Below are 328,638 nucleotides of genomic sequence, written 5' to 3'. Positions count from 1 at the left end.
TAAGCCGAAGTTGTGATAAGACTGCCCGGCTTTTGCATTAGTGACAATCTTACCCGGTTTTGTTCTTCCTTGAGCGTAAAGCTCATTTTGTTCCGCAAAAGTTCGCAAGCCATCTGTAATCAAAATATCCAAACCAGCTTTTTCTGCTTCAGTTAATGCCTTTTCTGCTGCAGATTTTACTTGTGGTTGCAATTCTGAAATTCGTTTTTGGTTGGTGCTTGCATAAGTCATGGCCATTAGAATCAACTCCTTTACTTCTGTTCTTTTTCAGTTTTGGTTGACTCTTCTTTCAGAACTTCAATTGCTTTTTGAAGTTTTGGCGGGATCGGTAATCCGGCACGACCAGCATTTTTAATAATGCTGATCAATTCGTTTACAACAAACCACATCAAAGTTGAATCCCGGATGACTTCGCCAGTGTTTAATAGTAAATCAGCTATGTGGGCAGTAGAAATCAAACAGAAAACCCCAATTTTCTTTGCAAGACCAACAGTTCCTTTGATTGAGGAAATTCTGCCCTTTTTTCCGGCGGCCATCATCCCGGTAATAACATCTAAAAACCACAAAGCTATAAAAATCACAAATAGATCATGCCAAGAACCAAAGATAAAAATAAGAACACCACCCAAAACAGAAGTTATGAGTTTAAGAACATATTCCATCGACACAACCCCTTCCACAGAATTAATCCCAGAAGTATTTGTACACGGTTAATTGCTCTGTCATATCGTACCTTTTGAGTGGTTCCACTGGATCACCCACTTCAGTGGGAATCGTATTGGGGATGTTGTCAGGAATAATAATAAAAGGGGTAACAATACCCCCTACACTATTCACCCGATAATCTGAAAAGATGTGAACCCCGTTTTCTCGAAATTCCACTTCCACCCTGTCATTCAACAAAGAATAAGATTCAATTACATCTCCATTGTGAAAAATCAGTTTTTTCATAGTAATTTCCCCTTCCTACCATGTGATTTCTAAAGTTGCAGTGGGTTCCATTACACAATAGTAATTTTGCGATGTGTTTGAGGTATAAATTGCAATTCCCTTAGCACTTCCATCCCGTAATGCACGTGCATAGGAAATTGGCAGTTCAACCCATTTTCCTTCTCCAATGTTGAAGTTGGCCAAATTCCCTGCACTGTTTGATAATGTTGGCATTTCGCCTTGTACTCCCGTTAAGTTATGGGTCCAGAAATACAAGGGAACTGGTTTATAATAACCACCTTTAGATTTTCGTTTCAGATAGATTCGAATGGATTTAGGATTTGTTCCAGCCAATGTTTGCCGGATATCACTGGAATTGAAAAACCACAAACCTCTATGTGTCCCTGCTGGTGACCATGAACCACCATTTCCTTGCTTTGGATCATCGGCATTCCAGCCATACACCGTATCCCAAGACTTGGTCAATGTCGCATTCCACGTTTTCTTTCCGGGTACTGAAGTTTCTGGAGCAGAACCTCCACTATCCAATGACCAAGATCCTTGAATAATTCCTCCGTTAATTGGTGCAGTATGTCTTTCTGGATTCGCTCCGGCAGGTTGTGTTCCGTATCCTGCAATAATTGTTGTATCCGATGCCTTCATACCAATCGGACCATTACCGGAACAATTCACAACCTTAATCATTGCACCAAAAACACCATAAATCAGAGAATCAGTTGCACCATAACAGCTAACATTTATCAGTTGAATATTTGCTCCTTCAGATGCTGCACAGAAGAGGGCTTTTTGAGATGCCTGGAGCGTCATGTTTTCAACAGTTACCCAGTTTGATACTAACGCTCTAATGCAGGCATAGGGTCCACTATCTTCAGGATGAGTTTCACCTGTATGAATGACCGTTCCATTTCTTAACCTGATCCTTTGTGTGCAGGAAGCAACCCGAATGAACCCATTTAACGTTGAACCGCCCAAATCAATTTGGACTATCCCGCTTCCACTCTTACCTGTCAGTTCAATGACTTCATTGAGTGTTGAATTTTCAGCAACATCAATTGAAATGTAGCCCTCATTGATTTCAGGAATCTGAGAAATCGCATGTTGCAATGACTGAAAAGCTGTGGACCAGGATTTCCCGTCATTATTGTCTGATCCGTTTACAGGATCTACAAAATATTCAACACGATCAAAATTCTTGGTTACGACATTGTTTCCAGAAATTTTTCCAACAAACAGTTCATCAAATCCACGTGTTTCAGCATCCAATTGACACACAATTTCATTTTGATCATCTAATAGTAGCATCCGACCATTTTTCCCAATACCGTCTACAACCCCTCCGAGGTATAAAGAACCTCCACGAACCCGGTCCGCCAACATGGTTCCGGCCACAATTTTGTCTGCATATGCACCGTCTCCGGTTATGAAGGTGCCTTCTGAGAAGTCCCACCCTGCTGCAGTTGCAGGATCATTTGCAGGATTTCTTTTGTTGGATAGTGCAATAATCCCATTGTTCAGTAAAATTGCCCTAGATGGATTATTGTCAGGTCTTTTGTCTAAAAGCAAAATACCATCATCAGTATGTCTTACAGTTCCTGATCCCCCAATAATTTCATTCCTGAGGGTATCAATATAACCCTCAAGCCAAGAGGTAGGAATAGTTCTATCTTGCTGACGTTTTTCCGTATCATAGTTCCGCTCAGCATCTTTGAAAGCATTTTGCACGTTCCCCATAACAATTTTTGTATTCTCCGGATTTAACAAATCACGTTCAAGCTCAACAATTCGTGCATCCAATCTAAGTTCAGGTTTGAATGTTTTATCTATACAAGTTACCGTATCCCCTAACCTCACGGCCTCGTGTTCATGCCCTTTCACAGATTCCAAATCAATTACTTCAAGTTCGTAACTGATCACAGGAAATTTCATCACTTTCAACGTTTCCCATGTTTTTTGAAGTAGAACTTCAGGATCTTCTTCATCTTCAAATTCAACAATTCTAGTCCTGTGGACTAAGCCATTTGGAGAAGGTCTGCCAAATTGCTGGAGGGCTTCTTCATCGCCCACCCAATCTTGACCTAAAGGTTTATCCACCGGATCACCTTTATCAACAGATCACTCTACTTCCCGGAAGTCAAGTTTACGGCCATATCCTGTCCCTTCCTCGTTTTCAACACCCTTTCCCCGACCAACCAAAGCTGTTGCCAAGTTGGAAGTATCAACCCTTCTTTTTACAGTTTTTATATCCTTGCCATAAACAAACCGTTTTCCTCTGTTGGTTCCTCTTTTCTGGACCAGGTCAACATATCGTGCAATAATTTTGTTTCCCACAAACTCAGTCCTGAACTGTAATTCTCCCCCAAACAGTTCAGCCAGTTCATGAATGCATTCAAGTGCAGTTTTGTTATAAAAAACACGGGTGCTTATTCCTGGTACATTAACATTCCCGACACTCCATCTTGTGTCTTGAAGTATTTGATTTAACATATACTCAGCATCACGATTTTCCGGTCTGATGTCTCTAATAACATAATCATTTAATTCCAAGCTCGAAGAATCACAAACAACCCGTTTAAAAAGACCATCTGAATGTTCATCCTCAATCTCCCGGATAACAAATTCATTCCAATTTCCATCCGGATCTTTATACAAGACAATGTTTTCCTCAATCAAATACTCTGCTTTGTCATGGTCAGAAGGAATCACAAATTCAAGATAGTTTTCACCATTAATGATTTCTCTGTGAATTGCTTCTAATAAAACAGAAGCAGTTCCCCGGTTTTGGAGAACTGCCTTAACCTTCTCATCTTTATCTAAAATCCACAGTTTCAAATTCTCCATATCACAACCACCTTTCTGTGAAAGCAACATCCACAGTTGCAACCCCTGCCGGATCAATTCCTATCACGTCACCATTTTCTACGGAAAAGAAATCCGAATCTAAATCAATGCTTTCCATGATGGAAGCACCATTTAAGCGGACCACTTGATTTTCACAGTCAACAACAAGCACATCATTGGGTTGGAAATTGTGGATCACTTGTATATATTCGTCACCGTCAGTGATTCGGAAATTATCAACACTTGCTGCAAATGTGATGGTGAACACAGGGTATGCTTCGGCGGTTCCTTGATAGACAATGTTGGAATCCCCTATAGCTGATAAAGTGTTATCAAACGGGTAAACATTGGCTGTTAAACTTGGTCCAGAAGGATCTGTAGAATTAGCACGTGCAGCAAAATAACTTGCATCCTTAAATTCATTAGATACAACCAAATCATCAATTAGACTACTCCATTGATTGTTTCCTTCCTTGTCACAGCCAATATATAAATAAACGGTGCCAATCAAATCTACAGATTCCACAGATACTGATTCGACCAATGAACCGTCTAAATATAACCAGAAAGTTGTAGCGTCCCATGTCAGCCCCAAATGATGCCATCCTATTTCAGGTGCTTCAGTTTCAGCTAATTTCTGACCATCATACCAAAATTCATATATGTTTTCGTTTCTAAATATCTGAGTCCGATAAGTGCCATCAGTATCAAGCAAATAACGAACCGAGCTTTTACCATCCTCATAAACGTAAAGGTCTACTGCTCCGTCTGTCTCTCCATCTGACGGATCTATCAAATCTTGGACATGAATTTTCAGGCTTTCACCTTCCCTTGTCCCAGTGGTATGCCATCCTGTTGCATAAGATTTTTGTTCTAACTGCCACCTAGAAACATTGTCAGGAGTTACTCGGATTGCGGAAGTTGCTGGACGGATTTTATAGCCTTGCTGTTGTATATACCATATCAATGTTGGTTCAAGAATTGGTGTTTGACCAGTGTCTGAAGTGGACAAGGTATACCGCAAATACAGGGATTTTCCTGACAAATCAGTTCCTGCAGGAATTAATTGGCCACCATTTTCAACTGTGGTCCAATTTGTTTGATCCAAACTTGATTCAAAGACAACGCTTGTTTCAAGAGGTCTTTCAACCTCCACCCATTCTAGAATTGAATTTTCAGCAATTCCGATTGAATCTACTGGGTATTCAGGAAGTTCAATGGTCAACTCCTGGTCCTTATAAATGCTTTCGCATTCTGCCCATAAGTCTTGCCTTTCAGGTGGGTTGATGAGTGCCCTGTATATTTTTGTTTTAAAATCAGGTCTTTTATAAAGAATATCCATCAATAAACATTCTGGGTGAACAGTGGTTCCCATGTATACCATGGCCGTCTTTTTCCCTGAAGTATCTCCTAAATATTCAACCTTACCAGCAAACCAGTTTTTCAACTTTTCCCTTTGTTCGGGTGTTCCTGCATTAGAATCTTCATCCTCCAGGTCATCACAAATGATCAAATCGGGACGGTGCCCGTTCCAGTTTGCCCCACGAATTGCCTGACCTGTTGAATATGCTTCAACCAAGGTTAACAAATTCGGAGTATCACCTGTATCTTCCCGAGCAATAAAGCTTGTGGAATTGTCTTGTTTGTTCTTCTGCTCTTTCGGATGTAAAAGTGGACCAAAATCGTTTCTTAACTTTTCATTATATTTAAGTTGTGTTTTTAACCAATCAAGGTTTTTCGTTGATACGTTTGGAGTTTCAGAAATTGCAATAATGTACTTTCTGTTTCTGAAAACTACTTCACGACAAGGAAAAGACTTTGAAAGGTATGTTGACTTTGCATGGCCACGTGGTGCAGCCACACAAATTTTTGCATTCTTTTCCACCAAGGAAACATGGTTCATGATATCGCAGATTTCCAAGTGAAAGTCTGCAAATTCATCTGGTGATTTTAAGTCAAACCCGTCAAGGTTTCCAGCTTTGTTGTCGGGGTTTCCAGCTTCGCTAAAATATTCCCAAGTGAAATAGGCCAAATCCACTTCTGACCTATGTACCCTCTTTAATCTTCTCACTTCTTTAGCAACTTGCGACATTTCAATTGCCTTTTCCGGATCAATGTCAACAAGTTGTTCAAGCTTAGTAATATTGTAATCAGATTTAACCTTTTCAATATACTTTTCGTAAGTTTCGATGATTTCTGCACGTTCTTCACGTTTGACAAATCGTTTTTCATCTGCAAGCCAAGCCAAAGCTTTCCACCCCCTATTCTAAAGACAAAATAAAAACCGCATTTTAAATCATGCGGTCTAACCTGTAATTAACAAAATCTTTATCCTGTATCAGGTTTTCAATATCCCTTTCAACCTCTTTTAATTGCAATTCTTTTACTATTTGCTCCATTATTAAATCAAAATATTTATACTCCTTACTTAGATATGAATCTACGCTTATTATTTTACCTAGTGGTTTTGACTTTGAATTATCATATTTCCCAATTCGGAAATTACTCCATTTTGCTGCAAGATACTCGTCTAATAAATCCTTTAATTTCCTAGACACAAAGGGATTATCATAATATTTCCATAAACCATCAATTCTTTCATGCATTTTCTCTACATAATCATGAAAACTATCAAATTCTTCATCCTTTTCAGAAGGATCTACAGTAAGATAATAAGACTTTTTATAGTCTTTATAATATATTATTGGATCGAATTCTAAGTTTGATAATTCTTTCATAATTTGTGGGTAAATTTCCATTCTCTTTTCAAGGATTTTGTCCCTGATTGTTGCCCGTGCTTGGAACTTCATAGCATCATAATTCATTTTCTGAATTTCCACAGTCATTTTCTGAGTCTTTGTGTTGAAATAAATTGTCACGGAAATCATCATGACGGAAGTAATTACGCTAGCTACCAAATTTACAATCGCAGCATTAACTTCAGGACTCCATTTTTGAATTTGGGAAGTTGTGTATAGGAAAATACCTGTAAACCACATAAAAAGAAGCAACACGATAAAAGAAAGAAGTATTATAATTTGCTTTTTCCATTTTTTACATCGTCTCCTAAGAACCCTTTTTAGTAAAACCCAATCCAATTAAACAACCTCCTAGCAGAATCTTTTATATTATTCGATCCTGCCAGAAAGTTTTTGTCAAGTTACAATTTATCCTCTCTCCTTTTTATGATTATTTACCCTTTTTCAATTCTTCATTTTCTCTTTTCAACGACTCAATTTCCCTTCTCAACATTTTGTTCTTCTCTTTCTCGAGTTCAAGCTTTTCTTTATCATTCATTATTTATTCCTCCTAATATCTGAGTATCGGGAATTATTGCATAAGTTTATCGTATATGAAATTAAAAATCTGACGGATAGCCTCCCCAGGCGTAAATGTCGGATCATGAGGATTTACTCGCACAGTTGACCAACCCAGAACCTTTTCCATGTGTTCATTTCTTCTTCTCTCATAATCAGCGTCTCGGTCTTTGTGATCGTCTTCGTCAACTTCAACCCCTAGATTTAATTCAGGAAAAAATAGATCCACCTTGCAAGTTTTATCCTCAAACTCAAAGCTAGTTTGATCACTAATTTTAAACTTATCCCCAAATGCTTTCATAATTTCACCAAGAACAGTTGCTTCTGGAACTTCTTTTACAACATCCATATTGACAAATTGTGCGATCAAACTTGCTTCTGGTTTTCGAGAACGCTCAATTACGATTTTTAAACCCTCGCTATTTACAAAAATAATACGATTGAACTTCTTAAAATGATATCCTTCCCGCAATCTATAAGTTATAGCGTTTGTGCTTTTTAAACCCAATTTATCTTTAATATCTTTAGCACAAATATATGCAGTTTCGCCTTCATATCTAACTTCTGCATTAGGTTCAAGTTGTTTTAATACTTCAATAAGATCTTTTGGTTTGAGTTTATCAAGTTGTTCTTTATAAATAGCAATTCCATACTTACGGATTGACGGCAAAACTTCATGCTTTACCCATCTTTTAAAGTCATATAGCTCCTTTTTTTCTACTTCTCAAAACAAGGTCATACAACCCGGCTTCAGATATAACCAAGACTTTCTGTTTTCCTCCAAGGGTCTTAATATTATTAAGGCTCTTTTCATCATCGTCTAAAGACTTAAAAGTAGCAGATCTATTCTTTTTAGTGACTCCCATTAAATCAGCAACTGTGCTTCCTATAAACCAAAATTCATCATTTTCATCAACCATTGCAGGAAGTTTTAAACCTTTAAATTCAAAATCAACTTCAGAAACAACCTCAACTTCAGTTCCATTATGTTTTTTAATCGTGTTATCTTTCATGCTGCATCATCTCCTAGTTTGAAAGCTGCAAAATAGAAAAGACCGCAAGTTCATCACCTACGGTCTACTTTTACTAGCTCTGCTCAACTCTGCTAAGCTCAAACTAGGATAAATTTGAAACTTACACATCCTTGTAGAAAAGAAAAAGCTGACACTCAAAATTGAGCATCAGCTTTGTTTTGTCCTAGTTGATTGTTTAAAAAGGGTTTCCCCTACGGCAAGGATTCGCATGCAATTCCGTCATGGTCTCTGTCAAGACCATCTACATTATTGGATGGACTCCCGCCCTTAGCTTCAAAATATCGCTGAGCTTCTGCTTGGCTTGAAAAATCGCTGCAGTCTTTGTCCCCACCACTATAAACTGGTGTCACTTTTGGTTTTGTTTCTTGGTTTTGTTCTTCCTTTTTAGCTGCCTGGACCACAGATTCATCAAAACCATTGGATGTCACATAACCGTCTATGGACCAGATCCCCACCTTTTTATTTTTGGCTTCTTCTTGAATTGATTCAAATTTTTCTTGGTATTTTGTATTCGGTGGGTATACTGCAACCCTTGCCAATCCCTCACTCAGCAATTTTTCCTGAAGGGATTCTCCATTCACATACACATAAGCCAAAACCCTGTTGTATTTGTCCCTTTGTTCTGCATCATATTCCAGTTCAACTGTGGTCCCGTGTGTAAGCAACTCACCTGTAAAGTTGCTTGCTTCCTCTCCAAAAGGTTGTTTTGGCTTATTTGGGTGTTTAGTTTCTGGAGTATCCACGAGGATCAAGCGTACTGTCTCCTCTTTGTCCCCAATTTTGGCCTTGAATGTGTCTCCATCAACAACTTCGATAACTTGTGCTTTGATCCGGCTTGTTGCCTGGTCAGTTTTTTGCTGTGCTTCTTGGGCTGTTGGTTTTTGTGGTTGTGTTGCTTCCGTGGTGGAATCACCAAAAAAGCTTGAAAGCATGGCTATGCCAAGAATAACAGCACCAAAGCTAACACCAGCAATTCCAGTCCCAATTAGCCGAACCGCCCAAGGCTTCAAATCAATTTCTTTCTTGACTTTCAATTGCTGCAAAATCTCCTTGTAAGTCTCAGGTTTGACTATTAATGCTAAACCGACTAGACAAAAAATTGCTCCTCCAACGGTGAGAACAATGGACAGAAGAATCATAATAATCGCCAGAAGAACAATGGCACCAATAAATGTGCCCAAGCCTCCAACACTTTTCTTTCCGGCCATAAAGCAAACCCTCCATCAACCAATTATTTAGTAATATTTGGAACATTGATTAATTCGGAGGGTTCGGCAATTTTTATGGCCACTTTTCGAAATTTTTTCTTTAATCAGTTTTACTCATTTTTATTTTTAAGAAGGTCTTTCCTTCTCACTATATACGCATTATATAGCGGAAATGGGGTGTTTTTGAAAAAATCATCTTGCAATTCGGTAGATTATAGCTTTAAATTTCAATTGGATCAGTTAATTCACATTTGGAAGGTGACCTTACTTGAATAACTATGTCCTGCCCGTGATTACAGCAATCCTTTTGCTGGGACTTTTTTATGTATATAGAAAATTTGGATACTCCATTGTTTCATTTTTCGCATTCACTATTGTAGTTTTGGGGATCTTCATTAGTTTTACTCTGTATGATTCTGTAAGCGAATTTTGGGATGACTTGCGTCCGGAACTGATCGGCTTAACCTTTGATATTGGCTTGATTTATATACTCTTGGAGTTTTTTAGGCGAAAGGATGAACAAAAAGAAAAAGAAAGAAAAGAAAGATCGGCAATATCAGGCCATCTTCATACTCAGTTAGAGCAATTTATTAAATTTATCTCCATCAGATTTTACTATTGTGTAACTGGAAGAACTACCTCATCAGTATCTGATGAGGATTTGGTAGAAATCTTTACAGATATTGATTTTTATTTCAATGAGAATAAATTCAGTTCATTCATTACAAAAGTATCAGTAGATGATCTTCATTTGTATAAAGTTGAATCTATTAGTGATGTTAGAATTGATCTTGATGCATATGCAGTAACTGTTTCAACATTTGATTTATTATTTAGGATTCCAGTACAAAAACAAATCGAAAAATTTATTATTATGTACCAACGAATAATACCAGATACATTATATACATTACTGATTAATTTAAATAAAGAACTATCAGTCAGTATGTATTTTGAAGAATGGTTGGTAGAAAATAAAGAGGAAAGCATTTCTCTGCTAAAAAAGAGGTTAAAACGAATTGCAGCAATAATTATAGGACTCCGTGAGTATTTAAATAAAATAAAAATGGAAAGTTTATTTTCAAAAGAAGAGAAACTCAGAAGGAGTATTGAAAGTAAACGGGTGAAAATTTGGTTACGCTATTTGAAAATATCGAAAACTCTTCGTGGTCGTATCCGAAGGTTAAGAAAACGAAAGCATATCACCAAAGACAACGACACACCAACAAACGCATGATTAAGCATGTCACGGTTCTTCCTTGTCTTGAGATCGCATTTCCCAAAAGTTATTTTTGGTATGTAGATTTATTTTCTACAAGCCGCAAGAAAAATAACCCCTAGCTTGGGGGTTCAGCTTATCTTGCTTTAAGTTTTGATCGTAATCATTATTATATTGGGGGACTAATTACGCCTGAACACTTAGGGGTTATTATAGGAAAAACCGTGGGAATATTTATGGTGATCCTAATTATTCGTATGTTTTTCAAAAGCGAAAAGCTACTAAGGAGAAGGTTTGAAGTTGTATGTTTATTTTTCGGATTAGGTATCTTATATAGCTTTGGTACATATCAAAGTTTAAATGATTTTTTAGATGACATGCATTCTGAGTTAATCGGTATGTGTCTAGAAGTGGGTTTAATATACTTTTTTATTGATGCTAGTTTAGAAAATGAAAGAAAAAGAGAAGAGAGAGAAAAGGAAAAAAGGCTTTATCAGTTCATTTTAAAGGACCCCTTGGATTCACTCTTAAAAAAACTTGAATCAAGATATATAAGTCTTTTTGATACATCATTAATGAGTTTTTCAGAAATGAGGTTATCTGAAGAGTTTTTCGAAAAACCTAAAGAAATCAGATGGAATTTATTTAGATCTGACCAACGTAAGAGCAACTCATATGAATATGAGTACAAAGATTATTTTCAAAACTATGCCGAAAAAGAAATCAGAAATTTTTTAAATTCCTATCAGAACATACTTCCTCAACATTTAGTACTTGACCTTTTGTACTCAGAAAGGGTAATAAAGGAAACTTGGATCGCCTTAGGCTCTAAAGAAACATTGGCACTCCACATAAACCTAATTGGGTTAATCATTTTTAGGATAAAAGAATACACGGAGTATCTAGACAAAGAATGGCAAAAAGGAATGAATGAGTTAATACACAGAAGAAGGCAGATGATTACTAGGCAGAAGAGATGGAAACAAAGATACGGGAAAATAAAGCAATTTTTCACAAGATCACAAAACAAAGATAAAGACAACGGAATTTCTACAGACGCTTAATCTTACTCCCTCCTTTTTGGAGTCACATTTTCCAAAAGTTATTTTTGGTATGTAGATTTATTTTCCGCAAGCCGCTGACCACAACTACCCCCGCCTGGGGGGTTTTTGTGTTTTGTTTTCGGAAAATTTTTTCTAGTATTGATGTTTATGTATAGATTGTAGAACTTGTAGAATTTCTATATAATATAATTTGTAAGGTTTGCTGAACCTTGAAAACCAAATATCTAAAGGAGGATCTTTGCATGAAGTACTTTTCTAACGTGCAATCTCTGGATGACTTGAAACAGCAGTTCAAGAAACTTGCAAAGAAATATCATCCTGATGTTCAAGGCGGATCAAACGAAATAATGAAACAAGTTAACGCCGAATATGAATACCTAAAGAAACTCCTACACGAACAAGTAGGGAAAAGGAAACTAAAGCGGAGCAAATGCAGGACGTTGCATTACGTGCCATGCTGGAGCACTTGGCAAGATACCCGCAGGATGTAGAAATTGAACTTTGTGGGGTTTGGATTTGGGTTTCAGGGAATACCTACCCAGTTAAAGAGGATTTGAAAGAGAAAGGCTTTAAGTGGTCCCGTCCAAAGAAAAAATGGTACTGGTGCCCTTATGAACTCGGAAAGAAACAACGGATTAATACGCCAATGGACCAGATTAGAAAGAAATATGGCTCATTCGCCGTGAAACGAAATGAGCCACTTCTGCTTGAAAACGAGTAAATTATACGCCTATGGGAAGGGAAATCTAAATCCCTTCCCTTTTATTTTGCCTTTTTTGGGTCAAGTATGCAAGCATTAAAAGTCATTTATAAGGTTACAAAATCCGTGTTTTGTAACCTTGCATATTCAATGCTAACAAAACCCGCACAGAATCAAGGGTTTTAAGGTTTGATGTCCGCAATTTTTATTACATTAAATTGCGATCTGGCATTTCCCTGGACCATTTCACAGTCAAAATTGCTGGTCCCGAAAATTTTCAGGGTGACCGTCCATTTCCAGGTTGCACGAAGTGTTTTTGAGCTAATTGTAACACCAATTATACTAAAAACCTGCCCAAAATTTCCACCTGGTTTTTAAACGAAAATTCGCACAAAAACAAGCACAATCCAGGCAATTCCTTCCCCGAAATTCTCCTATGTTACTTTTATAAATTTTTTAGCTCTTCCCTGATCGTTGCGAGGTCAATTTGATTGTTTACTTGTACGTTCGGCTCATCAGCATCCGTTAAGTTGTTAACTTGGAAGATCAATTTTGCGGCCGCTGCATTTCTGTCTTCAACTGCCGCAGCTACCATGGCATCCAGTACATCCTTCATGTGGTTTTTGCAGTGGTTTCTCAGTACATGCTTAAATTCGCTCTCAAAAAGCGGATCTTTCATCCATCTATGAATGGTCATTCTGCTAACTCCAATTTCTTCCGCAATTTCTTTTTGGGTTCGTTTTTTCATCAGCAATTCCATTGCTTTAAAATGTCTCTCGTCTAATTTTTTCATACGATAACCTCCTTTTTCTTTAGTCAATCTCCCGGCACGCCACTTACACAGTGAACGAATATACCACTGTGTCAAGTTCGTGCAGGTGGCCGCCACCTCTTTGCTGGCGAAACTTCGACTTATATATTTTTTGAATTGAAGATTTTCACAGCAGAAAAGTTGAATGAATGAAGAATTTTTATTTTAACTCTTTTCTCTCTGTGATTGATTTCTTGTAAAAAGACTTGTTAAATAAACCTTGATTATTTATATTTTTCTTTTTATATTATTTTTCTTTTTCTAGTTATTTATTTATTTAAAATGTTGTCTGTGTAACTGTGGGTTGAACTGTGAAATGAACTGTGCTTTAACAAAATAAAGAAATCCCACAGCCAAAAATGGCCATGGGAAAGGGTTTGATGATTTCAGAATATCAGCTTTGGAAGTCGTGAAAGACTTCAGTGTATCGGCTTTGGAAATCATCAAAAAGTCTTTTACTCAATTGCTTCTGAACAATTGGGACGATTAAAAGGGGAAAATCCCCTTCATATATTACGCCAAATATAGCGGAAATGTTTCCACTTAATCATTTTTTTATGCAATCAACCTCAACAATTCTTCTCTCTTAATTTTCCTATCACTGCCTGCCGGATAATTTTCCAATAGGTATTGTTTTAAACGATCTGCCCATTCTTCTTGGTAGCCGTTTACTTTTACGATTTTTTCCATAAAGATCTCGATGGATTGATCACTTTCGCTTTCAAGCAATTGTGGGAAATAATCTTTCTCTAATTGATAGGCTTTCCATATAGCATAACAGATGCCATCAAATATGCAGAAGAATAGAGATAGTAATGCAGGATTATCAACCACTCCCGGATAGTGCTCAATGAAAACCAGTGCTTCATCTTCATCAGCAAACACGTCATAAATGTCCACAGCACTATATTTTCTATTTTTAACCCAATCCCAGCACATATCCACCACTCTTTTGATCCGATCATACCAATCGTAGTTTTTCGTTTGATCTGAAAGTTTTTCTGTCAAAGTTAATACAAAAGCAACTTTGGCATCTTCATTTATATTTTTGTACCACTTCATAATTAAAGCCCCCCATATCACTCATATTTATATTGTTTACCATCTTTTACTATGAAGAAATGTCTTTTAGTAACTTTTCTTCCCCCTCGAGAAATCTGGCCAGTAGACGAACTTCCAAATCAAGAGTCCTTCGGTAATTAATTTTGTATTGAAAAAGAGGGTGGGTCACAGTATCATGCATTCGCCGCTCATATGCGGCAAAAAATCTTTTTTTCGGTTGTTGTTTGAGCTGACAGTTTTTTAGAACTCCAATAAAAGTCATTGCTTGTTGGAACATTTCTTTATCCCATTTTCGTACAACTTGGGTCTGTCGCTTTGGGTTCCACTGAATATCTTCGCGGGTATCCGTGTATAAATGAAGAATTGGTTGTAACCTGTAGGTTTCCAAAGTATTTAAGATGTCCAACCAAGGATCAGATTGCTTCTTTCTTTGTCCTTTTGATACTCTTCCTCCCATCGTGGGTCTCCTTGCATTTTCAGTTTCATCCATCGAGGTTTTCTCCCTGCTTTGGATATTCCTTTTCCTGATACAGTGTTGGGATCCACAAGACGCCCCAACCAGGTACTTGCTGATTGAGATGCATTTCCGGTTATAATACATTCATACATTTTTCGAAGTGCAGACAAAATGTCTTCGGGTTCTCCGACTTCACCCGTCCGACTTTGTCGCTGGCGGATGTGGTCCATCAGCTGTCGCTGAATCTCTTCTTTACTCTGACTTCCCACTGCTTCCTGACGTATCAGCAACAGAAAATTCATGTAATAGGCTACACCTTGATTAAACAGCTCATGTGTTTTCCAAATCCCTCGGCGCAACATTTTTGGTGTTGTAAAATAAACTCAAAAATTAAAACCCTTTCTTTAAACTCGATAGGGATTCAAAACGTCTCAGAAGGAAAAATAGAAGCTCACTAACATACGCCTAAGAGATTCTATTTTGCCATTCATTATTCGCTTTTCATTTTCACTTGGACATCATGCACAACGTCCATGATGCTAGCATTTATGCTAGCACTAACGCTAACCACATTAGTGTTAGCAAATTTTGAAAAACAACAAGATTTCATCTTATGAATTGCTGAATCGTCAATGGAATCATTATCTTTTACGTCCGTTCTGATTCATTATAGATATTACCATTAAAATAATACTGACAATGACTGCTAGTTGCTCCCAGGTCACCAAATTTGCATTCATTTAAATTCCTCCTTTCAAAAAAGACGCCCATTATGGCGTCTTTTTTGAATTAGTAATGATTTCACAAGCAATATGGAAGAACAGGAAATGATTTTTTCTCTCCTTAACTCTTTTCACTAAAACATAATGGGAAGCCACAGTTCTAAATTAGACATTTGGGATGAAATTTTTTTGCAAATCTCCAAATCTCCCCCCTTCATAAGTAATATACCTATCAGGGGGTCATTTTTAGGGTCAAAGTATTAATTTTTTTGTTTTTGCGCACAAAAAAAGCTGCCTGAATAAGGCAGCTTTTTTTCTTTTAAGGACGTTCCAAAACATTGACGAGAATACGGTGGATAACCTCGTGGTCGCGCGGATCGTGCAGGCGATAGTTCTTACCTGGCAGTGTGTACCACTCCTCGGCGCCGACGTATGTAATAGACATTTTAAGAGTTCCGGCGTCATCGCATGTAGTTCGTAACATGAGGTCGCCACTAATCACACCGACTTCGTTTGTCATCACACCATGAGTTGCAGTAAATGTTGATGTTATTTCTTGCATCCGAGTAACTCCTTTCTCGGGTTGCAAATTAATAAGAGCAAGTATTGAGCATGCTTTGTAGTGCAGTCTTTTCCGACGATTGCAAAGTCAAACCCCATTTATATTTCACTCGGATCCACCACTTAGCGTACGCACAATGTGCGCCAGCCCTTGATGGCTTCCACGTTGATGGGTCCTGGTCTCCCTTGCTTCGGTTGCTACTGGCAGACACTGCGATGAGTTGGGGGTTGTCAAGATCATTTGCAAATGCTTGGCGCTTTTCTTGGGTCCATGCATTGGCACCGCTTCGCCATGCTTCTGCGAGGGGAACTACATGATCGATGTCGATCTCGGATGGTGAATAGGCGGTAACCCCATCGTAGTAGGAATACCATTTTCCGGAGGTTACAGGGCATTCACCCTCATAATAGTCAGCATCGCGCTTTAAAACAACTTGTCTAGTGTTACAACCGTCTCCTTGATTGATCCAATGTGGGAACTTGTCCCTCGAGTACCCTGTCATCGATCCTTCGGGAGCAACGGTCAGTGCGTTAAGTTCAGCTTGAGCCTCTGCCAGCGATGGAGTATCAGGAAGCGCCGAGGCTGTTGGCATATCAAAGGTAACACCAGATAGCGCCAGGATTATGGCAAGCCAAACTGTCAAAATAGATTTCATAGAACTCCTCCTTAGTTATTATTTCCAACACAATTATATCCGAACATTCATAATAAAACGATCTTTATACAATACCATGATTAATTTATTTTCTATCAGAAGCTTTTTCAATAAAATAAGCCATCCTTTCTCTTTATAGGGCAGCTTATTTCTTATGAGTGTAGTTTATGATTTTATCAATAGATTGTGTTCTTTTCTTCTTTATATCATTATAAGTAAAACGCATAACCTTCCATCCTTTGCGCTTCATAAAAGCATTACAGCGGCGGTCGAACAGACAGACATTAACTTTAGTTTTAATCTTTTATTCCTCTTTTTCCCTTTAATAGAATAGTAGCCACTTTCCACGGATATTTCCCAATCCAAACAAATGGATTGACGAAAGGAGCGAATGTTTTTCTCCCCAAAAATCCAATCACCAAAAAAAGCACAAGAAACACCCAATAATAAACCAGAATCAGTAACCCAAAACACAAAAACAATAACATATATCCAATGAGAATTAGTCTCCATGCCCACCGGTCAATGACCGGATTTCTTTGTACTTCCAGACCAATCCAAATCAAAAAAATTTGGTACAGTTTATATGTTAGCAAAAATATCAATATAGAATTTGAAATTATCATAATCCACTCAATAATTTTTGCTCCACTTTCAATCATTTTCCCTCTCCTTTCTTGTAACATGATGTGTAACATCGAAGTGAAATGATGTTACACATCGTAGCCGAAAACCCATATAACTTCGATATTTTCTCTTAGCAAAAATCCGGGAAAGGAAATCCATGTTACATGTTACAGTTAGACAAAATACACTAGTTTTTTTCCGTTTCTTTGTTCTTGAAGTTTCAACTCTTTTTTTATACGCTGGAATGTCATTCGGGAAATATTAAGTTCCTCGCAAATTTCCTTTGTTGTTAAACCGGGTGTCTCACGCAACAATACCAATACTTTATCCTTTGTAGTCACGTTTTCTCTTTTGGATTTTGCCTCTTTTCTGGCATACAGAGGCAAGAGAACTTCCCTTGCTTTTTTTATAATTGATGTTTTCGTCATACCGAATTGATTCTCCAGATCAGGGACAGAGAACGATGACAACCGCATTAAAGCTGGTTCAAGTAGCTTCGCGCGGAATACATACTCCTTTTTATTGCAAGTAATCCGCATGATCCCTTGGTATTTCTCCAAGTTGTGAAAATCCTCAACAGTGAACGGATCCAGTTCTACTTCAAAATCCTGAAACACTTCATCGCTTCCCTTTAACAGAACCATATCCATTCCTGTTTTGAATGACCTCAGAATATCACTCTTGCGTTGGCCAGCTTTCGCGAATGATGACCAATCGTGAAATGAGAAAATGAACTTGGTCCGATACTTCCGCGGTTTCTTAGTCATTTGTAGGAATATGTTTTGAACCGGTTTGTTTTTGATGATCAGATCAATTTCATCTACGATCACCGCACATTCCTTGCGGCATGAATTCGGGATCATCTCACGGGCCATCATCATACGCCAAATCTTGATAATATAGTGGGTAAAAGCAAAATCTTGGAAAGTCTCTTTAGAGTTTGGAATGTGGATTAGTACTAGATACGGTTCATTCATCCATTCCCAAAAGTCGATGTTTTCATCTTTTGTCTGACTGAGCGAGTAGAAAAGGCGCTTGTATGATCTCAATTGTGCAATTCGGTTTTCGATGGTTTCTAGCACTCGGCTGTTTTCTTTTTCGCTCTCTTCGTCAATCTGATTCATCGCAATCTCCAACTCAAAATCAGTCTCACTGAGTCTTTCCATGAGTTCGTCCCGATACTCTCCATCCTTCAGAATCCTCATGGCGTCAAGCAAGTTTCCTTCACCGACACGATATGATGCTTGAAGAGCGCTTTTGAAAAATCTTTCAATAGATACCGTTTGAGTGTCATCTTTGAGAAACTTCCGCAATAGCTCGGTTTCAATCTCGGCCACCTCAGCAGCAATGGATTCGTCATCCTGGTACAGTTTCATGAGATCGTGCCAATCAATAGGAACAACACGCTCCACATTGGCATGGTTCAGGATGACCACCCGGTCCCTGATCCACTCTGGCACGCAAGCCAGAATTTCCGGTAACATCACGCCATCTGCGACATCAAACAAGAAGACAGATCGGGCAATTTGTTCCCACTCTTTTCGGTTCTTTGCACGAACCCCGAAAAACTCCAAGGCCATGTTGATGAACAAAGTGCTCTTTCCGGCTCCTTGTTTTCCCACCACCATCATCGGAGTGGAAAGACTGTCTTTCGATTCTTCATTTTCCTCCCGGACCAAGGAGAGGATTTTTCCAGACCTGTGACGAGCAAATGCGATATGCTTCGGGGAATCCGTCACCATTTTCCCGGCGATCCGACCGCGCTTCGGTTGCTCTTTCTTTTCCTCTTTTTTCTCATCTAGTGGTTCTGTTTTAAACCATTCCTCGATCTTCTTCCGTTCTTTTGGTTCAAACAAAGCATCTAATACCTCCGGTAAAACGTCCGTTTTCAATATCTCCCCAGCTTTTTTCAACCAAGTAGGAATTTTTTGAGTTCGGGACGAATGAAACCGGGATGAGTGGTTTTTCATCAGGATCACTCCTTTCAGTAGAAAGGACTAGCCTGCCTCGCTAGTCCTCTATTTCATCAACATCTTCTGTGTTCGGTTTGGTGGTTAGCGCTTGGTTTTCCACTCTTTCTCTCTTCCTAAACCAAAAAGTGAAAGCTCCGAGCACCGCCACGAAAATAGTGAAGATTAAATACCAAATCATTTTTTCGACGCCTTCACTTCTTTTTCCCACTGTTCAGCCTCTTCCTCATGACCATAGCTTCCAACCGATATAAAGAAGCCAGACACAATGATAAAGGCTAAAAGCATTGAAGCAATTTTTTTCAACATCCTGGATATATTCCAATTGGTCCGAAAACCGATAAGTATGACTAGCGGTGCGAAGATTACTGAAAAAACCGTCACTGCAAACTGACCGCTCAAAAACATCAGTCCTTGGATTAATTCCATCACATATCTCCTTTCGCAGCCTCTGCAAGTTTGCCCCCGACCATATCGATCACCAATAAAACGCTGTCCCACAACGAGGACATCAATTGGGCTGCAACCATGATGATCAGGCATGAAGAGATGATCCACAATGCGAGAATACGAACAAAATATTGGGTAAAGACTTTAACAGGCTTTTTTCCTTTAAAGCCAATCTGCCAGATAGCTATAAATGTTAGGATGACAATCGCAACAGCAGCAAACAGCATGAACAGATCAGCGAAGCTCGAGATAAACGCAATCGTCCCCTTGAGATCAGGTGCTCCCATTCTCTTCTCTCCCTCTTATTTCTTGAATAACTTCCGTCTAATGAAATCATAAACAACACTTGCCACTACTACGACAGGCGCGACATATATCGTTAAAAAAAGTAGCAAAGCGAATGTATAAAGTACCTTATCCATTGTAAAAAGCCTCGCTCCTGTTGTTTTTCGTCATAGAAAGTTTTCCGAATCCAGCCTTGCTCATCGTAATCAAATTTGTAAGTGAGCTGGTCGTCATCACAGAAACACTCACTAATCACTCTCCCATTTTCATCGGTTGTGCACGATCGGGCTAACTGGCCATTCTTATAGATAAATGACACGACTTCGGTTTCTTTTTCTTGATTTTCTAGTCCAATGCTGTTATTTCCGAGTCGACAACGGTCCTCGAATAAATAGATACAATCACCTTGCTTTTCCGGGATATTCTCCGAGAAAAAATATCCAATTTTCGGGTGAGATTCTGGGTTTGCCCAAGCTCTGGGAAAAAATAAGCCTTTAATGAATTCACGTCCTTTTTCTGGTTTTTTCTCAAACTCCATCTGTCACCGCGCTTCAACTGGACCAGATACATGGGGATCAGATCTCCTAAAAGTTTTTTCAGTTTTAAACTAGATCACTCCTTTGTTTTTTGGGGGGAGTCGACAAATCCGACCCCCCATTCATACTTTTCTGAATTAGCAGAAGAAAAAATATCGTAACTGAATCCGGAAAAAATCACTTTTCCTGGCTCAATTTCTGCATGAATCAAATGCGACAGCGGAAAATAAATTGTTTTCTCCCCAGTTTCAATCTTCACAATTTTCACTGCCTTTGAAGGCAATAATTTGTTCATCCCTTCCCACCTCCGATTGGCGTTTTGCTCAATACTAAAAGTTCAGTATCCAGCTTTTACGAAGGTCACGACTCAATAAATTGATGTTTGCTCAAGTTCTTGATTTAAGAATATTCGATACTTACTCAAATGTCAATAATTTAAATTGCTATTTGATCAACTTTATATTAAGATGTACTCGGAGATGGAAACAGGAAGGAGGGAAATGCATGGCTTTTGCGAACAGGCTCAAGGAGCTTAGAAAAAGAAAAAAAGTGACCCAAGCAGAATTAGCGAGTCACCTTGGTATTGATAACACCACAGTATCGAAATGGGAAAAGGGAATTTATGAACCAAGCATTGAGAACATTAAAAAAATCGCTGAATTCTTTGGGGTATCCACCGACTCGCTTCTTGGTCGGTTTGAGTCGTCACGCAGAGGATTTGGAAGAGATCACAGCAAAGCAACAAAAAAATACATTGATCTCCGGCAATTAGATGCAATGCCGGAAGAATTGAGTGGGGAGTTGCAACCACCCGTGCTGTTATACCACGTTTTGCAACTACGAGACGGGACCCCTGTCTCGATCTCAAAATCGTATATCCCCCACTCCTTTCCGCTTGAGGAATTAGCAAGCATTCTGAAAGAAGTAAAGCAGAATCCCACCTTGAGTTTATATAAAACTCTGGAATCCTTTGGAAGAAAGCCGATTTCCTGTGAAGAAACAATTGTCATTGATTACCCTTCAGAAAAAGAACGTGAACTTTTAGAAATGCCTGAAGGCGTTCCTGTTGCGAGAATCACCCGGAAAACATTTGATGCTTCCAGCAAGCTCGTTGAATACTGCCAACTCACTAGTCGGACGGATCTTTATAAGTTTGTATATAAATTTACTTTGTAGATATTGGGGGTCTAAATATGAGACATGAACAAACCAAACAGGAAGCCTTGGAATATTACAAAAAAACCGGTTTTCCTTTGGTAACACTCAAAACGGCGATGACTTTAGATGGGAAAATCGCCACTGCTGACGGCGACAGTAAATGGGTAACCAATGAACTTTCGAGAAAAGACGTTCATTACATGCGTCATTGGAATGACGGAATCATGGTCGGGATCGGAACTGTTTTAAAAGACCGCCCGAGACTGACAACGCGTTTACCCGAAGGTGGAGGCAAAAATCCAACCCGTATTGTTGCTGACAGCCATTTACGTATTCCCCTGGATACTCCACTAGTGACGACCACAGAAGAAGCGCCAACCTGGGTATTTTGTACTGATGCCGCAGATGAAGAGAAAGAAAAACAACTTGTGGATCGTGGAGTAAAAGTTATACGTACCGGTAGCGGCCCGCAAGTTGATTTGGTAAAAGCCATGAAATACTTAGCTGAAAACGGAATTTTATCAGTTTTACTTGAGGGGGGCGGTGGACTCAACTGGTCAATGGTTGAAGCCAAACTTGTTGGGAAAGTGGTATCCTTCATTGCTCCCAAATTGCTCGGTGGGAAAGAGAGTATTACTCCTATTTCAGGAAAAGGATTTGAACGAATGGCTTTGGCGGTAGAACTTGAAAATGTGACTGTTGAGCGTTTCGGTGAAGACATTTGCATAACCGGTTATCCTCTGTACAAATAAGAAAAGGCCTGTGATGGGCCTTTTTTCATTTGAACAAATTCAATTGTTGAACATGATCAAACATCTGACGGAATTTCCCTTTTGACAACACTTCACCAAGCAGTCGTATTCCTTTCACCTGGACAACTTGGTTAAACGACACCTGCACATTCCGGGCCGTGATATTTTCGATCTTAGCTTCTGCTTGCTCATATGCGGTCCCTAGGCGACCAAACCATATCTCTTCTTTTTTATCTCTTCATCTTTTTTCATCCCCCCACTCACCTTATTCGACTATAAAAGAAAAAATCTCTCCATTACGGAAGGCTAATCATACAATTCGTTTTCGATAATGAATCGTTCAACATACTTCAAATATGCGTCATCCACCTTAGTGATATCTAATCACTGAGGGTATCCTGTTTAAAACTTTGATGGCTTCTTATCTGGTTATAGAAGGGGAACAAGTTAATCAAGACACAATACATAATCAATGCTTTATTGTAGAAGCGAATAGCTCACCAGAGGCAAAGCAATTATTTATTCGAAAAGTCGGTATTCATGATCAGTCATTTTTGGAGGATGACTATGACCGGTCAGTAAATATGGGTTTAGGTGAACATTTTTGGTATGATCCTTTTAGTGGGCGAGGTGTGCCTAAGCCTCGTTATGAAAGAGATAAAGTGGTTGAATTGTTTAAAAAAAGAGTACGGGAGTTTTTTGAAGATCATCATGAATGGGCTGAAACATATCATGTAAATCCCCCTCCGCCTGAATAAGGCAGCTTTTTTTGTTCCTTCTAAGGACGTTCATTAACGAGGATCTGGTGATGACTTCATGGTCACGTGGATCGTGAATGTGGCATTCCCCGGGGAGTGTTTGAATGTTTGGGTGAGAGATGGCGTTGCTCTCTTTTCTTTTTCACACTTAATAAACAAATATGTTTAAAAAATATAATTAAAGGGGTATAAGACTGGGTGTGTAAATATGTTATCGATTGAGTAACCTCATTTTTCTGATTTTTATTACCTTCGGCTATGCCGGATATTGAGGGAGGGGACAAAATGATTCAAGGATTATATGAAGCCCATTTGCCTGTCAGTGATTTAGATCGTTCAATTGAGTTTTATGAAAACTTAGGTCTTGAATTGGCTCACCGGAGTGAAAATTTAGCTTTTTTTTGGATTCAAAAAGGCAAGAGTTGGTTAGGGTTATGGCAATGTGAACAAGTTCATACGCCTTATCATGTTTCTTTACGTCATATTGCCTTTTATGTAGAGGATATTAAAAAAGCAAAAGAATGGTTACAGTCGATTGGGGTTGAAGTGAGTCCTTTCTTTGGATTTTCACCCGACAGACAACCTCTTGTATTGTCAAACGTTCCTCACGCACATGCAGCTATCTATTTTAAAGATCCTGATGGAAACCTTTTAGAACTAATTTCTCCGCTTCAAATCGATACTGCAGATGAATTCCCCAATATGGAACTGGAAAAATGGCAGAAAATAAACAAAGGGGAAAGTTCGAGATAAGTCCCAAAGCGGCCATACAGATAGCCCAACAATACCATGGCTTGGGGCTTATGGCGGGTCGTGGGTTCGCGAAGATTTGAAAGACTTTGGAGCATGTAGGAAAAAGGAGAATAAATAAAAAAGGCCCACACGGGCCTTTTCTTATTCAAACAAAATCCATTGTTGAACACGATCAAACATCCTTTGGAATTGGCCCTTGGCCATTATCTTTCCAAAAAGCTCTATCTCATCAATCCTGACAACACGATTTCGCACACTCCGGTCCGTGATACTTTTTCAATCATCGCTTCTACTCCCTCATCCAGAATCCATGGGCGCCCCTCTCCTCCCACCACCTTAAAAACTCTTTCCACATATAATATTGGAGTTTACTGGCGGATATATTTCTGGATAACGTTTTTCGCTTCATGATAAGTCACACTTTCCCCGCAGCGCTTTTCGGATCATCGAGGTATATATGTTGATTTTCTTGTTGTAACCCACACATGTTTCTTTTGTTAATGTTCATATCCCAGAAGTAAGCACCCATTCACATGGGTCCTGTTGATCATGTTGAGATTCCCACCCGCAGTCCGGTGTCACTTTGCAGTCGATATCAATTGATATAATTGCCTTCCTAGTTTACGATGACGGGCAGCGATCGAAATGGACCTTTCCCTGCCGAAATCCGTTACAGGCAGAGCAAACAGCTGGAGATGGCCAATATTTTTCGCCATCAATTCGGGAATAATCGTGATTCCCATTCCTGCCGCTACTGCTCCAAGGATAAAGTCGCCAAAGGTCACTTCACTGATAATGTTTGGCTTGCGACCCAGCAATTCCATTTGTTCGATAATATGCTTCCTTGTATCACAAGGGGCTTGATGAACGATGAGGGGTTCATCGCAAAGTTCCGAAAGATGCACCGTTTTTCGCTCACGGAAACGATGATGCAAAGGAAACACCGCATAATAAGACTCCATAAACAATTCGCAACTCCACAAAGAATCCCCCACATAGGATGTATCCACAAAGACTGCATCCAGCCTTCCTTCCTGCAAGGATTGTATCAGCTCCCAAAAGGTGTTTTGAATCATCAAGGTCATGGACCGGCCTGAAAACCGGTTTCCCCTGATCCTCGGCGGCAAATAATAGATCGCGAGACTGGGCAGACTCCCAATGGCCACAGGCGTGGTTTGACAAAATCGTCTTAACTCTTGACGAACCGCATTCAGCTCATCAAGTACGGGCACAATCCGATTATAAAAACGTTCCCCGGCTTCCGTCAGTTCAATGCCGGCAGACGTTCTGTGAAATAAAACAACATCCAGATCTTGTTCCAGATGACGTCCGGCTCGATTGTTGCATGAGTACCCAATCTGCAGAAAGAAAAAAGCGTTTTGTTTGTTTGCAATACAAACTTGTTTGAATTTAATCAAATAATTTATTCATGATATTCTGTCCGACGGCAATCGATTCGTCCATCGTGTTCGTCTGTGATGCCTTCTCTGCAATCCATGCGGTACTTCGTTCTTCCTTCTCCAATGCTTTTCTCACACTTTCACCCCGACCCACAAGGCGCGATTTAAAGCTAAATGCAAACATGTGGTGGTGAATCCGGACTCCCGCAGCCAATGAAGATGCTCTTCCAATCCTGCCGGGTGATCATGTTTGTGTTGGAATTTATTAAGAAATTCCTCCCCCGTTGTTCCGTCGGGATGATCCGTTTTCCGTTCAAGCCAGTCCCACATGTCCGCGCAGACGGGATGTAAAGCCTCATCCGGCAATTGGATGCGGTCCATGATCAGGAACAGGCCCCCTGGCTCAAGATGTTGATGGACGAAGCGGTACACTGCCTTTTGTTTGTCATGCGGCGGGTGGTGAAGCGTCTGAACGATTATGACTGCTTGCACCATTGGAACGGCAAGTGTATCGGTGTCGCCGATATCATGCTGAATCAATTGGCAACGCGCCGGATCCAACCATGTCCGGGCCAAGTCCAGCATCGCTTTGGAAGCATCGACTCCGATAACCGTGATATCCGCCCTTCGGGCCAACAATTTCTCCTCGATCTGCCCCGAACCGATCCCCAGATCCAGAAGGGTTGCGTTTGAAAAAAGTTTTTGCTCAAGCAGAAAAATGAGCAGGTCCTTCTGTTCCTTCCGGGTCGGGTTTCCTGCCAAAGCGGTTTGATCCCAGTGAAGCGCAAACTCCGGATTATGCCAATCGTCTTTCACCAAATCCGTTCCCTCTCTTTCCCGTGAGATAAATACGAGGCAGTTTCGCTCTTTTTCCTGGATCCAAAAAGGGTACTTTTTTCATTCAGGTTTTTTCATACATGATAAGATACAATCAGTATAACGATTTTTATGATTGCTAATCATTTGTTTTATTTGCAAATTTATGATTCACACCGGACAAAAAAAGCAAAGGGGATGAACAGATGAAGCCATTTGCCGGAAAAGTGGCCATGGTGACCGGCGGGGGTTCCGGAATCGGAAGAGCAACTTCCCTGGCTTTTGCCAAAAAAGGCGCAAAAGTCGTGGTCGTCGGGCGCACGAAAGAGAACATTGAGGAAACACAAGAAATGATCAGGGGTTTGGGCGGAGAATCCCTTGCGGTTCAAGCCGACGTTTCGCAAGACAAGCAAGTCCGGAAAATGATCCAAACAACCATGGACCGCTTCGGACGCTTGGATTTCGCATGCAATGCGGCGGGCACCGGGGGGAAATTGGCCCCTCTGGCCGACATCACGGAAGAAGATTTTGATCTCACCATGGCAATTAACCTGAAGGGGATCTGGCTTTGTATGAAACATCAGATTTGCCAGATGTTAAAACAAGGATCCGGCACCATTGTAAACATCTCTTCCATTAACGGCTTGGATGGCCATCCAAACGCATCCGTTTATTCGGCAAGCAAAAGCGGAGTGATCAGTTTAACCAAATCTGCCGCCTTGGAATATGCCCAATCCAACATCCGGATCAACGCCATCTGCCCGGGGGCCATTCGCACCCCGATGCTGGAACAGGTCTTCAAGCAAACAGGATTCACCCCAAGCCAATATGAATCCAAAATCCCCCTCCACCGGATCGGTGACCCGGATGACATCGCCCGATCCGTAACTTGGTTGTGCTCCGACGAAGCCGGCTATGTAACTGGACATATCCTGATCGTCGACGGAGGAGTCTCTGCCGGTTAATCTTTTTTCCAAAAAACAAACCGGCTTCCCTGTGCCGATGGACAGCCGGTTTGTTGGTTTTCTCCTTATAAAAGATTAGAAGAAATTGTGATAAAAAACCTGTTCATTGCTTTATTTTCATATCAACATGGTTGGAGATAAGGTTTTCCCGTGAGCGATTCCGGTCCCTTGGTCTCCACTTTGAGTGATTTGGGTATTTTCATATTGTTTGCATCGCAAACTGGTTTTAATTGATATGAAACGATTGCTTATGAACCGTAGAGTTGTTTACACCCCGATGATATGATAACCCGCATCGACATGGAGCACTTCCCCGGTAATCCCTCTGGACAAGGGGCTTAAGAAAAATAATGTGGCGTCCCCGACTTCGCTTTGATCCACGTTTCTTCTCAGCGGCGCTTTTTCGGCAATGATTCCCATCAGGTCGTTGAAACCGGAAACGCCTTTTGCGGAAAGGGTCCGGATCGGCCCGGAGGAAACGGCATTCACCCGGATGTTATATTTCCCCAGATCCTCTGCCAAATACCTTACGCTGGCTTCCAATGCCGCTTTGGCTACGCCCATCACGTTATAGTTTTTCACGACCCGCTCGGCCCCGAGATAGGACTGCGTCACAATGCTCCCACCGTCACGCATGAGTTTTTTTGCTTCCCGGGCCACTGCAACCAGTGAATATGCGCTCATCTCTTGCGCCATCAGGTACCCGTCACGGGAAGTTTCCACATACTCCCCGCACAACTCATCCTTGTCGGCAAATGCAATCGAGTGAACCAAGCCGTGGATTGTCCCGACTTTTTGTTTGATCTCGGAAAAGGCGTTTTCAATACTGGCATCGTCGGAAACATCACACGGAACAATGAGCAAAGGATCGATTCCAGCCTCTGACAACAGAGAAGTCAGCTTTTGATAAGAACGTTCTTTCCGGTATGTAAAGATCAAATTGGCCCCCGCGGCTTGCAGGGATTTGGTCACCCCCCACGCCAAACTCCTTTGGTTCGCCACCCCCATGATGACAACATTCTTGCCGGTCATTAAATGATTCATGATCATATCCTCCTTAGAAAATCTTTACATCTTTGTATAGTATAATCGATTTCGCTTCCGGTTCAATGACATGGTCCGGAAAATCCGACCGCGTTGAAGTAAACAGACGCTCTTTTAATACCGCGGCTGATACAACCTTTCCTGACGTTTTTTCAGAAATTTGAAAATTATTCTATACAATCCATTCGATAAAGATTATAATTATAAGTTTGTTTTGAATTTCCAGCATGATTCAACGGGAGGCGTTTGGATTGAAACGACTGTTTGCGATTGCCATGGTGGCGGTGATGGGCTTTTTGGGAGTGCCGGCAGTATCGCATGCGGCAGACGTTGGAACGCAAGCTTGTGAAATCTACAATGCCTGGCTTACGGACGCTGATTGCACCACAAACCGGTCAACCGTCCGCACTATCAGTAATGCGGAATTAAGAGTGGGCTACTACAACGGACAACAATATGGTTGGGGAAGGCTCACGACTTCCAGCTCCGGCTATACCCTTTTCTTTGATGTCAGCTTTGATGGCGGACAAACCATTGGCACGTATGATTATATCACCTCCGGAACATCCACCATTTCCACTTGGGCATATCCGGCATCCAGCGATCCGAACCGCCGCTTCCGCGTTTGTATCTCCGGTGGTGGTACGTATCAATGCAGCTCCTGGTGGTAAACGATTCTTTAGAAAATCAACCTCTGGTTTTCACAACCAGAGGTTTTTTAATTTCAAACCCATCATTTTAAAATCGCTCAAAGCGGCCGGTCATGTTTCTATTAAAATATTCGGTTTCAACCGGTGGTTTGTAATACAAACAAGTTTTAAATAACTGAAATGCATTCCTTCGCACATCCACATCAAATCATCATGCCGATATCAAAAAGTCGGGCCTGCCGGAACCAAAAAGTACCCGGAAAGCCAGCCGCACTTCCTTCCTCAGCCGGGAACTGTGCTTTAATGGCAAGGAGCATTGGTAAATGGACGGGGTGCAATGACTTTTTCAATCGGATCTCTCTTTTGTCATGTGAGCCTCTTCATTCCTCTGTTTTTTCCTCCGCTTTTTGCACCGGGCCATTCCAATTCATGAGCCCGCCCCGCAGCAGGTACACATTCCGGCACCCGAGCTTCCGTAATTCACGCACGGCAATCGCACTGCGGGAACCGCTGCGGCAGTAGATATACACTCCCCCGCCGTTTTCTTGTTGATCTGCCTCTTTTTTGAGACGTTCCAGCTGGCGCAACGGAACATGGACTGCTCCGGGGATGTGTCCGGACTCATATTCCCGTTTTTCGCGGACATCAATGATTAATATGTTTTGGTTATTTTCCATGACCTTCTTCAAATCATCCGGACTGATGGACGGAACCTTCGGACTCAGGAAAAGATAAAGAATTCCGCCCAATAACACGATCACGACCATGAAAACACCAAGCATCCCCCGATCCCCCTTTCCCGACACTGCCTGTCCAGCAGCCATTTTCCGGCTGATTGCCAGCCCTGTATTTATATAACCCGATAAAAAAAATACAAACCAGCCAAGGTTTGTATTTTACGGATGAAGTGTTGATTGGCCTCCATTGTGATCTTGTAAATAAAACCACTTGTACTCAAAATATTTCTGGTTTTGTTTGCGGATTTTGATTTGATCCCGCACTTCTTCTTTGCTCAACGGTTTTTTGGCCAGTTGGTGAACATACGTATCGGCAGCGATGATCAAAGAATACCCTGCCATTCGCACTCGCCGGCAATAATCCATCTCCGCATGGATGCCGTCTCCAAACCGTTCATCCAGCCATCCGATTTCATCCACCAGCCTTCGCGGAAACAACACACAAAATCCCGACAACACTTCGGTCTCTTTCCACCTTGCGGGATTGCTGTGGTTAAATTGGTTGGAAAACCGGTGAATTTTGGAGATGGTTTTAAAGGGAATGCTTAATTTTTGCTTGGCATTTCCGCGGTTGGTGACCGGTCCGGCCATCCCCGCCCGATCCCGTGCTTTGAAAACAGCAAGCAACTGTGCCAACCAGCGGTGTGAAGGAACGGCATAAGGGCTCAGCCAGAGAATATACTCTCCCCTCGCCCTCTTCATTCCCAAGTTGAGTGAAGCGGCCCGCCCCAAACCGGGTGGATGCCGAATGACCGTTAACCGGGAGCGTTGCAGGAATGTTTCCGGGATCTTCCCCGGGGCATGATCCACGATGATCACTTCATATTCTCCGTGCGTATACGCCAAAATCCCTTCCAGACAAACCCGCATGCATTTCCAATCGTTTTGGTGGGGAATGATCAAGCTGACTTCAGGTTTCATCCTTTCTTCAGCACCTTTTCAACCATGAGAGGTCCGTTTTGCTGAAAGCGGATCAGCAAATCCCGGTGATGCAACAGCCTCAACAAATACCTGCGCAACTCCGGAAACATTCCTTTTTGGCTCAATAAGAAGCCGGTCAATGCATGATTCACCCACTCCCCGTGATCCCCCCGGTCATCCGTGATCACCGCCTTTTGATTCACCAAACACCGGACATGAAGCGGGGCCATCGACTGGGACACCGGGCTCAATGTCACCACGATATCCCCCGCCAGCCAAAGATGTTTCCGGTCTGCTTCTTCCGGAGGAACCACCCGGATCCGTTGATCAAGGTCCTCCCTTTGCTGCCCGGCCCAAATCACTTCAAGATCATCCGACTGCTTGAGCACTTTCAAAACCATCAGTGCCAATCCTTTGCGATAACGCGGGGCCACCAACCGGTCATCGATCCACAAGCAAACTTTGTTTTTCCGCCTCAAGTCTTTTGGGGCCTCTTCCCCGGCCCCGGAGCCTTTTAACGGTTCAACCGGCAGCGGATGAACCAGCTCCACGTCCACTTCCCGTTGCCGGAAAAAATAATAAAAACAAAGCGACGGAACCCGGACGCGGAAAGAACGGAGAAATGTTCCCTCTTCCGCTTGGGGCAAATGATCATAATACAAAACGATGTTTTTCGGATTCCGGCCTTCCTCCAGCAACTGCTTTAACACCGCCGCCGGGGGATTCACCAATTCCACCTTCGTCTGCTCCGGCTCCCGGCTGATCAAGGACCTTGCTTCCTGACTGTCGGCCACCGGAATGCCTTGTCTGGCCGGAAATTGCGCCATGTATGCGGAAGGAATCGAAGAGGGAAACCGGATCAACAAGGAATTCTTTTTTTCTTCCATCGCGATCGACCTTTTCTCTTTCATGGAATTCCGTACCATTATATTCATCGGTTTCCCGTCTGCGCATAAAAAAACATCAACCCCTGACAGGTTGATGAAAGACAAGTTGTCCCTATTGCTCCGACAGCCACTTGGCCAGCTGTTTTTGGTCTTCTTCATTGATAAAGCCTTGCGAAGGCATGTTTCCTTTTCCCTTTTGAATAATGGTCAAGATTTCGGCTTCGGAATATTTTTTTCCCGCTTCTTTGAGTGCCGGGCCGTACCCTCCTTGCAATTGTTCACCGTGACAATTCGCGCAGTGCTGCATATACACTTTCTCCGGCCCTTCCGTCACTTGTCCGCTTTGATTGGGTTCATTCCCGTTTGATCCGCAGGCGGCCAGCAAGACGGCGCTTCCCGCGATCAAACCCGCAATCCACATCTTCTTCATGTTTCACACCTTCACACCTGATTTTTGGAAAGTCTGAGTTGCCGCTCCTTTTCAATTTGCATCAAATCCTCCTGGTCTTTTTTCCGCTCGCTTTTAAACCAGCGGGCCAAAACGGCACCGATGGCCGCCATAAAGGAAATCTCCTGGATGATTTTCATGATGACCCCGCCCAATTGCTGGTCGATCAGCGGAGCAAACAGCGGCACCATTTGGGAGGTCTCTTGGAATCTTTCAAATAAAACCGTATCCGTGAAAATGATCAGTGCACAAGCCGGAGTGATCAAGACCGTCCCCCCGAGAATCAACGCAATTTTTATTAAATGCCTGTCTCTTAATGTATCCATTTCCGGCACCGGCGATACAATCGACCACCACATGAAAAGGGACGCAACCATCAGGAGCGTGTGCGAGATCACGTGTAACGCCTCGCTGTTCATGATCGCATCAAAAACGGCTGGCACATGGTACAACGACAACAAACCGTTAAAAAGGAACACCGTCAACAACGGACGGGACAAAAACGAAAACACCGCTTTCAACAGCTTGATGCGGAAAACGGCACGATATAAATAAACCGGAATCCCGATCAGCAAAAGAGGCGAAACCACAAAAAACATCAAAGCCATTTGCAGCATATGCATGGTGAACAACTCATGCGTCAAAAGGGCCAGCGGGCTTCCCACGGCAAAATAATAAACAATCAAGCCGGTCAAAAACACCGCTTTCTTGGATCCTTTCACCGCAGTCGCATCTTTGAACCGATGCCGCAAGGGACCGGTGATCAACAAATAAACCACCGCAATCAGGATGAAAAGCAGATTCAATTGATAGTTCCAATTGCTGGGATACGAAAAGATTTGGAATAAAATTTGCGACGCAGACACCAAATCCCTCCATTCTGTACAAGAGCCTGTTTCCGTATTTTATCTTACCATGAAATCCCTTATGGATAATCTTCACAAAAGTGAAAGGGATGTGACACACATTGTCATCATACCACATAAAATGGTATCACTCGAATCCGACCAAACGCAAAACCCCTGACAAACGGCGTGGAAGACGATACATATCCTTTGAAACCATATTGAATTTATATATGTGATTATATATACTTTATATAGTATAATTGATTTTCTTTAAATTAAATTTTGCCCTAAGCCAACAAATTTGTCTCAATAGAAAAAAGAGCGGGTGTGAAAAAATGAATCATCATACTCTTTTTGATACAAAGCCGGGGGATCGTTTCCGCATTCGGGAAATCCGTGTGGAAGGCGTCCTCCGGCGCAGACTTCTGGATCTCGGCTTCATTCCGGGGGCGTTGGTCGAAGTGCTGTATCAAAGCCCTTTGGGCGATCCGGTCGCCTATCGGGTGAGCCAATCCACCATCGCACTCCGAAAAGAAGAGAGCCAAAAAATATGGGGTGAAAAATTGGGGGATGAAACCAATGAGTGAATACCGGATTGCACTGGCCGGAAATCCAAACACAGGAAAAAGCACTCTTTTTAATGCCCTGACCGGACTCAACCAACATACCGGAAATTGGCCGGGAAAAACCGTGTCACTTGCTGAAGGAACCTTTCACTATAAAGGCAACGATTATCGCTTGATCGATTTGCCCGGAACATATTCCCTGTTCTCAAACTCCGCCGATGAAGAAGTGGCCCGCGATTATATCATTTTCGAACAACCGGATGTGACCATAGTCGTCGTGGACGCCACTTCATTGGAGCGGAACATGAACTTGGCATTGCAAGTTTTAGAGATGACCGAACGGGTCATTTTGTGCATCAACCTGATCGACGAGGCTTCCAAGCACGGCATCGTGATCGATGATCAAAAAATCGCGTCCAAACTGGGCATTCCGGTGGTCAAAATGTCCGCCCGCAACGGTGAAGGCATCACCCGGTTGCTTGACACCTTGCACAAGATGGTAAGCGGACAAATCATCACCCGGCCTTACCGGATTGAGTACAGCGAGAAAATTGAAAACCATATCCAACGCATCGAACCGAAAATCAAAGAAATATTCGGCGACTCCCTCCCCGCCCGCTGGCTCGCTTTGCGCTTGTTGGAGGGCGATGAGTCTTTGCTTCGGGTGTTAAAGCAAAAATTTGCCCGAAAGCAGCCACCTGCCCGCGTCACCCGTGCTCACGGCTAAACAGAAGGAGGAAAGGATCATGGCAAATTCATCCGCATTTCCTCTGGGCGAATTGGATCATTTGATGGAACAAAGCAAATCCTTACGAAGCGAAAATATCCGCGACGAGATTGTCAGCCGGATTTATCAAAACTCACATCAACTGTGCGAGGAAAGCGTTCGCTACACCCGGTCACACCGGATCCCCCCCTCCCACGCCAAGCTGGACCGGATTTTGACTTCCCGGACCTGGGGATTTCCGATCATGCTGGCCATCCTGGGCTTGATTATTTATATGACCATCTGGGGAGCCAATCTTCCCTCCCAGGTCCTGGCCCGTCTGTTCGGCGCCGGGGAACCGGTTCTTTCCCTAGTCCTTCAGGCTTTGGGTTCCCCCGTTTGGCTTCATGATCTTTTGGTGTTCGGGCTTTATCGGGGAACCACTTGGGTGGTGAGCGTCATGTTGCCGCCGATGGCCATTTTCTTTCCTGTGTTTGCACTGTTGGAGAACTTCGGATTTCTGCCCAGAGTAGCTTTCAATATGGACCGGGTCTTCCAAAAATCCGGCGGCCACGGCAAGCAAGCCCTCACCATGGCCATGGGGTTTGGATGCAATGCAGCGGCCATCGTTTCCACCCGGATCATTGAATCCCCGAGGGAACGTTTGCTGGCCATTTTGACCAACAATTTTGTTCCCTGCAATGGCCGGTGGCCCCTTCTGATCCTTTTGGCATCACTGTTCATGGCGGCCGGTTTCAGCTCCGGCATCGGCACCATGGTCACCGCCGCCGTGGTGATGGGACTGGTATTGTTCGGCATCGTCGTCACGCTATTTGTGTCATGGGCCTTGTCCAAAACCGCACTTCGCGGGGTTCCCACACATTACACGTTGGAACTCCCGCCGTTCAGGCGGCCGAAATTTTGGAACACCATTTACCGGGCCACCATGGATAAATCCTTGTTTGTGTTAAAACGTGCCGTCATCATCGCCGCACCGGCCAGCTTGATCACCTGGATCCTGGCCAATATCGATATGGGTTCGGCCAGCATTCTGGAACATGCCGCCCGCTTTTTGGACCCGTTTGCACATGCGCTGGGACTGGATGGTTTCATTTTGCTCGCCTTTATCCTCGGATTGCCGGCAAATGAAGTGGTTCTTCCCATCCTGCTCATGGGTTATTTGGCAACCGGCTCCATGGTGGAAGTTGATCAGTTGACCGATCTGAAACAAATCCTGCTCGACCACGGATGGACATGGTTGACGGCACTCAATATGATGCTTTTTTCCCTGCTTCATTATCCGTGCGGGACCACTTTGTTCACCATTTATAAAGAAACCAAAAGCGTCAAATGGTCTCTCCTGGCCGCACTCATTCCCACCGCCATCGCGGTTGCCGTCACCTTCACCATCACCCAAATCGTCCGCCTGTTTATATAAAAAACACCGGCCGTAAAGCCGGTGTTTTTTTATCCGTTCCTTATGCGTATTTAATGATCATGCTTTCAAAAACATCCGCAATGTCTTCGGCGTCATCGGTTGTTTTTTCCAGCCGCTCATAGATATCCTTCATTTTGATCAGCAAGACCACATCTTTCGGATCAAAAAACAATTCGCTCAGACTGTCCCGCAACAATTGATCCGCTTCACTTTCCAAGGAATTGACTTCAATGGTCGCCTTATGAAGCGCTTCGAACCGGCGGTCGTTTAATGAGGTGAATGCTTCCTGCAAAATTTTGGCCGTTTGCACCAAAATATCCGCAAACCGGATCAGCTGCGGTGTCGTCTTCTCGATATACAACGAACGTTCGGCACAAGCCTCAATGCCATCCAAAATGTCATCCAATTTGGCCACCAATTGGAAAATATCTTCCCGGTCCATCGGCGGGAAGTATTCTTTGTTCAATTGGGAAATCAAAAGCTGGACAAATTCATCCCCTTTGGACTCGAGGCGTTTGATTCTCTCTCCATATTGCTCCCGTTGTTCAAGGTTTTCCACATTTTCGCGAAACAGCTCAGCCGCCTCCACGATCAAGGATGTAATATCCATCAACGTTTTGGAATACAAACTCGTCTTTTGTTTTTTAAACACTGATAGTCCCCCAGTTGTCAGAAAAAATCTTCTCTTCTATCCCCTACTAGTATACACTTTTTTTGACCGATTAGACAGAAAAAGGATCACCGATGGTTTTTGTTGTCGTTTTCATATATGATAGATTATATTGAAAACTTTACTTTTCGAAAGGACCGATTATGAACTTCCAAACGTTTACCCTGTTAAAACTGGCCGCAACCGGCGAAAGAAAAATTCATCCGGTTTTGGCCCCGGTCATCGCCTTTTCTTTCCTTTTTTTCGGTGGGCTCGGGATCTTCTTTCTCATTTTGTTTCCGCCCCCTGTTTCCCCGCTGATGCAAAGTGTTTGGTTTCATTTGGAACTGATCGTTTCCTTCAGCGGAACCGCACTGTTCACTTTCGCCTGGGTCCGGTTGGTGGAGAAACGGCCGGTCTCCAGCATCGGCTTTACGAAAGAGAGGGCTTTTAAAAAGTACATAACCGGGTGGATGTGGGGTTTTTTGCTCATTTCCGCCCCTGTGTTCCTCCTTTGGATCACCGGCTCTCTGACCTTTGAGATCACGAAAATCCATCTCCCCGCGCTTCTCATTTTACTGCTTTCCATGATCACCTTCATCATCCAGGGCGCAACGGAAGAAATCGTGGTCCGCGGTTGGTTGTTCCCTGTCATGGCCATGCGCGCACCATTCTGGATTGCGGTGGGCACCTCCTTTCTGTTCTTTGCCGCCATGCATTTGTTAAATGACGGGATCAACGTGATTTCTTTCTTGAACATCAGTCTGTTCGGCTTGTTTGCCGTCGGTCACGTTTTAAACGAAGGAAGCCTGTGGGGAATTTGCGCCATTCACTCTGTTTGGAACTGGGCACAAGGCTCGGTTTTCGGATTGGCTGTGAGCGGACAAAGCCTGTCCTTCCCGCTTCTTCACGCGACGACACACGGCCCCGAATGGTTCCACGGCGGCCCTTTCGGGATCGAAGGAAGCATTCTCACCTCAGTGATCCTGGGAGCTGCTTCATGGGTGGTGTGGCGGAAAGTTTTTATCCGGCTGAGACAGCAGAACATATCAAACCTTTGATTTTAAAGAAGCTGTCCGTTCGTCTGGCAGCTTCTTTAAACATCAATCGCCCTCCGCATGAAACTTTGCCGGACACAACCGGTGGTTTGCTGCAAATCTTGATTTTTGATACACTTAAAGTGCTTGATATAACTAGTGTTTACGCAAGGGGTTTGATTGTATCCATTGTGGAATTGAAACCCACGTCCCCTTTTAGGAACGGGAACGAACGAATCTGTTTAATTGCATCCATTGTGGAACCTCTTAACTAAAAAAGAGCCGCAAACGGCTCCTTTTTTAATGTCCATTTGCTTTACTCATTGTTGCACCTTAAGAGAAACTGACCCATCTCAGAGACTAAAGATCGGACGGTATGTTAAATTCAAAACCACGTTCAGGATTCTTTGCTACGGTTGCCAAAAATTCCCCGGTGCTTTCCAGACTGGCGGTCAAATCTCTTCCCCCTCTCATCTCCCTGATCAATTCATGACAATGCCCCTGCACAGAAAATCAACAAACGGAAAACGGACAATCCTCGCATTTCCGGATCAAGCGATGATTTAGATCACTTTGTTCCAATTTATCCCTATCAGGTTAACGAGAATATTTTTATTCAAGGAACTTTTTAGAATGAATATCGAAAAAGTATGATTAAATCAAATGGATCTTATTTGTGAGGGTGAGGAAATGAATAGCTAAACAACGTTTGGATTTTTGTCTGCAACCGGCAGGAGAAATGTCCCAAGCGTTTCAGTCTTTGGGTGTTCAAACGTTCCAAAAAGCCGCCTGTTATTTGCAGGCGTTGCCTTACGGGCGAAATGCCAACCGGGCAGATGCGCGATCGGTCTTGCGCGAGGGGAAAGGGACCTGTAGTATGAAGCACGCGCTGTTGGCCATCTTGGCGGAGGAAAACAACATGCCCGTCCGGTTGATGATCGGCATTTATTTGATGAATGAGGACAACACCCCCGGTGTCGGCAAGGTGTTGGAACGTTACGGCCTTAAGGAGCTCCCGGAAGCAAATTGTTATTTGCGGTTTGAGGGACAGTATTTGGATTTCACGCGTCTGACCGGTCAAACAAATGGGACCCCCCTATCATTTTTGGTTGAAAAAGAGATTACACCCGAAGGAATCGGGGAGGAAAAAACCGGTTTCATCAAGATTATTTGAAACACTGGGTGACATCCCCGAGTGTACCCATTAAGGACTGGAGAAAAGTGTGGGAAATACGGGAAGCATGCATTGCTGCATTGACACAATCGGAATAAACCTCCACCTGATAATCAGCCTTAACCCACCTGAAAAATTTCAAACCGTTATTAACTCAATTCCGGCTGGTTTTCCTGCAACAGCTCCCCTGCCGGCCACAAAGGATCATCGTCCAACCAGTCACCAACTCAAAATGGAAATAGGTTTCACCACAGACTCGAATTAACCGGGTAAGACGATCATATGATGGTTGGGAGACAAGGATCTGTGCTTAAGAGGGGGGGAGGCGCTTGCAGATACGCGAAATTTGCCCGGAGGATCATGAGGCTTACCTTCGGCTGTTGAACCAATTGAATGAGGAAAGTCCGTACCTTTTGTTTCCTTGCGGCGATGCGGACCCGGGCAAGATCAGCGACGGCAACCGGCACGTTTTCGTAGCGGAAACGGACGGAAAGTTGACGGGCCATGTTGCCATCCGGCGTGGAGATGATCCGCACAACCGGCATACCGCGCGTCCGGAGACAGGGGTTTTGAAAAAGTACCAAAACCAACGGGTGGGCACCCGGTTGCTGGAAAAAGCCATTCAGTGGGCCCGGGAACAAGATATTAAGCGGTTGGAAATCTCCATCCTGCGTCCCAATCTGAAAGCCGTCTACTTTTATAAAAAAATGGGGTTCCAAATCGAGGGGATGCGAAAAAAATCCTTGTTTATCCAGGACCGGTATGCGGATGAATATTACATGGCCCGGTTGTTGTTCAGCGATGAAACCAAAATGACTTGAGCACCCTCCATGCACTCAAGCCATTTTGGTCTTCACCGTTATTGTTTGTTAAAGCCTTTTTTCTCCACAAATTCTTTCATGTACATTCTTCGCGGGTGGGAGAGCATTTGCGCCATTTGTCCCGTCCAAGTGTCCTCCCGTTTTCCTCCGGTGCGCTCGATATAGTAGGATTGGACCGTTTCGTTGTATTCTTTCAGTTGTTCTTTCAAGCGCTGTTCATCCTGCTCATATTCTTCTTCATGATAAACGTGTTCCAAGGGCAAACGGGGTTTTTTCGATGATTCGTGCAAAGGATAACCAATCGTCATGCCAAAAAGCGGCAAAACCCGCCGGGGGGTGTTGAGCAGCTTCGTCACCTCTTCCAGGTTGTTGCGAAGCCCTCCGATGTAACAAATGCCCAAGCCCATCGACTCCGCGGCGATGGCTGCGTTTTGGGCCGCCAGTGCCGCATCGACCACGGCCACCATGAATTTTTCGGTGCTTTCCAGACTGATGGTCAAATCGGCCTCTTCCATCTCCGCGATTAAATCATGCCGGTGCAAATCCGCGCAGAAAATCAGCAAATGGCCGTTTTTCTCCACATAAGGTTGGTTTCCCGCCAACTCCGCCAGCTTTTTCTTTTTGGCCGGATCTTTAACGCCAATGATCGTGTATGCTTGGATATAACTGGACGTCGAAGCAGATTGGGCCGCTTCCACAATGGTCCGGATTTGTTCTTCCGTCAAAGGACGGTCTTCATATCGACGAATGGAGCGATGGTTCATTATCGTTTTGATCACTTCGTTCATCTGTACCCCTCCAAAAACTGCATCGCTAAAAAAAGGTTCATTCCCATATTATCATTTTATATCAACCGGCCGGATGCCATCCTTTGATTGAAAAAAGATTTCGTCTGGGGCACGGATCGCTTTTGTGGTTTTATTTTGTTTGCAAAGCAAACTTGTTTATATATTAAATCTGTATGCAATTCACAAGTCCTTTTTCTTTCAAATGCCTCTTTCTCCTGTTATAGTTATATTTAGATCGAGAATAAAGGAGGTGAACACCGGTCCGGAATTGACGGAAACGGTGTCAACATGAGTGTTCACATTGGAGCCAAACAAGGAGAGATTGCCGAAAAAATCCTTTTGCCCGGCGATCCCCTTCGTGCCAAATATATTGCGGAAACGTTCCTGGAAGATGTCACCTGTTACAACGAGGTTCGCGGCATGCTCGGCTTTACCGGTACATACAAAGGAACCCGCGTCTCGGTACAAGGAACCGGCATGGGGGTGCCTTCCATTTCCATTTATGTCAATGAGCTGATCCGGGAATACGGCGTCAAGCAATTGATCCGCGTCGGAACCTGCGGCGGAATACAAAAAGACATCCGGGTCCGTGATGTGATTATCGCCATGACATCCTGCACGGATTCCAACATGAACCGGCAAACTTTCCCTGGTTTTGATTTCGCCCCGTGCGCCGATTTTGAATTGCTCAAAAAAGCGTATGACACCGGGGTGGAAAGAGGGTTATCCGTTCGCGTCGGAAATATTTTGACGTCCGATGTCTTCTACCGGGACAACATGGATATGGTGAAAAAACTGGGAGAACACGGCGTTCTGGCCGTCGAGATGGAAACCACCGCCCTTTACACCCTGGCTGCCAAACACCAGGCGCAAGCCCTCTCGATTTTAACGGTCAGCGACCACATCTTCACCGGAGAGGAAACCACCGCCGAAGAACGGCAAACCACTTTTAACGACATGATCATCATGGCGTTGGAAACCGTGAGCAAAGAATAATATTTTCTGAAAAAACCGGACGCATTTGTCCGGTTTTTTCGTGGAAATCATTGACAAACACATGAGACGGACTCCAAGGGGTCATACAGCGCTCATCCCCCTTTTTCGACTCATTGGATGGATGTGAAAATAAACCACCCTTAAAACCAAAATAAGAAGGCCGTTTTTTCAGGCGATGTTTTGTTGTACCGAGTTTACAAAAGACCCCCTCCCATGCCCTGCGTAAATGAAAAAACGCCAAAACCATAGATAAATCAAGGGTTTTCGCGTTTTTTGCTTCTGATTTATACCGTTACAAAACCAAACTTTTGTAACCTTGGGTGTCCGGCAAGGGATTTATCGCCCTTTAAGCCCCTTTTTTTCATTCTGCACTTCAGGATCATGCCCTTTCCCTCTCCCGCTCCCCGATCCCTTCTTCACGGTTTCAGCGGGCATCAGTTTTTATCTTCAAGCCCGGTTTCCCTTATAATGAAAGTGGAATATTCCCTGTTCAGAAAGGAACGGATTCAACCATGCGCAGCGAATTGGGGATTTTACTGGAAAAACTCCGCGGCAAAAGAACATTGCGTGATGTTTCGAAAAAAACCGGACTTTCCCACACCTACATCCGGGATCTGGAACTTGGCATCCGCCGCGCCACAGGCAAACCGATCAAACCTTCGGCCCATGTCTTGAAAAAATTGGCCGATGCATACCAATACCCCTTTGAAGATTTGATGCGGGCCGGCGGGTATGAAGACTTGTTGCAGAAAAACACAAACGGGGACAGCAACCCATGCGACATCTGGCAAATCTTGTCCTCCGAAAACGAAACTGCTCTCTGGAAAGGGCGGGTTTTGGACGAAAATCAAAAAAAGGAGATCATTTCCGTTGTGGAATATGTCCTCTCCAGATCGGTTTAAAAACAACAAACACCCCTGGCAACAAATCACCAGGGGTGTGTTTGATTTATAAAATGGAGGTTTCCAACCCGAATGCGCGACGGTAAATCCAGCGGTAAGCATCCAGATCCAAATCACGCGGGTTGCCGAAGGTTTGCGGGTCTTCCAGTGCCGCTTCGGCATATCGGTCGATTTGTCCGGGATCTGCCCCTTGTTCTTGAAGAGACGGGATGTTTAAATCACGGACAAGCCGCTCCACTTCTTTCACCGCGGCCTTTGCCGCCTCCCCGGTGCTCATGCCCCGGGTATCAACGCCCATCGCTTGGGCGATCCGGGCAAATTTCTGCGGAGCTCCCATCCAGTTATATTCCATTACGCCCGGAAGGATGGCCGAAACACATTGTCCATGCATGACCGGCACCATTCCCCCCAATGTTTGGGCCATCGCATGAGCCGCTCCCGCTGAATCACTCCCGTACGAAAGGCCTGCCAACATCGCCGCTTGCGCCATATGATAACGCGCCTCGATGTCGTGCCCGTTGGCATATGCCCGGCGAATGTATTTGGCCACATACTCAATGGCCATCAATGCCACTGCATCAGTCAACGGTTGTGATTGATTCATGGTGTAACACTCGATCGCATGGGACAATGCATCAATCCCGGTGGCCGCCGTAATCGTTTTGGGCATCGTCAGGTGCAGTTCCGGATCAATCACCGCAAGGTGCGCGGGGATCAAAGGTCCTCCCACATTAAATTTAATTTGCCGTTCGGGGTCTTTGATCACGGCCCATTGCGTGACCTCACTTCCGGTGCCGGCCGTGGTCGGGATGGTCACCAGCGGCGGGATCCGTTTTTCCAGTGGCTTGCCCCGTTCGGAAGCTTCAAACCGGATCACCGGTTCTCCGTGAACGGCTTCCACTCCGATCGCCTTGGCAGTATCCATGGAACTTCCGCCGCCCACCGCAACCAATCCGTCACACTTTTGCTCCTGAAACGTTTTCGCTCCCAATGCGATTAAACAGGTGTCCGGTTCCCCCGCGATTTCATGAAACACATGAACATCAATGCCGGCTTGTTTGAACTGTTCGGCAACCGGTTGGATCAGTCCGCTCCGGTAAAGCTCTTGGTCAGTGACAATCATCGCTTTCCGGATGCCCAACGCCTTCGCTTCCTCTCCCACATGCTTTAAGACGCCGATGCCCGAAATCACTTTGGTGGGCATGACAAACTCTTTCTTCTCCAACATTTGTTCTGTTCGCATCATGGTGCTTCCCTCCTGTCTTTTTTATCCGAACCAACGCATGGGGGCAGGTTGCAAATTTTTGTAAATATGCTTTTGTTCCGTATATTCTTCCAATCCCGTTTTCCCCAGTTCTCTTCCGATTCCCGACTGTTTATATCCGCCCCAGGGCGCTTGCGGGAAATACGGATGAAAATCATTGATCCAAACCGTTCCCATCCTTAACGCCCGGCTCACTCTTTCCGCCCGGTTCATATCGCCGGTCCACACCGCCCCGGCCAACCCGTAACGGGTGTCATTGGCCAAAGCCACCGCCTCTTCTTCTGTACGGAAAGTTTCCACCGTCAAAACCGGGCCGAAAACTTCGTCCTGTACAATACGCATGGAACTTGTGCAATGGTCAAACACCGTCGGTTCCACAAAAAAGCCGCCGGCCAGTTCCTTTGATACCGGCCGTTTTCCGCCTGTTAATAAAACGGCTCCTTCCTTTTGCCCGATCCCGATATATTTCTCCACTTTGGCCCGGTGTTCGGCTGAAATGAGCGGTCCCATTTGTGTATTTGGATCCAACCCGTTGCCCAACCGGATTTGCTTGGCTCTTTTCACCAGTTCCCCGACAAAGGCATCATGCCACGTTTCTTCGATCAGCAGCCGGGCCCCGGCCGAGCACACCTGTCCGGCATGGAAAAAGACCGCGTTCAGCGCATAATCCACCGCCGCCTCAAAGTCGCTGTCGGCAAAAACGATGTTCGGGTTTTTTCCTCCCAATTCCAAAGTGATTTTCTTCATATTGCTTGCGGCAGCTTGCATGATGGCTCTGCCGGTTTCGATTCCGCCGGTAAACGAAATCAGGTCCACGTCCGGCGATTCGGACAGTTCGGCCCCCACGGTTTCCCCCGGGCCGGTCACGATGTTTACCACACCTTCAGGAATGCCCGCCTTTTCGATCAATTCCGCCAACTTCAACGTGGTCAGCGGCGTCAGTTCACTCGGTTTCAACACCATCGTGCAACCGGCAGCCAAAGCCGGAGCCAGCTTCCAAGCCGCCTGCAGCAACGGATAATTCCAAGGGGTGATCATTCCGCAAACACCGACCGGTTCACGAACCACTTTGCTTTCGGCATGCTTGGCCGGAGGAAACAGCATTTCTCCCCCGTCCTTATCCGCCAGCCCCGCGTAATACCGGAACACGTTGGCGATATCGTCCATATCTGCCTCACTTTCCGTCAGTGTCTTTCCGGTATTCAACGTTTCCAACCGGGCCAGTTCCTGTTTGTTCCTTTGTATCTCCTCCGCCAGCCGGAACAACTTCTCTCCCCGTTCAGCAGCCGGCGTGTCCGGCCAGCTTCCTTTATCAAACGCCTGACGGGCGGCTTGGATGGCTCTTTTCGCATCTTCGCGCCCGCCTTCCGGCACTTCTCCGATCACTTCCTGGTTAAACGGATTGAAAATGGACCGCACTTCCCCCGTGACAGCTTCAATCCACTTTCCGCCGATGAACATGCGCTTGAACATTTCCCCTCCCCCTTTAACCATCAATTTCCTTTTGTGCAGTTTTTTCTGTACAAACTGTATATAAATTACGTTAACATGAATTTTTTTCTTCCGCAACCTCCCCTTCGGTTTGACAAAATCCTCCCTTATGTTTAAGATGTGGGCACCTGCTTCGGATGATTGGATTAAACAAAAGGACACGCAAGCGATTGGAGGAATGTGCGATGGATCAATTGGAAGAAGCAAGACGCGATTACATCGAATCATTGGCTGAAACGATGCGGATGTACGGACTCAGTCCCTCCATGGGCCGGCTGTTCGGCATCATGTTTTTCCATCAGGAACCGATGACACTGGATGAAATGCGCCAGCGCACCGGCATGAGCAAAACAAGCATGAGTACGGGGGTACGGGAATTATCCCGTTTAAAACTGGTGCAAAAAAAATGGATCAAAGGCGTCCGGAAAGATTTGTACCAGGCCGAACAAGACCAGTTCCGGTCTTTTATCGAGTTTTTCGTCCACCTGTGGGAAACAGAAATTGAGCTGAATGAGAAAGCGCTTCGTGCCAGTGAAGAAAAGCTGACAAAACTGCTTCATGATTCCGGGGTCAAAAATGAAGAGAAAAAACAAGTGGAACAAGACCTTGAAAAACTGGCCAATGCCAAACGGTATTATGCCTGGCTCCGCCAGTTGGCAAACACCTTTAAAAGCGGAGAAATCTTCGACTTTGTCCCCGTTCCCGGTGAATCGCCCCGAAAATGAAATGGTTCCAATCTTCCAAGGAACCATGCCGCAAAAAATGATTGAATGATCTGATTTTTTATTCCTCTCCCCTTCCCTGATTTGTTTCAGTAAGATAAAATTTAATATAGATAAGTATTAAAAATCCAAAGAAGGGGGAGAGACGATGTCTGCCTTCCGATTTATTTTCAGAATATTCATGATTTCGGTGTTGACACTGGCTCCTTGTCTCTTCGGGGTCTCATCCGCCCATGCCCAAACGGATGAAGACATCCTGAAAGAAGCCGCTTTGTCACCTCCCGGCGCCAATCTTCCCGATTGCAAGCCGAGCGAGGAACATCCTTATCCGGTCATCCTGGTGCCGGGCACTTTTGAAAGCATGGCATTTAACTGGAGCAAACTGTCACCCCTTTTGGCGAAGAAAGGTTATTGCGTATATGCTTTAAACTACGGCATCACCCATCTCGACTTCAGTACCGGACCGATTGAAAAATCTGCCGAAGAATTGAAAGCGTTTGTCGATCAGGTGTTGGAGCAAACCGGCGCGGAGAAAGTTTCCATTGTCGGGCACAGCCAGGGAGGCATGATGCCGCGCTACTATATCAAATACCTGGGCGGGGCGGAAAAAGTGGAAGACCTGATCGGACTGGCTCCATCCAACCACGGAACCATCGGGGTTCTCGGCATTGAACCCATTATGATTCTTCCGGGTCTTTTGGGATGCACGGCATGCGATCAGCAAAAAACCGGCTCTGACTTCCTGAATGATTTAAACGCCGGCGATGAAACCCCGGGAGATGTTTCATACACCGTGATCAGCACCAAATACGATGAAATTGTCGTTCCCTACACCTCCGCCTTTTTGGATGGACCCGAAGACCAAGTGTCCAATATTACGATTCAGGATCAAGTGCCGGCTGATCTGGCGGCTCACCTCGGTATCGCCTTTGATTCCCATGCATATGAATTCGTTTATGATGCCTTGGAGCATGACGGCCCCGCCAACTTTGCACGGGCTGAACAAAAGTGGTTACAAAAAAACGGAAACTGACTTGTTTTCGCACTGAAAAACCGCCTTGCTCCAAGGCGGTTTCCTTTTTATTTCAACCGGATTCGGCATTCTCCCCATGGTTCGTTTTCCCAATACAGCCTGAAATGATCGTTGTCCTCCACTTTTCCCACACCGGCCGGCGTACCGGTAAAAATAATGTCTCCTTCGCCCAGCCCAAAGTGTTCCGCGCAGAAATCCACCAGTTGTTGCGGGGAAAATACCATGTCATCGATGCTTCCCCTTTGCACTCTTTCTTGATTTTTAAACAACGAAAACGATTTCGATGCGCATGCTGCAAGCCCCGGGAACGGTTTCAAATCCGTTAACACCGCTGCATTAGGAAACCCTTTCGCCGGAAGCCAGGGATGTCCTTTTTTCTTTAACCCACTCTGTACATCCCGCAAGGTAAAATCGATGCCGAGCCCCATGTGACTCACCACTTCATCCACGGGTGTCCCTGACGCAACCGGGCGGGAAATCCTTAAAACCCACTCCGCTTCATAATGCACTTCCCCTTTGGTTCCCGGAAGCGAAAGAACCCTTCCGTCCGCTTTGGCCAGTGAATGGGTCGGCTTTAAAAAAACCAACGGGGCCTCCGGCACTTCATTGCCCAACTCTTTCGCGTGCAACCGGTAGTTTCTGCCGATGCAATAAATATTTCGGATGGTATACATAAACAATCCTCCCCAGTAAGGAATCCTCGAAATTTAACATACCATTTTTTCCGGTCCCGCGGTTCAATTTTCTGAATCTCCTTCTGAAAGTCCCGGCGCCAAGATGTATATTTTTCCAAATCCTTCGGGAAACTAGGTCTTGTATTAAAGGAGGGGTTTAGCACAATGATTCACTTCGCATTGTTTGGAGATTATGAAAGAACACCGGATTTAAAACGCTTTGCCGAAGGCATCCAACAAGAGATGGAAGAACACGGTTTTAAACGGGTATCCACCGAGTTTCCGCAACTTCAATTGGTGCTGAATTTCGTGGATCCAAACCGTCCGAAACCTTTTCGCCGCAAAGGAAACGGAACGTTTGTCGTGTCCATCACCGAGGTTGATGAGCCCGTATCCGATACCCTGAAAACCGGTTATCCGATCTTGATCCGTTCCCTGGGAAACCTGATGATTTTCATTGATCGTTCCCGTCCCGTTTCGTCCACGCATTTCATCACGCTGGAACAGGGATGTTACGCCGTCTCCCGTCCGGAAGACGATGACCGCTATTTCCAAGAAGTTTTCGAGCGCTTGCGTCCCTTGGCCACTTCCCGTCTGGTCATCAACAATATTTTTCACCCCGATCTCCCCGAAGACCTGTGGGAGGGGGATGAAACCAGCGAAAGCATCTCCCGGGCGGGCAAAAAACTGGATGAAATGAACCTGCTTCCCGCGCCGTTTCCGATCCAGGAATTGTTGCCTCCCAGAGAATTCCGCCATATCAAGCGTTTATACGGCATCGGCGGGCTCAGTTACGGCAACCTGAGTGCCCGTCGGGATAAAAATGAATTCTGGATGAGCGCCAGCGGTGTCAACAAAGGAAACCTGAGACGGATCGGAAAGGATATTTTGCTGGTGAAAGGGTATGATGAAGACCAGTCGGCCATGGAATTGAGCGTTCCTTCCAATATCAAGCCCAACCGCGTTTCGGTGGATGCCATCGAGCATTGGATGATTTACAACGAGCACCCTGAAGTCGGAGCCATTGTGCATATCCACGCTTGGATGGAAGGAGTCCCTTCCACGGAAATCAATTATCCATGCGGAACCGTACAACTGGCCGAAGCGGTTGCCGGCCTGATCCGCGAAGCCGAAGATCCATCCCGGGCCGTGATCGGGTTGAAAAACCACGGCCTGACCATTACCGGAAGAGACCTTGACGATATTTTTGAACGGATTGAAGGCAAAATCATTCCGCAGGTTCCGATGAGTTAAAAGGATGAAATGGAATGAGCAACCCTGTTGTTCTGGTAACCGGCGCAACCAGCGGGATCGGAGAAGCCATTGCCCGAAAGTTGCCGGATCAGGGATATGTCCCGGTTCTGCTCGGAAGGAGAGCCTCCCGTTTAAAAGAAATCCATCGCGAACTCAACCGGGGATCTTATTATCCCTGTGACATCACCAACGAAGCGGAAGTCAAACCGGTCGTGGAGGAAATCATCCAAACTTACGGCCGGGTTGACGTGTTGATCAATAATGCCGGCTATGGGTGTTTTGGCGGGTTTTTGGATGTTTCGCCGGAGGACTACCGGGGGATGATGGAGACCAATTATTTGGGCGCCGTCCGTATGGTCCGCCACGTCCTGCCGCACATGCTGCGTGCCGGGCACGGACGGATCATCAACATCGCTTCCCTGGCCGGATTGACCGGCATCCCAAACCTCGCCGGATATTGTGCAAGCAAATTTGCCTTGATCGGCTTTTCGGAAGCTCTGAATTTGGAGTACGCACCGGTGATCCGGGTGGGAGTTCTTTGCCCGGGACCCGTCATGACGCCTTTTTTCAGGGGAGAAAATCCCCGCCGCCATTTCCCTCCCCTGATCGCCGGCCAAATGTTAAAGGCCGAGGAAGTCGCCCGTTATGCCTTGAAAATGATCAAGCATCCCAAAACTGTGGTGATTCCCAAAAAGTTGAAATGGGCGCTTCAATTGCGTAAATGGTTTCCCTCCCTTTATTTTTGGGCCACCCGGCGAATTTACCGGCAACTGGACCCAAACCCGCACAAAAGTCCATCTCATTCCGTATCTGAAATTTAAGGGGGAGTGTCACCATGTATTTTTTCGTGGTCAATCAATTATCCGGCAATGGGCGGGGAAAAACGGTCTGGTCTTATATCCATCGCAGATTAAAAGAACTGGGCGTGGAATATGAGGCATTCTTCACGCAAGAAGCGGGAGATGCCACCCGGATTGTCAATGACATCAAACAACATCACCCGGTCAAAGCCGTGGTCGCCGTCGGCGGGGACGGCACCGTGAACGAAGTGGGAAGCGGGCTCATCGGCACCGATATTCCCATGGGGTATATCCCGGCCGGAACCGGAAATGATTTTGCCTTGGGGCATCAGATTCCCCTGGATCCGGAATTTGCATTAAAACGAATTTTGCGGCACCAAACCTACCAGGTGGACACCGCCAAAATGAACAACCGTTGCCTGATCAGCTTCGGCGGTGCGGGATTTGATGCCAAAGTGGCCAATGCGGTCCGAATGAAAAGATGGGAAAAGCAGTGGTTCGGGCGCTTGACTTACGGCTTGGAAGCCTTGAAAGTCTTCCGTTCGTACACTCCGCAGCCCGTCACCCTGACCGTGGATGGCGTTCGCTATGATTACGAACATGTCTGGCTGATTGCGGTGTCCAACATTCCGAACTTTGCCGGCGGAATCAAAATATGCCCCCAGGCAGAAAAAAACGACGGCCTGCTGGATCTCTGTTGCATTCAAAACCTCAGCTCCTTTGAGTTTCTCCGCCTGTTCCCGACGGCTTATTCCGGCAAGCACACCCGGCACAAATCCGTGATTTTCCACCGCGGCAAAGAATTCACCATCACGCCGCAAGGTTCTTGTCTGGCCCATGTGGATGGCGAAATCCTGGATGAAACCCCCATCACGGTCAAAGTGGTGCCAAAGTCTTTAACCGTTCTTTAAAATGCCGGAAAACACCAAAAGCCGATTTATCAACAAAACCGGCTTTTGTTTGAAAAGGATGCTATTCTCCGCGGTAATTCGGCTTTCTTTTTTCGCCAAAAGCTTGAATGCCTTCCAGGAAGTCTTTGGTTTTCCCCGCTTGTTCCTGAACCACGGCTTCATACTCTAGCGCTTCTTCAATCGTCGTTTCCATCCCGCGGTAAATCGCTTTTTTCGTTAATCCGATGGCCACCGTGGGCCCTTGTGCCAACTGCTTGGCCAGTGCCATCGCCTCATCCAGCAGTTTGTCTTCCTCCGCCAATTGGTTGGCCAGCCCGATCCGGACGGCTTCTTCCGCTTCCACATCCCGTCCGGTCATCGCGATCTCCAATGCCCTTCCCAGCCCGACCAACCGGGGCAAAAAGTAGCTGGAACCGCTGTCGGGAGCCAATCCGATCCTGACAAAAGCTTCGACAAAACGGGTGCGAGGGGTGATCACACGCAGGTCGCAAGCCAGCGCCAAACTGCAACCGGCCCCGGCCGCCACGCCATTTACCGCGGCAATAATGGGTTTTTTCAGATCCATGATAGCTTGAATCAAAGGGTTATAACGGGAGCGCACACTCTCGCCCAATGAAATTTCATCCCCCTTGGTGACAATGGCCGACCGGTCATTCAAATCTTGTCCCGAGCAAAACGCTTTTCCTTCCCCGGTCAAAACCACGGCCCGGACTTTCGGATCTTCGTTTACCTTTCGCAAAGTTGCTGTCAATTCTTCGGCCAATTGGCGGTTGATGGCATTATACACTTGGGGACGGTTCAGCCGGATCAGGCCGACGCCGTCTTGTATGGTCAGGACAACGGTTTTTTCTTCCATTTGAACCCCTCCAAACGGCTGCGTTATTATTTTTTTGTTAATAGAATCTATTTCAATCATAATATAAAAAATGAAAATTCGCCAAATTAATTCATAAAAAACAGCCCATCTTTCCGATGGACTGAACAACTTACGACAAAGCTTTGACCCGCTGCAACCGGAGGGCATTCAGCACCACGGAGACGGAACTGAAAGCCATGGCCGCTCCTGCCAGCCAGGGAGCCAGGAATCCGGCCGCGGCGACGGGAATTCCCAAGCTGTTGTACGCCAAAGCCCAGAACAGATTTTGTTTGATATTGGCCATGGTTTTCCGGCTCATCCACAGCGCATCGGCCACCTGCTCGAGATTCCCGCGCATCAAGGTGACATCTGCGGTTTCCATCGCGACATCGGTTCCGGTTCCCATCGCAATGCCCAGATCGGCCGCCGCGAGAGCCGGCGCATCGTTGATGCCGTCCCCGACCATCGCCACTTTTTCCCCTTGTCTCTGCCACTGATAAACCACTTCCGCTTTTCCTTCCGGCAACACTTCGGCCGAAACATCTTCAATGCCGACCTGTTTGGCAATGGCACGGGCCGTCCGTTCATTATCGCCTGTGATCATCCTCACTTTCAGCCCCATTTGTTTCAACTTTTCGATCGCTGCGCGGGAAGTTTCTTTCACCGTATCGGCAACGGCCAAAATCCCGGCGCATTTTTGGTCTATTGCGATGATCACGGCTGTTTTCCCTTGTTTTTCGAGCCGGACCAATTCCTCCTCAATCAAATTCGTTTCAATTCCGTTTTGTGCCATCAACCGGCGGGTTCCCAGCAAAACTTCCCGTCCGTCCAGCACGGCTTTGACCCCGTGGCCGGGTATTGCTTCAAAGGAGTCGGGATCTTGCAATGTCACTCCTTCTTTCACAATCCCGTTCACAATGGCCTGCGCCAACGGATGCTCGGAATGTTTTTCCGCCGATCCGGCCCGGCGCAAAACGTTTTTTCTCTCTTCCGGATGAAAGATGATGATATCGGTCAATTCAGGTTTCCCGTGGGTGATCGTTCCGGTTTTATCAAACAAAACCATCGTGATTTGCTGCGCCTTTTCCAAATGTTCGCCGCCTTTAAACAAAATGCCCCATTCCGCAGCCCGGCCGGAACCGGCCATAATCGAAACGGGCGTGGCCAGCCCCAAGGCACAAGGACAGGCAATCACCAACACAGCCATCGCTTTCTCCAAGGCGCCCTGAAATTGACCAGGCTCCAAACCGAAAAACCAAAGCAAAAACGTAAGCACGCTGATCCCCAACACAACGGGAACAAAAATCCCCGAAATCCGGTCTGCAATCCGTTGGATCGGCGCCTTGGAGCCTTGCGCTTCCTGAACCACCCGTATAATCTGTGCCAGCGCCGTCTCTTCCCCGACTTTTGTCGCCTTAAAGAGGAGCCGGCCTTGCCGGTTGATGGTGGCGCCGATCACCGGGTCGCCCGCCTGTTTTTCCACCGGGATGCTTTCACCGGTCAACATGGATTCATCGACGGACGAACGTCCCTTGACCACCTCTCCGTCCACCGGGATCTGCTCGCCCGGCTTCACAAGAATCAGATCCCCCGGCTTGACTTCTTCCACCGGGACGGCTACCTCCTTGCCGTCTTTCAAGACCAATGCTTTTTTGGCTTTCAACCGCATCAACTTGGATATGGCATCCGAGGCTTTTCCTTTGGCCCGGGATTCCAGCAATTTGCCAAGCAAAATGAGTGTGATTAAAACGGCGCTGGTTTCAAAGTACAATCCCTGCTCATGAATGCGGGAAGCCGGTTGAGTCAACATCACATACAAACTGTAAAAATAGGCCGCCGAGGTGCCGAGTGCCACCAGCACATCCATATTGGCGCTGCGGTTGCGCAACGCCTTCCATGCTCCGCGGTAAAACGGAGCCCCGATCACAAATTGCACCGGTGTGGCCAAAATCCATTGGACCCAAGGGTTCATGAGAACAGACGGAACCGGGATCCAATGAAAGAAAGAAAAATGGGCGGCCATGGTCCACAGAAGCGGGATGGAAAATGCCAACGCCGCATAAAACCGGACTCTTTTTTTCTTCCATTCTTCCTCTTTCCGCTTCCCTGACTCCGCACTTTTCGGCTTTGCCCCGAATCCCAACCGTTCCACCCGTTGCACCACGTCGGATACGGCCAAGGTCCCCGGGTAATAAGCGACCCGCGCCGATTCAGTTGCCAGGTTGACGGAAGCATTGGCAACTTCCGGGATCCGGTTCAACACTTTTTCAATCCGGCTGGCACAGGCGGCACAGGTCATCCCGGTAATCTCCATATCCACTTCTTCTTTGGGAACGCGGTAGCCGAGATCTTGAATGATCTTCTCCATCTCCGGCAACCGGACTTGCTTCGGGTCATAAACGATATGGGCTTCTTCCATGCCCAAGTGAACATGGACCGAATCGACACCGTTTAACTTTGAAAGACGTTTTTCGATCCGGTTGGCACAGGCCGCACAAGACATCCCTTCCACCGGCAACCGAATCGAGCTGAGTTCACTGGACAACGAAAACGCCTCCTGCTGTGATGCAATTTATGAAAGGACATCAAACCCTTGATCTTCAATGGTTTGCTTGATTTTGTCCAAATCAGCCGTCTGTTCATCAAAATCCACATCGACCATTCCTTTGGACAAATTAACTTTGGCTGCAACCCCGATTCGTTTTAATGCTTCCTCGACCGATTTGACGCAATGCTCACAGGACATTCCGGCAACCCGAATTTGTTCCTTCATTTTATCTGTTCCTCCTGCTGTTACAAAGTTTTTTACATCTTCTTACATCTTTATTATAGGATACCCCCCCACCGTATGCAACCGGTGGCTCCATTTTCCTTCCATTTTGTCAAATCATATTCCTTTCAAGGAACCTTCCCTTTGACAAATTTTTAAACTCCCGGGAAGCAACAAGCAGCCCGGATTTCCCATCCAGGCTGCTTTCACATCAATATTTGTTGATCTTGAAATTTTGGCGCAGAAGCTTCCAGTTCTCCGGGAAATCCTCACCCAAAACCCAATAACTGACACCCCGGAGACCGTATTCTTTGATCAGATTATGCTTCGCCTGCATGCTTTGTTCATTTTCATACCAAATCACATGCTTTTTCCCTTGTTCATCCCGGTAGTAAAAGTAAGGAGCTTCATCCCGGTTGTTATACTCCACCTTCAACCCTCGTTTTTTGGCAAACGTTTCGGCTTCATGCGGAGCAATCCGTTTCGCCGGAGGGCCTCCTTTTTTATAGGGAAGCGTCCAGTCATAACCGTAGAGCGGCGCTCCCATCACAATTTTTTCCGGGGGAATTTTTTGGACGGCATAATCCACCACTTTCCGAACTTGGGGAAGTGGAGCCACAGCCATCGGAGGTCCGCCGGTCCATCCCCACTCATACGTCATTAAAATGACAAAGTCGGCAATCTTCCCATGAAACGCATAATCATGTGCCCCGTGCCAAGCTCCGGCCTGTTCGCCGCTGCTTTTGGGAGCCAAGGCAGTCGACACCACATATCCGTGTTTTTTCATCCGGGGCACAAAGGTTTCCAAAAACCCGTGGTACAGCTCACGATCTTTTTCGTAGATGTGTTCAAAATCAATGTTGATCGCCTTGTACCCTTTTTCCTTCATCACTTGTTCGACTTGATTCATCAGCCGGTTGAGGGATTGCCGGTTTGTAAAAATTTGATGAGCCAAATCGGGTTGGAAATTTCCATCTGCAAAATTGGTCAGCACCAGCATCGGAACGGCCTTGTTTTGAATGGCCTGAAGCGGTTTTTCATCCTTCAGGGGGATCAAACTCCCATCCGGCCGGACCTGGTAACTGAAAAAGGCAACATATGTTAAATCGCGGACCGCTTCCAATGCATCCTCCACCGCTCGATCCGGGGAAGTGGCTTCCAAAAAGCCGATGCTTTCGATGCGTTTGGTTTTTCCTTTCAGATTCAGCTCATTTTCTCCTCTTTCATCCGGCAAGACCCTTCCCCGGCTTGAAATGGGCTCATTCCCGGGTTGACCGTTCCGGTCCACCACTTGCCGGGGAGTGGCATCATGCTCCGGACTTCCTTGGTTTTTGGCACATCCCGTCAACGCAATCAGTACGGAAAACATCACAATTAAAAATTTTTTCATCTGAATCACCCTGTCTATAATATCCCTCTGATTTCTTTTCTCATGCATCCTTCCGCCTTTATAAAAACTTTCTCCGACATGATGTCATTGTCATCTTTGAATGAACATCCCGATGCACCGGCGCGCCGGTGAAACGGATTTCCGGCTACGGAGTTCGCCAAAAAACATTAAAGAAAAAACATCTCAAAAATAAATTTAAAAACCTCAAACATTATCCCGGGCAAAGAACCGGTTTTTTAAAAAAATTTGGTTAAAATCGGTTGTATAATAGTGACGAAAGCGATAGAATTTTGAATGAAGATTTCTGATTCGAGAAGGGAGATGGACCGTGAATTCACAATGGAAAGCAAAAATCCAATCCATTGCGGATAAAGAAGAAAAGATTTTGCAAAAATTATTAAATTATGCTCCTCAACCTCATCTGACCGAAGTGATGGACAACTGCTCTCTTTGTTACAAAAAAACACACCGTTTACATATACGCATCGTTGAAGATCCCGAGGGGCTTTTTGAAGACGGGGTCAAAGTTTGCAAAAAATGTGCTGAAAAGTGCGGATTATCGGAATTGCTCAATGAAAAATCCGCATCCTATCACGGTCTGACTGAAGCCATTTTGCGAATTCGCGGAGAAATCGGTTTAAAAAATTTATCGGATTAGCAGGATTTTAAACACACATCGCAAATAAAGTAATAGAAAATGATCAAGCGAGGTGAAATCATGCGATTCCACAAACTTTGTTGTGGCGAGCCCCCGGCTGTGTAAATACATAATTTATAATTGTCAGAATTATTGTGAAAAGGTTGCCATCTGTTAAAAATAGTTGGTAACCTTTTTATTTTTAACCAAAATCAATCTTTCCGATGCAAAACCCTTTGTCTTTCACAGAAATTTTCATCATTATTTCGTATGTTAAATATTACTTATATTAAATAACCGGTTGGGATTATAATGTTGTTGTGTGCCACAACAAAGGAGGAACATCATGAACTCAAAAAAAAAGCAACTTTCAACTTGTCGTCGCATCTTTACTGCTGGCGATCTTCATGTCGGCCATGGACAATACCATTGTCGCGACAGCCATGGGGACGATCGTCGGGGAATTGGGGGGATTGGACCAATTCGTTTGGGTCACCTCCGCTTACATGGTCACATATATGGCCGGAATGCCCATCTTCGGAAAACTGTCGGACATGTACGGGCGAAAACGTTTTTTTATCTTCGGTCTGGCAGTCTTCATGATCGGTTCAGCACTTTGCGGAACCGCACAAACCATTGTCCAGCTGAGCATTTACCGGGCCATCCAGGGAATCGGCGGCGGCGCCTTGATGCCCATTGCCTTTACCATTGTTTTTGACATCTTCCCGCCGGAACAAAGAGGGAAAATGACCGGATTGCTCGGGGCGGTTTTTGGTTCATCCAGTGTCGCCGGCCCCCTGCTCGGTGCTTATATTACCGATTACATCAGCTGACATTGGATTTTTTATGTCAATTTACCCATCGGAATCATTTCCCTTGTTCTGATTCTCACAGCTTACAAAGAGTCGGATAACCATGAAAAACAATCCATTGACTGGTGGGGAGCCGTCACCCTGGTCACTGCCGTGGTCAGCCTCATGTTTGCCCTCGAACTGGGAGGTAAAGAGTATGCTTGGAACTCCCTTCCCATCATCAGTTTATTTGTCATCTTTGCGGTCTTTTTTCTTGTGTTCTTGTACGTTGAAACCAAAGCAAAAGAACCGATTATTTCCTTCTGGATGTTTAAACGCCGGTTATTTGCCGCCAGCCAAATCGCCGTTTTCTTATATGGCGCCACTTTTGTCGTGTTGACCGTATATATCCCGATCTTTGTGCAAGCGGTGTACGGCGGGTCCGCCACCAATGCGGGACTGATCCTGACCCCGATGATGCTCGGGTCGGTTGTCGGAAGCGCGATCGGCGGTATCTTCCAAACCAAGACCAGTTATCGTAATCTGATGATCCTCTCGATCATTGCTTATGCCGCCGGAATGACCTTGCTCAGCACCATGACGCCCGAAACGGCACGGTGGCTGGTCACCATCTACATGGTCATCGCCGGATTTGGAGTCGGATTTTCTTTTTCACTGCTGCCCATCGCATCCGTGCACAACATGGATGCCAAACACCGCGGTTCGGCAAACTCAACCAACTCCTTCTTCCGCTCTCTCGGCATGACCATCGGGATCACCTTATTCGGCTCCCTGCAAAACCGCTTTTTTACGGATCAATTGGATTTTGGCGGGATGCAGAGAGGACACGGGCCATCTTTTGACCTCAACGACCCGCAAGGACTCTTTGAGCCCGGTGCCCGTGCCGCGATCCCCGATTTCATTCTGGATAAAATCGTGGACGCCATGTCTTCATCGATCACCCATATCTTTGCCCTGGCTTTGATCCCGATCGCGCTGGCAGCCATAGCCATTCTGTTCATGGGTGACACCCGGGTGAAGCTTAGCAAAAAGCCTGTCGTCTCAACCCATGAATAACCCGTTTCAAAAAGCAGTGCCATGAAAAGGCGCTGCTTTTTTTGTCCTCAAAATAAGCGGCAAAAATGACCGGTTTCTTTTTATGGGCTTTCATCCAAGCCGGTTTATTGCCTTCTGAATAGGATAGTCACACATGGATCCATGAGATCGTCTCGCCATGGGAGGATATATACATGAAAGCAATCCAATTAAACAAACTGGCCCAAATCATGGGCGGAAGATTGACTGCAGGTTCCCCGTCAAAAATCGTCCAGTCCCTCAATTTTGGAAATCCAAAACAATTGAAACCGCACCAAGTGTACTTTTACACCCGCAAAATCCGGTGGCACGAAAAGCAACTGCCGGCCATTCAACGGATCCGCCCGCTCGCCGTCGTGCTTCCCGCACACCTCTCTGCCCGGGGAATCCCGCCGGGCACTTCGATCATCCGGGTGCAAGATGCTTATCAGGCTTTTTTTAAAGCCGGTCTTTGGAACTGGAAACAATGCCCGGCCAGAGTGATCGGCATCACGGGAAGTGCGGGCAAAACGACCACAACCGAAATGGTGGCTTCCATTTTGAAATATCGTGCGCCGATGGTGAAAACCCATCGCAACTTGAACACGTTTTCTTTTTTGCCAACGTATCTGACCCGGTTGACCGGCAAAGAAAAATTGCTCCTCTTGGAAATGGGAATGAAATCGCTCAATAACATCCGCAAACAATGCCAAATCGTCCGGCCCGAGATCGGTGCCGTCACCAATGTCGGAGAAGCGCATGCGGGCAGCTTGGGTGGACTTCATCTCATCGTAAAAGCCAAACAGGAACTGGTGGATGGTGTCCGCAAAAACGGAACCTTGATCTTAAATGCGGACGACCCGCGGTCAAGAAAACTGAAAACCAACCGCTTCCAGGGAAAAATCCTTACCTTCGGCATCCGCAATCCGGCCCACATCCGGGGAAAAAACATCCGTTATACCCGAAACGGGATGGCCTTTGACACCGTGCTTCAGGGACGTTCGTTCCCCGTCCGGATCCCTGTCTTCGGCACACACAATGTTTATAACGCCCTGACCGCCATCGGGGTTGCCTGGGCTTATGGAACCACGATTCCGGAAATTCAAAAAGGGCTCGCCACCTTTAAAGCGCCGAAAATGCGCTTGGAATTCATCCGTACAAAATCCGGGCGCATCCTGATCAATGATGCTTGGAACGCCAATCCAACAGCTCTCAGAGCCGGATTGGACGTCCTGAAAAATGTCAGCGGATCCCGCCCCAAGATTGCCGTTTTGGGCGATATGCTGGAGCTCGGGGAATATTCACATCAAGCTCACCGGCAATCAGGGAAATATGCGGCCCGCTTGGGATTGACCCAACTCATCACTTTGGGGAAACGCGGAAAAATCATCGCACGGTCCGCTGTCGCCAATGGAATGAGCCCCCAAAGGGTTCTGGCTTGTGATGATTTCCGGCAAGCATTGCACCACTTGGCAAGAACCCCGAAAAATGCAGTCATCTATTTCAAAGCCTCCCGTTCCCTGCATTTCGAAAAGCTCGTCAGGCAATTAAAAAGGCTGTAACGGAAAAAAGCCGCCCTTTCCTTACGTAAGGGCAGCTTTTTTTTCGAATGCTTTTCCAATGACATATCCCAGCAAGCTTCCGATCACTGCCGGCACCAGCCAACCGATTCCCTGGTCATAAAGCGGCAATACCTCAAGCCATGAAAAATCAAACCCGAAGATACCGGTAAGCGTATCCAAAACACTGATCAGAAAGGCGCCTGATATTCCTCCGGCATACACCGCACGATAACCATGAAAGGATGAGTGCAGGAAAGACAATAAGATCAAGACAATCACCGCCGGATAAATCATGCTGAGAACCGGCACGGAAAATGCAATCAGCTGGGTTAATCCGACATTGGCAACAAAGGCACTGAATACGGTTACAATCAACAACCATTTTTTATAGGAAAGTTTCGGGAAAACCCGGTTTAAAAATTGCGCACAGGATGTCGAAAGCCCGACCGAAGTCGTCAAACAAGCAAGCAAAACAACGATCCCCAAAAGAACGGAACCGTATGAGCCAAAAAGTTCAAAAGCAATCGCCGTTAAAATTTCACCGCCGTTGTCCATCATCCCCAACTGCTGGCTGGTGGCTCCCATATAAGCCAGTGAAAAATACACAAAAGCCAGACAAGTAACCGCTATCAAACCGGCTTTCAGTGTTGTGGCGGCCACTTTTTTCCGGTCACGGATTCCGTCATCGCGAATGGCTGCCACCACCATTCCCCCAAACACCAATGCACTCAGCGCATCCAACGTCAAATAGCCGTCAAGAAATCCCTGGAAAAATGGAAATTGCGCATAGGCATCCGTCGGGGTTCCCAAATCTCCGACCGGATGAAACAAGCTTCGGAGAAAGAGCACGACAATCAACGTCAACAAGACCGGGGTCAGGATCTTTCCGACACGGTCAATCACTTTGGAAGGGTTCAAACTGATCAACAATGTAATCAGAAAATAAATAATTGTGAAAACAGGCAAAGCCCATACCGCTTCCCGGATGGCATCCGGCAGGAAAGACAAGCCCATTTCAAAAGAAACCGTTCCGGTCCGGGGAATTCCAAAGAAAGGACCAATGGACAAATAAACAATCAAACTTAAAATCAGACCAAATACCGGATGGATGCGGCTTCCGATTTCTTGCAAACCGCCGTCAGACAAACCGACTGCAATCACAGCCAACAACGGAAGGCCGATTCCGGTGACCGCAAAACCAAGCATCGCCGTGAAGAACTGGTCTCCGGCCCCTTGCCCCAACAGCGGCGGAAAAATTAAATTTCCGGCGCCAAAAAATAATGAAAACAACATCAAACCGATTGTGAGTAATTTGGTGTTCTTAAGCATTGAAGATGTCTCCTTTTTGTTCTGTTGCAACCATTGCCGCATTTTGAAATGCACAGGCGAACTTTTTTTCTTCTGTGCATTTTCAGTATATTTATTATTTACAGACTATAATTTAACAGTACAATGCATTATAAAAACTTTTATTCCCCGCTGTCAACAAACCACTTTATGGAAAAACATGGAATCATGCCATTTTCGTTAAAACGCTTACAAAACACAGCTGGACAAAAGCCGGTTTTCCCGGCCTTTGTTTTATAAGGACATTTTATAAATCTCATAAACATCTTCTTTGGTTAATTTTTTCATCCGTCCCAATGAACCGTGAGCCACTGCCTTTTCTGCCATCAGTTCCAGTTTGGAATCATCGATTCCGTAATCAGCCAAACGGCTGGGAGCGCCGATGGAACTCCAGAATTCCCGCAAGCGGTCAATTCCTTCTTCCGCGATTTCACGGTCCGATTTTCCTTGCGGATCCACACCGAACACACGAATCGCCAATTGCTTCATTTTGGCTTCGGTCACATCCAGATTGTACCGGATCCAGTTGGGAAATAAAATCGCCAAACCTCCGCCATGCGGGATATCATAAACGGCGGAAACGGCATGCTCGATTCCATGCGTACCCCAATCGCCTCGCATTCCCTGGTTAATCACTCCGTTTAAAGCCATCATTCCACAAAACATGATCGTTTCTCTGGCTTCATAATTTTCCAGGTCCTCAAGCAGCTTGGGTGCCGTCTCGATAACCGTCGACAGCAATCCTTCCACCATTCGCTCGTTGTAAGGAACATTGGGGGCTGGACTGAAATAATGTTCCAGCGCATGGGACATCATGTCCACAATTCCGTAAACGGTTTGATCTTTGGGAACGGTAAAGGTGTGAACCGGATCGAGGATCGAAAACTTCGGAAAGACCAACGGATGGCCCCAGCCGATTTTTTCTTTGGTTTCCCAATTGGTGATCACCGAACCGCTGTTCATTTCCGAACCGGTTGCCGACAAGGTCAAAACCGTTCCAAACGGCAAAGCATCTTTGGGAACGGCTTTTTTAATAATGATGTCCCACACATCCCCGTCATATTTGGCTCCTGCAGAAATGGCTTTGGTGGCGTCAATCACACTGCCGCCGCCGGCCGCCAATAAAAAGTCCACCTTTTCTTTCTTGCATATTTCCACGCCTTTATGTACCGTGGACAAGCGCGGATTGGGTTCAACCCCGGACAATTCCAGAACTTCTGCCCCGATTTCTTGCAAATATTTCATGATCTGATCATAGATCCCATTTCTTTTAATGCTTCCGCCTCCGTAAACCAGCAATACTTTTTTGCCGTAACGGGGGATTTGTTCTTTGATTGCTGCCAAAGTGCCTTTGCCAAAAAACACTTGGGTTGGGTTATAAAATGTAAATTGTTCCAATGGTTTGCACCTCTTTTTTTATAAATAGGCCTGTAAAAATAATAATAGAAACCCAACAGAAAATGCAATGATTCTCATGACAGTGATAAAAAACGGGACTGGATGTCCTTGGTGATCTCCTTCAGATCGCGGGCGGTGTTCAGGTACATTTGTTTCTCATCCGGATCTTGGGCCAATTGCCCCGACTTTTTCAACTCGGCCTCACACGTTTCCAATGCCTGTATGAGGTTTGCACGCCAGTGGGGCCGTGAACGGGAAGAAGAACGGTCCTGATAAAGGTCCGTCCACAAATTCCCGGACGAATCCACCTGGGCCAAAAACACATCTTCCAGTTTTAACCCTTGTTTTTCCAGTTCTTTCAACAACCATTTTTCGTTTTTCCCAATGCGCGACAATACTTCCTTTTCGATCTGTCCGCCAATGATGACCATTTCAGGCTCCCGTTCACGGTTCACAGGGAGATGAAGCATGCTGGCCGTTAGCGGCTGATGTTCTTTTTTCAGCATCACATTGACCGATCCGTCCGGCTCCATGATGGCAAACTCTACTTCCGACAAGTTGAAAATATTTTTCGCCCGCAATTTGCTCATCAATTCGATCGCAGTCATCCGCTCTTTCTTTAAATTTTCTTCCAGCACCTTTCCATGCTTGATCAACACCGTTTCTGTCCCGATAATCCACTTTCTCATTTTTTTGCTTTTGATCTCCAGATATTCGATGACAAATGCCATGATCACCCACACCAGAAGGGATAGCGCCCCCAAATACCATGAAGTCGGTTCCGATTCCAAAGGGATATATGCCGCAATACTTCCCAAAGTGATTCCCGTGATGTATTCAAACAGGGAAAGTTGGGAAACTTGCTTTTTTCCGATCAATCTTGTGAGAACCAAAAGGATCACAACCGTAAAAGCGGTTTTGAGCACAACCAAATACCAGCTCATTGGAAATCTTCCTCCGCAAATTCTTGATTGTCCTGTTTAGTATCCGAAAGGAAGATGCAATCTATACAGAAGAAAAAATACAGCCCGGAGCGGGCTGTATTTTTAGCGCGATCATTCAAATCCGCCGGCCATTTCATCGCGAAAACCAAACCAATAGGTAAACAAAAACCCTGCCGCATAAGACAAGACCAATCCGCTTAAATACAACAGGATTTGGCCGGGCAGCACCAAAAAGGTGAGAGGAAGACCGGAAACCCCGATGGCAATGGTGGCCACTTTAAACACAGCTTGAAAAGCCCCGCCCACGCCTGCTCCCAGACACGCCGTCAAAAAAGGCCTTCCCAAAGGCAAGGTCACCCCGAAAATCAGCGGTTCCCCGATGCCGAGCAAACCGGCCGGAAGCGCCCCGCCAATTGCCCTTTTCAACCGTTTCTTCTTTGTTTTCACATAGATGGCAAAGGCCGCCCCGACTTGCCCCGCGCCTCCCATGGCCAGAATGGGGAGCAACGGGTCATTGCCGATGGATTGGATCAATTCCAGATGAACCGGGGTCAAACCTTGGTGCAAACCGGTCACCACCAGCGGGAGGAAGGTGGCTCCCAGCACAAATCCGGCAATCACTCCGCCGGTATCCAGGATAGCCAGCAATCCTTTGGTAATCCCGTCGGAAATCAAACCGCCAATCGGCATAAAGACCACATAGGTGATGATTCCGGTAATCAGCAAGGCCATTGTCGGCGTAACAATGATATCCAGCGCTTGCGGGACGATGCGGCGAATCCGTTGTTCCAAAAAAGCAATAAAAATGGCGGCAAACATGACACCGATCAGACCGCCGCGTCCCGGCACCAATTCTTCCCCGAACAAGGTGATGTTCGCAATTTCGGGGTTGATCACCAAAATGCCGGCCAACGCTCCCAAAGCCGGGGAACCTCCGAACTCTTTGGCCGCATTTAAACCGACCAAAATCCCGAGGAATGAAAACAATCCGGATCCCATCACGGTCAAGACGGTTGCGATCATGGAAGTTTCCGCAATCCAACCGGCCTGCATCACACTTTTCGTAATCCCCGTGATGAGCCCCGAAGCCACCAGAGCCGGAATCAAGGGGATGAAAATGTTGGCGATTCTTCTTAAAAACAGTTTAAACGGGGTTTTGTTTTTCTCCTTGATTTCTTCCCTCTTTTGCTTTGCTTGTTCGTTTAAATCCCACTCGCCCGCATTTTTCATTAATATTTTGAATTCCTCGTATACCTTTGCCACTTTTCCGGGCCCCAAAATAATTTGCAGCGTTTCTTCCTCCACCACACCGATGACGCCTTCGATTTCCTTCAATGCCTCTTTATTGACAAGGCTTTCATTTTTGGGTTTGACGCGAAGCCGCGTCATGCAGTGGGTGTAAGAAGCGATATTGGAGGCTCCCCCCAAATGCTGCAAAATCTTTTGCGCCAGCACGCTGTTGTCTTTTCCCATCCCAATTCTCCTTCCTGCCGGTTAAATTTCTTTCAGCCGCCGGGTGGCTTTCCGGGTTTTATCCAACAAGCGGACGGTTTGGTCATACTCTTTTCCGGCCATCGCCAAAAACAAGGTATCAATCACATGAAGCTGCGCAATCCGGGAAGAAGTCGCCCCGCTGCGAAAAACGGCTTCCCCGGAAGAAGCGATATGCAAGCGGATTTCCGATAGATCAGCCACCGTGGACGAACCATATTTGGTCAGGCTGATGGTTTTGAGTCCATACTCTTTGGCCAAGCGCAAAATCCTCACAACTTCCGGGGTCTCCCCCGAATATGAAATGGCAAACACCACATCCCCGGGTTTGGCGTTGGCAATTTGGGTGGCAACCAGGTGCAAGTCAGAAAAAGCAGTCACCCCTTTGTTGATTCGCAGCCACTTTTGTCTGGCATCCAAAGCGATGATGTGGGAAGCCCCCACTCCGAAAAAGTGGACTTGGTTGGCTTTTAATAAAGCATCCACCGCCCTTTCCAACTCTTTCAAGTCCAGAACCTCGGCCGTGTCGCGCAAGCTTTGCACACTGTTGAGGGTCATTTTTTGCAATATCAACCCGGCCGGCTCTTCGGGCCGGATATCCCGGTAGCCGCTTTCCTCCGGCTTGGCCAGATCACCGGCGATTCGCATTTTTAAATCTTGAAACCCGTTTAATTGCAGGGACTTGCATAAACGGACCACCGTTGCCCCACTGGTGCCCGTCCGTTTCCCCAACCCGGCCGCAGTCTCGTGAACCGCTTCCTGTGGATGAGCCAAAATATATTCAGCGATTTTCCGCTCGGCCGCCGACAATTGATCCAACATCAAGCGCAAACGATGAAGTCCTCCTGCAGACAACTTCCTTCCCTCCCGTTAACGGGACCGGATCCCGAGCGTAATAGCTTCGCGGACGTGCCCGTTGGACTTTTCGAGCAATCCTTTGGCTTCTTCATAGCCGGTTTCAGACAAATGCATCACAATGGCCGTTTTCACTTCATTCCGGGCACGCCGGAGCAAGTCTTCCGCTTCCCGTCCGGACAAGCCGGTAATGGTGCGGATGATGTTGATGGCCCGTTTCTGCAATTTGTAATTGCTGATTTTGACATCCACCATCAAATTTTCATACACTTTCCCCATGCGAATCATCGCGGTGGTGGAAATCATGTTTAAAATCATTTTGTGGGCGGTTCCTGCTTTCATCCGGGTCGAACCCGTCAACACTTCGGGTCCCACAATAACTTCAATGGCATGACCGGCCACCTGGCTGATGCGTGCATCGCGATTGCTGGAAAGGGCCACCGTGTGGGCTCCGATGCTTCGCGCATACCGAAGTGCTCCGATCACATACGGGGTTCTTCCGCTGGCGGCGATGCCGATGACTGTGTCCTTTTCCGTCAAGCCAATCGTCTTTAAATCTTCTTCCCCCAGTTTTTCGTTATCTTCCGCCCCTTCAACGGCTTTCACAAACGCTTTTTCGCCCCCCGCCATCAAACCGACAACCTGTTCCGGAGGCGTGCTGAAGGTGGGCGGGCACTCAACGGCATCGAGGACACCCAGCCGTCCGCTGGTTCCGGCTCCCATGTAAATCAGCCGCCCTCCGCGGGAAAAAGAATCGCAAACATACTCCACCGCCACCTCAATATCCGGAAGCACCTCCTTGACGGCTTGAGCCACTTTTTGATCTTCCGCATTGATCAGTCTTAAAATCTCTATTGTATCCATCTTGTCAATCTGTTTGCTTCGTTCATTTCGGGACTCGGTCGTCAGACGACTCAGCTCTTCTTCCATGTAATACCCTCCAATCTTGAATGCGCTTTCATTATATCCGATATGAAATATTATTTCAATATAAATTAATTACATATAAAATTCCATTTCGCATGCAGGTAAAAAAAGAACGGAAGAACGTTCTTCCGCTACTCTTGATTCACCCAGTTGTAAAAAGAAAACCCATTTTCACTCAGAACCGGCTTTTCCTTCACATTGGTCTGATATAAACTTCCTTTTTGCCTGAATTTGCGCGAATACTCGGCCGCCTCTTCCGCCGTGCGCACATTGTTTTTATGCCATTCCAGCAAAATCCGGTCAATATAACGAAAATTCACTTTCCCGCAAAACACGGCTTCGCGGAGAGCGGCTTCGATGATCTCCTCTGAATAGCCGTCTTCATCAATCCATTGGGACAACATCTGGCATTCCATCGGGGACAGGGCCCGGCCGAATTCCAGTTCAAACATGCGGAATATTTGTTGATAACTTTCGCTGTCCGATTCGGTTTTTTTCTGTTTATGATCCAGATACGATGAGACCAATTGCTGAAACAGCGGGGTCAACTCGTAACTTTCACTCCGGATCCCGTGTTCGTGACCTTCTTCAATCCGGATAAATCCGCCGTGCAACAAACGCTGAATCAAGTCCACGATTTGATGTTGGCTGAGGCTCATGCGCTCTTCCAATTCCGCCACAGTCGGGAACGTCTTGTTTTCTTTTTCCTGATAAATATAAAGATGAATCAGCAACATGGCTTCGGTTTCCGTCAGTCCGAGCCGTTTATACTCCGTAAACAAAAGAACGGGCAAAGACACGAATCCTTGTTTCAGGAGATGAACCATTGCCGCTTGCACCGTTTCCTTCCGGTCCATGCTCTTTCACACCTCTCTTATCCTCCACTATACCATGATCCGGTTTTCCGAGACAGACTTGAAAAATGGATAAAAGCACCGGCAAAAAAACCGATGCTTTATCCTTTTCTATTATGGATATAACCGATTGAGCATCCGCGGGAACGGGATGGTTTCCCGGACGTGATCCAATCCGCAAATCCAGGCCACCGTCCTTTCCAATCCCAATCCGAATCCGGAATGGGGGACGCTTCCGTATTTTCTCAAATCCATATACCACTGATAAGCTTCTTTCGGCAAGTTATGTTCTTCATATCGTTGACGCATCAGTTCCGGATCATCAATCCGCTGGCTTCCGCCAATGATTTCCCCGTAGCCTTCGGGAGCGATCAAATCCGCACACAAAACCACTTCCGGTCGGTTCGGATCCGGCTTCATATAGAAAGCCTTGATCTCTGTCGGATAGTGGGTGATAAAGACCGGTTTCTCAAAGCTTTCGGCAATTTTCGTTTCATGGGGCGCCCCGAAGTCTTCCCCCCACTCAAAATCGGAAAATCCTTCTTTGTGAAGAAGTTCCACGGCTTCATCATAAGTGATGCGCGGGAACGGAGCAGTCACTTTTTCCAGGCGGCTGATATCCCGTCCCAATGTTTTTAATTCCGCTTCGCAGTTGTCCAATACATGCCGGACAACATGGGCCACCATATTCTCTTGGATTTTCAGGCTTTCTTCATGTTCCACAAAAGCCATTTCCGGCTCGATCATCCAAAATTCAATCAGATGACGTCTGGTTTTGGATTTTTCCGCACGGAACGTCGGACCGAATGAATAAACTTTTCGCAACGTCATCGCGGCGGCTTCCATGTACAACTGGCCGCTTTGCGTCAAATAGGCGTCCTCATCGAAATACTTGGTGTGAAACAGGTTGGTGGTCCCTTCACAAGAAGACGGCGTCAAAACCGGCGGATCCACCAATGTGAAGCCTTCGTCATTCAAGTATTGTTGCAAGGCTTTGATAATTTCAGCCCGAATGGTCAAAATGGCACGTTGCCGGGGGGAACGGATCCATAAATGGCGGTGGTCCAACAAAAAGTCCACCCCGTGTTCCTTTTTCGCAATCGGGTATTCTTCCGCCACCTGAATCACTTCGAGGTTGGTCACATCCAACTCAAAACCGCCGGGTGCCCGTTCATCTTCCCGCACGGTTCCCCATATGTACAATGAGCTTTCTTGTGTCAATTGTTTGGCGGCGTCCCAAATTTCCGGAGCCACTTGACTTTTAACCAGCACCCCCTGAATGAAGCCGGTTCCGTCCCGAAGCTGCAAAAATTGGATTTTTCCGCTCGAACGTTTATTGTAAAGCCATCCGCCCAGTTTAACTTCTTTTCCCACATGGCTGGCTATTTCTTTAATTGTCGTTAACACCTGTGTACCCTCCATCCGATAAGAATCACATTGAATTTTATTATACATCCGCTTATTTTAAGGAGTCAATGTAAGAGAATGCAACCTCTGCTTGCCACACAAACAACCTGTGCCGCATCCATCCCGTTGGCCGTTCACCGCCTGCAAGAAACTAAACCGTGCGGTATTGTTCAAGAGCTTTTGCCAATCTTTCTTTCAGAAGCTTTTTTAATGCAAGCGGCTTCTTGACCAAAGCATGCTCGCCGTATGCCAGAAAATAGTCTGCGAAAAAAGGAAGATCGTCTTTGGCAATTCTCCCCGTAATCAAACCCGAACCGTCTTCCCGTTTTTCCAGCGACAGACCGGGCCACGGAACCGGTTGAAATTTTTCTGTCCCGTTTCGGGTGAGCTCCACAACCATTTCCATCATTTCCCGATTCCGGTTCATCAGCGAAAAACGATTTTTCAAACCGACCTCCGATAAATCGACCGGCTTCGTGTTTTCGTCAACTTCCGCCGACAGGCTCCGGAGTTACAAAAAACACAAGCCGGAAGGTGATCGATATGGGTAAAGTGTACAAACAGTTCACACCCGAAACAGTCAATGAATGGGCAGAAAAATATTTAGAGGAAGCTAGGTTTTACGTTTATCGAGGAGCAAATTCAAAAAACTTTGTTGAACACTTAATTTCCAAGTACTGGTACGACTTAAGGGATGAATCAATTTTTATTGAAACCGTTTGGCAAGCAATTAAAGACACAATCTTAGATTACGATTCAAGTCAAGAAGCGTCCTTTTCCACTCTTCTTCACAGAAATATACGAAATGCTATCTATAAGGCATTTCGAAATAAAACAAAAATCGGAGAACATCAGATTCCGATAAGTTGCATGGGAACGCTAGACGAGGATGGAAATTACATTGAGTTAGATATTGAAGACGTTGAAAACAACTATTCGATTGAAGCTGATAATGAGCTACAAGAAAGTGTAGACCACTTGTTGGGGGAACTGAACAAAGACAAACGAGCGAATACCGAAAAACAAAAATTCATCATCAATTTCATCATCCAAGACCAGATCAAGGGATATATACAGACAGAAAAACACGCTTTTGAAAAACAAAAACCTGGAGCTAAAAGACAACCCAGAATTGGTTATAATGCGAAACTCCCTCGGCGGTTGTTGGCGAAGGAGTTAACAGAAAAATTCGGTGGTAGTCTGAGAGCAAATGAAGACTACATAGACCGCTTTAGAGAAAGAGCAAAAAAAGCCCTTGGGAATCGCTTGAACACGACTTATCCCAAGAGCACAAAAGAATTAGCCAAAAGAAATAAAGAAAAATTCTTCAATAAACAAGTATACCAGAAAAATAAAGAATATGAAGAGTACCTCGAAAAATTTAAAGTTGGTTTGGTTGGAAAACGTTATGTAATATAGAATATCCAATCTTTTGTGCATTTACTGCTGTGGGGTTGCTACTCAAAAAGCAACTCCACCCCATGAGATAAAAAAAATTTTCAAGATACCCTGTAAATGAAAAATCGCATGAACATATAAATAGTGAGGAGGTTTTTTCAATGAAAAATAGATTTGAAATCTGGTCCGCTGGTCATGGCCGTTACTTCTGTTATGTGGAAGATCACAAGATGAAGAACAAAATTGAGAAAAACAACAAGTGCAACTTGACCGCCTACTACATGACCAAAAGCGGAAAAGTGTTTGGGTGGCAATTTCTGATCCCAGATGTTGAAACCCGTGACTTTATACAACAAATTAAATGATACTTATAAATTGATTAAATTGATTAAATTGGAGCGATTAAACATGAACCGACAACCTGGACTAACGATCGAATGTGCCATTTGCGGAAAAACAGAAAGAGTCGATGAAAACACATCTATTGACGGGATTGCACCTGATTGGTTTATTTTCAACGAAATGATTTGTGACTACGTCTGTTCGGTAGAATGTGACATTATTGCTGACAAGCAATTTGATTATGGAGATGGTTTCCACATTGAAGAAATTATATATGAGGAGGTTATTTAACATTGGCACGTCAAAAATTGCCTCACTCAAAGAATTGGCGAGAACGGAAAATTGAAGACTGGAACGCAACCACTTTTCATGAATACTTAAAACATAAGCATCAAGAACGTTTTAATACTCCCTATCGTGCGGGAAATATTCGAGGCCAAAATACACAGATCAAAAATTACTACGAACAGTACGGGAAAGAAGAAACAAAAGAATTTATCGATTTGTGTTTCAAGCACTATAAAGACTATCACGGATACAACAGTTTGAACTTTTTCTATATGATTGGCAAGATGTATTACCTAATGGGTAAAGCTCAAAAGATTGTCGAACACAAACGGAAAGTGGAGCAATATAAACGTCGTCAACAAGTTAAAGAAATTGTAGAGGATAAACAAAAAGATAAAGTCGCTGATATTTTGAAATATTGGGGGATTGAACAATGACAAATGAAAAGAACTGCATCCTACGGGGAACCTGCAAAAAGGCAGGATCTCCCCAATGCAAGAAAACGTGCCCGTTGTATGTTGCGATGCATGGTATAAATGGCCTTGCTGGAAGAGTTCAAACAGCAAACATCCCTAAAGAGTATCGGTGGATGACCATTGATCACAACCCTGTCAGAGAAAGTCAAAAAACTGTTTTCGATTTGGTTGATAAATGGTCCAGGCACTTCTTCCCCATGATTTTCAAGGAAAATGCAGAGAGAATCAAACCGCTTTATCTATATTCTGATGAAGTTGGTACTGGTAAAACGGCCACTGCTGCATCCATTGCAAATTCTTTCTTGGTTTATACTTTCGTGGAATCTCTGAAACGAGGAAAACAACCACCGGAACGTCCGGTTTACTTCCTGGACTTCAACGAATGGCAACGGTCTTTTGCAGAATTTAACCATCCAAAGGTACCAAAAGACATTTCAGATAAAACTTCCGTTTTATAATCAACGAAACATTGCAAAGAGCGTTACCTTGTTGATTATTGATGATATCGGAATTGAAGAGCCTAGCAAACCGTTTCATGGAATTGCACATGATCTGATTAATCATCGATTGGTGAATTGGCTCCCTACAGTCTTTACATCAAACGTAAAGATGGAGGATCTTTTGTTGAAATACGATAAGCGAATGTATGACCGAATCCGGGACCATAACACACAAATTGAATTTATAGGCACCTCTCACCGTGGGTTGCGACAAGACTTTATCTACTGAAAGGGTGATTTTGGTGAACCCAAAATTTAAACCCGGAGATATCGTTAAAAGAACTGGTTATGAAGATGACATTTATATGGTTGAGCTTTGTTTTGATCATAACTTGCGTCTTTACAGAATCAGGTCTTTAAAAACCCATTTGTGGGCAATGTGCAATGAAGATGAATTGCAGGAATTAAAACCCAAATTTAAACCTGGGGATTTAGTAAAAGTTGTAAATTATGAGGGTGTTTATAAAGTTATCGAATCTGAAGAATTCGATCTAGGTTTACAAGATTATATGTATTGGCTGATGAATACAAAAACGAAAAAGTTTGTATATGGTGCAGAAGAAGATATGTCTTATTTCTTCCCCCGAAAACCTAAACCGAGTCGCCACAATAAAAAAGAATATTACAAGTACCTCAGAGAAGAAACAATGAAAAGGATTGATGAGAAGCTGGACCTCTACAACGATTACGGAGATCAGCGATTCCTTGATAAAGCAAAACGACTTGGCAGGTTTTTACTCAAAATTCCCGATTAAGGAGGAATTTTTAATGGCCATTGCTACGATGAAATTTTTCTCAAAAATGCTGGATACCAAATTTATTGATGCTTTTACACAGTACGGAATCACTACGGAGAAACTTAATAAGTCCGAACGTGAAATTTTCGAATATATTAATGAGTATGTCGCCAAAAATGGCGACACTCCTTCCCCAGAAGAAGTTGCAATTCAATTTGAACAATTTGTTTACACACCCACAAACTCGTCATTTGACGTCCTTGCTGAAGAAATTAATGAAAGACATGCGAAAAACGAAATCATCCGATTGATCCAGGGGAAGCTTAATGAAGATGATGATTTTGAGAAAAAAGATAATCTAAGCATTTTGATCAACCAGAAATCAGGACTAGAACTTATCGAAATCCTCCAAGACGAACTTGAGAAGATCAAGATGGAAACCATAATGCAAAAGAAAATTGGACTGTCACTTACAGAAGATTATGAATGGTTTTTTGACGAATATGAGCGAAGACAAAAAGGAGAATCTTTTAAGGTTTGGAAATCGAAATTCCCTACTCTAAACAACATCTTAGGTGGTGGGTACAGTTCAGGGAACTTATACACGTATTACGGCCGTTCCGGACGTGGAAAATCAATCATTATGCTGGAAGAAGCACTTGAGGCCCTTGTGAATGGTGCAACGGTTCTTTACTGGGGATTAGAGATGATTGCCTTTGAGCTTTTCTGTCGTGCCTACTCTTCTTTATCTGCACGGCAAGGTTTATTCCGTGGAAAATTGACAGAAGCTCAACTTGAACGCATTTTTGGAAACAGTGAAGAAATTATTAATCAAATTAAAGAATTGGGGATTGATTTTGAAGCAGGTTTTCCGCAAAAAGAGATTATGATGACAAGGTTGCCTGAAGATTTGAGAAAACTGTTGTGGGACTTTGCATCTTCACTAAACAAAATGGTTGACGGAAAATTAATTTTTAAAACAGTTGACATGAAAACCTTTAGGGACAAAAGCATTAAAGCCCTTCACGCTGAAATCATTCGAACCAAAGCTGATTTTGTTGTGGTAGATCCAGTTTATTTGATGCACAGGGAATACAATAGTAGCCGGACTTCTGGTGGGGATTTGGCAAAAACAGTTGTTGCTTTACGTGAACTTTCCGGATTAACTCAAACTACAATTTTAACTGCAACCCAAGCAGAAGAAGTTGATGTAGAAGAAGATGAAAATGGAATTCGTGAATTAAAGCCACCCAAACGGAAAGATGTTAAAAAATCAAGTTAAATCCGGGATGGTAGTTCCTATGTGATCAGTATGGATACTATTGATGGCCGTGGAATCCTGGTCCCCCGAAAAGCAAGAGGTGGCGGCGAAGATCAACGGATTGAAATAGTCTTTTTGCCAAACTACGGGATCATCCGTGAACTACCATCCATCGAGGAAATGAAAGAGTTTATTAAAGACAACCCTGTGTTTTAAAAGGAGTGTAACAATGGCACAAGTATACTTAAATGGTCAACTTATAGAAGTTGACATTCGAGAAGAACTTGAAGAATTCGAATGGAGAAATGCAACCTGGACCGCAAATAAATTGATCGCTTGTAGCCCTTTCAGAGACGACAACCGTCCGTCATTCTATTGCTTTCTAGAAGACGATCTAAGAACGGACGCAAAAGCAGGTTTCTGGGGTGATAGTGGTGGTTCTGGAGAATATGAAAAAGGCGGGTTTATTACCCTCCTTTCTTTTTTAAGAGAAGAAACCCCTGAAGATACTGCTGAATATTTGCTTGACAAATATGGTTCTTCTGATTCATCAAAGTTCCAATTTAAAAAATTGAGGCTGAACCAAGACACCATTAAAAAGGCCACACTCCCCCACTCTCTTATAAAAAATCTTGAACCCCATGATTACTTAGTTAATCGTGGAATCCCAAAAAACATTCAAAGAGCCTTGAAGGTTGGATACGACAAACAGAACAAAGCCATTGCATTTCCTTGGCTCCTTCCGGATGGTCAACTAGCAAATATCAAATACCGGAAAACAACCAGTAAACGCTTCTTTTACACAAAAGGCGGATGGAGTATTTCAAAGTTGTTATTTGGTATTCAGATATTTCACCAAAAAGATTACCTAGACATGGCCGTGATCACGGAAGCGGAAATTGATGCCTTATCTTGTATTGTAGCCGGGTTTCCTAGTCTAGCTGTCGGGGGATCTAAGTGGTCCGATAATAAAAAGGATCTGATTCTAGGCACAAATATTAAACGTGTGATCATTGCATCCGACAATGATGATGCCGGAAGAAACTTGAAACAGAAAATTACAGAAAGTCTTAATGGTCATGTACAAATTCTTCATGTGGCTTTTCCTGCTGATTGTAAGGACTGCAATGATGTTCTTGTGAAGTATGGAAAAGGTGGATTGAAACAAATGATTGAACAAGCAAAGGTGATCCGGTCCAGGTTTAACCTAAAACTGAAATGAGGGTGATTTTTATGAAGGATTTAATGTTGATTATCTCCCCCACTATTTGAGTGAGGGGGTTCTTTTTTTATTTACTGACACAAATTCAAACCCATCAACGAATATAAGGAAAGGAGGTATTAACAATGAAAAAACTTTATCAACAATGCCCAAATTGTGGCCAGCATAAACTGGAGAAACACGGCAAAAAGTGGGCACTTCTTATGTTCGGCGGGATAGGCGGTATTGCTTCATTGATCACCTTAGGAATTGGATTTGTTATTTTGATTCCAGTGCTGATTCTGATACTAATTTTTAAAAAGGAAAACTATAGATGCAGGAATTGCCAAGTGGTCATCCCAGAAAAAGAATATCTTGAACTTTCAAATTAAAAAGCCTTCCCTAAATCTTAGGAAGGCCTTTCTTGTGCTCGTCTTCTTTTTGTTGGCAACTTTGTTTTCAAACTCAAGTTGAGTCTTGGATTGTATTTGTGTATATCCTCAAAGATTTCAATTATCTTCTTGGGTTTGATCCCGTTTTTCGTTAATGAATATGTTAGTGCTAAAACAATTTCCTCCCTTTCCTTTTTTAACATTATATAACCTCCCTTAATAATGTTTTTTCACTGTTCGTCCCCGTAAACTTGATTTTTCCATTCTCAAATTGAACTTTTCCCTTCTCGAAAAACAGAATTATCTGTTTTCCTTCTTGTGTTTTCAACAAAACAATTGGATTTTCTACATTCCTCATGATGATATCCCCTTTCTATTATCAATTCTAACCACGCATTTAATTTTTCACAATATTTATATTTTTACTACAATAAGCCCTATTTACCATAATATTGGATTCAGATGTTAAAAATAAGCACATTTATGATGGATAAATTATTTAATGGGATGGTATACCACGAAAACCCTGCTATCACCAAACTTTTTAGAGTGACTTTTTAGAAAATTTGTTATATAATTCTTCTTGGGTGATAATGGTGAGTAGCCTGGAAACAATTGAGAGAAAGAAGATAGGGGACTATTTGAAGCGAGAAAGAAAAAGAAAAGGAATTAAAAGTTCCTTATTAGTGGAAGACGGTTTGTCACAGTCAACAATTTCAAATATTGAACGTGGAGTGCTTTCTGTCGATATCGGCCGCATTATTCGTTTATGCGAAAAGCTGGATATCGATGTTGATCAAATGGTCCAGGATCTTCAAGAAATAGACCAGAATAAAGAAACCGTTTTGGAACAATTACAAGGCATTGAAAGTTTGTTAGCCCATAACCTTTCAACGGAAAAATGCTTACAGATGCTTAATGAAATCCAGCATAAATACTCAATGAACACTCCCTACATCTTTTACTTACGGGGAAAATGTTATATCCGTACCAAACAATGGGACAAAGCAAAGCTTGCCCTTAGGCAATCCATTGAAATCTGCGAATCCAACCAAGACAATATAAAGTCTAATTCATTGTATGAGCTAAGCCGGGTTTGTTATTACACCAAAGAATTTGATCTAGCCCTGGAATATGTTGATCAAGGCCTATTTCACTTCAATGATGCAGGGGATCGGAAATATATCAGGTACAACCTTTACATCATGAAAGTATATATCCTGGAAGCCCAAGAAAAGTATGGTGAAGCCTTAAGTGCAATCATCAAGCTGTGGGAATTTATGCATGAAATTGATGATATGCGACTTGTATTGACTATGTATGAAAAACGTGCACTATTTTTGATCAAGCTAGGCATGTATGAGGATGCAATTGAATTTCTTTTGGAGGGAATCGAAAAGGCAAGGAGAAATGAGTTTCTGGACCGCTCCTGTGAGCTTTGGACAATCTTGGCAAATGCTCATTTACAAATGGGTAAATTGTCCAATGCGAAAGCTGATATAGAAATTGCAATAGAAATGATTGAAAACTGCAATGAAAAAGTTAAAGCCTACGCACACCTTACCTATGGAAAAGTCTTAAAAGAAGAAGGCCAACCGGAGCAGGCAATTGAGCAATTTAAAATTGCAAATAAATTTGCCAGATCCCACAAAATGCTGGACCACATCATTGATTCATACATCTTACTAGGGGATTGCTTTAGGGAAACTGGAAAGCTTAAAAAAGCAATGAAAGAATACAAAAATGCTGAAAGTGTCCTAACAAAAACGGGAAATAAAAATAAAGAACTAGATGTTGCATGGAGAATCTGTAAATGTCTTGAAGGGGAAGACAACAAAGAATCACTTCACGAACATTATAAAAATATTGTACAATTGATTATGGACTTGAAAGGAGTGGTTTAAATGGTTGCAACCAAGATCTTTGTTAAGTCTACAGTAAGTGATCCACCTGAAAGCTGATATGTATTAGAAGATCCTTACCAAGAAAAGGTAAGGATCTTTATTTTTATTAAGCAAAAATTTCAAGGAAAAGTTTTTGGAAATAATCATTTAATTCCTGCGGAACATCAATACCAAAGGATTGCAAGATATACAAAACAAAAAGTACAACAATAGCCCACAATTTTTTATCCTTCAAATATTCCTTCCAATTCATTAATAGTCCACCCTTTCAATAACGATTTTTTCAGCTTTATTGTCTTTGATGGCGTTTTGCACTGCTTCAATGACGTATTTGTCATATGCGGAGGTTACGACAATTTCCCCGTCAACTGCCACTTCATAAGCAGGTTCCCGAGGTTTTTCCTCCGGAAACAATGCATACCAAGTCGTGAAATCAACAATCCCCGTTGCAGGAAGCCCTTGCCCAATCGATACAGCGTTACCGTCTGCATCATGCCGTTCTTGCCAAGTACGAACAGACTGGGCTGTGGCCACCCCGTAGTAACCATCAGCATTTATTTTCAATCTATTCTGAATCTTTTTCACGGCATCCCCTTTAGAACCAATTTCAAAAGGAGCGCGATAATCTTCTACATATTCAATCTTCGGAAGCTCGCCAAAAAGTACTTTCCAAGTCTTTTCACCCACAATTCCATCTGCTGTTAATCCTTTTCCAATCGATACGGCATTACCATTTTCATCGTGCCGTTCTTGCCACATTTTCACACTTTCTTCCGTTGTGGCTCCAAAATACCCGTCAACCTTAACTTTAAGTCTTTCTTGAAGCTTGGACACAAGTTTAAGAAAACCGTCTTTATGACCTTTCTTCAAAGGTAATTCGTCCATCTCAACATACGTTGTGGCTGTTCCTGTGCTGGTGCTTGTGGGTTTCCATCCGTTAGGCCATTTTGCACGGCATTGGGCAAGGGACAACCCACCTGTCATTTCAAAGTGTGGGTAATCTTTAAAACTCGTCCAATCTCCACCCCATTCAAATCCTTGTTTTTTACAAATGTTAACAAACTGTTTCCACTTATTGTTTACATCCCAACAAGCCTTGCCATTCTCGATTAAGCAGAAGTCAAATGCTAAGCCGAAGTTGTGATAAGACTGCCCGGCTTTTGCATTAGTGACAATCTTACCCGGTTTTGTTCTTCCTTGAGCGTAAAGCTCATTTTGTTCCGCAAATGTCCTTAAACCTTGCGTAACAAGGATGTCAAGACCAGCTTTTTCTGCTTCTGCTAGTGCCTTTTGTGCCGCATCTCTCACATGAGGTTGAAGCTCCGCAAGTCTTTTTTGGTTTGTGTTGTGGTAGGTCATTGCCATATGCATCATCCCCTTTTCTTCTCTTTTAATAAATCAATGGCTTCTTTTAATTTTGGAGGGACTGGAACCCCTGCCCTCATAGCATTTTCAATGATGCTAATCATTTCGTTAACTACAAACCACATGAGGGTTGAGTTTCTGATTACATCTCCAGTATCCAAAACCATATCGGCAATATGGGAAGTTGCAATCAGCGAGAATATCAAAACCTTTTTTGCAATCCCAATTAAACCCCTAACTGAGGAAATTTTCCCGTTTTTCCCTGCGGCAACTAGCCCCGTGATTACATCGAAAAACCACAGGGCAATAAACACGCCAAACAATTCATGCCAAGTTCCAAAGATATAAACTAGAACCCCACCAGATACAGAAACTACTGCCTTGAAGAATGTTTCCATATTCACCACTTCCCTACTCATACACAATTTCCAAAGTTGCAGAACGACTCATAAGCAAATAGTTTTGTTGGGAACCGCTGGAATCGTAAATTGCAATTCCTCTCGCCGTTCCGTTCTTCAATGCCTCGCCGAAGGATTTCGGAAGTTCCACCCATTTACTTTCGCCAGGACTAAAGCTTGCCAAGTTCCCCGCACTGTTTGATAATGCCGGACTTCCCCCAGATGCTGACGTGTTATTGTGGGTATAGAAGTATAGTGGTCTACTGCTGTAGTAACCGCCTTTCGATTGGCGAGTGAGGTATATGCGGATACTCTTAATCGTTTTCCCAGATAAATCATTCCTAATATTCTGATAATCAAAGAACCATAAACCACGATAGTTACCAATTTGGGGTGCCCAGCTACCGGGGTCACCTTGGTAGACGCTGTCTGTTCTCCACCCGTAGGTTGGTTCATAAGAACCACAACCAGTAGTATTCCACGTACCCTTTCCGGGCTGTGTGCCAGTACTCGGCTTCTGACCTGCTGATGTTTGGTTCCACGTTCCAGTAATCTGACCACCGCCAGGTGTTGAGTGAGAACCTAGCGGCTCTGTTCCATAGCCGGAAATCAAACCACTTCCTGAAGCCCGGAAGTTTACATCACAGCCAGAACCTGCATTATCCACGGCATGGATTGTGCCACCTAATGAAGCAAATATTTGTGCTGAGGTTGCGTCATACACTTGGCAATTGATTACCTCCATGTTTGCACCTTCCGCTTGAATACAGAAAGATGCTTTCCCCTCTGCCTTAAGCGTCATGTCCTGAAGGACTACCCAGTTTGACGCATAGCAGCGGATACAAGCCACTACGAAGCTGTCTTGTGGGTGCTGAATTCCGTCATGAACAATAGTTCCACCGATTAGCTTAATCCTGTGATTACACGAGCCAATCCTGAAATGCCCATTTAGAACGGAACCGTTGAAACGGAATTCAATAATTCCCGAGCCGAATTTTCCGGTCAACTCAACAACTTCATTAAATTCACTTCCTTCTTTCATCTCTACAACGATATAAGCATTGTTGGCTTCTGGCAGGCTGTCAGTTAGTTTTTTCAAGGTAGCAAAAGGAGCGGATTCTGTGCCGTCATTTTCGTCTGAGCCATTATCAGGGTCGATGTAATAAGTTAGATTCGTATAGTTTTTTGTGACCACGTTGTTTCCTTTGATATGACCTACAAATAGCTCATCAAACCCTTGCGTGCGGGAATCCATTTGACAAACTATCTCATTTTCATCATTTAGCAAGTAAAACCTACCGTCTTGTCCAATGCCGTTAACGACTCCACCCAAATACAACTGACCACCTCGCACACGGTCAGCAAGCATTGTTCCAGCAACTACCTTGTCAGCAAAAGCACCATCGCCAGTAATGAAAGTGCCCCCACTCCAGTCCCAACCACCAACCGTAGACGGGTCGCCACCGGGTAATCTTTCATTTGATACAGCAACTATTCCATTTCCGATGAAGATAGCCTTTGTCGGGTTTTGGTCTGGCGGTTTATCAAGGTTAAGCATTCCGCCTTCTGTCAGCCGGACGGTTCCGGCTCCCGCTAGTATCTCATTCCGCACTGCGTCAATATAACCGTCAAGCCAAGAGGTTGGAACAGGTTTATCTTTAACCCGTTCTTCTAAGTCAATTTGACGCTCAACATGTTGGAAGGGATTTTGAACATTTCCGATTTGAACTTTAGTACTTTCCGGATTGATTAAGTCCCTTTCGATTTCAAGCACTCTTGCTTTCAGTCTCAATTCCGGGTTGAACTTGCGGTCAATCACTACAACCTCATCACCAAGCCTAACGGCTTCGTGCCGATGACCTTCCACAGTTTCAAGGTCAATCACATCAAGTTCATAGGATACAATTGGTTGGCTAAGTTGTTGATATGCTTCCCACGTTCTCTCAAGCAATTTAACCGGGTCTTCCTCGTCTTCAAATTCAATGACACGTTCTCTATGAATTAACCCACCTTGACCGTCTGGTCTTCCGTAGCGTTTTAATGCCTCTTCTGTTCCTATCCAATCCTGTCCTAACGGTTTATCAACGGGGTCTCCATTGGCAACCGACCACTCAACCTCCGTGAAATCTAGCTTTCTGCCGTATCCTGTGCCCTCTTCGTTCTCCTCACCTTTTCCTCTGCCGATAAGGGCAGTACAGAGGTTGGACGTGTCAACGGTTCTTTTGATATTGGTTACGTCTTTACCATAAACAAACCGCTTGCCTCTGAACTGCCCACGTTGGCTAAACAAATCCACAAATCTTCCGGTTATTTTGCTTCCGGTGAATTCTGTCCGAAAACGCAACTCTCCACCGAACAGTTCAACAACTTCATATATACATTGAAGAGTTGATTTGTTATAGAAGACATGGGTGGAAGTTTCATTTCCATCAACATGCCCAACACTCCACCGTGTTTTCTGCAGAATCTGATTTAACATATATTCTGCGTCCTGGTCTTGAGGTCGAATATCACGGATAATATAGTCATTTAATTCGGTATAGGCGTGCTCACAATACGCATGCCGGACAAAGTCTTCCCCATGTTCGTCCTCTATTTCTTTAATGACAAACTCCTGCCAGACACCGTCGATATCCTGATACAAGACAATGTTCTCTTCCACTACAAATTGAGCTTTTGGATGATTGGCAGGCACAGAGAACTCTAAAACGTTTTCCCCGTTAACCTGTTCCCTGTGCACTGCGTCTAAGATGGTGGGATTGCTTCCGTTTTGGAGAATGGTCTCTATCTTTTCGTCTCTGTTTAAAATCCAAAGTTTCATAATCACACCCACCTTTCCGTAAACTCTAAGTCAACACTAGCCGCTCCGTCAGGGTCAAATAAGATTTGGTCTCCGTTTTTGATTGCGAAGAAGTCAGAGTCAATCGACAGGTCTTCCATAATTAGGAGCGTATTTAGTTTGACCGATTCATTAGCACAATCAATTTCCAACTTGTCTCCCGGTTGGAATTCATGATTGATAAGGATGAACTCCGAGCCGTTGGATATTTTGAAATAAGGGGTGGCTCTAGAAAATTGAACATTGAATCTAGGATACGCCGGATACGTCCCCAGATACTCAAGAATGTCATTACTACCTGCGGCAAGGTTGCCATCAAAGTGATAAACGTTGTTATCCTCTGTGGGAGTTGCAGGCTGATTTGAATTAAATAGCTCCTCCACTTCCACAGCTTCTAGTGCCCTCGTGAAAATAACAACATCGTCTATAAGGTTATTCCAGTGATTGCTGTTTTCTCGGCTGACACCAAGCCACAGATATGTCATGCCATTGAAATTTAACGGGTAAACCGTCCTGTCTGCTTCGCCTTGGAATTCCCCATTCAAATAGAGGTAAATGTTGCTTGTGTCCCAAACCACTGCCAAATGATTCCACCCGGAACCTTTTGGAACTGAAATTGCTTCCTTGCCGCCAATCTCAAGCACGTATGAAGTTGTTTCCTCGTCCTTAAATAGATGGAATCTTGATTCCGTTCCAGTTGTGTCAAAAGCCGTAGCTTGAAGTTGTCTTTTCATTCCATCCTCGTATACCCACATTGAAATAGTTCCCGCTTCGTTTAGCTCTTCCGTCAGATGGTCAATCCATACCTTTAGTTCTTCAGGATTTCGATTGCCCGTATTATGCCAACTGGTGGGATAGCTTCGCTTCTCCAGTTGCCACCGGGACGCACCATTAGGAATAAGCCTTATAATATCAGTTGCCGGAGTAATTTTATTTGGTTCCTGTTGTCGGATATACCAAGTCATCGTGTCGCCAATAGTTGGCGTTTCGTTGGTGTCCTCTGTCACCAGCGTATACCTGATAGTTAAGTTCGAGTCGGATAAGTCAACATCTTCAACAAATGCCTGATTATGATTCATTTTTGACCACGTAGTTCCGTCAAGGCTATATTCAAAAATAACGGATGTTGCCTCTGCACCGTGGTTTTGCGGTAAGATGGCAGTTGAAGTAATCGCCTTGCCGATGTTGCTAACATCTACGCTAGGTAGCGTAATAGTTTTACTCGGAACATATCCTGAATAAAACTCGTAAGAAAGTCTGTCAGCGGATGGCGTCAAGCTAACCCTGCTTGTTGTCAAAGTGACTCTATACTGAAACCTTCCATTAGACAAATCTGTTGCTTGGCTAATTCCCTGAATGACATTTCCCGATACAGGCATATATTCAGACCACGTATTACCTCCGTCAGTAGAAATGCGAGTCTCTACCAAAACGGAAGTACCTTCTGGGATAAATGCTGTTAATTCCGAAATAGCTCGGGATGCCTTCCCAACTTGGCTAATATTAATAGGAACGGATTCCCGGTACCCACTCGTGACATATCCGCTGTGAATTTGGATTTGCAAGGATTTTAGGTCGGGGCTGTCAGCACCATGGATGCTGAACAGTTCCACCATGACTTGTATTTTTGTCTGGTTTTCTTCCAAGTCTTCCCCTTCCAGAATATTGACTATTTCTGCGTCTACAACTTCAACCCATTCCCCAACTTCGCCATTATCGTCACGTCTGACATGGAACTTGACATCGTGAAAATACTCAGGTAAAGGGTCAAAATCCGTCCACGTTGGAGTTAAATAAGCATTCGCGACCAGCTTTGCGTCAGAAATGTCAAACCATGGAGACTCCCAATAGCCGTAATAAACATTTCCTGCAGGTGGTGCTCCCCGGTCTTCTTGATGATAAATAACCCAATCAAGCGCTAAGGAACTCCCTGTCGGAGCTACTCCAGAAAAGAAGAACAAGATTAAAGCGGTTGAGTAGTTGGTCATCGTATAAGTTGTGTGCAAATCCCCGTCAACATATAGCTCCGCAATACTCCCTGCTGATGCCCCTGCCGGAATCCGGATACGTGCCATCCGCCATTCCCCATTAGTATCAGGGAGGGTCAGGTTAGCGAGTATGGAACCATTTGATACATAGACGGATATTCCATTGTTGGCATTTTGTGTTTTAAATCGAAATTCCATCGTAAAACCATTAGTGAAACTCAAACTAACATTTTTCCTCATTCCCCCAGATTGAGACTGCCCTCCAGTCTTAACTATCTCCACATATTCCGGGTATTGGTTGATTTGAGTATTAGAAGCGTTATGGTTCGTCCAGTCCACGTGATTATACATATCCGACCAATATTCCCAATCTAGAATATTGGTTAGCTCAAGATTTTCCCCAGCATCAGCCCTTGTGTTGTGGTGGGTTCCGGAGTTCCAGTCCGTAGTTGTTTGGAAAATCTTTTCGACGTCAACGCCCGATTTCGTTAACTCGAGAAAGTCATTGTCTACTTCTTCAACCCCGACCAGTGTTCCTGATTCCCAACCACGGTCAACAGCCCCTTGATAATCCGTTCCCTCCTTTTCGAGCGAAAGGACAGGCAATTCTTCGGTCTTTTTGTGTTCGATGCCTGCTGAACCGTTGACCGTTGTCAAGTAATAGTCCGCACCTTTTACCACTGCTAACTCCTCAACTTGAGGATTAGAGGCGGTTTCCAGCAGGTTTTCAGTTCCCTCTTCGACGAGGATTGCTTGGTCAAACTTACCGGGCTTATAAATTGGATAGTTTTCAGTTACTACCGTGCCATCTTCCCGATACCTTATACCTGCTCGAGAAAAAATAGCACTAGGAGAATCCACACGCTGAACCTTAGTTTCTCCATGTGCGAAGGGGTCGGGAGCAATAAATTTAATGGTTGTCCAACCATATTCAAGCATTTCATCTAAGTCAAGACTGTCGACACAAATTGCTTTATAATACAAGCCCTTTTCCACGCAAACCTCTAACTTTTCTAGATGCTCACTCCTCAACCAAGTGTTAATCCTCCGCACTCTCTGCCATAAATCTTGTCTACTTTCTCCCTGTAGAAACACATCAAATTCGATTTCGTAAATATCAGTTTCTACACCATAGAAATAAGCACCATGATTGCCTCGCACTTTCTGAAGGACGGCAGAAGACGGAGCGGTCATGCCCCGCCTTACTTCTAGTACCTTATCGAAGTAGTCTAATGCGTGTTGTCCCTTAAATTTAAACATTCAACCACCTACCTTATCTTAGGCGTCCTTTTGACCGCAACTGTCTTTGTTGGAGTTTATAAAGCTCGTTTGCAATTTGTTTTATGTCTGAGTCTTTTCTGACGTTGAAGGTATTTCCGGTAATGACTACGCCACCAACACCACCCATAGAGGATGAACCAACCCCAAAAGACACGCCAGAAACTGACGGTGCAATTGTGGGATTAGCCGTAAACTGACTTAGCGAAGCCAATTCCGAAGCCGCAAAACTTACTGTTTGTGCTAATTTCGGAATGCTGTTTTGAATGCCGGACGCAAACATGTTCATAAAGTTAGGAGCCCACTTATCGGAATCTGAAGCCGGCCCCTTCTCCGTCGGGCTGTGGAACCCGAGATATGAAGCAATTGTCCTTGCAACATTTTTCACTGTGGAAACGACACTGTTAATCTTGCTCTTTATCCCGGATGCAAACATGTTCATGAAGTTGCTTCCCCAACTATATGCCTTGGATGCCAGCCCAGACAAAGTACTGCTGATACTGGAAACGGTACTGCTAATTATGCTTTTAACACTATTCCATACACTGCTTGTTACGCTTTTAATATTATTCCAAGCACTCGTTACGGTGCTTTTAACTGCATTTGTAACTGAAGTTACAACGCTTTTTATGCTGTTCCATACGGAAGTTGCAGTTGTTTTAAGACTGTTCCAAAGCGGGGTGATAAATGATTTAATTGAGTTCCAGATTGCAGTTGTTTGACTTTTGGCTCGGTTCCACGCATTAACGATGAAATTAACTAAATCTTCAAAATAATAGTTGTGGTTGTACATCCATTTGAACGCACCAACTACAATATTTTTAATCCCATTCCAGACGGTAGACGCTACACCTGTTAACCAGTTCCAAGCGTTAGATATCCATTTCGTCACGCTGTCCCAATTTTGCCAAAGCCAAATACCTGCCGCAACGATTCCGGCAATGACCGCAATAATGATGCCAGAAGTCCCGGTCATTACCCCTGCAATAAGCGTAAATGCTGTGCGGACTACATTACCAATATTTAAAATGACAGGTGTTAGACGTACAAGCCAGCCCCAAAAGGTGGAAGCAAACCCTACAACTTTTGAGAAGCCGGAACCGAGCATGTTTAAGACCTGAGGCAACCTTGTTAGGTTCGAAAGAATTACCCCTATGGTCTTTAGTAGGTTACCGAAGAGGGAGGTTAGCGGTCCCAATGCAATAGTTACAGCACCTAAACCTATGGCTATCTTTTGCGTAGCCGGGTCTAGCTCACCAAACTTCCTAACCATCTCCGCCAAACGCTCTAAAAATGGAATCAATGCGGGTAGGATGTGCTCACTAATAGCAATCCCTAGCCCTTCAAGTGCCGACATAAATTCACGAAAGGCTCCCTTTGTGTTATTCGCCATTGTTTGCGCCATTTTCTGGGCTGAGCCGTCGGCATTCTCTAACATTGAGGTAAAATCTTGCAGACCAGAGGTACCCTCCTGCAACAAAACAGCCATTGCAGGACCTGCCTCAACACCAACCAATTCCATGGCATCAGAGGCTTTAACCCCTGCATTTGCGAGCACTTCGATAATTTCCGCTAATGATTTAGTTTTAGGGTTAACGTCTTCGGCAGTCAGACCATATTTTCTAAGGGTTTTTTCGGTACTCCCTGTTACGTTTGACAATTGGCTAAGAATACCCCGCAATGCCGTACCTGCCCGTTCCCCTTGGATACCAGCATTAGACATTAACGAGATTGCCGCCGCCGCTTCCTCTACACTAATTCCAAATGAGTTAGCAATAGGTCCTGCATAACCCATCGCATACCCCATTTGTTCAACTGAGGTATTAGCCGAGGATGCGGCTTTTGCAAGTACGTCTGCCATATGCCCCGCCTCTTCAGACTTCATGCCGAACGCAGACATAATGTTTGACGTAATGTCTGCGGCTCTGCCAAGGTCTAATGCCCCGGCAGTTGCAAGGTTCAATACTGCGGGCATGGCATCGATGATTTCGTTGGTCTTAAACCCTGCCATACCGAGGTATAGCATACCTTGAGCCGCCTCTGAAGCTGAGAATTTAGTAGTTTCCCCTAGTTGCTTAGCAACTTCCTTTAACTTTTCGAAGTCCTTTCCTGTTGCACCAGTAACAGCGGCAACTTTTGACATGCTTTCCTCAAAGTTAGCCCCCGCCAAGATTGCCGCCGCTCCTAGCCCTGCAAGTGGTGCTGAGATGTGCGTGGTCATTTTCTCCCCAATATTGCTGACAGTGTTTCCAATCTTCTGGAACTTACCGCCAAAGTTAGAGAGACTACCAGCACATTGGCTAATTGATGCTTCAATACGTTTTAGACTTGCATCTAGTCCCGACGTATCAGCCGTAAATTTTGCAACAACTTCTGCAATTGCCATTAACCGCTCACCTCCTTCCTGTTTATAAATCCAAATTGTTGTTTTAGCTCGTCCAAGCTCTTTTTCTTTTTGTCTGTTTTGTGGGACTTATGGTTCTTTGATAATTTTGCTGGCTTCTTCAAGAACTTAGAGTTCATGATGTCCACCGCTAGGTTTTCAAGAAACTCAAAATACCTTTCTTCATCTTCCACTTTTCCTTTCAGCATGAGATGAAATTCATACGGGGACAGTCCCCAGAACTCATCCGGAAGAAGCCCCAGCTTACCAAATGCAACCTTTTGCAATTGTTCCCAATCAACCTCTTCTATTACTTCCCCGAGCCACCCTTATCGGCGTTTTTAGTCACGGACATTTCCAGCGCCTTCATGACAGCATCTCCAACGTCTTCTAAAGACGGGGCTTCATCAAGTAATCGTCCAGCTTCTTCCAAGGTCAGGTCAGGATTTTCATGGAGAAGCCCTGCCCAAACCAAAGCACGTAAATCCTTCATTCGAAAGTTGTTTCTAACCTCCAAAAGCGAACGTCCTAATGCATCTTCTAGCTCGCAAAAGGCACTGAACGTATATCTCAACTTTCGTTGTTTATCCAATTTTACAGTAACTGTTCGTTTCGCCATCTTCACCACTCCTTGCTAGGTTAATCACTTACTCGCCGGCTCCGGTTCCACTTCCGCCTCCACTACCTCCAGAACCTCCACGAACAATCGAATAAGACCCTCTTCCAGTTAGCGTAAGAGAATACGATACGCCATCTTCTTGCGCAAATTCCAGCGGAAATTCAGACACAATTACTTCCCCTTGATACGTCAAACCAGACGGAAATTTAAAAGCAACTGACAATGTTTGACGGTTTTCAAACGCTTGTTCCAAAGCTAAAAGTGCTTCGTCATCTTCCACCATGAATCCTGAGCACTCAATTGACCAGCTTTTGCGTCCCGGTAGATAATCACCAAATTCTCCATCAGTCTTACTGGAGACATCGACTTCTTCAGCGCCACGGTTGAAGGTAGCATCTCCTTGACCACCCAAAACCTTTTGTTCTGTCCCCGTATCTACGTACAGCAATACATCAATACCAGCGACTTTATTAGATGCCATTTAACATCACTCCCCATCAGTGATTAGACTGCAATTTATTGAATATTGCGTTCTTTGGTTTTCGTCTTTTCCTATATACAAAGGCTGGTTGGCAATGCACAGGATTACAAAAGCATCACCAACGAAAAACCTAGACTTAGTGCGCAATGCTTTATAAATTTTCCACGCTTTTTCCTCAGCTTGTGCGGCACTCTCATTCCTCAGGAGGATTTGGACATTTAGGCGGTTAACATGAGGTTCAGTTGTGCCCGGCGTAATCCTCACCATAGCACAATTATTTTCAGATTGAGCGTAAAACTCATTGCTATATGTCCGAATATTAAAACTATTTTCAACAAACTTCCTCAACTCCTCAATCCTCATTAAACCACCTCCCCTAATCAAGTGCCTTTAAATTCCGTGCCAATCGCTCTTTAACATGTTTTTGATAAGCGCTCCGTTCCCCCATAAGTGGACGTTCAAGAAACTTAGCACCAACTGGATACCGTCTTCCAGACATTCCAATCCCTCCAGGCTTTCTCCGTGAGCCTTCCCCCAAGTTATAACTACCTTCATGCATTTTCAGTGCATAGTTGAATCCTCGATTATACGCACGGTAAGAAACTTCCACGCTTCCTTGTGTAGGGGAAGTGTCAACTTTTTTGTTCCAACTAGACTCAAGATAGCCTGTCTCATGCGGAGCCGCTCCAGAAGATGCCCGAACCAAGTCATCTCCCACATCGTGGAGTGACATGTTTAATGCGTATTGAATAGACTTTGAAGCACTTTTCAATTTAGAAACATTTGTGGCGACTCTCGTTCTCATCCTCATCGCAAACTCACCTTTCTAAGAATCACCTTTCCACCGTAATCCTTGATGGCTTTTATTGACAAAGACTCACCTGAAATAGTTAAGCCACTGGAATCCGTAAACTCAATTTTGTCTCCATATCGGATTACTTCTTTTGGCGAAACGTATAGTGTGTATCGTGACGATACCTCTTCTCCGTTTTGGTTTAGAACAATCCGGGTTTGCTCTGAAATCCTCCCCCTCACTTCCCTAGACTCTCCCCAGATTGGCTCACCCCATCCGTCAATTCCTTCAAGTTTGGTTATTTTGATTTTGTCTTTCATAGGTATCCAAGCCATTTAAATCACCGTCCACAAGTCATAAGGATTATATCCTGTTTCGTACTCGATTTTCTGGACGGCTCTAGGAGAGATTCTAGGCGGAGCCTTTGCCATTGAAACTGAAACACCATCGACAGATACGCTGGTAACTCCCAACTCTGCCTTTTGAATTGCGTCGTCCATGCAGAGAATCCATAAAGCCTGTTCATAGATGGCTTCTACTGGAATTTCAAAGTCAATATCACCCAAAAATTCGGATAAATCTTTTTCCGCTTGGTTCAATGCTTTTATCCGCATGGTTTCGTCAGCTTCGTCCCATGCTTCCGTATGCAGAACAAACGTGTCAAAATATTGCTCGGCATCAGTGAGGTTTGGCATTCCTAATCACCTCACTTTTCACCTTTCTTTTTAGTTGCCTTCTTTGTTGTCTTTGCCTCTTTTTTCGGTTCGGCTTTAGCTTCTTGTGCTGGAGTGTCTTCTAAGATACGAACTCGTGGATTTTTCTTGAGGGCTTCAATGACTTCTTTGTCTTCTGTTTGGGCAAACCCTGAGGTGAATTCAATTTTCTTTGTTCCTACCCAAACGGTTAGGAATTGGTTATCGCTCTGAAACTTAGCCATATTCCCACCTCCTAGATGTCACGGTAAATGATTGAAACTGCTACGGCTCTGTCTTCAGTAAGTGTTCCGTCTGTGTTGTTATGGTAGTTAAGTGCAAGTCGTCCGGTTGCGTAAAAGGGGAAATTCTCTTGCCCCCAGACTTTCCCAATCTGATAAAAACTTTCAAAGTGTTGTGCCTCAACTTTTCCGTATTTCTCGGAACCGCTCCCCTGTGCTACAAGGATATTTAAGTTAGGAATGTGCTTCGGAACAGCGAAACCCGAGTAATTGTTATGCGCCGGCTCACAATCTAAATAAATCAAAGTATCTCCTTGCGTTGCTCCCGGCAGGTCTGGGGCAAACAGATGAACTGCAGTAATCTCAATGTCTTTAGTTCCAAGGTCAATATAAACCTTTTTGCTTTCACCGGGTTCAATGGGTCCAGGAATGAATGCATACCTATAATGAACTCCCATAAATACCTGCCTCCTTTTGTCAAATCAGAGAAGAGGACATCCAACTGGATGCCCTTTTCAATTACTTCAAGTTAATGAGCTTAGCGTGAGCTTTTTCTTGCTCAAATTGCAATACATACTCACCAATGATTTGACCTTTAATAAAGTCTCCTTGTTTACCCAAATATTCATGCGTAAAGCTACGAGAACCAAGGGGACGAACAGAAATACGGTTCAGGTCAACAATCATAATCTCATTCGATTTCAAGTTGTCGTTTAAAATAATCGGGAACTCACCGAAGTCAGAAATGAAGGTATCAACTACACGTCCTTCAACTCGGTCATTGACTCCGTGACGTACCAGTTGTTCCCCGATAGAAGCGATAGCACGCTTTTGTGCGGCAGGCGTCATGATGACGTGGTTAGAGACAGTTTTGAATCCTCCAGCGGCATAGATTTTTTGCAAAGCGTCATTCAGCATGTTTACACTGACACCCTGACCGCTGGCATCTTCAATGTTCGATACAATGAAGTTACGAATACCCCGCATATAACGTTTCATTCCGTTGTTAACACCAGGCCCAGCAATCAAAGCTTTCTCAAGTTGCAAAGCCAACTCAGATTGTTTGTGCAACCGTTGTCGCTCATATTCGTCATCAATGCCGTATTGGGCAACTTCCATTGCACTACCAGAAATTTCGATGGTCTCGTCAAAAATTTGGGTATAGTTTTCAACCAGTTTGCGTTGTTTTACCCGTGCTTCCCGTGCTTCTGCACCTTCCTCAGACTCGTTATAGAGAACTTCCACAACAGCATTGGCAGTGTGGGCAGTGGCGGTGCTTCCCAGATAGCCGCGAGTAACGTTTACGGTGTTTCCGTTAACACCAGTAACCAACATATACTCATCATCAACTTGGATTACATGGCGAGGACGGAAAATAGAACCATCAACCACTTCTAATCCAGTTGCATCCTCTGCCGCGTCAGAAACCAATTTAGTTTCATATGCAAACATCTCGTCCTCTACCCACTCATGACGAGTGTTATAAACGGGCTCGCCAAATCCTACCAAGGACAAAAGTGGGATTTGGTGCGGACTAAGCAAAAGCATCTCATCAACAACGGACTCCTTTTTACCTACAATCAATTGAGAATTTTGTTGTGCCATAAAAACCAACTCCTTGTTAATTTAGTTAATTTAGTCAGAATGGTTATTTATTTATTTAACTCACGCTTAAGCTGTGAGTATCTGATAATGTCTTCCTGACGTCCGGTTCGCTTAGCTCTATCATGAGCTTCTTTTAAAAGTTGCTCTTTCGTCTTTTCCGCCTTACCGGACGGGTTAGTAGGTGCACCTAAAACTTTAGGTTGCTGTTTTTTCTGAACCACCAAGAAAGGGTTTTGCTCTACAAGGTTTTTGACTAAATCGTCGATGCCATCAACATCTCCATTTTCGTCAATGTTAAGCTGAAAAAGCTCATCTTTGACCAATTTCAAAGCGGCATCAACATATTCCACGTCGTACTCCTTGGCTTTTTCCTTGAACTTAGACTGAATCTTTTCAGTACGATATTTGGCTTTAAATTTTTCGAATTCCTCAGACAAAGCGTCATACTCTTCTGCTTTCTTTTTCAGCTCGTCATTGCCATTCATCACTTCCTCAAGCTGTTTATTTAGCTCTTGGATTTTTGCTTCATATTTATTTTTAACTTGGTTTACCCTGTCCCCAATGATTGAATTTAATTGAGACTGAGTAAACATGGGTTTTTCGTGTTGTTCCCCCTGTTGGGTTTGTTTCACTTCTTGTTGTTTGTTTTCTTGTTCCATAGTACATTCCTCCTTAACCTTGCTTTGCGGCGCAAGTAGCCGAATTCCGCAGCAGCTTTTAACGACCTCACTGCGTGTTGGTCAAGGAATTAGTTAATAACTTGCTCATCTTGAATAACCAACAACCTTGTAATAGGTTGGTCTTGGGTTCCATCACTCTCATTGTAATACCAGATTCCAAAGAAAACTTCCCCACCAAAGTGGAGACTTTTCATTTGCATGTTCATTGCAGCCAAATCGGAGGGATAGACATAGTTGACTTTATCCAAAGATGGACGAATAATTGTCCCGCACTTGATTTCAATTGCTTCATCCGGAGGAACAGCAATTTGAACCAAGTCAAGATGCGAATTTTTTGGGTCCTTTCCATAATAAAGAACCAAACCGTGCTGTCCCGTTGTAGCTCCAGTAATTGGCTTGATGTAAACGTGAAGTCCCTCAACTGTCGAAACAAACCCTTCAGGTGCCGGAATTTGCAAATCCAATCCGGTTTCAGCGGCAACAGTTCCCGTATAGGTGTGGTCCAACCACCTCATTGACTTATTAAAAGCACTGGCAGAACGATAGTTAGAGTCCACTGGCAACGGCTTATTTGCCATGACATCACCTCCTTAATCAAATGTCATAGGTGTTTTGTTCAAGTCCTGAAGTTGTCGAGGAAGTGTTGAAGGGTCTCTAAACGGATGAATACTATGCTGACAGCCCGGATGGAATATACCAGACATTCTCGCCTCGGCTAATGTTGGATAATTTCCGGGTGCTCTCTCTGTTAGCTTAACTATCCTGCCTTCCCAACGCCTACAAGGAGCATGTTTGCTCCCGTGGGCGGAGATAGTCGCATACATAGCATCACGGGAAAGCGCTTCGTTAGTTGCACCTTCCAAATGTGCCTGCATTAATTTTGTTCTCGTTACCATGCGGACATAAGCTTCAATTGACCAAATCCTATTTGCACGGTCACGAATCGCAAAGTTAGCGGATTTTTCAGCCTGCCGCCTTAGAACTTTGCTAATGTCTTTAATTTGCTTACTTCCTTTTTCCCCTTCAATTGCACCCTGCCGCAATTGTTCCCCGACAATCTGACGAATGAACTTCTTTACCTGAAGCTCTGTGTTATGGGTCATTTGCAACAAATCTTCCATAGTGTCAGCTACCATCGCCTCAATGAATTGGCGGTTAAGTCTGTTTGTGGAAACTAACTCCATTGCCTTTTTTAGCGTGGGTGCTTCGCCGAGAGTAATAATTGTCCCCGCCGCTCCTTCTTGATAAGCTTTTGGAATGTTCTTTTCAATCCAAGCCTCAGCGGATGCATCAAGCTCTCTCAATATTTCGGTGATTTCTCGTAGCAACCTTTGACGTTCCACCGACTTCATATCTAGCGGAGCACGTAAGAGTAAATCCCGTATTCGTTCCGCCGCTCTTTTATACTCTGCAACCAAGACTTCAACCTCATAGTTATATTCCTGTTTAGGAACTGGCTGAGGATTCCAAGTCATTATTCATCCCCGCCTTCAACTTCTTCAAGCGGAACGGAAGGCATTGCTTGAGGAATTAGTCTTGCTTCGTCTTCTTGGATGGCTTCTATTATCGTTTCCGCCACCTTGTCCTCCACTTCATCAAGGCGTTTAATAGCGGACTTGACGTCAAGCGTCGGTTTATCTCCGGTTCGAAGTGCCATGATTTCAGCTTCTTCTTTTTTGTTTTTCGGTAATCCGTCTTTCCAGTGAATAATTGGTTCCTCGGGCTCAATCCCAAGCTCAGGTTGGTTAAGTGCCTTTAATTCAAGTGCTGTTTTAATCGCATTCTTAAACGCATAGTCCACATGAACTCTGATTCGTTTAACTTTGGACAGGATGGGCATAAACCTTGATTGGATAGCCACCCCGTCAGTGTGAGAAGTACCTGTTCCTCCGGAGTTTTCCGTAATGGTAGTACCAAACAACCATTGCGGTGTCTCTGCCATCTGATACAAGATGTTAATCAGATAATCAAGCTCTTTAAATTGCCCCTCTAACCGGGAGTCAAATTGCATATAACCGGGCTGGGGTTGGTCGTTTTCTAGTGGAATATATCTGCCAGCCCAGCTTACAGTCCCATTTTCTCCGGTTAACCGTGGGCCATATGCTGGAGGGTCACCGTGCTTCCACAGGATATAATCAATCTGAACTAGGCGGTCATTGATGGCTTGTATAATCGATTCCGCCTTTTCGATAAAAGAAATTCCTTCCCACGTATCGTCAACCGATTTATACGGAACGTGCCAAACCGGAATATAATTTAATCCGGTTGGTATAATGTCTTGTTCCATTCCCGTAGGAACCCTTTCTTGAATCCGATACATCATAATTGGGACACTGTCTATGTTTTGGACATCTAAGGGAGTCATCCTAAACCTCGAATACGTTATAAAACCCGGCACGTGCCGTTCGACAAACAGGTAAGGAACTTCTTCCTTGCCCTCTAAAACCCATTCAACAAAGGCAATATTGATTGCCTTGAACCTATTCCTATCCCGTGACGATTCTTCAGGAAAAACAAACTCAGCAGGCACGCTTTCAATGATTGGTTCCAACTCAGCCCCTAGAAACTCTTCAGCCGAAACCCCTTCCGGTAAAAGTTCCTTTGGGACTTCTGAAAAATCATCCCGATACCCGTAACGAACCTTAATCCAAGAGTCACCCCTATATCCTCCGGAGATGACAAGTTCATGCCCTAGTTTGTTGAGGCGGTTTCTTTTGACAATCTCATTTAAAGCCTGCTTGGTTGGCGTTTCGTCCGGTTGACTAATGTCGTAAATAGGAGGTTCACCAAACATAAGGTCTGCGGGCTTGGTCAATAGAATATCCTGCAAGTTACAAGCGATATAAAGAGTTCGCAAATAAGACTCATGTTTCGTCCCTTTCAAAGCCTCGCTTGCCCGCTCAAACATTTCTTCTTGATTTCCCTGGAAGAAAAGCTTTCCTCGCTTATATTTGGCAAGTCTCCGTAAAACCCGTTCATCCTCAGACGGATAAATACCGCCTTCTTTAAATTCATGGGTTAATGTGGGAATTTCAAATTTAGATTCATCATCAACAAAAAGCATCCGCCTCACCTCCTCACATCCAGAATGGTTTGTCTTCAATCACAACAGGAACGCTCTGTCTTACTGCCGTAATTGCCATCTCCAAGCTGTCCGGCGCATCATCATGAGAATTTGTTCCGTACAACTCGAATTGTTCTAAAAGTCGATGATGTCTTGTGTTAAATTGGATTTTTCCTGATTGAATATCAGGCAACAAAGCCTCAATCCGAAGCTCCTTCCTTGCCTTCTGCTTAACCTCTTTTACTCGGGTATGTGCAGGATATCCAACAGCCTGCAACTTTTGTTTCAAGTGGAAAGAAAAGAATTCTTGTGCGTGTTGGGCTTCAACAGCGATAACGTCCGGTTGCCATTTAAGCACTCTTTCAACAATCACGTCTAAGAACTTATCCGGGTGAATCCTCTCCACATAAGAGTCAACAACATAGATAACACCTGTTTCTTTATTTCGAGCGACAACCGAGATTGCCGAAAAGTCCCCTCGCTCTTTCCCCATTGCAAAGTCAATACCAAATCCGATGTGATACTGACTATGCTTAAACGTCTTCCCGGGGTCTTTATTGTCCCAATAGGTGAAGCTCTTGAGGTTGAATATCATCGAATCTTCGTCTATAGGATTGTTTTGGTACTCTGTGTTAAATGCCTTTGTTCCTAAATCCCATTTAATCTGATACAGCGTCCATAAATCCTTTGACTCTGGCCAAAGAAGAATTGCTCCTTTATCCATTTCTTCTTTGTGCTTTTTGTAAAATTCCTTAGCGTCATTTAAACGGTTCGGGTTTTCGTGGTCTTGGTAAATCTTTCTGCAGTGTTCCCACAAATCCAACCTTTCCGGCTCTTTAATAATTGACCTATATACTTTCGGTTCAAAATCACCTCGACGATAAAGCAAATCCATCAAAAGGCAGTCATGGTGAACGGTTGTACCCATCAAAACAATAGCAGTTCGTTTTCCTTTAGGGTCTCCAAGAGGGAGCACAACCGAGTTAAACCAATCCTTTAACTTTTCCCGCTGTTCCTGTGTTCCGGCATTTTCCTTAAGGTCTTCCAAGTCGTCACATACGATTAAATCCGGACGAGAACCGTTCCAGTTCTTACCCCGCAAAGCCTTACCAGTGGAAGACGCTTCAACGAGAGTTAAAAGTTTCTGTTCTCCGTCCTTGCCCTCGTGCCAAGCAATGAATGATTCACTATTATCTCGGGGGTTTTCTTGCTTCTTTGGATTCAGAAGCGGCCCAAAGTCTTCCCTAAGTTTTTTATTGTGCTTTAGTTGAAGTGAAATCCACTCAATATTTTTCATCGCAATGTCTGGGGTGATGGATATTGCAATGATGAATTTTCTTTTTCTAAAGCAAACCTCCCGAATCGGGAAAGCTTTTGAAAGGTACGTTGATTTAGCATGACCACGAGGAGCGGCACGAACAATCTTAGCATTTTTCCTTTTGTTGCTTACCTCGTCCATGTCGTGACATATTTCTTTATGAAAATCTGCCGCATCTTCAGGGCATTCTAGGTCAAACCCTTCCCAGTTACCGGGGTTTCCCGGGTTTCCTTTCTCGGAAAAGTACTCCCAAGAGAAATATAATAGGTCAACCTCTGCCCTATGTACTCGCTTCAACCTTGCAAGTTCGTCCATCATTTTCGCCACTTCTTCCAGTTCTTCAGGCGTGGCATTGTCGATGTCAACCAATTCAAGGTATTCTTCCAGAGTATTAATCATTTCTTGTCGCTCTTCCCGGTCTACCCAACGCTTTTCAGATTTAATCCATGCCATATACCAGCACCTCCCTTTTTCAGAATATTTAGACATTCTTTTCCTTAACTAACTCTTTTCACTAAAGCATAAGGGGATTGTTTATAAGCTGATTAGACATCCAGTAGAGAAAAATAAAAAATCTCCCAAACCGGGAGATTCTTTCACTGTTCTTTTAGTTCAATCCTAACCTCACCATTATCCAGCAAATCAAATCCGCCAGTTCCTACAAAAACATAATCCTCCTTACTACCTGCCACGTCAAAGACATATTTAAATTCCTTTTTCCCCTTTGGATTAATTTTGTCAAATAAAGAGGAATTGGAACTTGCATTTGCTTGGTCTAAGTACATGAACGCAGAACTGTCTAGTTCATATTTATTTCCCTCTTTATCCTCAAGCCATGTCATCCCCTCAGAAACTGACCGTCCTTCATTGTCTAGATTCTCAATCGTAACATCTATGATTAAGTATTTACCAGAACCTGGCTTTTTGCTCCCCAAAGCATTGCTGAGTACGTCTTTTTCTTGCACTTTAGTAATCGTGTATGCCAACTTACCAGCGGTTGCCTTCTCTCCAATTTTAGCAACTTTGTCCTCCTTCTTCACTTCTGCATTTTGTTGGGTTGAGTTGTTAGCATTCCCTGACGTTGCCTCTGGGCTATCCCCATCCCCAAAGATGGCACCCAGAATAAAGAGTCCCACGACAATCACTAAGAAAGTTCTGAACTTGCGTAATTTGCCCGTTTCCGGGTTGACAAAAAACTTCTTCACAACGCTAACCCCCTTTATTGCACACAAAAAGAACGGGGAGAATGTTCTCCCCTTTCATAGAACCGTTTAGGAGAATGATTGGTGGTTAGATGCGTCACAAAATAAAGAACCTGTTAACCTCAACAACACGACTTACCAACAAAAACCCAACTTCGCCTAACCTCAACGACTAACCAAACCAAGCCAAACCTAAAGCCTGAACAACCACAAAAACAATCAATACAGCGCCGGAAACCAGAACTAAGAGGAAGACTTGATAAAATCTTCTAAATCTTCTGCACTAACACGCCATAAGCGGTTTACCTTAAAGCCTCTGAGCCTGCCTGCTCTTAACCACTTTTTGACGGTCACCTCGGACACTTGAAGAAGTTCAGCGACTTCTTTCGGTGTCAACAATTTATTTAGCTCTTTCATCCCTCCCTACACCCTTTCGCACGGAAGCCATCTTGATAATACCTAGTATTCATACTGGCTGTCAAATATAACCATTTGTACATATCCATATCTCCTTGTACCTCTACATATCTTTTGCTACCTTTACGACATAAAAAAATTTTTGAACTATTTGTGAATCCAAAAATATCAGCAATAAAGTTAACTTTAACAGCGAAAGCTAACGGGTTTATTATCGTCGAGGTCCATTATATAGCAACTGAATTCATTCTTGTCAACAAAGTCTACGGAAAAATTTTAGTTGAAATTTTCAGTTCATTGTGCTTTAAGTTTTAATTGGAACAATTTTTCAGATTGGAGGAATAAAAATGCTGTTGGATTATTTAAACGTGCCTGATGCTTGGTGGCGTCTTTATGCGTATATAGCTGTGTTAGGACTAGGTTTTGTAATAGTGATTCTTCTGCGGAAAGATATTAAGGACTTAACGACCACTGAATTCACGGGTTCTATATACATTTTTGGATTCTTTTTGGCGTTTACTTTGTTTTCAAATTTCAAGGAATTTATTACTGAAATGCGTTCTGAAATTGTAGGAATGTGTATTGACATCGGCTTAGTGTATCTTATTATCGAACACACTTTAAGTAATGACCGAAAGCGGGAAGAGAGGGAGAAGGAAAAATCAGCATATAAACATTACCTTAGAGAAAATTTAAGTTATCTTTTGCCTGAGCTAGACAGAAGATATATGAGTCTCTTCAAGGATTCAACAACTAAGGATATTTCTGATTATTTTGTTGAAAATTTTGATGAACAAAATATCAAGTGGGAATTATTCGCCGGAAATTCAGGCACCCGAAGCTACAACTACCTGTTTAGGGAGTTCGCAAGCAAAGAAGTTGAAAAACTTATACTCATTTATAATCGAGTCATGCCCAATGACTTACTACATCATCTACTAAGCCTTGAAACTCAAAGACAAGGACAACAACATCCCAACAAATGCCTAACTTGCTTGCCACACTCCTTTGCGGTTGGGGTACATTTTCCAAAACTTATTTTTGATACGCGGATTTATTTTCAGCCAGCCCCAGCCCCCACTAACCCCCGCCTTGGGGGGATAGCGTTTTGTCTTGGCTTGTCTTTGCGTTTGTCTTGCGTTTCGGTTTTGCCTTTGTCTTGCCTTTGCCTTAATCGCAACAAGACAATAAAAAAAGACAGGTTTTATTACCTGCCTTAACAATTCGCTTCTTCTCTTTTCATCTTCCTAACTGCCCGATAAATAGTCGATTCGCTAATATTAGTGATTTGACTAATCTCTCTGATTGTCAACTTATTGTTATCTCGGTTCTTGTATAGTTCCAGTGCGTGTTGTAATCCTGCATGTTCGTTTGTATACTTCTTCGGTCTGCCTTTGTAAACTCCCCGTTTCTTAGCCTGTTCGATACCCTCCCGCTGTCTTTCTTTCATTAGGTCTACCTCGAATTCTGCCACGCTTGCCAGTATATTAAACATCAGCTTTCCATTCGGTGTTGACGTGTCCAACTCCCCGCCAACCATGTTAAGTATAACAAGACCAACGCCTTTCTCTCGCAACTCCTCCATGACATTTAAAGCATCCCTTAAACTTCTTGCGAACCTATCCAGCTTGCACACCACAATTTTATCTCCTGCCTGAACCGTGCTAAGTAACTTCCGGAATTCCTTCCGGTTGTCAACACTTAAGCCGGACACCTTCTCATGAAAAATCTTCTCGCAACCATACTTTTTAAGTTGTTCCACTTGTTGTTTGAGCTTTTGGTCTCTGGTTGATACCCGTGCATATCCGTAAATCACAATTTTGCCCTCCCATTTTTGACAGATGTATATGACAGTCTTTCAACCCTCATTTTACCTACTGTCAAAATTACTGTCAAGTGGGTAGGACCAAATGACAGTTTAGAGACATAGACAGTTACGACAGCCACACGAAAGAGGCATAAAAAAAGACTCCTTAAACGGAGTCGTGTTAGTTAGTTTTGCTGTGTTGTCTATCTGCCTCACAAAGCCCGTCAAGCATCTTCTGTTTTGCCCCTTCCATCTCCTCAACAATCGCCTTACCTAGCTCTCGGTAATCTTGAATGCAGGTAGTCCGGTCAAATCTAAGCTTTGTAGTATTCCACAGTTTCCGCAACCACAAGGTATAATGAAACATCTTCACAACTGCTCCCGGCACGTATTCTCCCTTGTTCAACTTCTTTTCAACCATGCGCTCTGTAAAAGTCCGGTGCTGAACTCTCTCGTCAACGTCCTTGAACCACGCCTTTTCCATCTCCGACATCACATGTTCATCTTTCACGAGGTAGATTTGGCATTCCGCATTCGTGCATTGGAAGGCGATACAGTTAATATCTTCAGTAACTCTAACCTCGTCAACGCTGACACGACTACCACACAAGGGGCATTTAACCATAAGTATCAAATCCTTTCAGTTGATTTATCCAATGCCTGAGGCGACGAGTAGAAAGAAGCCCCGCCTTAAGAGACGGGGACTTTTGCCATACGTAAAAGCGTATCGATTAACCTGTCTTGCAGAGATAACTCAGTAGATTTCCAATAGCGTTTGAGCGTTTGATACGTGTCTTCTGGCATACTCTCGCGGAAGAATTCTAGTGCAGATTCAATAAAGATATCCTCTTTCTCCAGCATCTCGTCCAGCAAAACGTCTGCATAGTTGTCATAGCTATGTTCGAAAGAATAGTCATAGTAAGCACGAACGGCGCGGATATAATCCCGACCAAGACGGCGAACTTCTTGGATATTTAGATTTTTCAAGGTTCATTCCTCCTGTGAACTTGTTGTTTACATTTACTATTATAGTTAACATAGCCATTATAGTCAACATATAAATCAAAGACGAAATTGTCCGAAAAATTTTTGAAGGGGTCGCGTATTTTCCGGGGTCACCAGATATTTTTGATGATAAATTTCACACGTGAGAAACGTTTGGAAACGATGGCTCAAAAATACTTACTATTATACGCACCAAAAATTAACCCAGTTTCACACAGAGAAAAAGGGGGACGGTTTTAGCCAACCAATCCCCCAACAAATCCCCTTATTTATCTTTCTTTTGCTTTGCTTGCCTGAATTGCCGCAAACTCTCTTTAATCGCATCATAGTCAACACCACCGTTATTTACATTCACGTTAACTTCTGGCTTCTTACCGATTAACTCATGAGCTTCAAAAATCAACTTAGCGGCGGCGGCTGATTTGTCTTCCACTGCCGCATCCACCATTGCATTCAATACCTCGGTTAGTCGATTCTTACTACTATTGACAATCATCTTATTCAAAGTATTACTGAACAAATCCCAATTCATCCAGTTATACAACTGACGCCGGGAAATGCCCACCTCATCAGCAATCTCTTGCATCGTATACTCACCAGCAACCAACATCTCAATTGCTTTATAATGTCTTTCGTCCAAAAATTTCGGTCTATTTCCTGCCATAAACATCATCCTCCTTGACTGTTTAAATTTTTGCTTCAGAGATACCCCTGGGAGCGAATTAAAAGGGTCTCTGAGCGTTCAAAATTGCTCCCAAGTATAATAGGTCTCGAAAACAAATTTAACAAAACCAACTCATCCAACTTAGTCACAACAAACCAACCTATTCCACGCATCACCTCCTTTCATGCACGACTAAAAGCCCGGTTGAGCTTGCGCCGGGGTTGTGTGCGTGCGGGCGGCGGGCGTGCCAGCCCTCCGACTTATATTTCATTTAAATGAGATAGAAGCACGACAAGAGAAATAAGCACCAAATCCTAAACCTAACTTTCTACTACCTTATCCGTGCTATTTCTTTTAAAAGGTTTTTCTATCTAAAAATATTTCCGTGGCAAAGCCACGGGTACCCTTGAGCGTTAGCGAAAAGGGTACGTAAATGTAAGTCTTTATGTGTAAGTCTTTATGTGTAAGTCTTGTTAACGGTTGAAAATCAACCGTAGCAAAGTTGAAATTCAACCGTAGCAAAGTTGAAAATCAACCGTAGCAAAAACTGACCACCAAAAACCGCTTATTCTTGCTTGCTTTCCTGCCGCTTTTTGTCCTGGTATTCCTTTAACCGTTGCTTATCCTTCCTCTCCTTATCCTCGGCGTCTTTCAAAACCTTAGAAAACTCCTCCACTGCCTCTGGGAACTTCTCCACAAATTCCCTCAACTCTAAAGGCTTGTGCGGAATATATTGGTTGTTTCCCGTGCTTCGGTTCTTCTTAACCGTGACAAGACCATACTGTTTCAGTGCCTTAATTGCCTTCTTTCTGCGGTGGTCTTTCATATTCAAATCAACCCGAATCTGCCACGTATCCGGAAATGCATAACCGTAATCCTCGTTATATTTATCGATGAGATACAAATAAAGACTTAAGGCGTCATTGTCAAACTTAGGCAGGTATTGGTAAGCGTTTAATAGCCGCTTATCCAGCTTTACAAATGTGGTATTACCAGTCTTGTCTTTCTGCTCGAACCGCTCAATGAATTCCTCCTTACCTCTTTCCATAAGCTCTCACCTCTCATGATTTGTTGCATCTATCAAAGCCTCCTTATCACTGAAATTTAGACCAAATCTTCAATAACTCATCGTGCAGGATGTAAAGGACGAAAAAGTAGTTGGGTTCGTACTTTTTGGCAATGTCCGTATCCATGAACTTATATGATAATTCCTTTGCCAACTTGAAAACCTTCAAAGTCCCCAAGTAAGGCAAGCGCTTGGTATTCACAATGTTTTCAAGGTAGATAGAGATGACGGGTCGAAAATCCATTCCGTTCCACACGGTGGTATTGAGTTTAATAATTTCCTTCGTTATGTGGCAGAAGTAACCAATTGTTACCCCGCTATTGTCACGAGTTACCCCTAAGTTGTGGACACCTTGGCAGTTCGGGCAAAACAGTCTTTCTGTTTGTTGACGTTTTTTCTCCATACACATCACTCTCCTAAATGTGTTATATAACAGAATAGTCAGACAACTAACCAAAGTCTATAAATATGCTTCTTAATGCAATAAGCAAAGCAGGAACAAGCAATCTAAGGCTCCCTCCCGCTCTGCTGATTACATTAAGAAAGAAGCCCCAGCCTTTTTAGGCTGAAGCTCCTACCCAATCAGAATCCGTCCTTTTCTACGAATCTCTTCAAGGAACGCCATTGAAGATAACGAATATCCAGCTCGACATCACTGGCGTCAACCCCGTCCATGGTCTCGATGTTTTCAATTCTCCACTTCGCCCAATTTACGAGCCGTTCCCGAAAAGAACCAAGCTCTTTCACATAGCTTAAGTTATCCTTTTCCCCACTCTCCAATACTTCCACCAATTCCTGCAAACGCTGTTTACATTTCTCACGCCATTCAGGGAAAAACTCCCGCTCTAATCTCTCCCGCTCAAGTCGTTCAAGGATTTCTTGTGCCTCCTTCTTGCGTTTCCCCTTTGCGTATGCGACAACCTCCCTATAGTACCCAATATCATCGCCGTCATAATAACCCAATGCTCGCTCAATATCGGTCATCAACAACATGTCCTTGTCATTAAGCCACTCATGAACCATTAGACATTGCTTTTTACTCAACCACCCCTTCGTCTCGAACTGCTCAATAAGTTCCGGTATCACACGGAGCTTAAACCGATTCCGAATCCGTCGCAAATCCTTCTTCTTCAAAACCTGCACCAAAATCCAACACCGCTCACGCCATGCTCTTTTCCGCTCTGCATCCCTCTTCCGTTCTTCCTCTGACCGCTTCGCCAACAATTTCTCAATTTCCGGCACTGCGTATTTCTTAAAGCACTCAGGTCCGTAATCCTTACCACCAAATTCAAGTCCTGCTCTGACGATACGTCCGCATCCAGCGCATTTCGGCATGAATATCATCTCCTTATGTAGTTTTTATAGTCAACTTCGTCAAAACATCCTAAAGCAAATCCGTCATTGTGCACTCCATCGGGCTGTTCCGTTGTTTACGTCTTCATTATAGTTAAATAAGTCATTAAAGTCAACATTAAATTTCAGATAGCCAAGGAAAAATTGCCCTGGCTAATTGTTTGAATAGACCATTAATTGGCATCACTCAAACTTTGTCTATTAAGACATTCGCCTCTCCCCTTGTGTTATTTAACATTAATTCCTACCGCATTAAATTTCTTTTTAATGTTGCTTCTGATTTTGCGAGCGTTCCACTCCGATACTCCTAACAACTCCATAATATCGGGTCTTGAAATTAACTCTCCTCGCTTCTCTACCTCCTGCAAAATTTTCTCCTCCTCAGGAGAATCAGGTTGAATCTTTTTCACTCCCTCCCGGATTTCATCAGGAGAAGCTCCTCCTACATTTCTCCTCCCGGAACCTCCTCCTTTGCGATTTGCTCCTGAAGGTTTCGAGGAGGTTTTGTGCTCCTCTCCTGATTTTCTCTCCTCGGTTTTCTCCTGCTCCTCGCTCTCCTGTACTCTATCCTCAGTGGTTGCAGTAACTATGTTGCTTCCCGTCGTTGCCTTACCTTGCTCTCCCGGAGATTTGGTTACTGAAGCGGTAGCGCCAGTATGTTTACCAACAGGAGTAACAATTGAGGAGTGTCCACCTACACCTACTCCTCCTGCTACTTTCAGGAGCGACTCCCCCTCCTCTTTGACATCCTCCTGTTCCTCTTTCTCCTCTAAAAACTCCTGTGCCCGAACCTCTCCTAATGCATCCTCCTCTACTCCTCTCACACTCTCCTCCCTCGTTACTCCTCCTTCTCCTCCGCTTACGTCTCCTCTTTGCTCCTCACCTTCTCCTCTTTCTTCTCCTCCTAAGCTATTGGAATTGGAGGATGATTTTCTAATTCGATTGCCCGAAATGATAGCGGCACTGACAACCAGTTCCGCAACAAACCCAATTACAAAAATTAGCACACCAATTGCTATTGCCTCGCCTCCGTTAGGAAACCCAGACGAGACGTTGGAGTAACCAATAACGAGTGCGCTAATTACAGACGCAATCCGAATTGGAATAGGAACTTTTCTGCCAGTCAAAGCACAGATGATAATGTTCATGTTGGACAAGAAGAATAGCGTTTCACAACCGACAGCACCTAGATGTGCATATGTGCCTGTGTACCCACCTCTTGCGAAAAAATCCGCCGTGTGGCTATACGACAGAATCAGCATGAGGACAAACACAAACCCACCAAGCAAGATATTCATTAGCATTAAAAATACTCTCACTTTTCTATAACCTCCAGCTTAAATTTTCTCTCCTAAATCGTCATTATCTATCAGGTCCCCTTTATAGCTAATAATGCTAACAAAGTCAATAGGCGTAGGTTTATCCCCTACGCCAAATTTGAGAATGGAATTAAATGTGCAACTTTCTTATAAATTACTTCCGTCGAGTAAGGAACATATCTCAAGCCCCGCTCTCCAATCACAAGAGTATTTAGCACTTTTTGCAAATTATCCTCAGTCCAAATTTCCGACTCTTCCCTATTCAACAAAAAAAAAGCTCATGGAAAACAAGCCATGTAGCCCGCGCATCATTCAAGGCACGGTGAGGAGCTTTATTATTAATTTCGTAGCGTTTGCATAAAGCCTTTAAACTCGTGCTTACGTTTGGATTTACCATGTATGCCATTGACTTGGTGTCAATAAAGTCATTTTCTAACTCGTGGTAACGAGCAATGAAACTTAAGTCAAATGGTAAGTGATGTCCTAAAATAATGGAGTTGCCTACAAAGTCAACTAATTCTTTTACCGCCTCTTCCTCTGACTTTCCACCTTCCAAATCTTCACGCCTGATTCCCGTCAGCATTGAAATGTTAGCCGGCAAATCACCCTCATTTAGTTTTACGAGTGTATGATATTCGCCTAAAACCTCATAGCTGTTCGGGTCAAACTTAACTGCTCCGATTTCGATAATTTGGTCTTTAACCGGGTTAAGCCCTGTAGTCTCCAAATCCAACACAACAAAGGGTTTCTTAATCATTAAACATCACTCCTTTCGACTTTTTCAGCAAGAAGCTTTCCAAGGAGGTCAAACAAAATCTCTGTATCGACTAAAATTTCATATGGAACATTACCTAGGTCGTTAATTAGTGCTTGCACTTCCTGTTCGGACAACTCAAAAGTGAAGATTTTTCTGCTTGTAATTTTCACAATAATCATCTCCTTTAAATGTTTATCTTGACATTCAAATCGAAAATAGTTAATATAGTCGCTGACGTCGATTTAGAAAATTTAATTAGGAGGAAATCTTATGCCAATTGAAGTTTATTCCGATGATGATATTAGAAAAACGTCAGACATTATCGTAACACTCGATTCTTCCCGCCGTTTGTACTTGAGCAAACAGGCTCAGGAGTTCTTCGGAATCAAAGATACTGTCGCACCTTTCAAGGTTTATCTTGGTTATGACAGTGTTAACCATCGGATTTGTTTTGCTAAGCCTGAAATTGTTAAGATTCCCGGCAAGAATCCGATAACCTTTGGGAAGTTCCGCTTCATCAGTGCACGGAAATTCATTGACCGATTCAAAATCGATATTTCTAACGCTCCCATCCATTATGAATATGTCGGGAAAGATGGCGATTGGTATTGCTTCCAAGAAAGAGGCTTTGCCGCTCCTGACTTGGAAAACATTAAAGGGTAAGAAGACATCCGAGTTGTTGGATGTCTTTTTTACTATACTTAAGTCAAGGAAGTCTCCAAGGGTTTAATTTGTTTGCGTAAGAATTAATAAGCATCATTACTTGCACAACTAACGCTTCATAATCTCCGTTATTGTCGATGAGTTGGTCATATGGTATATCGTCCACCGCCAACTCGGTCTCGTGACGTAAATCCTCAGGTTGGAAGTTGTCGCCTCTAGCTTTTAGCCGTTCCAGTCTCACGTCATCGTCCGCATGCACTTTGACGATGACGAATCCTTTTCGCTTACAAAACTCATACTCATTCATCTGTCGAAGGTCTGTAATAACCACTTTTTCTCCCGCTTGTTCCAGCTTCTTATCAAGGTGCTTAATCCAAACCTCCTCATCAAATTTGCGGCATAATTGACCGAGTTCTTGAAGTCTCCGGCGATTTTTGACCTTGCTCTCTCCGAAAATCTGACGGTCAAACTCCTTCAGTGCATCTGCAAACGCTAGTCTTTCAAATCCGCAATTTTCTACCAGCAAATCAGCTATGCTATCTTTTCCAGCACCAGCTTTTCCGGTTAGTGCGATTCTCATTTCCATGCAGTCTCCTCCTTTAATTCTTTTCATCTAACGTAGTGGGCGAGTGAGTACCCTAAGTGGACATTCACGAAAAAAATTTTTTCTAAGAACAAAAAAGGCACGTACCGAATGTGGTACATGCCTTGTTCCTACTTTGTTTTTAGCTTGTCAAAAATCATTCTGAAACAACCGCTTTTGATAGTCAGAAGGTTTATTGGTCTTTTCCAGTTTGAAAATATCATAACCCTTGTAGTGCATTTCTTCGCAAATCTCCCAGTCAAGGGCTTCCAACACTTTGTCCGGTAGTTCATCTAAGGCGAGATAAACTTTTTCTGCTGTTTCCTCATCCATCCCATGCTCACATAAGAACCATTGAAGGCGTTTTAATCGCAGGCACATAATTATTTACCTCCTTTCAATTTTTCAAAAAACGGTTCTAACCAATTTTCAACTTTCGTTACTTCCTCCCGTAATTGTTCAGCAAGCTGCTTAATTTCCCATTGAGCATGTGTGTTTTCGTTCCTTTTGCTGTAAAAGTCCAAAAGCGCTCTTAAATTAGCGGTCATAACCAAGTTACAGGTAACGCCATTACTCAGTACATAGCGGGCATCTTCTGCAGGGATGCTCAATTTGCGCAGATTATCATAAGCTCTTTGCATTTCTTCAGTGAAGTTACTATAGATAGATAACGCCTCTGGGTTGTCTTCAATCGTATGTGGAATAACATACCCAGCACCGCCAGAACGGTCATTCGAACCAAATTTTGTGAACCGTTGAGACTGGACAGAATAACTAAAGCCAATTCTATGTCGTGTAAGTTGAGCTAGCAGGGAACGGCTTACACCCTCGATAGCAAATGTAAAGGAAAGATGTTCCATCGTGCTAAGATGTCCGGAGTTTATGATATGTCGGATAAGTCTGTCCGCTTCCGTTCCGCCTTTCCCGTCGGTTGCCTGCCTCTCAAAGTACTTTTCATACTCGGAATTCAAAATGTCACTAGGCAGTAAGTGGCTGTAACAAGTCCGGATGGCGGTGAGTGCTACCGCTTGACCGTCTGTCATTTTTTCACTCAAGTATCCCTCAGCTGTTGTATCATTTAATTTACCCATAAAGTCCATAGCTAGCTGGGTGTGGGCAATTAATTTAACGTTCATATCCATCACCCTTTCCTTTCTTCTTTCTCCTTGCCTCAAGGTCATACAAATAGCGATGCTTACCCTTTGTTTTGGTATAGGTAGCATCGCCACGTTCTAAGGCTTCCCGCAACCGTTGAGCAAATGGTTTTAATTTACCTTTGTATTTCGTTCTAATCGCTTTATCGTGGTATCTTTTGCCTTCAAAAAGAATAGCTCGTCCCGTGCTTGTTTTTCCTAAGTACTCGAAATTTGTCGCCTGATATATAACCCCTTCGTGCCCATAATCCATATCCGCATAACTAATGACCTTTTTTACCTCCGTGTTATTCAACAGCCACCTCAAACATTGACCTATAAAGTAACTTTCCGTATTCTTCGGCGTGTCATCAATACAGCATAGACGTCGTAATTCTAACAAATCCTCTTCACGACTCACGTACTTTTTCCACACGTTAGCCATAGCAACGCCACCGAAGATGGCGGCTCCGATTATTTCTCCGTCGTACAGCAATTTGAAACAGTATCGACTACGCACTCCGTTAATGCCGCCTGAATAGTGCCATTTTGCGATGAAATCCCTAATCTCATTAACATCACACAACTCAACCGACATATCTTTAATTCTCACCTACTGCCGCCTCCTCGTTGACAGAGTCAACTTCGTCAACAGAGACATCAATATTTAAAACTTGACAATCTTTTTTCAGCACCTCCCACGGAACGGGAATTCCATAACTGAAATATCCCTTGTTTCTAACTGGTCGCTGTTTGTATTCAAAAACCCAGAACGGTATTTTATTTCGCAAATATTGTGGTTTCAGGATTAAGGCTTGTTTATAGCTCGGGACATAATAAAATACGTAATCAGCATGAGTTTTCATTGCCCAACCCAATGCCCCGGATTTTGAACTACTAATGGTTTCAACAAAAACATTTCCAGTTCGCGCGGTTAATGCGTCTGTTTTGTACTCAACCTTAATCTCTTTTCCATCTTTTTTGAGTATTCGGTCAATGCCTCGGCGTTGTTCTTTCATTGATACTTTCTCAATTTCGTAACCTTTCTTTGCAAAATACTTGTCCAATGTTTCCTCTCCCAACTCTCCAACCTTCAATTGTGCTTGGAATCCGTAAGTTTTTTGTGTCATAATACCTCTCCCTTTCTCTCTGATTTTTTGCAATAAAAAAGAACCCGCAGTAATGCAGGCTCTTTTGTTCAAATTCTCTTGTCGTCGTGTTTACTTTCCTGTACTGCCGAAGCCGCCGCCTCGGTCAAAACCTTCGTCGAAATCGTCAACTTCTTCAAAAATAGCAAAAGTAACTGGCGCTAAAACACCTTGAGCGATACGCTCGTCAGGACGAATTGTATAGGGACGGTCTCCTAAGTTGATAAGGATAATCCCAATTTCCTGCTTATACCCGTAGTCAATTGTTCCGGGAGTGTTAAGTACAGTGATTCCGTGCTTCAAAGCCAATCCGGAACGGGGACGGATTTGAACTTCATAACCATACGGAATATCTAGTGCGATTCCGGTACCTATAAGTTTTCTTTCTCCGGGATAAATCGTAACGGCTGTAGGTAAATTTGCCTTCAAATCAAATCCCGCATCCCCAATATGTGCGTAAGAAGGTAAACTAGCTGTCGGATGCATTTTCCTAACTAAAAGAACCTTATTCATAGTCCATCACCCCAAATTGATATTGATATAAAAACTCCTCAACTAACGCCAAGTCCTCAATGAAAGCATAGTTGTCAGTTGATGAGGCTTCATAGCTAACCCAGTTTGAAAACTCATCAACTGTTGAAGTATCGCCAAATCTATAAATGTACTCATAAACAACGTCTCTAACTACAAACGCTTTATATCTAAACCTTCTAGAGGTATATATTTCTTCAACTTCGTCAATCCATCCCAAAAAGTCACGAACAGTACTCATCTTTCCACTACCTCCTCATCCCTGCTATGGCGGAAAATCTTTTCACTTCTTGTTAAGTTGATTTGACCGCCATAAACCATATCTAAGTATTCTTCTTCGTCAATTTCACCCATTACATAACGTTCGTATGCCTCGTTAATACCCATTGCAATCTCTCCTTATCTTTCTAGATTTTCTGTCTTTGGGGAGCCTCTTCTATCCCCTATTCACCTAACGTAGTGGGCAAAAGAAGTGCTAGATTGGACATTGGGATTGAAAAAATATAAAAAATCTCCCCACCGAACTTGGCAGGGAGAGGTATGTTGTATTATCTAATTGGACACGCACCGCCTTCACAGCCTTCATTACCCAAATCAAAATCGTCCCCGTTTTCATATTTTTGTAATAGTTCGGGGTCAAATGGCTTCATCTTAGACTTAAGTTCTTGATATTGCTTCTTGTCTACTGTCTCATACGGTGCTAATTCGTAAACGTGGTTATCCAATTTCAAGAACGACACAGCCACCATGTCGTCCCAAAACTCCCAAACGTTTTTAACCACATCTTCCCATTCGCCATCTTTAATTGAGATAGTATTGCTACTATTGTGTTCAGTATAGTTTTCTTGGAATCTATAATAGGTTTCCAATTGCTCAATAGCAGTTACGTCATATTTAGTCCGGCTTACAGGTGATTTGACAGGGAAGTCAATTACCTTAGTTGTCACCGGAACATAACGACCATTTACAAACTCTCCTTGCCCAACTTCGTTATGAGTAGCCCAGCCAAGCTCTTCAACAGTTTTTAAGAGTGGGTCATGGGCGTTAATTCTAATGCGTCGGATATAGTACGGAGCGTGCGTGTGGTGTAATCCACTACTTACTCCGCCGCACAGTTGCGACAACGTTCCCTCAGGTTTAACAGTTGTTACAAGCAATGGACGGTTAAGTCCGAGTGAATCTGCATACTCGTCGGCTGACTTTCTTGCAACTTCTTTTAATTTTCTCAGCAATTCTGCCTCTTTCTTAGAATCATAACCTAAAGCTTCCATAGCATCTTTCCAACCAGTTAAACTACAACCCAGCAAACGGTCACGCTTTTGGATTTCATCCCATTTATGAAGTTCCAATGTGACGTTGGTCATGCGGTAACTTGCCCTTGCGGATAAACGCTGAGCCTCCAAAAGACCTTTCATATCTAAGTTTCCACCCTTTACAAATGCCATCACATTTACCGTGGTTAGATTACACAAGCCACGAGAATCCAGTAAGATTTCAAAGCAAGGATTAACTCCGTTGAAATTCGGGCGTCTTTTTTGAGCCGCCTCAGCATTTAAGAAGCAAGGCTCCCCTTCTTCCTTTAAGACATCAAATTGCCATTTTATTTTCTCCCAACTCGGCTTTGAAGTGTAATAAATACTGTTATTAGACAGGAATCTATGATATTTATCCGGGTACAGATGAATATCTTTCTTTGCTAAAATCGTTTCTTCATCATCGGCATCTAGCAGTGCATTTTCTGCCGTTCTTCTTACTCCTCCAACTACAACATTTTCCCCGATGATATTACAGATATCTAAAATATGAATCGGACGAAGCTTTCCGTTAACTGGTTTAGGGGCAAATCGGTCTGTTGTCAAGACGTCATGAATCTTCTCAAACATGTTTTTCAGGGATTCATGCCCCGAGGCAGTACCACCGAACGTCTCCAACCTCTCACCTTTCGGTCTAACGTCGTCAAAATCAATTAACACGCTTTGTACATTTCTATATTTTTTGTCCCAGAACAGACGCAGATAGAAAGATAGAGACTGCACCCATCCCTCTTTTGAGTCGCCAACCTTGATAATTGCTTTATCCCCTTCAAATGCCAAAGACGTGTGTTCAGCCCGTTTATGTTTTGGTGTTGGGTTGTATGGTTTGAATTCTGTCGGTAAATGTGTACGCACACGGGGCAGTTTATCAACGTCACTTTTCAAGATTCTAAAACCTGTCCCGGTACCAAGCATCAACAAATAAAATATATCGTCAATAGCTTCAAAATCGTCAACAACAACAAAAGAACAATTAAAATTTGCCATTGGGAACTTCTTGGCGGCCTCCGTTCCACCAATCCACAAAGTTCTCCCGCTCAGAAATTGACGAAGGTTAAAGATATTGTCAAATAACTTCTCAGCTTCTTCCTTCGTGACTCCATCAACAAGAGAACAATTATATTCAACTGCTCTTGCAACTGTTTCTTTCCAAGTTTCCCGTCTTTTTAACTCAGGAATCCATCTTGAATATGTGCGGTAATAAACAAACTTTCCTAATTCGTTCATATGCTTAGGGAAATCAGGATATTTTGCTAAGAAATCTTTAGTCAGTAATTGTTTGCTCATACAATCAACCCCTTACAGTAATTCATTTTGAATTAAATAAGCCAATGCCACAGCACAGGCATCAGATTCATCATCAGTTTGAAATTTATAATCAGACGGAAGGCTTAGCCATTTCTTAACTGATTCTTGAACATCTTCCTTTGAAGCCTTTCCGTCACCAGTACATAGCTTTTTAACTGTTGTTGGCGGAATTTCTTCCATTTCCCCCAGAGTGAACAGCACAGCCCCAACTGTCCGCTCTAATATCTTCGTTGTCCGATTATGGCGGACGAAGCTGTTTTCTCTTACTTTTACATCGACATCATAGTCATATGTTAGGCTTTCTAAATGCGAGACAATTCTACGCATCTTCTGTATTTGGGAGTGCTTATTGTTGGCTTTAATGCTTCCGCACTCCAATAACTTAACTTTCTTATCCTTCACTTCCAGCACGGCAAAGCCAGGGCTAGAAAGTGATATATCCAACCCTAAAACCGTTAGCTTTCCCATGGCAACCCACCTCCCTTAACCTCGTCGATGTGCTTTAGAATATCCCGCAAGGTTTCGAGTTTGGTTTTCAAGCCCCTAGAAACCTTAGAAGATTTACTTAGTCCAAACATCGTTTCCTCGTACATATCCCTAATCTCTTCAACTTCGTCATCAGTGAGAGAGATAATGCAAGCATGCTTATAGTTGTTGAATACCCACTTATCAATGTCGAGCTTAGGAGGGTTGCCCTCTTTAACCGCTTTGACTATCGCACTAAAACGGTCAAGAAGTTGCTCTCTGTCTTCCTCAGTCACTCGCACATAAAAAGCCCGAATATCCGGGTACTTGTCGTACTCTTCGTGACTCATAAGCCAATCCTTCTTAGACAGGTTTCCATATAAAATAATAAACTCATCAATACCGTAAAGAAGTGAATAGCCAACAAGCTGAAGTACGTGGCTTTCAGACGGGCTTTTCATCGAAAAATGCGATGTTCTTGAGTAAGAAGTTTGTTTAGACTTGATTTCAAGCCCGACAATACTTCCATCTTTATATTTCAAGATTCCGTCAGGCATTCCCATCAGATTAACTTCCACGCCGTTCCAAACAATTGTCTTAGAACGCTTTACGAAGTCCTCCCATGCCGGGTATTTTTTAACTTCCTCCCCTAACTGTAATTCCACATAATGCGGCACAAATGGGGGATTTTCTCCAGTAGCTTGTTTGTAGTGCTTATGAATATACAAAAGTTCTTTCTGCACCATTTCACCAAACAGCGTCCCCATCCGTTGCCATCTGCCCCGATATGGGAGGTTTTCTGTCGTGTCTCGCTTCATGCCTTTTAGCTTGCAATATAACTCCCTAGGACAAGAGTTAGCGGATGATGGCGTAAAGTATTTCTTTTTGAAATCTGTATCAGTCGGATATAAAGCAATTTCAGCTTTTGCTTGAAAATAATAAGCTTCCAAGTTGGAATCAGTTTTAATAGGTAGTGAAAACCACGTGTCGAGCATCGAAATAAAGTCACTTACCAACTGGTTTCCTCTTTCCTCAAATTTTTGTTCCTGCAACTCTTTTTTCAGTTCTTCCGAAGTCTTTAGAAACATGTATACCTCCCCTTTCTAACTCTTTTCATCTAACGTATAGGGGACTGTAGGGTATGAAAGTAGACATGCAAAAATAAAAACCGGAGGTATTTTTACCCCCGGCTGAACCATTCTTCTGGCGAAACCTCTTCCATCCACTCGGTCATGATTACGGTGTCAGACTTGAGTGGGACGGAAAGTTTAACCGTTTTTGTCATAATATCGTTAACTAATTTAATATTTTCAGGTGTCACGTCTTCCTCGGGCATTGAAATAATCAGCTCATCATGAATTGAAGCATTCATTTTCCATCCTTTTTCAAGACAAACTTTATACATCCTAGCCCCGTTTTGCTTCAGTATATCACTACCCGTTCCCTGAATAACCGCATTGAATGCTTCCCGTTCATTTTTAGCCGCAAGTGCCCGTGGCTTCCTTAACTCCCGTATTTGTTCCTGAATTTTCTTAAACTGCTCTTGTTGAAGAGGTGTCGGTCTTTCGATTGAGAGAAGTTTCTTTCGTTTCTGGTAAAGCTCCCGTAACTTCGGCTCATTTTGTCTGATTTGTCTTTGGTAATATTGGTATTTCGGGAAACGACGTTTTCTTCCGTAAAGTGTTTCCGTGAACCCATTCTTTCTCATAAAATCAATAGTGTCCTTAACCATGGTGGAGAAAGACGGGAAAGATTCTTCAAAGTTCTTGAAGAAGTCTTCCGCCACTTGCTCGGAAACATTCATTGTTTTAGCAAACGCCTTAGGTGTTTGTTGGTAAGAAACGGCAAGTACGCCTTGTTTCATCAGCTTCCTTGGTTGGAATGAGTTTGTAGGGTCGTAAGCCTTGTCGACACAATATTTCTCATCAAGATTAAATGTCCGCATTGCCATTGTCGTGTAAAGGTCTACACCTTCCACGAAGATGCTTCTTAAAGAATTGTCACCATACCGAGTATACATAATATGGCTTTGGATTCTAGGTTCAATCTGGGACAAATCCGCGCCCACAAACACCCAGCCTTTCGGCGGGACGAAGCAACGGCGAACTTTTTCACCGTTGCCCTTTGACGGAATATTTTGGAGATTGGTTCCGCGTTGTTTCATGCGGTTATCTTTAACCAAGAAACGGACAACGTCAAGGTAGTTATTATCGTTAACATTAATCATGATAAAACTCCCCTCTTTCCTTTTTTAACAACTCAACAAGCCTAAGCATTTTCCGCTCACAATCAGTACTACAAAAGTACTCAATATACATTGACTCGCCTTGTCTTACGTAAATATTAAAAGTACCATCGTCGTAATCTTTTTCCACCATTACGGCATGTTTAAGGTCTATATCTTTCAGCTCATTGTCCACTAGACACACCACCTACAATTTTTTAATATCGTCAAGAACAGCAACATCCCGTGCACGATAGGCATACGACGAATACCTACCTGTTGCGGTTCCGCATGAATCAAACCTAGCTCTCAACTTGCCGTCCGGGTCAAGGGCTTTTGGAATTTTCTTCACGTAAGTTCCAAGAAGTTTTTCAAGTTCCGAAACCTTTCGCAAAGGCTCAAGCTCCGGGTAATCCTCGAAATAAGCCTCCAAAACGTCTTTGGAAACTGCTTTTTCTTTTCCCGGTTTATATTTAGACGTGATGTCCACAATATTCAAGTGTTCATAGATTAGATATTGGATGTGCCGATTGTTTGTTAAGACAAACTCGTGGAAGTAAAAAGGACAGTTTTGTGGTTTGATTTCTCCGACTTGCAACAACTCTTGCTTTGCCTTCTGTAATGTTTGTTGTGCTGTTTTGTACTTCTTCAAATTGGTTTTCCCTTGCTCCTCGCACTCCTTAATAATTTGCTTCTGTTTCTCAATCCGTTCCTTGAGCTTTTTCACCTTTGCTTTTTGCTTCTTCATCCAATCTTGAATCTTATCGCCTTGGATACGCATGTTCATTTTATAAAGCCAGGAATCATCAATATTAAAGGAATCAATTAAATCTTTCTTTGCTTGTTCCAACTCGGCTTCAAACTTTTCTTCAAGTTGTTTCATTTTATTCAAGTCAATCTCAAAACCAGTCTGGAACAGGAAAGCGTCAGTTTCCGGTAACTTACTGTCAACCGTGGAATAACATTTCCACAGGTTGTCAGTTTTCTGCATCATTTTTACCTGCCACTCGGTAAGTTTCCAACCATAAAGAACGTCTTTTATTGCGTAGACTCCCACAAGCTCAATGTTAAACGGAGCAGGGGACGAGCTAGAGAACAAATCTTCGAATGTAAAGACACTTCCTTCAATTCCAAGGAACTTTCCATACTTCTGAACGAGTGGTTTCAATCCATAACTCTCTTCATGCTCATTCAAAATGTACATCGCATCGTGCGTATCAAAAACCGCTCCCCGGATGGTATATCCATCATTCTTTGTGATATTCAAGTCAAACCGGGCAGAACCCATATGAAAGGATTTTCCCTCCGTCTCAGCTTCCATATATGGCTTTAAAGCTTCGATTACCTTTGAGCGGGTTAATTGCTTGGCGTCTTTCCGGTGTTGAAGCTCAGCCGGGATTTTCATACCGTTTACTTCATTAACTCCGTCGATATGGCCATAAGGAAGATAATAACCCTCATCCAATAGCGGAAGCCAACACGAAACGCCAATTGTTAGGTCAATAAAACTATCAACCCCGGTTGACTCATAGTCCCATGCAATTAGACTTTTCACGCCCAAGTCGTCCCATTTGCCTGCCCATTTTTTACGTTGCAAGGTACACTCAGTACGAAGTCTTTTTAGGAATTTCGGAAGTTGGCTATCATCCGTCAGAATATAAAAATTTTTCGGTTTAGTTTCGATAACTTGACGTGCCCTTTGAATCCGCATCTTCTCCTCTCTTCTTTCTTCAATTCCCCGTCCAACCCGGAGAATTTGGGACTTTGTCAGTTTGCCTTCTAACTTGAGGCTTCCAGCTTCCAACTCCTCCTCAACTAACCGGAACAATTCTTCCTCTTTCTGGTTCAACTTAACCGAGTCTCGCAAATACTTAAGTTGTTCAAGAGATGGCATATTTGCTGTTTCAACATCTTTCCGCACCTTCTCCACTCTCTCTTTCATTCCTTGGTTCAGCTTTTCGGGATGGAATTTCAATTTAATTTCCATTCAACAAAACCTCCTTATCCCTATTCACCTAACGTAGTGGGTAGAAATGGGCTGGTAATAGACATTCGCGAAAAAAACTTTTTTCAATACGAAAAAAGGGATAGCTAATCAGCTATCCCATTAGTCGATAATAGTTTCATCCTCGTTCAAAAGCCTAGCAAGAAGATAATACAGCTCATCTATTGCCGGGCATTCAGTATATTCATTAGAGTATTCACTAAAGTATTCATGAAGTTCGTCATACAGCTTATTCGCAAACCGTTTATTGAATTCTAATTGATAAACGACTTCATGCTTTACCTCTGCATGAATGTTACCCATCCCCAACGCTTCCCTCAAGAGTTTGAATTAATAGGGTTAAACTCTATTTTTACACTCGGAACCTCGGTTGCATACGATTCCAATTCGATAGATTGCCAATGACGAATCCAATCGCCATTTAAATACACAAGTTCCAATAGGTGGTTTCCGTTGTCTTTCCGGTCAAACGAAATATACATGAAATTAGGCTTCTTGCTAAACTTGACCTCACAGGAACCATCTAAATTAACCTTCATAAATTCAACATTCGATGGTAAATTCATGTAACCACTCCCTCAGAAAATTTATTCAGACTTCGGAACTTCATCCGCCGCAGGCACTGCAATATATCTAGTTAACCACAAACCAGCTTCATCAAGTTTCGTCATAATTAAAGATTTTTCACGACTCGGTTCCAAAGTTTCGTTTACTACCTTTTGTAAGGAAAGGATTTCTTTCAGAATCTCCATCTTGTTCATACGCAATTCCCCTTTCGCTTATTGATGGCTTTGAGCCTGAAAAAAGGAGTTGCGTTTTTGCAACTCCATTTGCCAAACGTTTACGTGCCCACCTTAATCCGTCCTTTATAGGTTTGTAAATGCTGGTTACTCAGACTACCTCCTTCAATTTACCGTGGCGGAACTATTCGACTCCCTCCACGCTTCGTATTACTCCATGGAAAAGTGATAATCAGTAACGGTTCGAATTCCCCATTTAATACCTTCGTCGCTGTAATCAATCGTAAATTTCCCCGAAGAGTTGAAATCATAGACGTAATCAAGATGTAGAGTGAGAATCCATCCGTTTTCCAGCGTAAAGTCAATGTCTATATACCCGTAGGTATATTCAGTTGGACAACGAACACATCAAGCAGCAACACGCAAAGCATAGCCCGGTAAATAAGTACCTATAAAAGCGCCCTACCGTTTGGTAGGGTTTAATTTTACCAGCGTTAAAGGCGGTTTATCTTTCGACCTAAACTGTTTAACGTATGCCCAAGCCCTTGCTTCGGTTGTATAAATACGTATATTAACGTTATTCCACGATTCGCCCCGGTAATACTCGCCGTTTTCGTCAACGAATGCATATAACGGTTTTAATTCCGGCTCTACAGCTTCTACCATTGAAGCGCTATTGCTCGCTAAAAACTCCGCTATTTCCTTTAGTTTTTCTTCCGATGATTTCTGCAGCTCTTCCGAACTTAAAGAACAAACATACTGTTTATATTCTTCTTGCCGTTTTTTCAGCCTTTCCCTTGCCTGTTTTAGTCCTTTTTTTGTGGGGCGGTAAACGCTGTTTGTCTCACTCATTTTTAACGTCCCCTTTCTTTAATTTCCGGGTTATTGACCGGTCGGCGTGTCCGGCATCTCTGGTAACAGGCACTAATTAGATGTCGCATATCTCATCACACCCAACCGTACAGTCAGGCGCTACACATGCGACATCATGTTTTGCCTGCGCGTAGGGAACCTTTCCTACCTCAATAACCCGGTTATGTTTGGGGAGGGCATCGGGCATAGGGCACGCCACGGTTTCTTACTCCCTATGCCCTTATCGGGACGTGCCCACCTTTCGGCAGTATCTTTACAAACCGTGGAAAGTAGCCTACTTGGTTTTCCCCGTCGCCCAGAGTTAATGACGACTACGCATCCTAATAATCGACCAAAACGGTCGATGTTACAGATACGTAGGCGTAGCGCATAATGCGCTGAGCAAAACAGGAATAGGTTTTAAATGTGAAGTTCCTGTTTTGCTCGGCGCACTAAGCAATTTGAATATGGAGTGTAACCCCACCATTACACCCCGTAGCCACCCTGTTTTGAGCCGTTCTCTGGACAGTGGCTTCCCCGACACGTCCCGGCTATCCCGGAACCCTAGAAGTTTATAAAAAAGAGGATTTAGAAACTCACCTACGGCTAGTGGGTTGGTAATTCCCACATCTCCTAGCTCTGGGTGACGGCTACCTGTTCCGTCCTTAGCCGTTGGTGAACCGTCCAAACCTAAATATTCATATCAGATTTAGAAAGGCAAATCATCGTCACTAAGTTCAACGGATTTATTATCTTTACTGTCTTCAATAGATTCATCATTATCAAGAGGTTTTTCACCAATTCGTGTAACATCAAATCCAATTTTCATTAAGTCTTGAATTTGCTGTTCTCGTGATTTAGTGAAGAACACCTTTTCGAATAGTTCGTGATTAAACTTAGTTCCTTTTGCTTGTTCAAAGTTATTACGTTCGGTATCATTCAAACCCTTATCCAAATTGATAATCGGCTGTAATGTTACTGTCGTGCTGGTTCCAGTACCTTTTTTAGAGAGGACGAATGGAATATTTTCCAAATCTTCCTCATAATCAAGAATGGAATTTGCAATTGCCTCTCCCTGTGTCCGAGACAGGTCTACAACAATTTGATTTCCTGTAGACAAGTCTACGAAGCCAAACATCATACGTTTCTTAGCACGCAAGCCATTGGCGAGGCGTCGCATGGCTTCGGCTTCATCCTCTTTACCTTGAGCTTTAAGATTCTCGGAATCCTCATACATAAGCGGAATTGCTTTATCAAAAAGGTCTTCTTGACCAGAATATTTTAAGCACGGCATGGAGTAAACTCCGAAATTCGAACTTAAATAATAGTCTCCATGTTGCAAATACTCACCGAAATCCAAACCAAGAACGGCAACCTTAATTGAGTCGCCGGATTTTAAATACTTCAAAATTTCTTTGCGGTCTGTTTTTTGTTCTTCTTGAAGAACTTCTTTACCTTGTCTAACAAAAATGCTCATTAAACATCACCTTTTCCTTTTTGTCTTATTTTGCTGGGGTACTCTTCTATCCCCTATTCACCTAAACATATTGGGTGAATACTAGCCCGTAGTAGACATACCCGAAAAAATTTTTTATGCCCAGAAGAACGTCCCGACTCGTCCGCCACCGTCGCTTTCTTGACAGGACCAAGAACTGCAACGAATACTTCCGTCGACTTCACACCAACCATTTAAATCTGGGTATTCTCCGTTGGTCGACGTGTCTTCATTCACTTCTCCGGTAGTACCACACACAGCACAACGAACAGTTTTAGAAGACCCTCCGAATCCGAACATAAGCACCACTCCTAATAGATTAAGATTTTGATTTTGTTGGGATTCTTTTTCTTGGCTTTCTTCGGTAGTGTACCAAATTCAGCTTTATAAGCATTTTCGAGTTCTGGGTTAGCTGGAAGCACCCATCCCTCGTAATAAGCGCATTGTTCAGGATTGTCCAAAAAATACTTACAAACCTCGTGGAAACAACATTTGTTCCTCCCAATGCAGTTTGCGCAATTGTCTGTTATGTCTTTTCTAACCCTTGCCAATACTGATTTTTTGATGGTTTTTCTACTCATCGTTTTAGCCTCCTCTTACCCCTATTTCACCTAACTATAGTGGGCTGAGGAGGCACGGAATTAGACACTGAAAATAAATAAAATAAATTTTTTTGCCCCTTGACTTTTTGAATCCGCTGAGTAAAATATATATAATTTATTTATATAATAATATATTATAATAATTTATAAAAATATATAATATATAAAACTAGAATTACTTCGTAATTCTAGTTTTTCGTCTAGGTTAAGTTATAACTTAACCTAGACGATAATAAAAAAATAAATAATATCTAAAAACATAAATAAAAAAGCTCACGGCAAAATGTTTCCGTGAGCTAAATTTATTTTATCTGCTTAATAAAGTGTCATGAAATTGTACTAATTTACCCATAATCTTACAGGAGGTAACCACAAAAACAACTCATGAAAAGCATTATCATTCCACTTTATTTTCTGTGGATTTTTATTGTTGTTTTTCATTAGTTTCTACATCTTCATTTCCATCCTCTTTTGCTTTATCTTTTTTCTCTTCTCCGTGATTATTTATATCCTCGTTTTTCTTTTCTTCTGTGTCATCTCCCTTATCTAGGAATCCCCCAAATAAGAAATTAAATGTGCTTTGGATTTTATAGGTCAGAGATGCTAACCAACCCTCTTGGCTCCCCGGCGCTTTAATTGGAGGTTGCGGTTTATCTTTAATAGGACTGTCTTCAGGCTCTTTATATTGTTCTATGTTGTTTTGTCTATTATTATTTTCTTGTTCAATTTCATCCTTTTTGATTTTCTCGTCACTGTTATTTGAGCCTTTTTCTTTCTCTTTTTCTGTATCGTCCGCAACTTGTTTAGAACTATTGTTCGTTAAATTCTCCTCGTCTTTCGAATTATTATTTAGGTGCTCCTCAGCAACCATTGTTTGCGCTTGCTCTTCAGTGGATTCTATAATCTTTGTCGGTGAAGGCTTCGTAGTTTCCTTTTCAGCTTCAGTAATGAATATGCTTTTAATTTCAATCGGTTCTATGTCAATAGAAGCGGCAAACGATGCCTTCCCGTTTTTTAATGGCGTGATAGTTCCTAACATCTTTTTCTCACTAGGTGTTTCTAACCAAACCTGTAACACTGAATCTGGTGATTTTTTCTGCAAATCCTCAATACTTAAAATAACTCGGTTCGGTGTGATATAAGCTTCTCCATATGCACCCGAAACCGATGATGTTAACTTCAATTTCTTGACAGGAGTCCCAAAAGCTTTCTCGAGTTCGCTAATGCTTGCGTATTGTGATTGATTTTCTATCGTTGCTCTGGCATTTGCTAATTCATTTTTAAGTTGCTTATTCTGCGATAAAACAATTAAAGTTGAACTAAGGAACAAAATACATGCGGCAATTGCTGAGGCTAAATAAATTTTATACTTGTCCAGCTTTGGTTTATTTTGCCCCTCCTGCTTCTCTTCATTTTCTGCCTCTGAACGTGCATTATCCAAAATCTTCTCCCGCAGTGAAGCGGGAGGCTCTTCTATGTCAATCCCCAATTCGAGGCTCAACGCTAACTCCTCAAACCCGTATTCTTTTTTACTTTGCATGCCCTTGAACCTCCCATTTTTGCATCTGCCTCCTCAGCCTATTAATTCCCAGCTTTACTCTGCTTTTCACCGTGCCCAAAGGAATGTTTAATAACTCAGCAATTTCCTTTTGAGTATGACCTTGTATGTACATCAATTCAATTACTTTTCTCTGGTCTGGCGGCAATTTTTTTATTTCTTCTTTAAGCTGGTTTGTCATAACTGCCACATCTAAGTCTACTTCAGATTCCCTTATTTCGGCAAGCTTATCTATATCTACTTTAGTAAATTTGCTAGATTTCCTCATATAGTCAATTGTTGTGTTTTTGGTGATAGTAAGAAGCCAGGTCGAAAGCTTTTTACTCTGGTCGAACAGATGCGCTTTTTTCCATATTTTCATAAAAACGTCTTGCGTAATCTCTTCAGCGCTGTATCTATCACCATTTAGGAGTTTCAGGGCATACGAGAAAACCAACCTCCCGAATACCCTATACAACTCATCCAAAGCATTTAAGTTTTTCTCTTGAATTTCCTTTATTAGTCTATTTTCATCTTTATAGGACATACCTATTCCCTCGTTTTCCTATATTAGAAGTAGAAAACCATTTCTCAGTATAACTAATATACAAATCGATTTAAACACATCCGAAAAACATGAAAAAATACTAATCCAAAATAAATACTTCTACGTAGTAATAAATAGATACGGAAAGACACAATAAAAAATAAAAAAGTTGTAATCCATATCAAAAACTCGTGCGTAGTCTTTTATAGAAACAAGCAATTCACCTGATGAGAAAAAAATTTAAAAAAGTAGTAATCCAAACAGAACGTATATTCGTATTCTAAGATGAAGACAGTGAGAAATCAAGAAATTCAACATTTATACAAAGGGGTTAGGAGAAACCATGCAACAAAATAAAGTGTTCACCTGTTCCGAGGAATTCGGAAAAGAAGACGCAACCTCCTTAATCGCCGAAACATTCGCTATATTCTTAAATCAAAAATATGGAAAAGAAGTCGTGCAAGTGAAGAAGGAGAATAAGTGACAAGTGAATCCCTCAACTAAATTGACCACTCTCGGCTTTGTTCATAAAATAGGTCCGATGTTAACTATAGGACCGATATTAACTAAGGAGTGGTTAAGTTGAAGAACAAATGTGCCATTTACGCAAGGGTTTCAACAGACAGACAAGCAGAATCAGTGACACACCAAGTTTCATTGCTTCGTGAATACGCAAAAGTTCGTGGGTTGGGCGAGGTTCCGGATGATTGTATTTATGAAGACACCGGATTCTCGGCATATAGCCTTGATATATGGGCAAGACCAGCCATGAAGCGATTACTACAAGATGCTGAGAGAGGTAAGTTTAATGTCGTCTTGTTCAAGGGGATATCACGACTTGCGAGAAATACACAGGAAGCTTTGGAAACGCTAGAACGGCTTAAGTATAAAGGTCTACGTGTTATTTCATATGAGGAAAATTATGATTCGTCTAGACAGGACAGCAGTTTTGCATTCACTATCCACTCTGCGGTTGCGGAGTATGAAGCGGAGAAAATAGCTATCCGGGTACTTCTCGGAAAGAAGGAAGCCGCAAAGACGGGTAAGTGGAATGGGCGTCCTCCATTTGGGTATAAGGTTAACGAAGACGCACGCCTCCAAGTTTTCGAGGAGGAAGCAAAATATGTCAGGAAAATGTTTCATTGGTATGTTAACGAAGGAATGGGGATGGCAAAGATTGCCCAAAGGTTAAACGAGTTGGGTATTCGAACAAAATTCGGAAGTATATGGCGTAAAAACAGCGTTAAACAGGTTCTCACCAATGAGACTTACTTAGGAAGAGTAGTTTATAACAAGCGGCGGCAAACAAGAATAAAGGATTATACTGACTCGGAAAGAGGCAGAAAAAGAATTGTCTATACGGACAAGGAAGAAAAAGAATGGATTGTCTGTGAAAATGCCCATGAGCCGATTGTGGAGAAGGAAATATTTCAAGAAGCACAAAGACTCATGAAATCAAGGCATGGTACAAGTTGGGTGAAGCCCGGCGGAAAGCCAGGGCAATATCCCCTATCTGGGATTCTGTTCTGTGGAGAATGCGGAGGAATTTTTTACCACCACAGAAGGCAATACACCCGAGTATCTAAAAAATCAGTAGCTCGGTATTATGTGTGCTGTAATACTCCCCAATTTAAAGACCAGCCTTATGTTACCTGCTCTGCCCCTTCCATACGTGCCGAGCGAATAGAGGAATACGTGGTTACACTATTACGTAGACGCTTAAAACAAGCACTGAAGAAAGGAGACATTTTTAGCCATCTGTCTACAAATGGTATGAAAAAGGATGATTTGAAGCAAAAGATAAGGGAAGTTGACCAGAAAATCAACAAGATTAATGAAAAGACAGCGGAGTTGTACTTTGAAAAAGAAAGTATGATGCCTGAGCAGTACAATTACTTACTTAAACGGTTAAAGGGTGAGTTGGAAAAATTAGTGATTGAGCGGGGGGAATTAGAAAGGGAAAAGCTCCTTGTGGAAGGGCATGAGTCGCAAAAGAAACTGCTCATGAAGGATATAGAGGAGTTCATGGAACTAGACATTAACAACCTAGGCAGATTACGTGTCATCCTCTCAAAATTCATCGAAAGGATTGATTATAAAGACGGTCATTTGAGAATTAAGTACAAGTTCTCACGCTGACAAGTACCCGTTCTTTCCCGCGGGTACTCCTGGATAAAATTCAGAATATTAGAACTTTTATTCTTATGTCTAATTTAAGACCCTTCCGCCACCTATAAGTTGGGCGAAAGGGTATAAAAGGGAGGTTATATTAAGTGGGAAGTCCACATAATGTTCACAGTCGACATCGTTAACTTAGTTGACTAAGGTATTTTTTATATGCTATAATCCGCTTAACACATCGAAAATTTCTATGTTGACTATATTGACTAAGCGGATTTATATAGCCCAAAAATTTCCGCTGATTTTTTATCGGAAAGTACTTGACAAATTACAAAAAACGCTTTAAAACCCGCTTTTCATTTTTTCAGAGTGCCTCTAGTGGACAGTTAAGGTATACTTCGTCCCGGCCATAATCCCCGTCCGCAAATGGGGGTACTTTTTCTTTCGGAAGGACGGGTGATTCAGTTCGGTAATAAACATGGTAGGCACACCGTGCAGGCCTGTACACTTTTCCTTTTCCACGATCTCCAGCACTTTTCCGGCATCAAAGGTGATCAAGGGAACCAAGGCCGCCCCGACACTGAAACCGGCAAGGGTGCCCAAGACGCACCCGAAGCAATGAAAAAAAGGCACCGGAATACAAAGGCGGTCTTTCTCCGTCAATTTCATGCACTCTGCGATATTGCGCCCGTTGTTGATGATATTGTGGTGAGACAGCATCACGCCTTTCGGAAATCCGGTGGTGCCGGACGTGTACTGCATGTTGATCACATCATCCGGATGCAAAGATGCCTGCCGGGCTTTGACTTCCTCTTCCCGGACCTCCCGCCCCATTTCAACAAGGTCCTTCCAGCAAAACATCCCGGGAGCCGGTTTGTCATCGAGCAGTATGACATTTTTTAATTTAGGCAATCTTTTGGATTTTAAACGGCCGGGCGGGCAATCTTTTAACTCCGGGCATATTTCATAAAGCATATCAACATAGGATATGCCTTTTACTTCCCTTTCCAAAATCAGCGTCTCCGTGTCCGATTGCTTCAGCAGATATTCCAGTTCGCGCACGCGGTAATTGGTGTTGACCGTAATCAAAACCACCCCAGTCATGCCGGTGGCAAATTGGGAAATCAACCATTCCGGTTGGTTTAAAGCCCAGATGGCCAGGTGGTGTCCTTTGCCCAGCCCCAGCTTGATCAATCCTTTGGCGGCTTCCATCACCTTTTCCTGAAAGTCCTCATAAGTCCAGCGAATGCCTTTTTCCGGATAAATCACCGCTTCTTTTTTCCCGTGCAGCTTCACTTGTTCGTCCAGCAAATCCCCCAGCGTGTAATGAACCAGTTCCGCCAAGATATGACCTCCCTTTTCAACAGCCGATTTCACGTGCAATGATATTGCGCTGAATCTCCGAGGTTCCTTCCCCGATCTCGGTCAATTTGGCATCGCGGAAATACCGCTCCACTTTATAATCGTGCATATATCCCCAGCCGCCGTGAATTTGCACCGCTTGATTGGCGACTTCCATGGCCACTTCCGAAGCAAACAATTTGCAGATGGAAGCTTCCTTGGTAAACCGTTTTCCCTGATCCTTCAACCAGGCAGCTTTATATACATAAGTCCGGGCCAATTCAATTTTCATGTGCATATCCGCCAATTTATGTTGAATCGCCTGAAACTTGGACAGGGATTGGCCAAATTGTTTCCGTTCTTTCGCATACTTCAAAGCCAATTCATAGGCCCCTTGCGCGATACCGACCGCCATGGCCCCGATTCCGATGCGGCCCCCGTCCAAAGTGATCAAAAACTGTTTAAACCCCTGTCCCCTTTCCCCCAGAATGTTTTCTTCCGGAACATGCACATCCTCCAAAACCAATTCGGTGGTATTGGAACTGTGTAACCCCAACTTCTCATAATGATCAAGCACTTGAAACCCGGGAGCATCCGTCGGAACGATAAACGCAGTGATTTCTTTGCGGTCCCCGGATTGACCGGTCACGGCGGTCAAGGCCAGATACTTTGCATAACTGGCATTGGTGATGAAACATTTGCTGCCGCTGATGACCCACTCGTCCCCTTTTTTGACGGCGCGGGTTTTGGTTCCTCCGGCATCGGAACCGGCATTGGGTTCAGTGAGTCCAAAAGCTCCCAGGGTCTTTCCTTCACACAACGGAACCAGATATTTCTCTTTTTGCTCTTTGGTTCCAAAGAGATAGAGCGGAGCACATCCCAATGAGATGTGAGCAGAATAAGTGATTCCGGTGGAAGCACAAACCCGGCTCAATTCCTCCACAGCAATGGCAAAGCTGATCGTGTCCGCACCCGCTCCCCCGTATTCTTCCGGAAAAGGCAACCCCATTAATTTAAGATTGGACATTTTCTGAAAAATATCCTTGGGAAAGCGCTTGCTTCGATCCCTTTCATCCGCTCCCGGCGCCACTTCTCCTTCGGCAAAGTCACGCATCAAAGATCGGATCATTTGTTGCTCGGATGTCAATTCGTAGTTCATGTTTCCCCACTCCTTCGGTCCGAATGACAGCGTTTTCATTTTTATTATAAATTTTTTTATTCTATTTATTCAATCATTTTCGGTTATTCGCCCCAAACCGGCCCAAAATTGTCCGAAACTTATTTGCAATGAGGGTTGAAAAGGGATAAAATTGAATCAACAAAAAAGAAACGCACCCGGTTGGGTGCGTCAAACCATCAAATTTATTCGAGGAAATCTTTTAAACGTTTGCTGCGGCTTGGATGACGCAATTTGCGAAGAGCTTTGGCTTCAATCTGGCGAATCCGTTCCCGAGTCACGCCAAAGACTTTCCCGACTTCTTCCAACGTGCGGGTGCGTCCATCATCCAATCCAAAACGTAAACGCAAAACATTTTCTTCCCGTTCCGACAAGGTATCCAACACATCTTTCAACTGTTCTTTCAACAACTCATAAGCCGCGGCATCCGCTGGTGCTTGTGCATCGTCATCCGGAATGAAATCGCCCAGATGGGAATCATCTTCTTCTCCGATCGGCGTTTCCAATGAAACCGGCTCTTGGGCAATTTTCATGATTTCCCGTACTTTTTCAGGGCTCAACCCCATTTCTTCGGCAATTTCTTCCGGTGTCGGCTCCCGGCCGAGTTCTTGCAACAATTGACGGGACACGCGAATCAATTTATTAATGGTTTCCACCATATGAACCGGGATCCGGATGGTGCGGGCCTGATCGGCAATGGCGCGGGTGATGGCTTGCCGGATCCACCAGGTTGCGTACGTGCTGAATTTAAATCCTTTACGGAAATCAAATTTTTCAACGGCTTTGATCAGCCCCATGTTTCCTTCCTGAATCAAGTCCAAAAACAACATTCCCCGTCCGACATACCGCTTGGCGATACTCACCACCAGGCGCAAGTTAGCTTCAGCCAGCCGCTGTTTGGCTTCCTCATCCCCCTGTTCAATCCGTTTCGCCAATTCGACTTCTTCTTCCGCAGTCAGCAAAGGAACACGGCCAATCTCTTTTAGGTACATCCGGACAGGGTCATTGATTTTGACTCCCGGCGGAACATTTAAATCATCATCCACAAACTCTTCGTCATCAACCTCGGTTTCATCAAAATCAGCGTCGTCTTCTTCATTGACCACTTCGATTCCCTGATCGTGCAGGTGTTCAAAAAACTCATCCATTTGTTGGGAACTTTGGTCGAAAGGAGACATTTTTTCCATGATCGTTTTATAAGATAAAACACCCTGCTTTTTGCCTTTTTCCACCAATTGTTCTTTGGCTTGATCCAAAGTTAGTTCCATTTCATTTTGTTTGTTCGCCAAGTTCCTTTCCTCCTCCTTTCTGATGAACTCGTTTCCTAAATCCGCATATGCAACTGATTACGCAACTGCGTAACTTCCTTTAACAACTTTGCGGCTTTGACGGGTTCATCAGCACGCGATAGTTGTTCAATCTGTCTCTCCTTTTCTTCAATCTGTTTCAGGAGAGGAACATCTCGTATATGGTGAACACAATCCCTCAATTCCTTTTCCGAAATCTCATCGGGCAACTCCATGAAAGCAAGTTTTGCCGCCACTGATTCCAGTTCGGGATCGGTCAAGGTACGGATAAAGGCCCCGGGATCTTCCGGACTGTCCCGGTCATAGTAAGAATAAAGATAAGCTGCCAAGACGGCATAAATTTCTGTATTGAAATCAGCTCCCAAATGGGTTTTTACCCATTCCGTCACTGATCTGCTTCTCATCATATGGGCAATCAGGTACATCTCCGATTTCTCGGCAATCGACCGGGGTTGGGCACCTCCGATCAAATGTTTGCCAATCTCCTGATACCCATTATTCCACTTGGAGCCATCTTTATCCCTTTTGCTTTTCTGCTTTATCCGCTTTGCTTTCCGCAGTTCATCTTTCAGGGCATCCAATGAAAGATGAAACTCTCCGGCCAACCGGCGAAGATAGTGATCCTGTTCAATGGCTTGAGGCAACCCGGCAATGACACCGACCGCTTCGGCCAAATATTTCATGCGTTCGTCTTCATCCTGCAAATCATATTTTTTCTTTAGGATTTCCAATTTAAATGCCGTTAATGGCATGGCCGCCGCCAAAATCTCTTCTTTAAACGCCGTTTTCCCGAACCGCCGGATGTATTCGTCCGGATCCAATCCCACGGGCATTTGCGCGACTTTGACCGTGCATCCTTCATTTTTTAACAGCTCGATTCCTCTGAAAGCCGCATTCTGACCGGCTTCATCGGAATCGTAACTCAAAATGACATGATCTGAATTTCTCTTCAGGATTCGTGCTTGGGTTTCGCTCAGAGCCGTTCCCAACGTCGCAACACCATTTAGAACCCCTGCCTGCCAGGCAGAGATCACATCCATGTATCCTTCAAACAGAACGGCTTTGGAATGTTTACGTATGTGAGAACGTGCACGATGAAGATTATATAAATGATTCCGTTTATGAAATAAGATTGTATCAGGACTGTTTAAATATTTCGGTTGTCCGTCTCCCAATGCCCGCCCGCCAAAGCCGATCACTTTTCCCTGGGCGTCATGAATCGGAAACATCAGGCGATGTCGAAAACGGTCATAATATTTTTTAGTGTATCCTTGTTCACGCGATGTGATTAATCCAACTTTTTCGAGGATCTCTTCGGAAAACCCTCTTTTTTTAAGGAATGACAGCAGAAATTGAAAAGATGAAGGTGCATAACCAAGTTGAAACTCTTTGACAGCCTCCGGCTGAATTTCCCGTTGCTTGAGATATTCTCTGGCAATGCGGCCATACTTTGTGGAAAGAAGCACATAATGATACAACTTTGCAGCCAGATCGAGAGCTTTTCTCATTTGCCGGCGCATTTGTTCCTCTTCATCGGAAAGATCTTCCGCCACCGGCTTGGGAACCGGAATACCGGCTTGTTCAGCCAAATGCGTCACGGCTTCGACAAACGTGTATTGCTCCAGCTCCATGACAAATTTGATCACATCTCCGCCTTTGCCGCAACCGAAACAATAAAAAATCTGTTTATCAGGCGCGACTGAAAAGGAAGGAGTTTTCTCTGAATGAAAAGGGCACAATCCAAAATAATTCTTACCGCTTTTTTTCAGGGAAACGGTCTGTTCAATCACATCGACAATATCATACTCTTTTCTGACTTGGTCAATGACTTCATCAGGAATCCTTCCTTTCATATCCATCACTGCTTTCTAAAGAATTCCTAATAAAAGGTATGGATGGATTGATTCCCCTGCACGAATGTTAACTATTCGCCAACATTCGGCAAACTCCTCCTTCAATCCTCTTTTTATAAAATGGCAATATCTGCAAATAGTGCTGTGACCTTTCCCTATCCCCTTATTCTACATTAAAAATCGCTTCTCCTTCTACGTGCCTTCTTTTAAAAATCAGGAGGATAAAAAACCAGGGGAATGAATTCATCATCATATCATTGCATTTTATTATAATTTTGTAAAGAAATCTTTTTAAAGAAAAAATACCCAACGTGTGGGTATTTTTTTTAAATAAATTTATTCTAGTACTACTTTCATATTCTTGCAAGCTTATTTCTCCAAAAGAACGGCTTGTGCGGCGGCAAGCCTGGCCAACGGAACCCGGAAGACTGAACAGCTGACATAATTCATCCCGACTTCATGGCAAAACCGGATGGATTCTTTTTCTCCGCCGTGCTCCCCGCAAATGCCGGTCTTTAAGGCAGGTTTTGTTTTTCTTCCTTTTTCCGTCCCGATGCGAACCAGCTGCCCGACACCTTCTATGTCAAGGCGAATGAACGGGTTATCCGGCAGGATTTTCTGATCCACATAGGTATGCAAGAATTTGCCTTCCGCATCGTCCCGGCTGTAACCAAACGTCGTCTGGGTCAAATCATTGGTTCCGAACGAGAAGAAATCGGCTTCTTCCGCAATTTGGTCTGCCGTCAAGGCAGCTCTCGGAATCTCGATCATGGTCCCCACCTGATATGAAACGCTTACATTTTCATCCGCCATGACTTCTTCCGCCACTTGTTCAACCAAGGCACGCATCCGCTTCAATTCCTCCACATGCCCCACCAGCGGGATCATGATTTCCGGCTGTACCCGGATGCCTTCTTTGACGGATTCCACTGCCGCTTGGAAGATCGCTTCCGCCTGCATGCGGTAAATTTCAGGATGAATGATCCCCAGTCGGCATCCCCGGTGCCCAAGCATCGGGTTAAACTCATGGAGGGAACGCACTTTTTTCAGCAAATGTTCTTTTTGGCGATACGCTTCGGTGCCTTCCTGTCCGGCCACTTGCATTTTGGTGATTTCCACCAACAAGTCCTCCATATTCGGCAGGAACTCATGCAGCGGAGGGTCCAGCAACCGGATGTTGACCGGTAATCCGTCCATCGCCCGGAAAATTCCTTTGAAGTCTTCTTTCTGCATGGGCAAAAGTTCATCGAGGGCCTGTTGTCTTTCTTCCTGGTCATCGGCCAGAATCATCCGTTGCACGATCGGAATCCGTTTGGGATCCATAAACATATGCTCCGTGCGGCACAATCCGATTCCTTCCGCCCCCAGTTCCCGTGCTTTTTCCGCATCTTCCGGATTATCGGCATTGGTGCGCACCTTCAGCCTTCTGATTTCATCCGCCCATTTCAGCAATTCCCGGAACTCGGGAGTCAATTCGGGATCCTTCATCGGAACTTCGCCGATAAACACTTGCCCGGTTCCTCCGTCGATGGACAAAACATCCCCTTCCCGGAGGGTCACATCCTCCACGGTCACCGTTTTTTGACGCAGATCGATTTTCAACTGTTCACATCCGCATACGCAGGCTTTTCCCATTCCCCTGGCGACCACGGCAGCATGGCTTGTCATCCCGCCGCGGCTTGTTAAAATCCCTTGTGCCGCCAAAACACCGTGAATATCTTCCGGCGTCGTTTCCGGCCGGACCAACAACACCCGTTTGCCCTCTTTGGCCCAGGCTTCCGCCGTGTCCGCGTCAAAAACAATTTGTCCGGAAGCCGCTCCGGGTGATGCGGGCAATCCTTTGGCCCATGCAGTCAACTTGGCATTGTGGTCGATCCGGCGGTGTAACATCTGTTCCAATTGTTCCGGTTCGACCCGCATCAGGGCCTCTTCGCGCGAGATGATTCCTTCCCCGGCCATCTGAACGGCAATTTTCACCGCGGCTTGCGAGGTTCTTTTGCCGGATCTCGTTTGCAGAATGTATAATTTTCTATTTTCAATCGTAAACTCAATATCCTGCATATCCCGGTAAGCGCTTTCCAATTGGTTGCAGATGCGGACCAACTGCTCATAAACATCCGGCATCTCTTTTTCCAGATCAGCGATCGGTTTGGGAGTGCGAATGCCGGCCACCACATCTTCCCCTTGCGCGTTAAACAAAAACTCTCCGTATAACTCTTTCTCCCCGCTGGAAGGGTTTCGGGTGAAGCAAACCCCCGTCCCTGATTCATTCCCCGTGTTCCCGAAGACCATGGTTTGCACATTGACGGCCGTTCCCAAATCATCCGGAATTCCGTTCATTTTCCGGTAAATTTTGGCCCGGTTGTTATTCCATGAAGAAAACACGGCCACAATGGCTTGTTTCAATTGCTCCATCGGCTCCTGGGGGAAAGGATGTTTGGTTTCCTTCCAAATCAATTCTTTAAACGCGCGAATCACTTCCTGCCAATCCTCTGCATCCAATCCGGTATCCAGTTCAACCCCTTTTTTCTCTTTCACCTTTTGGATGACTTGTTCAAATTTGTAATGATCCACGCCCAACACGACATCCCCGAACATTTGGATAAACCGGCGGTAACAATCATAGGCAAAGCGGGGATTGCCGGTTTGTTCGGCCAGGCCGGCTGCCGTTTGGTCATTGAGCCCCAGATTCAAAATCGTATCCATCATGCCCGGCATGGAAAATTTGGCGCCAGAACGGACCGAGACCAGCAACGGGCGCTTGGGGTGGCCCAATTTTTTGCCGGTTTCTTGTTCCAGACCGGCTATCGCTTCTTTCACCTGTTCCATTAATTCTTCTTTTAACCCTTCCCCGCTTTTCAAAAAGTCATTGCACGCTTCGGTGGTAATGGTAAATCCAGGCGGAACGGGCAGACCGACTCGGGTCATGTCGGCCAGATTCGCCCCTTTTCCCCCCAACAAATCTTTCATGTCCCTGTTTCCTTCGTGAAACCGATAGACCTGTTTCAAACCCACGGCTATTGTCCTCCTTTTTGAATGATGTCCAGAATGAGATTTGCTGTTTCTTCCACGGCTTTGTTGGATACGTTAATCACCGGGCATCCCAGGCGGCGAATCACCCGTTCTGCATAATCCAGCTCCTCCAGGATCCGCTCCATGCTCGCATAGTTGGCACCGGAAGCCAGCCCCAATGCTTTCAGCCTTTCCGTCCGGATGTGATTCAATTGTTCCGGATCAATGGTCAGGCCGATAATGCGATGTGAGGGAACTTGCAGCAGTTCTTCCGGCGGTTCCACTTCCGGAACGAGCGGGACGTTGGCCACTTTAAAGCGCTTGTGGGCCAAATACATGGACAGCGGTGTTTTCGAGGTCCGGGAAACCCCCACCAAAATGACATCGGCTTTCAACAGGCCCCGCGGATCTTTGCCGTCATCATATTTCACGGCAAATTCGATCGCTTCCACTTTGCGGAAATAATCTTCGTCCAACTGATGGATCAGCCCCGGCTTGTATTTGGGTTCATGCTGAAACAGCTCAGACATGCCTTGAATCATCGGCCCCATGATATCCACATAAGGGACTTTTTTGCGTCCGGCCTCTTCAATCAGGAGCTTTTGCAATTCCGGAACCACCAAAGTAAAAGCAATCAGCGCATTTTCCTCTTTGGCGGCTTGTACCGTCTCCATGACGGTATCCGCATCGTTCACATAAGGGATGCGGCGGATTTCGATTTCTCCCCCGTTAAACTGGCTGGAAGCAGCTTTGACCACCAGTTCTGCTGTCTCTCCCACGGAATCGGAAACGACATATACGACTCGTTGTTTTTCTGACATATAAGGTCATACTCCCTCCCTTAATTTCTTCAAGGTTGTCCAAGCTCAACGAAAACTTTGACCAGCGTCGTCTTGCTGATCCGGCCGATCACTTCCAGTTGCTGTTCATCCCCGTCGATCGGGCGAACCACCGGCAAAGAATCCACTTCATGGCGCATCATCTGTTTCGCCGCATAGTAAAGGGTATCTTCCGGCTTGCAAGTGACGATATTCGGCATCCGGGTCATCACGACCCCGATGGGCATCGATTGCAAATCTTGCTTTCCCATCGCCGCCTGCAATAAGTCTTTCCGTGACACAACACCGACCAGATTGCCTTCTTTTTTTATTACGTAGAGCGAACCGACATCTTCCAAAAACATGGTACAAATCCCGTCATAAACCGATGTGTGTTCCTGTACGACCACCGGGCGGGATTTGTAATCTTTCACCTGCAAATGGCGGATATGTTCCCCCATCAGTTGGTTCGCGGTCTTTCCCGAGTAAAAATAGCCGACACGCGGTCTGGCTTCAAGAAAACCGGCCATGGTCAAGATGGCCAGATCGGGCCGCAATGTGGCTCTGGTTAAGTGAAGTTTGTCGGCGATATGTTCTCCTGTAATCGGACCCTCTTCCTTGACAATCTCCAGGATTTTCTCTTGACGCTTTGTGAGCTCGATTTTTTCACACCTCCCGTGAAAGCCTTGCTTTTATTAATTGTGACATACTTTTGATCAAAAACCCATGTTTAGTATATAACATTTTTCATTCTTTTTACCAGTGTAATTTTTATTGCTTTTTGAGTTAACATAAGAGTAGATTTGAAACCCGATGATGGAGGACACACCATGTTATTCAACCATCCGATTGCAGTCAGTTGTTCGTGTGATTATTCTTGTTTTCATCATGCCAAAGCCCGTGATGTACGGTACATTGAAGTTCAACTTCCTGAAAAACCCTTTGACCCCGGCCAATTCCGGGACATGATCAGCACCGGCGGACTCCGGCCCGTCGCTTTTCGGATGCCGCCTTCCGCAGGGCTTGGAACGGGGGAATTCAACCCCGGAGACTGGGAAAAATGGCTCCATCTTTTGCATCAATCCACTGATGAAGAAGGACGCCGCCTTATCTGCAGCGGCCGGAAAGTTCCGCTCGGCATCATCTTTGAATACTTGGATCGTCACCCCGCCGACTTTTCCGCACTGCAAGATTTCAAAGATCAATATGTGAAAACCATCGCATCCCAACTGGAAGAGATTCAAAAACTCTGCCGTCCCCTTGAGTTTGAACTGTATTTGGAAAATGCCCCGATGGGGGGAGAACATTACTTTGAACCGGGACGCGCCGATTTATACCCGGCTCTGCGAACCCCCCGCCATTTGCTGGAAATCGCCGAAAACACGGGTGTGCGCCTTTGTTTTGACACCGCCAACGCCTGCATCACGTCCAATGTGCTCACCTACATGCACCGGTCCCGGAGTATGTTTGCAGGGGCAACCGAGCAAGAAATCACCCATGCAACCAACAATTGGGTGGATTTTTATCAACAGATCCAACACCATGTGGGATTGGTCCGCCTTTCTTATGCTCACAGCTGGGGGGACACCAAAACCACGCATCACATCCCGTTCCCTCCGTCTGCTTACGGGGAATTGATTGAATTTGCCGAGCGGATCCGGGAGGAAACCCCGGTCATTCTTCTGGGGGAACATTTGGAGGAAATGATCCAAACCCTCCATCAATTGAAAAAAAGCTGAGCAAAAAAAGAAACAGCTTTGAAGCTGTTTCTTTTTTAAGCGAAAACGATCTGGTTAAAATCAGCAAACCGGTGAATCAACCGGGTGATGTCACTCAGCAAGGCGAGACGGTTTCTTTTGATTTCCTCTTCTTCCACCATCACCATCACCCGGTCAAAGAAGTGGTGAATATCCGGTGCCATTTGCGCCAGGGCTTCATACATGGCACGGAAATCTTGTTGTTTTTCCGCTTTCTGATAACCGGCTTTCACTTCTTCCAACCGGCGGTAAAGCGTTTTTTCGGCATCTTCCCGGAAAAGGGACGGATCCGGCGTGGAATCCCCGGCATTTTTTGCCAATCGCGCAACACGCGTAAACCCTTCGACTTCTTCTTTAAACGCTTCCCGTCCGACTTGCCCCATCAATACCCGGGCTTTTTCCACGACATGCACGGGCCGGGAAAGATCGGAGGCCAATACCGCATCGATCACGTCATACCGGATTTCTTTCTCCTGCAATACCGTACGCAGGCGGAGCGCAAAGAATTCATGCAGCTCTTTTTCCAGTTCACCGGGACGCTTTTGGAGCAAACCGGCTTCTTCCAGCTGCGCCAAGGAAAGTTGCCACAATTGTTTTAAAGAAAGCGCGTGGTAATCTTCGGCCAACAAAATCTGGATGATCCCCTGCGCTTTTCTGCGCAAGCCGTAGGGGTCTTGGGATCCCGTCGGCTGAATTCCGATTCCAAAACTGGACACAATCGCATCCATTTTGTCAGCAAGCGAGAGCAATCCGGCAATTCTCCGGCCCGGGAGGGCATCTCCGGAAAAACGGGGCAAATGGTGCTCATACACGGTTTCGGCCACTTCCGTTTCCTCTCCGGCATTCAGCGCGTAAGTGCGCCCCATGATGCCTTCCAGTTCGGGAAATTCCCCGACCATCTGAGTCACGGCATCAAACTTGCAAATTTGTGCCGCCCGTTTTAATTGAGACCGCTCTTTTTCCGAGAGGCTGATCCTGTCTGCCAGTTGTGCGGCAAGGGCTCCGAGCCGGCGCACCCGGTCCCCTAGGCTTCCCAATTCATCCTGATACACAATCTGATCCAATTTTTGCACGGCGTCGTCCAACGCAAGTTTTAAATCTTCTTCATAGAAGAAGCGGGCATCCGACAAACGGGCACGAAGAACCTTCTCATTTCCTCTGGCCACCGTTTCCAAATACTGGTCGTTCCCGTTGCGGACGGTCACAAAATAAGGCAATAATTGTCCGTTTTTATCTTCCACCGGAAAATAACGTTGATGTTCCCGCATGGTGGTGACCAACACTTCACGCGGCAGAATCAAAAACTCTTCATCGAATTGCCCGTACAACACCGTCGGGTATTCCACCAGATGGGTAATCTCCTTCAACAAGCCTTCTTCTGTCGGAATCACCCAGCCCTTTTCTTCCTCCAACCTTTTCAACTGGTTCAAGATGGCATTTCTTCTCGCCTCCACGTCGGCCAAAACAAATTGCTGATTCAGCACTTCTTCATAAGCACCCGCTTCCGGAATCACCGCTTCGCTTCCCAAAAAGCGATGCCCCCGGGTTTGATTGCCTGCCGTCAATCCTGCCCACCGGACGGGAATGATTTCGTCCCCCAACAGACAAACCAGCCAGCGCACCGGACGAATAAACCGCACCCGCGAATTCCAGCGCATGGTCTTTGGAAAATGGAATTGATTCATTAAAGACGGAATCCCTTCCAGCAGCAACTCGGCCGTCCGTTTTCCGGGTTGGTGGATTTTGGCAAAGACGTAGTTTTCCCCTTTTACTTCTTTGAGAACGAGTTGATCAGGATTCACCCCTTGTTTTTTGGCAAATCCCTGAGCCGCTTTGCTCCAGGTGCCGTCCTCCAGCTTGGCGATTTTTTCCGCAGGCCCTCTCACTTCTTTATACACGTCTTCCTGCCGCTCTGAAACGCCTGTGACACAAACGGCCAACCGGCGCGGGGTGGCATAGGTTTTGCAATGGTTGTATTGAACCCGGTTTTCTTTCAGCCAGCCGCTCAACTTGTCTTTCAGCCGGGCCGCCGCATCATCCACAAACCGGGCCGGAATTTCCTCGCAACCGATTTCCAGCAGCAAATCCTTGCTCATTTGCTTCTTCCCCCTTCTTGTTTTAATAAGGGATAACCCAATTTCTCCCTTTGCTCGACGAAAGCTTTGGCAATTTTCCGGGCCAGATTTCGCACCCGTCCGATATAACCGGTCCGCTCCGTCACACTGATCGCTCCCCGGGCTTCCAGCAGATTGAAGACATGCGAGCATTTCAGCGCATAGTCATATGCCGGGAAAACCAATTGGTCCTCCAAGGCCCTCATCGCTTCTTTCTCAAAGTCATCAAACTGGCGGAAGAGCCACTCTTTATCGGAGACTTCAAAGGTATATTTGGAATGCTCATATTCCGGCTGGCCAAACACATCGCCGTACTTTACGCCATCCACCCATTCAAGGTCAAAGACATTTTCCTTTTCCTGAATGTAAGAGGCCAAACGTTCCAATCCGTAAGTCAATTCCACGGAAACCGGATCCACATCCAGACTGCCCACTTGTTGGAAATATGTAAATTGGGTCACTTCCATCCCGTCCAGCCATACTTCCCATCCCAGTCCGGCCGCGCCGAACGTCGGGTTTTCCCAGTTATCTTCCACAAAACGGATGTCATGCTTGGACGGGTCAATCTCCAACGCTTCCAAGCTTTTCAAATAAATTTCCTGGATGTTGTCCGGTGCCGGCTTTAACAGCACTTGAAATTGATGGTGCTGGTAAAGGCGGTTGGGATTTTCCCCGTAACGGCCATCCGCCGGACGCCTAGAAGGTTCCACATACGCCACGTTCCACGGTTCCGGACCCAACGCCCTTAAAAAAGTCATCGGATTTAATGTTCCGGCCCCTTTTTCCGTGTCGTAGGGCTGGGCGAGGATACAACCATGCGAAGCCCAGTAATCTTGCAATCGTTTGATCATCTCCTGCATGTTCACAGCTTTCCACCTCCGTCAAATTTCCACCTAAAAAACCTCTCATCCCTGACAAAACCCGTGGTTTTCTCATAGGGACGAGAGGTTTTCCCGCGGTTCCACCCTATTTGACCCGGACTTGGTCCAGGCCCGCTTTTTTATCATACAGCGCTTAAGAACTGCCTTCACCAATTGCCCGGACCGGGCTCCCACCATCCCCGGCTCGCTGCTTACACAGACAGATTTGGCTACTCCTTTTCTCTCATCGCGCCGATCTTCAAATTTTAATAATGGTATAGCAAAAATCCTTTCAAATGTCAATATCCATAAAAAAATCCGGAAAACTCACGTCCAGATTTTTTTGAACTGCTCCAGCAGTTGCAAGGATTTCAGCCGGACTGGCAAATACTCTTCAACAAATCCCCGGATCATTTTTTCCAACTGCTCTTTGGTCTCCGGTTTCACATCGATTTTACCGAGCCGGTGCGGATCGACTTGTTGCAGGATCCGCAAGATCCGGATGCTTGCCACCGATACCAAAATCCCGTTTTGGTCCTGATCCTGACAACGTTCGCATAACCAGCCGCCCTGACGGATACTGAAACGGACAGGGTGCCGGCCGGAACCACAAGAAACACACCGGTCTGTCACCGGAGTGTAACCCGCCGTTTTCAACACGCTGAGTTCCAAAATAAAGGTTAAGATATCAGGATCCTTTTTTTGTTCCAAATGCTCCAACAAGGAAGTCAACAAATCGTACAAAAAAGGATCCGCTTCTTTTTCTTCCGTCGTTTTGTCGATCAACTCCAGCCAGTAGGCGCCATATGCCGTCAACAACAGATCGGAACGCAACAAGTGATGAGAAGAAATGAGATCAGCTTGCGACAGCGTCGCGATGTTCCCGTTTCCAAAACTGACAAAATGAGCCCGGGTGAACGGCTCGGTCACGGCTCCAAAACGGCTTTTGGTTTTCTTGGAGCCTCTGGCCATAAATGAAACTTTCCCCTGGTTTTTCGTATAAACGGTTAAAATTTGATGGCTCTCTCCGTAATCGCGAGCTTTCAGGACAATTCCCTCATATTTGTTTAACACCGGTTAACCGCCCTTTCCCGTGTCAGCCGCTTTCCTCCTCATCCCGCTCTTTTTGCGCTTTTTCTTCTTTCTCTTTTATGTTTTCGAGGCTTTTGAGCAAGAGATATGCATCAATACTGCCAGTCACTTCAAAGCAACTCCATAAGAAATTGCGCAACCAGCATCACCCTTTCCGTTGATTACAACTTTAGGATGACCTTTTGAGCGGGAGAGTATAAGAAGGAAAATTTGTCATTTTTTCAGATCTCTTCTTCCGTGTAACCCAGTTGACGCAACATGATGTCTTCGTTGGTCCAGTCTTTTTTCACTTTGACCCACAAATCAAGGAAAATTTTCACACCCAGCAAACGCTCGATTTCAACCCGGGCACGCGTGCCGACTTCTTTCAGCAAGGCTCCTTTTTTGCCGATCAGGATGCCTTTTTGCGAAGGCCGCTCGGCATAAATCGTGGCCAACACATCCACGATGTCCTTCCCGGGTCTCCGCTTCATTTCCTCGACGACGACCGCCACCGAATGCGGAATTTCTTCCCGGGTCAGTTCGAGGACTTTTTCCCGGATTAATTCACTGACGATAAACCGTTCCGGATGATCGGTCACCTGGTCGGACGGATAGTATTTCGGCCCTTCCGGCAGATATTGAAAAATCTGTTGAATCAGCGTTCCCGTATTATTTCCGTTCAGCGCCGAAATCGGCACCACTTCCGCAAACGAAAAATCTTTGCGGTATTCGTCAATGAGTGGCAACAAATCATCCGGATGCACTTGGTCGATTTTATTGACCACCAAAAAAACCGGCGTTTTGACATCCTTTAAATGGTTCATGATAAATTCGTCCCCGGGGCCTTTTCCGGCGGACGCATCCACCAGAAACAGGATCAAATCCACTTCTTCCAAGGCATTGTGCGATGCCCTGACCAGCATTTCCCCCAATTTGGATTGCGGTTTGTGAATCCCCGGTGTATCCAGGAAAACAATTTGTCCGTTTTCTTCGGTGTAAACCCCCCGGATCTTGTTGCGGGTGGTTTGCGGTTTGTCGGACATAATGGCGATCTTCTGCCCGATCACATGATTCATCAATGTCGATTTTCCCACATTCGGGCGCCCGATCAAGGCTACAAATCCTGAACGAAATTCACTTCCCAAGACAAATTCCCCTTTCAAAAATTGCTTGGCCCTTCTTGTAAAAGAATGGTTGCCAAGCAATGGTCTTTTTCTTTCTCTATTTTCACCGGAAACAGCCGGTTCTTACAAGAACTGCGCGCCAATCAGCGCCACCAGAATCCCCAGCAAGACGCCAAAGAGCACCGGTACCCGCGAAGAACGGAAACGGAGGCGGGTGCCGATCAACATGGCAAAAAGCACAAGGACCAATAAGGTGATCAGAAAGTGACCGATGACACCAATCAGTAATACTGAAACACAACCGGCAATGGATGCGACCATACTGGGCTCCCAATTTCCGCGATCCACACGTTGCAGCCAGCCTTTGATAAAAAGCGTGAGGAAAAAGTCAAATACAATGATGACCGCAAGACTGATATTGGCCGGGATCGTCTTATGGTTGATGGCCAAGGTGAACAAAGCATCCAGATGCGGATAAAAAACACTGATTCCGATGATCACGGCAAATCCGGCGGTAAGAAGCACCGCACCGGCTGCGACATCTTTGGCCACTTTGGCAAGCGGATGATATTCACCGGTGATCATATCGACAACGGCTTCAATGGCCGTATTGATCAATTCAGCAAACAGGACGAGGACGATTGCGACAAACAAGACCAGCACTTCCACTTTGTTCATCGGAAGCGTGAGGCTCAACAAAAGAACCCCCAATGCCACCAAAAAATGAAACCGCATGTTCCGTTGCGTCACAATCGTGTATTTTAATCCTTCCAAAGCGTAGACAAAACTGCGTAACAGTTTGGTCACTTTCATGAAAGACATCCTCCCTTTTACCGGTGCAACCCTGCTTGCTGTAAGATCTCCTCCTGTCTTTGGAACATTTCTTTTTCTTCTTCCGCCGTTTCATGATCATATCCCAACAAATGTAAAAAGCCGTGTACGGCCAGAAAGCCCAGTTCCCGCTCAATGGAATGGCCGTATTCTTCCGCCTGTTCCTTTGCTTTGGGGTAAGAAATCACAATATCCCCGAGCGGCACGGTTTCTTCTTCTTCCGTGATCACCCAATCCTCTTCCGGTTCCCACAGGGGAAACGACAAGACATCGGTGGGACGGTCCACTTGGCGGTACTCCTTGTTCAATGCATGGATCTGTTCATTGTCCACCACCGTGACCGCCACATCCGCCGGAGGCAGGTTTTCTGCCCGGGCGGCGGCCCGGAGCGCTTTGAATATCACCGAAAGCGACTCTTGTTCGGCTTCGTTTAAAGGAAGTTCCACTTGCAAATCAATGACTAAACTCATTCTTTCTTGACTCCTTTGGCATTTCCTGTTTCATCCGGATATTCGATGCGCGAATGAAAGATTCCCTGCAAGGTTTCGCAAACCGATTTTTCAATCAGGTCAAGCTCCCTCAGGGTCAGGTCACATTCATTGAACTGTCCGTCTTCCAACCGGTCCCGGATGATCTTTTTGACCATGTTTTCAATGCGGGACGGAGTCGGTTTGGACAGCGACCGGACAGCGGCTTCCACACAATCGCAGATTCCGACAATCGCGGCCTCTTTAAATTGGGCCTTGGGCCCGGGGTAGCGGTAATCTTCTTCACGCACATTTTCCATTTGTTCTTTGGCTTTATAATAAAAATACTTGATCAAGGTGGTTCCGTGATGTTGGGCGGCGATATCCTGAATCGGTTTGGGGATCTTGTGGGACTTTAATAACTCCACCCCGTCTTTGGCATGGGAAATAATAATGCTTTTGCTTAAATTGGGCGATATTTTGTCATGGGGATTTTCCCTGGACAATTGATTTTCGATAAAAAATTGCGGACGCTTGGTTTTGCCCACATCATGATAATAAGCCCCCACCCTCGCCAGCAATCCGTTGGCGCCGATTGCTTCGGCCGCCGCTTCCGACAGGTTTCCGACCATCACCGAATGATGGTAAGTCCCCGGACTTTGAATCAGCAACTTTCGCAGCAACGGATGATTGGGATTGCCGAGTTCAATGAGACGCATCGGGGACAAAATGCCAAAAAGCGTTTCCAAATAAGGGAGAAAACCCATGGTCAAAACAGCCGAAAAGATCCCGCCCAACATGGCAAAACCGATCGACTGCAACAATTCATTCAAGGTTCCCTCCACCGGCATCATAAACCAGATGGCCGCCACCGGTATCACGGAAGCCAGCGAAGAAATCAGCCCTGCTTTCAAAATGGCGCTTCTTTTTCGCACATCGCCCAGCGCAAACGCCGCCGTCATCCCGCTCACCAGCGAAACCAGACCGTATCGGAAATCAAACAGCAAATGATTATCCCCGTTAAACAACACACTGCAGAAGATCGACAAAAAGACCGTGCAGATCAAAGACAAGCGTATGTTGAGCAGCAAAGTGATCAACATGGATCCCAATCCGACCGGAACCAGATACCCGATTTTGCTCCATTCGAGATTTTGTCCGTAAGACACCACTTTCATCCCGATCAGCGTGAGCAGCAAAATGCAAAACAGCAACAACAAGTTCCGGTTATTGTGGTGATTATCCGGATCAAAACGGTAAATGTAATAATACAAAAGACCCATGATGGTAAAGACAAACAAAAGGATTCCCAGATGTGTCTGCAATTGGGTGTCTTTTTTCAGCAGGCCCAATTCTTGCAATTTTCGATACTGGTCATCCGTCACCACTTCTCCGTATGCGACGATGATTTGTCCTTTATTGATGGGAATCGGCTTGATCGCTTCCTGCACTGCCTGCTTTTGCTGTTCGGTCTGATTCTTGTCATAAAATTCATTGACAACCAGGCTTTTTTTCGCCAGTTCACTCACCAGGGCCTGCTCGTCATTGTTCAGGGTGTTGACGCTGAGATACAAGGTTTGATCCACTTTTTCCTGCATTTTTTTCAGTTCGTCTTCCCGGACCCCGTCTTGTAAGATTTCAGACACAATCTGGCGGGTGGTCAAACGAATCACTTGCAGTCGGTCCAGCGAAACATTCAGCAGTTTTTGGTAAAACCCGTCCGAAAACTCCAAGGAAAAAGTGGCTTCAAAATCATTTTTTAATTTCTCCCGCTTTTCATCCGCATCCGCCGGATTTTCCAAAATTTCTTTGGCCATCACAAAGATGGAATCAATCTTTCCGATTTGCTGCATGGTAATGTGATCATCTTTGATGTACACCGGCTCCACGGATGCAGCCGCTTTTTTCCTTGCCTGATTGGTCGCATATTCATCCACTTTGGTAACAGGGGACACCACCGTTGCCGGACTGGGCTTCCCGAGGGTGATATCATATTGGTCCGGCAACACATGATGGATTAACAATAAATAGAACGCGATCCCGAAGATCGCGTACATCAGAATCTTTACACGCCAGCTTGTTTTCCAATCCTTTAAATGAAACCAATGGCTCACACCAGAGGTCGGTTCTTTGCTCTTCATTGGAACCGGCTCCTTATCTGTTCTCCTCTTCTTTTGAATCGGCTTCATAAGCATCAATGATTTTCTGTACCAAGGTATTGCGGACAACATCAGCTTGTCCCAAATAAACAAAGCTGATTTCCGGAATCGATTTCAAAATCCGTTCGGCTTCTTTCAAACCGGACTTTTTGCCTCTCGGCAAATCAATTTGCGTCACATCTCCCGTGACCACCATTTTGGAACCAAACCCCAAACGGGTCAAAAACATTTTCATCTGTTCAGGGGTCGTGTTTTGCGCTTCATCCAAAATCACAAACGAATCCTCCAAGGTTCGGCCCCTCATGTAAGCCAACGGGGCGACTTCAATCAACCCCCGCTCCATCATTTTATTCATTTGCTCGGTGCCCAGCATCGTATACAAGCTGTCATAAAGCGGACGCAAATAAGGATCCACTTTTTCCTGCAGATCCCCGGGCAAAAATCCCAGATTTTCTCCCGCTTCGACAGCCGGGCGGGTTAAAACGATCCGTTTCACCCGATGGGCTTTCAGTGCCGACACGGCCATCACCACAGCCAAGAACGTTTTACCGGTTCCGGCCGGGCCCACACCAAAGACAATGTCCGATTTTTGAATGGCCGTCACGTAATGGCGCTGTCCCAACGTTTTGACCCGGATGGCTTTTCCTTTTTGGGTCACGCCGATTTCTTCCTGGTACAACTCCAGCAATTCATCGGCCAACCCCTGCTCCGCCAGACGGTGGGCATACACCACATCCCTTTCGGTCACTTGCATCCCGCGGCGAATGAGGGTGAGCAGCACCCGGAACAATTCCTCCAAAATTTCAACATCCCCGGGCTGCCCTTGGATCAACACCTCTCCTCCGCGCGAAATAATCCGGGCATTGGTGTTTCTTTCAATCTGTTTCAAATAAGCATCATGGGGCCCAAAAAGACTCAAGGCTTCTGCCCCGCTGCGCAAATGAATTTTTACGGTTTTGTTCTCTTCACGTGGATTTTGCAATGGCTCATTCTCCTTGCAGAATCGGTTGGATTTTAGCGATATTTTCAATCACATCAAAGTGTACTTTCAAATAAACTTTACCATTCTCTTGGCGCTTCTGCAAAACTTTTTGCCCCAAAATCCGCCCGTCCGGCCCGATTTTTTTAAGTAAATCCTCCTTGGCGTGAACCAGCCCTTCCTGAACGGCTTCATCAACGGACAACCGTTCTTTCATCCATTCCATTTCCAGCTCTTCTTGTTCCACCCAGCCCACGGGAAGTTCCCACCGGCCCAACTTCAGGAAGTGAAAATGATCCATCACCTCAGTGGATGAATACGGCGGTTTCCTGTGAAAAGGATTTTTCACCACATGGGAAAACAGATAAGGATAAACATGTTTTTCGCGGTGTCCCGTATATACTTTTCTTTTTCGTTCCAGCGGGATCTCGACGCTGGACTCATACCAGACCTCTCCCCATACTTTTCCCTTTGCACCCACTATTTTTTTCGATTTTGAATTATTTAAATCCCCGTAGATTCCCGATACCAAAATTTGGCCTTCTTTGACGACATCGTTCACCTCGACCAACGGATTGCCCCGTTCCACTTTCAGATCGTAAATCAGGGCGTTTTTGGTGGCGACCAAATGCACGGGGCCGGCATCGCGGTTTGGTTCGCCGGCCGGATCCTTCTCTTTTTTTTCCACCACGGTCACCACCACCCGTGTCCCTTCAATGCGGACACCGACCCAGGAAGCCTGCGGCAATTGGGACAGCAAACGGTATTGGACTTCTTCCCGGTCCGGCAAACGCATCTTCCATTGGCCGGGATACACGCCCTCTTTTTTTAATAAAGCTTGTACGTGTTGCACGGGGATTTTCTCCGTTCCTTCCACTTTCACATTCCAGACCAGCGAGGTGAAGAAAAGAATCAAGACAAAAAACAAAACAGCACCCGCAACGAAGAACTTCCTCCTTTTCAATCGCTTTAAGAAAAAAGGAAGCCCTTCTTTTTTCACAATCCTCACCCGGCTGCCCGATTTACGCGCAAACCGGTAGAAAGCGAGAAACTCCGACAGTGGCACTTCTAACCGGAGGCGGTGCCCGTCCAGCCATTCGATGTTTTCCAGTTCCATCCCTTGCTGAACCGCCTGGTTGATTAAAGAAGTCAAATGTTCCCCTTCGCAAATACATTCGATTTTTCCTTTGAAATTGGATGGTAAGATGTTGGATGACACGCCGGGTCCTCCTCTTATTCCTGAAATTGAAAGCCCATAATTTTTCCTTCAACCCATACCACTTCAGGCTGAATGGCTTTGATTTTTAATTGCTTTCCTTCGATCTTCAAGATCCCGGTTTTGGTCTTCAGCAGCAATTGATCGGCATTAAATTTCTCAATCTCCTGATAATTTTCCACTTGCATGGTCATCGAGCCGATGATCTCAATCCGCGGAGCATCACTGGTCACATGAACCGGTAAATCCAACCAATCCGAAGCCCATTTGCGCATGGTTTTTCAGCCTTCCTCTCCACCCGCTCCATCTTTTGTACCATCCTTATGCTTCGATGTTCTCCGTTATGTTTCGATCCCTCCCACCAAAAAAGCATGGGAACCTTGTATCACCCATGCTTGTCAACCCGTTTATTTATTCAATTGTTTTTGCGCTTGTGAAATGAGCCGTTTTGTGATCTCACCGCCGACGGAACCATTGGCACGGGCCGCCGTGTCAGAACCCAACTTCACTCCGAATTCCGAAGCAATTTCTTCTTTGAATTGGTTTAACACCTGCCGGGCACCCGGAACCAGCAACCGGTTGGAACGATTGGCCACCTTCTTCACCTCCTTTGTTTTTTTAGTATGAGTGGACGGATTGAATCCATGACAGAGATTTATTTCCTCGGTTGGGATAAAAAAGAAAAGCCCGTTCCCCGCAAGGAACGGACTTCTTGATTGAAATGCACCTTAAAAACGGCGATACCGGAACCAAGAAAAGGGTTTTAAGGCCCGGGGCGCTCCCAAAATTTCACTCATCAGGAATCCTTGACGGAGCTCGGAACGGGTCAGCCAAAGCGACGACTCCGGGGCATCTTTCCGCTCCTTTCTCTGATTCCCTTCCATCTTCTCCTTCACTTCTTCAAAGATCATTCTTTATCTCCACCATTTTCCTTGAGATCATCTCCGCGCAGGGAACGGCGCATTTTGGTGTCGGCTTCAATATTTTGCAACATGTAATAATCCATAAAGCCCATTTTTCCGGAACGCAACGCTTCGGCCAAAGCCAACGGAACCTGGGACTCCGCTTCGATCACTTTGGCTTTCATCTCTTGAACGCGGGCTTTCATCTCCTGTTCCGCGGCCACCGCCATAGCCCGACGTTCTTCGGCTTTCGCCTGGGCAATCTTCTTGTCGGCTTCGGCTTGGTCAATTTGCAAAGCAGCGCCGATGTTCTTTCCGATATCAACATCCGCAATGTCAATGGACAAGATTTCAAACGCTGTCCCCGCATCCAAACCTTTGCTTAAAACGGTGTTGGAGATCATGTCGGGATTTTCCAAAACTTCTTTGTGGTTTTCTGCCGATCCGTTGGTGGTGACAATCCCTTCCCCCACGCGGGCAATGATGGTTTCTTCACCGGCGCCTCCGACCAGACGGTCGATGTTGGCACGCACCGTCACCCGCGCAATCACCTTGACTTCGATTCCGTCTTTACAAACCGCAGAAACTTCCGGGGTTTCAATCACTTTGGGGTTGACGCTCATCTGCACGGCTTCCAGCACGTCCCGTCCGGCCAAATCAATGGCAGCCGCCCGTTCAAACACCAGGTCGATATTGGCACGTTGCGCCGCAATCAAAGCATCCACCACACGATCCACATTTCCGCCTGCCAAATAATGCGTTTCCAATTGGGAAATATCCACATTCAATCCGGCTTTACGTGCCTTGATTAACGGATTGACAATGCGGGCGGGAATAATCCGGCGCAACCGCATTCCGATCAGGGTCGTCAAACCAATGTAAACCCCCGAGGCCATGGCCGTGATCCACAGCATGACCGGAACAAAGGAAAAAAACAGGGAAATCGCAATGATAATCAATATAACCGAAAACAACGAACCATAATCCATACCCATTCTCCTTTTTGTTGTTAATGGTCAGAATCCAAATCCTTCACACGCTTCACAACCACACGCATTCCTTCAACATGAATAACTTTTACTTCTTCTCCGCTTGGTATAATTTCTCCTTCACTGACAACATCTTCCTTCCGGTCGCCAAACTTGGCAAAACCGGACGGGCGCAACGGAGTCAAAGTGATTCCGACTTGCCCGAGCAATTCGTTCCGGTCTTTTGAAGACGTATACCCTTCCTCATTGGATTGGGACGACCGGAGCACCACACGGTTCCATTTCACTTCCCATCCCAAAAAACGGATCAGGATCCACACGATCACCGCCGTGAGCAGGACCGCTCCGGCCACAATCCAAATGGCCTCGCTCAAAATGGGAACGGCATTGAAAATGGAAACCGCCACCAAAATCAATCCAATCATTCCAACAATCCCCAGTGTCGGCAAAAAAATTTCCAACAAGATCAAAATGATTCCGGCGATAAAAAGCAAAGGTTCGCTTGCACCGGCCGTTCCGGCATGAATATAAGTCCCGAAAAAAACGGCAAAACTCGCCAAACCGATCAATGCGCCAAGTCCGACTCCCGGGGAAAACAACTCCACCAGCAAACCCACAAGCCCGATGGTGAGGATGATCATCATCACCGCGGGATTCATCAAAAATTCCGATAGTTCCATCCCGGCTCGCCCTCCCATTCCGGTACAAAAAACAGCGTGTTTGGATAAACACGCTGCAATCATTACTGAAGTGCTTCTTGCACCAGGCGATTGACCAATCTTCCTTCTGCCCGTCCCTTCACTTTGGGCATGATCGCACTCATCACTTTGCCCATGTCCGCTTTGGAACCGGCCCCCACTTCTTCAATGACTTGTTGCACCAAGGCTTTCAATTCCTCTTCGGACATTTGTTCCGGCAGATAAGCAGAAAGGATGTCAATCTCCGCTTGCTCTTTCTCTGCCAAATCGTCGCGTCCGGCGGCTTTGTATTCAGCCAGTGAATCTTTGCGTTGTTTCACTTCACGCATGATGACACTGATGATTTCATCATCGTTTAACGGACGCTTTTTATCGATTTCTTCTTTTTTTATCGCTGATTTTAACATGCGAATGGTGGATAATTTTTGTTTATCCTTATTTTTCAGTGCCATTTTCATTTCTTGATCCAACTGATTCGTCAAACTCAAAAAATGCCACCTCACTAACGGCGCTTTCTGCGTGCCGCTTCCGACTTCTTTTTGCGTTTTACACTCGGCTTTTCATAGCGCTCGCGTCTTCTGTATTCGGCCAAAATCCCGTCTTTGGCGCAAGAACGCTTGAAACGACGCAAAGCGGCATCGAGTGATTCGTTTTTGCGAACGCGAGTTTCAACCATGCTATTCCCTCCCTCCACGGGTCAGCTAGACCGCTTTGGGCCGGCAGCCTAACAAAGGAAAAAGACCCACACATTTCAAGCAAAAAAACAAGAGAGCGGCCTTCCCCCAGAGGAGGGTCAGCACAACAACACCTGCTCAAAAAATCAACCAACGATGCCCAAAATAAGGTTCCCAAGACAGTTGCCCGAGAACCACCGTTGGAGACACAAATAATCATTTTATATTATATCTTAAAAGAATGGTTCCTGTCAAAATCAACCCGGAGGCCAGGTCAGAGTCCGTCCGCCCAATAAATGGAAATGAATGTGATAGACGGTTTGTCCGCCTTCTTTTCCGACATTGTTTACGATCCGAAATCCTTTTTCATCCAAATGATACTCTTTGGCGATTTTTTGAATCGCCGCCATCACTTTCCCCGCCAACATCTGGTCTTCTTCCTCCAAATCCATGATCGTCGGAATATGTTTTTTCGGAATGACCAGAATATGCGTCGGAGCGGCCGGGGAAATGTCATGAAACGCGTAAACATATTCATCTTCGTACACTTTTTTGGAAGGCAATTTCCCTTCCACGATTTGGCAAAAAATGCAATCTGCCATACAAGTTCCCTCCCTACTTTTTCAGGGCAATCTATGTATTCACCCATTTTTCCCGTTTGGCATACACTATATCAGCCTGAAAGGAAAAAAGGGGTGAAAACCATGACACAACGCAATCATTCATCGGCATCCCAACTGCGGAAACTGATCCGGAAAATCGTCCGGGAAGAAATGAGCCAATTCTTTGCGGAGTCAAAAAAAGAAAACCATTCCGCTTCCCTTCCGGAACAAAGCGAAGACGGGCCGACCATCAAACCGCCGCGCATGGCGGAAGATCCCCATACGGGCACTTGGGCCATTTTCGGGACACCGGAACTGGCACCGGTCCAAACCCAATCGGAACATCCCCGTGCTTTGCCCGGCTTTCCGGAATTGTACCGCCCGGACTTCACCGGTTTTGACGCGCCCCCGTTCATCCCGAAACATCCCCGGGAAAAGCCGGGAGACCCGTCCGTTAAAACGGCACCGGAAGAAAGAAAAGCATAATGCACCAGCCCTGTTGCAGGGCTTTTATTTATTTTATCGGTCATTCCCTCCGGATGTCCACATATAAATCAAATCAAGGAGGGAAACAAGCTGATGCCGATTCAATTGTTGGTTCCGTTCGGGTTTGGTCTTTTTATTTTTTTATGGGGACTTTCCAAAATGCGGACAGGCTTGGAAAACCTGGCCCGTGACCGCTTGCAGTCCGTGTTGCTGCAATTTACGAAAACACCGGTGCGCAGTTTTTGGACCGGAACAGTCACCACCGCCTTTTTGCAGTCCAGCAGTGCCGTGACGGTATTGACCATCGGTTTCGTCAATGCCGGCATGCTCACATTTTCCCAATCGTTGGGAATCATCCTGGGAAGCAACGTGGGAACCACCATCACCACCCAAATCCTGGCCTTGAAAATCGAAGATTTTGCCATCTTTCTTTTGGTTATCGGCGGCGGCCTCACTTTGCTTTCCAATCCGTTCCTCAAAAACACCGGCTCGGTCTGTCTCGGGTTCGGAGCCATCTTTTGGGGAATCGAATGGATGCAAAGCATCACGGAATCCCTGAAGGAACAAGGATGGGTTTCCTGGCTCATCCATCACGGCGGAACCCCCGTTGTTTCGGGGCTTGCCGCAGGCATTCTGATCACGGCGCTGATTCACAGCAGCAGCGCCTGCATCGCCATGGCCATGGGATTTTATGCCGCCCAGGTGATTCCGCTTCCTTTTGCCATCGCCGTTGTGTTCGGAAGCAACATCGGCACTTGCGTCACGGCACTCATGGCGTCCATCCGCACCATCCCTGCCGCCAAACAAGTCGCCCTTTCCCATCTGATCTTAAATGTGGCAGGCGCCATCTTGTTCACCCCGTTGATACCCGTCATCGCCCGGCTGGCACCATATTTGTCCGGCGATCCGGCAACGCAAATCGCCCACATCCAGACCTTATTCAATCTCATTTGTTCCATTGCGGTGCTTCCGTTTTGCGACCCATTCGCCCGCTTCATCACCTGGCTCGTTCCGGAAAAAGCAAGCCTTTAGCCCGCATTGGTCAGGATTTTAACGGCCTGATCCATGACCTCCTGATTATTCGAATAGCCGTGATGCACTTGTTTTGACAACGCTTCTTCCAGCGTGAGCCATGTGACATCATCAATCTCTTCCAACTGGGGGGTTTCCGTCCCTTCCAACGCTTTCACTAAATAATAGTGCACCGCCTTGTCCGTTTCCCCGTGCTGCGGATGTTCATATGTATACTGCACGGTCACCAGGGGACGCAGAATTTCCCCTTTGATCCCCGTTTCCTCTTCGATTTCCCTCAAGGCCGTTTCCTCAACGGTTTCGCCCGGCTCTTGTTTTCCTTTCGGCAACGTCCAATGGTGAAAACGGTCTTTAATCATCAAAATCTCGTATCTTCCGTGTTTTTCCCGAAACACAACACCGCCTGCAGAAATCTCTTTCAATTTCCATCCTCCTTTTGAAAAAAGGTAAGAAAAAAGGTTGTCAACCCCGACCGGTTAACAACCTTTTTCCATCCTGACCTCAACCAACCCGGGCCGGACGGGGCACTTCATCCACCACACGCACGAAAGTGCCGTAACAATACTCCGGATCCACACGATCAATTTTCACCCGGCAAACTTTTCCGACCCATTCCGGATCAGCCGGGAAAGCCACTTGCAGGTAGTTATCCGAATAACCCATATAAAGCCCGCTGTCCGGGTCCTCTTTAAACGGTTGTTCCGGAATCACTTCCACCACTTCGCCCACAAAACGGCGGGCATACTCCACCGTCAACCGTTTGGACAGTTCAATAAGCTTGCGAACCCGTTCGTGTTTCACTTCTTCCGGCACTTGGTCCGGCATGCGGGCGGCAGGGGTTCCGGTTCGTTTGGAGTAAGGGAAGACATGCAGCTGATACAATTTCAAGTCTTCAATAAAGCGATATCCGCGCTCAAATTGTTCTTCCGTTTCTCCCGGGAAACCGACAATCACATCGGTGGTGATCGCCACATCCGGCATGGCTTCATGCAACTTCATGATTTTTTCCCTGTATTCTTCTGTCGTGTATTTGCGGCGCATCCGTTTTAACACGGCGTCATCTCCCGCCTGCAACGGAATATGCAGATGGCGGCACATTTTTTCGGATGCGTTCAACACCTCGATCACCCGGTCATCGATTTGACTGGCTTCAATGGAACTGATCCGGATTCTTTTCAATCCTTCAATTTGATCCAGATCCCACAACAAATCAGCCAGCTTGTAATCTTCAAAGTCATCCCCGTAACCGCCTGTGTGAATTCCGGTCAGGACAATCTCTTTATAACCGGCATCCACCAACTGGCGTGCCTGTTTCAGGACGTTTTCAGGCTGACGGCTGCGGGACAACCCTTTTGCCCAGGGAATAATGCAGAACGTGCAGAAGTTGTTGCATCCTTCCTGGATTTTGAGATATGCCCGGGTTTGATCCGAGAACGAGGGTACATCCAATTCTTCAAATTTGCGTTGTTTCATAATGTTACCCACAGCGTTGATCGGTTCACGTTCCCGCATGTATTGTTCCACATAATCAATCAGCTTTTCGCGCCCTTGTGTCCCGACCACGACATCCACCCCGGGAATCGCGGCCACTTCGGCGGGAGAGGTTTGGGCATAACATCCGGTCACCGCGATGACCGCGTCGGGATTGCGCCGGATCGCCCGGCGGATCATTTGCCGGCTTTTCCGGTCTCCCGTATTGGTGACGGTACAGGTGTTGATCACATAAACATCGGCTTCCTCTTCAAAGTCCACCCGCTTGTAATCCGCTTTTTTAAACATTTGCCAGATGGCTTCGGTTTCATATGCATTCACTTTACAACCCAACGTGTGAAAAGCCACGGTTTTCATTGTGTTTCACCTCCCAATTCGTGTCTTGCAAACAACATGCAAGAAAGAGCAACCAGCGGTGCTGTCTCGGCTCTCAGAATCCGGTTTCCCAATGTGACCGGCACGGCTCCCCTGGCTTTGGCCTCATCGATTTCGGCTTCGGTAAACCCGCCTTCCGGTCCGGTCACCAGCATGATGTCATTCGCTTGCGAGCCGGCCATCGCTTGACCGATGGGGACTCCCCCTTTTTCATACGCGATGAGGACAAGAGGAACCCTTTCCATCTCAGCGAGAAATTCTTTCCATGACAAAACGGGCAAGACGGCCGGCACTTTACCGCGATGCGACTGTTCGGCCGCTTCTTTTGCAATCCGTTGCCAACGCTCCCGCTTCTTTCTTTCCTTTTTATCATCTATATGGATCAACGAACGTTCAGAACAAAAGGGCTGAAAGGAAACAGCACCGATTTCGGTCCCCTTTTGTATGATCCATTCCAGTTTATTGCTTCTCACCAAAGAAGGAGCCAAGGTAATCCTGGTTTTCGGTTCTCCTTTCGAAGGCCGCTTGTCCACCACTTCGCAAAGGACTTCGTTGCGGTTGATTTCCGAAATGGAGCAAAGATAATCCATTCCGTCTTCTTTGCAGACGATGATTTGATCATCGGGCTGAAACCGCATCACGTTGCGAATATGGTGCACTTCTTCCCCTTTCAACCGAACGAATGAACCTTGAAATGCGTCTTCAGATACAAAATATCTTTGCATTTGACACTCCTGCCATTTTACCATTTTTTTGCGACAATGGCTACCCAGCCATCCATATGAATCTTTTCCAGTACTTGAAGCCCGCACGAAACCAGGGACTGCTGCACTGCATCCGCTTTTTCCTCAATGATCCCCGAGCCGATAAAAATACCGCCGGGCACCAGGACACGCGGCAAATCAGGAACCATCGGCAAAATCAATTCCGCCAACAGATTGCCGACGACAACATCCGCCGTTTGGGACACCCCTTTTAACAAATCGCCTTTTTCCACCCGGATCACGCTTTCGACCGGATTGAAGCCAATGTTTTCTTTTGCCTTTTCCACGGCCAGGGGATCATAATCCAACGCCAATACTTCCTTCGCTCCGAGCATGGCGGATACAATGCTTAAAATGCCGCTTCCGCAGCCCACATCAATCACCTTGGCATCGCGCGGCAAATATTTTTCCAAACACTGAATACACAGCTTGGTGGTCGGATGCGTCCCGGTTCCAAAAGCCATTCCGGGATCCAGCATGACAATTTTTTCATCCGGGCTTTCCGGCTCATATTCTTCCCACACCGGCTTGATGGTGATCGTATCGGTCACCCGGACCGGTTTGTAATAGGTTTTCCATTCGTTTTCCCAAGACTGTTCATTCACGCTTCGGATTTCGACCGATCCCTGACCGGGGGACAAGCCGAATTGCTTCAACGATTCCAGTTTCTCCTTGACTTTTTTCACCAGGGCTTCCGGATCGACCGATTGCAAATCAGACAAATAAGCTTTAATGACCACGCCTTCTTCCGGATAATCCTCCGGAGTCAATTCGATGATTTCCCCGTAACGTTTTTCAAAATCCTGATTTAAGACGTTCGAATCTTCGATGGCAACCCCGTCGGCCCCCATCACCTGCAAAAATTCACTGATGGCTTCTGCCGATTCGTGGCTTGTACGGACACTCACTTCCAGCCAATCCATCCACTCATTGCTCCCTTCACATCAAAGAAAAAACGGGCGAAATTGCCCGTTTCTCTCTCTACTCGCCTCGAAATGCCTGTTTCATCTTATCGAAAAAGTTTGTGCTTTGTTCCTGTTTGATATATTCGCCGCATAAATGGCTGAAATGACGCAAAGCTTCTTTTTGTTCCTCTGTCAATTTGGTTGGTGTAACCACACGGACTTTTACGCGCAAATCCCCTTCTCCGTATCCGCGTAAACGGGGAACACCTTTTCCGCGAAGGCGAAACTCGGTTCCGGTCTGTGTGCCGGCAGGGACTTTCAGTTTGGCACGGCCGTTTAAGGTGGGAACGATCACTTCATCTCCCAGTGCAGCCTGTCCAAAGGTGATCGGCAGTTCACAGACCAAATCGTCGCCTTCTCTTTTGAAGAATTCATGCGGTTTGATATAAACGGTAATGTATAAGTCCCCTGCCGGTCCGCCGTTTTGGCCGGGTTCTCCTTCCCCGCTCACGCGCAGTTGCGCACCTTCGTGAATCCCGGCAGGAATTTTGACGTTGATTTTCTTTTTCCGTTTCACTTGGCCGGTTCCGGAACATCCGCTGCATTTTTCACGGATGATTTTACCCGATCCGTTACATACCTGACAAATCCGCCGGTTCACAATGCGACCGAAAGGCGTATTTTGTACCACTTCGGATTGCCCGGTTCCTTGACAGGTGGAACAGGTCTCCGGTTGGGTTCCGGGTTTGGCCCCTGAACCATGACATTTTTCACACGTTTCGGTCCGCGGAATCGCCACTTCCACATTTTTCCCAAAAACCGCATCTTTAAACTCCACTGTCAAACGGTATTCCAAGTCAGCCCCTTTGCGGGGAGCATGCGGATTGGTGCTGCGGCGGCCGCCGCCGAAAAACATGTCAAAAATGTCTCCAAAACCAAAATCGGCTTCAAAACCGCCGGCGCCCCCGAATCCCTGGTTGGGATCGGCATGTCCAAAGCGGTCATATTGCGCCTTTTTCTGCGGATCGCTCAAGACTTCATAAGCTTCTTTAATCTCTTTAAATTTCTGCTCCGCATCTTTCTCTTTGTTTACATCCGGGTGGTATTTACGCGCCAATTTCCGATAGGCTTTCCGTATTTCACTTTCCGAGGCGTCACGACTCACGCCAAGCACCTCATAATAATCGCGCTTGCTCACCGGGTCACCTCCCCTTCATTGATGAAACGATTTGGTTTTGACCTTTCACAAAAAAAGGGAAAGTCAACTCAAGGCAGAGCCCCGACGCTGACTTTCCAGTCGAGGAGAACTCTTCCTGCTCCTCCTTACTTCTCATCCTCTTTCACTTCTTCGTATTCGGCATCCACGACATTGTCATCTTTTTTCTGACCGGAGTTGTCACTGCCCCCTTGGCTTTGTTGGGCACTTTGTTGTTGCATTTGTTCGTACAGTTTGATGGAAAGTTGTTGCACGGCTTGTTCCAGTTCTTCAATGCCTTTTTTGATGGCTTCGTCGTCATCTTTTTCCAAGGCTTTTTTCAACTCATCTTTGGCTTTTTCCGCTTTGTCTTTATCTCCGGCGTCCACTTTGTCGCCAAGATCTTTCAAGGTTTTGTCCGTGGTGAAAATCAGCTGGTCGGCTTTGTTTCGAAGCTCCACTTTTTCTTTTCGTTTTTTATCTTCTTCTGCATGCAATTCGGCATCTTTCACCATCCGTTCAATCTCTTCGTCGGACAATCCGCTGGAAGATTGAATGGTGATGGCTTGACTTTTTCCGGTTGCTTTATCTTTCGCCGATACATTGACAATCCCGTTTGCATCAATTTTGAAGGTGACTTCGATTTGCGGGATGCCGCGAGGTGCCGGCGGAATGTCGGTCAATTGGAAACGTCCCAATGTTTTGTTGTCCGCTGCCATTTCCCGTTCCCCTTGCAGAACGTGAATGTCCACCGTGGTTTGGTTGTCGGCAGCCGTGGAGAAGATTTGAGATTTCTCCGTCGGGATGGTCGTATTCCGTTCAATCAATTTGGTGAAGACGCCACCGAGGGTTTCGATTCCAAGGGAGAGCGGGGTGACATCCAGAAGAACCACGTCTTTCACATCTCCGGACAAGACACCGCCTTGAATGGCTGCACCCATGGCCACCACTTCATCCGGATTGACCCCTTTGCTGGGTTCTTTTCCGATCAATTTTTTAATGGCTTCCTGAACGGCCGGAATCCGTGTCGATCCTCCAACCAAAAGAACGCGGTCAATGTCTTCCGGTTTCAGGCCGGCATCATCCAGGGCCCGGCGGGTCGGAACCATCGTTCTTTCAATCAAATCCGAGCTCAGCTCTTCAAATTTCGCTCTGGTCAAGGTGACTTCCAGATGTTTCGGTCCGGTTTCATCAGCGGTCAAAAACGGCAGGGAAATCGTCGTGGTCAACACACCGGACAAGTCTTTTTTCGCTTTTTCCGCTTCATTTTTAAGACGTTGCATCACTTGGGTGGAATTGGGGTCTTTCCGCAAATCAATTCCGTTTTCTTTTTGGAACTCTTCGATCAGATAATCAATGATCACCTGGTCGAAGTCGTCCCCACCCAATTGGTTGTCTCCGCTGGTGGCCAAAACTTCAAAAACCCCGTCGCCCAGTTCCAGGATGGAAACGTCAAAGGTTCCCCCACCGAGGTCAAACACCAACACTTTTTGGTCGTCGGTGTTGTCCAAACCGTAAGCGAGTGCGGCGGCTGTCGGCTCGTTAATGATCCGAAGCACTTCAAGCCCGGCAATTTTTCCTGCGTCTTTGGTAGCCTGACGTTGACTGTCATTAAAATAAGCCGGCACGGTAATGACCGCTTGCGTGACTTCTTCCCCCAGGTAGCTTTCAGCGTCTTGTTTCAGCTTTTGCAGGATCATCGCCGAGATTTCTTGCGGGGTATATTTTTTTCCGTCAATATCCACTTTATAGTCCGTTCCCATGTGCCGTTTGATCGAAACGATGGTTTTGTCCGGGTTGGTGATCGCTTGCCGTTTTGCAGCTTCCCCAATCAAACGTTCCCCGGATTTCGAAAAGCCGACAACCGAAGGAGTGGTGCGCCCTCCTTCCGCATTTGCAATGACCACCGCTTCTTTTCCATCCATAAACGCAACACAGGAGTTGGTTGTACCCAAATCAATTCCAATCACTTTACCCATAAACTGCTACCTCCCACTTCAGTGACAAATATGAAGATAGATCTCATCTATTTACTGACTTTCACGATTGAAGGACGAATGACGCGGTCCAAGTAGCGGTACCCCGGTTGCAATTCCTCAACCACCATTCCGGATTCCACATCATCCGCTTCAACCTGCATCACCGCATTGTGTTCATGAGGATTGAATGGTTTCCCTTCGGTTTCAATTAAAGTGAGTCCTGCTTGGGACAACACATTTAAAAATTGCCGGTACACCATTTCTATGCCTTCTTGAAGCGCCTGGACATCCTGATTGGAATCGGCGGCATCAAGCGCCCTCTCGAAATTGTCAAGGACCGGCAGTAAGTTTTCCAAAAAAGGAACCACACTGTATTTCAACGCTTCCTCTTTTTCCTTGCGGGCACGCCGGCGGTAGTTTTCGTAATCGGCCAACGCCCGCAAGTACAATTCTTTGTTTTCTTCTGCTTGTTTTTTCCAATGATCTGCAGATTGTCTGGCATCTTCCAACTCAGCCTGCAACTTCTCTAGCAATTTGTCGCCGTCTTGTTCTTCTTCGGAAACCGCCTCTTCCTTTGGTGGTTCCTTTTGGATATGTAATTCTTTTTCTTCCCGGTTGGGCTCCTGCTCTAAACGGGCTTCTTCCGGTTGATGCTGGAGCTCATCTTTTTCTTGATCCATCTTAAAAATCCTCCTAAGTTTTTGAAACGGGGTCTTCTTTCATTTTCACAATGGCATGAATTCGCAAGATGGCGATCGCAACCTCACCGGCTGTTTTCAGCGCATGTGCTTTCACCAGCAACGGATCGACCACACCCATTTCAATCATATCGACGATCGTGCCACGATCGCAATCCACACCCAAGGAGTCGGATTGGCGTTTGGCTTGAAAAACTTTGACAGACTCGATCTTTTCCAACGGATTAAAGCCTGCATTGGCCACTACTTGTTTCATCGGCTTTTGGAGTGCTTCCGCCACGGCAGACACGCCGAACCGTTCCGTTCCCTGGATGGTTTCCCGGTAAAGTTCCACATGGCGGGCAATAAACAACTCAACGGCGCCGCCTCCCGGCACAAAACCGCCCCGGATGGCAGCCTGCACCGCCGATGCCGCATCTTTGGCAATGCGTTCCTGCTCTTTAATCACATCTTCCGTGGTCGCCCCGACCACAATGGTGGCATACGGCTTGCCTTGCCCGCCGGTCACGCTCACACATTGAAGCTCGTTGTCACCGGCAACCTCTTTGCACACACCCAAAAACGGCTTCATGCCGTCCGGCAAGCTGCGGCGCAAAGCGCTCCGCTTCACAATCCTCGCCCGGGTGTGCTCCGCAACTTTTCTCAGATCATCCTCTGCCACGTTTTCCACCACGACGATCCCTGCATCCGCAAAAACACTCTCTGCATACGGATCAACGGAACCTCCTGCCACAATCAGCCCCACATTTAAATGAATGATGTGTTCCAACATCACATAAAACTCTTCTTTTAATCTTTCTTGTTTGTTGTTCTGATCATCCGACGCGAAATCTTCCAAGTCCTGATCCGGTTCCAAGGAATCCGCCAAAACGAGCACAAGCGTCTCTCCTTTTTTCCGCTGCACCTCACTGTCCGTATGAGGCTGCTTGAGAAGGACCCCCGGAACCACCCGTGTCTCGCTGCGGGGATGGGCCATGACACAGGATGAAAACTTAAATCCTTTATCCAACAACTTTTCCCGTCCCAAGATATGCGCGGCTTCGGTCACCGCCATCGTGATGTCTTCATCCTCGCGGCAAGCGGTGAATGCAATCCGCTGCAGCCACTCATCATCTAATTCGTAGATGGGACGTGCTTTTTCCTGCATTTTGTGCAATGCAAACCGGATTCCTTTTTGTATCCCGTCAATGACTTTGGTTACAGGAACCCCGTGCGCCACTTGTTTAACCCCTTCATCCACCAGCGCGGAGGCCAGCAACGTGGCGGTTGTCGTTCCATCCCCCATCTCCTCCTGCTGCGCTTTGGCAACGTTGACAATCATTTTCGCAGCCGGATGCTCCGTCTTCATCAGTTCGAGGATGGTGACGCCGTCATTGGTGACCACCACTTCGTTTTTGGAGTTGACCAGCATCGTATCCAGCCCTTTGGGCCCCAAGGTGGAGGATACGGCTGAAGCCACCTCTTTCACGGCTTTGGCATTACTCTCCAATGCCGAGATCCGCGCATCCGGATTACGGACCAAAGACTCTTTTCCGGGCAACGGGTATTCCCCCTTTCTATACACAGGGACGGGGGATTCGGATCCCCCTCCCTCTCAAAACCATGATAATCCATTAATCGCCATTTTCAAAAAACGAATCCAAACGTCTTGAGAAATCTTTTGCCAACAACTGAATGATTCCGATCACCCGCCCGTAATCCATCCGGGTCGGGCCCAACACGCCGATGGTGCCAACAGGTTCCCCATTAATCATATACGATGCGGAAATGATACTACAATCCCTCACGGCTTCCAAATGGTTTTCATATCCGATGCGGACCTGCACCCCTTCGGAAGAAGTTTGGAGAAGGGATATGATCTCATCGTCATTTTCAAGGAAGTCGAGCAGGGATTTCATTTTATCCACATCACGGAATTCTGGTTGTTCCAAAATCTTCGTCGTCCCGCTGGTATACAAGCGTTCGTCCGGCTGGGCCTGCAGAATTTGATCCAGCAAGTCAGTCAGTTTTTCAAAATGGTCCACATGCCTTTGCAATTCGTCGGCCAGCTCTTTGACGACAATCTGTTTCAATTTGGAAATGGGAGAACCGGTCAAACGGAAGCGGAGGAAATTCGTCAACCGCTCAATCTCCGACAATGATACCCCTTCAGGTACGGTGATGTGCTGTTGGTAGACATGACCCGTATCCGTAACCAATATGGAAACTGCAGTCCGGTCGTTCAGAGGAACGATTTGCAGATGTTTCAATTTGCTTTCCGAAATTTTTGGCCCCAAGATAAAGGTCATATAATTGGTCAGTTGTGACAAAATTGAATTTGTATGTTTGATTGCTTGCTCGACATGATCCATCCGTGTGACATAATAATCATGCAAAGCCATTAAATCCTTCTTAGACCACATATACGGCTTCAACAAATGATCGACATAAAAACGATACCCTTTTTGTGAAGGTACTCTTCCGGCAGATGTGTGCGGTTGTTCCAAAAATCCCATTTCTTCCAGATCAGCCATGACGTTGCGAACCGTTGCGGCACTAAAATGAATTCCTTCTTTCTTGGAAACCGTGCGTGAACCAACCGGTTCAGCAGATAAGATGTAATCATCAATGACTGCCCAAAGGATCATCTTCTGCCGCTCGCTTAACATCTGCCTCCCCTCCTTGTTAGCACTCCTGAAGGACGAGTGCTAAAAATACTATTTTTAAATTACCAAACGGCTGAAATGATGTCAACGGATGCCTCTATAATTCCACGCCGTTGAGAAATGAGGCGAACACCTCATTTCCAAACAAAAGACCTTTTTCCGTCAAGGAGATCCAATCTCCCTCCATTTTGATGAATTTTTGACTTTCCAAATTCCTCAAGACCGTGCCAAACACTTCTTCCGGCCGGCAACCGTACCGGCGGGCAAAACGGGAACGTTCCACCCCTTTTAACAGGCGGAGGCCCAGAATCATGAAGTTTTCCATATCTTCTTCCCGGTGGACCTGATACGATTCTTTCACCGGCAAATCCCCCTGCCGGATTTGGTCGATATAGGCCCGGACCCCCGTCACGTTCGCATAGCGGGTGGAACCGACATAGCCGTGCGCCCCGGTCCCCAAACCATAGTATTCTTCATTCAGCCAATACGTGGTATTGTGCCTGCTCTCCCTTCCGGGCTTGGCAAAGTTGCTCACTTCATATTGGATATACCCCTTTTCCTGCATAAACGAACGGATCAATTGGTACATCTCAAACTCTTCGTCTTCTGTCGGAAGCGGCAACTCCTTCCGCTGGTGCAAGTGATAAAACACCGTGCCCTCTTCGATTTTCAGGCTGTAACAGGAAAAATGCCCCGGATCGAGAGACATGGCTTCATTTAATGTATGTTTCAGATCATCGACGGTTTGCGTCGGGAGACCGAACATCAGATCCAGTGAGATGTTGTCAAAACCGGCCTTGCGGGCAGCGTCGACACTTTCCCGGATTTCCCCGGCGCTGTGAATGCGCCCGATTCTCTTTAACAGATCCGGCCGGAAGGTTTGCGCCCCAAAACTGATCCGGTTCACGCCTCCTTCGCGCATGACGGAAAGCAGTTCGGGACTGGTGGTGCCGGGATTGGCTTCAACGGTGAATTCCAGCCGGCCGGACCAATCCGGAAAATGAACTCGCAAATCCCGAAGGAGCTTTTCCATTTGCTTCGGAGTCAACACGGTCGGGGTGCCGCCTCCGATAAAAATGGTTTCAATTTCTTGCGGTTTGGTTGCTGTTGTCACCATCTCCATTTCCCGCTTCAACGCATCCAAATAATCATCCACCGGCTGCCCGCCCACGACATAAGCCGTAAAGTCACAGTAATAACATTTATTTGTACAAAAAGGAATATGAACATAAACCGATTTGGGCGGCAAAACCCCCACCTCCTTGATAAAAGCCGCAAGCGTTTTACCCGCCTGCGGCTTTTCCTCTTTATTTCTGTTCGTCAATCTTCAGCACGGCCATGAAGGCTTCTTGGGGAACCTCCACGCTTCCCACGGATTTCATTCTTTTCTTTCCTTCTTTTTGCTTTTCAAGCAGCTTTCTTTTGCGGCTGACGTCACCGCCGTAACACTTGGCCAATACATTTTTGCGTACGGCACGGATGGTTTCCCTTGCGATCACCTTGTTGCCGATGGCCGCCTGCACGGGCACTTCAAACATTTGCCGCGGAATCAGGCTTTTCAGCTTTTCCACCAACGCCCGGCCGCGCTGATAGGCACGATCCCGGTGAACGATAAACGACAAGGCATCCACAATCTCTCCATTGAGGAGAATGTCCAGTTTCACCAGATTCGATTCCTTGTAACCGACCAATTCATAATCAAAGGAGGCATACCCTTTGGTGTTGGATTTCAACTGGTCGAAAAAGTCATATACAATCTCGGCCAAAGGCAACTCATAAACCAGGTTGACCCGGTTTTGATCCAGGTAATCCATATTGACGTATTGTCCCCTTTTATTTTGGCATATCTCCATCACCGCACCGACATAGTCGTTGGGAACCATGATGCTGGCTTTCACATACGGCTCTTCCACCCGGTCGATCTCCTGCACTGGCGGCATCAAGGTCGGATTTTCAATTTCCAACATCGTGCCGTCAGTTTTGTGAATCCGGTATACCACACTGGGAGCGGTGGTGATCAATTCAATTCCAAATTCCCGTTCAATCCGTTCCTGGACAATCTCCATGTGCAAAAGCCCCAAAAAACCGCAACGGAAGCCAAAGCCGAGCGCTTGTGACGTCTCGGGCTCAAAAGACAAGGAAGCATCATTCAATTCCAGCTTTTCAAGGGCTTCGCGCAAATTGTCGTAGTCGGACGAATCCACCGGATACAACCCGCAAAAGACCATCGGATTGATGCGCCGGTAACCGGCCAACGGCTCTGCAGCCGGGCGGTCCCGGTCGGTGATCGTGTCCCCCACCCGGGTGTCGCGCACGTTTTTGATGTTGGCACAGACAAATCCCACTTCACCGGCCTTCAACTCATTGGTGATCACGGGGCGCGGTGCGAAAACGCCGACTTCGGTCACTTCAAACGTTTTGCCCGAGGCCATCATCCGGATGCCCATGCCCTTTTTGATCGATCCCTCAAAAACACGGGTATAAATAATGACGCCTTTATAGGAATCATAAACCGAATCAAAAATGAGCGCCCGAAGCGGAGCGGATTCATCCCCTTCCGGCGGGGGAACCTTTTCCACAATCTGCTCCAGAATCTCTTCAATCCCGATGCCGGCTTTCGCCGATGCCAATACCGCATCACTGGCATCCAACCCAATCACGTCTTCAATTTCCTGCTTCACGCGCTCCGGGTCCGCACTGGGTAGATCGATTTTATTGATAACGGGAATGATTTCAAGATCGTTTTCCAAAGCCAAATAAACGTTGGCCAGCGTCTGCGCTTCCACCCCCTGGGAAGCATCCACCACCAGCAACGCTCCTTCACATGCCTGCAAAGAACGGGAAACTTCATAGGAAAAGTCCACATGTCCCGGCGTATCAATCAGGTTCAACACATACTCTTTCCCATCCCTGGCTTTGTAGGGGATACGCACGGTCTGCAACTTGATGGTGATTCCCCGTTCTCTTTCCAAATCCATCTGATCCAGGAATTGATCTTGCATTTCCCTTTCGGACAAAGCACCCGTTTTCTCCAAAATCCGATCTGCCAACGTCGATTTCCCATGGTCAATGTGGGCGATGATTGAAAAATTTCGTATCTGTTTCTGATTCTTGTTTTCCATTCCCGTTCTTTTCCCTCCTGCAAAATGCAAGACTGCATTCCTAAATTATATCAGCAGACACAGGAGGATTCAACGACATAAAAAAAGCACAAGGACCGCGGTCCCCATGCATCTGCCGGGATGGGAGACGGAAAAAGCTATGATCTTGTCCAGGCAAACAACCGGTCGGCCAATTCGCGCAACAGTTCGCGGATCATCGTGCCGACCTGATTTCCGGTCTCCGCAAGATAATTGGTCCCTTCCCTCATTTCCCGCCCGGTGCTTTTTTCCGGATTTTTTGCACCGGCTTTCGCCGACGCTTCTTCGGACCCGATGGTTTGGCCGAAGACGGAGATTTCGATTTTCCCTTCCTGCGGAGTGATTTGAATGGCCCGTGGCGCCCCTTCAATCCCTTGCATTTTTTGCATATTCCGTTCCGCAACGTCCATCCCGATGAAAATGCCGAAAACCAACATGGACAAAAGCCCGATGATCTGCACCCAAACCCGCATGTTTCTCCACCTCAAACTGATTTAAGATCCTTCTTGCTGCATCACCGGCGTGGCATCATGAATCCGCTGCGCCAGCACTTCCGCCAACACTTCGACCGACCGGTATGCTTCTTCGAAGGTGTTATCCACCCCTCCCACTTCCACAAGCATGCTGTTGGGGGATAAAGACTGGTTATATTCACCGTTGTTCCCATTTGTCCGTTCTTTAATAATCACCGCCCGGGACAAACCGGGATATTGTTTGTTGATTTCTTTGTGCAACTCGCGGGCCAGCTTCAGATTTCTCTCAAAATGCTTGCTCGATTTTCCCACGACAAAAGCGAACCGGGCGTAACTTTTCCCGTTATATGTTTTGGTGGTTTTGTCCCTTCGTTGCGCATCCCTGTGTAAATCGATCAAATAGGTGATCCCTTCGTGCTGCCCCATCACGGATTGCACCATTTTCCTCGATTGCTTGTACGCTCCCGAATCCCAGGTGTATTTCCGTTCAGCCGTGACCGCCCCGATGCCCATCTTCTCGAGCACTTGGGCCAGATGTTGAGAGACGAGCGTGATGTTTTTTTCGATATGCGATGCTTTCTGCGGATTTTTTTCTCCCAACTCCGGCAAGTAAGACTCCCAAAAATGCGTTGAGTAAATCAAAACTTTTTTCTCTTTGATTCCGCTTTGGGTTGTGCTGGTGCGGTCCTGATCCGGTTTTTCCATCGCCTTGATAATCTCTTTTTCCAATTCGGGAGGAGGCGCCGATTCAATGGGAATCGATGTGTAATCGACATCAGCACTTGCCACGTCAATTTCGCTGTCAAAAAGTGCGTACATCGGCAACTCCCGGCCCAGAAAGGTACGGGGATCTTGTAAATTCATGCTGGTCAACAGTTCAAATGTCATGCGGGATACAATCCCGTCCAATCCGGCCGAACCGATTTCTTCCTGAAAATACGGGATGTTCTCCCCCATCACCATGGCCAGGGTTTTGGCCGATATGTGGGAAGCCACCCGGCTGAAATCCGAACCCTGCATACTGTTTTCGGCCTGAACCATGACCCAGGCTCCCACAAACGAAAACAACACCGCGATGGCCAAAAATAAAAAAACCAAGACTCTTCTGGTTCGCGGACGTGCCAAATTTAACGTCATAAACCTTCGATACCGATGATTCATCCGGTTCACCCTTTGCCAGCTTGTCTCTCATCCCTAAGCTATGAAAAAACCGGCAAAAGTAGAACCTATGAGACTTAAAAAATACAGGAGAAGGGTTGATAGAAATCCAAACCGGCTTCTCAAAAACTCTCTCAAAGCATAAAAAACAGAAGCCTGTCCGCTCACAAGCTTCCGTTTTTGTTCCCGTCCGCCGTCTTCAACTGATGTGCGAAGCCACATTATCCATCGTCACCGCATCATGCAAGGCACAATTGACGCCGTTGGCAATCATTTTGGCCACATTGGCAATAAATGAATCCACTTCTTTGGGAGTCACGATCAGGTTCTGTCCCAACGGGGAAAGAACTTCATGAATGAGCTGACGTTTTTCCTGTTCATCCAGACGGCCGAACATTCCCAACACTTCCCGCGCGGTGCCGGAAGGAAGCTGATAGTTTCTCAAATCCTTCACCGTCGGGCGGTTGTAAGGATCCAGCGGATTGTTTCTTTCGCCATGAATTTCCCTTCCCAGATGGGAGGTGACAAAATCAATCGTGTCATAGGCAATGGTCACCGCATCCACCACAGTGGGAACCCCGATGGCAATTACGGGAACCCCCAACGTTTCCCGGGTTAACGCTTTTCGGTTGTTTCCGACCCCGGATCCCGGATTGATGCCGGTATCCGCCACCTGAATGGTCGTGTTCACACGGGTCAGGGCACGCGAAGCCAGCGAATCAAAAGCAATGACAAAATCCGGTTTGGCCTTGTCCACCACTCCCCGGACAATGTCGCTCGTCTCCAGTCCGGTCAGTCCCAACACGCCCGGGGACAACGCGCTGACCGACCGGTATCCTTCCTGGACGGATTCCGGTTCCAGCTCAAACAGATGACGGGTAATCATGGTGTGCTTCACCACCAAAGGCCCCAATGCATCGGCCGTGACATTCCAGTTGCCCAGCCCGACGATCAGGCAAGAATCTTTTTTTCCGATCCCGGCTTCCTCCAAAAACCGGGCGAACTGCTCAGCAAAATGGCCCGCCACTTTCTGGCTGAAGACGGAATCTCTCGATCTGAGTTCCGGAGCTTCAATGGTTAAATAAGTCCCCGGCACTTTTCCCATCTCTTCCGCGCCCCGGTCATTTTCAATCCAAATCCAACTGGTGGTGATCCCGTCCTCCGTCTTTTCCTCGATCCGGACCCCCGGAATGGAACCGTCCCCGCTCCTGTTCCTTTTGGTTGCCAATTCATGCGATTCACGCGCCAAATCGGTCCGGATGTTATACCGGCTCAAATCCACTTGATGACCTTGTGATGGATCCTGATTCATGTTTCTTTTCTCCTTCCATTCACTTCCTCCTGTTTTTAGTTTGCTTGATGTCATTGGATTTATTCTTGGGGGATTGTTGCTTTTTGCCCTTTCCCATGCTAGAATATTGCATGTTGCATTTTAGGGATGCGGAATCCTTGTACGGGAGGTGAATTCATTGGCAAACATCAAATCGGCAATCAAACGTGCGAAAACCAACGAAGAGCGCCGCAAACGCAATGCTTCCCAAAAATCGGCAATGCGTACGGCTGTGAAAAAGTTTTTGACCGCTGTGGAAAATCAGGACAAAGAACAAGCACAAGTTCTTTTCGGTCAAGCAACCCGCAGCCTGGACAAAGCTGTCACCAAGGGTTTAATCCATAAAAACGCAGCTGCCCGCAAAAAATCCCGTCTTGCCAAAAAGTTGAACGCTTTGGCCTGATGCACGGTTCCATAAAAACGACCCCTTTGACCGGGTCGCTTTTTTATACAAAAAAGATGCCGCCGGTAATTTTCCGGGGCATCTTTTTTCATGTCACAAGATTCCCATGGCATCTTTCATTTTGCGCAGGGTGTCCTCGGCCACGACTTGGGCTTTTTCTTTTCCTTCAGCCAATACCTTGTCCACATAATCGGTATGCCGGATTTCCCGGTACCGCTCTTGAATCGGCGCAAGATGATCGACCGTCACCTCGATCAAATCCTTTTTAAATGCACCATACCCCACCCCTTCGTACTGTTTCTCCAGTTCCGGGATGGACTTTCCGGAGAGCAGGCTGTAGATCGACAGCAAATTGCTGATCCCCGGTTTGTTTTCCACGTCAAAACGGACTTGGTTGTCCGAATCGGTCACTGCACGTTTCAATTTTTTCTCAATGGTTTTTGGATCGTCCAGCATCGCAATGTAATTCATTGCGCTTTCCGCGCTTTTGCTCATTTTTTTCTTTGGTTGATCCAACCCCATGATGCGGGCCCCCACTTTTCCGATCAGCGGTTCGGGAATGGTGAACACTTCCGCATAATCCCGGTTGAATCGTTGTGCCAAATCCCTGGTCAGTTCCAAATGCTGCTTTTGGTCTTCCCCGACCGGCACCTTGTCAGCCTGGTACAGCAAAATATCCGCCGCCATCAACACCGGATACGTGTATAATCCGACCAGTGCCGATTCCGATCCTTTGCCTTTTTCTTTAAACTGAATCATCCGGTCCAATTCCCCGACACGGGCGACACATTGAAGCAGCCAGCTTGCTTCCGCATGGGCTTTCACTTGTGACTGGGCAAACAGGGTCACTTTTTCGGGATCCAGCCCGACCGCCAGATACAAAGCGGCGACATCTTTGGTTCTTTCCAAAACCTCCTTGGGATCTTTCGGAATGGTGAGCGCATGCAGGTTCACAACGCAAAAGTAGCATTCCGCTTCATTTTGCAACCCGACAAACTGCCTGATGGCCCCGAGATAATTTCCCAAATGCAACATCCCCGTCGGTTGCACTCCGGACAATACTCGCGTCATCCAAAATCACTCCTTTGCATCCAAAAAATATTCATATAAAAAAACCCGCCCCCAAAAGGGACGGGTTTTTGCCCGCGATACCACCCTTGTTCACCTGAAAAACCAAGGTGCACTCAACAGATAACGGTCTCCCCGTTTTTCCCTACTGAGGGCGCATGCCCCGTTCGGGAAAAAAGCTCCAAAGTCCATTCACACAGGTCCCTGATTGGCTTGCACCACCCGCCAACTCTCTGAACAGTTCCCCTGTGCTACTCCTCTTTTTCAACGCTTTTTGTCCATATCCATTTGTACCTGACGATTGAAAAATATTTTCCTAGAACGATCTGGAAAAGTCAAGTATATATTATTTACAAGCTTCTTAAATTGTGCTAGTTTTTTTATCATACAAGGAGGGACGGCATGATGCATTCTATCCCCGTGAATGTCAAAGTCATTGCACCCATTTTTGCTTTCATCATGGCACTGACCGTGATTTTCGTGCGAATCAAAGCGGCTGACAAACCGACCAACGCCAAAAAAATACTCATTCCGCCGCTTGGAATGAGCACAGGTTTTTTGATGTTCCTGTACCCGCCTGTGCATATCCCCTGGTCTTGGGCCATCGCGTCTTTTTTGGTCGGGGCTCTTTTTTTGTCCATTCCGTTGATTCAAACGTCCAAATTTGAAATCATCGACGGACAGGTTTACCTGAAACGTTCCCGGGCGTTCATTTACATTCTGTTGATCTTGTTTGTCATCCGCATGTCCCTGCACACATACATCGAACATTTCATCAGCTATTACCAAACGGCCAGTTTGTTTTTCATTCTGGCATTCGGCATGTTGTTGCCTTGGCGGATCGCCATGTATATCCGATATAAAAAACTTTTGTCCACAGAAAAAGATGCATCCGGAAAACCTATGCCCCAAAAATCTCCCTGATCGCGGGAGATTTTTTTGTTTTATTCGATTGAAATTTTCGAATATCTAAAAAAACTATCCACTTGTGACTAAACTTGCTACAATATTACAAGTAGATCGATATTTCTTTTTAAAAATTGTAAACGATCTCAAGGGAGTGTGTCTTGTGTCTAAAAAAGTGATTGTAGCGGGTGGAGGTTTGGCCGGTTTAAGTGCAGCAGCCCGACTCGCTTACAATGGATATGACGTGACATTGTTGGAAAAAGCACCGAAACTGGGCGGGCGCGCCATCACCATTCCGTTGAAGGGATTCAACTTTAACTTTGGCGCCCATGCCATTTATGCCCGGGACAAATCCGTTTTGCGTCGTTATGAAAGCGAAATCGGATTGGAAGTGGACTGGAAAGACTTTTCCCCATCCAAGGCTTATTACGATCTGGGGTCTTATACAACCTTAATGCCTGCCACATTGGAAGGGCTTTACCGCACCAAAATTTTGGATTCGCAAAACAAATGGCGTTTCGCTTATGAAGTGTTCAAAACCATGGCTTCCATCGAAAAAGGGGAAGAAGGCATCCCCATCGGGCAATATTTGGAGAAAGAACCTCCCAAGGTCAGGGATTTGCTGTTGACCATCGCATCATCCAACTTCTTTACCAATGAGCCCGAAAAAATTCCTTCCCCGCTGTTTTTCCAATATTACAAACGCTTATTCTCCACCCAACGTGCCGTCAGTTACATCGGGGGAGGCTGGCAGGCGATTGTGGAATCCTTTAGCAAAATCATTGAAGATCACGGGGGAAAAATCATCACCAAAGAAAAAGTCAGCGGCATCGAACTGGATGGCAACCGAATTTCCAAAATCATCGGGAAAGAAACCACTTACACAGCCGATGAGTACATTTTGTGCATTCCGCCGAAAGAGTTGCACCAGCTTTTTGCCGACACCCCGTATGAATCGACATTCGAAATTTACCGCAACTACTCGTCCACCCAAGTGGTCGTCTATGATGTGGGCTTGAAAGAACGGATCCCGAGTCCGTATACCTATGTATATCAAAAAGAAAAGAAAGTGTTTATCACAGACATTTCCTACTATGATACAACCTGCATCCCGGAAGGCGGACAGTTGATGCAAGCCATCGCCTATCTCAATGACGAAGAAGCGGCCGCGAACAAGGCCAATGAGAAAGTGGCGGACATTGAATCTGTTTACGATAAACACTTCCCCGGCTGGCGGGATCAGCTCGTCGCCAAACGAATTTCGAAAAAAGCGGTTGTTCAGGAAATTAAATGTATTCATGACCAAAAACTTTTGCCGGTGAAACTGTACAGTTTGGATAATGTGTATTTCGCCGGAGACTGGTGCCAGGGCGAAGGGCAACTCTCCGAACTTTCCTTCTCTTCGGCCTATGAAGTCACCAACCGGATCATGAATAAAACCACCGCGTCATAAACAAAAAGGCCGGCGCCTTCATCGCCGGCCTTTTTCACCCGGTTCAAGAAATGAGCAGGATAAAAACGGACCCCAACAAGGTCATGCCCAATACAACACAAGCAAAAATAACGGTAAACAAACTCCGCTCTGCCGCATGAACACGGATTTGTTCCTCTGACAACCGGTCAAAGCGGCGGGCATGGGCAAACAAACTCAAATTCCCGATCAGAAACACTCCCACAATGAAGACCGCGATATACCAAACCGGGATCCCTTCCAAAAAGTACAAATCCTGGCGAAACCAAGCCTGCCCCAAGAAAAATACCCCCAGCACAACAGCCAAAATCACCGATGACAGGTGATATTTCTTCCAAGTCTCACCCAGTTTTTCTTTCTCGTACCGGATCAATTCTTTCATCCCCGGAAAAAGAAGCAACGTCGGGTGAAAAGTTTTCAGCCAAAAGCTGCTGATGGCAACAAGGAAACACAAAACGCCCAAAAGCGTGTAGATCACAAGCGATGACAGTTGTGCCAGCGCCAGCAAAGCCAGGATCCCCAGATAGACGAGAATGAGCACATTGGTATAAATCCGCTGCTTTTTGCGCAGTTCATTCCGTTTTGCCGGATCCATTTTGATCAACTCCTTCCACAGCTACCCCTTCTCTTTAGTATCTTAGCACTGCTGTGTTGATGAAGGAAACAGGACCGGCACATCTTCTTCAAGCAATGGAGTGATGAATGGAGAACAACAACCGTTCCACCGCCAGTTCCTTATCCGCTTTTCCGGATTTGATCTCCTGGTCGGTGGTGATGGCGGAAATCAAAAATTGCCGCAGTTGGCTCTCTGTAAATTTGGCGCCGTTTTTCAAAGCCAGTTTTACCGGATACGGATGGACTTTCAGGAAACCTGCCATCTCTTTTTCGGGCATCCCTTTCTTCACCAGTGTTTTGACTTGCAACATCAGCCGGATTTGCCGGATCATCAGCGCCAGAATCCGGATCGGCTCTTCTTTTTGAAACAGCAAATCCTGCCAAACCATGAGCGCCTGATCGATTTTCCGCTCGGCCATCTTTTCCGTCAGTTTAAAAATGTTATGCTCCAATGTCCGCGGGACAAGCTCTGACACCGTTTGCCGCGTCACCGTTCCTCCCCTTCCCGCATAAGTGACCAGCTTCATACATTCTTGATTCAACAATTGCAAGTTCTCTCCGACCAAAAAGACCAACTCTTTCAAGGCGGAAGGATCAATGGCGACTTGATGTGCTGCAAAACGCCCTTTTACCCAATCCGTCAATTCCTTCCCTTTCAGAGGGGGAAACGAAAGGGTAAAGGCTTTTTTCTGCAAGGCCTTTACCACTTTTTTTCGCTTGTCCAATTGCTCGGAATAAACCGTCAGCACAAGAATACTGGATGGAAGGGGATCTTCCAGGTATTTCAACAGGGCATCCGCATCATGCTGGATCCCTGCAGCCTTTTTTTCGCTTGTGAGGAAATGCGCATGATGCCCGACGATAAACCGCCGGTCTCCGAAAAAAGGAAGGGTTTCCGCTTCCTGGACCACCGTTTGCACCGGCGTTTCCTCCAGATCAAAAATGATGCTGTTGCCAAACGGATCATCGGCAGGCATCCAATTTGTTTTCATCCACCGAACCGTTTCCTCGATCAAAAAAGACTCGGCTCCGTAAAGCAAATATACCGGATGCGGCCCTTTTCTTTTCAATTCTTCCAAACGGGAATGATCCACTTGTTCCACCTCTCGCCCTAATGATGAACTTCTTCCTTTTTCACCACATCAATGGTGATCGATTGAGGAGCTTTTTGATCTTGCAGAATGGTCACTTTCAAGGTTTGATCGGTCAACCACTCGATTTTTTGCAAACGCACATCCATCGGCGCAAAAGAACGCTCATATTGAACGGTTCCGTCCGCTTTGGTGACAACCAGCGTTCCTTGTCTCCATTTTGCCTGATAGGTTTCATCCGGCGACCAAACTTGCGCACCGGAATCTTCGGCCGGTGCCGGACCGTCCGTTTTTTCCATCAGGACATTCACTTCTTCCTTCGGAGTGGAATCTCCCATGAGTGTTCCGTTTTCTTTCTCCGCCGGTTGGAAATTCATCCATGCATACATACCGATAAAACCGATCGCCACCGCTGCCGCCATCGCCTTTGCCGCCAACGGCCATCCAAACCGGTGACGGACGGAAGATTCTCTCTCCGGACGCTCCTCTTGATCGATTCGAGCCAAGACATCGCCCACAATATCGCGGGGTGGATCCACTTTGGGAAGAAGGGACAGCTGACGTGAAACCTCCATCAGCTTCTCAGCGTTCTCGCGATCTTTCACTGACTCTGCCAGATGTTTGTTTAACATCTTTTTTTCTGCTTCTGACAAATCAGCGTCCAGATCACGTTGCACCCATTCGATTATTTTTTCATCCGCCACAGGTAATCCCCTCCTTCCTGATATTCGGACAACCACTTTTGCAATTGTTTCCGTCCCCGGAACAAATGAGATTTCACCGTATTTAACGGCAGATTCATGGCTTCTGAAATTTCCTTGTAATTATAGTCCTGGACATACCGTAAAATAATCGCTGTTTGCTGGGGCATCGGAAGACGCCGGATCGCTTGCTTTAAATCGGAGATGATGGCGCCCTTTTCGATCTCTTTGCCTGCATGGTAATCTTCCTGAACAAAATCCTCCTCCATGAACACCACCTTCTTCCGTTTGCGAAACATATCCATACACACATTGGTGACAATGCGTTGCGCCCACGTGTAAATCATGGCATCCCCTTTATACGAAGGCAAATACCGATACACTTTCAGCAATGCTTCCTGGGTTGCATCCAGCGCATCCTGTTCATTCCCCATGATGTAGTAAGCGGTGCGATAGAGCGGCGTTTCCAACTGTCGCAAAATTTCAACCAGTGCTTTTCGCTCCCCTGCCTGTGCCCGCTGAATCAATTCCGAGTCAAGCAAAAAAATAACCCCCCATATTTATTGACCTATTTTCCTACATGTTAGTTGCAAACAGGAGATCTATGTATACAAAAGTAGTATAAAGAAAAAACGGATTCATTTTAAATGGAATATCTTCCGGGGTTCATTCCTTGACGGCACTTACGGTCATCCCCTTCTTCCCGATCTCAAAGATCACGGCTCCTTGTTGGTCGGTCCGCCAAATGGAAATGCCCCTTTTCTTCAATCGTGAAATCACTTCCGGGGCAGGATGCCCGTAGGTGTTGTAACGTCCGGCCGAAATCACCGCATGCTTGGGCTTGAGCACGTCCAGCCAGGTTTCATGGGTGGAAGCCCCACTGCCGTGATGGGCGACTTTTAAAATGTCCACCGCCGGCCAACGCCAGCGTCGAAGCAACCGTTTTTCCGTCTCCGTTCCGATGTCTCCGGGAAACAAAACATGGATGCCGTGAACGGAAAACAAACAGACCACCGAATCCTCGTTGGTGGCTTCCCCTTTGCCTCCGGTCCGGACCGGGTCCGGATGCAAAAACGTCAACCCCGTTCCCTTTTCGATTTCCCAAGTGCGGCCCGCGGCGGCCACATAGACCGGAACTTTTTGTCTGTAAAGTTCCGCCATGAGTTGCCGTTCCTCCTCATTGGCAGGCAAACGGGCATTGCGCACCACTTTTTGCACCGGAAACCGCCGGATCACATCCATTAATCCATTGATATGATCCTGATCTCCGTGCGTCAGGATCAACCAATCGATTTTCCGGATGCCTTGTGATTTTAAGTAAGGCACAATCACATCCTCGCCAACCCGAAACGGATGCTTTCGCCTTCGCCATGCTTCATGATGATCGTAACGCACATGGCCGCCTCCATCCACCAAAACGGTTTGGCCGCTTGCCGTCTCAATGACCGTGGCATCCCCTTGGCCCACATCCAGAAAAGCCAGGCGTGCCAAAACGTCTTCTTTTCCCGGTTCCGCCCACAAGAGCAGGCCGAGTGCCGCCGCGCTTGCCGCAAGAAAAACCGTTTTTCCGCGCCGGAGCCATGACCAAAGCGCCATCGCCGAAAAGAGGTAGTAAAGGAGGATCCACCACTTTGGAGGAGATGGAAATGCCGGACAAAATGCCTTCCATGTGCTCAGCCACTCCATCCCTCCCTGCATCATCCGGATCCCCGTTTCCATCACACCGGCCGCCCCCATGCCCCCGGTCTCCCAGATCCAGCTCAATCCCAAAAGAAGCAAAGAAACCGGAAGCACGACAAAACTGACGACGGGAGCAAACAGCAGATTGGCGGGCAAAGACAAAAAAGAGTATTCATGAAAGTGATAAATTACCAATGGAAAGGACAACCATTCCGCGATCAGATTGCCTGCGACCGGATAACGTAGCGGTGAGGGGAGCCATGTAAGCAGTCCGGACACTGGTTCCGTCCAGACAATCAATCCGGCGGTCAGCAAAAAACTGAGCTGAAATCCGGCTTCAAACAATTGATAGGGATTCCACACCAACAAAAGACAAAAAGCACTCCCCAAAAAGGACAAACTGTCCCCCGGCTTTCGAAAAATCAAGGCAATCATCGTCAACCCCGCCATGACCGCCGCACGGACCACCGGGGCCCCAAGACCGGTGAGAACCGCATAAACCGGCAGTAATCCGATGACAATCCATGCCGCCTTTTCTCTGGTCAGGCCGATCCATTTTAAAATATAATATACGATCCCGGTCAGAACCGTAACATGCAATCCGGAAATCGACAACAGATGAATCAAGCCCAACCGGGTGTATTGCCGTTCCCATTCCGGATCCACTTCCAACCGTTCCCCCAGCAGCAAGCCGCGCAAATAACCGGACACCGGCTCGTCATACATTTTTTCCAATTGACCGGCCAACTTCTTCCGCCAGGCATCCACCCATCCCACCGGATGCGGCGGGGCTTCTTTGACCATCACCAAAGAATGCAAACCCTTTCCTTTTCCCGTCCAATGAATCTTTTGCCGGTATAAATATGCCCGGTAGTCCATTTCCCCCGGGTTGGAACGTGGAGATGGTTTTTCCATCCGGATTGGAAGCCGGATCCGGGAATAACGGCGCAATTGTCCGGCCTTTTCCGCTTCTTCTTCTGTTTGCAGAGAAAGGAAAACCCGGATTTTTTCCCGGTTTCCGTTGATCACCCGATCCTTTTGTTGCAAGCGGGCCAGTTTCAGGTCAAAGCGGAGCACATCCCCGTCCACGACAGGCGAAGAAACGATGGTTCCGGCAGCAGTCATTTTTTCCCCTTCCACCGTTGCCGGAATTTGGCTCCGGTTTTGCCCGTCCACCCAGGAAAAATGCGCAGCAGCCAAAAACAGCGCCGACAAAAAAATCCAAACCGGCCGCCCTTCCCGAAAGAGGTAATCATAGCAGACGCCCGAAAGCAAGAAAGAAACGGCCATTCCGAGGAACAAAGCCGCATGGTTCCCTATCCGGTCCGCCAACAAAATCCCGGCTCCCCAGGCAATTCCTGCAACCACAAAAGGACGCCGCAATGCCCATCTTCCTTCCTTTCTTCCGTTTCCATTCATTTCGACATTTTCCGACGATTCCCTTTTGGCCGGTTCTTCCACCAAAAAACGCACGGATTCACCGTGCGTCCCCCACTGTTTCCTTCCAAATTTGTTCAAACTCTTCTTGGGTGATTTCCTTCGGAAAAAAGATTTCATACGGGTCTTGCGCGATCTCCTCCAGCGGCGGAACCGGCAACTTTCCCAATCCGGTCGGACCTGCCTCGATATCATCATAAGCATATCCGATGCTTCCGTCCCGGAACACTTCCACTTTCCGCACTTCGTACCGGTTTTCGTCCAGTTCGGAACAGATTCTCACGGGCAGGTCGTCATGGTCATGCACATGATCCACCATGATGTAAATTTTCCGGCTCAAGTTGGATCTTCCGCCTCCTTCAGCAAAAAACGTGCGGATTTCCCGCACGTTTCCTTTGCAAGATTATACTTTCGGCAGTGTAATGCCGGATTGGAACTGATATTTTCCTTTTTTCGTCCGGTAGGAAACTTCGCAGTCCTCATCACTTTCCAAGAAAAGAATCTGGCAAAGCCCCTCATTGGAGTAAATTTTGGCCGGCAGCGGCGTGGTGTTGGAAATCTCCAAGGTCACATATCCTTCCCATCCCGGTTCGAGCGGGGTCACATTGGTGATGATCCCGCAACGGGCATAAGTCGATTTTCCCACGCAAATCGCGAGCACGTTTTCCGGAATGCGGAAATATTCCACGGACCGGGCCAAGGCAAATGAATTGGGCGGAATAATGCAAACATCCCCTTTATAATCCAGAAAAGAATCTGAATCGATTGCTTTGGGATCAATCACCGGGTTTAAAGCGTTGTGAAAAATTTTATATTCATCAGCGACCCGGAGGTCATACCCGTAACTGCTCAATCCGTAACTGACCGCTTCTCCTTTCCCGACATTCCGGTCAATAAATGGTTCAATCATTTTGTATTGCTCTGCCATTTTCCGAATCCATTTGTCAGATTTGATCGCCATCGTTTTACGTACCCCTTCTAACATCAATTTTCCTTTCTCATTTTACATGATGATGGCTGAAAGAAAAACGCCTCCCGAAAAAGACGAATTATTTTCCAGAAAAAGAAACAACCTTTTCTTCTTGAAGGGCAGCGGCCAAATCGCCAATCAGGTCCTCCACATTTTCCAATCCGACCGAAAGCCGCAACAAACCGTCGGTGATACCGCGCTTTTGCCTTGCTTCCGGCGGCATGGAAGCATGGGACATCGCCGCGGGATAGGACAAAATGCTTTCAACCGCTCCGAGGCTGACGGCAACCACCGGCAACCTGACCCGTTTCAACACTTGCCGGGCTTTTTCTTTACTGCCCACATCAAAAGAGAGAACCGCTCCGTGCCCGGTCGCCTGCCGGCATTGCAAATCATGCCATTCATTGGACGGGAGGCCGGGATAATAAACTTGTTCCACCAACGGATGCTGACTCAGCCACAACGCGATTTTTTCCGCGCTTTGCGTGGATTGTTCCAACCGCACTTTCAATGTTTTCAAACCCCTTAACACCAACCAGGAATCATGGACGCCCAAGACGGCGCCAAACGCATTTTGCAACAGTTCCAGTCGTTGTGCCGTCTCTTTGTCTTTGGCCACCACCAGCCCGGCCAGCACATCACTGTGTCCGCTGATAAATTTCGTCGCACTGTGAATGACGATATCGGCTCCCAACTTCAGCGGCTGTTGGTAATAAGGCGTTAAAAAGGTGTTGTCCACAATGGTCAAACATCGGTGTTTTTTTGCCAACCGGATAATTTCTTTTAAATCGCTCACCTTGAGCAGGGGATTGGACGGGGTTTCCACATAGATCGCTTTGGTTTGGGGCCGGATGGCTTGTTCGATGTCCCCGATCCGGGTGGTATCGACAAACGTCGTTTCAATGCCCAGCCGCCGGAAAACTTGTGTCAGGACCCGAAACGTTCCCCCGTAAACATCCCGGGAAACAATCAGATGATCCCCGCGCGAAAAAAGCAACAGCACCGTGGAGATGGCAGCCATTCCGGAGGAAAAGGCAAATCCCCGCTCCCCACCTTCCAGGTTGGCAATGGTGTCCTCCAGCGCTTTTCTTGTGGGATTTCCCGAACGGGTGTAATCAAATTCTCCGGGCCGGTCTACATCTTGGTGAAAGGTGGATGACTGATAAAGAGGGATCCCCACTGCCCCGGTGACAGGGTCGACTTCATTTCCATTATGCAGCAGTTGCGTTTCAAAGTTCATCATCTATCTCCTCTCTTTTTTCGTCTTTATGGCGGCTTGTCGGAAAGCTTGATCCAAATCATCCATCAAATCGTCAACATGTTCGATCCCCACCGACAAACGAAGCAGCCGGTCGGTCACGCCTGCCTTCTTCCGCATCTCTTCGGGAATATCGGCATGCGTTTGGGTGACCGGATAAGTCATCAGGCTTTCCACTCCTCCCAAACTCTCCGCAAAAGTAATAATCTTCAAATGATTAAGGATAAAGGGGATTTGGTCCGGGTCTTTCACATGGAATGAAATCATGCCCCCGTATCCCTCCGCCTGTTCATCCAAGATCTTTCGCCCGGCCGGATCCAAGGACGGATGAAAAACCTCGTCCACCTGGGGATGTGCGGCCAAAAATCCGGCCAGCTTTTGCGCATTTTCCTGGTGCTTTTGCATACGAAGCGCCAATGTTTTCATTCCCCGCATCAACAGCCAGGCATCCAAAGGACCCAACACTGCCCCGATGGAATTGTGGACAAACCGCAGGCGCTCGGTCCATTCTTCTCCTTTGGCCACAATCAATCCGGCCAGCACATCATTATGCCCGCCCAAGTATTTCGTGGCACTGTGAATCACAATGTCGGCTCCCAGCGTCAGCGGCTTTTGGAAAAAAGGAGTCATAAACGTATTGTCCACAATGACACACAAATTTCTTTGCCGGGCCCACCGGCACAACAACCGGATATCAACCACCTGCATGAGCGGATTGGTGGGGGATTCGATAAAAAGGCCTTTGGTGTTCGGCTGAAGTGCTCCTTCGATTTCTTCCGGATTGCGCAAATCCACATAAGAAAACGTCAATCCGTATTGTGACAAAACTTGTTCAAACAACCGGTACGTTCCGCCGTACAAATCCAGCGACACAATGAAATGGTCGCCTTTTTCAAACAATCCCATCACGGTGTGAATCGCAGCCATACCGGAACTACAGGCATAACCTTCATCTCCTTCTTCCAATTCGGCGATGCTGGCTTCCACCACCTCACGGGTGGGATTGGCGGTTCTCGAATAATCATAGCCAGTACTTTTTCCGGAGATATGCTCGTAAGTGGTCGAAAAATAGACCGGAAAACTGACAGCGCCGGTGGTCTTTTCTTTTTTGTTGCCGATCTGCGCCAACCTGGTTTCCAATCTCATGGCTGCCCCTCCCTTGATGTTAACAATCATGAAAAAAGCCTCTTCCCATAAGAGAAGAGGCTTTTATGCTGAACACAATCGCACGCAAATTCAAGCTTCTTCTCTTATCTTTCAGAAACCGGGGTTTCTGCAGGAATTGGCACCATCCGGTGCATCGGTTGCACCGAGGTTGCCGGGCTTCATCGGGCCAGTCCCTCCGCCACTCTGGATAAGAGAATCGTTCCTGATCCATATAATGTTGTTGCCGTAAGTTATATGATCATTATACCGATTGGCAAAATAAAAAGTCAAGGAGCTACAAAGTGATCTGATCGCGGAACTGCTCCAGCGTTTTTTCCCCGATTCCAGGGACGTTGGAGATTTCTTCAATGCTTTGAAAGGGCCCGTTTTCCTCACGATAGCTCACAATCGCTTGCGCTTTTTTGGCTCCCACACCGTTTAATTGTTGCAATTCTTCAGCCGTCGCCGAATTGATGTTAATTTTCCCACCCGTTCCGTCTGCGGGCGGATTCATCCATGCCGTTCCTTGCAGCGTTTCCCCCTTTTTGGGAATGTAAACCACTTTTCCGTCGGTCAAGCGTCCGGCCAGGTTGACTTGATCCAAATCGCATCGGATCGGGCACCGCCTGCTTTCAATATGGCGTCATGCACTCTGGACTCCGGATCCAGACGGTAAATGCCCGGCTTTTTGACGGCTCCTTTCACATCGATCATGATCCATGGATTTTTTTCTCCAGCCGTGTCTGGCGAATCGGATGCGTCCGCTTCCGCAGGCTGATAAGGAGTGAGCGGAGCCGCTGATTCTTTGGGGGTTTCATCCTGTTTCCAGATCCAAACCAGGCAAACGATCAGCGCCAATGCCAAACCGCCCGACACGATCATCCATTTCTTTTCCCGGGAAGTAAAATCCCACTCCCATTGCACCATCGGCCTACCCCTTTCCGTTTTCGCCAAGGACATGTTTTTACAAATTATTCCATAATCCCGCAAAAAAACCTTCTTCCAAAGCAAAGAAAAAACGGCCCGCCAAAACCGGCAGACCGTTTTTATGTTTGCAACTATTTCACCACAATATTCACCAGTTTTCCGGGCACCACGATCACTTTGCGCACTGTTTTTCCTTCCGTCCAATGTTTGATCCGTTCATTGTCGAGCGCTTGTTTTTCAATCTCTTCCCGGGAAGCCTGGGTCGGCACCACGATTTTATCCCGCACTTTCCCGTTGATCTGAACAGCCAATTCCACTTCATCCAAGACCAGCGCCGATTCATCATAAGACGGCCACGCTGTCTGATGGACACTTCCTTCTTTCCCCATCACGGACCATAATTCTTCCGACATATGGGGCACAAACGGAGCGAGCAAGACCACGAGCGTCTCCAACGCTTCTTTGTACAAAGCAGGATCCGTTTCACCCGCATGTTGGTACAATCCGTTGACCAGCTCCATAATCGCGCTCACCGCGGTATTGAAGTGGTTTCTTTCCCCGATCTCAATGGTCACTTTCTTGATGGTTTGATGCAAAAGACGGCGCAGCTCTTTGGTTTTGCCATCCGCTTTCGCACCAGACGGGACCGGTTGCTTGAACAGCTCTTCGTTCTGTACGACCAGACGCCATACCCGGTTCAAGAAACGGTGAACTCCTTCCACACCGGATTCACTCCAATCCAGATCACGGTCAGGGGGAGCCGCAAACAGGATGAAGAGGCGGGCGGTATCCGCACCGTATTTCTCCACAATTTCCAAAGGACTGACCACATTTCCTTTGGATTTGGACATTTTAAACCCGTCTTTCAACACCATTCCTTGCGTCAACAAACTTTCAAACGGCTCATCGACCGAAACCATGCCGGCATCATAAAACACTTTGGTAAAGAACCGGGAATAAAGCAGATGCAACACCGCATGCTCGATGCCGCCGATATATTCATCGACCGGCATAAAGCGGTCCGCTTTTTCTTTTGCAAACGGGATCTCTTCATTATGCGGATCGGCATACCGCAAGAAATACCACGAAGAATCCACAAAGGTGTCCATCGTGTCCGTCTCTCGGCGGGCCGGTTTTCCGCATTTCGGGCAAGTGGTGTGCACAAAACTTTCCGAAGTGGCAAGCGGATTGCTTTTCCCATCAAAAACCACATCTTCCGGCAACAGAACCGGCAATTGATCCTTGGGAACCGGCACGATATGGCAATCATCGCAGTAAACCACCGGGATGGGCGTTCCCCAATAGCGTTGCCGCGAGATCAACCAATCCCGCAACCGGTAATTCACCGTCCATTTTCCTTGTCCCCGCTCTTCCAGGAACTTCGCAATCGCATGGATCGCTTCCCGGTTTTTCATGCCGTCAAATTCGCCCGAGGAAAACAACACGCCGTCTCCGGTGTATGCTTCACGCAACGGTTCGCTGAGTTCCTCATTCTCCGGACGGATGACCGGTTTCACCGGCAATTGGTATTTGGACGCAAATGCGAAATCCCGTTCATCATGAGCCGGTACCCCCATGACGGCACCCGTTCCGTAATCCATCAACACATAGTTGCCCACCCAGATCGGGATGGCCTCTCCCGTCAACGGATGTTGCGCATACGCTCCCGTCGGATGGCCCACTTTTTCGGCATCGTTGCTGGTCCGTTCAATCTCGGATTGTTTTTGGGTTTGGTTGATAAACTCAAGAATCTTGGCTTCGTTTTCTTTTCCTTTGATCAACCGGGGAACCAGCGGATGCTCCGGTGCCAACACCAAGTAACTGACCCCGTACAACGTATCCGGCCGGGTGGTGAAGACCGTGATTTTTTCATCGGACAACTCCGGCACCGTAAACGTGACATGCGCTCCCTCACTGCGTCCGATCCAGTTTCGTTGCATGGCTTTGACCCGTTCCGGCCATTTCGGCAAACGGTCCAGTCCCTCGAGCAAACGGTCTGCATAATCGGTAATCTTGAAAAACCATTGCTCCAGCTCTTTTTTGGTCACTTCCGAATCACAGCGCCAGCATTTGCCGTCTTCCACTTGTTCATTGGCCAATACCGTGCCGCAGGACGGGCACCAGTTGACCATCGCTTTTTTCCGGTAAGCCAGTCCACGTTCATAGAAAAGCAAAAACAACCATTGGTTGAACTTGTAATAATCCGGTAAACAAGTTCCCACATAACGATCCCAATCGTAGGAAGCACCCAAAAGCGATTGTTCGCGGCGAATGCGTTCCATGTTGTTCAGTGTCCATTCCCGCGGATTCACGCCACGCTGGATCGCTGCGTTTTCGGCCGGCAGTCCGAAGGCATCCGCCCCCATCGGGTGCAACACGTTGTAGCCGTTCATTCGCCGGAACCGGGCCACCACATCGCCGATCGAATAAACCCGCGTGTGTCCCATGTGCAACCCTTCCCCCGAAGGATAAGGGAACTGTTCCAGCACATAATATTTCGGTTTGTTTGCACTCTCATCCGTTTGATAAAGATTGGTTTTTCTCCAATGTTCTTGCCATTTGGCTTCAATTTCCCTTGGAGAGTACTCCTTCATGCCTGTATACCTCCATCAATCTGATTTCAAGCGATCGTGTCATTAAAAAAACCTCCCACCCCCAGCATCTTCGGCTAGGGACGAGAGGTTGTTTCCAAATTCCCGCGGTACCACCCTAATTAGTGTTTCAAAAAACACTCCCTCATGGATCCGGTAACGGGGATGAACCGCCAAAAAGTACTGACGTGACCGCGTTCCTCTTTGGAGCAATGAGGCGAGTTCATTTGCTTCCCGGATTGACTCGCACCATCCGTCAACTCTCTGAGCCGGGAGTGGGCAAATTACTACTCCTCATCATCGCTGTCGCATTCAAAAGTTGTTTCTTAAGATTATATGAAAACAAACAGACCCGTGTCAACATTTTTCTCCAATTTCAACGTGGACACACCGCCCGTTTTTCATTCAAACCCAATCTATTGGACATGGACCTGCCTGGCATCGCCCCACAAGCGCTCCAAGCCGTAAAATTCACGATCATCTTTGTGGAAAACATGGACAACCACATCACCGAGATCCATCAGAACCCAACGGGCTTCCTGATAACCTTCCATCCCTTTGAGTTCCACGTTGTTTTCCAATAATTTGTCTTTGATTGCGGTGGCGATCGCTTGAACTTGTGTTTGCGAATTCCCGTGGCAGATCACAAAGTAATCTGCAAAGACGGATAATCCGCGAATATCCAAGACCGTGACATCTTGTGCTTTTTTCTCCTCGGCAGCGGTGGCTGCTAACTGAGCGATTTCCACGACTTTCAAACAGATTCCTCCCTTGAATCCTTTTGGGCAACCTGATCCAGCATATGATTGCGTGCATCAAGTGTAAGCGGATAAACCTTCAGGCCTTTTTCGATCAAAAAGACAATGGTGTTGTCCAGCGATTGAAGCACGGCCAGATCCAGGCTTTTTTCCGCAATCCTCCGGACTTCCTCCACCCCGGGAAATTTCCGGCCCGGCTCAATGTAATCGGCCAGAAAAATGATCTTTTCCATTTTCGACATATCGGGGCGGCCGGAAGTATGGTACCGGATCGCATTCAAGACCGTTTCATCCTCAATCCCGAACCGTTTCCGGGCCACGGCCGCGCCAACGGGGCCATGCCACAATTCTTTGTTGTACAGGAGCAAGTCCTGCCGCTCGTTTTCTTTTAAAATCCACTCGGTCAGTACTTCCCCGGGCCAAAACTTGCAAAAATCATGCAAAATGGCGGCTGCTTCCGTCTTGTGCGGATCCACTCCTTCCCGCCCGGCCAGTTGAACGGCCGTTTCTGCAACACGAAGGGTATGCTCCCACCTTTTTTGAGGCAACTCTTTCTTTGTAGCTTGCTTTAAATACTCAAGATCCATACAACCCTTGCTCCTTTATATATTTGTATACGGAATCGGGGACAAGATAACGAACCGACCGGTTCAGCATGAGGCGTTTGCGTATGATGCTTGAGGAAATATTGGTTTCCACGGCGTCCGGAATCCACATCAATCGTTCTTCGATAAATTCCGGCAACGCATCGTGATCAACCCCGGGGCGTCCAAGACCGATCACATGAACATTTTGTATAATTTCCTTTATTTTATACCATTTTGGTAAATTTTTCACCATGTCCGCCCCCACAAGCAGAAAAAACTCCACATGCGGATTTTGTTTTTTCAGCTCCATGATCGTGTCCACTGTATAGGAAGGGCCGGAGCGCAGCAACTCGATCGGATTGACTTTAAATTGCGGATGCCCCTCGACCGCAAGCTCCACCATTTTTTTCCGCTCCTCGGCCGGGGTGAGCGGTTTCCCTTGCTTGTGCGGGGGCTCGCCCGCAGGAATAAACCAAATTTCATGGAGGGATGCCGCTTCCCGTGCTTGTTCGGCGAGCAACAAGTGCCCGAAATGGACGGGATCAAAAGTGCCTCCAAAAATCCCTACCTTCATTCGCATCATTCATCCTTTAATCTTCTTTTAAGGAATCGGCCAAAACTTGCTTCATCAAGGATACGGGTGCGGGGACGCCTGTCCATTTTTCAAAGGCGATCGCCGCCTGATAAACCAGCATCCCCAATCCTTCATGCACCTTGGCTCCCTGTTGTTTGGCCCCTTTTAACAGCGCGGTCTCCCGCGGATGATAAATCAAATCGCTCACGTATTGACCCTCGTGAAGCCATTCTGTCGGCACCGGTGTTGCATCCCGGTCAGGATGCATGCCCACCGATGTGGTATTGATCACCAAATCGGCTTTTTCAATCACATCTTTTCCCTCTTTTAAGGAAACAGCCCGGGTTTGGGTAAACGAAGCCAAATGGTTCGCCAAAGCTTCCGCTTTTTCCACCGTCCGGTTGGCGACCGAAATTTCGGGAACACCTGCGGTTGCCAAAGCATATCCGACCGCCCGGGCGGCCCCGCCGGCTCCCAAAATCACGGCTTTCAGTTTGGAAAAAGGCAAGTCCCACTCTTCTTTCAGTGACCTTAAATAACCGGGCCCGTCGGTATTATATCCCACCCATTTTCCTTCTTCACACACAACGGTGTTGACCGCGCCGATCGCCAGGGCCGATTCATCGATCTCATCCAAATGTTCCATGATCGCCACTTTGTGAGGGATGGTCACATTCCATCCTTTCACCCCGAGGGCCCGGAATCCATTCACTGCTTCCTTCAACCGTTCCGGCGCCACTTGAAAAGCCAGGTATACATAAGGCAATCCATGGCTCTTTAAGGCCCGGTTCATCATATCCGGCGACTTGGAGTGGCCGACCGGATCCCCGATCAAAGCCAGAAGTCCTGTTTGACTGTCCACTTGGGCTCCCCCTCTGTTTTCTTTATTTATATTATGGACGGACGGGTGCTCACTCCGGTCCCCTCCGGAGCATAAACTTCAACCCACGCCGCATTCTTGCCACAGGCCACCCATCCCAATCCGGGGATGACAATGTCCGTCTTCTCCTCTCCTTTCAAATGGATCACGTGCTTTTTAAGCGGCGGCAAATTGTCCGGATGTTTGGGAGGGGACAGCAATTTTCCGTGATGTTTGTCCCACACTTCATCCGCTTTTTTCAATTTCGTGCGGTGAATGTATAACTGATTGGATAAATAACAAACAAACGACTGTCTGTTTCCCCGGACAAAGTCAAAGCGGACCAATCCGCCGAAAAACAACGTTTGTTGATCATTCAACTGATACACCCGCGGCTTGATCGTTTTGTGGGGAATCACCGATTTCAACTCCCCGGGCTCCACCCATTCGCTCACCCGGTCCTTCCGGACAATCCCCGGGGTGTCGACCAAAAATTTCCCGTCTTCCAACGGGATCCGGATGGCGTCCAGAGTCGTTCCCGGATAAGGAGAGGTAGTGATAATTTCTTTTTCCGTGAGCTTGGCTTTTTTCAAAATTTGATTGATCAGGGTCGATTTTCCCACGTTGGTCGTTCCGATCATGTAGACATCCCGATGGTTTCTGTAAAATTCAATCGCTTCCATCACCTGACGGATGCCAACCCCGGCTTCCGCACTGATCAACACCACATCCACCGGCCGGATCCCCAACTCTTTCGCCGACTGAAAAATCCATTCCCTGAGCCGTTCCCGTTTCACGCTGGGCGGGAATAAATCCACTTTATTGGCTGCAATCAAAACCGGAAGATTTCCGATTCGGCGGGCCAATCCCGGAATCCAACTTCCGGCGAAATCAAACAGATCCACCACCCATACAACAAAGCCTTCACTGCGGGCAATTTCGTCAAGGCGATGAAGATACGCATCCGGATCTTGCTCCACTTTGGCCATTTCCCCGTAATGGCGAATCCGGAAGCAACGTTTGCACAAAACCACTTCCCGCTCCAATGCTTGTTCGGGGATGTATCCCGGCTGATTTGGATCTTCGGTTTGCAGGGCAATTCCGCATCCTTCACAATGTTTCGTTTCTGAATCCAACCATCTGACTCCTTTCTTGTCCGTTTCTGTTCAACTTTTATGAATATCCCAGGGAATCAACCCCTTTTTTTCCAACAAACGAAAGACAAACCGTTCCACCCTCCGGTTGATTCGCGTGAAAAACCCGTCGACTTCGGAAACCGGCACCACCAGGATGGTAAAAAAACCCATCCGGTTTCCGCCCAAAACATCCGTCAACAACTGATCCCCGATCACAACCGTTTCCTGTTTGGAAACCCCCAACTCTTTGAGCGCGCGGCGAAACGCGGAAGAAAACGGCTTTTTGGCCGCATGAATATAAGGGATCCCGAGCGGATCCGCAAATTGGGAAACACGGGTTTTGGTATTATTGGATACGATCATCACTTTTAATCCCATTTGTTGCACTTCTTTCAACCACTCCACCAACTCCGGGGTGGCATCGGGGCGTGTCGATTCCACCAAGGTGTTATCCAAATCCACAATGACTGCCTTGATGTTTCGTTTTTTCAGTGCGGCAAAATCAATCTCATAGATCGATTGAACATACAAATCAGGTATCATTTGTTTCAACAAAGGCTACACCGTCCATTCGAAGCTTATCGGCAAATAATATATCACAGGCACAAAACGGTTTTCAAAAACCCCTCACCGGTTTAAATCGGCTTCTTGCTCTTTCCCGCTTTTCTCCTGCTCCTCCAAAACGGCCAGGAACAAATCGGCATCGGATAAATATTGAAACCACGCAATCACTTCATCCGCTTCTTGATCGATCACATTATAACCTTTATCCTCCAAAAGTTCACCGACCCGTTCAATCACATATCTGGAACGCATACCGATCCTCCTAATTTTTTGCGATTTTCCATTTCGATTTTACTTCGAGTCCCAGGCACATTCAACCAAATCATCGGAAAAATCCCTGGTACACCGCCCTTACTAATGTTATAATTTTATTTGTATAACAAATCTTTTTACAAAAATACATTTCATGAGGTTCAGGCGATGAATTATTCATACTCCTTCAAATTTTTGTGGTTGGGACAATCTTTAGCCAATTTGGCGGATTCGTTTTACATGCTGGCCATTGTCACCCTGATTTACGGAAAGACGGGATCTGCCGCGATATCTGCTTTCATCCCGGTCATTCGCATCATCGCCAAGTTTATCAGTGGCATCATCTCGCCTCTGTTGCTGGAACGTTATCGTCTTCTACCTTTGCTGATCACTGCCCAAGGGAGCCAGACCCTTTTAATGGGACTGTTGATCCTGAGCATCGATTGGTGGAAGGACTCCGCTTCGTTGACGCTCGTCATTTGGCTGTTTATCATTCTTCTTGCTTTTTTTGACGGATGGACCAACCCGGCAAGAAATTCCCTGGTTCCGCGCCTTGTCACAAAAGAGCAATTGGTGAAAGCCAACGGACTTTTATCCACTTCGGACCAAACCGTCCTGCTTGTCGGCTGGGGAGCCGGGGGGATGTTGATTGAATTGCTGGGGGCCCATCAGGTGCTTTGGCTGACTGCCGTTTGTTTTCTCATTTCCACCCTTTCTTTGTTCTTCATTCATGATCCCCATCGCAAAGAAAGGATTTCGGTCGAAAAAACATCGCACCGGAAAGCAATGAAAGAGGGTTGGCAACTGTTATTCCGTCATCCGGTTCTGAAAAGGCTTGCAGCGATCGATTTTCTCGATTACACTGCTTCATCGGTGTGGATCGGCGCCATCACCCTGACCTTCGTCGACAAAGTGTTGCATGAACAGCATACCTGGTGGGGATTTATCAACAGCAGTTACTTTTTGGGCACGATGATCGGCGGAATGCTGGTGATTCGTTACAGCCAATCCATCGAAAAAAGATTATACAAAATTTTAATATTTTCAGGTTTTGCATCTATCTTGTTCAAACTCATTTTCGGTTTTGTCACGTTCCCGGTCATTTCGCTCATCACCATCTTTTTGCTCGGTTTTCCCTATCAGGCAAAAGGCGTGGCCAAAAAGACGCTGTATCAACTCCACACCACGCTGGACACCATGCCGAAAGTATTTTCGGCGCAGTATGCGTTATGTTGTGTCGCATACGGCACTTCCTGCTTTTTGATGGGCTGGGTTGCCGACCACTTTTCCGTGCAATGGGTTTATGTCATCGCCGCAGTCGCCAGCACCGTTGCCGCCGTTGTCTCTTATCCGCTGAAAAAGTTCGAGGCACGAACCATTCCGGTCCGTTCCCAATCGATGACCTGAGAAAAAAGGAGCGGGATTTTCCCCGCTCCTTTTTATTCTCAAACCCTTTCAATTTTTTCCATCTGACAGGGTGCATCCGTCACCGTCCCCGAATCTGTCATTCATTTTCTGCATTTTTTTCAGATGTGTTGTTTCTGTTCTTTGTTTTTTTTTAAGTAATACCACAAAATAAAGGCTGCAGCCATCACCAGGATAATGGTGATCATCACTCCGACTTTTCGGGTCATGGCAAGAAAACGTTCAACCGTTTCCAAACTCCCGTAATTTCCGATAAACAACAAAAGCGTATTCCACGGAAACACACCCAGATAACTCAAAAGCCCGAACCGCCAGACGGAAATGTCGCTGATGCCAGATATATAAGAGATATAATTCCCAAATCCGGTGGGACGTGACAAGGTAATGCTCCATTCTCCGTACTTTTGGAACCAATCCTGGGCTTTTTTCACTTTTTTCTCATCAAATTTCTTCTGGGTTAAATTTCCCAAATATTTCCCGATATAATAAGGAATCAAACTGAACACGACGTAAACGAGACTGTTCAGCGCACTGATCGCCACCAATTGCCACGTACTCACATCCATCAAATACCCGTAAATCAAAACAAAAGTCGCCCCGGGAAACGGAAGTGATGAAGCTTCAATCGCCGTTGCTGCAAAAAGCCCCCATACGCCGCATTTCTCCAAAAAGTCCAATGCCGTTTGCAGCATATCTCCACTCCTCATTGACTATATGTTTCAAAGCCAGCCGCTCTGATTTTTTCTCGACATAAAAAACCGAACCATATCAGCAATTTGATTTTATTATAACATACTATAAATGGAAAAAATAAATATGAGGATGACATAAAGCCGGCTTATCTAATGCTTGACGATCTCCGCTTCCACTTCCAACCGCACATTCCCCCGAAGCGCATTGGAAATCATGCAATTCTTCTCAGCCAACTCCACCGCCCGCTCGATTTTTTTCAGCTCTTCATCCGTCGTTCCTTCTTCCAGAATCAATTTCGGGCGATGAATGATCGCTTCAAAGGTGAATTTTTTATCCACATGGACAATGCCTTCGGTTTCCAGCGACAATTTACGAACCGGCATGTTCCCTCTTTCAATCATCGCCGCCAACGTGATGAGATAACAAGTGGCCGCCGCCCCGATCAACATTTCATCCGGATTGGTACCGACACCGGGGCCGTCCATTTCTTTTGGAATGGAAATGGTCTGTTTCAAGTTTCCAGCTTCAATCGTTCCTTGTCCGTTTCGGCCTCCATCCCAGCTTGCCTTTAAATAAAAATGATGTCGTGCCATTTTTCATCACCTGTCTTCTTTATATGAAATCATCTGCCTCAATGGTTCGTTACTTCAGCCTTCCACCTTCATTTGTTAATAAATCCATTTTAACAAGAATCGGAACCAATACCAGTGAACAACCCATGAAAGTCTCACACGATGATGAGGTCTTTGGGGAAGGAAGTCAACAATTCCGCGCCATCTTTGGCAATATAAACATCGTCTTCAATCCGGACCCCGCCGACTCCGGGAACATAAACCCCCGGTTCAACGGTAAACACCATGCCTTCTTTCAGCGGATGGTCATTGTTTCCGTGAAGGGAAGGATATTCATGAACACTGATTCCGAGCCCGTGCCCCAACCGGTGCGTGAAATAAGCCCCATAGCCGGCATCGGAAATCTTTTTCCGGGCGATTTGATCCAGATCGCCCATGCGCACACCGGGCCGTGCTGCATCAATGGCCGCTTGTTGCGCTTCCAGGACAAGCCGGTAAATTTCCCGTTGTTTGGAACCGGCCGATCCAAACGCCACCGTCCGGGTGATGTCCGAACAATATCCGTTCCAGACAACCCCCAGGTCAAACAATACCAAATCCCCTTTTTTCAGGCGGTTCATCCCCGGATTTCCATGCGGCAATGCGGTTTTTTCGCCAAATAACACCATGGTGGGAAAGGACATGGCGGCGACGCCTTTTTGCTTCATGGCCAGTTCAATTTGTGCCACGATGTCCATTTCCGTGCAACCTTCTTTTAAGTGCTCAATCCCGGCTTGCACCGCTTCATCCGCCAAGCGGGCCGCTTCCTTCAAAATCTGCCGCTCCCGCTCATCTTTGACCAAACGCAATTGGTTCAGTGTTTCATCCAAGGAGCAAAACCGGACTTCTTCCGCCAGGGTTTGAAGTTTTTGGGACCTTGCGTAAGAAACCACGTGTTCTTCGATCGCGATGTTCAGACGCTTTTTCAAAGAGCGGCGATTCCACTCCTCACGGATCAATGCCCACGGGTCCTCCGCATCGTCATAGCCGATCACGTGACCGGTCCAACCGGCCTCTCTCGCGGCTTGTTCTTCCATTTTCGGACAAACCAAAAACGATTCCGCTTCTTGAAACACAAATAACCCCAACAATCGTTCATGGGGGTGGCACATAAAGTTGGTGAAATAATATACATTCTCCGACGAATGGACAAAAGCCGCATCGATTTCTCCGGCTTTCAGCCAGTCCGTCAACCGGTCAAGTCGTTGTTGTTGGATCATGTTTTCTCCCTCTTTTTTAATCAAATCATACCACAACCTAACCTTTTCCAACAAATCAACCGTTCAGGGGCCGCCCTGTCATTTGTCAAAAAATTAATGGTTTCGATTGAAAAAATAAGGGAATATATAATATTTATAAAATATTATGATTCATCTTGCTGAGAAGGAGGAGACCTGCCATGAATCAGAACGGATACTTGTGTGAGCATTGCGGCAAAGAGGAAGCCAAATATGAGGCACGTTTTGTTATGGAGGGAAAAAACATTTTGCTTTGCGAACATTGCCTGAAACACTTTGATTCATCCCATTGCCCGCCGGTGTTTCACACCGAAGCCGGTTGGGAGTGGAAAACGCAAAAAAGGGCTTAATCCCCGCGGAATGAAAAAGGGTCTTTCCGGGGAAAAAAGCCCTTTTTCCATGGACTTTTTTAAAAAATCCCCAACCGGCCGATCCGGTAAGCCGCTTCTTGCAGACGTTCTTCCGGTGTCAACAATCCGACCCGGACATACCGGTCTCCTTGCCGCCCAAAGCCTACGCCCGGAGCGACGGCCACATGCGCTTTTTCGATCAAGAGATCGGAAAACGTCTCCGAATCATATCCTTCAGGAACCGGAAACCAGCAAAAGAAGGAACCTTGCGGCGCTTCCACCTTCCAGCCGATTTCCCTCAAATGACGGATAAAGAGGTTCCGCCTCCGTTCATACATCCCGACCAACTCACGCACACAATCCTGCGGCCCCAAAAGCGCTTTGGCCGCCGCTTGTTGAATGCCGCCAAACAGGCTGCAATAAAAATGGTCCTGGATCAGGTTGACGGACCGGATCACTTCTTCATGCCCGACGGCAAAAGCGATTCTCCAGCCGGCCATGTTGTAAGTTTTGCTCATGGTGTAAATTTCGACGCCAACGTCTTTGGCCCCCGGCGTTTGCAAAAAACTGCGTGGTTTCTGCCCGTCAAATCCGATGGCAGAATATGCAAAATCATGAACCACCAAAACATGATGCCGCTTGGCAAAACGCACGGTTTCCTCAAAAAACGCCGCATGGGCCAAAGCGCCCGTCGGATTATTGGGATAATTGAGAAACATCAACTTTGCCCGGTCTGCGCTTTCGGGATCAATCTGTCCGTAATCCGGCAAAAACCCGTTTTCTTTCAAAAGGGGCATCATGTACATCCGGCCGCCGGCCATGGCAATCCCCGACCAATAATCCGGATACCCCGGATCAGGGACCAATGCCACATCCCCCGGATTTAGATAACACTGCGAAATTTCCACCAATCCGGTTTTTCCCCCGAACAACACCGCCACTTCTTTTTCCGGATCCAGCCGGACCCCGTACTCGCGATCATAAAATTGGCTGACGGCTTCTTTTAAAAAAGAAAAACCGTGAAACGGCGGGTATTTATGGTACTTGGGATTTGAAGCCGCTTCTTGCAGTTCCTTGACGATATGTGGAGGTGTGGGTTGATCCGGGCTTCCCTGTCCCAGGTTGATCACATCATGGCCTGCTTCCACCGCCCTCCCCACTTTTCGGACCAGTTTGGCAAAAAATTGTTCCGGCAATCGTTTTAAGGCATCAGCTTGTTCAAATCTCTCCATCCTGACCACATCCCGTCTATTCAAATATTCTTGAAAATATATTGAATTATGTTATATGTTAAAAGAAAATCTGTCAAAGGATCTGGAGGAAAACCATGCAAAAAACCGTTGCCTTGATTCAAATGGACATAGCCTACGGACAGCCCGAAGCCAACCGGAAAAAAGTGGAGGAAAAAATCGCACAGGCGATGGAACAACAACCGGATTTGATCATGCTTCCGGAACTTTGGGACACGGGATACGATTTGACACGGTTGGATGAAATCGCGGATGACCACGGTCAAACCAATAAATCCTTTTTGCAGGGTCTCGCCCGAAAACATCAGGTGTCCGTCATCGGCGGCTCCGTTTCCAACCGGGAAGAAACCGGTACGTACAATACATTGTATGCCTTCGACCCTTCCGGCAAGCAGACGGTGGAATACAAAAAAGTGCATTTATTCCGTCTGATGGAAGAAGAAAAATATCTGAAAGCCGGCAATCAGGAAGGCGTCTTCCAATGGGACGGCTTGCTGTGTGCGGCAGCCATTTGCTACGATATCCGCTTTCCGGAATGGATCCGGAAAATGATGCTCCGTGGCGCCCATGTGTTGTTTGTGCCCGCCGAATGGCCCGAACCACGGCTTTCTCACTGGCGTCACCTCTTAATCAGCCGCGCGGTTGAAAACCAATGTTATGTCGTCGCTTGCAACCGGGCGGGAAAAGATCCAAAAAATACTTTCGCGGGCCATTCCATGGTGGTGGATCCGTGGGGAGAAGTGATTGCCGAAGCCGGAGAAAACGAAGAAATTCTTTTTGCTGACTTGGATTTGTCCCTGGTGCAAAAAGTCCGTTCCACCATCCCTGTCTTCACGGACCGCCGGCCGGAACTCTATGAATAATCCCCGCCGCCCCGTGAGTCTCTTTTTCCAAAAAAGGGACTCATTTCATGAAATCCGCAAAAAGCGCCGGGTGTTTTCCCGCACTTGCCCGGCCACTTTCTCCAACGGCAATCCTTTCAACCGGGCCAGTTCTTCCAAAACCGCCCAAACCATCTGGGGTTCGGTTCGCTTGCCCGCAAACGGCTTTTCGAAAGGCCAGGGACCGTCGGTTTCGGCCATGATCCGCTCCAACGGATAGCTCCGGGCCACTTGACGCGTTTTTTCGTTGTAAAGGAGATCCGGCGTAAAAGATACATAATATCCGGACTTTTCCATCCGTTTTAATGTCTTTGGATCTGTTTTCAGCCAATGAAAATGAACACGGCGGATGGAAGTTTCCTCCAGCAAGTCACAGATCAGCGGCACATCTTCATGCACCCCGTGCAAAATCACCGGCTTGTCCCACTCATCCGCCCATTTCAACAGTGTTTGCAAGATGTGGAGATACGCCTGTTTGTCAAACGGTTTTCCTTCTTTTTTCCGCTCACGCTCCAGATAATAAGGAAGCCCCGCTTCACCGATGGCATCGATCTCCCCGCGGTGGGCATTGAGAAAGGAAAACCACCGGTCGCGGTCAAAACAAGGCGGCTGTTCCGGATGAAATCCGCATGCGGCAAAAACCTTGCCCGGAAATTTTCTCTTCAGTTGCAATGTACGCCGGCTGGACGGAAGATCCATCGACACCGCGATCATCCCTTCCAACCGGTCGTCGGATAAAAATTGCTTGATTTCCGAATCCTTGTATTTCTCCAAATGAATATGCGCATCCCAATACACTTTTGATTCCTCCGTTTTTTCCCTGGCCCAAACGGCACTTCAACGCGGAAAAAACAGGCGGATCCGTTTTCAGATCCGCCTGTTGGCCAACGTTTTTCCTCCGCCCGCGGCGGCCGGATTAAAAATTAAAATTGTCCGGGTCCGGACCAAACCGGTGATTTTTGTTCAATGCGTCCAGCTTGTCCATATCTTCCTGACTCAACTCAAAGTCAAACACATCTGCATTTTCCCGGATCCGGTGCTCCTTGACCGATTTGGGAATGGTCACGACCCCGTGCTGCAAATCCCAGCGCAATACGATTTGGGCCGGGGTTTTTCCGTATTTTTCCGACAACTCCTTGATCACATCCACCCGGACCACTTCCCCTTGCATCAGAGGACTCCATGCTTCCAATTGGATGTTTTCCTCATTGCAATAGGCAAGCAGTTCTTTCTGGGTCAAATAGGGATGAAACTCCACTTGGTTCACCACGGGTTTGACTTTGGCATCCGCCAATAAATCTTTCAAGTGATGCACTTGGAAATTGCTGACCCCGATCGCTTTGACCAATCCGTCTTCGTAAAGTTTCTCCAACGCTTTCCAGGTTTCTTTATATTTGCCTTTCACCGGCCAATGGATCAAATAAAGATCAATATATTCCAACCCCAGTTTCTTGCGGCTTTCTTCAAAAGCTTGAAGGGTCGAATCATAACCTTGGTCATCATTCCAAACTTTGGTGGTGATAAACAGGTCTTCTCTCGAAACCCCGGATTCTTTGATGGCTTTTCCGACGCCTTCCTCATTTTTATAAACCGCTGCCGTGTCAATCAAGCGATAACCGGTTTGAATTGCCGCTTTGACTGCGTTTTGGACTTCTTCACCGTCTTTGGCTTTCCAAACCCCCAGTCCCAACCGGGGCATTTCCACACCGTTTGCCAGCTTGACCGTGTCTGAAAGCTTTTTGGGGTTTGCCATAATATCCCTCCATCTTTTTTTCGATGCCTTCTCATTTTAGTCAATGAAATATGAACATGCAAACGATCATATGAACGTTTAAAGCGAAAAAAAGACCCACCAGCCGGTGAGTCATCCCTCTTTTTTACAAATGCATCGTATTGTAAAGCATGATCCAAACGGAACCTGCCACCACAACCACCGCAATGAAAACGGCAAACCACATGTTGATAACCTGAAAGAATTTCACTCTTCCTTCGGTGAGATGCATGAAGAAAAGGAGCTGAATCACGAATTGCACGAAGGCCAGAGCAAAAATCACCGTGATTTTGACAGACTCGGAAAACGGCGCCTTGAGCGTCACACCGAGTGCGGCAAAGGTCAAAAGGAGTGACAACAGGAAACCGATGATATGCTGTTTGGGCGAAAGATCATGTTGTTTCATTGTCACATCACTCCCATCAAATAAACCGCCGTAAAGATAAAAATCCACACAACATCAAGGAAATGCCAATAAAGACCGGTGATAAACGCTTTTCTCGTCGTCATGGGCGTAAAACCGCGGCGGGAAATCTGAAGCATGACCGCCAACACCCATACAATCCCCAAGGATACATGCAAACCGTGCGTCCCGAGCAAAGTGAAAAAGGCAGACAAAAAGGCACTGGTTCCGATGGTTGCCCCTTCATTTACATACGCGATAAACTCATGAATCTCCATGTAGAGAAAGCCGAGCCCCAGCAAAAGCGTGACCGTCATCCATGCCATAAATCCCTTCTGCTGATCCTTTCGCATTTCCAACATGGCAAGCCCGCACGTAAAACTGCTTGTCAAAAGAAGGAGCGTTTCCATCATAAATTCTTTGACCTCAAAAAGCTCATGCGAGGACGGGCCGCCCGCCGTCTGATGATGATAAACCATGTACGCGGCAAACAACGTGGCAAACAAAACAATTTCCGCCCCCAGGAAGATCCAGAAGCCGAAAATTTTCATCCGGCCTTCCTCCGTTGAATATTCCAAAGGCATCTTCATTCCCTCCTTCTTCCTTTGATCAACCGGCTCTTAAATCTTTCTCAATTTCTTCTACTTGGATATAATGATCGGCATCATAATCGTTGAACGTGCGCCACAGCATCGATCCGAAGATTCCCAACAAGCCGATGACCACCAAGAGATACCATCCAAAGACAAAACCGAACCCGGCGACAAACATGAACGCCCCGAAGATGACCGGCATTCCGGTATTATTCGGCATATGAATCGGTTGAAGCGGCTCGTCGCTGTCTTTGCGGTTTTCTTTTTTCCGGTACCAGAAGTCATCCTGTTTTTTCACCACGGGAATGCGGGCAAAGTTGTAATGCGGAGCCGGTGACGGAATGGACCATTCCAACGTGCGTCCGTTCCACGGATCCCCGGTCGTGTCCCGCTCGCCGTAACGCGCACTGTAGTAAATGTTGTAAGCCAGGATGAGAAAACCGATTCCCATCACGAAAGCGCCCACGGTGCTGATGAAGTTGCCTGCTGTCCAACCCGCTTCAGCCGGATACGTGTAAATGCGCCGCGGCATCGCTTGGAAGCCCAGGATATATTGCGGGAAAAAGCAAAGATGGAAACCGATGAAGAAGGTCCAAAACGACCATTTCCCAAGCCGTTCATCCAACAGATGCCCGAACATCTTCGGCCACCAGTAAGTGAGCCCCGCCATGCATCCGAAGACCGTTCCGCCGATTAATGCATAGTGGAAGTGACTGATCAAAAAGTACGTGTTGTGAAACTGGTAATCCGCCGCTGCCGCCGCCAGCATCACACCGGTGATCCCGGCGATCAGGAAGGTGGGAATAAATCCGGTTGCCCACAACATCGGCGTGGTGAATTCAATCCGTCCTTTGTGCATGGTAAACAGCCAGTTAAAGATTTTCACACCGGTTGGAATGGCAATCAGCATGGTGGTGACAGAAAAGACCGAGTTGATCCAAGGGCCTGAACCCATGGTGAAAAAGTGGTGAACCCACACGAGAAAACTCAAGCCCGTGATCAAAATCATCGACCATACCATGGCGCCATATCCGAACAGCCGTTTTCTGGCAAAGGTCGTGATCACATCCGAGAAGATCCCGAATGCCGGCAAAATCACCAGATACACTTCGGGGTGCCCCCAAATCCAGAACAGGTTGGCCCACATCATCGGCATTCCGCCGCCGTCAATGGTGAAGAAGTGCGTGCCGAACAGCCTGTCCATGCTGAGCATCGCCAAAGCGACGGTCAAAACGGGAAACGCAAAGACAATGATGACGGATGCAATCATCGTCGACCAGGTAAACATCGGCATCTTCATCAGTTTCATTCCCGGTGCGCGCATCTTGATGATCGTGACGATGAAGTTGATCCCGGTCATCAAGGTGCCGATCCCGGAAATTTGAAGTCCCCACAGATAGTAGTTGATTCCGGGGCCTGCGCTTAAATCATTGCCTGCCAGCGGAGTGTAGTTGGTCCATCCGGCATCCGGAGACCCCCCGATGACAAAGGACAGGTTAAAGAGCATGGCTCCGGCAAAAAACAGCCAGAAGCTGACCGCATTCAACACGGGAAACGCAACGTCTCGTGCACCGATCTGAAGCGGAACGATGATATTCATCAAACCGATCAGAAACGGCATGGCCATAAAGATGATCATGATGGTTCCGTGCGTCGTAAAAATCTCGTTATAATGTTGGGCATTGAGAAAATTCATATCGGGCAGGGCCAGTTGGGTCCGCATCAACAGCGCGTCCACCCCGCCCCGGAAAAACATCAACAACGCACAGATCAAATACATAATTCCGATTCTTTTATGATCCACCGTGGTTAACCATTCTTCCCACAGCCAACGCCACTTTTTAAAGTAGGTCAGCACAAACAAAATTCCCAATGTGACAAGAACAATGGATATCTCCGCGATGACAATCATCGGCTCATTGGTAATCAAAAACGGGTCCGGTATCTTAAACTTGAACAGATCCACTTCGTTGGCCCTCCTTTGCTCTAATGGTGGCTTCCATGGCTTCCGTGATGATCAGTGCTTACGGAGCCCTGATGATCCGATCCATGGGCATTCGTTTTTTCTTTTTCTTCCGGGAAAGAAGAGTAGGTTTTCTCCTCCACCAGTCCCGGTTCGAGCAACTGCTGATACTCCGTCTCCGTCATGGCCGGTGCGGATTTTTTCACGCTTTGCACCCATTGATCAAAGTCCGAAGCCTGAACGGATTCCACATCAAAGGTCATATGCGTAAAGCCTTCACCGGAAAAATTGGCGCTTCTCCCCTGATACTTGCCCGGCCGGTCCGCTTCCAGCCACAAAACCATTTCCATATCCGGCATCGTGTACTCTTGTCCGCCCAATTCAGGGATCCAGAAAGAGTTCATGGGCCCGACCGCATTCAATTGAAATTTGACCGGCACCCCGGCTGGAATCTTCAAATGGTTGACAGTGGCAATCCCTTGTTCCGGATATTTGAAAATCCATTTCCAGTCGGCCGATGTCACCTCGATCACCATCGGTTCCTTGTGAGGACTCGGGGAAGTTTCCAGATCAAACGTGGTCTTCACCGTGGGTATTGCCAGCAAGGCGACAATTACCACCGGGATCAAGGTCCAGACCACTTCAAGCTTGCGGCTCCCCTCAATATCCGGCGGCTCATAGCCTTCGTTTTCCGGCTTTGCTCTGTATTTCACAATCATGTACACAAATAAGATGGAAACCGCGACGAAAATAACCATCATCAAAATCACAGACCACAAAATCAAATCATACTGCTTCTGTGCCACGGGACCTTGCGGATTCAAAATGCCTGTTTTCATTGAACAGCCCGTCAACAGAAACAGGAACAATCCCGTCAGCGGCATCCATCGCAGCAGGCGCTTTTTGTTCATTGCTGATACCCCATCCTTCCTTACGTAGTTGAAAAATCATCGCCTGAATATCAATAGAAAGAATATATTTGCAAAAATGGATAAAAATAGTAAACTATCATAATAATTGCTTACGGTTTTTACTAGAGACATTGTATAGAAAAAAATGTGCAATTGATCACATGAAATATGACATTTCCGTAAAACTTTTTAAAAATACCAGGAAAATAATGGTTATCGCATAAATTTTTCGTTTTTCGATCCGGTTTTGCCGGTTGGCGTTTATATTTCTATAAAAATTGCTTATCTTCATTCTCCTTTTCTTTTTCCATGCCGACCGCTACAATAGGGATAAATTGACGGAAGGAGCTGACACGAGCAAATGGACAAGAAAAAGCCGCTGCTTCAAATCTTCCTTCTGCTCTTCCTGACCGTCCTGACCGTTTATGCCATCTGGTCTTTCAGGGATTCCCCCTCAAAATCCCGAGCCCCGCAAAACATGACCGTCGAAGAATATATTGCGTCCCACGCGCTTCCCAAACAATCCCAAGCGCCGGACTTTGAGCTGCCCGGAATTGCTCAAGAGACGGTCCGGTTTTCCAAGGACTCCGGCAAACCCGCGATCATCAACTTTTGGGCGACCTGGTGCGAAAACTGCAAACGCGAGATGCCCTTGTTGGAGAAGGTTTACCAAACCAAACGGGATCAAGTCCAAATCATCATGGTTCACACCACGCATCTGGACCGGAAAGAAGCAGCGCAACAATACATCAAACAGTATGGCTACACCTTTCCGGCAGGGCTGGATACGGATGGTCGGGTTTCCGATCTTTATCGCGTGTCGGCATTGCCTCAAACGTTTTTCATCGACAAAAACGGGCGCATCATCCACCACCAAATCGGCGAACTCACCCAAGCCGTGTTGGATCAACAACTTTCCAGATTGACCGGATCATAAAACACAATAAGCGGGATCTCCGTGGCCGGAAGACCCCGCTTCCATTCGGTCTCAAAACCGAAATATACAAACAAAGAGATAAAAAATTAAGATTAGTAAATATTTTTATCTAATTCCCATAATTCATTGCATCAAACACCTTCTATTTCATATACTTGTACTAGATACCTGTGAATCATCGTTCACCAAACGCCCCCGACGGATCAGCGGGTTTGTATTCAGAAGATCGGAGGAAGATCAAGGTGAAACGTAATATTGTTTTGAAGTTGGATAACAACGCCAAACAGATTTTGTTGCATGCTTTAAAGAAACATAAGACTTTGCGAAAGGTGGAGTTGAAACGAAACCCGGACAACAGCTGTCCTTCCCTTTATTTCGATGAAGCGAAGATTTTGGAAGATTTGGCAAATCAAGTGATTGAACAGTGGAATCAAGCATTGCCCAGCATCCCTTCCACCCCTCGCAAATGACCGGTTTAAGGCGACGTGTTGCCGCATGACACCGCCCGGTTCAAAACATAAGCCCCTCCGTTTCGGTCCGGCAAAGGGAATCGGTTCAGGATTCCCTTCGCCTTTCCCTTTATCATTTTCCCGTAATCAGATAATGGTAGGGAAGACGCTTCATCAGTTTGGCCATCCCCAAAGAAAGAAGCGTCACGACAAACAGCATGATGAAAAACTCCGTCCAGGAGGCGGCGGGGAACAGCTTGGAACTGATTTGGCTCCATAAGTTTAACAACATCGGATGAATCAAATACAGGCCAAACGAATATTTCCCCAACGTATACAGCCAGGAAAACTTCCACTTGCAAAACATCTGATACAACAGCATCAGCGTGCAAATCGAATAAGCAAAAACGGAATAATTAAAGAAGCCGGTGTGTTTGCGGACGAATCCCTCGATCATCATCGCAACGGCCGACGCCAGATAAAAGAGGACCGTCGCCGGAAAAGGGATTTTTTTGACATATTGGAAAAGCCGGTCGGCATGTCTTCCAATCCAGCCACCCAGACAAAAATAAAATAACCATACCGGAAAGTAATACATGGCATTTTGGTAATAGGACTCCAGCCACGGCAACTTGTCCACCACTTCCCACCAAGTCATGCTCCCGGCAATCACGTTCACAAGCAGTGAGAAGGCAACCACCGTAATGCCTCCAAACTTGCGGAATGCCCAGATCAAAACGGGAAGCAACACATAAAATTGAACCATGACCACCAGGAAATACAAGTGATAATAAGCGCCTCCCGTAAAAATCGCTTCAATGCTTTTGATTCCCGGACCGGGTGCGGTCTCCGGATGAACCATTTTTCCGTAAATCAGATAGATGACCGACCAGATCAGATAGGGAATCAGGATATACATGGTACGCTTTTTAAAGAAACTTTTGACCGGAAACGGTTCATTGTCATAGTACCGGTAGAACAAAAACAAGCCGGAGATCATAAAGAAAACCGGAACGCAGAACCTGCCCAACTGATTGATGACAAAAAACACGCCCCCGTCTGTCAATTGATGAAATGAACGCATGCTAAAAGCGGTTACATGAATCAAAATCACGGCCAAAATGGCAACGCCTTTCATGTAATCCGCTTCTTCAATTCTTTTTTTCATCCCGATCCTCCTCTTGCTACATTTCCCCAATCCTTGAGACACAGCATTTTCTCTGTATAAACAAAAAATGATCCCTAAAAGGGACCATTTTATTTTCATTTCCAGCATAACATATTTTCCTTCATCGATTAACAGACAGAAAAATTTGTCCATAAGTTTTTAATATTCACCCAAAATCTTTTCCATCCCTGAAAATCTTTTTCTCAATCATTAACCTTTGACGAACAGAAATATTTCCTTTAAAATTTCTAAATGTAATATTCGATGTTTTTTTATATAATTGTTTCAAAATTTTAACGAAAGGCCTTTTTTGTTTCCTGCTGGATTCTTATTTTTTCCAAAGTATTTCACTTAATCAATCAACCAGACAGGCGATCAGGCAACATACAAGGAGGGATCACCACATGGAAGCAGCAGTGAAAATCGAAGAAACCGTTCGGGAACCAGCATCTGCAAAAAAACATCCTCCCGGACTCAAATTGCTTTTTTTCACGGAGATGTGGGAACGATTCAGTTACTATGGATTGCGGAGTTTGTTGATTTTGTATTTAACCGCCAGTCTGGTTAGCGGCGGTTTGGGATTTGATCCGGCAACCGCATCGATGATTTACGGCTTTTACACCGGCGCTTGTTATTTCACACCGCTTGCCGGTGGCTGGCTGACCGACCATTTCATCGGAAAACGCCTGGCCATCACCATCGGTGGTATCACCATGGCGCTCGGCAACCTGGTCCTATTTATCAATCAGAGTCAGGCGGCGCTGTATATCGGACTGGCGCTGATCATCCTGGGGAACGGTTTCTTTAAACCCAATATCTCCACCCTCTTGGGCGAACTTTACAGCGAACAAGACAAACGACGCGATGCAGCGTTTACGATCTTTTACATGGGCATCAACCTGGGTGCCTTGTTTGCCCCGCTCATTTGCGGTTTTTTGGCCGAGGATTTCTTTAAAACCACCGTCAACGGAGTGGTGCAATACGGCTTTAAATACGCCTTTCTCGCCGCTGCCATCGGAATGATTGCGGGACAATTGGCCTTTAACCTTTTGGGAAAACGCTATTTGGGAAACATCGGGATGAAACCGGCCGGCAAGAAAACGGCCGCCAATCCCAAAGCCAACGAACCATTGACCAAAAAGGAAAAACAACGGACGCTGGCCATCGTCCTCATCACTTGTTTTGTCGTCTTTTTCTGGGCCGGTTTTGAACAAGCGGGAAGCTCCATGACGCTTTACACCCGGGACTTTATCGACCGGACCCTCTTCGGATGGGAAATTCCCATCTCCTGGTTCCAATCGGTCAACCCGTTGTTTATCATTCTGCTGGCCCCCTTGGTTTCCATGATGTGGACCAAACTGGCCAACTCCAAACGGGGAGATTTGCCCGTTCCCATCAAAATGGGGCTGGGAATGGTTCTTTTGGGCACAGGCTTTTTGATTTTGATGGCCGCTGTGCTTCAAACCGGCAGTGATGCGGAACACATCACGGTCAAAGCCAACCTGTTGTTTATTGTGTTCACTTATTTGTTCCATACCTTGGGAGAACTTTTCTTGTCTCCGATCGGGCTTTCCCTGGTCAGCCGCATTGCGCCGGTCAAACTGGCTTCCCTTCTCATGGGAGTCTGGCTGGCCAGCACCGGGGTGGCCAATATCTTGGGCGGCCAAATCGCCGCACTGACCACATCGCTCGGCTTTTTGGAGATTTTTGCCGTCATCGGAGGACTGGCCATCTTCTTCGGCCTCTTGTTGATTTCCATCAACCGCATTCTAGTGCGGATGATGGACTGACCGGAAAAAAAGAGGGAACCCAAGTTCCCTCCTTTTTTTATCCGCCTTTTAAAATCATGACCGTTAATATCGAACCGGCAATCACCAACAGAACCGGGGCGCGAAAAGCCGCCAACAGGGCAGCGACCAGTCCGCCGATCAGGCCGGTGGAAGGATTTCCGGCATCCACACTTAAGATCCCGGGAAAAATCAAAGCTCCCAGCGCGGCATAAGGAATAAAGCCCAACCAGTCATTCACCCGTTTGGGAAAAGAAAAGCGCCCGATGATGAAAACCGGCAACCATCTCGGAATCAAAGTCACCACAGCCATGCCAAGGATGATCAAAAATTCATTCAACTTTCTCCCCCCGTTTCAGCACCAAACCGGCCAAGCTTCCCAATACGGTTGCCAGCACGATGGACCAACCGCTGCTGAAAAACCGGCTGAACAGGTAACAAAGAATCATGGAAAGAACACTGATCAATCCGGTTCTCCAGTTCTTCCGCACGGATGGCACCAACAACCCGATGAACATGGCATATAAAGCAATGGACATGCTTTCCCCGATGACCGGAGGAATAAAATCCCCGAGGAGCGCGCCCAACAGGGTGCCAAAAATCCACGATCCGTAGGCGGTAAGCATCAAGCCCGCCAAAAACCCGGGACCGGCTTTTTCTTTATGAAAAGAGGCCAAACTGAACGTTTCATCCGTGATCCAAGAAGACAAAACCCATTTCCATTGATTCGAAACGGAATTCAATCCGTTCATCAGTGACAAACTCATGATAAAATGCCTGAAATTTAAAATAAAAGTTGCCAAAATGATCTCCATTGCCCCCACACCGCCTGCCAACATCGACACGGCCATAAATTGGCTGGCTCCGGCATAAACCATGACACTCATCAGCACCGTGTGATAAAGAGACAGATCCGATTGGGTGGAAATCAGACCGAAAGCAACCGCCACCGGGAGATAACCGATGACGATGGGAACGGACTTGAAGACTCCCTCCGCAAAATCCCGTTTGATCCCCCGCCATGCTACATGCCTCTGATGATTGATCATCTGCTTGTCCAATCCTTTCAATCTGTTTCCATGAAAGTTTTATTATTAGTATATTATAAGATGATATCGAAAAACAGAATTCCATTTGGATCCACACAGGACCATGCCCCAGCCGGTCTGTTGAGCCGCCGGATCCAAATCATTTTTTCATCATGTGATGAATCTCACAAACCCATCAGCTTTTTCATGATAGAATAAAATGTTCACCATCACTGCAAAGAAAGGAGAAGCATTCTTGAACCGGATCATGTTGTTTCTTCATCTCCTGGGAGCCGTCGGCATGGGCTTCTATTTATTGCTGCCCTTCTTTTTGCGCAAGACGTGGTTGCAAAGCCGGGGGGTTCTGCAAGTTTATTACTGGATGAACTTCACCGTCCAATGGATTTTGGTGGCTCAATTCATCACGGGACTCATCATGTATCTTCAAGGGAATTATCCGGTATTGTGGATCATCCTTGTGGCCGTTGTGTTTACCGGTGTGGGCGCATTTGGCGGGATGTTTGGATATTATTGCCGGAAAGTTCCCCCGTCCTTTGAAGAGGACCAAACCGGTTGGCTGAAAAAAGTGCGCATGCATGCCATCCTAACCTCTCTTTGCATGTATCTGATCATCGTGTTGATGAAATTCCCATATGGTTGGTAACAAAACAGCCTCCTTGGCCCCGGGCTTGCACCCGGAACACAAAGGAGGCTTTTTTCACCGGCCGGATCTGCCGGCTTCTTCCGGCATCACCGGGCGGTCCAAGTGATATAAACGGCGGTAACGCGGCAAACAGGCAAGCAATTCTTCATGCGGACCGATCATTTCAATCCTTCCGTTTTCAATAAAGACCACTTCATCCATTTTTTCCACTCCCGTCAAATGGTGCGTGATCCAGATCAGGGTTTTTCCGGCGGCAACCTGAAAAATCGTCGCCAGCAAATCCCGTTCCGTCCGGGGATCCAGTCCCACCGTCGGCTCATCCAAAATCATCACGGGCGTGTTTTGCAACAAAATCCGGGCCAATGCAATCCGTTGCCGTTCCCCGCCTGAAAACCGCTCTCCCGTTTCCAGCATCGGGGTGTCATACCCCAAAGGCAGGGATTCGATCAGTGCATCCAGCCGGACTTGCCGGGCCACCTGGCGGACTTCTTCGTCCGTCGCATCCGGTTTGCCCAGCCGGATATTATTGGCCACGGTGGTGTCAAACAAATGCGGCCGCTGGTTTAAAACGGAAATCACTTTTGAAATCTCCCCGCCGAACCGGACGGCCTCCACCCCATTGATGGTCACTTGTCCACGGTCGGGGGCCAACACGCCTTGGATCAGTTTGATGAGGGTCGACTTCCCGGCTCCGCTCCGTCCGATTAACGCCACTTTTTTCCCGTGGGGAATATCCAGGGAAATGTTGTCCACGCTCCATTCATCAGCGCCTTCATACCGATGGCTCACCTTTTTCAACCGGATATCCGCTTTTTGTTTCGCCTTTTGCAACTGTTCTTCCGCAACACCCGGTTCGGTTGATGGAACGACTCCGGATCTTTCAAAACGGTGAATCCGCTTCAGCGAATGGCGGTATTGCGGAATTTTTTCCACGGCTTCGGACACCGGAAGAAACACATCCATCAACGGAAAGACAATCAATGTAAACGCGGCAATCATGGGGGCGGCCAGTTGGCCGTTTTGTGTTTGTCCGCCGGCCCAAGAAACCATGAAAATCACCAGAATTCCGAGCATGCATTGTCCGGCCAGCGTTCTCCACCGCTTCCAGCGCTTTAACCTTCTCTCCTCACCGGCCAACCGGGCTTCATCCGCCTCATGCGATGCGATCAATTCCGCCGTACGCCCGCTGATCACCCAGTCCGAAAGCCCCATGACCGCATCCGTCCACTTCCGGTACAAACGGTTCCGGCTTTTTCGCATGCGTCGCTGCCTCACCTGTGTCATCCAAAGCGAGACAAGCGGCAAAAGAACCACCAGGAAAAACAGATACAAAGCCATCCAAAGGGCAAACGAAAGGTCGAACGTTCCCAAGGCCGCAACGGCCAACCCGTAAATCACCACCGCGGTCACCGTCGGGAAAATCGTCCTCACATACACATCCTGCAATTGTTCGATGTCGTCGGCAAGCGTGCCCAACATATCCCCCGTCCGGTAACGGGAGCGAAGGAAGAGTGCCTGCGGTTCCAAGATCCGGTACAAACGGACACGCATCTTGGCCAATATGCGCAACACCATCTCATGGCTGATCAACCGCTCCGCATAATGGAGCACCGCCCGCCCGATCCCAAACGTCCGGACCAAGACGATCGACACATAAACCATGAGAATGTTTTCCGGACGAAGCGCCGATTTGGAAATCAAAAAACCGGAAGTAAACATCAGGGCCGCCGCACAACCGGCCGTCAAAATCCCCAATCCAATGACCAGCAAAAACCGCAGGCGGTGAGACCGGAGATAAACGAAAATCCATTGTTCCTTTTTCATGCCAATCCTTCCTTTTGCGCTTGAAACAGCTGATAATACAAGCCTTTTTGCGCCAGCAGCTCCTCATGGGTTCCGGTTTCAACCACTTTCCCCTTGTCCAGCACCAACACCACATCCATGTGCGGCATCCAGTGCAACCGGTGCGTGGCCAGGAAGACGAGTTTGTTTTCAAACAAACGAAGCATCGTTTCTTTCAGTTCATACTCGGTCTCCACGTCCAAATGCGCCGTCGGTTCATCCAACAGCACCACGGGGCGGTCGCATAAAAAAGCCCGGGCCAGCGCCACCCGCTGTTCCTGGCCGCCGCTTAACGATCTGCCGCCGTTTCCGACGATTTGATCCAATCCGCCGGGCAATGTTTGAATCAGTTTGGTGAGGCCGGCGGACGCCGCTGCTTTTTCCACTTCTTCCCGGATGGCATCCGGCTTGTAAAAACGGATGTTTTCTTCCAAAGTGGCACTGAACAAATACGGATGTTGCGGGATGTACGTCGTTTGCCCGCGCCAACTTTCTTCCATCAAGGACGAAAGCTTTATCCCGTTGATGCAAACCGAACCGGATTCCGGCCGCTTAAAGCCGGCCAGCACATCAATCAATGTCGATTTGCCGGCTCCGCTCTCCCCGACGATCCCCACCTTTTTCAACCCCCGGATCGCAAACGACACCTTTTTTAAAGAAGCCGTTCCTTTTTCTTCATGGCGAACCACAAGCGAAGTAAGCGACAAGGTGCTTTCCCCGTCCCAGGCAAACGAAGCAGGGAGCATGGCGGTGACGGGTTCTTCTTTTTGCCCGATGATCCGGAAAATCGCTTCTCCCGCTTCTTTCCCGTCCAATGTGGCGTGGTAATCCGCTCCCACCATCCGGACCGGCAAGAAATACTCCGGCGCCAAAATCAGAATGGCAAGTGCCGTTGCCAACGGCATGTGTCCTTTGATCAGTTGCAGCCCCAGATGCACTGCCACCGAGGCCACGGAAAGCATGGTGAAAAACTCCAGCGCAAACGAGGACAAGAAAGCAACGCGCAGGGTGCGCATGGTGGCTTCCCGGTACTGGTTGCTCACCCTTTCCATCGTGTGGCCGTGCGCCCGGCTCCGCCCGAGGAATTTCAATGTTTCCAGCCCGCGCAGCGAATCGACAAAATGATTGGATAAAACCCGAAACGAGGCCAGCTGTTTTTGTGTATGCTTTTGCGCCGCCAAACCGACCAGAATCAAAAACACGATTAAGACGGGCAGGGTCACGGTCAAAATCAGACCGGAGGTCACATCCAGCGTGTACACATAAACCAGCAGGAGGGCCGGAGTCACGGCAACGGAAATCATACGGGGGAAAAACAGTTCCAAATACGTGCGAAATTGCGTGACGCCTTCCAACACCAGCGTCACCAGGTTCCCCGTCCCTTCCCGTTTGGCAAAGCGCGGTCCGTTTTGCACCAGCTTTTTCAGGAGTTGTTTTCGCACCCCGGCACCCGTCCGCTCCGCAAAGCGGGAGGCTTCTTGATCCGTCAGAAACTGCATCCCGTGGCGCAGAAGGAAAAACAACAAAAACAGTCCCATGGCACCGGCGTGTTCAACCGGCGGCTCCCCGGCAAACAACGACGAAATCACACCGGAAAGCCACTTCGCCGCCAGGATGATCGCGACACTTTGAATGACGGTCATGATGAAAAGCTTCAAGAGGAAGCCCTTCACCCCTTGAAGCTTCAACCAACTGCGGTTCATCAATATTCCAAGTGCTCCTTTTCAGACAATCTTTTGCGGAAAATGTAGTAGTTCCAAATTTGGTACCCCAACACAAAAGGCAACAGCGTCAAAGCCACGATCGTCATCACTTTCAGCGAATACGGCCCCGAAGCCGCGTTATAAACCGTCAGGTTATAAGCTTGGTCGATGGAACTGATCATCACACGGGGGAACATGCCCGTAAAGACCGAGGCAATCGCGAGGGTGATCACCGTGCCCATCATGCCGAAAGCCCAGCCGTCTTTTTTCTTTGAAATCATCGCTCCGGACACCAGGAAAGCCACCGTTCCCAACAGGAACGTCACGGTCAAAATGTTCCCGCGCACGTTAAACAAATCGGTTTTCAGGAAAGTCAAGGCCCCAAACGCCACCAGCAGCACGGCCAGCGGAACCAACAGGCGTTTGGCCAATTTCCTTGCCCGTTCCCGTAAATCCCCCGTCGTCTTCAGCGTGGCAAACAGGAGCCCGTGCACGAGGCATAAAACAGTAACCGTCACGCCGCCGGTCACGGTGTACAAGTTTACCATGTCAAACAGCCCGGCATTCAATTCCATTTGACGGTCCACGGGCAACCCCTGGATCAAACCGGCAAACAAAACCCCGAGCAAAAACGGCGGCAACAAACTCCCCCAAAAAATCACTTCATCCCAAGTCTTTTTCCACTTTTCGCTGCTTACTTTTCCGCGGAACTCAAAGGAAACGCCCCGTCCGATCAAAGCCAGAAGCACAATCACCAGCGGCAAATAATAACCGCTGAAGAGCGTGGCATACCAGTGCGGAAATGCGGCAAACATCGCACCGCCGGCAGTCAGGAGCCACACCTCATTCGCATCCCAGAACGGGCCGATGGCGTTGATCAAAACCCGGCGTTCTCCGTCCGTCCGGGCCAGAAACTTCGTCGACATCCCGATCCCAAAGTCAAATCCCTCCAAAAAGAAGAACCCGACAAAGAGCACGGCCACCAACACAAACCACAATTCATTGAGATACAGCATGGCGTTGTCCCCCCATTTCAAACGGGTCTTCCGACCGGACATCCTCTTCTACGGCTGCATACGGTCCTTTTTTAATGACCCGGACAAACAAGTAAGCCATCACCATCGCCAAGATCGTGTAAATCGCCGTGAAAGCGGTGAGCGAAAACAGCACTTCCCCTGCCGTCACGCCCGGCGAAACACTGTCTGCGGTGGTCATGTGCCCGAAAACCGTCCACGGCTGGCGGCCGATCTCGGTCATGATCCATCCCGAAGCATTGGCGATATGCGGAAGCGAAATGGCAAAGACCATGATACGGTAAAACCACGGTTTCACATCCGGCATTTTTTTGCGCAAAACCAAGTAAGTTCCGTACATTCCCAACAGGATCATCGCCACGCCGGCCCCCACCATGATCCGGAAGCTCCAGAACGTGGTTCTCACCGGCGGAATATAATCTCCCTCTCCATACGTCTGCTCATATTTTTGCTGCAGTTCCTTTATGCCCTCCACCGAGCCGGAGAACTTGCTGTAAGTCAAATAGCTGAGCAGATACGGAATTTTAAATTCATATTTATTCTCCATCGTTTCCGGATTGATGACGGCAAAAACCGTCCACGGCGCAGGATCTTCACTGGTCTCCCACAACCCTTCACTGGCCGCCATTTTCATGGGCTGGGTATGCATCAGGTACTGCGCTTGCTGATGTCCGAATATTGCCACCAGGAAAGATGAGATGAGTGCAACGACAATTCCGATGTGAAAAGATTTTTTAAAGAATGGGACATCTTGTTTTTTAAGCAGTTTGTAAGCACTGACCCCGGTCACCAAAAACGCCCCGGTTGCCAACGCCCCGAGCACCGTGTGCGGGAACTCCACCCACAATTGCCCGTTTGTGATCAGGGCGAGAAAATCGTTCATTTCAGCGCGGCCTTGATTGATGGTAAACCCGACCGGATGTTGCATGAACGAGTTGGCCGCCAAAATCCAAAACGCCGACAGCGTCGTCCCGATAAACACCAGCCAGATGCAAGCCAAATGCAACTTCTTGGACAGCCGGTCCCAACCAAAAATCCAAAGCCCGATAAACGTCGACTCCATAAAGAAAGCCAACAACGCTTCAATGGCAAGTGGCGCACCAAACACATCCCCGACAAACCGGGAGTAATCCGACCAGTTCATCCCAAACTGAAACTCCTGGATGATCCCGGTCACCACACCGACGGCAAAATTGATCAAAAACAGCTTTCCCCAAAACTTTGCCATTTTTTTGTACTCTTCTTTGCCTTTGACAACGTACATCGTCTCCATCACGGCAATCAAAAACACCAAACCGATGGACAATGGCACAAAGATAAAGTGATAAATCGTCGTCACGGCAAATTGAATTCGTGACAAAGTGAGCAAATCCATTTGCTTCTCTCCACCTTTCCCGCCAATTTGCCAATCACGTTGGCTTTAATCCTTCTCACCTTTATTATGGCATGAAGCGCTGCCAATTTTTGCGGGCGAGTATGGCTTTTTTGTGAAAAAAATCACATAATCACCCAAAGAATAAATCCAGTTTTACAGCCCGGAATTCAAGTGAATATCCTGATTTGAAATCATACATCCCCCATAATCCTTTTCCGGATGAAAACGCACGAGAATGATCATTCATTAACAAAATGAAATATCAGGAAAGCGAAGGAACAACATAGAAAAAACCTTCTCATCACCGGAGAAGGTGGAAACCGTTTCTCTGCTTCATATTCCGGTCATAGGTTCTCATGGACATCACGTTTATCGGTGTCCACCACGTAAACGATCGGCAGCAAATCTCGAGTTTTGAATCCCTTACAGGAAATATTTCTTAGTTACGTATACAAAACAGTCCGTATGCACAAGTATACTTATTTTCAATCTTTACAATGGGGAAACACACAAAAGAGATATAATGTTTTTGATATTTAATCTCTTTCTCGTCTCAAAACATTGCTATTTTTTTACTCAGGAAATTAGCTATCTGGACTAAGTCATGGTAAAATAGACCAGAACTTATTTCTTTATTGTTTTCTTTTATTATGATTTCGCCTGAAGGAATTTTAATATATAATTCTCTGCTTTGTTCAACTGAGCTTTTTCCTTTTCAATAAACAATTCCTCGGCTCTTGCAGCAGCAACTGACTGTTTGGCCTCAACAATACTATTTTTCGCTTCTTGCTTCTCCTTTTCGGAAGTAGAACAATCCACTCCTGTGTGATCTTCTTCTCTATTTTCACTCAGATTGTTTTTCAGCAATGACTTCAATGGTCTCTGTTTTGCCAACATTTTTTCGATTTTTGCTTTTGTACCGGGGTGATTCGTTGTACCAATAGTGATAGAAAGTAGATTTTCTTCCCTCAAGTCAAAAGGATCCTCATTTACATGAATAACAGCCGTATTACGATCATCTCCCGCAATAACACGATGCATCATACAGAGGGGGGAGTCGCTTGTTTTTCCTGATTTTGTATTTATAATACAAAATTTGCCGCCAGGCCGATGGACCCTCCATCTCCCTGGAAAAGCGTCAACTTTTTCAAAATTGTGAGTATCAATGTACACGAACTTTTTTTCGTCGTGATAATAGCAAACAATTTCAGTCAGTCCACACTCTAAATGACGATACTCATTTTCCATTTTTTTACTCCTCCTTTATCTATGTTTATACACCATCCTGATTTGGAAATCCTTCAAAACAATGGAGATTTTACTTTACAAATATTCAGACTGACAGATGCATAATCCAACCACATTGTAGATACAATGTGTATACAAGACATCCCGGAGGTGATAAAATGAAAGAGAAGGAATATCAAGGAGGAATCCTGAGGATGACGACACAAGTCCGGAAATGGGGAAACAGCCTGGCCATTCGGATCCCCAGTCATATTGCCGAGATGTTGTCCATCAAGCAAGGCTCCGAATTGGAAATGAAAGTGGAAAACCAAGAGATCAAGTTGGTTCCAAAGAAGAAAAAACCCACATTGGATGAACTTCTGGCCAAAGTCACGCCGGAAAACCGCCATGAAGAAATTCAGCTTGGAACCGAAGGGAATGAGCTCATTTAATGGCCGTACCGGATCGTGGGGATCTTGTTTATGTCAGCTTCCATCCGCAAGCCGGGCATGAACAGGCCGGAAGACGCCCCGCCATTGTCTTATCCCCCCAATCATTCAACGCCGTGACCAAATTCGCTGTGGTCTGCCCCATTACCAGCAAAGAAAAAGGCTACCCGTTTGAAGTGAAATTGCCCGACGGTCTGCCCATTCAAGGCGTCATTCTGGCGGACCAAGTCAAAAGCCTGGATTGGCGGGCACGGCAATTTATGATCAAAGGCCGGGCACCCGAAAACGTGGTTGCCGATTGCATTGAATTAATCCATACGTTTTTGTCATAACCGGTAAGAAAAGCCTGTTCTTTTTCTCTCAAGCCAATTTAACAAATGAAATTATCGCGAGACGATCTCAAGGATGGTCTCTTATTTTTTGGCTAAAAAACCGGTTGAAATGCTCCCCCGGGTTGTTTACAACTGCACCTCTGTTTCAAGCAGGAAAAGAACATGACGGATCGAATATTCTCTCCGATATAACAACATTTCATTTTAAATATAGAAGGAGATGACGCTGATGAAAAAGAATTTTGGTTGGAATGTCAAAGCAAAACCGCTGCCCAAACAGAATTATTTCACCCGATCGGATTTAAACCCGCGGGGATGGGTGAATGCCAAAAAGGACGAAAATTTGACCGGCTGGACTAATCATGAGAACTGGAATGGGTCTCCTTGGTTAAAGGAACGGTAATTCTTTGATATGGTAATAGAGGGAAGAATATTTATACATATGAGGTGATCTTTGATATGCCCTCTGTAACCAGTATGAGGAATGCGATGTTATGGGAGAATGAGACATGGCAACGGAAACACACAAAGGAAATCGCCGCGCTCCGGGAACGGGACCCTTCCCGCTTTACCAAAATCAAGGGCGAATTTTACTGTTTCGGTTGCTGGAAGCGCTACATCCAAGAGCACGCAACGCCGCCTTCGCGCTCAGAGCTTCCCAAAGTGAGCCATTATCACTTTAAAAAAAGCAAAGAACATCATTTCCGGCTCCGCCCCAATCAAAAACACATCCCCGGATGCGTTTTCCGGGACGCCGGCTATCTTCGCGAAGTGGCCCAAAGGCACGGATTAACCGTTCTCCATGATCAAGTGATTTGTCTGCCGGACTTGGAAAAAAGCCTGCATTTGGACACACCGGCCCGTTCCCCGGAATCCAAACCGGCTGCCGGCAAAACTGATAGACGGTCTTTTCTGTTTCAAGAACTGTTTGACGGGATGCAGGACGATTGGGTTCACCAACGGGTTCAAGCGGACGGAAAAACCACCGATTTGGGGCAAATCTTGTACTCTCATGAATCGGCACACCAGGCAACCGGCCAATCCGCCATCATCACCGGTGTGGTGCAAAACCTCTCGTTGAACCGGCACCACGGCGTGGAACTGACTTTGGGTCCTGAAGGGAATTTCAAGGTCACGGTTTCCCCGGGGCACCTGTATGACCGGGATTTCCTCTCCCCGCTTTTGGGAAGAAAAATTGCGATCTACGGCAAGGTAACCCAAACAGAAGCTCAGCCTCCCGGAATGGAACTGATCTCCATGGAGAAGCAATTGGTTTTTTTGGATCTGGACGAAAAACCTTTTCCCGCGTTTGATCTTCCGAAGATCAAAGATCAACGCTTGCACGACACCATCCATCAGGTGCTGTCCCGTTACCACGCCCAACCGCTGGCACCAGAGGATTTCCCTTTCCGGTTTCAAACCGGACTGATTCAGCAACGCGAAGAACAACGGGAGCAACTGGAAGAAAAATATGATCGACTGAAGCAGCAAGCCGAAGACTTGCAACAACAACAAACCGATTTATTGCAACAACAATCTGAATATGAGGAACAGAAAGAGAAATATGCACAAGAGAAAAGCACCAAAGAAGCGGTTGAAAACCAGCTGAAAAAAGAAATCCGGCAACTCAGCGGATTTTTCAAACGCCTGTTTCGTTCCGGCAAACTGAAACAAAAGCAACAGGAACTCATCGCCGTCCAAACGGAACTCCAATACTTGACGCGCCAAATTTACGAAACCCGATCCAAAATCCAGAAGCTGGCCGATGAACAAAAAAAGATCCATCGGGAAATGGAAACGCTGAAGGCGGAGATGGAAAAAATCCAATCGGAAATGGAATCCGTGAAAAGCTCGCTGGGTCTGTTGCGTCAACATGATGAACTCGTCCGCTCTTGGCAAAAGGTCGCAAATCATGCTGAGCACTCATATCTCTTTTCATCCCATACCCGTGGCTTTCATCTTTGCCTGAACATCTCGCGGGACCCGGACAATGCCCGTTTTGTTCATGTGCAATCCTGCCTTCAGCCTTATGAAAGCGAAGGAACCGAAAAACGGTTGATGCAACCCTTCGCAAAACAAGAAATCCATCTCGAACCGGATCTTCTCAAACCATATGGAAAACTGTTCAATCAATTGAAAGCATGGATTGCCAGCCAAACCGAAAACCTTGAGGGGGAAATGGCCACCACCCCCGTATAACCCAAAAAAGCCGGGCTTTGTACAGCCTGGCTTTTTTCTGTGCGTGACCAATCAGCGCGTCTGTTTCAATTTTCAGTAAATGATTGGTATGATGGAAGCAAAAATATCTTCATTCCGGAAACGGAGGTTTTTATGATAGGTAGAAAAGATTATTACCATGCACCGGATGCACCAAAGCCCAATTCGATCGTTCCGGCGGCTTCCGCCGTTGTCTTGAATTACGATGGAAAGATCTTGCTGCACAAGCGAAAAGACAACGCCTTGTGGTCCCTCCCGGTAGGAGCCATGGAACTGGGGGAATCCATTGAAGAAACCATTATTCGCGAAGTCAAAGAGGAAACCGGATTGGATATCAAGGTGGAAAAATTGATCGGGATTTATACAGATCCGGGCCATCGCATCGCTTATGATGACGGCGAGGTCCGGCAACAGTTTTCCATTTGCTTTGAATGCAAAGTTACCGGCGGAGAATTGTCCGTAAGTGAAGAATCTCATCAAGTCGGCTTTTTCGGTGTTGAAGAAATTGAACAACTGGATATGCACCCTGCGCAAAGAGTCCGGATCAACGATCATCTTAAGCAACAGGACAGGGCATTCATTCGATAAATTGAACCCCGGCCGACATCTGCCAGGGTTTTTTAATTTCCATCCTCTTCATGAGGTGTCCTCTATTCTTTTGAGGAAACTCCAAACAGCTCTTGCTTTTCTTCCAACGGTTTCAGGAGCGTTTGCCCCAACCCCCAAGCAGTTTTGTAACCAAATCCCATGAGAGCACCGTATGCCATCAACTGCCAAATCCAATGTTGTTCTTCTTTTTCCAATGCCTTCATACTCATGGCCATTTTACCTTTGAATCCAACGAGGTTAAATTTCCCGAAAGATACCCGCTGCGTCAAGACGGACAAATACTCGACCCGGATTTTCCGGATTAACGATTCCAGTTCTCCCCACTCCGTTTCTTTCCCGGTACAAAGTTGATATGCCTTGGCAGCACTCGAAAAAAGGCGCTTCAGTTCCGGAAGCGGATAATAATTTCCCCGTTGATAAAAGGTTGTCGGAGTCAAAAAGTGCAAGGTGAAACCGGGTGAAAACGTTTCTGAAATCCGGGCGGGAGAAAAAGTTTGGCAACGATGTCCTACAATTACCCCCTTCCAGTCGATCAGATCCATTTCCGCCCCGGCCCGCAGCTGGCGCTGAAGACAGGAAACAACATTGGGATCCGGGGTATTGACCCACACCTCCCCTTTTTGCGGCATCAATCTTGTCGAAAAAGCCTGCCGCTCCTTCCGGTCATGCAAATGCTGTGACAATGCGGGCGATTCCTGCTGAATCGATCGCAGGATAAATGCATGAAACCGCTTGGACAAAACCCCGACGCCATCGCCTTCGTAAGATGTATTTACTTTGAAGCGCAACCGGTACATGTCGTCCTCCTTATTTTTTTGTCTGTGTGTCTGAGTCTCTTTACCGTAACGGGCCGCTGCTTAAGCGCCTTCAATTTGGACAATTCCGTTTAAAAAGGCTATTCTCTTTTCCTTTTCCCTCCCGATACAAGCACCATTTTGTTTAAGGTATACAGCATGGGCGATGGTGCTTATGATCTTGGTATCACTCCAATGACAAAAGATGAACTGCAACTTGTCAAGACCAATATGCATGAATGGGTCAATCATACGGCGGAAGACAGGGATGGTGGTTGGAGATGGAAGATTTGTATGAAGGATGATATTTCATCATGGATATGAAAGAAGCAATGAAAGCCTATTTTGCAAGACGCAAGGCGGCATATGATCAGGGGGCAGCCTTTTTATTCAAAACGCCCCGTCTGGCGGAAGTTGGCCTTTTGATTTATGAAGGTTAAGAAGAGGGCTGTATTTCTTGGAAGCCGGTGTTGCCCCGGATCGAATTGAGCGGTTTTGCATATATACAAAAAGGTTACAAAGAAAATCACCCTCAATTGGAACACATCCCGTTGGGAATGGAAGAACACGGCCGGATCGTGGTGGTGAACAAACAACACGGAACCGTCCGATGGGAAGACTTCGAGCGTAAATCATTTTCGTTTTTAGCTGTTGATATCCCTTCGCTCATTTCCCAGTTGAATCTGCGAGAATAAAAGACTCGTTTCATTCAGGCCTGAGGAATGGCTCAGGCTTTTTTATTGGCATTTTCCCCATTTAATCTTTACAGATTTTATTCATGCTTTATATAATTCTATAGAAACAGAATTTTTCATACAGAGGGGACTAATTTTTTATCATCCTAAAAAACTTTGAGAGCAAAGGCTCTCTCAGCAATCCGCAAGGTGGTTCGTTGATTAAAAATTAAATGCGAGTGGTATAATGCCAAGTTTCATACCTTTGATGACCGTGCGACACGAAATCTTGGTGGAAGGGGGTCCCCTTTGCGATAAAGGAGAGGTTTTCGTTGAAAAAGTATGTATTCACATCGATTTTGTTGTTTCTGTTCAGCATCGTTGCAGGATTTCTTTTGGGAACCAACTTATGGTTCATCAAAGATCACATCCCCAAGGCTGAAGCTGCCATCGTTGTTTCTCTTTTGAACATTTGCGTCACCCTGCTTGCTTTGGTGGCCATGCTTGTCCGGATACAACCCGGAAACCAAAAGGCCGAGCCGGTTTCCGCCGGAAAGCACAGATCTTCTGTACAAGATCAAATCCTGGAAAAGCGGATGAGATTGTATCAGGAACTGATCATGAAAATAAAAAAGTACCAAAAATACTATTTTGATCTTCTCTCCACTCCCCAATACAGTGAAGAGAAATTTAACGAAAAGAAAAGTTTCCAGAAATATGATGAGCTGCACAAATGGTTGAAGCAATTCCATGACCAAAACAAATTGTTTCTCAGCAAAGACATGAGCGACCTGATTTATTATTATCTCATCGCAGCCAATCTCGACCCGGAGGATGACCATCACTTGTATTCGGCCCATGCGGTTTATCATCAAGTGGTTCAATTTACGGCCCATCCCCGTACGGTCAAAAAAATACATAAAGCACATCCATCCTGGTCGCCGGATTATATCAAGAGCATCGGGCGGGATCCCTTGACATTTGGCCTTCTCATCAAGGAGCTGCCGGATAAATGGGTCCAAAAACGATTCAAATCGGACCTCGGCCAAAAACAAAACCGAATCGCCCTGTCCATTCTGCATTTCATCGGGCATTTAACCGAATCGGACGGGTACAAACTGCAGTCGGATCTGGCATATTTCAAACGGCTGAATCAACTCAGCTTTCATTTGACCCAATTGATCAGCAACGAATTAAATCTGGAATCCCTTGAGGAAGAGATCAACATTTTTTCAAAAACCAACCCCATGGTGCCATCCTAGCGAACAGTTCATTGGATCCGAATGGCGGGAAACCATCCGGATCCATAAAAGTATGAACATTTCCATTTAGTTACTAAAGCCCCTTTCTTTTTTTATTTTTTCAGTTTATACTTTTCTTATCATTTCGCTTGATACAATCAAGTTGTAACAAAAGGACTCCGTGAAACGACAGTTTCCGTTTTTTCTCTTTCTTTACATAATTACACGGATTGAATCCTGAAAGACACCGGTTTCACGAGTCCCCACATGATCGTTCAAGCTTGGGAGTGAAAATGCATGAGTCAAAATGAAAACCAGAATCCATCCAGCGAACAAAACGCGCAAGTAATTGACCTGAGCAAAAAGCGGGAGCAACTCGGCGCCGACGAAGGAATCAAATGGTTGCGCCGGGCGGCTCACTCCGGAGACATTTGGTCGATGACCGAGTTGGCTTATCTTATGTTGACCGGCACAAAAGTGGCGCAAGATTTGGAAGAGGGCGAAAAATGGCTGAGAAAAGCAGCGGATGCCGGCGACCGGTGGGCCATGATGGAATTGGGTTACCGTTTGTTGGTTGGTGAAGGGCTGGCCAAAGATGCCGAAGAAGGAGAAAGGTGGCTGCGAAAGTCAGCGGAAGCCAACTATCCGGTGGCCATGAGAATCTTGGGTTACCGTTTGCTTGAAGGAGACGGATTGGAGAAAAACCCCGAGGAAGGGGAAATGTGGCTGAGAAGAGCCGCAGAAGCCGGAGAATCCGTGGCCATGAGGGTTTTGGGTTACCGTTTGTTGAATGGACAAGGTCTGGAGCAAAATATCGAAGAAGGAGAAATCTGGCTGCAAAAAGCGGCGGAAGCCGGAGAAGTCATCGCCATGCGTGAATGGGGAAACTATTTGATTCACGGCCTCTCCAACCCACCGAAAAATTAAGGGTTTGAACAGCCGGCAGATCTTTCCCGAAACCAACGGGCAAGATCTGCTTTTTCTTCTTCCATCGTTTTATCTTGATTCCACCTTCCGGTCATTGCGGTAAAACTCATGAAACAGCTTGATCAACGCCCTTTTTTCAATCCGGGATACATAAGAACGGGAAATCCCCAGCTCCTTTGCAATCTCCCGCTGTGTCTTTTCTTTTTCACCCCCCAGCCCGAATCTCGCCCGGATCACCTCTTGTTCCCGGTGATCGAGTATATGAATGTGCTGATAAATATTGCGCCGTTCAATCTGCATCTCCACTTGTTTGACCACATCATCCGCTCTCGTTCCGAGAATATCAATCAAGGTGATTTCATTTCCCTCTTTGTCCGTTCCAATGGGGTCATGCAAGGAAACATCTTTCCGGGACTTTTTTAATGAACGCAAATACATCAGAATTTCATTTTCCACACACCGTGCCGCATAAGTCGCCAATTTTGTCCCTTTTCCCATCTGATACGATTCAATCGCTTTAATCAAACCAATCGTTCCGATCGAAATCAAATCTTCATTGTCTTCTCCCGTATTTTCAAACTTTTTCACAATATGTGCAACCAGACGCAGGTTATGCTCAATCAGCTTATTGCGCGCTTTGGTGTCTCCCCGGGCCATCGCTTTTAATGCTTTTTCCTCTTCTTCCGATGAAAGCGGATGGGGAAAGGCATTATTTTTAATATACGAGACAAACGCAATGATCTCTTTCACCATGAAAGCCATCACCGTCAACATACCGGGCAATCTGTGACACCTCCATCCCACTGGTCAAAAGCCCATTCATCATCACCATATGCCCGACCGGGGCCGGGGGTGAATCTCATTTTTCAATTCATCCTTTTTATTTATATGCGGCATGGGCTTGGTTAAGCCGGATAGGGAAAAAACAAAAAAACCAGGGACAACAATCCCCTGGTTTTTCAAACCGCCGGATTGAAGCGGTCTCACGGCCCGTCGCTCCTTTTGATTCCTGCCAACTGCCACACCGGGTCAATTAAGCTTTTTTTATCATATTCCAAGTATTGGCGGGCATACATCCGCACGGGATCCCCGGAGTGGAAACGTTCATAAAGCTCTTGTCTGGAACCCAACGGACTGCCGATCAAGTCCCAGGCCAATTTGAACAGCCGGATCCGGCTGTCGGCATCAATGTTCGCCCCGCGATAATATTTGCGGATCAACCGGGCCGGACCCTCCTCGATTCGTTCCGCTTTGGAAGACAACTGCATCAATCCCCCGGCACCAATTTGCTGCAAAATTTCAATGGCCCGCGGATAATATCCCGCTCCCAAGTTCCTGGCGGTTTCAACCGGTGTCCAATCGGGAAGCCATGTTCCAAACGCATCCGGACGGGCCCTTGCTTCTGAAGCCTCCAAAAGGGCTTTGACCGTTTCGATTTGAATCACCAATTCCCCCAATTTCTCCTGCACATGCAGATACCGGTCGGCTCCGATCGCATCCGCTGTCGCAAAAGCAACTCCGGTCACAAATTCAAGCTTCACCAGCAAGCGGATGACGGTGGTGTGATGCGCCAGGCTGTTTGCCGTCTCATCCGTCCGCAATTTCCAAACCGCTTCCGGATGGTCGTGCAATAAAACGCGTTCCCACGGAACAAACGCATCGTCAAACAATAAAACGGCATCCATCTCGTCATACCGGGAACTGAGCGGGTGATCGGTGATTTGCCCGGACGAAAACGATTCCCGGCACACCATGTGAAGCCCCGGCGTGTTGGCCGGGACAATCATCACATGCGCATGTTCCAAATCCCCGTCATGAATACGGTGAAAAGGATAAACCAAGAAATCGTGAGCATAGGGAGCAGCGGTGGCAATCATCTTGGCCCCTCTCAAAATCACCCCGTCCCGCGTCTTTTTGACAATGCGCAACACGTTATCCCGATCGGTTTGCGCAGACGGCCCCTTGGAACGGTCTATCTGCGGGTCCAACAGGGCGGTCGTGACAAACCGGTGATGATCCCTGGCTTCTTCATAATATTTTTCGATTTTCTCCGCAAACCGCGGATCAAACGCCTGATACCTTTTCCGGGCCGCGTACCAGCCGGTGACCAGCGAACGGGCGTACTCCGAAAGCCGGCTCATCACTCCGTGCGTCATCCGGCCCCAAATTTCAAAAGCGCGGGTGCGCCGCTTCAGATCTTCCGCGCTTGAGGGTAACAAATAAGCATAATGTACATAAGCCCCGGTTTTGGGGCTTCGGAATCCGACGTGTTCCTGAATCTTGGGGTCATCGAGTGTGTCAAACAGGCGCTTCAATGTGTTGAGTGTGCCTTGAAAAGCCGGGTGGCCGGCGATCTTGTCCACCCGCTCCCCATCCAACCAAACCGCCCGTCCGTCCTGTAAGCTCTTGATAAACTGTTCGCCCAATCCGGTCATTCGTCTTCTCCTCCCCCATCCAAAAAGCTTGCGTGCAAAGGACGTCCGGCAAATTGAAATGATGGCAACCGGTTGTTTTCAAACAGACAGAGCACTGCCGGAGTTTTTTTGACATGAAAGACGTTTCGGGAGGTTTTCCATCTCCCGAAACGCCGGATATTCCGCCGACAAGAAAAAACAAAAGGCACTTTTCCCACAGCGGATGCCGCGAACAAAACACCTTCAGTGGTCTGATCAATTCACGGCTTATTCTCCTCCCTCATACCACAACTCCAAGGGCAAACCGAGCAGGGATTTTCCAATCCATTCGCGGGCAATATGATTGGACGGGCCCATGACAATGCCGGCGCGGGCATCCCGGAACAACCGCTCAATCACTCCTTTTTTATACCCGTAACCCCCGCTCACATTCATCGCCGCCTGGGTGGCTCTGCTTGCCACTTCCGCCGCATGGACTTTAAACTCCACCAGCGGGATCAAAAGCTCTGCTTGCGACCGGCCTTCCGCCTGAAGCGCATCCAGCTCGCGGGCCAAATGATTTTGCCAATGTTTGAGGCTTTCAAGCAAGATTTTCACATTCGCCAATTCCTGCCGGATCACCTGATAATCAGCCAGCCGCTTGTTAAAATCCCGATGGATGGTGCCTTTGGCATACCGGACGGTTTCTTCGAGTGCCGCTTCCGCCACCCCGACCCAAGCCGATCCCAAACCGATCAGGTAGACAGGCGACACACCGTTTTCAACGATTTCTTTTCCTTGTCCTTCTTCCCCCAAGCGGTCCCGGGCATGCATTCTTACGTTTTCATACCGAATGGGACCGCTGTGGTTTCCCCTGACTCCCAATGCATCCCAATGCCCCGCTTGAATCCCCGGATTTTTCCCGTCGATGATGAAAAAACTGATGTCCGTCGGTTTGCGGGCGCCGGGGGACCTGGTTTGAAAAACATAAAAATCGGCTTGTCCGGCACTGGTCGTAAACGATTTTTTCCGCATTCAAAATATATTCGTCGCCATCCCTTTCAGCCTCGCTCAAATTGAACCACCAATGGCCGCCGGTGGCTTTTTCGCTAGTGGAATAAGTTCCGATCAACCCGTGTTGAACCGGTTTGAGCCAACGACGCTTTTGATCGTCATTTCCATACAGGTGAATCGTTTGCGCAGCGCCCACATGCATCACGTAAACCAGTGCGGTGGAAGCGCACCCTTTGGCAATTTCCGCGGCGGCGATGGAAAAGGCCACATGGTTCAGGCCCAATCCGCCCCATTTTTCAGGGATGAGCACCCCGTTCCACCCGTGTTTGGCCAACGCTTGCAAATTCTCCCTCGGAAACACGCCTTCCCGGTCAATTTGTTCCGCCCGCGGTTTCACCACGGTTTCCACAATCTCCCGCACTTCCTCCCGGTATCTTTTTTCATCGGCCGCCTTGCCCATGTTTCACTCTCCCCCTTTAGGTGATCAGTCTGTCACCGGTTGTTCCAACAGCCGTTCTTTTTCGCGCACCAGCGGAATCACTTTTTCACCGAATAACGCCAAATCTTCCTCATAATGCAAAAATCCGGTCAAGATCAGGTTCACCCCGGCTTTTTTCAACGCAATGATCCGGTCGGCCACCTGCTCGGGCGTTCCGATCAATCCCGTCTTAAACCCGTCATTATACTGAACCAGATCCTCAAAACCGGAATTTGCCCACATCCCCTCTCTTTCGGGAGACGCTTTGCCGGCGAAACGGACCTGATCCCGGAACCCTTCCACCACTTTCGGATCGGCATGGGCCACGATCTCACGCAGCACTTGCTTTGCTTCTTCTTCGGTATCCCGGACGATGACAAACCCGTTCACGCCGAATTGAACCTTCCTCCCTTCCAAGGCGGCTAATTCCTTCACTTCATCAATCTGTTTCCGGATCCCCTCCAGGGTGTTCCCGTTCATGAAATACCAATCGGAAACCCGCGCCGCCATTTGCTTGGCCGCTTTGGAATTCCCCCCTTGAAAAACGGGCGGCAAAGTGGCGGGCTTGGGTTTGAGCGGCGCTTGCCAAATGCGGTAAAAAGCTCCCGTGAAGGTGGTTTCTTCCTGCGTCCACATGCTTCGGAGCACCCTGATGAACTCTTCGGACCGGCGATACCGCTCATCATGGTCCAGCCAGGGTTGCCCGTATTTGTGGAATTCATCTTTAAACCATCCGCTGACAATGTTCACCGCGGCCCGCCCGTTGCTGATCTGATCCAGGGTTGCGATCATCTTCGCCACCACGCCCGGGTGCCACAAGCCCGGCAGAATGGCCGTAATGAGCCGGATCTTTTGGGTGACGGCCGCCAATGCCGCCGCCAACGTGATCGCTTCCAATTGATTCTCCGCACCATAGCTGCCCACAAAACGGGTTTGCAGCAACGCATATTCAAATCCGGCCTGCTCGGCAATGCGGGCGTACCGGGCATTGGCTTCAAAAGACCAATCCGTTTTTTGCCGGATGTCGGAAATCACCAAGCCGCCGCTTACATTGGGAACCCAGTAGCAAACTTTAATGCCATCGCTTCTTCACCTCATCTCAACAAATTGGAACGAATCGCGAAGATATTGATGGAGTGTGGCCATCAGCATGCCCTTTCCGAATTTGACCCGGTCCTTCTCCCGGCATTTTCCGGATTGATAAACCTCGTCCAAAAACGAGACGATGGTTTTCCGGCGGGTCGCGATATCTTTCAAACCAAACCGGTACAGCGCATCATCAATCGTATTGTAAATGCCCCGGTTGATGCCGTATTGCCGGCGGCACCAGGCGGCAAACCGGTAATCCGGTTGATGCACGAGTGGCGGGCCGACGGGCACCGAGGGAGTTTTGGCAGATGGTAATTTCAATTTCCCGCGGCCCTCCTGTTCACTCCGGGCAAAAGGCGGTTTTTCTTGCCTGAATGCCACAAGACCTCTTCGATCAATTCCCGGAGTGCATCATTTAACCGCTGTTTCACTTCCTCTTCCAACACCAATTGCCCTCGTCTGTCTCGTTGCACCTGGGAGTCGATGACGTAAACGCCGCCCAAAATGTGCCTCGCTCCCAATACGGACAACACCGGTTTCAAAGCATAATCGATGGCCAATAAATGGTTGATGGTCCCACCGATAAAAACGAGAAGAATGATTTTTCCATGAAGCCCTTTTTGCGGCAACAAATCAAGATAGGTCTTGAGAATGCCGGTATAGGAAGCTTTATAAACCGGACTGGCGATGAGGACGGCATCCGCGTTTTCCACTTGGCGGTTGGCCTCTTGAATGGCTGGATGTTCAAAATCGGCCGTAATGAGCGCCTCCGCCGGCAGATCCGAAACGTGGATCCCCCCGACGTTCAACCCTCTTTCCTGCAAAAGGGGCCGGGCATGTTCAAGAATCCCGTTCAGCCTTGACGTTCTTGACGGACTTCCGGAGAGAATCAACACATCAGGCATAAAGCATCTCCTCTCTGTGGCATGGAATAAAAAAGGACACCCCGCCTGCGAGTACCCTCGCAAGCAAAGGTGCCTTCAGTTGACTGATCGGCAATGGAAACCCTGATATACACTCACAATTCCGATTTGATTACTCAAATTTAATATAGCACACCCTTCGGCGAAAGTAAAGAGAATATGAATCACATTTCCGCTTGGACCCGGACAAAAGAAAACCGCCTCCCCCTGAGGCGGTTCATCCGGTTCCACCGCTTTCCGGTCTTATCCGGTTGAGCGGCTTTTCCAATGCTTCTATTGGACCAGTTTCAAAGGAACAGAAATTTTCTTTTCCACCTTTTCTCCTTTCAATATTTTCGAAGCCGCCACCACCGCTTCTTTTCCGATCAATTCTGGCTGTTGGGCGATGGTGGCACCGAGTCTTCCGTCTTGGACCGCTTTGATGGCATCTTCATTACCGTCAAAACCGACCACCAAAATGTCCCTTCCCGAACTGTTGATGGCTTCAATGGCTCCCAGCGCCATTTCGTCATTTTGGGCGAACACGGCATCAATCTCTTTATGGCCCTGCAGCAGGTTTTCCATGACGTTTAATCCCTGGGTGCGGTCGAAGTTGGCCGTTTGCCGGGCAATCACATTCAAATTTTGGTCTGCGACGGAACGGAACCCTTGTCCCCGTTCACGCGCTGCCGATGCTCCCGGTGTCCCTTGCAATTCGACGACTTTAGCATCTTTTCCCAGCTGATCAATGATAAATTCCGCCGCCATTTTTCCTCCTTCGATATTGTCAGAGGCAATAAAGGACGCCACCTCTCCCTGATCGGCCGTCCGGTCCAGCGTGATGACCGGAATGCCAATGTGGTTGGCACTTTGCACGGCCGTCGACACAGCGGAAGAATCAGTCGGGTTGATCAAGAGAATATCCACGCCTTGTTGAATCAAATCCTCAATGTCATTGATTTGTTTGGCGGTGTCATCTTGTGCATCGACGGTGATCACTTCCATGTTTTTGCTTTTCGCTTCCTTTAAGACGCCCTCTTTCAAAGAGACAAAAAACGGGTTGTCCAATGTGGAAACGCTCAAACCGATTTTCACGTCGGCCAGATCTTTCTTTTTGGCAGGTTTGGCCCATTCCGGCGGTTCCAAGGAACAAGCCGATAAAACGAAAATGACAGAACACATCAACAGAAGATGAACCAGCTTCTTCATCACCGACACCCTCCTCATGATTTTTTCCGGTCAATCAAAACGGCAATCAAAATGACAATTCCTTTGACCACTTGTTGGTAGAAGGAAGAAACCCCCAGCAAATTGAGGCCGTTGTTCAAAGTCCCGATGATGAGGGCCCCCACCAACGTCCCGAAAATTCTTCCTTTCCCGCCGGCCAGACTGGTTCCGCCCAAAACCACCGCGGCAATGGCATCCATTTCGTAAGCCGTGCCGGCCGTCGGCTGAGCGGAATTCAAGCGGGAAGTCAGGATGGCTCCGGATATCGCCGCCATCATTCCGGCCAAGCTGTAAATCAAGCATTTCACCCGGTCCACTTTAATGCCGGAAACAAACGCCGCCGTTTCGTTCCCGCCGATGGCATATGTTTTTCTTCCAAATGACGTTTTGTGAAGGATAAACCACAGGATGATAAACGTGATCAGCATGGTGACGGCCGGAACCGGGATGCCGAAGAAATAGCCGCGGCCGAACAATTGAAAACTGTAGTGATCCCCCAAACCGGTAATCGGATTTCCGTTGGTGTAAACCAAGGTCAATCCCCGGTAAATGGTCATGGTGGCCAGCGTGGCAATAAAAGGCGCCACTTTTCCTTTGGTGATCAAAAGTCCGTTGACTGCTCCCATCAAAGCCCCGAGAAGCGCAGTGATGCATATGGACAGGATCGGGTCCAAACCGGATACGATCATGCCCGCCATCAACGCACTGGACAAAGCCAGGATGGAACCGACCGATAAATCAATACCGCCGGTTAAAATGACAAACGTCATACCAAAAGCAATGAGTGCATTAATCGAAATTTGTCTGAGCAAATTCAATAAGTTCAGCGGTTCGATAAATGACGGGTTTAAAACGGCAACCACCGCAAACAACAAAACAAACGCCAAAAAAGGACCCAATTTTTGCATGATGCCGGCACTTTTTTTACCGATCTGTTCCATGTTGATCCCCCCCTGTTGCCAAGACCATGATTTTTTCCTGCGTGGCTTCTTCGCGTCTTAGTTCCCCGGCCAGTTTGCCCTCGTGAATGACCAGAATCCGGTCGCTCATTCCCAAAACTTCCGGCAACTCGGAAGAGATCATCACAATGGCCATCCCTCTGTCCGTAAGTTCATTCATGAGGTGGTAAATCTCTTTTTTCGCCCCGACATCAATTCCGCGCGTCGGTTCATCCAGGATGAGCACTTTCGGAGCCGTCCCGATCCATTTGGCAAGAACCACTTTCTGCTGATTTCCCCCGGACAGGTTTCCGGTAAGTTCATCCACCGACGTGGTTTTCACTTTCAGGCGCTCCACCATCATTTGCACAAACATCTCTTCGTCTTTGGTTTTCATCCATCCATGGGGTGCAAAGCTTTTCAGATTGGCCAGGCTCATGTTTTCCCTGATCGAAAAATCCAGCAGCAACCCCTCATCCTTGCGGTTTTCCGTAATAAAACCGATGCCTTGGGAAACGGCATCACCGGGATGCTTGATGCGGACCTGTTGGCCGTCGATCCAAATTTCGCCTTCATCATACAAGTCGATCCCGAAAATCGCCCTCATGATCTCCGTCCTTCCCGATCCCATCAGACCGGCAATCCCCAAGATTTCACCGGAACGCACCGAAAAGCTGATGTCCCTGAACACATCCGGTCGCGTGAGATTTCGCACTTCCAGGACGACTTTCCCTGGTCTGGCCTTTCTTTCCGGAAACCATTCATCCAACTCCCGGCCCACCATTTTTTTCACGACTTCTTGCGGGTCGGTCTCTTGCACCGGCTTGGTGTCGATCGTTTTCCCGTCCCTCATCACCGTGATCCGGTCGCAGATGGTGAAAATCTCTTCCATGCGGTGAGAAATATACACAATGGAAACCCCGTCTTCTTTCAACGACCGCATCACCTGAAACAAGGACTCGATTTCCCGGTCCGTCAATGCCGATGTCGGCTCATCCATGATGATAACTTCGGCATCGGTCAGCAAAGCTTTGGCAATTTCAATCATTTGTTGCTCCCCGACCGAACATGTTCCGGCCTCCCGGTGAAAAGGAAGCGAGATTCCCAAACGGTCAAACACCTTTTTTGCCAGCGCTTTCATTTCTTCTGTTTTCAAAATCCCCAGCTTGTTGGTGATTTCTCTGCCGATGAATAAATTTTCCAAAACGGTCATGTCCGGCCAGATATTTAGTTCCTGATGAATAAAAGCAATCCCGTCATCTTCGGCTTCCTTGGGATTTTGGTACTGTTTTTCAACGCCGTTGATCAGGATGCGACCTTGGTCTTGCTTGTGAAGCCCCGTTAAAACATTCATCAGGGTCGATTTGCCGGCTCCGTTTTCCCCCATCAAGGCATGTACTTCTCCCGGAAGGAGGGTGAAACGGACTCCTTCCAGGACTTTGTTGGCGCCAAAGGATTTATAGATATCGAGCATTTCAATTTGCATCATGCATCCCCCCTTTTTTCAGAAAAAGACCCCTGCCTGCAAAATGCAATTGGAATAAGGCGTGGCTTCCCCTGTCCGGATGACGGCTTTGGCCTGCCTTGTCATCTGCTTGAATTCTTCATGTGGAACATAACTGATTTGATCCGGAAATTCCCGGGCCAAAAACGCATGTTGCTTTGCATTTCCGGCCACGATTTCTTCTGCGGCGATCACTTTCTCCACCACCATGTCCTCGTGAACCGCTTTCACGACGGCTTCAAATGACGGATTACCCACCGTGACGGCCAGATCAATTTTGGGAACGCCGGCGGGCACCGGCAGTCCCGCATCGGCAATCACAATTTGATCTGTATGCCCCAAATCGGACAAAACCTTGGAAATGGCGCTGTTGATGATTCCGTTTTTTTTCATCCTTCCCGACTCCTTTTCACTTCTTCTGCCGTCGGCATCCCGCCCTGAGCACCAAATTTCGTCACAGACAAAGCGGCGGCATGGTTGGCGAATTCAAGCGCTTCATAAACGGATTTTCCATTGGCAATTTGAACGGCGAATGCGGCGTTAAAGGTATCCCCGGCACCGGTTGTATCCACCACCGGCACGCTGATTCCCGGAACCAGCCATTCTCTCTCTCCGTCAAAAAAGCGGGCCCCTTCTTTGCCTTCCGTGATGATCAATTTGTTCGGATATCTTTTTAACACTTTGGAACGGTCTTCCCCGTCAAACAAGAGCTTGAATTCATGTTCATTGGGGGTGATGAACGAAGCCCTCTCAATCAATTCCCGGCTGATGGGCCGTGCCGGTGCGGGATTGAGCAGCAGCGGAACCCCCAGCTTGTCGCAAAGCTCCGCCGCAAATTCCACCGTCTCCATCGGAATTTCCAACTGAACCAGCACGATGTCCGCTTCACGAATCGCCGCTTCGGCTTTTTTCACATATTCCGGTGTGGTATGGTCATTGGCCCCTTTGACAACGACAATGCTGTTATCCCCTTCCGCCAAAGTGATATGTGCCGTCCCCGACCGGGTATGTGTAACCGGTTCCATATATTTCGTATTGACCCCGTTGGCTTTCAAATTCTCCAGGATGATCTCGCCGAAGTTGTCGTCCCCGACCCGCCCGATCATGGTCACATCGGCTCCGAGCCTTGCCGCGGCCACCGCCTGGTTGGCTCCCTTTCCGCCGGGAACGGTTTCAAATGAATTCCCCAATACCGTTTCGCCGGCCTGCGGACGCTTGTCCGCACTCACCACCAAGTCAATGGATGAACTGCCGATCACTGCAATTTTTGCCACGTTCCATCCCCTGCCTTTCTGGTTGTCTCTCTTTCCACAAAAGATACAGGCAAAATGATTTGCTTTTTCCGGATATCCGTTTGGCGGATTCTCTCCAACAACAATCGGGCCGCTTCCTTTCCCATTTCATAAGCGGGCTGTTGAATGGTGGATAAAGCGGGAAACAGAAACTTGCTCATCGGAATGTCATCAAAACCGATGATTTGTATCTCCTCCGGAATCTTCCTGCCCCGGAGCAACGCCTCCCGCAAAACAGCCGAGGCCACAATGTCATTGACGGCGATCACCCCGTCAGTGTCCGGATACAATTCAAACAGTTTCCCGGCGGTTTCCAAAGCCCCGTCAAAAGAAAAGGAAGTGTTTAACACCTGAAACTGCACTTGGGATTTCCCGAGCACTTCCAGCGCCGCAAAAAACCTTTCATACGCCGTCCGCACGTGTTTCGGGCCCCGAAGCAGCGTGATATTGCGGCTGCCCCTGTCCAGCAGGATTTGCGCGGCCAGCCGCCCTCCTTCCTTTTGATCCGAACATACAAACGGAAAGTCATGATGAATCCGGTCCAGCAAGACAACGGGAATGTTTAATTTTTCCCATTGTGAAATTTCTTCACTGCTGGTGCTGATCACGCCCAGTACGTTATGTTGGGTGAACGTTTCAATATATCGGACTTCCTTTTCTGCGTCCTCATCGCTGTTTCCGATAATCAAGCGGTATCCGTTTTGTTGCAGAACATCTTCAACCCCCCGGGCAATTTCCGGAAAAAAGGGGTTGGTGATATCCGGGATGATCAGCCCGATCAGCTTCGACTTTTGGAAATAAAGAGAACGGGCCACTTCATTCGGCAAATAATTCAATTTCGAAATGGCGGCTTCCACCAATTTTCTGGTCTCCTCCTGAACATACCCGTTCCGGTTGATCACCCGGGAAACGGTCGCTACCGACACCCCCGCTTCTTTCGCCACATCTTTGATCGTCGCCATTTCTCCCACCATTTTTCATTTAATGTGTAACCGTTTACATCATTATGTCACAAAAATGTTTAATTCACAAGATGAATGTTTTTCTGTTCAACTTAAAAAACAAACCAAAAAGCCGGCTTTTTTCGTCAGCCGGCCGTTATCGCCAAAATTTTCCATTTGCAATCCAAAAAAGAACCCGGTAAAATGAATTTTACCCTCATGCGCATTATATTTAAAATAAAAAAATACTACATATTAATTATAAAACATAAACCCATCCCTTGTCAATCTTTTTTTGAAAGGAGCGGAAGCATGGAAAATTCCAAACGGGTTTGGCAGGAGGAGCAAGAACGTGTCGACCGGGTGATCGATGAAATCGACGGACGCCTTTCTTCGCTTGAACAGCAAGCAAGCGAAGTCAAATCAGACATTGTGGATATACGCAAATACTTTTGGGATGATGTGCGGATCAATTTTGCCGACGAGGTCGAAACCACCGAAACCGTGGTCAGCATCAAGCAACAAGCCGAAGTTTTGGCGGAACGGGAGCGCCGCCACCGAACCGCGCAAAAACAAGTGCAGGTCTTAAAGAAAATGAAATCCTCCCCCTACTTCGGGCGGATTGATTTTACCGAACACGGGGAAGAAAAAGAGTCGATCTATCTGGGAATCGCCTCGCTGGTCGATGAGCAAAAGAATGAGTTTCTCATTTATGACTGGCGCGCCCCCGTCTGCAGCCTGTACTATGATTACCCGCCGGGTCCGGCCCGGTATGAGACGCCGGGCGGAACGGTCGAAGGAGTCATCGGTCTGAAACGCCAATTCCTGATAAAAAACGGAATCATTGAAAGCTTGTTTGACACCGGGATCACCATTGGCGATCAACTGTTGCAGGAAGTGCTCGGAAAAAGATCCGACTCCCAAATGAAAAACATCGTGGCCACCATTCAACGGGAACAAAACCGCATCATCCGCAATGAAAAAAGCCGGTTGGTCATCGTCCAGGGGGCGGCCGGAAGCGGAAAAACGTCGGCCGCTTTGCAACGGGTCGCCTATCTCCTTTACCGGTACCGGAATTCATTGAAAGCCGAAAATATCCTATTGTTTTCCCCCAATCCGATGTTTAACCGTTATGTCTCCACGGTTCTTCCGGAACTCGGGGAGGAAAACATGCAACAAACCACTTTTCAGGAGCTGTTGGAACATCAATTAAAAAATCTCTTGAAAGTGGAAGATCCGTTTTCACAAATCGAATATACCTTGACGGCCCATCAGGAAGACGGGTATGAGGCAAGGATTGCCGGCATCCGCTACAAAGCCTCCCGGGCATACATCCGGTTTCTGGACCGTTATCTGTCTTATCTCGGACAACATGGGGCGTTAATCTTCCGGGACATTCCGTTCCGGGGCGGCACGCTCATTCCGGCCGGGGAAATCAAAGCCCATTTTGCTTCCCTGGATTCGTCCATTCCGCTCACCCACCGGATCTCCCTGGTCAAAGACCGGCTGATGGCAGAATTGAAGAAACGGGCCCGGGAAGAAGTCAAAAAAGACTGGGTGGATGAAGAAATCCAGTGGATGAATCCGGCCGATTACATCCGCGCAGACCAAGCACTGCAAAAAGACAAACATTTCACTTCCGATACCTTTGACGATCTTGAAAGGGAACGGCATTGGCTGGCCAAAAAAGTGGTCCAAAAACACATCAAACCAGCTGTCCGTATGGTCAAAAAACTCCGGTTTCTGGACATTCCGGCCATCTACCGGCAACTGTTTGCCGATCCAAACCTGGCCCCAGATGCCCTCGGAGTCACGGACCTGCCGGAAACCTGGCCAGACATCTGCCGGCAAACGGTTGCCAAACTGGAGAAAAAGGAGCTTTTTTACGAAGACGCCACTCCCTTGCTCTATTTGAAAACCCGGCTCGAAGGATTGGAAACCAACCGGTCCATCCGCCATGTTTTTATTGATGAAGCGCAGGATTACTCGCCTTTTCAGTTTTTCTTTCTCAAGCGCTTGTTTCCGCGCAGCAAGATGACGATCCTCGGCGATTTCAACCAGGCTGTCTTTTCTCACACCCCGGTTCATCACAATATGGCCGAGTTGTCCTCGCTGTACGGAAAAGAGCAAACCGAATTGGTTGAATTGAAACGAAGTTACCGGTCCACCTTTCCGATCATCGAATTCACCCGCCACCTGGCGGAAAACAAAGAGGCCATCGAACCCTTTGAACGCCCGGGACTCAAACCGACCGTGACCGAAGTGCAAAACCGGAAGGAACTTCACAGCCGGATTCTCCGCCGCATCGAAATGTTGCAAAAAGACGGGCATGAAACGATTGTCGTCATATGCAAAACGGCCGCGGAAAGCCAAAAGGTTTTTGAGGCATTAAACAAAGCAACTGCCGGACCGGTGCAACGGATCACGAAAGAATCCGTCGAATTTCGCCCGGGCATCCTGGTCATTCCGGTTTATCTCGCCAAAGGCATTGAATTTGATGCCGTGATTCTTTATGACGCTTCCGGGAATCAATATCACCGGGAAAACGAGCGGAAATTATTGTACACCGCCTGCACCCGTGCCATGCATGCTTTGCACCTTTACTGCCTCGGCCAAATGAGTCCGTTTATTAAAGCAGCCCCCCGGAACACCTATATTTTGGAACATCAGTAAACAAAAAAGAGCGGGAACATACCGCTCTTTTTTTATTGCAGCATTTCTCTCAACCGGTGAATGTGATCGGGGCTTCCGCTGATAATGAGGCGGTCCCCGACTTCCAGCACGGTGTCCCCGTGAGGAAAGATGGCTTCATTTCCCCGCAGGATGCGGATAATCAACGTATCCCCCCAAAAAGTCAGGTCCCGGACCCGGGCCAAATGGTAACGGTGGTTCAACAGTTTCACTTCCATCAAATTTCCGTTATCATGATTCACCAGTTTAAACAAGCCCGGATGTTCAATCAAAATCTTGGTCAATGTTTGATTGGCAAAGAAGGTGGAGATAAGCTGGATTCCCAGATTGTTTAACGACTGCTGCAACTCTTTGCTTTCCACCCGGGCAATGATCCGTTCAACGCCTTGTTTCTTCGCCGCTTTGGCCAAATCCACGTTCCTTTCGTCATGTGGCGTGAACAAAACCATGATGTCGCATGAAAATCCGTTTTCCTTTTGCAGGTATTCCTCTTCGACCACCGGCAATTGAATGATCGGAAACGGACGCTGTTCTTCTTCCAGATTCGATTTATCCGCTCCATAAACCTTGACTTCATACCCGTCCCGGTGCAGATCCTGCGCCAGGGTCAACGTCGCGGCATTGATCCCCACCAGGGATACGGACGGGCGTTCCACCTCATCGGTGACATCCGGCAACAATTGTTGGAATATAATCGGCGGAATGATCACGGTGATGGACGCGGCCAAAATCAACGCCGTGTTCATGGTGTTGTTGATGATTCCGAGATCCATCCCGACCGCCGCGGCGGCAATGACCAAACTGATGGTGGATGTCAACAAAATCCCCGAACTGACGGACTCGCGCCAGGAAAACCACTTGCGGAAAATCAACACCAAAAGTCCTTTGGATAAGATAAAGGCAAGCAAAATGAGCGGAAACATGATCAAAGCGCGGGTATCTTGCACCAGCGAAACCAGGTCCAGCTTGGCACCCACCATCACAAAGAAAATCGGGATTAAAAAGCCAAACCCGAATGCATTCAATTGACTGACAAACTCTTCCCGCGGCCCCAACAGCGACACAATAACGCCCGCCAAAAAGGCTCCCAAAATATTTTCCGCCCCGACCGTTTCCGATAACGCGACAAAAAACATAATCAAGGCAAAGACGCCGCGTGTACCGATGGAAATCGTCTCTTTGGAGATGGATTCGGTCAGCCGGATGGGCTTTAATGCCTGGATAATGCGGTACACCGCAAAGAAAATCACAAAAAACAACAATAACAGCAGCACGCTGAAAAATCCTTTTTCCGACTTCAGTGCCGCATAAACCGCCAACAAAATCATGGTGATAAAGTCCGCAAACACCGCTGTCACCAGGATCGATTGTCCGAGCGGTTTTTTATTGATCCCTTTATCCTTCACCACCGGCAAGGTGACACTCAAAGAGATGGTGGAAATGATCAAAGTGATAAAGTAAGGATCTTTGATCAAGCCCGCAACATTAAAGATCCAACTGATCACAAAAGACAAAAGAAGAATGCTTATAAAACTGACCAGCCCGATCATGAGCGGATTTTCCCGGTTCTCTTTCTGTCCGCTTGTTTTCCCCGTGTTTAAAATCATATTAAAGTCAATTTCCAGTCCGCTTAAAAACATTAAAAAGATAATGCCAAGCGTGGATAACATTTCCAGCCAGGTGTCCTCAACCACCCATCCCAAGCCGCTTTTTCCCAGGATCAAACCCACCATGATTTCTGCGACTACGGCCGGAATTGCGTTCCATTTCAAGCGGTGCAATAAGATCGGAATCAAAAATGCGACGATGACCACAACCATGACTGAAATCAATGAATGATCCACTTCCATATTTTGTCCCCCCATCCATCACGGGTTTCAATTTCTAACTATAGACCCTGCCGGAACCTGAGAAGTTGCAAAGCACTTTCTTGCCCATCATAATGGTCTTTGAGATCCGTGACAAGTGCCGGTCCGTATAATTTTTATTTTGTTTCCGGCCGGCGAAGGTGAACCGATGTCCAATGCCATCTTTTTCATGATGATTGCAATTGCTTTCACAAACGTACTATAGTAGGTAAAGAATGAGTACGGAGCACCAAAGGAGAGAAAAAGGATGAATCAAACGTCGAACAAAACAGCGGACAATAGGAACCAAGGGGCCCTGATCGTCTCCTGCCCCGAAAAACAAGGAATCATTGCTGCAATTACGCATTTCCTTTATGAAAACGGAGCCAATATCTTGCACTCCGATCAATTTTCAACCAATCCGGAAAGCGGACAATTTTTTATGCGGGTCCAGTTTCAGATGGACAACCTGACCGGACGGCTCGCTGAACTCCGGCAACAATTTTTCTTGATTGCAGAGCCGTTTCGGATGGAATGGAAAATCACGCATCCGTCCGAAAGAAAAAGACTGGCGGTCTTCGTCTCGAAAGAAGACCACTGTCTGCGGGAACTGTTGTGGCGTTGGAGCATCAAAGAATTGAATGCCGATATTGTCATGGTGGTTTCCAATCACCCGGACATGGAACATCTGGTTACACCGCACAACATTCCTTATTATCATGTCCCGGTGACCAAAGAAAACCGTGAAGAAGCCGCAGACATCCATCTGGAACTGCTTGAAAAACACCAAGTGGATACTCTTATCCTTGCTCGTTATATGCAAATTATCCCTGGTAAAATCATCGACCGTTATCCGAATCAGATCATCAACATCCATCACTCGTTTTTGCCCGCTTTTATCGGGGGAAAACCGTATCACCAAGCGTTCAACCGCGGAGTGAAGCTCATCGGGGCCACCGCGCACTATGTCACGGAAGATTTGGATGAAGGCCCCATTATCGAACAAGATGTCAGCCGTGTCAATCACCGCCATCATGTCGCCGATTTAAAACGGATCGGCCGCGATCTGGAGCGGATCGTTCTGGCAAAGGCCGTCCAATGGCACATCAATGACCAGATTATCGTTCACAATCACAAAACCATTGTGTTTGAATAAAAAATCCCCTTGCCGGGGATTTTTTGCTTTATGCCCACAACTTCGGCAACTCTTCCACACTGACCACCACTCCCATGGCGGTCATGATCACGGCAACCAGGACACCAAACACCGTCAGCCAAAGCGGATGTCTGTATTCACCGACAATCTCCTTCCGGCGGGCGGCAAGCAGGATGATCGCCAGGGAAAGCGGCAGGATAAAACCGTTCAACGTCCCCACCAAAATCAATGTTTTCACCGGTTTTCCCACCACCACAAAAACCGCTGTGGACAACAAGATGAAACAAACGGTCCACCACCGGTGATGACGGTCGATCTTTTCATGCCAAGTGCGAATAAAGGAGACGGAAGTATACGCCGCTCCCACCACCGACGTAATGGCTGCCGCCCACATGACCAACCCGAACAATTGATAGCCCGTCTTTCCCGCGGCCAGCTGAAACACCGAAGCCGCCGGATTGCTTTCGCTCAAAGTCCCCCCCGCGGATACCACGCCCAATGTCGCCAAAAACAAGACCAAACGCATGACCGATGTGATAATGATTCCGGAAACCGAACTCCGGTTGGTTTCCGGCAATGCCTCCATTCCTTTCAATCCGGCATCCAAAAGGCGGTGCCCTCCCGCAAAGGTAATATATCCGCCAACCGATCCGCCGACCACGGTCACAATGGCCATAAAAAATGCATTCCACTTCCCGACGGGCACATCGGGGACCAACGAGCGCACCACGGCTTCACCCAGGGGAGGATGCGAATCCACCGCCACCCAGATGGTCAGCCCGATCATCACAAATCCCAACAGCACGGCAAACCGGTCCATCACTTTCCCGGCTTCTTTGGACAAAAAAATCATCACGGCAATCAATCCGCTGATGACCGCTCCCCATACCGCATCGACACCAAACAACACTTCAAACCCCAATCCGGCACCAGCCACATTGCCAATGTTAAAAGCCAATCCTCCCGACACCACCAAAAACGACAAAACATGACCGAGCCCCGGCCAGACTGCATGGGCAATATCCTGCGCCCGCCTCTTCGATACAACAATAAGCCGCCAAATATTTAATTGGGCTCCGATGTCAAGCAGAACGGACGCCAAGATCACAAAACCGAAACTGGCGCCAAATTACGGAAGTTTGTGTCAAAAATCCGGGCCCGACAGCGGAAGTGGCCATTAAAAATGCGGCTCCCATCAAAGATAACCAAACTTTTTTTCTGCACCGTACCAACCGCCTTTAATTGGAATGAATAAAAAAAGATTCCGTTTTTTAACAAGATATTTTCAATTCATTCTGTTTCTTTTTCATCCTAACATATTTCCGTTGTTATCAACCACACGCCTCCTGTTTTAAAAAACCACTTCTGAAAGATCATTCAGAAGTGGTTTTCATGTCAAGCCGTGCTGCTCACGCCGATTCCGGCCCTTTCGCGGTTCCCGTTCTTCTTCTTTTGGGCACTTCCTTGCGGAATGCCTTCAACAAGGAACCCGCCACGCCAATCAGGATAAAAGCAAATGGAAAAGCGGCAATAATCGATGCCATTTGCAATCCTTCCAATCCGCCGGAGTAAAGCAGGATCAAAGCCGAAGCGGAAATGATGAGTCCCCAAATCCATTTGATGGTGTTGGAAGGGTTTAAACTCCCGTCCGTTGTCTGCATTCCCAGCACAAACGTTGCCGAGTCGGCAGAAGTAATGAAAAACGTACTGATCAAAATCACGGCAAGTACAATCATGATTCCGCTCAACGGCAAATGGGAAAGCATCGAGAACAGAGCCACTTCGGTTCCTTGCTCGCTCATCTGTTCAAACAGCGGAATACCGTCCGACATTTCCATGTGAAGTCCGGTTCCCCCGAAAACGCTGAACCAAAATGCCCCGAAAAGGGTGGGCACCAAGAGAACACCGATCACAAATTCCCGCACTGTGCGCCCTTTTGAAATGCGGGCAATAAACGTTCCGACAAACGGAGCCCAAGCAATCCACCATGCCCAGTAAAAGATCGTCCAACTTTGAATCCATTCATTGGCCTGCGGATTAAACGGTCCCAAATAAAAACTCATCCGGGGCAACTCCTGGATATAGGCTCCCAGCGTGGAAGTGAACAAGTTCATGATAAACTTGGTCGGTCCCGTGAACAAAACAAAAAACATCAACAATACCGCAATCAGAATATTGATATTGCTCAAGTACTTAATCCCTTTATTCAATCCGGTGGTGGCCGAGAGAATAAACAAGCCGGTCACAATCACAATGGCAATGAATTGGGTGAGGATGTTATTTTCTAGCGGCGTCACAAAAGAAAGCCCCCCGCCGATCTGAATGGCCCCCAATCCCAAGGAAGTGGCCACACCGAACACCGTGGCATAAACGGAAATGATATCGATCGTTTTCCCGATCGGTCCCTTCACTTTCTCTTTCAACAGCGGATAAAAGGTGTGACTGATCAATCCCGGAGCATCTTTGCGAAAGTTTGCATAGGCAAGTGCCAATCCCAAAAGGGCATAAATTCCCCATGGATGCAATCCCCAATGGAAGAAGGAATAACGCATCGCATCATTGGCGGCGGTACCGGAACCCGGTTGCGCAAAGATCGGCTGATACAGATGGGACAAAGGCTCGGCTGTTCCCCAAAAGACCAGCCCGATCCCCATTCCGGCACTGAATAACATGGCAAACCATGAAAGGGTGCCGAATTCGGGACGATCGGTATCTTTTCCGAGGCGAATGTTTCCATAGCGGCTGAAAATGAGGAATAAACAAAAGATCAAAAAGGCCGTGGTGGAAAACAAATAGAACCAACCAAACTTATCCTGCAAAAAAGTCTGGATCCAGTTCATGACCGACTGAATATGTTTCGGGGCGACAACCCCCCACAAAATAAAAGCAAAAGAAATCATGACTGAAATAATGAAGACGTTAGTAAATTTTTTCATGCTTCAATCCTTCCTATTTACAGACTGGTAAAGATGCTCCGTTTCATAATTTAGATATATTCCCCGGTTTTTCTGTTTTTAAACCGCGTTTTTTCAAAGAGAATAAAAAAAGGATTGAGGAATCTGTTTCCCCAATCCTCTCAAGATCAGTATTCTCCCAAATCAATCAAATCATTCATTTCCTGATATTGGTTTTGCATGCGCTTTTTGATATTCACTTCCCAATGCTGGGACAAAAAGCGGGCAGCTTCGTCCAAATCACTGAAAACCTTGCGCTCTCCCTGATAAATCACCATCCAACCTTCGTCCAAACCTTTGAACACTCTTTCCACTTCAATCTTATGTTCATCCTTCGACGTCGAAAAATAAGTCGATTCCCCGACTTTCAAGTTTTTTAAAATGTTTTTCACTTCTTGTTCCTTCATCATCTTTCTCCCTTTAGCATATGCACCAATCATCTTCATTCATGTACATCATAACATGCTGCGGCATCCAATATAAAAGCGCCATCTGAAGAGTATGAAAATCAGAGGCGCTGATTTACTGAATCCATTTAACGAGAAAATGGATATTGATTGGGAGCTACAAAGGTATTGGGACCATGGTATTGATTGGGAGAAGCGTACTGGCCCTGCGGCGGCTGATATTGGTTCCCGCCCGGAGGCATCGGCAATGCCTTTTGATGGGACTGCTGTTGATCTTGGGAATTCTCCTCCAAATCCTCCATCCCAAACTCTTCCAAAACGCGGCGCACCAATTTTAACTCGTCATTGACCATTTCATCCTGATCTTTTGATTTGAGCAAAAGATTTTGATATTGCAAGAGAGCTTCTTCAATTAAATCAAGTTCGGCCTTTGATAAATTAACGGTGATTTTCATGATTTCTACTCCTTTATTTAAAACCTACAATACTACTAATATCATAATCGGATAGGAATCACAAAACAACCAGAAGAACATCTTGTGAAACCAATAACTTTCACATCACCCGCGGAAATAATTATTCTTTTTTCCGCATTTTTATGGATTCCTTCCCTCTTTTGCCCGCTTTTTTTCCAATTCAGCCAAATTGTTCATCACTTTTTCAAAGATTTTTACCGCCCTTTGATCACCGGCATCGTCCACCGAACGCAACAACACGGCCACCGCATAACGCGGTTTTTCCACGGGGCCGAAACCGATCATCCATTTGTTGTACCTGTCTTTGTCCACCCCGATCTGAGCCGTTCCCGTCTTGCCCGCCAGGGACCAGGTTGCATTTTTAAGCGATGAAGCCGTGCCGTCTGTGACGACTTGGCGCATCAGCGTTTTGACGGATGCGGCGGTTTCCGGCTTGAGCGGCTTGGCCCCTTCGATGGTCTGCTCCTGAAAGCGAAATAACGTGCGCCCTTCTGCATCTTTGATTTCCTTGACCAGACGCGGTTCCATGGTTTTTCCCTGATGGAAAACCGAAGTGATCATATTGGTTGCCTGAACCGGAGTCATCCGGACATCGCGCTGCCCGATCCCGGTTTGCACCAAAACCCCTCCATCTTTTTTATTCGTGGAATCTGCAAAAATCAGTCCCGATTGCTCTTCTTCCAACTGCGCAAACGACGGGTCGTGAAACACTTTACCGTTCCAGATTACTTTTTGCCCAAGTCCCAGACGCTTCGCATATTCCTCCAGTTTTTCAGGGCCGAGCGTTTTGGCCACGGTGCTAAACACAATGTTGCAGGAGTGGGCATAAGCTTCGGCAAACGTAATTTTGCCGTGCCCTTTGGGATCATTGTCCCGCAAATGGTAAGCATCCAATTTTCCTTTGCAATGGAAGGTGGTGTCCGGGCGGACCAACCCCTGATCCAACGCCGCCACCGCGACCACGGTCTTAAAGATCGATCCGGGCGTTGCCTCCATCACAGCCCGGTTTTCCCAATGATTTTCCCCTTCCTTTTCCGAATTTCCTTTCGGCCGGCTGGCCATCGCCAGGATATCCCCGGAAGAGATCTCCTGAATCACCACCGAACCGTCCTCCACGCTTTCCTCTTGCAACAGGTTTTCCGCCATTTGCTGAATCTCTTTGTCCAATGTGGTGACAAGGGTTTTGGGCCGGTCCTCGGATCCGCGTTGAATATCTTTTCGTTTCATTTGCACCCCGTTTAACGGTTTTCCCGTCCGTGCCTTGGTATAAATTAAAAGATGCTCTTCTTCTCCGTGCAAAAATGGTTCAAAAGCTTGTTCAAGCCCGGAGATGCCAATGAATGATTCGGGATGCCAATTTCCGTTTTTGGCTTGCTCCTGATACCGGTTTTTCAAAAGGAGCGGACTGCGGGCAATCTGTCCGATCACTTGTTCCGCCACTTGATTTAAGGTCATGCGCTGGTCCGATTGCACCACCATCACCCCCGGGATGTTCATCGCTTCGATCCTCTTCCGTTCCAAGGGGGACAGGGTGATTTCTTCCCCGCGAATGCCGGACAAGATCACGGGAGACTTCAGATGCAACAACTGGCGCCGGAATGCCTCATACGGATAATGGATCCATTCGGAAATCTGTTTGAATTGCTCCTTCCGCAACTCCAGCTGTTCTTCACTTTGCGGAAAAACCAGCAAATGCCAATCGTTTCCTCCGACCAACGTTTCTTGATGTCGATCCAAAATGTCCCCGCGGCCGCTTTGAATTACAATTTCACTGTTTTGCCGCGTTTGGGCCATGGTGACCAAATCCACTTGTTTATTTACAATCTCAAAAGACCGTGCCGAGGCGATCTGAATCATGTACAACCGGACCAAAATCACGGCAAACATGGACAAAAACAACAAACTGACTGTGATGCTTCGCCAATTTCGTTTCATCATGACACCCCACTTCTTTCTTCAGCTTCGACAGGTTGAAAGCGGGGTATACTTCTTATATCAAAGCAACTTTTCATACAAAAAAAGAAAATAAACCATGATTCATTTCAAGCAAATCACTTCTGTTCAGCATTCCTTTTCAGAAACTTCGTTTTTGGCCCGAAAAAAAAGCTCTTGCATTGTTGCAAGAGCTTTCTCCGGTTAATTTTTCTGTTCCCTTTGCGCTTGATTGGCGTTACTCATTTTGATGTATTGATTATGCTGCTCATACGTCTCGGCAAAGTAATGTTCGCCGCTTCCGTCTCCCTTGGTGACATAATACTGGTAGGAATGCCGTTCGGGTTCCAAAGCGGCACGCAACGCTTCTTCCCCCGGATTGGCAATCGGCCCCGGCGGCAAACCTTTGACTTGATATGTATTATACGGGTGCTTTTTGTATTTTAACTGGTGAAAAGGAATATTCTTCCACTCTTCCTTCAACTGCGTCACATACAAAAAAGTGGCGTCAATTCTCAGTTTCTGATTATCGGTGCTGTGCAGCCGGTTATAAATCACACCGGATATGCGCGGATATTCCTGCTTTGCCTTTCCTTCCCTTTCCACCAGCGACGCAATCGTCACCAGCTTATCCAACGTCATGCCTTTTTCCGGTTCGTTTTGATTGAGCCGGTCACGAATTTTCAGTTTTTCGACACGCTGTGCAAACTGGCCCAGCATGATGTTGATGATTTCCTCTTCCGAAGCCGTTTTTGGAAAGTCATAGGTGCTGGGGAACAAATATCCCTCCAATTTAAACGGTCGGTCGGGATTTTGGGGAATATTCACTTCAAAATTATATTTTGGTTTTTTACTATTCAATAAAGCTAGAAACTTTTCTTTGTCAAAATCCTCTTTTTCCTTTTCCAGGCGATTGGCGATTTTGATGGCATCCCATCCCTCGGGAATGGTCACCGTCACGACATTTTCTTCGCCTTTAGAAAATTTTTCTAATATTTGATCAATGTCCTCATCAGGCTCAATCAGGTAATTCCCGGCTTGCAGATTGGTCTTTTGCTTGAGAAAGACATAGAGACCAAAACAATAGGACCGGCGAATGATTTGCTTCTCCTCCAAAATCTTGCCGACTTGCTTCAATGATGTATTTTTAGGGATTTCCACCGCCACTGGTTCGGTTCGTTCCGGTGAGCCCAAAGTGAAATCCATAAAGAAGTAACCTAGAATCCCCCAACCGGCCAGCAGCGCAATGGTAAAGAAGATGCGCCAAAACCATTTCATGAGACGTGGACTCCTTTTTCTGATTAAATCTCTTCTTTATTACTAGAAACCCTTCTCTATGTTAGCACAGTTTATCAAAAAGAAAACGGGGTTATCCCCCCGTTTTTACTGAAAGTCATGAAAATATAACATTTCGTCAACGGCATCGGCAATATTTTCCCACTCTTGTTCATCCTCAATTTCTTCGATGCGCCCTTGATTGACATGGAACAAGTGCAGATCATCCGGATGATCGCCGTCTTTTTGCAACAAAGCATAGTGCTGTCCGTTCACTTCGACTTCATGGACAATCCGGTATGGGGTGCCGGCCGGTTCGACACCGGAAACCATGTGATCCGGATATTGCTGACGCAAGATATTCACTTCTCTTGCTCCGTGGACCGACAAGTTGTTATTGTTCATTTTCCTCACTTTCCTCTTCCCATTCACTCACCAGTGTGTTAAACACTTCTTCCACCATATCCCATTCTTCTTCATTTTCTTCTTCAATCATTTCCAGATTCAAATTGCCGTCCTCTTCGGTGTAGCGAAAAGCCATCACTTCCTGATAAGGCTCTTGTTCCTCCGGCTCCCCGCCTTGCTCCCCGTCGACCGGCGTGACAAACATATAGCTTTTGCCTGTTTCATCATGATCAAACGTATATAAGATCTCAAACTTTTCCTCTTTCCCGTCTTCCGTCGGAATGATCAAGTATTCCGGTTCATGTTGATGTGCCATTATGATTGCCTCCTCTTTGCATCCAGATATCCTTGCAAAATCCATGTCGCAGCCAATTGGTCAACCACCTTTTTCCGTTTGCGGCGGGAAAGATCGGCATCAATCAAGGTGCGCTCTGCCGCTGCTGTTGACAAGCGTTCATCCCACAAATGCACAGGATATCCATATCGCTTTTTTAATTCTTCAGCCAGTTGCCGGCTCAACTCCCCGCGGGGACCGACAGTCCCGTTCATGTTGCGGGGGAAGCCGACAACCAGCTCTTTTATTTGATATTGTTCCACAAGTTGGTCCAATTCTTGCAACCAGTTACTGTTTTTGCGGTCAATGACTTTGACGCCTTGAGCGGTCAGCCCCAATGCATCGCTGACCGCCACACCGATTCTCCGGTCTCCGGCGTCCAGTCCCAGAATCCGGGGAAAATCATCTATGTGCTTTGAAGAGAATTCATCCAAATCCATTTTCCGATACCTTTCTTATTGATTCTTCCTTTCCACACCCAGATAGTGTTTGACGAGTTCTTCGATAATTTCATCCCGTTCCATTTTCCGGATCATGGCACGGGCATTTTTATGGCGCGGAATATAAGCCGGATCTCCTGAAATAAGATAGCCCACAATTTGGTTGATCGGATTGTAACCTTTTTCCTTCAAGGCCTCATAAACGTGGAACAACAAATCCTTAGGGTCGATCTCATTTCCACCTTTGAAATTAAACTTCATCGTTTCATCCATGGATGATCTCACACCCCTCTCTTAGGAAGATCCGCACTTTACTCCTTCGCCTTTTGCACCGGATTATCCTTTGTTTTTAACAGGACATTTCAGGACAGTTGCCGGCGGATCCACTCACTGACTCCGGCCAATGCAGCCGGCAATTGTTCCGGTTTCTTGCCGCCGGCTTGCGCCATGTCCGGACGGCCGCCACCGCCTCCGCCGCATTGAACAGCCACTTCTTTCACCAATTTTCCGGCATGCAACCCTTCCTTCACATATTTTGGGGAGACCGAGGCCACGATGGACACTTTTCCGTTGGAAGCCGCGCCCAGCACGATAACGCCTTCTTCCAGATGCTTGCGCAAATCGTCCATCAACGAGCGCAACGGTTCCATGCCGCCGGCTTGCACTTGGGTGGCGAGCACCGGCACTCCGGACACATCCTGCACCTGATTCAGCAATTTGGCAGCCTGAGCCTGATTTAACTTGGCCGTGAGGGATTCGTTCTCCCTTTCCAGCTCTTTCTGGCGGTTTTGCAATTGTTCAATCCGTTCCGGAACATCTTGCGCTTTACTTTTCAATTGCCGGGCAGCCTGGTTGAGCCATCCGATCTGCTCTTCCACAAATGCATAAGCATGGCGCCCGGTCACCGCCTCAATCCGGCGGGTTCCGGAACCGATCCCGCTTTCCCCGGTAATTTTAAAAAGGCCGATTTCACCTGTGAATTTCACATGGGTTCCGCCGCAAAGCTCCAAGCTGTAGTCGTCAATTTTAACGACCCGCACGATGCTGCCGTATTTTTCGCCAAACAAAGCCATGGCTCCCATCGCTTTGGCCTCATCCAGCGGCTTGATCATGATTTCCACCTTATTATTAGCCCAAATCTGTTCGTTTACACGCCGTTCCACTTCTTTGATTTCCTCTTCAGACATCGCGCCGATGTGCGTGAAATCGAAGCGGAGGCGATCCGGTGCAACCAAAGATCCGGCTTGGTTCACATGTTCGCCCAAGACGTCTTTTAAGGCTTGGTGCAACAAGTGGGTGGCCGTATGGTTTTTCACCGTGTCCTGGCGCAAATCGCGATGAATGGCGGCTTTGACCGCTTCTCCTTCGCTGATCGTCCCTTTTTCAACTTGAACGGCGTGGACATGCTCACCACGCGGTCCTTTTTGCACATCCAGCACGGTCAGTTCCGCCTTCCCGGACAAAATGACGCCCCGGTCGGCGACCTGCCCGCCGCTTTCCGCATAAAACGGGGTTTCTTTCAGGATCAAAAACCCTTTTTGCCCTTCCGTCAATTCGCGAACCCGTTCTTCTTCATGAATCAACACGGAAACGGTGGTCTCGCATTCGGTTTTTTCGTAACCAACAAACTCCGTTTCCACTTGCAATTCCGAAAGAACACCGCCTTGCACCTGCATGCTGTCCGCATCTTCCCTCGCCGAACGGGCCCGTTCCCGCTGTTTCTTCATTTCTTCGTCAAACCCTTGACGGTCGACGGAAACCCCTTGCTCGCGGGCAATCTCTTCAGTCAAATCAAAAGGAAAACCATAGGTGTCATACAACTTGAATGCTTCTTGTCCGGAGATTTCTTGTTTTCCTTCAGTTTTTGCTTTATCCAAGACCTTTTCAAGAATATGCAAGCCTTCGGTCAATGTTTCCAGGAATTTTTCTTCCTCACTCCGGATAACCCGTTGAATGAAATCTTGTTTTTGCAGCGGTTCCGGATAGTAATCTTTCATGATCTCCGCCACAATCGGGGTCAATTCATAAAGGAACGGCCGTTTGATCCCCAGCTTCCGCCCGTAACGGACGGCCCGGCGCAACAAGCGGCGCAAAACATAGCCGCGGCCCTCATTGGAAGGAAGCGCTCCGTCCCCCACGGCAAAAACAATGGTCCGCACATGATCGGCAATCACTTTCAACGCGACATCGGTTTCCTCTTTTTCCCCGTAGGCCACTCCCGCTTTCTCACAGGTTGCCTGGATGATCGGCTGGAACAAATCCGTGTCATAGTTGGTCGGAACATCCTGCATCACGGAAGCCATCCGTTCCAACCCCATGCCGGTATCAATGTTCTTTTTGGGCAGGGGCGTGTAAGTCCCGTCCGGATTGTGGTTGTATTGGGAAAACACGAGGTTCCAGATTTCCAGATACCGTTCGTTTTCGCCGCCGGGGTAACACTCCGGGTCCGAGGGATCACAAAGATGTTCCCCGCGGTCATAGAAAATCTCGGTATTGGGGCCGCTCGGTCCTTCGCCGATATCCCAGAAATTCTCTTCCAGGCGGATGATCCGCTCATCGGGCAAGCCGACTTTCTCTTTCCACAACCGGTACGCTTCCTCATCTTCCGGGTGTATGGTGACGGATAATTTTTCCGGATCCAGCCCCATCCATTTGGGATCGGTCAGGAATTCCCAAGCCCACCCGATCGCTTCTTCTTTAAAGTAATCCCCGACCGAGAAGTTCCCCAACATCTCAAAAAACGTATGATGGCGGGCCGTATATCCGACATTTTCAATGTCATTGGTGCGGATCGCTTTTTGCGAATTCACGATCCGCGGATTTTCCGGTTTCACCCGGCCGTCAAAATACTTTTTCAACGTGGCCACCCCGCTGTTGATCCACAACAAAGAAGGATCATCCACAGGGACAAGCGAAGCACTGGGTTCGATTTTGTGCCCTTTTTCCGCAAAGAATTCAAGATATTTCCGGCGAATTTCACTTGCTTTCATCATCACTTACCTCCTTTTTCCAATAAAAAACCTCCCCGTCCACGCTCAGGGACGAGAAGGCTGTTCTCGCGGTACCACCCTTATTACCGTCAAATCCCGGCCCTTTGGAAGCCGGGTATGTAACACGGTCACCTCATTCAAGGATAACGGCAGATTCTGCCGGCAGGGATTAGCTGCATTCCGGAACTGGCCGTGGATCGATCGGTTCCGGAAAAGCCTCTCAGCCCGCGGGCTTTTCTCTCTGGCGGGGATTCAATCCACTCGGTTCCTTCATCATGTTTCACATATTCGGATGCTCTTTGGTTTTTTTATTATACAATCTGTTTGGCCTGGTTTCAAACCCTTCGTTCAATAAAATGTTGCAAGATATGCTCCGCCGTCACTTTTGCCATCGCAAAAACGGGAACAGCCAAAAGCAATCCCAAAATCCCCCCGATTTCCCCTCCGACCAACAAGGCCAGGATGATAAAGAGTGGATGCATGTGCAGGCTTCGCCCGACAATCTGGGGAGAAATTACATTCCCTTCCAGCATCTGGACAAGGAGATTGACGATCACAACGCCGACGGCCGTTTTGGGAGAAACGGTCAATGCCACAAACAATGACGGAATGAGGCCAAAGATGGGCCCCAGATACGGAATGACATTAAAGACGGCAACCAAAGCCGCCATCAAAAGCGCATAAGGCAACCCCACAATGAGATAACCGATATATGCCAGCACCCCGACAACCACGCAAACCAGAAACTGCCCGCGGATGTAATTGCCCAGCGCTTCGTCCACATCCCGCAACAAACGGAGAATCGGCTTGCGCTGTTTTTTGGGCAACAAAGTGAGCAATGTCCGCTCAATGGATTGAATGTCCTTTAGCATGTAAAAAGCCAAAAACGGAATGATCAAAACGAGAAACAGCTGGTTGATGGTACTGCCGATCCCGCTCATCATGTTGCCCACATAACCGGTCATCTTGTGCTCCAATTTTGACAAAGCCTGCTCGATGCCTTCTTTGACCCCAAACGGCAACAACTCTTTGCTGTGATCGTTGTATTCTTTGATCATGAGCTGGATCCGCCCGTTCCATTCCGGAAGATGTTCAGCCAACTCTTTGAATTGTTGCTGCAAAAGCGGAATGGTGTTCATCGCCAAAATAACGAGGCACAGGATAAACAAACTGTATATGAATAACACCGCCAGACTGCGCGGCAGAAACTTCTGGCTCAACAGATTGACCACCGGATTCAATAAATAGGAAATGATCATGGCAATGAAAAAAGGGCCGAAAACCGCCTTTAAAAATTGAAAAACCCCCGATATCCACGGTCCGAGTTGCATGAGAAAATACAAGATGCCGAGCAGAACAAGGACAAAAAGAGCACGATACAAATATTGCGGCATTTTCCATTGCTCCACGGACGGCACCTCCCGAAACACATCTTACTTATAAGATACGAAATCCTGTCTCATTTTATGAGAAGCAAAAAATCCCCGGGTTTGAAGAAGCCCGGGGATTTTCGCGGGGTTTGGTTATCTTGCGATTTGGAAGCGACGAAGCCCTTTCATCAGCCCTTCCATCATGATTTTGCGCAGCCATCTGTTTTTTTGCATGGCACGCATCATGGACTGCAAATAGTACTGTATCCTGCTTCTTTGCCGCATTTGCATCATCCGTCTGAAGCTGAATAAAATCAATCCGCCTGCGATAAGGGTGTAGAGTGTCCGGCGCATGATGAAGCTCCCTCCTTGTGGGTGAGGTCAGTCCAAATACGAAAGGTGAGAGCTTTCCTCCAAAAACAGGTCATTGAGGGAAGTCAGGGTTCCGTCTTCTTCCACTTGATACACCGAAGTGATTTGATCTTCTTCCGTGGTGATTTCCACAAAGCAGTGCCAGCAATACAGCTGATTGGTTCCCACTTTTCCCAGGTCGTGAGAATTACAATTCGGACAACGAAGCATACTGATTTCCTTCCTTCTAAGACTTGGCATCTTTGACTTCGATTTGGTCGGCGGGAGCAATCAGCACGTCTTCTCCCCAAATCAGCGGTTTATTTGTTTTCAACCACTTTCTGCCGTCCCGAATGTCATTCAAGATGCCGTCAGAGAGTTCGTACCCTATCAGCGTTCCCATTTCTTCCAGAAAATAGACATTTTCCACCGAACCCATTTCATATCCGCTGCTGGTTAAAATGGTGCGTCCTTTTAATTTCTTGTCCCCCGAACAAATGCTCATCCAATTCTTGTTTTTCAAGTTGGCGGAAAATGGATGCTCGTTGTCCACGACGACGGCATCTTTTCCGATGGAGACGATATGGTCCGTCGGAATAAACTTGCGCCTTTTGAACAAGCCGCCGTCTTCCGTCAAAATACCCCTGAACTGCTGCTGATCATCAAACAGAAGATCACAGACGGTTCCCAACTTCTTGCCTGTTTCAAGATGGATGATGGAAAGCCCGATCACTTCCTGGGATTTGCGCAAGGATATCAGCCTCCCCCGCTACCCTTAGTATTGGCGGATCACCGGTGGAAATGCGGGGGACTTGTTACCAGTCTTCCTCGATCAAGTCCTGAAGCCGGCTGTTTCGCTCCTCGCCCCGTTGGTTTTTCAACCCCTCGACCAAGGCTTCCCTTTCCCCGCACATGATCAGATACGATTTGCTCCGGGTAATCCCCGTGTAAATTAAATTCCGCTCCAGCATCCGGCGAAAAGCAAATAATACCGGAAACACCACAATGGGAAATTCGGATCCTTGCGCCTTATGGACGGAACAGGCATAGGCCAGGGAAATTTGACCCAATTGCGTCTTTTTATAAGGGACTTCCAGCCGGTCGTACCGCACCCACAACACCGGCTGATCCCCGGAGGCCTTTTCGTCAATGGCAGTGATAATGCCCATGTCTCCGTTATAAACCGGATGTTCCGTGTGATTGACCAGTTGCAACACTTTGTCGCCCAACCGGAAAACCGTGTCTCCCCAAGCAATTTCCTTTTTTTGCTCGCCCGGGGGATTTAAAACGGCTTGAATCTCTTCGTTGATGCGGTTCACCCCGACGGGGCCTTTGTAAATCGGGGCCAGCACCTGAATGTCAAACAACGTGTACCCTTTTTTGACGGCATTGACGACCGTTTGCACAATGACAGACAACACTTGTTCTTTTTTGCACGAAAAAAAACGGCGGTCGGGCCGGGGCAACAACAAATCATCCGGAACTTCACCGTTTTTCACGGCATGCGCCAGCTCAATGATCGAAGAACCTTCCTGTTGCCGGAAAATTTCCGTCAACTCGGCACGGGGAATCTCTTTCACCTGCAAGAGATGGTGCAAAACCTGTCCGGGTCCCACGGAAGGAAGCTGGTCCTGATCCCCGACCAAAATCACCTGCATTCCCTTCGGAATGGCCCGAAAAAGCGAATTGGCCAGCCAGATGTCAAGCATCGAAACCTCATCCACAATCAGCAAACTTCCTTCAATCGGATGATCAGCATGATGCTCAAAAAATTCTCCTTTCCATCCCAACAACCGGTGAATGGTCATGGCCGGAAGCCCCGTGGTTTCAGACATCCGCTTGGCGGCCCGTCCGGTGGGCGCAACCAGCCGGATGGGAAACGGCTTTTCCGTTCCTTTGTAATCATCGGGATTAATGGAAATTTCGTTCAGGCGGGAGAACAGCTGACAAATCCCCTGAATCACGGTGGTCTTCCCCGTTCCCGGCCCGCCGGTCAAGATCATCAAGGAAGACGACATCGCCATGATCAAGGCATCTCTCTGCTTCTCCGCATAACTGACTGACAACTCTTCTTCAATCTCCCCGATTTTTCCGTAAATGTCCGCCACCGAGTATTCCGGCTCAAACGGCTCCTCCAGCAATTGCTTGACGCGCATGGCCAGCCCGTATTCCGCATAATACAACGAAGGCAAATAATAGCGACCGTCTTCAACAATCAACCGGTCATCATCCAACAGGTGCTCAACATAAAGCGTCCGCTTCTCTTCCGGAAACCAGCGGACCGCCTCTTCCCCCAACAAATCATTGACTGCTTCGTTCAACTGTTCCCAAGTGACGTAAACATGTCCCCGGGACAAGGAAGCTTCCTTGATCACATACAGCAACGCGGCTTGAAAACGCTCCGGCGCATCTTCGCTGAGCCCTTGTGCTTTGGCAATTTCATCGGCCCGCCGGAACCCGATTCCGTCAATTTCTTCAATCATCCGGTAGGGATTTTCTTTCAGAATGGAAATGGTCTCATGTTTATAAGTTTGTACGATCCGCAGGGCCAGGGCCGGGCCGATTCCGAATTGGTACAAATAAACCAACGCCTGCTCCAGTCCCTGATGTTCATGAAGCTGCTCCGCAATTTTCCGGGCTTTTGCGGCCGAAATCCCTTTGATTTCCTCCAAGCAACGGGGATCGTTTGCAATTTTGTCAAGTGCCTCCGTCCCCAAAAAATCAACGATTTTTTCTGCCGTCTTTTGCCCCACGCCGGTGAACAGCCCGCTGGAAAGATAACGGATGATGGCGTCTCTGGAGCGCGGAATCTCTTTTTGCACGCGATGGGCATGCCATTGCCGGCCAAACTTGGGATGGTTTCTCCACTCTCCGTAGCAACAGTAGACTTCTTCCTGATACGGGCGCAACATGTTGCCGACCACGGTGATCTCCTCTTCCTCCACTTCTTCGGAGGCATCCGTCACCTTCAAGATAAACACGCCATATCCGGTTTCCTCGTTATAAAAAATTTCCTGTTTGAACACGCCTTTGACATAGCTTTCTTGAAACAGCTCCAACTGTGTATTCATGACACTCACCCTGATTCATGCCTTAAAGAAAAGGACCTCAAACAAATATCTGAGGTCGCTTTTACGAATTATCCCGTAAAATCTTCTTTCATTTCATCCATCACGTATTCCATCGCACATTCGGGGGAGCAAAATTCCGCTTGCTCCTGCTCCGCATCCCAATCGATGCGGGACGGGTCAAACGGATTATATTCGTGTTCGCAACAACGGCAGCGCTTGGTTTGCACCACTTGATCCAGTCCCTGTTCCAAGCGTTTTAAATGTTTTTTTTCCAACTTTAATATTTTGGCAATAAACTCCATAATTTGTTGTTTATTCTCAAAATACAACGGATCTTCTTTGGCATACGTGGTCGGATTCCACCATACCCACCGGCCGTCGGAAAGGTGGGCGACGTAAAAGTCATCCACCACCCGCTCCGAAGCTTGTTCCAAACGTTGATAGGAAGGAAAACCCAACTCGGCGGCCAAATTATCCATCAATGCACGGTCAATGTCGGCAAGCATGGTTTTCCAGTCAATGTTGTCCAATTCCTTTTCCCAATCTTCCATTTGATCAAGGGCATGCAAATTCAATGGTCTCCCTCCCTTTCTTTTTCCATTTGTTTCGATTTCCACCCTTGTTCATTCCTGCTATTGCCGGTTTTCACACCGAAGTCAACCGCTTTACAACCGACGCCGTGATTTGCGCCGCCTGTCTCACTTCTTCTTCGGTATTTTCCCAGCCAAAACTGAAACGGATGGCCGATTTTGTCACGTCATCCGGTAAATTCATCGCTTTTAAGACATGCGACACTTCCAGCGTTCCGGACGTACATGCCGAACCGCTCGCACATGCGATGCCTTCCAAATCAAAATTCATCAGTAACGTTTCAGAATCCGTACCGGGAAAACTGACATTACAAATATGGGGAAGGCTCTGGTCGGTATCGCCGTTGATCACGTGACGCGTCCCGTGTTTTTCCAGCTCTTTCAAAAAGAGTTTCCGCAACCCGTCCATTTTCGCCCGGTGTTCTGCGCGTTTTTGGCTGGCGATTTCCGCTGCTTTTCCAAATCCGACGATTCCCAAAACGTTTTCCGTTCCGGCACGGCGCCTTCTCTCCTGGGCACCTCCAAAAAAGCGGGGAATCAGCGGAACCTCCGGTGCGATATAAAGGGCCCCCGCCCCTTTGGGACCATTGATCTTATGGCTGGAGATGGTGACCAAATCCACGGGCAATGTTTTTACATCAATTTCTTCCACCCCGAATGCCTGTACCGCATCTGTATGAAAAAAAATCCCCCGTTCCCGGGCCCATTCGCCGATTTCCCGGACAGGCTGAAGGGTGCCCACTTCATTGTTTCCATACATGATGGAAACAAGTGCCGTCTCCGGCCGGGCCGCCTCTTTCAAAGCCTCCAAGTCCACAAGCCCTTTGGAATTGACCGGGAGATAAGTGACTTCAAACCCGTTCCGTTCCAAATAATGGCATGTATCCAAAACTGCATGGTGTTCAATCTGGGATGTGATCAAATGATTTCTGCCTTTTTTGCGTTCCGCCTCCATGACCCCGAACAAGGCCAGGTTATCGGCTTCGGTTCCGCCGCTGGTAAAGACAATCCTGCTGCTGTCGGCATTCAGGCTTTGAGCGATTTGGTCACGTGCCCGATCCAGCGCGCTTCTCACTTCCCGGCCGTATTGATGGATACTGGAGGGGTTTCCAAACGCATGATCCAAAAAAGGCAACATGGCTTCTTTCACTTTCGGATGTATCGGCGTTGTCGCTGCATGGTCTAAATAAATGGGCATTGATTTTCACCTTACCTGCTGAACTCTTAAAAAATCTATAATAAAAAGATACGCCTTTTCGCTTCGTTTTAAAAGTTTCTTCAGATATAAAACATATAACCGTCATGATTTCCGTCATCGGAATCATTGATCAATGAGGCCAGTGTGGTGCTGTCCAACTCTTTGACAATGGCATCCCGGACACGTTTCCACAAGTTCCGTCTGGCGGGATCATCTTCTTCGGTGTATTCCACCAGGTTGATGGGGCCTTCCAAAACCCGGATGATGTCCCCGGCAGTGATTTCTTCAGGATCTTTTGCCAGTTTATATCCGCCGTAAGCTCCGCGTACACTCCGCACCAGTCCGGCATTCCGCAGCGGGGCGATCAGCTGTTCCAGATAATGTTCCGACAACCCGTGGCGTTCGGCCACGCTCTTTAAAGGAACCGGCCCTTGTCCAAACCGTTTGGCCAGATCCATCATAATGGTTAAACCATATCGACCCTTGGTTGAAATTTTCAAGATTGCCACTCCTTTAACTTACTTAATCAAACATTTGATGGTTTTCATATGCCGTTTCAAAAATTTCCGATGCCCGTGTGCCGATCGCAAGGCATATGGACCGACAGTTCATTGTCAGTGTATCATAGCTTCATTCTCTTTTAGCAATCTTTTTTCCTGTACTTTTTGTTACATTCCGCTTGGAAAAGTTCTGTATCCCTTTACTTTTCCTGAATTTATCATAAAAATAAAACGTAGATGATTGATCTGAGAAAGGCGGAACCCTATGGACTTGTTTGAATACGGATACCAACAAACCAAAAAGGAAAGTGAACCGCTTGCAGCCCGGATGCGTCCCCGTCACATCGATGAAGTGATCGGACAACAACATATCATCGGACCGGGAAAACTGCTCCGGAGGATGATCGAAGCCGATCGACTTTCTTCCATAATTCTTTACGGGCCGCCCGGCACGGGGAAAACAACCCTGGCGCATGTAATCGCCAACCACACACAAGCTTACTTTGAACAACTGAATGCAGTGACCGCCGGTGTCAAAGATATACGCCAAGTCATCTCTGAAGCCAAAGAACGGTTAACCATGCACGGCCGCCGTTCCGTCCTCTTCATAGACGAAATCCACCGCTTCAACCGCTCCCAGCAGGATGCCCTGCTCCCGCACGTGGAGAACGGAACCATCATCCTGATCGGCGCAACGACCGAAAACCCGTCATTTGAAGTGAATGCCGCGCTGCTTTCCCGTTCCCGCATGTTTATGTTGGAACCACTGAAGGATTCTGAAATCCGGCAAATTCTGCTGCAAGCTTTACAGGACCCGGAGCGGGGATACGGCAAGGAAAACATCCGGTTGGATGAAGAGGCGCTTCAGCATTTCGTCCGCGTGGCCGGCGGGGACAGCCGCAACGCTTTAAACGCGTTGGAACTCGCGGTTATGACCACTCCCCCTGACCAAGACGGCGTCCGCCACATCACGCTGGATATTGCCGAAGAATCGATCCAGAAAAAAGTGGTGCGTTACGACAAAAGCGGCGACAACCATTATGATACCATTTCCGCCTTTATTAAAAGCATGCGCGGTTCGGATCCGGATGCCGCGCTTTATTACCTGGCAAAAATGTTAAAGGCCGGGGAGGATCCCCGTTTCATCGCCCGCCGGATTTTGATCCATGCAGCCGAAGATGTCGGAATGGCCGATCCGCGCGCACTGTTGATCGCTTCAGCCGCTGCGCACGCGGTGGACTTGGTGGGCCTGCCTGAAGCGCAAATCCCCATGGCGCAAGCGGTGATTTACATCGCCACCGCCCCGAAAAGCAATGCCGTGGTGAGAGGAATTCAAGAAGCCATGCAAGCCGTTGAAAACGAAAAAGACGGATCCGTTCCCCCGCATTTGCGCGATGCACACTTTCACGGCGCCAAAGAACAAGGCAGAGGAAAAGGATATTTGTATCCGCACGACTATCCCCGCGGTTATGTGCGGCAAGATTATTTACCGGCAGAACATCGCGGAAAAACCTTTTACCATCCGACAACTCACGGTTATGAGAAAAAATTGCAACTGTTTATGAACTGGATGAAGGAAACGCCCGGGGAATCCAAAAAATAAAAATCAGGTACGGCTTTCGTACCTGATTCTATCTTTCCCCGTCAGTTTTCTTTCTTTTTAAATATTTTTTCTTCCCGGTCTTTTCGTTTCAGGGCAGCGATCCCGGCCAATGCCAAAGCAAGGGGCACAAAAAAGTTAATTCCGCCATCATCGGTCAAAATTTCAACCAAGGCATAAATCACCGCGATCACGAGCATCATGATCCCAAAATGTTTGATCTTCATTCTCCGGCTCCTTTTTTCCAGATATTGTTCATTGTTATGTAAAGATTCCAAGTCATCTAATTCATACAAAATGATTGAATTTCTGTCAAGATGATGATTTCAAATTCTTACAAAAGTGATTCCTTCATGGAAAAAATCACTATTGTTCCACCTGTTTCCAAGGATTTCTCTCATCTCCGAATAACCCGGTTTCCGGCGGGATTCCTTGATTCTCCCTTTCCGCCACATAAACCCGGTCTTCATAACGGACATAATCTCCCGGTTGATAAACACGATCAGCTTGCCAAGGTTCAACGGATCTTTCTTCTTCTTTGGGGTCCGGACTCGTAGTTTCCGGTTCATCTTTGTCGACCGGATTCACCTTTGGCTTCTGAACCGATTCGGGGGTTTTTTCCACTTCCCGGTTTTTTTCCTCATGCATGTCAGCCTCAAAAGTTTTCACATCGGAAACTTCTTGCGATGCTTGAGCCACGGGCTCCGGTGCGTGGAACGTCCGGGTAATCTCGGGAATTTCAGGAACATGCCGCACCACGACCCTTTCTGCAGACAACCCGTGGACAGCCTCTCTTTGTTCTTCATTATCCATCAAACGTCCGGCACCCATTCCCACAGCCAGCAAAATCACACACGTCCACACCAGCTTGTTGGGAATGCGTTGTTTTTTTCTGGAGGAAGGAAGCGGCGGCAAGGTTGATCCTGACACCTTCCGTGTAACCACTCTGATTTTCAATGATAAATCCTCCTTATGTAGAGAATTGAGATCATAAATATGAAAACTTCGACGTTATTTAAATGACCCCTTCGCTTTACCAACGATTTACTGAAACAAACAAGAGTATCATTTATCTATTTGGTCATATTACCTAATGTTGACTCAGAAAGGAGGAAGAAATTATGAATCAATTTCAACATCAACAGGAAAATCAAACCATGAACCCTTCGGTTCCCCCTTCACTGAACCATGGCGCTCATGAAATGATGGATGTGCATGAACTTTTATCTTTTGGTATCAACACATTGAACCAATATACCATGTTGGAACAGCAATGCACTTGCCAGGAACTCCGCGATATCATCCGGCGGCAACATGAATTCATGACACAAGAATATAATACATTGCTTGAATGTTTCTCCACTGGAACCCCGCCTCAACAACCCACCGGCAAGTATGAAATGAAGCAAGGAAACAACGTGATTTACGGCATGGAAGCCGGTACGCCGAAGAAACCGATCCAATCCGCCAATGAATGGAACAACGAACACATTTCCCAACAAATGATGGGACTGATGAAAACTTCTGCCGCCGAGAAAGCAAGAGCCGCTTGCGAAATCACCAACCCCGTGGTACGCCGCGTCGTTCAAGACAGCGTGGCCAACTGCCTGGAGATGGCGTATGAAATCTTCCTGTATCAAAACAAAAAAGGATACTATCAGGTGCCTCAGCTCCCGTCGGACGTCATGCAACAAATGATCCAATCTTACCAACCGGCCAATGACATAATGGCCTCTTCCCCGCAGGCACCGGTGCAATAAACGGGAGACCGCTCCTTTCCAAGGGGCGGTTTGTATTTTTTAGAAAAAACAAAAGCCGCAAAGCATCGGCGGGGTGCTTTACGGTTGATCAGTGTCCTTTTTCTGTTTGGAACGTTCCATTTCTTCAACCAATGAATACACTTGTCGCCAGTTGGTAATCCGTTTTAAAGGCACCGGAAAGTCGCGATTGTAGACGGCATCGACGATCACCGTGGGCACCTGGCTTTTCACCAGCTTTTCCAAATGATCGGGAGCATCTTCGAAAAACAGCTCCACTCCCAGTTCCTTGGCAACTTTTCCTTTATCTTGCGAATTCATGATCAGATTTTTTCCGTTATAAGGAAAGCCGTGTTCTTTCAGCCACTTCCTGGTAACGCTTTCAATATTTTTCAGATCGGGCCGCGCGGTAATAAAATAAATCTGGTGTCCTTGGTCAGCCAGATCATTTAACACTTCCACAGCATGATTTAACGGGACACCCAGCTGGTAAATTTCTTCTTCCAGCGAACGCCACAGTTTTTGCCCTTCTTTCGGTGTCAAACCATACGCTTTATCCAAATAGAAGTCTTGCACATCTTCCACTTTGACTTGTTGATTCAATTTCCGGTTGTAAATTTCCACAGCGGCACGGTGAGTATCTTTGATGGTATTGTCGATATCCACACCAATAATCATGTTTTTCGCCTTCCTCTGTCATTCCACACATAATAAAAAAGAGTCCCGTTATGCCGTGCTCCGTTAGTTTTGAACCTGCTCTCTCGCAGGTGGGTGTCCTGCATCCATGTTCGAAGGTCCACTCACTTTTCGTGGCTTCCCCTAGCATGGATGACGCAGACTCCCTTTTCATGGGTGTTGGCTCAAAACATCCCGGCGGACACGTACATCGCAGGACTCGTTTCGTTGCTTCTATATTACCAAAAATTTAAAGGTGCATCAAGCCAGAACGTCTTCAGCCTTCTTCTTTGGCTTGATTTGGATGTGCAGTTCATCCAACTGGCTTTCTTCGACCGGAGAAGGCGCTTCGGTCAACAAGCAACTGGCTTGCGCGGTTTTCGGGAAGGCGATGCATTCCCTGAGATTGCTCCGTTTGGCCAGCAACATGACAATCCGGTCAAACCCGAAGGCGATTCCTCCGTGCGGCGGAGCCCCGTACTCAAAAGCTCTCAGCAAAAAGCCGAATTTTTCTTGGCTTTCTTCTTCGGTGATGCCCAACGCTTTAAACATTTTTTCCTGAATTTCCCGTTGGTAAATCCGTTGGCTTCCCCCGCCGATTTCATAACCGTTTAACACCATGTCATAAGCTTTGGCCCGAACTTTGCCCGGGTCGGTTTCCAACAGATCGATGTCTTCTTCCACCGGCATCGTGAACGGATGATGCATCGCATAATAGCGTCTGTCTTCCTCCGAATACTCAAGCAGCGGGAAATCGACAACCCAGGCGAACCGGTAAACATCCGGGTCAATCAAGCCCAGCTCCTGCCCCAGCAGCAACCGCAATTGCCCCAGCACATGAGCCACCACAGCAGGCTGGTCCGCAACAAAGAACAACAAATCTCCCGTTTCGGCACCGGTGATTTCCTGAATCCGGGAAATCTCTTCCTCTGTTAAAAACTTGGCCACCGATCCTTTCACACCGGACTCTTTCAAGGCCAGCCACGCCAATCCTTTCGCCCCCAGCTCCTGTGCCTTGGCACTCCAACCGTCGATTTCTTTCCGGCTCCAGCCGGCACACCCTTTGGCACAAATCGCTTTGACTTGCCCGCCGTTTTGGATGGTTTTGGCAAAGACTTGGAAAGAAGTGTTTTTCAAGGCTTCCGACAGATCGTTCAGCTCCATGCCGAAACGCAAATCCGGTTTATCCGATCCGTAGCGTTCCATGGCTTCCTGATAAGTCAGACGCGGGAAAGGGGTTTCCACCTTGACCCCGATAGTCTCCTGGAACAATTCGGCCATCATTTGCTCCATCATCGACTGCAGTTCTTCGGCCGGCAAGAAAGAAGCTTCAATGTCGATCTGGGTAAATTCCGGTTGCCGGTCGGCACGCAAGTCCTCATCCCGGAAACAACGGGCAAATTGGAAATACCGGTCCATGCCCGCCACCATGAACAACTGTTTAAACAATTGAGGCGATTGGGGAAGGGCATAAAATTCCCCTTCGTGCAGACGGCTCGGCACCAAATAATCACGTGCTCCTTCCGGTGTGCTTCGAGTGAGCATCGGGGTCTCCAATTCCATAAAGTGGTTCCGGTCCAAAAAGCGGCGGACCACTTGCATGGCTTTGTGGCGGATTTGCATGGTGGTCTGCATGCCCGGACGGCGGAGATCCAGATAACGGTATTTTAAGCGGATGGCTTCATCCACTTCTTCATCATCGGTAATCATGAAAGGCGGGGTTTTGGCGGCATTAAACACGTGCACCTCTTTTGCGAGCAACTCGATTTCCCCGGTTTCCATGTTGGGGTTGACATTTTCCGGATCGCGTTCAACCACTTCCCCGCGCACCGCCAAGACATACTCGCTCCGGATTTGATCGGCAACCGCCGCCGCTTCTGCGGAAATTTCCGGATTAAACACCACCTGCACCAGCCCGGTGCGATCACGCAAGTCGATAAAAATGAGACCGCCCAGGTCCCGGCGCTTTTGCACCCATCCATTTAACACAATCGTTTTTCCGGCCAGTTCTTTGGTGCATTCGGAAACATAATGGGTACGATAAACCTGTTCCACGCTTATCTCCTCCTGATGTTTGCTTTGATATATGGAATCAACTGTTCAAGCTCAATCGTTTCCTGTTCTCCGGAGCCCAAATGTTTGACGTTGATTTTTCCTTGCTCCAGCTCGTCTTCACCCAAGATGGCGGCAAAGCGGGCATGGCTCCGGTCCGCTGCTTTGAATTGCGCCTTCATTTTCCGGCCCAAATAATCCTGATCGGCGGCAATCCCGGCTTCCCTCAATGCCTTCAGCCATTTCACACCGGCTGTTTTTGCTTTCTCCCCGATGGTGATCAAATAACAATCGATGCCTTTTTGGACGGGAATTTCCACCTTCTGCTCCTCCAAAGCCAACAGCACCCGTTCCAGCCCGATGCCAAAACCAAAACCGGGCATTTCCGGCCCGCCGAATTCTTCCACCAGGCCGTTATAGCGGCCGCCTCCGCCGATGGTCCCTGCTTGGGCCCCCGCAACATCCACCATGAACTCAAAAGCGGTGTGGGTGTAATAATCCAGTCCCCGCACCAGGCGGTCATTGATCACATACGGGATTTCCAAAGCATCCAGATACGACTTGACTTGCTCAAAATGCTGCCGGGCCGGCTCACTCAGATCGTCCAAAATCGACGGCGCCTCCATCGCAATCTCTTTGGTCTTCGGATCTTTGCTGTCCAGAATGCGCAGAGGGTTTTTGTACAAACGTTCCCTGGCTTCTTTTGACAAGGAATCTTTGACCGGTTCAAAATAATCGATCAGGCGCTTCCGGTAACGTTCCCGCGTTTCCTGATCGCCCACGCTGTTGATTTCAACCCGGACATCTTCTAATCCCAACGCTTGATAAAAATGCATCCCGAGTGCAATCACTTCCGCGTCCAACGCCGGATCCGCGCTTCCGAACACTTCCACCCCGAACTGGTGAAACTGGCGTCTTCTTCCGGCCTGGGGATTTTCATACCGGAACATCGGCCCGATATAATACCATTTCGTCGGTTGCGGATCGGCAAACACTTTTTTCTCCACAAAAGACCGGACCACTCCGGCCGTTCCTTCCGGACGAAGCGTTAACGCTCGCTCGCCGCGGTCATGAAAACTGTACATTTCTTTTTCAACGATATCGGTCGCTTCCCCCACCCCGCGTTGATAAATCTCCGTATGTTCAAACAAAGGGGTGCGGATTTCGCGAAAACCGTACAGGCGGCAAATCTTGCGCGCCGTCTCTTCCATCCATTGCCATTTCTCCACTTCGCCCGGCAGAAGATCGTCCGTTCCGCGCGGAACAAAGTATTTCGGCGATGCTTGATATTTCATGAACGCATTCCCTCCTAAACACCCGTCTTCCGTATTCACAAATTAAAAAATCTCCCGCCACTGACTTATTGTCAGGGACGAGAGATTGGTTTAACGATTCCCGTGGTGCCACCCTAATTGGAAACAATGAGTTTCCCGCTTTCACACTCGTTATCGCCGAGTTACGTCTAAGTCTACTGGCCAACATTGGCGTTCGGTTAGATACTCCGGGTGTCTTTCACTGCCCCGTCACAAAGGAAATCTTCCAGCCTCAGGATTCCCCTCTCTGGTTGCTCGCCAGACAGCTACTTTTCCCATCATCGTGCGAATATCCATTTCAAGTTGATTTATCTAAAGATTTTAATGAGGGAGATAGCTTTTGTCAAGAAAAAGATCAATCTTTTTTCTTTTGCACTGTGTGATGAATTCATGAATCATGGTATGGTAATGATGGACAGGAGGGATCATCATGAAAGTGTTCGTCATCCTGGGAAGCATCAACATGGCTCTTGCGGTGGCCATCGGGGCTTTTGGCGCTCACGGACTAGCCCCCAGGGTAACGGATAAAATGCTTCAAACCTGGGAAACAGGCGCTCATTATCATATCATTCATGCCCTTGCATTGATTGCCGTCGGCCTGTTGATGAGTAAAGCAGGCCAAGCTTCATCGCTCATGAGCATCGGCGGTTGGCTCTTGTTTGCCGGCATCGTCATCTTTTCCGGAAGTTTGTATACGCTGGTCTTGACCAATGTAAGCAAATTCGGCATGATTACACCGATTGGCGGTGTCTGCTTCATTATCGGCTGGATCCTGGTTGCCATTGCCACCGCCAAAATGGCCATCGAATAAGGACACGTTTCCAAAAAAAATCCCTGCCACTTACGACAGTGACAGGGATTTTTTGTTCAGCCCCGCAACAGCTTTTCCATATGCGAGACCACATTATCCACATGGAAACCATACTCTTTCATCACCCGGGACCCCGGAGCCGATGCCCCGAAACGATCGATGCCGATCACCGCGCCGTTGTCGCCGACATAAGCATCCCATCCCATCGGATGAGCGGCTTCCACCGCAAGGCGTGCCTTGATGTTGGAAGGCAACACCGATTCACGGTAATCCTCAGGCTGTGCGTCAAACAACTCCCGGCATGGCATGCTGACAACCCGGACATGGATTCCTTTTTCAGCCAGTTTTTGTTGTGCCTCAACCGCCAGGCTCACTTCAGAACCGGTGGCCAGGATAATGCCATCCGGTTTTCCCCCTTGGGCTTCGGACAGAACATAAGCCCCTCTTTCAATGACAGTGCGGTCTTTGCCCACCGTTCCTTCCAGAACCGGCAATCCTTGCCGCGTCAAAACAAGCGCAACGGGATGTTCTTTTTGGCTCAATGCATAAGCCCAGGCGGCAACGGTTTCATTCGCATCCGCCGGACGGATTACCTTGAGTCCCGGAATCAAACGCAAAGACGGAACATGTTCCACCGGTTCGTGTGTCGGCCCGTCTTCCCCGACTGCAATGCTGTCATGCGTAAAGACATAAACAACAGGCAGTTTGGACAAAGCGGCAAGTCGGATAGACGGACGCAAATAATCGGAAAAGACCAGGAAGGTTCCGCCATACGCACGAACCCCGCCGTGGAGCAGCATTCCATTTAACGCCGCACCCATGGCATGTTCGCGCACACCAAACCAAATGTTTCTTCCCGAGTAATCTTCGGCATGGAACACGCCCTCTTCTTTCATCATGGTATTATTGGACGAAGCCAAGTCAGCTGATCCGCCGATCAATTCCGGAACCGCTTTGGCCAGGGCCTGCAACGTTTGACCGGAGGCGGCCCGGGTGGCAAGCGGCTTGTCTTCAGTGGTGAATTTCGGCAATTGTTGTTCCCAATCGGCCGGCAGTTCCCCTCTCATCACCCGGTGGAACTCCCGCGCCAGTTCCGGGTGTTTGACTTCATACTGTTTCAACAAGTCTTGCCATGCCGCTTCCGATTCACTCAGTTTGGAAGCGAGATCATCAAAGTATTGCCGCACTTCCGCCGGAACCGTAAACGGTTCTTCATAAGGCCAGCCATATTCTTTTTTCACCGCTTCCACTTCATCTTTGCCGAGCGGTTTTCCGTGGACTTCGGAAGTACCGGCACGGTTGGGGCTTCCATACCCGATGATCGTGCGCACTTCAATCAAAGTCGGACGGTCGGTCACTTTTTGTGCTTCTTCAATCGCTTTGCCGATGGCATCCAGATCATTTCCGTCTTCCACCAGGAGATAATGCCAGCCATAAGATTCATAGCGTTTTTTCACACTTTCAGTAAAGGCGTGGGCCAATTCTCCATCCAGGGAAATATCGTTGGAGTCATACAGGGCGATCAACTTGCCCAAACGCAAGTGTCCGGCCAGCGATGCGGCTTCTGCCGAAACCCCTTCCATCAAATCGCCGTCACTGCACAACACATAGGTGTAATGGTCCACGACATTCAAACCGTCACGGTTGAAACGCGCGGCCAAATGGGCTTCCGCCATCGCCATCCCGACCGCAGTGGAAATCCCTTGCCCGAGCGGACCTGTGGTCGCTTCCACACCGGGGGTGTAATTGGCTTCCGGATGGCCGGGCGTTAAGCTTCCCCACTGACGGAAGTTTTTCAGATCATCGATGGAAAGCGGATATCCGAACAAATGCAGGAGACTGTACAGCAAGGCACTGCCGTGACCGGCAGACAACACAAACCGGTCGCGGTTGAACCATTTCGGGTTTTTCGGATTGTGTTTCATATATTTTGCCCAGAGTTCGTAGGCCATCGGGGCCGCTCCCATCGGCAATCCCGGATGTCCTGAATTTGCTTCTTCAATCTGATCAATCGACAACATACGAATGGTGTTTACAGCTAATTGATCCACGTTGGACACTATGTATCCTCCTTTTTTATCTGACTGATTACTCAGCGGGTATTATAACATATCTGTCTCTTTTAGGATGCTTCTTTGCTCTCCAAAATAAAAGTGACCGGCCCGTCATTGGTGAAAGAAACTTCCATCATCGCGCCAAATATGCCGGTTTCGACCGGAACACCGTAACTTCTCAAAATTTCATTAAAACGCCGGTACAACGGTTCCGCCACTTCCGGTTTGGCCGAACGCATGAAATTGGGGCGCCGGCCCTTCCGGCAGTCCCCGTACAATGTAAACTGGGAAACCGAAAGTATGGCACCCTTCACATCCAGCAACGAATGATTCATTTTCCCGCTTTCGTCCTCAAAAATCCGGAGATGAACCGCCTTGTCGGCCAAGTAGCGCAAATCCTCTTCCGTGTCCCCTTCTTTAAAACCGACAAGGAGAAGGAGCCCGTGATCAATGGCTCCCGTCACTTCCCCATCCACGGTCACACGGGCATTTTTCACCCGCTGCAAAACCACCTTCATGCCTGACACCGTCCTTTGCTATCATTGAATAATCCGACGAACGCTGTAAATGTCGCGAACTCCCTTGACCCGTTCCACCACGGATTTCAAGTGATTGATGTTTTGAATTCCCACCCGGATGTGGATGGAAGCGATGCCGCGCCGGTCCCCTTTGGCACTGACGGCCGACAAACTGGTCTGGGTGTCGCTGATGACCTGGAGCACTTCATTCAACAAGCCTTGCCGGTCAAATCCGGAAACCTCGATATCGACCTGATAATGCTGGGAAGTTTGGCTGTCCCACTCCACTTCGATTCTCCGCTCTTTCGGGACATTATTCAAATTGGGGCAATCCGCCCGGTGAACCGTGACCCCGCGCCCTTGTGTCACATATCCGGCAATATCGTCCCCGGGAACGGGATTGCAACACCGGGACAAGCGGATGAGCAGATTGTCGACGCCTTTGACCCGGACTCCCTGATCCGCTTTGTGGTTTCGGTGGCGCATCGTTTTCACGTCCGGCAGGACGACCGGTTGTTCTTCCTCTTTGAGACCGTCTGTTAACCGGTTGACAACCTGTGCAGTGGTAATCCCCCCGTATCCGACGGCCGCAAACAAATCATCCGGATCCTGAAAGTTAAATTTCCGGGTCACTTCTTGAATGCGTTCATTGGTCAATACTTCGCTCACTTTAAAGTCATGTTTTTTCAAAAGCGCTTCCACCATTTCGCGGCCTTTGACAATGCTTTCTTCCCGTCTTTGCTTTTTGAACCAGCTGCGAATTTTATTCCGTGCATTGGAGGATTTGACAATTTTGAGCCAATCCTGGCTGGGGCCGTAACTGTGCTTGGAAGTAAGGATCTCGACAATGTCTCCCGTGTGAAGCTGATAATCCAGGGGGACAATCTTTCCATTCACCTTTGCCCCGATGCACATATTGCCGATATCCGTATGAATCCGGTAGGCAAAATCGAGCGGGACGGAGCCTTGTGGCAACTCAATCACATCCCCTTTGGGGGTAAACACAAAAACCGAATCCGAGAACCAATCCACCTTCAGGCTTTCCACAAACTCCAGCGCATCTTTCGTTTCTTGCTGAAGCTCCATCATTTCACGGAACCATTTGAGCTTTTCTTCAAATTTGCTGTTTTCAATGGTGCTTCCTTCTTTATATGCCCAATGGGCCGCAATCCCGTATTCAGCCGTCCGATGCATTTTCATGGTGCGGATTTGCACCTCGATCGGCTCTCCTTTGGGACCAATCACCGTCGTGTGCAACGATTGATACATATTGGCTTTCGGCATGGCAATGTAATCTTTGAAACGGCCGGGCATCGGTTTCCAGATCGTATGAATGATTCCCAACACCGTGTAACAATCCCGAACCGTGTTGACGATGACCCTGACCGCCATCAAATCATAGATCTCATTAAATTCTTTGTTTTGCGTCACCATCTTGCGATAAATGCTGTAAATATGCTTCGGGCGCCCGGAAATATCCAGCACCGGGACATCCGAACCTTCCAGGCGTTCGGACAACGTCGAAATGATTTCATCCAGATATTGTTCGCGTTCCGCCCTTTTTTTCTTCATCAGATGAACGATCCGGTAATATTGTTGCGGGTTCAGATAACGGAGGGCGGTGTCCTCCAATTCCCATTTGATCTTGGAAATTCCGAGCCGGTGAGCAAGCGGGGCGTAAATTTCCAGCGTTTCCCTGGACTTTTCCCTTTGTTTCTTTTCGGGCATGTATTTTAACGTTCTCATGTTATGGAGACGGTCTGCCAACTTGATCAGAATCACGCGAATGTCTTTGGCCATGGCCACAAACATCTTCCGGTGGTTTTCCGCTTGGTGCTCCTGATTCGACTTGAATTTCATGCGTTTGCGCAACTTGGTCAAACCATCCACCAGTTTTCCGACAGCAGGCCCGAATTTTTCTTCCACTTCTTCCAAGGTGACACTGGTGTCTTCCACCACATCATGCAGCAGGGCGGCGATCAGTGTCGTTAAATCCATCTTCAGCTCCGCCAAGATGATGGCAACTTCCACCGGATGATGAATATAAGGCTCACCGGATTTCCGGGTTTGTCCCTCATGCGCTTTGGCGGCAAATTCGTAAGCCGCCTTCAGGCACATCACATCTTCTTTCGATAAATACGACTCAGCAATATCGATTAATGCATCGATCGGCATACCTCTCACATCCGTACCAAAAATAAGTTTTCCTTTTATTATCACTCAATGGCTTGTGAAAGTAAAGGGAAATGCAGATATAGGAAATAAACCGATCGGTGATCCCAATCGGTTTATTTATGCCGGCGGATCCGGAACATCCCGGACCGGCCCCATCCTCCAGTTTGTCTGCGGATATATAAACTGATGACGGTCAAAATGACGGCAGCGACCGTAATCATCCCGTACCGCAAATATTCTTCTGTCACGTACATCATGACGGGCGCGATGACCACGGTGCCATAGATGGTGCACTCCACGCTCACAATCAACATACGCCACACTTTATACAGATAACCACGCAGATCCAACCGGGTCGGTGAAAATAACTCACGAAACAACAAAACAACCAGACCAATCATCCAAATCACTACTGCAATCAACAATATGATCGAAAATCCCGTGATAAATGATGAGAATCCTTCCTGAAATGATTCCACGCGCGTCCTCTCTCCTTAATAAAAAAATTCACACATAATCTTTTAACAATAATAATGCAATCTCCTGTTTCCTGCAATTCCATCGGTTGAAATCAGGATCCCCGAATAAAATCCGTTGAAAATGACAGGTTAAGATTATCTGTTACCATATGGAGGTGAGCAAATGAAAGAAGAACAAATGAAACAAGACAAAATGAAAAAGCCAAAAGCCCGGCGAGATCAGGAACAAACCGAATTTGCATCCGAGTTTTTTGAGGATGAATCCACCCGGAAGGTCATGAGTGCCATTCAGGAAGCGTACAGCCAAGCCGGACCGGAGGAAGCCGAACACACCAAGTAACCGGGTCCGCTCAGAAAGCCCCATGCATTTTCATGGGGCTTTTTTAGATTTTATTTTTATTTGCACTCCCATTCAAAATCGAATAAACTTTTCTTATGAAACCAATCGGCAAATTTATTCCATTTTTTCCTATATGTATCTTGTTTAATCGCACGGATTGCTTCACTGGAAATATATTCGATGAAATTTTTTGTCAATTTTTACTCTTCCCCCCTACGAACGGAGGATGTTTTATGCTAAGAAGTACCAAAAGCACTCTCTATGAACGCTTGGGCGGAGAGCAGGCCATTACAGCAGTGATTGCGGAATTTTTTAACCGGATGATGCAGGATGACCGGGTCAACCATCATTTTATCGGCGTCAACATCGAAGAATTGCGGCAGAAACAAATCACCAACTTCATGAGCTATGCCATCAGCGGGACCCCGCTCTATGACAAAGCAACATTAAGAGAAGCCCATACCGGTTTGAACATCACCTCGGAAGAATACGAAATCGCCATCAAACATTTAAACAGTTCGTTGAGAAAATACAATGTGGGTCTGGGTGATATCGCCAAAATCGAAGCATTCCTGCGCAGTGTAAAGCCACATATCATTAATAAATAACAGGGAAGCGGCATGACCGCTTCCCTGTTATTTATGTTATGCATCCTTTTATTCAATTTCAATGATTTTAAACTGAATGGTTCCGGACGGAGTGGAAACGTTGACGATTTCGCCCACTTTTTTGCCGATTAATTCTTTCCCGATCGGGGATTCATTGGAAATTTTGAACGAAGCGGGGTCGGATTCGGCGCTTCCCACGATCGTATAAGTCTCGCGTTCCCCGTCCGGCTGTTCTTCAATCGTCACTTTGCTTCCCACGTTCACCACGTTTTTATCCTGATTGGCCGCATCGATGATTTTTGCGTTGCGGATCATGTTCTCAAGCGTAATGATACGGGACTCCACAAAAGCTTGCTCTTCTTTGGCTGCGTCATATTCAGAGTTTTCGCTCAGGTCCCCTTGGGCAATGGCTTCTTTTAACCGTTGGGCGACTTGTTGGCGCTTTTCCGTTCGTAAGTATTCCAGCTCTTCTTTTACCTTCTCGAGTCCTTCTTCTGTCAAATAAACTTCTTTATTTTGCGACATACTAACTCATCCTCCTTTAATGCAACACAAGCTCTTCTCGTTGCTTGTGCTCCCGGCGATCCGCCGCCAGTCTGCTGATCCCATTCTCTTTTCACAAGCATTTTATGAAGTTTCAATCCCGTCAAACGGTGGTTGTAAGCGATTTCACCTCGTAATTCAACGCTGAACAACATTGGCCTGAAACCAACCATCAAACCTCGAAATTAAACTGAGGAATATATTAACACATTTTATTTCTTCCTCCAAGTAAAGAACCAAACTTTTTTCTTTCAGCCACCACCTTGTCAAAATTACCCGTAAAGCTTTTCCCAGGCGCGGGTGTTGACAACATGCGGCGGACGCTCTCCTTTCAAGAAGCAGATCAAGTTTTCCACGGCCAAGCGGGCCATCGCTTCCCTCGTTTCAACGGTGGCACTTCCCATATGGGGAGCCAGCACCACGTTTTCCATTTCTTTGAGCTCTGCCGGAACTTCCGGTTCCCTTTCATAAACATCCAGTGCCGCTCCGGCAATTTCTTGATTTCGCAAAGCCTCGGCCAATGACAGTTCATCCACCAACGGGCCCCGTGCGGTATTAATGAGACACGCACTTTTCTTCATTTTTTTCAGCGCCTGTCGCCCGATCAAGTGATGCGTTTCCGGGGTGTAAGGGGCGTGCAGCGAAACAAAATCAGCTTCTTCCAACAGCTCGTTCAATGAACTCCACCGGACCCCCAGCTTTTGCTCTTCTTCAGAAGACAAGCGTGTGCGGGAGTGATAGATCACATTCATATGAAAAGCCCGCGCCCGGTATGCCACGGCTTGGCCGATTCTCCCCATTCCGATGATTCCCAGGTTTTTTCCGGTCACCTCCGTCCCCAATAAAAACCCGGGTTCCCATCCTTTCCATTCCCCGCGCCGGACCAACCGGTCTCCTTCCGACACCCGGCGGGCCACATCAAGCAACAGGGCCCACGTCAAATCCGCGGTTGCATCGGTCAACACACCCGGCGTGTTCGTAACGATGATCCCGGACGATGTCGCTCTTTCCACATCAATATTGTTGTATCCAACCCCATAGTTGCTGATGATCTTTAACCGGTGGCAAGCATCCATCACCTCTGAATTGATTTCATCGGACACCGTACATAAAAGGGCATCTTTATCCTTGGCAAATTGCATGATTTCCGACTGAGTCAATTGCCGGTTCAACGGGTTCAGTTCCACTTCCATATGCTCTTTTAATTTGGATATATAATGTTGGCTGATCAAACTTGTGACAAAAACACGGTGACCCAATGATCTTCCTCCTGTTCATCATGCAAAGGTACCATAACTGCATTTTTGATCTCTATAATATTCGACCAATAATCCTTCTTTCCCTGCTAATCTTTCCAAGAATCCCCGAAATATTTTCCTTTTTCTTCCATACATCCCGCCCCTCCCCGCGAGCAACAATGATATAATAATAACAGAATACTCTGAATCAATACAGGGGGAATCCAATGAAAGAAATCCTGACCATGGATGCAACGACCCTGTCCAGGGAATTAAAAAAGGGGACCTGGGATGTGGAAGAGGTTTTGCGAACTTATTATCACCACATCCAAAAAATCAATCCGCATTTGAATGCCGTTGTCGAAACACGGTGGGATGATGCATTGAAAGAAGCCCGGGAAATCAAGGATCAAGGTTTGAAAGGGCGTTTGGCCGGTGTCCCGGTCAGCTTGAAAGAATCTTTTTTCGTCGAAGGAACCGTCACCTCGGGAGGCCTTCCCCACCATGCTTCCGCTCCCCGGCCGTGCGATGCCGAAGTTGTCCGGCGTTTGAAAAAAGAAGGAGCCATTATCCTTGCCAAAACCAACACACCTTCACTCTGCTTCTGCCAGGAAACCGATAATCTTCTTTACGGCCGCACCAATAACCCGTGGAATTTATCCAGGACAAGCGGGGGATCCAGCGGAGGGGAAGGTGCACTGATTGCCGCGGGCGGAGCTGCGGTCGGCATCGGGGCCGACATCGGGGGATCCATCCGGTTTCCGGCCCATTTCAATGGAGTGATCGGTTTCAAGTCCGGTATGAATCAAGTGCCGGATGAAGGATTGTTTCCAAAGCTGGCTCATCCCTTGCAGCAAAATATGCTGGGCATCGGCGCCCTTTCCAAATCCGTCGCCGATGCCCAATTGATCCATGAAATTATCGCCGGAAAACCGTCTCCCGTCCAAAATCTCTCCGAGTACACCCTGTCGGTGCCTGATCTTTGGTTTTTCACCCCTGTCAACACTTCAACCAGGCAACTGTATAACCAAATCCATTCCTTTTTGAAACAAGATTTCCCCATCGACCGGACCCTCCCGCCTCACTTTTCGGACTCCACACAAACGTGGTTTTGGATCATGACTTTTGACGGCGCCCGATCCTTTCTCCAGCAGACCGAGTTTGACCATATCGGACAAGTGTTTTGGGATTGGCTCAAATCCAAAACCGGCCTCAAGCCCCGTTACCACCACTATTTGACCTGGGCTCTTTTGGCCGCTGAATTTCTCAAACCCTCCCCCCGGGAATGGAAAGACTTGCTCATCCGGTGGAAAAAAACGAAAATGGAAGTGTATGATTTTCTAAAACAACGCATCTTGGTTTTGCCTGTTTATCACAGCCCGGCCCTGAAACATGGTGAACTTTACCGCCAACTCTTTTCCATCCGGAAAACGATTTTTAAATACCTGCAGTTTATCACGTATGCCAACACATACGGACTGTGTTCCCTCACCATACCCATCGGGGAAAACGAAGAACATCTGCCGGTTGCTTTTCAGCTGGTGACCATCCCTGGACAGGAAGATGCTTTGTTCCGGCTGGGTACAGAGCTGGAAACCCGTTTTCGAGGCTATCGTCGGGCCACACATTATGATTCTTAAAGCAGCAAAGGAAGTGTTTCCATATGAAACCCATTCAGACGGGACTGATCGGATTTGGTTTTTCCGGGTCCACTTTTCATGCACCGGTCATTCAGGCTGTTCCGGCCCTGAAATTGACCAAAGTCCTTTCTTCCAAACCCGAAGTGGTCAAACAATCACTCCCGGAAGCAGAAATCACCAAAACATTGGAGGAGATGCTCAACGACCCCGAATTGGAACTGGTCATCATTACATCCCCCAATGAAACCCATTATCCGTATGCGAAAGAAGCGCTGTCGGCCGGCAAACATGTGGTGGTGGAAAAACCGTTTGTCATTCGCACCGAAGAAGCCGATGAACTGATTCAACTCGCCCGCAAGCATAACCGCATCTTGAGTGTCTATCAAAACCGCCGTTTTGACAGCGACTTTTTGACCGTCCAAACATGCCTGAATCAAGAATTGATCGGAACGATTCACACGTATCATGCCCATTTTCACCGGTTCCGCCCACAAGTCAAAGACCGGTGGCGCGAACGGGATCTTCCCGGTTCCGGATTGCTCTATGACTTGGGTTCCCATTTGGTCGATCAGGCTTTGGTCTTATTCGGATTACCGCAATTCGTGTCTGCGGAGTTGTTCAAACAACGCCCGCAGGCGCAAACCACGGACGCCTTTCATCTGGTTCTCGGCTATGAATCCGGTTTGAGGGTCCGGCTGGAAGCCGGCTGTCTGGTGAAATCGCCGGGTCCCCGTTACGAAATACACGGAAGTCAGGGAACCTTGATCAAATACGGGATGGATCCGCAAGAAGAGCAACTGAAAAACGGCCTGACCCCCCATGCACCCGAATGGGGCAAAGAAAGTCCGGAACACTATTTAAAAGCGGTTTACGAAAAGGACGGATTGGAAATTTCGGCGACCATTCCTTCTCTTGCCGGCTGCTATGAAATGTATTACCAAAAGCTGGCGGAAGCCATTCGCACCGGCTCCCGTCCGCCCGTGACCGCAGAAGAAGCCCGCGAAGTCATCCGCATCATCGAAGCAGCCATCCAAAGCGACCGGGAAGGCCGGCGGATTGATTTGTAAATCCGTGGCAGACAAAAAAACCGCAGAAGCAGGGAACCCGCTTCCCCGCTTCCGCGGTTTTTATCTTGTCAATCTCCGGATCCACTTCAAACCGCTTTTCACATAAGGATACCTTAAAGCCATGTCAAACCGCGTGGTTTGTTTGATCATTCCCTTCTGGTGGGAGAAACAATCAAAACTGTATTTCCCGTGATACCTTCCGATCCCGCTCGGGCCCACTCCCCCGAAGGGCAAATGCGGGGTTCCGACATGCATCAGCGTGTCATTGACGCATCCCCCGCCGAAAGGCAAGGAAGCAATCACTTTTTCCTGAACGTTTTTGTTTTCTGCAAACACATAGAGTGCAAGCGGTTTCGGTTTCTGCCGGATGGTTTGGATCACTTCATCCAGCTTGCAATAGGTCAACACCGGCAAGACTGGGCCGAAAATTTCTTCCTGCATGACGGGATCTTCCCAAGAAACGGGATCCAAGATGGTCGGTTCAATCTTAAGCGACTTTGGATCGCTTTTGCCGCCAACGACAATACGGTCCGGTGCCAAAAAGGACTGCAACCGTTGAAAATGCTTTGCAGACACAATCCGTGTATAATCCGGATTTTCCAGCGGATTCTCCCCGTAAAAACACTTGATTTCCTCTTTCATTTGATTCAACAGGGCCTCTTTGAGCTCTTCCGGAACATACACATAGTCCGGCGCCACGCAAGTTTGCCCGGCATTGGTAAACTTGCCCCAGACAATCCGGCGGGCAGTCAACTCCACATTACAGTCGGGACTGACAATCACCGGGCTTTTGCCGCCCAGCTCCAAGGTCACCGGAGTCAATGATTTGGCTGCACTCTCCATGACGGACCGGCCGACGGGCACACTCCCTGTGAAGAAAATATGGTCAAAAGGCTCCCGGATCAATGCCCGGGCTGTTTCCGCCTCCCCTTCAACCACAGCCACATATTCCGGATCAAAAATTCCTTCAATCATTTGCTTTAATACTTTGGATGTATGCGGGGTATATTCCGACGGTTTGATCACGGCACAATTCCCGGCCGCAATGGCGCCGGTCAACGGGCACAAAATCAATTGGACCGGATAATTCCACGGGCCAATAATCAAATTGACGCCGTAGGGTTCCGGATAAACATAGCTCCGGGCGCCGAATAAAACCAGCGGGGTTTTGACCCTGCGCGGTTTTGCCCACTTTCGCAAATTCTTTTTCATCCATTTGATTTCTTCTTTGATCACCATGATTTCCATCACATAGGCTTCATACTCCGACTTGTTTAAATCCCTTTTTAAAGCTGTCAGGATGTCCGGCTCATACCTTTTCACCGCATCCAACAATTTTTGTAAGTTACTCAACCGAAACGAAAGCTCCCTGGTTTTCCCGCTGTAAAAAAAGGCTTTTTGCCTCCGGACCAATCCGGACAAATCCATCCGTTTCCCCCTCCTTTTTTTAAGGTTACACGGAAATGCCAAACCGTTCCTTGCATGCCTTTCGCAATTGCTCCTGATATTCCCGGCTCAACCTTCCGGCTCCCCGCATGATTTCTTTCAAGTATGACGGATGCGGGCAAACCTCTTTGCTTTCTTTCTTCACCACCGTGTAAGTCATCGCCATCTTCTTTTTCCCCTGATGGCAGACATTCACTTGGATCCGCTTATATCGCCCGTGGCTCACCCCTTCCCGTTCATCCAGATCCTTAAGCACCTCCGGGTTCAACTGATACAGGATCCCTTCCACTTTTTCACCCGGCGACCAAAGAAGATCCGCAACCCCTCCCATCCGGTTCGGGCTGTACAAGGTAAAAGCCAACCGGAAATCCGGCAACACGGCTCTGCCCATGAGTTTATACCCGTTTTCGCCCACCGTCCGTTTGAAACTCAACTCATCCATGCACGAACCGTAAGCAAAGTAAAGGATCAATCCGGTCCCCCCTCCCTTGCTTTCTTTTATTGTATCAAACCAAAAATAATTAATATATTCTGAAATATTAAATTCATTGAGGATGCCCTGCCTTTCACATCCTCCAAGCATGGTTTTCCACACGTTTTTGTACCGGAATCTTTCGCATCGCCCACCAAGCAAAAATCTGGACAAAGCTGATGACCAAAACAAACCACCGGATCGACGAAAGGGACGTTGAAGATTGAACCCATCCCGCAAACAACAACACACCGGCCATGCGTCCCAGATTTAATGCCATTTCCCTGGAAACGACATATTCCACCTTGTACTTTGCCGTTTCTCCGGATTGGCCGATCACATCAAAGACAACGGCAGTCATCGGGGACAGGTATAAAGGATAAAACAGGGAAACGCCCACCCCGAGAATCCAGATCGTCCATTCATTGGGTTGAAAAACAAACGGCACCGCAGCCAATCCCATCATCCAGGCGCCGACCAGCATGTAACGGTTTCGCAAATCCGGCCGCAGATAACGACTGACAATAAAGAAGGAAAGACAGGACATCGCGGAGGAAACCGTGTAAAAACTTCCCAAGGCCAATTCACTTTTCACAATGACAAAAAAGAGCAAACCCAGCAAAAAAGCAAAAACCCCTTCGCGAAAACCCTGGCCGGTCATGGCCAAATTCACCCAAAACCAATCCGTTTCCCGATCCCGTGCCAATGCCAAAACCGACCGCAACGCATAGTTTCCCCGGGCTTTCCGGGAACGGAAAAAAAAAGCTGACCAAAACGGCGCATAAAAAGATGATCAACGAAATGCCAAAAATCAGCCGGTATCCCTTCAGTTCCCCCATTTTGCTGATCAAAAGCCCGGATACAAACGGGGCCACAATTCCTCCCGCGGATGTGCAGAATCCGTGAAGGCCGTTAAAAATATCCCGGTTCTCTTTTTCCGTGATCTCAAAATACATCACATGGTAAGCCAGCCAATAAAAACCGGAACCCAGCCCCATGATGACACCGAGTGCGGAAAACCAGTCAACCGACCGGGCGCCCAACCACCATACACCGAGATAAAAAAGGGCCAACACCGCAACCCCCAACCGGATCGCCATCACCCGGTCCCGTTTTTTGATCAGCCATCCTCCAAGCGCAAACGTGACCGCGGTCATAAAGTACTGAATGAGATTAAACATGCTGATGAGAACCCAATCTTCTTCCATTTTAAAAAGGTATACATTCACAAACGTGCTGGACAGAGAAGTGGCCATAAAAAAAAGGCTGCTGGTCAACAAAAGAAGCCAGGCTTCCCGGTCCATCCGGTCCATGTTTGCAAAGAGTCGCATCATCCATCACCAGTATTAGCTTATCCAGGCCCGGATTTTTTACCACAAAACAAAAAAGGACAGACTTTTTCGCCTGTCCCGAAATCATTAAAACCCACTCTTGTTTCGTGCCGTGAATTGTTTGATTTGGATCATCACCATGGCCATGACAAATCCCGCAAGCAAAGCCAAAATATGCGCAAACAAAAATGCATGGCCCAAAGCCAGGCTCAAAACAATCAACAAGATCATGGCCCTTCCGAATAAGGGATGAATGATGCCGCGCAAAAGCAGATATAAGTAAACCCCCATCAAACCAAAAACCGCTTCCGTCGCGCCTGTATAAATTCCCTGGAAATCCATCCAACAAATGCCCCAGTTTCCGATCATGCCGGTCACCAAAAAGAGAAGCAAAAAAACACTTTTTCCAAACAGCCATTCCAACTGCGGGGCCAACAAATAAATAGAAAAAGCCACCAACAGCCATTGGAAAAGGTTCACATGCAAAAACAAAGAAAAAAGCAACCGCCAAAATTCCCCTTCTTCCACACGCCATTGCACAACGGCTCCAAACTGAATCCATTGCATCGGGTGATGCTGATGACCCGATATCAAAAAAAAGAAAAACACGATGGCTTGAATGATTAAAACGCTTGTCACCACCGGAAACATACGCGGAAACTGATGCAAGGGGATGATGACGCGTCTATGGTTCAATGGCCTCCCCTCCGTTTTTTAAAATCCGTGCCACGGCTTGTCCCATTTGGACTTTTGCTCCCGGGACACAATAATTCATCCAGTCGATTTGATTGGGCTCAAATAACAGGATGATGGTGGATCCGAATTCAAACCAACCCAATTCCTCACCTTTTTTAAAGGAAAAGGCCGGATCGTACGTCTGGAACAATTCCTTTTTCGCCTTCTGATTGGTGGCAATGTTCCGGTCATAGGAAACCTTGATGCTTCCCACGTTGGTTGCCCCGACTTTGACCATCGCCACTTTTCCGCAATCCATGGAATCAATGTAAGAAATCAGACGCTCATTCACAACAAAAATGCCTTTCATACAGTTTACCACCATCGGATTCACCGGATACAATTCGCCGGGCAAATGCGTACAAGCATGAATTTTTCCGTCCAACGGCATATGAAAGCGATGATAATCGCTCGGACTCAGATAAATGGTCATAAAACGACCGCCCAGAAAAGACTCGACGTATTTTTTCTGATGCCCCAGCAACTCCTCCAAAGAATAGGTAATTCCTTTGGCCTGAAACAACTTTCCTTCTTTAATCTCACCCACCTGCGAAATCGTGCCATCCACCGGACTGATGATCAAATGATCTTCCCGGGCAACCGGCCGCATGTCCGGCCGCAATTCCCGGATAAAAAAAGCAAGCAGATTTTCAAATTCATGCACCGGTTTTTTTACAGGGGTGAGATCGACTCGAAAATACCGGATGTAGATGGGAATCAACCGGCGGCTCCACGACTGCCGGGCAAGCTTTCCCATCCACCGGGATATGGTTCTTTTCGGAAGATATTTCAAAACCCATTGTAAATATCTCTGTTTCATTTGCGCCTCCTATGGGTCATTCGATTTCAAAAGAAAAACAGGAAAAAAACGGTAAACATAATTGCTCCATAAGGGGACACCATAGTTAACGGGAGGTGAACGAAATGATGAACAACAAAAACTTTGGACCGCAAGAATCCAAAACCAATGCACAACAAGTTCGTCAGCAAAATCAGCAATCCGCTCAACGTCAAACCGGTAAATACGGTACCGAGTTTGCTTCTCAAGCTGGTGCAGCTCAACAACAGCAACAACAAGCTCGCCAAGGGCAACAAGCTGGTAAATTCGGAACGGAGTTTGCTTCCGAAACCAATGCACAACAAGTTCGTCAACAAAACCAGCAATCTCAAGCTAAAAAAGGCCAACAACAACAACAACAATAATTGGCCTCATCAGAAGATGAAATCCCATCTACCGGCGATGTAGATGGGATTTTCTTTTTTCAAAAACGGAATTGCACTCCGCCGGCTTCATGATCACTTTGCCATAAACTGCTCATAATAGGAAGTGATCAACCGTTCCGCAATCGGACCGGCAGCCACCGCACCATACCCGCCTTCCGGGACAACGACAGCCACCGCAATTTCCGGATCGTCAGCCGGGGCAAAGGCAATAAACACGGAATTTTCCACACGGCCTCTGCCGGGAATGTCTTGTTCGGACGTACCCGTTTTTGCCGCAACGTCAAAGGGCAAATGGCCAAACAAACCGCTGGCGGTTCCGCCGGACTTGGTCACTTTCACCATGCCGTTGACCACGGTTTGCCAATGTTCCGGCTTGATGTCCGTTTGGTTTAACACTTCCGGTTTGATTTCTTTGGTTTCACGCGTATGGGGATTGACCACTTTTTCCACCAGTTGCGGCTTCATTCGTTTCCCCTTGTTCGCCAGCGTCGCCGCATATTGGGCCAACTGCATCGTGGTGTACCGTTGGGCTTGGCCAAAGGAAGAAAGAGCCATTGCGCCCAAACCCGAGAATTTCTCGGCGGTGACGAGATAATCTTCCGAACCGTCCTGTTCTCCTTTTAAAGGAACCCCCGTTTTCACACCCAAGCCAAAACGGTGCGTGAGTTCACGGAATTCCCGGACCGCCTCCGACTTTTCTTTCCAATACCAGCGGGTCCCGAGCCAGGCCATAAACGTGTTGGAAGACTTTTGCAGTGCCTTTTCCGGAGTTAACGTTCCGTAATTGTGCCCGCCGGAATTCCGCACCGGAGGTGTCGCTTTCGCATAATAATATTTTCCCGGATCGGACCAGTGTGTATTCGGCGAAATCAAACCTTTCTCCAAGCCCATCCAAACCATGAGCGGCTTAAAAGTGGATCCGGACGGCAAAACGGACAACGGATGTTTTTGCATCTCTTTTTCCGGGTCCGCCGCACCCCTTGCATCATAAGGAGCTTCGGTGATGGTTCCGTTTCTCATCACATAACTCAGATTTTGATAATCTTTTTGGGATACTTTTTGATTCCAAATCCCCGGATCATAGTCCGGATAACTGACCATCGCCCGGATTTTTCCCGTTTTGACTTCCATGGCGACGGCATAGGCATTTTTGGCATACGGTGCCCGGTCTTTTCCGGAAGTGGTGCGCAAGTGCCTTAAATGTTGTTCGATGAATGTTTCCGCATCCAGCTGCATTTTTTCATCCAGGGTCAAATACAAGTGATTTCCCGATTTCGGATGGACTTCTTTCAACACTTCAACCAGTTTTCCCCTGGAGTTCACCCGGACCAACCGGTAACCGTTTTTTCCCCGGAGCTCATCCTGATAGGTGTATTCCAATCCGTCGATTCCAACTTGCTCCCAGTCCAGGTAACCGCCTTGGTCCTTTTTTTCCGCCGCATCTTTATACCTGGAAAGCGAGGATTTTGCTCCGGCAAACGGACGGACATAGCCGATGGTCTGAACGGCAAATGTATCCGTCCGGTATTTGCGAAGCGGCTGGGAAAAAATATTCACGCCGGGAAAAAGATCAGGGTTTTCAGAGATTTTGACAATTTCCTTCTCACTCAATTGGTCTTTGATGCTCTTCGGGTAATAGGGGGGCTGTTTGCGCATCACGGTGTTTCCTTTTTCGTCCAATCCGACATCCATGGCATCAAGGACTTCACTCACGGTCATCCCCAATGTGTTTGCCAGATTCTTTGCCGTCTGCAATTTTTGTTCTTTGCTGATATCCGGTTCAATATACATCGCGGCAAACAGCGATTGATTCCCGACAAGCTCCGTGCCGTTCCGGTCAAAAATTAGCCCCCTTGAGGCAACAATCGGGATTTTTTTGAAGTTGTTTTCTTCGGCCAACAGTTGATATTTTTCTCCCGAGCCCAGCTGGATCCAACCCAATCGCAATATCACAGCGACAAAGAGCAGAACAACAATGAACCACAGGATATGCAAACGCTGGGTAACCAGCCCTGCGCCCCCTGTTTTTTGCTTTGACTTCTTCATCGCCTTGATCAATCCTTTTTCAATATGGTGCTGTCGCTTTTGACCACGATAATAAGTTTAACATAAAATCACCGGAACCGAGCTTTCATTTCCAACCTTTCTTTGAATGGAACCCCCGGGCTAATAACGGTAGATCTTGTGATAAAACCGGAGAACCTCATAGGCATTCAACACGCCGATCTCCTTCAGATGATCGTGCTTTTCCGCCGATTGCGTGAGAATGTAACGGACTTGCTCCGGATTGAGATACGGATTGAGATGCAACAAAAGCGAAATGGTTCCGGTCACATGGGGAACCGCCATGGAAGTTCCGCACATCTCCCGCTTGGAATGATTCAACCAGGCCGACAGGATCCGGTCTCCCGGGGCGGCAATGTCCACTCCTTTGCTGTAATTGCTGAACACTGACAATTCCCCGTTTTTCGAAATCGATGTCACCGCGATGGTTTCCGGATAGCGGGCCGGAAAATCAATCCGGGAAGACATCCCTTGATTCCCTGCCGCCGCAACCATCAAAATCCCTTTCCGGTGAGCAATCTGGATGGCATGGCGAAGGGATTCGCTGACTTTGTCCATGCCAAAGCTCATGTTGATGACATGCATTTTATTTTCGATACACCAGTTGATCGCGCTCAATAAGTCGGAAAGGTTGGCGCTTCCTTTGCGGTTAAACGCCTTCACCCCGTAAATATGCGTCTCCGGGGCAACCCCCACAATCCCGGCCTCTGCCGTCCGCCCGGCAATAATCCCTGCGACATGCGTGCCATGGCCGTTATAATCCTTCGGGGTATGGTAAGGAGAGAGAATATTGATCCCGCCCCGGTAATTGTCACGGATCGCCGGATGGTCATCTGCAATCCCCGTGTCGATCACGGCTACCCGGACCCCTCTCCCTTTACTCCATTTCCAAGCCTTGTGCGCCTTGATTCTTTCAATTCCCCAAGGCAGGTTTTCCTGCTTGACAGGAGTGTTCAATGTTCCGATATAAGGTTCGGTGATCGTTATCCGGATATCGCTTTCCCAGTACTCGATTCCTTCCAGTTTATGCGAGCGGAAAGGCCGTGTGTATTCCCCGATGATCATCCCCAAATGGGACAAGTAACGAATCGGCCGGACCCCTGAATATCTCATTTCCTTCAAACAACGGTCCAAAGAATGGCCGCTGCGCAAGTAAAAAATTTTCCGGATGCCTTGCGGCGGCCGTGCATTCCACTTCTCTGCCGAAGAAGGGAGCAGACCATTGGTGTATTCCATGATTTTCACTCCCCGGTTTCACTGATTCACAATCTTGTGAATATATTTCCATCGAATCCTTCTCCTGAAAGGCGGTGCGTACGACGATGGAAAAAAAGCCGGAAGATTCTCTTGACTATTGGAAAGAAATCCAAAACTGGTCCGGCTTGTTGTCCAAACGGATCAAACAATTCGATGACATCGTGAAAGCTATGCAATCGGTCAACTTGGCGGTGACGGATAAAGAAGTTTTAAAAGAACTCATCTCTGCCCTCGCAAAGTTGAACCAAGTCCAAACCAAACCCCAAAAAGAAAAAGTCGTTTCCAAACAATCCGCTGAAAGCAGCGGCTCTGATGAATTTCTGGTTCAGCTCATGAACACCCCGGCCATCAACAACGTGTTTAAAGAGGTCTTCAAAAACAAGCGAAAATGGTGAACGATGGCTTTTTCCGGTTGATTTAGTTGTATGAAACAACCGTTTTAAAGTCACACGTTATATACCTAAAAAACGAAAAAAGGGCAGAAGTCTAAAGACTTCTGCCCTTTATCCCGTGATTTCATTCACAACCGCATGGTTTGCGATTGATGTCATAAACCGAACATCCAAACATTTCAAAATCGATGTCCCGTCCCAACTCCCATACCTGTTGCCAAAACTCCGCCACACAAGCCAGCGGTTCGGAGACGCCTTCCTCATCCGCAAAGAAATACGTGGTTTCATCCCCCGTCTCTTCATCCATGAACGTGATATATAAAACCCGGTAATGAACGGGACCCGCTTGTTCATCCACAATATCAAAGCTGGCTTCGTGGCTCAAATACAACTCTTCCAGCTTCCGGTTCTCTTCCTCGTGCTTCGGTTCATCCAACCACCGGAAATAAAACGTGCACCGGTTCCCTTCCTCATCATAATCAAAACGTTCCAAGCGGCCGTAAACCCTGACTTCTTTTGCTTCAAGATCGATTTTCCCGAAAAGCGTTTTTTCCTGCTGATCGAGCATTTTATCCAAAAGCCGCTTCCAATCGGAAATTACCATTTCCCTGACGGATTCCTGGAAGTTGATATTGCAACCATGCGCAAATACCTTCATTTCATGGACTCCTTTTCCATTCAAGTCCCATTCATTATACCGAAAGCGCTTCGATCCTTTCAAGACGATGCCTGTTTTCTTTGCTTTTCCAAATTCCGAAGTTCGACCCGGCGGATTTTTCCGCTGGCTGTTTTGGGCAGGTGGCCGACAAATTCAATTTCCCGCGGATATTTGTAAGGAGCCGTTATCTTTTTGACATGATCCTGCAACTTTTGGATCAGCTCTTCGGACGGGGAAAATCCTTCTTTCAAAACCACAAACGCTTTGACGATTGATCCCCTCACCTCATGCGGGCTGGCCACCACCGCACATTCCTTCACGGCCGGGTGCTTGACCAGAGCATCCTCCACCTCAAAGGGGCCAATGGTGTATCCGGAACTGATAATGATATCATCCGCCCGGCCTTCAAACCAGAAATATCCGTCTTCATCTTTTCTCGCCCGGTCCCCGGTAAGATACCAATCACCAATAAATGCTTGCAGGGTTCTTTCCGGATCCTGATAATACCCTTTAAACAAAGCCGGTGAGGAACGATGAACCGCAATATGCCCCACTTCCCCTGCCGGGACTTCTTTTCCTTCGTCGTTGATGATGGCCACCTTGTTGCCGGGAGTCGGTTTGCCCATGGAACCTTGTTTGGTTTCCATATCTTTTAAAGTGGCCACCAACAGTGTGTTTTCGGTCTGGCCGTAACCGTCCCGCACCCGGATCCCGAAATGGTTTTGGAAAACCTGAATCACTTCCCGGTTTAAGGGTTCCCCGGCGCTGACCGCGCTTCTCAAGTGCAACCGGTAATCCTTTAAGTTATCCAGTTTCGCCATCATGCGATACTCGGTGGGGGTACAGCAAAGCACATTGATTTTTTCATCCTGCAGAAGCTTTAGATATGTTTTGGCATCAAACGTCCCGTGATATACAAACGCCGTCGCACCGGCCCCCAAAGTGGATACAAACGGGCTCCAGATCCATTTGGCCCATCCCGGGCTGGCAGTGGCCCAGACCACATCATCCGGCTGAATATCCAGCCAGGCTTCGGTCGCCGTCTTTTGATGGGCAATCGCCCAACTGTGATGGTGGATCACGCCTTTGGGATTGCCGGTGGTTCCCGATGTGTAAGACAAAAAGGCCATATCCTCTTCGGTGGTTTCCGGGAGCTCCGTTAAAGCGCTTCCATTCAAGGATAAAAGCGGTTTCCAGCCATCCCGTTCCTCTCCGTGAATCAGCCGGCTGTGCAACAGATGAGATTGTTTTTCCGCCTCTTCCACCCGTTCCACAAGCGAAGCATGGGCAATCACCGCTTTCGCCCCGGAATGGCGTAGCCGATAGGCAATGTCGCTGGCCCTTAACATTTCCGATCCCGGGATCACCACCAATCCGGCTTTTAAGCACGCTATGTATGAAAGATAAGCCTCAGGGATTCGCGGCAATAAAATCATGACCCGGTCTCCCTTGCCCAGTCCGAGTTCCACCATCCCTTTGGCCAAACGATCCGATTTTTCCTTTAATTCAGAATAAGAAAGCGAACATCTTTTTCCCTCTGCGTTGACCCAGCGGATCGCTTCCTTGCCGCTTGGGGCGTGGCGGTCAATATCTTGTGTCAAATTGTAAAGTTTCGCCATCCAAATCCCTCCCAATCTCATGATTGCAACTATTGTTTATAAAATAAACTCTTTTCGGTAAAAAGTAAAGAATTTGCATAAATTATGAACAATGAAAAATCCCTGACGGATGCATTGTCTTTCCATTGAAAGTGGCGGCTTCTACAGCCGCCACCCAATCACCATGCTATTTCATTGTCCTTGAATCAGAAGTTGCTTCCTCCAAGCTGTTGTTGAGCCATGGAAACCAGACGTTTCGTGATTTCTCCCCCGACAGAACCGTTTGCACGGGAAGTGGTGTCAGCTCCCAGCTGAACGCCAAACTCTTGAGCAATCTCATATTTCATTTGATCGATTGCTTGAGCAGCACCAGCCACTAACAATTGATTAGAACTGCGAGTGCGATCTTGTTGTGCCATGTGTTTTCACCTCCTTGGCTTTGTTGTCTATAGCTTGTGTCGGATCAAACCAGCCAATGCATAGGAAAATTTGGTATTCAAACCGTTTTTCGGCATCCTCGGTTTTCCGTATCATCACAGTTTTTTTGTAACCGGAAAATATGTTTTTCATTCTAAAATGCTTTTTTTATACATATCGTTATTATGCCTCCCATCTTATTTTTCACAGGAAGGGTGATTGGAGTGAAAGACTGCCGCGACCGCAATACGCCTGACCCGTTCCGTTATCAACAGCGGATTTGGTATCCGTACATCAGCCCTTTGGATCCCTGCCCTCCGCAAAGAGTCAAAACTTACGTCGTTGCACCCAACCAATTCCTTGGTTTTCAACCGCCCGGCCTCCCCCAATATCCGCCGCACAAAGCCCTGCGCCGCGGAACCCTGTGGCCTATTTTATACAGCCCTTATCCTCCGAAAAAAACGCCAAGGGAGGAAAGATAATGGATACGTATCCGGATCACGCCAAACGCTTCCAAATGCTCAAGCAGTTACAGGAAGTGGATTTTGTGTTGACGGAATTGAACCTTTATTTGGATACCCATCCGGATGATCTGTCCGCCATTGACCAATACAACTGGTACGCCAAAGAACGCGACAAACTCCGCCGCCGATATGAAAAACAGTTCGGTCCCCTGATGCATTTCGGACACAGTTTTAACCGGTATCCCGACGGATGGAATGAAGGTCCCTGGCCTTGGGAAATATAAAGGGGGAAAGATTCGGTGTGGATTTATGAAAAGAAATTGCAATACCCGGTCCGGGTCAGCCAATGCAACCCGAGACTGGCCAAATTTCTGATTGAACAATACGGGGGCGCTGACGGGGAACTGGCCGCGGCCCTGCGCTACTTAAACCAGCGCTACACGTTGCCGGACAAGGTCAAAGCCCTTTTGACGGATATCGGCACGGAAGAATTCGCCCACTTGGAAATGATCGCCACCATGGTGTACAAATTGACCAAAGATGCAACGCCGGAACAGCTGAAAGAAGCGGGACTGGGCGCCCATTTTGCAGATCATGACAAAGCCCTGTTTTACCATAACGCCGCCGGTGTTCCATTTACGGCCACCTATATCCAGGCCAAAGGAGATCCCATTGCCGATCTGTATGAAGACATCGCCGCCGAAGAAAAAGCACGGGCCACATACCAATGGTTGATAGACATGTCCGATGATCCGGACATCAATGATGCGTTGAAATTCTTGCGTGAACGGGAAGTGGTGCATGCACAGCGTTTCCGTGAAGCGGTGGAAATCCTGAAAGAGTATCAGGGGCAGAAGAAGTATTTTTAAACGAGCGACGTCATCCCGTCTCAGATAAAAAAGCCGCCACCATTTCAAGGGGCGGTTTTTGTGTATTGGCGCAAGGGACAGCCTCAGCCCCGATGGAAATAATCTACAAATCATTTGAGTTCATTGTTTTTAAAATATTTTATATATTCTATAATAAAAACAACTTCTTGTTTCACATTGTTAAATCCGGCCAATAGGACTGTCGCCTTGCGCCGGTTTGGTGATTGATCCATGAGATCCGTACGGAACATTACATTTTTACGGGAGGTTGTCTCCATTGAAAAACAAATTCAACATTCCATGGTTGTCCATATGGTTAAACCCCGGGGACACGGTCCAGCGGATTTTAAACAACAAGAAAATACCCGTTATGCTGATATTGCTGACCGGCCTTTCCATGAATCTGGACAATTCTTATTTCAACTCCACAGGGGATACCTTGAGCTTGTCCGCCATCTTGCTGATTGCAATCATCTTTAGTCCGGTGACCGGTTACCTGTTTGTCTGGATTTCCACCTATTTGTTTTCCATTACCGGACAATGGTTGGGGGCACAGGATCAACCAAAGAAATCAAACCCGTCGTCGCATGGTCAGGGATCTTTTTTGCCGCTTCGCTGATCATCCGATTTTTGGAAATCCTGATCCTGGGAAACGAAATTTTTCAAACCGTTCAACCCACCGTGGAAAACAGTACATTTTTATCAATCTTATTTATTTTCCTCCATCTGCTTGATCTGGCCATCTTGATCTGGTGGGCCGTCTTTATGGCCGTTGCATTGGGAGAAATCCACTCTTTTTCCAAACTCAGGGGATTTTTCGCCATGCTCATTTCCCTGCTGTTGGTTGTATTGGTTAACCTTTTGATTGCCATAATTCTTATGATTTTTTAAACAGGGTGATCATCATGATCAAAAGATTCTGCATGACCTTGTTCAGGCTTGTTGTTTGTTTCGCTGTTCTTTTCATGTCGGCGGGAACATGCTATGCCGATCCATCGGGAGGTTTTGAGGTTCCCGAAGTGAATGAGGACTTTACCAAAGTCAAACCGAATCAAGGTGCGCAACAGAAAAAAGACGAAAACACCTGGCTGGGCGATTTTCTTATCTGGATCGGTGCCGCCAAGGATAAAAAAGACTTGGAGAAATTAAGCAAGCAGGCAAATGACGAATTTTTGGACGGCTTCTTCAAAAAATCAGTCGAAAGTTTGTTGGGATATGATCTATACACAGGCGATCCATTGCAAGGCGAAAGGAAAAAAGAGGCAGACCGGGCGTTAAGCAGCGTTGTCGACTGTATTCCGGTCATCTCCAACATCAAAAATTTGAAGGACCTCTTTACCGGAAAAGATTCCATCTCCGGGGACAAACTGAGCCCGGTCGATAAAGTGATCTCAGCCATCGGCATTGCTTCCGGCCCCGGCAAAAAAGCAGGGGTGATCCTGAAAGGAATATTTAATGGCGGAAAGAAATTATTAAAGAAATTTGGTGTCTATATTGATGATCTGGCTGAACGATTCGGATTCGGTCCCAAACTGCAGCCTGCCGGCGGACCCCCGGACATTCCCCGGAGACCTGAGGTGAATCGGATTGAAGGCACAAACGGGGGTGGAAAAAATCAGAAAAATCATCCTGTCAAAAGAACCCAAGAGGAATATGACGATTTAGCAAGAGACCCTTCTCATGGCGGACAAATTACAGAACAGGGGATTAAAGAAAGAGAAATAGGTTTAGCGCTTGAAAGTCAAGGAAAGCTGGGAAAAATCATTCGTGATCCACAGGCTGACGGGGGCGCAGAATTTATTGATACCACCACAGGTATAAAATGGGACATAAAAAGTTTTGTTTCCTATCCAAATGGTCACACTTCTCCAAGAAAGGGCGCTTTTACTGTTGAAAAAGCAATGAAAAAGATTAATGCGGAGTTTCGCAGAGGTCATAATGTAATTATTGATAAAAGAGATTTAATTCCTCAACATGTCAAAGAGTTAGAAGATGCAATTAAAAAGAATGGGGTTGAGGACCGAATCATATGGTATCCATAGAAAGAGGTTTTCAAAATGCAAGAAAAAATATTGAATTGTCTGGAAGCCCATAAAATATGGATTAAAACGATTGGCAAAAAAGGCGAAAAATTAAAATTGGACGCAATCGATTTTCGTGAAATGAATTTAATGGAATATCCCTTGGATCAATCTTTTTTAACAGATTGTGTATTTGATGGAATGAACTTAAAAAGTAAAGATTGGTTTGCATCACATCTGTGTTCCTCCACATTTCAATATACCAATTTGGCCCATGCTGATTTTACGAAAGCAAATTTATCTTATGTGAATTTCTCTCATGCTAATGCCAAAAATGCAAGGTTTGTTAAATGTGAGTGCTTTGAAACCATCTTTTACAAAACAGACCTGACCCATGCCAAGTTAGTGAACAGTCTTTTTGTGGAGGCTGACTTTCGTGAGGCTACTTTGAAACATGTGGATGTAAGTGTCTCCGTTTTTGAAGATGTTTTGATTAAAGGGGCAAAATTAACAGACATCAGAGGTATTGATAATGCATATATAAAAAGCATTAATATCGGTACACCTGAAAATCCAATAATGCTTGAAGGCGATAAAGCCAAAGAATGGCTCATGAACCACGTGGTTTAATCAATCATAAGATCACGTGATTACGGCTCTTCCCGGAGGAGAGTTGGATGAATGATAAAAAACCCTCAGCATGATCCGGAAAAATTAAAAAACAATCTTTAATTGCCAATGAAGCACTTGCCTGCAAATACACAGGGCAAGTGCTTCTGATGATGATTTATACAAGACCCGATGGATCCCCGGTAAGCTTATTCCTTATCCCCCGAATAAACCGCATGGTTTTTGCCAAATATAAAAACCTCTTTTTCTTTGGTAAAACCGATTTTTTCCGCCACCCGGATGGAAGGAATATTTTTCGGATCGATGAGACAGATCAATTTATTGAAATGCAATTGATGAAAGCCATATGCTTTGCATGCTTTGGCCGCTTCCGTGGCAAATCCCCTGGACCAATACTTTTTATGGATATGATACCCGATTTCAATTTCCGTGCGGCCGTCCACGGTCTGGCGAACCAGTCCGCAATCACCAATGAGTTCATCTGTTTCTTTCAGGCACACCCCCCACAGTCCGAACCCGTCTTTCCGGTATCGTTCTTGATTTTTTTGGATTCATTGCCCGGTTTGTTCCCGGGTGAAAGGCGCCGGGTAAAACCGCATGGTCTCTTCATCGGAGAAGATGGCATGAAGACGGTCCAGATCCTCCTGTTTCAATTCCCTCAAGTACAATCTTTCTGTTTCCAGAATCATCCTTCATCCTCTCTTTGAAAGAAAGAATCTTATCAAAGTTCTTCCCTTTTTACGGCATGAAGAAAATGGATCGTTTCGCAGGCAGACAAATGATCATTCCGATTGCGAAAATACCGCTCCTGAATATCGACCGGCGATAAATGTTCAACGATCCGCAAGCCCGGTTTCTCCAACATGTTCTCCATTTCCGGCAATGAAAAGCAAGATTTCATCGGCTCTCCGGCAGCCGCGGCCATTTTCACCATGTTCTCCACCCGGTTGCAGAACCCTTTTTCTTCAAAAAGTCGTTCATCGGCAAAATCGAAAACAATGGAACTTCCCGCCGGAACGTTCGCAAACAAATGCCGGAGCAAATCGGCCAACTCCTCTTTGCTTAAATAATAAGAAACGCCCAGCAAACTGAAAAAGGTTTTTTGATCGCCAAAGCCTTTTTCATACAGTTTTTCGTAAGAAAACGGCTTTGTAAAATCACAAGCAATGAAATGAAGATGATCCGGTATTTCCAAACCCGCCTCCTGCAATCTTTGCAATTTAAACGTTTGGGTGAAAGGGTGATCCAATTCGAAGATTTCCAATCTGTTTTTCAGTTCCGGATACCGCTGGGCAAACGTGTCCATGCCTGCACCGAGAATGACATATTGCCTGACCCCTGATTCGATTTCCTTTTGCAATACCGCTTCGCAATAGGCCGACCGTGCCAAAGGCGTTGGCGATAACTGAACTTGGGTGATCCATTTCAATATTTCATCCGGATTGTCCCGATGTTGCTCGGCCATTTCCGGGTTGAAAAACGAAATTCCTTGAACCATATGGGTTTTAATGGCATCATATTCTTCTTGTGTCATCAATTGTTTGGCGAGAAAATCGTCGAAAATCTTTGGTGTATCAAATTGGCTGTGATAAGCCCTGCCAAATGCGGAAATCAGCGCGGTTAAACTGGATTCCCCTTTTTTCACGTCCATACACCCCTTTAAAAAAAATGGGATCCCCCCACGTCCGGGAATCCCATTATATATAATATAGAATTAATTTTAAATTATAGCATAAATTAATTTTTTGTCAAGAGGTTTACTGCTTTCTTTTTCAATGTTCATCCGATTCCCTCTCTAAAATGAATCAAATCATCTTCACCAGCTCAAAAAGTTTATCTTCTTTTTTGCATGATCATTCTTCCTTATAAAGAGGCGTTCCTGTGAGAATTTTGGACAGGAACTGTATAAATCGAATGCATTTATCAAGAGATCGTCTGACACGACAATTCAAATCATTCCGTAAATTTCATAGAATAAAGTTAAGGTTTTATTTAGGTTGTTGAAAATCCACCTTCAAATCGCATTCCGTGCAAAAGAAACGATCCCGGATGGATTTTACAACATGATCAGGGAGGGATTCACATGCCTTGGTATCAAACCCGGTTAACCGAATTATTGCAAATCTCCAGCCCCATTATCCAGGCAGGAATGGCCGGCGGGATCACAAGTCCCCGGCTCGTTGCGGCGGTATCCAATGCCGGCGGTCTGGGATCACTGGGAGCGGGCTATATGTCTCCCGAAGACATCCGCCAAGCCATCCGGGAAATCCGGAAGCAAACAGACCGTCCGTTTGCCGTCAACTTGATGGTTCCCGCGCCTTATGAAACCAATGCGGAACAAGAACGCCTGATGAAAAATCATCTCAAGCGGTTTGAAGAAGCCGCCGGTGCCTCCGGCCAAGAAACCACAAGCCATGCCGCCATTTCCTTTGAAGAACAAATTCACGTCATTCTGGAAGAAAAGGTCCCTGTCGCATGCTTCACTTTTGGAATTCCGTCCCCCGCCGTCATCCAGGAGATGCATGCCCGTCACACGGTGGTCATCGGGACAGCCACTTCGGTGCGGGAAGCTGTCGAAGTGGAAAAGAGCGGGATGGATGCCGTCGTGGCCCAAGGAAGTGAAGCGGGAGGCCACCGGGGAACCTTTCTCTCCGCCGAATTTCCATATGTCGGAACGATGGCCCTGATCCCTCAAGTGGTGGATCATGTCCGGATTCCGGTCGTTGCCGCCGGCGGGATCATGGACGGTCGCGGGGTTCTGGCCAGCCTGGCTCTGGGGGCGGACGGGGTTCAAATGGGCTCGGCCTTTTTACCCACCTTGGAAAGCAGCGCCCATGACAAACACAAAGAAGCCGCCCTGCAAAGCACCGATGAAAGCACCGTCATGACAACCGTCTTTTCCGGAAAGCCGGCACGGGCCATCCAAAACGAATTTATCCGGGAAATGAAGAACTATCCCCATCCCCTTCCCCCATACCCCGTCCAAAATGCCTTGACCAAGTACCTGCGCCAAGCAGCCTCCAAAAAAGGAAACACGGATTACATGGCGTTGTGGGCCGGCCAAGCCGCTGCCCTCAGCCGTTGTGAACCGGCGGAGGAACTGATAAAAAGAATCATGAGCCAAGTTAATCAATGTTTGTCACAACTGGCCGGCGAGCATTAAGCCCATAACCGGGACAACTAATCGAGTAGGAGGGGGTGACTAACCCCCGTCCTCTCACACCACCGTACGTACCGTTCGGTATACGGCGGTTCACTCAAGTCTGACGACACAGGAAATATCGATCACCCATACTCTTCAGTCCCTGACTCTGCCAATAGGCAGAGTCAAGTGTTTTCTGAAGGATGGGACTACCGGCAATTCGCCAGTATTTCTTGCGCGTGTTTCCCCATTCAAAGGCTTTCCCCTTCGGTACCCCCAGTGAGACCAGTTTCCTGACTCGGGTTTTCGGAGTCTTCCATTGTTTCCACAGACACATGCGCAGTCTTCTTCTCAGCCACTCGTCCAGTCGGCGAAAAGGGGTGGGAGTTTCTGCGAGGGCAAAGTAATTGCACCACCCCACAGTGATTTTATTGATCTCTTCGATCCTACTCTCCATGGGGATGGGCTTGGAGCGGGAGGTCAGTTCCTTCAGTTTCTGTTTGACTTGTTTCAAGCTTTCTTTGGCAACACGAATTTTCGGTTTGCGTCCCCATGTAAAGCTGAAGCCAAGAAACTTTCGTTTCCACGGTCGGTCGACTGCGCTTTTCTCCATGTTTATTTTCAGACGGAGTTTGTCCTCAATGAAACGGGAAATTGAGGCCATGACCCGTTCTCCGGCCCGTCTGGATTTCACATAGATGTTGCAGTCGTCCGCGTAGCGGACGAATCGGTGTCCTCTTCGCTCCAACTCTTTGTCCAGTTCGTCCAGGACAATATTTGCAAGCAACGGGCTCAAAGGGCCGCCTTGCGGTACCCCTTGTTCGTTGGCTACCTTCACTCCGCTGCTCATCACACCGGATTCGAGGTATCGACGAATCAATTTGAGGAGTGTTTTGTCCTGAATTCTTTTCGCAAGAGTTCCCATCAGCCGGTCGTGGTTGACCCGGTCGAAAAACTTTTCCAAATCGATGTCTACCACCCAACGATATCCTGCTTCCATGTATGAACGAGCTTTCTTGACTGCATCGTGCCCGCGTCGACCCGGTCTGAATCCATAGCTGAATTCAGAAAAAGTCGGGTCAAAGAGTGGGGTGAGAATTTGGGCGATCGCTTGCTGGATGAAACGGTCCAGTACGGTAGGAATGCCAAGTAACCGAACTCCCCCGGTAGGTTTCGGGATTTCGACCCTTCGGACAGGAGACGGTACATAGCTTCCATCTTCGATGGAAGCGCGGATGGAAGCCCAGTGGGTCATGAGATAAGCCCTGAGGGATTCTACAGTCATCCCATCCACTCCATGACTCCCTTTATTCTTTTCCACTCGTCTGAGCGCTTTTCGAAGATTTTCTCGTGACAGGATTCGCTCCATCAGCATCTCGACATTCCCCGCCTTCGTGAACATGTCGGTCCATTTGTGCCATCCCTTGCTCCACCCTCCCGGAGACCCCCACGGGATTCACCGTTTCCTCCTCCGGGCAGCTCCGTTTTGGATTGGCTGCTTCATTGCAAGGGAATGAACGCCTGGTGACGTGTTCTCCTCAAGTGTTCGGTCCTTCCCCGTTCAGGCGTCCCCTACTTGGGTACTATGACCTCTGCTGACTTCTGGCTGTTCAGCTCTTCCTTCCGAAAGAGGTTACCATGAGGGCATGGCGTACCAGCCAGACCTCCCCGGGTAAGCGCACATCCTTCTCCTCCATCCACCCGCCTCATTTACCCTGCACCGCCTTCGGCAGCAAGGATTTTGTCTTGTCATGCAGACTCATCCAACGGTGCCTGGCCTCGTATGAGGTTCGTGTTCCTCGGGCCGGAGGTTTGCCGCCGGCTTCCTTCGGATTCCGTCTCACGGCGGACACCCCTGCCTTAGGCTAACTGCTACTGCTGCCTTCGCAGTTCGGGACTTGAACCCTATAGCATATACGCATGCCGGGCGCACATGAAAAGAGCTGAATCCGCAAGGGTTCAGCTCTTCTGCAGACACCATCCAAATTCAGTGTTTAAAAATAAAAGCAAGGAAAGAATTCGAAGTAATGGCTAAATGGACATGGAAATAAACTTGGTTTCCAGGAAGCTTTCCATCGCATAGCGACCTCCTTCACGGCCCAAGCCGCTTTCCTTCAACCCGCCGAAAGGTGCCTGGGTCTGGGTCGGGGTGCCGTCATTGACACCGATGATGCCATATTCCAAGGACTCTGCCACCCGGAAGCAGCGGCTGTTGTCCTTCGTATAGCAGTAGGCGGCCAATCCGTAGCGGGTGTCGTTTGCCATCTCCAACACGGCCTCTTCCTCTTTAAAGGGAATAATCGGCACGACGGGACCAAATGTTTCTTCATAAGTAATTTTCATATCCGGGGTGACATGGGTGATGACAGTCGGTTCCAGGAAAAATCCTTTGCTGTATTCCCCTTCTGTCAGCCTGTTTCCGCCAAAGATCACGCGGCCTCCTTTTTCTTTGGCATCACGGATGTGTTCCATCACCCCGTTTAATGCTTCTTCATCCACCAGCGGTCCGATCTCCACGCCTTTTTGGCGCCCGTCACCCACCTTGGTTTTTTTCAACCGTGCGACCAGTTTTTCCGTAAACGCATCAACCACGGACTCATGGACATACAAACGGTTGGTGCTAATGCACATTTGCCCGGAATTGCGGAATTTGCTTTCAAAGAAACCGGCCACCGCCGCATCGAGATCGGCGTCTTCAAACACAATGAAGGGAGCGTGTCCGCCAAGCTCCATGCTGATCCGTTTCACCTGCTTGGCCGCACCTTCCATCAAATGCTTGCCGACGGCGGTCGAACCGGTGAAGGTGATCTTCGCCACTTTCCGGTTTTGCAACACTTCGTCGCCAAACTTTTCCGCCTTGGCCAGCACCAGATTGACCACGCCTTTGGGGAACCCAGCTTCTTCCATCAGTTCAAACAGCCGCACCGCGCTCAACGGGCTTTCCATCGCGGGTTTTAATACGACGGTACACCCGGCGGCAAGTGCCGGGGCAATTTTTCTCGCCACCATGTTGACCGGGAAGTTCCAAGGGGTGATGGCAGCCACGACACCCACCGGCTGTTTGATGGCCATCAGCCGCTTGTTGCCGTCATAAGACGGAATGGTTTCCCCGTAAATCCGCTTGGCTTCCTCGGCATACCACAAGAAATTGTCCGCACTGCCCACAGCCTCAAATTTGGCTTCCCCGAAAGGTTTTCCCATCTCCGCCGACATCAGTTCCGCAAGCTCATTCCGGTGTTTCATCACCAGCCCGTATAATTTGGTGAGATATTTGGATCTTTGCCGACCGGGCAACCGGGACCATTCTTTGAACGCTTCATGCGCCGCATCGATGGCTTTTTTCGCATCCCGTTCATCCCCGTAACTGACCACCCCCACACATTCTCCCGTGGCCGGATTGAATACTTCCAGTGTTTCTCCGCTTTCTGCTTCCACCCATTCTCCCCGGATATACATTTTTTTGATCTCACTCATGGATTGGCCACCCTTTCTCCATTTGGATTTAAATCATTTTCAGCGCTTCAAATGGATTTTTGCAGTTTTTGCAATATAAAATGCTCCGGCATGCGGCCGGCCCGAACAGGTTCTCCAAAGCAGTGAATGAAGAACCGCAATACGGACATGTCACTTCCCAGGTTTTCTTTTTCTCATCCTTGCGTGGCGGCGGCATGATGCCCATTTTCTTGAGCTTTTCCCTTCCCTCATCACTGATGCGGTCGGAAGACCAGGCCGGTTCGAGCAAAAAGTTCACCCGGATCTCACGGACCCCTTCCACCGCGCCCAGTTTCTGTTCAATCGCTTTTTTCATGATGTCCAAAGCGGGGCAACCGGCAAAAGTGGGCAAAACATCCACGGACACCACATCATCCTCGACACGCACTTGATGGATCATGCCCATTTCCACCATGCTGACCGCCGGGATTTCCGGATCCTTCACTTCTTGCAGCAGCTCCCAAAACATCTCTTCCCTTTCTGCCACCTTGACCCTCTCCTTTACCAACGAGCTGTGGGATCCAGCCGGTAAACTTCTGACAAGGTGGCCAGAGCCGCGGCGAGATCCGGTGTATGTTCCCCGGCCCGCCCGTTCCATCCAGTCGCTTTCATCCCGCCGGCCGGAGGCAAACCATAGTCCTCAAAATCTTTGTTCACTTGCTCCAACCACCGCTTTGTCAATGACTCTTCGTCTTCAATCAATCCGTATAGGACCATGGCGGAAGCTTCAGGCCCCAACTGAAACAATCCGCCCGCATCCTCCCACGCCCTTTCCGTCGCCTTTTTCAGACGGGACCGGGCTTCCTCCGTACTGTTGGCCAATTGTTTCATCCACACCCGCCAATGAAGCAGATGGTAATGGTGTTCCGTCAGGATTTTACGCGCCGACTGTTGCAGTGGCAGGTAGGAAGACCGGGCCAAAGATTCAAACCGGATTTGTTTGAACACACTATAAAAATACGAGCGCACAATGGCATAAGCCCAATCATAGCGGGGTTCTTCCAGATAAAGTCCGGGACCGTTCACCCGCTCCACCAGGACGGCATTGCGGAATTCTTCCGGCTTGCGGAGTTGTGCCAGATCATCGGCTTTTCCGGCCCCCAATGCTTCCAACATTTCATAAAAGAGCACGGCATGTCCCATCATGTCTTGTGAAATGGAGGAAAAAGCGACATCTTCTTCAATATGGGGGGCCAGCCCCAGCCATTCCGATCCCCGGAAAGCCAAAATGAAATCATCATCGGCAATCTGGAAAAGCAAGGCCTTCAAAGCCGATAAATATTCCGGATTCTGCTTGGCTTGCTCTGCCGATTCGACACGGAGATTGCTCACACACGGACCCTCCTTTTACTTTCCTGAAGCATTTTTCTTCTCGAACCGCTCTTTATGCCGGCGCCATTTCGATTGCAAATCGCCGTACCCTTTTGTTTCCCGGTAGCTCTTGTTGTCCAGCTTTTCCAAGTACCGGCGCTGTTCCGGAGGCAGGACCCAGATATCGTCCCGTTTGACCACCCACAAATTGACGCACGGTTCACGCCGGAGAAAGTTTTCGCGCGCCATGGACATGGCCACCTCGTGATTCGGGGCCAACAAACTGAACTGGTGGACGAAATGGGCAGTCGGGCTCTTTTGGCTGAAGACTTCAAACACGAAAAAGTCTTTCTTTTCCTTGTCCCCGCTGGTCATACGCTTCCCCCCCAGACCGCGTTTCGTTGCTTGGCGAGCAGGGCATCACGCACCCATTTTCCTTCTTCATAAGAAATTTTTCTCAATCTCAGCCGCTCTTTGGATCGGGGCCCGTTTCCTTTGATGATCCGTTTGAATTCATTCCAGTCCGGCTGCCGGTAATGCCAACGGCCTTCTTTTTCGTCGTAACGAATGGTCTCATCCGGCAAGGTCAACCCGAGATGGAAAATCCGCGGAACATATTTGTGGAAAAACTCCTGCCTCAACTCTTCGTTGGTTTTGGAACGGATTTTATACCGGAGGTTCAGGCGTTGGTTACTGGAAATTCCCCCGTCTTCCGGCGGCCCGAAGAACATGAGCAATGCCGGCCACCAGCGGTTGACCGCCTCCTGCAACATCCGGCGCTGCCGGGGGGTTCCTTCTGCCAGGCTCAATACAATACTTTCGCCGTGTTGCATGTGAAATTTTTCTTCGGCACAAATCCGTTGCAGCGCCCGGGCATAAGGCGCATACGAGGTGCTCAGGGACATCGTTTGCGTGATGATCGCCGCCCCGTCCACCAACCATCCGATCACGCCGGCATCAGCCCAGGTCGGTGCCTCCATGTGGAATACATTATGAAATTTTAATTTTCCGACAAATAAGTCGTTCATCAGGTCTTCCCGGGTTTTTCCAATCGGGGCCAGCAAATCTTCCGCCACCCTCAGCAACAATTGTCCGTGCCCCATCTCATCCTGAACTTTGGCCATGATCGCCAGCTTGCGCCGTAACGTGGGTGCTTTGGGAACCCATTCTTTCTCCGGCAACGCCCCCATGACTTCGCTGATCCCGTGCATTGCGATCAGTTTGATCAACTGCCGGCGGTAATCATCCGGCATCCAGTCATCCGCTTCAATTTTTTCGCCGCGCTCAATCCGGGCCAGAAATTCTCGCCGTTTTTCGTCATCGGGATGCCCATTGCCATATTCCTGATCTCCCAACAGTTTCCGGTCATCGATATGCATCCACATCACAACCTTTTTATATAACGTTTGTTTAACGATATGTTATCATATTGTAATATGTTTTTCAATGCATAAAATTCATTAATATATTTATAATCAGAATAAATAAACACAAAAAAAGAAGGGAAATCTCCCCTCTTCGTTTGGCCGTCTCCACTCTTCGATTCTACTCCGGCGCACTTTTGAAAACGCTCAGGAAAAACCGGACTGCACCGGGATGCAACAGCTCATAATAATGGCGGAACAACCGGTCCGCCTCCCGCCCTGTCCAAAAATCGGGCAACAATTCTTCCGGCAGGCTCGGATCAATAAACAAAAATTTGCGATATTCGTGCACCAGTTTGGTTTTCTCCACAAAGCATTCCGCATCCGATATGTCTTCCTCGTTTTTCACTTGCTCTTTCAATCTTTCATATTGCGGCTGATAACGGCTGATAAACTCTTCGTAGGCTTTGTTGATTTCATCCAGATTCCAGCATTTTTCCACCAACTGCTTGTCCGTGCTGACACCGAGATGTTCGGACCGGAAGACTTCAATATATTCGCTGGCGTCATAAGATTCGGCAATTTCTTTGACCCGGTCCGCCAAGTCATTCGGACTGATCCACACGCTGTTGGCCAACATGCCGAAGCCCATCCATGACAATTCTTTTCGCAATTGATCCCGTTTGGCCCTCTGCTTTTCCGGAATGTTGTAATGAATGATGCACCATTTTCCGTCCCACCGGCCCGGGGATTGCTTATAAATCCGGGCACTGGCTTCGTTCATCCGCTTCTTTCCGCGGGGCGTCAAAGAGTAGTAGGAGCGGTTGCCGACTTTGCGCGCTTTCAGCCAGCCCTGGCTGGCAATCCGGGATATGGCGACGCGCACGGCTTGTTCGGACATGCCGAATTGGCCCAATAACCGGGTCAGACTGCCCACCCAGATTTCCCCGCCAAAATGGCGGACATATTCGCCATATATCGTAAAAATCATCGATTGAGGCTTCAATCTCTTTCAACTCCATTCAACCGTTGCCTGTTTTTCTCCATCGCGAACCTATTCGCCTATTATAACAAAAAAATATTTCAAATGTTGAACGGAGTTTGTCAACTTTCTACTGTGACTTGTCGCCGGGCTCTTGATCACAACCTTTCAATGATCGTGGCAATGCCCTGTCCGACCCCGATGCACATCGTCGCCAGACCGTAGCGCGCACTCCTCCGCTCCATTTCATACAGCAAGGTGGTCAGAATGCGTGCCCCGCTGCATCCCAAGGGGTGGCCGATGGCAATGGCTCCCCCGTTGACATTCACCCGGGCGGGATCCATCCCCAACTCGCGGATGCAGGCCAGGGATTGGGCGGCAAACGCTTCATTCAATTCGATCAAATCAATCTCATCGATGGTAAGTCCGGCCTGTTTCAACGCTTTTTTCGTAGCCGGGACCGGCCCGGTTCCCATGACGGACGGATCCACACCGGCCACAGCCGAAGCCACCACCCGGGCCCGCGGTTTCAAGCCGAGCTTCACGACCGTTCCCATTTCCATCAACAACAAGGCGGCGGCCCCATCATTGATGCCGGAAGAATTGCCGGCCGTGACCGTCCCGCCTTGGCGGAAAACCGGCTTCAACCGGGACAACTGTTCCAAGGTCGTGTCCGGACGGGGATGCTCATCCTCGGCAAAAAGGGTGACCTGCCCTTTATGCCCGGGGATTTCCACCGGGACAATCTCGCTTTTGAACTTGCCTTCCTCCCGGGCTTTGGCGTACTTTTGCTGGCTTTCCAACGCAAACCGGTCCTGTTCCTCCCGGCTGATGCGGTATTGTTCCGCCACATTTTCCGCGGTTTCCCCCATACTGTACGGATAATACATTTTGGCAAGCTTTTCGTTGACAAACCGCCAACCGAGCGTGGTGTCATACAGCTTTTGCTCTCCGCGCGCAAAGCCTTTTTCCGGTTTTGGCATCACGTACGGAGCCCGTGTCATGCTTTCCGTTCCGCCGGCAATATAAACTTTTCCGCGCCCCGCTTCAATGGCATTGGCACACTGATTCACCGCTTCCAGCCCCGAACCGCACAAACGGTTGACTGTCACACCCGGCACCGTCACCGGAAGGCCCGCCAGCAACAAGGACATTCTCGCCACATTCCGGTTGTCTTCACCGGCTTGATTGGCACACCCCAAGATCACGTCGTCAATCCGTTCCAAAGGGATGTCGTTTCGTTCTGTCAGATGGCGGATCACCACCGCTCCCAAGTCATCGGGACGGACCTCTTTCAATGCACCGCCGTATCTTCCGATGGCAGTCCGTACGGCATCCACGATCACCGGAATTCTCATTGTTCGTCCCTCCTCGTCGATGGCCGGGCCGCTTCTCCGGAATAGGTATAAAACCCTTCGCCGCTTCGGACGCCAAGCATCCCGGCCAACACCATTTTCCGAAGCAAGGGAGCCGGCCGGTATCGCTCTTCCGCCAAATCCCGATGCAGTCCGCGGATCACCGCGTAAACCTCGTCCAAGCCGATTTGGTCGGCCCATTCCAGCGGACCGTATGGATAATTCGTCCCTTTTTTCATGGCAATATCGATGTCCCGGGGGGTTGCGGTCCCCTCCATCACTGCAAAAACGGCTTCATTGATGATGAGTGACAAAACCCTCGGAAAGACCAGCCCGGTCTCATCTTGCACCACAGCCGTATTTTTGCCCAACGACTGAAAAAACGCCTCCGCCCGTTTCAAAGTTTCCAAGGATGTCCTGAGTCCGGGGGCCAGCTCCAGCAATTTCCGTTCCGACAACGGCCGGAAGGTGCCAAAACCGCAGACTCTTTCCGGATGCCGGGTCCACGATGCCACTTCGGTGGCCGACACTCCCAATGAAGTCGTGAGAATGGGAACATCCGGCGGAAGCTCGCGGTCCAGTTTTTGGATCACGGCTTTTTTCAATTCCAGATCAACATTGGAAACTTCCACGGCCAACCCGATCTTCTGTGCATCGTTTTCAACGGCCTTTTCCGTCACCACTTCATAATCTTTGCTTGCAAAAAGTTCCTTCAATTCAGGCAACAGCACACTCTCTCCCGTCAGCAATACGGTGTTATTTGTCGTACTCATAATATCCCTCACCTGACTTCCGGCCGATGGTTCCCGCCTGAACCATCTTTTGTTGAATGCGGCTCGGCTGAAACCGGCGCTCATGGAAAAAACCGGAGTAAACCGATTCGGTCACCGCAAAATTCACATCGATGCCGATCAGATCCTGGAGTTCAAACGGCCCCATTTTAAATCCGCCGGCTTCAGTGAGAATTCGGTCGATTTGCTCAACCCCGGCCACCCGGTCTTCCAAAATGCGCAGCGCTTCATTGTAATAAGGCCGGGCCACGCGATTGACGATAAATCCCGGTGTATCATTGGCGTACACCGGCACTTTCCCCAGACTTTGCGCAAATTCATAAACAAACTTTGCCTGCTTTTCGCCGGATTGCTTTCCCCGGACCACTTCCACCAGCGGCATGACGGGAGCCGGGTTGAAAAAGTGCATCCCCAGAATCCGCTCCGGGCTCCTCAGGCCGCCGGCAATTTCGGTAATGGAAAGCGAAGAAGTATTGGTCAAAAGCAAGGCATCGGGCCGGCAAATTTCACTTAACGACCGGAAAATCGATTTTTTCAGGTCCATCCGTTCCAAGACCGCTTCGATCACCATGTCCGAGTCCGCCAACTTCTTCAGGTCTTCCACAAATTGGACGGACCGGAAAACCGACACTTTTTCCTCTTCGCTGATTCGCCCTTTTTTGACGTCTCTCGATAAAACTGATTGAAAATAAGCTTTGGCTTTTTCCAGCATCGCCGGATCCACATCCATCAACAAGACCCGGTGCCCTTTTTTGGCGCAAACCAGGGCAATTCCCGATCCCATCGTGCCGGCCCCGACGACGCCAATCTGATATCCGGCCACAAACTCCCCTCCTTCTCCGGTTTTGTTTCCCTTTCATCCCGATCCCGCCGGAGCCTCAGCCTGCAGTTGCGCTGTTCCGGTTGTCCACCACCCGGATCGCTTTCCCCTCACTGCGCGGGATGGTGTGCGGTTTGCAAATCTTCAGCTGGATGGAAACCCCCAGCGTGCTTTTCATGGCATGACCGATCTCTTTGGACAGCTTCTCCATTTCCGGGCTGTTTTCCAAATCCCCGGCCTGCTTCATAAATTCCGGGGTGACTTCGCAGTGCACTTCAATCCGGTCCAACGCCCCTTCCCGTTCCACCACCGCCTGATAATGGGGAGCCAGCTGCGGGAAGCTCAAAAGCACCGATTCGATCTCGGTCGGAAAAACATTGACACCGCGGATGATCAGCATGTCATCCACACGCCCTTTGATCCGCGACATCCGGAGGGTTGTGCGTCCGCATTTGCATTTTTCCGGATGAAGGGATGCAATGTCGCCCGTCCGGTAGCGGATCACCGGAAACGCTTCTTTGGTCAACGACGTGAAGACCAGTTCCCCTTCAGCTCCCCAAGGAAGAACTTCCCCGGTATCCGGGTCAATCACCTCCGCCAGGAAATGGTCTTCCGCAATGTGGAGCCCGTCCTGTGCTTCGTGGCATTCAATCGCCACGCCCGGCCCCATCACTTCACTCAATCCGTAAATGTCCACTGCTTTGATGCGGAGCTTTTCTTCCAACTGCCGGCGCATTTCTTCCGACCAGGGCTCCGCCCCGAAAATGCCGTATTCCAAGCTGGTTTCCCGGGGATCCATCCCCCGCCTTTCCATTTCTTCCACGAGGTTCAGAATATAAGAAGGCGTTCCGGAAATGCCGCGGGGTTTGAAATCCTCAATCAGCGTAACCTGACGGGGCGTGTTCCCTCCGGAAACCGGAACGGCTGTCATACCGAGGCATTCCATTCCGTAGTGCAAGCCGAGACCTCCGGTGAATAATCCATATCCGTATGCATTATGAAAAATGTCTCCCGGACGGCCGCCGGCACAGCAAATCGCCCTGGCGACAATTTCTGCCCAGTTTTCAATGTCCTTTCTCGTATAACCAACCACCGTCGGCTTTCCTTTGGTTCCGGAAGAACCGTGAATGCGAATCACTTGGCTGAGATCCACCGCAAAAAGTTTAAACGGGTAATTTTCACGCAAGTCTGTCTTTTTCATGAACGGCAAGCGCCGGATGTCTTCCAGGCAACGGATATCTTCCGGTTTCACCCCGGCACGGTCGAAATTTTCCCGGTGGAAAGGAACGTTTTCATAACAACGCTTTACCGTTTCTTTCAGACGGGCCAGCTGAAGGTTTTGCATGTCCTCCCGTGATGCGGTTTCCATCGCTTGATTGAATATCACCAGAATGTCCCTCCCTTTCGGCCAAGCCGACGGTTACTCTCCCCGAAACACCGGCTTCCTTTTTTCACGAAATGCTTCCAACGCTTCCACCCGATCCCGGGTGGGGATCAACACCTCATACGCTTTGGACTCCAGGTCCAATCCGCTTTGCAGATCCAACCCGGCTCCCCGGTCGATGGCGTATTTTGCCTGATACACCGCCAACGGGGCATTGGAAAGAATTTCACCGGCCAAGGAACGGCACATCTCAAACAGATGATCGTGGTTTTCGGCAACCCCGTTTAATATGCCATAATCCTTTGCATCATTGGCCGTAATTTTCCGGGCGGTCAAGATCAGTTCCTTGGCCCTGGCAAGGCCGGTCAACCGCGTCAGCCGCTGTGTTCCGCCGGCCCCCGGAATGATTCCCAGACTGACCTCGGTAAGTCCCATCCCGGCTTCCTGTACGGCAAACCGGAAATCACAGGCCAAGGCCAACTCAAACCCACCGCCAAAAGCATGTCCGTTGATGGCGGCAATGGTGGGTTGCGGAAGCCTCTCCAGTGCCGAAAACACCTCCCGGATTTTTTTTACATTGCGGCGGACTTGCTGTTCATTCAGGGTTCTCCGCTCTTTCAAATCCGCTCCGGCGCAAAAAGCTTTTCCTTCTCCTGTCACGATGACGACCCGGGTTTCTTTAAAATCCTGTTCCAGTTCACCAATCACTTCCCCAAGCCGCACCAAAGTGGAGTAATTCAAGGCATTCATCCGGTCCGGACGGTTCAGCCGGATGATACCCAAATAGCCTTCTTTCTCCAGCAATACTGTTTCTTTTCCCATCATGCATGCTCCTTGAGTGAAATTTTTCATTCATGTTTGGGCTGGATGCGGGCATACGTGCCAACCGCCACCGCCACCAGCTTTCCGTCACCGGTCTTGACCCGGGCTTCCATCACGATGATCTTTGATCCCCTTTTGATCACCTTGGCCTCGGCAATCAAACGGTCTCCCCTGGCCGGTGCAAGGTAATTGATTTTGCTTTCCACCGTGACGCATTGTTGCAAACCGTTGACAGGCGGAGCCGCCCCGTGTCCCATGGCAACATCGGCCAACGTGGCCGTCACGCCGCCATGCACCACGCCCTCCATGCTGTTGTAAAATTCCGGGCGGATTGTTAAGGATGCCGTGCAACCTTCTTCATCCAACCGCTCGATCTCAATCCCCAAGGTATGGTTGAAACGATTGATCACCGCTTCGTTTGTGGAATGCTCACTGACCTTTTTCATCTCAAACCACCTGTCCCAATCCTATCGGTAGCGCTTTCAAGGAACGATATACGAACCGATCTGAATACTGTGAATTCATGATGGAAGACGCCAACCGCATGCACACACGGTTGACATCATGCCAGACCTTACACCACCTCGGCAAAATGCATTTGCACCAGTTTGCCGGCAAACGACATCAAATCTTTGCCTGCTGCTTTTCCTTCCGGGGATGCCAGGGCCGCATGCAATGCCTCTTTGTTTTCAAAATACATTTCGGCCATCAAATACAGGTCACTCTCCCCGGCCGGCGAACCGTAAATTTTATTCACTTCCAGTTTGATCAGCCCCGGCATCTTTTCAGCCAAAGGAGCATGGACATTGTAATAATGCTCGTCAAATTTCTCCTTGTCTTCCGGCTGGCGGTAAATCGCAATTAATTTCACCATTTTGAATTTTCCCTCTCCTCGTGTTGGGTTATCGTTATATAACATAAAATCATATAACGTTACGAAAACGTTTCCTTCAAATTAAGTATAAACTTTCGATCTTTTTTCAGTCAATTAGTTTTTTCTGTCATTTTAGAATATTCATTTCAATCATCTTTTGAAATCCCATGGATCGTTTTAACTATTTCGTTGAAAAACAGCCAAATATTTTTTGCTGAAGATCCCCAGCGGAATAAATTCATTCTTCTCTTTCAGCTGAGCGACCACTTTGTGCAGCGTTTCATCCGGCTCCTGTTTCAAATGGTAACGGCCAAACTTATTTTTTCTTGTTCGCCTGGTTTCTCCTTTGCTAGAGTGAAAGGAGAATCATTAAAGGAGCGATTTGATGCGAATTCGGTTTACGTTTGATATCCCGGTGGAAACATCTCTTCCCTACCATTATCCATATGCCCTGATGAGTTATTTTTACCACGCTGTCCGGATGGCGGATCCGGATCTCGCAGAGTGGTTGCATCAGGAAGGCATCCCCTATGAAGGCCGGAAATACAAGCCGTTCGTATTTTCCCCCCTCGCTTTTGAACATTGCCGGAAATTCCCAGGGCAAATGCGGGTACAGGGAAAAGCGACATGGAAAGTGGATTCGATTCATCCTCCCTTGTTGCAAGCGCTCTGTCAAGGCATCCAAGCACTTAACCAATTAAAACTGTTTTCACACCGGTTTCCTTTGCACTCGATTCATTTTGAGGAACGGCCCCGTTTCGAATCTGTCATGAATTATCGCTGTTTGGGGCCGGTGGTCGTTCCCGTACGCAAAGACGGGAAGTTGGTCTTTTGCCATCCGCTGGAAAGCGATTTTTATGACCAAATCCGAAATTCCCTCCATCGTTGGACCAAATTGAAATGGGGAGCGGATGACTCCAACCCGGATCCCATTCGCATCCGTTTGCTGAATCCCGGGCGCTTTCGCCTTGAACAAGCTGCCACTTTGATCGACATCAAAGGAAAAAAGATCAAAGGATACCAAATGCCTTTGCAAATCCATGCATCCCCCCGCATTCAGGAAGTGGCAATGGAAGCGGGAATCGGAAGTTATTCCAATCAAGGCTTCGGCATGTTGGAACCCCTGTCCTGATCGTAAGCGGGATTTTCAACAGGCCATAACCATTGGAAGTTTTGGCCCCGAGCCCGAGCCACTGCAACCCCTGTATGAGCCGGTTTTTTTATTGGGTTAATGGGTAGTAATCTTCATAAAGGACATTGAAGATATAGGTGGTGAAAGGGTGATTCCATTTTCTGTCGGCCGGTCAGTTTCATACATAAGTAATATGGAGCCTTGCTTCTTTAAAATGAAAAATAAAAAACCAGGGGCGTTTTCCCCTGGTTTCTTTCTCTGATTTTAACTTGCTTTTGCTTCTTGCTGATGGCTGACCGGCACGGCTTTTAAGCGCGGAAAGCGGAACAGGATGGACAACACGGCGCAAACGGCGATCAAAGCCGGATAATAGGAATAAGCCAAGATGCTGACCGGCGAGATGGAAGCAATTCCTGCAGCAAGCAGCATTTGCGGCCCGTACGGGATCAGCCCCTGCACGCTGCAGGAAAAGATGTCCAACAAGCTGGCCGATTTGCGCCCGTCAATTCCATATCGATCCGAAATCTCTTTGGCAAGCGGTCCGGTCATGATGATGGAAATGGTGTTGTTGGCCACGCACAGGTTGGTCAAACTCACCAGACCGGCAATGCCGAACTGCGCCCCTGTTTTCGTCCGCACTTTGCTCGTCAACAGGTTCAACAAAAATTGAATGCCCCCGTAATGCCGGATCAATTCCACCATTCCGCCGATCAACAGCACAAGGATCGACAAGGATTGCATGCCGGTGATCCCTACTTCGGCTTGTTTCACCAAGGAAAGCAAGGTGTAGCTGCCCTCAAACAACCCGATGGCTCCCGCAAAAACAATGCCCAAGATCAGGACAATCAATACATGAACCCCGAGCAACGCCGTAATCAACACGGCGATGTAAGGCAATGTCTGGAGAATGGAATAATCTTGGCCGCCGGCCACGCCGCCGGCCACGCTGCCTTGTCCACCCTCCGTGAAAAAGAAGAGGATCACTGCCGTCAAGACGGCGGCGGGCAACACAATCAAAAAGTTGGCTTTAAATTTGTCTTTCATCTTGATCATTTGGGTGCTGACCGCTGCAATCGTGGTGTCGGAGATAAAGGACAAGTTGTCCCCGAACATGGCTCCCCCGATCACCACCGCCATGGACAAGGCCGGTGCAATGTCGGCCTGCTGGCTGATTCCGACCCCGATCGGTGCCAGTGCCACGATCGTTCCCATCGATGTTCCCATCGCCAACGAAATGAAGCAGGCGATCACGAACAGTCCGACCATCAACCAATTGGCCGGCAAAAGGTTCAAGGCCAGGTTGACCGTGGAATCAACGGCCCCCATGCCTTTGGCCACTGCCGAAAAGGCGCCGGACAACAAAAAGATCATGATCATCATGAGGATATCCGGATGTCCGGCTCCACGAAAATAGTGTTGCAACTTCGAGGCCAAAGACTCCTTGCGGTGCATGCACAAAGCCAATACCGATGCGATCATCACGGCGATGATGGCCGGCATTTTGGTGAAATCACCGGTATAAGCCCCCACACCGATAAACAAAATCAGAAACACGGCAAAAGGCAATAAAGCCCATGGATTTTCTCTGTTTTTCAATCGTCTCTCCCCTTTATCAAAAGAAAAGACCTCTTCGATCAATACGAAGAGGTCTTCTGTCTCCATGTTATTGAAAACCTCTTCTTATCTTCCAAGCTTCAAAACGCTTGCTGGAATTGGCACAGTACTCCGAAGAGCCCGTTGCCGAGGTTTCATCGGGCCAGTCCCTCCACCTCTCTGGATAAGAAGAATCGGGTGTTTGATTTCGATGTCATGAATGATCTTTTGACATCATAATACGCAATCATTGGTTTGTCAATTGATTTGATGCTTAAAATATATGGAAAACAGCCGGCGGGATTCCGCCGGCTGTTTTCTGCCATTTATCATTTAATTGAGCCCTAACTGTGACTTCAGTTCGCTCTGTTGTTTTTTCAATTGTTTCCACTCTTCGTAAAGATCGTATTGTGCCAAAAATTCATGTCTTTCTTTTGCAAGTAAGTATTCTTGTTGAACGGAATAGAGACGCTCTTCCAGTGCTTTTAACTGTTCGATCATACGAAGCACCTCAATTCTTTTCATTTGGTTTGACGAGAGTCAACAAATTATTACCCGCTTTTCCACAGATTAAACCAAAAATTTTGTCTAAATCGTCATTGGGTTTGTCTGATTGAAAGAAAAAAAGGAAACATCCCGGCAAAAAGCTGACAAAAAACAGAGGACAAGGTCAAAAACCGATGTTGACCTGCGTCGAATTTTTGATAGAATGAAAACCTGACCCATCACAGATTGATAAACCGAAGGGAGTAAACGGGTATGTCCATGCAACCACAATATATGCCGTCTTTTCTGGAAGAATTCCGCTCCATGAAGCTCGAGATGATGATTCGTGACCTGCACAAATTGAGCCCTGAAGAATTGATCTATATCAAAAAAGAGATCGATGAAATCCTTCATTCCGTCAAAGAGTAGGATGGATTGCAATGAGCCAGTCAACAGAAAAGCTGTTGATCGAAACCTACAAGCACATTAACGAATCGCGCAATTTAATCGAGCAACTCATTAATCAACTCGGGCAAGAACAGCCGTTTATCCACCATCTGCCCGACGACATTCAACATCTTATTCGCGTTGCTTTGGAATTATCACCCGATCAGCGGAAAACCTTGCGTTTGTTTCTCGAATCTTTAAAACAAGAATGACCCCAGCTATTACTTTGAAAAAGTAATTACTGGGGTCATTTTTTGGAATTGTCTGTTCAAGCATGTCGATCCGGATAAAGTAGTTGGAAGATCCTACGGGACAAAACCGATGAACGAAAATACCGGTACATTTTGGCCGCATCGACCGCGGAAAACAATCCGGTTCCGGGGACCACCCATTCTTCATCGCGAAAGCGGATATAATCATGTTCCTTCAGCTTTTCCAACACGTCACGGCACCGTCCGGCACTTCCCAAATAGTTTTCAAATATATTGATAAACCGTTTGATATGTACCGCGTCCGACTGGTGTTCTTCTCTTAAATCCGGATCCAGCTTCGGGTAAATCAACAGCCCCCAAAAAATCACCAATGCGGCACGTTCAGTTTCATTCCAATGGCGATGGGGGAGTTCCTGGTCGCTTAAATCCCGGTGGGTTTTGATTCTATGACGTGAAAATAAAAGAGAACTGATTTCTTGAATCGACATCAGTGTCATCACTCCGCCCCTTTCATCGTTCATATCAACCTATTCTTTTTCTCTCTTAATAAGGGTTATGGGCAAATTTCCCATTTTTCATACCTCCGTCGCCAAGAAATTGATTTTAATATATAATTTCAGATGGATTCCCTTAAATTTTCTGATCTGTGAACGAGAAAACAAGCCCGGTTCCTTGTTAAATATTAATAATTAACCTTGCTTGTAAAATGGGCAGTGGAAAAGATTACGGCTTTTCTGTTATATTTATAAGTAAAGATTTTAAGGAAAATTATCTTCGGAAGGAGTTTGCACCGAATGTTTTTTGAAACAAAAAAAGGGAAATATACCGAAGAAGAAAACGAATTGATTATAAAAACAATGAATGAAGGTTTAAAAGAAGGTAAAAAAGAACGGGAAATTCTAAAAGAACTGTCTGAACAATTAAAACGCGGATATTCCGGAGTGATGTCCCACGTCAGGAAGCTGAGGTCGGAATATCCAGATCGTTTCCACTCTTTAGAAAATTCTCCGGACGGCGGGAACCGCTTGAACAGCTGGGAAAAAGAAGAGGAAGAATTGGTCATTGACACCGTCAATCAATATTTGGAAGAAGGAAAGTCCCTCTCTGCCGCAATCAGCGAACTGGAAAAAAAACTTTCCCGCACCCAGGGAGCCATCTACCAACGGATTTATACCTTGAGACGAAAACATCCCGAAAAATTCAAACACCTTCCCGTGCAACGACCCCGGCGCCGCCGGCAATTGCATGATTGGCCGTTTCATCCGTCACTACAACAGGTGAACCAGTCCTTTCCCGTCCCATCCAAGGATCTTTCCGGAACCAATCGACAATTGACAACCGCGTTTCATCAAATGCATACATATCAACAATCTTTACTCACTCCTTCCGATGACAGGACGGATCATGCATCATCCATGACACCAGAAGAAGAGTTGGTTTTAAAAGCTTTTGAGAAAAAATACGGGCGCCCCAACAATGAAGCGAAATCCAAATTGCTTTCCCTCATGCGTACATACGGGACCACCCGGGTTTCGGTGGCCATGTTCACCTTGACGGAAGACAAGGCTTTTCCCAGCCATATTATCGAGTTTTTGGAAAAACACCTGATCAATCACAAGTTCTTGTAAACAGAAAAAGCACGAACCCGCACCGGTCCGTGCTTTTACTTATACCTGGCCTTTCAATTTCACCGGAATGCTTGCGTTGATGATGGTTGTGCGTTCTTTGGATTGTGGAACCACCACCACTTGCCCGACCACATCGTAACCAAAATCATCGCATAACTCGATCAGCCGTGCGCGAAATTCTTTGAGCTTTTGTTCGTTGATGTCCGATCGTTGATAGCTGAGCACCAATGACAACCTGTCATCTGCCGTCATGGCCGTTGGTTCATCCTTATCCCGATTAAACATGTTCAAAAAAGCCATCCTTGTCACCTCAAATTTCATTAAGCGATATGGAACAACCTCTTGATCCTGGTGATAATCGTGGAAGACTCCAATTCCAAAAACGGCACTTCTTCTCCGATCAACCGGCGGGCAATGTTGGCAAACGCTTTCCCGGCCAACGATTTGTGGTCCAAAATGACCGGTTCTCCGGTGTTGGAAGAACGGATGATGCGTTTGTCCTCCGGAACAATGCCCAAAAGATTGATGGCGAGATGGCTTTGTACCCGTTCCACGCTCAACATGTCCCCGTCTCTGACCATTCCGGGTTGCACCCGGTTCACGATCAAGTCGATTTGCCGGATGTTTGCCGACTCCAACAAACCGATGACCCGGTCCGAATCCCTGACGGACGGAATTTCCGGATTGACAACAAGAATGGCCCGGTCCGCGGATGCGATCGCGTTGCGGAATCCTCCTTCAATCCCTGCCGGCGAGTCGATCAAAATATAGTCAAATTCGTTCCGCAGCTCATCCACAATCGCTTGGACCTGTTCAGGTGAAACTTCTTCCTTGTACCTGGTTTGCGCCGCGGGCAAAAGTGCGAGCTGATTGTACTCTTTATGGCGAACCAGGGACTGGCGCAATTTGCTTACCCCTTCAATCACATCGACCAGATCATAGACGATCCGGTTTTCCAAACCCAGCATCAAGTCCAGCTTGCGCAATCCGATATCGGTATCCACCAGGCAAACTTTATAACCCAACTGAGCCAAACCCAACCCCAGTGAAGCAACGGTCGTCGACTTGCCGACGCCTCCTTTGCCGCTTGTCACTGTAATCGCCACAGACCTGTGGTTCATCATTGATTCCCCTTTCTCGCCCTCATATGTACTCCGCTTCAACTTTTCTCTCCACTTATCCTTTTTATCCATCAAAATTATCGAACCGATTCGATCCTTTTTTTGTCGAAGAAAGTCTGTCAATGCCACCGGATCTACAATATTCTCCATTTATTGTAGCAAAAGTGCAAGAATAAAAAAAGTAAGAAATCAGCTTATTGCCAAAAAATGTCTCCGCTGATTTCCTACTTTTGGAACCAGTTGGCTACTTCAGCTCTTTTCCCCGTTCAAACCGTTCGAGCTCCTTTGATAAAAACCGCCAAACAAACAAGACGGCCGCCATGTCATCCATATAACCCACCACCGGCAACCAGTCAAAAATCACATCTGTCGGCAGGATGAAATAAAGAAGGGCCGCTCCCACCAACCCTTTTTTCTTTATGCTGACGCCGGGATCACGAAAATAGTGGTACATGACCTTCAATTTGTGAATCAATGCCTGGATTCCGCCGACGCTTTCCACCTTGCGGTTGAACTGGTCGATGATTTTTTTTTCTCCCTCTTTGGTCAGTGCTTCTTTTTTTAACACCTGAAGCATGGCGATGATTTTATTTTTTTGCTTCATGGACGCTCCTCTCCTCAATTGAAGCGTTTTTGGCAATGGGGACAGCGTGAATCATCGGGGGCAATTTGACGGGCACAATAAGGGCAGATGTAAATCACGGAAGACACCAAAGCTTCCCGCGTCCCCCCCTCTGACTCGTCCGATGCCAAATCCAAAGGAACCCGTTCGGCTTCCTTGCGGGAAACAATCTCCTTGTTCTTTAACTCTTCCAGCTCTTTGGTCAACGCTTCAAGCCGTTTTTGCTGATCCCGGATCGATTCCAAAGAAAGGACAATGCTGTCCGACAATTCGAGATTCCCGTTTTCCTCCCAGTGGCGGTAAACTTGCCACCCCAGTTTGCTGACCTCGTTTTCGATATCTTCTTTTTTCCCTTTTATCCGAAGTGTTAAGCGACTCATCTCCAACATTTTCTGAGATTTTTGGCCGGCCGTCTCCACACTTTTCTCCAGTTTTTCCTTCAAATCCTGAAAAAAGTTCAACAGAATCTCTCCTCACCAATAATCATCATTGCTTTATCTATTGTATGGAAGAGAGGCGGAAAGAAACAAGCCAAAACCTCCAAATTCGTTTTTTTGTCAGGCCGATTTGGCCGCCTTGCGGGAATGGGGATCCCGGAATTTCTTGCGCATCACCGCATGGAACCAAAAAGCATTCAGGATCAAAATGAGTCCGGTCACCGGAAAAACGCCACGGATGCCAAACCATCCCGACATGGCGCCGTAGCAGATGGGACCGAGCAGATTGCCGATGCTATTGGCACTGGTGTAAAACCCGTATGCGGTGCTTTCTTTTCCCGGGGGCGAAAAACGGCGGATCAATGTGTTCAACGAAGGCAACAATCCTCCGACGCAAAGCCCCAATAAGAAACGGAGAATCAACAGCTGCCAAATGTTGGTGACCGCCATATGCGGGATAAAGAGCAGTCCGGAAGCGATCAAAGCCATAAAAAGAACCCGGTCCGATCCGTAACGGTCGGCGGTTCTACCCAATACCGGGGAAGACAGCATGTTGGATATGCCTGTCATCGCCGTCACCAGTCCGGCAAAAAAAGCGACGTGCCCGTGCGCTCCCAATTCATCCACAAACAAAGACATCAGCGGTGTCGGGCCGACATTGGCAAATTGCAACAACAAGCCGACTCCGAAAAGAAGCAGCAACGTGCGCTGATTCAGCACAAAAAGACCGTCCTTCAAAACCGATTGTTTCGGCTGGACGGAGGGGTCCGGTTTTTTCTCTTCCTTGACCGCAAACAACACTACCAACGACGCGGTCAGCAACATGGCGGATGTGATAATGAAGTTATTCCGGTATCCAACCAATTCGGCCAAAACCCCGCCCATAAAGGGTCCGATGATGGATCCGGCGGTGGCCCCGGCCTGCAACATCCCCAACACATAACCGCTTTTTTCTTTCGGGGAGTTGGTCGCCATCAATGAAATCGAAGCCGGAATAAACCCGGAAACCACCCCGTTTAAAAGGCGCAGGAAAAACAGCTGCCAATGGGATGTGGCCAGACTCATGAGAAAAATGGACACCGACATGCCAAACCCGGAACGCAAGATCATCATTTTTCTGCCGTACCGGTCGGCCAGATTCCCCCAGATCGGCTGGACAATGATCTGGGACAAAAAGTTGATCCCAAAAATCAAGCCGGCCCATAATTGGACTTGCTTGGGATCCGTCATGCCCAGTTCTTTCAAATAAAGCGGAAGAAACGGCATGATCATGGTCATCGATCCTAAAACCAAAAACTGCGACACCATCAAAATATACATGTTTCGCTTCCAGACCGGCATCTTTTCTTACTCCTTCCGACATGGTAAATTTCGATATGCGAAATAACAGACAACAAAAAAACTGTCACTGGATGTGACAGAAATGAAAGTATGGACATCATGATTTATGAAAGTCAAGGCAAATGTTCCTTCTTTGCGACCTTTCAACGCGTTTTACAAACGGTAATTGCTCAATGCGGTGGATGACCTGATCCGCAGATTTTTCATCAATGTAAAGGTAAACGTACTTTAATCGTTTGGAAATGTAATGTATGTTTCCCATGCGACCCAACGAACGGGCTGACTTCAGATCATTGACCCAAACAGCCAAACCTAATCTTTCCGCAATATTCATGCTTGGTAACTCCTTTTCTTCGGAACGTGTCCGGAGGGCGCCAATGTTTGGATAAAAAAACAGCCTAATATCATGTTAACACTCTGTTAACAATTATTCAATGCGGGAAATGTACCAAATATAAACAAGGCAGAGAAAAGCCCCGAGGCACTTTCCCTGCCGGCTCGATCTATTTCAACAAGGGATAAAATCAAGAGGAAGAGTGACTTGCGCATCCGCCGCAACCTTTGGCCCCGATCGGGAAAACCGGATCATTGCCCGGCACCTTCACGGATTCGGACACGGCATGGGCGATGGTCCGGGAGACTTCATGCAACAGCCGGTCCAGCTGTTCCTCAGCCACCAAATAAGAATGGATGGTCGGGTGTTTCCGTAATTTCTCCTGCCACTGCACCGCCTTTTCCTTGGCCTCGTGATAATTGGGATGGAAAATGCCAAACCGCTGGGCTTCTTCAAACTGATCCTTCACCTTGTGGAATTCCCGGATCATTTTTTGCGCTTCCTGATCTTCACTCAGCTGCTGTTTGGTCCGCAGGTACTCTTCAACTTCCGGCGATTCGTTGATTTTATCCGCCAATTGATACGCTTCAAGCAGTATGGTCGCCATGTCCAGTGTTTCCATGAACACCCCTCCTCCTTTTTATTGTAATGGATTTTCCACCAATACAGAAGGAGTGGGCAACAACTGGAAAGCCTTCACTTCCCCCAAATGAATGTTTTTGCGCTCGGTTCCGACCAGTGCCTCCATCATCCATTTGCCGTTTTCATAACGCAAATGTTCCGGATACACTTCCATTTTTCGTCCCTGATACTCCATGAAAATCGGCAATCCGTGAGAAATGCTTTGCCGGACCATTTCCCTGGCCATGTTGATTCCATAGGGTCTGAGCCCGGAAAACCAGGCCTTGGGCAAAGGAACGGTCTCCGGTTCCGGAAATTCAACCCGGCAATCCCGGATGCCCTCAAAGTCGGATTCCAGGTTCCCGGCTTGACCCGTCCATTCTTTTTTTTCCATGATGACTTCCCGGTTCTGCCGTTTCAGCCAGGCCCCGACTCTTCCCGGCATTTCTTTGATAAAATACTCGGACTCGTTCAGTTTCCTGACTTCCCAGCCAGCCTCTTCCAAGCGTGCCGGCCACTCATTGGTCCCGTCATCGCTTTCAATTTTCAGGCACGTCCATGTTGACAGTGTGACGGCACCGGTTCTTTTTTTGAGATCCAGCAACCTTTCCTTTACGGGAGACGGAACTTCCCCCGCCCATGCTTCCAGTGTTTGCAGGATCTTGTCCACCGTCCGTCCGTATCGGAGCCCCCGGGCCAATGACCTTTCGTTGATTTCGTAAACAAGCATGTGATCCCCGCCCATAAAATCCGCCCACAGGGAAAGTTCATGCCGCTTTTCCCACGAAAAATGAAACGGAACATAAATTTCCGGTGCGGGATCGACATAGACCGGTATTTCGCCCGGATCCACCCATTCCCTGGGGGGATAAGGCATCCACCGGAAACAAGTTTCTCCTTTTTCCGTCCTGCCCGACTCCAACCAGCCCATGCACGCCATCGGAGTGATAAACCCCTCTTCCACCCGTTTGATGAGATGATACGGCAATTTCAGCGGCACCTCCGTTTGCAGACGGACCCAGACTTCTTCCAATCCCCACCACATTCCGGCCGGCAATTGTTCCAAAATCAAGCAGAGTCCGTCCAACTCCGGGTAGTCTTTCAACAGGACATGGCGAACGGCTTCATACAATTGGGCGACGCTTTTCGGCCAAGGGGTGGAAAGCCAGCTTTTCCACCTTTTTTGATGGACGGCAACATATTTGTTGGTCTCCGTGACCAACCCGAGCAAACGGGCGGTTTCCAGCAGAAAAACGGCCCAGCCGGGCCAAGATCCATGAACGTCCTCCAAATCCAACTCGACATCCATTTTTTTCAGGTCTTTTTGGGAGAGATGGCCGGTCCGGTTCAACAGCCACGGCTCATGGCTTAAAGATGACAAAAAGTGAAAAAAAGCCTGGCTTGCTTTCAATGGATGGGATTGGGCGGGATCGACGCGGTCTTCATCCAACGGGCGAAGGGACTGTGCGACGGGAATGGACCGGGCCCAGGCCACCCGGATCTCCCAAGGCACGTAATACATCCGCTCCATATGCCGGTTCCGCAGGCAGTAAACCCACCCCCGCCCGCAAGCCGCATCCAGCAGACGCTGATATTCCACTTTGGAAAGCGGAAGTTTTTTCTCCTGATGCAGGGCTTGTTTCTTTATTTTTCCTCCCTTTAAAAAGACCGACCAAAACCACCGCTGCACCTTTCGGTCCATCTTTTCAAGGCAATCCTGATAATAAGCGGGATCGGTCAGTTTCCGCTCCATCGTTTCCATTGACGCCTTTTCGTTCAGAGCCAAGGCGTCTGCAATCTGTTTTCGTTTTTCGCCGGGTAATGAAGTCAAACAATACCGGAGCTCTTTCACCCGCATCGTTACGTTCCTCCCCACTTCACGACGAAATATTGATACCCTTTTTCCCGCAAAAAAGTTTGGCGTCGCCATGCATATTCCTGGTCCACGGTGTCTTGGGTGACCAGCTGATAAAAATAAGCTTTTTGGCCGTTTGCTTTCGGCCGCAAAATCCGCCCCAAACGTTGGACCTCTTCCTGACGGGAACCAAACGTTCCGGACACTTGAACGGCCACTTTCGCATCCGGCAGGTCGATCGCCATATTCGCCACCTTGGAAACAAATAATACAGAGACTTCCTTTTCCCGAAACTTCCTGTACCATTCTTCCCGTTCCGGTTGCGGGGTGAAACCGGTGATGAGCGGGGCGTCAAAACGCTCTGCCAAAGCTTTCAGCTGATCCACATACTGGCCGATCACCAAAATTTGCTCGCCCCGATGCTTTTTTAAGATCTCTTGCAAGGCCTCCTGCTTCAGCGGATTTTCCGCGGCCAGCCGGTACCGGTGGCGCTTTTCGGCGGCTTGGTAAACCTCTTTCAGGGAATCGGAAAGCGGAACCCGCACTTCATGGCAAACCGCTTCCGAGATCCATCCCCCTTTCTCCATCTCTTTCCACCGGGTGGCATAAATCACCGGCCCGATGAGCGAAAACACATCCTTTTCGCGACCGTCTTCCCGGATCAATGCCGCTGTCAACCCGAGCCTCCTTTTGGCTTGCAAGTCGGCGGTGACCCGGAAAACCGGCGCCGGCAACAAATGCACTTCATCATAAATGATCAGTCCCCAATCTCTTTTCGAAAAAAGGTTCATGTGCAGAAACGCCCCCGTTTTCCCGTCCTTTTTGGTCAGCATTTGGTACGTGGTGACCGTGACCGGGGCAATGTTTTTCTCCAAAGATGTATACTCTCCAATCCATTCTTCCGGCAAGTCGGTTTTCGCTTTCAATTCGCGGATCCATTGCCGGCAGGAGGTGACATTCGGGGTCAGAATCAACGTCTCTTTTTGAACCTTTTCCATAATGCCAAGGGCCGTCACGGTTTTTCCCGAGCCGCACGGCAACAGGATCACACCGCTGGTCCGCCAGCTTTGCTCCGGATGGCAAAAAGCCTCCACCGCTTGTTGCTGGTATTGACGCAGTCCGGTTTTCAAGCGCAGGGAAAGCGGCGCCCCTTCGGAAGGGCCGATGCCATCCAAAGGCGGATAGCCCCAATCGACACATTTCTTTTTCAACCATCCCCGATATTCCATCGGAATCACAAGGGTATTTTTGCCCTTTTGAAGAATACATTTCATAATCTCCGGCAACCGTTTGATGCGTCGGATGATCTCTTCTTCCGGGCACACCAAAAGAAACGTCCCGTCGCTATCTTTCTCAAACCGGATCAAACCGAAACGTTTCATTTCCGTTTTTATTTTTTTCACCAGTCCGGAAGAAAGAGGAAATTTGGCATGTTGCCGAATCCACGTCACGAGGCGGTCCGGGTCGGAGCCGTCGGCGGCGGCTTGCCACAGGGAGCATTCATCCCACCGGTAGGTGTACAAATCATCCGTTTCTTTGACACACCGGGCAAACCGGTCCAGTGTTTGAATCACATCCTGAATCCCCGGAGCCCGTTTTTCTGCGAGAATGATCCCATTGTCCCTGACAATCAGTGGTTTGAAAGCCAACCCTTTTCACCTCCTGTCCCCCAATCGGTGACCGGGAAAGAGAATGTTGAAACTCCCGGTCATAAAAAAACGTCTATCCCATAAAAACAATTGTGGGGTGAAAAACCATTGCGCACTTTCCAAGCCATTGTCTCCATTTTCATTGTTTGTTTGTTGGCCGGCTGCTCAACCTTCGGTCAAGAATCTGACACGGGAGGAACGGTCATGGAAGAACTTCCTTTTCAAGTCGTCTCTTTGGAACAGGTGCCGTCACAACTTCAAAACCAAGCTCAAGAATCGTTGCAATCCCCCGGGGAATCCATCCGGCTGCTTTCAGCCGACTCCAAAAAATATGTCATTTTAAGTTTGGGAGAAAAGCCGACCGCAGGCTATAAAATTGACGTGAAAAAAGTGGAGCAAAAGGGAAACAAACTGGTGGTTCATGCGCAAAAACACGAACCGTCCAAAGATTCTTTCCAAGCACAGGTCATCACTTATCCTGCCATTATTATTGTCACAGAACCCAAAAATCATGTGGAAAACGCCGAGGTTCATTGGCTTTAAACCAAAACGGAGCCTGTCAAATCATTTTGACAAGCTCCGTTTTTTCTTAGTGTTTCGGCTCTATGACCCGTTCCGGACTCCGGTCTGGAGCGTGCGGTTCTTCTCTCCTTTCGGGTTCCGGATCCCGGGGCGTCATGATTTCCGGTTGACGGGGTTGAGCAATTTCCGGTTCGCGAATCACATCCGGTATTCTCATGATTTCCATTCCCTCCTTCTGTCCGTAGTGTGTCCGTCCCGGTTTGTTTTCAATGATCTTGTTTTTTCCAAAAAAAATTCCCTTTGCATGAAACAAAGGGAAAACCCGGGCGGGTCACTTTTCTTCTTTCTCGTTTTTTTCCTGATTCTGATAAGCGCGGAACCAAGGGGATTCCGGAGATTCGGGCGATTCCCAGGCCCGGGGGTTGTTCCGGCGCGGCCTTTGCCACTGCCACTGATATCCTTGGTCATCTGGTGGAAACATAGGATATGACATCCCGGATTGAGGAGGCGGACCATAAGCTCCCCCATACGGAGGGTTGGAAGGGTATGAGTAACCCGGCATGTATCCGCCGTAACGGCCTCCTCCGCATCCGCAACCGGTGCCCGGAGGATAACCCGGGAACGGGTAATACGGACTGCCATAACCATGTCTGAACGGGGGGTAAAACATTGGGTACATATTGAACTTCCTCCTTTTTGGTCACGTCAGTTTCAATTTATGTAAATCCAAGCTTGGCTTATGACAAGGGGAAATCCATCATGGATCATCAACCAATCGGACAAAAAGATTTCAAGCAGCTGTTGACTTATTTGCAAAACATGGATCAACCGGGTTTTCGGGCCCTGATCCAAAAATTGCATTCGTATGACCTGGCCCGCCTGTTTTTCCAATTGAGCAATATTTACCGGAGGCGCCTGCTCACCCTGCTCCGGCCGGAAGAAATCGCTCTTCTCATGGAAGAACTGGATCTTCAGGAACAAAAGGAAGTCCTTGCCGCATTGGGACAAAAAAAAGCCGCGCAAGTGCTCGACCACATGCCCAACGACGATGTCGCCGATCTGCTCGGCGAACTGGAATGGTCCCAATCCACTTTGCTTTTAAAAGAGATGAAAACAGTGGAAGCCGATCAGGTTCGGGCATTGCTCCATTATCCGGAAGACACGGCCGGGGGATTGATGACCAATGCCTACGTCCAAATCTCCTCCCACTATACGGTGGAAAAAACGTTGCAGTATTTGCGGGAAATCGCCCCTGCTGCCGAAACGATTTATTATTTGTATGTGACCGATGTCCGGCACCGGTTGATCGGCGTTCTTTCCTTGCGGGACCTTTTGATCCGCGAACCGCATGAAAAAATCGGCCGGATCATGAATGAACGGGTCATTTCGGTTCCGGTTGACATGGATCAGGAAGAAGTGGCGCGGATCCTGAGCCGCTACGATTTTCTTGCCCTGCCCGTGGTCGATCATAACAAAAAGCTGGTGGGCATTGTCACCGTGGATGATATCATCGATGTCCTGATCGAAGAAGCCCAGGAAGATTTGGAACAACTGTCGGCCGTCCAACCGACGGACTTGGTGGATCCCTTTGATTCCGCCCGCAAACGGATTCCCTGGCTCATCATCTTACTCGGCATCGGCATCTTCACCGCCAATCTTATCGGCTTGTTTGAAAGCACCATTGAAGTCCTTCCCGTTTTGACGCTCTTTATGCCGATGGTCGCCGGGATGACCGGAAATGCAGCGACGCAATCGCTGGCTTTGACCATCCGGGCCCTGTCCAAGGACCAACCCGCCCCGGATCACTTCCGAAAATTCATCAGGCAGGAAGGGATTGCCGGAGTGCTCATCGGCTTGGTATGCAGCGTTTTCATCATCCTGGCAATCGGCATTTGGAAAAGCTTTCAGCTCGGATTGGTCGTCGGGCTGTCCCTTTTCTTCACCCTGATCCTGGGAACCATGGTCGGCACCTTCGTCCCCCTGATTTTGGAGAAATTCGGCATAGACCCGACAACCGCTTCCGGCCCTTTGATCACCACCTTAAACGATGTTTTTTCCCTGATGATTTATTTCGGGTTTGCCACCCTTTTTCTGCAATACCTCATGTGAGCTCACAACGCCCGGACCAAACCCCTTCCGGTCCAAGGATCCGGACCTGCCGGCGGCAAATCAATGGCCCGTTGGAAAACCATTTTTTTTAGCTCATTGGCATCCATCCGCGGATAAGCCGCCCGGTAAATGGCCAAAACCCCGCTGACATGGGCGGCGGCCATGGATGTGCCGCTTAAGATTGCAAACCGTCGGAACGAGTAGGTGCTCAGAATTTGGGAACCCGGTGCGGCCAAATCGACCTTTCCCGTCGCGGAGTAAGGCTCGCGCCCGTTATTCCGGTTCAATGCCGCCACCGAAATCACGGGGTCCAACCGCGCCGGGACCGAAACAGTGTCTCCCGTCCCCGCCGGCGTTCCGGTGTTACCGGCTGCAGCCACCACCAGAATCCCGCGTTTGACCGCCGCCTGAAGAACATAATCCAACAGAGGCGTGGTCAGTTTTCCCCCACTGATACTGATGTTTAAAATATGCATCCGGTTGGCAATCGCCCATTCCACACCGCGAATCAAATTGGAAATTGTCCCTTTGCCGGATGCATTGAGCACTTTGATGGCATAAAGCGAAACCTTCGGAGCCACTCCCACCACACCGTAGTGATTGTTCAACGCACCGATGATGCCGGCAATGTGTGTCCCGTGACCGTTTTCATCCATCGGCGGGAGTGAAGGAGACAAAATGTTGACGCCCCCTTTCACATTGGAAGCCAGATCGGGATGATGAAAATCAATCCCCGTGTCAATGACACCGACCCGGACGCCCGCTCCGCTGTTCAGACGGCGTTTTCCGATCACGCGGGCGATATTCCATGTCAATACCTGATGATTCATCAACTTGTGCTCGGGATAAGGCACGGCCGATGCCTTGATCACTTTGTTGACTTTATAATACGGGAGGGTTAATAACTGGTCTTTGGCAATGCTGATCAATTCCGGACTATTGGCAATTTTTCGCACCTGGTCGGGATGTTTGAAAGATACAATCACTGCCGGCGTGTATTTTCCAACGAACCGGATGTTTCCTCCCGCGGCTTTGATTTTTTTCAGATGGGCGGGGGAGCGGAGCAACAAATGATAGTTGGCACTCATAAAAAAATCACCCCTTTGATTCTAGTTATGAATCGGGGGGTGATTTGGTATAGACGGGATGCATAGCGTTATAGTTTATTTTCCTTCTTCCCGGTCTTTGGTTCCGGGAGGAAACCGGCCTGCTTTTTTCGCTGCTTGTTTTAAGATAAACTCGATCTGTGCATTCACACTGCGAAACTCATCCGCTGCCCATTTTTCCAAAGCCGAATAAAGTGCCTGGTCGATCCGGAGAAGGAAACGTTTTTTTTCTTTGCTCATGAGTACAGGGTGCCTGTATTGATCACAGGCTGGGATTCACTCTCCGAAACCAGCGCCACCATCAGATTATTGGCCATTGCCGCTTTTCTTTCTTCATCCAATTGAACCACACCCTGTTTTTCCAAATGGGACAGCGTCATTTCCACCATACTCATGGCCCCTTCAACAATTTGCTTGCGTGCGGCAATGACTGCCTGCGCTTGCTGACGGCGCAACATGGACTGGGCAATTTCCGGGGCATATGCCAAATGGCTGATCCGTGCTTCCAATACTTCCACCCCGGCAATCGCCAAACGTTTCCCCAATTCCTCACGCAAATTCTCCGTCACATCGTCGGTGGCCGTACGCAAAGAGATTTCTGCATCGTCTTGACGGTCATACGGATAACGGCTGGCTATGGCCCGGATGGCCGTTTCACTTTGCACCGCAACAAATGAATCGAAATCTTCCACGTCCAACAATGCTTTGGCTGAATCGACGACCCGCCAGACAATCACCGCTCCGATCAGAATCGGATTGCCGTCGGCATCATTTACTTTTAACTTATCGCTTTGAAAATTCCGGACGCGCAAAGAGATCTTTTTCTTGGCAGCAAACGGATTGAGCCAGAAAAACCCATCTTCCCGGACACTGCCGACATATTTCCCAAAAAACAGCAAAACGCGTGCTTCGTTCGGCTGAATAAGGGTGTACCCCGGCAAAGTGACGAAAAACAAGATCAACAAAACAATGCCAATCAAATGACCTGCCAAAACCAATCCTGCTCCGGCAACCAGCAAAATCAAGTGAACCAAAAGCATCAAAAAGCCATTCACTTTCCAAGTCAGAACTTCCCGTGATTGATTCATACCTTCACCTCGAAATCGATTTGTTATCTATATGATATCATTATGATAATAGAAAAACCACCCCTTTTTTAAGAGATGGTTTTGCTCATTTCCCCCGGATTCTGAAGGGAATCTTGCTTGGCCGACTGGATGAACAACCGGGCCAATTCATCATAACCCATTTGGTTGGGATGCACTTCATCGGCAAAATACTCTTTGCGGTTTAAAAACGACGGATACGGATCCACCATATTCACCCGGAACCGCTTGCACAAACCCGAATACGCCCGGTTCAACATCTGGACAAAGATCTTCGCCTGTTCGATCCCCAGCTCATATGCCGGCAACGGAATGTAAAATCCCAGCAGATAAACGGTCAGGCGGGGATTTTGCCGTCGGATCACCGAAAGGATTTGCCGGACATTGCTTTGTACCATGCGGGAAGATTTCAGGATTTCCCCGACGGTCAGCTTTCCTTTTTCAAACAGCTCGATGAAATCGCATCCGCCCGTGGTCACGGTCAAGTGGGTCAAGCGCGGGAGGAGCCGTTGGAAAGCCGAATGTTGCACCAGCTGCAACAACTCGGTGGAAGTCATTCCCGAAATCCCCCAATTCCGGAAGTGACAGTGATCGGAATGCCTTAAATAACGGAACAGCTGGACCACGAAATGTTGTTGGGGACTGTTTGCCCCGATTCCTTCCGTCAATGAATCCCCGATGGCCAAATAAGAAACCGCGGCTGGTGGCTCATTATGCATCAAGACCCTCCCTTCTCATTTCGCCTTTCAAATGAAACGGCATGGGCAATGCAAGGAATCGCTTCGCCCTGCTGATAAGAAACCGGACTGAGCAAGGCACCGGTTGCCACCACCAGGATCCGGTCATACTCTCCTTCTTCCATCGCTTTCAATAAATGACCGTAGGTCACCACTGCACTGCTGGCACACCCGCTGCCCCCGGCGAAGGTTTGTTGATCCTGGGTGTAGATCATCAAACCGCAGTCTTTGAATTTGGATCCCATGTTGTAACCTTCATTTTCCAACAGCTCCCTGGCAATGGGCAATCCCACGCTGGCCAAGTCCCCGGTGACGATCAAATCATAATCATCTGCTGTCCGGCCTGTATCCTGAAAATGGGTTTGAATCGTTTTGGCCGCGGCGGGTGCCATGGCTGATCCCATGTCAAACGGATTTTTCACCCCCAAATCCGTCACCTTGCCAATGGTCGCATAGCGAATTCCGATGGTTCCCGTCCCTTTTCCGACAACACAAGCTCCGGCGCCGGTGACCGTCCATTGAGCCGTATCCGGTTTTTGCCCTCCGTATTCCGTCGGATAACGGTATTGCCTTTCGGCCGTGCAGTTATGGCTGCTGACACCGGCCACGGCATAATCGGCATATCCCCCG

351 protein-coding genes, 1 other RNA gene, 6 pseudogenes, 2 riboswitches and 2 other annotated features (1 of these 362 only partly in view) are annotated in these 328,638 nt (G+C 47.0%); of the genes and pseudogenes, 87 read left to right on the top strand and 271 right to left on the bottom strand.

All coding sequences use genetic code 11. From position 1 onward, the window contains the following. The 9 genes and pseudogenes from I8U21_RS15120 to I8U21_RS02360 all read right to left on the bottom strand — a co-directional run. Positions 1 to 237 (bottom strand): M15 family metallopeptidase (locus I8U21_RS15120; protein WP_198053182.1); only part of this gene is annotated, 237 nt, incomplete at its 3' end. A 14-nt stretch (positions 238 to 251) separates the two neighbouring features. Beyond that, positions 252 to 662, bottom strand: a complete 411-nt coding sequence (locus I8U21_RS02400) for a phage holin family protein (RefSeq protein WP_198053181.1) — start codon at positions 660 to 662, stop codon at positions 252 to 254. Between the two features lie 22 nt (positions 663 to 684). Further along, positions 685 to 951 carry a hypothetical protein gene (locus I8U21_RS02395; RefSeq protein ID WP_198053180.1) on the bottom strand — a complete coding sequence of 89 codons (267 nt, stop codon included), beginning with the start codon at positions 949 to 951 and terminating at the stop codon, positions 685 to 687. A 15-nt stretch (positions 952 to 966) separates the two neighbouring features. Continuing rightward, positions 967 to 3,789: pseudogene (locus tag I8U21_RS02390) on the bottom strand (phage tail spike protein). 1 nt (position 3,790) lies between these two features. Beyond that, entirely contained in the window at positions 3,791 to 6,037 is a 2,247-nt protein-coding gene (locus I8U21_RS02380) for a phage distal tail protein (protein WP_198053177.1), read from the bottom strand. A 43-nt stretch (positions 6,038 to 6,080) separates the two neighbouring features. Further along, positions 6,081 to 6,887: a hypothetical protein gene (locus tag I8U21_RS02375; protein WP_198053176.1), complete on the bottom strand. Its 807-nt coding sequence runs from the start codon at positions 6,885 to 6,887 to the stop codon at positions 6,081 to 6,083. Between the two features lie 232 nt (positions 6,888 to 7,119). Beyond that, on the bottom strand, positions 7,120 to 7,776 hold the full coding sequence (locus tag I8U21_RS02370; protein WP_198053175.1) for a hypothetical protein: 657 nt from the start codon (positions 7,774 to 7,776) through the stop codon (positions 7,120 to 7,122). A 28-nt stretch (positions 7,777 to 7,804) separates the two neighbouring features. Further along, a complete protein-coding gene (locus tag I8U21_RS02365) occupies positions 7,805 to 8,119 on the bottom strand; it encodes a BRO-N domain-containing protein (protein ID WP_198053174.1) in 315 nt (104 codons plus the stop codon). 212 nt (positions 8,120 to 8,331) lie between these two features. Further along, on the bottom strand, positions 8,332 to 9,348 hold the full coding sequence (locus I8U21_RS02360) for a thermonuclease family protein (protein ID WP_198053173.1): 1,017 nt from the start codon (positions 9,346 to 9,348) through the stop codon (positions 8,332 to 8,334). Between the two features lie 268 nt (positions 9,349 to 9,616). Here I8U21_RS02360 and I8U21_RS02355 point away from each other — a divergent pair, with 268 nt between their 5' ends. The 4 genes from I8U21_RS02355 (at position 9,617) to I8U21_RS02345 (ending at position 12,352) form a co-directional block, all read left to right on the top strand. Continuing rightward, positions 9,617 to 10,585, top strand: coding sequence for a hypothetical protein (locus tag I8U21_RS02355; RefSeq protein WP_198053172.1), 969 nt, complete (start codon positions 9,617 to 9,619; stop codon positions 10,583 to 10,585). 221 nt (positions 10,586 to 10,806) lie between these two features. Further along, positions 10,807 to 11,631 (top strand): hypothetical protein, encoded by an 825-nt coding sequence (locus I8U21_RS02350; RefSeq protein WP_198053171.1) that lies wholly within the window; start codon positions 10,807 to 10,809, stop codon positions 11,629 to 11,631. A 242-nt stretch (positions 11,632 to 11,873) separates the two neighbouring features. Beyond that, positions 11,874 to 12,122 carry a J domain-containing protein gene (locus tag I8U21_RS15235; RefSeq protein WP_370527002.1) on the top strand — a complete coding sequence of 83 codons (249 nt, stop codon included), beginning with the start codon at positions 11,874 to 11,876 and terminating at the stop codon, positions 12,120 to 12,122. Next, a complete protein-coding gene (locus I8U21_RS02345; RefSeq protein WP_198053170.1) occupies positions 12,062 to 12,352 on the top strand; it encodes a hypothetical protein in 291 nt (96 codons plus the stop codon). The genes I8U21_RS15235 and I8U21_RS02345 overlap by 61 nt, the downstream gene beginning before the upstream one ends. 424 nt (positions 12,353 to 12,776) lie before the next feature. On the opposite strand, the gene I8U21_RS02340 is transcribed toward I8U21_RS02345, so the two are convergent. From I8U21_RS02340 to I8U21_RS02290, 11 genes and pseudogenes are all read right to left on the bottom strand, one after another. Then, entirely contained in the window at positions 12,777 to 13,124 is a 348-nt protein-coding gene (locus I8U21_RS02340; RefSeq protein ID WP_198053169.1) for a phBC6A51 family helix-turn-helix protein, read from the bottom strand. A 573-nt stretch (positions 13,125 to 13,697) separates the two neighbouring features. After that, positions 13,698 to 14,204 (bottom strand): Imm6 family immunity protein, encoded by a 507-nt coding sequence (locus I8U21_RS02335; RefSeq protein WP_181732902.1) that lies wholly within the window; start codon positions 14,202 to 14,204, stop codon positions 13,698 to 13,700. A gap of 49 nt (positions 14,205 to 14,253) precedes the next feature. Continuing rightward, positions 14,254 to 14,891 (bottom strand): annotated as a pseudogene (locus I8U21_RS02330) (hypothetical protein). An 811-nt stretch (positions 14,892 to 15,702) separates the two neighbouring features. Continuing rightward, positions 15,703 to 15,945, bottom strand: a complete 243-nt coding sequence (locus I8U21_RS02325; protein WP_181732900.1) for a hypothetical protein — start codon at positions 15,943 to 15,945, stop codon at positions 15,703 to 15,705. 28 nt (positions 15,946 to 15,973) lie between these two features. Continuing rightward, positions 15,974 to 16,600: an HNH endonuclease family protein gene (locus tag I8U21_RS02320; RefSeq protein WP_181732899.1), complete on the bottom strand. Its 627-nt coding sequence runs from the start codon at positions 16,598 to 16,600 to the stop codon at positions 15,974 to 15,976. A 296-nt stretch (positions 16,601 to 16,896) separates the two neighbouring features. Further along, complete coding sequence (locus I8U21_RS02315) at positions 16,897 to 17,262, bottom strand: hypothetical protein (RefSeq protein WP_181732898.1); 366 nt, start codon at positions 17,260 to 17,262, stop codon at positions 16,897 to 16,899. A 138-nt stretch (positions 17,263 to 17,400) separates the two neighbouring features. Then, a complete protein-coding gene (locus tag I8U21_RS02310; RefSeq protein WP_198053167.1) occupies positions 17,401 to 19,197 on the bottom strand; it encodes a helix-turn-helix domain-containing protein in 1,797 nt (598 codons plus the stop codon). A 177-nt stretch (positions 19,198 to 19,374) separates the two neighbouring features. After that, on the bottom strand, positions 19,375 to 19,626 hold the full coding sequence (locus I8U21_RS02305; RefSeq protein WP_181732896.1) for a hypothetical protein: 252 nt from the start codon (positions 19,624 to 19,626) through the stop codon (positions 19,375 to 19,377). After that, positions 19,626 to 19,934: a hypothetical protein gene (locus I8U21_RS02300; protein ID WP_181732895.1), complete on the bottom strand. Its 309-nt coding sequence runs from the start codon at positions 19,932 to 19,934 to the stop codon at positions 19,626 to 19,628. Before I8U21_RS02300 ends, I8U21_RS02305 begins: the two co-directional genes overlap by 1 nt. Positions 19,935 to 20,026: 92 nt before the next feature. Further along, the gene (locus tag I8U21_RS02295; RefSeq protein ID WP_181732894.1) at positions 20,027 to 20,470 is read right to left on the bottom strand and encodes a hypothetical protein; all 444 of its coding nucleotides are present in this window, start codon (positions 20,468 to 20,470) and stop codon (positions 20,027 to 20,029) included. Between the two features lie 74 nt (positions 20,471 to 20,544). Next, complete coding sequence (locus I8U21_RS02290) at positions 20,545 to 20,763, bottom strand: hypothetical protein (protein WP_198053166.1); 219 nt, start codon at positions 20,761 to 20,763, stop codon at positions 20,545 to 20,547. 209 nt (positions 20,764 to 20,972) lie between these two features. Between I8U21_RS02290 and I8U21_RS02285 the strand changes: the two genes are divergently transcribed. The 4 genes from I8U21_RS02285 (at position 20,973) to I8U21_RS02270 (ending at position 23,889) form a co-directional block, all read left to right on the top strand. Next, entirely contained in the window at positions 20,973 to 21,644 is a 672-nt protein-coding gene (locus I8U21_RS02285) for a helix-turn-helix domain-containing protein (RefSeq protein ID WP_181732892.1), read from the top strand. A gap of 17 nt (positions 21,645 to 21,661) precedes the next feature. Next, a complete protein-coding gene (ribD, locus tag I8U21_RS02280; RefSeq protein WP_181732891.1) occupies positions 21,662 to 22,378 on the top strand; it encodes a bifunctional diaminohydroxyphosphoribosylaminopyrimidine deaminase/5-amino-6-(5-phosphoribosylamino)uracil reductase RibD in 717 nt (238 codons plus the stop codon). Positions 22,379 to 22,791: 413 nt separating this feature from the next. Further along, entirely contained in the window at positions 22,792 to 23,136 is a 345-nt protein-coding gene (locus tag I8U21_RS02275; protein ID WP_181732889.1) for a hypothetical protein, read from the top strand. Between the two features lie 285 nt (positions 23,137 to 23,421). Next, complete coding sequence (locus tag I8U21_RS02270) at positions 23,422 to 23,889, top strand: VOC family protein (protein WP_181732888.1); 468 nt, start codon at positions 23,422 to 23,424, stop codon at positions 23,887 to 23,889. A 578-nt stretch (positions 23,890 to 24,467) separates the two neighbouring features. Here I8U21_RS02270 and I8U21_RS02265 read toward each other — a convergent pair. From I8U21_RS02265 to I8U21_RS02260, 3 genes are read right to left on the bottom strand one after another with little or no spacing between them, the layout of a single operon-like run. Further along, positions 24,468 to 25,307 (bottom strand): LysR family transcriptional regulator, encoded by an 840-nt coding sequence (locus tag I8U21_RS02265; protein ID WP_232337435.1) that lies wholly within the window; start codon positions 25,305 to 25,307, stop codon positions 24,468 to 24,470. Beyond that, positions 25,300 to 25,425 (bottom strand): hypothetical protein, encoded by a 126-nt coding sequence (locus I8U21_RS15115; RefSeq protein WP_255516909.1) that lies wholly within the window; start codon positions 25,423 to 25,425, stop codon positions 25,300 to 25,302. Before I8U21_RS15115 ends, I8U21_RS02265 begins: the two co-directional genes overlap by 8 nt. Continuing rightward, entirely contained in the window at positions 25,422 to 26,105 is a 684-nt protein-coding gene (locus I8U21_RS02260; protein ID WP_370527008.1) for a class I SAM-dependent methyltransferase, read from the bottom strand. Before I8U21_RS02260 ends, I8U21_RS15115 begins: the two co-directional genes overlap by 4 nt. A 206-nt stretch (positions 26,106 to 26,311) precedes the next feature. On the opposite strand from I8U21_RS02260, the gene I8U21_RS02255 reads away from it, so the two are divergent. Beyond that, positions 26,312 to 27,070: a glucose 1-dehydrogenase gene (locus tag I8U21_RS02255; protein WP_181732886.1), complete on the top strand. Its 759-nt coding sequence runs from the start codon at positions 26,312 to 26,314 to the stop codon at positions 27,068 to 27,070. Between the two features lie 267 nt (positions 27,071 to 27,337). Here I8U21_RS02255 and fabI read toward each other — a convergent pair whose 3' ends face one another. Next, positions 27,338 to 28,114 (bottom strand): enoyl-ACP reductase FabI, encoded by a 777-nt coding sequence (gene fabI / locus I8U21_RS02250; RefSeq protein WP_181732885.1) that lies wholly within the window; start codon positions 28,112 to 28,114, stop codon positions 27,338 to 27,340. A 251-nt stretch (positions 28,115 to 28,365) separates the two neighbouring features. Between fabI and I8U21_RS02245 the strand changes: the two genes are divergently transcribed. After that, a complete protein-coding gene (locus I8U21_RS02245) occupies positions 28,366 to 28,785 on the top strand; it encodes a hypothetical protein (protein ID WP_181732884.1) in 420 nt (139 codons plus the stop codon). Positions 28,786 to 28,967: 182 nt separating this feature from the next. Here the strand turns inward: I8U21_RS02245 and I8U21_RS02240 are convergent, their stop codons facing one another. From I8U21_RS02240 to I8U21_RS02215, 6 genes are all read right to left on the bottom strand, one after another. Then, a complete protein-coding gene (locus I8U21_RS02240) occupies positions 28,968 to 29,114 on the bottom strand; it encodes a hypothetical protein (protein ID WP_181732883.1) in 147 nt (48 codons plus the stop codon). Positions 29,115 to 29,144: 30 nt separating this feature from the next. Next, positions 29,145 to 29,546: a rhodanese-like domain-containing protein gene (locus I8U21_RS02235; RefSeq protein WP_198053164.1), complete on the bottom strand. Its 402-nt coding sequence runs from the start codon at positions 29,544 to 29,546 to the stop codon at positions 29,145 to 29,147. 114 nt (positions 29,547 to 29,660) lie between these two features. Then, positions 29,661 to 30,422, bottom strand: a complete 762-nt coding sequence (locus I8U21_RS02230) for a glycosyltransferase family 2 protein (protein ID WP_181732881.1) — start codon at positions 30,420 to 30,422, stop codon at positions 29,661 to 29,663. Beyond that, positions 30,419 to 31,357, bottom strand: a complete 939-nt coding sequence (locus I8U21_RS02225; protein ID WP_181732880.1) for a hypothetical protein — start codon at positions 31,355 to 31,357, stop codon at positions 30,419 to 30,421. The genes I8U21_RS02230 and I8U21_RS02225 overlap by 4 nt, the downstream gene beginning before the upstream one ends. Positions 31,358 to 31,421: 64 nt before the next feature. Then, the gene (locus tag I8U21_RS02220) at positions 31,422 to 31,739 is read right to left on the bottom strand and encodes a c-type cytochrome (protein ID WP_181732879.1); all 318 of its coding nucleotides are present in this window, start codon (positions 31,737 to 31,739) and stop codon (positions 31,422 to 31,424) included. Between the two features lie 11 nt (positions 31,740 to 31,750). Next, complete coding sequence (locus I8U21_RS02215) at positions 31,751 to 32,623, bottom strand: cytochrome c oxidase assembly protein (protein WP_181732878.1); 873 nt, start codon at positions 32,621 to 32,623, stop codon at positions 31,751 to 31,753. Between the two features lie 317 nt (positions 32,624 to 32,940). On the opposite strand from I8U21_RS02215, the gene I8U21_RS02210 reads away from it, so the two are divergent. Genes I8U21_RS02210 through I8U21_RS02200 form a run of 3 tightly spaced genes read left to right on the top strand, consistent with a single transcriptional unit; the run spans position 32,941 to position 35,315 of the window. Then, on the top strand, positions 32,941 to 33,192 hold the full coding sequence (locus tag I8U21_RS02210) for a FeoA family protein (RefSeq protein WP_037996031.1): 252 nt from the start codon (positions 32,941 to 32,943) through the stop codon (positions 33,190 to 33,192). Continuing rightward, the gene (locus tag I8U21_RS02205; protein ID WP_181732877.1) at positions 33,185 to 33,898 is read left to right on the top strand and encodes a FeoB small GTPase domain-containing protein; all 714 of its coding nucleotides are present in this window, start codon (positions 33,185 to 33,187) and stop codon (positions 33,896 to 33,898) included. Before I8U21_RS02210 ends, I8U21_RS02205 begins: the two co-directional genes overlap by 8 nt. Positions 33,899 to 33,917: 19 nt before the next feature. Then, positions 33,918 to 35,315, top strand: coding sequence for a nucleoside recognition domain-containing protein (locus I8U21_RS02200; protein ID WP_232337433.1), 1,398 nt, complete (start codon positions 33,918 to 33,920; stop codon positions 35,313 to 35,315). A 40-nt stretch (positions 35,316 to 35,355) separates the two neighbouring features. Here the strand turns inward: I8U21_RS02200 and I8U21_RS02195 are convergent, their stop codons facing one another. Continuing rightward, positions 35,356 to 35,967 (bottom strand): DUF47 domain-containing protein, encoded by a 612-nt coding sequence (locus I8U21_RS02195; RefSeq protein WP_037996035.1) that lies wholly within the window; start codon positions 35,965 to 35,967, stop codon positions 35,356 to 35,358. Positions 35,968 to 36,128: 161 nt separating this feature from the next. Between I8U21_RS02195 and I8U21_RS02190 the strand changes: the two genes are divergently transcribed. The 4 genes from I8U21_RS02190 (at position 36,129) to I8U21_RS02175 (ending at position 38,996) form a co-directional block, all read left to right on the top strand. Continuing rightward, positions 36,129 to 37,025, top strand: a complete 897-nt coding sequence (locus I8U21_RS02190; protein WP_049720151.1) for a CPBP family intramembrane glutamic endopeptidase — start codon at positions 36,129 to 36,131, stop codon at positions 37,023 to 37,025. Next, positions 36,965 to 37,276: a hypothetical protein gene (locus I8U21_RS02185; protein WP_198053200.1), complete on the top strand. Its 312-nt coding sequence runs from the start codon at positions 36,965 to 36,967 to the stop codon at positions 37,274 to 37,276. Before I8U21_RS02190 ends, I8U21_RS02185 begins: the two co-directional genes overlap by 61 nt. 464 nt (positions 37,277 to 37,740) lie before the next feature. Further along, the gene (locus I8U21_RS02180; protein ID WP_049720152.1) at positions 37,741 to 38,175 is read left to right on the top strand and encodes a transglutaminase domain-containing protein; all 435 of its coding nucleotides are present in this window, start codon (positions 37,741 to 37,743) and stop codon (positions 38,173 to 38,175) included. 329 nt (positions 38,176 to 38,504) lie between these two features. Further along, the gene (locus tag I8U21_RS02175; protein WP_037996039.1) at positions 38,505 to 38,996 is read left to right on the top strand and encodes a GNAT family N-acetyltransferase; all 492 of its coding nucleotides are present in this window, start codon (positions 38,505 to 38,507) and stop codon (positions 38,994 to 38,996) included. Positions 38,997 to 39,034: 38 nt separating this feature from the next. Here I8U21_RS02175 and nfsA read toward each other — a convergent pair whose 3' ends face one another. Continuing rightward, positions 39,035 to 39,784, bottom strand: coding sequence for an oxygen-insensitive NADPH nitroreductase (gene nfsA / locus I8U21_RS02170; RefSeq protein ID WP_181732875.1), 750 nt, complete (start codon positions 39,782 to 39,784; stop codon positions 39,035 to 39,037). A gap of 288 nt (positions 39,785 to 40,072) precedes the next feature. On the opposite strand from nfsA, the gene deoD reads away from it, so the two are divergent. Together deoD and I8U21_RS02160 are read left to right on the top strand one after the other, a co-directional pair. Further along, positions 40,073 to 40,780 (top strand): purine-nucleoside phosphorylase, encoded by a 708-nt coding sequence (gene deoD / locus I8U21_RS02165; RefSeq protein ID WP_037996043.1) that lies wholly within the window; start codon positions 40,073 to 40,075, stop codon positions 40,778 to 40,780. A 512-nt stretch (positions 40,781 to 41,292) separates the two neighbouring features. After that, positions 41,293 to 41,682, top strand: coding sequence for a helix-turn-helix domain-containing protein (locus I8U21_RS02160; protein ID WP_181732874.1), 390 nt, complete (start codon positions 41,293 to 41,295; stop codon positions 41,680 to 41,682). A 46-nt stretch (positions 41,683 to 41,728) separates the two neighbouring features. On the opposite strand, the gene I8U21_RS02155 is transcribed toward I8U21_RS02160, so the two are convergent. Beyond that, complete coding sequence (locus tag I8U21_RS02155) at positions 41,729 to 42,925, bottom strand: choline dehydrogenase (RefSeq protein WP_198053197.1); 1,197 nt, start codon at positions 42,923 to 42,925, stop codon at positions 41,729 to 41,731. Positions 42,926 to 42,949: 24 nt separating this feature from the next. Then, complete coding sequence (gene betB, locus I8U21_RS02150; RefSeq protein ID WP_181732873.1) at positions 42,950 to 44,419, bottom strand: betaine-aldehyde dehydrogenase; 1,470 nt, start codon at positions 44,417 to 44,419, stop codon at positions 42,950 to 42,952. A gap of 203 nt (positions 44,420 to 44,622) precedes the next feature. On the opposite strand from betB, the gene cudC reads away from it, so the two are divergent. Then, a complete protein-coding gene (gene cudC / locus I8U21_RS02145) occupies positions 44,623 to 45,162 on the top strand; it encodes a choline uptake/conversion transcriptional regulator CudC (RefSeq protein ID WP_181732872.1) in 540 nt (179 codons plus the stop codon). Positions 45,163 to 45,307: 145 nt separating this feature from the next. Further along, positions 45,308 to 46,192, top strand: a complete 885-nt coding sequence (locus tag I8U21_RS02140; RefSeq protein WP_304650711.1) for an alpha/beta fold hydrolase — start codon at positions 45,308 to 45,310, stop codon at positions 46,190 to 46,192. 47 nt (positions 46,193 to 46,239) lie between these two features. Here I8U21_RS02140 and I8U21_RS02135 read toward each other — a convergent pair whose 3' ends face one another. After that, entirely contained in the window at positions 46,240 to 46,866 is a 627-nt protein-coding gene (locus I8U21_RS02135; protein ID WP_181732870.1) for a fumarylacetoacetate hydrolase family protein, read from the bottom strand. A gap of 165 nt (positions 46,867 to 47,031) precedes the next feature. Here I8U21_RS02135 and I8U21_RS02130 point away from each other — a divergent pair, with 165 nt between their 5' ends. The 3 genes from I8U21_RS02130 to I8U21_RS02120 are packed head-to-tail and all read left to right on the top strand — an operon-like array spanning position 47,032 to position 49,831. Then, complete coding sequence (locus tag I8U21_RS02130; protein ID WP_181732869.1) at positions 47,032 to 48,120, top strand: class II aldolase/adducin family protein; 1,089 nt, start codon at positions 47,032 to 47,034, stop codon at positions 48,118 to 48,120. A gap of 14 nt (positions 48,121 to 48,134) precedes the next feature. Then, the gene (locus I8U21_RS02125) at positions 48,135 to 48,941 is read left to right on the top strand and encodes an SDR family NAD(P)-dependent oxidoreductase (protein ID WP_181732868.1); all 807 of its coding nucleotides are present in this window, start codon (positions 48,135 to 48,137) and stop codon (positions 48,939 to 48,941) included. 14 nt (positions 48,942 to 48,955) lie between these two features. Continuing rightward, on the top strand, positions 48,956 to 49,831 hold the full coding sequence (locus I8U21_RS02120) for a diacylglycerol/lipid kinase family protein (RefSeq protein WP_181732867.1): 876 nt from the start codon (positions 48,956 to 48,958) through the stop codon (positions 49,829 to 49,831). 61 nt (positions 49,832 to 49,892) lie between these two features. Here I8U21_RS02120 and I8U21_RS02115 read toward each other — a convergent pair whose 3' ends face one another. The 4 genes from I8U21_RS02115 to I8U21_RS02100 all read right to left on the bottom strand — a co-directional run bounded on the left by I8U21_RS02115 (position 49,893) and on the right by I8U21_RS02100 (position 54,847). Continuing rightward, positions 49,893 to 50,687 carry an enoyl-CoA hydratase/isomerase family protein gene (locus I8U21_RS02115; protein ID WP_181732866.1) on the bottom strand — a complete coding sequence of 265 codons (795 nt, stop codon included), beginning with the start codon at positions 50,685 to 50,687 and terminating at the stop codon, positions 49,893 to 49,895. A gap of 130 nt (positions 50,688 to 50,817) precedes the next feature. Then, positions 50,818 to 53,232, bottom strand: coding sequence for a heavy metal translocating P-type ATPase (locus I8U21_RS02110; protein WP_255516908.1), 2,415 nt, complete (start codon positions 53,230 to 53,232; stop codon positions 50,818 to 50,820). A gap of 27 nt (positions 53,233 to 53,259) precedes the next feature. Beyond that, positions 53,260 to 53,460 (bottom strand): copper ion binding protein, encoded by a 201-nt coding sequence (locus I8U21_RS02105; protein WP_181732865.1) that lies wholly within the window; start codon positions 53,458 to 53,460, stop codon positions 53,260 to 53,262. 208 nt (positions 53,461 to 53,668) lie between these two features. After that, positions 53,669 to 54,847, bottom strand: coding sequence for a glycosyl hydrolase family 18 protein (locus tag I8U21_RS02100; RefSeq protein WP_198053163.1), 1,179 nt, complete (start codon positions 54,845 to 54,847; stop codon positions 53,669 to 53,671). A 328-nt stretch (positions 54,848 to 55,175) separates the two neighbouring features. On the opposite strand from I8U21_RS02100, the gene I8U21_RS02095 reads away from it, so the two are divergent. The 3 genes and pseudogenes from I8U21_RS02095 to I8U21_RS02085 all read left to right on the top strand — a co-directional run bounded on the left by I8U21_RS02095 (position 55,176) and on the right by I8U21_RS02085 (position 58,911). Beyond that, the gene (locus tag I8U21_RS02095; RefSeq protein WP_181732863.1) at positions 55,176 to 55,505 is read left to right on the top strand and encodes a hypothetical protein; all 330 of its coding nucleotides are present in this window, start codon (positions 55,176 to 55,178) and stop codon (positions 55,503 to 55,505) included. A gap of 386 nt (positions 55,506 to 55,891) precedes the next feature. Further along, positions 55,892 to 57,352: pseudogene (locus I8U21_RS02090) on the top strand (MDR family MFS transporter). A 173-nt stretch (positions 57,353 to 57,525) separates the two neighbouring features. Continuing rightward, the gene (locus I8U21_RS02085; RefSeq protein WP_198053162.1) at positions 57,526 to 58,911 is read left to right on the top strand and encodes a UDP-N-acetylmuramoyl-tripeptide--D-alanyl-D-alanine ligase; all 1,386 of its coding nucleotides are present in this window, start codon (positions 57,526 to 57,528) and stop codon (positions 58,909 to 58,911) included. Positions 58,912 to 58,932: 21 nt separating this feature from the next. Here the strand turns inward: I8U21_RS02085 and brnQ are convergent, their stop codons facing one another. The 9 genes from brnQ to I8U21_RS02040 all read right to left on the bottom strand — a co-directional run bounded on the left by brnQ (position 58,933) and on the right by I8U21_RS02040 (position 68,582). After that, the gene (brnQ, locus tag I8U21_RS02080; protein ID WP_181732861.1) at positions 58,933 to 60,240 is read right to left on the bottom strand and encodes a branched-chain amino acid transport system II carrier protein; all 1,308 of its coding nucleotides are present in this window, start codon (positions 60,238 to 60,240) and stop codon (positions 58,933 to 58,935) included. A 252-nt stretch (positions 60,241 to 60,492) separates the two neighbouring features. Then, positions 60,493 to 61,656 carry an iron-containing alcohol dehydrogenase gene (locus I8U21_RS02075; RefSeq protein ID WP_181732860.1) on the bottom strand — a complete coding sequence of 388 codons (1,164 nt, stop codon included), beginning with the start codon at positions 61,654 to 61,656 and terminating at the stop codon, positions 60,493 to 60,495. A gap of 74 nt (positions 61,657 to 61,730) precedes the next feature. Continuing rightward, positions 61,731 to 62,600: a DUF421 domain-containing protein gene (locus I8U21_RS02070; RefSeq protein ID WP_198053161.1), complete on the bottom strand. Its 870-nt coding sequence runs from the start codon at positions 62,598 to 62,600 to the stop codon at positions 61,731 to 61,733. 111 nt (positions 62,601 to 62,711) lie between these two features. After that, positions 62,712 to 64,073: a PTS transporter subunit EIIC gene (locus tag I8U21_RS02065; RefSeq protein WP_198053160.1), complete on the bottom strand. Its 1,362-nt coding sequence runs from the start codon at positions 64,071 to 64,073 to the stop codon at positions 62,712 to 62,714. 21 nt (positions 64,074 to 64,094) lie between these two features. Beyond that, entirely contained in the window at positions 64,095 to 64,946 is an 852-nt protein-coding gene (locus I8U21_RS02060; protein ID WP_198053159.1) for a MurR/RpiR family transcriptional regulator, read from the bottom strand. Between the two features lie 15 nt (positions 64,947 to 64,961). Then, positions 64,962 to 65,876, bottom strand: coding sequence for an N-acetylmuramic acid 6-phosphate etherase (murQ, locus tag I8U21_RS02055; RefSeq protein WP_198053158.1), 915 nt, complete (start codon positions 65,874 to 65,876; stop codon positions 64,962 to 64,964). 128 nt (positions 65,877 to 66,004) lie between these two features. Further along, positions 66,005 to 66,730: a DnaD domain-containing protein gene (locus I8U21_RS02050; protein ID WP_198053157.1), complete on the bottom strand. Its 726-nt coding sequence runs from the start codon at positions 66,728 to 66,730 to the stop codon at positions 66,005 to 66,007. A 111-nt stretch (positions 66,731 to 66,841) separates the two neighbouring features. Beyond that, on the bottom strand, positions 66,842 to 68,149 hold the full coding sequence (gene asnS, locus I8U21_RS02045; protein ID WP_198053156.1) for an asparagine--tRNA ligase: 1,308 nt from the start codon (positions 68,147 to 68,149) through the stop codon (positions 66,842 to 66,844). 136 nt (positions 68,150 to 68,285) lie between these two features. After that, complete coding sequence (locus I8U21_RS02040; protein ID WP_198053155.1) at positions 68,286 to 68,582, bottom strand: WCX domain-containing protein; 297 nt, start codon at positions 68,580 to 68,582, stop codon at positions 68,286 to 68,288. A gap of 95 nt (positions 68,583 to 68,677) precedes the next feature. Here I8U21_RS02040 and I8U21_RS02035 point away from each other — a divergent pair, with 95 nt between their 5' ends. From I8U21_RS02035 to I8U21_RS01990, 10 genes are all read left to right on the top strand, one after another. Continuing rightward, positions 68,678 to 69,553: a hypothetical protein gene (locus tag I8U21_RS02035; RefSeq protein ID WP_198053154.1), complete on the top strand. Its 876-nt coding sequence runs from the start codon at positions 68,678 to 68,680 to the stop codon at positions 69,551 to 69,553. Positions 69,554 to 69,693: 140 nt separating this feature from the next. Further along, positions 69,694 to 69,897, top strand: coding sequence for a hypothetical protein (locus I8U21_RS02030; protein ID WP_198053153.1), 204 nt, complete (start codon positions 69,694 to 69,696; stop codon positions 69,895 to 69,897). Between the two features lie 43 nt (positions 69,898 to 69,940). Further along, positions 69,941 to 70,165, top strand: coding sequence for a hypothetical protein (locus I8U21_RS02025; RefSeq protein WP_198053152.1), 225 nt, complete (start codon positions 69,941 to 69,943; stop codon positions 70,163 to 70,165). A gap of 2 nt (positions 70,166 to 70,167) precedes the next feature. Continuing rightward, complete coding sequence (locus I8U21_RS02020; RefSeq protein WP_198053151.1) at positions 70,168 to 70,599, top strand: hypothetical protein; 432 nt, start codon at positions 70,168 to 70,170, stop codon at positions 70,597 to 70,599. Then, positions 70,596 to 71,096, top strand: a complete 501-nt coding sequence (locus I8U21_RS02015; protein ID WP_198053150.1) for a hypothetical protein — start codon at positions 70,596 to 70,598, stop codon at positions 71,094 to 71,096. The genes I8U21_RS02020 and I8U21_RS02015 overlap by 4 nt, the downstream gene beginning before the upstream one ends. Positions 71,097 to 71,380: 284 nt before the next feature. Further along, the gene (locus I8U21_RS02010) at positions 71,381 to 71,893 is read left to right on the top strand and encodes a hypothetical protein (protein ID WP_198053149.1); all 513 of its coding nucleotides are present in this window, start codon (positions 71,381 to 71,383) and stop codon (positions 71,891 to 71,893) included. A 13-nt stretch (positions 71,894 to 71,906) separates the two neighbouring features. Next, a complete protein-coding gene (locus tag I8U21_RS02005; RefSeq protein ID WP_198053148.1) occupies positions 71,907 to 73,157 on the top strand; it encodes an AAA family ATPase in 1,251 nt (416 codons plus the stop codon). A gap of 21 nt (positions 73,158 to 73,178) precedes the next feature. Beyond that, on the top strand, positions 73,179 to 73,352 hold the full coding sequence (locus tag I8U21_RS02000) for a hypothetical protein (RefSeq protein WP_198053147.1): 174 nt from the start codon (positions 73,179 to 73,181) through the stop codon (positions 73,350 to 73,352). 13 nt (positions 73,353 to 73,365) lie between these two features. Continuing rightward, the gene (locus tag I8U21_RS01995; RefSeq protein ID WP_198053146.1) at positions 73,366 to 74,358 is read left to right on the top strand and encodes a toprim domain-containing protein; all 993 of its coding nucleotides are present in this window, start codon (positions 73,366 to 73,368) and stop codon (positions 74,356 to 74,358) included. 125 nt (positions 74,359 to 74,483) lie between these two features. After that, positions 74,484 to 74,729, top strand: a complete 246-nt coding sequence (locus I8U21_RS01990) for a hypothetical protein (RefSeq protein ID WP_198053145.1) — start codon at positions 74,484 to 74,486, stop codon at positions 74,727 to 74,729. A gap of 17 nt (positions 74,730 to 74,746) precedes the next feature. Here I8U21_RS01990 and I8U21_RS01985 read toward each other — a convergent pair whose 3' ends face one another. After that, on the bottom strand, positions 74,747 to 74,932 hold the full coding sequence (locus tag I8U21_RS01985; RefSeq protein ID WP_198053144.1) for a hypothetical protein: 186 nt from the start codon (positions 74,930 to 74,932) through the stop codon (positions 74,747 to 74,749). A gap of 393 nt (positions 74,933 to 75,325) precedes the next feature. On the opposite strand from I8U21_RS01985, the gene I8U21_RS01980 reads away from it, so the two are divergent. Next, a complete protein-coding gene (locus I8U21_RS01980) occupies positions 75,326 to 76,633 on the top strand; it encodes a helix-turn-helix domain-containing protein (RefSeq protein ID WP_198053143.1) in 1,308 nt (435 codons plus the stop codon). A 106-nt stretch (positions 76,634 to 76,739) separates the two neighbouring features. Here I8U21_RS01980 and I8U21_RS01975 read toward each other — a convergent pair whose 3' ends face one another. The 23 genes from I8U21_RS01975 to I8U21_RS01870 form a co-directional block, all read right to left on the bottom strand. Further along, a complete protein-coding gene (locus tag I8U21_RS01975) occupies positions 76,740 to 76,886 on the bottom strand; it encodes a hypothetical protein (protein ID WP_198053142.1) in 147 nt (48 codons plus the stop codon). Continuing rightward, positions 76,886 to 77,998: a M15 family metallopeptidase gene (locus I8U21_RS15110; protein WP_255516907.1), complete on the bottom strand. Its 1,113-nt coding sequence runs from the start codon at positions 77,996 to 77,998 to the stop codon at positions 76,886 to 76,888. Before I8U21_RS15110 ends, I8U21_RS01975 begins: the two co-directional genes overlap by 1 nt. A 5-nt stretch (positions 77,999 to 78,003) precedes the next feature. Next, positions 78,004 to 78,417: a phage holin family protein gene (locus tag I8U21_RS01965; RefSeq protein WP_181729151.1), complete on the bottom strand. Its 414-nt coding sequence runs from the start codon at positions 78,415 to 78,417 to the stop codon at positions 78,004 to 78,006. Further along, positions 78,410 to 81,217: a phage tail protein gene (locus tag I8U21_RS01960; RefSeq protein ID WP_198053140.1), complete on the bottom strand. Its 2,808-nt coding sequence runs from the start codon at positions 81,215 to 81,217 to the stop codon at positions 78,410 to 78,412. The genes I8U21_RS01965 and I8U21_RS01960 overlap by 8 nt, the downstream gene beginning before the upstream one ends. Positions 81,218 to 81,219: 2 nt before the next feature. Next, complete coding sequence (locus tag I8U21_RS01955) at positions 81,220 to 84,483, bottom strand: distal tail protein Dit (protein ID WP_198053139.1); 3,264 nt, start codon at positions 84,481 to 84,483, stop codon at positions 81,220 to 81,222. A 13-nt stretch (positions 84,484 to 84,496) separates the two neighbouring features. Further along, positions 84,497 to 86,887, bottom strand: a complete 2,391-nt coding sequence (locus I8U21_RS01950) for a phage tail tape measure protein (protein ID WP_198053138.1) — start codon at positions 86,885 to 86,887, stop codon at positions 84,497 to 84,499. Continuing rightward, positions 86,887 to 87,171: a phage tail assembly chaperone gene (locus I8U21_RS01945; protein ID WP_198053137.1), complete on the bottom strand. Its 285-nt coding sequence runs from the start codon at positions 87,169 to 87,171 to the stop codon at positions 86,887 to 86,889. The genes I8U21_RS01950 and I8U21_RS01945 overlap by 1 nt, the downstream gene beginning before the upstream one ends. Positions 87,172 to 87,194: 23 nt before the next feature. Then, positions 87,195 to 87,503, bottom strand: a complete 309-nt coding sequence (locus I8U21_RS01940; RefSeq protein ID WP_198053136.1) for a hypothetical protein — start codon at positions 87,501 to 87,503, stop codon at positions 87,195 to 87,197. Positions 87,504 to 87,531: 28 nt separating this feature from the next. Further along, positions 87,532 to 87,984 carry a phage tail tube protein gene (locus I8U21_RS01935; RefSeq protein WP_198053135.1) on the bottom strand — a complete coding sequence of 151 codons (453 nt, stop codon included), beginning with the start codon at positions 87,982 to 87,984 and terminating at the stop codon, positions 87,532 to 87,534. 6 nt (positions 87,985 to 87,990) lie between these two features. Next, the gene (locus I8U21_RS01930; RefSeq protein ID WP_181729158.1) at positions 87,991 to 88,347 is read right to left on the bottom strand and encodes a minor capsid protein; all 357 of its coding nucleotides are present in this window, start codon (positions 88,345 to 88,347) and stop codon (positions 87,991 to 87,993) included. 13 nt (positions 88,348 to 88,360) lie between these two features. Continuing rightward, positions 88,361 to 88,795 (bottom strand): hypothetical protein, encoded by a 435-nt coding sequence (locus I8U21_RS01925; RefSeq protein WP_198053134.1) that lies wholly within the window; start codon positions 88,793 to 88,795, stop codon positions 88,361 to 88,363. Further along, a complete protein-coding gene (locus I8U21_RS14890) occupies positions 88,792 to 89,112 on the bottom strand; it encodes a hypothetical protein (protein ID WP_232337432.1) in 321 nt (106 codons plus the stop codon). The genes I8U21_RS01925 and I8U21_RS14890 overlap by 4 nt, the downstream gene beginning before the upstream one ends. Next, positions 89,113 to 89,472, bottom strand: a complete 360-nt coding sequence (locus I8U21_RS01920; RefSeq protein WP_198053133.1) for a hypothetical protein — start codon at positions 89,470 to 89,472, stop codon at positions 89,113 to 89,115. A gap of 11 nt (positions 89,473 to 89,483) precedes the next feature. Then, positions 89,484 to 89,714 carry a hypothetical protein gene (locus I8U21_RS01915; RefSeq protein WP_198053132.1) on the bottom strand — a complete coding sequence of 77 codons (231 nt, stop codon included), beginning with the start codon at positions 89,712 to 89,714 and terminating at the stop codon, positions 89,484 to 89,486. An 11-nt stretch (positions 89,715 to 89,725) separates the two neighbouring features. Then, positions 89,726 to 90,169, bottom strand: coding sequence for a hypothetical protein (locus I8U21_RS01910; protein ID WP_198053131.1), 444 nt, complete (start codon positions 90,167 to 90,169; stop codon positions 89,726 to 89,728). Between the two features lie 61 nt (positions 90,170 to 90,230). Next, positions 90,231 to 91,316 (bottom strand): SU10 major capsid protein, encoded by a 1,086-nt coding sequence (locus I8U21_RS01905; protein WP_198053130.1) that lies wholly within the window; start codon positions 91,314 to 91,316, stop codon positions 90,231 to 90,233. 47 nt (positions 91,317 to 91,363) lie between these two features. Beyond that, on the bottom strand, positions 91,364 to 91,975 hold the full coding sequence (locus tag I8U21_RS01900; protein ID WP_198053129.1) for a phage scaffolding protein: 612 nt from the start codon (positions 91,973 to 91,975) through the stop codon (positions 91,364 to 91,366). Positions 91,976 to 92,064: 89 nt separating this feature from the next. Further along, positions 92,065 to 92,574: a hypothetical protein gene (locus I8U21_RS01895; RefSeq protein WP_198053128.1), complete on the bottom strand. Its 510-nt coding sequence runs from the start codon at positions 92,572 to 92,574 to the stop codon at positions 92,065 to 92,067. A gap of 12 nt (positions 92,575 to 92,586) precedes the next feature. Then, positions 92,587 to 93,471, bottom strand: a complete 885-nt coding sequence (locus I8U21_RS01890; protein ID WP_198053127.1) for a phage minor capsid protein — start codon at positions 93,469 to 93,471, stop codon at positions 92,587 to 92,589. Further along, positions 93,471 to 95,060: a phage portal protein gene (locus I8U21_RS01885; protein ID WP_232337431.1), complete on the bottom strand. Its 1,590-nt coding sequence runs from the start codon at positions 95,058 to 95,060 to the stop codon at positions 93,471 to 93,473. The genes I8U21_RS01890 and I8U21_RS01885 overlap by 1 nt, the downstream gene beginning before the upstream one ends. A 13-nt stretch (positions 95,061 to 95,073) precedes the next feature. Continuing rightward, entirely contained in the window at positions 95,074 to 96,831 is a 1,758-nt protein-coding gene (terL, locus tag I8U21_RS01880; protein WP_232337430.1) for a phage terminase large subunit, read from the bottom strand. A gap of 143 nt (positions 96,832 to 96,974) precedes the next feature. Beyond that, positions 96,975 to 97,583 (bottom strand): DUF4352 domain-containing protein, encoded by a 609-nt coding sequence (locus tag I8U21_RS15105; RefSeq protein ID WP_198053126.1) that lies wholly within the window; start codon positions 97,581 to 97,583, stop codon positions 96,975 to 96,977. A gap of 240 nt (positions 97,584 to 97,823) precedes the next feature. Further along, positions 97,824 to 97,997, bottom strand: a complete 174-nt coding sequence (locus I8U21_RS01870; RefSeq protein ID WP_198053125.1) for a helix-turn-helix domain-containing protein — start codon at positions 97,995 to 97,997, stop codon at positions 97,824 to 97,826. 347 nt (positions 97,998 to 98,344) lie between these two features. On the opposite strand from I8U21_RS01870, the gene I8U21_RS01865 reads away from it, so the two are divergent. Then, entirely contained in the window at positions 98,345 to 99,217 is an 873-nt protein-coding gene (locus tag I8U21_RS01865) for a hypothetical protein (protein WP_198053124.1), read from the top strand. Here I8U21_RS01865 and I8U21_RS15230 read toward each other — a convergent pair. From I8U21_RS15230 to I8U21_RS01815, 10 genes are all read right to left on the bottom strand, one after another. After that, positions 99,214 to 99,813: a recombinase family protein gene (locus I8U21_RS15230; protein WP_198053123.1), complete on the bottom strand. Its 600-nt coding sequence runs from the start codon at positions 99,811 to 99,813 to the stop codon at positions 99,214 to 99,216. The two genes, I8U21_RS01865 and I8U21_RS15230, sit on opposite strands and share 4 nt — an antisense overlap. A gap of 172 nt (positions 99,814 to 99,985) precedes the next feature. Then, positions 99,986 to 100,297, bottom strand: coding sequence for a hypothetical protein (locus I8U21_RS01855; protein ID WP_198053122.1), 312 nt, complete (start codon positions 100,295 to 100,297; stop codon positions 99,986 to 99,988). A 197-nt stretch (positions 100,298 to 100,494) separates the two neighbouring features. Then, positions 100,495 to 100,791 (bottom strand): hypothetical protein, encoded by a 297-nt coding sequence (locus tag I8U21_RS01850; protein WP_198053121.1) that lies wholly within the window; start codon positions 100,789 to 100,791, stop codon positions 100,495 to 100,497. Positions 100,792 to 101,074: 283 nt separating this feature from the next. Continuing rightward, a complete protein-coding gene (locus I8U21_RS01845; RefSeq protein ID WP_181729173.1) occupies positions 101,075 to 101,473 on the bottom strand; it encodes a phBC6A51 family helix-turn-helix protein in 399 nt (132 codons plus the stop codon). Positions 101,474 to 102,038: 565 nt separating this feature from the next. Beyond that, positions 102,039 to 102,521, bottom strand: coding sequence for a hypothetical protein (locus tag I8U21_RS01840; protein WP_198053120.1), 483 nt, complete (start codon positions 102,519 to 102,521; stop codon positions 102,039 to 102,041). 46 nt (positions 102,522 to 102,567) lie between these two features. After that, the gene (locus I8U21_RS01835) at positions 102,568 to 102,942 is read right to left on the bottom strand and encodes a hypothetical protein (protein ID WP_198053119.1); all 375 of its coding nucleotides are present in this window, start codon (positions 102,940 to 102,942) and stop codon (positions 102,568 to 102,570) included. A gap of 179 nt (positions 102,943 to 103,121) precedes the next feature. Continuing rightward, positions 103,122 to 103,874 (bottom strand): hypothetical protein, encoded by a 753-nt coding sequence (locus I8U21_RS01830; RefSeq protein ID WP_198053118.1) that lies wholly within the window; start codon positions 103,872 to 103,874, stop codon positions 103,122 to 103,124. A gap of 245 nt (positions 103,875 to 104,119) precedes the next feature. Then, positions 104,120 to 105,211 (bottom strand): hypothetical protein, encoded by a 1,092-nt coding sequence (locus I8U21_RS01825; RefSeq protein ID WP_198053117.1) that lies wholly within the window; start codon positions 105,209 to 105,211, stop codon positions 104,120 to 104,122. A 262-nt stretch (positions 105,212 to 105,473) separates the two neighbouring features. Beyond that, entirely contained in the window at positions 105,474 to 105,968 is a 495-nt protein-coding gene (locus I8U21_RS01820) for a 3'-5' exonuclease (RefSeq protein ID WP_198053116.1), read from the bottom strand. Further along, a complete protein-coding gene (locus I8U21_RS01815) occupies positions 105,968 to 106,138 on the bottom strand; it encodes a hypothetical protein (RefSeq protein ID WP_181729181.1) in 171 nt (56 codons plus the stop codon). The genes I8U21_RS01820 and I8U21_RS01815 overlap by 1 nt, the downstream gene beginning before the upstream one ends. Before the next feature lie 100 nt (positions 106,139 to 106,238). On the opposite strand from I8U21_RS01815, the gene I8U21_RS01810 reads away from it, so the two are divergent. Further along, positions 106,239 to 106,631 carry a hypothetical protein gene (locus I8U21_RS01810; protein ID WP_181729182.1) on the top strand — a complete coding sequence of 131 codons (393 nt, stop codon included), beginning with the start codon at positions 106,239 to 106,241 and terminating at the stop codon, positions 106,629 to 106,631. 43 nt (positions 106,632 to 106,674) lie between these two features. Here the strand turns inward: I8U21_RS01810 and I8U21_RS01805 are convergent, their stop codons facing one another. From I8U21_RS01805 to I8U21_RS01705, 21 genes are all read right to left on the bottom strand, one after another. Continuing rightward, positions 106,675 to 107,217, bottom strand: a complete 543-nt coding sequence (locus tag I8U21_RS01805) for an AAA family ATPase (protein ID WP_198053115.1) — start codon at positions 107,215 to 107,217, stop codon at positions 106,675 to 106,677. Between the two features lie 147 nt (positions 107,218 to 107,364). Continuing rightward, positions 107,365 to 107,595, bottom strand: a complete 231-nt coding sequence (locus tag I8U21_RS01800) for a hypothetical protein (protein WP_198053114.1) — start codon at positions 107,593 to 107,595, stop codon at positions 107,365 to 107,367. 2 nt (positions 107,596 to 107,597) lie between these two features. Beyond that, on the bottom strand, positions 107,598 to 108,350 hold the full coding sequence (gene thyX, locus I8U21_RS01795) for an FAD-dependent thymidylate synthase (RefSeq protein WP_198053113.1): 753 nt from the start codon (positions 108,348 to 108,350) through the stop codon (positions 107,598 to 107,600). Continuing rightward, complete coding sequence (locus tag I8U21_RS01790; protein ID WP_198053112.1) at positions 108,340 to 108,960, bottom strand: Mom family adenine methylcarbamoylation protein; 621 nt, start codon at positions 108,958 to 108,960, stop codon at positions 108,340 to 108,342. The genes thyX and I8U21_RS01790 overlap by 11 nt, the downstream gene beginning before the upstream one ends. After that, the gene (locus tag I8U21_RS01785; protein ID WP_198053111.1) at positions 108,950 to 109,477 is read right to left on the bottom strand and encodes a hypothetical protein; all 528 of its coding nucleotides are present in this window, start codon (positions 109,475 to 109,477) and stop codon (positions 108,950 to 108,952) included. The genes I8U21_RS01790 and I8U21_RS01785 overlap by 11 nt, the downstream gene beginning before the upstream one ends. Before the next feature lie 90 nt (positions 109,478 to 109,567). Then, positions 109,568 to 110,008 carry a dUTP diphosphatase gene (dut, locus tag I8U21_RS01780; protein ID WP_198053110.1) on the bottom strand — a complete coding sequence of 147 codons (441 nt, stop codon included), beginning with the start codon at positions 110,006 to 110,008 and terminating at the stop codon, positions 109,568 to 109,570. Beyond that, the gene (locus I8U21_RS01775; protein ID WP_198053109.1) at positions 110,001 to 110,267 is read right to left on the bottom strand and encodes a hypothetical protein; all 267 of its coding nucleotides are present in this window, start codon (positions 110,265 to 110,267) and stop codon (positions 110,001 to 110,003) included. The genes dut and I8U21_RS01775 overlap by 8 nt, the downstream gene beginning before the upstream one ends. Further along, positions 110,264 to 110,413: a hypothetical protein gene (locus I8U21_RS01770; RefSeq protein ID WP_198053108.1), complete on the bottom strand. Its 150-nt coding sequence runs from the start codon at positions 110,411 to 110,413 to the stop codon at positions 110,264 to 110,266. The genes I8U21_RS01775 and I8U21_RS01770 overlap by 4 nt, the downstream gene beginning before the upstream one ends. A 161-nt stretch (positions 110,414 to 110,574) precedes the next feature. Next, positions 110,575 to 112,626: a ribonucleoside-triphosphate reductase, adenosylcobalamin-dependent gene (gene nrdJ, locus I8U21_RS01765; protein WP_198053107.1), complete on the bottom strand. Its 2,052-nt coding sequence runs from the start codon at positions 112,624 to 112,626 to the stop codon at positions 110,575 to 110,577. A 12-nt stretch (positions 112,627 to 112,638) separates the two neighbouring features. Next, the gene (locus I8U21_RS01760) at positions 112,639 to 113,115 is read right to left on the bottom strand and encodes a crossover junction endodeoxyribonuclease RuvC (RefSeq protein WP_198053106.1); all 477 of its coding nucleotides are present in this window, start codon (positions 113,113 to 113,115) and stop codon (positions 112,639 to 112,641) included. Next, positions 113,103 to 114,200 carry a hypothetical protein gene (locus I8U21_RS01755; RefSeq protein WP_198053105.1) on the bottom strand — a complete coding sequence of 366 codons (1,098 nt, stop codon included), beginning with the start codon at positions 114,198 to 114,200 and terminating at the stop codon, positions 113,103 to 113,105. Before I8U21_RS01755 ends, I8U21_RS01760 begins: the two co-directional genes overlap by 13 nt. A 92-nt stretch (positions 114,201 to 114,292) precedes the next feature. Further along, complete coding sequence (locus tag I8U21_RS01750) at positions 114,293 to 115,339, bottom strand: DNA polymerase (RefSeq protein WP_198053104.1); 1,047 nt, start codon at positions 115,337 to 115,339, stop codon at positions 114,293 to 114,295. Continuing rightward, positions 115,332 to 115,532: a hypothetical protein gene (locus tag I8U21_RS01745; protein WP_198053103.1), complete on the bottom strand. Its 201-nt coding sequence runs from the start codon at positions 115,530 to 115,532 to the stop codon at positions 115,332 to 115,334. The genes I8U21_RS01750 and I8U21_RS01745 overlap by 8 nt, the downstream gene beginning before the upstream one ends. Positions 115,533 to 115,544: 12 nt before the next feature. Further along, entirely contained in the window at positions 115,545 to 117,323 is a 1,779-nt protein-coding gene (locus I8U21_RS01740; RefSeq protein ID WP_232337429.1) for a DNA polymerase, read from the bottom strand. A 120-nt stretch (positions 117,324 to 117,443) separates the two neighbouring features. After that, a complete protein-coding gene (locus I8U21_RS01735) occupies positions 117,444 to 117,644 on the bottom strand; it encodes a hypothetical protein (protein WP_198053102.1) in 201 nt (66 codons plus the stop codon). Positions 117,645 to 117,928: 284 nt separating this feature from the next. Beyond that, positions 117,929 to 118,102, bottom strand: a complete 174-nt coding sequence (locus tag I8U21_RS01730) for an Acb2/Tad1 domain-containing protein (RefSeq protein WP_198053101.1) — start codon at positions 118,100 to 118,102, stop codon at positions 117,929 to 117,931. A 441-nt stretch (positions 118,103 to 118,543) separates the two neighbouring features. Beyond that, entirely contained in the window at positions 118,544 to 118,933 is a 390-nt protein-coding gene (locus I8U21_RS01725; protein WP_198053100.1) for a hypothetical protein, read from the bottom strand. 709 nt (positions 118,934 to 119,642) lie between these two features. Further along, complete coding sequence (locus I8U21_RS01720; protein WP_198053099.1) at positions 119,643 to 120,410, bottom strand: hypothetical protein; 768 nt, start codon at positions 120,408 to 120,410, stop codon at positions 119,643 to 119,645. A 329-nt stretch (positions 120,411 to 120,739) separates the two neighbouring features. After that, a complete protein-coding gene (locus I8U21_RS01715) occupies positions 120,740 to 121,009 on the bottom strand; it encodes a hypothetical protein (RefSeq protein WP_198053098.1) in 270 nt (89 codons plus the stop codon). A gap of 445 nt (positions 121,010 to 121,454) precedes the next feature. Continuing rightward, complete coding sequence (locus tag I8U21_RS01710) at positions 121,455 to 122,570, bottom strand: anti-sigma factor (RefSeq protein ID WP_198053097.1); 1,116 nt, start codon at positions 122,568 to 122,570, stop codon at positions 121,455 to 121,457. Continuing rightward, positions 122,560 to 123,114 (bottom strand): RNA polymerase sigma factor, encoded by a 555-nt coding sequence (locus I8U21_RS01705; protein WP_198053096.1) that lies wholly within the window; start codon positions 123,112 to 123,114, stop codon positions 122,560 to 122,562. The genes I8U21_RS01710 and I8U21_RS01705 overlap by 11 nt, the downstream gene beginning before the upstream one ends. Before the next feature lie 582 nt (positions 123,115 to 123,696). Here I8U21_RS01705 and I8U21_RS01700 point away from each other — a divergent pair. Further along, a complete protein-coding gene (locus I8U21_RS01700; RefSeq protein ID WP_198053095.1) occupies positions 123,697 to 125,253 on the top strand; it encodes a recombinase family protein in 1,557 nt (518 codons plus the stop codon). Between the two features lie 357 nt (positions 125,254 to 125,610). Here I8U21_RS01700 and I8U21_RS01695 read toward each other — a convergent pair whose 3' ends face one another. From I8U21_RS01695 to ccpN, 7 genes are all read right to left on the bottom strand, one after another. Continuing rightward, positions 125,611 to 126,579: an AMP-binding protein gene (locus tag I8U21_RS01695; RefSeq protein WP_181730924.1), complete on the bottom strand. Its 969-nt coding sequence runs from the start codon at positions 126,577 to 126,579 to the stop codon at positions 125,611 to 125,613. Between the two features lie 16 nt (positions 126,580 to 126,595). Further along, on the bottom strand, positions 126,596 to 127,735 hold the full coding sequence (locus tag I8U21_RS01690; protein ID WP_181730925.1) for an acyl-CoA dehydrogenase: 1,140 nt from the start codon (positions 127,733 to 127,735) through the stop codon (positions 126,596 to 126,598). 203 nt (positions 127,736 to 127,938) lie between these two features. Then, complete coding sequence (gene rpoD / locus I8U21_RS01685; protein ID WP_181731216.1) at positions 127,939 to 129,021, bottom strand: RNA polymerase sigma factor RpoD; 1,083 nt, start codon at positions 129,019 to 129,021, stop codon at positions 127,939 to 127,941. 56 nt (positions 129,022 to 129,077) lie between these two features. Then, entirely contained in the window at positions 129,078 to 130,913 is a 1,836-nt protein-coding gene (gene dnaG, locus I8U21_RS01680) for a DNA primase (RefSeq protein WP_232337428.1), read from the bottom strand. 369 nt (positions 130,914 to 131,282) lie between these two features. Continuing rightward, a complete protein-coding gene (ppdK, locus tag I8U21_RS01675) occupies positions 131,283 to 133,928 on the bottom strand; it encodes a pyruvate, phosphate dikinase (protein ID WP_181730927.1) in 2,646 nt (881 codons plus the stop codon). Between the two features lie 2 nt (positions 133,929 to 133,930). Further along, complete coding sequence (locus I8U21_RS01670) at positions 133,931 to 134,746, bottom strand: pyruvate, water dikinase regulatory protein (protein ID WP_181730928.1); 816 nt, start codon at positions 134,744 to 134,746, stop codon at positions 133,931 to 133,933. Positions 134,747 to 134,775: 29 nt separating this feature from the next. Then, complete coding sequence (gene ccpN / locus I8U21_RS01665) at positions 134,776 to 135,405, bottom strand: transcriptional regulator CcpN (RefSeq protein ID WP_181731217.1); 630 nt, start codon at positions 135,403 to 135,405, stop codon at positions 134,776 to 134,778. Positions 135,406 to 135,573: 168 nt separating this feature from the next. Between ccpN and I8U21_RS01660 the strand changes: the two genes are divergently transcribed. Further along, the gene (locus tag I8U21_RS01660; protein ID WP_198053093.1) at positions 135,574 to 136,482 is read left to right on the top strand and encodes a hypothetical protein; all 909 of its coding nucleotides are present in this window, start codon (positions 135,574 to 135,576) and stop codon (positions 136,480 to 136,482) included. A 35-nt stretch (positions 136,483 to 136,517) separates the two neighbouring features. Here the strand turns inward: I8U21_RS01660 and glyS are convergent, their stop codons facing one another. From glyS to I8U21_RS01570, 18 genes are all read right to left on the bottom strand, one after another. After that, positions 136,518 to 138,596, bottom strand: coding sequence for a glycine--tRNA ligase subunit beta (gene glyS, locus I8U21_RS01655; RefSeq protein ID WP_198053092.1), 2,079 nt, complete (start codon positions 138,594 to 138,596; stop codon positions 136,518 to 136,520). Next, positions 138,593 to 139,480: a glycine--tRNA ligase subunit alpha gene (gene glyQ / locus I8U21_RS01650; RefSeq protein ID WP_181730931.1), complete on the bottom strand. Its 888-nt coding sequence runs from the start codon at positions 139,478 to 139,480 to the stop codon at positions 138,593 to 138,595. Before glyQ ends, glyS begins: the two co-directional genes overlap by 4 nt. Before the next feature lie 321 nt (positions 139,481 to 139,801). Continuing rightward, the gene (gene recO / locus I8U21_RS01645) at positions 139,802 to 140,548 is read right to left on the bottom strand and encodes a DNA repair protein RecO (RefSeq protein ID WP_181730932.1); all 747 of its coding nucleotides are present in this window, start codon (positions 140,546 to 140,548) and stop codon (positions 139,802 to 139,804) included. A 22-nt stretch (positions 140,549 to 140,570) separates the two neighbouring features. After that, complete coding sequence (locus I8U21_RS01640) at positions 140,571 to 140,705, bottom strand: YqzL family protein (RefSeq protein WP_181730933.1); 135 nt, start codon at positions 140,703 to 140,705, stop codon at positions 140,571 to 140,573. 82 nt (positions 140,706 to 140,787) lie between these two features. Further along, positions 140,788 to 141,693 (bottom strand): GTPase Era, encoded by a 906-nt coding sequence (era, locus tag I8U21_RS01635; protein WP_232337426.1) that lies wholly within the window; start codon positions 141,691 to 141,693, stop codon positions 140,788 to 140,790. 102 nt (positions 141,694 to 141,795) lie between these two features. After that, the gene (locus I8U21_RS01630; RefSeq protein WP_181730935.1) at positions 141,796 to 142,485 is read right to left on the bottom strand and encodes a diacylglycerol kinase; all 690 of its coding nucleotides are present in this window, start codon (positions 142,483 to 142,485) and stop codon (positions 141,796 to 141,798) included. 17 nt (positions 142,486 to 142,502) lie between these two features. Continuing rightward, the gene (gene ybeY, locus I8U21_RS01625; RefSeq protein WP_181730936.1) at positions 142,503 to 142,973 is read right to left on the bottom strand and encodes an rRNA maturation RNase YbeY; all 471 of its coding nucleotides are present in this window, start codon (positions 142,971 to 142,973) and stop codon (positions 142,503 to 142,505) included. Next, positions 142,970 to 145,111, bottom strand: coding sequence for an HD family phosphohydrolase (locus I8U21_RS01620; RefSeq protein WP_198053090.1), 2,142 nt, complete (start codon positions 145,109 to 145,111; stop codon positions 142,970 to 142,972). Before I8U21_RS01620 ends, ybeY begins: the two co-directional genes overlap by 4 nt. Positions 145,112 to 145,124: 13 nt before the next feature. Next, positions 145,125 to 146,111: a PhoH family protein gene (locus tag I8U21_RS01615; RefSeq protein WP_220214939.1), complete on the bottom strand. Its 987-nt coding sequence runs from the start codon at positions 146,109 to 146,111 to the stop codon at positions 145,125 to 145,127. A gap of 4 nt (positions 146,112 to 146,115) precedes the next feature. Continuing rightward, positions 146,116 to 147,327 carry a sporulation protein YqfD gene (gene yqfD / locus I8U21_RS01610; protein ID WP_181730938.1) on the bottom strand — a complete coding sequence of 404 codons (1,212 nt, stop codon included), beginning with the start codon at positions 147,325 to 147,327 and terminating at the stop codon, positions 146,116 to 146,118. Positions 147,328 to 147,341: 14 nt separating this feature from the next. Next, complete coding sequence (locus I8U21_RS01605; RefSeq protein ID WP_181730939.1) at positions 147,342 to 147,599, bottom strand: YabP/YqfC family sporulation protein; 258 nt, start codon at positions 147,597 to 147,599, stop codon at positions 147,342 to 147,344. Between the two features lie 132 nt (positions 147,600 to 147,731). Further along, entirely contained in the window at positions 147,732 to 147,920 is a 189-nt protein-coding gene (locus tag I8U21_RS01600; RefSeq protein ID WP_181730940.1) for an alpha/beta-type small acid-soluble spore protein, read from the bottom strand. Positions 147,921 to 148,052: 132 nt separating this feature from the next. Further along, positions 148,053 to 148,235: a hypothetical protein gene (locus tag I8U21_RS01595; protein WP_181730941.1), complete on the bottom strand. Its 183-nt coding sequence runs from the start codon at positions 148,233 to 148,235 to the stop codon at positions 148,053 to 148,055. Next, positions 148,232 to 149,221 carry a flotillin-like protein FloA gene (gene floA, locus I8U21_RS01590; RefSeq protein WP_370527000.1) on the bottom strand — a complete coding sequence of 330 codons (990 nt, stop codon included), beginning with the start codon at positions 149,219 to 149,221 and terminating at the stop codon, positions 148,232 to 148,234. The genes I8U21_RS01595 and floA overlap by 4 nt, the downstream gene beginning before the upstream one ends. A gap of 14 nt (positions 149,222 to 149,235) precedes the next feature. After that, positions 149,236 to 149,895 carry an NfeD family protein gene (locus tag I8U21_RS01585; RefSeq protein WP_181730943.1) on the bottom strand — a complete coding sequence of 220 codons (660 nt, stop codon included), beginning with the start codon at positions 149,893 to 149,895 and terminating at the stop codon, positions 149,236 to 149,238. Between the two features lie 62 nt (positions 149,896 to 149,957). Continuing rightward, positions 149,958 to 150,401, bottom strand: a complete 444-nt coding sequence (locus I8U21_RS01580; RefSeq protein ID WP_181730944.1) for a GatB/YqeY domain-containing protein — start codon at positions 150,399 to 150,401, stop codon at positions 149,958 to 149,960. 14 nt (positions 150,402 to 150,415) lie between these two features. Further along, on the bottom strand, positions 150,416 to 150,589 hold the full coding sequence (gene rpsU, locus I8U21_RS01575; protein WP_037994530.1) for a 30S ribosomal protein S21: 174 nt from the start codon (positions 150,587 to 150,589) through the stop codon (positions 150,416 to 150,418). 255 nt (positions 150,590 to 150,844) lie between these two features. Continuing rightward, complete coding sequence (locus I8U21_RS01570; protein WP_181730945.1) at positions 150,845 to 151,189, bottom strand: histidine triad nucleotide-binding protein; 345 nt, start codon at positions 151,187 to 151,189, stop codon at positions 150,845 to 150,847. 102 nt (positions 151,190 to 151,291) lie between these two features. Here I8U21_RS01570 and I8U21_RS01565 point away from each other — a divergent pair, with 102 nt between their 5' ends. Both I8U21_RS01565 and I8U21_RS01560 read left to right on the top strand, forming a co-directional pair. Next, complete coding sequence (locus I8U21_RS01565) at positions 151,292 to 151,675, top strand: hypothetical protein (RefSeq protein WP_198053089.1); 384 nt, start codon at positions 151,292 to 151,294, stop codon at positions 151,673 to 151,675. Positions 151,676 to 151,768: 93 nt separating this feature from the next. Continuing rightward, positions 151,769 to 152,707 (top strand): Na/Pi cotransporter family protein, encoded by a 939-nt coding sequence (locus tag I8U21_RS01560; RefSeq protein WP_181730947.1) that lies wholly within the window; start codon positions 151,769 to 151,771, stop codon positions 152,705 to 152,707. Here the strand turns inward: I8U21_RS01560 and I8U21_RS01555 are convergent. The 14 genes from I8U21_RS01555 to gpr form a co-directional block, all read right to left on the bottom strand. Further along, complete coding sequence (locus I8U21_RS01555) at positions 152,704 to 153,129, bottom strand: NUDIX hydrolase (protein ID WP_181730948.1); 426 nt, start codon at positions 153,127 to 153,129, stop codon at positions 152,704 to 152,706. The two genes, I8U21_RS01560 and I8U21_RS01555, sit on opposite strands and share 4 nt — an antisense overlap. A 79-nt stretch (positions 153,130 to 153,208) precedes the next feature. Next, complete coding sequence (gene mtaB / locus I8U21_RS01550; RefSeq protein WP_181730949.1) at positions 153,209 to 154,555, bottom strand: tRNA (N(6)-L-threonylcarbamoyladenosine(37)-C(2))-methylthiotransferase MtaB; 1,347 nt, start codon at positions 154,553 to 154,555, stop codon at positions 153,209 to 153,211. Then, on the bottom strand, positions 154,552 to 155,298 hold the full coding sequence (locus I8U21_RS01545) for a 16S rRNA (uracil(1498)-N(3))-methyltransferase (protein ID WP_181730950.1): 747 nt from the start codon (positions 155,296 to 155,298) through the stop codon (positions 154,552 to 154,554). The genes mtaB and I8U21_RS01545 overlap by 4 nt, the downstream gene beginning before the upstream one ends. A 17-nt stretch (positions 155,299 to 155,315) precedes the next feature. Beyond that, positions 155,316 to 156,260, bottom strand: a complete 945-nt coding sequence (gene prmA, locus I8U21_RS01540) for a 50S ribosomal protein L11 methyltransferase (RefSeq protein WP_181730951.1) — start codon at positions 156,258 to 156,260, stop codon at positions 155,316 to 155,318. Between the two features lie 58 nt (positions 156,261 to 156,318). Beyond that, positions 156,319 to 157,440, bottom strand: a complete 1,122-nt coding sequence (gene dnaJ, locus I8U21_RS01535; protein ID WP_049720353.1) for a molecular chaperone DnaJ — start codon at positions 157,438 to 157,440, stop codon at positions 156,319 to 156,321. A gap of 125 nt (positions 157,441 to 157,565) precedes the next feature. After that, a complete protein-coding gene (gene dnaK, locus I8U21_RS01530) occupies positions 157,566 to 159,416 on the bottom strand; it encodes a molecular chaperone DnaK (protein ID WP_181730952.1) in 1,851 nt (616 codons plus the stop codon). A gap of 47 nt (positions 159,417 to 159,463) precedes the next feature. Continuing rightward, the gene (grpE, locus tag I8U21_RS01525; protein WP_181730953.1) at positions 159,464 to 160,096 is read right to left on the bottom strand and encodes a nucleotide exchange factor GrpE; all 633 of its coding nucleotides are present in this window, start codon (positions 160,094 to 160,096) and stop codon (positions 159,464 to 159,466) included. 13 nt (positions 160,097 to 160,109) lie between these two features. Beyond that, positions 160,110 to 161,654 carry a TCP-1/cpn60 chaperonin family protein gene (locus I8U21_RS01520; protein WP_181730954.1) on the bottom strand — a complete coding sequence of 515 codons (1,545 nt, stop codon included), beginning with the start codon at positions 161,652 to 161,654 and terminating at the stop codon, positions 160,110 to 160,112. Positions 161,655 to 161,727: 73 nt separating this feature from the next. Then, positions 161,728 to 162,762, bottom strand: coding sequence for a heat-inducible transcriptional repressor HrcA (hrcA, locus tag I8U21_RS01515; RefSeq protein ID WP_181730955.1), 1,035 nt, complete (start codon positions 162,760 to 162,762; stop codon positions 161,728 to 161,730). Positions 162,763 to 162,856: 94 nt separating this feature from the next. Then, the gene (hemW, locus tag I8U21_RS01510) at positions 162,857 to 164,008 is read right to left on the bottom strand and encodes a radical SAM family heme chaperone HemW (RefSeq protein WP_181730956.1); all 1,152 of its coding nucleotides are present in this window, start codon (positions 164,006 to 164,008) and stop codon (positions 162,857 to 162,859) included. A 58-nt stretch (positions 164,009 to 164,066) separates the two neighbouring features. Continuing rightward, complete coding sequence (lepA, locus tag I8U21_RS01505) at positions 164,067 to 165,881, bottom strand: translation elongation factor 4 (protein ID WP_181730957.1); 1,815 nt, start codon at positions 165,879 to 165,881, stop codon at positions 164,067 to 164,069. 137 nt (positions 165,882 to 166,018) lie between these two features. Beyond that, entirely contained in the window at positions 166,019 to 166,372 is a 354-nt protein-coding gene (locus I8U21_RS01500; protein WP_181730958.1) for a DUF3679 domain-containing protein, read from the bottom strand. 21 nt (positions 166,373 to 166,393) lie between these two features. After that, positions 166,394 to 167,533 (bottom strand): stage II sporulation protein P, encoded by a 1,140-nt coding sequence (gene spoIIP, locus I8U21_RS01495; RefSeq protein WP_181730959.1) that lies wholly within the window; start codon positions 167,531 to 167,533, stop codon positions 166,394 to 166,396. 196 nt (positions 167,534 to 167,729) lie between these two features. Continuing rightward, on the bottom strand, positions 167,730 to 168,842 hold the full coding sequence (gene gpr, locus I8U21_RS01490) for a GPR endopeptidase (protein ID WP_181730960.1): 1,113 nt from the start codon (positions 168,840 to 168,842) through the stop codon (positions 167,730 to 167,732). A 157-nt stretch (positions 168,843 to 168,999) separates the two neighbouring features. On the opposite strand from gpr, the gene rpsT reads away from it, so the two are divergent. Continuing rightward, positions 169,000 to 169,263: a 30S ribosomal protein S20 gene (gene rpsT / locus I8U21_RS01485; RefSeq protein WP_037994564.1), complete on the top strand. Its 264-nt coding sequence runs from the start codon at positions 169,000 to 169,002 to the stop codon at positions 169,261 to 169,263. Between the two features lie 93 nt (positions 169,264 to 169,356). Here rpsT and trpS read toward each other — a convergent pair whose 3' ends face one another. Further along, positions 169,357 to 170,334, bottom strand: coding sequence for a tryptophan--tRNA ligase (gene trpS / locus I8U21_RS01480; RefSeq protein WP_181730961.1), 978 nt, complete (start codon positions 170,332 to 170,334; stop codon positions 169,357 to 169,359). A gap of 53 nt (positions 170,335 to 170,387) precedes the next feature. After that, positions 170,388 to 170,608: a binding site (T-box leader), on the bottom strand. A 125-nt stretch (positions 170,609 to 170,733) separates the two neighbouring features. Here trpS and I8U21_RS01475 point away from each other — a divergent pair. Continuing rightward, on the top strand, positions 170,734 to 171,255 hold the full coding sequence (locus tag I8U21_RS01475; RefSeq protein ID WP_181730962.1) for a CcdC family protein: 522 nt from the start codon (positions 170,734 to 170,736) through the stop codon (positions 171,253 to 171,255). Positions 171,256 to 171,400: 145 nt separating this feature from the next. Further along, the gene (locus tag I8U21_RS01470) at positions 171,401 to 172,690 is read left to right on the top strand and encodes a phytoene desaturase family protein (protein WP_181730963.1); all 1,290 of its coding nucleotides are present in this window, start codon (positions 171,401 to 171,403) and stop codon (positions 172,688 to 172,690) included. A 43-nt stretch (positions 172,691 to 172,733) separates the two neighbouring features. Here I8U21_RS01470 and I8U21_RS01465 read toward each other — a convergent pair whose 3' ends face one another. The 19 genes from I8U21_RS01465 to I8U21_RS01375 form a co-directional block, all read right to left on the bottom strand. Beyond that, complete coding sequence (locus I8U21_RS01465; protein WP_181730964.1) at positions 172,734 to 173,303, bottom strand: hypothetical protein; 570 nt, start codon at positions 173,301 to 173,303, stop codon at positions 172,734 to 172,736. A gap of 88 nt (positions 173,304 to 173,391) precedes the next feature. Continuing rightward, positions 173,392 to 174,417, bottom strand: coding sequence for a DNA polymerase III subunit delta (gene holA, locus I8U21_RS01460; RefSeq protein WP_181730965.1), 1,026 nt, complete (start codon positions 174,415 to 174,417; stop codon positions 173,392 to 173,394). Between the two features lie 17 nt (positions 174,418 to 174,434). Then, a complete protein-coding gene (locus tag I8U21_RS01455) occupies positions 174,435 to 175,118 on the bottom strand; it encodes an anti-sigma factor (protein WP_181730966.1) in 684 nt (227 codons plus the stop codon). Further along, a complete protein-coding gene (locus I8U21_RS01450; protein ID WP_037994578.1) occupies positions 175,100 to 175,657 on the bottom strand; it encodes an RNA polymerase sigma factor in 558 nt (185 codons plus the stop codon). The genes I8U21_RS01455 and I8U21_RS01450 overlap by 19 nt, the downstream gene beginning before the upstream one ends. 124 nt (positions 175,658 to 175,781) lie before the next feature. Continuing rightward, entirely contained in the window at positions 175,782 to 178,268 is a 2,487-nt protein-coding gene (locus I8U21_RS01445) for a DNA internalization-related competence protein ComEC/Rec2 (RefSeq protein ID WP_198053088.1), read from the bottom strand. 4 nt (positions 178,269 to 178,272) lie between these two features. After that, a complete protein-coding gene (locus I8U21_RS01440; RefSeq protein ID WP_198053087.1) occupies positions 178,273 to 178,572 on the bottom strand; it encodes a DUF6881 domain-containing protein in 300 nt (99 codons plus the stop codon). Positions 178,573 to 178,635: 63 nt separating this feature from the next. Further along, positions 178,636 to 179,193, bottom strand: coding sequence for a dCTP deaminase (gene dcd / locus I8U21_RS01435; protein WP_037994582.1), 558 nt, complete (start codon positions 179,191 to 179,193; stop codon positions 178,636 to 178,638). Between the two features lie 88 nt (positions 179,194 to 179,281). Further along, entirely contained in the window at positions 179,282 to 180,442 is a 1,161-nt protein-coding gene (locus I8U21_RS01430) for a trans-sulfuration enzyme family protein (RefSeq protein WP_181730968.1), read from the bottom strand. A 3-nt stretch (positions 180,443 to 180,445) separates the two neighbouring features. Beyond that, positions 180,446 to 181,606, bottom strand: coding sequence for an aminotransferase class I/II-fold pyridoxal phosphate-dependent enzyme (locus I8U21_RS01425; protein WP_198053190.1), 1,161 nt, complete (start codon positions 181,604 to 181,606; stop codon positions 180,446 to 180,448). A 101-nt stretch (positions 181,607 to 181,707) separates the two neighbouring features. Then, a riboswitch (SAM riboswitch) is annotated at positions 181,708 to 181,821 on the bottom strand. 80 nt (positions 181,822 to 181,901) lie between these two features. Further along, positions 181,902 to 182,210 carry a helix-hairpin-helix domain-containing protein gene (locus tag I8U21_RS01420; RefSeq protein ID WP_198053086.1) on the bottom strand — a complete coding sequence of 103 codons (309 nt, stop codon included), beginning with the start codon at positions 182,208 to 182,210 and terminating at the stop codon, positions 181,902 to 181,904. Then, positions 182,180 to 182,533 (bottom strand): SLBB domain-containing protein, encoded by a 354-nt coding sequence (locus I8U21_RS01415; RefSeq protein WP_198053085.1) that lies wholly within the window; start codon positions 182,531 to 182,533, stop codon positions 182,180 to 182,182. The genes I8U21_RS01420 and I8U21_RS01415 overlap by 31 nt, the downstream gene beginning before the upstream one ends. A 131-nt stretch (positions 182,534 to 182,664) precedes the next feature. Then, entirely contained in the window at positions 182,665 to 185,127 is a 2,463-nt protein-coding gene (leuS, locus tag I8U21_RS01410; RefSeq protein ID WP_181730970.1) for a leucine--tRNA ligase, read from the bottom strand. A gap of 73 nt (positions 185,128 to 185,200) precedes the next feature. Further along, positions 185,201 to 185,434, bottom strand: a binding site (T-box leader). Positions 185,435 to 185,540: 106 nt separating this feature from the next. Further along, on the bottom strand, positions 185,541 to 185,882 hold the full coding sequence (gene rsfS / locus I8U21_RS01405) for a ribosome silencing factor (RefSeq protein WP_198053084.1): 342 nt from the start codon (positions 185,880 to 185,882) through the stop codon (positions 185,541 to 185,543). Continuing rightward, positions 185,879 to 186,469 (bottom strand): bis(5'-nucleosyl)-tetraphosphatase (symmetrical) YqeK, encoded by a 591-nt coding sequence (yqeK, locus tag I8U21_RS01400; protein WP_198053083.1) that lies wholly within the window; start codon positions 186,467 to 186,469, stop codon positions 185,879 to 185,881. The genes rsfS and yqeK overlap by 4 nt, the downstream gene beginning before the upstream one ends. Then, on the bottom strand, positions 186,459 to 187,043 hold the full coding sequence (locus I8U21_RS01395) for a nicotinate-nucleotide adenylyltransferase (protein WP_198053082.1): 585 nt from the start codon (positions 187,041 to 187,043) through the stop codon (positions 186,459 to 186,461). Before I8U21_RS01395 ends, yqeK begins: the two co-directional genes overlap by 11 nt. Before the next feature lie 16 nt (positions 187,044 to 187,059). Continuing rightward, complete coding sequence (aroE, locus tag I8U21_RS01390) at positions 187,060 to 187,905, bottom strand: shikimate dehydrogenase (RefSeq protein ID WP_309544804.1); 846 nt, start codon at positions 187,903 to 187,905, stop codon at positions 187,060 to 187,062. 26 nt (positions 187,906 to 187,931) lie between these two features. Next, positions 187,932 to 189,038: a ribosome biogenesis GTPase YqeH gene (gene yqeH / locus I8U21_RS01385; protein ID WP_181730973.1), complete on the bottom strand. Its 1,107-nt coding sequence runs from the start codon at positions 189,036 to 189,038 to the stop codon at positions 187,932 to 187,934. Between the two features lie 30 nt (positions 189,039 to 189,068). Further along, entirely contained in the window at positions 189,069 to 189,590 is a 522-nt protein-coding gene (locus tag I8U21_RS01380; protein WP_181730974.1) for a YqeG family HAD IIIA-type phosphatase, read from the bottom strand. Positions 189,591 to 189,665: 75 nt separating this feature from the next. Then, positions 189,666 to 189,854 carry a hypothetical protein gene (locus I8U21_RS01375; RefSeq protein WP_198053081.1) on the bottom strand — a complete coding sequence of 63 codons (189 nt, stop codon included), beginning with the start codon at positions 189,852 to 189,854 and terminating at the stop codon, positions 189,666 to 189,668. Between the two features lie 168 nt (positions 189,855 to 190,022). Here I8U21_RS01375 and I8U21_RS01370 point away from each other — a divergent pair, with 168 nt between their 5' ends. Further along, positions 190,023 to 191,261, top strand: coding sequence for an MFS transporter (locus I8U21_RS01370; protein ID WP_198053080.1), 1,239 nt, complete (start codon positions 190,023 to 190,025; stop codon positions 191,259 to 191,261). A gap of 119 nt (positions 191,262 to 191,380) precedes the next feature. Here I8U21_RS01370 and I8U21_RS01365 read toward each other — a convergent pair whose 3' ends face one another. From I8U21_RS01365 to I8U21_RS01355, 3 genes are all read right to left on the bottom strand, one after another. Further along, a complete protein-coding gene (locus I8U21_RS01365) occupies positions 191,381 to 191,971 on the bottom strand; it encodes a DedA family protein (protein WP_181730977.1) in 591 nt (196 codons plus the stop codon). Positions 191,972 to 192,121: 150 nt separating this feature from the next. Next, positions 192,122 to 192,565 carry an OsmC family protein gene (locus tag I8U21_RS01360; protein ID WP_181730978.1) on the bottom strand — a complete coding sequence of 148 codons (444 nt, stop codon included), beginning with the start codon at positions 192,563 to 192,565 and terminating at the stop codon, positions 192,122 to 192,124. 134 nt (positions 192,566 to 192,699) lie between these two features. Continuing rightward, positions 192,700 to 193,803, bottom strand: coding sequence for a M24 family metallopeptidase (locus tag I8U21_RS01355; RefSeq protein ID WP_181730979.1), 1,104 nt, complete (start codon positions 193,801 to 193,803; stop codon positions 192,700 to 192,702). Between the two features lie 179 nt (positions 193,804 to 193,982). Between I8U21_RS01355 and I8U21_RS01350 the strand changes: the two genes are divergently transcribed. Continuing rightward, positions 193,983 to 194,171, top strand: a complete 189-nt coding sequence (locus I8U21_RS01350; protein ID WP_181730980.1) for a hypothetical protein — start codon at positions 193,983 to 193,985, stop codon at positions 194,169 to 194,171. Positions 194,172 to 194,230: 59 nt separating this feature from the next. On the opposite strand, the gene I8U21_RS01345 is transcribed toward I8U21_RS01350, so the two are convergent. Next, positions 194,231 to 195,403 carry a pyridoxal phosphate-dependent aminotransferase gene (locus I8U21_RS01345; RefSeq protein ID WP_181730981.1) on the bottom strand — a complete coding sequence of 391 codons (1,173 nt, stop codon included), beginning with the start codon at positions 195,401 to 195,403 and terminating at the stop codon, positions 194,231 to 194,233. A gap of 95 nt (positions 195,404 to 195,498) precedes the next feature. Here I8U21_RS01345 and I8U21_RS01340 point away from each other — a divergent pair, with 95 nt between their 5' ends. Continuing rightward, positions 195,499 to 196,284: a carbon-nitrogen family hydrolase gene (locus tag I8U21_RS01340; RefSeq protein WP_198053079.1), complete on the top strand. Its 786-nt coding sequence runs from the start codon at positions 195,499 to 195,501 to the stop codon at positions 196,282 to 196,284. 45 nt (positions 196,285 to 196,329) lie between these two features. Here the strand turns inward: I8U21_RS01340 and I8U21_RS01335 are convergent, their stop codons facing one another. The 6 genes from I8U21_RS01335 to qoxA form a co-directional block, all read right to left on the bottom strand. Continuing rightward, the gene (locus I8U21_RS01335) at positions 196,330 to 197,100 is read right to left on the bottom strand and encodes a TatD family hydrolase (RefSeq protein WP_198053078.1); all 771 of its coding nucleotides are present in this window, start codon (positions 197,098 to 197,100) and stop codon (positions 196,330 to 196,332) included. A 118-nt stretch (positions 197,101 to 197,218) separates the two neighbouring features. Beyond that, a complete protein-coding gene (locus I8U21_RS01330; RefSeq protein ID WP_198053077.1) occupies positions 197,219 to 198,055 on the bottom strand; it encodes an aldo/keto reductase in 837 nt (278 codons plus the stop codon). 124 nt (positions 198,056 to 198,179) lie between these two features. Continuing rightward, positions 198,180 to 198,479, bottom strand: coding sequence for a cytochrome aa3 quinol oxidase subunit IV (qoxD, locus tag I8U21_RS01325; protein ID WP_181730985.1), 300 nt, complete (start codon positions 198,477 to 198,479; stop codon positions 198,180 to 198,182). 2 nt (positions 198,480 to 198,481) lie between these two features. Further along, a complete protein-coding gene (gene qoxC / locus I8U21_RS01320) occupies positions 198,482 to 199,066 on the bottom strand; it encodes a cytochrome aa3 quinol oxidase subunit III (protein ID WP_181730986.1) in 585 nt (194 codons plus the stop codon). 19 nt (positions 199,067 to 199,085) lie between these two features. Then, the gene (gene qoxB / locus I8U21_RS01315) at positions 199,086 to 201,029 is read right to left on the bottom strand and encodes a cytochrome aa3 quinol oxidase subunit I (RefSeq protein WP_255516912.1); all 1,944 of its coding nucleotides are present in this window, start codon (positions 201,027 to 201,029) and stop codon (positions 199,086 to 199,088) included. 26 nt (positions 201,030 to 201,055) lie between these two features. Continuing rightward, on the bottom strand, positions 201,056 to 201,943 hold the full coding sequence (gene qoxA / locus I8U21_RS01310; protein ID WP_181730987.1) for a cytochrome aa3 quinol oxidase subunit II: 888 nt from the start codon (positions 201,941 to 201,943) through the stop codon (positions 201,056 to 201,058). A 361-nt stretch (positions 201,944 to 202,304) separates the two neighbouring features. Between qoxA and I8U21_RS01305 the strand changes: the two genes are divergently transcribed. Next, positions 202,305 to 202,880: a TlpA family protein disulfide reductase gene (locus I8U21_RS01305; protein WP_198053076.1), complete on the top strand. Its 576-nt coding sequence runs from the start codon at positions 202,305 to 202,307 to the stop codon at positions 202,878 to 202,880. Positions 202,881 to 203,122: 242 nt separating this feature from the next. Then, on the top strand, positions 203,123 to 203,350 hold the full coding sequence (locus I8U21_RS01300; RefSeq protein WP_181730989.1) for a hypothetical protein: 228 nt from the start codon (positions 203,123 to 203,125) through the stop codon (positions 203,348 to 203,350). 112 nt (positions 203,351 to 203,462) lie between these two features. Here I8U21_RS01300 and I8U21_RS01295 read toward each other — a convergent pair whose 3' ends face one another. Next, entirely contained in the window at positions 203,463 to 204,497 is a 1,035-nt protein-coding gene (locus I8U21_RS01295) for an acyltransferase (RefSeq protein WP_181730990.1), read from the bottom strand. Positions 204,498 to 204,901: 404 nt separating this feature from the next. Here I8U21_RS01295 and I8U21_RS01290 point away from each other — a divergent pair, with 404 nt between their 5' ends. Beyond that, complete coding sequence (locus I8U21_RS01290) at positions 204,902 to 206,287, top strand: peptide MFS transporter (RefSeq protein ID WP_198053075.1); 1,386 nt, start codon at positions 204,902 to 204,904, stop codon at positions 206,285 to 206,287. 37 nt (positions 206,288 to 206,324) lie between these two features. Here I8U21_RS01290 and I8U21_RS01285 read toward each other — a convergent pair whose 3' ends face one another. Both I8U21_RS01285 and I8U21_RS01280 read right to left on the bottom strand, forming a co-directional pair. Then, positions 206,325 to 206,624 (bottom strand): AzlD domain-containing protein, encoded by a 300-nt coding sequence (locus I8U21_RS01285; RefSeq protein WP_181730992.1) that lies wholly within the window; start codon positions 206,622 to 206,624, stop codon positions 206,325 to 206,327. Beyond that, positions 206,617 to 207,333 (bottom strand): AzlC family ABC transporter permease, encoded by a 717-nt coding sequence (locus I8U21_RS01280; RefSeq protein WP_181730993.1) that lies wholly within the window; start codon positions 207,331 to 207,333, stop codon positions 206,617 to 206,619. The genes I8U21_RS01285 and I8U21_RS01280 overlap by 8 nt, the downstream gene beginning before the upstream one ends. Before the next feature lie 235 nt (positions 207,334 to 207,568). Between I8U21_RS01280 and I8U21_RS01275 the strand changes: the two genes are divergently transcribed. After that, entirely contained in the window at positions 207,569 to 207,976 is a 408-nt protein-coding gene (locus I8U21_RS01275) for a hypothetical protein (protein WP_181730994.1), read from the top strand. A gap of 54 nt (positions 207,977 to 208,030) precedes the next feature. On the opposite strand, the gene cydC is transcribed toward I8U21_RS01275, so the two are convergent. From cydC to I8U21_RS01250, 5 genes are all read right to left on the bottom strand, one after another. Next, positions 208,031 to 209,800, bottom strand: a complete 1,770-nt coding sequence (cydC, locus tag I8U21_RS01270) for a thiol reductant ABC exporter subunit CydC (RefSeq protein WP_198053074.1) — start codon at positions 209,798 to 209,800, stop codon at positions 208,031 to 208,033. Next, positions 209,797 to 211,521 carry a thiol reductant ABC exporter subunit CydD gene (gene cydD / locus I8U21_RS01265; RefSeq protein WP_198053073.1) on the bottom strand — a complete coding sequence of 575 codons (1,725 nt, stop codon included), beginning with the start codon at positions 211,519 to 211,521 and terminating at the stop codon, positions 209,797 to 209,799. Before cydD ends, cydC begins: the two co-directional genes overlap by 4 nt. Next, positions 211,521 to 212,537, bottom strand: a complete 1,017-nt coding sequence (cydB, locus tag I8U21_RS01260; protein WP_198053072.1) for a cytochrome d ubiquinol oxidase subunit II — start codon at positions 212,535 to 212,537, stop codon at positions 211,521 to 211,523. The genes cydD and cydB overlap by 1 nt, the downstream gene beginning before the upstream one ends. Further along, positions 212,521 to 213,930 (bottom strand): cytochrome ubiquinol oxidase subunit I, encoded by a 1,410-nt coding sequence (locus I8U21_RS01255; RefSeq protein ID WP_198053071.1) that lies wholly within the window; start codon positions 213,928 to 213,930, stop codon positions 212,521 to 212,523. The genes cydB and I8U21_RS01255 overlap by 17 nt, the downstream gene beginning before the upstream one ends. A gap of 648 nt (positions 213,931 to 214,578) precedes the next feature. Next, complete coding sequence (locus tag I8U21_RS01250) at positions 214,579 to 215,178, bottom strand: hypothetical protein (protein ID WP_198053070.1); 600 nt, start codon at positions 215,176 to 215,178, stop codon at positions 214,579 to 214,581. 158 nt (positions 215,179 to 215,336) lie between these two features. Here I8U21_RS01250 and I8U21_RS01245 point away from each other — a divergent pair, with 158 nt between their 5' ends. The 5 genes from I8U21_RS01245 (at position 215,337) to I8U21_RS01225 (ending at position 218,743) form a co-directional block, all read left to right on the top strand. Next, positions 215,337 to 215,609 (top strand): AbrB/MazE/SpoVT family DNA-binding domain-containing protein, encoded by a 273-nt coding sequence (locus I8U21_RS01245; RefSeq protein WP_181731000.1) that lies wholly within the window; start codon positions 215,337 to 215,339, stop codon positions 215,607 to 215,609. Beyond that, positions 215,609 to 215,938 carry an endoribonuclease MazF gene (gene mazF / locus I8U21_RS01240; protein ID WP_181731001.1) on the top strand — a complete coding sequence of 110 codons (330 nt, stop codon included), beginning with the start codon at positions 215,609 to 215,611 and terminating at the stop codon, positions 215,936 to 215,938. Before I8U21_RS01245 ends, mazF begins: the two co-directional genes overlap by 1 nt. A 229-nt stretch (positions 215,939 to 216,167) precedes the next feature. Continuing rightward, positions 216,168 to 216,341 carry a hypothetical protein gene (locus I8U21_RS01235; RefSeq protein ID WP_198053069.1) on the top strand — a complete coding sequence of 58 codons (174 nt, stop codon included), beginning with the start codon at positions 216,168 to 216,170 and terminating at the stop codon, positions 216,339 to 216,341. Between the two features lie 86 nt (positions 216,342 to 216,427). Continuing rightward, positions 216,428 to 218,137 carry a coiled-coil domain-containing protein gene (locus I8U21_RS01230; protein ID WP_198053068.1) on the top strand — a complete coding sequence of 570 codons (1,710 nt, stop codon included), beginning with the start codon at positions 216,428 to 216,430 and terminating at the stop codon, positions 218,135 to 218,137. A 132-nt stretch (positions 218,138 to 218,269) separates the two neighbouring features. Next, positions 218,270 to 218,743, top strand: a complete 474-nt coding sequence (locus tag I8U21_RS01225; RefSeq protein ID WP_232337424.1) for an NUDIX domain-containing protein — start codon at positions 218,270 to 218,272, stop codon at positions 218,741 to 218,743. 62 nt (positions 218,744 to 218,805) lie between these two features. Here I8U21_RS01225 and cas6 (I8U21_RS01220) read toward each other — a convergent pair whose 3' ends face one another. Then, complete coding sequence (gene cas6, locus I8U21_RS01220) at positions 218,806 to 219,561, bottom strand: CRISPR system precrRNA processing endoribonuclease RAMP protein Cas6 (protein ID WP_198053067.1); 756 nt, start codon at positions 219,559 to 219,561, stop codon at positions 218,806 to 218,808. Between the two features lie 311 nt (positions 219,562 to 219,872). Here cas6 (I8U21_RS01220) and I8U21_RS15100 point away from each other — a divergent pair, with 311 nt between their 5' ends. From I8U21_RS15100 to I8U21_RS01205, 4 genes are all read left to right on the top strand, one after another. Then, the gene (locus I8U21_RS15100) at positions 219,873 to 219,998 is read left to right on the top strand and encodes a hypothetical protein (protein ID WP_255516904.1); all 126 of its coding nucleotides are present in this window, start codon (positions 219,873 to 219,875) and stop codon (positions 219,996 to 219,998) included. Between the two features lie 30 nt (positions 219,999 to 220,028). Beyond that, on the top strand, positions 220,029 to 220,253 hold the full coding sequence (locus I8U21_RS01215; RefSeq protein WP_198053066.1) for a hypothetical protein: 225 nt from the start codon (positions 220,029 to 220,031) through the stop codon (positions 220,251 to 220,253). 311 nt (positions 220,254 to 220,564) lie between these two features. Then, positions 220,565 to 221,494: a hypothetical protein gene (locus I8U21_RS01210; protein WP_198053065.1), complete on the top strand. Its 930-nt coding sequence runs from the start codon at positions 220,565 to 220,567 to the stop codon at positions 221,492 to 221,494. 276 nt (positions 221,495 to 221,770) lie between these two features. Next, on the top strand, positions 221,771 to 222,400 hold the full coding sequence (locus I8U21_RS01205; protein WP_181731005.1) for a tetratricopeptide repeat protein: 630 nt from the start codon (positions 221,771 to 221,773) through the stop codon (positions 222,398 to 222,400). Positions 222,401 to 222,469: 69 nt separating this feature from the next. Here I8U21_RS01205 and sigK read toward each other — a convergent pair whose 3' ends face one another. The 12 genes and pseudogenes from sigK to I8U21_RS01145 form a co-directional block, all read right to left on the bottom strand. Next, complete coding sequence (sigK, locus tag I8U21_RS01200; RefSeq protein ID WP_181731006.1) at positions 222,470 to 223,183, bottom strand: RNA polymerase sporulation sigma factor SigK; 714 nt, start codon at positions 223,181 to 223,183, stop codon at positions 222,470 to 222,472. Between the two features lie 200 nt (positions 223,184 to 223,383). Continuing rightward, positions 223,384 to 224,835, bottom strand: coding sequence for a 4-hydroxyphenylacetate 3-hydroxylase family protein (locus I8U21_RS01195; protein ID WP_198053064.1), 1,452 nt, complete (start codon positions 224,833 to 224,835; stop codon positions 223,384 to 223,386). Between the two features lie 246 nt (positions 224,836 to 225,081). Further along, a pseudogene (locus I8U21_RS01190) lies at positions 225,082 to 226,267 on the bottom strand (acyl-CoA dehydrogenase family protein). 24 nt (positions 226,268 to 226,291) lie between these two features. Continuing rightward, positions 226,292 to 227,362, bottom strand: coding sequence for a dimethylsulfone monooxygenase SfnG (gene sfnG / locus I8U21_RS01185; RefSeq protein ID WP_198053187.1), 1,071 nt, complete (start codon positions 227,360 to 227,362; stop codon positions 226,292 to 226,294). A gap of 12 nt (positions 227,363 to 227,374) precedes the next feature. After that, a complete protein-coding gene (locus tag I8U21_RS01180) occupies positions 227,375 to 227,695 on the bottom strand; it encodes a hypothetical protein (RefSeq protein ID WP_181731010.1) in 321 nt (106 codons plus the stop codon). Then, positions 227,692 to 228,279 (bottom strand): NADPH-dependent FMN reductase, encoded by a 588-nt coding sequence (gene ssuE, locus I8U21_RS01175; protein WP_198053063.1) that lies wholly within the window; start codon positions 228,277 to 228,279, stop codon positions 227,692 to 227,694. The genes I8U21_RS01180 and ssuE overlap by 4 nt, the downstream gene beginning before the upstream one ends. A gap of 291 nt (positions 228,280 to 228,570) precedes the next feature. Then, entirely contained in the window at positions 228,571 to 229,485 is a 915-nt protein-coding gene (gene rbsB, locus I8U21_RS01170) for a ribose ABC transporter substrate-binding protein RbsB (protein ID WP_198053062.1), read from the bottom strand. 14 nt (positions 229,486 to 229,499) lie between these two features. Beyond that, on the bottom strand, positions 229,500 to 230,444 hold the full coding sequence (locus I8U21_RS01165) for an ABC transporter permease subunit (RefSeq protein WP_181731013.1): 945 nt from the start codon (positions 230,442 to 230,444) through the stop codon (positions 229,500 to 229,502). Next, a complete protein-coding gene (locus tag I8U21_RS01160) occupies positions 230,428 to 231,927 on the bottom strand; it encodes a sugar ABC transporter ATP-binding protein (protein WP_181731014.1) in 1,500 nt (499 codons plus the stop codon). The genes I8U21_RS01165 and I8U21_RS01160 overlap by 17 nt, the downstream gene beginning before the upstream one ends. A gap of 18 nt (positions 231,928 to 231,945) precedes the next feature. After that, a complete protein-coding gene (gene rbsD, locus I8U21_RS01155; protein WP_181731015.1) occupies positions 231,946 to 232,338 on the bottom strand; it encodes a D-ribose pyranase in 393 nt (130 codons plus the stop codon). Continuing rightward, positions 232,335 to 233,219 (bottom strand): ribokinase, encoded by an 885-nt coding sequence (rbsK, locus tag I8U21_RS01150; protein WP_198053061.1) that lies wholly within the window; start codon positions 233,217 to 233,219, stop codon positions 232,335 to 232,337. The genes rbsD and rbsK overlap by 4 nt, the downstream gene beginning before the upstream one ends. After that, positions 233,201 to 234,199 carry a LacI family DNA-binding transcriptional regulator gene (locus I8U21_RS01145; RefSeq protein ID WP_181731017.1) on the bottom strand — a complete coding sequence of 333 codons (999 nt, stop codon included), beginning with the start codon at positions 234,197 to 234,199 and terminating at the stop codon, positions 233,201 to 233,203. The genes rbsK and I8U21_RS01145 overlap by 19 nt, the downstream gene beginning before the upstream one ends. 291 nt (positions 234,200 to 234,490) lie before the next feature. Between I8U21_RS01145 and helD the strand changes: the two genes are divergently transcribed. Then, a complete protein-coding gene (gene helD / locus I8U21_RS01140; protein WP_198053060.1) occupies positions 234,491 to 236,851 on the top strand; it encodes an RNA polymerase recycling motor HelD in 2,361 nt (786 codons plus the stop codon). Positions 236,852 to 236,883: 32 nt separating this feature from the next. On the opposite strand, the gene I8U21_RS01135 is transcribed toward helD, so the two are convergent. Continuing rightward, complete coding sequence (locus tag I8U21_RS01135; protein WP_198053059.1) at positions 236,884 to 238,719, bottom strand: monovalent cation:proton antiporter family protein; 1,836 nt, start codon at positions 238,717 to 238,719, stop codon at positions 236,884 to 236,886. 265 nt (positions 238,720 to 238,984) lie between these two features. Here I8U21_RS01135 and purU point away from each other — a divergent pair, with 265 nt between their 5' ends. Next, positions 238,985 to 239,872 (top strand): formyltetrahydrofolate deformylase, encoded by an 888-nt coding sequence (purU, locus tag I8U21_RS01130; RefSeq protein ID WP_198053058.1) that lies wholly within the window; start codon positions 238,985 to 238,987, stop codon positions 239,870 to 239,872. Positions 239,873 to 239,900: 28 nt separating this feature from the next. On the opposite strand, the pseudogene I8U21_RS01125 reads toward purU, so the two are convergent. The 19 genes and pseudogenes from I8U21_RS01125 to cymR form a co-directional block, all read right to left on the bottom strand. Beyond that, a pseudogene (locus tag I8U21_RS01125) lies at positions 239,901 to 241,068 on the bottom strand (NRAMP family divalent metal transporter). A gap of 213 nt (positions 241,069 to 241,281) precedes the next feature. Further along, entirely contained in the window at positions 241,282 to 242,808 is a 1,527-nt protein-coding gene (locus I8U21_RS01120; RefSeq protein ID WP_181731021.1) for a glycine betaine uptake BCCT transporter, read from the bottom strand. A gap of 146 nt (positions 242,809 to 242,954) precedes the next feature. After that, positions 242,955 to 243,233 (bottom strand): hypothetical protein, encoded by a 279-nt coding sequence (locus I8U21_RS01115; RefSeq protein WP_037993247.1) that lies wholly within the window; start codon positions 243,231 to 243,233, stop codon positions 242,955 to 242,957. 128 nt (positions 243,234 to 243,361) lie between these two features. Continuing rightward, the gene (locus I8U21_RS01110; RefSeq protein WP_181731022.1) at positions 243,362 to 243,688 is read right to left on the bottom strand and encodes a hypothetical protein; all 327 of its coding nucleotides are present in this window, start codon (positions 243,686 to 243,688) and stop codon (positions 243,362 to 243,364) included. A gap of 141 nt (positions 243,689 to 243,829) precedes the next feature. Next, positions 243,830 to 245,644 carry a peptidoglycan D,D-transpeptidase FtsI family protein gene (locus I8U21_RS01105; RefSeq protein WP_198053057.1) on the bottom strand — a complete coding sequence of 605 codons (1,815 nt, stop codon included), beginning with the start codon at positions 245,642 to 245,644 and terminating at the stop codon, positions 243,830 to 243,832. A gap of 201 nt (positions 245,645 to 245,845) precedes the next feature. Next, positions 245,846 to 246,919: an endolytic transglycosylase MltG gene (mltG, locus tag I8U21_RS01100; protein WP_198053056.1), complete on the bottom strand. Its 1,074-nt coding sequence runs from the start codon at positions 246,917 to 246,919 to the stop codon at positions 245,846 to 245,848. 105 nt (positions 246,920 to 247,024) lie between these two features. Continuing rightward, positions 247,025 to 247,321, bottom strand: coding sequence for a DUF1292 domain-containing protein (locus I8U21_RS01095; RefSeq protein WP_181731025.1), 297 nt, complete (start codon positions 247,319 to 247,321; stop codon positions 247,025 to 247,027). Continuing rightward, positions 247,311 to 247,637: a DUF1292 domain-containing protein gene (locus I8U21_RS01090; protein WP_181731026.1), complete on the bottom strand. Its 327-nt coding sequence runs from the start codon at positions 247,635 to 247,637 to the stop codon at positions 247,311 to 247,313. Before I8U21_RS01090 ends, I8U21_RS01095 begins: the two co-directional genes overlap by 11 nt. Continuing rightward, complete coding sequence (ruvX, locus tag I8U21_RS01085; protein ID WP_181731027.1) at positions 247,637 to 248,095, bottom strand: Holliday junction resolvase RuvX; 459 nt, start codon at positions 248,093 to 248,095, stop codon at positions 247,637 to 247,639. Before ruvX ends, I8U21_RS01090 begins: the two co-directional genes overlap by 1 nt. Before the next feature lie 15 nt (positions 248,096 to 248,110). Continuing rightward, positions 248,111 to 248,368, bottom strand: coding sequence for an IreB family regulatory phosphoprotein (locus I8U21_RS01080; RefSeq protein ID WP_181731028.1), 258 nt, complete (start codon positions 248,366 to 248,368; stop codon positions 248,111 to 248,113). 89 nt (positions 248,369 to 248,457) lie between these two features. Beyond that, positions 248,458 to 251,085 carry an alanine--tRNA ligase gene (alaS, locus tag I8U21_RS01075; protein ID WP_198053055.1) on the bottom strand — a complete coding sequence of 876 codons (2,628 nt, stop codon included), beginning with the start codon at positions 251,083 to 251,085 and terminating at the stop codon, positions 248,458 to 248,460. A gap of 335 nt (positions 251,086 to 251,420) precedes the next feature. Then, entirely contained in the window at positions 251,421 to 252,494 is a 1,074-nt protein-coding gene (locus tag I8U21_RS01070; protein WP_309544803.1) for an AI-2E family transporter, read from the bottom strand. 114 nt (positions 252,495 to 252,608) lie between these two features. Further along, positions 252,609 to 252,809 carry a hypothetical protein gene (locus I8U21_RS01065; protein WP_181731030.1) on the bottom strand — a complete coding sequence of 67 codons (201 nt, stop codon included), beginning with the start codon at positions 252,807 to 252,809 and terminating at the stop codon, positions 252,609 to 252,611. 27 nt (positions 252,810 to 252,836) lie between these two features. Beyond that, on the bottom strand, positions 252,837 to 253,037 hold the full coding sequence (locus I8U21_RS01060) for a hypothetical protein (RefSeq protein ID WP_037993262.1): 201 nt from the start codon (positions 253,035 to 253,037) through the stop codon (positions 252,837 to 252,839). A gap of 16 nt (positions 253,038 to 253,053) precedes the next feature. Further along, positions 253,054 to 253,557: a PRC-barrel domain-containing protein gene (locus tag I8U21_RS01055; protein WP_181731031.1), complete on the bottom strand. Its 504-nt coding sequence runs from the start codon at positions 253,555 to 253,557 to the stop codon at positions 253,054 to 253,056. A 64-nt stretch (positions 253,558 to 253,621) separates the two neighbouring features. Beyond that, positions 253,622 to 255,877: an SF1B family DNA helicase RecD2 gene (gene recD2 / locus I8U21_RS01050; RefSeq protein WP_198053054.1), complete on the bottom strand. Its 2,256-nt coding sequence runs from the start codon at positions 255,875 to 255,877 to the stop codon at positions 253,622 to 253,624. Between the two features lie 68 nt (positions 255,878 to 255,945). After that, on the bottom strand, positions 255,946 to 256,452 hold the full coding sequence (locus tag I8U21_RS01045; RefSeq protein WP_181731033.1) for a hypothetical protein: 507 nt from the start codon (positions 256,450 to 256,452) through the stop codon (positions 255,946 to 255,948). Between the two features lie 70 nt (positions 256,453 to 256,522). Then, entirely contained in the window at positions 256,523 to 257,665 is a 1,143-nt protein-coding gene (locus tag I8U21_RS01040; protein ID WP_198053053.1) for a cysteine desulfurase family protein, read from the bottom strand. A gap of 80 nt (positions 257,666 to 257,745) precedes the next feature. Further along, positions 257,746 to 258,165, bottom strand: coding sequence for a cysteine metabolism transcriptional regulator CymR (gene cymR / locus I8U21_RS01035; protein ID WP_037993270.1), 420 nt, complete (start codon positions 258,163 to 258,165; stop codon positions 257,746 to 257,748). Between the two features lie 265 nt (positions 258,166 to 258,430). On the opposite strand from cymR, the gene I8U21_RS01030 reads away from it, so the two are divergent. Continuing rightward, complete coding sequence (locus I8U21_RS01030; protein ID WP_181731035.1) at positions 258,431 to 259,768, top strand: AAA family ATPase; 1,338 nt, start codon at positions 258,431 to 258,433, stop codon at positions 259,766 to 259,768. Between the two features lie 41 nt (positions 259,769 to 259,809). On the opposite strand, the gene I8U21_RS01025 is transcribed toward I8U21_RS01030, so the two are convergent. Together I8U21_RS01025 and I8U21_RS01020 are read right to left on the bottom strand one after the other, a co-directional pair. Next, positions 259,810 to 259,992 (bottom strand): hypothetical protein, encoded by a 183-nt coding sequence (locus I8U21_RS01025; protein WP_181731036.1) that lies wholly within the window; start codon positions 259,990 to 259,992, stop codon positions 259,810 to 259,812. 139 nt (positions 259,993 to 260,131) lie between these two features. Next, positions 260,132 to 260,722 (bottom strand): hypothetical protein, encoded by a 591-nt coding sequence (locus tag I8U21_RS01020; protein ID WP_181731037.1) that lies wholly within the window; start codon positions 260,720 to 260,722, stop codon positions 260,132 to 260,134. A 164-nt stretch (positions 260,723 to 260,886) separates the two neighbouring features. Here I8U21_RS01020 and I8U21_RS01015 point away from each other — a divergent pair, with 164 nt between their 5' ends. Then, positions 260,887 to 261,525, top strand: coding sequence for a spore coat protein (locus I8U21_RS01015; protein WP_181731038.1), 639 nt, complete (start codon positions 260,887 to 260,889; stop codon positions 261,523 to 261,525). A gap of 78 nt (positions 261,526 to 261,603) precedes the next feature. Here the strand turns inward: I8U21_RS01015 and I8U21_RS01010 are convergent, their stop codons facing one another. The 4 genes from I8U21_RS01010 to hisS all read right to left on the bottom strand — a co-directional run bounded on the left by I8U21_RS01010 (position 261,604) and on the right by hisS (position 265,544). Beyond that, entirely contained in the window at positions 261,604 to 262,200 is a 597-nt protein-coding gene (locus I8U21_RS01010) for a 5' nucleotidase, NT5C type (RefSeq protein ID WP_198053052.1), read from the bottom strand. Positions 262,201 to 262,238: 38 nt separating this feature from the next. Then, positions 262,239 to 262,420, bottom strand: a non-coding RNA gene (gene ssrS / locus I8U21_RS01005) — 6S RNA. Positions 262,421 to 262,458: 38 nt separating this feature from the next. Beyond that, the gene (gene aspS, locus I8U21_RS01000) at positions 262,459 to 264,252 is read right to left on the bottom strand and encodes an aspartate--tRNA ligase (protein ID WP_181731040.1); all 1,794 of its coding nucleotides are present in this window, start codon (positions 264,250 to 264,252) and stop codon (positions 262,459 to 262,461) included. A 2-nt stretch (positions 264,253 to 264,254) separates the two neighbouring features. Next, positions 264,255 to 265,544 (bottom strand): histidine--tRNA ligase, encoded by a 1,290-nt coding sequence (gene hisS / locus I8U21_RS00995; RefSeq protein WP_181731041.1) that lies wholly within the window; start codon positions 265,542 to 265,544, stop codon positions 264,255 to 264,257. A gap of 448 nt (positions 265,545 to 265,992) precedes the next feature. On the opposite strand from hisS, the gene I8U21_RS00990 reads away from it, so the two are divergent. Then, positions 265,993 to 266,373, top strand: coding sequence for a DUF423 domain-containing protein (locus I8U21_RS00990; RefSeq protein WP_181731042.1), 381 nt, complete (start codon positions 265,993 to 265,995; stop codon positions 266,371 to 266,373). A gap of 56 nt (positions 266,374 to 266,429) precedes the next feature. On the opposite strand, the gene tkt is transcribed toward I8U21_RS00990, so the two are convergent. The 4 genes from tkt to I8U21_RS00970 form a co-directional block, all read right to left on the bottom strand. Continuing rightward, entirely contained in the window at positions 266,430 to 268,436 is a 2,007-nt protein-coding gene (tkt, locus tag I8U21_RS00985; protein ID WP_181731226.1) for a transketolase, read from the bottom strand. Between the two features lie 59 nt (positions 268,437 to 268,495). After that, a complete protein-coding gene (gene dtd, locus I8U21_RS00980; RefSeq protein WP_181731043.1) occupies positions 268,496 to 268,945 on the bottom strand; it encodes a D-aminoacyl-tRNA deacylase in 450 nt (149 codons plus the stop codon). A 21-nt stretch (positions 268,946 to 268,966) separates the two neighbouring features. Beyond that, complete coding sequence (locus I8U21_RS00975; protein ID WP_198053051.1) at positions 268,967 to 271,120, bottom strand: RelA/SpoT family protein; 2,154 nt, start codon at positions 271,118 to 271,120, stop codon at positions 268,967 to 268,969. A gap of 113 nt (positions 271,121 to 271,233) precedes the next feature. Then, positions 271,234 to 271,599, bottom strand: coding sequence for a hypothetical protein (locus I8U21_RS00970; protein WP_181731045.1), 366 nt, complete (start codon positions 271,597 to 271,599; stop codon positions 271,234 to 271,236). A 163-nt stretch (positions 271,600 to 271,762) separates the two neighbouring features. On the opposite strand from I8U21_RS00970, the gene I8U21_RS00965 reads away from it, so the two are divergent. After that, complete coding sequence (locus tag I8U21_RS00965) at positions 271,763 to 271,939, top strand: hypothetical protein (protein WP_181731046.1); 177 nt, start codon at positions 271,763 to 271,765, stop codon at positions 271,937 to 271,939. Between the two features lie 233 nt (positions 271,940 to 272,172). After that, positions 272,173 to 272,547 (top strand): group I truncated hemoglobin, encoded by a 375-nt coding sequence (locus tag I8U21_RS00960; RefSeq protein ID WP_181731047.1) that lies wholly within the window; start codon positions 272,173 to 272,175, stop codon positions 272,545 to 272,547. A gap of 48 nt (positions 272,548 to 272,595) precedes the next feature. Here the strand turns inward: I8U21_RS00960 and greA are convergent, their stop codons facing one another. Both greA and I8U21_RS00950 read right to left on the bottom strand, forming a co-directional pair. Beyond that, entirely contained in the window at positions 272,596 to 273,072 is a 477-nt protein-coding gene (greA, locus tag I8U21_RS00955; protein WP_181731048.1) for a transcription elongation factor GreA, read from the bottom strand. Positions 273,073 to 273,362: 290 nt separating this feature from the next. Continuing rightward, a complete protein-coding gene (locus I8U21_RS00950) occupies positions 273,363 to 274,349 on the bottom strand; it encodes a 2-hydroxyacid dehydrogenase (RefSeq protein WP_232337422.1) in 987 nt (328 codons plus the stop codon). Between the two features lie 206 nt (positions 274,350 to 274,555). On the opposite strand from I8U21_RS00950, the gene I8U21_RS00945 reads away from it, so the two are divergent. Then, positions 274,556 to 275,968, top strand: a complete 1,413-nt coding sequence (locus I8U21_RS00945) for an amidase (protein ID WP_198053050.1) — start codon at positions 274,556 to 274,558, stop codon at positions 275,966 to 275,968. Positions 275,969 to 275,991: 23 nt separating this feature from the next. Next, positions 275,992 to 277,035, top strand: coding sequence for an oxidoreductase (locus I8U21_RS00940; RefSeq protein ID WP_181731051.1), 1,044 nt, complete (start codon positions 275,992 to 275,994; stop codon positions 277,033 to 277,035). A 60-nt stretch (positions 277,036 to 277,095) separates the two neighbouring features. Here I8U21_RS00940 and I8U21_RS00935 read toward each other — a convergent pair whose 3' ends face one another. The 6 genes from I8U21_RS00935 to asd form a co-directional block, all read right to left on the bottom strand. Continuing rightward, complete coding sequence (locus tag I8U21_RS00935) at positions 277,096 to 278,463, bottom strand: aldehyde dehydrogenase (RefSeq protein ID WP_198053049.1); 1,368 nt, start codon at positions 278,461 to 278,463, stop codon at positions 277,096 to 277,098. A gap of 25 nt (positions 278,464 to 278,488) precedes the next feature. Beyond that, positions 278,489 to 278,953, bottom strand: a complete 465-nt coding sequence (locus I8U21_RS00930) for a gamma-glutamylcyclotransferase family protein (RefSeq protein WP_181731053.1) — start codon at positions 278,951 to 278,953, stop codon at positions 278,489 to 278,491. Between the two features lie 94 nt (positions 278,954 to 279,047). Next, positions 279,048 to 279,575 (bottom strand): MFS transporter, encoded by a 528-nt coding sequence (locus I8U21_RS00925; protein ID WP_198053048.1) that lies wholly within the window; start codon positions 279,573 to 279,575, stop codon positions 279,048 to 279,050. After that, positions 279,538 to 280,284: an MFS transporter gene (locus I8U21_RS00920; RefSeq protein ID WP_198053047.1), complete on the bottom strand. Its 747-nt coding sequence runs from the start codon at positions 280,282 to 280,284 to the stop codon at positions 279,538 to 279,540. The genes I8U21_RS00925 and I8U21_RS00920 overlap by 38 nt, the downstream gene beginning before the upstream one ends. Positions 280,285 to 280,371: 87 nt before the next feature. Further along, on the bottom strand, positions 280,372 to 280,980 hold the full coding sequence (locus tag I8U21_RS00915) for a rhomboid family intramembrane serine protease (RefSeq protein ID WP_181731055.1): 609 nt from the start codon (positions 280,978 to 280,980) through the stop codon (positions 280,372 to 280,374). Next, positions 280,970 to 281,839 carry an archaetidylserine decarboxylase gene (gene asd, locus I8U21_RS00910; protein WP_181731056.1) on the bottom strand — a complete coding sequence of 290 codons (870 nt, stop codon included), beginning with the start codon at positions 281,837 to 281,839 and terminating at the stop codon, positions 280,970 to 280,972. Before asd ends, I8U21_RS00915 begins: the two co-directional genes overlap by 11 nt. A 104-nt stretch (positions 281,840 to 281,943) precedes the next feature. Here asd and I8U21_RS00905 point away from each other — a divergent pair, with 104 nt between their 5' ends. Continuing rightward, positions 281,944 to 282,222 carry a gamma-type small acid-soluble spore protein gene (locus tag I8U21_RS00905; RefSeq protein WP_198053046.1) on the top strand — a complete coding sequence of 93 codons (279 nt, stop codon included), beginning with the start codon at positions 281,944 to 281,946 and terminating at the stop codon, positions 282,220 to 282,222. Positions 282,223 to 282,315: 93 nt separating this feature from the next. On the opposite strand, the gene I8U21_RS00900 is transcribed toward I8U21_RS00905, so the two are convergent. Continuing rightward, entirely contained in the window at positions 282,316 to 284,289 is a 1,974-nt protein-coding gene (locus I8U21_RS00900; protein WP_181731058.1) for a peptidoglycan D,D-transpeptidase FtsI family protein, read from the bottom strand. A gap of 120 nt (positions 284,290 to 284,409) precedes the next feature. Next, a complete protein-coding gene (locus I8U21_RS00895; RefSeq protein ID WP_198053045.1) occupies positions 284,410 to 285,543 on the bottom strand; it encodes a S8 family peptidase in 1,134 nt (377 codons plus the stop codon). 86 nt (positions 285,544 to 285,629) lie between these two features. On the opposite strand from I8U21_RS00895, the gene I8U21_RS00890 reads away from it, so the two are divergent. Next, positions 285,630 to 285,959, top strand: a complete 330-nt coding sequence (locus tag I8U21_RS00890) for a hypothetical protein (protein ID WP_181731060.1) — start codon at positions 285,630 to 285,632, stop codon at positions 285,957 to 285,959. Positions 285,960 to 286,080: 121 nt separating this feature from the next. On the opposite strand, the gene I8U21_RS00885 is transcribed toward I8U21_RS00890, so the two are convergent. The 3 genes from I8U21_RS00885 to I8U21_RS00875 form a co-directional block, all read right to left on the bottom strand. Beyond that, entirely contained in the window at positions 286,081 to 286,614 is a 534-nt protein-coding gene (locus I8U21_RS00885; RefSeq protein WP_181731061.1) for a hypothetical protein, read from the bottom strand. A 59-nt stretch (positions 286,615 to 286,673) separates the two neighbouring features. Then, entirely contained in the window at positions 286,674 to 288,233 is a 1,560-nt protein-coding gene (locus I8U21_RS00880; RefSeq protein WP_232337418.1) for an acetate--CoA ligase, read from the bottom strand. A 185-nt stretch (positions 288,234 to 288,418) separates the two neighbouring features. After that, positions 288,419 to 288,631: an alpha/beta-type small acid-soluble spore protein gene (locus tag I8U21_RS00875; protein ID WP_037995524.1), complete on the bottom strand. Its 213-nt coding sequence runs from the start codon at positions 288,629 to 288,631 to the stop codon at positions 288,419 to 288,421. Between the two features lie 222 nt (positions 288,632 to 288,853). On the opposite strand from I8U21_RS00875, the gene I8U21_RS14870 reads away from it, so the two are divergent. The 6 genes from I8U21_RS14870 (at position 288,854) to I8U21_RS00845 (ending at position 292,613) form a co-directional block, all read left to right on the top strand. Beyond that, positions 288,854 to 289,111 (top strand): spore coat associated protein CotJA, encoded by a 258-nt coding sequence (locus tag I8U21_RS14870; RefSeq protein WP_052186691.1) that lies wholly within the window; start codon positions 288,854 to 288,856, stop codon positions 289,109 to 289,111. Next, positions 289,111 to 289,377 carry a spore coat protein CotJB gene (locus I8U21_RS00865; RefSeq protein ID WP_181731063.1) on the top strand — a complete coding sequence of 89 codons (267 nt, stop codon included), beginning with the start codon at positions 289,111 to 289,113 and terminating at the stop codon, positions 289,375 to 289,377. Before I8U21_RS14870 ends, I8U21_RS00865 begins: the two co-directional genes overlap by 1 nt. Positions 289,378 to 289,392: 15 nt before the next feature. Continuing rightward, a complete protein-coding gene (locus I8U21_RS00860) occupies positions 289,393 to 289,962 on the top strand; it encodes a manganese catalase family protein (protein ID WP_037995530.1) in 570 nt (189 codons plus the stop codon). Positions 289,963 to 290,239: 277 nt separating this feature from the next. Then, the gene (locus tag I8U21_RS00855; RefSeq protein WP_198053043.1) at positions 290,240 to 290,581 is read left to right on the top strand and encodes a hypothetical protein; all 342 of its coding nucleotides are present in this window, start codon (positions 290,240 to 290,242) and stop codon (positions 290,579 to 290,581) included. A 286-nt stretch (positions 290,582 to 290,867) separates the two neighbouring features. Beyond that, on the top strand, positions 290,868 to 292,004 hold the full coding sequence (locus tag I8U21_RS00850; RefSeq protein WP_049720428.1) for a pre-toxin TG domain-containing protein: 1,137 nt from the start codon (positions 290,868 to 290,870) through the stop codon (positions 292,002 to 292,004). A gap of 15 nt (positions 292,005 to 292,019) precedes the next feature. Next, complete coding sequence (locus I8U21_RS00845) at positions 292,020 to 292,613, top strand: pentapeptide repeat-containing protein (protein WP_121874170.1); 594 nt, start codon at positions 292,020 to 292,022, stop codon at positions 292,611 to 292,613. Between the two features lie 188 nt (positions 292,614 to 292,801). Here the strand turns inward: I8U21_RS00845 and I8U21_RS00840 are convergent. Together I8U21_RS00840 and I8U21_RS00835 are read right to left on the bottom strand one after the other, a co-directional pair. Beyond that, a pseudogene (locus I8U21_RS00840) lies at positions 292,802 to 293,302 on the bottom strand (GNAT family N-acetyltransferase). A gap of 32 nt (positions 293,303 to 293,334) precedes the next feature. Continuing rightward, positions 293,335 to 294,264 (bottom strand): class I SAM-dependent methyltransferase, encoded by a 930-nt coding sequence (locus I8U21_RS00835; RefSeq protein WP_198053042.1) that lies wholly within the window; start codon positions 294,262 to 294,264, stop codon positions 293,335 to 293,337. A gap of 432 nt (positions 294,265 to 294,696) precedes the next feature. Here I8U21_RS00835 and I8U21_RS00830 point away from each other — a divergent pair, with 432 nt between their 5' ends. Next, positions 294,697 to 295,776 (top strand): NAD(P)H-dependent flavin oxidoreductase, encoded by a 1,080-nt coding sequence (locus tag I8U21_RS00830; protein ID WP_181731066.1) that lies wholly within the window; start codon positions 294,697 to 294,699, stop codon positions 295,774 to 295,776. A 94-nt stretch (positions 295,777 to 295,870) separates the two neighbouring features. Here I8U21_RS00830 and ltrA read toward each other — a convergent pair whose 3' ends face one another. The 14 genes from ltrA to I8U21_RS00760 all read right to left on the bottom strand — a co-directional run bounded on the left by ltrA (position 295,871) and on the right by I8U21_RS00760 (position 308,950). Next, positions 295,871 to 297,130: a group II intron reverse transcriptase/maturase gene (gene ltrA / locus I8U21_RS00825; protein ID WP_198053041.1), complete on the bottom strand. Its 1,260-nt coding sequence runs from the start codon at positions 297,128 to 297,130 to the stop codon at positions 295,871 to 295,873. Positions 297,131 to 297,786: 656 nt separating this feature from the next. After that, positions 297,787 to 299,229 carry an NAD-dependent succinate-semialdehyde dehydrogenase gene (locus tag I8U21_RS00820; RefSeq protein ID WP_181731067.1) on the bottom strand — a complete coding sequence of 481 codons (1,443 nt, stop codon included), beginning with the start codon at positions 299,227 to 299,229 and terminating at the stop codon, positions 297,787 to 297,789. A gap of 28 nt (positions 299,230 to 299,257) precedes the next feature. Further along, a complete protein-coding gene (paaD, locus tag I8U21_RS00815) occupies positions 299,258 to 299,716 on the bottom strand; it encodes a 1,2-phenylacetyl-CoA epoxidase subunit PaaD (RefSeq protein ID WP_181731227.1) in 459 nt (152 codons plus the stop codon). A gap of 32 nt (positions 299,717 to 299,748) precedes the next feature. Next, entirely contained in the window at positions 299,749 to 300,579 is an 831-nt protein-coding gene (gene paaC / locus I8U21_RS00810) for a 1,2-phenylacetyl-CoA epoxidase subunit PaaC (protein ID WP_181731068.1), read from the bottom strand. A gap of 15 nt (positions 300,580 to 300,594) precedes the next feature. Then, positions 300,595 to 300,933: a 1,2-phenylacetyl-CoA epoxidase subunit PaaB gene (gene paaB, locus I8U21_RS00805; protein ID WP_181731069.1), complete on the bottom strand. Its 339-nt coding sequence runs from the start codon at positions 300,931 to 300,933 to the stop codon at positions 300,595 to 300,597. Further along, positions 300,930 to 301,937, bottom strand: coding sequence for a 1,2-phenylacetyl-CoA epoxidase subunit PaaA (paaA, locus tag I8U21_RS00800; RefSeq protein WP_181731070.1), 1,008 nt, complete (start codon positions 301,935 to 301,937; stop codon positions 300,930 to 300,932). The genes paaB and paaA overlap by 4 nt, the downstream gene beginning before the upstream one ends. 166 nt (positions 301,938 to 302,103) lie before the next feature. After that, positions 302,104 to 302,928 carry a phenylacetic acid degradation operon negative regulatory protein PaaX gene (gene paaX / locus I8U21_RS00795; protein ID WP_181731071.1) on the bottom strand — a complete coding sequence of 275 codons (825 nt, stop codon included), beginning with the start codon at positions 302,926 to 302,928 and terminating at the stop codon, positions 302,104 to 302,106. A 134-nt stretch (positions 302,929 to 303,062) separates the two neighbouring features. Then, complete coding sequence (gene pcaF, locus I8U21_RS00790) at positions 303,063 to 304,262, bottom strand: 3-oxoadipyl-CoA thiolase (protein WP_198053040.1); 1,200 nt, start codon at positions 304,260 to 304,262, stop codon at positions 303,063 to 303,065. Beyond that, positions 304,259 to 305,032: a 3-hydroxyacyl-CoA dehydrogenase family protein gene (locus I8U21_RS00785; RefSeq protein WP_181731073.1), complete on the bottom strand. Its 774-nt coding sequence runs from the start codon at positions 305,030 to 305,032 to the stop codon at positions 304,259 to 304,261. Before I8U21_RS00785 ends, pcaF begins: the two co-directional genes overlap by 4 nt. Next, a complete protein-coding gene (locus I8U21_RS00780; RefSeq protein WP_181731074.1) occupies positions 305,016 to 305,873 on the bottom strand; it encodes a 3-hydroxyacyl-CoA dehydrogenase NAD-binding domain-containing protein in 858 nt (285 codons plus the stop codon). Before I8U21_RS00780 ends, I8U21_RS00785 begins: the two co-directional genes overlap by 17 nt. A 55-nt stretch (positions 305,874 to 305,928) precedes the next feature. After that, positions 305,929 to 307,257, bottom strand: coding sequence for a phenylacetate--CoA ligase PaaK (gene paaK / locus I8U21_RS00775; RefSeq protein ID WP_181731075.1), 1,329 nt, complete (start codon positions 307,255 to 307,257; stop codon positions 305,929 to 305,931). Between the two features lie 33 nt (positions 307,258 to 307,290). Further along, a complete protein-coding gene (locus I8U21_RS00770) occupies positions 307,291 to 308,076 on the bottom strand; it encodes an enoyl-CoA hydratase-related protein (protein ID WP_181731076.1) in 786 nt (261 codons plus the stop codon). A 26-nt stretch (positions 308,077 to 308,102) separates the two neighbouring features. Beyond that, entirely contained in the window at positions 308,103 to 308,522 is a 420-nt protein-coding gene (locus tag I8U21_RS00765; RefSeq protein ID WP_181731077.1) for a PaaI family thioesterase, read from the bottom strand. 128 nt (positions 308,523 to 308,650) lie between these two features. Further along, complete coding sequence (locus I8U21_RS00760) at positions 308,651 to 308,950, bottom strand: EthD family reductase (RefSeq protein ID WP_181731078.1); 300 nt, start codon at positions 308,948 to 308,950, stop codon at positions 308,651 to 308,653. A gap of 385 nt (positions 308,951 to 309,335) precedes the next feature. Here I8U21_RS00760 and cas6 (I8U21_RS00755) point away from each other — a divergent pair, with 385 nt between their 5' ends. Then, entirely contained in the window at positions 309,336 to 310,082 is a 747-nt protein-coding gene (gene cas6, locus I8U21_RS00755; RefSeq protein ID WP_181731079.1) for a CRISPR-associated endoribonuclease Cas6, read from the top strand. A 264-nt stretch (positions 310,083 to 310,346) separates the two neighbouring features. Here the strand turns inward: cas6 (I8U21_RS00755) and I8U21_RS00750 are convergent, their stop codons facing one another. Then, on the bottom strand, positions 310,347 to 311,744 hold the full coding sequence (locus I8U21_RS00750) for a Na+/H+ antiporter NhaC family protein (RefSeq protein WP_181731080.1): 1,398 nt from the start codon (positions 311,742 to 311,744) through the stop codon (positions 310,347 to 310,349). 15 nt (positions 311,745 to 311,759) lie between these two features. Further along, positions 311,760 to 311,866, bottom strand: a riboswitch (SAM riboswitch). A gap of 142 nt (positions 311,867 to 312,008) precedes the next feature. Next, a complete protein-coding gene (locus tag I8U21_RS00745) occupies positions 312,009 to 312,176 on the bottom strand; it encodes a hypothetical protein (protein ID WP_156097735.1) in 168 nt (55 codons plus the stop codon). A 258-nt stretch (positions 312,177 to 312,434) separates the two neighbouring features. Between I8U21_RS00745 and I8U21_RS00740 the strand changes: the two genes are divergently transcribed. Together I8U21_RS00740 and I8U21_RS00735 are read left to right on the top strand one after the other, a co-directional pair. Then, the gene (locus tag I8U21_RS00740) at positions 312,435 to 312,590 is read left to right on the top strand and encodes a hypothetical protein (RefSeq protein ID WP_181731081.1); all 156 of its coding nucleotides are present in this window, start codon (positions 312,435 to 312,437) and stop codon (positions 312,588 to 312,590) included. An 11-nt stretch (positions 312,591 to 312,601) separates the two neighbouring features. Further along, entirely contained in the window at positions 312,602 to 312,820 is a 219-nt protein-coding gene (locus I8U21_RS00735) for a hypothetical protein (protein ID WP_181731082.1), read from the top strand. A gap of 56 nt (positions 312,821 to 312,876) precedes the next feature. Here the strand turns inward: I8U21_RS00735 and I8U21_RS00730 are convergent, their stop codons facing one another. Beyond that, the gene (locus tag I8U21_RS00730) at positions 312,877 to 313,317 is read right to left on the bottom strand and encodes a hypothetical protein (protein ID WP_181731083.1); all 441 of its coding nucleotides are present in this window, start codon (positions 313,315 to 313,317) and stop codon (positions 312,877 to 312,879) included. A gap of 297 nt (positions 313,318 to 313,614) precedes the next feature. On the opposite strand from I8U21_RS00730, the gene I8U21_RS00725 reads away from it, so the two are divergent. Further along, positions 313,615 to 314,448 (top strand): hypothetical protein, encoded by an 834-nt coding sequence (locus I8U21_RS00725; RefSeq protein WP_181731084.1) that lies wholly within the window; start codon positions 313,615 to 313,617, stop codon positions 314,446 to 314,448. A gap of 39 nt (positions 314,449 to 314,487) precedes the next feature. On the opposite strand, the gene I8U21_RS00720 is transcribed toward I8U21_RS00725, so the two are convergent. The 9 genes from I8U21_RS00720 to I8U21_RS00680 all read right to left on the bottom strand — a co-directional run bounded on the left by I8U21_RS00720 (position 314,488) and on the right by I8U21_RS00680 (position 322,428). Beyond that, positions 314,488 to 314,733, bottom strand: coding sequence for a hypothetical protein (locus I8U21_RS00720; protein WP_181731085.1), 246 nt, complete (start codon positions 314,731 to 314,733; stop codon positions 314,488 to 314,490). A gap of 35 nt (positions 314,734 to 314,768) precedes the next feature. Beyond that, positions 314,769 to 315,569, bottom strand: a complete 801-nt coding sequence (minD, locus tag I8U21_RS00715) for a septum site-determining protein MinD (protein WP_181731086.1) — start codon at positions 315,567 to 315,569, stop codon at positions 314,769 to 314,771. 244 nt (positions 315,570 to 315,813) lie between these two features. After that, positions 315,814 to 316,173: a YkvA family protein gene (locus I8U21_RS00710; RefSeq protein ID WP_181731087.1), complete on the bottom strand. Its 360-nt coding sequence runs from the start codon at positions 316,171 to 316,173 to the stop codon at positions 315,814 to 315,816. Positions 316,174 to 316,187: 14 nt separating this feature from the next. Further along, on the bottom strand, positions 316,188 to 316,652 hold the full coding sequence (locus I8U21_RS00705) for a zinc ribbon domain-containing protein (protein WP_198053039.1): 465 nt from the start codon (positions 316,650 to 316,652) through the stop codon (positions 316,188 to 316,190). 96 nt (positions 316,653 to 316,748) lie between these two features. Continuing rightward, the gene (locus tag I8U21_RS00700; RefSeq protein WP_181731089.1) at positions 316,749 to 317,969 is read right to left on the bottom strand and encodes an MFS transporter; all 1,221 of its coding nucleotides are present in this window, start codon (positions 317,967 to 317,969) and stop codon (positions 316,749 to 316,751) included. 97 nt (positions 317,970 to 318,066) lie between these two features. After that, positions 318,067 to 318,303, bottom strand: coding sequence for a YlbG family protein (locus I8U21_RS00695; RefSeq protein ID WP_037995578.1), 237 nt, complete (start codon positions 318,301 to 318,303; stop codon positions 318,067 to 318,069). 190 nt (positions 318,304 to 318,493) lie between these two features. Continuing rightward, positions 318,494 to 318,925 carry a YlbF/YmcA family competence regulator gene (locus I8U21_RS00690; protein WP_181731090.1) on the bottom strand — a complete coding sequence of 144 codons (432 nt, stop codon included), beginning with the start codon at positions 318,923 to 318,925 and terminating at the stop codon, positions 318,494 to 318,496. Positions 318,926 to 318,943: 18 nt separating this feature from the next. Further along, positions 318,944 to 320,782 (bottom strand): helicase-associated domain-containing protein, encoded by a 1,839-nt coding sequence (locus tag I8U21_RS00685; RefSeq protein ID WP_198053038.1) that lies wholly within the window; start codon positions 320,780 to 320,782, stop codon positions 318,944 to 318,946. Positions 320,783 to 320,784: 2 nt separating this feature from the next. Continuing rightward, on the bottom strand, positions 320,785 to 322,428 hold the full coding sequence (locus I8U21_RS00680) for a DNA repair helicase XPB (protein ID WP_198053037.1): 1,644 nt from the start codon (positions 322,426 to 322,428) through the stop codon (positions 320,785 to 320,787). Between the two features lie 108 nt (positions 322,429 to 322,536). On the opposite strand from I8U21_RS00680, the gene I8U21_RS00675 reads away from it, so the two are divergent. Next, positions 322,537 to 322,971 (top strand): protease complex subunit PrcB family protein, encoded by a 435-nt coding sequence (locus tag I8U21_RS00675; protein ID WP_181731093.1) that lies wholly within the window; start codon positions 322,537 to 322,539, stop codon positions 322,969 to 322,971. 46 nt (positions 322,972 to 323,017) lie between these two features. Here I8U21_RS00675 and I8U21_RS00670 read toward each other — a convergent pair whose 3' ends face one another. Then, the gene (locus I8U21_RS00670; RefSeq protein WP_181731094.1) at positions 323,018 to 323,167 is read right to left on the bottom strand and encodes a hypothetical protein; all 150 of its coding nucleotides are present in this window, start codon (positions 323,165 to 323,167) and stop codon (positions 323,018 to 323,020) included. A 114-nt stretch (positions 323,168 to 323,281) separates the two neighbouring features. Beyond that, positions 323,282 to 323,431: a hypothetical protein gene (locus I8U21_RS00665; RefSeq protein WP_156473329.1), complete on the bottom strand. Its 150-nt coding sequence runs from the start codon at positions 323,429 to 323,431 to the stop codon at positions 323,282 to 323,284. Positions 323,432 to 323,709: 278 nt separating this feature from the next. On the opposite strand from I8U21_RS00665, the gene mgtE reads away from it, so the two are divergent. Beyond that, positions 323,710 to 325,059, top strand: a complete 1,350-nt coding sequence (gene mgtE / locus I8U21_RS00660; protein ID WP_198053036.1) for a magnesium transporter — start codon at positions 323,710 to 323,712, stop codon at positions 325,057 to 325,059. A gap of 2 nt (positions 325,060 to 325,061) precedes the next feature. Here the strand turns inward: mgtE and I8U21_RS00655 are convergent, their stop codons facing one another. From I8U21_RS00655 to spoVAD, 5 genes are all read right to left on the bottom strand, one after another. Then, complete coding sequence (locus tag I8U21_RS00655) at positions 325,062 to 326,147, bottom strand: S8 family peptidase (RefSeq protein ID WP_181731096.1); 1,086 nt, start codon at positions 326,145 to 326,147, stop codon at positions 325,062 to 325,064. Between the two features lie 75 nt (positions 326,148 to 326,222). After that, on the bottom strand, positions 326,223 to 326,405 hold the full coding sequence (locus I8U21_RS00650; protein WP_181731097.1) for a type II toxin-antitoxin system antitoxin: 183 nt from the start codon (positions 326,403 to 326,405) through the stop codon (positions 326,223 to 326,225). Further along, entirely contained in the window at positions 326,402 to 327,253 is an 852-nt protein-coding gene (locus I8U21_RS00645; RefSeq protein WP_181731098.1) for an SPFH domain-containing protein, read from the bottom strand. The genes I8U21_RS00650 and I8U21_RS00645 overlap by 4 nt, the downstream gene beginning before the upstream one ends. 68 nt (positions 327,254 to 327,321) lie before the next feature. Further along, entirely contained in the window at positions 327,322 to 327,990 is a 669-nt protein-coding gene (locus I8U21_RS00640) for an SGNH/GDSL hydrolase family protein (RefSeq protein ID WP_181731099.1), read from the bottom strand. Then, a protein-coding gene (gene spoVAD, locus I8U21_RS00635; protein ID WP_181731100.1) for a stage V sporulation protein AD crosses the window boundary here: on the bottom strand, positions 327,990 to 328,638 show its 3' portion. The gene runs 389 nt beyond the window's last position; only the last 649 of its 1,038 coding nucleotides appear in the window; its start codon lies beyond the right edge, outside the window; it ends in the stop codon at positions 327,990 to 327,992. Before spoVAD ends, I8U21_RS00640 begins: the two co-directional genes overlap by 1 nt.

Source organism: Thermoactinomyces sp. CICC 23799 (genome assembly GCF_016055145.1).
Lineage (GTDB): Bacteria > Bacillota > Bacilli > Thermoactinomycetales > Thermoactinomycetaceae > Thermoactinomyces > Thermoactinomyces intermedius.
Note: the sequence above shows the minus strand (reverse complement) of the source record. Positions and strands in the feature narration are given on the sequence as shown.

Coding starts and splice junctions, on each gene's coding strand:
- I8U21_RS02155 (WP_198053197.1), bottom strand. CDS start 42,925: ATGCGAACAGAACAAATGTTGGAGAAGAAAGAGTTTGTCATGCCCACC.
- I8U21_RS01605 (WP_181730939.1), bottom strand. CDS start 147,599: ATGCGCAAATGGGCTTCGGATTGGTTGGATTTACCGGTTCATGTGACC.
- I8U21_RS01720 (WP_198053099.1), bottom strand. CDS start 120,410: ATGAGCATTTTTGTTAGACAAGGTAAAGAAGTTCTTCAAGAAGAACAA.
- I8U21_RS02220 (WP_181732879.1), bottom strand. CDS start 31,739: ATGAAGAAGATGTGGATTGCGGGTTTGATCGCGGGAAGCGCCGTCTTG.
- I8U21_RS00730 (WP_181731083.1), bottom strand. CDS start 313,317: ATGACACTGATGTCGATTCAAGAAATCAGTTCTCTTTTATTTTCACGT.
- spoIIP (WP_181730959.1), bottom strand. CDS start 167,533: ATGAATCATCGGTATCGAAGGTTTATGACGTTAAATTTGGCACGTCCG.
- I8U21_RS01730 (WP_198053101.1), bottom strand. CDS start 118,102: ATGAACAAGATGGAGATTCTGAAAGAAATCCTTTCCTTACAAAAGGTA.
- I8U21_RS02050 (WP_198053157.1), bottom strand. CDS start 66,730: ATGGACCGGAAGGAAACGGTGCAAGCGGCAATGGTTCATCTCCTGAAA.
- nfsA (WP_181732875.1), bottom strand. CDS start 39,784: ATGAACGAAGTGATCAAAACGATAATGAACCATCGCTCCATTCGTCGA.
- I8U21_RS01715 (WP_198053098.1), bottom strand. CDS start 121,009: ATGAGTAGAAAAACCATCAAAAAATCAGTATTGGCAAGGGTTAGAAAA.
- I8U21_RS01925 (WP_198053134.1), bottom strand. CDS start 88,795: ATGAGGATGAGAACGAGAGTCGCCACAAATGTTTCTAAATTGAAAAGT.
- I8U21_RS01025 (WP_181731036.1), bottom strand. CDS start 259,992: ATGAAGATCAAACATTTTGGGATCATGATGCTCGTGATCGCGGTGATT.
- I8U21_RS01995 (WP_198053146.1), top strand. CDS start 73,366: ATGGCACAAGTATACTTAAATGGTCAACTTATAGAAGTTGACATTCGA.
- I8U21_RS00880 (WP_232337418.1), bottom strand. CDS start 288,233: ATGGCGAAACTTTACAATTTGACACAAGATATTGACCGCCACGCCCCA.
- pcaF (WP_198053040.1), bottom strand. CDS start 304,262: ATGAGAATTCCGGTGATCGTGGATGCCGTACGGACTGCCATCGGAAGA.
- rbsD (WP_181731015.1), bottom strand. CDS start 232,338: ATGAAAAAAAACGGAATCATCAACAGCGCCATTTCCAAGGTTTTGTCC.
- grpE (WP_181730953.1), bottom strand. CDS start 160,096: ATGGATCAAGAAAAAGATGAGCTCCAGCATCAACCGGAAGAAGCCCGT.
- I8U21_RS01915 (WP_198053132.1), bottom strand. CDS start 89,714: ATGGCTAAGTTTCAGAGCGATAACCAATTCCTAACCGTTTGGGTAGGA.
- I8U21_RS01560 (WP_181730947.1), top strand. CDS start 151,769: ATGCCGATTCAATTGTTGGTTCCGTTCGGGTTTGGTCTTTTTATTTTT.
- I8U21_RS00835 (WP_198053042.1), bottom strand. CDS start 294,264: ATGGACGTGAAAAAAGGGGAATCCAGTTTAACCGCGCTGATTTCCGCA.
- I8U21_RS01205 (WP_181731005.1), top strand. CDS start 221,771: ATGAGTCAAAATGAAAACCAGAATCCATCCAGCGAACAAAACGCGCAA.
- I8U21_RS01365 (WP_181730977.1), bottom strand. CDS start 191,971: ATGCTGCAAACGGCATTGGACTTTTTGGAGAAATGCGGCGTATGGGGG.
- I8U21_RS01830 (WP_198053118.1), bottom strand. CDS start 103,874: ATGCCGAAATGCGCTGGATGCGGACGTATCGTCAGAGCAGGACTTGAA.
- I8U21_RS01080 (WP_181731028.1), bottom strand. CDS start 248,368: ATGGATGAAACGATGAAGTTTAATTTCAAAGGTGGAAATGAGATCGAC.
- I8U21_RS00765 (WP_181731077.1), bottom strand. CDS start 308,522: ATGAAAAAGGTCAGTGAGCATTCCACAAACGAAGCGGTGATCAATCGT.
- I8U21_RS00875 (WP_037995524.1), bottom strand. CDS start 288,631: ATGGCACAACAAGATCGCACTCGCAGTTCTAATCAATTGTTAGTGGCT.
- murQ (WP_198053158.1), bottom strand. CDS start 65,876: ATGGAAGAAGAGCTGAGTCGTCTGACGACCGAGTCCCGAAATGAACGA.
- helD (WP_198053060.1), top strand. CDS start 234,491: ATGGAAAATTCCAAACGGGTTTGGCAGGAGGAGCAAGAACGTGTCGAC.
- paaA (WP_181731070.1), bottom strand. CDS start 301,937: ATGCATATCGATGACCGGAAACTGTTGGGAGATCAGGAATATGGCAAT.
- I8U21_RS02235 (WP_198053164.1), bottom strand. CDS start 29,546: ATGCTTGGTGTTTTCATGGTCGTGATCGTGTTATTGGGCGGAATTCTT.
- I8U21_RS00960 (WP_181731047.1), top strand. CDS start 272,173: ATGCTAAGAAGTACCAAAAGCACTCTCTATGAACGCTTGGGCGGAGAG.
- I8U21_RS02400 (WP_198053181.1), bottom strand. CDS start 662: ATGGAATATGTTCTTAAACTCATAACTTCTGTTTTGGGTGGTGTTCTT.
- I8U21_RS01375 (WP_198053081.1), bottom strand. CDS start 189,854: ATGCGTTCCAGATATGTGATTGAACGGGTCGGTGAACTTTTGGAGGAT.
- I8U21_RS02360 (WP_198053173.1), bottom strand. CDS start 9,348: ATGGCCGGAAAGAAAAGTGTTGGAGGCTTGGGCACATTTATTGGTGCC.
- prmA (WP_181730951.1), bottom strand. CDS start 156,260: ATGGATTGGCTGGAAGTGAGTGTCCGTACAAGCCACGAATCGGCAGAA.
- I8U21_RS01750 (WP_198053104.1), bottom strand. CDS start 115,339: ATGATTAATGTTAACGATAATAACTACCTTGACGTTGTCCGTTTCTTG.
- I8U21_RS02105 (WP_181732865.1), bottom strand. CDS start 53,460: ATGAAGGAACAAATTCGGGTTGCCGGAATGTCCTGTGAGCATTGCGTC.
- hrcA (WP_181730955.1), bottom strand. CDS start 162,762: ATGTTAAGCGAGCGGCAGAAGATGATCCTTTGGGCAGTCATTGATGAT.
- I8U21_RS00905 (WP_198053046.1), top strand. CDS start 281,944: ATGATGAACAACAAAAACTTTGGACCGCAAGAATCCAAAACCAATGCA.
- cydC (WP_198053074.1), bottom strand. CDS start 209,800: ATGAAAAAGGAACAATGGATTTTCGTTTATCTCCGGTCTCACCGCCTG.
- I8U21_RS01805 (WP_198053115.1), bottom strand. CDS start 107,217: ATGGAAATGAGAATCGCACTAACCGGAAAAGCTGGTGCTGGAAAAGAT.
- qoxA (WP_181730987.1), bottom strand. CDS start 201,943: ATGAACAAAAAGCGCCTGCTGCGATGGATGCCGCTGACGGGATTGTTC.
- I8U21_RS02300 (WP_181732895.1), bottom strand. CDS start 19,934: ATGGGAGCACCTGATCTCAAGGGGACGATTGCGTTTATCTCGAGCTTC.
- I8U21_RS02275 (WP_181732889.1), top strand. CDS start 22,792: ATGGCTTCTTATCTGGTTATAGAAGGGGAACAAGTTAATCAAGACACA.
- I8U21_RS01330 (WP_198053077.1), bottom strand. CDS start 198,055: ATGGCAAACCCCAAAAAGCTTTCAGACACGGTCAAGCTGGCAAACGGT.
- leuS (WP_181730970.1), bottom strand. CDS start 185,127: ATGAAGGAGTACTCTCCAAGGGAAATTGAAGCCAAATGGCAAGAACAT.
- I8U21_RS00975 (WP_198053051.1), bottom strand. CDS start 271,120: ATGCCGATCGATGCATTAATCGATATTGCTGAGTCGTATTTATCGAAA.
- I8U21_RS02115 (WP_181732866.1), bottom strand. CDS start 50,687: ATGGAAGAAAAAACCGTTGTCCTGACCATACAAGACGGCGTCGGCCTG.
- purU (WP_198053058.1), top strand. CDS start 238,985: ATGAATCAAACGTCGAACAAAACAGCGGACAATAGGAACCAAGGGGCC.
- I8U21_RS00695 (WP_037995578.1), bottom strand. CDS start 318,303: ATGAATATTGCGGAAAGATTAGGTTTGGCTGTTTGGGTCAATGATCTG.
- ybeY (WP_181730936.1), bottom strand. CDS start 142,973: ATGAGTTTAGTCATTGATTTGCAAGTGGAACTTCCTTTAAACGAAGCC.
- paaD (WP_181731227.1), bottom strand. CDS start 299,716: ATGTTTTGGGAGCTGCTGCAAGAAGTGAAGGATCCGGAAATCCCGGCG.
- I8U21_RS02180 (WP_049720152.1), top strand. CDS start 37,741: ATGTCCCAAGCGTTTCAGTCTTTGGGTGTTCAAACGTTCCAAAAAGCC.
- I8U21_RS01355 (WP_181730979.1), bottom strand. CDS start 193,803: ATGATCCAACAACAACGACTTGACCGGTTGACGGACTGGCTGAAAGCC.
- asnS (WP_198053156.1), bottom strand. CDS start 68,149: ATGGAGGGTACACAGGTGTTAACGACAATTAAAGAAATAGCCAGCCAT.
- I8U21_RS02200 (WP_232337433.1), top strand. CDS start 33,918: ATGGCAAATTCATCCGCATTTCCTCTGGGCGAATTGGATCATTTGATG.
- I8U21_RS02035 (WP_198053154.1), top strand. CDS start 68,678: ATGGGTAAAGTGTACAAACAGTTCACACCCGAAACAGTCAATGAATGG.
- I8U21_RS00850 (WP_049720428.1), top strand. CDS start 290,868: ATGATCAAAAGATTCTGCATGACCTTGTTCAGGCTTGTTGTTTGTTTC.
- I8U21_RS01755 (WP_198053105.1), bottom strand. CDS start 114,200: ATGTTTCTAAAGACTTCGGAAGAACTGAAAAAAGAGTTGCAGGAACAA.
- I8U21_RS02140 (WP_304650711.1), top strand. CDS start 45,308: ATGTCTGCCTTCCGATTTATTTTCAGAATATTCATGATTTCGGTGTTG.
- I8U21_RS02065 (WP_198053160.1), bottom strand. CDS start 64,073: ATGGGAAAAGACAACAGCGTGCTGGCGCAAAAGATTTTGCAGCATTTG.
- I8U21_RS01935 (WP_198053135.1), bottom strand. CDS start 87,984: ATGGCATCTAATAAAGTCGCTGGTATTGATGTATTGCTGTACGTAGAT.
- I8U21_RS00650 (WP_181731097.1), bottom strand. CDS start 326,405: ATGAGCAAAGAAAAAAAACGTTTCCTTCTCCGGATCGACCAGGCACTT.
- ltrA (WP_198053041.1), bottom strand. CDS start 297,130: ATGCTGATGGAGCGAATCCTGTCACGAGAAAATCTTCGAAAAGCGCTC.
- I8U21_RS01370 (WP_198053080.1), top strand. CDS start 190,023: ATGAATTATTCATACTCCTTCAAATTTTTGTGGTTGGGACAATCTTTA.
- I8U21_RS01930 (WP_181729158.1), bottom strand. CDS start 88,347: ATGAGGATTGAGGAGTTGAGGAAGTTTGTTGAAAATAGTTTTAATATT.
- dtd (WP_181731043.1), bottom strand. CDS start 268,945: ATGAAGGTGGTTTTGCAGCGGGTGAAAAATGCCCGTGTGACCGTGGAT.
- I8U21_RS00640 (WP_181731099.1), bottom strand. CDS start 327,990: ATGCATAATGAGCCACCAGCCGCGGTTTCTTATTTGGCCATCGGGGAT.
- I8U21_RS01475 (WP_181730962.1), top strand. CDS start 170,734: ATGATGCATTCTATCCCCGTGAATGTCAAAGTCATTGCACCCATTTTT.
- I8U21_RS01115 (WP_037993247.1), bottom strand. CDS start 243,233: ATGAAGGAACAAGAAGTGAAAAACATTTTAAAAAACTTGAAAGTCGGG.
- terL (WP_232337430.1), bottom strand. CDS start 96,831: ATGGCATGGATTAAATCTGAAAAGCGTTGGGTAGACCGGGAAGAGCGA.
- I8U21_RS00725 (WP_181731084.1), top strand. CDS start 313,615: ATGTTTTTTGAAACAAAAAAAGGGAAATATACCGAAGAAGAAAACGAA.
- I8U21_RS01760 (WP_198053106.1), bottom strand. CDS start 113,115: ATGGGAAAGCTAACGGTTTTAGGGTTGGATATATCACTTTCTAGCCCT.
- I8U21_RS00700 (WP_181731089.1), bottom strand. CDS start 317,969: ATGCCGGTCTGGAAGCGAAACATGTATATTTTGATGGTGTCGCAGTTT.
- I8U21_RS01905 (WP_198053130.1), bottom strand. CDS start 91,316: ATGGCACAACAAAATTCTCAATTGATTGTAGGTAAAAAGGAGTCCGTT.
- I8U21_RS01120 (WP_181731021.1), bottom strand. CDS start 242,808: ATGAAAAAATTTACTAACGTCTTCATTATTTCAGTCATGATTTCTTTT.
- I8U21_RS01230 (WP_198053068.1), top strand. CDS start 216,428: ATGTTATGGGAGAATGAGACATGGCAACGGAAACACACAAAGGAAATC.
- alaS (WP_198053055.1), bottom strand. CDS start 251,085: ATGAAAGCAAGTGAAATTCGCCGGAAATATCTTGAATTCTTTGCGGAA.
- I8U21_RS01820 (WP_198053116.1), bottom strand. CDS start 105,968: ATGATTAAGAAACCCTTTGTTGTGTTGGATTTGGAGACTACAGGGCTT.
- dnaK (WP_181730952.1), bottom strand. CDS start 159,416: ATGGGTAAAGTGATTGGAATTGATTTGGGTACAACCAACTCCTGTGTT.
- I8U21_RS02135 (WP_181732870.1), bottom strand. CDS start 46,866: ATGTATACCATCCGAAATATTTATTGCATCGGCAGAAACTACCGGTTG.
- I8U21_RS01840 (WP_198053120.1), bottom strand. CDS start 102,521: ATGGAAAGAGGTAAGGAGGAATTCATTGAGCGGTTCGAGCAGAAAGAC.
- I8U21_RS01920 (WP_198053133.1), bottom strand. CDS start 89,472: ATGCCAAACCTCACTGATGCCGAGCAATATTTTGACACGTTTGTTCTG.
- I8U21_RS02005 (WP_198053148.1), top strand. CDS start 71,907: ATGGCCATTGCTACGATGAAATTTTTCTCAAAAATGCTGGATACCAAA.
- I8U21_RS01855 (WP_198053122.1), bottom strand. CDS start 100,297: ATGTCGGAGATGGAAAAGGCGTGGTTCAAGGACGTTGACGAGAGAGTT.
- I8U21_RS01110 (WP_181731022.1), bottom strand. CDS start 243,688: ATGAAAATCACCGTTAATTTATCAAAGGCCGAACTTGATTTAATTGAA.
- I8U21_RS01620 (WP_198053090.1), bottom strand. CDS start 145,111: ATGAAGAGCAAAGAACCGACCTCTGGTGTGAGCCATTGGTTTCATTTA.
- cas6 (WP_198053067.1), bottom strand. CDS start 219,561: ATGTACCGGTTGCGCTTCAAAGTAAATACATCTTACGAAGGCGATGGC.
- I8U21_RS00670 (WP_181731094.1), bottom strand. CDS start 323,167: ATGAGAATACCGGATGTGATTCGCGAACCGGAAATTGCTCAACCCCGT.
- I8U21_RS02320 (WP_181732899.1), bottom strand. CDS start 16,600: ATGAAATCTATTTTGACAGTTTGGCTTGCCATAATCCTGGCGCTATCT.
- I8U21_RS01735 (WP_198053102.1), bottom strand. CDS start 117,644: ATGGGTAACATTCATGCAGAGGTAAAGCATGAAGTCGTTTATCAATTA.
- I8U21_RS01165 (WP_181731013.1), bottom strand. CDS start 230,444: ATGGAACAGATCGGTAAAAAAAGTGCCGGCATCATGCAAAAATTGGGT.
- I8U21_RS01810 (WP_181729182.1), top strand. CDS start 106,239: ATGCCAATTGAAGTTTATTCCGATGATGATATTAGAAAAACGTCAGAC.
- I8U21_RS02185 (WP_198053200.1), top strand. CDS start 36,965: ATGGGTGGTGTGGCGGAAAGTTTTTATCCGGCTGAGACAGCAGAACAT.
- I8U21_RS01845 (WP_181729173.1), bottom strand. CDS start 101,473: ATGGCAGGAAATAGACCGAAATTTTTGGACGAAAGACATTATAAAGCA.
- I8U21_RS00865 (WP_181731063.1), top strand. CDS start 289,111: ATGGATACGTATCCGGATCACGCCAAACGCTTCCAAATGCTCAAGCAG.
- I8U21_RS01910 (WP_198053131.1), bottom strand. CDS start 90,169: ATGGGAGTTCATTATAGGTATGCATTCATTCCTGGACCCATTGAACCC.
- minD (WP_181731086.1), bottom strand. CDS start 315,569: ATGAACCACAGGTCTGTGGCGATTACAGTGACAAGCGGCAAAGGAGGC.
- I8U21_RS02230 (WP_181732881.1), bottom strand. CDS start 30,422: ATGAAACCTGAAGTCAGCTTGATCATTCCCCACCAAAACGATTGGAAA.
- I8U21_RS01040 (WP_198053053.1), bottom strand. CDS start 257,665: ATGCCCATTTATTTAGACCATGCAGCGACAACGCCGATACATCCGAAA.
- I8U21_RS01705 (WP_198053096.1), bottom strand. CDS start 123,114: ATGTCCTATAAAGATGAAAATAGACTAATAAAGGAAATTCAAGAGAAA.
- I8U21_RS02120 (WP_181732867.1), top strand. CDS start 48,956: ATGTATTTTTTCGTGGTCAATCAATTATCCGGCAATGGGCGGGGAAAA.
- I8U21_RS00760 (WP_181731078.1), bottom strand. CDS start 308,950: ATGGTGAAATTAATTGCGATTTACCGCCAGCCGGAAGACAAGGAGAAA.
- I8U21_RS00720 (WP_181731085.1), bottom strand. CDS start 314,733: ATGTTTAATCGGGATAAGGATGAACCAACGGCCATGACGGCAGATGAC.
- I8U21_RS02025 (WP_198053152.1), top strand. CDS start 69,941: ATGAACCGACAACCTGGACTAACGATCGAATGTGCCATTTGCGGAAAA.
- mltG (WP_198053056.1), bottom strand. CDS start 246,919: ATGAAATGGTTTTGGCGCATCTTCTTTACCATTGCGCTGCTGGCCGGT.
- I8U21_RS01960 (WP_198053140.1), bottom strand. CDS start 81,217: ATGAAACTTTGGATTTTAAACAGAGACGAAAAGATAGAGACCATTCTC.
- I8U21_RS00735 (WP_181731082.1), top strand. CDS start 312,602: ATGAGCCAGTCAACAGAAAAGCTGTTGATCGAAACCTACAAGCACATT.
- I8U21_RS01785 (WP_198053111.1), bottom strand. CDS start 109,477: ATGACACAAAAAACTTACGGATTCCAAGCACAATTGAAGGTTGGAGAG.
- I8U21_RS02100 (WP_198053163.1), bottom strand. CDS start 54,847: ATGAAAAAATTTTTAATTGTGATGTTTTCCGTACTGATTGCGTTGACG.
- I8U21_RS00685 (WP_198053038.1), bottom strand. CDS start 320,782: ATGCGGGTGAAAGAGCTCCGGTATTGTTTGACTTCATTACCCGGCGAA.
- I8U21_RS00820 (WP_181731067.1), bottom strand. CDS start 299,229: ATGAGTGAGATCAAAAAAATGTATATCCGGGGAGAATGGGTGGAAGCA.
- I8U21_RS15235 (WP_370527002.1), top strand. CDS start 11,874: ATGAAGTACTTTTCTAACGTGCAATCTCTGGATGACTTGAAACAGCAG.
- rbsB (WP_198053062.1), bottom strand. CDS start 229,485: ATGAAGAAGCTGGTTCATCTTCTGTTGATGTGTTCTGTCATTTTCGTT.
- I8U21_RS01250 (WP_198053070.1), bottom strand. CDS start 215,178: ATGGAAAATGAGTATCGTCATTTAGAGTGTGGACTGACTGAAATTGTT.
- I8U21_RS02255 (WP_181732886.1), top strand. CDS start 26,312: ATGAAGCCATTTGCCGGAAAAGTGGCCATGGTGACCGGCGGGGGTTCC.
- I8U21_RS01245 (WP_181731000.1), top strand. CDS start 215,337: ATGAAAGAGAAGGAATATCAAGGAGGAATCCTGAGGATGACGACACAA.
- I8U21_RS01235 (WP_198053069.1), top strand. CDS start 216,168: ATGAAAAAGAATTTTGGTTGGAATGTCAAAGCAAAACCGCTGCCCAAA.
- rpoD (WP_181731216.1), bottom strand. CDS start 129,021: ATGGAACTAACTTTGGATCAAGCCAAAGAACAATTGGTGGAAAAAGGC.
- I8U21_RS01895 (WP_198053128.1), bottom strand. CDS start 92,574: ATGGCAAATAAGCCGTTGCCAGTGGACTCTAACTATCGTTCTGCCAGT.
- I8U21_RS01090 (WP_181731026.1), bottom strand. CDS start 247,637: ATGGCACATCAACATGAACCGGAATACTTGATCATTCCGACGGAAGAC.
- ruvX (WP_181731027.1), bottom strand. CDS start 248,095: ATGGATTTGGATGAATTCTCTTCAAAGCACATAGATGATTTTCCCCGG.
- asd (WP_181731056.1), bottom strand. CDS start 281,839: ATGAAACAGAGATATTTACAATGGGTTTTGAAATATCTTCCGAAAAGA.
- I8U21_RS01975 (WP_198053142.1), bottom strand. CDS start 76,886: ATGAATTGGAAGGAATATTTGAAGGATAAAAAATTGTGGGCTATTGTT.
- I8U21_RS00945 (WP_198053050.1), top strand. CDS start 274,556: ATGAAAGAAATCCTGACCATGGATGCAACGACCCTGTCCAGGGAATTA.
- I8U21_RS01740 (WP_232337429.1), bottom strand. CDS start 117,323: ATGGAAATTAAATTGAAATTCCATCCCGAAAAGCTGAACCAAGGAATG.
- I8U21_RS01660 (WP_198053093.1), top strand. CDS start 135,574: ATGTTATTCAACCATCCGATTGCAGTCAGTTGTTCGTGTGATTATTCT.
- I8U21_RS01105 (WP_198053057.1), bottom strand. CDS start 245,644: ATGAAACGAAATTGGCGAAGCATCACAGTCAGTTTGTTGTTTTTGTCC.
- qoxC (WP_181730986.1), bottom strand. CDS start 199,066: ATGAAGATGCCTTTGGAATATTCAACGGAGGAAGGCCGGATGAAAATT.
- yqeK (WP_198053083.1), bottom strand. CDS start 186,469: ATGGATCTTGAGTATTTAAAGCAAGCTACAAAGAAAGAGTTGCCTCAA.
- I8U21_RS00745 (WP_156097735.1), bottom strand. CDS start 312,176: ATGATCGAACAGTTAAAAGCACTGGAAGAGCGTCTCTATTCCGTTCAA.
- I8U21_RS02345 (WP_198053170.1), top strand. CDS start 12,062: ATGCAGGACGTTGCATTACGTGCCATGCTGGAGCACTTGGCAAGATAC.
- I8U21_RS01060 (WP_037993262.1), bottom strand. CDS start 253,037: ATGCTTCGTTGTCCGAATTGTAATTCTCACGACCTGGGAAAAGTGGGA.
- nrdJ (WP_198053107.1), bottom strand. CDS start 112,626: ATGAGCAAACAATTACTGACTAAAGATTTCTTAGCAAAATATCCTGAT.
- I8U21_RS02160 (WP_181732874.1), top strand. CDS start 41,293: ATGCGCAGCGAATTGGGGATTTTACTGGAAAAACTCCGCGGCAAAAGA.
- I8U21_RS01595 (WP_181730941.1), bottom strand. CDS start 148,235: ATGATCTTTGAAGAAGTGAAGGAGAAGATGGAAGGGAATCAGAGAAAG.
- I8U21_RS01255 (WP_198053071.1), bottom strand. CDS start 213,930: ATGGATTTGCTCACTTTGTCACGAATTCAATTTGCCGTGACGACGATT.
- I8U21_RS01900 (WP_198053129.1), bottom strand. CDS start 91,975: ATGGAACAAGAAAACAAACAACAAGAAGTGAAACAAACCCAACAGGGG.
- I8U21_RS01585 (WP_181730943.1), bottom strand. CDS start 149,895: ATGGAACTATCGGAATTTTTGATGAATCCCGCGGTGATGATGATCATC.
- I8U21_RS01985 (WP_198053144.1), bottom strand. CDS start 74,932: ATGTTAAAAAAGGAAAGGGAGGAAATTGTTTTAGCACTAACATATTCA.
- I8U21_RS01885 (WP_232337431.1), bottom strand. CDS start 95,060: ATGCTTTTTGTTGATGATGAATCTAAATTTGAAATTCCCACATTAACC.
- I8U21_RS02205 (WP_181732877.1), top strand. CDS start 33,185: ATGAGTGAATACCGGATTGCACTGGCCGGAAATCCAAACACAGGAAAA.
- I8U21_RS00900 (WP_181731058.1), bottom strand. CDS start 284,289: ATGAAGAAGTCAAAGCAAAAAACAGGGGGCGCAGGGCTGGTTACCCAG.
- I8U21_RS02310 (WP_198053167.1), bottom strand. CDS start 19,197: ATGAAAAACCACTCATCCCGGTTTCATTCGTCCCGAACTCAAAAAATT.
- I8U21_RS00645 (WP_181731098.1), bottom strand. CDS start 327,253: ATGAATCAATCACGGGAAGTTCTGACTTGGAAAGTGAATGGCTTTTTG.
- I8U21_RS01570 (WP_181730945.1), bottom strand. CDS start 151,189: ATGGCAGATTGCATTTTTTGCCAAATCGTGGAAGGGAAATTGCCTTCC.
- I8U21_RS02210 (WP_037996031.1), top strand. CDS start 32,941: ATGAATCATCATACTCTTTTTGATACAAAGCCGGGGGATCGTTTCCGC.
- I8U21_RS02305 (WP_181732896.1), bottom strand. CDS start 19,626: ATGGAATTAATCCAAGGACTGATGTTTTTGAGCGGTCAGTTTGCAGTG.
- paaB (WP_181731069.1), bottom strand. CDS start 300,933: ATGACCAGCGGGGACAAGGAAAAGAAAGACTTTTTCGTGTTTGAAGTC.
- I8U21_RS00830 (WP_181731066.1), top strand. CDS start 294,697: ATGCCTTGGTATCAAACCCGGTTAACCGAATTATTGCAAATCTCCAGC.
- I8U21_RS00940 (WP_181731051.1), top strand. CDS start 275,992: ATGAAACCCATTCAGACGGGACTGATCGGATTTGGTTTTTCCGGGTCC.
- I8U21_RS02335 (WP_181732902.1), bottom strand. CDS start 14,204: ATGAAGTGGTACAAAAATATAAATGAAGATGCCAAAGTTGCTTTTGTA.
- dnaG (WP_232337428.1), bottom strand. CDS start 130,913: ATGAAAGGAAGGATTCCTGATGAAGTCATTGACCAAGTCAGAAAAGAG.
- I8U21_RS02190 (WP_049720151.1), top strand. CDS start 36,129: ATGAACTTCCAAACGTTTACCCTGTTAAAACTGGCCGCAACCGGCGAA.
- recD2 (WP_198053054.1), bottom strand. CDS start 255,877: ATGAATACACAGTTGGAGCTGTTTCAAGAAAGCTATGTCAAAGGCGTG.
- I8U21_RS02070 (WP_198053161.1), bottom strand. CDS start 62,600: ATGAGCTGGTATTTGGTTGTGCTCAAAACCGCTTTTACGGTTGTGATC.
- I8U21_RS01710 (WP_198053097.1), bottom strand. CDS start 122,570: ATGCAAAGTAAAAAAGAATACGGGTTTGAGGAGTTAGCGTTGAGCCTC.
- I8U21_RS01775 (WP_198053109.1), bottom strand. CDS start 110,267: ATGAGTACTGTTCGTGACTTTTTGGGATGGATTGACGAAGTTGAAGAA.
- I8U21_RS01425 (WP_198053190.1), bottom strand. CDS start 181,606: ATGAGATTGGAAACCAGGTTGGCGCAGATCGGCAACAAAAAAGAAAAG.
- I8U21_RS02015 (WP_198053150.1), top strand. CDS start 70,596: ATGACAAATGAAAAGAACTGCATCCTACGGGGAACCTGCAAAAAGGCA.
- I8U21_RS01955 (WP_198053139.1), bottom strand. CDS start 84,483: ATGTTTAAATTTAAGGGACAACACGCATTAGACTACTTCGATAAGGTA.
- I8U21_RS00655 (WP_181731096.1), bottom strand. CDS start 326,147: ATGAGTGCCAACTATCATTTGTTGCTCCGCTCCCCCGCCCATCTGAAA.
- I8U21_RS00785 (WP_181731073.1), bottom strand. CDS start 305,032: ATGAGTACGACAAATAACACCGTATTGCTGACGGGAGAGAGTGTGCTG.
- glyS (WP_198053092.1), bottom strand. CDS start 138,596: ATGAGCAAGGATTTGCTGCTGGAAATCGGTTGCGAGGAAATTCCGGCC.
- I8U21_RS02315 (WP_181732898.1), bottom strand. CDS start 17,262: ATGATTGAAAGTGGAGCAAAAATTATTGAGTGGATTATGATAATTTCA.
- cydB (WP_198053072.1), bottom strand. CDS start 212,537: ATGCTGTATCTCAATGAATTGTGGTTTGTGTTGGTGGCCGTGCTCTTT.
- greA (WP_181731048.1), bottom strand. CDS start 273,072: ATGTCGCAAAATAAAGAAGTTTATTTGACAGAAGAAGGACTCGAGAAG.
- I8U21_RS00690 (WP_181731090.1), bottom strand. CDS start 318,925: ATGGAAACACTGGACATGGCGACCATACTGCTTGAAGCGTATCAATTG.
- I8U21_RS00935 (WP_198053049.1), bottom strand. CDS start 278,463: ATGGATTTGTCCGGATTGGTCCGGAGGCAAAAAGCCTTTTTTTACAGC.
- I8U21_RS01545 (WP_181730950.1), bottom strand. CDS start 155,298: ATGCAAAGATATTTTGTATCTGAAGACGCATTTCAAGGTTCATTCGTT.
- I8U21_RS00895 (WP_198053045.1), bottom strand. CDS start 285,543: ATGGAATACACCAATGGTCTGCTCCCTTCTTCGGCAGAGAAGTGGAAT.
- I8U21_RS02295 (WP_181732894.1), bottom strand. CDS start 20,470: ATGGAGTTTGAGAAAAAACCAGAAAAAGGACGTGAATTCATTAAAGGC.
- I8U21_RS01195 (WP_198053064.1), bottom strand. CDS start 224,835: ATGACCGGATTGGGCGAACAGTTTATCAAGAGCTTACAGGACGGACGG.
- brnQ (WP_181732861.1), bottom strand. CDS start 60,240: ATGCTTAAGAACACCAAATTACTCACAATCGGTTTGATGTTGTTTTCA.
- I8U21_RS14890 (WP_232337432.1), bottom strand. CDS start 89,112: ATGGCTTGGATACCTATGAAAGACAAAATCAAAATAACCAAACTTGAA.
- I8U21_RS02290 (WP_198053166.1), bottom strand. CDS start 20,763: ATGAACAAATTATTGCCTTCAAAGGCAGTGAAAATTGTGAAGATTGAA.
- hisS (WP_181731041.1), bottom strand. CDS start 265,544: ATGAAATATCAAGCATCGCCGAAATACTTTGTTCCGCGCGGAACGGAC.
- I8U21_RS02395 (WP_198053180.1), bottom strand. CDS start 951: ATGAAAAAACTGATTTTTCACAATGGAGATGTAATTGAATCTTATTCT.
- I8U21_RS01690 (WP_181730925.1), bottom strand. CDS start 127,735: ATGAACTACGAATTGACATCCGAGCAACAAATGATCCGATCTTTGATG.
- I8U21_RS01800 (WP_198053114.1), bottom strand. CDS start 107,595: ATGTGCCTGCGATTAAAACGCCTTCAATGGTTCTTATGTGAGCATGGG.
- I8U21_RS01135 (WP_198053059.1), bottom strand. CDS start 238,719: ATGGAAGTGGATCATTCATTGATTTCAGTCATGGTTGTGGTCATCGTC.
- I8U21_RS00750 (WP_181731080.1), bottom strand. CDS start 311,744: ATGGAGACAGAAGACCTCTTCGTATTGATCGAAGAGGTCTTTTCTTTT.
- I8U21_RS00710 (WP_181731087.1), bottom strand. CDS start 316,173: ATGAAGCAAAAAAATAAAATCATCGCCATGCTTCAGGTGTTAAAAAAA.
- I8U21_RS01345 (WP_181730981.1), bottom strand. CDS start 195,403: ATGGAGAGATTTGAACAAGCTGATGCCTTAAAACGATTGCCGGAACAA.
- I8U21_RS02340 (WP_198053169.1), bottom strand. CDS start 13,124: ATGAAAAAATTAGACGAGAGACATTTTAAAGCAATGGAATTGCTGATG.
- floA (WP_370527000.1), bottom strand. CDS start 149,221: ATGGGTATGGATTATGGTTCGTTGTTTTCGGTTATATTGATTATCATT.
- I8U21_RS15110 (WP_255516907.1), bottom strand. CDS start 77,998: ATGGCAATGACCTACCACAACACAAACCAAAAAAGACTTGCGGAGCTT.
- I8U21_RS02085 (WP_198053162.1), top strand. CDS start 57,526: ATGAAAGCAATCCAATTAAACAAACTGGCCCAAATCATGGGCGGAAGA.
- I8U21_RS01465 (WP_181730964.1), bottom strand. CDS start 173,303: ATGGATCCGGCAAAACGGAATGAACTGCGCAAAAAGCAGCGGATTTAT.
- I8U21_RS15100 (WP_255516904.1), top strand. CDS start 219,873: ATGGATATGAAAGAAGCAATGAAAGCCTATTTTGCAAGACGCAAGGCG.
- I8U21_RS01890 (WP_198053127.1), bottom strand. CDS start 93,471: ATGACTTGGAATCCTCAGCCAGTTCCTAAACAGGAATATAACTATGAG.
- I8U21_RS01500 (WP_181730958.1), bottom strand. CDS start 166,372: ATGCGGGTTTGGGTGCAGATCATCGGGCTTTTGTCCATGTTGGTTTTC.
- I8U21_RS00965 (WP_181731046.1), top strand. CDS start 271,763: ATGAAAGAAGAACAAATGAAACAAGACAAAATGAAAAAGCCAAAAGCC.
- fabI (WP_181732885.1), bottom strand. CDS start 28,114: ATGAATCATTTAATGACCGGCAAGAATGTTGTCATCATGGGGGTGGCG.
- I8U21_RS01565 (WP_198053089.1), top strand. CDS start 151,292: ATGACACAACGCAATCATTCATCGGCATCCCAACTGCGGAAACTGATC.
- I8U21_RS01305 (WP_198053076.1), top strand. CDS start 202,305: ATGGACAAGAAAAAGCCGCTGCTTCAAATCTTCCTTCTGCTCTTCCTG.
- mazF (WP_181731001.1), top strand. CDS start 215,609: ATGGCCGTACCGGATCGTGGGGATCTTGTTTATGTCAGCTTCCATCCG.
- I8U21_RS01835 (WP_198053119.1), bottom strand. CDS start 102,942: ATGGAGAAAAAACGTCAACAAACAGAAAGACTGTTTTGCCCGAACTGC.
- I8U21_RS01065 (WP_181731030.1), bottom strand. CDS start 252,809: ATGCGCCGGACACTCTACACCCTTATCGCAGGCGGATTGATTTTATTC.
- I8U21_RS01030 (WP_181731035.1), top strand. CDS start 258,431: ATGGACTTGTTTGAATACGGATACCAACAAACCAAAAAGGAAAGTGAA.
- I8U21_RS01295 (WP_181730990.1), bottom strand. CDS start 204,497: ATGAAAAAAAGAATTGAAGAAGCGGATTACATGAAAGGCGTTGCCATT.
- I8U21_RS01160 (WP_181731014.1), bottom strand. CDS start 231,927: ATGCAAATTGAAATGCTCGATATCTATAAATCCTTTGGCGCCAACAAA.
- I8U21_RS01010 (WP_198053052.1), bottom strand. CDS start 262,200: ATGATTATTGGTGTGGATATCGACAATACCATCAAAGATACTCACCGT.
- dcd (WP_037994582.1), bottom strand. CDS start 179,193: ATGGCGATCAAATCTGACAAATGGATTCGGAAAATGGCAGAGCAATAC.
- mgtE (WP_198053036.1), top strand. CDS start 323,710: ATGGATCATCAACCAATCGGACAAAAAGATTTCAAGCAGCTGTTGACT.
- mtaB (WP_181730949.1), bottom strand. CDS start 154,555: ATGAAAACCGTGGCTTTTCACACGTTGGGTTGTAAAGTGAATGCATAT.
- rpsU (WP_037994530.1), bottom strand. CDS start 150,589: ATGGTTGAAACTCGCGTTCGCAAAAACGAATCACTCGATGCCGCTTTG.
- I8U21_RS02365 (WP_198053174.1), bottom strand. CDS start 8,119: ATGAAAGATAACACGATTAAAAAACATAATGGAACTGAAGTTGAGGTT.
- betB (WP_181732873.1), bottom strand. CDS start 44,419: ATGTTCAAGCGCATGTTCATCGGCGGAAAGTGGATTGAAGCTGTCACG.
- I8U21_RS01350 (WP_181730980.1), top strand. CDS start 193,983: ATGAATCAGAACGGATACTTGTGTGAGCATTGCGGCAAAGAGGAAGCC.
- I8U21_RS00990 (WP_181731042.1), top strand. CDS start 265,993: ATGAAAGTGTTCGTCATCCTGGGAAGCATCAACATGGCTCTTGCGGTG.
- I8U21_RS01360 (WP_181730978.1), bottom strand. CDS start 192,565: ATGGCACGACATCATTTTTATTTAAAGGCAAGCTGGGATGGAGGCCGA.
- deoD (WP_037996043.1), top strand. CDS start 40,073: ATGAGTGTTCACATTGGAGCCAAACAAGGAGAGATTGCCGAAAAAATC.
- I8U21_RS01770 (WP_198053108.1), bottom strand. CDS start 110,413: ATGGGTATTAACGAGGCATACGAACGTTATGTAATGGGTGAAATTGAC.
- I8U21_RS01965 (WP_181729151.1), bottom strand. CDS start 78,417: ATGAGTAGGGAAGTGGTGAATATGGAAACATTCTTCAAGGCAGTAGTT.
- ssuE (WP_198053063.1), bottom strand. CDS start 228,279: ATGCCTGATGTGTTGATTCTCTCCGGAAGTCCGTCAAGAACGTCAAGG.
- I8U21_RS00845 (WP_121874170.1), top strand. CDS start 292,020: ATGCAAGAAAAAATATTGAATTGTCTGGAAGCCCATAAAATATGGATT.
- I8U21_RS01430 (WP_181730968.1), bottom strand. CDS start 180,442: ATGAACTTTGAAACGCAACTGCTGCATAATGGAAATGAAGTCGACCCT.
- I8U21_RS01725 (WP_198053100.1), bottom strand. CDS start 118,933: ATGAGTGAGACAAACAGCGTTTACCGCCCCACAAAAAAAGGACTAAAA.
- I8U21_RS01290 (WP_198053075.1), top strand. CDS start 204,902: ATGGAAGCAGCAGTGAAAATCGAAGAAACCGTTCGGGAACCAGCATCT.
- I8U21_RS01990 (WP_198053145.1), top strand. CDS start 74,484: ATGAAAAAACTTTATCAACAATGCCCAAATTGTGGCCAGCATAAACTG.
- I8U21_RS00920 (WP_198053047.1), bottom strand. CDS start 280,284: ATGCGACTCTTTGCAAACATGGACCGGATGGACCGGGAAGCCTGGCTT.
- I8U21_RS00740 (WP_181731081.1), top strand. CDS start 312,435: ATGTCCATGCAACCACAATATATGCCGTCTTTTCTGGAAGAATTCCGC.
- I8U21_RS01865 (WP_198053124.1), top strand. CDS start 98,345: ATGCTGTTGGATTATTTAAACGTGCCTGATGCTTGGTGGCGTCTTTAT.
- I8U21_RS02125 (WP_181732868.1), top strand. CDS start 48,135: ATGAGCAACCCTGTTGTTCTGGTAACCGGCGCAACCAGCGGGATCGGA.
- I8U21_RS01630 (WP_181730935.1), bottom strand. CDS start 142,485: ATGAAAGTGACCAAACTGTTACGCAGTTTTGTCTACGCTTTGGAAGGA.
- I8U21_RS00665 (WP_156473329.1), bottom strand. CDS start 323,431: ATGTTTCCACCAGATGACCAAGGATATCAGTGGCAGTGGCAAAGGCCG.
- cudC (WP_181732872.1), top strand. CDS start 44,623: ATGGATCAATTGGAAGAAGCAAGACGCGATTACATCGAATCATTGGCT.
- I8U21_RS00885 (WP_181731061.1), bottom strand. CDS start 286,614: ATGAAGGTATTTGCGCATGGTTGCAATATCAACTTCCAGGAATCCGTC.
- cydD (WP_198053073.1), bottom strand. CDS start 211,521: ATGAACCGCAGTTGGTTGAAGCTTCAAGGGGTGAAGGGCTTCCTCTTG.
- gpr (WP_181730960.1), bottom strand. CDS start 168,842: ATGAATCAGGATCCATCACAAGGTCATCAAGTGGATTTGAGCCGGTAT.
- I8U21_RS01870 (WP_198053125.1), bottom strand. CDS start 97,997: ATGAAAGAGCTAAATAAATTGTTGACACCGAAAGAAGTCGCTGAACTT.
- I8U21_RS00770 (WP_181731076.1), bottom strand. CDS start 308,076: ATGGGAAAAGAAACAGTATTGCTGGAGAAAGAAGGCTATTTGGGTATC.
- I8U21_RS01940 (WP_198053136.1), bottom strand. CDS start 87,503: ATGGCGAAACGAACAGTTACTGTAAAATTGGATAAACAACGAAAGTTG.
- I8U21_RS02270 (WP_181732888.1), top strand. CDS start 23,422: ATGATTCAAGGATTATATGAAGCCCATTTGCCTGTCAGTGATTTAGAT.
- I8U21_RS02130 (WP_181732869.1), top strand. CDS start 47,032: ATGATTCACTTCGCATTGTTTGGAGATTATGAAAGAACACCGGATTTA.
- thyX (WP_198053113.1), bottom strand. CDS start 108,350: ATGAACGTTAAATTAATTGCCCACACCCAGCTAGCTATGGACTTTATG.
- lepA (WP_181730957.1), bottom strand. CDS start 165,881: ATGGAAAACAAGAATCAGAAACAGATACGAAATTTTTCAATCATCGCC.
- I8U21_RS01340 (WP_198053079.1), top strand. CDS start 195,499: ATGCAAAAAACCGTTGCCTTGATTCAAATGGACATAGCCTACGGACAG.
- trpS (WP_181730961.1), bottom strand. CDS start 170,334: ATGACGCGAGTATTGTCCGGAGTGCAACCGACGGGGATGTTGCATTTG.
- I8U21_RS01280 (WP_181730993.1), bottom strand. CDS start 207,333: ATGATCAATCATCAGAGGCATGTAGCATGGCGGGGGATCAAACGGGAT.
- I8U21_RS01015 (WP_181731038.1), top strand. CDS start 260,887: ATGAATCAATTTCAACATCAACAGGAAAATCAAACCATGAACCCTTCG.
- I8U21_RS01395 (WP_198053082.1), bottom strand. CDS start 187,043: ATGAAGGTAGGGATTTTTGGAGGCACTTTTGATCCCGTCCATTTCGGG.
- I8U21_RS02325 (WP_181732900.1), bottom strand. CDS start 15,945: ATGCAAGAAATAACATCAACATTTACTGCAACTCATGGTGTGATGACA.
- I8U21_RS01145 (WP_181731017.1), bottom strand. CDS start 234,199: ATGGCGACGATCAAAGATGTGGCGAAAGAAGCGGGGGTGTCGGTAGCG.
- cas6 (WP_181731079.1), top strand. CDS start 309,336: ATGCGAATTCGGTTTACGTTTGATATCCCGGTGGAAACATCTCTTCCC.
- I8U21_RS01095 (WP_181731025.1), bottom strand. CDS start 247,321: ATGAACAATAACAACTTGTCGGTCCACGGAGCAAGAGAAGTGAATATC.
- I8U21_RS01950 (WP_198053138.1), bottom strand. CDS start 86,887: ATGGCAATTGCAGAAGTTGTTGCAAAATTTACGGCTGATACGTCGGGA.
- qoxD (WP_181730985.1), bottom strand. CDS start 198,479: ATGAAACAACATGATCTTTCGCCCAAACAGCATATCATCGGTTTCCTG.
- dut (WP_198053110.1), bottom strand. CDS start 110,008: ATGAATAAGGTTCTTTTAGTTAGGAAAATGCATCCGACAGCTAGTTTA.
- I8U21_RS02285 (WP_181732892.1), top strand. CDS start 20,973: ATGGCTTTTGCGAACAGGCTCAAGGAGCTTAGAAAAAGAAAAAAAGTG.
- I8U21_RS01225 (WP_232337424.1), top strand. CDS start 218,270: ATGATAGGTAGAAAAGATTATTACCATGCACCGGATGCACCAAAGCCC.
- I8U21_RS02030 (WP_198053153.1), top strand. CDS start 69,694: ATGAAAAATAGATTTGAAATCTGGTCCGCTGGTCATGGCCGTTACTTC.
- I8U21_RS01670 (WP_181730928.1), bottom strand. CDS start 134,746: ATGTCAGAAAAACAACGAGTCGTATATGTCGTTTCCGATTCCGTGGGA.
- I8U21_RS01415 (WP_198053085.1), bottom strand. CDS start 182,533: ATGGTGCAATGGGAGTGGGATTTTACTTCCCGGGAAAAGAAATGGATG.
- I8U21_RS02225 (WP_181732880.1), bottom strand. CDS start 31,357: ATGAATATAATGGTACGGAATTCCATGAAAGAGAAAAGGTCGATCGCG.
- I8U21_RS00890 (WP_181731060.1), top strand. CDS start 285,630: ATGGAAAAAAAGCCGGAAGATTCTCTTGACTATTGGAAAGAAATCCAA.
- ribD (WP_181732891.1), top strand. CDS start 21,662: ATGAGACATGAACAAACCAAACAGGAAGCCTTGGAATATTACAAAAAA.